The sequence below is a fragment of the Streptomyces avicenniae genome, from assembly GCF_000719135.1.
GTDB lineage: Bacteria > Actinomycetota > Actinomycetes > Streptomycetales > Streptomycetaceae > Streptomyces > Streptomyces avicenniae.
In genome coordinates, this window is sequence record NZ_JOEK01000009.1 from 1 (window position 1) to 455174 (window position 455174).

General features: G+C 72.9%; 398 protein-coding genes, 1 tRNA gene, 3 pseudogenes, 1 CRISPR repeat array and 1 riboswitch (1 of these 404 running past the window's edge). Of the genes and pseudogenes, 168 read left to right on the plus strand and 234 right to left on the minus strand.

Annotated features, from left to right (window positions below):
* Together IF27_RS15060 and IF27_RS15065 are read left to right on the plus strand one after the other, a co-directional pair.
* Positions 1-4084: DUF6531 domain-containing protein (locus tag IF27_RS15060; RefSeq protein ID WP_052850108.1), on the plus strand; the 4084-nt coding region annotated here is incomplete at its 5' end.
* A complete protein-coding gene (locus tag IF27_RS15065; RefSeq protein ID WP_052850109.1) occupies positions 4084-4692 on the plus strand; it encodes a hypothetical protein in 609 nt (202 codons plus the stop codon). The genes IF27_RS15060 and IF27_RS15065, both read left to right, overlap by 1 nt.
* A gap of 16 nt (positions 4693-4708) precedes the next feature.
* On the opposite strand, the gene IF27_RS31840 is transcribed toward IF27_RS15065, so the two are convergent.
* Positions 4709-4837, minus strand: coding sequence for a hypothetical protein (locus IF27_RS31840; RefSeq protein WP_263053844.1), 129 nt, complete (start codon positions 4835-4837; stop codon positions 4709-4711).
* Between IF27_RS31840 and IF27_RS31115 the strand changes: the two genes are divergently transcribed.
* Positions 4836-4988 (plus strand): hypothetical protein, encoded by a 153-nt coding sequence (locus tag IF27_RS31115; protein WP_190232974.1) that lies wholly within the window; start codon positions 4836-4838, stop codon positions 4986-4988. The genes IF27_RS31840 and IF27_RS31115 overlap by 2 nt on opposite strands.
* On the opposite strand, the gene IF27_RS15070 is transcribed toward IF27_RS31115, so the two are convergent.
* The gene (locus IF27_RS15070) at positions 4989-6191 is read right to left on the minus strand and encodes a LuxR C-terminal-related transcriptional regulator (RefSeq protein ID WP_190232975.1); all 1203 of its coding nucleotides are present in this window, start codon (positions 6189-6191) and stop codon (positions 4989-4991) included.
* Between the two features lie 172 nt (positions 6192-6363).
* On the opposite strand from IF27_RS15070, the gene IF27_RS15075 reads away from it, so the two are divergent.
* Positions 6364-7800: an FAD/NAD(P)-binding protein gene (locus IF27_RS15075; RefSeq protein ID WP_052850110.1), complete on the plus strand. Its 1437-nt coding sequence runs from the start codon at positions 6364-6366 to the stop codon at positions 7798-7800.
* Between the two features lie 16 nt (positions 7801-7816).
* Here the strand turns inward: IF27_RS15075 and IF27_RS15080 are convergent, their stop codons facing one another.
* Complete coding sequence (locus IF27_RS15080; protein ID WP_052850111.1) at positions 7817-8434, minus strand: TetR/AcrR family transcriptional regulator; 618 nt, start codon at positions 8432-8434, stop codon at positions 7817-7819.
* Between the two features lie 109 nt (positions 8435-8543).
* On the opposite strand from IF27_RS15080, the gene IF27_RS15085 reads away from it, so the two are divergent.
* The gene (locus IF27_RS15085; RefSeq protein ID WP_052850112.1) at positions 8544-9602 is read left to right on the plus strand and encodes a winged helix DNA-binding domain-containing protein; all 1059 of its coding nucleotides are present in this window, start codon (positions 8544-8546) and stop codon (positions 9600-9602) included.
* 63 nt (positions 9603-9665) lie between these two features.
* Here the strand turns inward: IF27_RS15085 and IF27_RS15090 are convergent, their stop codons facing one another.
* Genes IF27_RS15090 through IF27_RS15110 form a run of 5 tightly spaced genes read right to left on the minus strand, consistent with a single transcriptional unit; the run spans position 9666 to position 15419 of the window.
* Positions 9666-10655: an ABC transporter substrate-binding protein gene (locus IF27_RS15090; protein ID WP_052850113.1), complete on the minus strand. Its 990-nt coding sequence runs from the start codon at positions 10653-10655 to the stop codon at positions 9666-9668.
* A 34-nt stretch (positions 10656-10689) separates the two neighbouring features.
* The gene (locus IF27_RS15095; RefSeq protein WP_052850114.1) at positions 10690-11691 is read right to left on the minus strand and encodes an ABC transporter permease; all 1002 of its coding nucleotides are present in this window, start codon (positions 11689-11691) and stop codon (positions 10690-10692) included.
* Positions 11688-13277 carry a sugar ABC transporter ATP-binding protein gene (locus IF27_RS15100; protein WP_190232976.1) on the minus strand — a complete coding sequence of 530 codons (1590 nt, stop codon included), beginning with the start codon at positions 13275-13277 and terminating at the stop codon, positions 11688-11690. The genes IF27_RS15095 and IF27_RS15100 overlap by 4 nt, the downstream gene beginning before the upstream one ends.
* A 14-nt stretch (positions 13278-13291) precedes the next feature.
* On the minus strand, positions 13292-14167 hold the full coding sequence (locus tag IF27_RS15105; RefSeq protein ID WP_052850116.1) for an amidohydrolase family protein: 876 nt from the start codon (positions 14165-14167) through the stop codon (positions 13292-13294).
* The gene (locus IF27_RS15110) at positions 14157-15419 is read right to left on the minus strand and encodes an enolase C-terminal domain-like protein (RefSeq protein WP_052850117.1); all 1263 of its coding nucleotides are present in this window, start codon (positions 15417-15419) and stop codon (positions 14157-14159) included. The genes IF27_RS15105 and IF27_RS15110 overlap by 11 nt, the downstream gene beginning before the upstream one ends.
* A gap of 163 nt (positions 15420-15582) precedes the next feature.
* On the opposite strand from IF27_RS15110, the gene IF27_RS15115 reads away from it, so the two are divergent.
* Together IF27_RS15115 and IF27_RS15120 are read left to right on the plus strand one after the other, a co-directional pair.
* The gene (locus tag IF27_RS15115) at positions 15583-16449 is read left to right on the plus strand and encodes a fumarylacetoacetate hydrolase family protein (protein WP_052850118.1); all 867 of its coding nucleotides are present in this window, start codon (positions 15583-15585) and stop codon (positions 16447-16449) included.
* Positions 16446-17201 carry an SDR family NAD(P)-dependent oxidoreductase gene (locus IF27_RS15120; RefSeq protein WP_052850119.1) on the plus strand — a complete coding sequence of 252 codons (756 nt, stop codon included), beginning with the start codon at positions 16446-16448 and terminating at the stop codon, positions 17199-17201. The genes IF27_RS15115 and IF27_RS15120 overlap by 4 nt, the downstream gene beginning before the upstream one ends.
* A gap of 42 nt (positions 17202-17243) precedes the next feature.
* Here IF27_RS15120 and IF27_RS15125 read toward each other — a convergent pair whose 3' ends face one another.
* Positions 17244-17927: a FadR/GntR family transcriptional regulator gene (locus IF27_RS15125; RefSeq protein WP_052850120.1), complete on the minus strand. Its 684-nt coding sequence runs from the start codon at positions 17925-17927 to the stop codon at positions 17244-17246.
* 366 nt (positions 17928-18293) lie between these two features.
* Between IF27_RS15125 and IF27_RS15130 the strand changes: the two genes are divergently transcribed.
* Both IF27_RS15130 and IF27_RS15135 read left to right on the plus strand, forming a co-directional pair.
* Complete coding sequence (locus IF27_RS15130; RefSeq protein WP_052850121.1) at positions 18294-19145, plus strand: GNAT family N-acetyltransferase; 852 nt, start codon at positions 18294-18296, stop codon at positions 19143-19145.
* A 90-nt stretch (positions 19146-19235) separates the two neighbouring features.
* Positions 19236-19781 (plus strand): RNA polymerase sigma factor, encoded by a 546-nt coding sequence (locus IF27_RS15135; RefSeq protein ID WP_110945921.1) that lies wholly within the window; start codon positions 19236-19238, stop codon positions 19779-19781.
* 468 nt (positions 19782-20249) lie between these two features.
* Here the strand turns inward: IF27_RS15135 and IF27_RS15145 are convergent, their stop codons facing one another.
* Positions 20250-21209, minus strand: a complete 960-nt coding sequence (locus IF27_RS15145; protein WP_110945922.1) for a methyltransferase domain-containing protein — start codon at positions 21207-21209, stop codon at positions 20250-20252.
* 28 nt (positions 21210-21237) lie between these two features.
* Here IF27_RS15145 and IF27_RS15150 point away from each other — a divergent pair, with 28 nt between their 5' ends.
* Complete coding sequence (locus IF27_RS15150; RefSeq protein ID WP_052850123.1) at positions 21238-21669, plus strand: MerR family transcriptional regulator; 432 nt, start codon at positions 21238-21240, stop codon at positions 21667-21669.
* A gap of 15 nt (positions 21670-21684) precedes the next feature.
* Here IF27_RS15150 and IF27_RS15155 read toward each other — a convergent pair whose 3' ends face one another.
* The 6 genes from IF27_RS15155 to IF27_RS15180 all read right to left on the minus strand — a co-directional run bounded on the left by IF27_RS15155 (position 21685) and on the right by IF27_RS15180 (position 30132).
* Positions 21685-22275 (minus strand): GNAT family N-acetyltransferase, encoded by a 591-nt coding sequence (locus IF27_RS15155; RefSeq protein ID WP_052850124.1) that lies wholly within the window; start codon positions 22273-22275, stop codon positions 21685-21687.
* Positions 22272-24071, minus strand: coding sequence for an IucA/IucC family protein (locus IF27_RS15160; RefSeq protein WP_110945923.1), 1800 nt, complete (start codon positions 24069-24071; stop codon positions 22272-22274). The genes IF27_RS15155 and IF27_RS15160 overlap by 4 nt, the downstream gene beginning before the upstream one ends.
* A gap of 152 nt (positions 24072-24223) precedes the next feature.
* Positions 24224-26074 carry an IucA/IucC family protein gene (locus IF27_RS15165; RefSeq protein ID WP_110945924.1) on the minus strand — a complete coding sequence of 617 codons (1851 nt, stop codon included), beginning with the start codon at positions 26072-26074 and terminating at the stop codon, positions 24224-24226.
* A gap of 125 nt (positions 26075-26199) precedes the next feature.
* Complete coding sequence (locus tag IF27_RS15170; RefSeq protein WP_052850125.1) at positions 26200-28260, minus strand: iron ABC transporter permease; 2061 nt, start codon at positions 28258-28260, stop codon at positions 26200-26202.
* Positions 28257-29240: an ABC transporter substrate-binding protein gene (locus IF27_RS15175; RefSeq protein ID WP_110945925.1), complete on the minus strand. Its 984-nt coding sequence runs from the start codon at positions 29238-29240 to the stop codon at positions 28257-28259. Before IF27_RS15175 ends, IF27_RS15170 begins: the two co-directional genes overlap by 4 nt.
* Positions 29241-29331: 91 nt before the next feature.
* A complete protein-coding gene (locus IF27_RS15180; protein ID WP_052850127.1) occupies positions 29332-30132 on the minus strand; it encodes an ABC transporter ATP-binding protein in 801 nt (266 codons plus the stop codon).
* Between the two features lie 226 nt (positions 30133-30358).
* Between IF27_RS15180 and IF27_RS15185 the strand changes: the two genes are divergently transcribed.
* The 3 genes from IF27_RS15185 to bla all read left to right on the plus strand — a co-directional run bounded on the left by IF27_RS15185 (position 30359) and on the right by bla (position 33218).
* Positions 30359-31243 carry a LysR family transcriptional regulator gene (locus tag IF27_RS15185; protein WP_052850128.1) on the plus strand — a complete coding sequence of 295 codons (885 nt, stop codon included), beginning with the start codon at positions 30359-30361 and terminating at the stop codon, positions 31241-31243.
* Positions 31240-32157 carry a serine hydrolase gene (locus IF27_RS15190; RefSeq protein WP_052850626.1) on the plus strand — a complete coding sequence of 306 codons (918 nt, stop codon included), beginning with the start codon at positions 31240-31242 and terminating at the stop codon, positions 32155-32157. Before IF27_RS15185 ends, IF27_RS15190 begins: the two co-directional genes overlap by 4 nt.
* 125 nt (positions 32158-32282) lie before the next feature.
* Positions 32283-33218: a class A beta-lactamase gene (gene bla / locus IF27_RS15195; protein WP_420822013.1), complete on the plus strand. Its 936-nt coding sequence runs from the start codon at positions 32283-32285 to the stop codon at positions 33216-33218.
* A gap of 31 nt (positions 33219-33249) precedes the next feature.
* On the opposite strand, the gene IF27_RS15200 is transcribed toward bla, so the two are convergent.
* Entirely contained in the window at positions 33250-34437 is a 1188-nt protein-coding gene (locus IF27_RS15200; protein ID WP_052850129.1) for an ROK family transcriptional regulator, read from the minus strand.
* 396 nt (positions 34438-34833) lie between these two features.
* On the opposite strand from IF27_RS15200, the gene IF27_RS15205 reads away from it, so the two are divergent.
* Positions 34834-35784, plus strand: coding sequence for a sugar phosphate isomerase/epimerase family protein (locus tag IF27_RS15205; RefSeq protein ID WP_052850130.1), 951 nt, complete (start codon positions 34834-34836; stop codon positions 35782-35784).
* Positions 35785-35917: 133 nt separating this feature from the next.
* Positions 35918-38047 carry a PQQ-dependent sugar dehydrogenase gene (locus IF27_RS15210; RefSeq protein WP_052850131.1) on the plus strand — a complete coding sequence of 710 codons (2130 nt, stop codon included), beginning with the start codon at positions 35918-35920 and terminating at the stop codon, positions 38045-38047.
* A gap of 213 nt (positions 38048-38260) precedes the next feature.
* Here the strand turns inward: IF27_RS15210 and IF27_RS15215 are convergent, their stop codons facing one another.
* Positions 38261-39190, minus strand: coding sequence for a helix-turn-helix domain-containing protein (locus IF27_RS15215; protein WP_052850132.1), 930 nt, complete (start codon positions 39188-39190; stop codon positions 38261-38263).
* A gap of 349 nt (positions 39191-39539) precedes the next feature.
* Between IF27_RS15215 and IF27_RS15220 the strand changes: the two genes are divergently transcribed.
* Complete coding sequence (locus IF27_RS15220; RefSeq protein WP_052850133.1) at positions 39540-39911, plus strand: hypothetical protein; 372 nt, start codon at positions 39540-39542, stop codon at positions 39909-39911.
* Positions 39912-40123: 212 nt separating this feature from the next.
* Here IF27_RS15220 and IF27_RS15225 read toward each other — a convergent pair whose 3' ends face one another.
* On the minus strand, positions 40124-40768 hold the full coding sequence (locus IF27_RS15225; protein WP_052850134.1) for a dihydrofolate reductase family protein: 645 nt from the start codon (positions 40766-40768) through the stop codon (positions 40124-40126).
* A gap of 101 nt (positions 40769-40869) precedes the next feature.
* Between IF27_RS15225 and IF27_RS15230 the strand changes: the two genes are divergently transcribed.
* Complete coding sequence (locus IF27_RS15230) at positions 40870-41391, plus strand: winged helix-turn-helix transcriptional regulator (RefSeq protein ID WP_052850135.1); 522 nt, start codon at positions 40870-40872, stop codon at positions 41389-41391.
* 57 nt (positions 41392-41448) lie between these two features.
* On the opposite strand, the gene IF27_RS15235 is transcribed toward IF27_RS15230, so the two are convergent.
* Positions 41449-41859 carry a YchJ family protein gene (locus IF27_RS15235; RefSeq protein ID WP_420822014.1) on the minus strand — a complete coding sequence of 137 codons (411 nt, stop codon included), beginning with the start codon at positions 41857-41859 and terminating at the stop codon, positions 41449-41451.
* Positions 41860-42151: 292 nt separating this feature from the next.
* Here IF27_RS15235 and IF27_RS15240 point away from each other — a divergent pair, with 292 nt between their 5' ends.
* The 10 genes from IF27_RS15240 (at position 42152) to IF27_RS15285 (ending at position 58363) form a co-directional block, all read left to right on the plus strand.
* Positions 42152-43951, plus strand: a complete 1800-nt coding sequence (locus IF27_RS15240) for an AfsR/SARP family transcriptional regulator (RefSeq protein WP_052850628.1) — start codon at positions 42152-42154, stop codon at positions 43949-43951.
* Between the two features lie 5 nt (positions 43952-43956).
* Positions 43957-46122 carry a TOMM precursor leader peptide-binding protein gene (locus IF27_RS15245; protein WP_052850137.1) on the plus strand — a complete coding sequence of 722 codons (2166 nt, stop codon included), beginning with the start codon at positions 43957-43959 and terminating at the stop codon, positions 46120-46122.
* Positions 46109-48079 carry a TOMM precursor leader peptide-binding protein gene (locus tag IF27_RS15250; protein ID WP_110945926.1) on the plus strand — a complete coding sequence of 657 codons (1971 nt, stop codon included), beginning with the start codon at positions 46109-46111 and terminating at the stop codon, positions 48077-48079. The genes IF27_RS15245 and IF27_RS15250 overlap by 14 nt, the downstream gene beginning before the upstream one ends.
* A gap of 17 nt (positions 48080-48096) precedes the next feature.
* Positions 48097-49722 (plus strand): nitroreductase family protein, encoded by a 1626-nt coding sequence (locus IF27_RS15255; RefSeq protein ID WP_052850138.1) that lies wholly within the window; start codon positions 48097-48099, stop codon positions 49720-49722.
* Positions 49723-49735: 13 nt separating this feature from the next.
* Positions 49736-52501, plus strand: a complete 2766-nt coding sequence (locus tag IF27_RS15260; protein WP_110945927.1) for a lantibiotic dehydratase — start codon at positions 49736-49738, stop codon at positions 52499-52501.
* Positions 52498-53556, plus strand: a complete 1059-nt coding sequence (locus IF27_RS15265) for a lantibiotic dehydratase C-terminal domain-containing protein (protein WP_052850139.1) — start codon at positions 52498-52500, stop codon at positions 53554-53556. The genes IF27_RS15260 and IF27_RS15265 overlap by 4 nt, the downstream gene beginning before the upstream one ends.
* Positions 53553-54659, plus strand: a complete 1107-nt coding sequence (locus tag IF27_RS15270) for a M50 family metallopeptidase (protein WP_052850140.1) — start codon at positions 53553-53555, stop codon at positions 54657-54659. The genes IF27_RS15265 and IF27_RS15270 overlap by 4 nt, the downstream gene beginning before the upstream one ends.
* Before the next feature lie 88 nt (positions 54660-54747).
* Positions 54748-55641 carry an ABC transporter ATP-binding protein gene (locus IF27_RS15275; protein WP_052850631.1) on the plus strand — a complete coding sequence of 298 codons (894 nt, stop codon included), beginning with the start codon at positions 54748-54750 and terminating at the stop codon, positions 55639-55641.
* A 44-nt stretch (positions 55642-55685) separates the two neighbouring features.
* Positions 55686-56441 (plus strand): ABC transporter permease, encoded by a 756-nt coding sequence (locus IF27_RS15280; RefSeq protein ID WP_052850141.1) that lies wholly within the window; start codon positions 55686-55688, stop codon positions 56439-56441.
* On the plus strand, positions 56438-58363 hold the full coding sequence (locus IF27_RS15285; RefSeq protein WP_052850142.1) for a TOMM precursor leader peptide-binding protein: 1926 nt from the start codon (positions 56438-56440) through the stop codon (positions 58361-58363). The genes IF27_RS15280 and IF27_RS15285 overlap by 4 nt, the downstream gene beginning before the upstream one ends.
* A 78-nt stretch (positions 58364-58441) precedes the next feature.
* On the opposite strand, the gene IF27_RS15290 is transcribed toward IF27_RS15285, so the two are convergent.
* Entirely contained in the window at positions 58442-58618 is a 177-nt protein-coding gene (locus IF27_RS15290) for a thiazolylpeptide-type bacteriocin (protein WP_052850143.1), read from the minus strand.
* Positions 58619-58844: 226 nt separating this feature from the next.
* Here IF27_RS15290 and IF27_RS15295 point away from each other — a divergent pair, with 226 nt between their 5' ends.
* Positions 58845-60098: an amidohydrolase gene (locus IF27_RS15295; RefSeq protein WP_052850144.1), complete on the plus strand. Its 1254-nt coding sequence runs from the start codon at positions 58845-58847 to the stop codon at positions 60096-60098.
* A gap of 7 nt (positions 60099-60105) precedes the next feature.
* On the opposite strand, the gene IF27_RS15300 is transcribed toward IF27_RS15295, so the two are convergent.
* Positions 60106-61101 (minus strand): helix-turn-helix domain-containing protein, encoded by a 996-nt coding sequence (locus tag IF27_RS15300; protein ID WP_110945929.1) that lies wholly within the window; start codon positions 61099-61101, stop codon positions 60106-60108.
* A 291-nt stretch (positions 61102-61392) separates the two neighbouring features.
* On the opposite strand from IF27_RS15300, the gene IF27_RS15305 reads away from it, so the two are divergent.
* Entirely contained in the window at positions 61393-62562 is a 1170-nt protein-coding gene (locus IF27_RS15305) for a lactonase family protein (protein ID WP_052850145.1), read from the plus strand.
* An 82-nt stretch (positions 62563-62644) separates the two neighbouring features.
* On the opposite strand, the gene IF27_RS15310 is transcribed toward IF27_RS15305, so the two are convergent.
* Genes IF27_RS15310 through IF27_RS15345 form a run of 8 tightly spaced genes read right to left on the minus strand, consistent with a single transcriptional unit; the run spans position 62645 to position 71714 of the window.
* Positions 62645-63598: a hypothetical protein gene (locus IF27_RS15310; protein WP_052850146.1), complete on the minus strand. Its 954-nt coding sequence runs from the start codon at positions 63596-63598 to the stop codon at positions 62645-62647.
* Positions 63595-64698 carry a ring-opening amidohydrolase gene (locus tag IF27_RS15315; protein WP_052850147.1) on the minus strand — a complete coding sequence of 368 codons (1104 nt, stop codon included), beginning with the start codon at positions 64696-64698 and terminating at the stop codon, positions 63595-63597. Before IF27_RS15315 ends, IF27_RS15310 begins: the two co-directional genes overlap by 4 nt.
* On the minus strand, positions 64695-66119 hold the full coding sequence (locus tag IF27_RS15320) for an amidase (RefSeq protein ID WP_052850148.1): 1425 nt from the start codon (positions 66117-66119) through the stop codon (positions 64695-64697). Before IF27_RS15320 ends, IF27_RS15315 begins: the two co-directional genes overlap by 4 nt.
* 53 nt (positions 66120-66172) lie before the next feature.
* Complete coding sequence (locus tag IF27_RS15325) at positions 66173-67837, minus strand: ABC transporter substrate-binding protein (protein WP_052850149.1); 1665 nt, start codon at positions 67835-67837, stop codon at positions 66173-66175.
* Entirely contained in the window at positions 67827-68876 is a 1050-nt protein-coding gene (locus IF27_RS15330; RefSeq protein WP_052850150.1) for an oligopeptide/dipeptide ABC transporter ATP-binding protein, read from the minus strand. Before IF27_RS15330 ends, IF27_RS15325 begins: the two co-directional genes overlap by 11 nt.
* Positions 68873-69736, minus strand: coding sequence for an ABC transporter ATP-binding protein (locus tag IF27_RS15335; RefSeq protein ID WP_052850151.1), 864 nt, complete (start codon positions 69734-69736; stop codon positions 68873-68875). The genes IF27_RS15330 and IF27_RS15335 overlap by 4 nt, the downstream gene beginning before the upstream one ends.
* Positions 69733-70626 (minus strand): ABC transporter permease, encoded by an 894-nt coding sequence (locus IF27_RS15340; RefSeq protein WP_052850152.1) that lies wholly within the window; start codon positions 70624-70626, stop codon positions 69733-69735. The genes IF27_RS15335 and IF27_RS15340 overlap by 4 nt, the downstream gene beginning before the upstream one ends.
* The gene (locus IF27_RS15345; protein WP_110945931.1) at positions 70623-71714 is read right to left on the minus strand and encodes an ABC transporter permease; all 1092 of its coding nucleotides are present in this window, start codon (positions 71712-71714) and stop codon (positions 70623-70625) included. Before IF27_RS15345 ends, IF27_RS15340 begins: the two co-directional genes overlap by 4 nt.
* Before the next feature lie 282 nt (positions 71715-71996).
* Between IF27_RS15345 and IF27_RS15350 the strand changes: the two genes are divergently transcribed.
* The 4 genes from IF27_RS15350 (at position 71997) to IF27_RS15365 (ending at position 76072) form a co-directional block, all read left to right on the plus strand.
* The gene (locus IF27_RS15350; protein ID WP_110945932.1) at positions 71997-72902 is read left to right on the plus strand and encodes an IclR family transcriptional regulator; all 906 of its coding nucleotides are present in this window, start codon (positions 71997-71999) and stop codon (positions 72900-72902) included.
* Between the two features lie 139 nt (positions 72903-73041).
* On the plus strand, positions 73042-73485 hold the full coding sequence (locus IF27_RS15355; RefSeq protein ID WP_052850154.1) for a hypothetical protein: 444 nt from the start codon (positions 73042-73044) through the stop codon (positions 73483-73485).
* The gene (locus tag IF27_RS15360) at positions 73482-74777 is read left to right on the plus strand and encodes a Zn-dependent hydrolase (protein ID WP_110945933.1); all 1296 of its coding nucleotides are present in this window, start codon (positions 73482-73484) and stop codon (positions 74775-74777) included. The genes IF27_RS15355 and IF27_RS15360 overlap by 4 nt, the downstream gene beginning before the upstream one ends.
* 35 nt (positions 74778-74812) lie before the next feature.
* Positions 74813-76072 carry a dihydroorotase gene (locus IF27_RS15365; RefSeq protein WP_052850633.1) on the plus strand — a complete coding sequence of 420 codons (1260 nt, stop codon included), beginning with the start codon at positions 74813-74815 and terminating at the stop codon, positions 76070-76072.
* A 111-nt stretch (positions 76073-76183) separates the two neighbouring features.
* Here IF27_RS15365 and IF27_RS30335 read toward each other — a convergent pair whose 3' ends face one another.
* Together IF27_RS30335 and IF27_RS15375 are read right to left on the minus strand one after the other, a co-directional pair.
* Complete coding sequence (locus IF27_RS30335; RefSeq protein ID WP_190232978.1) at positions 76184-76618, minus strand: transposase; 435 nt, start codon at positions 76616-76618, stop codon at positions 76184-76186.
* Positions 76619-76715: 97 nt separating this feature from the next.
* Entirely contained in the window at positions 76716-77651 is a 936-nt protein-coding gene (locus tag IF27_RS15375; RefSeq protein ID WP_110945935.1) for a DMT family transporter, read from the minus strand.
* Here IF27_RS15375 and IF27_RS15380 point away from each other — a divergent pair.
* Positions 77650-79086: an aminotransferase-like domain-containing protein gene (locus tag IF27_RS15380; protein ID WP_110945936.1), complete on the plus strand. Its 1437-nt coding sequence runs from the start codon at positions 77650-77652 to the stop codon at positions 79084-79086. The genes IF27_RS15375 and IF27_RS15380 overlap by 2 nt on opposite strands.
* An 18-nt stretch (positions 79087-79104) precedes the next feature.
* Here the strand turns inward: IF27_RS15380 and IF27_RS15385 are convergent, their stop codons facing one another.
* From IF27_RS15385 to IF27_RS15420, 8 genes are all read right to left on the minus strand, one after another.
* Positions 79105-80010 (minus strand): ATP-grasp domain-containing protein, encoded by a 906-nt coding sequence (locus IF27_RS15385; RefSeq protein ID WP_052850157.1) that lies wholly within the window; start codon positions 80008-80010, stop codon positions 79105-79107.
* Between the two features lie 127 nt (positions 80011-80137).
* Entirely contained in the window at positions 80138-80887 is a 750-nt protein-coding gene (locus IF27_RS15390; protein WP_052850158.1) for an SDR family oxidoreductase, read from the minus strand.
* A gap of 57 nt (positions 80888-80944) precedes the next feature.
* Entirely contained in the window at positions 80945-82066 is a 1122-nt protein-coding gene (gene metX, locus IF27_RS15395; protein WP_052850159.1) for a homoserine O-acetyltransferase MetX, read from the minus strand.
* 105 nt (positions 82067-82171) lie between these two features.
* The gene (cysK, locus tag IF27_RS15400) at positions 82172-83149 is read right to left on the minus strand and encodes a cysteine synthase A (RefSeq protein ID WP_052850160.1); all 978 of its coding nucleotides are present in this window, start codon (positions 83147-83149) and stop codon (positions 82172-82174) included.
* Complete coding sequence (dapF, locus tag IF27_RS15405) at positions 83136-84011, minus strand: diaminopimelate epimerase (RefSeq protein WP_052850161.1); 876 nt, start codon at positions 84009-84011, stop codon at positions 83136-83138. The genes cysK and dapF overlap by 14 nt, the downstream gene beginning before the upstream one ends.
* A gap of 91 nt (positions 84012-84102) precedes the next feature.
* Positions 84103-84921 (minus strand): arginase family protein, encoded by an 819-nt coding sequence (locus IF27_RS15410; RefSeq protein WP_052850162.1) that lies wholly within the window; start codon positions 84919-84921, stop codon positions 84103-84105.
* A gap of 97 nt (positions 84922-85018) precedes the next feature.
* A complete protein-coding gene (locus IF27_RS15415) occupies positions 85019-85801 on the minus strand; it encodes a YqcI/YcgG family protein (RefSeq protein WP_338058208.1) in 783 nt (260 codons plus the stop codon).
* A 1058-nt stretch (positions 85802-86859) separates the two neighbouring features.
* Positions 86860-88221: an NsdA family TPR-like regulatory protein gene (locus IF27_RS15420; RefSeq protein WP_110945937.1), complete on the minus strand. Its 1362-nt coding sequence runs from the start codon at positions 88219-88221 to the stop codon at positions 86860-86862.
* Positions 88222-88639: 418 nt separating this feature from the next.
* Between IF27_RS15420 and IF27_RS15425 the strand changes: the two genes are divergently transcribed.
* Positions 88640-89839, plus strand: coding sequence for a radical SAM family protein (locus IF27_RS15425; protein ID WP_052850164.1), 1200 nt, complete (start codon positions 88640-88642; stop codon positions 89837-89839).
* A gap of 227 nt (positions 89840-90066) precedes the next feature.
* Here the strand turns inward: IF27_RS15425 and IF27_RS15430 are convergent, their stop codons facing one another.
* Positions 90067-91302 (minus strand): MFS transporter, encoded by a 1236-nt coding sequence (locus tag IF27_RS15430; RefSeq protein ID WP_052850165.1) that lies wholly within the window; start codon positions 91300-91302, stop codon positions 90067-90069.
* 92 nt (positions 91303-91394) lie between these two features.
* Between IF27_RS15430 and IF27_RS15435 the strand changes: the two genes are divergently transcribed.
* The gene (locus tag IF27_RS15435) at positions 91395-92357 is read left to right on the plus strand and encodes a phosphotransferase family protein (protein ID WP_052850166.1); all 963 of its coding nucleotides are present in this window, start codon (positions 91395-91397) and stop codon (positions 92355-92357) included.
* 515 nt (positions 92358-92872) lie between these two features.
* Here IF27_RS15435 and IF27_RS15440 read toward each other — a convergent pair.
* The 5 genes from IF27_RS15440 to IF27_RS15460 form a co-directional block, all read right to left on the minus strand.
* A complete protein-coding gene (locus tag IF27_RS15440) occupies positions 92873-93328 on the minus strand; it encodes a hypothetical protein (RefSeq protein ID WP_052850167.1) in 456 nt (151 codons plus the stop codon).
* 440 nt (positions 93329-93768) lie between these two features.
* On the minus strand, positions 93769-93960 hold the full coding sequence (locus IF27_RS15445) for a hypothetical protein (protein ID WP_052850637.1): 192 nt from the start codon (positions 93958-93960) through the stop codon (positions 93769-93771).
* 100 nt (positions 93961-94060) lie between these two features.
* Positions 94061-94252, minus strand: coding sequence for a hypothetical protein (locus IF27_RS15450; RefSeq protein WP_052850638.1), 192 nt, complete (start codon positions 94250-94252; stop codon positions 94061-94063).
* 101 nt (positions 94253-94353) lie between these two features.
* Complete coding sequence (locus tag IF27_RS15455) at positions 94354-94545, minus strand: hypothetical protein (protein WP_052850168.1); 192 nt, start codon at positions 94543-94545, stop codon at positions 94354-94356.
* Between the two features lie 11 nt (positions 94546-94556).
* Entirely contained in the window at positions 94557-95408 is an 852-nt protein-coding gene (locus tag IF27_RS15460; protein WP_052850169.1) for a helix-turn-helix domain-containing protein, read from the minus strand.
* Between the two features lie 292 nt (positions 95409-95700).
* Between IF27_RS15460 and IF27_RS15465 the strand changes: the two genes are divergently transcribed.
* Positions 95701-96297: an ATP-binding protein gene (locus tag IF27_RS15465; protein WP_223291068.1), complete on the plus strand. Its 597-nt coding sequence runs from the start codon at positions 95701-95703 to the stop codon at positions 96295-96297.
* A 174-nt stretch (positions 96298-96471) separates the two neighbouring features.
* On the opposite strand, the gene IF27_RS15470 is transcribed toward IF27_RS15465, so the two are convergent.
* The 4 genes from IF27_RS15470 to IF27_RS15485 all read right to left on the minus strand — a co-directional run bounded on the left by IF27_RS15470 (position 96472) and on the right by IF27_RS15485 (position 103404).
* A complete protein-coding gene (locus tag IF27_RS15470) occupies positions 96472-98580 on the minus strand; it encodes a glycoside hydrolase family 97 protein (RefSeq protein WP_052850170.1) in 2109 nt (702 codons plus the stop codon).
* 416 nt (positions 98581-98996) lie between these two features.
* Positions 98997-100238, minus strand: a complete 1242-nt coding sequence (locus tag IF27_RS15475; RefSeq protein ID WP_052850171.1) for an MFS transporter — start codon at positions 100236-100238, stop codon at positions 98997-98999.
* A gap of 9 nt (positions 100239-100247) precedes the next feature.
* Positions 100248-100655 carry a hypothetical protein gene (locus tag IF27_RS15480; protein WP_052850172.1) on the minus strand — a complete coding sequence of 136 codons (408 nt, stop codon included), beginning with the start codon at positions 100653-100655 and terminating at the stop codon, positions 100248-100250.
* 319 nt (positions 100656-100974) lie between these two features.
* Positions 100975-103404, minus strand: a complete 2430-nt coding sequence (locus IF27_RS15485; RefSeq protein WP_052850173.1) for a glycoside hydrolase family 95 protein — start codon at positions 103402-103404, stop codon at positions 100975-100977.
* A 609-nt stretch (positions 103405-104013) separates the two neighbouring features.
* Here IF27_RS15485 and IF27_RS15490 point away from each other — a divergent pair.
* A complete protein-coding gene (locus IF27_RS15490) occupies positions 104014-104823 on the plus strand; it encodes a TrmH family RNA methyltransferase (RefSeq protein ID WP_052850174.1) in 810 nt (269 codons plus the stop codon).
* 7 nt (positions 104824-104830) lie between these two features.
* Here IF27_RS15490 and IF27_RS15495 read toward each other — a convergent pair whose 3' ends face one another.
* The 5 genes from IF27_RS15495 to IF27_RS15515 form a co-directional block, all read right to left on the minus strand.
* Entirely contained in the window at positions 104831-105220 is a 390-nt protein-coding gene (locus tag IF27_RS15495) for a hypothetical protein (protein WP_190232979.1), read from the minus strand.
* Positions 105221-105261: 41 nt separating this feature from the next.
* Positions 105262-105948: a TetR/AcrR family transcriptional regulator gene (locus IF27_RS15500; RefSeq protein WP_223291069.1), complete on the minus strand. Its 687-nt coding sequence runs from the start codon at positions 105946-105948 to the stop codon at positions 105262-105264.
* A 42-nt stretch (positions 105949-105990) separates the two neighbouring features.
* Positions 105991-107076, minus strand: a complete 1086-nt coding sequence (locus IF27_RS15505; protein ID WP_052850177.1) for an ABC transporter permease — start codon at positions 107074-107076, stop codon at positions 105991-105993.
* Between the two features lie 29 nt (positions 107077-107105).
* Positions 107106-108194 carry an ABC transporter permease gene (locus tag IF27_RS15510; RefSeq protein WP_052850178.1) on the minus strand — a complete coding sequence of 363 codons (1089 nt, stop codon included), beginning with the start codon at positions 108192-108194 and terminating at the stop codon, positions 107106-107108.
* Positions 108195-108389: 195 nt separating this feature from the next.
* A complete protein-coding gene (locus IF27_RS15515; RefSeq protein ID WP_052850179.1) occupies positions 108390-108959 on the minus strand; it encodes a TetR/AcrR family transcriptional regulator in 570 nt (189 codons plus the stop codon).
* 172 nt (positions 108960-109131) lie between these two features.
* On the opposite strand from IF27_RS15515, the gene IF27_RS15520 reads away from it, so the two are divergent.
* Positions 109132-110124, plus strand: coding sequence for an oxidoreductase (locus IF27_RS15520; protein WP_052850180.1), 993 nt, complete (start codon positions 109132-109134; stop codon positions 110122-110124).
* Positions 110125-110130: 6 nt separating this feature from the next.
* Here IF27_RS15520 and IF27_RS15525 read toward each other — a convergent pair whose 3' ends face one another.
* From IF27_RS15525 to IF27_RS15535, 3 genes are read right to left on the minus strand one after another with little or no spacing between them, the layout of a single operon-like run.
* Positions 110131-110670 carry a GNAT family N-acetyltransferase gene (locus IF27_RS15525; RefSeq protein ID WP_052850181.1) on the minus strand — a complete coding sequence of 180 codons (540 nt, stop codon included), beginning with the start codon at positions 110668-110670 and terminating at the stop codon, positions 110131-110133.
* A gap of 50 nt (positions 110671-110720) precedes the next feature.
* A complete protein-coding gene (locus tag IF27_RS15530) occupies positions 110721-110939 on the minus strand; it encodes a ferredoxin (protein WP_052850182.1) in 219 nt (72 codons plus the stop codon).
* 4 nt (positions 110940-110943) lie between these two features.
* A complete protein-coding gene (locus IF27_RS15535) occupies positions 110944-112128 on the minus strand; it encodes a cytochrome P450 (protein WP_052850183.1) in 1185 nt (394 codons plus the stop codon).
* A 624-nt stretch (positions 112129-112752) separates the two neighbouring features.
* Between IF27_RS15535 and IF27_RS15540 the strand changes: the two genes are divergently transcribed.
* The 3 genes from IF27_RS15540 (at position 112753) to IF27_RS15550 (ending at position 116239) form a co-directional block, all read left to right on the plus strand.
* On the plus strand, positions 112753-113406 hold the full coding sequence (locus IF27_RS15540; protein ID WP_052850184.1) for a TetR/AcrR family transcriptional regulator: 654 nt from the start codon (positions 112753-112755) through the stop codon (positions 113404-113406).
* A gap of 281 nt (positions 113407-113687) precedes the next feature.
* Positions 113688-114797: a DUF3103 family protein gene (locus tag IF27_RS15545; RefSeq protein WP_052850185.1), complete on the plus strand. Its 1110-nt coding sequence runs from the start codon at positions 113688-113690 to the stop codon at positions 114795-114797.
* A gap of 107 nt (positions 114798-114904) precedes the next feature.
* A complete protein-coding gene (locus IF27_RS15550; RefSeq protein WP_052850186.1) occupies positions 114905-116239 on the plus strand; it encodes a DUF2252 domain-containing protein in 1335 nt (444 codons plus the stop codon).
* A 12-nt stretch (positions 116240-116251) separates the two neighbouring features.
* On the opposite strand, the gene IF27_RS15555 is transcribed toward IF27_RS15550, so the two are convergent.
* The 5 genes from IF27_RS15555 to IF27_RS15575 form a co-directional block, all read right to left on the minus strand.
* On the minus strand, positions 116252-117274 hold the full coding sequence (locus IF27_RS15555) for a cobalamin B12-binding domain-containing protein (protein WP_052850187.1): 1023 nt from the start codon (positions 117272-117274) through the stop codon (positions 116252-116254).
* Positions 117271-118920: a PP2C family protein-serine/threonine phosphatase gene (locus IF27_RS15560; protein ID WP_223291070.1), complete on the minus strand. Its 1650-nt coding sequence runs from the start codon at positions 118918-118920 to the stop codon at positions 117271-117273. Before IF27_RS15560 ends, IF27_RS15555 begins: the two co-directional genes overlap by 4 nt.
* A gap of 152 nt (positions 118921-119072) precedes the next feature.
* Positions 119073-119717, minus strand: coding sequence for a M23 family metallopeptidase (locus IF27_RS15565; protein WP_052850188.1), 645 nt, complete (start codon positions 119715-119717; stop codon positions 119073-119075).
* A 443-nt stretch (positions 119718-120160) separates the two neighbouring features.
* Positions 120161-121123 carry a hypothetical protein gene (locus IF27_RS15570; RefSeq protein ID WP_052850189.1) on the minus strand — a complete coding sequence of 321 codons (963 nt, stop codon included), beginning with the start codon at positions 121121-121123 and terminating at the stop codon, positions 120161-120163.
* Positions 121124-121261: 138 nt separating this feature from the next.
* Positions 121262-121684 carry a hypothetical protein gene (locus IF27_RS15575; protein ID WP_052850190.1) on the minus strand — a complete coding sequence of 141 codons (423 nt, stop codon included), beginning with the start codon at positions 121682-121684 and terminating at the stop codon, positions 121262-121264.
* 67 nt (positions 121685-121751) lie between these two features.
* Between IF27_RS15575 and IF27_RS15580 the strand changes: the two genes are divergently transcribed.
* Both IF27_RS15580 and IF27_RS15585 read left to right on the plus strand, forming a co-directional pair.
* The gene (locus IF27_RS15580; protein WP_052850191.1) at positions 121752-122762 is read left to right on the plus strand and encodes a P-loop nucleotide/nucleoside kinase family protein; all 1011 of its coding nucleotides are present in this window, start codon (positions 121752-121754) and stop codon (positions 122760-122762) included.
* On the plus strand, positions 122759-123319 hold the full coding sequence (locus tag IF27_RS15585; RefSeq protein WP_052850192.1) for a guanylate kinase: 561 nt from the start codon (positions 122759-122761) through the stop codon (positions 123317-123319). The genes IF27_RS15580 and IF27_RS15585 overlap by 4 nt, the downstream gene beginning before the upstream one ends.
* A 44-nt stretch (positions 123320-123363) precedes the next feature.
* On the opposite strand, the gene IF27_RS15590 is transcribed toward IF27_RS15585, so the two are convergent.
* From IF27_RS15590 to IF27_RS15600, 3 genes are all read right to left on the minus strand, one after another.
* Positions 123364-124212, minus strand: coding sequence for an NAD(P)-dependent oxidoreductase (locus IF27_RS15590; RefSeq protein WP_052850193.1), 849 nt, complete (start codon positions 124210-124212; stop codon positions 123364-123366).
* Positions 124209-124883, minus strand: coding sequence for an HAD family hydrolase (locus IF27_RS15595; RefSeq protein ID WP_052850194.1), 675 nt, complete (start codon positions 124881-124883; stop codon positions 124209-124211). Before IF27_RS15595 ends, IF27_RS15590 begins: the two co-directional genes overlap by 4 nt.
* 125 nt (positions 124884-125008) lie before the next feature.
* On the minus strand, positions 125009-125932 hold the full coding sequence (locus tag IF27_RS15600; RefSeq protein WP_052850195.1) for an SDR family oxidoreductase: 924 nt from the start codon (positions 125930-125932) through the stop codon (positions 125009-125011).
* A 122-nt stretch (positions 125933-126054) separates the two neighbouring features.
* Between IF27_RS15600 and IF27_RS15605 the strand changes: the two genes are divergently transcribed.
* Positions 126055-126582, plus strand: a complete 528-nt coding sequence (locus IF27_RS15605) for a GNAT family N-acetyltransferase (protein ID WP_052850196.1) — start codon at positions 126055-126057, stop codon at positions 126580-126582.
* 32 nt (positions 126583-126614) lie between these two features.
* Complete coding sequence (locus IF27_RS15610; protein ID WP_052850197.1) at positions 126615-127097, plus strand: hypothetical protein; 483 nt, start codon at positions 126615-126617, stop codon at positions 127095-127097.
* 24 nt (positions 127098-127121) lie between these two features.
* Here the strand turns inward: IF27_RS15610 and IF27_RS15615 are convergent, their stop codons facing one another.
* Together IF27_RS15615 and IF27_RS15620 are read right to left on the minus strand one after the other, a co-directional pair.
* Positions 127122-127883, minus strand: a complete 762-nt coding sequence (locus tag IF27_RS15615; RefSeq protein WP_052850198.1) for an RraA family protein — start codon at positions 127881-127883, stop codon at positions 127122-127124.
* Positions 127884-128023: 140 nt separating this feature from the next.
* Entirely contained in the window at positions 128024-128932 is a 909-nt protein-coding gene (locus IF27_RS15620) for an NAD(P)-dependent oxidoreductase (protein WP_052850199.1), read from the minus strand.
* A 59-nt stretch (positions 128933-128991) separates the two neighbouring features.
* Between IF27_RS15620 and IF27_RS15625 the strand changes: the two genes are divergently transcribed.
* Positions 128992-129372 carry a MerR family transcriptional regulator gene (locus IF27_RS15625; protein ID WP_052850200.1) on the plus strand — a complete coding sequence of 127 codons (381 nt, stop codon included), beginning with the start codon at positions 128992-128994 and terminating at the stop codon, positions 129370-129372.
* A gap of 7 nt (positions 129373-129379) precedes the next feature.
* Here the strand turns inward: IF27_RS15625 and IF27_RS15630 are convergent, their stop codons facing one another.
* Together IF27_RS15630 and IF27_RS15635 are read right to left on the minus strand one after the other, a co-directional pair.
* Positions 129380-129973, minus strand: a complete 594-nt coding sequence (locus IF27_RS15630) for a DUF4291 domain-containing protein (protein ID WP_052850201.1) — start codon at positions 129971-129973, stop codon at positions 129380-129382.
* 39 nt (positions 129974-130012) lie between these two features.
* Positions 130013-130426, minus strand: coding sequence for a winged helix-turn-helix transcriptional regulator (locus IF27_RS15635; RefSeq protein WP_052850202.1), 414 nt, complete (start codon positions 130424-130426; stop codon positions 130013-130015).
* A 63-nt stretch (positions 130427-130489) separates the two neighbouring features.
* Between IF27_RS15635 and IF27_RS15640 the strand changes: the two genes are divergently transcribed.
* Positions 130490-131896 (plus strand): MFS transporter, encoded by a 1407-nt coding sequence (locus IF27_RS15640; protein WP_110945941.1) that lies wholly within the window; start codon positions 130490-130492, stop codon positions 131894-131896.
* Between the two features lie 28 nt (positions 131897-131924).
* Here IF27_RS15640 and IF27_RS15645 read toward each other — a convergent pair whose 3' ends face one another.
* From IF27_RS15645 to IF27_RS15665, 5 genes are all read right to left on the minus strand, one after another.
* Entirely contained in the window at positions 131925-132623 is a 699-nt protein-coding gene (locus IF27_RS15645) for an alpha/beta hydrolase (RefSeq protein WP_052850204.1), read from the minus strand.
* Between the two features lie 88 nt (positions 132624-132711).
* Positions 132712-133665, minus strand: coding sequence for a UbiA family prenyltransferase (locus tag IF27_RS15650; RefSeq protein WP_052850205.1), 954 nt, complete (start codon positions 133663-133665; stop codon positions 132712-132714).
* Between the two features lie 129 nt (positions 133666-133794).
* A complete protein-coding gene (locus tag IF27_RS15655; protein WP_420822015.1) occupies positions 133795-135783 on the minus strand; it encodes an APC family permease in 1989 nt (662 codons plus the stop codon).
* A gap of 314 nt (positions 135784-136097) precedes the next feature.
* Positions 136098-137441: an acyltransferase domain-containing protein gene (locus IF27_RS15660; protein ID WP_052850206.1), complete on the minus strand. Its 1344-nt coding sequence runs from the start codon at positions 137439-137441 to the stop codon at positions 136098-136100.
* Positions 137442-137597: 156 nt separating this feature from the next.
* Complete coding sequence (locus IF27_RS15665; RefSeq protein ID WP_052850207.1) at positions 137598-137879, minus strand: helix-turn-helix domain-containing protein; 282 nt, start codon at positions 137877-137879, stop codon at positions 137598-137600.
* 86 nt (positions 137880-137965) lie between these two features.
* Between IF27_RS15665 and map the strand changes: the two genes are divergently transcribed.
* Positions 137966-138733, plus strand: a complete 768-nt coding sequence (gene map, locus IF27_RS15670) for a type I methionyl aminopeptidase (protein WP_052850208.1) — start codon at positions 137966-137968, stop codon at positions 138731-138733.
* A gap of 12 nt (positions 138734-138745) precedes the next feature.
* Here map and IF27_RS15675 read toward each other — a convergent pair whose 3' ends face one another.
* Positions 138746-139582: a PHP domain-containing protein gene (locus IF27_RS15675; protein WP_052850209.1), complete on the minus strand. Its 837-nt coding sequence runs from the start codon at positions 139580-139582 to the stop codon at positions 138746-138748.
* Positions 139583-139632: 50 nt separating this feature from the next.
* On the opposite strand from IF27_RS15675, the gene IF27_RS15680 reads away from it, so the two are divergent.
* Complete coding sequence (locus IF27_RS15680; protein ID WP_052850210.1) at positions 139633-140121, plus strand: NUDIX hydrolase; 489 nt, start codon at positions 139633-139635, stop codon at positions 140119-140121.
* A 27-nt stretch (positions 140122-140148) separates the two neighbouring features.
* Positions 140149-140751, plus strand: coding sequence for an O-methyltransferase (locus IF27_RS15685; protein ID WP_052850211.1), 603 nt, complete (start codon positions 140149-140151; stop codon positions 140749-140751).
* Here the strand turns inward: IF27_RS15685 and IF27_RS15690 are convergent.
* Positions 140726-142300: a bifunctional NAD(P)/FAD-dependent oxidoreductase/class I SAM-dependent methyltransferase gene (locus IF27_RS15690; RefSeq protein ID WP_052850212.1), complete on the minus strand. Its 1575-nt coding sequence runs from the start codon at positions 142298-142300 to the stop codon at positions 140726-140728. The genes IF27_RS15685 and IF27_RS15690 overlap by 26 nt on opposite strands.
* A gap of 83 nt (positions 142301-142383) precedes the next feature.
* Between IF27_RS15690 and IF27_RS15695 the strand changes: the two genes are divergently transcribed.
* Together IF27_RS15695 and IF27_RS15700 are read left to right on the plus strand one after the other, a co-directional pair.
* Positions 142384-142977 (plus strand): helix-turn-helix domain-containing protein, encoded by a 594-nt coding sequence (locus IF27_RS15695; protein WP_052850213.1) that lies wholly within the window; start codon positions 142384-142386, stop codon positions 142975-142977.
* A gap of 167 nt (positions 142978-143144) precedes the next feature.
* Positions 143145-145778: an NACHT domain-containing protein gene (locus tag IF27_RS15700; RefSeq protein ID WP_110945943.1), complete on the plus strand. Its 2634-nt coding sequence runs from the start codon at positions 143145-143147 to the stop codon at positions 145776-145778.
* A gap of 106 nt (positions 145779-145884) precedes the next feature.
* Here the strand turns inward: IF27_RS15700 and IF27_RS15705 are convergent, their stop codons facing one another.
* Positions 145885-146982 carry a glycoside hydrolase family 15 protein gene (locus tag IF27_RS15705; protein ID WP_052850214.1) on the minus strand — a complete coding sequence of 366 codons (1098 nt, stop codon included), beginning with the start codon at positions 146980-146982 and terminating at the stop codon, positions 145885-145887.
* Between the two features lie 745 nt (positions 146983-147727).
* On the opposite strand from IF27_RS15705, the pseudogene IF27_RS31950 reads away from it, so the two are divergent.
* The 3 genes and pseudogenes from IF27_RS31950 to IF27_RS15715 all read left to right on the plus strand — a co-directional run.
* A pseudogene (locus IF27_RS31950) lies at positions 147728-148024 on the plus strand (glycoside hydrolase family 6 protein); the annotation flags it as partial.
* 124 nt (positions 148025-148148) lie between these two features.
* Positions 148149-148505, plus strand: coding sequence for a glycoside hydrolase family 6 protein (locus IF27_RS31955; protein WP_338058209.1), 357 nt, complete (start codon positions 148149-148151; stop codon positions 148503-148505).
* Positions 148506-148557: 52 nt separating this feature from the next.
* On the plus strand, positions 148558-149082 hold the full coding sequence (locus tag IF27_RS15715; protein ID WP_052850215.1) for a hypothetical protein: 525 nt from the start codon (positions 148558-148560) through the stop codon (positions 149080-149082).
* 47 nt (positions 149083-149129) lie between these two features.
* On the opposite strand, the gene IF27_RS15720 is transcribed toward IF27_RS15715, so the two are convergent.
* The 3 genes from IF27_RS15720 to IF27_RS15730 form a co-directional block, all read right to left on the minus strand.
* On the minus strand, positions 149130-151298 hold the full coding sequence (locus tag IF27_RS15720; protein ID WP_052850216.1) for an MMPL family transporter: 2169 nt from the start codon (positions 151296-151298) through the stop codon (positions 149130-149132).
* Positions 151299-151460: 162 nt separating this feature from the next.
* Positions 151461-152123, minus strand: coding sequence for a response regulator (locus IF27_RS15725; protein WP_052850217.1), 663 nt, complete (start codon positions 152121-152123; stop codon positions 151461-151463).
* Positions 152120-153316, minus strand: coding sequence for a sensor histidine kinase (locus IF27_RS15730; RefSeq protein WP_052850218.1), 1197 nt, complete (start codon positions 153314-153316; stop codon positions 152120-152122). The genes IF27_RS15725 and IF27_RS15730 overlap by 4 nt, the downstream gene beginning before the upstream one ends.
* A 427-nt stretch (positions 153317-153743) precedes the next feature.
* Between IF27_RS15730 and IF27_RS15735 the strand changes: the two genes are divergently transcribed.
* Both IF27_RS15735 and IF27_RS15740 read left to right on the plus strand, forming a co-directional pair.
* Positions 153744-154190: a hypothetical protein gene (locus IF27_RS15735; protein WP_052850219.1), complete on the plus strand. Its 447-nt coding sequence runs from the start codon at positions 153744-153746 to the stop codon at positions 154188-154190.
* Positions 154187-154546, plus strand: a complete 360-nt coding sequence (locus tag IF27_RS15740; RefSeq protein ID WP_052850220.1) for a hypothetical protein — start codon at positions 154187-154189, stop codon at positions 154544-154546. Before IF27_RS15735 ends, IF27_RS15740 begins: the two co-directional genes overlap by 4 nt.
* Here IF27_RS15740 and IF27_RS15745 read toward each other — a convergent pair.
* The 6 genes from IF27_RS15745 to IF27_RS15770 all read right to left on the minus strand — a co-directional run bounded on the left by IF27_RS15745 (position 154528) and on the right by IF27_RS15770 (position 161384).
* Positions 154528-156396, minus strand: a complete 1869-nt coding sequence (locus IF27_RS15745) for a glycoside hydrolase family 15 protein (RefSeq protein ID WP_052850221.1) — start codon at positions 156394-156396, stop codon at positions 154528-154530. The two genes, IF27_RS15740 and IF27_RS15745, sit on opposite strands and share 19 nt — an antisense overlap.
* Before the next feature lie 170 nt (positions 156397-156566).
* Positions 156567-157439, minus strand: a complete 873-nt coding sequence (locus IF27_RS15750) for an RNA polymerase sigma factor SigF (protein ID WP_052850643.1) — start codon at positions 157437-157439, stop codon at positions 156567-156569.
* A gap of 103 nt (positions 157440-157542) precedes the next feature.
* Complete coding sequence (locus tag IF27_RS15755; protein WP_052850222.1) at positions 157543-157941, minus strand: STAS domain-containing protein; 399 nt, start codon at positions 157939-157941, stop codon at positions 157543-157545.
* On the minus strand, positions 157938-159068 hold the full coding sequence (locus IF27_RS15760) for a cobalamin B12-binding domain-containing protein (protein WP_052850223.1): 1131 nt from the start codon (positions 159066-159068) through the stop codon (positions 157938-157940). The genes IF27_RS15755 and IF27_RS15760 overlap by 4 nt, the downstream gene beginning before the upstream one ends.
* Positions 159065-160741 (minus strand): PP2C family protein-serine/threonine phosphatase, encoded by a 1677-nt coding sequence (locus IF27_RS15765; protein WP_420822016.1) that lies wholly within the window; start codon positions 160739-160741, stop codon positions 159065-159067. Before IF27_RS15765 ends, IF27_RS15760 begins: the two co-directional genes overlap by 4 nt.
* A gap of 220 nt (positions 160742-160961) precedes the next feature.
* On the minus strand, positions 160962-161384 hold the full coding sequence (locus IF27_RS15770) for an ATP-binding protein (protein ID WP_223291072.1): 423 nt from the start codon (positions 161382-161384) through the stop codon (positions 160962-160964).
* 413 nt (positions 161385-161797) lie between these two features.
* On the opposite strand from IF27_RS15770, the gene IF27_RS15775 reads away from it, so the two are divergent.
* The 5 genes from IF27_RS15775 (at position 161798) to IF27_RS31585 (ending at position 168747) form a co-directional block, all read left to right on the plus strand.
* Positions 161798-163417 (plus strand): SMI1/KNR4 family protein, encoded by a 1620-nt coding sequence (locus IF27_RS15775; RefSeq protein ID WP_052850225.1) that lies wholly within the window; start codon positions 161798-161800, stop codon positions 163415-163417.
* A gap of 315 nt (positions 163418-163732) precedes the next feature.
* Positions 163733-164884, plus strand: coding sequence for an alkaline phosphatase PhoX (locus tag IF27_RS15780; protein WP_052850226.1), 1152 nt, complete (start codon positions 163733-163735; stop codon positions 164882-164884).
* Between the two features lie 130 nt (positions 164885-165014).
* Complete coding sequence (locus IF27_RS15785) at positions 165015-165875, plus strand: helix-turn-helix domain-containing protein (RefSeq protein WP_052850227.1); 861 nt, start codon at positions 165015-165017, stop codon at positions 165873-165875.
* The gene (locus tag IF27_RS15790) at positions 165868-166695 is read left to right on the plus strand and encodes an SAM-dependent methyltransferase (RefSeq protein WP_052850228.1); all 828 of its coding nucleotides are present in this window, start codon (positions 165868-165870) and stop codon (positions 166693-166695) included. The genes IF27_RS15785 and IF27_RS15790 overlap by 8 nt, the downstream gene beginning before the upstream one ends.
* A gap of 386 nt (positions 166696-167081) precedes the next feature.
* Positions 167082-167781: a CRISPR direct-repeat array (repeat unit 29 nt; unit sequence CTCCTCCCCGCACGCGCGGGGTTGTTCCC).
* A gap of 105 nt (positions 167782-167886) precedes the next feature.
* Complete coding sequence (locus IF27_RS31585) at positions 167887-168747, plus strand: hypothetical protein (RefSeq protein ID WP_223291073.1); 861 nt, start codon at positions 167887-167889, stop codon at positions 168745-168747.
* An 82-nt stretch (positions 168748-168829) separates the two neighbouring features.
* Here IF27_RS31585 and IF27_RS15805 read toward each other — a convergent pair whose 3' ends face one another.
* Complete coding sequence (locus tag IF27_RS15805) at positions 168830-169462, minus strand: MBL fold metallo-hydrolase (protein WP_052850230.1); 633 nt, start codon at positions 169460-169462, stop codon at positions 168830-168832.
* The gene (locus tag IF27_RS15810) at positions 169459-170544 is read right to left on the minus strand and encodes an S-(hydroxymethyl)mycothiol dehydrogenase (protein ID WP_052850231.1); all 1086 of its coding nucleotides are present in this window, start codon (positions 170542-170544) and stop codon (positions 169459-169461) included. The genes IF27_RS15805 and IF27_RS15810 overlap by 4 nt, the downstream gene beginning before the upstream one ends.
* Positions 170545-170737: 193 nt before the next feature.
* On the opposite strand from IF27_RS15810, the gene IF27_RS15815 reads away from it, so the two are divergent.
* Entirely contained in the window at positions 170738-171268 is a 531-nt protein-coding gene (locus IF27_RS15815; RefSeq protein WP_052850232.1) for a TerD family protein, read from the plus strand.
* Between the two features lie 78 nt (positions 171269-171346).
* On the opposite strand, the gene IF27_RS15820 is transcribed toward IF27_RS15815, so the two are convergent.
* The 7 genes from IF27_RS15820 to IF27_RS15850 all read right to left on the minus strand — a co-directional run bounded on the left by IF27_RS15820 (position 171347) and on the right by IF27_RS15850 (position 179711).
* Positions 171347-172615, minus strand: coding sequence for an NAD(P)/FAD-dependent oxidoreductase (locus tag IF27_RS15820; RefSeq protein WP_052850233.1), 1269 nt, complete (start codon positions 172613-172615; stop codon positions 171347-171349).
* Entirely contained in the window at positions 172612-174090 is a 1479-nt protein-coding gene (locus IF27_RS15825) for an NAD(P)/FAD-dependent oxidoreductase (protein WP_110945945.1), read from the minus strand. Before IF27_RS15825 ends, IF27_RS15820 begins: the two co-directional genes overlap by 4 nt.
* Complete coding sequence (locus IF27_RS15830) at positions 174087-175526, minus strand: FGGY family carbohydrate kinase (protein WP_052850234.1); 1440 nt, start codon at positions 175524-175526, stop codon at positions 174087-174089. Before IF27_RS15830 ends, IF27_RS15825 begins: the two co-directional genes overlap by 4 nt.
* Before the next feature lie 4 nt (positions 175527-175530).
* Complete coding sequence (locus tag IF27_RS15835; protein ID WP_052850235.1) at positions 175531-177084, minus strand: APC family permease; 1554 nt, start codon at positions 177082-177084, stop codon at positions 175531-175533.
* Positions 177085-177152: 68 nt separating this feature from the next.
* The gene (locus IF27_RS15840) at positions 177153-177926 is read right to left on the minus strand and encodes a DeoR/GlpR family DNA-binding transcription regulator (RefSeq protein ID WP_052850236.1); all 774 of its coding nucleotides are present in this window, start codon (positions 177924-177926) and stop codon (positions 177153-177155) included.
* Between the two features lie 192 nt (positions 177927-178118).
* Positions 178119-179204 carry an NAD(P)-dependent alcohol dehydrogenase gene (locus IF27_RS15845; protein ID WP_052850237.1) on the minus strand — a complete coding sequence of 362 codons (1086 nt, stop codon included), beginning with the start codon at positions 179202-179204 and terminating at the stop codon, positions 178119-178121.
* 33 nt (positions 179205-179237) lie between these two features.
* On the minus strand, positions 179238-179711 hold the full coding sequence (locus IF27_RS15850; protein ID WP_052850238.1) for a DUF4334 domain-containing protein: 474 nt from the start codon (positions 179709-179711) through the stop codon (positions 179238-179240).
* 252 nt (positions 179712-179963) lie between these two features.
* Here IF27_RS15850 and IF27_RS15855 point away from each other — a divergent pair, with 252 nt between their 5' ends.
* From IF27_RS15855 to IF27_RS15910, 12 genes are all read left to right on the plus strand, one after another.
* Positions 179964-181061 (plus strand): LacI family DNA-binding transcriptional regulator, encoded by a 1098-nt coding sequence (locus tag IF27_RS15855; RefSeq protein WP_110945946.1) that lies wholly within the window; start codon positions 179964-179966, stop codon positions 181059-181061.
* A gap of 7 nt (positions 181062-181068) precedes the next feature.
* Positions 181069-182043: a carbohydrate ABC transporter permease gene (locus tag IF27_RS15860; RefSeq protein ID WP_052850239.1), complete on the plus strand. Its 975-nt coding sequence runs from the start codon at positions 181069-181071 to the stop codon at positions 182041-182043.
* Positions 182040-182915 (plus strand): carbohydrate ABC transporter permease, encoded by an 876-nt coding sequence (locus tag IF27_RS15865; protein WP_052850240.1) that lies wholly within the window; start codon positions 182040-182042, stop codon positions 182913-182915. Before IF27_RS15860 ends, IF27_RS15865 begins: the two co-directional genes overlap by 4 nt.
* Positions 182915-184246 carry an ABC transporter substrate-binding protein gene (locus IF27_RS15870; RefSeq protein WP_052850241.1) on the plus strand — a complete coding sequence of 444 codons (1332 nt, stop codon included), beginning with the start codon at positions 182915-182917 and terminating at the stop codon, positions 184244-184246. The genes IF27_RS15865 and IF27_RS15870 overlap by 1 nt, the downstream gene beginning before the upstream one ends.
* Before the next feature lie 103 nt (positions 184247-184349).
* Positions 184350-185465, plus strand: a complete 1116-nt coding sequence (locus tag IF27_RS15875) for an ADP-ribosylglycohydrolase family protein (protein WP_052850242.1) — start codon at positions 184350-184352, stop codon at positions 185463-185465.
* Between the two features lie 11 nt (positions 185466-185476).
* Positions 185477-186667: an ADP-ribosylglycohydrolase family protein gene (locus IF27_RS15880; protein ID WP_052850645.1), complete on the plus strand. Its 1191-nt coding sequence runs from the start codon at positions 185477-185479 to the stop codon at positions 186665-186667.
* Entirely contained in the window at positions 186664-187836 is a 1173-nt protein-coding gene (locus IF27_RS15885; RefSeq protein WP_052850243.1) for an ADP-ribosylglycohydrolase family protein, read from the plus strand. Before IF27_RS15880 ends, IF27_RS15885 begins: the two co-directional genes overlap by 4 nt.
* 5 nt (positions 187837-187841) lie before the next feature.
* The gene (locus tag IF27_RS15890) at positions 187842-189215 is read left to right on the plus strand and encodes an ADP-ribosylglycohydrolase family protein (RefSeq protein WP_052850646.1); all 1374 of its coding nucleotides are present in this window, start codon (positions 187842-187844) and stop codon (positions 189213-189215) included.
* A complete protein-coding gene (gene rbsK, locus IF27_RS15895) occupies positions 189212-190144 on the plus strand; it encodes a ribokinase (RefSeq protein ID WP_052850244.1) in 933 nt (310 codons plus the stop codon). Before IF27_RS15890 ends, rbsK begins: the two co-directional genes overlap by 4 nt.
* A complete protein-coding gene (locus IF27_RS15900) occupies positions 190141-191334 on the plus strand; it encodes a CaiB/BaiF CoA transferase family protein (protein WP_052850245.1) in 1194 nt (397 codons plus the stop codon). Before rbsK ends, IF27_RS15900 begins: the two co-directional genes overlap by 4 nt.
* Positions 191331-192200 (plus strand): HpcH/HpaI aldolase/citrate lyase family protein, encoded by an 870-nt coding sequence (locus IF27_RS15905; protein WP_052850246.1) that lies wholly within the window; start codon positions 191331-191333, stop codon positions 192198-192200. Before IF27_RS15900 ends, IF27_RS15905 begins: the two co-directional genes overlap by 4 nt.
* 5 nt (positions 192201-192205) lie before the next feature.
* Positions 192206-192508, plus strand: coding sequence for a hypothetical protein (locus IF27_RS15910; protein ID WP_052850247.1), 303 nt, complete (start codon positions 192206-192208; stop codon positions 192506-192508).
* A gap of 12 nt (positions 192509-192520) precedes the next feature.
* Here IF27_RS15910 and IF27_RS15915 read toward each other — a convergent pair whose 3' ends face one another.
* Positions 192521-193888, minus strand: a complete 1368-nt coding sequence (locus IF27_RS15915; RefSeq protein ID WP_110945947.1) for a geranylgeranyl reductase family protein — start codon at positions 193886-193888, stop codon at positions 192521-192523.
* 203 nt (positions 193889-194091) lie between these two features.
* Positions 194092-195093 (minus strand): aldo/keto reductase family protein, encoded by a 1002-nt coding sequence (locus IF27_RS15920; RefSeq protein ID WP_052850248.1) that lies wholly within the window; start codon positions 195091-195093, stop codon positions 194092-194094.
* Between the two features lie 282 nt (positions 195094-195375).
* Here IF27_RS15920 and fdh point away from each other — a divergent pair, with 282 nt between their 5' ends.
* From fdh to IF27_RS15950, 6 genes are all read left to right on the plus strand, one after another.
* The gene (gene fdh, locus IF27_RS15925) at positions 195376-198633 is read left to right on the plus strand and encodes a formate dehydrogenase (protein WP_052850249.1); all 3258 of its coding nucleotides are present in this window, start codon (positions 195376-195378) and stop codon (positions 198631-198633) included.
* Positions 198634-198637: 4 nt separating this feature from the next.
* Entirely contained in the window at positions 198638-199633 is a 996-nt protein-coding gene (locus IF27_RS15930; protein WP_052850250.1) for a 4Fe-4S dicluster domain-containing protein, read from the plus strand.
* Positions 199634-199682: 49 nt separating this feature from the next.
* Complete coding sequence (gene nrfD / locus IF27_RS15935; RefSeq protein ID WP_052850251.1) at positions 199683-200783, plus strand: NrfD/PsrC family molybdoenzyme membrane anchor subunit; 1101 nt, start codon at positions 199683-199685, stop codon at positions 200781-200783.
* 79 nt (positions 200784-200862) lie between these two features.
* Entirely contained in the window at positions 200863-202011 is a 1149-nt protein-coding gene (locus IF27_RS15940) for a glutathione-independent formaldehyde dehydrogenase (protein WP_052850252.1), read from the plus strand.
* Positions 202012-202140: 129 nt separating this feature from the next.
* Entirely contained in the window at positions 202141-202929 is a 789-nt protein-coding gene (locus IF27_RS15945) for an ABC transporter ATP-binding protein (RefSeq protein ID WP_052850253.1), read from the plus strand.
* Positions 202926-204581: a hypothetical protein gene (locus IF27_RS15950; protein WP_052850254.1), complete on the plus strand. Its 1656-nt coding sequence runs from the start codon at positions 202926-202928 to the stop codon at positions 204579-204581. Before IF27_RS15945 ends, IF27_RS15950 begins: the two co-directional genes overlap by 4 nt.
* A gap of 9 nt (positions 204582-204590) precedes the next feature.
* Here the strand turns inward: IF27_RS15950 and IF27_RS15955 are convergent, their stop codons facing one another.
* Positions 204591-206375, minus strand: coding sequence for an ABC transporter ATP-binding protein (locus IF27_RS15955; RefSeq protein ID WP_052850255.1), 1785 nt, complete (start codon positions 206373-206375; stop codon positions 204591-204593).
* 174 nt (positions 206376-206549) lie between these two features.
* Positions 206550-207476: an acetamidase/formamidase family protein gene (locus tag IF27_RS15960; protein WP_052850256.1), complete on the minus strand. Its 927-nt coding sequence runs from the start codon at positions 207474-207476 to the stop codon at positions 206550-206552.
* A gap of 201 nt (positions 207477-207677) precedes the next feature.
* On the opposite strand from IF27_RS15960, the gene IF27_RS15965 reads away from it, so the two are divergent.
* From IF27_RS15965 to IF27_RS15980, 4 genes are all read left to right on the plus strand, one after another.
* Positions 207678-212213, plus strand: a complete 4536-nt coding sequence (locus IF27_RS15965) for a DUF6531 domain-containing protein (RefSeq protein WP_052850257.1) — start codon at positions 207678-207680, stop codon at positions 212211-212213.
* Positions 212210-213103 (plus strand): hypothetical protein, encoded by an 894-nt coding sequence (locus tag IF27_RS15970; RefSeq protein ID WP_052850258.1) that lies wholly within the window; start codon positions 212210-212212, stop codon positions 213101-213103. The genes IF27_RS15965 and IF27_RS15970 overlap by 4 nt, the downstream gene beginning before the upstream one ends.
* A 196-nt stretch (positions 213104-213299) precedes the next feature.
* Entirely contained in the window at positions 213300-214385 is a 1086-nt protein-coding gene (locus IF27_RS15975; protein ID WP_052850259.1) for a Gfo/Idh/MocA family protein, read from the plus strand.
* Between the two features lie 111 nt (positions 214386-214496).
* The gene (locus IF27_RS15980; protein ID WP_052850260.1) at positions 214497-215348 is read left to right on the plus strand and encodes a nitroreductase/quinone reductase family protein; all 852 of its coding nucleotides are present in this window, start codon (positions 214497-214499) and stop codon (positions 215346-215348) included.
* Between the two features lie 15 nt (positions 215349-215363).
* Here IF27_RS15980 and fahA read toward each other — a convergent pair whose 3' ends face one another.
* The 3 genes from fahA to hppD are packed head-to-tail and all read right to left on the minus strand — an operon-like array spanning position 215364 to position 219039.
* Positions 215364-216605 carry a fumarylacetoacetase gene (gene fahA, locus IF27_RS15985; RefSeq protein WP_052850648.1) on the minus strand — a complete coding sequence of 414 codons (1242 nt, stop codon included), beginning with the start codon at positions 216603-216605 and terminating at the stop codon, positions 215364-215366.
* Positions 216602-217807: a homogentisate 1,2-dioxygenase gene (locus IF27_RS15990; RefSeq protein ID WP_052850261.1), complete on the minus strand. Its 1206-nt coding sequence runs from the start codon at positions 217805-217807 to the stop codon at positions 216602-216604. Before IF27_RS15990 ends, fahA begins: the two co-directional genes overlap by 4 nt.
* Before the next feature lie 32 nt (positions 217808-217839).
* Positions 217840-219039 carry a 4-hydroxyphenylpyruvate dioxygenase gene (gene hppD / locus IF27_RS15995; protein WP_420822023.1) on the minus strand — a complete coding sequence of 400 codons (1200 nt, stop codon included), beginning with the start codon at positions 219037-219039 and terminating at the stop codon, positions 217840-217842.
* 165 nt (positions 219040-219204) lie between these two features.
* On the opposite strand from hppD, the gene IF27_RS16000 reads away from it, so the two are divergent.
* Positions 219205-219717, plus strand: coding sequence for an Lrp/AsnC family transcriptional regulator (locus IF27_RS16000; RefSeq protein ID WP_052850263.1), 513 nt, complete (start codon positions 219205-219207; stop codon positions 219715-219717).
* 10 nt (positions 219718-219727) lie between these two features.
* Here IF27_RS16000 and IF27_RS16005 read toward each other — a convergent pair whose 3' ends face one another.
* Both IF27_RS16005 and IF27_RS16010 read right to left on the minus strand, forming a co-directional pair.
* Positions 219728-220057 carry a branched-chain amino acid transporter permease gene (locus IF27_RS16005; protein ID WP_052850264.1) on the minus strand — a complete coding sequence of 110 codons (330 nt, stop codon included), beginning with the start codon at positions 220055-220057 and terminating at the stop codon, positions 219728-219730.
* The gene (locus IF27_RS16010) at positions 220050-220775 is read right to left on the minus strand and encodes an AzlC family ABC transporter permease (protein ID WP_052850265.1); all 726 of its coding nucleotides are present in this window, start codon (positions 220773-220775) and stop codon (positions 220050-220052) included. Before IF27_RS16010 ends, IF27_RS16005 begins: the two co-directional genes overlap by 8 nt.
* A gap of 62 nt (positions 220776-220837) precedes the next feature.
* Here IF27_RS16010 and IF27_RS16015 point away from each other — a divergent pair, with 62 nt between their 5' ends.
* Together IF27_RS16015 and IF27_RS16020 are read left to right on the plus strand one after the other, a co-directional pair.
* On the plus strand, positions 220838-221296 hold the full coding sequence (locus IF27_RS16015; RefSeq protein ID WP_110945948.1) for an Lrp/AsnC family transcriptional regulator: 459 nt from the start codon (positions 220838-220840) through the stop codon (positions 221294-221296).
* 152 nt (positions 221297-221448) lie between these two features.
* A complete protein-coding gene (locus tag IF27_RS16020) occupies positions 221449-221826 on the plus strand; it encodes a hypothetical protein (protein ID WP_190232980.1) in 378 nt (125 codons plus the stop codon).
* A 25-nt stretch (positions 221827-221851) separates the two neighbouring features.
* On the opposite strand, the gene IF27_RS16025 is transcribed toward IF27_RS16020, so the two are convergent.
* Positions 221852-222571 (minus strand): AAA family ATPase, encoded by a 720-nt coding sequence (locus tag IF27_RS16025; protein ID WP_110945949.1) that lies wholly within the window; start codon positions 222569-222571, stop codon positions 221852-221854.
* Between the two features lie 85 nt (positions 222572-222656).
* Positions 222657-224846 (minus strand): MMPL family transporter, encoded by a 2190-nt coding sequence (locus IF27_RS16030; RefSeq protein ID WP_052850267.1) that lies wholly within the window; start codon positions 224844-224846, stop codon positions 222657-222659.
* Positions 224847-225055: 209 nt separating this feature from the next.
* Here IF27_RS16030 and IF27_RS16035 point away from each other — a divergent pair, with 209 nt between their 5' ends.
* Positions 225056-225562 (plus strand): tetratricopeptide repeat protein, encoded by a 507-nt coding sequence (locus IF27_RS16035; RefSeq protein WP_052850268.1) that lies wholly within the window; start codon positions 225056-225058, stop codon positions 225560-225562.
* Positions 225563-225631: 69 nt separating this feature from the next.
* On the opposite strand, the gene IF27_RS16040 is transcribed toward IF27_RS16035, so the two are convergent.
* Both IF27_RS16040 and IF27_RS16045 read right to left on the minus strand, forming a co-directional pair.
* A complete protein-coding gene (locus tag IF27_RS16040; protein ID WP_052850269.1) occupies positions 225632-227206 on the minus strand; it encodes an AbgT family transporter in 1575 nt (524 codons plus the stop codon).
* A 43-nt stretch (positions 227207-227249) separates the two neighbouring features.
* Entirely contained in the window at positions 227250-228485 is a 1236-nt protein-coding gene (locus IF27_RS16045) for a metal-dependent hydrolase family protein (protein WP_052850270.1), read from the minus strand.
* A gap of 95 nt (positions 228486-228580) precedes the next feature.
* Between IF27_RS16045 and IF27_RS16050 the strand changes: the two genes are divergently transcribed.
* The gene (locus IF27_RS16050; protein WP_110945950.1) at positions 228581-229669 is read left to right on the plus strand and encodes an Lrp/AsnC ligand binding domain-containing protein; all 1089 of its coding nucleotides are present in this window, start codon (positions 228581-228583) and stop codon (positions 229667-229669) included.
* Positions 229670-229708: 39 nt separating this feature from the next.
* Here the strand turns inward: IF27_RS16050 and IF27_RS16055 are convergent, their stop codons facing one another.
* The 4 genes from IF27_RS16055 to IF27_RS16070 are packed head-to-tail and all read right to left on the minus strand — an operon-like array spanning position 229709 to position 234368.
* Positions 229709-230314 (minus strand): histidine phosphatase family protein, encoded by a 606-nt coding sequence (locus IF27_RS16055; protein WP_052850272.1) that lies wholly within the window; start codon positions 230312-230314, stop codon positions 229709-229711.
* Positions 230307-231956, minus strand: coding sequence for a glucose-6-phosphate isomerase (gene pgi / locus IF27_RS16060; protein WP_052850273.1), 1650 nt, complete (start codon positions 231954-231956; stop codon positions 230307-230309). The genes IF27_RS16055 and pgi overlap by 8 nt, the downstream gene beginning before the upstream one ends.
* Positions 231949-232959: a glucose-6-phosphate dehydrogenase assembly protein OpcA gene (gene opcA, locus IF27_RS16065; RefSeq protein WP_052850651.1), complete on the minus strand. Its 1011-nt coding sequence runs from the start codon at positions 232957-232959 to the stop codon at positions 231949-231951. The genes pgi and opcA overlap by 8 nt, the downstream gene beginning before the upstream one ends.
* A complete protein-coding gene (locus tag IF27_RS16070; RefSeq protein ID WP_052850274.1) occupies positions 232956-234368 on the minus strand; it encodes a glucose-6-phosphate dehydrogenase in 1413 nt (470 codons plus the stop codon). The genes opcA and IF27_RS16070 overlap by 4 nt, the downstream gene beginning before the upstream one ends.
* A 1441-nt stretch (positions 234369-235809) precedes the next feature.
* On the opposite strand from IF27_RS16070, the gene IF27_RS16075 reads away from it, so the two are divergent.
* The 11 genes from IF27_RS16075 (at position 235810) to gndA (ending at position 245570) form a co-directional block, all read left to right on the plus strand.
* Positions 235810-237156: an ATP-binding protein gene (locus tag IF27_RS16075; RefSeq protein ID WP_052850275.1), complete on the plus strand. Its 1347-nt coding sequence runs from the start codon at positions 235810-235812 to the stop codon at positions 237154-237156.
* A gap of 11 nt (positions 237157-237167) precedes the next feature.
* Positions 237168-237581: a roadblock/LC7 domain-containing protein gene (locus tag IF27_RS16080; protein WP_052850276.1), complete on the plus strand. Its 414-nt coding sequence runs from the start codon at positions 237168-237170 to the stop codon at positions 237579-237581.
* On the plus strand, positions 237578-237940 hold the full coding sequence (locus tag IF27_RS16085; protein WP_052850277.1) for a DUF742 domain-containing protein: 363 nt from the start codon (positions 237578-237580) through the stop codon (positions 237938-237940). Before IF27_RS16080 ends, IF27_RS16085 begins: the two co-directional genes overlap by 4 nt.
* A complete protein-coding gene (locus tag IF27_RS16090; protein ID WP_052850278.1) occupies positions 237918-238514 on the plus strand; it encodes a GTP-binding protein in 597 nt (198 codons plus the stop codon). The genes IF27_RS16085 and IF27_RS16090 overlap by 23 nt, the downstream gene beginning before the upstream one ends.
* Positions 238511-239785 (plus strand): cytochrome P450 family protein, encoded by a 1275-nt coding sequence (locus IF27_RS16095; protein WP_052850279.1) that lies wholly within the window; start codon positions 238511-238513, stop codon positions 239783-239785. Before IF27_RS16090 ends, IF27_RS16095 begins: the two co-directional genes overlap by 4 nt.
* Before the next feature lie 5 nt (positions 239786-239790).
* Positions 239791-241056, plus strand: coding sequence for a cytochrome P450 family protein (locus tag IF27_RS16100; RefSeq protein ID WP_052850280.1), 1266 nt, complete (start codon positions 239791-239793; stop codon positions 241054-241056).
* 171 nt (positions 241057-241227) lie between these two features.
* Complete coding sequence (locus IF27_RS16105; protein ID WP_190232981.1) at positions 241228-241938, plus strand: N-acetyltransferase; 711 nt, start codon at positions 241228-241230, stop codon at positions 241936-241938.
* Between the two features lie 36 nt (positions 241939-241974).
* A complete protein-coding gene (locus tag IF27_RS16110) occupies positions 241975-242625 on the plus strand; it encodes a nucleoside/nucleotide kinase family protein (RefSeq protein WP_052850282.1) in 651 nt (216 codons plus the stop codon).
* A gap of 41 nt (positions 242626-242666) precedes the next feature.
* Positions 242667-243047: a MerR family transcriptional regulator gene (locus IF27_RS16115; protein WP_052850283.1), complete on the plus strand. Its 381-nt coding sequence runs from the start codon at positions 242667-242669 to the stop codon at positions 243045-243047.
* Between the two features lie 160 nt (positions 243048-243207).
* On the plus strand, positions 243208-244038 hold the full coding sequence (locus IF27_RS16120) for an aldo/keto reductase (RefSeq protein ID WP_052850284.1): 831 nt from the start codon (positions 243208-243210) through the stop codon (positions 244036-244038).
* Positions 244039-244130: 92 nt separating this feature from the next.
* Positions 244131-245570, plus strand: a complete 1440-nt coding sequence (gndA, locus tag IF27_RS16125; protein WP_052850285.1) for an NADP-dependent phosphogluconate dehydrogenase — start codon at positions 244131-244133, stop codon at positions 245568-245570.
* A 238-nt stretch (positions 245571-245808) separates the two neighbouring features.
* On the opposite strand, the gene IF27_RS16130 is transcribed toward gndA, so the two are convergent.
* From IF27_RS16130 to IF27_RS16145, 5 genes are all read right to left on the minus strand, one after another.
* Positions 245809-246201 (minus strand): hypothetical protein, encoded by a 393-nt coding sequence (locus IF27_RS16130; RefSeq protein WP_052850286.1) that lies wholly within the window; start codon positions 246199-246201, stop codon positions 245809-245811.
* Positions 246198-246602: a hypothetical protein gene (locus tag IF27_RS16135; RefSeq protein WP_052850287.1), complete on the minus strand. Its 405-nt coding sequence runs from the start codon at positions 246600-246602 to the stop codon at positions 246198-246200. Before IF27_RS16135 ends, IF27_RS16130 begins: the two co-directional genes overlap by 4 nt.
* Positions 246599-246754 carry a hypothetical protein gene (locus tag IF27_RS31125; RefSeq protein ID WP_190232982.1) on the minus strand — a complete coding sequence of 52 codons (156 nt, stop codon included), beginning with the start codon at positions 246752-246754 and terminating at the stop codon, positions 246599-246601. The genes IF27_RS16135 and IF27_RS31125 overlap by 4 nt, the downstream gene beginning before the upstream one ends.
* Positions 246735-247103 carry a hypothetical protein gene (locus IF27_RS16140; protein ID WP_052850288.1) on the minus strand — a complete coding sequence of 123 codons (369 nt, stop codon included), beginning with the start codon at positions 247101-247103 and terminating at the stop codon, positions 246735-246737. The genes IF27_RS31125 and IF27_RS16140 overlap by 20 nt, the downstream gene beginning before the upstream one ends.
* Before the next feature lie 342 nt (positions 247104-247445).
* Positions 247446-248660, minus strand: coding sequence for a helix-turn-helix domain-containing protein (locus IF27_RS16145; RefSeq protein ID WP_052850652.1), 1215 nt, complete (start codon positions 248658-248660; stop codon positions 247446-247448).
* Between the two features lie 304 nt (positions 248661-248964).
* On the opposite strand from IF27_RS16145, the gene IF27_RS16150 reads away from it, so the two are divergent.
* Positions 248965-249492 carry a DUF6879 family protein gene (locus IF27_RS16150; protein WP_052850289.1) on the plus strand — a complete coding sequence of 176 codons (528 nt, stop codon included), beginning with the start codon at positions 248965-248967 and terminating at the stop codon, positions 249490-249492.
* A gap of 141 nt (positions 249493-249633) precedes the next feature.
* Here the strand turns inward: IF27_RS16150 and IF27_RS30345 are convergent.
* The 9 genes and pseudogenes from IF27_RS30345 to IF27_RS16190 all read right to left on the minus strand — a co-directional run.
* A pseudogene (locus IF27_RS30345) lies at positions 249634-249756 on the minus strand (FAD-binding protein); the annotation flags it as partial.
* A 347-nt stretch (positions 249757-250103) separates the two neighbouring features.
* Positions 250104-251996, minus strand: a complete 1893-nt coding sequence (locus IF27_RS16155; protein ID WP_052850290.1) for a discoidin domain-containing protein — start codon at positions 251994-251996, stop codon at positions 250104-250106.
* A 134-nt stretch (positions 251997-252130) separates the two neighbouring features.
* Positions 252131-253564 (minus strand): GH1 family beta-glucosidase, encoded by a 1434-nt coding sequence (locus IF27_RS16160; protein WP_052850291.1) that lies wholly within the window; start codon positions 253562-253564, stop codon positions 252131-252133.
* A 39-nt stretch (positions 253565-253603) separates the two neighbouring features.
* Positions 253604-254596 (minus strand): ABC transporter ATP-binding protein, encoded by a 993-nt coding sequence (locus IF27_RS16165; protein ID WP_052850292.1) that lies wholly within the window; start codon positions 254594-254596, stop codon positions 253604-253606.
* A complete protein-coding gene (locus IF27_RS16170; protein WP_110945951.1) occupies positions 254593-255645 on the minus strand; it encodes an ABC transporter permease in 1053 nt (350 codons plus the stop codon). The genes IF27_RS16165 and IF27_RS16170 overlap by 4 nt, the downstream gene beginning before the upstream one ends.
* A gap of 4 nt (positions 255646-255649) precedes the next feature.
* Positions 255650-256630 (minus strand): ABC transporter permease, encoded by a 981-nt coding sequence (locus IF27_RS16175; protein ID WP_052850293.1) that lies wholly within the window; start codon positions 256628-256630, stop codon positions 255650-255652.
* A complete protein-coding gene (locus IF27_RS16180) occupies positions 256627-257769 on the minus strand; it encodes an ABC transporter ATP-binding protein (protein ID WP_052850294.1) in 1143 nt (380 codons plus the stop codon). Before IF27_RS16180 ends, IF27_RS16175 begins: the two co-directional genes overlap by 4 nt.
* Before the next feature lie 195 nt (positions 257770-257964).
* On the minus strand, positions 257965-259653 hold the full coding sequence (locus tag IF27_RS16185) for an ABC transporter substrate-binding protein (protein ID WP_052850295.1): 1689 nt from the start codon (positions 259651-259653) through the stop codon (positions 257965-257967).
* Between the two features lie 163 nt (positions 259654-259816).
* Positions 259817-260818, minus strand: a complete 1002-nt coding sequence (locus tag IF27_RS16190) for a LacI family DNA-binding transcriptional regulator (RefSeq protein WP_052850296.1) — start codon at positions 260816-260818, stop codon at positions 259817-259819.
* Between the two features lie 562 nt (positions 260819-261380).
* On the opposite strand from IF27_RS16190, the gene IF27_RS16195 reads away from it, so the two are divergent.
* Positions 261381-262361 (plus strand): TIGR03557 family F420-dependent LLM class oxidoreductase, encoded by a 981-nt coding sequence (locus IF27_RS16195; protein ID WP_052850297.1) that lies wholly within the window; start codon positions 261381-261383, stop codon positions 262359-262361.
* A gap of 94 nt (positions 262362-262455) precedes the next feature.
* On the opposite strand, the gene IF27_RS16200 is transcribed toward IF27_RS16195, so the two are convergent.
* Both IF27_RS16200 and ligD (IF27_RS16205) read right to left on the minus strand, forming a co-directional pair.
* Positions 262456-264588, minus strand: coding sequence for a Dyp-type peroxidase (locus IF27_RS16200; protein ID WP_223291074.1), 2133 nt, complete (start codon positions 264586-264588; stop codon positions 262456-262458).
* 162 nt (positions 264589-264750) lie between these two features.
* Positions 264751-265695, minus strand: a complete 945-nt coding sequence (gene ligD, locus IF27_RS16205) for a non-homologous end-joining DNA ligase (RefSeq protein WP_052850298.1) — start codon at positions 265693-265695, stop codon at positions 264751-264753.
* Positions 265696-265896: 201 nt separating this feature from the next.
* Between ligD (IF27_RS16205) and IF27_RS16210 the strand changes: the two genes are divergently transcribed.
* The 3 genes from IF27_RS16210 to IF27_RS16220 all read left to right on the plus strand — a co-directional run bounded on the left by IF27_RS16210 (position 265897) and on the right by IF27_RS16220 (position 269577).
* On the plus strand, positions 265897-266439 hold the full coding sequence (locus IF27_RS16210; protein WP_052850299.1) for a type 1 glutamine amidotransferase domain-containing protein: 543 nt from the start codon (positions 265897-265899) through the stop codon (positions 266437-266439).
* Positions 266436-267632 carry a baeRF2 domain-containing protein gene (locus tag IF27_RS16215; RefSeq protein WP_052850300.1) on the plus strand — a complete coding sequence of 399 codons (1197 nt, stop codon included), beginning with the start codon at positions 266436-266438 and terminating at the stop codon, positions 267630-267632. The genes IF27_RS16210 and IF27_RS16215 overlap by 4 nt, the downstream gene beginning before the upstream one ends.
* Before the next feature lie 79 nt (positions 267633-267711).
* Positions 267712-269577, plus strand: coding sequence for a transketolase (locus IF27_RS16220; protein WP_052850301.1), 1866 nt, complete (start codon positions 267712-267714; stop codon positions 269575-269577).
* Between the two features lie 13 nt (positions 269578-269590).
* On the opposite strand, the gene IF27_RS16225 is transcribed toward IF27_RS16220, so the two are convergent.
* The 5 genes from IF27_RS16225 to IF27_RS16245 all read right to left on the minus strand — a co-directional run bounded on the left by IF27_RS16225 (position 269591) and on the right by IF27_RS16245 (position 272337).
* On the minus strand, positions 269591-270658 hold the full coding sequence (locus IF27_RS16225) for a hypothetical protein (protein WP_052850302.1): 1068 nt from the start codon (positions 270656-270658) through the stop codon (positions 269591-269593).
* Between the two features lie 4 nt (positions 270659-270662).
* On the minus strand, positions 270663-271031 hold the full coding sequence (locus IF27_RS16230; RefSeq protein ID WP_052850303.1) for a tetratricopeptide repeat protein: 369 nt from the start codon (positions 271029-271031) through the stop codon (positions 270663-270665).
* A 148-nt stretch (positions 271032-271179) separates the two neighbouring features.
* Entirely contained in the window at positions 271180-271572 is a 393-nt protein-coding gene (locus IF27_RS16235; protein WP_052850304.1) for a VOC family protein, read from the minus strand.
* Complete coding sequence (locus IF27_RS16240) at positions 271569-271913, minus strand: ArsR/SmtB family transcription factor (RefSeq protein ID WP_052850305.1); 345 nt, start codon at positions 271911-271913, stop codon at positions 271569-271571. Before IF27_RS16240 ends, IF27_RS16235 begins: the two co-directional genes overlap by 4 nt.
* Positions 271906-272337, minus strand: a complete 432-nt coding sequence (locus tag IF27_RS16245; RefSeq protein ID WP_052850306.1) for an SRPBCC domain-containing protein — start codon at positions 272335-272337, stop codon at positions 271906-271908. Before IF27_RS16245 ends, IF27_RS16240 begins: the two co-directional genes overlap by 8 nt.
* Before the next feature lie 150 nt (positions 272338-272487).
* On the opposite strand from IF27_RS16245, the gene IF27_RS16250 reads away from it, so the two are divergent.
* Together IF27_RS16250 and IF27_RS16255 are read left to right on the plus strand one after the other, a co-directional pair.
* Positions 272488-273915: an MFS transporter gene (locus tag IF27_RS16250; RefSeq protein ID WP_052850307.1), complete on the plus strand. Its 1428-nt coding sequence runs from the start codon at positions 272488-272490 to the stop codon at positions 273913-273915.
* Between the two features lie 226 nt (positions 273916-274141).
* Positions 274142-275254 carry an ATP-grasp domain-containing protein gene (locus IF27_RS16255; RefSeq protein ID WP_110945953.1) on the plus strand — a complete coding sequence of 371 codons (1113 nt, stop codon included), beginning with the start codon at positions 274142-274144 and terminating at the stop codon, positions 275252-275254.
* A 53-nt stretch (positions 275255-275307) separates the two neighbouring features.
* On the opposite strand, the gene IF27_RS16260 is transcribed toward IF27_RS16255, so the two are convergent.
* The 3 genes from IF27_RS16260 to IF27_RS16270 all read right to left on the minus strand — a co-directional run bounded on the left by IF27_RS16260 (position 275308) and on the right by IF27_RS16270 (position 280512).
* On the minus strand, positions 275308-276150 hold the full coding sequence (locus IF27_RS16260; RefSeq protein ID WP_052850308.1) for a LacI family DNA-binding transcriptional regulator: 843 nt from the start codon (positions 276148-276150) through the stop codon (positions 275308-275310).
* The gene (locus IF27_RS16265) at positions 276147-278654 is read right to left on the minus strand and encodes a glycoside hydrolase family 2 protein (protein WP_223291075.1); all 2508 of its coding nucleotides are present in this window, start codon (positions 278652-278654) and stop codon (positions 276147-276149) included. The genes IF27_RS16260 and IF27_RS16265 overlap by 4 nt, the downstream gene beginning before the upstream one ends.
* 178 nt (positions 278655-278832) lie before the next feature.
* Positions 278833-280512 carry an ABC transporter substrate-binding protein gene (locus IF27_RS16270; RefSeq protein WP_052850309.1) on the minus strand — a complete coding sequence of 560 codons (1680 nt, stop codon included), beginning with the start codon at positions 280510-280512 and terminating at the stop codon, positions 278833-278835.
* 243 nt (positions 280513-280755) lie between these two features.
* On the opposite strand from IF27_RS16270, the gene IF27_RS16275 reads away from it, so the two are divergent.
* The 3 genes from IF27_RS16275 (at position 280756) to IF27_RS16285 (ending at position 284689) form a co-directional block, all read left to right on the plus strand.
* Positions 280756-282009 (plus strand): ROK family transcriptional regulator, encoded by a 1254-nt coding sequence (locus tag IF27_RS16275; protein WP_052850310.1) that lies wholly within the window; start codon positions 280756-280758, stop codon positions 282007-282009.
* A gap of 246 nt (positions 282010-282255) precedes the next feature.
* Positions 282256-283494 carry a cytochrome P450 gene (locus IF27_RS16280; protein ID WP_052850311.1) on the plus strand — a complete coding sequence of 413 codons (1239 nt, stop codon included), beginning with the start codon at positions 282256-282258 and terminating at the stop codon, positions 283492-283494.
* Between the two features lie 94 nt (positions 283495-283588).
* Positions 283589-284689, plus strand: a complete 1101-nt coding sequence (locus IF27_RS16285) for a type III polyketide synthase (protein ID WP_052850312.1) — start codon at positions 283589-283591, stop codon at positions 284687-284689.
* 3 nt (positions 284690-284692) lie between these two features.
* Here IF27_RS16285 and IF27_RS16290 read toward each other — a convergent pair whose 3' ends face one another.
* The 3 genes from IF27_RS16290 to IF27_RS16300 all read right to left on the minus strand — a co-directional run bounded on the left by IF27_RS16290 (position 284693) and on the right by IF27_RS16300 (position 287404).
* Complete coding sequence (locus IF27_RS16290; protein WP_052850313.1) at positions 284693-285232, minus strand: NUDIX domain-containing protein; 540 nt, start codon at positions 285230-285232, stop codon at positions 284693-284695.
* 87 nt (positions 285233-285319) lie between these two features.
* Entirely contained in the window at positions 285320-286096 is a 777-nt protein-coding gene (locus IF27_RS16295) for an SAM-dependent methyltransferase (protein ID WP_052850655.1), read from the minus strand.
* A gap of 171 nt (positions 286097-286267) precedes the next feature.
* On the minus strand, positions 286268-287404 hold the full coding sequence (locus IF27_RS16300; protein WP_052850314.1) for an NAD(P)-binding domain-containing protein: 1137 nt from the start codon (positions 287402-287404) through the stop codon (positions 286268-286270).
* A gap of 63 nt (positions 287405-287467) precedes the next feature.
* On the opposite strand from IF27_RS16300, the gene IF27_RS16305 reads away from it, so the two are divergent.
* Positions 287468-287905: an HIT family protein gene (locus IF27_RS16305; protein WP_052850656.1), complete on the plus strand. Its 438-nt coding sequence runs from the start codon at positions 287468-287470 to the stop codon at positions 287903-287905.
* Here IF27_RS16305 and IF27_RS16310 read toward each other — a convergent pair.
* Positions 287886-288947: an ATP-dependent DNA ligase gene (locus IF27_RS16310; RefSeq protein ID WP_052850315.1), complete on the minus strand. Its 1062-nt coding sequence runs from the start codon at positions 288945-288947 to the stop codon at positions 287886-287888. The two genes, IF27_RS16305 and IF27_RS16310, sit on opposite strands and share 20 nt — an antisense overlap.
* A gap of 76 nt (positions 288948-289023) precedes the next feature.
* Between IF27_RS16310 and ligD (IF27_RS16315) the strand changes: the two genes are divergently transcribed.
* Together ligD (IF27_RS16315) and IF27_RS16320 are read left to right on the plus strand one after the other, a co-directional pair.
* Positions 289024-290040: a non-homologous end-joining DNA ligase gene (gene ligD, locus IF27_RS16315; RefSeq protein ID WP_052850316.1), complete on the plus strand. Its 1017-nt coding sequence runs from the start codon at positions 289024-289026 to the stop codon at positions 290038-290040.
* Between the two features lie 151 nt (positions 290041-290191).
* Positions 290192-291235, plus strand: a complete 1044-nt coding sequence (locus IF27_RS16320; RefSeq protein ID WP_052850317.1) for a porin PorA family protein — start codon at positions 290192-290194, stop codon at positions 291233-291235.
* Positions 291236-291287: 52 nt separating this feature from the next.
* On the opposite strand, the gene IF27_RS16325 is transcribed toward IF27_RS16320, so the two are convergent.
* Entirely contained in the window at positions 291288-292106 is an 819-nt protein-coding gene (locus IF27_RS16325; RefSeq protein ID WP_110945954.1) for an SAM-dependent methyltransferase, read from the minus strand.
* 73 nt (positions 292107-292179) lie between these two features.
* On the minus strand, positions 292180-293355 hold the full coding sequence (locus IF27_RS16330) for an 8-amino-7-oxononanoate synthase (protein ID WP_052850318.1): 1176 nt from the start codon (positions 293353-293355) through the stop codon (positions 292180-292182).
* 164 nt (positions 293356-293519) lie between these two features.
* Between IF27_RS16330 and bioB the strand changes: the two genes are divergently transcribed.
* From bioB to IF27_RS16355, 6 genes are all read left to right on the plus strand, one after another.
* Positions 293520-294593: a biotin synthase BioB gene (gene bioB, locus IF27_RS16335; protein WP_052850319.1), complete on the plus strand. Its 1074-nt coding sequence runs from the start codon at positions 293520-293522 to the stop codon at positions 294591-294593.
* Positions 294586-295890, plus strand: a complete 1305-nt coding sequence (locus IF27_RS16340; protein WP_052850320.1) for an adenosylmethionine--8-amino-7-oxononanoate transaminase — start codon at positions 294586-294588, stop codon at positions 295888-295890. Before bioB ends, IF27_RS16340 begins: the two co-directional genes overlap by 8 nt.
* 49 nt (positions 295891-295939) lie before the next feature.
* The gene (bioD, locus tag IF27_RS16345; protein ID WP_110946001.1) at positions 295940-296674 is read left to right on the plus strand and encodes a dethiobiotin synthase; all 735 of its coding nucleotides are present in this window, start codon (positions 295940-295942) and stop codon (positions 296672-296674) included.
* Positions 296675-296757: 83 nt separating this feature from the next.
* A complete protein-coding gene (locus tag IF27_RS31130; RefSeq protein WP_190232984.1) occupies positions 296758-296931 on the plus strand; it encodes a hypothetical protein in 174 nt (57 codons plus the stop codon).
* Positions 296932-296999: 68 nt separating this feature from the next.
* On the plus strand, positions 297000-297653 hold the full coding sequence (locus tag IF27_RS16350; RefSeq protein WP_052850321.1) for an HhH-GDP family DNA glycosylase: 654 nt from the start codon (positions 297000-297002) through the stop codon (positions 297651-297653).
* A gap of 83 nt (positions 297654-297736) precedes the next feature.
* On the plus strand, positions 297737-298084 hold the full coding sequence (locus tag IF27_RS16355; RefSeq protein ID WP_052850322.1) for a DUF3140 domain-containing protein: 348 nt from the start codon (positions 297737-297739) through the stop codon (positions 298082-298084).
* A gap of 55 nt (positions 298085-298139) precedes the next feature.
* On the opposite strand, the gene IF27_RS16360 is transcribed toward IF27_RS16355, so the two are convergent.
* The 4 genes from IF27_RS16360 to IF27_RS16375 form a co-directional block, all read right to left on the minus strand.
* Positions 298140-299150 carry an aldo/keto reductase gene (locus tag IF27_RS16360; RefSeq protein ID WP_190232985.1) on the minus strand — a complete coding sequence of 337 codons (1011 nt, stop codon included), beginning with the start codon at positions 299148-299150 and terminating at the stop codon, positions 298140-298142.
* Between the two features lie 219 nt (positions 299151-299369).
* Positions 299370-300590 (minus strand): MBL fold metallo-hydrolase, encoded by a 1221-nt coding sequence (locus tag IF27_RS16365; RefSeq protein ID WP_110945955.1) that lies wholly within the window; start codon positions 300588-300590, stop codon positions 299370-299372.
* 112 nt (positions 300591-300702) lie between these two features.
* The gene (locus IF27_RS16370; RefSeq protein WP_052850323.1) at positions 300703-301572 is read right to left on the minus strand and encodes an ABC transporter permease; all 870 of its coding nucleotides are present in this window, start codon (positions 301570-301572) and stop codon (positions 300703-300705) included.
* Positions 301569-302480, minus strand: coding sequence for an ATP-binding cassette domain-containing protein (locus tag IF27_RS16375; RefSeq protein WP_052850324.1), 912 nt, complete (start codon positions 302478-302480; stop codon positions 301569-301571). The genes IF27_RS16370 and IF27_RS16375 overlap by 4 nt, the downstream gene beginning before the upstream one ends.
* 132 nt (positions 302481-302612) lie before the next feature.
* Here IF27_RS16375 and IF27_RS16380 point away from each other — a divergent pair, with 132 nt between their 5' ends.
* Positions 302613-303818, plus strand: coding sequence for a sensor histidine kinase (locus IF27_RS16380; protein WP_052850325.1), 1206 nt, complete (start codon positions 302613-302615; stop codon positions 303816-303818).
* Positions 303819-303918: 100 nt separating this feature from the next.
* Here IF27_RS16380 and IF27_RS30355 read toward each other — a convergent pair whose 3' ends face one another.
* A complete protein-coding gene (locus tag IF27_RS30355) occupies positions 303919-304527 on the minus strand; it encodes a YdcF family protein (protein WP_110945956.1) in 609 nt (202 codons plus the stop codon).
* A complete protein-coding gene (locus IF27_RS30360) occupies positions 304524-306029 on the minus strand; it encodes a helix-turn-helix domain-containing protein (protein ID WP_223291076.1) in 1506 nt (501 codons plus the stop codon). Before IF27_RS30360 ends, IF27_RS30355 begins: the two co-directional genes overlap by 4 nt.
* A 210-nt stretch (positions 306030-306239) precedes the next feature.
* Here IF27_RS30360 and IF27_RS16385 point away from each other — a divergent pair, with 210 nt between their 5' ends.
* The 4 genes from IF27_RS16385 to IF27_RS16400 all read left to right on the plus strand — a co-directional run bounded on the left by IF27_RS16385 (position 306240) and on the right by IF27_RS16400 (position 308654).
* Positions 306240-306431: a hypothetical protein gene (locus IF27_RS16385; RefSeq protein ID WP_052850326.1), complete on the plus strand. Its 192-nt coding sequence runs from the start codon at positions 306240-306242 to the stop codon at positions 306429-306431.
* A gap of 229 nt (positions 306432-306660) precedes the next feature.
* Positions 306661-307170 (plus strand): hypothetical protein, encoded by a 510-nt coding sequence (locus IF27_RS16390; protein ID WP_052850327.1) that lies wholly within the window; start codon positions 306661-306663, stop codon positions 307168-307170.
* 71 nt (positions 307171-307241) lie between these two features.
* Positions 307242-307904: a class I SAM-dependent DNA methyltransferase gene (locus tag IF27_RS16395; RefSeq protein WP_052850328.1), complete on the plus strand. Its 663-nt coding sequence runs from the start codon at positions 307242-307244 to the stop codon at positions 307902-307904.
* A gap of 60 nt (positions 307905-307964) precedes the next feature.
* A complete protein-coding gene (locus IF27_RS16400) occupies positions 307965-308654 on the plus strand; it encodes a response regulator (protein WP_052850329.1) in 690 nt (229 codons plus the stop codon).
* Positions 308655-308731: 77 nt separating this feature from the next.
* Here IF27_RS16400 and IF27_RS16405 read toward each other — a convergent pair whose 3' ends face one another.
* The 6 genes from IF27_RS16405 to IF27_RS16430 all read right to left on the minus strand — a co-directional run bounded on the left by IF27_RS16405 (position 308732) and on the right by IF27_RS16430 (position 316389).
* Complete coding sequence (locus IF27_RS16405) at positions 308732-309736, minus strand: sugar phosphate isomerase/epimerase family protein (protein ID WP_052850330.1); 1005 nt, start codon at positions 309734-309736, stop codon at positions 308732-308734.
* A gap of 23 nt (positions 309737-309759) precedes the next feature.
* On the minus strand, positions 309760-310929 hold the full coding sequence (locus IF27_RS16410; protein WP_110945957.1) for a Gfo/Idh/MocA family protein: 1170 nt from the start codon (positions 310927-310929) through the stop codon (positions 309760-309762).
* Between the two features lie 73 nt (positions 310930-311002).
* Positions 311003-312055 carry a substrate-binding domain-containing protein gene (locus IF27_RS16415; protein WP_052850332.1) on the minus strand — a complete coding sequence of 351 codons (1053 nt, stop codon included), beginning with the start codon at positions 312053-312055 and terminating at the stop codon, positions 311003-311005.
* A 134-nt stretch (positions 312056-312189) separates the two neighbouring features.
* A complete protein-coding gene (locus IF27_RS16420; protein ID WP_052850333.1) occupies positions 312190-313260 on the minus strand; it encodes an ABC transporter permease in 1071 nt (356 codons plus the stop codon).
* Complete coding sequence (locus IF27_RS16425; protein WP_052850334.1) at positions 313257-314774, minus strand: sugar ABC transporter ATP-binding protein; 1518 nt, start codon at positions 314772-314774, stop codon at positions 313257-313259. The genes IF27_RS16420 and IF27_RS16425 overlap by 4 nt, the downstream gene beginning before the upstream one ends.
* A gap of 427 nt (positions 314775-315201) precedes the next feature.
* Positions 315202-316389, minus strand: a complete 1188-nt coding sequence (locus IF27_RS16430) for an ROK family transcriptional regulator (RefSeq protein WP_052850335.1) — start codon at positions 316387-316389, stop codon at positions 315202-315204.
* 532 nt (positions 316390-316921) lie between these two features.
* On the opposite strand from IF27_RS16430, the gene IF27_RS16435 reads away from it, so the two are divergent.
* From IF27_RS16435 to IF27_RS16450, 4 genes are all read left to right on the plus strand, one after another.
* Positions 316922-317722, plus strand: a complete 801-nt coding sequence (locus tag IF27_RS16435) for a phosphatase PAP2 family protein (protein WP_338058210.1) — start codon at positions 316922-316924, stop codon at positions 317720-317722.
* A 508-nt stretch (positions 317723-318230) separates the two neighbouring features.
* Positions 318231-319613: a transglycosylase family protein gene (locus tag IF27_RS16440; RefSeq protein ID WP_052850336.1), complete on the plus strand. Its 1383-nt coding sequence runs from the start codon at positions 318231-318233 to the stop codon at positions 319611-319613.
* 162 nt (positions 319614-319775) lie between these two features.
* Positions 319776-320588 (plus strand): SAM-dependent methyltransferase, encoded by an 813-nt coding sequence (locus tag IF27_RS16445; RefSeq protein WP_052850337.1) that lies wholly within the window; start codon positions 319776-319778, stop codon positions 320586-320588.
* Positions 320585-322747, plus strand: coding sequence for a putative bifunctional diguanylate cyclase/phosphodiesterase (locus tag IF27_RS16450; protein ID WP_052850338.1), 2163 nt, complete (start codon positions 320585-320587; stop codon positions 322745-322747). The genes IF27_RS16445 and IF27_RS16450 overlap by 4 nt, the downstream gene beginning before the upstream one ends.
* Positions 322748-322756: 9 nt before the next feature.
* Here the strand turns inward: IF27_RS16450 and IF27_RS32060 are convergent.
* A pseudogene (locus IF27_RS32060) lies at positions 322757-323013 on the minus strand (anhydro-N-acetylmuramic acid kinase); the annotation flags it as partial.
* A 63-nt stretch (positions 323014-323076) separates the two neighbouring features.
* On the minus strand, positions 323077-323256 hold the full coding sequence (locus tag IF27_RS31140; RefSeq protein ID WP_190232986.1) for a hypothetical protein: 180 nt from the start codon (positions 323254-323256) through the stop codon (positions 323077-323079).
* 149 nt (positions 323257-323405) lie between these two features.
* On the opposite strand from IF27_RS31140, the gene metG reads away from it, so the two are divergent.
* Positions 323406-325130 carry a methionine--tRNA ligase gene (gene metG, locus IF27_RS16460; protein WP_052850340.1) on the plus strand — a complete coding sequence of 575 codons (1725 nt, stop codon included), beginning with the start codon at positions 323406-323408 and terminating at the stop codon, positions 325128-325130.
* A gap of 56 nt (positions 325131-325186) precedes the next feature.
* Here metG and IF27_RS16465 read toward each other — a convergent pair whose 3' ends face one another.
* From IF27_RS16465 to IF27_RS16540, 16 genes are all read right to left on the minus strand, one after another.
* Positions 325187-325711: a GAF domain-containing protein gene (locus IF27_RS16465; RefSeq protein ID WP_052850661.1), complete on the minus strand. Its 525-nt coding sequence runs from the start codon at positions 325709-325711 to the stop codon at positions 325187-325189.
* A gap of 57 nt (positions 325712-325768) precedes the next feature.
* On the minus strand, positions 325769-326224 hold the full coding sequence (locus tag IF27_RS16470; RefSeq protein WP_110945959.1) for a DUF742 domain-containing protein: 456 nt from the start codon (positions 326222-326224) through the stop codon (positions 325769-325771).
* A complete protein-coding gene (locus IF27_RS16475; protein WP_420822017.1) occupies positions 326221-326637 on the minus strand; it encodes a roadblock/LC7 domain-containing protein in 417 nt (138 codons plus the stop codon). The genes IF27_RS16470 and IF27_RS16475 overlap by 4 nt, the downstream gene beginning before the upstream one ends.
* A 55-nt stretch (positions 326638-326692) precedes the next feature.
* Positions 326693-328291: a sensor histidine kinase gene (locus tag IF27_RS16480; RefSeq protein ID WP_110945960.1), complete on the minus strand. Its 1599-nt coding sequence runs from the start codon at positions 328289-328291 to the stop codon at positions 326693-326695.
* A 153-nt stretch (positions 328292-328444) separates the two neighbouring features.
* Positions 328445-329098 carry an alpha-ketoglutarate-dependent dioxygenase AlkB family protein gene (locus IF27_RS16485; protein WP_420822018.1) on the minus strand — a complete coding sequence of 218 codons (654 nt, stop codon included), beginning with the start codon at positions 329096-329098 and terminating at the stop codon, positions 328445-328447.
* Between the two features lie 48 nt (positions 329099-329146).
* Positions 329147-330208 (minus strand): polyprenyl synthetase family protein, encoded by a 1062-nt coding sequence (locus IF27_RS16490; RefSeq protein WP_052850343.1) that lies wholly within the window; start codon positions 330206-330208, stop codon positions 329147-329149.
* Between the two features lie 119 nt (positions 330209-330327).
* On the minus strand, positions 330328-331692 hold the full coding sequence (hpnE, locus tag IF27_RS16495; RefSeq protein ID WP_052850344.1) for a hydroxysqualene dehydroxylase HpnE: 1365 nt from the start codon (positions 331690-331692) through the stop codon (positions 330328-330330).
* The gene (gene hpnD / locus IF27_RS16500; protein ID WP_223291077.1) at positions 331689-332627 is read right to left on the minus strand and encodes a presqualene diphosphate synthase HpnD; all 939 of its coding nucleotides are present in this window, start codon (positions 332625-332627) and stop codon (positions 331689-331691) included. The genes hpnE and hpnD overlap by 4 nt, the downstream gene beginning before the upstream one ends.
* A gap of 11 nt (positions 332628-332638) precedes the next feature.
* On the minus strand, positions 332639-333511 hold the full coding sequence (hpnC, locus tag IF27_RS16505) for a squalene synthase HpnC (protein ID WP_052850665.1): 873 nt from the start codon (positions 333509-333511) through the stop codon (positions 332639-332641).
* A gap of 167 nt (positions 333512-333678) precedes the next feature.
* Entirely contained in the window at positions 333679-334470 is a 792-nt protein-coding gene (locus tag IF27_RS16510) for an ABC transporter ATP-binding protein (protein WP_223291078.1), read from the minus strand.
* The gene (locus tag IF27_RS16515; RefSeq protein ID WP_052850345.1) at positions 334463-335377 is read right to left on the minus strand and encodes an ABC transporter permease; all 915 of its coding nucleotides are present in this window, start codon (positions 335375-335377) and stop codon (positions 334463-334465) included. Before IF27_RS16515 ends, IF27_RS16510 begins: the two co-directional genes overlap by 8 nt.
* An 84-nt stretch (positions 335378-335461) precedes the next feature.
* The gene (locus tag IF27_RS16520) at positions 335462-336307 is read right to left on the minus strand and encodes a glycosyltransferase family 2 protein (protein ID WP_190233011.1); all 846 of its coding nucleotides are present in this window, start codon (positions 336305-336307) and stop codon (positions 335462-335464) included.
* 47 nt (positions 336308-336354) lie between these two features.
* The gene (locus IF27_RS16525) at positions 336355-337140 is read right to left on the minus strand and encodes a CDP-alcohol phosphatidyltransferase family protein (RefSeq protein ID WP_110945961.1); all 786 of its coding nucleotides are present in this window, start codon (positions 337138-337140) and stop codon (positions 336355-336357) included.
* On the minus strand, positions 337118-338179 hold the full coding sequence (locus IF27_RS16530; RefSeq protein ID WP_052850347.1) for an iron-containing alcohol dehydrogenase family protein: 1062 nt from the start codon (positions 338177-338179) through the stop codon (positions 337118-337120). The genes IF27_RS16525 and IF27_RS16530 overlap by 23 nt, the downstream gene beginning before the upstream one ends.
* Positions 338167-338925, minus strand: coding sequence for a phosphocholine cytidylyltransferase family protein (locus IF27_RS16535; protein ID WP_052850348.1), 759 nt, complete (start codon positions 338923-338925; stop codon positions 338167-338169). The genes IF27_RS16530 and IF27_RS16535 overlap by 13 nt, the downstream gene beginning before the upstream one ends.
* Positions 338922-340781 (minus strand): DUF5941 domain-containing protein, encoded by a 1860-nt coding sequence (locus tag IF27_RS16540; RefSeq protein ID WP_110946004.1) that lies wholly within the window; start codon positions 340779-340781, stop codon positions 338922-338924. Before IF27_RS16540 ends, IF27_RS16535 begins: the two co-directional genes overlap by 4 nt.
* Positions 340782-341225: 444 nt before the next feature.
* On the opposite strand from IF27_RS16540, the gene idi reads away from it, so the two are divergent.
* A complete protein-coding gene (idi, locus tag IF27_RS16545; RefSeq protein WP_052850350.1) occupies positions 341226-341795 on the plus strand; it encodes an isopentenyl-diphosphate Delta-isomerase in 570 nt (189 codons plus the stop codon).
* A gap of 18 nt (positions 341796-341813) precedes the next feature.
* Here idi and IF27_RS16550 read toward each other — a convergent pair whose 3' ends face one another.
* Positions 341814-342287: an ATP-binding protein gene (locus IF27_RS16550; RefSeq protein WP_052850351.1), complete on the minus strand. Its 474-nt coding sequence runs from the start codon at positions 342285-342287 to the stop codon at positions 341814-341816.
* A 448-nt stretch (positions 342288-342735) separates the two neighbouring features.
* Here IF27_RS16550 and IF27_RS16555 point away from each other — a divergent pair, with 448 nt between their 5' ends.
* Positions 342736-344502 (plus strand): ABC transporter ATP-binding protein, encoded by a 1767-nt coding sequence (locus IF27_RS16555; protein ID WP_052850352.1) that lies wholly within the window; start codon positions 342736-342738, stop codon positions 344500-344502.
* A gap of 106 nt (positions 344503-344608) precedes the next feature.
* Here the strand turns inward: IF27_RS16555 and IF27_RS16560 are convergent, their stop codons facing one another.
* From IF27_RS16560 to IF27_RS16575, 4 genes are all read right to left on the minus strand, one after another.
* Positions 344609-346216, minus strand: a complete 1608-nt coding sequence (locus IF27_RS16560) for an ABC-F family ATP-binding cassette domain-containing protein (protein WP_052850353.1) — start codon at positions 346214-346216, stop codon at positions 344609-344611.
* Between the two features lie 348 nt (positions 346217-346564).
* The gene (locus tag IF27_RS16565) at positions 346565-347524 is read right to left on the minus strand and encodes an acyl-ACP desaturase (protein WP_052850354.1); all 960 of its coding nucleotides are present in this window, start codon (positions 347522-347524) and stop codon (positions 346565-346567) included.
* A 156-nt stretch (positions 347525-347680) separates the two neighbouring features.
* The gene (locus tag IF27_RS16570; RefSeq protein ID WP_110945962.1) at positions 347681-350779 is read right to left on the minus strand and encodes an NACHT domain-containing protein; all 3099 of its coding nucleotides are present in this window, start codon (positions 350777-350779) and stop codon (positions 347681-347683) included.
* Between the two features lie 58 nt (positions 350780-350837).
* Positions 350838-353291, minus strand: a complete 2454-nt coding sequence (locus IF27_RS16575) for a Tex family protein (RefSeq protein ID WP_052850356.1) — start codon at positions 353289-353291, stop codon at positions 350838-350840.
* A gap of 151 nt (positions 353292-353442) precedes the next feature.
* Between IF27_RS16575 and IF27_RS16580 the strand changes: the two genes are divergently transcribed.
* Together IF27_RS16580 and IF27_RS16585 are read left to right on the plus strand one after the other, a co-directional pair.
* On the plus strand, positions 353443-354075 hold the full coding sequence (locus IF27_RS16580; RefSeq protein ID WP_052850357.1) for a TetR/AcrR family transcriptional regulator: 633 nt from the start codon (positions 353443-353445) through the stop codon (positions 354073-354075).
* A 130-nt stretch (positions 354076-354205) separates the two neighbouring features.
* Positions 354206-354631: an ATP-binding protein gene (locus IF27_RS16585; protein ID WP_052850358.1), complete on the plus strand. Its 426-nt coding sequence runs from the start codon at positions 354206-354208 to the stop codon at positions 354629-354631.
* A gap of 6 nt (positions 354632-354637) precedes the next feature.
* On the opposite strand, the gene IF27_RS16590 is transcribed toward IF27_RS16585, so the two are convergent.
* From IF27_RS16590 to IF27_RS16610, 5 genes are all read right to left on the minus strand, one after another.
* Positions 354638-356542 (minus strand): enoyl-CoA hydratase-related protein, encoded by a 1905-nt coding sequence (locus IF27_RS16590; RefSeq protein WP_052850359.1) that lies wholly within the window; start codon positions 356540-356542, stop codon positions 354638-354640.
* A gap of 48 nt (positions 356543-356590) precedes the next feature.
* On the minus strand, positions 356591-357823 hold the full coding sequence (locus IF27_RS16595; protein ID WP_052850360.1) for an acetyl-CoA C-acetyltransferase: 1233 nt from the start codon (positions 357821-357823) through the stop codon (positions 356591-356593).
* Complete coding sequence (locus tag IF27_RS16600; protein ID WP_052850361.1) at positions 357820-358983, minus strand: acyl-CoA dehydrogenase family protein; 1164 nt, start codon at positions 358981-358983, stop codon at positions 357820-357822. The genes IF27_RS16595 and IF27_RS16600 overlap by 4 nt, the downstream gene beginning before the upstream one ends.
* Complete coding sequence (locus IF27_RS16605) at positions 358973-360166, minus strand: CaiB/BaiF CoA transferase family protein (protein ID WP_052850362.1); 1194 nt, start codon at positions 360164-360166, stop codon at positions 358973-358975. Before IF27_RS16605 ends, IF27_RS16600 begins: the two co-directional genes overlap by 11 nt.
* A gap of 136 nt (positions 360167-360302) precedes the next feature.
* On the minus strand, positions 360303-361562 hold the full coding sequence (locus IF27_RS16610; protein WP_052850363.1) for an ROK family transcriptional regulator: 1260 nt from the start codon (positions 361560-361562) through the stop codon (positions 360303-360305).
* Positions 361563-361651: 89 nt separating this feature from the next.
* Between IF27_RS16610 and IF27_RS16615 the strand changes: the two genes are divergently transcribed.
* Together IF27_RS16615 and IF27_RS16620 are read left to right on the plus strand one after the other, a co-directional pair.
* The gene (locus IF27_RS16615) at positions 361652-362686 is read left to right on the plus strand and encodes a LacI family DNA-binding transcriptional regulator (protein WP_052850364.1); all 1035 of its coding nucleotides are present in this window, start codon (positions 361652-361654) and stop codon (positions 362684-362686) included.
* 202 nt (positions 362687-362888) lie between these two features.
* A complete protein-coding gene (locus tag IF27_RS16620) occupies positions 362889-365066 on the plus strand; it encodes a discoidin domain-containing protein (RefSeq protein ID WP_052850365.1) in 2178 nt (725 codons plus the stop codon).
* Between the two features lie 143 nt (positions 365067-365209).
* Here the strand turns inward: IF27_RS16620 and IF27_RS16625 are convergent, their stop codons facing one another.
* From IF27_RS16625 to IF27_RS16650, 6 genes are all read right to left on the minus strand, one after another.
* Positions 365210-366247, minus strand: coding sequence for a DUF1996 domain-containing protein (locus IF27_RS16625; RefSeq protein ID WP_110945964.1), 1038 nt, complete (start codon positions 366245-366247; stop codon positions 365210-365212).
* Positions 366248-366409: 162 nt separating this feature from the next.
* On the minus strand, positions 366410-368419 hold the full coding sequence (locus tag IF27_RS16630; RefSeq protein WP_052850366.1) for a bifunctional serine/threonine-protein kinase/ABC transporter substrate-binding protein: 2010 nt from the start codon (positions 368417-368419) through the stop codon (positions 366410-366412).
* A 181-nt stretch (positions 368420-368600) separates the two neighbouring features.
* Complete coding sequence (locus tag IF27_RS16635) at positions 368601-368900, minus strand: hypothetical protein (protein ID WP_052850367.1); 300 nt, start codon at positions 368898-368900, stop codon at positions 368601-368603.
* On the minus strand, positions 368897-369397 hold the full coding sequence (locus IF27_RS16640) for a hypothetical protein (RefSeq protein WP_190232987.1): 501 nt from the start codon (positions 369395-369397) through the stop codon (positions 368897-368899). The genes IF27_RS16635 and IF27_RS16640 overlap by 4 nt, the downstream gene beginning before the upstream one ends.
* Before the next feature lie 126 nt (positions 369398-369523).
* A complete protein-coding gene (locus IF27_RS16645; RefSeq protein WP_052850369.1) occupies positions 369524-370204 on the minus strand; it encodes an endonuclease V in 681 nt (226 codons plus the stop codon).
* 27 nt (positions 370205-370231) lie between these two features.
* Positions 370232-371692: a glycine hydroxymethyltransferase gene (locus IF27_RS16650; protein WP_052850370.1), complete on the minus strand. Its 1461-nt coding sequence runs from the start codon at positions 371690-371692 to the stop codon at positions 370232-370234.
* Positions 371693-371712: 20 nt separating this feature from the next.
* A riboswitch (ZMP/ZTP riboswitch) is annotated at positions 371713-371806 on the minus strand.
* Between the two features lie 116 nt (positions 371807-371922).
* On the opposite strand from IF27_RS16650, the gene IF27_RS16655 reads away from it, so the two are divergent.
* Complete coding sequence (locus IF27_RS16655) at positions 371923-372144, plus strand: dodecin (RefSeq protein ID WP_052850669.1); 222 nt, start codon at positions 371923-371925, stop codon at positions 372142-372144.
* 13 nt (positions 372145-372157) lie between these two features.
* On the opposite strand, the gene IF27_RS16660 is transcribed toward IF27_RS16655, so the two are convergent.
* Together IF27_RS16660 and IF27_RS16665 are read right to left on the minus strand one after the other, a co-directional pair.
* A complete protein-coding gene (locus IF27_RS16660) occupies positions 372158-373063 on the minus strand; it encodes a carbohydrate kinase family protein (protein ID WP_052850371.1) in 906 nt (301 codons plus the stop codon).
* 145 nt (positions 373064-373208) lie between these two features.
* On the minus strand, positions 373209-374021 hold the full coding sequence (locus tag IF27_RS16665; protein ID WP_052850372.1) for a class I SAM-dependent methyltransferase: 813 nt from the start codon (positions 374019-374021) through the stop codon (positions 373209-373211).
* 143 nt (positions 374022-374164) lie between these two features.
* Between IF27_RS16665 and IF27_RS16670 the strand changes: the two genes are divergently transcribed.
* Positions 374165-375109 (plus strand): alpha/beta fold hydrolase, encoded by a 945-nt coding sequence (locus IF27_RS16670; RefSeq protein WP_052850670.1) that lies wholly within the window; start codon positions 374165-374167, stop codon positions 375107-375109.
* Positions 375110-375134: 25 nt separating this feature from the next.
* Here IF27_RS16670 and IF27_RS16675 read toward each other — a convergent pair whose 3' ends face one another.
* A complete protein-coding gene (locus tag IF27_RS16675; protein ID WP_052850373.1) occupies positions 375135-376058 on the minus strand; it encodes a helix-turn-helix domain-containing protein in 924 nt (307 codons plus the stop codon).
* A gap of 102 nt (positions 376059-376160) precedes the next feature.
* Positions 376161-376403, minus strand: coding sequence for a DUF397 domain-containing protein (locus tag IF27_RS16680; RefSeq protein ID WP_052850374.1), 243 nt, complete (start codon positions 376401-376403; stop codon positions 376161-376163).
* 219 nt (positions 376404-376622) lie between these two features.
* Between IF27_RS16680 and IF27_RS16685 the strand changes: the two genes are divergently transcribed.
* The 4 genes from IF27_RS16685 to IF27_RS16700 all read left to right on the plus strand — a co-directional run bounded on the left by IF27_RS16685 (position 376623) and on the right by IF27_RS16700 (position 378294).
* On the plus strand, positions 376623-377252 hold the full coding sequence (locus tag IF27_RS16685) for an ATP-binding protein (RefSeq protein WP_190232988.1): 630 nt from the start codon (positions 376623-376625) through the stop codon (positions 377250-377252).
* A gap of 107 nt (positions 377253-377359) precedes the next feature.
* Positions 377360-377447 (plus strand) — tRNA-Leu (locus tag IF27_RS16690).
* A 296-nt stretch (positions 377448-377743) separates the two neighbouring features.
* Complete coding sequence (locus tag IF27_RS16695) at positions 377744-378037, plus strand: hypothetical protein (RefSeq protein ID WP_052850376.1); 294 nt, start codon at positions 377744-377746, stop codon at positions 378035-378037.
* Positions 378034-378294, plus strand: coding sequence for a type II toxin-antitoxin system RelE family toxin (locus tag IF27_RS16700; protein ID WP_052850377.1), 261 nt, complete (start codon positions 378034-378036; stop codon positions 378292-378294). Before IF27_RS16695 ends, IF27_RS16700 begins: the two co-directional genes overlap by 4 nt.
* Positions 378295-378388: 94 nt before the next feature.
* Here the strand turns inward: IF27_RS16700 and IF27_RS16705 are convergent, their stop codons facing one another.
* Positions 378389-378595, minus strand: coding sequence for a hypothetical protein (locus IF27_RS16705; protein WP_052850378.1), 207 nt, complete (start codon positions 378593-378595; stop codon positions 378389-378391).
* A gap of 327 nt (positions 378596-378922) precedes the next feature.
* On the opposite strand from IF27_RS16705, the gene IF27_RS16710 reads away from it, so the two are divergent.
* From IF27_RS16710 to IF27_RS16720, 3 genes are all read left to right on the plus strand, one after another.
* Positions 378923-380188 carry an aminotransferase family protein gene (locus IF27_RS16710; protein ID WP_110945968.1) on the plus strand — a complete coding sequence of 422 codons (1266 nt, stop codon included), beginning with the start codon at positions 378923-378925 and terminating at the stop codon, positions 380186-380188.
* Positions 380189-380286: 98 nt separating this feature from the next.
* Complete coding sequence (locus IF27_RS16715) at positions 380287-381513, plus strand: condensation domain-containing protein (RefSeq protein WP_052850379.1); 1227 nt, start codon at positions 380287-380289, stop codon at positions 381511-381513.
* Positions 381513-382844: an FAD-binding oxidoreductase gene (locus tag IF27_RS16720; RefSeq protein WP_052850380.1), complete on the plus strand. Its 1332-nt coding sequence runs from the start codon at positions 381513-381515 to the stop codon at positions 382842-382844. Before IF27_RS16715 ends, IF27_RS16720 begins: the two co-directional genes overlap by 1 nt.
* Positions 382845-382952: 108 nt before the next feature.
* Here the strand turns inward: IF27_RS16720 and IF27_RS16725 are convergent, their stop codons facing one another.
* The 16 genes from IF27_RS16725 to IF27_RS16800 all read right to left on the minus strand — a co-directional run bounded on the left by IF27_RS16725 (position 382953) and on the right by IF27_RS16800 (position 401125).
* A complete protein-coding gene (locus IF27_RS16725; RefSeq protein WP_110945970.1) occupies positions 382953-383648 on the minus strand; it encodes an FMN-binding negative transcriptional regulator in 696 nt (231 codons plus the stop codon).
* Positions 383649-383691: 43 nt separating this feature from the next.
* Positions 383692-384972, minus strand: coding sequence for a lysine N(6)-hydroxylase/L-ornithine N(5)-oxygenase family protein (locus IF27_RS16730; protein WP_223291079.1), 1281 nt, complete (start codon positions 384970-384972; stop codon positions 383692-383694).
* Positions 384973-385313: 341 nt separating this feature from the next.
* Positions 385314-386234 (minus strand): LLM class flavin-dependent oxidoreductase, encoded by a 921-nt coding sequence (locus tag IF27_RS16735; RefSeq protein ID WP_223291080.1) that lies wholly within the window; start codon positions 386232-386234, stop codon positions 385314-385316.
* 252 nt (positions 386235-386486) lie between these two features.
* A complete protein-coding gene (locus IF27_RS16740; RefSeq protein WP_052850383.1) occupies positions 386487-387074 on the minus strand; it encodes a Maf family protein in 588 nt (195 codons plus the stop codon).
* A 164-nt stretch (positions 387075-387238) separates the two neighbouring features.
* Positions 387239-387784 (minus strand): GTP cyclohydrolase I, encoded by a 546-nt coding sequence (gene folE / locus IF27_RS16745; protein ID WP_052850384.1) that lies wholly within the window; start codon positions 387782-387784, stop codon positions 387239-387241.
* Between the two features lie 48 nt (positions 387785-387832).
* The gene (locus IF27_RS16750) at positions 387833-388225 is read right to left on the minus strand and encodes an NUDIX hydrolase (RefSeq protein WP_052850385.1); all 393 of its coding nucleotides are present in this window, start codon (positions 388223-388225) and stop codon (positions 387833-387835) included.
* Positions 388222-389280, minus strand: a complete 1059-nt coding sequence (locus tag IF27_RS16755; RefSeq protein ID WP_052850386.1) for a hypothetical protein — start codon at positions 389278-389280, stop codon at positions 388222-388224. Before IF27_RS16755 ends, IF27_RS16750 begins: the two co-directional genes overlap by 4 nt.
* Positions 389281-389289: 9 nt before the next feature.
* Positions 389290-389874: a thiamine pyrophosphate-dependent enzyme gene (locus IF27_RS16760; RefSeq protein WP_052850387.1), complete on the minus strand. Its 585-nt coding sequence runs from the start codon at positions 389872-389874 to the stop codon at positions 389290-389292.
* Positions 389871-390380, minus strand: a complete 510-nt coding sequence (locus IF27_RS16765; protein WP_052850388.1) for a thiamine pyrophosphate-binding protein — start codon at positions 390378-390380, stop codon at positions 389871-389873. Before IF27_RS16765 ends, IF27_RS16760 begins: the two co-directional genes overlap by 4 nt.
* A 6-nt stretch (positions 390381-390386) precedes the next feature.
* Entirely contained in the window at positions 390387-390692 is a 306-nt protein-coding gene (locus tag IF27_RS16770; protein WP_052850389.1) for a cupin domain-containing protein, read from the minus strand.
* A gap of 814 nt (positions 390693-391506) precedes the next feature.
* Positions 391507-392058, minus strand: coding sequence for a hypothetical protein (locus IF27_RS16775; RefSeq protein WP_052850390.1), 552 nt, complete (start codon positions 392056-392058; stop codon positions 391507-391509).
* Between the two features lie 123 nt (positions 392059-392181).
* Entirely contained in the window at positions 392182-393435 is a 1254-nt protein-coding gene (locus tag IF27_RS16780) for a cytochrome P450 (RefSeq protein ID WP_052850391.1), read from the minus strand.
* A 9-nt stretch (positions 393436-393444) separates the two neighbouring features.
* The gene (locus tag IF27_RS16785) at positions 393445-395820 is read right to left on the minus strand and encodes a non-ribosomal peptide synthetase (protein ID WP_223291081.1); all 2376 of its coding nucleotides are present in this window, start codon (positions 395818-395820) and stop codon (positions 393445-393447) included.
* Positions 395817-396863 (minus strand): SAM-dependent methyltransferase, encoded by a 1047-nt coding sequence (locus IF27_RS16790; RefSeq protein ID WP_052850392.1) that lies wholly within the window; start codon positions 396861-396863, stop codon positions 395817-395819. The genes IF27_RS16785 and IF27_RS16790 overlap by 4 nt, the downstream gene beginning before the upstream one ends.
* A 53-nt stretch (positions 396864-396916) precedes the next feature.
* Positions 396917-397702 (minus strand): thioesterase II family protein, encoded by a 786-nt coding sequence (locus tag IF27_RS16795; protein WP_110945973.1) that lies wholly within the window; start codon positions 397700-397702, stop codon positions 396917-396919.
* 69 nt (positions 397703-397771) lie between these two features.
* Positions 397772-401125, minus strand: coding sequence for a condensation domain-containing protein (locus IF27_RS16800; RefSeq protein WP_052850394.1), 3354 nt, complete (start codon positions 401123-401125; stop codon positions 397772-397774).
* Between the two features lie 111 nt (positions 401126-401236).
* On the opposite strand from IF27_RS16800, the gene IF27_RS31145 reads away from it, so the two are divergent.
* Positions 401237-401395 (plus strand): hypothetical protein, encoded by a 159-nt coding sequence (locus IF27_RS31145; RefSeq protein WP_190232991.1) that lies wholly within the window; start codon positions 401237-401239, stop codon positions 401393-401395.
* A 271-nt stretch (positions 401396-401666) separates the two neighbouring features.
* On the opposite strand, the gene IF27_RS16805 is transcribed toward IF27_RS31145, so the two are convergent.
* From IF27_RS16805 to IF27_RS16820, 5 genes are all read right to left on the minus strand, one after another.
* Positions 401667-401963 carry a hypothetical protein gene (locus tag IF27_RS16805; RefSeq protein ID WP_190232992.1) on the minus strand — a complete coding sequence of 99 codons (297 nt, stop codon included), beginning with the start codon at positions 401961-401963 and terminating at the stop codon, positions 401667-401669.
* A 677-nt stretch (positions 401964-402640) separates the two neighbouring features.
* Positions 402641-402817 carry a hypothetical protein gene (locus IF27_RS31150; RefSeq protein WP_190232993.1) on the minus strand — a complete coding sequence of 59 codons (177 nt, stop codon included), beginning with the start codon at positions 402815-402817 and terminating at the stop codon, positions 402641-402643.
* A 37-nt stretch (positions 402818-402854) separates the two neighbouring features.
* Complete coding sequence (locus tag IF27_RS16810; protein ID WP_052850396.1) at positions 402855-404156, minus strand: MFS transporter; 1302 nt, start codon at positions 404154-404156, stop codon at positions 402855-402857.
* Positions 404157-404983: 827 nt separating this feature from the next.
* Entirely contained in the window at positions 404984-406837 is a 1854-nt protein-coding gene (locus IF27_RS16815) for a hypothetical protein (RefSeq protein WP_052850397.1), read from the minus strand.
* A 267-nt stretch (positions 406838-407104) separates the two neighbouring features.
* Positions 407105-407968, minus strand: coding sequence for a hypothetical protein (locus IF27_RS16820; RefSeq protein ID WP_223291082.1), 864 nt, complete (start codon positions 407966-407968; stop codon positions 407105-407107).
* Between the two features lie 772 nt (positions 407969-408740).
* Between IF27_RS16820 and IF27_RS16825 the strand changes: the two genes are divergently transcribed.
* The 6 genes from IF27_RS16825 to IF27_RS31155 all read left to right on the plus strand — a co-directional run bounded on the left by IF27_RS16825 (position 408741) and on the right by IF27_RS31155 (position 416086).
* A complete protein-coding gene (locus IF27_RS16825; protein WP_052850398.1) occupies positions 408741-410333 on the plus strand; it encodes a carbamoyltransferase C-terminal domain-containing protein in 1593 nt (530 codons plus the stop codon).
* Positions 410334-410880: 547 nt separating this feature from the next.
* Positions 410881-411243, plus strand: coding sequence for a transposase (locus IF27_RS30375; protein WP_110945974.1), 363 nt, complete (start codon positions 410881-410883; stop codon positions 411241-411243).
* Positions 411244-411256: 13 nt separating this feature from the next.
* A complete protein-coding gene (locus IF27_RS16835; RefSeq protein WP_052850400.1) occupies positions 411257-411580 on the plus strand; it encodes a hypothetical protein in 324 nt (107 codons plus the stop codon).
* 964 nt (positions 411581-412544) lie between these two features.
* Complete coding sequence (locus IF27_RS16840) at positions 412545-413333, plus strand: hypothetical protein (RefSeq protein WP_223291083.1); 789 nt, start codon at positions 412545-412547, stop codon at positions 413331-413333.
* A gap of 955 nt (positions 413334-414288) precedes the next feature.
* Positions 414289-415872, plus strand: a complete 1584-nt coding sequence (locus IF27_RS16845; protein WP_052850401.1) for a GMC family oxidoreductase — start codon at positions 414289-414291, stop codon at positions 415870-415872.
* A 43-nt stretch (positions 415873-415915) separates the two neighbouring features.
* A complete protein-coding gene (locus tag IF27_RS31155) occupies positions 415916-416086 on the plus strand; it encodes a hypothetical protein (RefSeq protein WP_190232994.1) in 171 nt (56 codons plus the stop codon).
* Positions 416087-416185: 99 nt separating this feature from the next.
* Here IF27_RS31155 and IF27_RS31160 read toward each other — a convergent pair whose 3' ends face one another.
* The 6 genes from IF27_RS31160 to IF27_RS16875 all read right to left on the minus strand — a co-directional run bounded on the left by IF27_RS31160 (position 416186) and on the right by IF27_RS16875 (position 422157).
* Positions 416186-416935, minus strand: a complete 750-nt coding sequence (locus IF27_RS31160; protein WP_190232995.1) for an alpha/beta hydrolase family protein — start codon at positions 416933-416935, stop codon at positions 416186-416188.
* 58 nt (positions 416936-416993) lie between these two features.
* Complete coding sequence (locus tag IF27_RS16855) at positions 416994-419438, minus strand: non-ribosomal peptide synthetase (RefSeq protein WP_190232996.1); 2445 nt, start codon at positions 419436-419438, stop codon at positions 416994-416996.
* Between the two features lie 113 nt (positions 419439-419551).
* On the minus strand, positions 419552-420367 hold the full coding sequence (locus tag IF27_RS16860) for a phytanoyl-CoA dioxygenase family protein (protein ID WP_052850404.1): 816 nt from the start codon (positions 420365-420367) through the stop codon (positions 419552-419554).
* A gap of 55 nt (positions 420368-420422) precedes the next feature.
* Positions 420423-421424, minus strand: a complete 1002-nt coding sequence (locus tag IF27_RS16865) for an LLM class flavin-dependent oxidoreductase (RefSeq protein ID WP_052850405.1) — start codon at positions 421422-421424, stop codon at positions 420423-420425.
* A gap of 219 nt (positions 421425-421643) precedes the next feature.
* Positions 421644-421889: a phosphopantetheine-binding protein gene (locus tag IF27_RS16870; protein WP_052850406.1), complete on the minus strand. Its 246-nt coding sequence runs from the start codon at positions 421887-421889 to the stop codon at positions 421644-421646.
* Positions 421890-421896: 7 nt separating this feature from the next.
* On the minus strand, positions 421897-422157 hold the full coding sequence (locus IF27_RS16875; protein ID WP_052850407.1) for an acyl carrier protein: 261 nt from the start codon (positions 422155-422157) through the stop codon (positions 421897-421899).
* Positions 422158-422868: 711 nt separating this feature from the next.
* Between IF27_RS16875 and IF27_RS16885 the strand changes: the two genes are divergently transcribed.
* Positions 422869-423729, plus strand: a complete 861-nt coding sequence (locus IF27_RS16885) for an aminoacyl--tRNA ligase-related protein (protein ID WP_052850409.1) — start codon at positions 422869-422871, stop codon at positions 423727-423729.
* Between the two features lie 155 nt (positions 423730-423884).
* Here IF27_RS16885 and IF27_RS16890 read toward each other — a convergent pair whose 3' ends face one another.
* Positions 423885-424097 (minus strand): MbtH family protein, encoded by a 213-nt coding sequence (locus IF27_RS16890; protein WP_052850410.1) that lies wholly within the window; start codon positions 424095-424097, stop codon positions 423885-423887.
* A gap of 493 nt (positions 424098-424590) precedes the next feature.
* Here IF27_RS16890 and IF27_RS16895 point away from each other — a divergent pair, with 493 nt between their 5' ends.
* Together IF27_RS16895 and IF27_RS16900 are read left to right on the plus strand one after the other, a co-directional pair.
* Positions 424591-425880, plus strand: coding sequence for a condensation domain-containing protein (locus tag IF27_RS16895; protein ID WP_052850411.1), 1290 nt, complete (start codon positions 424591-424593; stop codon positions 425878-425880).
* A 35-nt stretch (positions 425881-425915) separates the two neighbouring features.
* Positions 425916-426179 (plus strand): acyl carrier protein, encoded by a 264-nt coding sequence (locus IF27_RS16900; protein ID WP_052850412.1) that lies wholly within the window; start codon positions 425916-425918, stop codon positions 426177-426179.
* Positions 426180-426340: 161 nt separating this feature from the next.
* Here the strand turns inward: IF27_RS16900 and IF27_RS16905 are convergent, their stop codons facing one another.
* The 5 genes from IF27_RS16905 to IF27_RS16925 form a co-directional block, all read right to left on the minus strand.
* A complete protein-coding gene (locus IF27_RS16905) occupies positions 426341-427252 on the minus strand; it encodes a TauD/TfdA family dioxygenase (protein WP_052850413.1) in 912 nt (303 codons plus the stop codon).
* A gap of 254 nt (positions 427253-427506) precedes the next feature.
* A complete protein-coding gene (locus tag IF27_RS16910; RefSeq protein ID WP_052850414.1) occupies positions 427507-428625 on the minus strand; it encodes a hypothetical protein in 1119 nt (372 codons plus the stop codon).
* A gap of 46 nt (positions 428626-428671) precedes the next feature.
* Positions 428672-429370 carry a hypothetical protein gene (locus IF27_RS16915; protein WP_052850415.1) on the minus strand — a complete coding sequence of 233 codons (699 nt, stop codon included), beginning with the start codon at positions 429368-429370 and terminating at the stop codon, positions 428672-428674.
* Positions 429367-433434 carry a CHAT domain-containing protein gene (locus IF27_RS16920; RefSeq protein ID WP_052850416.1) on the minus strand — a complete coding sequence of 1356 codons (4068 nt, stop codon included), beginning with the start codon at positions 433432-433434 and terminating at the stop codon, positions 429367-429369. Before IF27_RS16920 ends, IF27_RS16915 begins: the two co-directional genes overlap by 4 nt.
* Positions 433435-433622: 188 nt before the next feature.
* Positions 433623-434558 carry an NADP-dependent oxidoreductase gene (locus IF27_RS16925; protein ID WP_052850417.1) on the minus strand — a complete coding sequence of 312 codons (936 nt, stop codon included), beginning with the start codon at positions 434556-434558 and terminating at the stop codon, positions 433623-433625.
* 144 nt (positions 434559-434702) lie between these two features.
* Here IF27_RS16925 and IF27_RS16930 point away from each other — a divergent pair, with 144 nt between their 5' ends.
* Positions 434703-435977 (plus strand): helix-turn-helix transcriptional regulator, encoded by a 1275-nt coding sequence (locus IF27_RS16930; RefSeq protein WP_052850418.1) that lies wholly within the window; start codon positions 434703-434705, stop codon positions 435975-435977.
* On the opposite strand, the gene IF27_RS16935 is transcribed toward IF27_RS16930, so the two are convergent.
* Positions 435965-436927 (minus strand): LysR family transcriptional regulator, encoded by a 963-nt coding sequence (locus tag IF27_RS16935; protein ID WP_110945980.1) that lies wholly within the window; start codon positions 436925-436927, stop codon positions 435965-435967. The genes IF27_RS16930 and IF27_RS16935 overlap by 13 nt on opposite strands.
* Positions 436928-437024: 97 nt before the next feature.
* Between IF27_RS16935 and IF27_RS16940 the strand changes: the two genes are divergently transcribed.
* Positions 437025-438254 carry an MFS transporter gene (locus IF27_RS16940; protein ID WP_052850419.1) on the plus strand — a complete coding sequence of 410 codons (1230 nt, stop codon included), beginning with the start codon at positions 437025-437027 and terminating at the stop codon, positions 438252-438254.
* Positions 438255-438258: 4 nt separating this feature from the next.
* Here IF27_RS16940 and IF27_RS16945 read toward each other — a convergent pair whose 3' ends face one another.
* Entirely contained in the window at positions 438259-438852 is a 594-nt protein-coding gene (locus IF27_RS16945) for a hypothetical protein (RefSeq protein ID WP_052850420.1), read from the minus strand.
* A gap of 86 nt (positions 438853-438938) precedes the next feature.
* Here IF27_RS16945 and IF27_RS16950 point away from each other — a divergent pair, with 86 nt between their 5' ends.
* The 6 genes from IF27_RS16950 to IF27_RS16975 all read left to right on the plus strand — a co-directional run bounded on the left by IF27_RS16950 (position 438939) and on the right by IF27_RS16975 (position 444287).
* Positions 438939-439232, plus strand: coding sequence for a hypothetical protein (locus IF27_RS16950; protein ID WP_190232997.1), 294 nt, complete (start codon positions 438939-438941; stop codon positions 439230-439232).
* A complete protein-coding gene (locus IF27_RS16955; protein WP_052850422.1) occupies positions 439229-439483 on the plus strand; it encodes a type II toxin-antitoxin system RelE family toxin in 255 nt (84 codons plus the stop codon). Before IF27_RS16950 ends, IF27_RS16955 begins: the two co-directional genes overlap by 4 nt.
* A gap of 244 nt (positions 439484-439727) precedes the next feature.
* A complete protein-coding gene (locus IF27_RS16960; protein ID WP_420822019.1) occupies positions 439728-440594 on the plus strand; it encodes an ABC transporter ATP-binding protein in 867 nt (288 codons plus the stop codon).
* Positions 440591-441583: an ABC transporter substrate-binding protein gene (locus IF27_RS16965; protein ID WP_052850424.1), complete on the plus strand. Its 993-nt coding sequence runs from the start codon at positions 440591-440593 to the stop codon at positions 441581-441583. Before IF27_RS16960 ends, IF27_RS16965 begins: the two co-directional genes overlap by 4 nt.
* A 7-nt stretch (positions 441584-441590) precedes the next feature.
* Positions 441591-443687, plus strand: a complete 2097-nt coding sequence (locus IF27_RS16970) for an iron ABC transporter permease (RefSeq protein WP_052850425.1) — start codon at positions 441591-441593, stop codon at positions 443685-443687.
* Positions 443688-443747: 60 nt separating this feature from the next.
* Entirely contained in the window at positions 443748-444287 is a 540-nt protein-coding gene (locus IF27_RS16975; protein ID WP_052850426.1) for a GNAT family N-acetyltransferase, read from the plus strand.
* 25 nt (positions 444288-444312) lie between these two features.
* On the opposite strand, the gene IF27_RS16980 is transcribed toward IF27_RS16975, so the two are convergent.
* The 4 genes from IF27_RS16980 to IF27_RS16995 form a co-directional block, all read right to left on the minus strand.
* On the minus strand, positions 444313-444876 hold the full coding sequence (locus tag IF27_RS16980) for an SUKH-4 family immunity protein (RefSeq protein ID WP_052850427.1): 564 nt from the start codon (positions 444874-444876) through the stop codon (positions 444313-444315).
* Positions 444877-444936: 60 nt separating this feature from the next.
* A complete protein-coding gene (locus IF27_RS16985; RefSeq protein WP_052850428.1) occupies positions 444937-445710 on the minus strand; it encodes a nucleic acid/nucleotide deaminase domain-containing protein in 774 nt (257 codons plus the stop codon).
* 465 nt (positions 445711-446175) lie between these two features.
* Positions 446176-447348: a S1 family peptidase gene (locus tag IF27_RS16990; protein ID WP_052850429.1), complete on the minus strand. Its 1173-nt coding sequence runs from the start codon at positions 447346-447348 to the stop codon at positions 446176-446178.
* Between the two features lie 159 nt (positions 447349-447507).
* Positions 447508-448593 carry a phosphotransferase family protein gene (locus IF27_RS16995; RefSeq protein ID WP_190232998.1) on the minus strand — a complete coding sequence of 362 codons (1086 nt, stop codon included), beginning with the start codon at positions 448591-448593 and terminating at the stop codon, positions 447508-447510.
* Between the two features lie 328 nt (positions 448594-448921).
* Here IF27_RS16995 and IF27_RS17000 point away from each other — a divergent pair, with 328 nt between their 5' ends.
* Positions 448922-450055 carry a lectin gene (locus tag IF27_RS17000; RefSeq protein ID WP_052850675.1) on the plus strand — a complete coding sequence of 378 codons (1134 nt, stop codon included), beginning with the start codon at positions 448922-448924 and terminating at the stop codon, positions 450053-450055.
* Between the two features lie 83 nt (positions 450056-450138).
* On the opposite strand, the gene IF27_RS17005 is transcribed toward IF27_RS17000, so the two are convergent.
* A complete protein-coding gene (locus IF27_RS17005) occupies positions 450139-451275 on the minus strand; it encodes an LLM class flavin-dependent oxidoreductase (protein WP_052850431.1) in 1137 nt (378 codons plus the stop codon).
* 754 nt (positions 451276-452029) lie between these two features.
* Between IF27_RS17005 and IF27_RS17010 the strand changes: the two genes are divergently transcribed.
* The 3 genes from IF27_RS17010 to IF27_RS17020 all read left to right on the plus strand — a co-directional run.
* Positions 452030-453247, plus strand: coding sequence for an LLM class flavin-dependent oxidoreductase (locus IF27_RS17010; protein WP_052850432.1), 1218 nt, complete (start codon positions 452030-452032; stop codon positions 453245-453247).
* Between the two features lie 79 nt (positions 453248-453326).
* A complete protein-coding gene (locus IF27_RS17015; RefSeq protein ID WP_052850433.1) occupies positions 453327-454697 on the plus strand; it encodes an NtaA/DmoA family FMN-dependent monooxygenase in 1371 nt (456 codons plus the stop codon).
* A gap of 5 nt (positions 454698-454702) precedes the next feature.
* Positions 454703-455174: the 5' portion of a GNAT family N-acetyltransferase gene (locus IF27_RS17020; RefSeq protein ID WP_110945981.1), read on the plus strand. 137 nt of this gene lie beyond the right edge of the window; the window shows 472 of its 609 coding nt (coding positions 1-472); its start codon is at positions 454703-454705; its stop codon lies beyond the right edge, outside the window.

The following is a 455174-nucleotide window of genomic DNA, read 5'->3' on the forward strand; positions in this document are numbered from 1 at the left end:
TGAGCGGGCGAGCGCGCCGCCGCCGGACGAGGAGGCGGTACGGGCGGCGACCCGTGACCGTCAGGCCGCCGACGAGGCCCAGGCCGCGGCGCAGGGCCGGGTGGACGAGGCCCAGGGCAATCTGGACGCCGCCCGCGAACTCGCCGCGCAGGCGCGGGAGATGCGGGAGGAGGCCGCGCGGGAGGCGGCCCGTGACATCGACGAGGCGTCCGACGCCGGAATCCAGAACCGCAGTTGGTGGCAGAACCTCGTGCGCTGGTTCACCGACGCCTGGGACACCATCGTCGCCATCTGCAAGGTCATCGTCGCCGTCCTCGGCATCATCGTCCTGATCATCGGCGGCCCGCTCGCCTGGGTCGTCCTCGCGGCAGCCGTCGTCGTCCTCGCCGACACCCTCATCAAATACGCGCGCGGCGAAGGCTCGCTGCTGGACGTCGCGTTCGCCGCCCTGGACTGCATCCCGGGCATGCGCGGCCTCACCAGTCTCGGCGGACTCGTACGAGGAGTGCGCGGCCTCGCCACCACCGGCCTTCGCGGCATCGCCGTGGGCGTGCGCGGGCTCGGGGAGAGCATCCGGCGCATGAGCCGCAGCGTCCGCGGCCTGTCCCTGTGCGGCGACCCGGTGGACATGGCCACGGGCGAACTGGTCATGTCGGCCACCGACGTCGAACTCCCCGGCGTCCACCCGCTGCTCCTGGAACGCCACCACCGCACCGGTGTGCGCACCGGCCTGCTGTTCGGGCCGAGTTGGGCGGGCACGCTCGACCAACGCCTCGTACTGGACGAGCGCGAGGCCCGGCTGCACACGGCCGACGGCATGGTCCTGCGCTACCCGGTGCCGCCGCCCCACTGCGCCGTGCTGCCCGTCGAGGGCCCGCACTGGCCGCTCCTGTGGGACGGCGAGTCCGGCGGCGAGATGACGGTGCGGCAGCGCGGCACCGGCCTGACGCTGCACTTCCGGCCGGTCCCCGGCCGCCCCGCCGCCACCCTGCCGCTCACCGCGATCAGCGACCGCAACGGCAACGCGTTCACCCTCACCTACGACCCGGCGGGACTGCCCGCCGAGATCACCCACCACGGCGGCTACCGCGTCGGCGTCACCTGCGCCGACGGCCGGGTCACGCGGCTGACCCTGCTCAGCGACCCCGACGAGCCGACCCTCGTCGCCTACGGCTACGACAGGGCGGGCAATCTCGCCGAGATCGTCAACTCCTCAGGGCTGCCGCTCCGGATCGACCACGACGGCCGCCACCGCGTCACCGGCTGGGAGGACCGCAACGGCACCTGGTACCGCTACACCTACGACGACGCCGACCGCTGCGTCGCCACCCGCGGGGAGGGCGGCGTCCTCGACTACACCTTCCGGTACGACACCGGGGCGCGCGTCACCACCGCCGTGGACTCCCTCGGCCACACGCGGCAGTTCGCGTTCAACGACTGCTACCAGCTCGTCGCCGAGACCGACCCGCTGGGCCACACCGTCCGGCAGGACTGGGACCGGCGCGACAAACTCCTCGCGCGCACCGACGAACTCGGCCACACCACCCGCCTGACGTGGGACGCGGCGGGCAACCTCACGGCGGTCGAACGGCCCGACGGCGCCACCACCCGCGCCCGCTACGACGAGCACGACCTGCCCGTCGAGGTGACCGGCTTCGACGGCGCCGTGCGCCGCGCGGAGTGGGACGCGGCGGGCAACTGCCTGTCCGTGACCGAGCCCACCGGCGCCGTCACCCGCTTCACCCGCACCCCGGGCGGCGCCCTCGCGACCCTCACGGACGCGACCGGCGCCGTCCAGCACTTCACCAGCAACGCGGCCGGGCAGCCGGTGCGTTCACGCGACCCGCTGGGCCGCGTGACGGACATCGACTACGACGCGTTCGGCCGCGTCCGGCAGGTGACCGACCCGCTGGGCGCCGTCACGCGGCACACGTGGACGGTGGAGGGCCGCCCCGCGTCCGTCACGCACCCGGACGGGGCCACGGAGCGCTGGGCCCACGACGCCGAGGGCAACTGCCTCTCCCACACCGACGCCCTCGGCCGGACTACCCACTACGAGTACGGTCCCTTCGACCAGCTCACGGCCCGCACCACCCCCGACGGGGCGCGCCACACGTTCGACCACGACACCGAGCAGCGCCTCGTACGCGTCACGAACCCGCTCGGGCTGACCTGGAGTTACACCTACGACCCGCTCGGCAGCCCGCTGTCCGAGACCGACTTCGACGGCCACACCGTCCGCTACACCTACGACGCGGCGGGGCAGTTGCTGAGCCGCGCCAACGCGCTCGGCCAGACCGTCGGGTACGCCTACGACGTCGCGGGCCGCCTCGTCACGACGACAAGCGACGGGGTCGTCACCGCCTACACCAACGACGCCGACGGCCGCATCCTCACGGCGACGGGCCCGGACGTCGCCCTCGCCTTCGCCTACGACGCCGCCGGGCGTATCACCGGCGAGACCCTCGACGGCCGCACCCTGCGCACCGTCCACGACGTGCTCGGCCGTCCCGTCGCGCGGACCACCCCCACCGGCGCGACGGCCACGTACGCCTACGACGCGGCGGGGCAGCGCACCACCGTGCGCGTCGCCGGGCGCGTCCTCACGTCGGCGTACGACGCGGCGGGCCGTGAGACCCGGCGCGGCCTGGGCGCGGCGGGGGTCGTGCTCCACCACGCGTGGGACGCCGCCGACCGGCTCACGGAACAGACCGTCACCGCCGCCTCGCCCGTCCTGCGCCGCGCCTACCGCTACCGGGCCGACGACACCGTGGCGGCCGTGGACGACGCGCGCACCGGCGGGCGTGCCTTCGACACCGACGCCGCCGGGCGCGTCACCGCCGTCAGGGCCGACGACTGGACGGAGACGTACGCCTGGGACGCGGCGGGCAACCAGAGCCGCGCGGCCTGGCCGGGGAGCGGCCCGGAGCCGGAGGCGCGCGGCGACCGTTCCTACGAGGGCACCCGCCTCACGCACGCCGGGGGCGTCGCGTACGAGTACGACGCGGCGGGGCGCGTGGTGGTGCGGCGCAAGGTCCGCCTGTCGCGGAAGCCCGACGTGTGGCGTTACACGTGGGACGCCGAGGACCGGCTCACCTCCGTGACCACGCCGGACGGCACCCTGTGGCGCTACCTCTACGACGCTCTCGGGCGGCGCGTGGCCAAACGCCGTACGACGCCTGACGGTTCGGTCGCCGAGGAGACCCGCTTCACCTGGGCGGACGTGGACCTGGTGGAGCAGACCACCCTCGTCGCGGGGGAGGCCAAGGCGGTCACGCTCACCTGGGAGCGCGACGGCGCGCGGCCGGTGGCGCAGACCGAGCGGCGGCACCTCGCCGACGCGCCGCAGGACGTCATCGACGAGCACTTCTACGCCGTCGTCACCGACCTCATCGGTACACCCACCGAACTGCTGGACGAGAACGGCGAGGTCGTCTGGCGTGCGGACGCCACCCTGTGGGGCCTCACCGCGCCGTCCCCCGGCGCCACGGCCCGCACGCCCCTGTGTTTCCCGGGCCAGTACGCCGACGAGGAGACGCAGCTGCACTACAACTTCCTCCGCCACTACGACCCCCTCACCGCCCGCTACGTCACGCCCGACCCCCTGGGCCTGGACGCCGGCCCCAACCACCGTGCCTACGTGCCCGATCCGCTGTCCTGGTTCGACTACCTGGGCCTGCTGACGTGCGCACAGAACGCCGCGATCCTGCGGCGGAACCTGGCGGCGGAGAACCGCATCGTCGGACCGGGCCAGGCCGCGGCCCACATCGTGCCGTCCGGCTTCAACCGTGGTGGCGCGCCCGCGATGCGCCGCCTGCTGAGCCGCTACAACATCGACATCAACGACGCGGCCAACGGCATCCCGCTCGGGCACCCCACACCGCACAACTTCACGCACACCAACCGCTTCCTGAGCCGCCTCGACCTGCGCCTGCGGCACATCGAGCGCAGGGGCCGTCTGACGGGCCGGGGCGCCCGCGGCATCCGCGCCGACATCCGCAGGGAGCTGCGGAGTGTCGGGCGCCAGGTCGAGAACGAGCTGAGGACCGGCAGGCCCGGCGCCAACGCATACTGGACCGCGTGATGAGCGAGACGACCCGCGAGCCGCTGTCCGTCCACCGCCTGCTGCCCGGCCTGCTCGGCGACAGGGCGACGTTCGGCCTGGACGACAGGTCGCTCGACAGGGTCATCGGCTGGCACCTGGCCGGTGCTGACGCCGCGCGGCCCACCGCCGTGTCCGGCAGCTGGTACGAGGGCGCCACCGAGCCCAAGTCGGAGTTCCCCAGCGGCTTTCCGTGCGCGCCGATGCTCAGCCGCCGCCTGGTCGGGCTGCTGGGCGAGGGGCTTGCGGCGTCGGGCGACCTGCTGCCGGTGGACACCGGCGACCCGGAGGACGTGGGGGACGGCGCGTACTCCCTGCTGCTCGTCACCGAGGTCGTGGACTGCCTGGACGCCCGGCGCTCGTCCGCGCCACGCAGGGCGACGGGCGAGATCAAGAAGGCCGTGTTCCGGCCGGAGGCGGTGCCCACCGGCCTGGCCGCGTTCCGGGTGCCGCAGTACCCGGAGGGCGTCTACTGGAACGGCTGGGCGGCCGACCTGCTCACGGCCCGTCTGGGGGACGACCTGGAGGACCGCCTGTGCTGGTCGGAGGACCCGACACGCACCCCGCACCCGGACCCCTGGGCCTTCTGACCCGCCCGTCCCCCACTCAGGTCCGTACCGCCACGACCCCGAACGCGGCACCTTCGGACACGCCGCGACGGAACCCGGCCGCCGCCAGCAGCTCGCGCAGCTCTGCGGCGCTCCGTACGGTCGCCTCGTCACCGGGGGCGGCCATGACGACGAAGGCGCTCGACCTCGCCGAGGAGATCAGCTCCCACCGCGCCACCGGACCCCTGCGCGAGCTGGCCGCCAGCATGGGCGAGCAGTCCGCGGTCCCGGCCGTGCGCGCCTTCCGTGAGCGGATCGCCACCACCATCGCCGCCTGATCAAGCGGACTCCGTGCGCAGGGAGGAGGGCGGCCGGAGAGCGATGGGCTCCGCCACCGCGCCTCCACCTGGCGGACGGCGTGCCCTGGCGGGGAGGTGGCCGGGGCGTCGTACGGGTTCCGGTTCGGGCAGCGCGGGCCAGTAGTGGTCGGTGAACAGGCGGGCGACGAGGGCGCCCCGGCTGGAGACGTCGGCCTTCGTGAAGATCGCCTTGAGGTGGTCGCGGACCGTGTGCGGCGAGATGAACAGCGCCGTGGCGATCTCGACGGTGGTCATCCCGCGCGCGGTGAGCTGGGTGACCTGGAGCTCCCGCGCCGTCAGCCCGTACGCCTCGGCGACGAGGACCGCGAGGTCGGCGGGCGTCGCGGGCTCGATGACGAGGGCCACCGGCCCGGGAGCGCCGCCGGGGCCGCTGAGTCCTGAGGCGTGGCAGGTCAGCCACCGGCCCTCGGTCGTCCGGATGCGCACGCGCGCGCTGCCACGGTCACGGCCGTCCGCGACGGCGCGTGCCTGGAGCGCCGTGCCGATCACCCAGATCGGCAGCCGCAGCCCCAGCGCGGTGGGGAACGAGGGCCCCTCCGGCAGGTGCGCGAGGTGGTGCCGTGCCTCGTCGTTGGCGGACACGGCCTCGCCCGACCCGTCGAAGAGGATCAGACCGGGCGCCGGGGAGTCCGTGCCGCGGGCGGAGGCGGACGGCCGGGTGAGCGTCCGCAGCCGTTCGGCGAGCGGGCGCGACAGGTCGGCGAGCAGCGCGGTCTCGTGGGGGAGGAAGGCGTCGGTGGTGCGGAAGAGGCTCACCAGGCCCCACGGCCGGTCGCCGATCCGGAGGGCGGCGCGCAGTTCGTCGTGCACGCCTTGGCCGCGCAGCAGGTGCCGGAACCGGGCGCTGCGGGCCGGGAGGTCGCCGGTGGCCGCGCGCAGTCCGGCCGCCGGGACGGCGCCGCGTGCCAGGTCGCGGAACGGCAGGACGTTCTCCTCCAGCAGCTCGCTGCGCCAGTAGGCGGCGCAGCCCTCGCCCGCGCCCATGTTCTCGACGAGCATCGGCGCGGTGATCAGGCCGGTCTCGGGGTCGGTGGCGGTCCACACGGCCGAGTGGAACGGCACCAGCCGCCGCAGCCTGGCGGAGACGCGGCCGAACAAGTCCAGTGCGTCGGCGGCCTGTTGCGCCGCCGCGAGCACCGGTCGGCGTCGATCCGTCGTCATGTGTGTCCCCCTGGCCGATCCGCCCGTCCCCGAGCCTGCCCGCTCGTCCTCACCCCACGGAACCCCTCGTTCGGGGGAGTCATTCCCCGCCGGTCCCCCGGGAGCGGGGGATGGGGCGCGCCGCCGGGGACGGGCAAGGTCGGTGCCACACGGACGACGGGAGAGGCAGCTCATGGATATCGCGATGGTCGGTGGAGGCGCAGCGGCGGTCAGCCTGCTGGACGCGCTCGCCGCGACCGAGGGCGACGGCGCGGTCGGCGGAACGGGCACGGTGACGGTCTTCGAGCCGTCGCCGCACCTGTGGCGTGGACGCCCGTACGGGCCCGACCTGGAAGCGGTGCTGGTGAACACGCCGCCCGCGCTGATGTCGGTGCGTGGCCGTGACGTCGGGCATTTCGCGGCCTGGCTCGGTGACCGGGGCTCCGATCACCTGGACCCGCTCCTCGGCCGCCCCTTGGTCCCGCGCGCGCTCTACGGCGACTATCTGGTCCACACCGCCGAGAAGGCCGTGGCGGCGCTGGGCGAACAGGGCTGGACGGTACGCGTCGTGGCCGCGCGGGTGACGGACGCCGCCGTCCGCGGGGGCACGCGCCTGGTCCTGCGCACGGACGACGGGCAGGAGCACGAGGCCGACCGCATGGCGCTGTGCGTGGGCGGGGGAACGCCCGCGGACGTGTACGGACTCGGCGGCGCGGCGGGCTTCACGGCCGATCCCTATCCGCTCGCGGACACGCTGGAGCGCATCGCCGCCGCCGCCGACGTGACGGTCATCGGCAGCGGCCTGACCGCCGTGGACGTCGTCGTGGGGCTGGCCGCGCACCGGTACGAGGGACGGATCACCCTCCTGTCGCGCAGCGGGGTGCTGCCGTACGTGTGGCAGCGTCCGGTCGAGCGGCGCCCGACGCACGTGACCGTCGAGCGGGTGGCGGAGCTGCACCGCGCCCGGGGGCAGCTCGCACTCGACGACCTCGTCGGGCTGCTGCGTGAGGAACTGGCCGATGCGGGAGAGGACTTCGGCGAACTCGTCGCCCTCCTCGGCGGCACGCGGACGGACGACCCGGTCCGGCGCCTGCGGGAGCAGATCGCCGCGGTCGATGACCCGCGGATCGGGCGCCGCGTGCTCCAGGAGACGGCGCACACCGTCGGCCCCTACGCCTGGCGCCTGTTGCGCGAGCCGGATCGCGCGTGGATACGGCGTCACCTCCGGACGGCGACGAGCGTCGCGTCGCCCATGGTCCCGGTGAACGCGTCGGTCCTGATGCGGCTCCTGGACTCCGGCCAGCTCACGCTCTCTTCGGGTGCGGAGGGGATCGAGCCGGTGGACGGGCGGTTCCTGGTGCGGGACGGCGGGGGGCGGCGTACCGCGCATGCCGTCGTCAGCGCCGTGAACCCGCCCGCGCAGGCGGTCCCGGTGGCGGCCCGGGATCTGGTCCGTGCCGTGACGGGCGCGGGTCTCGCCACCTTCCATCCGTCGGGCGGGGTCGTCCCCGCCGATCCGCGCGTGCACCTGGTCGGTGACCTCGTCGGCGGCGGGCCGTTCATCACGTCCAGCGTCGCGGGCGTCGCCGCGCAGGCGGCGCGTACCGCGCGGGCGCTGCGCGCGGCCTGACGGCAGCGGCGGGCGGTCATGGGCGGAGGCGGGCGCGGAGTGCGCGGCGGGCGACGGGGCCCAGGCCGTCGATCACCTCCACCAGTTCGGCCAGGCGGCCCAGCGCGTTCAGCGCGTCGTCGGCCCCCGAAGGATCGACGCCGTCGAACAGTTCGAGCCCGATGAACCCGGCGCTCACGGCCCGCGCGAGCCCGGCGACCTCGACGTAGCCGGACAGCGGCGAGTCGGCCATCAGCCGCGTGATGGTCCGCTCGACCGGCTCGATCCACAGGTCGAGCGCCGCCGACGTCGCCTCGGCGAGCTGCGGGTCGGCCTGGGCACCGGCCAGCATCTGGGCGAGCACGGTGACGTTGCCGAGTTCCCGCTCCTCCGTGTGCAACCGGCGCCCCAGGGCGAGGAGTTCGCCGAGGCTCGCGACGCCGTCCAGCCCGTCCGTGAACCGCTCGACCCGCGCCCGGGTCGCCGCGAGGCAGGCGGCCTTCAGCAGCTCGTGGACGCTGCCGAAGTGGTAGAAGACGAGTGCCTGGTTGACCTGGGCGGTGGCGGCGATCGTCCGTGCGGAGGTGCCGGTGATGCCGTGCCGCCTGATCGTCTCGATGGCGCCGTCGATCAGTCGCTGTCGGGTGTCGGCCATGGCCTCACCGTAGATCGTCCGGGGCGGGGCGCGCCCACGGGGAGGGGGCGGGGGCCGTACCGTGGCGTGCCGGGTGTGGTGGTGTCGAGCGGGGACGGGGAGCGCGGCGATGGGTGATCAGGCGGGTACGCGGGCGCTGCGGGCGCGTGCGCAGGCCATCGGCGGCGGGGTGCGGGAGGCGACGGCCGCCGGGGTCGTGCGGCGGGTCTTCGCCGTGCAGGCGCAGGACGCCACGGCGGCGGCCCTGGGTGTCCTGGCGCGCGGGCGCGACCTGGACGCTGAGGCGGTGCGGGCGGCGTACGAGGACGAACGCGCCGTCGTGCGGGGCTGGTTCATGCGCGGCACGCTGCACACCGTCCCGAGCGAGGACGCCGGTTGGCTGCTGCGTCTCCTCGGCCCCCGCGTCCTGGCCGGGACGGGGCACCGCTACCGCGACCTGGGGCTCGACGCGGATCTGCGGGAGCGCGCGGACCGGCTGCTGCGCGACGCCGTCGCGTCGGAAGGACCGCTCGGCCGCGCCGCGCTGACGGAGCGGCTGACCGCCCTGGGCGTCGCGCCCGAGGGCCAGGCGCCGTTCCACCTGATCCGGCACGCCGCGCTGAACGGCCTGCTGTGCCACGGCCCGTGGCGCGACGGGGAGGCCACGTTCGTGCTGTCGCAGGACTGGCTGCCGGGACCGCCCGACGCGTACGCGCCCGAGGGGGACGACGCGCTCGCCGAGCTGGCCCGCCGGTACCTGCGCGCCTACGCGCCCGCCGAAGCGGACGACTTCGCCGCCTGGTCAGGGCTGCCCGTCACCTGGGCGCGGCGGGCGTGGAAGGCGCTGGACGCGGCCGGTGCCCTCGCCGCGCGGGAGGCACGTGAGCCGGACGCGGCGTCGGCGGCTCCCGACGTGCGGCTGCTGCCCGCGTACGACAACTACCTGCTCGGCTACCGCGGTCGGGACCTCGCCGTCCCCGCCGAGCACGGGCGCCGCGTGTGGCCCGGCGGCGGGGTCATCCGTCCGACCGTGACGGTGGACGGCCTGGTGGTCGGCACGTGGCGGCGCGCGGGACGGCACGGGGTGGAGGTCGAGGCGTTCGGTCCGCTGTCGGCCGCCGTGCGGGAGGGCATCGACGCGGAGGCCGCGGCGGTGTCGCGGTTCCTGCGCCCGGCGGGCCGGGCGTGAGGACGCCGGAAGGCGCCCGGGACCCTGTCCCGGACGCCTTCCCGACCGACCACGCGGTCGGTCCTACTCGTAGATCGCCCCCTGGATCTCGGGGTCGTCGATGTTGGTCTGGTCGTACCAGTGGAACGCGGTGTCGATGCTCTCCGGCAGTTCCTCGCCGTCGATGGCCGACAGGGCGGCGATGACGAGCTGACGGCCCATGTCCACCGGGTCCTGGGTGACGGCGCCGGTCATCTCGCCGCTGGTGATGGCGTCGATCTGGGCCTGGCCCGAGTCGAAGCCGACGACGACGAGGTCGTCCCGGCCGCTCTCCCGGACGCCGTTGATGACGCCGATCGCGGAGCCCTCGTTGGAGGCGTAGATGCCCGACAGCTCCGGGTTGCTGCGGATGATCGACTGGGCGATCTCGGCCGACGCGAGCTGGTCACCGCCGCCGTACTGCGGTTCGAGCACGGTGATGCCGGGGGCGTTGGCCTCCATCCACTCCAGGAAGCCGTCACGGCGCTGCTGTCCTGAGAGGCTGGTCTGGTCGTGGACGACGAGCGCGACCGTGCCCTCCCCGCCGATCTCCTCCGCCATGTGGGAGGCGGCCTCGGCGGCGGCGGCGCTGTTGTCGGTGGCGACCGTCGTCACGGGCACGTCGCTCTCCACGCCGGAGTCGAACGCGACGACCGGGATGTCCTGCGACTGCGCCTGCTCCAGGAGCGGCGCGGCGGCCTGCGAGTCGAGAGCCGCGAAGCCGAGGGCGTCGGGGTTCCTGGCCAGTTCGTTGGTCAGGAGGTCCATCTGGCCCTCGACGTCCGCCTCGGTGGCGGGGCCGACGAACGTGACCTGCGCGCCCCGGGCCTCGGCCTCCTCCTCGGCGCCCTGCTTCACCGCCTGCCAGAACTGGTGCTGGAACCCCTTGGAGACGATGGAGATCGTCGGCCCGTCGCCGGAGCCGCCGCCGTCGGCGCCGCCCGACCCGCCGCCTTCGCCGTCCTCGGCGCAGGCGGTCGTCAGTACCATCAGGGCCGCGCCGATCACGGCGACCGTGGTCCTTCTCAGCTTCATCGCCAGATCTCCTTCGTTCTGGTCGGGGACGTTCTCATTGCAATTCCTTCCGGACCTGGTCCGTGTAGACGGCGACGAGGATCACGCAGCCGAGGATGACGTTCTGCCATTCCTGCGGTATGGACATGATCTGGAGGCCGTTGTTGAGGACGGAGATGATCAGGGCCCCGATCAGGGTGCCGATGATCGAACCCTTTCCGCCGGACAGCGACGTGCCGCCGATGACGACGGCCGCGATGGCCTGGAGTTCGTACCCCATGCCGGTGGCGGGCTGGGCCGAGCCGAGCCGGGCGGAGATCAGTACGCCGGCGAGGCCGGTGAACAGTCCGGCGAAGACGTAGATGGCGATCTTCCAGCGGCGGACGTTGATGCCGGACAGGCCGGTCGCCTCTTCGTTGCTGCCGATGGAGTAGGTGTAGCGGCCGAGGACGCTCTTGGTGAGCAGGACCCCGGCGATGATCGCGACGACCACCAGGATGAGCACGGCGTTCGGGATGTCCACGCCGGGGATGAGACGGCCGGTGGACAGGTCGGTGTAGCCGTCCACCTCGTTGAAGTAGATCGGGGTGCTGTCGGACACCACGAGGGCGAGGCCCTCGGCGACGAGCATCATCGCCAGCGTCGCGATGAACGGCGGGATGCCCAGCACCGCGATGTTGAAGCCGTTGATCAGCCCCATGAGGCCGCCGAAGAGGATCGTCAGCGGTACGCCGACGGCCAGCGGCAGCCCCGCGTTGACCATGAACACACCGGCCATGACGGCGCACAGCGCCATGCCGGTGCCGATGGACAGGTCGATCCCCGAGGTGATGACGACGAAGGTCGTGCCGATCGCCAGCGTCCCGATGACCACGGTCGAGAACAGGATCGAGATGAAGTTGTCGTAGGTGAAGAAGAACTCGCTGGCGAAGGCGAAGTAGGTGTAGATGACGATCAGGCTGGCGAAGGCCAGGAGTTGCTGGAGCCGGCTCTTCAGCGCGGCGCCCTTCCCGTTCTCCTCCTGCCGCGTGAACGCCGGCGCTTTCGCGGTTGTCATGGCTGCCCTGCCTTCTTCTCCGGAAGACCGGCCGCCTCCGTGGGGGCGCCGGCGATGAGCCCGAGTTCCACGGCGTCGGCCGGGACCTCGTCGGGCCGCAGCGTCGCGTAGTGCATGATGCTCTCCTGGGTCGCCTCGTCGGCTTCGAGCACGCGGGTGACCCGTCCCTCGCTCATCACCACGACGCGATGGGACAGGCGCAGGACCTCCGGCAGCTCGGACGAGATCATGATGATCGACTTGCCTTGCGCGGCCAGCTCCCGTAGGAGCTGGTAGATCTCTTCCTTGGCGCCCACGTCGATGCCGCGTGTCGGCTCGTCGAAGATGAGCACGTCGCAGTCCTTCACCAGCCACTTGGCGATGACGACCTTCTGCTGGTTGCCCCCTGACAGGTGCTTCGCCGTCTGGTGGGCGGAGGGGGTCTTGATGCGCAGCTTGCCGATGAGCTGTTCGGCGGTGGCCCGCAGCGCGCCGTCGCGGACGAAGCCGCCCTGCGTGAAGCGGTCGCGCAGCGCGCTCAGGGCGATGTTGGCCTTGACGTCCTGCTCCAGCAGGAGGCCGTAGCGCTTGCGGTCCTCGCTGAGGTAGCCGATGCCGAGGCGGGCGGCGTCGGCCGGGTTGGCGATGCGGACCTGCTTGCCGCGCAGGGTGACGGTGCCCTGCTGGACGGGGTCGGCGCCGACGAGGGCACGGGCGACCTCGGTGCGCCCCGCGCCCATCAGCCCGGCGAAGCCGAGGATCTCGCCCTGGCGCAGTTCGAAGGAGACGTCGGTCAGGAGCGCCTTGGTGGTGAGGCCGCGGACGTCGAGCAGGACCTCGCGGTCGGGGCGGACGTCCTCGGGGGTGGCGTCGGTGGCGATGGCGCGGCCGACCATCCGGCTGATGATCTCGGGCGTCCCGGCCGTGGCCACGTCGAGGGTGTCGATGTACTCGCCGTCGCGGATGACGGTGACGCGGTGGGCGATGCGCTTGATCTCCGCCATGCGGTGGGAGATGTAGATGACGCCGGTGTCCGGGCGGACGAAGCGGCGTATCAGGTCGTGCAGGGTATCGACCTCGGCGTCGTTGAGCGCGGCGGTCGGCTCGTCCATGATGAGGACGCGCGGCTCGTACGACAGGGCCTTGGCTATCTCCACCATCTGCTGGTTGGCGACGGTGAGTCGGCCGACGACCGCGCGCGGGTCGAGGGGCAGGCCGAGCCGGTCCAGCAGTGCGGTGGCGTCGGCGTTGAGCTTCCGGTCGTCGAGCAGCAGCCCGGCGCGGCGGGGTTCGCGGCCGATGAAGATGTTCTGGGCGACCGTCAGGTCGGGCACCAGGTTGAACTCCTGGTGGATGATGCTGATGCCGAGTTGGGTCGCGTGTCCGGGTCCTGTGGGCGCGTAGGGCTCGCCGTCGAGGCGGAACGCGCCGGCGTCGGGGACGTAGATCCCGGACAGGAGCTTCATCAGCGTGGACTTGCCCGCGCCGTTCTCGCCCACCAGGGCGAGGACTTCGCCGGGGCGCAGGTCGAGCCGCATGTCGTGCAGGGCCCGGACGCCGGGGAAGCTCTTCCCGACGCCCTCGACCTCCAGGAGCGCTTTCGTCATCGTCAGCCTCTCGTTCACCGGACCGGCTCCCGCAGACCGTAGACCCGGGTGCCGGTGCCGGACAGCACCTGGGCCCGCTCGGAGGCGGACAGTTGGGCGATCAGGGCGGAGGTGACCTCCCAGGTGCGCGGGTAGCCGCCGTGCGGGAGCGTCATCGGCCAGTCGCCGCCGTACATCAGGCGTTCGGGGCCGAAGCAGTCGAACGCGGTCTCGGCGGCGGGGCGCGCGGTGTCGGCGGTGAAGGGGACGCCCGGGGTCTGGAGTCCCGAGAGCTTCGCGACGACGTTGGGGCGTTCGGCCGCCGCGCGCAGGGCGGTCTGCCAGGACCTGAACTCCTCGGCGTCGGCAGGGGGTTTGCCGAGGTGGTCGATCACGACGGTGAGCGCGGGGGCGGCGTCGGCGAGCGCGGCGACGCCGGTGAGGTGGCGTGGCCAGGCGTCGGGGACGTCGAGGGGCAGGCCGCGGCGGGCGAGGAGCCCCAGCGACCGCCGGACGGCGGGCAGTTCGAGGAAGTCGTCGCGCGGGTCGTCGTGGACGAGGTGGCGGATGCCGCACAGCGCCTGGTGCTCCTGCCAGCGGTCGAGCTGGCGTCCCGCGGTGGCGGTGTCGTCCAGGCGGACCCAGCCGACGACGCCGAGGATCCACGGGTGGCGTGCGGCCTGCGCCAGCATGAACGCGGTGTCCGCCTCCGAGTCCTCCGCCTGGACGAGGACGGCGCGTCCGACCCCGGCCGCGGTGAGCTGGGCGTGGGCGGCCTCCGCGGTGAAGTCGGCGTGCAGCGGCCCGTCGGGGGGCAGCCACGCGTACGTGCTGACGGAGCGGTCCCACAGGTGGAGATGGGTGTCGAGGACGGGTTCCGCGCCCCCGTCCTGCGGGAGTTCACTCGCCACGGGAGTACTCCAGGATGGACTGCGGGAGCATCTCGGTCCCGGCGCCCGGTGCCTTGGGCGCGTAGTAGTGGCCGTCGCGGACGTCCACCGGGGTGACGAAGTGTTCGTGGAGGTGGTCCACGAACTCGATCATGCGGCCCTCGGTGGTGCCGGAGACGGCGATGCCGTCGAACATCGCGAGGTGCTGCACGGCCTCGCACAGGCCCACGCCGCCCGCGTGCGGGCAGACGCGGACGCCGAACTTGGCGGCCAGGAGGAGTATCGCGATGTTCTCGTTGACGCCCGCGACGCGGGTGGCGTCGAGCTGAAGGACCGACAGGGCCTCGGCCTGGAGGAGCTGTTTGAACAGGACGCGGTTCGCGCCGTGTTCACCGGTCGCGACCGGGATGGGCGCGATGGCGCGGGCGATGGCCGCGTGGCCGAGGATGTCGTCGGGGCTGGTCGGCTCCTCGACCCAGGCGATGTCGTAGGGCCGCAGCGCCTCGATCCAGCGGATGGCGTCGGGGACGTCCCAGCGCTGGTTGGCGTCGATGGCGAGCTGGATGTCGGGGCCGATGGCCTCGCGGGCGATGGCGAGGCGCCGCTTGTCGTCGGCGAGGTCGCCGCCGACCTTCAGCTTGATCTGGGAGAAGCCCTCGGCGACGGCCTCGCGGCACAGCCTGGCGAGCTTCTCGTCGTCGTAGCCGAGCCAGCCGGGCGTGGTGGTGTAGGCGGGGTAGCCCTCGTCCAGGAGGCGGGCCTCGCGTGCGGCGCGGCCCGGCTCGGCGGCGCGGAGGATGGCGAGGGCCTCGTCGGGCGTCAGCGCGTCCGTGAGGTAGCGGAAGTCCACCAGCGCGACGATCTCCTCGGGCGTCAGGGACGCGAGGAGCTGCCACAGGGGCTTGCCCGCGCGCTTGGCGCGCAGGTCCCACAGGGCGTTGACGACCCCGCCGATGGCCATGTGCATGACCCCCTTCTCGGGGCCGAGCCAGCGCAGCTGCGAGTCGTGCACCAACTCGCGCCACACGCCGCCGAGATCGTCCAGCGTCTCCGCCACGTCGCGGCCGACGAGCCGGCTCTCCAGGAGTTGGAGTGCGGCGACCTGCACGTCGTTCCCGCGGCCGATGGTGAAGACGAAACCGTGTCCCTCCAGGCCGTCGTCCGCGTCGGTGACCAGCCGGACGTAGGCGGCCGAGTAGTCCGGGTCCGGGTTCATCGCGTCGGAACCGTCCAGCGTCTGCGAGGTGGGGAACCGGACGTCGTGGGCGTGCATGGCGAGAAAGCGGGGCACGGACACACTCCCTTGTATGATCTATATCACGTGGACGATAGACATCCGATGTCTAGCGCGTCAAGACTCGCGTCGTGCTGCTTTACTGCCCTAACATGCGCAGGTTCAGCCTGATAGACCCGATCAATGACGCGAGGAGTACACGGTGAAGCTCGCCCGTCTGGGCCCACCCGGCCAGGAGCGGCCCGTTGTCGTCAATGCCGGAGCCACGTACGACCTGACCGGACTCACGACCGACATCGACGGCGCCTTCCTCGCCTCGGGAGGACTCGCCGCCGTCCGCGCCGCGCTCGACGCGGGCAGCCTGCCGGAGCTGCCCGGCGCGGACGCGCTGCGCGTCGGAACCCCCGTCGCCCGGCCGAGCGCCGTCATCTGCATCGGCATGAACTACGCGGCGCACGCCGCGGAGTCGGGCGCGACGCCGCCCGAGGTGCCGCCCATGTTCCTGAAGACGCCCAACACCCTCGGCGGCCCGGACGACCCGGTCGCGATCCCCCCGGGCAGCGAGCGCACCGACTGGGAGGTGGAACTCGGCGTCGTCATCGGCACCCGCGCCCTCTACCTCGACGCGCCGTCCGACAGCCTGGCGCACGTCGCGGGCTTCGTCCTCGCCAACGACGTCTCCGAGCGCCGCTGGCAGCTGGACGAGTCCGCCGGGCAGTGGAGCAAGGGCAAGTGCGGCCCCGGCTTCACGCCGCTCGGCCCCTGGCTCGTGACCCCCGACGAGATCGACCACACCGCCCTGCGGCTGCGCAGCTGGGTGGGCGGCGAGCCCCGGCAGGACTCCACGACCGCCGACATGATCTTCGGCGTGGAGTACCTGATCTGGCACCTGAGCCAGTACCTCGCGCTGGAGCCGGGCGACGTGGTCCTCACCGGCACGCCGGAGGGCGTCGCCCTGTCGGGCCGCTTCCCCTACCTCTCCCCGGGCGACGTCGTCGAGGTGGAGATCCCGGGCCTCGGCCGCCAGCGCCAGGAGTTCGTCGCGACGGAGAAGAAGGTGTCGGCATGAGTGAGTTCGACGGCCTCGTGGCCGCGGTGACGGGCGGCGCCTCCGGGATCGGCGCCGCCGTGGTGAGCGCCCTGCGGGAGCGCGGCGCGCGCGTCGCGGCCCTCGACCTGACGGCCGTCGCGGACGAGGAGGGGCTGCTCGGCGTCCGCGCGGACGTGTCGGACGACGCCTCCGTACGGGCCGGGGTGGACGCCGTCGCCGCGCACTTCGGCGGCCTCGACATCGTGGTCAACAACGCGGGCATCGGCGCCCAGGGCACCGTGGCGGACAACGACGACGCCGAGTGGCTGCGCGTCCTGGACGTGAACCTCCTCGGCATGGTCCGCACGAGCCGCGCCGCGCTCCCCCACCTGCGCCGCTCCCGCGCGGCGGCCATCGTCAACATCGGCTCCATCGCGGCCACCGCGGGGCTTCCCCAGCGGGCGCTGTACAGCGCCACCAAGGGCGCGGTCGCCGCGCTGACCAGGGCCATGGCCGCCGATCACCTGCGCGAGGGCATCCGCGTCTCCTGCGTCCACCCCGGCACCGCCGACACCCCGTGGATCGGGCGGCTGCTCGGCAACGCGGACGACCCGGCGGCGGAGCGCGCCGCCCTCCAGGCCAGGCAGCCGCACGGCAGGCTCGTCTCCCCCGAGGAGATCGCCCACGCCGTCACCTACCTGGCCAGCCCGCTCGCGACGTCCACGACGGGCGTCGGCATCGCCGTGGACGGCGGCATGCAGGACCTGCGGCTGCGCCCGCCCGGCAGCTGACCCGGGCGGGCCCGGGCTCTCCCGCCGCCGCGCGGGGGAGCCTCAGCTCGGGTCGATCAGGACCTCGCGGAGCCACTGCTCGACGCCCGCGATGTGGACGGTGGCGAGCGCGGCGGCGAGGCCGGGCTGCCGCCTGCTGAGCGCCTGCACTATGGCGCGGTGCTCGCCGACCGTCCGCTCCACCACGCCCTCCTGCGTGAGGCCGCGCCAGGTCCGCGCGCGCTGCGTGCGGCCCGACAGGGTCTCGACCAGCGACGCCAGCACGGCGTTGCCCGAGCCGGCGGAGATACGGCGGTGGAACTCCAGGTCGTTCTCGACCAGTTCGTCGATGGTGGGCGAGTCGCCGAGCGAGTCGAGCAGCTCGGTGAGCGCCTCGATGTCGGCCTCCGGCATCTTCAGCGCGGCCATCTCGGTCGTCGCCGGTTCGATGACGCGGCGGGCCTCCAGTATCTGGAGGACCGTGTCGTCGCGGTGGAAATCGACCACGAAGCTCATCGCGTCCATCAGCAGCGACGGCTCCAGGCTGGTCACGTACGTCCCGTCGCCGCGCCGGACGTCGAGCACGTGGATCAGCGCGAGCGCCCGTACGGCCTCGCGCAGCGAGTTGCGCGACAGGCCCAGCCGTTCGGCGAGGTCGGGCTCCCTGGGCAGCCGGTCCCCCGGGCTCAGCTCGCCGCTCACGATCATCTGCTTGATCGCCTCGATGGCGTCGTCGGTCACCGACATCGCGCTCTCCCCTCGTCCCCCGGCCGGGCCTTCCCGGCGGGCCTTCGCACGGCGCCCCCCGGGTTTCCTCACCGGGGGGTCGGCCGCCCGGCGGGGGCGTCCTCACGGAAGCGGGCCACGCCGTCCCAGGCACGATACATCGGATCTTTCCTCGCCGCGGTGGACGGCGCGAGGGCGGCGGGCCGCCCGTGGCCAGCGGATACGCGCCCACGGCCGCGCGGCGCTGCGGCGGCGCGCTCGCGGCCCATCCCACCAGGAAACGGACGAGGTCGCCCATACGCCACGGCGGGCGCCGCGGGACCCGTTTCCCGCGGGCGGACGCGTCGTTGGGCCCGGAGCATGATCCGCCCGGCATTGGAGGAGACAGTGCGGAACTTCGAGATCGGCACGGCGGGAGCCGGGGACCTGGCGACCCTGCGGGAGTGGGCCGCGGACGAGGGCTGGAACCCGGGCGACCGCGACCTCACCGCCTTCCAGGCGGCCGACCCGCGCGGCTTCCTCGTCGGACGGCTGGACGGCGAGCCGGTGGCGTCCGTCTCGGCCGTGCGCCACGGGCCCGGCTTCGGCTTCCTCGGCCTCTACATCGCCCGCCCGCAGGTGCGCGGGCAGGGCTACGGGATGCGGATGTGGCGGGCGGCCATGGACCGCCTCGGCGGGCGGAACGTCGGCCTCGACGGCGTCGTCGCGCAGCAGGAGAACTACCGCAGGTCGGGCTTCCACCACGCGTGGAACCACCTGCGGTACGAGGGGACGGTCCCGGTCAGCGCCGCCGAGGTGCCCGGGGGCACGGTCCTCGTGGACGGGCGCTCGCTGCCGTTCGCCGTCCTGGCCGACCACGACCGCCGCCACTTCCCCGGCGAGCGCGACGCGTTCCTCTCGCAGTGGGTGACGCAGCCCGCGCACACGTCGCTCGCCGCCGTGGGCGACGGCGGCCTGCGCGGCTTCGCCGTGGCGCGCCCGGCCGCCAGGGGCACGCGGGTCGGGCCGCTGCACGCGGACTCGGAGGCGGTCGCGCACGCCCTGCTGACCGGCCTCGCCGCCACCGCGCCGCCCGCGCCGCTGGTGCTGGACGTCCCCGACGTCAACGCCCCGGCCCTGCGCCTGGTCGAACGCCTCGGGTTCACACCGGTGTTCGAGTGCGCCCGCATGTACACCGGCCCGGTGCCCGACACGGACACGTCGGGCGTCTTCGGCGTGACGAGCATCGAGGTCGGCTGACGGCCCCTCCGTCCGCCCGGGGCCCGACCGCGTCACGGTGAACGTTTCCGCCCGCTCCTCCGTCATAGGACGACCGAGGAGAGGACGAGGATGCGCGGACAGCGCGAGGCAGGGACCGGGTCCGAGGAGGAACCCCCGCCGGTCCGGGAGCAGACCGAGCGGATACGGGCCGTGCTCGCCCTGGGCGGGGTGCCCTGGGGCGATCTCGACGACGGCCTCCAGCAGGTGCGGCTCAAGCTGCTCACCGAGGAGGCCGGGCCGGGCCGCGGCGTCCGCGACCGTGACGCGTGGTCGGCCGTGGTCGCCTCGCGCGTCGCCGTGGACTGGCACCGCGCCAGGGCGAGGGAGGCGGGTCTGCGCGCGCGGCTGGCGGCCCGCTGGGAGCGGCACGGGGGCACGGAGCACCCGCAGGAGGATCTTCCGCTCGCCCTCTCCGTGGCGAGGGGTCTGGAGAGCCTGTCCAGGCCCCAGCGACAGGTGATCACCTTGCGGTACTACATGGACCTGAGCGTCGCGGAGATCGCCTCCCTGCTGGGGATTCCGGAGGGCACGGTCAAGAGCCGGCTCCACTCGGCCGCCGCCGCGCTGCGGGGCCGACTGACCGAGAAGGAGGGGGATTTCCGTGGACGTGGATGACGGCGGACTGACACCGCGTGAGACGGACCGTCTGCGCACGGCGCTCGGGATCATCGGCGCCGAGGCGGGGCGCGGGGAGCCCGCCGACGCGCTCGCGCTCCGCGGGTCACGGCGCGCGGGGCGGCGGGCGGCGCTCGCCGTGGCGGCGGCGGTGGGCACGGCGGCGCTGGCCGTGGGCGTCACGCTCACCGGCGGGTCCGGGGGAGGCGGTCCCGCCGAGGGGGACGGGGAGGGCGGGGGCGGGGGCGTGGGGCTCACCGTGGCGGAGGCGATCGCCTGCGCGGCCTTCGTCGGGGAAGGCGAGGTGACGGGCATCAGGCCGTCGGCCGAGAGCGGCAGGATCGTCCTCGGCCTCGACGTCCGTGAAGCGCTCGTGCCCGCCGGGGAGGGCGGCCCGGTGGAGCTAGACATCCTGGAGCCCGACCCGGCGACACAACTGCGGGTGGGGCAGCGCGTGTTCGTCACCGTCTACGAGGACCGTGACGCCCCGGCGGACTTCGCCCTGGACGGCGAGGTGCCGGGGACGGCCGAGGTGTACAGGGACGCCCTGCCCGCGGCCGAGGGACTGGCGTGCCCCGAGTTCTGGACGGACCGGGAGGACCCGGACGCCGCCGTCGTGGGGGTGGACGGCGGCTGACCGCCGCGGTGGCGGCCCCGGGCGGGGGGTCGGCCGGGCGCCGTGCCCGCCGCGAGGAACACGGGGACGGCGACGAACAGCCGGTCGGTGGCGGCGCGTTCGCGCTGCTCGGCGAGCCAGCCGTCCACCCGCTCGCGCGGGAAGGCCCCGGCTAGCGCGGCTAGCTGCACTAGCATCGGCAGCGTCGCGGGCCCGGTGGACACCACCGTGCGGACCTCGGCCGTCACCGCCAGGAACCCGGCCTCAAGCAGGAGCGTGCGGTGACGGCGGGCGGCGCGGGGGGCGGTGACGGCGTCGGCGCGGGCGTGCACGAGGGCGCGGGTGAGCGCCGGGTCGTCCGAGTCGATGACGACCGTGTCCCAGTCCTGTCCGAGCAGCACGGCCCGCCCGCCGGGCACCAGGACGCGGCGCGCCTCGGCCAACGCCCGTGCGGGCTCGCGCAGTTCGTGGAACACCTTGTCGGCCCGCCAGCCGTCGAGCGACGCGTCGGCGAACGGCAGGCCGTACGCGTCCGCGACGCGCACGTCCGCGCCCGGCCAGCGGTGGCGGGCGACCGCGAGCGTCTGCGCGTCCGGGTCAACTCCGGCCGCCCGCAGGCCCCGCGCGTCCAGTTCTGCGACGGCACGGCCCGCGCCGCAGCCGACGTCCACGACGCGCGCCCCGGGCGCCGCGCGCAGCAAGTCGTAGGAGTACGCGCGCAGTTCCTCGGCGCCTGGCAGGCGTTCCGCGGCGTCGAGGCGGGCGAGGAGGTCAGGTTCGTGAGCGTGGAGCTTCCCTGTGCGGCTTGTCATGGGAGGCAGACTGCGACTTCATGTCGGCATGAGGTCAAACGGGATGGGCATCGGCGCCCTGGCGGAACGGTTCGGGCTGGGGACGCACGTGCTGCGGTACTGGGAGGAGCGCGGGCTGCTCGCGCCGTCCCGTGACGCCGCCGGACGCCGCCGTTACGGCGAGGAGCACGTCACGCGGGTCGCCGTCGTCCTGCGCGCGAAGGAGGCCGGGCTGTCCCTCGACGTCATCCGTGCCCTCGTCTCCCCCACGGAGCCGGGGCGGCGCGGCGAGGTCCTGCGCGGGGAGGCCGAGGCGCTGCGCGCCCGTGTCGCCGCCGGGCGGGCCGCGCTGGAGCTGGTCGAGTGCGCCATGGGCTGCGAGCGGGAGGACGTCACCGGCTGCGCGCACTTCGTGCGGGCGGTGGCGGAGCGGACCGGCGCGGACGCGGCGGCCCCGCCGGGGACGGGTCCGCGCCGGTGAGCCGCCGCCGGTGGCTCAGGGTGGGCCGCTCCCGTCGCGCGTGCGGATGAGGAGTTCCGCCGTCTTCTCCGGCAGTGTGATGCGGCCCGCGAACGCGTACCCGGCCGCCTTGAACGCCCGGATGGACGCGGTGTTCAGCTCGTCGGGCTCGGCGACGACCCGGGTGCAGTGGCGGTCGGCGGCGAACAGGCCGTCGGCGATGTCCCGCAGCAGTCCCCGGCCGAGGCCCCTGCCGAGGCGGTCGGCGTCGCCGATGGCGATGTGCACGCCTAAGTCGCGCGGGTGGCAGGGGTAATGACCGGCGAGGCGGTCGCGGGCGACGCGGTACACCTCGATGTACGCGAGGGGCGTCCCGTCGCGGCCGACGAGGCAGGGCAGGGAGTGGTTCCCGGCGCGCTGGGTGGCGAGTTCGTCGGCCCAGCGCTCGCGTGGCCAGTCCTGGTGCCAGAACGCGGCGACGTGCGCGCGCGTCATCCACCGGTGGACGGTGTCCAGGTCCTCGCCGACGGCGCGTGCGGGGCGGGCGGTCCAGCCGTCGGGCAGCAGCGGCACCGGCGGGCCGGGCACCAGGTCGTCCGCCGGGGGGTCCGTGCGCGGCCCGGTCATTCGCCCGTCCCCTTCAGGGGGTTGGGGGCGTCGTAGTAGACGGACTGGGCGTCGAGCGGGGCGAGCACCTCGTCGATGCCGTGGAGCCGCGTGAACAGGTTGCTCTTGCTGGGCAGGGTGGCGGCCTCCAGCCAGCGGCGGGGCAGCCGGTCGCCCTCGGGCCCGGCCTGCGCGAGGGCGGGCAGGGCCGCGCGGAGCCGGGCGGCGAGCACGGCCAGCAGGGCGGGCTCGGACGCCAGGCCGTCCACGGCGAGCGCGCCGACGACGGCGAGGGCCTGGTTGCGCAGCAGGTAGTAGGAGAGGCGGTCGTCCACGAGGTGGTCGTCCACGACGGCGAGGGTCGAGGACGCGTCGCCGGAGACGGCCAGCAGGCGCGCGAGGTGGGAGGCGGCCAGGTAGTAGCCCTGGTTGTCGCGGAACGCGCCGCCGGTGACGCGGCCTTCGGCGTCGAGGCGGACGAGGGTGTTCTGCTGGTGCGCTTCGAGGCCGATGCCGGTGGACGCGTACAGGTGCAGCATGGGGACGAGGACCCGGTCGGTGTAGTCGGCCGTCCACTGCTCGGCCGCTCCGGGGCCTTGTGCCGCGACCAGGTCGCCGAGGCGGCTGCGGCCGAGTCCTGGCCGGGGCGCCACCAGGCCCGCGAGACAGCGGAGTTCGGCGACGTGCGCGGGCACCTCGCGGACGGCGACGTCCAGGCCCGTGACGTCCGGCCCCTCGGGGCGGCCGGGTTCGTCCACGGCGAGCCAGGCGGGGTCGCGGGTGACGGTGAAGCCGGGGTGGGCGCGGAAAGTGGCGGCGCCGAGACCGGCGGCGAGCAGCCGGTCGATCTCCAGGCCCCGGCGCAGCTCCGTACGGGTGGACTCGCGGCGGGAGTTGGTCAGGCGCAGGCCGAGGGAGAGCTTCAACATGACCGCCTCGCCCGGCCGGTAGAGCGTCCGGACGCTGGAGGTGGGCCACCAGTGCGGGCCCAGCTCGCCCAGCGGCTGGAGGGCGCCCGAGTTGACGAGGGCGGCGATGCGCGGGCGGTGGAGGAGGTCGCGGGCCTGCCAGGGGTGGGCGGGGACGAGGACGCGCCCGGGCGGGGCGGGCGTCCCGGCGAGGTCGGCGAGGAGTTCGACGCAGTCGCGGCCGTCCAGGGAACGGGAGGGGGTCACCGCGTCGTGGGAGACGACGGCGGGGTCGGCGGCGAACCAGTGCAGCCGGAAGGAGCCGCGCAGTTCGGGCGAGAACGCGGCGGCGTCGCGGTCGGAGATGCCGTCGCGGCTCTTGGGCGCGGGGTGGTGCAGGTGGCCGAGGGTCAGGGCCTGTTCCGCGTCGAGGAAGCCGTCGATGGCGGGCGGCGGGGCGGGTGCGGCGCGGCGGGCGGCGATGAACACGGCGACGCGGCGCACGGATTCGGCGGTGCGCTCGACCAGGTCGGCGACCTCGCCCGACGGCACGCCGCCGTCACGCCGTCCGCCGGAGACGGCGGCCTCGGTGGCGAGGAGGGCGAGGGCCGTGACGGGGTCGGCGGTCGTCCCGAGGCGCCCGCCGGGGCCGTGCAGGGTGACGGGCCCGAAGCGGTGCCAGCCGGTCGGGGACCAGTGGGTGACGGGGGCGGTGAGCGTCAGCCCCGACGCCGCGAGTTCGACGCGTACCTGCCCGGACGCCGGGGCGGCCGGGTGCTCGTTCAGCCAGCACCTGAGCAGGGCTTCGAGGTGGGCGTGCTCCGCCGCCGCGCGGGCGTCGGGGTGGTGCAGCGGGTCGGCCGTGGGCGTGGGGGCCAGGGCGGGGGCCGGTGTCGGGGTGGGGCTCAACGGGACACTCTCCTGGGATGCGCGGGGCGCGGCCGACGCGGGCGTCACCGGTGGCGGTCGCGCCCTCGGCCGGGCTGGGGGTGGGGGCACGGTGGGGCCGCGTGCGCGCGGGCGGGCTGCCCTGCGGCGCGCACGCGGCCCTGCCGGGCGGGTCAGCCTGCGAGCGGGTTGGGGTGGGTGCCGTTGGGGTACAGCGCGTGGCGCAGCGCGCGGTCGGTGTAGCGGGTGACGACGAGCCGGTCGCGGTTGAGGCCGTAGCGCGGGATCTCGGGGACCAGCAGGTCGTACGCGGCGAACCGGTCGGCGAGTTCGGGGAAGCGGGCCTGGAAGGCGAGGATGGTGGCGCGGACCATGCGCCAGAACGTCGTCTCGGGTACGCCGAGATGGTCGGCGCACAGGGGCGCGAGGTAGCGGAAGTGGCCGACGAAGACCTGGTCCATGACGTGCTGGCGGATCACGGAGGGGTGCTTGCGCGGCAGGATGTGGCCGTGGCTGTCGGGGTCGGGGCCGCGTTCCGGGACGTCGTCGAAGGAGACGCAGACGTCGTCCACGAAGTCCTTGAGGTAGAGGCGTGCCGGGGTGTCGTCGGCGTCGTAGCCGAGCAGGGTGTTCTGGCCGTGGGGGTTGAAGGTGACGCCGTACCGGTAGAGGACGTGCAGCAGGGGGTCGAGGAGGGTGGTGAAGAGCCGCTGGAGCCAGTCCTCGGCGGCGAGCCCCGAGGCGCGGACGAGTTCGGCGACGAAGGCGTCTCCCGAGCTGTCCACGTGCAGGAGGGAGGCGAACGTGCGGACGCGTTCGCCGCTGTCGGCGCGGGAGGAGACGGACTCGCGCCATATGCAGCCCAGCGTCTCCAGGTGCTGGTAGGGGACGTCGGGCAGGGCGTCGAGGTAGGGGTGGCGGACCGTGACGGAGGCGACTTCGCCGAGGAACACGGTCCTGGTCTCCTCGGCGAGGAGCTTGTCGCGGTCGAGCAGGCCGCGCAGCCACTCGGTGACGACGGGGGCGCCGGACGTGCAGTGCGGGGGGATGCCGCGCCACACCAGGGTGTTGAGGATCTTCAGCGGCAGCTTGACGTCGTAGCGCCCCGGCGTGGTGATGTTGGCCATGGTGCGGATGGACTGGCCGGGCAGGTACGCGTCGGGGCTCTCGCCGAGGGGCACGATGCGGCGCTGGGCGATGTCCGCCGCGTGCAGGGTCTGCACGACGTGGTCCCACTGCCAGGGGTGGACGGGCATCCACACGAAGCTCTCGGGCGCCAGGCCGGCGTGTTCCAGGACGGCGGTGAACCTGGCCCTGGTGTCCTCGTCCAACTCCCTTTCCAGGACGGCGCGTTCCGACAGCTCTGACGTGCCGCGGAACTCGGCGAGGCCGCGGTGGACGGCGATCCAGCGCAGCCGGACGGGCCGCGCCGACTCGGGCGCGTAGGCGCGGACGTCGGTGGCGGAGAAGCCGATGCGTCCCTTGTTGGCGACCAGCAGGTCGTGTCCGGTCATGCGGCATTCGAGCGCCGTGTGGTCCAGGGCGCGCAACTCGGCGGCGGTCTCGCCGCCGTGGGTGGCGCGGGCGGCGTCCACGGCCTGGGTGGCGGCGAGTTCGGTGAGGTAGGTGGCGACGGTGGCCGCGTCGGTGCCGAGGGTGGACGCCGCGTCGATGAGGAACCGCTGGACGTCCCAGGCGGGTTCGGCGATGGCGTTGCCCAGCATGCTCGTGGCGGTGCGGGTGACGGTGGCGGGATCGACGCGCAGCCAGCCGAACGCGCCGGGGCGGGCGGCGAACGCGTAGGTGGTGCCGCTGTCGAGATCGACCCGGTAGCGGCCCTCGCCCGTGCGCTGCGCGGTGAGCATGTCCTCGAAGCACCACTCGCCGAGTGCCTTGGCGAGCAGCCGGCGGCCTGACGCGCGCCAGGCGGCCGGGGCGACGTCCGCCAGGTCGGGTACGGGGTGGGCGGGCGGTGCGGGCGTGGCCGCCTGTCGGTCGTCGCTGCTGCTGGGGCGCCTGGGCATGAAGCGGCTCCGAGGGTGGGTGGGGTGGGGCCGACCGGGCTGCGGCCCGGAAACCGACACAAGATTAGGTTAGGCTTTCCTAATATTCAATGCCGTCAGGTGTCCGCCCGTCACGAACCGTCACCTCACGGCCGGTCGGGCGAGCGGCGCAGCAGCCACACGAGGTAGGGCGCGCCGAGCACGGCCGTCATCATGCCCACCGGGATCTCGGTGGGGGCGAGCAGCCAGCGGCCCAGGGCGTCGGCGGACACCACGAGCACCGCCCCCAGCGCGGCGGCCAGCGGCACCGTCCTGCCGGTGGCGCCACCGGCGAGCCTGCGCGCCAGGTGCGGCGCGACGAGCCCGACGAAGCCGACGGCGCCCACGGCAGCCGCGGTGCCCGAGGCCAGCACGGCGGCGGCGCCGAGGACGAGCAGCCTCGCGCGGCCGAGGTGGAGTCCGAGCGCCTGGGGCGCCTCCTCGCCGAGCGCCAGCAGATCGACGGGCCGCGCCGCGAGCGTCAGCGCGACGGCGGCCAGCGCGGGCAGGATCAGCCAGCTGAGCGCGTCGTAGTCCCGGCCGTAGGTGCTCCCGGCCATCCACGTGAGGGCGGCCGAGATGTTCATCTGCGCGCTGACGACGAGGACGTTGACCAGGCCCATGGTCGTCGCGGCGATGCCGAGGCCGACCAGGACGACGCGGGTCGGGTCGAGCCCGGCCGCCCCCGCCCGACGTCCGCCGGCCGCCAGCAGCAGCACGAGGCCGAGCGCCACCACCCCGCCGACCCCGGCGGCCAGCGGCAGCAGGAACGCGGGTGCGGAGGGGATCACGAGGATGACGAGCACGGCGCCCGCCGAGGAGCCCGCGGTGACGCCGATCAGTCCTGGTTCGGCGAGCGGGTTGCGCACCACCGCCTGCACCGCGACGCCCGCCACGGCCAGGCAGGCGCCCGCGAGGGCCGCGACCAGGATGCGGGGCAGGCGGTAGGAGACCACCGCCTCGGAGAGCTGGTCGCCCGTGCCGAGCAGCGAGGGCACGATCTGCCCCCAGCCGACCGTGACGTCACCGGCCCGCAGGGCGAGCACGGCGGCGAGGGCGAGCGTCAGCACCGCGCCGCCGAGGACGAGCGCGTACCCGTACGGGCGGCGTCGCCCCGAGACGGTGACGGCCGCGCCCGTCTCGGCGTCGCCCGTGGACACGCGGCGTGCCAGCGCGACGAAGACGGGGCCGCCGATCAGCGCCGTGACGACGCCCACCGGCAGCTCCCCGTAACCGGCGGACGGGGGGAACACGATCTGGGCCGTCGCGTCGGCGCCCAGGACGATCACGGCCGCCAGCAGTCCCGACACCGGGACGAGGAGGGCGTGGCGGCGTGCGGCGAGCTTGCGCGCCATGACCGGCGCGATCAGGCCGACGAAGCCGATGGGCCCGGCGAGCGACACGGCGAGGGCCGCCAGCAGCACGGCCACCAGGAGGGCGGCGCCGCGCACCCGGGGCACGCTGACGCCCATGGCCTGCGCCGTCTCGTCCCCGAGGGAGAGCAGGTCGAGCGGCCGGACGAGCAGCGGGACGCCGAGGAGGACGACGGCGACCGTCACGCCGAGCACGGCGGGGCGTTCGAGTCCTGACTGCATCAGCGTCCCGTTGCCCCAGAAGAACAGCCCCTGCGTGGCGTGTTCGTCGAGGATCTGGAGGAACTCGGCGGCGGCCGTGCCCGCCATCGCGACGGTCGCGCCCGCCAGCAGCATCCGTCCCGGGGTGAGCACGCCGCCGCTGCTGAGCAGCAGGACGACGCCCATCGCCAGGAGACCGCCGAGGAACGCCGCGCCGCCCGAGGGGACGGGGCCGAGGCTGACGCCGGTCCAGGCGACGAGCACCACGGCGAGGTAGGCGCCCGCGTTGACCCCGAGGGTGTCGGGCGCCGCGAGCGGGTTGCGGGTCGCCCCCTGGATGAGCGCGCCCGACACGCCGAGGGCGACGCCGACGACGAGGCCGGTGAGCGTCCTGGGCAGCCGGGAGCCGACGAGGACGTCCTGTATGTGCTGGTTCCCCTGCCCGGCGAGCTGGGACAGCACGTCGCCGAACCCGACGTCCGACGCGCCGAGGCTGAGGTGCAGCGCGGCGACCAGGCACAGCGCGAGCGGCAGGGCGCCGCCCGCGAGCCAGGCTCGCGGGCGGCGCGCGGCCGGTGGGGCCGCGACGGTCATCCGACGTCCAGCGCCGTCGCCGCCTCGTCCAGCAGCTGGAGGGCCGACAGCGGGCCGCCGAACAGCCACTGCCCGGGGTCGAGGGCGGTGACGCGGTCCTCCTGGACGAACTCCAGGCCCTCCCAGACCGGGTTGCCCGCGAACGCGCCGGTGAACGGGTCGTCCGCGCCGCTGGCCACGTAGAAGAACTCGGCCTCGGGCGCGACGTTGGTCAGGCCCTCGACGCCGACCGTGGTCATGCCCCACTCGTCGGCCTCGCCCTCCCAGCCGTTCTCCAGGCCCGCGAGGTTCAGCACCTGGGCGGAGAAGGCGTCGTCGGTGAGCATGCGGACGGAGGCGCTGCCGTCGAGCGTGAACCCCTGGCCGAGGGCGTAGGTCTGCCCCTCGGCGCCCGCCGCCGCGAGCCGTTCGCCGAGGTCGGCCGCGGCGGCGTCCATCCGGTCCAGGACCTCGACGGCGCGGTCCTGCGCCCCGACGGCCTCGGCGAGTTCGGTGAAGTTCGTCCGCATCGTCTCCATCTGCGGCTGGGGCGTGTAGGCGAAGGAGACGACGGGGGCGATGTCCTGCAACTGGTCGAAGCTCGCGGCGAGCCGGTCCTCGTCGCCCACGATGATGTCGGGTTCCAGGACGCGTATGCGCTCGATGCTGGGCTCGTTGCGCAGGCCCACGTCGGTGACGTCGCCGGGGAGTTCGGCGCCCTCGGCGGTGAGCCAGTCCCCGTAACCCGCGTTGTCGGCGTTGCCGACGGGGGTGATGCCGAGGGCGAGCAGTTCCTCGGTGTAGACCCATTCGAGCGACACGACGCGGACGGCCGGGTCGTCCAGGGTCACGTCGCCCCGCGCCGTGCTCACGACGATGCCGCCGCTGTCCTGGCCGCTTCCGGCGCCGTCGGCGCCGTCGCCGCCGCTCTCGCCCGCGGTGTCGGAGCCGCAGGCCGCGAGGGCGGCGAGGAGGGCACCGGTGGCGCCGGCTGTCGTCATGAACCGCAGTAATCCGCGCAAGGGAGGTCGTTCCTTTCCAGGGTTGTCAGGTGGTCGCAGTCGCCCGGCGGGGTGTGCGCCGGGCAGCTGTTCAGTGCGTGCCGGAGCGGGACCGGCTGGGGAAGCAGGCCAGATAGCCCGTCCCCGGGTCGCGGACGACGCTGACCTCGATGCCGAAGGCCGCGTCGATGACCTCGGGGGTCAGCACGTCCTCCGGGGCGCCGGTCGCGACGACGCGGCCGTGGGCGGTGACCAGGACCTCGTCGGCGTAGGCGGCGGCCTGGGTGAGGTCGTGGAGGACCACGCCGCAGGCGATGCCGTGCTCGGTGGCCAGCCGCTTGACGACGTCGAGGACCTCGAACTGGTGCCGCAGGTCGAGGAAGGTGGTGGGCTCGTCGAGGAGCAGGACCCCGGCGCGCTGGGCCAGCACCGTGGCCAGCCAGGCGCGTTGGCGCTCCCCGCCGGACAGCTCGTCGAGCCGCCGGTCGGCCAGGGGCGCCGCGTCCGTGACGTCGAGGGCCCAGCCGACCGCCTCGGTGTCCTCCGCCGTGTGGCGGCCGAACACGCCGCGGTGGGCGTAGCGTCCGTGGCGGACGAGTTCGCGCACGGTGACCCCGGCGGGGGTCAGCGACGACTGCGGGAGGAAGGCGAGGCGCTGGGACAGCACGCGGCGCGTCAGGGTCCCCGGCGCCACCCCGTCCACCGTCACCGTTCCCCCGATCGGCGGGAGAAGCCCGGCCACGGTGCGTAACAGGGTCGATTTCCCGCAGCCGTTGGGGCCGACGAGCACGCTCACCGCTCCCGCGCGCAGCGTCAGATCGACGCCGCCGAGCACCGGACGTCCCGCGTGTCCGACATCGAGCTTCTCGGCCACCAGCCGCACGCCACCCATGACTCCCCCGGTCCCTTCCCTCGGCCGCACGGATGCGTCACTCTACAGCTTAGGTAAGGGAAACCTAACTTCGCCTGGGTGAGGCGGCGTTGACGCGCCCCCTTTCCCGACTCGCGCGCCGGGCAAGGCATATGAGTGACCGTCACGAATCGGTCGGTAGGCCCGTGGCATCCCGTGCGCCGCGTGGTGGACGGCGTTCGGCGAGGTCTCGGCATAATGGCGCCCTGTGGATCTGGTCGCGGCATGCCGGGCGTTCGTCAGTGTGAGCGAGCGGGGGAGCTTCACCGTCGGCGCGGCGGCGGCCGGGATGGCGCAGTCCGTCGCGAGCCGCCGCGTCGCCGCGCTGGAGCGGCACCTCGGGGGGCGGCTGCTGGAGCGGTCAGCGCGCACGGCGGGCCTCACCCCGTTCGGCCGGGACATGCTGCCGCTGACCCGGCGTCTGGTCGAGCTGGCCGACCGCTTGGAACAGGAGGCGGAGACCGCCAGGGACCGGCCGCTGCGGCTCGCCGTCCCGCTCACGTGCTCACCCGCCGCGCTGGCCCGGCTCATCGCCGAGGCGCACCGAGCCGGGATCCCGCTCGACCCGCGCCCCGGCGCACCGGCGGAGCGCGCGGACCTCGTCGCGTCGGGCGAGGTGCACGGCGCGCTGCTGGCCGTGCCGCCGGGCGAGGCGGAGTGGCGCGTGCCGCTGGGGCTCGCCGTCGCCGACGACCCGGGCGGCGGGCCGCTCTGGCTGGACACGCTGCGCCCCGGCAGGGCCGACCGCGAGCGGCGGCCACGGCACGTGCGGGTGCAGCCCGAGGACGACGTGCTGCACGTGCGCGATCCCCTCGCCCGCCTGGGCGACGCCGTGGGGTTGCGTCCCGCGCAGGTCGCCGTGGCCCGTACCCAGGCGGCAGCGGCGGCGGACGTGCTCGGCCGGGGCGACGCGCTGCTGTGCTCCCCCGGGGAGGCGGCGGAGCTGCGCCTGCACTGGCGGGCCCTCGGTGAATCCCCTGGCCTCGCCCGGGGGTTCACGCTGGCGGCGGCCCAGGACGCGGACGACGACGCGGCCCGCGTCCGCCTGGCGTGCGCGCGGGCGCTCGCCCGCTGCCTGGGGGCGGCGGCGTGAGCGCCGGTCACGGACGGCTGCTGGCCGAGCTGCGCCGGGCCCTGGACGACGGCGGGCTGCGCGGCTCCTTCCTCGTGCGCGACCTGGAGACGGGCGACGAGCTGGGCATCGACCCCGACCGCGCGTTCCCCGTCGCGTCCCTCGTGAAGGTCCCGCTCGCCCTCGCGACGCTGGAGCGCATCCGCCGGGGCGAGCTGGACGGCGCGGCCGTGCTTGAGGTGCCGCCGGGGCGCATCACCACGCCGGGGCCCACCGGCGTGAGCCGGTTCCGCCACCCCGCCCGCATCGCCGTGGACGACCTGCTCTACCTCAGCACCTCCCTCAGCGACGGCATGGCCGCCGACGCCCTGTTCGGGCTGACGCCGCCGGACGAGGTCGCCGAGGTCCTGCGCGGGTACGGGCTGCGTGGCATCACGGTCCGGCACACGATGGCGGAGCTGACGGACACGCCGGTGGAGCGCTTCGACGCCGCGCAGGCACACCTCGCCCACGCGCTCGCGATCGACGCGGGGACGCCCGGCGGCGGCCATCGCGTGCCGCAGCTGGACATGGCACGCGCCAACACCGGTTCAGCCCGCGCGTTCGTTGACCTGCTCCAGGCGGTGTGGACGCGGCCGTCGCCCGTGCACGCCGACGTCGCGGCGCGGCTGCGCACGCTCATGGCGGACAACCTGCTGCGGCACCGGCTGGCACCCGACTTCGCCTCCGACGCCTCCACCTGGTCGTCCAAGACGGGCACGTTGCTCAACCTGCGTCACGAGGTGGGGGTCGTCGAGCACGCGGACGGCCGGAGCTACGCGGTGGCCGCGCTGACGGAGTCGCGGGTGGCGGCGGGCAGCCAGCCGGGCGCCGACGCGCTCATGGGGCAGGTGGCCAGGCGGCTGCGTGACCGGCTGCGGGCGGCGACGGCCTGAGCGCCCGGGGCCGTCATGCCGGATCGGCATGGGGCGGCGCGCCCGCGTCTTGGACACGGAGGCCGGTGAGCTGGAGGGTGGTGCCGTGCCCGGGGCGTTCCCGGGAGTTCGGAGGTTCTCCATCCATGACGACCATGCATCGCGCACGGCGTGCCACCGCCTGGGTGGCCGGGCTGCTCGTGCTCGTGACGCTGCAGGGGTGCGGGCGGGAGGAGGCGCCGTCGCCGCCCGGGGCTCCCGCGGCGTCGGCTGAGGCGTCCGCACCGTCCGCCGAGTCCACCGGACGGGCGTTCCGCGCGCTTGAGCAGGAGTTCGACGCGCGGCTCGGCGTGTACGCGCTCGACACCGGCACGGGCCGCGAGGTCGCCCACGGGGCGGACGACCGGTTCGCGTACGCCTCGACGTTCAAGGCGCTCGCCGTGGGCGCCGTGCTGCGGGAGCGCGGCACGGAAGGGCTCGCCGAGGTGGTCACGTACACGGAGGCCGACCTCGTCGCCAACTCGCCGGTGACGGAGAACTTCGTGGACACCGGCATGAGCCTGCGTGAACTGTGCGCCGCCACCCTCTGGTACAGCGACAACACGGCGGCCAACCTCCTCCTCGACGCGCTCGGCGGGCCCGACGGTCTGGAGGCCGTGCTGCGCGAACTGGGCGACGACGTGACCGAGATGGACCGCTACGAGCCGGACCTCAGCGACGCCGTGCCGGGCGACATCCGTGACACCAGCACCCCGCGCGCGATGGCGGACGGCCTGCGCGCCTTCCTGCTCGGCGACACGCTGGAACGGGACGAACGCAGGCTGCTCAGGCGGTGGATGACGACCAACACCACCGGCGAGACGCTGGTCGCCGCCGGGGTCCCGGGCACCTGGGACGTGGCGGACAAGAGCGGCACCGCCGGGTACGGGGGGCGCAACGACATCGCCGTCCTGTGGCCCGACGACGGCGGCGACCCGATCGTCCTCGCGGTCATGTCGAGCCGCGACCGGGAGGGCGCGGAGCGGGACGACGCGCTGATCGCCGAGGCGGCGGCCGTCGCCGTCGCGGGCCTGGGCCGCTGACCGGCCCGGCCCACGGTGTGGGAGGCGGAGGTCAGGGGCCGAGCAGCGCGGGCAGATGCGTGGGGTCCAGGGCCTGCTCGATCACCATGAACGCCGCCCCGAGCACGGCCGCCCGGTCGCCCGCGTGGGAGTGCACGATCCGCAACTCCTGGCTGGCGAGCGGCAGTGACCGCTGGTAGACCACCTCGCGTACCCCGGCGATGAGATGCGCGCCCGCCTGGGACAGGCCGCCGCCGATCACGATCACCGAGGGGTTGAAGAAGCTGACGGCGGTGGCCAGCACCTCCCCGATGGCGCGCCCCGCCTGCCGGACGAGCGCCACGGCGGGCATCGACCCGGCGCGGGCCAGCGCGGCGACGTCCGTGCTCGTGTCGGCGGGGATGCCCGCCGCCGTCAGCCGGGCGGCGATCGCCGCGCCGCCCGCGACGGCCTCCAGACATCCGGTACTCCCGCAGCGGCAGACAGCCCCGATGCCGCTTTGCAGCCGCACATGCCCCATGTCACCCGCGACGCCCTGGGATCCGCGGTGCAGCTCGCCCCCGGCGATCAGGCCGCTGCCGATGCCGGTGGCCACCTTGACGAAGATCATGTCGGCGCGATCCGCCCAGTGGGTGCGGTGCTCGCCGAGCGCCATGATGTTGACGTCGTTGTCCACCAGGACGGCCGTGTCGAGCCGCTGCCGGACGAATCCCGGCACGTCGAAGCCGTCCCAGCCCGGCATGATCGGCGGGTTGGTGGGCCGCCCGGTGGCGTGCGCCACCGGGCCGGGGAGCCCGATCCCGGTGCCCAGCAGGTCCGAGGGGGTGCGCCCCGCGCGGGCCAGCAGCGCCGCGCCCTGTTCGCAGACGTGTTGCAGAACGGTCCGCGGCCCCTCGGTCACTTCGAGTGCACGGTAGTCCTCCGCCAGGACGGCGCCCAGCAGATCCGTGACGGCCGTACGGACATGCCGCGCGCCGACGTCAACTGCCAGTACCGCGCGGGCAGTCGGGTTGAAGACGAACATCGAGGGCGGTCTGCCGCCGGTGGAGCGGCCGTTGTCGGTGCGCCCGACGAGCCCCGACTCCAGCAGCACGTCCACGCGTTCGGCGACCGTGGAGCGGGCGAGCCCCGCCTCGGTGGCGAGTTCGGCCCGCGTCCTCGGCCGTCCGTCGCGCAGGAGGTGGAGCACGGCCGCGGTGCCCGCGGCGGGCCCGGCGGACACAGGTCCGGTCCGTCTCATGAGGTCTCCTCCACCGCAATTCGCCAAAGCAGCCCGTTGCTTACGCTACAGCAGGGTCTTCTTTACGCGAATGGGCCGCGAGTTGCACCAGGTGAAGCGGGACTTTCTATTGACGGCCGGTAAAAGTGTTCCTACGTTGTCCGCCATGGCAGCGCGGTCGGTGCCCGGAACGGCCTGATCGCCACCGCGTGGACGTGGGCGACGTCCACCCGCCGTGCTGCCCGTCAGTGCCCCCGTCCCGTGCCCCACGACCCCACTGACCGCACCGGCACGCGCCACCACCGCACGCCGCTCCCCCCTCGACAGCCCCCGACGTCCGTCCAGTTCCCCGACGTCCATCCGAACCACCCCGTCGCGGCCGGTGCCGCACGAGGCAATGTCTTCACAGGAGCCGCCATGTGTTACGGATTCTCCGACCACCAGGCACACGCCGCCGCGCAGACGGGAGGGACGGGCCGACGCGCGCTGCTGCGCGGCGCCGTCGCCGGTGCGGTCGGCCTCGGCGCGACCGCCGCGCTCACCGGGACGGCGGAGGCCGGCTCACGTGGGCGTGGCAGAACGCTCGTGCCCCGTGACCTCATCAGCATCCAGCTCTACAGCCTGCGGGACGACCTGAACGGCGAGGCCGGGTTCGACGCGACGCTGCGCTCCCTCGCCAGGACGGGGTACCCGCGCGTCGAGCAGGCCCTGGGCTACTTCGGCCGCTCGGCCGCCGAACTGCGCGCGTTCTACCGGCGTCTCGGCCTGCGCTGCACGTCCAGCCACGACGGGATCAGCGGCGACGACGCCGCGTTGGCGACGAAGATCAGCAACGCCCGTACGCTGGGCCAGTCGTACATCAACGTCCCCTACCTGGACTCGCCCAACCTGGACGACTGGAAGCGCTACGCCGAGCAGATGAACCACGAGGCCGCGGCTGCCCGCCGCGCCGGTATCCGCTACGGCTACCACAACCACGCGCACGAGTTCACCCGCGACCTCGGCGGCGGCGTCACCCCGTGGGACGTGCTCACCAGCGAGCTGGACCGCCGCCTCGTCCACCTGGAGATCGACATCTACTGGGTGGTCACCGGCGGCATCAACAGCGGTGACGGCGTGCGCGACCCGGAGCGCTTCGCCATCGACGTCATCCGCAGCGCCCCGCAGCGCGTCCGCCAGTACCACGTGAAGGACCGCGACCCGGTGACCGGCGACATGGCCGACCTGGGCACCGGCATGATCGACTTCGCCCGGATCTTCCGCGCCCACGCGGTCGAGGAGTACATCGTCGAGAACGACACCCCGGACGTCACGCCGCTCCAGACGGCGCGCGTCGGCTACTCCTACCTGCGCAACGTGCGCTGCTGAGCGTCTCCCCACGACACGACGGCACCACCCCGCCGACCGTTCGCCCCGGTCGGCGGGCGCACGACCCGTACCACCCCGGCGGGCGGTTGACCGCCCGCCGGGCCGCACCACTTGGCACGTCTGAAAGGTCGTCATGCGCACCACCCCCACCCTTGCCGCGACAGCGCTCGTGGCAGCGGCGCTGCTGGCATCTCCTCTCACCGCGGTCGCCCACGAACCACCCCCCGCCGAACCCGCCCCGGCGGACGAGGCGTTCCAGAAGGTCGTCCTCAACGACACGCCGGGCGAGCCCATCGACCTGGCCGTCCTCCCCGACTCCCGTGTCCTGCACACGACCAGGAACGGCCAGCTCTGGCTGAACGACCCGGACACCGGCCTGAACACCCTGGCCGCCGAGCTGGACGTCTACCTCCACGACGAGGAGGGCCTCCAGTCGGTCGCCGTCGATCCCGGGTTCAACGGGGTCACCAACCGCTGGGTCTACCTCTACTACGCGCCGCCGATGGACACCCCGGCGGACGACCCGGCCACCCCCGACGTCAACGAGGGCGACGCGCCGGAGACCGGCACGCCGGAGGACTTCGCGCCGTTCGAGGGCGTCACCCGGCTCTCCCGGTTCCAGCTGCGCGGCGACAGGCTCGACCTCGGCTCCGAGCAGAAGATCATCGAGGTGGACGCCGACCGGGGGCTGTGCTGCCACGTCGGCGGCGACATCGCCTTCGACGGCGAGGGCAACCTGTACCTGGCCACCGGCGACGACACCAACCCGTTCTCCTCGGGCGGCTACGCCCCGATCGACGAACGCGCCGACCGCAACCCGGCGTTCGACGCGCAGCGCACGGCGGCCAACACGAACGACCTGCGCGGCAAGGTGCTGCGCATCCGCGTCGGCCGGGACGGCTCCTACACCGTGCCGCGCGGCAACCTCTTCCGGCCGGGCACGCCGGACACGCGGCCCGAGATCTACCTAATGGGCCTGCGCAACCCGTTCCGCGTCGAGGTCAACAGGGACACGGGCGACCTGTACGTCGCCGACTACTCACCGGACGCGGGCAGCCCCAACCCCGACCGCGGGCCGAACGGGCACGGCAAGTGGTTCGTCGCCAGGGACGCGGGCAACCACGGCTGGCCGTACTGCGTGACGCCTGAACTGCCTTACATCGACTACGACTTCGCCACGGGCGAGTCCGGCGAGCCGTTCGACTGCGCCGCGCCCGTCAACGAGTCGCCGCACAACACGGGCCTCACCGAGCTGCCGCCCGTCGAGCAGCCCGACGTGTGGTACCCGGGCGCCGCGTCGTCCGACTTCCCCGAGCTGGGCACCGGCGGCGTCGCGCCGATGGCGGGGCCCGCGTACGACTGGAGCCCGCTGACCGCGTTCGACCGCACCCCGGTCGCCTGGCCGCGGTCCTACGACGGCATCCCGCTCTTCTACGAGTGGACGCGCGACTACATCAAGGCGTTCCCGCTCGACCACCACACCGGTGAGCTGAGCGGCATCGAGGACGTCCTGCCGTCGATCGACTTCGCCGGGATCATCGACATGGAGTTCGGCCCGGACGGCGCGCTGTACGTCCTGGAGTACGGCAAGGGGTACTTCGCCCAGAACGAGGAGGCGATGCTCGCCCGCATCGACCACATCGGGCAGGGCGGCAACCACTCGCCGGTCCCGGCGGTCTCGGCCGACGTGACGACGGGGCAGGCGCCGCTGACCGTGCAGTTCTCCAGCGAGGGCACCGAGGACGCCGAGGGCGACCGGCTGCGCTACGCCTGGGACTTCGACTCCGACGGCCGCGTGGACTCACGCAAGGCCAACCCCTCGCACACCTACGACGAGGACGGTGTGTACCGCGCCAGCCTCCAGGTGACGGACGTCGGCGGACGGCACCGTGGCCGCTCGGCGTCGGCCGAGGTCGAGGTCGTGGTGGGCAACCAGGCGCCGCAGGTCTCGTTCGTCTCCCCGGTGGACGGCCAGGAGTTCTCCTTCGGTGACGCCGTGCAGTTCGAGGTCGCCGTCACGGACGACCAGGAGGTGGACTGCTCCCGCGTCACGGTGACGTACATCCTGGGCCACGACGAGCACGGCCACCCGCAGTCGTCCGCCTCGGGCTGCTCGGGCACCATCCAGACCGGCCACCCCGAGGGCCACGAGGGCGAGGACAACCTGTCCGGCGTCTTCAACGCCACCTACACCGACCCGGGCACGGACGGCCTGCCGCCGCTGACCGGGAGCGCCGAGGTGATCCTCACCCCGGTGGACTGACCACTGTCCGCACCCCCCACGCGTGCCGCCCGGTTTCCCCCACCGGGCGGCACGCGTCTTTCCTGGGGTGAGGTGTGCAGACAGGACCAGTCGGTTCTCCGGAAGCCGAGCCGGTACCCGACAACGCCGCCACCCCGGACTCGCACCGCGTGACGGAAGCTACGCCGCACGCTCCCGGGAAGCGTGGCTTCTCGGACTCCGCGGCAAAGAACGCTAAGCGCCGCCTTCCGCTTGCTCCAGTGCCGCCCGGGCCTCGCTCGTCCACAAGGCGTACCTGTGCTCGGGCGGCAGGCTGTCCAGACCGTGTCTGAGGTGTTCGGCCGCCTGCCCCCGCCTGCCGAGGTTGAGGTAGACGTGACCGATCGGCAGTGACAGCCATTCCACCGTCAGCCAGTACGACGTTCCGGGCACTTCACTGTCGGCCGCCTTGTCCCGCAGCTGCTCCATTTCCGCCAACAGCTTCTCGGCCTCCTTGCGGCGCCCGAGCACCGCCAGGGCCGAAGCGGATTGCGCACCGTTGACGACTTTCTGCCTGAGCGCATCGGCGCCGATGTGAGCCGCGGTGAAGTACCGATGAACGGCGCGCCATTGGCCCTTCTGCCGCGCGATGTTCCCTTTGAGGTTGTACGCCTGCGCGATCAGGGCGGGATTGTCGATGTCATCGGCCAGCTCGATGGACTCGTCGAGAAAGTCCCCCGCTCGCGCGTACTTGCCGATCTGGATGTTCAGCCATCCCGCGAATTGACTCGCTTCGGAAGCGACTTCGCACAGCAGATCACGATGAACGCCTTGAGTCCCGCGCAGCATGGTCAACAGCGCGTCACGCTGTGCCTCTGCCGCTCCGAGCAGCGGCACCGGTCCCACCACGTCGTCGGCTCGCCGCTGGGCAGCCAGGGCCTCCGCGAGAACACGGACGGCCGCCTTGTCCGCCCGCGTCGGGTGCGCCGCCGCGTAGCTGACACGTTCGTCCTCGTCGGTGAAGTCCAGTGCGTCGGCCAGTGTGCGCACCAGGTCTCCTGACGGCTTCTGGATGCCACGCAGGGCGCGAGAGATGTACGCGGCGTCGTAGTGGGTGCGGCGAGCCATCTCACGCACGGAGACGGCCCGCCGGGTCATGGCCGCCCTGATCTCCTCGATGTTCACACTCTCAGCGTAGGGCCGACCACGACCAGTCAACAGTCAACGGCGGCCGGTCAACGGCGAAGCCGATGCGATGCGGCGAGCCGAAGCGTTCGATCACGACGAACGCACCCCCGCGGCCGTGCGACCGGCCCGGGGGCATGGGCGACCTGACGTGATGAAAACAGGTGACCGTGAATCAGGCTACGACGCCTGAAGAGGCGGGGAACAGCGGTTCGGGTGACGAGGACGCCACGATGTTCGTGGGCGGACAACTCGTGACGGATGCCGAGGGACGCACCGGCCGTGTGATGGACACCTTGGGTGGACACGTCTCCCTGCGGCCCGTGGGAGGCGTGAGGCGGGGGCGCGGATGACCGACCCCGTGTTCGTCTGTGGCGCGCGCATCACCGTGCTCGCGCACCCCACCGCGCCACGCGAGGTGATCGGGATGAAGCTCAGGTGCCGCTGCGCCGAGCACCCCGCCACCACGCCGCATCACGATTTCGCCGGTGAGGCGGAGCGGCCGGGGCCGTTTGCCGTGTGGGCCAGGTGGCGGGACGAGACGTCACGCCCCGTTCTCGGGGAGCTCGCGGACTGCCTCCTGGAAGAGGGGCGGGAGGACACCCGGCGTTACTGCGTGCTCTTCTCCGGCCACGCGCCGCCGTGTTCCTGGCAGATCCACGACCCCGAGCAGCAGGCGGAATCGCTGCTCGCCGCACTCGGCATCGACTGGAGGGAGTGACCGAGGGAGGAGTGGCACGTGGCCGGCCCTACGCCACTGGACAGGGCGCACGTCGGCGGACCGAGCCTCGACGCCGTGTCCAGGGACGTGGGGTGCCGCCCGGCCCGGTCGAGGAGTCGCCGGGCCCGCCGACGCCGGTGCGGGCGCCGGTGCGGGCGCCGGTCCAGGCACCGGTCCAAGGCGCCGGACCGCCTGGCGCGCCAGGGCCGGGGCTACGGCCGGGTGAAGGTCATGTGCGTCACGCCGCTGGGGGTGGTCACGGACTCGACCTGGAAGCGTTCGTCCAGTCCTTCGAGCCCGTCCCACAGGCGCTCGCCGCGGCCCAGGACGATCGGGACGACGGCGATGTGCAGGTGATCGACGAGGTCCTCGGCGAGGAACTGGCGGACCGTGGTCGGCCCGCCGCCGATCCTCACGTCCAGGCCGCCCGCGGCCTCGCGCGCCTGGCGGAGCGCCTCCTGCGGCGTGGCGTCGATGAAGTGGAACGTGGTGCCGCCCTCCATCTCCACCGAGGGGCGGGGGTGGTGGGTCAGGACGAACACGGGTGTGTGGAAAGGCGGGTTGGTCCCCCACCAGCCGTTCCAGTCATGGTTCTCCCACGGCCCACGCTCGGCACCGAACTTGTTGCGGCCCATGATCTCCGCCCCGACACCGACGTTCCAGGTGTGGGCGACAGCCTCATCGACCCCGGTGCTCCCGTCCTCGTTGCCCTGCATCCGCTGGCAGGTCCTGGTCGGGAAGAACCATTCGTGGAGTCGATGACCGGCGTGGCCGAACGGATCTTCGAGGGTCTGCCCCTCACCCGTGGCGAAGCCGTCGATGGAGACGGAGAAGTTGTGCACCCTCACACGGGACATGGCGTGGCTCCTACCCTCGATGGATGTGATTGCTAACTGCAATCACCTGCGGGGACGAGCGTAGGCTCGGTGGTGGCAGAATGCAATCACTGGAGGTGGGCATGCGAGACGAGCCGCGGTCCGGGTGTGCGATCAACGCGGCGGTGGAGGCGCTCGGGGACCAGTGGAGTCTCATCGTGCTGCGCGACGTGATCTTCGGTGGGCGCCGCCACTTCCGCGAGCTGCTCACCCACTCCACGGAGGGCATCGCGTCGAACATCCTCAGCAGCCGCCTCAAGGCCCTCGTCGTCGGTGGTCTGCTCACGCAGGAGGAGGCCGGGCGCGGACGACGCGCGACCTACAGCCTCACCGAGGCGGGCATCCAGACCGTCCCGCTCATGGTCGCGCTCGGCTCCTGGGGGATGCGCCACCGCCCCACGTCCCACGAACTGACAGTTCGCGCACGCCTGTTGGAGGAGGGTGGGCCGTCCTTCCAGGAAGACCTGATGGACGAACTGCGCGAGGTGCACCTCGGCATCCCCCGCCCGCACCCCGACCGCCCGCTGGCCTCCACAGCCCTCCGGGCAGCCTACGAACGCGCCCTCGCGGAGGCGCCTGATCACCAAGGGACGCCGTCCGCCTGAGACGGAGCGGCCGGATGGCGACGGCGCGCGGGACGGCCGAAGCCGGGGCGCCGGGGGCTACGCGAGGATGTCGCCGTCCACGTAGACCCAGGCGCCGTCGTAGCGCGTGAAGCGGCTGCGTTCGTGGAGCGCGCCGGGGCGGCCCGCGGCGCGGTAGTGGGCGCGGAACGTGACGGTGCCGGTGGCGTGGAAGGCCGTGCCGTCGTCGGCGGCCAGGATCTCCAGGCCGGTCCAGCGCGTGCCCCCGTCGAGGTCGAGCACGGCGGGACGCGTGTCCGGGTGCCACGTGCGCAGCAGGTAGGCGGCGTCGCCCTGGACGAACGCGCTGTAGCGCGAGCGCATCAGCGCCTCGGCCGTGGGCGCGGCGGCCTCGCCCCGGTGCGCACGGCCGCAGCAGGCCGCGTACGCCTCGGGTCCGCCGCAGGGGCAGGCGGTGGGCGGCTGGGGGCGGGGGCTGCGTCGGGCCATGGTGACCATTGTGCCGGTGTGCGGGGTGGGCCGGGCGGGGCGGGTGTGTCCGGCCGGGGTGGTCCGGGGGACGGTTGTCGCCGCATGCCCGATCTGGCAGCAAGCTGCCTGCGCGGTCTGCAACTTGCGGACGCGACTGGCCCTCCACCGCCGGACTCAACGCGGGTAGCGTCGGTGCCCACGGCAGATTCCTGGCTCCGCTGAGCGCCGCAGGAGGATGACGGATGACACTCCCCCCACCCCCGGCCCCCCACCTCCTTCCGCCGTCGCCCGGCGGACGGCGGTAGTGGCCGTGCGGTTCCAGATCCTCGGGCCGCTGAGCATCACCGACGGGACGGAAACCGTCGTGCTCCAGCCGTCCAAGCCCGCCAACCTGCTGGCCGCGCTGCTGCTGCGGTCGGGCACCATCGTGTCGGCCGACCACCTCCAGCGGATGGTCTGGGGCGACGAGCAGCCCGCGACCGCCCGCGCCTCGCTCCAGACCTGCGTGCTGCGCCTGCGGCGCCTGTTCGCCAAGCACGCCGTGCTCGGCACCCCGATCGAGGCCGTGCCGGGCGGCTACCGCATCAGCGCCGACGCGCGCTCGCTCGACCTGGTGGACTTCCGCGAGCGCGCCAGGCGGGCCACGCGGTCGGACGGCGGGCCGGAGGCCGAACTCGTCGCGCTGCGCGAGGCGCTGGCGCTGTGGCAGGGGTCGCTGCTGGCCAACGTCCGCTCCGAGCTGATGCATCGGGACGAGGTGCCCCGGCTGCGCGAGGAGCGGCTGCGCATCGTGGAGCGCGTCTGCGACCTGTACCTGACGCTCGGCCACTGCGGGCAGGCGCTCGTGGAGCTGTGGAGCCTCACGCGGGCGCACCCGGGGCACGGGCGGTTCCGCGAGCAGTTGATCGAGGCGCTGTACCGCACGGGGCGGCAGACGGAGGCGCTGGCGGAGTACCGCCGGTTCAAGGGCTTCCTGTTGGAGTCGCTGGGCCTCGACCCGTCGCCCGGACTGCGGAAGTTGGAGCTGGCGATCCTGCGCGGGGACGACCTGGGCCCCGCCGCGGGGCCGCCCGTGCGGGCGCTGCCCGCCGCGCAGCCCGTCGCCGTACGGCGGGTGGAGCAGGCGCCGCCGCAAGGGCCGCCGCCCGTGCCGTGGTTCACCGGCAGATCGGCGGAAGTCGCCGCGCTGACAGAGCGGTTGGGACGTGAGCCGGGCGGGGCCGGCGGCCCGGTGACCGAGTTGGTGTGCGGGGCGCCCGGCATCGGCAAGACGGCGCTCGCGCAGCAGGCGGCGTACCTGCTGCGGGACCGGTTCCCCGGCGGGCGGCTCGTGCTGCGCATGACGGGCCCCGACGGCGCGCCGCGTCCGGCCGCCGAGGCGGCGGCCGAAGTCGCCACGCTCCTGCCCGCGTTCGGCCGGGCGGGGGCGCCGCGCGCGCTGCTGGTGCTGGACGACGTGACGGACGCGGAGCAGGCGCGTCCGCTGCTGCCGCCGGGCGGCGACGGCGCGGTGGTCGTCACGAGCAGGCTGGGCCTCGCCGGGCTGATCGCGACGCACGGCGGGCGGGTGCAGCGCCTCGACACGTTCCCGCCGCGCGAATCGCTCGACCTGCTCGCGTCCGTCCTGGGCGCCGAGCGGGTGGCCGCGGGGACGGCCGGTGCCGCCGCGCTGGCCGCCGCCTGCGGCCACCACCCGCTCGCGCTGGTGATCGCGGCGGCGCGGCTGCTGACGCGGCCCGCGCTGAGCATGGAGGACGGCGTGCGGTGGATCGCGGCCGACCCGCTGTCCCGGCTGTCCCTGGAGGACGACCCGCGCATGTCCGTCCCGCGCGTGCTGCGGGAGGCGCTGGGCCGACCCGACGCCGCGCTCGCCGACGCGTTCCTGACCCTGGGCGGGCTGCCGTCCGCCCGGTTCGGCGCGGCCGACGCGGCACGGCTGCTGGGCCTGCCGGAGACGGAGGCGGACCGCGTGCTCGAACGGCTCGTGGCCGCGGGGCTGTTGGAGGACGGCCCGCCGGGCCCTTACCGCATGCACGGGCTGCTGCGCCTGTACGCGCGCCACGCCCGCCACGCCGGCAGTGACCGGCTCCGACCGAGACAGAAGGTGTGACACGGATGGCAACAGCGTTCGACGAGCTGGCCGGGGTCCGTCCGCGCATCCGGCGCGACGTGCTGTTCACGCGGACGCCGGGCGGGGTGCTCTTCCACAACGCGGACGGCGGCTTCCATCTGGCCGGGCGGGGTGCGTACCGGTTCGCGACGCTGGTCGTGCCGCATCTGGACGGTTCCCGGCCGCTGGCCGAGATCTGCGCGGGGGTGGGCGAGCAGCAGCGGGCGATGGTGGCGAAGCTGGTCGGCTCACTGCTGGAACGTGACTTCGCGCGCGACGCCGCGCCCGCCCGCGACGCCGAGGCCGGTCTCCCCGAGGCGGTGCGGGAACGGTTCGCCGCGCAGATCGCGTACGTGGACCACTACACGGACGACGCGCAGGCCCGGTTCGCGCGCTTCCGGGCGACGTCGGTGGCCGTGCTGGGCGAGGGCGAGGTGGCGGCCTGGTGCGCGCTGAGCCTGGTGCGCAACGGCTGCGCGCGGGTGGACGTCGAGGCGGACGCGCCCGCCGCCCGCGCCGAGGCGGACGAGGCGGCGGAGGCGGGCAGCGGCGCGCGGGTCACGGCGCTGCCGGGCGGCGGGGACCTGGCGGCGTACGACGTCGTGGTGGTGACGGGCGCGGACGCCCTGGCCCGTACGCGGCGGCTGCTCGACGACGGCCCGCCGCCCGGTCAACTCGTCCTGCCTGTCTGGACGTTCGGCGAGCTGGCGGTCGTGGGCCCGCGCGGCGCGGCCGACAGCGTGGGCTGCGTCTCCTGCGCGCTGCTGCGCTTCGGCGCCACACTCGACGCCGCGACGGCCGCCGGGCTGTGGAGCGAACTCGCCTCGGGCGCGCGGCCGTCGGAGGGGGCGCCCGGCGGGCCGCTGGCCGGTCCCGTCGCCGCGATGCTCGGCAATCTGCTGAGCTACGAGATCTTCCGCACGGCGACCGGCGCGCTGCCCGCCGAGACCGACGGCCAGATCCTCGTGCAGGACCTCGACTCGCTCGACGTGACGGCCGAACCGCTCCGCCCGCATCCGCGCTGCCGCCGCTGCACGCCCGGCGCCCCGGCCGACACCCTCCCCGGCGCCCTGGCCGTGGCGCGGACGACGACGGTGGAGACGGCGCGCGACGCCGAGGAACTGGTCGCCGAGCTGAACCGGCTGAGCACGGCGCTGGTGCGCCCGCACGCCGGGGTGTTCACGCGCTGGGAGGACGAGGAGCTGACGCAGATCCCGCTGAAGGCGGCCCGGCTCGAACTGCCGCTCGGCCCCGGCGGGACGCGGCTGATCGCCGCGTTCGACGTGCACCACCTGGCGGGCGCGCGGCGGCGGGCGCTGCGGGCCGCCGCGCTGGCGTACACCGAGCACGCCGTGCCCGCCGCCGTCCTGCCGGGCGGTCCAGGGGAGCTGCCGGTGATGCGGCCTGGCGCGCTGACGTGCGGCACGGGGCGGGGCGCCGAGGGCGTCGCGGCCTGGTCGGCCGTGACGTCGCTGCTGACGAAGGAGCGGGCCGCCGTCCCGGCCGCCGCCGTGCGTCCCGCCGGGCCGCACAACCGTGACCTGGTCGTCCAGCGCGGCCCGGCCGGGGCAGGCGCAGGGGAGACGCCGCAGGAGGCGGCGGGGCACGCGCTGCTCTCGGCGTTGGCGCACGACGCGCTGCTGCGGGCGGTACGCGGCGCGGCGACCGTACGTCCAATACCGCCGCCGCCAGGCGACGGCGACGCCGAGCTGGTGTTCCTGCATCGGACGGCCGAGACGCTCGGCGCGCGCGTCGAGGTGCTCGACCTGGGCGAGGACGCCCGCTCGGGCGCCCACGCCGTGCTGGCGCGCCGCGCGGCGGACGACGAGGGCGGCGCCGAGTGGGCCGTCGCCTGCGACCTGACGGCCGGTGCGGCGGCGACGGCCGCGCTGCGCGACCTGCTGGGCACGCTCCAGGTCACGGCAGGGACGGGCACGCCGCCCGACACCGGCGACCCGCTGCTGCCCGACCTCGCGCCGGGCGCGATCGCCGTCACGGACCCGGCGGGACGGGCCGGGCCCGAGGCGACGTTCCCCGCGCTGCTCGACCGGCTGCGCGCCGCGGGCCGCGACGTGCTGTACGCCGACACGACGCCGCCCGACCTGCGCGCGGGCGGCCTGTACACGGCGCGCGTGCTGCTGACGTCAGGGGGCAGCGATGCGGACCGCTGAGGCGCCCGCGCCACCGGCCCCCGCCCGGGGCGGCGAGCCGGCGGACGCCCCGTACGGCGAGCTGTCCGCGCTGATCGGGCGGAGCCTGGCGAGGCTCGGCGCCGCACAGGCCGTGGACGTCGGGCCGCTCGGCAGACGCGACGCCTTCCGCGCCGCGCCGGACGCCGGTCCTGGCGTGCCCGTGCGGGTGTACGGGCGGCACGCGGTGGTCGGCCCGCTGCCCGGCGCGGACGGCGTGGAGGGTGCGAACGGCGCGGACGGCGCGCGGCCCTGCGCGCACTGCCTCGAACGCCGCTGGCAGGCCGTCCGTTCGGTGGCGCTGCGCGAGGCGCTGGAGCTGGGCGACGGCACGCGCGCGGTCGGCCGCTCCCCGTACGGCACGCCGTTCGCCGCCGACGCGGTGGCCGCCGTCGTCGCCGGGCGGACGGCGGGCGAAGGGCCGCGCGCCGCCGTGCACCTGGTGGACCTCGCGTCGCTCACCGTGCGCCGCTACCCGCTCGTCGCCGACCCCGAGTGCCCTGGCTGCGGCCTGCCCGAGCGCGACAGCGCGGAGGCGGCGGTCCTGACGCTCGACGCGGCGCCGAAGCTGCGCCCCGGCTCGTTCCGGACGCGGGAGATCGGAAGTTACGACCTGCCGACCGACGCGTACGCCAACCCGGTGTGCGGGGCGCTGGGCCCGTCCGTGGTGTACGACGTGTCGTCCACGTCCACGTCGGCGACCATCGGCAGCTTCACGCTGCGCTCGGGCGACTACCTGCGCGAGACGTTCTGGGGCGGGCACGCCGACACGTTCGCGGACAGTGTCCGCATCGGCATCCTTGAGGGCCTGGAGCGCTACGCCGGGATGCGGCCCCGCACGCGCGCCGCCGCCGTCCACGCCAGCCTCGACGCGCTGACGGCCGACGGCGCCGACGTCGTGGACCCGCGGCGCTGCGGCCTCTACTCCCCCGACTTCCACCGGCGCAACCCGCACATCACGCCGTTCACGCCCGGGCGGGAGATCCCGTGGGTGTGGGGCTGGTCGCTGAGCCGGGGGCGGTCGGTGCTCGTGCCCGAGGTGCTGACGTACTACCACACGCCGGGGCTGGCCGGGCGTTTCGTGCAGGAGAGCTCCAACGGCTGCGCCTCGGGCGGCTCGACGGCCGAGGCGGTCTACTTCGGGCTGATGGAGGTCGTCGAGCGCGACGCGTTCCTCCTCGCCTGGTACGGCCGCGCGGCGCTGCCCGAGATCGACCCGGCGAGCAGCGAACGGCCCGCGACGCGGCAGATGGTGGCGCGCCTGGCGATGTACGGGTACGAGGCGCGGTTCTTCGACACGGCGCTGACGTTCCCCTTCCCCGTGGTGACGGGCGTCGCGGTGCGGCGGGACGGCGGCCTGGGCCGGATGTGCTTCGGCGCGGGCGCCGGGCTCGACCCGGAGGCGGCGCTCGCGTCGGCGCTGTGCGAGATCGCGACCGACGCGGTGAACCTCACGGGCCGCACGGAGCGCGAGGAGGGGCGGCTGCGCGCGATGGCGGCCGACTTCGACCGCGTGGCCGCGCTGCACGACCATCCGTTGGTGTACGGCGTCCCGGAGATGGGCGCGCACGCCGACTTCCTGCTCGGATCGCCCGGAGCGCCCACGCCGCCACGGCACGGGCTGCGCGAACTGTTCCACGACGGGCGGACGTTGAGGCCAGCCGACGACGTGCGCGACGACGTCGCCGCGTGCGTCGCTGCGGTGACGGCGGCCGGGTACGAGGTGGTCGCCGTGGACCAGACGACGCCGCAGCAGAAGGACTTGGGCCTGGCGACGGTCGGCGTGCTGGTGCCGGGACTGCTGCCGATCGACTTCGGCTGGACGCGGCAGCGCGCGCTCGGCATGCCGCGCATGCGCAGCGGGCTGCGGGAGGCGGGGCTGCGGGACCGCGACCTCCTGCCCGCCGAACTCAACCCGGCCCCGCACCCGTTCCCCTGAGCTGAGGAGAGCAGACGATGGGGTACGCCCACGAATACGCCGCCGCGATCATGCGGCGCGGACGCGTCCCGATGGAGCCGGTGGACTTCGTCCCCGACTGGGCCGACGGGCCGCGCAAGACGAAGTTCTACCCCGGCACGGAGCGCCTGCCGCTGCCGGACGCGGGGCCCTGGCCCACGTCGGCCACCACGGGGCGCGGGCTCGGCGGCGACAGCCCGGAACCGGTCCTGTCGGAAGGCGAGTTCGGGCTGCCGGAACTGGCGGGGCTGCTCGGCGACTCGTACGGGCTGACCGGACGGCGGCTCGGCGTGCAGGCCAACACGGACCTCGACGCGCTGCCGTCCTACCCGCTGGCCAACTGGTCGCGCGGGACGGCCTCCGGCGGCGGCCTCTACCCGGTCGCCGTCTACTGGGTGTCGGGGGCGGGCGGCCCCGTGCCGCCGGGCGTCCACCACTACTCGCCGCGCCACCACGCGCTGCGGCGGCTGCTGACCGGCGACGTGACGGGCGAGGTCCGCGCGGCGCTCGGCGAGGGCGCGCCGGGGCCGGTCGGAGGGACCGACCAGTACCTCGTGCTCGGCGTCAAGTACTGGCAGAACGCGTTCAAGTACAACAGCTTCTCGTTCCACGCGGTGAGCATGGACGTCGGTGCGCTGCTGGGCAGTTGGCGGACGTGGGCGCGGGCGCGCGGGCTGTCCCTCGAACCGGCGCTGTGGTTCGACGAGGCGCGGCTCGCGCGGCTGCTTGGCGTGCGCGGCGCCGAGGAGGGGATCTTCGCGGTGGTGCCGCTGCCCTGGGCCGGAGGGCGGGCGGCGACGGCCGCGCCGGTGGCGGCGGGTGTGGCGCGGCGGGACGTCGAACGGTCGCGGCGGGTCGTGGAGTTCGACGCGCTGCGCGCCATGCAGGAGGCGACCTCGGCGGACGCCGCGCGGCGTCCGCCGCCGGGCGCGCTGGCCCCGGCGGCCGTCCGTCCGAGGAGCGGGGGGGCGGAGCCGCTGCCCGCGCCCGTGCCGCTGGAGACAGGGCTGCGGACGGCGCTGCGGGCGCGGCGCAGCAGCTTCGGCCGGTTCGCGGCCGGACGCCCGCTGGAGGGCGGCGAGTTGGCGGCGCTGCTCGCCGCCGCGCACGGCGCGGCGCGGCTGGGCGGCGACGCGGAGGCGGCGGGCGCGGCGGACCTGACGCGGCTGTACGTGTTCGTGAACCACGTCGCCGGGATCGCGCCGGGCGCGTACGCGTACGACCCGGCCGGGGGCGGGCTGCTGGCCGTGAAGGCGGGGCCGCCAGGACCGTTCCTCCAGAAGAACTACTTCCTGGCCAACTACAACCTGGAGGAGGCCGCCGCCGTGCTGGTCCCGGCGATCCGCACGCACGCCGTGCTGGACGCGGTGGGCGGCCGGGGCTACCGGCTGGTGAACGCGGTGGTCGGCGCCGTCGCGCAGGCCACGTACACCGCCTCCGCCGCGCTGGGCGTGGGCTGCGGGGTGGCGCTCGGCTTCGACAACATCGCGTACCGCGAGGAGTTGGGCATGCCGGACGACGACGGCGGCGGGGACGGGGACGGGGACGGCGAGCAGCCGCTCCTGATCATGATGGTCGGCCACGAGCGCCCCGCGCCTGCCGACTTCCGCTACAGGATCGCCTGAGAGGACGGACGGCGTGGACGGACGTGACGGTACGGGCGGCGGGCGCGGGCACCGCTGGGAGCTGGGCGAGCTGTTCACCGCGCGCGTCGCGGGGCTGCCGCCCGAGACGGTGCACGGGCTGCGCGCGCCGGACAGCGGCGCCTGGGCGCGGGATGTCGTCGAGGGCGACGCCCGGGTACGCGAGGCGGGCGGGCGGGTCGCGGACCTGCTGCACGGTCTCGTCGGCAGCAACGAGGACGACGACGCGCGGCGCGCCCTGCTGCGGCTGCGGCGCGAGGTGTTCAACAACCGCCTGCCGCAGGCGCCAGAGGAGGCCGTCGCGCTGGTCGCGCGGCTCGACGCCGGGGCGGGGCGTGCGCTGTCCGGCTGGCTGGCGGAGCGGGCGCGGCTGGCCGCGCGGGAGGCGGCGGGGCCCGCCGTCGTCGCCGCCGACCTGGCCCGTACGCGGGCGGCGCTGCGCGCGCTGGCCGGGGAGGAACGGCTGCGCGCCGGACTGCTGTTGGCCTCGCCCTCGCTGGACGCCGAGCTGGACGGCCACCTCGCACGCGACCCGGGCACGGGCGGCCCGGACAAGCGGGCGCGGAAGACGGAGCGGTCGCTGCTCGCCTACCTGTACCGGACGGCGTGCAAGACCAGCCCGTTCAGCACCTTCACGGGCGTCGCGCTCGGCACCCTGGCCGACAGTGAGGGCGACGGGCGCGGGCCCGGCGCGCTGGAGGCGGCGGGCCCGTGGACGAGCCACCCCCGGCTGAACGTCGCCGTCCTCGGCCGGATCGCCGAGGTGATCGTCGCCGACCCGGCGCGCCGCGCGGACCTGCCGGTCGCCCCCGCGCCCGGCTGGGGCCGGGACGAGGACCGGGTGCGGTACGTGCGCCGCTGGGTGACGACCGGCGCGGACGAGGCGGCCGTCACGTTCGACACCGTGCGGGACCGGCTGTTCTTCCTGCGGCGCAGCGGGGTGCTCGACCGGATGCTGACGCTGTTCGGCGAACGCCCCGGGCTGCGCTACGGCGAGGTGGCGCGCTGGCTGGCGGACGGCCTGGGGGAGCCCGTGCGGGACGTCGAGCGCTATCTCGCGGCGCTGTTGGACGTCGGGATGGTGCGCGTGCCGAGCCTGGACACGGGGGTGCACGACACCGATCCGCTGCGGGCGTTCCAGCGGTCGCTGCGGGCGCTGGAGCGGCCGTGGGCGCGGGAGACGGCGGACGCCCTCGACGGCCCGGCGCGCTGCCTCGCCCGCTACCCGGAGGCACCGCCAGCCGAACGGCGCGCGCTCCTGGCCGAGTTGCGCGGCCACCTCGCTGACGTGCAGCGGACGCTGGGCGCGCGGGAGCCGCGCGTGCCGCGCACCGTGGTGTACGAGGACGTGTCGGTGCCCTGGGTGACGGCGGACCGTGCGGCGTTCACGCGGGCCCTCGCTGAGCCGCTGCGGTCGGTGGAGCGGGTGCTGCCCGCGTTCGACCTGACGCTGCCCCAACGGCTCACGTTCACGGGCTTCTTCGTCGCCAGGCACGGGCGTGGCGGGCGCTGCGACGACCTGGTGCGGCTGATCCACGACTTCCACGAGGACTTCTTCGACCAGTACCTGTCGTTCACGGCGCGGCGCGACCGGTTCGACGCGCAGGGGCGGCACGTCCCTGAGGAGAACTGGCTCGGGCTGCCGCAGCTGAAGTCCCTGGACACGGCGCGGCAGGTGTTCCAGGACGGCGTGCGCGCACTGTGGGAGACGAGCGGTGCGGCCGGGGCCGGCCCGGACGGGGTGCGTGAACTGGAGCTTCCCGAGGGGCTGTTCGCCGAGACGGCCGCCGAACTGGACGGCCTGTCGCCGGGGACGGCGATCTCCGCGCACCACGTGCAGCTCGCGGACGACGAACGCGGCGGCGGCGAGCCCCTGGTCGTGCTGAACCGCTCCTACGGCGGCCTGTCGTTCCCGTTCAGCCGCTTCACCCACTGCCACGACGACGCGGACCTGGCCGCGCGCCTGCGGGCCCGCGCCCGCGCGCTCCGGCCGCCCGGCGCCGTCTTCGCCGAGGTCACCGGCGGACCTGTCACCAGCAACCTGAACCTGCACGGGCGCCTCACCGACCACGAGATCGTCTGCCCAGGTGAGACGAGCGACGCGCCGCCCGACCGCCGACTGCCCCTGGAAGACCTGACGTTGACCCACGACCCGGCCACGGAACGGCTGGTCCTGCGCTCGGAACGACTCGGCCGCGAGGTGGTGCCGGTGTACCTCGGCTACCTGGTGCCCCTGGCACTGCCGGAGATCCCGCGCACCCTGCTGCTCCTGTCGCCGACGAGCATGGCGCCGCTCGACGTGTGGGGCGGCATCGCGGAGGGCGCGGCGTACGAGGGCGTCACGCGCCGCCCCCGCGTGCGGCACGGGCGTCTCGTGCTGGCCAGGCGTAGCTGGAGCGCACCGGCCGACGCGCTGCCGCCGCGCGCGGGCACGGCGCAGGCCGGGGGCGACGCCGCCTGGTACCTGGGCTGGCAGCGGTGGCGCCGACGGCAGGGCCTGCCCGAGCGGGTGTTCGCGACCGTCAAGGACGGCGGCGCGCGGGGCGCGACGGGCGCGAAGCCCCAGTACGTCGATTTCGACAGCCCGTTGTCGCTGCTGGCCTTCGAGGGGCTGCTGCGGCGCCCGGAGGCGCGGGTGGTGTTCCGGGAGGCGCTGCCGGACGGGGACGGGCCGCGCGTCACGACCGGACGGGGCGCGCACGTCACGGAGTTCGCCGTCGAGACCGCGCGGGTGCCGCGCGGGGACGAGGAGGGGTCGTGAGCCCGACCGGAGCGTGGCAGGCTGTCCATGTCCATTACGCGGCCAATCCCCGGCCGTTGCTGCTGACCTGCGTCCGGCCGCTCGTCGCGGAGCTGACGGCGGACGGTCTGCTGGACGGCTGGTTCTTCATCAACTACTGGCTGGAGGGGCCCCACGTGCGCCTCCGCCTGCGCCCGGCGTCCCCCGCGGCCGAGCCGGAGGTCAGGGCGCGGACCGAGCGGGCCGTTGACCGCTTCCTCGCCGCGCGCCCGGCGCTGTACGAGGTGGACGCGGGCTTCCTCAACGGCTTCTACAACCAGCTGTTCGACATCGAGTTCAGCGGCGAGGACCGCGCGCCGCACCTCGACGGCGAGGGCCGGATGCGGCTGCGGCCCAACAACTCGCGTACCTGGGAGCCGTACGAGCCCGAGTACGGCAAGTACGGCGGCGCGGCGGGCGTCGCGCTCGCCGAGTGGCACTTCCGGCACTCAAGCGAGCTGGTCATCGACGCGCTCCGCGACAAGAACCTGCATCTGCGCACCGTCCTGCTCGGCACGTCGGCGCAGCTCATGATGGTGATGTCCGCCTGCTTCGTCGCCGAGGACGAGGCGCTGTCCGGCTACCTGGACGACTACTACACGTTCTGGCACCGCGCGTTCCCCGGCACCGGCTTCATCGGCAGCACGGCGTACGAGCGCAAGGCGGACGAGGTGGCGCCGCCGCTGGCCCGCTGGTACGCGCGGATCAGGGAGGCCGTCGCCGCGGGGGAGCCTGGGCGGCTGCCCGCGTTCCTCGCCCGCTGGGCCGCGCACTGCGCCGAACTGGCCGCGCGCGTACGGGAGCTGGCGGACGGGGGCGGGCTCACGTTCCGCTCCTGGGACGGCGAGCGGGACGAGCGCGTGACCGACAGGGACGAGGCGCTGGTCCGGCTGCTCTCGCCTTATATGCACATGACCAACAACCGGCTGCACGTGACGATCCAGGACGAGGCGTACCTCGCGCACGTCCTGGGCCGGGCGCTGCGCCTGGAGCTGCCGCCGCGCGCGGCGGCCGGGCCCGCGGGGCGGGAGCGGTGAGCGCCCCCGGGTCCCTGGCGGGCCTGCGGCCCCGGCTGCGGCCGGGCGTCCTCGTGAGCGAGCCGCTGCTGTCGGGGCCGCGCACCGTGCACCTGGTGCGGGAGCCGGACAGCGGGCGGATCTTCGAGGTCGGCCCGCGCGAGCGGTTCCTGATGGAGCGGATGGACGGCGCGCGGACGCTGGACGAGCTGGGCGGCGCGTACGCGCGCGAGTTCGGCCGCAGGCTGGGCGAGGCGAACTGGCGGCAGTTGCTTGCGCTGCTCGGCGGACGCGGCCTGCTGGCGGGCGGCCCGGCCGGGCGGCCCGCGGCGGACGACGCGCCGCCGACGCCGCGCGGGGTGCTGCGCGGCAGCGTCCGCCTGGTCGCCGACGCGCACGCCACCGCGGGGCGGCTGCACCGCGCGGTCGGGTTCCTGCTGCGGCCGGTCCCGGCCGTCGTGCTGCTGGCGCTGCTGACCGGCATGACGGCGGCGCTGGCCTGGCACCTGCCGGAACTGGTGGACGGCGCGGCGTCGGTGTTCCGCAACCCGGCGCTGCTGCTGGCGGTGGCGACGGCGCTGTGGTGCAGCACGGCGCTGCACGAGTTGGGCCACGCGGTGACGGCGCGGCACCACGGCGGCCGGGTCGGCGAGATCGGCCTGCGCTGGCGGCTGCCCGTCGTGATCATGTACTGCACCGTGGACGACTACCCGTTCCTGCGCACGCGGTGGCGCCGCATCGCGGTGGCGGGCGCGGGCGCCGTGACGAACCTGCTGTTCCTCGCGCCGTTCTTCGTGTGGTGGCTGCTCTCGCCCGAGGGCGACACGCGCGCCGCGCTAGCGGGGCTCCTGTTCCTCGGCACGCTCCAGGCACTAGCAATGCTCGTACCACTGCCGCCGCTCGACGGCTACACCATCGTCGGCCAGGCGCTGGGCGCCACCCGGCTCGCGGCGTCGAGCCGCGCCTACCTCGCGCTCGCGCTGCGCCGCGCCCCCGCCGCGGCGGCCTACCCGCGCCGGGCGCGGACCGCGTACACGCTGTACGGCCTGTGCGCCCTCTCGGCGGGCGCAACGCTGCTCGCCGCGCTAGCACTGCTCGCCAACGCGCTGCTGACAGCGTCGTGACACCGTGAAGGAGACACCCGTGGCCCACCCACCCCGGTCCGCAGGACAGGACGACGGGACAGGCGCGCCCGCGCCGCCCCCGGCGGTCGTGCTGGAGGACGTGCGCAAGACGTACGGCGACGTACGGGCCGTGGACGGTGTCTCGTTCACCATCGCCCGGGGCGAGTTCTTCGGCCTGCTCGGGCCGAACGGCGCGGGGAAGACGACGCTGATCGAGATCATGGAGGGGCTGCGCAAGGCGGACGCGGGCACGGTCGGCGTCCTCGGCACCCCGCCCTGGCCCCGCGACACGGCGCTCCTGCCACGGCTCGGCGTGCAGACACAGGCGTCGGCGTTCTTCGTACGCCTCACCGCGGCCGAGCACCTGCGGACCGTCGCCGCGCTCTACGGCGCCGACCACGACGCGGCGGCACGGACGCTGCGCACCGTCGGCCTCGACGAGCAGGCGGACATACGCGTCGAGGACCTGTCGGGCGGGCAGCGCCAGCGCCTCGCCATCGGCGCGGCCCTCGTCCACGACCCCGAGCTGATCTTCCTGGACGAACCGACCGCCGCGCTCGACCCGCAGGCCCGCCGGTCGCTGTGGCGGGTGCTGCGCGACCTGAAGCGCGCGGGCCGCACCATCGTCTACACGACGCACCACCTGGACGAGGCCGAGGCGCTGTGCGACCGGGTCGCGATCATGGCCAAGGGCCGCGTGACGGCGCTGGACAGCCCGAACCGCCTGATAGCGGGCAGCAGCGCGGTGACCCGGCTGCTCGTCCCCGCCGACCGGCTGGACCTGGGCGCCGCCCGGGAGTTGCCCGGCGTGCTGCGGGCCGACCTGGACGGCGACGTCGTCGTGCTCCAGGCGGCGGACGCGGGGCCGGTCCTCGCGGCCGTCGCCGAGGTCGCCGGGCTCCAGGGCGTGCAGACACGCACGGCGACGCTTGAGGACGTCTACCTCGGCCTGACAGGACAGACCGTCGGGGAGCAGCTGTGACCACCGCACGGGCCGCCCGCCCGGCCGACCGAGGAGCCACCGGCATGAGCGCCTACACCGCGCTGCGCGGGGCGGGGTACCGGGCGTACACCCGGGACCGCACCACGCTGTTCTTCACGTTCGCCTTCCCCCTGCTGTTCCTCGTCGTGTTCGGGCTGATCTTCAGCGGCCAGGAGGTCGAGGAGAGCGGCAGGCCGTACATCAGCTACATCGCGCCAGGCGTGCTGTCGTGGGGCGTCGCGAACGCGGCCGTGTTCGGCATCGGCTTCACGCTGATGCAGTGGCGCCGCGACGACATCCTGCGGCTGATCAGGATGACGCCGACGCCGCTGGGCGCCGTCCTCGGCTCCCGGTACGTGCTGGCGGTGGGCATCGGGGCGGTGCAGGGCGTGGTGTTCGTCGCCGTCGCGATGCTGCCGGGCTTCGGCCTCGCACTCGACGCGGGCTGGCCGCTGGCGCTGCCCCTGCTGGTGCTGGGCGTCTCGGCGTTCCTCGCGATCGGCGCGATCGTCGGGACGTACGCGCGCACGCCGGAGGCGGTGGCGGCCGTCGCCAACTGCCTGATGGTGCCGATGGCGTTCCTGTCCGGCTCGTTCTACCCGCTGGACGCCATGCCGTCGTGGCTCCAGACCGTCTCGTGGGTGCTGCCGCTGCGGCACCTGAACGACGGGGTGTCCGCCGCGCTCACCGGCTCGGGGGGCCTGGGGGACATCGGGCTGGCCGCCGCCGTGCTCGTCGCGTTCACGGCGGTCCTCGGCGTCGTCGCGTTCCGCACCTTCCGCTGGAGCGACCGGCCATGACTGTCACCGCACCGCCACGGGAGACGCCGGGCGCGGCGCCGCTCGCCGAGGGCCGCGCCCTGCTCCAGGCCGCGCTGCGGCGCCGCTGGACGGACGGCGGCCGTCCGGGACCGGCCCCGCACGTCGTCCCGCTGGGCGCGGCCGACGTCCTCACGCCAGGCGCCGATCCGCACGCGGACGAGCGGCCCGCCGCCTTCTTCCACCTCGCGGCGCGCGCCGTGCTCCTCGGCCCCTGGGGCGGCGGGACGGGCGCCGCGTGCGGGCAGTGCCTGGCGATGCGCTGGCAGCGGCTGCGCACCCGCTCGGAGCGCGAGGCGCTTGAGGGCGGAGCGGAGCCCGTCGGCGCCACGGGCTGGCCGCTCGTCACGGCGCACGCGGCGGACGCCGTCTGGGCGGCGGCGCGCGCCGTCGCCGCGCGGGCAGGGCTGCCGGGGCCGTCGCGCGTCACGCGCATCGACCTCGCGACGCTGGCCCTGGTCACCGTCCCGCTGCTGCCGGAGCCGCTGTGTCCGCACTGCGTCACGCCCCGCCCAGCCCGGGCCGAGGACGGCGTGCCCGACCTGTCGGGCGCGGTCAAGCCGGAGCCTGGCACCTACCGGGTACGGCCCACCGGTGCGTTCACGCTGCGGCCCGAGGCGCTGGCCAACCCCGTCTGCGGAGCCCTCGGCGCCCGCACGCACCTCAACCCGGCCTCCACGACGACCGCGCCCGTCTCCGGCAGCAACTTCGTGCGCGGCTACGCGGGGCTGAACGACGTCACGTGGAGCGGCCAGGGCGACAGTTACGCGACGAGCCGTACGCTCGCGTTCCTCGAAGGTCTCGAACGCTACGCCGGGACGCACAACCGGCGCGGCCTGCTGCCGGTCACCGCCTCCTACCGCGACCTGGCGCGCGCCGCGCGGGGCGGCGGCGTGGGCGTGCTCGACCCGGCCGACTGCGGCTTCTACGCACCGGAGACCTACCGCGACGACCCGATGGTGGCGCCGTTCGACCCCGACCGCCCGATCCCCTGGCTGCACGGCTACTCGCTGCGCGACGAGCGGCCGGTGCTCGTGCCCGCCAGGCTGGTGCACTACGGCGCGGGCCTGGCCGCCGACAACTTCGTCTTCGAGTGCTCCAACGGCTGCGCCACCGGCGGCCATCCGGCCGAGGCGGTGCTGCACGGGCTGCTCGAACTCGTCGAGCGCGACGCGTTCCTCGTCGCCTGGTACGGCCGCCGCACGCCCGGCCGCATCGACCTCGCGTCCTGCCGCACGCCCGCGATCCGCGCCGCGCTGGACCGCGCCGCGCTGCTCGGCTACGACGTGCACGCGTACGACACCCGCGCCGACCTGCCGGTGCCCGTCGTCACGGCGCTGGCCGTGCGCAGGGACGGCGGCCCCGGGCTGCTGTCCTTCGGCGCGGCGGCGGGCTTCGACCCGGAGCAGACCGTGGCGGGGGCGCTCGGCGAAGTCCTCACCTACATCCCGCACCTCGCCTTCCAGGTGGGGGAACGCCGGGCCGAACTCGACGCGATGGCCGACGACTTCGGGCTCGTGCGCCAACTGCGGGACCACGCGCAGCTGTACGGGCTGCCGCGCATGGCACGGCACGCGGAGACGTTCCTCGCGCCGTCGCCCGCCCGCCCGTTGGGCGAGGTCTTCGCCGACTGGGAGCGCGTACGGCCCCGCACCACGGACCTGGGCGACGACCTGCGGCTGCTGCGCGACGAGTTGGCGGGGGCGGGGCACGACGTGCTCGCCGTCGTCCAGACGACGCCGGAGCAGCGGGCGGCAGGGCTGCACACGGTCGCCACGCTCGTGCCGGGGCTGCTGCCGCTGGACTTCGGCTGGGCGCGGCAGCGCGCCCTGCTGATGCCGAGGCTGCGGGCGGTCGGCGGCCAGGACGCGGGGCGCGACCCCGTGCCGCACCCGTTCCCCTGAGACCGGGCACCCGAGCACGACGACGGCCCTCCCGGCGCGGTGGAGCACCGGGAGGGCCGCGTCACGCGGTGGCCTGGATCAGGCGCTGCACGAGGTCGTGCTCGTGGTGCTGGAACAGGTCGAGGTGGAGGAGCAGGACGTGGAGGCGGCGAGGACGACCTCGGCCTCGTCCGAGTAGTCCGAGATCTCGAAGGTCTCCGACTCCAGCTCCAGGATCTCGTCGGCGAGCGTGGACAGCTCCGGCTTGTGCGACATGACGCCTCCTCGGGTCGGGGCGGGCGCCGGTGTCACCGGCTGCGGCCCGCCGCCGTCCCATTGCAGCGCGCCCCGGCGGCAGGACGGCCCCGGTTCCGCTGACAGGTCGCTGACACCCGGTGTCAGCGACCTGTCCCCACGGCGCGCGGCGGGCGGGGCATGCTGCGGGGAGGCGGAGGCACGGGAAGGCCGGGGAACGGCCGGGGACGGCGGAGAGGAGCCGGGCATGGGCGTCGCACCCGACGTGCTGCGGGCCGCCGTCGAGCTGTATCTCGCCCTGCACACGCACCCGGAGCCCGCGGGCGCCGAGGAGCGGACGGCGGCGCGGCTGGCCGCCTGGCTGCGCGCGGACGGGTACGACGTCACCACCGGCGTCGGCGGGCACGGTGTCGCGGGGGTGCTCAGGCGCGGCGACGGGCCCGTGGTCATGCTGCGCGCCGAACTCGACGCGCTCCCGGTGCGCGAGGAGACGGGGCTCGCGTACGCGAGCGCGATCCCCGGGATGATGCACGCCTGCGGCCACGACCTGCACCTCGCCGCGCTGGCGGGTGCGGCCCGCGCGCTCGCCCGGGACGGGGAGTCCTGGCGCGGCACGCTCCTGGTCGTCGGTCAGCCCGCCGAGGAGACGCTCACCGGCGCGCGGGACATGCTGACGGCTGGCCTGTACGGCCTGTGCGGCGTGCCGGACGCGGTGCTCGCGCAGCACGCGGCGCCGCTGCCCGCCGGGACGGTGGCGCACGCCCGCGGGCCGGTGCTGGCGGGCAGCCGCACCCTGGACGCCGTCCTCCACGGCACGGGCGGCCACGGCGGCACGCCGCACCTGACGGTCGATCCGGTGCTGGCAGCGGCGGCGGCCGTGCTGCGGCTCCAGGGGATCGTCTCGCGGGAGACGGCGCCGTCGGAGCAGGCGGTGCTGACGGTCGGCCGCCTGCGGGCGGGCGAGCTGGCCAACGTCGTCCCCGACCGGGCAGAACTGTCCTTGAGCCTGCGGGCGTTCGGCGAGGAGACGCTGGAGCGGATGACGGACGCGGTGCGGCGCGTGCTGCGGGCGGAGAGCGACGCGTCGGGCTGTCCGCGCCCGCCTGAGCTGACGGTCACGGCCCGCTCCCCCGTGCTCGTGCCCGACGCGGAGCTGACCGGGCGCGTACGGGCCGCGCACGCGCGGCGGCTCGGCGCGGGCGCGGTGCTGGAGTGGCAGCCGTCCACGGCGGCCGAGGACTTCCCGTGGTTCGGCCCGGCGGGGGCCGAGCTGCACGGCGGCGCGGCGGTGCGGACCGCGTACTGGATGCTCGGCACCGTCCGGGCGGCGCGCTGGCGTGCCGCGCGTGAGCCGGGCGCGCCGCCGCTGCCCGGGAACCACTCACCGGCGTTCGCGCCCGACGTGCGCACGGCGCTGCCGACCGGCATAGGGGCGCTGGCGGACGCGGCCAGGGAGGCGCTGGGGGCGGGCGTGCCGTCACGGAGGGTGGGCGCGGGGTGAGGGTCCGTCAGATCCAGCCGCGCTCCCGGGCGAGCAGCGCGGCCTGCGGCCGGGTGGACGCCCCTAGCATGCGCATGACATCCGCAAGGTGACGCCGGTAGGTGCGCACCGAGACGCCCAGGTCGCGGGCGCCCGCCTCGTCCTTGCCCACGGTGCACATCAGGTGCAGCACGCGCAGTTCCGCGTCCGACAGTCCTGGCCGCCGGTCCGCCGGGGGGCGCACGGCGAGGGAGACGTCCTCGGCCTGCTCCCAGATGCGTTCGAACAGCCCGGCGAGGCTCGCGACCAGGACCCCGTCCCGCACCAGCAGCGCCCGCCGGGTGGCCTGCCGGGGGTCGAGCGGCATGAGGGCGGCGCGCCGGTCGTAGACGACGACGTGGTCCGACATGTCGGCGGCCACCCGCACCCGGGCGCCATGGTGGACGAGTTCGCCGAGGTAGGCGGCGGTGGGCTCGTGCGCGAGCGCGGCGGCCGTGACGACCGTGCGGCGGCGCACGCCACGGCGCAGCGCCCTGACGTCGCGGGCCGTCACGCTCCCGGCGTGCTCGGGCGTGAGGCGGACGCGGGGTTCGGCGGAGACGATCTCCTCGCGGGCGAAGAAGGCGAGGTCGTCCATCCGGTCGTGGATGGCGCTGCCGCCGTCGAGCTGTTCGACGGCCTGGCCGGGGGCGGTACGGCGGGCGGTCTCCGCGCGTAGCGTGTCCAGGACGTGGCGGTACTGGGTGATGCGCTGGATCTCCTGGTACATGGCACGCAGCCGCAGCTCGCTGAGCCGGGCGAGCGCGGTCTCGGGGTCGGCGGCGGTGGTACAGCCGGGGGTCTCGCCGGGTCTGAGCAGGCCGAGGCGCGTCAGGCGGCCGAGCGCGCCGCGTACGGCGTCGCGGTCCGCGTCGAGTATCAGGTGGAGGCCGTCGGCGGCCGTGTCGGGGTGGCGCAGGAAGTGGCGGTACACGGACTCCTCGGTCGGGGAGACGCCGAAGTCCGCCAGCTCGTTCGCATGCACGTCTGACACTCCTGTGGGGGCTGCCCGTTCGGGGAGGCACGGGCGGAGAGCGGAAGGCGCCGGGGGGTGGCCCGGGGTCCTGATGTTCCTGCCCGTTCGGGTCCGGCGCCGAACACGCGGGCGACCACCGCCCGAACGGCGCACGGCCGCCGCGTCGCGGCGGCCCCCGGCGCGGGGCGGGGGGTACCGTCACGCGACGGAATAGTTCCTATTGGCACATTTCCGTATTTTTCAGCCATGGGTGTGACGGACCGGCAGGACCGGCGCGCGCCCACCGTCCCGAGGGGATACATGAGCCGAACCACCCGCGCCGCGCGACCCGTTCACCGTGGACGCACCGCCCACCTGACGCGGGCCGCCGTCACGGTCGCCGCACTCGCCCTGGGCTCGTCCCTGGCCGCGCCCCCCGCCGCGGGCGCGGCGGCGCCCGAGCCGTCCGCCGTGTTCGTGCAGGACAACGACCTCGAAGGCAACGCGATCATCGCCTACGAGCGCGCCCACGACGGCACGCTCACCGAGCGCGCCACCTACCCCACCGGCGGCGAGGGCGGCGCGCTCGACGGCGCGGTCGTCGATCTCCTCGCCTCCCAGGGCTCGCTGACGTACGACCCGGGGCACGAACGCCTCTACGCGGTCAACGCGGGCAGCGACACCCTCACCGTCTTCCACGTCAGGGGCACGGAGCTGAAGCGCCTCCAGGTGCTGCCCACCGAGGGCGACTTCCCCGTCAGCGTCACCGCGCACGGCGACCGCGTGTACGTGCTGAACGCGCTCGGCGGCGGCAGCGTCCAGGGGTACGCGTACGAGGACGGGCGGCTCGCGCGCGTCCCCCGCGCGCACCGTGACCTCGGCCTCGACCCCTCGGCCACGCCGCAGTTCCTCAACACGCCAGGACAGGTCGGGTTCACGCCGGACGGCTCTGCGCTGCTCGTCACCACGAAGAACAACGGCGACCGCGTGCTGCACTACCGGATCGACGACCGCGGGCGGCTCGCGGCGCGGCCCGTCGTCACCGAACTGCCGGACGCCGCGCCGTTCGGCTTCGCCTTCGACCGGGGCGGGCGGCTGGTGCTCGCCGAGGCGGGGCCAGGCGCCGTCGCGCTGTTCGACCTCACCCGCGGCGGCCGTCTGCGCCTGGTGGACGAGCAGGTGACGGGCGAGGCGGCGACCTGCTGGGTGGCCGCGGGCGGGCGGTTCTTCTACGCGTCGAACGCGGGCAGCAACACGGTCACCACCGTCCGCGGCGACCGCGGCGGGAACCTGACGTCGCTGGGCAACACGCCGACGGGGACGGGGCCCATCGACGCGGCCGTGTCGCCGGACGGACGGCACCTCTACGTTCGGACGGGCGGCTCCTCGACCGTGGACGTGTTCGCCATCGGGCGTGACGGGAAGCCTGCCCCGGCCGGTTCGGTGCCCGTGCCGGGCGGCGTGGGCGGCGAGGGCATCGCCGTCGTCTGACGGGAAGGACGGCGCCGAGGCGCCGCGCGCCTGCCGCGTTCCCGGGGAAGGGGACGCGGCAGGTGGGGGGACGGTCGCTCGGTCAGGAGATGCCGAGGCGGTTCATCGCCACGCAGGCGAGGGCGACGTCGCAGGCGGCGACGCCCTGGACGACGCCGAGGATCGTCTCGTCCGGGTCCGTGCGGCCGGGCAGCAGACCGGCGGCCACGTCGGGCAGCGAACCGGTCAGCCGCTCGCGCAGGACCGCGGGCTCCATCCCGTCCGCGAGCCACGCCCCGATCGACCCGACCTCGCGGGCGTAGTCGAGGTCGTCCACGTACAGCCGGTCGGCCGTGCGGCCCGCGCCGGTGAGCACGTCGGCGGCCAGCTCGGCGCCGCCGCCGAGGCCGAGGACCGTGCCGCCGGGCAGCAGATGCCGCCCGTGCACCACGGGTTCACGCGAGGACGTGACGGCCACCAGGATGTCGGTGCCGGGCGCGGCGGCGTCCAGGTCGGTGCCCGCCGTGACCTGCACGCCGAGCCCGGCGGCCTCCGCGGCGAACTCCGCCGCCGACTCCGCCCGCCGCGCCACGACCCGTATCTCCCGCAGCGCGAACGCCTCCGCGAACACGGCGGGCATGAGACGGCCGATCCGCCCCGCGCCGACCACCGTCAGCACGCCGCTCTCGGGGCGGGCGAGCATCCGCGCCGCCACCGCGGCGGACGCCGCCGTCCGCAGCCGGTACAGCCAGCTCTCCTCGACGGCGACCAGCGGGCGGCCCGAGTCGGTCTCCAGCACGAGGCACCAGCTGTTGCGCCCGCCGGTGTGGGTGGGGGTGACGCGCACGCCCGCCACGCCGTACCGGTCGAGCAGCGCGCCCTTCAGGCTGAAGCCGTGCGGGACGCCGCCGAGCCGGGTGATCGTCGGGGACGACAGGGAGAGACGGGCCGAACCGAGGTCGGCCCATGCCCCCTCGACCGCCTCAAGCGCGTCGGCGACGGTGATGACCGAGCGGACGTCGGCGTCGGAGACCAGGGGGATGCCGGGCGCGGTCATGCCGTCTCCCCCGTCCCCGCCGCACCGGCGGCCCGCACGACGGCGACGCACAGGCCGCCGCCGTCGTGCGCCTGGTGCACCGAGTTGGCCGAGATGAACATCCGGCCGGTGCCGAGCACCGAGCCCGCGACGCCGCTCATGACGGTCCTGATGTGCTTGTCGGGGTCGATGTGGCTGGTGAGGACGGTGGTGCGGGCGCCGCGCAGCGTGCCGTCGTGCCGGTGGCCCGCCTTGACGAGCAGCGCGGCGACGCGGCCGGGGTCCGCGACGGTGCCGTCCGCCGTCAGCCCGGCCCCGGCTGCGGCCAGGACGCGGCGGATGCCGGGGGCGTCGAGGACGTCGTCCAGCAGCCCGGAGGCGATCCGCAGGTCGCCGCCGGCGCCTGGCCTGTTGCCCAGCACCAGCACCTCGACGCGCGCGGCCTCCGAGCTGGAGAAGACCATGGAGCGGCGCGAGAAGAGCGTCAGGTCGCGGCCGAAGGCGCCGGAGACGACGCGGGAGCGCTCGACCTCGCCCAGGGCGAGCGCGGCGCCGAGCGCGCCGACGGCCTTGGCCTCGGCGGAGGTGACGCGGGTGGGCTCGTCGTGGCCGACGAGCGGGGTCTTGACGATCGCGAGGGCCACCTGGTCGGGCGTCAGCCCTGCGTCGGCGACGGCGTCGGTCACGGCCTGCTCCGCCAGTGCGACGTGCTGCTGCGAGCCGATCTCACCGCCGCGCACGATGCGGCTGCGGCCGACGCCGAGGGCGAGCGTGCCGCCGCCTTCCGTCGCATCGGTGCCCACCGCGCCGTCGGTGCCGTCCGCGTCGTCGGTCAGGTCGGCGATGAGGTAGCCGAACGGCGTCATCGCGCCCTCGGCGCCCGTCGAGTGCAGGAACACCGAGCGCTCCAGCAGGCTCGCGCCGCCGTGCGCGAGGACGGCCTCCTCGGCGCGCCAGGCGGCGAGTTCGCGCGAGAAGTCGTTGACGTCGGCGTTGCCCTCGGTCTTCACCAGCAGGGCGAGGCGCCGGACGCGACCGGGGTCGAGCGCGCCGAGACGGTCCGTCAGTCCCGCGGTGTCGCCCGGCCCCGCGGTGTCGAAGGAGTCGATCCTGACTGTCATGCTGCGGTGCCTTTCGGGAGGTGACCGGTCGGGTCGGGCCAGCGGTCGGCCCAGCCGTGCGCGGTCTCGTAGTCGTGTGCGACCTTCAGCAGGGCCCGGTCGGCGCCGTAGGGGCCGATGAGCTGGAAGCCGATCGGCACCCCGGCGGCCGACGGCGGCCCCGGCAGGCTGACGGCGGGCACACCGGTGGCGTTCGCGATGCCGGTGAAGACCCGCTGGTACGGCGGGGCCAGCTCGTCGGCGGCCCAGGGCATGGCCCCGGCCACGGGGGTGAGGAGCAGGTCCGTGCCGGTGAAGAAGACGGCCAGCTCGGCGAACAGGTCGCGGAACGCGTCGAGCGCCGCGAGGTAGTCCGCCGCGGTCAGCGAGCGGCCGTGCTCCACCATCGGGGGGTAGATGTCGCCGACCCGCTCGCGCCAGTCCTCGTGCCCTGACATGAGCCAGGCGAGACCCGTGGTGCCGATGGTGCGCCAGTGGGCGTCGAAGCGGGCGAAGTCGAACGGGACGGGGCCGGTCTCGACCAGGTGGCCGAGGCCGGTGAGGCGGTTGGCCGCGGCGGCCAGGGAGGCGGAGATCTCCGGCTCCACCGGGTAGTCGCCGAAGCGGTCCACCAGCCGGATGCGCAGCGGGCGGCCGGTGGCGAGCGGCGTGTCGGGGACGCCGAGGGAGCGGCGGTCGCGCGGGTCGGGCCCGGCGACGTCGCCGAGCAGCGCGGCGAGGTCGCCGACCGTCCTGGCGACAGGGGCCACGACCTCCAGGTCGTGGAGCACCACCGGGAGGCCGTCATGACGGGCGACCCGCCCGGTGGTGGGCTTGAGGGCGGCGAGGCCGCAGTAGGAGGCGGGCCAGCGGATGGAGCCGCCGCCGTCCGTGCCCAGGGCCACCGGGCCGACGCCCGCGGCGACGGCCGCCGCGCCGCCGCCGGTGGAGGCGCCGGTGGTGAGGGCCGTGTTCCACGGGTTGCGGGTGGTGCCGTGCAGCAGGGTGCTGACGTTGCCGAGGCCGAGGGTGAACTCGGAGACGTTCGACTTGCCGAGGATGACCCAGCCCGCGCGGCGCAGGCGCGTGACGCACAGCTCGTCGCGCTCGGGCACGCGGTCCGCGTACAGGCGGCTCCCCCAGGCGCAGGGCAGGCCCGCGACCGGGATGTTGTCCTTCACGGTGAGCGGCACGCCGTCGTGCGGGCCGAGCGGGGTGCCGCGGCGCCAGCGCTGCGTGCTGTCCGCCGCCGCGCGGCGGGCGTCGTCGAACGCGCGGTACGCGAAGGCGTTGATCCGCCCCTCGACCTCCTCGGCGCGCGCGATCACCGCCTCGACGACGTCGGTGGGGGTGGTGGCGCCGGAGGCGTACGCGGCGGCGAGCCACCGTGCGGGACGGCGCCACAGCTCCTCGGGTGCCGGGCCGGGGCCCGGCGGCGGCACGGGCCGGGCGTGTGCCCGTCCTGCCGCCGACCGGGCCCCGGAGTGATCATCGGTCACTGTGCGGGCTCCAGTGTCCAGTAGAGGGTGAGGGGCTCGGGGGTGAAGGTCAGGCCGGTCACGCCCTGGGCCGAGACGAGGTTGCGGCCGGTGACGACCAGCGGGATGAAGGACGCGTCCTCGGCGGCGAGCTGCTGGATCTGCCGGTAGGCGTCCTCACGCTCGGGGCTGGGGGCGGCCATGGCGAACTCGTGCTGGAGGTCGTCGATCTCCGCGATGCTGGTGCGCGGGAAGTTGACGACGCCGCCGGTGACGCTCCACAGCTTGACCGGGGTCTTGGCGTCCTCGACGTAGGTGGACAGGCTGCTCAGGACGATGCCGTCGTCCGGGGCCCCGGCCGAGTCGGCGGTGGCGCGGCCGATGATCGAGGTGATGATCGCGGCCGAGGTCTGCGGCTGGAGCGTCACGTTGATGCCGATGGGCTCCAGGGCGCTCTTGATGAGCTGCGCGGCGGTGGCGAAGTCCGCGTTGTCGCTGGGGTAGCGCAGGGTGGTGGTGATGTCGGGGTTACCGGCCTCGTCCATCAGCTCCTGGGCGCGCCCGGCGTCGCCGTACGCCTCCCAGGCCGGCTCGTAGCCCGCGGCGCTCTCGGCGACGTAGGAGACGGCGCGCTCGGCCTCGCCGTAGTAGACGGTGTCGAGGATCTGGTCGTACGGCAGGGCCTCGGCGACCGCGCGGCGCACCAGCGGGTCGGTGAAGGGACCGGTGTCCGAGGCGATCTGGACGAACAGGTAGCTGGGGGTGTTGGCGTGCTCGACGCGGAAGCCCGCCTCGCCCAGGTCCTGGGCGTCGCGCGGGCTGATGCCGTACTGCGCGATGTTGACGCTGCCGCCGCGCAGGAGCGAGGCGACGTTGCCGTCGTTGCTGACCCGCAGGTTGACCCCGGCGAAGGCGGCGGGGTTCACCACCGCGTCGGGCACGGCGGCGAGGTCCAGGGACTGGCCGGGCTGGCGGCCCTCGACGTAGTACGGGCCGGAACCGGCGACGTTCTCCTTCAGCCAGTCGGCGGCGATCGGGTCCTCGTCGGTGGCGTGCTCCAGGGCGGCGGCCGAGTCGATCACGCCGTACCAGCAGGTGCGGAGCGTGGCGATGTTGACCTCGCTCGCGGGGACCGGCTCGCCCTCGGCGTCCTGGTAGCTGATGGCGACGTGGGTGTCGTCGGGGGCGGTGATCTGGTCGGCCTCGAAGACGCCGCTGTTGTTCAGCTCGACGGCGCCGTTCAGTTCGAGGGCGCGCTGGAGCGACCACACGACGTCGGCCGAGGTCAGCGGGTTGCCGCTGGGGTGGAACGTCACGTCGTCGCGGAGCGTGAAGGTGACGGTGTCACCCTCGATCTCCCAGGACTCGGCGAGGGCGGGGGCGGCGGCCAGGCCGTCGGAGACCGCGTACCCGTCCTCCTCGACCGTCTCGTAGCCCACCAGGTTCTGGTAGACGTTCATCGCCAGTTCTTTGTCCTGGTCGGTGTTGACGTTGCCCGGGTCCATGGTGGAGATGTCGCTCGGCCAGGCGGCCACGAGCGTGTCGGGCGCCGCCGCCGAGCCCTGCCCGCCGGTGCCGCCGCCGCCCGAGGACGACGACGAACAGGCGCCGAGCAGTGCGGTGACGGTGACCGCGGCGGCACACGCCAGCAGGCGCGTGCGGCGCGGGGAGTCACTGGTCATGGTGGTCTTCCTTGTCTCTTCGCGCATCCGCCAGGTCCGCGCTGACCTGCCGGTGGATGACGGGACAGGCGGCCTCGTGGGTGCCGCCGAAGGGCAGTTGTGGGGGACGCCCGGCCGTGCACGACTCCTCCGCCAAGGGGCAGCGGGGGGCGAGTGCGCAGCCGGGGAGCACCTCGAACGGTCCGGGGTTCTCGCCGGTGAGCCGGATCGTCCTGGTGTGTCCGCCGTGCTGGGCCACGGGGGCCGCGTCCAGCAGTGCGCGGGTATAGGGGTGGGCGGGGTTGGTCAGGACCTCGTCGGTCGTCCCGGACTCGACGACGCGCCCGGCGTACATGACCTGCACGCGGTGGGCGATGCGCCGTACGGCCTGGAGGTCGTGGGAGATCAGCAGGTAGGCGATGCCCTGCTCGCGCTGGAGCCGCGCGAGCAGGTCGAGGACGACGCCGCGGGTGGAGGCGTCGAGGGAGGCCGTCGGCTCGTCGAGGATGACGGCCTTGGGCTGCACGGCGAGCGCGCGGGCGATGCCGATGCGCTGCCGCTGGCCGCCGGAGAGTGCGGCGGGCAGCCGGTCGAGGACGGTCTCGGGCAGCTCGACGGAGGCGAGCAGTTCCTTGATGCGGCGGTCGCGGTCGGCGGCGGGCATCTTCAGGTGGAGGCGCAGCGGTTCGTCGAGGATGGAACGGACGCGCTGGCGCGGGTCGAGGGAGCCGCGGGGGTCCTGGAACACCATCTGGAGTTCGCGGTAGACCTCGCGGCGGTCGCGGCGGTCGGCGACGGGCCGCCCGCCGAGGGTGACCTCGCCCGACGTGGGCGGGACGAGCCGCAGGATGCTGCGGGCCAGGGTGGACTTGCCCGAGCCGCTCTCGCCGACGATGGCGAGGGTCTCGCCTGGCCGCAGCGTGAGGGACACCTCGTCCACGGCGTGCAGGGTGTGGCGTCGGCCGCGGCTGCGCAGCGTGAAGTCGGTGCGCAGGTCGGCGACGGTGAGGACCGGTTCGGCCTCGGCGTGGTCGCGGGTGGTCTCCGCGGTCGTGCTCATGTCGGGCTCCCCGGGGCTTCGTCGATGCGGTTGGCCGCGAGCAGGGTCCGCGCGTAGGCGGACTCGGGTGCGCGGAAGAACGCCTCGGCGGCGGCCTCCTCGACGACCCGGCCGTGGCGCATGACGATCACGCGGTCGCAGGTCTCGCCGACGACGCCGAGGTCGTGGGTGACCAGGCAGGCGGTGAGGCCGTCCTGCCGTGCCAGCTCCACGACCAGCTCCATCACGTCGGCCTGCGTGGTGACGTCGAGGCCGGTCGTGGGCTCGTCCAGGAGCATGAGCCGGGGGCGGCAGAGCAGGGCCATGGCGATCATCGCCCGCTGCGCCATGCCGCCGGAGAACTGGTGCGGGTACTGCGCCATGCGGCGGCGGGGGTCGGGGATGCGGACGCGCGCCAGGGTGTCGGCGACCAGTTCCTCGGCCTCCTTGCGCCCCACGCCCCGGTGGAGCCGGGCGACGGCGGCGAGCTGCCGTCCGACGGTGAGCACCGGGTTGAGGGAGGAGCGCGCGTCCTGGAAGACCATGGCGATCTGGTTGCCGCGCAGTTCGCGGTAGCCGTCCTCGCCGAGGCCGATCAGTTCGCGGCCGTCGAAGCGGACGGAGCCCTGGACGGCCAGCCCCGGCGGCATGAGGCCCATGACGGTGAGGACGGACAGCGACTTGCCGCTGCCGGTCTCGCCGACGACGGCGGTGATGCCGCCGCGCGGCACGTCGAAGGTGACGTCGTGCAGGACCTGCGTGCTGCCGTGCGCGGTGTGGAAGGCGCCGGAGAGGCCGGTGACGCTGAGCAGGGGGCCCGTGTCGTCGCCGGGGGCGGGGGCCGCGCCGGTCCTGGGCGCGCTGGTGGTCTTGCCGGTCATCGGTGGTCCTCCCGGTCGGTCAGGCCGTCGCCGATCAGGTAGAAGGCCGTGGCGAGCAGGAGGATGCCGAGGCCGGGGAAGAGGGAGATCCAGTAGGAGTCGGGGGACGTCCTGCCGCCCGCGATCATGGATCCCCACTCGGGGCTGCCCGGCTCGATGCCGACGCCGACGAAGCCGAGGCTGGAGACGACGATGGCCACCCAGGCGGCGTTCACGGCCGCGTAGGAGATCAGCGGCATGATGCCGTTGGGGACGAGGTGGCGGGCGAGGACGCGGGGTCCGCTGTTGCCCGCGAGGATCGCCGCGTCCGTGAACTCCCAGGACTTGCGGGCCCGTACCTCGGCGCGCAGCAGGCGCAGGTAGCCGGGGAGGCCGACGAAGGCGACCACCACGATCACGTTGATCAGCCCGGAGCCCAGCGTGGTGACGAGCAGCAGGGCGAGCAGCAGCGCGGGGAAGGACTGGAGGATCTCGGTGCCGCGCATGATGACGGCGTCGGCCCAGCCGCCCCAGTAACCGGCGACGGCGCCCAGGACGCTGCCGACGACGAACGCGATGGCGACGGCGACGACGGTCAGCCACAGGTCGGTCCAGGTGGCGGCGAGCGTCTTGGAGAAGACGTCGGAGCCCGCCTGGTCGGTGCCGAACCAGTGGTCGCCGCCCGGTTCGAGGAAGGGCAGGCCGACGCCTGGTGCCTCGGGGTCGAAGGGCGTCCATATCTGCCCGACCGCCGCGGTGACCACCAGCAGCACCATGAGGGCGCAGCCGAGGAGCAGCGTGATCGGCTGCCCGGCGAGGCGGCGCTTGCGTGCGGGGGCCGCGGGGATGTCGGCGGCGGGCCCCGGCGGTGCGACCGGGTCGGCGGCGGGTATCGGGGTGGGTGCGGTCATGAGCGCGTCCTCGGGTCGGCCAGCGAGTGGGCGAGATCGACCAGGGCGTACAGGACCACGTAGATGATCGCGGCGTAGAGCACGAATCCCTGGAGTGCGGGGAAGTCGGACTGCTCGACCGCGGTGAGCGCGTACTGGCCGATGCCGGGCCAGCCGAAGACGCCCTCGACGAGCACGGCGCCGGTGAAGGCGAAGGCCACACCACCGGCGATCATCGTGATGACGGGGAGCAGCGCGTTGCGCAGGGCGTGGCCGCGGTAGACGGTGGACCGTCCGAAGCCGTAGGCGTGGGCGGTCCTCACGTACTCGCTGCGCAGGGCCTCGACCATCCCCGACCGCGCGACGCGGGTGATGGGGGCGAAGATGCCGCAGGCGAGGACGGCGCAGGGCAGGATCAGCTGGTCGATGGCCTGGCGGGCCGTCTCCCACTGACCGGCGATGACCGCGTCGATCACGTAGCTGCCGGTGACCTCAGGGGGTATCTGCGCGCCGACGGGCAGCCTGCCGAGCGGTCCTGGGAGCCAGCCGAGCTGCACGTAGAACAGGGACAGCAGCACGAGGCCCAGCCAGAACTGGGGCATGGCGAGCGCGATCACGGTGACGATGCGGATCGCGTGGTCGAGGAGACGTCCGCGGCGTACGGCGCTGATGACGCCGAGCGCGGTGCCGAGCACGATGCCGACGATCAGCGCGGGGACGGCCAGTTCGAGCGTGGCGGGGAGCCTGCTCATCAGGTCGTCGGTGACGGCGCGGCCGGTGCCGAACGAGGTGCCCAGGTCGCCGGTGATCAGGTCCCGGAGGTAGATGACGTACTGCTCGGCCACCGAGCTGTCGAGGCCGAGGTCGGCCCTCACCGCGTCCTGTGCCTCCTGGGTCGCTCCCGGCGGGACCAGCAGTCCGATGGGGTCGGGTGCCACGACACGTGCGACGACGAACGTGAACGTGACGACACCCCAGACCACGAGCAGCGCGCCTCCCAGCTTGCGGGCCGCCATGAGCAGCGCGCCGCGTGGCAGACGTCCTCGGGAACGTTCCCGGGGCCGGGCGGCGGCTGGTGGTGCGGGGACCACGACGCCAGAGTCGGCCATAAATCCTCCTCCCTTGGTTTCGTGAGCGGTTTCCGCGAGACGGAAACTTCACTTCCGCTGTGCGGATGCGCCAGTATTGGGACGCGTTGTTCGGCATGTCAAGGGTTGTCGAGGTGCTGACCTGCTTTGTTATGTCGGCTTCGCCCGCCCCAAGGGGGACCGGCATTGACAGGGACGCCCGCGTGCTTTGATACTCCAGGACACGGAATCGAGGTGTTGATTCTGTGTTACGGAAACCCGTTGGCGGTAACAACGGCGAAACCGAGGGGATGGGGTCACTCCATGGAGAAGACCGGCACCGACAGGTCCGGGTCGGACAAACCCATGCACGTGGTGGTGCGGGCGCTCTCGGTGCTCTCGCATCTCGCCGCCTACCGGCAGGGCCTGACCCTGCAACAGCTGCACCAGCAGCTGGAGATCCCGGTGGGCAGCATGCACCGCGTCATGAGCACCCTGGAGCACACCGGCTTCGTCAGCCGCTCCCCCACCACCAAGCGGTACGTGCTGGGCCCCGGCGCGCTCGCGCTCGGACACGTCAACGACTACGAGCCGTTCGTCATCCAGCCCCCGGCACCCCTGGTGGACGCCGAGCGGCAGTGCGGCGAGACGGTGGTCCTCACCCAGCTCATCGACGGCCGCGTGGTGGCGGTGTCGATAGCGGGCACCAAGCGCCCGCTGCGGCTGTTCGTGCGGCTCGGGCAGGAAGTGCCGCTGCACGCGGCGGCGTCGGCCCGCGCGATCCTCGCGCACCAGGACCCGGCGTTCGTCGAGATGCTGCTGACGTCCTACCCGCGCGCGCCGTTCACCTCGGGCACCCTGCGGGAGATCAACCGGCTCATCGACCACCTCGCGCTGGTGCGCGAGCGCGGGTTCGACGTCTGCGACAACGAGTTGGACGAGGGCGTGTGGGCCGTGTCCGCGCCGGTGCGCACCGGCCCGGCCGGGCGGGTCAGTTCGGCCGTGACGGTGTGCGCCGCCTGGTCGAGGATCGCCGACCCCGCCGACCGCGCCACGGCGGCGCGCGTCGTCCTGGACACGGCGCAGGCGCTCTCCCGCGACTCCGGCTACTCGGGGCCCTTCACGCCCGACCCCGGCGTGGAGGAACTCGCCGCGCTGCTCGACGGGGACGCGGCCACGGCGGGCGCGTTCCCCGGGACGGTGCCCGCGCCCGGCGGCGAACGGCTGTGACCGCGCCGCCCCAAGACCTGCCGCCGCGGACGCCGGACGAGGTGTCCCGCCCACTCCCGGGCACCGGCCGACGCGGCGGCAGCTTCTCCCCGGGCGGCCCGCCCGCCCGGGGCACCGCCTGACCCGAGAGGAGAGCAGCATGTCCCCGTCCCCCAGCACCGGCTCGAAACCCTCGTCCCCGCCGGGACCGCCCGGCACGGCGCTCCGTGAGGACGACCCGGCCGCCGTCGAGCGCGCGGGCGCCGCCCTCGCGGAGCTGGCCGCCCGGTACACGCCCGCGGCCGTGGTCAGCCCGGACGCCACCACCGACGTGCTGCTCGCCCACGTCGTCGCCCGCACGCTCGGCGTACGGCGGCACGTGGTGGTCGCCGACCTCGGGCGGCTCATCGTCGAGGACCTGACACCCGGGACGCGCGCGGTGCTCGTCACCCTCGGCGACCCGGACGGCGAACTGCCGCGCCTGGTCCGCGCGGTGACGAGTCACGGCGGAGAGGTGGCGGCGGTCTGCTCGCTCACCCCGCCGCCCGCGGACGCCGCCCGCCCGGAAGACGTCGATGTCGTGCACCCAGGAGAACGCTCATGACCACAGAAGCCGAGTCAGGCACCCCAGGCGCCCCCCGCGCGGCGGGTCCGGAGGGCGGCGTGGACGCCAGCCGGATAGCCGCGCACCTGGCGACGTTCGCCGACCTCACCGAGCCGGGCCCCGGCTGCACGCGGCTGGCCTTCAGCCCGCTGGAGCGCCGGGCCCACGCCGTCTTCGCCCGCCACATGGCCGACCTCGGCCTGTCGGTCGGCACCGACCACGCGGGCAACACCGTCGCCGAACTCCCCGGCACGGGCGAGCCGCGCGCGATCGGGACCGGCTCGCACCTCGACACCGTGCCGAGCGGCGGCGGGTTCGACGGCATCGTGGGCGTCGTCTCCGCGATGGAGGTCGCCGAGGTCATGGTGCGCAGCGGCACGCCGCACCGCAGGCCGTGGCGGTTCGTCGCGTTCGCGGCCGAGGAGGGCGCGCGGTTCGGGCAGGCGTGCAACGGCAGCCGGATGGCCGCCGGGCTGACGTCGTCGGCCGACCTGTCCGGCTTCACGGACCGGGACGGCGTGACGATGGCCGACGCGATGGCCGGTGTCGGCCTGCGCCCCGACCTGGTGGACCGCTCGCGCTGGCGGGCCGAGGACTGGTTCGCGTTCGTCGAACTGCACATCGAGCAGGGCGAGGTGCTGCGCTCGCGCGGCCTGGACGTCGGCGTCGTGGACGTCATCTCCGGCAGCACCAGGCTGCGCGTGCGGGCGACGGGCCGCGCCACCCACTCGGGCGGCACGCCGATGCACCTGCGGCGTGACGCCATGGTGGTGGCCGCCGAGTGCGTCGTGCTGGGCGACCGGATCGCGCGCGACCCCGCGCGCCGCGGGGTGCGGGTCACGGTCGGCAGGCTCACCGTCGAGCCCGGCTCGATCACGACGATCCCCGGCGAGGTCGAGTTCTTCGTGGACGTGCGGGACGTGGACCCGGTGCGCCAGCGGGAGACCGCCCGCGTGCTGGCCCAGGAGTTCGCGGCCGTCGCCATGGCGCGCGGCGTCGAACTGGTGACCGAGACGATCGCCGACACGCCGCCCGTGACGCTCCCCGACTGGGTCGCCGACCACGCGCGCGCCGCCTCGGACGGCCTCGGCCTGCCCTACCAGGTGCTGCCCAGCGGCGCGAGCCACGACATCCAGCAGATCGGGCACATTATCCCCGCCGGGCTGCTGTTCGTGCCGAGCGAGGCCGGACTCAGCCACTCCCCCGACGAGTTCACGCCCACCGAGCAGATCGTGCCGGGCGTGCGCGTCCTGCTGCGTACGCTGCTGCGCCTGGACGAGGCCGACCGGTGACGGTGTCCGCGCCCGGCGGCGGCTCGCCCTGGTGGCTGGCGGACGTCGCCGTCCCCGGGCGGGACGGGGCCTTCGACCTGCGCGTCGCGGACGGGCGGATCACCGACATCCGCCCCGCCACCGGGCGGCCCGCGCCGGGCGAGCACGTCGCCCTCACCGGCGGCACGGTGCTGCCCGGCCTGGTCGATCTCCACACCCACCTGCGCGAACCGGGCGGCGAGGAGGCGGAGACCCTGCGCACCGGCGCCCGCGCCGCGGCGGCCGGGGGCTTCACCGACGTGTTCGCCATGGCCAACACCACGCCCGTCACGGACACGGCGGAGCGCGTCGCCGAACTGCGCCGCCGCGCCGAGGGCCTTGGCGTGCGGCTGCACCCGGTCGGCGCGGCCACGGTCGGGCTCGCCGGGCGCGAGACGGTGGACGTGGACGCGCTGGCCGACGCGGGCGTGACGCTCTTCTCGGACGACGGCCGCTGCGTGGACGACGACGGCCTGGTCCTCGACCTGCTCACCGGCATGGCCAGGCGCGGCACGGCGTTCGCGCAGCACGCGCAGAGCGGCGCGATCGTGCGGGACGGCGTCGTGAACGCGCCGGTGGCGCCGCTGCTCGGCGTGCCCGGCTGGCCCGCGGCCGGGGAGGAGGCGGTGATCGGCCGGGACCTGGCGCTCGTCGCGGCGACCGGCGGACGGCTGCACGTCTGCCACGTCTCCACGGCGGGCAGCGTGGCCCTCGTCAGGGCGGCGAAAGCGGCGGGACTGCCCGTCACGGCCGAGGTGACGCCGCACCATCTCGTCCTCGGTGACGAGCACGCCGTACGGCACGGGCCCGCGATGAAGGTGAACCCGCCGCTGCGCGCGGCCGAGGACATCGCGGCGGTGCGCGCGGCGCTGCGGGACGGCACGATCGACATCGTCGCCACCGACCACGCGCCGCATCCAGCGCGGACGAAGACCGGTTCGTGGCAGAGCGCCGCGTTCGGCCTCACCTCGCTGGAGACGGCGCTGCCGGTCACGGCCGAGGTGTTCACGGACGGGCGGACCGGAACGGTGGACTGGGAGGCCGTCGGCGCGGTACTGTCCGCCCGCCCGGCCGTGATCGGCCGGATCGACGGGACCGCCGGACGGCCGGTCTCCGTCGGCGAGCCCGCGACGTTCTGCGTCGTCCGCGCCGAGCACTGGCGGGCCGCACCGGACACCTGGCACAGCAGGTCGGCCAACTCGCCGTTCCACGGGCGCGACTTCGGCCACCGCGTCGTCCTCACGGCCCTGGCGGGCCGGGTGACGCACGCGGCGTGAGAACCGTGCCCGGTGGGCCCTGGTCCCCGTCCGGTCGTCAACGGCGACGCACCGGCCGGGGGTCAGGGCCCACCGGGTCCCCGCCAGGCCAGGCGTCAGGACGCCGCCACCTCAGCCGCTGCTCCGGCCCCTCCTCAGCGTGACGGAGGAGATGGCGAGCAGGGACCAGCGCGCGGCCTCGCACTCGCCCATCCGGTCCACGACGCTCTGGTGCAGGCGCGGCCAGACGTGGGCCCGGCTCCATTCGGCGTACCGGCGGTAGACGGTCGGCCAGCAGGGCCCGAAGCCCGGCGGCAGCTGCCGCCAGGTGCATCCGGCGCTCGCCACCAGGAAGATCGCCGCCAGCACCTCCCGGTCGTCGGCCCTGCGACGGCCGCCGCCCTGCGGGCGGCTGACGACCGTCGGGGGCACGACCTCGCGGAAGAGGCTCCACAGTTCGTCGGGGACCAGACGTTCGACGAGTCCGGACGCACCTCGTCGTGCCTCGGGAGAGGCGGCGGGGGCCCGTCCCGGGGAAGCGGTTGTCGGGATGCGGTTGGAGGACACACGAATCCTCTCACCGGCTCGGCGGGGCAGCCGGGAACAGTGGGCACGCGTGACGCGGCCACGGGGACGGCGGGCAGGCGGGATCAGGGGCGCCCGGTCAGGACGTCCGGGCACGCTGGGTCACGACGATGCAGGCGAGCACCACCGCCGCGGTGAGGGGCACGGTGGCGGTCAGGCGCTCGCCGAGCAGGAGCACCGCCCACACGAGCGTCAGCAGCGGCTGGGCGAGCTGGAGTTGGCTGGCACGCACCACCCCGATCAGGCCCATGCCCTTGTACCAGACGACGAAGCCACCGAACTGGGAGACGGCGGCGATGTAGGCCATGCCGCCGACGGCCTGGGCGGTCAGGTGCACCGGCTCCTGCGGCAGCGCCACCACGGACACCAGCAGGTTGACGGGGGCGGCGAGCGTCACCCCCCAGGCGATGACGTGCCAGCCCGGCATGCGGGCCGAGAGTCGGCCGCCCTCGGCGTAACCGGCCGCGCAGACCAGCAGGGCCGCGAAGAGGTAGAGGTCGGCGAGGCTCGGGCGGCCGTGGTTCTGCGAGAGCGTGAAGGCGATGACGGTGGCCGCGCCGGTACCGGCGGCGGCCCAGAACACCTTCGAGGGACGGCGCCCGGTACGGAGGGCGGAGATGCACGCCGTGGCCATCGGCAGCGCCCCTATGACGACCGCAGAGTGTGCCGTCGATGAGGTCTGGAGCGCCAGGGTCGTCAGCAGCGGGAACCCGATGGCGCAGCCACCGGCGACGACGGCGAGGGCGGCCCGGTCGGAACGGGCCGGGAGGGGGGCCCGGGTCAGCAGGAGCGCCGCGAGGGCGAGGGCGGCGGCCAGCACGCCGCGGACCCCTGTGGCGCTCCAGGGGCCGAAGCCCTCCAGGGCCCAGACGGTCCCGGGGAAGCTGAAGGAGAAGCTGAGGACGCCGAGGGCGGCGAAGAGGGTGCCGTCCCGCATCGCCGACGGTCGCGGGGACGTGCGTGCCGACGATGGCGCTATTGGGGCGCTGACGATAGCGCTACGATCAGGTGTCATGAATCACGATAGCAGTGCGCAGGTGGTGGCCGCCGTTCTCGCGAAGGAGATCGAGGACCAGCCGGCGGGGACGCGGATCGCCACGCACCGCGCACTGGTACGCCGTTTCGGGGTGAGTGCCACCACCGTCTCCGAGGCGCTGGCGCAGCTCGCCGCACGGGGCCTCATCGCCTCACGCCCGGGTGCCGGGACCTTCCGCACCGAGACGCGGCCGGTGACCCGTCCTGGCGACACGTCCTGGCAGGAGGCGGCCCTCGAACTGACCCACAACATCGACTCGGCGACCGGCACCACCCGCAGGTACAAGGCGCCCGCCCTGCTGGGCGCGCTCGCCTCCCCAGGGCCCGACGTCGTTGACCTCAACGGGGGGTATCTGCACCCGGGGCTCCAGCCGCTCGCCCACCTCGGCACCGCGCTCTCCCGCGCCGCCCGGCGCCCCGAGGCGTGGAACCGCCCGCCCGCCGGTGGGGTGCCGGAGCTGCGGGACTGGTTCGCGGCCGACATCGGCGGCGGTCTGGGGCGGCACGACATCCTCGTCTGCGGCGGCGGGCAGAGCGCCCTCGCGACGACCCTGCGCGCGCTCGGCCAGCCGGGCGATCCCGTGGTCATCGAGTCGCCCACCTACCCCGGCACCATGGCCGCCGCGCACGCCGCAGGACTGCGGACCATCCCGGTCCCCCTGGACGCGGAGGGGATGCGCCCCGACTACCTCGACGACGCCCTCACCCGTACCCGGGCCCGTGTCGTCATCGTCCAGCCGCTGTTCCAGAACCCCAGCGGGGCCAGTCTTCCGGCGCACCGGCAGCAGGCGATCCGCGACATCGCCAGGCGGCACGGGGCGTTCGTCGTCGAGGACGACTTCGCCCGTCACCTGGGGCACGCCGACGCCGGGCCGACACCACCCCCGCTGATCGCCGACGACCCGGACGGCACGGTCGTCCACATCCGTTCGCTCACGAAGGTGGCCTCGCCCAACCTGCGCGTCGGCGCGCTCGCCGCCCGCGGGCCGGTGATGGCACGGCTGCGCTCGGCCCACGTCGTGGACACCATGTTCGTGCCCGCGCCGCTGCAGTACACCGTGCTTGAGCTGGTGACGGCACCGGCCTGGCGGCGTTCCCTGGCGGCCCTCGCCACGGCGCTGGAGCACCGGCGGAAGGTCGCCGTCGCCGCGGTGACGGCGACCTTCGGACCCGACGCCCTGACGGTCAGGCCGCGGGGCGGCTACCACCTGTGGGTGTCGCTCCCCGGCCACCTCGACGGCGCGGAGTTCGCGGCGGCGGCCCTGGTCGGCGGCGTCGCCGTCACCCCGGGAGACCACTACTACCCCGTGGACAGCAGCGCCCCGCACTTCCGGCTCAGCTACGTGGGGGCGCCGTCGGCGGCGGACGTTGACGACGCGGTCCGCCGCCTCGCGCCGCTCCTCGCCGAGGGGTGACGGCCCGCGGCGGACGCCTCAGCGCGGGCGGGCGAGCCGGGCCGCCATCGCCTCGGCGAACCGCGTGGCACCGGCCTCGGCGAACGGCAGGCTGAGCGACGGCTCGCACAACTCGGCCTCCAGCACGAGCGGTTCGCCCCCACTCCCCCGCACCAGGTCGATGCGGCCGTACAGCAGCGGCTGGTCCAGGCGCAGATGCGCGGCGGCGGCGTCGAGAACGGCGGAGGCGACGGCGCGCTCGCCCTCGTCGGCGTCACGCGCCTGACGGAACTCCATCAGGGGGACGTTGACCGTGCCGTCCGCCGCCAGCATCGCGCTCTTGCGTATCGCGTGGCTGTACGTGCCGTCGAAGTAGATGAGATCGGTCTCGCCCTCCAGGTCGATCGCGTCGAGGTAGGGCTGCACCATGACCTCGCTTCCCTTCGCCAGCAGACCGGCGGCGTAGTCGGCCGCCTCGGCGTGCCGCGCGCGGGGGAAGCGCCGTACGCCCAGGGAGTAGGCGCCGACTGTCGGCTTCACCACCACCTCCGCGGCCTCGGGGTGCGCGGCCTGGAACTCCCGCAGCGTCCGCGACGGATCGGCGTCCCGGCCAAGGAAGGTGGTGGGCACCACCGGCACGCCGTGCGCGGCGAGATCGGCCAGGTAGTGCTTGTCCAGGCTCCAGCGCACCACCGGCAGGGGGTTCAGCAGCCGCGTCGCGGCGTCCACCCGCTCGCACCACGCCAGGAACTCAGGCAGCTGCTCCACGTACGTCCACGGGGAACGCAGGACGACGGCGCCGAAGCGTGACCAGTCGATGTCCGGGTCGTCCCAGGCGCACACCTCGGTCTTCAGGCCCGCTTCGCGGCACGCCTCCAGCAGGAGCGTCATGTCGTGGTCGATGGGGAGGCTGGTCTCGTCGGTTGCCAGGCAGAGGGGAGCCATGCGGGCCGTCCTTGGAGAGAGGTGGGACGAGGGCGGGCCACACCTCGCGGGCGTGGCCAGGCCGGGGCGCTGTCGGGAGAGCGCTACGGCGCGGTGGGGTCTTTCGCGAGAGCGGTGCGGGAACGGTTCACCACGGCAGGACGTCGCCCAGGTGCACGAACGTGCCGGTGGGGCCGTCTGCGCCGAGGAGGGCCATCTCCACGCCGGTGCGGGCCCCGGTGGGGATGTCGAGGTCTCCCTCCCCGTCGTTGAGGTCGGTCTTCGTGTAGCCCGGATGCACGGAGTTCACCTTGATCGGGGTGTCGCGCAGCTCCCATGCCAGGTGCACCGTCCACGAGTTGACGGCCGTCTTGGAGGCGCTGTACGCGGGGAGCGACTTGAAGGTGGCGCTGTAGGTGTAGGACTCCGGGTCGCTGTGCCGGGTCAGCGAGGCGAGCATGCTGGCGACGTTCACGATGCGGCCAGCGGGGGACGCGTGCAGCAGCGGCAGCAGGGCACAGGTCACCTCCACGACGCCGAAGAGGTTGCTCTCGAACGTCTCGCGCCACTGGTGCAGCGGCTGCTGGGACGGCAGCTTGCCGTACTCCTCGACGCGGACGGCCGCGTTGTTGACGAGGATGTCCAGGCGCCCGAACCGGCGGGCGACCTCGTCGGCGGCGGCCCTGATGCTGTCGGAGCTGAGCACGTCGAGTGCGAGCCCCTCGATGGGGAGGCCGTCGCCGCGCAGTTCCTCCACCGCTTCTGCCACCGCCTTGCGGTCGCGGCCGGTCACGAGGGTGTGGACGCCCGCCGCGGCGAGCTGGCGGGCGATCTCCCGGCCGATACCGCGGTTGGCGCCGGTGACGAGTGCGGTCTTCTCTGGCTGTGCGGATGTCACGGATCTCCCTGGAGGGATGCGGGGTTGACGAGGTCGGCGACCGGACGGGCGGGCCTGTCACCACCAGTCCACGGACAGGAACTTCGCCACCGGCGGGCCGAAGCTGCCGCTATCGACGAGGAAGGCGTCGTGGCCCTGCGTGGACTCCAGCGGCAGGAACTCCACGTCGGTGCTGCCGCCGCTCAGCCCTTCGGCGATCCGCCGCTGCTGGTGGAGAGGGAAGAGGGTGTCGGTCTCCACGCCGATCACCAGCGCCTTCTCCAGCCGTATCGCGGCCAGCGCCGCCTCGGTCGTCGTGCCGCTGGACGTGGCGAGGTCGAAGCGGTCCATGCAACGGCTCAGGTACAGGTAGCTGTTGGGGTCGAAGTGGTGGACGAAACGCCGGGCCTGGAACTCCAGGTAGCCCTCGACGTCGAACCGGGGGCCGAACGGGTCCTGGTCGGTGCGGTGTTCCTCGGCGATGCGGTTGCGGCCGAAGCGGACGTCCCACTCCTGCGCCGAGCGGTAGGTGATCATGCCCAGCTTGCGGGCGGTGGTCATGCCGTGGCGCGGGTACGCCGTGGCGTCGTAACGCCCCTCGTTCCAGAGCGGGTCACGGCGGATGGCCTCGCGTTGCAGCGAGCGGACGGCGATGGCGAACGGCAGCGCGTGCACCGCGCTGGAGATGCTGATGTGGCTGCGAGCCAGCTCCGGATGGCGGGACAGCAGCGCCAGCGCGGTCATCCCGCCCATCGAGGCGCCGATCACGCAGGCCAGCCGCTCGACGCCCAGGGCCCGCACCGTGTGGGCGGCGGCGTCGGCGATGTCCTCGACGGCCAGTTCGGGGAAGGCCAGGCCGTAGGGAGCACCGGTGTCCGGATCGAGGGAGGCCGGGCCGGTGGAACCCTTGCAACTGCCCAGCGAGTTCACGCAGATCACGTACCACCGGTCGGTATCGACCGGCTTGCCTGGCCCCACCATCGCCTCCCACCAGCCGGGAGCGGGATCGTCCGGATGGGACGCGGCGTGGGCGTCGGGGGAGAGACCGGTGAGGATCAGCACCGCGTTGTCCCGCCGGGCGCTCGGCCGCCCGAACGTCTCGTAGGCGATGCGGGCACCACGGAGGAGGCCGCCGTCCCGCATCGGGAAGCGGTCCGGCAGGTCGATGAACCGGGTCGCCGGGGGGATGAACTCTCTCATGCACCTACTCCCACAGTGGGCGGGCGGACGCCCTCCGAGGGAGCGGGCGGGACGCGTGGCCGCCGCCCGACCTCCCTCGCGGGCCGGGATGAGGAGCTGGCGGGTTCACGCGGAGCCCGACCCGCCGTCCAGGGAGCTGAGCCACGCGTCGTCGGAGCCCTCGCTGACCCCGTCGAACAGGAAGGTGGACAGGTAGCGCTCGCCGGTGTCCGGGAGCATCGCGAGCAGCACCGAGCCCTCCGGGGCGGTCTCGGCCACGCGCAGAGCCGTCGCCAGCGTCGCACCGGCCGAGATGCCCACGAAGATCCCCTCCTCGGCGGCGAGGCGGCGGGAGGTGTCGCGGGCCACGTTCTCGTCGATCGTGGTGAGTTCGTCGATGACGCTGCGGTCGAGCAGGCTCGGCACGAAGTCGGGGGCCAGCCCCTGGATCTTGTGCACGTTCCACTCCTGACCGGCCAGCACCGCCGCGTTCTCCGGTTCGACGGCGACCACCCGCACCGCCGGGCGGGCGAGCTTCAGCATCTGGCCCACGCCGGTCAGGGTGCCGGTGGTGCCGAAGCCGGTGACGAAGTAGTCCAGCCGCTCCCCCGCGAAGTCGGCGAGGATCTCGGCGGCGGTGGTCTCGCGGTGGTACGCGGGGTTGGCGGGGTTGTCGAACTGCCGGGCGCGGAACCACCCGTGCTTCTCGGCGAGTTCGTCCGCTATCCGGTTGCCGCCGCTGCTGCCCAGGTGGCCGGGGAACAGCAGCACCTTGCCGCCGTAGGCGCGGATCAGCTTGCGGCGCTCCACCGAGTACGTGTCCGACATGACGGCGACGAAGCGGTAGCCACGCGCCGCGGCGACCATGGCCAGGGCGATGCCGACGTTGCCCGACGTGCACTCGGCGATGGTGTCGCCCGGCTTGAGCAGCCCCTTCGCCTCGGCGTCGAGGACGACCGCGAGCGCCAGCCTGTCCTTGACGGAGCCACCGGGGTTGAAGGACTCGACCTTGGCGTACACGGTGACGTGCGCGGGCGCCATCCGGTGCAGCCGGACGATGGGCGTGCGGCCGATGGTGTCGAGGATGCTGTCATAGAGAGGCATGGTGGAAGGTTCCTTCGTAGACGAGTGAGGTCGGTCCGGCCAGGAACATCGGGCCGTCGGGGTCCGGTTGGCTGATGCGCAGCGTGCCGCCGGGCGAGAGGACCGAGACGCTGCGAGCGACGCGGCCCCGGCGCATGAGGACGGCCGCCGCGGCGCAGGAGCCGCTGCCGCACGAGCGCGTCTCACCGGCGCCGTACTCGTGGACGCGCAGCAGGACGCGGTCGCGGCTCTCGACCTGGACGAAGCCGACGTTGACGGTCGGCGGGAGCACCCCGGAGCCCTGGAGGGCGGCCCCCACGCGACCGACCGGGGCGGCGGCGACGTCGTCCACCTCGATCACGGCGTGGGGGTTGCCCATGGAGACGGCGCAGAACGCGACCTCCGCGCCGTCCTCCAGGGCGACGCGGTAGACGTCCTGCTCAGCGGTGAAGCCGTGCAGGGGCACCTGGCCCGGTGAGAACCGTGGCGGTCCCATGTCCACCCGGTACCAGTCCTGTTCGTCGAGCCGCTCCACCAGGTGCGTACCGCTCGGGCTGTCGAGGGCGAAGCGCGGCGCCGCCGTCAGGCCCTCGCGGACGGCCCAGGCCGCCACGCAGCGTGCCCCGTTGCCGCACTGCTGGGAAGGCGCGCCGTCCGCGGTCCAGATCGCGTAGGAGGCGACGGCCTGCGGGGTGCGCGGGCCCGCGACGCCGAGGATCAGGTCGCAGCCGACGCCCGTGTGCCGGTCGGCCAGCGCCCGGCACAGCTCGGCTGAGGGGGCGGGGGTGTCCCGCAGGTCGAGGAGCACGAAGTCGTTCCCTGCGCCGTGGACCTTGCTGAAGCGGAGTTCGGTTGGCGTGGTGATGGGTGTCCTCCTCCTCATCGTCGCGTGACGCGGCCGGCTCTCGTTCCCAGGGGGCGGCGCGGTTCCCCAGGGGTGTGGAACCGGCCGCGCCGTCGTCGCGTCGGCCGTCTCACGCGCGGGTGGCGGCCGTGAGGGCGGGGGCGATCATGTCGAGGATGACGGCGACGGCCCGCTCGTTGACCGTGTCGTCCAAGGTGGCGTTGAACTCGGCGATCTCGAAGCCGATGAGCCGGGACGCGGGGATGGCCTCGAAGATGGCCCTGATCTGTTCCGGCGTCATGCCGTCCGGCACGGTGTAGTCGGCCGGGACGGGACCGGGGTCGAGGACGTCCCAGTCGATGTGCACCCACACCGGTGCCTCGCCGACGGCGGCCAGCACGTTCTCCGCGGTCGCCTCGGGCGGCGGGATGACGCGGACTCCGGCCTGGGCGATGAGCGCGCGCTCGCCGCCGTCGATGTCGCGCGCGCCCACCAGCACGGCCTGGGTGGGCTTGAGCCCCGCGCCGTGGCCGCTCTCCCAGAGTCCGCAGGCGCCGGAGAGGACCATGCCGCCGAGGTACCCGGTGTCCGTGGTGGCGGGGGTGTTGAAGTCGCCGTGCGCGTCGATGTAGAGGACGACGGCGTCCGGGTGGGCCCGGGCCACCGCGGGAAGGGAGGCCAGGCTGGCGGAGCAGGTGTTGTTGACCATCACGGTGAGGTCGTCGCCGCGCAGGCTCTCGGTGACGGCCTTGCGCAGGCCCTCAAGGGTGGCCTCGGCCTGGGGCAGGCTGACGGTCCAGTCGTCGTCGGCGGCCGGGGCGGGGGTGCCGACGAAACGGCCGGTGACGCCGTAGGTCTTCTCCAGGGCCCGGGCGGTGCGGGCGGCGCCCTCGATCATCCGGGCCTCCCGGTCGGCGACACGGCCCTGGGAGACGATGAGGTCGAACATGGGCGGGTTCCTTTTCGTTGTGAGGCCCCGCGGCGCCGGTGCGGACCGGTGTCACGGGAAGACGGGGGCGATGCCAAACGGAACAGGGAGTTCGCCGTCACTCCTCCCGGAAGCGGAAGGGACATCTGTCGGACCGCTCCACGTTCTCGTCGGCGAGTCCGTACTGGCGCCATTCCAGGGCACCGGCTCCGTAGGAGCCCAGTTGCGGGGAATGGGGGACGCCGTCGTACCGGGCGATGCGGTCCCGGATGTTCGCGCGCACCTTGCGACCGCTCGGGGTGTCACCGGCGAAGACGTCGAAGCGTTCGCGGGGATTGACGACGAGGACGAAGTGGTCGCCGAGGTCGCGACTGCGGCGTGTGCGGTGGCCGGGGTTGCTCATGTTGCAGAACAGCGGCATCCCGGCGAAGCACATGGACCAGGCGTCGGACTCGGGGTCGCGGCTCACCCCGTGCGGCCAGTCGCCGGGGTCGAGGGCGTGGAGCTGCTGGAGCACCTGCCAGCCGAAGGCGTGGTACTCGGCGACCGTGCTGGCGTCGGTGGCACCCGGCGCGAACACCACGAGCAGCGGGTACGCGGTGTCCAGGCGCTGGTCCCAGTCCTGGGAGAGCTCCACGTACTCGCGAAGTCCTTCGGCGAGGCGCTGCATGCTCTGCTGTTCCGTGTCGGCCACGAATATGAAACGCAGAAGCTTTTTGCGGTACGCATTCCTGGAGAAAACACAGGGGAATGTCGGGTCGGCGAGCCGGGACTCGATGTCTTTCAACGCTTTCTGATGCCAGCCCTCCCGGCTCTCCACCGTCTGCGCTTGAGAGAAAATTACCATTTTCCCGTCCGGTATCTTCGAAGAACAGCCGTTCGTCTCTTGCGTAGGAGCCATCGCCCTGTCCGCCGGCGCCCACCCCTCTCGATTCGCGGAAGAATGTCTTACGGAGGGCACGGCCGAGCGCCCAGCGGTGCACCGTTTCGACCTCTTTGGGACCGGACGTGCGACTCGATCTCGGCGGCAAGTGTCAGACCATAGCCTGACAAATGACCACCTCGCGAGCGAGTGCGAAGCACCACGATGCACAGCGGGGACTGCCTGAGCGGAAAGCGGCCCTACGTAAGATCGGGACTCATCCGTCCTGAATCCGGACGCCTTTCGTGCCGGAATTCCGGAAGGCGAACGGAAAACACTCTCGACCCATTCAAGAATGAGATCTGTGTTCGGCGGTAATTTTTGCTGCACCGTGCGGGATCGTCAAGCTGGCCATCCCCCGGGGAAGGCTGTTTCTTTTGGTGGACGCCGGGCCGACCGGGCTCGCCGGGAAGGTGGCGGGCCGATGACCGCGCCCAGGCCCTGCACCGATGGTCGCCGTCAGGCCATAAATCGACTGAAAAGTGGTCTCGGCGCCGTCACACGTCGTCGTACCGCCATCACGCCGAGGATTCGCGAAAAGTCCCGTCTTGTCGCTCTTGTCTCGAAGATCACCGGCGCGCACCTCCCTCTTTGGCGTCGCCCGTTTTTCCTCGCCGTAAAAACCACGTTTCCTGAGGAGCGCCATAAGAAACAAGGCGATATGAGGTGTTCGACACGCGATGAGCGATCCAGGAGGTTTACTCCCCGTTCTCCCGCACCGCCGTCGGCGAACGGCGAACCAAGCGGCACGTAGCGCTCCGTGGCCGACCTGACGCCCAGTCGCCAGCCCACGCCACAAGCCGATCAGGCAGCGGACGGCGGTGGCAGCGAATCCGCTCGTCACCGCCAAGAGCGGCGCGACGGAGCGGACTCACCGGAGCGGTCGGGCACGGCCGGGACCCCGACGCCGGACGTGCGCCCGAAGGCGGAGGCCATCGAGGACCTGGACGAGTGGACGCCTCACCACCGTCTACGGCGCGGCGGAGGGCACCGTCCGCTTGTTGTCCGGGTGCGGAAGGATGGTGGGGTCTCGGTGATCAGCCGTCCGTCGGCCACGGCTGGGTGGTCAGCAGTTCGTGGAGCTCGCAGGCGTGGGGGATGGTGGGGTGGGCGGCTGCCTCGCGGGCGAGGTCGCGGTAGCGGCGGCGGACACGGGCGGAGTCGAGTCCGGCTCCGATGGTGACGGCCTGTTCGGCGGTGGCGTGGGCAGCCTCGACCTGTCCGGAGAACAGCTGGGCCCGTGCCAGAGCGATGGCGTCGAAGGTGCGGGAGCGCACTCGGTGTTCGGCGCGGTGATCGGCGGCGGTCGCCAGCAGGCCGATCGCATCCTGCGCGTGGCGTGGCGTGGCGGTGGTGCGGGCGAGGAAGAGCAGCACTTCGCCGCAGGTGGAGGAGAGTTCGGCTTCGTCCAGGTAGGAGACGAACGCCGGTGCGGGGTCCGGACTGTCCTCGGCGAAGATCTCTTGAGCATGGTGGATGGCGCGCACGGCGTCGCGAGGCAGGCCGAGGAGGGCGGCGAAGCGCGCGTCGAGTGCGTGGAGTCCGGCGCGCAGTACGGGGCTGGCCGTGTTGCGTGCCCCGTACAGGGCGAGAGCGATGCAGTCGCGGGCGAGTTGGGGGTGTCCGATGTAACCCCATACGCGGGCGAGGCACTGGAGGAGGTGGGCGGTGAGGTTGCGGTCTCCGCTCTCGCGGGCGGCGTGGACGGCCAGGGTGAGGTATGTGACGGCCTGGGGGTAGTGGGCGGCGTCATGGGCGGCCCATCCGACGACGCCGGCGAGGTCGCCGAGTTCGCGGAACAGGGCGCGGCCGGACTGTTCCGTGTAGGTGCCGTGTCGGATGGCGGTGTTGGTGGTGGCCAGGTGGGCGGTGGCCATGTGCAGCATGCTGGCGCCGCCGTAGCTGTTGTCCATCTGCCGCAGGGCGCTGGTGTGGGCGGCGATGCGTTCGGCGTCCGTGTGCCCGAGGCGGCCGGCTGTTGCGACGCCGGGCAGGGGGCGGGCGGCGCTCCAGGACCAGGTTTCCAGTGCGGTGAGCAGGTGCCGGGGTTCCGCTTGCTGCGGTTCGTCCTCGTATTCGGCCTGCTCGGCCCGGTGGGGTCCGTGGGCGAGTTGCGTGCTGGTGGTGTGGTGGATGTCGCTCAGGATTTCGCTGGGTCCGCGGTAGCGGGCTTCGTCCTCGGCAGGGGCAGGGGCTGCGGCGAGTCCGAGATCGGCGACGGTCAGCCGGTAGCCGGTGTGCTGGGAGAGGATCTCGGCGAGCAGGTCGGGGACCGGGGGGCGGGGCCGCTCGCCGTTGTCGATCCAGCGTCGTACGCGTGATCCGTCCGGCCGCACCTGGGCGTGGCCGCGTTCTGCGGCGAGTGCGGCGATGGCGCGGGCGAAGGCGTTCTTGCTCATCCCCGACCGGCGGAACCAGTAGCGCAGGGGTGTGTCGGCCGGGAGATAGTCTTCGGGGTCGCGTGCTGGCTGCGGAGGTAATGGCGTGTCGTGGGCCACGGCCGCTGTCCTTCTCACCGAGGCCGGGATGCTGAACGGCCTTTTGTGGACGGGCTGGACATTATGCCGCCTGGAGTGGTGCACGGTCGAGAATCGGCCCCGGCGGCTGCGCTGAGCACGGTTCGCCGGGCGGTTCGCCGGGCTTTCGCCGCCGGTCCGCCACCTTGGAACGCTCCCTACGGCTGAGGGACGTTGATCCAGTGGCCGATGCCCGGCCCCGGTCCGAGGAGGAACTGTGGAACTGTCCGCTGGTGTGGCTCCGGTGTCGTTGCCCTTGATGGTGCGTAACCGGCAGCCTGCGGAGACGGCCGATCCGAGGGTGACGGCTCGGCTTGTCGAGTGGTTCGGCCGGGCCCGTTCGTACGTTGACGCGTACACCCCGGCCGACGACACGCACCTGCCGGACCCGGACACCAGCCTTTCACGCACCCAGTTACTCAGCCTGGCGATCGGCTTCACCGGCTGCGACACCGCCGAGAGCCGCGACCAGCGCACCTACACCCTCGTCTACAGCGACCCTGACCTGGGGAAGCGGAACTTCCAGACGATCTGCGTCCCGTACTACGCGCCGGCCTCGCCGCTGCGGTTCGAGCGCGACCCGGACGGGCCTGGATGCCGGATCGTGTGGAAGCCGAGTGGGGAGGTCCTGACCCGGCCGCGGCTGCACGCCGGGATCTTCGGCGCCTCCAGCCACTACTACAGCCGTGTCGCCCCCGACCTGGCCGAACTGCCGACGGCCGCGATCATCAGCCCGTACAGCACCTGCGCCGGCGGCTGCCTGGGGTGCAACCGCAACGAGGTCGGCTCGTTCACGCCGCCGCCGCGCGACTACATCGCCCGGCACGTCGCCACCGTGGCGGACGACTACGACCGCCGGGGCTGGGACCGCGCCGAGCTGGTCAGCGTGAACATCACGACCGGCTGCCAGCCCGACGAGGCCCGCGAGCTGGAGATGATGCTGCGGCTGATCGCGGAGTACCGCCGCCAGGGCTTCACCAACGCCGGGTTCTTCCCCTTCACGTACGCCATCGACTCCCGCGCGGCGATGGACCAGTTGCGGGAGGCGGGCTGCCTGGGCTTCATCGGCACCATCGAGTGCGTCAACGACGCCGAGCGTGTCCGGCAGTGGGGACGGCACAAGGGCGCGATCACCTTCGAGCAGCACCTGGGCAAGTACCGGCGGGCGCGCGCGGCCGGGTTCGGGATCGTGGAGACCGACTACGTGCTCGGCGCGGACAGCTACGAGGAGATGCTGCGCGGCATCGATGCCCTGTCCGCCGCCGAGGTCGCGGTCGTGCCCAACATCAAGCGCAACTACTCGCTCGCCCAGCTCGACTCGAACCACCCGGACATCTGGGAGATGGACGCGCGGTACATCGCGGACGGGTTCGCCGCCTGCCTGGCCACCTACGCCCACGGGACCATCAAGCGGCGGGCGGCCCGCTACTGCGTGGACTACCTGCACCGACACGGCCAGCCGCAGGTGACCCTGCGCGACCTGCCGATCCGGCACACCTGATGCCGGGGCGGCGTCTGTCCGCGCTGGTCCGGCAGGCCTTGGCCGTGCACGTGCCCGGCCCCGCCGACAGCTGGCGCACGCTCTACGACAGCACTGCGGTCCCCCGTACGCCGAGCCCCCGGGGCGAACCGCGGGCACCGGCCCGCAGGCGTCCGTCCGCCCGTTGATCCTCTCGCCGAGGACGCGCGCGTTCGCCCGGGGCAGGCCCGGCAGTGTGTGCCCGCCCGCTACCGAGCGGGTGCCGCTGCCCCCGGCCCCGGTGCGCGCGCGCCGGACGGGCCCGGGAGATCCAGGGCCCTGGTGGCGAGGACCAGCACGGTGGAGACGCTCAGCCATCCGGCGGCGGCCAGGAGAACCGGTCCGGCACCCACATGCGCGGCGAGAGGCCCCGTGGCGGCCAGACTCGCGGGCAGGGCGACGAGGTTCCCGATCTGCGACCACGCCGCCACCCTGGACCGTGCATCCTCGGGCACCCGCCGCTGGACTTGGGCCGTCTGCACCGCCATGGCCACCGAACCCTGCCCGCCGACCAGCACAGCCAGTACGCACACCAGCCACAGCGGGCCGCCGAGCGCGAGGACGACGAGGTACGGAACCATCAGCAGACCCACGGCGACGGCCGCGGTGAGCGGTCGGCGGGGCCGCCACCGCAGCGCCACCACCCCGCCCGCGATCGAACCGGCAGCCTGCACCACGCCGATCACCGCCCACCCCGCCGCGCCCCCGTAATTCCGCTCGGCCGCCAGCAGCCCGGCCACCATGTGCGGCCCGATCACCAGCGCCTGCAACAGCCCCCCGTACACCAGGAGCGTCACCAGCCAGCGCATCGACGCGACCAGGCGGGCACCGTCCCGGACCTCCCGCCACAGCCCCGGCCGCCCGCTGCGGCGGACGGCCGCCGGAAGCGGCAGCCCCGCCAGCACGAGCGCGCTGGCCGCGAACGTCGCCGCGTCCACCAGCAGCGCCACCCCCGGTCCCACGCCGGCCACCAGCACGCCCGCCACCGAGATCGACGCCACCTTGTTGACGTTGCCGACCAGCCCCAGCAGCGCGGTCGCCTCCTGTACCTGGTCCTCGCCGACCAGGGACGGCACCAGCCCCGACGCGGCCGGGACGAAGACGGCGGTCCCCACGCCGGCCAGCGCCTGCAACACCACCAGCGCCACCAGCCCGGCGTGCCCCGTGATCAGCAGCAGCCCGCTCGCCGCCTGGACGACGCACCGCAGCACGTCCGCCCCGACCATCAGTCCCCGGCGCGGCCACCGGTCCCCCAAGGCCCCGCCCGCCAGGACCAGCACCGCCACCGGAATGCGGTTCGCCGCCAGCACGACACCCAGCCCGGCAGGCCCGGCGACCTCCAGCGCAGCGAACGCGATCGTCAGCGGAACCAGGCTGTCCCCGAACAGGGAGATCCCCTGACCGAACAGGTACCGGCGGAACCGAGCAACACGCAGCACACCCATACGCCACAGCCGACCACACCCCGCCGTCCGGTGGGATCGGAATCAAGGTTGTCGGGTTGTTCGGAGCACCGTCCGGATGATGAGGTGGCACGATGATCGACCACGAGGGAGCGGCGGCTGTTCGACCGCTGACACTGGCCTGGGTGAGTCGGCACCTGGAGGCCCACGAACGGGTCGTCGGCACCGAGACGCTGCACGGCGGCATCACCTCCGAGATGCGGAAGCTGACCATCGGCACGCCGGACGGCAGCACCCGTGCTCTGGTGCTGCGGAGCATTGTCGAACCGTTCTACGTGGGGCACGCCGAGGACTCGATGGCCAGGGAGCCGGGCGCTCTGACGCTGCTCGCGGGGACCGACGTGCAGGCTCCTCGACTGGTCGCGGTTGATCCGACCGCCGCGCACTGCGAGTACCCGTCGCTCCTCATGACGCATCTACCGGGCCGGGCGGTCCTCGACGACGAGGGAGTGGAGACGCGTGTCCCGCTGCTGGCGCGCCAGCTCGTGGCGGTCCACGCGCTACGACCCGCCGAGCGACCCCCGACGTACATGACGCTGACGACCGCCGACACCGTCGTCGTTCCGCAGGGTGCCGACACGGCGGTATGGGCCGCGGCGATCGACGTGATCCGTAGGCCCGCGCCGCCATACGAGGGGCGACTCCTGCATCGGGACTTCCAACCCGGCAACGTGCTGTTCGACGTGCCGCCTGCACATCCGGCAGGGGCCCGGATCAGCGGCGTCATCGACTGGGCGGCGACCTCCTGGGGCCCGGCCGACCTCGACGTCGCGCACTGCGCCACCAATCTCGCGCTGCTGCACGGACCGGAGTGGGGTCTGCGATTCACCGAGGCCTACGAGGAGGCGGGCGGCACGCTGGCAGCGGCCCCGGACGAGCGGCTGTACTGGCTGGTGCGGGACGGGCTGGCCTGCTCGGAGGAAGTGCACCTGGTGTCACGGCCGTGGCGCGAGGCGGGCCGGACGGAGCTGACGAGGCGAGCCGTGGAGGAGCGGCTGGATGCCTATGTCACCGCCCTGATGGACGCGCTGGGCTGAGCCAGGGCGGTCCGGGACGTGGCCCCGGCCTCATCGTTCATCGAGCGATGTGAGCGCTCCCGGAACGCGGACCTGCCGTCACCGAGTGGGGCCCGGATCGATAGGCGATCAACTGTCGCCCAATGCAACCGAGTCCGTATCGGCGACAAGCCGGGCTCGATCAAGCGGCGGACACCGCTCGTGAACCGCTCGGGGGTGGAAGCGCCAGGACACTTCCACCCCCGGACTGCTACAGCAGATGGTCGGCCTTCCCGGCCTTGATGTCACGGATCAGCGTCCGGAGGGGCTTCGCGGGTGTCGGAGAGTTGGTGCTCCTCCTGCCCGGCCGTGATCGGCCGGATCGACGGGACCGCCGGACGGCCGGTCTCCGTCGGCGAGGCCGCCACGTTCTGTGTCGTCCGCGCCGGGCACCTGGCCACCGCGTCGCACTCAAACGCCGACGGGCCGGGTGGCGCACACTGCGTGAGAGCAATGCCCGGTGGGCGGCGGGCGGAGAGGCCCGCCGCCCTCGGGCCTCAGTCCCAGTAGGAGGCGCTGTTGGCGAGACTGCTCAGGGTGCTGAAGTAGAACTCGGCGCGGTTGTTGGTCCCGTCCACGTAGCCACCGATGCCCCGGTAGACCACGCAGTCCCCGCTTGCCAAGAAAATGGTCGGGCCGACATATTCGTCGGCGCTGTCCGGGTCGTACTCCCGGAGGACGTAGCCCTGCCGCGTGTTCGAACTGGCGGCGACACAGATCTGGAAGTCGCCTCCGCCCGAGTTCACGTGGTCGGTCCGGTAGTGTCCCCCGGCGCTCGACCACCAGAAGTTGCGGGAGCCGAGGTAGTCCCACTCCCCCGGGGCCGCAGGACCGACGTCCGTCACCGTCACGGTCGGCCCGGCCGTGTCCGCGACGGCCGTCGCGGGAAGTGCCAGCGGCACCACAGCCGCGGCCAGTGCTGCCCCCAGCAGCAATTTGCCTTTCCCGTTCATGAGAATTCCCCCCTCAAGGTGCCAGCTGCCACGAGGAGATCCCCCGCGGCGGTCCGTGCACCCTTACCGTCACACGGCGGGGGGCGGGGAGTCGTTGGCGACGGGTGACACACCTCTTGACGTTCCGTCGCGCCCTCGCGGGGCGGAAGCGGACGGCCCGGCCGCCGCCGCTCACCAGCTCGACGGTGAACGAGTCCGAGGCCGTCACGAGCGGGCCGCTGACGACGAGCGGGGGCTCGTCTCGTCGTCGGCGTCCCCTGACCGGCGATCGCGGAACACTCGCTCCGCCTTGCCAACGCTCTGGACCGTGCGGACGCCCCCGAGGAAGCGAACGTCGCATAGAAAGGGCACCAGTCGCGCCGGTAGGAGATCAGGGAGGCGGACACCGCTCGTGAACCGCTCGGGGGTGGAAGCGCCAGAACGCTTCCACCCCCGGGCCGCTACAGCAGGTGGTCGGCCTTCCCGGCCTTGATGTCGCGGATGAGCGTCTGGAGAGCTTCGCGGGTGTCGGTGAGGTGGCGCTCCTCCTGCCCGGCGACCGCGATGTAGCCCTTGCCATCGGCGTCCGTACCGATGCGGAAGCAGTTGGAGGCCTCCGCGCAGAAGGGCTCTTCCCAGGTGATGTCAGCCACGACATGCTCTCCCATCCCAGTGCCAGTCAAGCCCAGCACGAAATCACCGGACCTGACATAACCATGACAGAACACCCAAGACACCTCCACCCCTTGACCGCTAGAGCAGGTGATCGGCCTTTCCAGCCTTGATGTCACGGATCAGCGTCTGGAGAGCTTCACGGGTATCGATGAGGTGGCGCTCCTCCTGACCAGCGACCGCTATGTACCCCTTGCCATCGGCGTCCGTGCCAATGCGGAAGCAGCTCGAACTCTCCGCGCAAAAGGGCTCTTCCCAAGTGATGTCAGCCACGACATGCTCTCCCATCCCAGTGCCAGTCAAGCCCAGCACGAAATCACCGGACCTGACATAACCGTGACAGAAACAGCCAGGTCGCTCCCACCCCCGGACTGCTACAGCAGATGGTCGGCCTTCCCGGCTTTGATGTCACGGATCAGCGTCTGGAGAGCTTCACGGGTGTCGGTGAGGTGGTGCTCCTCCTGACCAGCGACCGCTATGTACGCGTTGCCGTCGGTGTCGGTGCCGATGCGGAAGCAGTTGTTACCCTCCGCGCAGAAGGGCTCTTCCCAAGTGATGTCAGCCATGGTCCGGTTCCTTAGAGGTCGCGCATGATGCTGTGGATGAACTCCCGGGATGCGTCCGGCGACAGGCATTCCCTGTCCATCCAGCTCAGGTGAGCCCGGTACTTGTCCAGTTGACGGTCGGCATGCATGAACTCGGGCCCGTGAGCCGAGTCGAGCTGTGCCGTGTCCAGCTGAGGCACGGCCCCTTCCGTGTAGAGGAGCGCATGCCCTGCTCCGGGGAAGCTGCCTCGTTCCACGGGCACCACCCGTACGACGACGCCATCCCTCTCGCTCGCCTCGATCAGCGTCTTGAGCTGGTCCCTGGTCGCCTCGCGCCCGCCGAAGAGCATACGGAGAGCCGCCTCGTGCACGTAGCCGATGTATCCGACCGGATGATCACGCGTTAGCACCCGCTGGCGGTCCATCCGATGCGCCACGCGAAGTTCGATCTCCAGGCGTGAGAGCGCAGGCAGCGCGGTCGAGAAGACGCTGCGGGCGTAGTCCTCGGTCTGAAGCAGCCCTGGCACATGCACCGTCTGGATGGTCTGGATACGCGTGGCGTGCCACTCCAGTTCGGCGATGTCGAGCATGCCGGGCGACAGCCTGCCCCGGTACTCGTCCCACCAACGCGGCTGCGGCGGCTCGGTGAACTCCAGCAACGCGGCGAGATAGCGCTCGTCCACGCACTCGCAGTGCGTCGCCAGGGTGCGCAGGCGCTCAGGGCTGATGTTCCGGACGCCCGACTCGATGTTCGAGACCTTGCCCCGGTCGATACCGAGGAGCCCGGCGACGTATTCCGCCGTCAGACCGGCGTCGGTCCGCATCTTCTTGATCTCCGCGCCGAGTCGGCGCTGTCGCTGTGTGGGCGTGGTGCGAGGTGGCATCGAGCACCCCTCCTCCTTGGTACGCGGTCCAGTCTGCCGGGTAGGGGAACAGTAATTCTATGGTGGCAAAGTTCCACTGGCTCGGTGGCGCATGTTGCAGCATGTGCTCTACCTTAAGTGATGCGGCGTTCACGTACGGCGAGAGCGAAGAGCATCACGCGAGCCTGCCCGGAGTCTTCCTCCCCCGGGAGGGGCGGGGTCGCGGCGGGGGGACGGGCCACGGCCTCGTCGTCCGCTGAACGCGTCGATCTGTCCGCGTCACCATCCACCGCACCAGCGAGCGGAGTTGCCCATGTACGACAACGCGTCCATCCCCACACCGGTCACGCACGGACCGGGCAGCCATGCCCCCCACCTCGTCGCGCCCTTCCCCCTGTACTCCGCCCCGAGGTTCGGCCAGTGCCCGCCCCCGGCCCCGGACCTCGCCGAGCCGTCGCCGACGAACCTCCTCTACGCCCTGACGCTCCCCTCCGCCTCCGGCACCCCCGACGTCGCGCAGGAATCGGCCGAGGTCATGTTCGACATCCACGGCGTCGAGGACGAACTGCTCGACCCGTCGCTGCGGCTCGTCCACGAACTCGCCATCCACGCCTGCCGGTTCACCGGGGCCGGACAGATGATCCACCTCGCGCTGCGCCGCACGCGGGCCGCGTTCGAGATCACCGCCCACGACATGCACGCCGCCCACACCCACCGCCACCTCGCCGCCGTCTGCGACAAGCGGCGCACATCCTCCCTCGCGGAGGTCCGCGACCTCGTGGACAAGCGCCTCGGCGCCTGGGGCTACGCCCCCGCCTGCCCACCCGCCGCCGGAACCTCCACCTGGGCCACGCTCCCCCACCCCGCACCCACGCCGGACACACCGGCGGACCACCGGATCGCGGCCTGAACGGCAGCCTGAACAGCAGCCCGAGCGGACGCCGTCGCACGCGGCCCCGGGAGGCCGCGCGGGATCACCCGTACGGGGCAACAGCGGAAGAGTCCTCGCCCCCGAAGAACAAAAAACTGGTGCGGGAGCCGCGGGGCTCCCGCACCAGGAATGCCGTGCGTCAGAGGCGGTGCGTCAGGGGTTGGCGGTGGCCGCCCCGAGGCGCGGGAGGGTCGCGAGGTCGTCGCGCGTCGCGGGGCGGAAGCGGACGGCCTGGCCGCCGCTGCGCACGAGTTCGGCGGTGAACGTGTCAGCGGCCGTGACGAGCGTGCGGGTGACGGCGAGCGCGGTCGGGTTCGTCTCGTAGTCGGCGTCCGGCGCGTCCGTGTACGCCTCGGCGACCCAGTCGCCCGCGCCGAGGAACGACAGCGGGTAGCGGAGCGTCCTGGCGTGCTCGCCGGTCATCGCGCCGGTGAACCACTCGTCGCCCGAGCGGCGCGCGGTGACGAGGTGGTCGCCGACCTCGGCGGCCAGCACCTCGGTACGGTCCCAGCGGGCCGGGACGTCACGGATGAACTGGAGCCCCGGCGCGCCCCGGTAGTGCTCCGGCAGGTCGGCGGCCATCTGGAGGCCCGAGAAGTAGGTGACGTAGTAGGCGAGTTGCTTGCCCACCGTGGTGTGGACGCGGCGGCCGAGGCGCTGCGGGTCCCACAGGATGTCCATGATGCCCGGCGTGTAGTCCATGGGGCCGGACAGGCCGCGCGTGAACGGCAGGATCAGCGTGTGTTCCGGCGAGTTGCCCTCGCTGAACGCGTCCCACTCCTGGCCGCGCACCGCCTCGCGGGACAGGGCGTTGGGGTAGGTGCGCATCTCGCCGCTGGCGTGGACGCACTCGTGGCAGTTGACGTTGATGCGGTGCTCGGCGGCGGCCTCCAGGACGCGCCGGTAGTGGTTGACCATGTACTGGTCGTAGTGGTTGTGGCCGGGGATGTCGCCGACGTACCCGGTCTTCACGTAGTTGACGCCGAGCCGCTCGTAGAGGGCGAACGCCTCGTCGAGCTGGGCCTCGTAGTTCTCGACGTTGGCGCCCGTCTCGTTGTGCATGATGAACTCGACGCCCTTGGCGTCCGCGTAGGCGACGACGGCCTCCAGGTCGAAGTCGGCCGTGGAGCGGGTGAACGACTGGTCGCCCCAGTCGCCGCCCCAGCCCTCGTTCCAGCCCTCGGCGAGCAGGCCCTCGATGCCGTTGGCGGCGGCGAAGTCGATGTAGCGCTTGGCACGTTCGGTGGTCGCGCCGTGCCGCGGCCCGGTCTCCCAGGTCGCCTGGTCCTGCTGCATCACCCACCAGATGCCGACGTACTTGACCGGCTCGATCCACGAGGTGTCGGTGTCGCAGATCCGGCAGGGCGGGTTCAGGTTCTCCAGCAGGTGCGAGGCGACGAGCCCGGCCGCGTCCTGGGTGACGGTCAGCACGCGCCAGGGCAGGGCGCGGCCGGTGCCGGTGACGACGGCGGCCTCGCGGCCCGGGGTCGGGACGAGTTCCGCGTGGAGGCGTCCGTCCCGTGGCACGACGGTCATGGCGGCGTAGTCGGTGAGGTCGGCCTCGTGGACCGACAGGTGGGTGCCGTCCGCGTAGCGGAAGGTGACGGGCGCGTTGCTCGCGCCCATGGCGCTGACGGGGGTCGAACGCCAGGCGTTCTCGTCGGAGTTGTCGTCGCGCGGGGTCCACCAGGCGGTCGGGTCGCCGGTGAGGGCGAACTCGGTGGCCTCGTCGATGATCTCCAGCGACCGCAGGCCGCGCTGGCGCGGCACCTCGTAGCGGAAGGCCACGCCGTCGTCGTAGGCGCGGGCGACGAGACGGAACGTGCGGCCGTCGCGCTGCCGCAGCTCGACCGTCAGTTCCTCGTGGCGGTCGCGGACCTCCGCATCGGCCCCCCACACCGGCCGCCAGGTGCTGTCGTGCGAACGGGTCCGGTGGCCGGTGATCCTGACGTCGCCGCCCAGCAGCGTGCCGTCGGTGAGCCGCAGTCCGAGTCCCGAGGGGGCCACCAGGACGGCGCCCGCCCGGGAGACGCCGTAGGTGAGCCGTCCGTCCAGGACCGAGACCGCGAGCGTCAGCGTCCCGTCCGGCGAGGTGACCGCGGGGCCCTCGGTGAGGAGCGCGGCCTGCGCGGCGGGGTCCGCGGCGGGGCGCGGCGCCGCGCTGGAGGGGACGGCCGAGAGCGTGAGGAGGAGCATCGCGAGCACGGCCGTCAGGGCGGTGACGGGGCGTACGGCGTGTGGTGGGCGCAGCGGATCTGACACGATCTGTTCACTCCAGGGTGGTGCACTCCTCCCCCGTGGAGCACGGACGCCGGTACGCGGCGGGCAGGGCCGGGAGGGGTGGTGCAGGACGCGCGCCGCACGGCGCGGCGCGCGGGGGACGCCGGGCTGCTGAGCCCGTCCCGTCCCGGCGCGCGCCGGGACGTGCTCCCGCCGCCCCGGGCCACGGGCGCGGTTCCGGGTGCCGGGGCGGTGTGGCGGGCCGCGCAGCGGGCGGCCCGCCGAACTCACCGCGCAGGGACGGTTATCATGGCCAAGCCCCCGAACTTTTGCGGCAGATCCGGCAATTGCGACATCCTGCACCACCCTACCGCCGGACGGCGCGCGGACCCGGCCAGGACACGTCGCCGACGCGTCCTCCGGGTCCTGGAGAGCTGGCGGGAGAGCTGGGCCGTGACCTAGGCGACGGACTCCTCGACGGAGGACGGCGCGGGCAGCCGGGTGCGCTCGGCCCAGGCGGCGACGGACGGGGCCGCAGCCCCTGCGGCCAGCAGCAGCGCGGAGAAGGCCAGCCAGCCGGGCCAGCCGAGCCCGGCGATGAGCGCCGTGGCCAGCGCGGGCGTCACGACGGTCCCCAACTGCGTGGACATGCCGAACATGCCCTGGTACTGGCCCTGCGCGTGGTCGGGGGCCAGGCCGTAGGCGAGCGACCAGGCCCCGGCGCTGTAGAACATCTCGCCGCCCACGTGGATCAGCGCGCCGACGACCAGGAGCACCACGGCGAGCCAGGTCGGCTGACCGGCCGCCATCGCGAAGAACGCGCAGCACACGGCCAGCAGCACGCCCGATCTGCGCAGCGCGCGGGCGCCGCCCGCCACCTCCTCGCTCCCCCGGCCCGCGCGGACCTGGAAGAGGACGACGACCACCGAGTTGAGGATGATGAGGATCGAGTAGAGCCAGGTGGGGGCCGAGGTCTCGTCCGTCATCCAGATCGGCAGCGCCACGGTGAGGATGCCGATGTTCATGATGAGGACGGAGTTGAGCAGGGCGACGAACACGTAGGGCACGTCGCGCAGCACGACCCACTGCGGGCCGCCGTCCGTCCCGCGCGGCACCGGCGGGACCTGCGGCACCGTCAGGTAGGCGAGCCCTGCCGCGATGAACAGGACGCCACCGGCGACCAGCATCACGGTGTACGACGTCCGGCTGTCGAAGTACAGGGCGACGGCGCCTCCGGCGGCGCCGAGGGAGACGCCCAGGTTGCTGACGGCCCGCATGTACGACCAGGCGCGGACGCGTTCCTTCTGCGGTATCAGCCCGGCGACCAGCGCGCCGCGCGCCGCGTCCGTCGAGGACTCGGCGGCCAGCGCCAGGCTGGTGACGAGGACGAGGCCGGGGAAGTTCTGCACGAACCCGTAGCAGCAGGTGAACGCGCCGAGCAGCAGCAGGCAGACGACCGTCATGTTGCGCGGGCCCAGCAGGTCGGCCAGCCGTCCGGCCGGGATGCTGGCCGCCATGCCGACCGCCGCGCCGATGGTCAGCGCGAGGCCGACCTGCGCCGCCGGGAGGTCCACGGCGCGCGTGAAGAAGAGCACGCTGACCGTCATGAGGATGCCGTGGGCCGACGTCTTCGACAGGTTGCTCAGGCACAGAACGCGGACGATCCCCTTGGGCGGGATGATGTCCTGGAGGAACGACACCGAAATCTCCTAGATGGCAGCTCCCGCCGTGCCCGCGGGGGCGGGCGGCGGCAGGTCCGGGCTGATGCGCGGCCGACCGGCCGTGCCGTCCGCGTCCGGCGGCCCGACGTCCCGGGGCCGGGGGTCGCCCGGCGTCTGGGGGACGGGGGGCGGCGGCCGGTGCGGGGCGCGGTGCGGGGCCTGATGCTGCGCCGGGCCGCGGGAGCGGTCGGCGGGTTCGGTGTCGCCTCCTGGCCGCGTGGCGGCCTTGGCGGCTGGGTGGCGGGGTCCGGCGTGGTGCGCGCCGTGCGGGGCGCGGGGGCGCGGCCAGGCGGGGGCGGCGGGCGCCGAGGGGGGACGGTGCGCGCGCTCGACGGCCGTGAGCCGCGCCGTGGCGGACCTGGCGGAGCACGCGTAGCGCCTCGGGGCCTCGGCCACGGGCTGCCCTCCCGGCGTGCGCGACGGCGCCCGGTGGGGCGCGTCGGCCCGCGTGGTCGTGGGCGGTTCCTGCCGCCGCGGTGTCGGTGTGGAGCGGGTCGGTGCGCCGGTGCGGCCCTGGCGTGCTCGCGCGGGGCGGCGTCGGCGCGCGTGCCATCGTACGAGGTGCCCCCGCGCGGCGACAGGCCACCTCCGCTCTGCGGTCCTCCTCCTTCCGGGAGTTACGGCCCCGGGTGGGCAGCCGCCGCGCCGGGCGGCGGCTGCCCACGGCCGGGGCCGTGCGGTTCTGCTGCGGGCTGCTGGCGGTTCTGCTGCAGCACTACTGCGGCGTCAGGACGTACGCCTTGCCCGCCTCGGCCGTGAACGTGAGGACGTTGCCCTCCGGCCGCCGCACGGCCGTCCGCACGCCGTCCGTGGCGACGCTGAGGGGCCGTCCCGCGCGGACCGTGACCGTGCCGTCGTGCCCGGCGCGCAGGGTCGCGGCGGTGATGACGCCGCCCTCCCAGGTGATGTCCACGGCCTGCCCGCCGCGCGCCCGCAGGCCCGTGACCGAGCCGTTCGGCAGCTCGGGCGGCAGCGCGGGCAGGAGGTTCACCTCGTCGGCGTGCGACTGGAGCAGCCATTCGGTGATGCCCGCGGTGGCGCCGAAGTTGCCGTCGATCTGGAACGGCGGGTGCAGGCAGAACAAGTTGGGCGCCGTCCGCTCGGGCGTCAGCTGGTCGCGCAGCAGCTTGTAGGAGCGGCGGCCGTCCTCCAGGCGCGCCCAGAAGTTGATCTTCCAGGCGAGGGACCAGCCCGTGCCGTCGTCGCCGCGCTGCTCCAGCGTGGTGCGGGCGGCCTGGGCCAGCTCGGGCGTGCCGCGCGGGGTGATCTGGTTGCTCGGGTGCAGGCCGTACAGGTGGGAGACGTGGCGGTGGCTGCGCTCGGGGGCGATGGCGTCCCAGTCCTCCTGCCACTCCTGGATCTGCCCCTGGCCGCCGATCTTCGTCGGGGCCAGCCGGTCCCGCAGACCGCGCACCTGGGAGCGGAAGTCGGCGTCGGTGCCGAGCAGTTCCGAGGCGTCCGCGACGGCGTTGAACAGGTCGCGGATGATCTGCATGTCCATCGTGGGCCCGGCGCAGACGGACGCGTCGGGGTGGTGCGCGTTCTCCGGGGAGTTGGACGGGCAGGTGACCATCGCGCCCGTCGAGGGGTCCTCGACGAGGGAGTCCACGAAGAACTGCGCCGCGCCCTTCAGCACCGGGTAGCGGCTGCGCAGGGCCTCCGTGTCGCCGGTGAACCGGTAGTGCTCCCAGATGTGCAGGGCCATCCAGGCGCCGCCGGTCTGCCACATGCCCCAGAACGGGCCGTCCACGGGGGCCGTGCCGCGCCAGCCGTCCGTGTTGTGGTGGCACATCCAGCCGCCCGCGCCGTACTGGAGGCGCGCGGTGCTGGCGCCGGTGACGGAGAGGTCGTCCAGCATGCGCAGGACGGGCTCCATCAGCTCGATGAGGTTGGTCGGGCCCGCTGGCCAGTAGTTCATCTCGATGTTGATGTTGATCGTGTACTTGGAGCTCCACGGCGGGCGCAGCACGTCGTTCCATATGCCCTGGAGGTTCGCCGTCTGGCTGCCGGGGCGGGAGGCGGAGATCAGCAGGTAGCGGCCGAACTGGAAGAAGAGCGTGACGAGTTGCGGGTCGGAGCCGTTCGCGAACGCGGCGACGCGCTGGTCCGTGGGCAGCGCGGCGGCGGAGGACGTGCCGAGGTCGAGCGTGGTGCGGCCGAAGTACTGCTGGTAGTCGGCGACATGGCGGGCGCGCAGGTCGTCCCAGGTGCGGTCGCCCGCCGTCCGCAGCGGGTCGGCGGCGCGGCCGTCCTGGTCGGCGGTCAGGTCGCGGAAGTTGACGAAGTTGGTGCCGACCGAGACGAGGAGCGTGACGGCGTCGGCGCCCTCGACCGTCAGGGTGCCGTTCTCGCTGCGGACCGACCCGCCGGTGGCGCGTGCCGTCGCCAGCGACCTGAACCGTACGCGGCCCGGCAGCCCGTCCACGCTCTCGCCCGAGCCGTCGAGGCCGACGGTCAGGGGGTCGGGCGAGTGGCGGTTGGAGGTCTGGGGGCTGTCGAAGGTCGCGGTGAAGGAGATCCGGCCGCCCGAGTCGGCGGTCAGCCGCACGGCGACGACCTGGTCCGCGCCGCTGACCAGCGTCTCGCGCGTGTAGGTGACGCCGTCGCGCGTGTAGCGGGTGAGGGCGATCGCCGTGGTGAGGTCCAGCTCGCGGTGGTAGCCGGAGGCGTTGCCGCCCGAGGGGAACGTCAGACGGAGGCTGCCGACCGTCTGGTAGGGCATCTGGCCGCGCGGGTTGCCCATGAAGGTGGTGTCGATGAGCGACTGGGCGGCTGCCCACTCGCCGTTGAAGACGCGGCGCCTGATCTCGGCGAGGTTGCCCGCGCCGTCGGAGTTGGCGGGGTCGTAGGGCCCGCCGCCCCAGATGGTGTCCTCGTTGAGCTGGAGCTGTTCCGTCTGGACGCCGCCGAAGACCATGGCGCCGAGGCGGCCGTTGCCGAGCGGCAGGGCCTGGAGCCATTCGGAGGCGGGGTTCTGGTACCACAGGCGCAGCGGCTCGTCGGCCGCCGGGCGCACGCCGTCCACGGCGGGGACGGCGGGGTCGGCCAGTGCGCTCTGGGCGCCCGCGCCGGTGGCGGCGGCACCGGCGGCCACGCCGGCGGCCGACAGTGCGATGAACTTCCTGCGATTGGTGTGGGGGGACATCAGCGGCTCCTGAGTCGGCCGACGCGCGGCAGGGGCGGCGCCGGTCTGTGGGGGTGGGATGGGGGCCGTCGTGGTGGTCGTCCGGGGCGTGGGGCACCGCCGGGCGGGGACGGCCTCTGCGTCGGTCAGCGCACGGGCGGGTCCTCCCCGTGCCGGTGGCGGCCGTCGCGACGGCGGTGCGGGCCCGTGCGGCGCGGGAGCGCCGCGTGTACGGGGGGCCCGCCGGAGGGGGGCCGGGCACGCCGCACGGCGGGGCGCGGTCCGCTCCGCGCCGCGGCGTCGGGCGGTGGGTGACCAGCCATGGATAATCGCCTCCGGGTCGGGGACAGGGCGTGCCTGCGGCCCTGCCTCGCCACTTCCGTCACGAACTACCTAGCAGAGACATCGGATGTTGCACACCCTTCGCGTACGAGGCGGCCGAGTTCCGGAACAAGGCGACGGCCGCCCGCTGTGTCCTCCGCACGCCCCCCGGCCTGCCGCGATGCCCTCCGGGGCAGGGGCGGAACGGGGGCCTGGCCGGGTGCGTCCCGGTGGGCCAGGGCCCGCGTCAAGTCGGATGTCCGGACCGTGCGCGGCGCGGCGGCCGGGCGGGGCGGGGGAACGGGCGCCGTGGACGGTCTGATCACCAGCGCCGCCAACCCCGTGGTGAAGCGCGTCCGTTCGCTCGCCGACCGCAGGCACAGGCGCCGTGAGGGCGCGTTCGTCGTGGAGGGCGTGCAGCCGGTGTGGCGGGCCGTCGAGGCCGGTTGGGACATCGACACCCTCGTCGTCGCGCCGGAACTGCTGGCGGGGACGGCGGCCGAGCGCATGGTCGCCGAGCGCGAGGCGGCGGGGACGCGGGTCGCGCGCCTCGGGCGCGCCCTGTTCGAGCGGCTGGCCGACCGGGACGGCCCGGCCGGGCTCGCGGCCGTCGTCCGCACGCGGACGCGGGCGCTGGACGACCTCACGGTGACGCCAGGCGCCGTGTTCACCGCGCTGGACCGGATCGCGAACCCGGGGAACCTCGGCACGGTCATCCGCACCGTGGACGCGGCGGGCGGCGCCGGGGTGGTCCTCGTAGGCGACTGCGTGGACCCCTTCGGGCCCGTGGCCGTGAAGGCGAGCATGGGCTCGCTGTTCGCCGTGGACGTCGCGCACGCGCCGGACGCCGACACGTTCCTCGCCTGGGCCGCCGCGCAGGACGTACGCGTCCTGGCCGCGTCGGGCGGCGCGGCCGACGCGCACTGGGACGCGGAGTACCGGCCGCCGCTCGCGCTGCTGTTCGGCAGCGAGCGCGAGGGCCTGCCGCCCGGCGTGCTGGCCCGCGCGGACGGGCGGCTGCGCATCCCGATGGTGGGCACGGCCGAGTCGCTGAACGTGGGGGTCGCCGCGGGCGTCATGCTCTACGAGGCGCGGCGGCACGCGGTCGGCGCGGACTGACGGGCCGTCACGCGGCCCCCGAGTCCTCCTGCACGGTGAGCGTGAGCACGGTGCGCGCCCAGTCCGACTCCTGGAGGACGGTGCAGCCCGTCACGACGCCGGTGATCCGCCGGTGGACGGCGCGGCCCTTCGGGGGCTCGACGGCGAAGGCCGACTCCAGGGCGGGCGGTACGACGCCTTCCACGCGCTGCGAGCCGACGAGGCCCATGGTCCACGCGGTGCGGTCGGCGACGTGCCTGTCCCCCACGTAGGTGACGCCGGTCGTCAGGTCGCGCGCCAACGGCGTGTCCGCCGCGTCGGGTTTCCACCGGCCGCCGCGCACCGGGCGGGTGTACCAGGTGAGTTCGACGCGGTGGCCGAGCGGGAGGGGCAGCGGGTAGGAGATCTTGACCATCACCCGGTCAGCGTAGGTGTGGCGGGTGACCGGGGGACGTCCGGTCAGGGAAGTCCGCGTGCCGCCGCGCGCAGGGCGCGGGCCGTCAGCGCGCGGCGGACGGATTCGTCGTCGGGCCCCTCGTGGTGCCAGGCGTACTCCTGGTCGGCGACGGCGAGGGTGGCCAGGAGCGTCGCCGCGTGGACGTTGGTCTCCAGGTCGGGCTCGGGGAGCCCGGCGCGCTCGGCGAAGGCGGCGGCGATGTGGCTCTGGAACGCGAAGGCGGCCTGCATCGAGACGGTGCGCAGGGCCGGTTCCGCGCGGGTGAGGCGGGACGCCTCGCGCAGCAACGCGCGCGTGTTCGCGTCCAGTTCGGGGTGCCAGGAGCCGCCGGTGAGGAAGTCGGCGAGGGCCACGTCCCGCGGCCAGTCGCGCAGCCGGGCGGCGAGCCCTTCGGCGGCCAGCGTGAACAGCTGCGTGATGGTCTCCTCCTTGGAGGGGACGTAACGCCACAGCGTGCGCAGGGAGATGCCCGCCGCGTCGGCGATCTCGGCGGCCGAGGTGCGCTCCACGCCCTGGAGCGTGAAGAGATCGACGGCGGCCCTGGCGATCTCCAGCCGGACGGCCCGGCGGTGGGTCTCGGTGAAGGAGGGGCGCCCGGTCCTGGTGCCGGTCGCGCCGGTGCGGCTCTCCTGGCCCTCGGCCTCGGACATGGTGCGGGACGCCTCCTTCGACTGCGTGCTGTGGGGCACCCTAACCCCCGTACGGGCGCGGCGCCGCGCCGCCGCGTCCCGTCAGGCCGGGCCCGGCACGACGGCCTGCCGCTCCTGGCGCGGCGGTCCTGCGGGGGCCGCGGCGGCGGGCGTGCCGCTCCCCCGGCGGCCGGTGAGGCGTTCCGCCGCCGTGCCGAGCAGCAGGGCGGCGGCGGCCCAGACGCCGAGGGTCAGCAGGTGCGGGCCGACGCCGTCGCCGCCGAAGTACAGCACGGCGCGGACGGACTCCAGCGTCGCGGGCAGCGGCAGGACGCCGTGCAGCGTGTGGAAGAACGACGGCGCCATCCACACCGAGATCCCGCCGCCGGAGGCGGGCACGCCGAGGAACATCGTGAGCGTGACGACGGGGATGACGGCGAGCGGCCCGAGGAAGCGGGCGAACAGGGCCGTCAGCAACGCCACCGTGGCCACCGTCGCGGCGCCGAGGCCGAGGACGGGCAGGGCGTGTCCGTGGACGGCGCCGAGAATCGGGCCCGCCACCAGCCAGACGCTGAGGGCCATGAACACGGCCCATCCCGCGATCACCGGCAGCAGCTTGCGCGTACGCATCAGCTCGGGGGCGGCGGTTGACAGGATGACGACGAGGATGAGGCCTGACAGGGTGAAGCCGATCGTCAGGTAGAGGCTCACGGTGCCCATGGAGTCGTCCTCGTGCAGCGGCGCCAGGTCCTGGCTGTCCAGGGTGACGCCCTGCTGCGCGGCGATCTGGCCGAAGGTGCGGCTGACGACCTGCTGCTGGCTCATGCCCGCGCCGCCAGCCGTCAGGAGCGTGGCGTCCTCGCCGGGGGCGGCGGGCAGGACGTAGGCGCCCGCGATCTCGCGGTCGTGCAGGAGGGCGCGTGCCTCGTCCTCGGAGGTGAGGGGCCGCAGGTCGAAGCTGTCGCCGAGGGCGTCCTCCAGGCCCTGGGCGGTCTGCCCGGCCAGCTGGGCGGTGGCGGCGACGACCGCGACGGGCATGTCCCTGGGGGTCGGCTTGTGCATGCCCGTGAGCATGATCCCGACCATCAGGACGACCATCAGGAACGGGAACAGCGCGAGCATCGCGTACTTGACGGCGGCGGGCGGGGGTGTCTTCCCCGCTGCGGGCTGGGGCGTGGTGGGGCTCATCGGTGTCCTTCGCGGAGGGTGCGCGGTGGTCAGGAGGCGGCTGCGAGGGCGGGCGCGTCCGCGCGCTCCCCCTTACGGCCGCGCAGCGTGTCGATGACGGCGGTCAGCAGCAGCGCGGCGGCGGCCCAGGCGGCGAGGGTCAGCAGGTGGCCGCCCGCGCCGTCACCGCCGAAGTACAGGACGGCGCGCAGCGATTCGCCCGCCGCGGGGAGCGGCAGCACGTCGTGCAGGAAGGAGAAGAAGCCGGGCATCGTGTGGACGGACAGCGCCAGGTTGGAGGCGGGCACGCCGAGGAACATGAACAGGGCGATCCCGGGGATGACGGCCAGCGGCCCGGCCAGGCGCGAGAGCAGCGCCTGTGTGAGGCCCACGGCGACGACGGCGAGCCAGCCGATGCCGAGGATCTCGGCGGTGTGCCCGCTGACGGCGCCGACGACGGGCCCGGCCAGCGTCCAGATCACCAGGCTCATCAGCGCGCCCCAGCCGATCAGCAGCGGGACGAGCCTGCGCAGCGTCATCAGCTCGGGCGCGCCGTTGCTCAGCACGGTGACGGCCATGTATCCGGAGAGCATCATGCCGACGCCCATGAACATCACGGCGACGCCGCTCATGTCGCCCTCGGGGAGGGGCGCGACCTCGTGCGGGACGACGGTCAGGTCCATCCCGGCGGCGACGGGGGTCAGCAGCTGGGTCGCCGTCATGGTCTGGGAGGCGCCGGCGGCCTGCGCGGTGTACAGGACGGCCTGGCCGTCGTCGGCGCCGCCCGCGCCGGGCAGGGCGAGGGCCCCGGCGATGTCGCGGTCGTGCAGCAGCTCCTCGGCCTCCTGCGGGGTGGCGACGAGGCGGGCGTCGGCGGGCGAGCCGTCGGTGGCGTTCAGCGTGGCGACGGCGCGTTCGGCCTCGGCGCCGCTGCCGACGACGGCGACCGGCATGTCGTGCGGCGCGGGTGCGTGCATGGAGCCGACGTAGATGCCGACCAGCATCATGACCAGCACGAACGGGAAGCCGAAGACGAAGGCGTACCGGGCGACGGTCGCCTTGCGGCCCGTCGCGGGGCCCGTCGCGGGGCCGGTCTCCGCGGCTCCTGCGGGTGTGGGCGGTGACTGCGTGGTCTCCATGCACCTCTCCTCGGACGGACACGCGCGGCGGGGCGTGCGTGCGCGGCGACACCAGGGAAGGGCGTGACGGCGCTGTCGGGCGCGCCCTGGCGGCGGCGCGGACGGTGTCCGTCGCCGCTCCTCCAGGAGACCACACTTTTTGGCGCGATGTGACATGAGTGGCGCGTCGCGCCAATTATTGGCCGGGGGCGCCCGTCAGGTCAGGGGGCGCAGGCCGTCGATCACCAGCTCCATGACGCGGCGCGCCTGCCGCTCGCCCTCCTCGTCCTGCGGGACGCGCCACAGGAAGCCCATGAGCAGCAGCACGTCGGCCGGGTCGAGCCCGGGGCGCAGGCTGCCCTCCTCGCCGCACGCGCGCAGCAGCGTCCCCACGGCGGCGGTGACCGGCGGGTACGACTCCTTGACGGCGTGCTGGACGGCGGCGGTCCCCAGGGCCTCGCCGAGGCCGTGCTTGAGCCGCACGTAGCGGGCGAGGGTGAGGAACCAGGTGCGGAAGGCGTCGAGCGGGCCGTGGGCGGCGAGGACGCCTGGCACCGAGTCCACGAGGCGCTGCATGTCGTGGCGGTAGACGGCGAGTATCAGGTCCTCGCGGGTCGGGAAGTGGCGGTAGAGCGTGCCGGGGCCGACGCCCGCACGCTTGGCGATGGTGTTCAGCGAGGTCGTGCCGGACTCGGCGAACGCGTCGTGGGCCACGCGCAGGATGTGCTCGCGGTTGCGGAGCGCGTCCGCGCGGACACGTCCCCCCGGGGGCGGGGGCTCGGGCATCGTCTCCTCCAGGGGCCTGCGCGCCGGTTTGCCTTACCGGAGAGTTCTCCGTTACGTTCGGGAAGCCGAACGGAGGACTCTCCGCTTCGCCACTGTAAGAGCCCTGGGCACCCCCGGCAAAACCGGGACGGCGCACGGGTGCACGCCCCGGCACCGGGAAGGGACCCGCACCATGACCACCACGCCACAACGCCCGCTCGGCTCCGGTCTCGGGCCGTCCACCACCGCGGACGAGGCCGTCGCGGGCGTCGATCTGACCGGCAGGACCGCGCTCGTGACCGGCGGCGCGTCCGGGCTCGGCGTCGAGACCGTGCGGGCCCTGCGCGCGGCGGGCGCCGACGTGGTCGTGCCCGCGCGTGACCCGGCGAGGGCCGCGGGGGCGCTCGACGGCATCGACGGGGTGGACGTCCGGCCGATGGACCTGGCCGACCCCGCGTCCGTGGACGCGTTCGCCGACACCTTCCTCGCCGAGGGACGGCCGCTGCACATGCTGGTCAACAGCGCGGGGATCATGGCCGTGCCGCTCGGCCGCGACGCCGCCGGGCACGAGGCGCACTTCGCGACCAACCACCTCGGCCACTTCCGCCTGACGCTGCGGCTGTGGCCCGCGCTGCTGGGGGCGGGGGGCGCGCGCGTCGTCTCCGTCTCGTCCTGGGGGCACCGGCGCGCGGACATCGACTGGGACGACGTGGACTTCACGGCGCGCCCGTACGAACCGCTGGACGCCTACGGCCAGTCGAAGACGGCGAACGTGCTGTTCGCCGTCGAGCTGGACCGCCGCGGCCGGGACGAGGGCATCCGCGGCTTCGCCGTGCACCCCGGCAGCATCATCACGCCGCTCGGGCGGCACACGGACCCGGCGAACCTGCGGCGGATGGGCGTCATCGACGAGAACGGCGACCCCGTCATCGACCCCTCGCGCAACATGAAGACGCCCGAGCAGGGCGCGGCGACGGCCGTGTGGTGCGCGGCGTCGCCGCAGCTGGACGGGCTGGGCGGCGTCTACTGCGAGAACTGCGACGTCGCGCCGCTCGTCCCGGAGGGCGCCGAGCAGGCGCAGGGGCCGGGCCCCGCCTTCGGCGTGATGCCGTACGCCGTCGATCCGGCGGCGGCGCGCCGCCTGTGGGGGCTCAGCGAGCGGCTGACCGGGGTGAGCGTGGACTGACCGCCGTCAGCCGCCGTCGCGCAAGGGCAGCACCATCACGGTGCTCGCGTACGTCTTGCCAGGCCAGCGGATCGTCTCCCGGCCACGGAAGCCCCAGCGCTCGTACCGCGCGACGAGGTGGCGCGCCGGGGCGGCGGTGTCGAGGCCGACGTGGGTCGCCCCCGCCGTACGGGCCCACTCCCGGCCGGTGCGCCACAGCAGGGAGGCGAGGCCCTGGCCGCGCCGGGAGGGATCGACCGCCAGCTGGTTGAGCCACGCGCGGCCAGGCAGCGTCGCCTCATGGCTGAGCGCGCGCAGGGCGGGGCCGGGCGGCAGCGAGAGCGTCAGCGCGGCGACGACGGCGCCGCCGTCCACGCACACCCAGGACCGCCCGGCGCCCGCGCGGGCGAGGGTGGTCGCCTCGTCCTGATCGACGGCCGTGAAGTTCAGCCCGGCGCGGCCGAGTTCGGCGTACGCCCGGTGCAGCATCGCCGTGAGCGGCGCGGCGTCGGACGCGCGGAACTCCCGTGCCACGAGGGGCGCGTCCCCCACGTTCCTCCCGTTCATGCCCCGAGTCTCCCGCGCCCACGGGCGGACCGTGGGCGCGGGGGCCTGTGTCAGGGACGGGGGCCGATGACGGTCTCGCGGGCGGTGACGGTGATGGCGGCGGCGGGACAGGAGTCGGCCGCGTCGAGCGCGCTCTCGTCCGGGTCGATGCTGTCGTTCACCGGCGCGCTGTGGCGGCCGTCGAGCCGGAACAGCGCAGGGGCCGTACCGGCGCAGATGCCGGTGCCCATGCAGCGGTCGCGGTCCACGGCGAGGTGCCAGGCGGTCATCGCGTCACCATCCGATCGGCAGGGAGCGGGGGCCGCGGACGAGCAGTTCGTCCTTCCAGACGATCTCGCCCGCGAGCCGCAGCCCGGGGAAGCGGGCGAGCAGCGCGGCCAGGCCCTCCTGGAGCTCCAGGCGGGCCAGGGGCGCGCCGAGGCAGTGGTGCACGCCGTGGCCGAAGCCGAGGTGGTGCGTGTCGGCGCGGGCGACGTCCAGCCGGTCGGCGTCCTCGAAGCGCCCCCCGTCGTGGTTGGCCGACCCGATCGACACGAGGACCGGCTCCCCGGCCAGGACCAGCGTGCCGCCGACCTCGACGTCCTCCGTGGCGTACCGGGCGGCGCTCGCGCCCGCGCCGAGGGGCACGAAGCGCATCAGCTCCTCGACGGCGGCGGGCACGGCCTCCGGGTCGCTGCGCAGCCGCGCGAGCTGGTCGGGGTGGCGCAGCAGGGTCAGGACGAAGTTCGGCAGCTGCGTGGCCGTCGTCTCGTGCCCGGCGACGAGGACGGCGACGCACAGGTCGATCAGCTCCTCCTCGCTCAACCGGTCGTCCTGGTCCCTGGCGTTGACCAGGGCCGTCATCAGGTCGTCCTGCGGCGCGCGGCGGTGCTCGGCGACCAGGCCCGCCATGTAGTCACGCAGTTCGCCGCGCACGGCCGTGAACTCACCTGCGGTCATGGGGCTCGTGGAGAGCAGGCTGTCGCTCCACACGCGGAACTGCGGTCGGTCCGCGGCCGGGACGCCGAGCAGCTGGCAGATCACGAAGACGGGGATCGGCAGCGCGTAGTCCTCGACCAGGTCGGCGGGCTGGCCCGTCTCCTCCATCGCGTCCAGCAACTCGCCCGCCAGGGCCCGGACCTGGGGGCGCAGCCGCTCCACCTGCCGGACGGTGAACGCCTTGGCGACCAGGGTCCGCAGCCTGGTGTGCTCCGGCGGGTCCATGGCGAGGATGCCCGCGCTGCGCCTGCCGTCGGACTGCCGGGGCTCGTCGTGGGTGAGGGCCGCCGCGCGGCTGAACCTGCGGTCGCCGAGGACGAACCTGACGTCCTCGTAGCGGGTGGCGAGCCAGGCCGCGTCGCCGTGGTTCATGCGGACGCGGGTGAGCCCCGGCGTGCCGCGTGCCTCCCGGTAGGGGCAGGCGAGGTCGAGTCCGTCCGTCCGGTTGAAGGGGTAGTGCACCGGCGCCGTCCGTTCCATGGGGCCTCCCGGTCCTCTCGGTGGGCGCGCGCCCGCCTCGGGGCGACGCGCGTGAATTCCCTCGCGGGGACCGCCCGGTGGGCGGTCGCGCGGGTTTTCCGGTGGACACGGTGACGTTAGGAGCGGGCACACCTGGCGGCAAGGGCGCGGGGATTCCTTCGGGCCACATGCCCCTTCGCGCCGACGTGGCACCCACGCGCCGTGCCCCGGCCGGAACGGGCCGCGCGGGCGGCGCCGGGGGCCGTGCCGGGAGGAAACACGCAGGTCGGCGTCCGGCGGCCGGGCGCCGACAGGATCAGCCACACACCGTTAAGTCAAGCGACTTAACGCGCGTTCATCCATAAGAGACCCTTTCCCCGGCCGCAGGTAATTGGCTCCATCCTTTCCCTGACGGCATATTTCCCCGACGCGTTCCGCGACGCACGCGACCGGATTCACGCCATTCCGGCGCGACGGCCCGCCTTTCCCCCACCGGGCGCCGCGCGCCACGGCGTCCCGCGCGCGCCGCACGCCCCGCGCCGCGTGGACGCGCCGCCGGGCCGGGCCCGACCGGGCGCGGAACTCGTAAAGTGTCCGCCTACGGGCCCCGGAAGGCCCGCGACGGCCTACGGGGGACGGGGGACAGTGCGCGAGGACGAGAAGCCCGCCGCCCAGGGCCCCGCCACGCGCGAGCACCTGCTCGCCGTCGCGCTGCGCCTGTTCGCCGAGCACGGCATCGCCCAGGTCTCCAACCGCCGCGTGGCGCTTGAAGCGGGCACCGGCAACAACTACGCGGTGGGCTACCACTTCGGCAGCAGGCGCGGGCTGATCAAGGAGATCCTCGGGCGCCACCAGGCGGCCGTCGAGCCACTGCGGGCCGCACGCCTCGCGCAGGCGCGCCGCACAGGCGAGGCGGGCGACTACGTCGGCGGCCTCATCCTGCCGCTGACCGAGCACCTGGCCGCGCTGCCGGTGCCGACCTTCTACGCGCGGTTCGTCCAGCAGGCCCTGGCCGATCCCGACGCGAGCGCGCTGTGCCACGCGTCGAACAACGCCAGCCCGTCCGTCACCGAGATCCGGGGCTGGCTGCGGGAGAACACCGAGGACCTGGCGCCCGCCGTGCTGGCGGCGCGCAGCCGCCTCATCACGCTGCTCGCGACGCACACCTGCGCGCAGCACGAGGCGGAGCTGCACCACGGCTCACCGCGCGCGTTCGACTCGTGGCAGGAGGTCGGGGCGTTCCTGACCGCGTCGGTCACCGGCCTGCTGGCCCCGCCCCGGCGGGCCGCCTGCGCCTGACCGTGCGAAACGGCGTGGATGCGTACGGTGCCGACGCGCGCCCCCGCGCCCCCGGCGGCCCGGCGCCCGGCGCGCTCTCCCCGCTCTCCCCACGGCCCCCAGACGGCGCCACGCGGCGGGGCGGGGCGCGGCGGACGGGCGAGCGTTTCGCGTCAACTCTTCGGCCGGAAAGGCGAGTTGACGGCCGGGACCGGCCGGGGCACCGTTGCTCCGCTTGTCATGAATGCATCACACTGGACGGGCTCCGATCTACTCGCATAGAACACCTCCCGGAGGTTCTCTTGAGAATCGGTTCCACCGCACGGCGTGACGCCCTCGCCCTCGTCACCGCCCTGCTGGTCCTGCTGCTCACCGCAGGCGGCGCCGTAGCGCAGCCGCGCGGCGAGCGGGCGGCACAGCCCGCCGACATCCTGGACACCGTCGCACGCGACCTCGCCCGTTCCCTCACCGACTCCGCCTGGAGCGCGGACGTCCGCCGGGCGGTGCTGTCCGCCGACGAGGTGGACCTCGCCGACCTGGCGGCGCGCCCCGGCGCGGCCCCCCGCCTCACCGACCGTCTCGACGGCGCCAACGCCGGACTCGCCCGCGTCAAGGGGCTGACCGGCCATGCCGACTCCCTCCTCTCCCTGCGGCTCGGCGACAGCCGGATGCGCGCGGCGCTCACCCGGGCGGGCGGCTCCCCCCTGGTCGCCGCCGCGACCCTGGACGACGACCGCGCCGGTACCGTCACGGCCTACGACAGCGCGGGCCGTGCGCACACCCTCGACGCCGACACCGTGCCCGCGCGCCCGGTGTACGTCGTGGACATCGACGGCGAGGAGGCCCTGGCGGCCGGACTCGGCGTCCTGCGGGACGAACTGACGGCCGCGGGTCTCGACGCCGCGGACGTCACCGCCCAGGCGGGCTTCTGGAGCTCCCGGATCACCTCGATCCGCCTGGAGGACGACAAGGAGCCCTGGCCCAAGGGCGACGCGGAGATCTACGCGCTGGTCACCGGCTTCGGCCACGACGGCAAGGTCCGCGTCGATCCGGTCGAGCTGCCGTACCTCGACGAGGACGGGGAGACCTACTCGCCCGGCCAGATCCTCGTCAACTGGTCGTACTACAAGTACAGCCTGGCCGACGTCGTCCTGATGGAGGAGGACGGCAGCACCAACTACCTCGAACTGGCGCGCGCGGTCGCGAGCGCGCTGCTGACCATCATCGACGGGGGCGCGTACATCCCCCTGGTGGACGCGCTGCTCAACGCGCTGCCCGACGACTGGTGGACGGACGACCCCGACTACGTGGACTCCTGGTACACCCTGGCCGTGGACACGGTCGGTACCCGGGTCGGCGCGGCGAACAACGCGACCGTGACGCTGGACCGTTACTGGGTCCCCGAGCTGTGACCCCGTGCGGGGCGGGCCCGGCGCGGCCCGCCCCGCACACCCGGGAGTAGGCTCCGCGCCGGGAAGGGCCGGAGCGTCCTGCCCTCCCGCCTGTGTGGAGGTGCACGATGCCGACGACGTCCCGGCAGGACCCCTCGGACGAGGAGCGCGGCGCGGAGATACTCGCCGTGCTCGACACGGCGTTCCACCAGCTGCTGGCGGCCGACCCGGCGGCGTTCCGCGTCAAGTTCCGGAAGATGGCGGCGTCGGCTTTCGCCTTCTACCGGGGCACGGCCTGCCTGTTCTACAAGGACGTCGAGGCCGACCGGGACGGCGGCCCGTTCCTCGACGCGCGCACCGGCCGCGTCTGGATACACGGCGACCTGCACGCCGAGAACTTCGGCACGTACATGGACGCGGGCGGGCGGCTCGTCTTCAACGTCAACGACTTCGACGAGGCGTACGTCGGGCCGTTCCTGTGGGACCTGAAGCGGTTCGCCGCGTCGGTGGCGCTGCTCGGCTACACCAAGGCGCTCAGCGACGGCATGATCGGCGACCTCGTGCGCGCCTACGCCCGCGCGTACCGCGAGCGCATCGGCGTGCTGGCGCGCGGGGGTGAGGAGGGCGCGGTGGCGCCGTTCACGCTGGAGACGGCGACCGGGCCGATGCTCGGGGCGCTGCGGGACGCGCGGGCCAGGACGCGGTTCGGGCTGCTCGACTCGATGACGGAGGTCCGCGACCACGAGCGGCGGTTCGCGCCCGGCGGCGGCTCGGTGGCGCTGGACGAGGAGACGCGCGGCAAGGTGCTCGCGGCGTTCGAGGCGTACCTGGCGACGCTGCCGGAGTCACGGCGCTCGCGGCCCGACTCCTTCCGCGTCAAGGACGTGGTGGGGCGCCGGGGCATCGGGATAGGCAGCGCGGGCCTGCCGTCGTACAACGTGCTGCTCGAAGGGAACAGCGACGCGCTGGAGAACGACGTCGTGATCTACCTCAAGCAGGCCCAGGTACCCGCCGTCTCGCGGCACATCACCGAGGAGCGCATCCGCTCCTACTTCCGGCACGAGGGGCACCGTACGGTCATCTCGCAGCGGGCGCTCCAGGCGCACGCGGACCGGTGGCTCGGCTGGACCGAGCTGGACGGGGCGGGGCAGCTCGTCGCCGAGGTGTCGCCGTACGCCGTGGACCTCGACTGGTCGGAGCTGGACGAACCGGCCGCGATCACCGAGCTGGTCGCGGACCTGGGGCGGGCGACGGCGACGATGCACGCGGCGGCGGACGACTCCAGCGGGCAGTCGCTGGTGCCGTTCTCGACCGAGCACGCGATCGACGAGGCGATCGGAGACGACGGGGAGGGCTTCGCGGAGCTGCTGGTGGACTTCGCCCACGCCTACGGGGCACGCGCGCGGGCCGATCATCAGATCTTCCTCGACCTGTTCAGGAACGGGCGCATCCCCGGGCTGTGACGCGGCGGCCGGTCACGGCGGCGGGGGCACGTCGGCGGCGAGTGCCGCGCGGCCCGCGGCGAGCACGCGGCGCGCGCGGGGCAGGTCGCGCAGCTCGGCGGCGAGGGCGTCGAGCGCGGCGGGCAGCCCGGTCGCTGGCTCGCCGTGCGTGGCGAGGATGTGCGCCGACCAGGCGAGGTGGCCGGAGAACAGCGCGTCGTCGTCGGTGTAGAGCGCGGTGGCGAGGAAGTCCACGAGGGTGGCCGTCCGCTGGGCCGACGGGACGCCGTCCCCGGGGGCGGTGGCCGCCCTGACCAGCCGCGCGGCGCGGAGGGTCACGTGCGCGTACTCCTCGTCGGCGAGGTGCGGCAGGTCGTCCACGGCCTGGCGGCCGGGCGCGGGCCTTGGCAGGTGGCCGCGGCAGAGCCGTTCGGCCGCCGCGCGGGCGTCGGGGCACCACAGGTCGGCGCCGAACAGCCGCGCGTACCCGCCGCCGGGCCCGAACGCGGGCCCGCCGACGAGGACGGGCGTCCCCGCGTCCTGGCAGGCGAGGATCGCCTCGTGCGCGGCGGGCAGCCGGGTCGAGAACGAGGCGGACAGCGCGACGAGCGCGGGCCCCGTGCGGTGCAGGTGCTCCAGGAGCCGCGCCACGGGGACCTGCGGGCCCAGGTCGTCCACCTGCCAGCCGCGCAGCCGCAGCACCTCGACCAGGAGCCGGGCGGGGAGCGCGTGCCATTCGCCGTCCACGCAGGCGACGGTGACCCTGCCGTGCGTGGGCTCCGGCAGGGTGACGGCGGGGTGGGCGAGCAGCGCGTCGATCACGCGGCTGTCGATGGCGGTGGCGGCGTGCTCGTCGGTGATGCCGACACGGTTGTCCACCCACGCCTGACCGACCCTGCGCTGGACCTCGCCGACGACGTCGAGCAGCACGTCCTCGGGGCCGAGCCCCGACTCCAGGGCGGCGAGGGCGACCCCGGTGGCGGCGCTCCCGTCACCGGCGCGGACGGCGTCCCACAGCGCGTCGGCCCAGTCGCCCGGCTGCCGTGCGGGGGTCATGGGGGCGCCGCCCGCCCGGGGCGGGGGGCGGCGGGCGCGCGCAGGACGGCGAGGGCGATGTCGTCGTGCCGCCCGGAGCCGAGCCATTGGGCGACGACCATCTGCACGCGTTCCGCCACGGCCTCGGCGGGCAGGCCCGCGCACTCGGCGAGGACGGCGCGCAGCCGTTCCTCGCCGAAGAACTCGTCGGCCGTCGGGCCGCCCCTGGCCTCGGTGATGCCGTCGGTGTGGAGGAGGCAGGCGTCGCCTGGGGCGAGGCGGACGGCGGCGGTGCGTGCCTCGGCGTGGGGCAGGACGCCGAGGAGGGTGCCGCTGGTGGCGACGGTCTCGACCGTGCCGTCCGTGCGCAGGACGAGGGGCGGGGGGTGGCCCGCGCTGGTGAGCCGCAGCCGCAGGGCGGGCCCGTCGTGGCCGACGGAGGCGAGGACGAGCGTGGCGAACCGGTCGCCCGTGGTGTCGAGGAGCGCCCCGTTCAGGAGGTCGAGGAGGCGGCGGTGGTCGGGGGCGACGGGGATGAGGGCGTGCAGGGTGGTGCGGATCTTGCCGGTGAGGACGGCGGCGTCCAGACCCTTGCCGCTGACGTCCCCGAGGACGACCAGGGGCTCGGGGACGTCGGCCGAGCCGGGGTGGACGTCGTAGAAGTCGCCGCCGATGCGTTCCGTGTCGCCCGAGGGGCGGTAGCCGGTGGCCAGCTCGACGCCTTCGAGCCGGGGCGCGTGGGGTGGCAGGAGGTCGCGTGTGAGGGTCGCGGTGATCGCGGCCTGCTCGGCGTACAGCCGGGCGGCGGACATCGCCGCGCCCGCGCGGGCGGCGAACAGCCGCAGGGTCACGTCGTCGCGTTCCCGCTCCTGCTCGCCGTGCACGTCCCGGTCGGGGCCGCCGAGCAGCAGCATCACGCCCGCCGACCTGCCGTGGCCGGGCAGCGGGGTGAGCCGGACGGAGCCGACGGGGCCCATGCCGGGGGGCAGCAGGCGTGCGGGGAGCGCGGCGGGGTCGATGCCGCGGGCGGAGGGCGGGTGGCCGCTCAGTGCCAGGCCCAGTTCTGGCAGGGCGTCGAGGTCCAGGGACAGGGCGCGGCGCTCGGGCTCGCCGCCCCGGACGCAGTGCGTGACGTGGTGGGTCCTGTCCGTGGTGGAGGCGATGACGGTCACGCCGTCCGCCATGTGGGTGGCGGCGAGCCAGGCCGTGGCCTCCATGCACCGGTCGAGGTTGAGGGAGGCGAGGAGGCGGTTCGACAGCTCGGTGAGGAAGGCGGTGCGGTCGCGTTCGTGGCGGAGCGCGTCGGCGAGGTGCCGGTCGTCGCTGTCGTCGGCGAGCCACCAGGTGACGCCGCCGTCCGGGCCCGGCGTGGGGGTGGCGCGTACGGTCCTGCCGCCCACGGGGCCGCACACGATGTCGCCGTCACCCGGGGTGACGCCGCGCGGCCTCCCGGTGAGGTGTCGGTGGGCCGAGATGAGCCAGTCGGGTGCCGTCGCCCGCAGCGGGCGGCCCGGGACGACGGCGGGCAGCAGCGCGAGGGCGCCCCCGTTCGCCCTGAGCACGGTCCCCTCGGCCCCCACGAGCAGCAGGGGGCACGGGACCGCGTCCCAGGGAGGGCCGTCCCCCGTGCCGTGGGCGGGGTCTGCGGGGGCTGCGGGGCTCGTCACTCGGGGGGACCTCACAGTGCGCGGCGGGGATGTCAGGGGCGCGGCGCGGCCCGGACGCCCCGCGCACCTTCGTGGTCTCCACCATCGCCCACGGGCCCCGGGTCGGCACGTCGGAGGTGCCGACCCGGGGCCCGGGGTCGTGGGGGTGCGTGTCAGGCGTTCACGTCGTGCTCGTGGAGGAAGGGCATGGGGTCCACGGCGGAGCCGTAGTCGGGCGTGCTGCGGACCTCGAAGTGCAGGTGGGGGCCGCTGCTGTTGCCGGTGTTGCCTGAGGCGGCGATCTCCTGGCCGGTGGTGACCTTGTCGCCGGGCTTCACGTGGATCGCGTCGAGGTGGGCGTACTGGGTGTACGTGTCGTCGTCGTGCTGGACGACGACGGCGTTGCCGTACGCGGGGCCGTCGCCCGCGCCGTTGCCGCCCGCCTTCACGACGGTGCCGCCGTGCACGGCCTGGACCTCGGTGCCGACGTCCACGGCGAAGTCCTGGCCGCTGTGCTTGTGGGCCCAGCGGTCGCCGCTGTTGCCGTAGGTGGCGGTGAGGTCGTAGTCGCCGCCGATGGGGTCGGTCCAGGTGGTGGCGGCCTTGTGCTGGGCGTCGGCCTGGGCGCCGGTGCTGTCGGCCAGGCCGCTCGCGGTGGCGGCGGTGTCGATATGGGGCGCGGCCTCTGCGGTGCCGCCGTCGGCGGCGAGAGCGCCGGTGACGCCCGCGGAGGCGACCAGACCGGTGGCCAGGGCGACACCCGCACGGGAGCGCAGTCGCATGTGCGTCAGGCTGCGGATCGTGGTGCTGTTCGGCATGGGAGTACCTCGCAGTATTCGGGGGTCGTCGGCCCAGGTCCGGGCTGACACGTCCATGGATAACCGCCGACGTGGGAGGGGTTCAAGTAAGGCATTCCCTGTGCGGGTTAGTAGGGAAGAAGGACGATGCGATGGTGGAATCCGCGGAATGTCCCGGCCGGGTGACCCCTTTTCCCGTCACCCGGCCGTCGCACCGCGCTGACCTGGGGTTTCCCGCGCCCGTCCGTGAAGGCGGCGCTGCGGAGCGCGACGTCGGATTTCCTCGGTCCCCGCGCCTCGGGACGAAAGTCCCGGGCCCCCTGGCATTACCTCTCCCCTAAGCGCGGTAGTGGGCCGGGAAAAGCGTGTGAGCAGCGCCACCGGAAAGGGGCGCGGCGGCGCCGAGGCCGCCGCACGCCGCGCCATGATCGCGCTCCATGGCGTCACGGGAACGGGGGCCGTGGTCAGTTCAGCGCGCCGCTGAAGCCGCTGTAGATCTCCGTGGCCTCGCAGAAGGCGAACCCGAGGTGGCCCGCGAGCGCCAGGGCCTCGTCGATCCGGTCCAGCTCGAACGCGCAGCCCTCCCCCCAGCCGTCCCGTTCGGCGGGGGCCACCAGCGCCGGGCGCTCCGCGCGCAGCCGCGCCCGCAGCGCGGGCACGTCGGCCGCCGCCACCAGGCCGCCGACCATGTCGTTCTCCACGATGGTGGGCGGCGCGAACCAGGTGAGGTCGGGGAACTCGTCCCACAGCGGCGCGAGCAGCTCCGTGGGCGCGGAGAACTCCGCCGTGGACGTCCCCGCGCGCTCGCACAGCGTGCTCGGCCAGGTGTATCCGCGGGACATCCAGCCGGGCACGAGGGCGGCCGAGAAGGCGACGACCGCCATGGGTATCTCCCGCTCGACCAGGCCCGTGGGCGGGTACGTCTCGCCGGACTCGGGGTCGCGCACCGTGTCCTTTCCTGCACGCAGCGCCGCGACGGCCGCGCGCAGGACCCGCACGCGGTAGCTGATCTCGCGCCGCAGCTCCGCCTCGGACGGCACCTCGTCACGTGGCGGCGCGGGCACGTCGGCCAGGCCGGGGTGGAGCGCGGCCAGCGTCTCCCTGGCCAGCTCGTCCGCCGCCTCGTAGGGGGTGCCGATCCAGCGCAGCACACCGGCGGTGACGGCGGCGGGGTCGTCCCCGGTGACGAGGAAGGGGCGGCCCCAGACGTACAGCTGGGCGTCGAAGGCGTCGATGTCCTGCTCGCTCGCCGCCTCGAACGCCTTGAGCGCCCACTGCTTGGCGCGGAAGCCGGTGCGGCGCGTGGCGGCGGCGCGGGCGAGGAGGTCGTCCAGGGCGTCGTCCGGGCCCTGCCCGGCGATGTACGGCAGCAGGCGCCCCTGGACGAGGGGCAGGTCCACGGGGTGGAAGCTCGTGTCGAATCCCATGATCGCGGAGCCTAGCGGCGGGGTCCGACAACCACCCCCGCCCACCGGACGCGCGGGCGTTCCCCGTCGGACCCGGCAGGCCCGCTGCGCTGGCCGAGGACGGGCAAGGGGACCGGCCGACGGAACGGACAGTCCTCCTCATGCTCCGCGTTCAGCGGCAAAGAGGATGTGAGTGCCACCGTCACGGGCTCCCTCCGCCGCACACGCGGCAGCCTCCCGATCGAGGAACTGCTGCCATCGAGATGGATCGGCCTCCATCTCCGTGAGGAGTTCGAGGTTGTGCAGGCTGGCCCAGTTGCTGGCAGAGCCGTCGATCAGTGCGGCGCCGGTCCCTGCGACCAGATCGACGATCTCCGACCATGTGAACATGCGGCAGACGTGCTCCATCCCGGGTACGTGGCGCAGATCACCGGTACGCAGGACCTGGTCGCCGACGTCGGCGCCGTGCTCGGCTTCGAGGTCGGTGGCGCCGGGCAGCCGGGCGCGCCAGGTTCCCCACAGGGACATGACCGAGGCGACGACGACTCCCCCCGGCCGCACCACGCGGACGAGCTCGGCCATGGCCTGCTGCTCCTTTCATGAGAGGCTTGCCCAAGCTCCCGATCATGACCACGGACGGGCAGGCAAGGTGGGGAAAGTTCGCCCCGGGTGGCGCCCGGACAATCTTCGACGGCAGCGCGAGGCTCACGGTCTGACGCTGGAAGGCGCGGGCGAACGTCTACGCGACGTGGCCCGGGCCGCCGGACTGGCCGTACCGGCCGCAAATTTCCAGACGCTCTGGCAGCACGAGCAGGGTGAGGTCTACCCCGGGCCGCACTACCGGCGGGCATATTGTCTCCTGTACCGCGCGACCGAGCCTGAACTCGGCTTCCGGCGTGCTCTGCCGAACGAGGCCACCAAGCTCGGATTCACCGCGTCGAGCGAACCGCACGACGGATCCCACGTCCTGGCGGTGGAACGCGCACTGCTCCAACTCGTACCCGGCACCGAAGACATCGACGGGCCCGGCGTGCAGCAGCGGATCCTCGACGCCTGGAAACGACGTCATACGGGCGGCGATCCGAACAGGCCGACGCTGATGATGGTCGGCGGCTATGCGGGCAGCGGGAAGTCGGAGTTCTCCCGCTTCATATCCCAACTCACCGGCTGGCCCGTCCTCGACAAGGACTCGATCACACGTCCTCTTGTCGAGCGTCTCCTGGTGGCGATGGGCAGCGAGCCCAACGACCGGCACACCGACCTCTACCGGAACAGAATCCGCCCGCTTGAGTACCAGTGCCTGCTGGAAACCGCATACGCGAACATCGACTGCGCGATCAGCACCGTGCTCACCGCGCCGTTCCTCGCCGAGGCGACCGATCCGCGGTGGATGCGGCGGCTGATCAACCGCTGCGAAGCGCGCGGCGTCACCGTCGTCGTGGTCTGGGTCGAGTGCGACCTCGACACCATGCACGAGTACATCGGCTTCCGCTCCGCGGCCCGGGACAGCTGGAAGCTCCAGAACTGGGCGACGTACGTAGCAGGAATCGATCTGGAACTGCGCCCCGTCGTCCCCCACCTGATCGTCGATAACCGGCTCGGCGCCGCGATCTCGTTCACGGATCAGGTACGCCTGGTCTTCGGCACGGTGTTCCTGTGATCCACGGCATTCTGCTGTACGGACCGCCAGCGGCAGGCAAGGACACGGTCACGGCGGCATTGGGCGAGCTCGACCCACGGTACGTGCCCTTCGCCCGGCTCAAGATCGGTGGCGGGAAGACGACGGGATACCGGATGGGCACGCCGGAACAGCTGACCGTCCTGGAGGCGAACGGCGGCGTCGTCTACCGCAACGAGCGGTACGGCAACGTCTACGTCGTGGACCGGCCCGGCCTCGAAGGCGCCGCGAACGGAGGGAGGACACCCGTCGTCCACCTCGGCCAGATGGCAGGGATGGAGCAGGTGAGCGCCCGCTTTCCCGCGCGCTGGGCCCGTGTTCTGCTCTGGTGCTCCAAAGAATCCACGGCACGGCGATCAGCGCAGCGGAGCGATACCGACACGGCGGCTCGGCTGACCGCCTGGGACGCCACCGAGGCAGACCTTGCCGCGCATCCGCAGGCGCGGTGGGAGGTGCGGGTGGACACGGATGTGACGGCTCCTCAGGAAGCGGCACGAAGGATCGACGCGGTCGTCCGGACCATCACACCTCACCTCTGACCACTCGAACGCCTCACCGGCAAGGCCACACCGGCGCAGCCGACTCAGCTCGGATCGTCCCTTTCCGCGCGCAGCGCCTCCAGCGCCTCGGTGACATCGAGCGACGCGTCCTTGCAACTGTCCCATCGGGCGAGCGTCTCGGCAGCCGCGTGCATGAGGGCGTCCGGCAACCCGGCGGCGGCGAGCAGAGCGGCCGTGTCCTCGATCTCCGGGCCCCAGCGCCAGGCGCGGGCAGCGGTCTTGGGGATGTAGTCGGTCTCGACGAGATAGCTGCCGGTGCGCTCGGCCGCGATCGCCAGCAGTTCGTCACCGACGCCGTATGCATCGGCCGCCCCGTAAGCCACGGCGGCCAGCACACGGGAGACCTTCTGGTAGCTGGAGTACGCGAGCTTCAGCGCGGAGGCTGCGCCGAGGCGGTCACCGACGATGTGCGTCCGTACATCGGTGCCCGCGAACAGTTCGACGATCCGGTCGGTGTGTCCGGCGGCAGCAGCCAGGTAGAGCATCGGCGACTTGCCTCCCACCGGGGGCGACCCGACAACCGCGGCATCGACGACCGGCGTCGGGCCCAAGGAGTCGGCGATGCGCTGCACGCGGAACGGCGCCACGGCATTCGCCTCGACGTAGACCGCTTCCGAACCGGTCCGCAACTCCGCCACGTCGGCTGCGATCTGCTCGGAAGCGGCTGGCGGACAGAGGGACAGCATCACCTCGGAACGGGCGACGATCTCGGGCAGTCCGGCGGCTCGAAGGCCGGCGTCCTGTGCTCGGCGTCGGGTCGCGTCGCTGCGGCCGTCGGGACACCAGAGCACCGTGTGGCCCCGAAGGCGTAGTTGTGCGCCGAAGGCGGCCCCCATGCTGCCGGGGTGTAGAAGCCCCACAACCACCGTCATGACGCGATCCCTACGTGATCGGCCGTACGCAGGAGCAGGATGTCGATAGCAGCACGCACATGAGGAACCGTGTGGTCCGGGGCAGGAGCCTGCGGTGCCCGCCCATGGCCGTTGGCCACCCAGATGGTGTGCAGCCCCGCCGAGCGACCTCCGACGATGTCGGTGCCGGGGTCGTCACCCACCATCCATCCCCCCTCGCCCGGTACGGCCCCACAACGGGCGAGGGCCATCTCGAAATGCCGCATCTCGGGTTTACGCGCGCCTACTTCCTCGGAAACGACGACGCCATCGACATGTTCGGCGATGCCCGTGGCCCTCAGCTTGGCCCATTGGATGTCCGCGGCACCATTGGTCGCCACCCCCACCCGCCAGCCCGCGGCACGCAGTTCGTCCAGGCCGCCGAGGACCTCGGCGGGGCACGACACCCTTGCCGCGATCTCGGAACGGTAGGAACGCCACAGCTCGGGGGTCGGCGCCGAAAGCCGGAGGCGCGTGCGGATCGCGTCGAAGGTGGACGGGCTGGCCCGCTCGGCCAGCATGCCCAGGACGTACGTCCGCTCCTCGTCCCCCAGACCGTGCCGGGTGGTGAACTCAGCAGCCCAGTCGGCCAGCTTTCCCGCCCGGTCCACGAGGGTGTTGTCGAGATCGAAGAGAACCGCAAGGCGCCGCACAGCTTCACCCTAATGAACTCGCGGCCGTCGGTCGTGGTGATCGCCGGGATTGTCGCCGGGGTGGGTCCGGTCGGCGAGAGCGTGCCGGGGCGACCGCCGAAGCAGTCGGACGCCCGGGATGCGGGTCAGAGCTGAGGAGGGGAGACGGGTGGGGGCGGCGGGGCTCCGGGCCGTTCCTGGTCCCAGTCGGCCCGGCCTCCCGCCCCCAGCACGTGGGCGGCCAGGCGCAGGTCGTCGTCGGGCGGTCCTGAGAAGACGCGGCGGGCGACGCCCGAGACGAGGAGGGGCAGCAGCGGGCGCAGGGGCTGCACGAGGCGCAGCCACGGGGGCGCGTAGACGCTGGTGGCGCGGCGCCGGATGCCGTGGGTCAGCCACGCCGCGACACGGTCGGAGGTGTAGACGCGCTGGGCGAAGGCGGGCTGGTGGGAGCGCAGCGCGCGCAGCACGGGGTGTTCGTCGAGGGCGTCGATCATGTCGGTGCCGGTCCAGTGGAGGTAGGCGATGCCGACATCGACGCCCTCGGGGCGCAGTTCGGTGCGCAGGGCCTGGGCGAAGGACTCGACCCCGGTCTTGGAGGCGCAGTAGGCGCTCATCAGGGGTGCGGACCCGAAGGAGGCGGTGGAGGCGATCTGGAGGAAGTAGCCGCCGGTCTCCACGAGTTGGGGCAGGAAGACGCGGGCGGTGTTCGCACTGCCGATGAGATTGACCTCGATGACGCGGTTGAACAGCGCGGTCTCGCTGGCGGCGAAGGAGCCCGCGATGGCGATCCCGGCGTTGGCCACGACCACCGACGCGGGGCCGAGCCGCGCCCGCACGGCGCGCGCGGTGCCGAGCAACGTCGGCTCGTCGGTGACATCGACCTCGAAGCAGCAGGTCTCCGTGGGCAGTCCGGCGGCCACCTGGCGCAGCGACTCCAGCTCCCGCCCCAGCAGGGCCACCCGCAGCCCGCACCCGGCGAGACGGCGCGCCGTCGCGGCCCCCACCCCTCGCGCCGCGCCGGTGACCACCGCCACCCGCCCGAACGGCCGGTCCTGACCCATCGGCCCCATCGCTGCCTCCCTGGCGAGCGCACGGCCCCGTACCGCACCCGGCCAGTCGATCACGCGCCGTGCCGCGGCACCCGTCACGGGCGGCCCACCGGGTGAGCGCGGGCGCCTGGGAGACTGCGGTCATGGAGACGAGCGCGCAGCGGGAAGCGGACGGGACACGGCCGGGCCGTCCCGCGTGGGAGCTGCGTCCGGCGGAGCCCGCCGACGTCGAGGTGATCGCGGAGCTGCGGGCGACCGTCATGCGCGCGGACCTGGAGCGGCTGGGCCGGTTCGACGCGCACCGGGTACGGCAGCGGCTGCGTGACGCGTTCTCGCCCCGCTACACGTCGGTGATCCTGTCCGGCGGCGCCTTCGCGGGGTGCGTCACGCTGCGCCCCGCCGAGGACGGGCGATGGCTGGAGCACTTCTACCTCGTCCCAGGGCTCCAGGGCAGGGGGCTCGGCTCCGCCGTCCTGCGGACGCTGTTGGAGCGGGCCGACGCCGAGGGGACGCCCGTGCGGCTGGACGTCCTGCGGGGCAGCGCGGCGCGGCGGCTGTACGAGCGCCACGGGTTCGCCGTCGAGTCCGAGGACGCGATCGACGTCTTCATGGTGCGGCGGCCGGACGCGGGCGGCGGCGCCCCGGCTGCGCAGGCGCGGCGGGGCGCTTAGCCTCGGAGGACGCCCGCGAAAGGGAGGACCGCATGTCCCGCAACCGCTCACGCGTCCTCGGACTGGTCGCCGGCGCCGCCGCAGGCGCGGCGGGCACGACGGCGCTCAACACCGTGACGTACGCCGACATGGCGCTGCGGGGCAGGCCCGCCAGCAGCACGCCGGAGGCGACGGTCGAGAAGCTGGCGGGCGACGCCCACGTCACGATCCCCGGGGACGAGGGGACGCGCCCGAACCGGTTCACCGGCCTCGGCGCGCTGACGGGCCTGGCGGCCGGGGTGGGCGCGGGCGCGCTGCTCGGCGCCTGGCGCGCGGCGGGGTGGCGGCCGGGGACGGTGCTGTGCGGGGCGACGGCCGCGCTCGCCGCGCTGGTGGCCTCGAACGGGCCGATGACGCTGCTGCGCGTGACCGACCCCCGGACGTGGAGCGCGTCCGACTGGGTCAGCGACGTCGTGCCGCACGCGGCGTACGGCGCCGTGACGGCGTGGCTGCTGGAGCGGCTCGACCCGGCCTGACCCGGCTCGCCCGGCCTGGCCCGCTCAGACCTCGATCTCGCCGCCGACGGTCCGCAGGTGCTCGCGGAAGGTGAGCGACGGGTTCTCGCGGCGGCGCTCCAGGTAGCGGCGGAACGCGACCTGCTCGCGCAGGGTGACCCCGGCGCGGATGCGGTCGGCCTGGGCGCGTTCGGTGTCACGGATACCGGCCGCCGTGTCGAGGAGGCGGGCGGCGTCGGCGTCCGGGACGAACAGCACGCCGTCGTCGTCGGCGAGCACCAGGTCGGAGCGGCCGACCGTCCACTCCCCCACCTCCGCGGACTCCAGGGCGTCGGCGGGACTCGGGTCGAGGCGCTGCGGGCCGGTCGGTACGGCGCCCAGGCTGATCACGGGCAGGCCGATCGCGCGGATGTCGGCGGTGTCGCGGTGCAGGCCCCAGATGACGACGCCCGCGACCCCGGCAGCCCGCGCCTCCAGGACGGCCAGGTCACCGGCGCACGCCTCGTCGGTCCGGCCGCCGTTGTCGATCACCAGCACGTCGCCCGGCGCGGCCGTCTCGAACGCTTCGAGGAAGACGTCCACGCTGCCGGTGTGCCGCACGGGCAGGACGCGTCCGGCGAGGCGCGTGCCCGGCAGGACGGGCCGCAGCCCGGCGGGCGCGCAGCGCACGGGCAGCCCGAGCCGCAGGCAGGCGTCCGCGACGTGGGGGGTGGTGAGGGTGGCGAAGTGCCGCGCGATCTCGGCGTTCCCGGTGAGGTGGGTGGGGCGCGGGGTGGGCGCGTCCTTCGTCCGGGCGGTGTTGTCCATGGCTGTGCCTCGCTGGTCGGACCCCGGCACGGGGCGTGTGCCGCCGTGCCGGGGCCGACCCTATGCGACGGGCCGCGGGGCGTGCCGCAGGGGAACGGTCGGAGGGGGCGACGCGTCCGCGGGCGTCGCCGTGCGGGAGGTCACGGGACGCGTGCCGCCTTCTTGAAGACCTCCAACACCGACAGGTAGCTCTCGGCGCCGTGGCCCTCGGCGACGGCCCGCCTGGCGATCTCCCGCATGAGCCGCGGCTGGTCGGTGTGGACGCCCTGCTCCTCGCTGGTGCGGGTGACGTGGTCGAGCGCGTGGAGGTTCATCTCCAGGGTGCCGAGTTCGCCGGGGTAATGGCCCCGGTCCAGGTCGGGGAGATGCCCGGCGAACGTGGGGTCGAGCACCGAGGGCATGAACCAGCCGAGCGCGAGATCGGCGAACGTGACCGCGGGGACGCCCGCGGAACCGACCAGGGCGGTGGCGTGCAGGAAGCCGTTCACCGTCGCGTACATCATTTCGAGCAGCGCCGTGTTGTAGAGGAGCGCCAGGCCGGGGTCGGGGCCGAGGTGGCGGGGGTCGCCCAGGGTCGCCAGCGTCGCCCGGTGCGCGTCGAAGACGTCCCGCGCGCCGCTGTAGAGGAAGACGGACGTGGGGTCCCCGACGAGCGGGGGCGGCACCATGATCGCGCCGTCCAGCCAGCGGGCGCCCCGGTCGGCCGCCCGACCGACCGCCGCGCGCGCCTCCTCCGGCGTACCTGTGCCGAGGTTGACCAGGACGCGGTCCCGCAGGGCGTCCCGGGCAGGGGCGAGGACCGCGTCCGTGGTCGGGTAGTCCTGGAGGCACAGGAGCGTGAGGGGGCTCGCGGACACCGCCTCGGCGACGGTCGCCGCGCGGCGGACGCCCTTGGCGACGAGGCTGTCGGCCTTCCCCGGGGTGCGGTTCCAGACGGTCGTGGTGTGGCCGCGGTCGGCGAGCGTCGCGGCGAGCGCGTGGCCCATGGGTCCGAGGCCGACGACGGTGACGGGCGGGTGCTGCGGATCGGGCAGGTGAGGATGCGTCATGCGCCCTAGACTTGTCTGTCACATCGATGTGAGAGTCAAGGGGACGTGGGGGTCGTCACATGCGCATGGGCGAGTTCGCCCGGCGGACCGGGGTCAGCCAGCGCCTGCTGCGGTACTACGAGGAGCAGGGGCTGCTGCGTCCTTCGCGGCGGCCGAGCGGATACCGCGAGTACACGGAGGACGACGTCGTCACCGTCCGGGGCATCCGCATCCTGCTCGCCGCAGGGCTCGGCACGGCCACCATCGCAGAAGTGCTGCCCTGCATGGTCGATGACGGGCGGACCCTCGCGCCCGCCTGCTCCGGCATGCTGCCCGACCTGGAGCGGGAGCGCGCGCGCATCGACGCGGCCGTGGCCGACCTGCTGGCCGCGCGGGACAGGCTCGACGGCGTCATCGCCGCCACGGCACCGGCCGGGAGCGGCGCTCCGGCGGCCTGCTGAGCGCCCGTCACAGGACGGGCGACGCGGGCGCCGGGTAGGGCCGTTCCACGGGGAGGAGACGGGCGGCCTCCTCGGTGCGCCGCGCGCGGACGAGCGCCCGGATCTCGTGGGCGAGCGGCGTGACGTCGGTGATGCCGGTGATCCACTCGTCGGCGTAGCGGCGTGACGCCTCGCCGTGCAGGCCGAGTTGCAGGGAACGGTGGGGCAACGGGCGCAGGTGCAGGTCGCGTTCGGGGTCCCACTGGACGCGCGCGGGTGAGCGCCTGAGCGTGGCGCGCCAGTCGGCGGCGTCCGCGTACCGGTCGGGGTCGTGGTGGGACAGGCAGGCGCGTTCCAGGGCCCAGGCGAAGCCCTCGCGGGTGATCTCGACGGCGAGGACGGTCTCCTGGTCGGGCTTGGTCGCCCAGCCGCAGCGGTACATCATCCACAGGAACGAGGGCTTGACCCAGGTCATCCGCCCGCGTTCCCAGGCCGGGGGGAAGCGGCCGTCGCGGGCCGCCGGGAGGCCGAGCGCGGGCGCGTACGCCTGGTAGACGGTGACGGTCCCGGCGGTGTACGCGGCCCGTATCTGGCGGTGCGGCGGGCTCTCCTGCGTGGTCATGGCGGGCAGTGTGGCACGGGCCCTGGGCGGCGGTCGCGGCTATTGCGGGGGCACGGTGACGGCCCCGGCGTCGTGGCCGGTCTGGGCTGCGACGACCTCCCGCGCGTTGCCCTTGACCCAGCGCAGCAGCGTCTCCAGCGGCGCCGCGGCGTCCGCGCCGAGCGGCGTGAGGGCGTACCGCACGCTCGGCGGCACGGTCGGGAGCACCTCGCGGGAGAGCAGGCCGTCCCGGACGAGCGTGCGCAGGTTCTGCGAGAGCATCTTCTCGCTGACGCCGTCGATGAGCGTGCGCAGCTCGTGGAACCTGAGCGGGCCGCCCTGGAGACCGACCAGGATCAACAGGCCCCAGCGGCTGGTGAGATGGTCGAGCACCTCACGTCCTGGGCAGTCCCTGTTGAACGCGTCACAGGGGTCGGGTGGCGTGGCGGGCGTGACCTGGGAGCGGGCTTCCATGCCCGGAGCTTACTTCGAGGTATGCCCTTACCAGAAGAGAGCATTGCCTTCTAGCGTCCCCGCATGACCACCTCTCGTACCGCTCCCCCCGTCGCGTCCACGGCCCGGTCGGGCCGGGTGCTGACCGCGCTCGTCGTGTCCGTCGCCGGGTACGCCCTGATGCAGACGCTCGTCGTGCCCGCGCTCGGGCTGCTCCAGACCGAGCTGGACACGACGCCGGTGTGGTCCGCCTGGGTCCTCAGCGCGTTCCTGCTCTCCAGCGCGGTGCTGACCCCGCTGATCGGCCGGATGGGCGACCAGTACGGCAGGCGCCGCGTGCTGCTGTGGGTGCTGGCCGTCCACGCGGCGGGCACCGTGGGCGCCGCGCTGTCGCAGGACATCGGCCAGCTGATCGCCGCCCGCGTCGTGCAGGGCGCGGCGCTGGCCGTGCTGCCGCTGGCGTTCGGCATCCTGCGCGAGGCGCTGCCGCCCGCACGGCTCCACCTCGGCACCGGCCTGGTGTCGGGCGTCATGGGGGTGGGGGCGGGCGCGGGCCTCGTCGTGGGCGGGCTGCTCGCCGACCACTTCTCGTGGCGGGCGCTGTTCGTGCTGGGCGCGGCCCTGGCGGCGGTGAGCTTCGTGCTGGTGCTGCTGTGGGTGCCCGCCGGGCCGCAGGCGGGCGGCGGGCGGCTGGATCTCGGCGGCGCCGCGTTCCTCGGGCTCACGCTGGTCCTGCTGCTGCTCGCGCTGACGGAGGGGCCGGCCTGGGGCTGGACGTCGTGGCGGGTGCTCGGGCTCTTCGCGCTGTCGCTGGGCGGCGCGGCGCTGCTGGCGTGGTTCGAGAAGGGCAGGGACGACGCGCTGGTGGACATCGTGGAGTTCACGCGTGCGCCGATGCTGATGACGCACCTGTCGGCGTTCGCGTTCGGCGCCCTGTCGTACGTCTTCTACGTCGCGATGCCGCGCTTCGCCCAGACGCCTGAGGAGGCCGCCGGTTACGGCTTCGGGGCGACGATCACCGTGGCGGGGCTCCTGATGCTGCCCGGGGCGCTGACGATCCTGCCCGCGAGCATGGCGACCGGCCCGCTGGCCGCGCGCGCCGGGGAGCGCGCGCCGCTCGTCGCCGGGTTCCTCGTGTGCGTGGCGGGCTCGGCGCTGCTGGCGCTCGCGCACGGCGCGATGTGGCACCACCTGGTGTTCTACGCGCTGGTCGGTGTCGGCTCGGGGCTCGTCATGGCCGCGCTGCCGAAGCGCGTCGGCGCGCTGGCGCCGCCGCACCGGACGGGCACGGCCAACGGCCTGAACAACATCGCCCGTACGGTCGGCGGCGTGGTCGGCAGCCAGGTCACGGCGGCCGTCTTCACGGCGGGCGCGGACGGCGGCCTGCCGGGCGACGGCACGTACACCACGCTGTTCTGGCTGGCGGCGGCCGTCGGGCTCGCGGGCGCGCTCGTCGCGCCGTACGCCGTGCGGGCGGAGCGCGCGGCCTGACGGCGGCGCGCCCGCCCGCCCCGGCGGCTCAGGCCGCGGCCACCTCGCGCGCCGCGGCCTCGATGAGGTCGGTGACCGGTCCTGGCTGCGAGGCGAGCGAGGCGTGGCCCGTGTCGAGTTCGACGAGCGCGCGGGGGTTCATGCGCCGGGCCATGCGGCGTTCCGCGTCGGGGTGGATCATGCGGTCGCCGGTGGAGACCTGGTACCAGCTGGGCTTCTTACGCCAGGCGGGGCTGGTGACGTTGTCGCCGAACGTCGAGGCGAGCGGTGCCTTCTGGGTGACGGCCATGACCAGCGCCTCGTCGGCGGCGAGGTCCTGGCAGAAGCTCTCGCGGAACGCCTCCGGCTTGATCCACAGGTGGCCGTCGGAGTCCGGCGCGATGTTCCCGGCCGCCTCGGCGGGCTGCTCCTGGCTGATCTGCCCGGGGCTCTCGCCCGCGTCGGGGGCGAACGCGGCGATGTAGACGAGGCCCGCGACGTTCGGCAGGTCGCCCGCCTCGGTGATGACCGCGCCGCCGTACGAGTGGCCGACGAGGAGGACGGGCCCGTCGATCTGCCGGACCATCTGGCGCGTGCGCTCGGCGTCGTCGGCCAGTGAGGTGAGCGGGTTCTCCACCGCGTGGAGGTCGTCGTAGCCGCGTCTGTTCAGCTCGACGACGACCTTTCCCCAGTGGGCGGCGTCGCCCCAGAAACCGTGGACCAGGACGACAGCGGGAGCGTTGGGCATGGTGGTTCGCCGTTCCGTCGAGAGTCGAGAAGTGTGTCGCCCCCCTCGTCACGCTAGCCCCGGTCGCGCGGCGCGGCGACCGCGCGCGTCACGTCCTGAGGGCGTGCCGGGGCGTGAGGCGCAGCAGGCACGCGGCGGCGGCCAGGGGGCCGAGGACCGTGGGGCCGTCATCGGCGAGGGTGAGGAAGGCGCCGGGCAGCGCCAGCCGTTCGTACAGGTGCCACTCGATGGCACGCTCGGGCGCCGGGGGCGCGCCGGGGCGGGGCGCGGCGTGGGCGAGGCAGCCGGTGCACAGCAGGACGGCGCCCGCCAGGAGGACGAAGAAGGCGGTGCCGGGCCGGTGGTGCAGGAATCCGGGCGTGGTGATGGCGGTGATGTACGCGGCGGCCGCGAGGAGCGCCAGGACGGTGACGGTGCCCTCGGGGCCGAGGCGGACGGCGAGCGTACGTCTGCCCGCCGCGCGGTCGGCGGCGAGGTCGTGGAGGGCGAGCAGGGCGTTGCTGAACGTGCCCTGGAGCCCGAGCGCCAGGGCGACGGCCCACAGCGGTGCGGAGGGCAGGCCCGCGGTGAAGCACGCGCCGGCGAGGACGCAGCAGGACCAGCCGGAGAGCCCGTTCATGACGTCGCCCCACAGCCCGGCGTCCTTGAGCCCGCGGCAGTAGGCGTACTGGGCGGCGGCAGCGGCGGCGATGAAGACGAGCGCGGTGGGGGCGGCGCCGAGCGACAGGGCGACGGCCGTGACGGTGGCCAGGACGGCGCAGCGGGCCACGGTCGCCTCGCTGAGCCGTCCGGAGGGCAGGGGGCGGTGGGGCTTGGCCGCCCGGTCGTCGTGGCGGGTGAGGAGGTCGGCGGCGTAGAGCGTGCCGACGCAGGCGGCGAGGCCGGTGGCGGCGGCGAGCAGGACGCGGGTGCCGTCGCAGCCGCGGTCGGCGAGGGCGGCGCCGGTGGCGGTGACGAGGGGGATGGTGAGGAGGTCCCAGGGGCGCAGGATCTCGCGGTGGGCCGCGAGGCGGGGCGGCCGTGCGCGGCAGGCGTCGGTCATCGGCCGCCCCGGGCGGCTCGCGGAATGATCGGCATACCGTGTGGATAGCCGTACGCGGCCGTCCGGACGACTTTTCCGCCCGCAGGACACCCCTGGGGGTGAACTAGTCGTACGAATCGGCGCCCGGGGTCAGCCGACGTGGACGCGGGGGCGGCGCGCCGGGTCGCGCTCGGCGCGGCGCAGCACCTCGCGCGCGACCGGCGCCACCTCGCCGTCGCCGAAGACGAGGAAGCGCAGCAGGTGGCCGAGCGGGTGCCCCTCGGTCCACGTGAAGTAGACGTGCGGGACGGCGCCCGTGCGGTCGCGCAGGTGCAGCAGCACGGCCGCGATGGTGTTGCCGACGGCGGCGCCGCGCACGCGCAGGACCCGGTAGCCGTGGCACTCCTCGCCGTGGACCGTCACGTCGGCGGCGAAGTCGGACGAGTCGTCCACGGTCACTTCGAGGAACAGCGTGTGCGCCCGGTCGGGCATCGGGGTCTCCTCGCACTGGCTGTCCTGCTTCTCGCGGTACTCGCGCTCGTCGCCCGCGTCCGGCTCGTTGGCGATGATCCGCAGCGGGCCCCAGGCGGCGGCCTCGTCGATGACACGGGCCGCGGTGGCGTCGAGCGTGATCTCGCCAGAGCGCAGTTCGAACGCGCGGTGGACGCGGGAGCCGAAGGACGTGAGGAGGATGCCGACGATGAACAGCGCGGCGATCCGCAGGCCGTCCGGCCGTTCGAAGACGTTGACGACCAGGGTGTACAGCAGGACGGCCGTGACGACGCCGAAGCCCGCGGTGGCGCGGCGGCGGCCCCGGTGGCGGGCCGAGACGGTGACGGCGAAGGACGCGGAGACCATGAGGACCAGCACGCCGGTCGCGTAGGCGCCGCCCTGCGCGTCCACGTCGGCGTCGAACAGGATCGTGACGGTGAAGGCGATGGCGACGAAGAGCAGCACGAGCGGGCGCACCGCCCGCGTCCACTCGGGCGCCATGCCGTACCGGGGCAGGTAGCGGGGCACGAGGTTGAGCAGCCCGGCGAGGGCGGAGGCCCCGGCGAACCAGAGGATGGCGATGGTCGAGACGTCGTAGACCGTGCCGAACGCCTCGCCGAGGTAGCGGTGCGCGAGGTAGGCGAGGGCCCGGCCGTTGGCCTCGCCGCCGCGCTCGAACTCCTCCTCGGGGATGAGCAGCGTGGTGGCGACGCTGGAGACGAGCAGGGCGCCGCTCATGACCAGCGCGGCCGTCGTGAGCAGGCGCCTGGTGTCGCGGACGCGCCCGGTGGGGCGCTCCTCGGTGTCGGTGGCGTCGCCGCGCACCTGCGGCATGACGGCGACGCCCGTCTCGAAGCCGGACATGCCGAGGGCGAGGCGCGGGAAGACCAGCAGGGCGACGGCGATCATCGCGACCGGTGAGGCGTGCTCGGCCGAGGCCGCGGCCCACCAGTCGTCCACGACGACCGGGTCGCCCGCGACGTGCCACAGCGCGGTCAGGAGCACGACGACGTTGAGCAGCAGGTAGGTGCCGACCAGCCAGACGGCCATGCCGATGGCCTCGCGGAAGCCCTTGAGGAAGACGGCGCCGAGCCCGGCGATCAGCAGGAGGGTGATCCAGACGTTGCCGTCGTGGATCCAGCCGGGCGCGAGCGGGTTCTCGACGGCGTGGGCTGCGGCGTCGGCGGCGGACAGCGTGATCGTGATCATGAAGTCGGTGGCCGCGAAGCCGAGGAGGACGAGGACGAACACCTTCCCCGCCCACCAGGGCAGCAGCCGCTCCAGCATGGCGATCGAGCCCTCGCCGTGCGGGCTCTCGCGGGCGACGCGGCGGTAGACGGGCAGGGCGCCGAGCAGCGTCAGGCCGACGAGGACCAGCGTGGCCAGCGGGGACAGCAGCCCGGCGGCGAGTGCCGCGATGCCGGGCTGGTAGCCGAGCGTCGAGAAGTAGTCCACGCCGGTCAGGCACATGACGCGCCACCACGGGTGGCCGTCGGACCTGCTGGGGCCGGTGGCGTGCGGGCCGGGGTGGCGGGCGGTGCGCTCGCTCAGGCCGTCGAGCAGCCAGCGGCGGAAGCGGCGGGGCGGGACCGCCCGTGCGCCGCCGTCCACCGGTGCGGCGGCGGCCGTCTCCTGGGTGCCGGTCACGGCCGGGCACCTCCGTCTGCACATGATGCGCTGGACACGAGGAGCGAGTATCGCCGAGCGCGGGGGGCGGCGGGGCCGGGCGCGGGAGGCCGCGCGGGCGGGGGGCGGGGCGCCGCCGGGGGTGGCCCGGCGGCCCAACTGCCGTGCGGGACTGCGCGGATGGGGCGCGGGGCGCGTGCGTGGGATGCGTCCGGGAGGCCCCGTGGGGCGGGGGGCGGCGGGAATTCTCTGACAGCTTCTTAACGGCGGTCCGCCCGGCGGACGGCGCCCCGCGACCCGCCGCGCGCCGTGCGTGACCGGGCGGGGGCCGCCGGTCAGGCGCTGCGGCTGGGGGACGGGGCTCCGCCGGGGTGCGGGGCGGGCGCGAGCACGGGCAGCGGCAGGCCGATGGCGCCGACGTCCACGCCCGCGTAGGCGGCCGTCCAGTCGATCGGCACGCCCGCCACGTACGCCTCGGCGACCGAGCGCAGGAAGCGCCCCGGGCTGCCGTCCGAGCGGACGGCTGAGGCGACGACGGCGGGACGTTCGTGGATCGTCTCCAGCGTCTGCCGCATGCCCAGGGTCAGCACGGGATGCGGGCCGACCTCGATGAACACGGCGTGCCCGCGCAGGGCGGCGGCCCGCACCGCGGCCTCGAAGCGGACGGGCCCGCTGAGGTTGCGGTACCAGTAGGCGGGGTCGAGCAGCGCGGTGTCGAGGAGCCGCCCGGTGACCGTCGAGTAGAACGGGACGGCGCCGCTGCGGCCGGTGACACCGGCGAGGTCGGCGAGCTGCCGCTCCCGCAGGGCGGTCATGTGCGGCGGCGAGTGCGCGGCGTAGCCCGCGGGGACGCGCAGGGCGCCCACGCGGTCGGCGACCAGACCGGCGAGGAACCGCTCGGCCGCCTCGCGGTCGCCCGACACCACGACGGACCGTGGCCCGTTGACGGCCGCGACGGTCAGCCCCGGCCAGGTGCGCAGCCGGGCCGCCGTCTCCGTGACGGGCAGCCGTACGGCGATCAGCTCACCGGTACCCGCGAGCGACGCCTGCGCGCGCCCCCAGGACGCGCAGACCCTGGCGGCGTCCTCCAGCGTCAGCGCCCCCGCCTCGTGCGCGGCGGCGAACTCCCCGATGCTGTGGCCGATGACGGCGGCGGGCCGCACGCCGTAGGAGCGCCACAGCGCCGCGAGGGACACGGTGACGGCGAACAGCGCGGGCTGGCAGACGTCCATGCGGTCCATGGACGGCGCGCCGGGGGCGCCGGACAGCAGGCCGGGCAGCGACCAGCCGGTGTGCGGGCGCAGCGCGCGGTCGCACTCCTCGATCCGCCGCGTGAAGACGGGGGCGTCCGCGAGCAGGCCGCGCCCCATGGCGGGCGACTGCGCGCCGAGGCCGGGGAAGACCAGCACCGGCTGGGCGGATTCGGCGGCCACCCCCCGGACGACCTGCGGCGACGTCTCGCCCGCGGCGAGCCTGCGGAGCCCGGCGAGGCAGTCGGCCCGGTCGGAGTAGAGCAGCACGGCGCGGTGCTCCGGGTAGACGGGTGCCCCCTGGCGGGCGGGGGGCGGTCCGTCCCCCGGTTCCCCGGCCAGCCGGGCCGCCAGCGCGCGGGCACGGCGGCGCAGTCCGTCGCCGCTGTGCGAGGACAGCGGCAGGGGTAGGACGGTGGACTCCGGCATCTGCGTTTCCCTCACAGGGGCGAGAACTCCAGCGCATCGACCATGGCGCATGGACCACTGTGGGCGATCACTTCCCTGGCCGCCTGCGGCGAACCGCCGGGGTCCGCGGGTTCACCCGATGGCGTGCAGGGGTGTTCCGCCGGAGAGGGGCGCGCGTCAGGCGGAGAGCGCCCGCCCCGTGGCGGCCTCGTCCCCGGCGGGGGCCGCCTCGCCGACGAGCGTGTCCAGGGACAGGCCGAGGGCGCCCGCGAGGGCGGCGACCGTGAAGAACGACGGGGTCGGCGCGCGGCCGGTCTCGATCTTGCGCAGCGTCTCGGCCGACACACCGGCCGCCGCCGCGACGTCCACCATGCTGCGGTCGCCCCTGGCGGCGCGGAGCAGCGCGCCGAAGCGCTCGCCGCGTTCGCGTTCCCACGGGGTCAACGGAGTCCTCACCATGGTCGTGATACTAATACCGGTATAAGTATTGGGGGAAGGCCGGGTGGTCCCGGATGCCCTTCCCCGTGCGAGGAGAGGGACGGATCATGGTCGAGATCAAGACGGACGCGGCGCTGGACGCCATGCGGGAGGCCGGGCGTGTCGTCGCGCGGGCCCTGGCCGCCGCGCGGGAGGCGGCGGCGGTCGGCGTGCCGCTGCACGACCTGGACGCGGCGGCGCGGGCCGTGCTGGCGGAGGCGGGCGCCCGCTCGCCGTTCCTCGGGTACCGGCCGTCGTTCGCGCCGACGCCGTTCCCCGCCGTGATCTGCGTGTCCGTGAACGACGCGCTGGTGCACGGCATCCCGGACGGGTACCGGCTGCGCGACGGCGACCTGGTGAGCGTGGACGGCGGCGCGGAACTCGACGGCTGGACGGGCGACGCGGCGGTGAGCTTCATCGTCGGCACGCCGCGCCCCGCCGACGTGGCCCTGATCGACGCGACGCGGCGGGCGCTCGACGCCGGGATCGCGGCGGCCACGGTCGGGAACAGGACAGGCGACATCGGCCACGCCGTCTCCGCCGTGACCCGGGCGGCCCGCTGCGGCAGCCCGCTGGACTTCGGCGGCCACGGCATCGGCCGCCAGATGCACGAGGACCCGCACGTCGCCAACCGCGGGCGCCCAGGGCGCGGCTTCCCGCTGCGGCACGGCCTGACGCTGGCGATCGAGCCGATGCTGATGGCGGGCGGCGCCGACGCGTACGTGACCGCCCCCGACGGCTGGACCCTGAAGACCGTGGACGGCAGCAGGGCCGCCCACTTCGAGCACACCGTCGCCGTCACCCACGACGGGCCGCGCGTCCTCACCCTGCCCTGACCGCACCGGCGTTCAGGCGCGCCGCCAGAAGGCGTACGGGTCGGGGCCGGGACGGAATCCGGCCGCCTCGGCGGTGCGCGCGGCGTCACGGAAGCCCGCCGCGAGAGCCGCCGGGTCGTGCGCGTCGCTCCCGAAGGAGACGGCCCGCCCGCCCTCCTGCCGCCACCACACCAGGACACGCCCGTGCAGCGGGACCCTGGTGTTGAACTCCAGGACCCTGCCGCTCGCCGCGAGGGCGCGCAGGACGTGCCGGTACTCCTCCTCGAAGTCGCCGGGGTCGTAGGGCCCGGCGTCCCCGGGCCAGGAGCGCACCGGGTAGTCGAGGTGGGCCAGGACCTCGAAGTCGCCGAACTGCTCGACCAGTTCCAGGGTGTCGGCCAGGTAGGTCCGCACGACCTGCGCGGACGGCAGGTCGGCGTGGCGGGCCGACACCTCGGTGTGGCCGCCGCCGTCCAGTGCCGCCGAGTGCACGGCCGCCAGCACCCGCGCGAAACGGCCCTCCCTCAGGAGCGCGGCTGCCCGGTCGGCGTGCCGGTGGGGCCCGTCCAGCTCGACGCCCGACAGGATGCGCAGCGCCGGGTAGCGCTCCCGGCATTCCGCCAGGCTCCGCCGGTAGCCCTCCAGGTCGAGCGGGGGCGGCGTGAGCACGCCGTCCGTCACCAGGGGCCGCCAGCTGTCCGGGACGTCGGTACCCGGCGGGAGGGTCCACGGGGCGAGGTCGGCGTGCTCGGTGAAGGCGACGGCGGGCAGGCCGAGTGCGAGCGCACGGCGGCAGGTCCTGTCCATGGCGCCCGCCGGGGCGTCCCAGGACCACTCGGTGTGCACATGGTCGTCGGGCGGCAGCGTCATCCTTCCATCCTCGCGGCGGCGCACCGGGCCCGCTCGTGCAGGATGGGGCGATGCGGATTCCACGGCAGGCCGCCCGGGTCGCGGTGCTCGACCCGGCGGGCGCGGTCTTCATGTTCCGGTACGACAACTCCGAGGTGGGCGTGCACTGGGCGATGCCGGGCGGCGGCATCGACCCGGGCGAGACGCCGGAGACGGCGGCGGCCCGCGAGGTGCGGGAGGAGACCGGCTGGACCGGGCTCGCCCTGCTCGGGACGCTGTTCCTGTGGGAGCACGACTACACCCGCGAGGACGTGCCCGTGCGGCAGCGCGAACGCGTCTACCTCGCGTACGGCCCGCGCCGCGACCCGCTGGGCGACCTGACCGCCGCCCACGAGGCGGACGGCATCCTGCGCTGGCGGTGGTGGTCCCCCGCCGAACTGGCCGCCGCCGACGAGGCCCTGTGGCCGCCGCAACTCCCTGCGCTCCTCGACGGGTTGCGGCGCGACGGCCTGCCCGCCGTGCCGGTCGATCTCGGTTTCGTGCCCAACGACGTCCACTGAAAGGTGTGTTGTGCAACCATCTTCGGCATGGACGATCTTCCTCAGCACCTCCCCGCCGTACTCGACCCCCTGCGCGCCGACGCCGCGGCGCTCGGCTTCACCCTCTCCTGCGACGCCCGCACCGGCGCCCTGCTCGCCGCCCTCGCCGCCGCCAGGCCGGGCGCGCGCGTGCTGGAGCTGGGCACCGGCGCGGGCGAGGGCGCGGCCTGGCTGCTCGACGGCATGGACGCGACCGCCTCGCTCGTCAGCGTCGAGCAGGACGCCGAGGTGCAGGGCGTGGCCCGCCGCCACCTCGGCGCCGACCCGCGGCTGACCCTGGTGACCGGTGACGGCGGGGCCTGGCTTGAGGCGTACGACGGGCCGCCGTTCGACCTCGTGTTCGCCGACACGTGGCCGGGCAAGTTCACCCACCTGGACCGGGCCTTGGCGCTGGTGGCCCCCGGCGGCAGCTACCTCGTGGACGACCTGGACCCGGTGCCCGGCTGGCCCGCCGGCCACGAGACCGACGTGCGGCGGCTCCTGGACGAGTTGGACGCCCCTCCCGGCTTCCGCACCGTCAGGCTGGCCTGGTCCACCGGGCTGCTGCTGGCCGTGCGCACCGGCGTCAGCGAGGCAGCCGCCGCAGCATGACGGTGTTGTCGGTGCGCACCGCGGGCGTGCCGTCGGGGGCGAGCTGCGTGCGCTCGTGCTCCTCGCTCACCAGCACCTCCCACTCCCCCGCCGGGAGCCGCAGCGAGGCGACGACCTCGTCGGGTGTCGGGAGGTGGATGTCGCCGTGCGCGTCGGCGTCCTCCCAGTGCGGGAGGCCCGCGTGCCCCTCGATCAGGAGGACGCCGCCCGGCGCGACGGCCGCCGCGGCGGACCGCAGGATGCGCTCGCGCGGCATGTCCGTCAGGGAGTAGAGGAACTGCGCGGACACCAGGTCGTGGCTCCCGGCGGGGAACGAGGTCGCCAGGTCGTGCCGCTGCCAGTCGATCCGGTCGGCCACGCCCGCGTCCGCCGCGTGCCGGGCGGCCCGCCCCAGGGCGACGCGTGAGACGTCCACGGCCGTCACCCGCCAGCCGCGCGACGCGAGCCACACGGCGTCGCCGCCCTCGCCGCAGCCGAGGTCGAGGGCCCTGCCGGGCGGCAACGCGGTGACGTGTCGCACGAGTTCGGTGTTCGGCTCGCCGCTCCACACGCGCTCGCTCTGCGCGTACCGCTCGTCCCACTCCCGCGCGGCGCGGCGGGCGGCGACGGCCGCGGCGGTCTCCTCCGCGGTCAGGTCCGCGTTGATCGCGGCGCCCGCGCGTACCCCCGCGTCGGCCGCGCCGACGACCTGCGCCGACGGGTTCGTGACGTTGCCCGCCGCCCAGACCCCGGGGACGGGCGTCGCGCCGGTCTCGTCCACGGGCAGGACGGTCCCGACGACCTGCCCGCCGCGCTCCCGCTCCACCGGGACGAGGCCGAGGCCGTCCAGGAAGCCGGTGCGGGCGGTGAACAGCGGGGTGACGGCCAGCGCCTCCACGGGGACGACGCGGCCGTCCGCCAGCGCGACTCCGGTGAGGCGGTCGTCCGCCACGGCCAGGCGCGCCACCCGCTCGCGCACCACGGTGACGCCGCGGGCGTCGAGCTGTTCCGCCTGCTCGTCGGTCAGCTCGGGCATGGCGTGCAGGAAGAGCGTCAGGTCGTCGCTCCACTGCCGCCACATCAGGGCCTGGTGGAAGGAGAGCGGGCCGGTGCCGAGGACGCCGAGGGGCAGGTCGCGGACCTCCCAGCCGTGGCAGTACGGGCAGTGCAGGACCTCGCGGCCCCAGCGGTCGGCGAGGCCGGGGACGTCGGGCAGGACGTCGGTGAGGCCGGTGGTGACGAGCAGCCGCCGGGCGCCGACCGAGGTGCCGTCCGCGAGGACGACGCGGAAGCCCTCCGGCGTCCGCTCCGCCCCGGCGACGGCGGCCGAGACCGTCTCGACGCCGTAGCGCGCGACCTCCTCGCGGCCGGTGGCCAGGAGGGCGAGGGGCGCGACGCCCTCGTGGCCGAGGAGCGTGTGCACGCCGTCGGCGGGCGCGTTGCGGGGGGTGCCGTCGTCGAGCACGAGGACGCGGCGGCGGGCCCGGCCCAGGGCGAGCGCACCGCTCAGCCCGGCCGCGCCGCCGCCGATGACCACGACGTCGTACGCGGATGCGGCGGGTGAAGTCATGTGAGTACCTCCCTTTCCCGGCGATGGTCGGCCGGGCCCTCATCATTTGACAAACCTTGTTGCCGGGTCGGCAAATAGAGGGCGTGGCGGACGACGACCTGACGCATGTACTGAGCACCGTGGGCCCCCGGCTGCGCGCCCTGCGGTCGGACCGGGGGCTCACCCTCGCCGCGCTGAGCGCCGGGACCGGCATCTCGCAGAGCACCCTGTCGCGGCTGGAGTCGGGGCAGCGCAGGCCGACGCTCGAACTGCTGCTGCCACTGGCGCGGACGTACGGCGTGCCGCTGGACGAGCTGGTCGGCGCGCCGCCCACCGGCGACCCGCGCATCCACCCGCGCCCGTTCGTGCGGCACGGCAGGACGTTCGTGCCGCTGGGGCGGAACGTGGGCGGGCTGCTGGCGTACAAGATGATCATCCCGGGCGGCGGCTCGCGGGACGACCCGCGCCCCGAGCAGCGCGTGCACGAGGGCTACGAGTGGCTGTACGTGCTGGCCGGGGAGCTGCGGCTCGCGCTGGGCGAGCACGACATGGTGCTGACGGCCGGGGAGGCCGCCGAGTTCGACACCCGGGTGCCGCACGGGTTCGTGAGCGCGGGCCCCGGGCCGGTCGAGGTGCTGTCCCTCTTCGGGAAGCAGGGCGAACGCGTCCACGTCCGCGCCCGCCCGGCCGGGCGCTGAGCGCGCTCCGTGGGGGGCGGGCGCTCGACAGCACATCTCAGAACCGATGGCGGCCCGGGAGTCCTCGGAAGGCATATGCCAGAAGGCAGAGAAACTCGGATGCGCGGGACACGGAAGAGACGTGTCGATACCATGCCGATACGCAAGCCGCTGAGAAGCAGGGGAACATGGATCCGGCACTGATTGGCGCTCGGCTTACATCAGGTTTCGTAGCTCCACTGGTGAAGAGACTCTTCCGCACCGACGAAGCCGGGGCCGGCCTGGTTGACAAACCGATGCGAATCGGATCCCTCGTCTCCTTTCAGGGCCAGAAGCGCACTTTGACAGAACGCGACTTCCGCTCCATCTCCAAAGAGCTGGTCGAACGCACGAGTCACGCGATCGGACCGCACGAGAAGCTACCGGACTACGAGTTGCGCGCCGTGGAGAATGCCCTCACATACTCCTTACGGGCGCTCGGAAGCCTCGACATGGATGACGCGCAAGCCGTCAATCTCGGACACCGCGCATTTGCGCAACGCCTTCATGCCCGGACTCCGAGTACGACTGTGGGACTGTCAAGAGACGCGGTCGTCTTCTACGAGAGGGTGCTCGACACAGCATCTCTGCACATCCTGAACTTCTTTACACGGCGCTCCACCTTCGTGGCCCGGACTCTTGTCGAACAGAGCCGTCAGATACATGAGTTATTAACCAAGATCGACGAAGTAATTTCCCGTACGTCCTCCCCTGGGGATGACAGCTTCGAGACACGCTACGGGTCCTACGTGGCGAGGACGTACAACGAGTTGTCGATCTTCGGCCTCAATCTGACCGACGCTCCCGAGCGATGGCCGATGGACGCGGCCTACCTGAGCCTTGACGCAGCTCCCAGCTCGACGAACGAAGACCCCGCCTTCCTCCCTGCGGAGCAGGTGCTCGCGAGGCGAAGCCGTGTGCTTCTGCGAGGGGTGGCGGGGTCGGGCAAGACGACACTGGTCCAGTGGCTCGCCGTCACCTCCGCACGCAACGAATTCGATCAGAACCTACTCCACTTGCACGGCCTGATCCCTTTCGTGCTACCGCTACGTACGCTCACCCGCGGTGGCGCCAACCTGCCGGGACCGGATCAGTTCCTCGCCTCTGTCGGATGCCCTATAGCATCGGCCCAGCCGATCGGCTGGCCGGACCGAGTCCTCACCTCAAGGAGAGGGCTGGTACTGGTCGATGGAATCGATGAGGTTCCCGAGAATGAGCGCGGCCCCGTCAGGCAGTGGCTTCGACGACTACTGCACGCCTATCCCGGAAATCGATGGCTGATCACTTCGAGGCCGTCAGCAGTACGTCACGACTGGCTTGGAACCGAAGACTTCACCGAATTCGACCTCGCCCCGATGTCACGAGAGAACGTTGCCTCATTCGTGTTTCGTTGGCACAGCGCGGCGGGCGTCGGCGACTCGTACGCCCGTTCACTGCTCCAAGTCCTGTGGACCAAACAGGACCTGGGCCGACTGGCAATCAATCCTCTGATGTGTGGGCTGATCTGCGCACTGCACCGCGACCGGCGGGGCTACCTTCCCGATGGCCGCAAAGAACTCTACGACGCCGCACTTTCCATGCTGCTCTCCAGGCGCGATCGGGAACGCGGGATTCACCAGCTGGGCGACTTCCGCATGAGTGAAGCGCCTCAAGTTCAACTGATACAGAGAATCGCCTACTGGATGATCCGCAACGGGCGTTCGGAGATAGACAGGTCCGACGCGATGGACCTGCTGTGTCGCGCACTTCCGACGATGCCCACCATAGCCGAGCAAGGCAGCCCTCAGGAGATCTACCGCTACCTCATCATTCGAAGTGGTCTTCTCCGCGAACCAAGCAATGAGACAGTTGATTTCATTCACCGGACTTTCCAGGACTACCTGGCAGCAAAAGCAGCGGTAGAGTCGCTTGATTTCGACTACATGGTCAAGAACGCCCATCTGGATCAATGGGAAGATGTTGTTCGGATGGCAGTCGCACACGCCCGCCCCGATGAGCGGTCCCGACTGCTCACCTCCCTCATCTGGCGGGGTGACAGCTCCAAGACCGATCGTGAACGACTCCATCTGCTGGCGGCAGCCTGCCTCGAACACGCCACGGAACTGGACCCAGGCGTACGCCATGAGGTTCAAAAGCGGGCCGCCCAGCTCATCCCGCCCAAGACCATCAGCCAGGCGAGGGCACTGGCAGAAGTCGGACCTGTGGTTCTGGAGCTACTACCCGGCCCCGAAGGGCTGACCGACAGCGACCGGTTCCACATCGTGCTGACTGCGACAACCATTGCCACGGACGCAGCCATACCAGTTCTCGCCAAATATCGCTCTCTCACGGACAGCGCGATAAGGACGCGGCTCATCAGATCCTGGGCGCGCTTCGATTCGGAAAGATACATGGAAGAAGTACTTTCCCATGTGGACGAGCACGGCATGTACTTCCCGGTGACAAGTCGGCAAGAGCTTGCATTACTCGCTCCTCATGGCGGACGATCACATATCGAGATAGCCGGCCCCATGTCACCCGAGGACTTTCGGTCCACATGCAACCCAAACCGCTTGACACACCTCAAGATATCGACGGAAATGAACTGCACGTGGGAATGGTTGGCCAATTTCCATAAACTCAGGACACTGGTTTTTTCGTTTCCGGGAACCATCGACCTGACCTCGTTTCCCAAGACAATGCCTCTGGCGGATGTCTTGGTCATCACCAGCGGCAATGTCATCGGCAGCGAGCAGGTCCTCTCACGCACCCGGCACATCAGGCAACTGGATGACGGCAGCTGAAGAGGGGCATGTATCCAGTGCGTTGCCGGTCTAGGTCCCGCGCACATGCTCAATGTCCGCGCCCGCCCGGCCGGGCGCTGAGCGCGCTCCGGGGGGGGCGGGCGGGTCAGGGGCGGATGTCGAGGGCGTCGGCGAGGATCAGGTACATCGCGTGGGACCACAGGAGCGGCGTCGCGTTCGGGCCCCACTCCTCGACCCAGCGCGCCAGGTGCTCCGGGTGCAACAGCCGTGCGCCCGGGGCCTGTTCGGGCAGCAGCCCGTCGCCCGTGGCCTGCGCGGCGATCCAGTCGAGCTGGCGGCGCGCGGCGGCCGTGCGGCCGGTGCGGGCGTGGTGCCAGCCGAGGAGGCCCGCCAGGACCGGCCACTGGCCGCCGCCGTAGAAGACGTCGCCCCGGTAGCGGTGCACTCCCCCGCCCGGCTCCAGGAGCTGCCGTTCGACGGCGGCGACGGTGCGGGTCGCGAGGGGCCCGTACGGGTCGGTGAGCGAGAACGGGGTCAGGCAGGCGAGGAGGCTCGCGTCCACCGCCTCGCCGCCGAGCCACTTCGTGAGCCGCCCCTCGTGCGTGCCGTGCCGGGCGACGAGGTGGCCGAGGGCGGTGAGGACGGGCGTGACGGCGGCCGGTTCCGCCAGGCCCGCGCGGGCGGCGGCGGCGAGGCCGCCGTGGATCGCGCCGAGGGTGGAGCCGTGCCGCTCCTCGTCCGACTCCTCCCACCAGTCGTTGCACGGCAGGTCCCAGGTGGCGGCCAGGTAGTCCACGGTGAGGGTGACGGCGGAGCGGTACGGGGCGGGGTCGAGGCGGTGCCGCTCCAGGTGGGCGGTGAGGGCCCACAGCCACGTGCCGTAGCCGTCGGTCTGGAACTCGCCCCAGCCCGCGACGTCCGGGTCCTGCCCGTCGAGGGTGTAGCGCGTCGGCAGGAAGTCGCCCTCGGCGGGCCGTTCGCCCGCGCGGCGCGCGGCGACGACCCGCCGGACGCGCTCCGCGCGCTCGGTGACGGCCCGCGCGCACCAGGTGTGGAACGCCGTCGCCGACCCTGGCGCGCCCGCGCGGGACGCCGCCTCGGCGATGAACGAGCCGTCGCGCAGCCAGGAGAAGCCATAGACGGGGTAGTCGGGGGCGGCCGGGTAGCCGCCGCCCGGGTCCTGGTGGCCGGTGATGACGGCGAGGCTGCGCGCCGCGAGGCGGCGGTGGTCGGGGGTGGGCACGCGGGGTCCTCCGGGGGTGGGCCGGGATGCCGGTGGGGGGCCGGGAGCGGTTCCACGGTCTCACGGGGTGGCCGCGCGGCCGTGGCTCCCGCGCGGCCGGACGGTCGCGGCGCGGGCGCGCCCGGGCAGGGGCGAACTGCCGGGAGGCCGCCGGTCCTTCCGGTTCGTGAACGCCATGGGCACGCGGGAGCCGGGGCGGTCCCGGCGGGGATTGACGGGCGATCAGCGAACGTGAATGATCTGCTGAGCTGATCGGCAGGGGGCGTACGCGCCCCGGGGTACACCGGCCGAGGAGGATTCCGCCGCTGTGCGAGCGAACCGAACGCCCGACGCCCGTGGTCCCCTGTCCGCGCGCGCGAAGGTTCTGCTGGCGGCCGGGGTCGCCGGGGTGGTGGCCGTGGGCGGCGCCGTGGTCGTGACGTCGGGCGACGACGGGCGCACGGGCGGCGCGCAGGCGGTGGCGGGCGCCACGCCCGGCAGGCCGTCGCCCGTCGCGGCGCCTCCGGCGCGCGAGGCGCTGCTGGCCCCGTCGCCCGACGAGTCCCTCGTCCCCGCGTCGCCCGGGGGCGACGGTCCTGGCGCGGACGCAGGGAGCGAGCGGGAGGACGCGGGCGGCGGTGCGCCGGAGGACACGGCGGACGACACGGCCGGGGGCGCGCCGCCCGTACGGGCGGACTTCTTCGTGAATCCGCAGGCGCAGGCGGGCCGTTGGGTCGGTGACAATCCGGAGGACAGCAGGCGCGCGGTGATCGCCGAGGAGATCGCGGCCGTCCCGCAGGGCGTCTGGTTCACTCGGTACGAACCGGACTCGATCACGGGCGAGGTGCGGTCGGTGACGTCGGCGGCCGAGGCGGCGGGCACGGTGCCTGTGCTGGTCAGCTACGTCCTGCCCAGCCGCGACTGCGGCGGCCACTCGGGCGGCGGCGCCCCCGACGTCGCGGCGTACGACGGCTGGATGGAACGTTTCGCCGCCGGGCTCGGCAGCCGCCCCGTGCTCGTGATCCTCGAACCCGACTCGCTCGCCCTGAACGACTGCATGGCGCCTGACGCCCGGCAGGCGCGCGACGCCGCCCTCGCCCGCGCCACCGACACGCTCCACGCCGCCAACCCCCCGGGCCCGCGTCTACCTCGACGCGGGCCACTCCCAGTGGCTCGACCCCGCCGACATGGCGGCGAGGCTCCGGGCCGCGGGCGCGCGGGAGGGCGCCGACGGCATCTTCACCAACGTCGCCAACTTCCGCGCCACTGCGGACGAGACGGCGTACGCCAAGGCCGTCCTCGCCGCACTCGGCGGCGGCCTGCACGCCGTGATCGACACCAGCCGCAACGGGAACGGCCCGGTCGGCGAGGAGTGGTGCGACCCGGCAGGACGCCGCCTCGGCCAGCGGCCCACCACCGACACGGGCGACGCCGCGATCGGCGCCTACCTGTGGGTGAAGCCGCCGGGCGAGGCCGACGGCTGCGCCGCCGCCCCCGGCGTGTTCTCGCCCGACCTCGCCTACGGGCTCGCGGGCGGCGGCTGACCCGGGCAAAACCGCGTGCCACCACGGGCCTTGCCCTGCGAGGCTCCCGGCCATGACGACGTATGAACTCCTGCTCATCGGCGGCGGCGCGGGCGTCGGGAAGACGAGCGTGGCGTGGGAGGTGTCGGCGGCCCTCCGGGCAAGGGGCACCGCGCACTGCTTCATCGAGGGCGACTACATGGACCAGATCCACCCCGCCCCCGCCGACGACCCCGACCGCTCGGCGATCACGGAGCGGAACACCGCCGCGCTCTGGGCGAACTACGCGGCCCTCGGCCAGCGCCGCCTGCTCTACAGCAACACCATGAGCGTCCTGGACGAGCCGCTGATCAGACGGGCCATGGGCGGCGACGCGGTGAGGTCCACCCGCGTCCTGCTCACGGCCGAGGAGGCGACCGTGCGGGCGCGGCTCGCCGGGCGGGAGATCGGGTCCCAGCTCGACGCGCACCTCGCGTCGAGCCTGCGGAAGGCGCGGCACCTGGACGAGCGGGCCCCGGCGGGCACCGTCCGCATCCCGACGGACGGCCGCACGGTCCAGGACATCGCCCTCGACGTGCTCCGGGCCGCGGCCTGGTAGCGGCGGCGTCCGCCGTGGGACGGGCCGGGGCCCGCGCGTCCGTCCCGTCAGAGGCGCGCGTGCTCCTTCTCGGGCGCGGCTGCGGCTGCGGCGAGCCGGTGCTGGAGGCGTTCGCCCTCGATGTCGAGGTCGGGCAGGGCCCGGTCGAGCGGGCGGGGCAGCCACCAGGCGGCACGCCCGAGGAGGGACATCGCCGCGGGCACCAGCGTCAGGCGGACGATCAGGGCGTCGATGAGGACGCCGACGGCCAGGGCGAAGCCGATGGACTTGATGACCGGGTCGTCCATGAAGATGAACCCGGCGAAGACCGCGATCATGATCACGGCGGCGGCGGTGACGACACGGCTGTTGTGGCCGACGCCGTTGACGGTGGCCTGCTGGGGGTCGGCGCCGTGGACGTGGTCCTCACGCATGCGCGACACGAGGAAGACCTCGTAGTCCATGGCCAGGCCGAAGAGGATGCCGATGAGCAGGATCGGCAGGAAGCTGATCAGCGGCCCCGTGGTGTCCAGGCCGACGAGGTCGGCGAGGTGGCCCTGCTGGAAGACCGCGACCGTGATGCCGAACGTCGCGCCGACGGTGAGCAGGAAGCCCGCCGCGGCCTTCAGCGGCACCAGCACGGAGCGGAAGACCAGCATCAGCAGCAGGACGGACAGGCCGACGACCAGGAGGAGGTAGACGGGCAGGGCGTCGGCGAGCTTCCCCGAGACGTCGATGGCGACGGCCGTGGTGCCGGTCAGGGCGAAGTCGGCGCCCTCGATGCCGGAGATCCGGTCGCGGACGGCGCGGACGGTGTCCTCGGTCGCCGCGTCGGACGGGCCGGTGACGGGGGTGATGTCGAGCAGGGCGGTCGTGCCCTGCGCGTTGGCCTGGGGAGGTGTCACCGCGGCGACGCCCTCCGTGCCCTCGATCGCGGCCATGGCCCGTTGCGCGGCCTCCTGGGTCGCCTCGGGGCTGTCGGCCGTGACGACGGCGACGAGGCGGCCGTTGTGTCCTGGGCCGAAGCCCTCGGCGACGAGGTCGTAGGCGCGGCGCTCGGGCGAGTCCTCGGCGGCGGTGGACGCGTCGGGCAGGGCCAGGCGCATGTCCTGCACCGGCAGGGCGAGCAGGCCGAGGCCCAGCACGCCGACCAGCAGGACCGGCACCCGCAGGCGGGTGACGAGGCGGCCCCAGCCGAAGCCCGCGCCCTCGGTCACGGGCCGCCCGGCGGACCGCCCGCTGCGGAGCCGCCGCGGGAGCACCCGGTGGCCGACGAGGCCGAGGACGGCGGGCAGCAGGGTGAGGGCGACCAGGACGGCCACGGCGACGGTCCCGGCCGCGGCCAGGCCCATCACGGACAGGAACGGGATGCCGACGACCGACAGGCCGCCCAGCGCGATGACCACGGTGGCCCCGGCGAAGACCACGGCGGACCCCGCGGTGCCCGTGGCGCGGCCGACCGCCTCCTCGGGGTCCATGCCCTCGGTGAGGTACTGGCGGTAGCGGGAGGTCAGGAACAGGGAGTAGTCGATGCCGACGGCCAGGCCCAGCATCAGGGCGAGGACGGGCGCGGTCGAGGTCAGCTCCACCGCGCCGCTGAGCGCGAACAGCCCGGCCATCCCGGCGCCCACACCGACGAGCGCGTTGAGCAGCGTCATGCCCGCCGCGACCAGCGAGCCGAAGGTGACGACCAGCACGACCGCCGCGACGAGCACGCCGACGACCTCGGTGGCGCCCATGTGGACGCCCTCCTCGGACAGCGCCTCGCTGCTGTGCTCGACCCGCAGGCCCTGCGCCTCGGCACCGACGCGCTCGAACGCCTCGGTCTGCGCCGCGGACAGGTCCTCGGCGGCCCTGTCGAACTGGACGTGGATCAGCGCGTGGCGGCCGTCCTCGGAGACGGCGCCGGTGGTGAACGGGTCGGTCGCGGCGACGACTCCGGGTATGGCGGCGGCGTCACGGACCAGGGGCGCGAGCATCTCCTGGTCCAGGGCCGCGCCCTCGGGCGCGGCCACGACGACGGTGCCCGCCGCCCCGGCGGCCTGCGGGAAGTCGCGTTCCAGGGCGTCCAGGGCGTCCTGGGACTCGGTGCCCGGCATGGTGAAGTCGTCCGAGGTCTCGCCGCTGAAGGCGGCGGCCCCTGCGCCGAGCAGGGCGAGGAGGAGGAGCCACAGCGCGATCACGCGCCCGCGGCGGCGGAACGATGCCCGGCCGAGCCGGTAGAGCAAGGTAGCCATGAAGTCGTGGAACGTCTTTCGTCAGGTCGGTGCGACGGGGGTCGGTGCGGTGGGGTGGGGGGAACGTCCCCCACGCTGCCGTGCCGTGCCCTGCCGCGTCATCGCGCGTCCGCAGACATGTGGCCTGCCGCGGACGCAGCAGGCGGACGGGCGGGCGTCCCCTCAGGGGTGGACGAGGCCGGTCCGGTAGGCGATGACGACGAGCTGCGCCCGGTCGCGGGCGTCGAGCTTGGCCATGGCCCGGTTGACGTGGGTCTTCGCGGTGAGGGGGGTGACGTGGAGGCGCTGGGCGATGTCCTGGTTCGACAGCCCCTGGGCGGTGAGGACCATCACCTCCCGCTCGCGCGGGGTCAGGGCGTCGAGCCGGTGGGTGGCGTACCGGTCGCGCGTGTCAGGCTGGGCGACGAACCGGGCGATCAGCCGCCGTGTCGCCACGGGCGAGAGCAGGGCGTCGCCCGAGACGACGGTGCGGATGGCGCGCAGCAGTTCCGCGGGGTCGATGCCCTTGCCGAGGAAGCCGCTGGCGCCCGCGCGCAGGGCGTCCACGATGTACTCGTCGGTCTCGAAGGTGGTCAGGACGAGGATCTTCACCCCGGCGAGGTCCTCGTCACGGCAGATGCGTTCGGTGGCCTCGATGCCGTCCATGCCCGGCATGCGGATGTCCATGAGCACGAGGTCGGCGCGGTGCGTCCTGGACCGTTCGACGGCTTCCAGCCCGGTGGCGGCCTCGGCGACGACCTCCATGTCGGGTTCGCGGTCGATGAGGAGCCGGAACGTGCCGCGCAGCAGCGCCTGGTCGTCGGCGAGGAGGACGCGGATCGTCATCGGACGGCCTCCGCGGCCGGGGCCGGGGGCAGGGGCAGGTCGGCCTCGACGCGGAATCCGTGGGGCCGGGCGGGGCCGGTGGTCAGGCGTCCGCCGAAGGCGGCGGCGCGCTCCCGCATGCCGATCAGGCCGTGGCCGCCCGCGCCGCCGCCGCCCGTGGAGGTGAGGGGGCCGCGGCCGGTGTCGGTCACCGTCACGCGCAGGGTCTCCTCCGCGTAGTCGAGACGGACGTGCGCGGTGGCGGGACCGGCGTGCTTGGCGACGTTGGTCAGCGCCTCCTGGATGATCCGGTAGGCGGCCAGGTCAACCGAGGGGGCCGAGGGGCGGGAGGCGCCGGTGCGGGTGACGGTCACGGGCAGGCCGGTGTGCCGGAAGGACCCGGCCAGTTCCTCAAGGTCTGCCAGGCCGGGCGTCGGGGTGCGCGGGTCGGGCCGGTCCCCGTCCTGGCGCAGCAGGCCGACGGTGGCGCGCAGTTCGTCGAGCGCCGCCCTGCTGGTGTCCTGCACCTGTTCGAGCGCCAGGTAGGCCGCCTGCGGGTCGCTGCGGAACAGGTGCCGCGCCACCCCGGCCTGGGCGTTGACCAGCGTGATGTGGTGGGCGACCACGTCGTGGAGGTCACGCGCGATGCGCATCCGCTCCTGCGTGACGCGGCGGGCGGCTTCCAGGGCGCGCGTCTGCTCCGCGCGCTCGGCACGCTCCCGCAGCGCCGCCACGTACGCGCGCCGCGAGCGCGAGGTGTCCCCCAGCGCCGTGGCCAGGACGAGGAGGTCGAAGACCAGGACGCCGCCCGACGTGAGCACCGGCTCGGAGCGGGCCAGCGCGAGGAGCAGTGTCGTCGCGGTCGCGAGCGCCACACCGGCCGACCAGGCCACCCGCCGGGAGGAGTGGGACGCGGCGGTGAACAGGGCGACCAGGCTGGCGCCCGGCAACAGCCCGTCCTCCGGAACGGCGAGGACGTGCGCGTACTCCAGGGCGAGCGCGGCGCCCGTCACCTGCCAGGGCAGCAGCGAGCGCCACACCAGCGGGACACAGGCGAGCGCCGTCCACGCCACCACGCCCTCGCGCGGCGCGTGCCACGCGCCGGAGGTCCCGGCCATCGACACGGGTACCGCGACGGCGACGACGACCAGCGCGGGAAACGCGTCACGCGCGCGCGGCCATGACTGGAGCACGCGCCACACATCCCGGATCATCCGCACTCCTTCACCGTACGCAGCCGCCGCTCCGGCGCGGCCAGGGGTGCGGGGGAACGCTCGGCCGACCTATCCTGCCCCCTGCCGGGCGACGCGTCGTCCTCCGTACGTGGACACCTCGCCTACCGCGGACGCAGTAGAGGCCCCGCTCCTCGGTCGGATCTTCCGTCGGACGCGGGGCGCGCACGGCGCGTCCGCCCGGCGCCTCGAAGCACCCGGCGGGAGAGGGCGGCCCCGCGTCCACGGGCGGCCGGAACCGTACGTCCCACGGCCCTCGGCCGTCCCGTGCGTCCCGCGCGGCGGCCGGGCGCCGTGCCGTCGGCGGCCGGGACGGCGGGACACCCACCCGGGAGGGCGACACGGCGTTACCGGGGGATTACTCCGTGGCACATAAGCTAGTGAGTGACTCCAACAGAACGGACACGCCATGCTGTTCCCCCGTATACGGCGGCATCTCGGGCGCCGCGGCGCCCTTCTGGTCATCGTCGGGGCCGGGGAGATCATCTGGGGCCTCCAGTTCGTCCTCGATCCGGCGCCGAACCCGCAAGGGCTCACGCTCCTCACGGAGGTCGCGCCCGTGCACTACTGGGCGTGGATGTGGGTGGTCGCGGGAGTGGCGGCGGTCGCGGCGGCGACCGTGCGGATCGGCCGTGACTGGCCTGGATTCGCCGCCGCGCTGGCGCCGCCGACCGTGTGGTCCACGGCGTACGTGGCCGCCGGGCTCGCGGGCGAGTACACGAGGGGGCTATGGATCGCCGCCTGGTACCTGTCGTCACACGTCGGTGTGATCATGTGGGCCAGTGCGATACCGGAGTTCGCGGCGGCTCCCCCGGCGGTACCGGCGGCGCGTCCCGTCAAGGAAGGGGCGGCATGAGTCTTTGGACGACGGTGGCGGCGATCGGCGGGCCTGTCGGCGCGCTGGCGGCTGGCTGGCTCGCGGCACGCGCGACGAAGGCCGCGGCGCTGATCACCGGGGACGCGCACACCCGTGCGGCACTGGTGACGACGGGGCCGGACGAACGGCGGGCCGATCTCGCCGTGCTCCAGGCCAGCGTGGAGCGCGTCAGCGAGGAGAACCGGGAGCAGCGCGCCCGGTTGGCCCGGCTGGAGGCGCTGCTGCGCGCCTTCGTGACGACGTCCGACCGGTGGGCGGCGCAGTTGCGGCGGGCGGGGATGGAGCCCGTCTCGCCGGAACCGCAGGTGGACGAGTACTACCGGACGGGCGTCTGACGCCGCTGTCCCGTGGGCGCGGGCACGGGTGTGCCGTCGCGCGCGGGACGCGGCGTGTGCGGCGTGTGCGTGGTGATGCGTTCACCGCTGAGCGCGCGCGCCGTGTTGACGAGCCCGACCATGCTGAACGCCTGGGGTGTGTTCCCCAGGTGGTGCCCGCGCACGACGTCGTACTCCTCGCTGAGGAGTCCCACGTCGTTGCGCAGGCCGAGCAGCCGCTCGAAGAGGTCGCGTGCCTCGGCGGTGCGCCCGGTGCCGTGGAGCGCGTCGGCGAGCCAGAAGCTGCACGCGACGAACGCGCCCTCGCCGCCCGGCAGTCCGTCCACCTCGCCGTCCGCCTCGGGCCGGTAGCGCAGGACGAAGCCGTCGCTGTGCAGTTCGCGGCGCACGGCGTCCACGGTGCCGCGCACACGCGGGTCGTCCCAGGGCAGGAAGCCGGTGCGGGGCAGCAGCAGGAGGGCGGCGTCGAGCCCGCGTGACCCGTAGAACTGGGTGAACGTGTTGCGTTCGGCGTCGTAGCCCTCGGCGCAGACCTCCGCGTGGATGCGGTCGCGCAGGGCGGCCCAGCGTTCCACCGGCGCGTCGTCGCCGTGGCGGCGGGCGGAGTGCACGGCGCGGTCGAGCCCGGCCCAGGCCATGACCTTCGAATGGGTGAAGTGCCGCCGCGGGCCGCGTACTTCCCACAGGCTGTTGTCCGGCCGGTCCCAGGCGCCCTCCAGGTGGTCGAGGAGGGCGCGCTGTATCCGCCGGGCGTCGGCGTCCGGGTCGATGCCGCTCTCCTCGGCGAGGTGCAGGCTGTCCAGGACCTCGCCCCACACGTCCAGCTGGAACTGGTCGGCCGCCGCGTTCCCGATCCGGACGGGGCGGCTGCCCTGGTGTCCCGAGAGCCGGTCGAGCGTCGTCTCGGGGATGCGGCGGGTGCCGTCGAGGCCGTACATGATCCGCAGGTCGGCGGGGTCGCCCGCGACGGCGCGCAGCAGCCATTCGCGCCAGGCGCGGGCCTCCTCCACGAAGCCGGTGCCCAGCAGGGCCTGGAGGGTGAACGTCGAGTCGCGCAGCCAGCAGAAGCGGTAGTCCCAGTTGCGGGTGCCGCCCGGTTCCTCCGGCAGGGAGGTGGTGGCGGCGGCGAGGATGCCGCCGGTGGGCCGGTAGGTGAGGGCCTTCAGCGTGATGAGGGAGCGGCGTACGGGCTCCTGCCAGCCGCCGTCGTAGCGGCAGCCCTCCATCCAGGACTCCCAGAAGCGCCGCGTGTCGGCGACGGCCCAGGGCCCGTCCACGGGCTCGGGGCGCGGCAGGTGGGACGCCTGGTGCGTGAGGACGAACGGCACGCGCTGCCCGGCCGTGACGGTGAACTCGGCGGTGATCCGGCCGTCGTCCGTGACGGTGGTGGGGGCGTCGGTGCGCAGCCAGGCGGCGTCGGGGCCCGCGATGGCCCGCAGGTCGCCGTCCTCGCGGCGTATCCAGGGGGTGAGGGCGCCGTAGTCGAAGCGCAGGGCGAGGTCCATGCGCATCGGCACGCGTCCCGAGCGGCCCTCGACCACGCGGACGATGTCGGCGGCCTCGCCGCGCGGCGGCATGCAGTCGAGGACGCGGACGGTGCCCTCGGGCGTGCTCCACTCGCTCTCCAGGACCAGGGACTCGCCGACGTAGCGGCGGGACGTGGTCCTGCCGCCCGCGGCGGGGGCGAGGAGCCAGCGTCCGGCGCTCTCGTCGTGCAGGAGGGCGGCGAAGCAGGCGGGCGAGTCGAAGCGGGGCAGGCAGAGCCAGTCGATGGAGCCTTCCCTGCTGACGAGTGCGGCGGTCTGGAGGTCGCCCAGCAGGGCGTAGTCCTCGATCGGCGCGGCGGACACCGCGTCCCCCCTCCTGTCGCGGGACCTCGCGCCGTCGGGCGGCGCCGTGTGCGGGCGCGCACGGGTCGGGGGACGTGTCCTCCCCGGTCAGGGAAGAGGACGCGTCCCCCGGTGGTGTCCCGGTGTGCGCGGGTGTGCCGATGTCGGCTGTCGCGTGGGTGCTCCGCGGCTCAGTTGACGGCGAGCATGCCCTTCCGCAGCCGGGTGAGGATGCGGGTCAGGAGGCGGGAGACGTGCATCTGGGAGATGCCCAGCTCCTCGCCGATCTGCGCCTGCGTCATCTCGTCCACGAACCGCATGTGGAGGATGCGGCGGTCGCGCTCGCCGAGCTTGCTGACCATGGGGGCGAGGGTGCTGATGTCCTCGACCAGCTGCATCCCCGGGTCCTCGTGGCCGATGAAGTCGGCGAGGACGGCCTCGCCGTCCAGCCCGGCCTCGCCGGTGAGCGTGGCGTCGAGGGACGTCGAGTGGTAGCCGTTGGACGCCTTGCGGGCCTCGATGACCTCGGACTCCGGCAGGCTCATCAGCACCGACAGCTCGGCGACGGTCGGGGTGCGCCCGAGGCGGGTGCGCAGTTCCTCGGTGGCCTTGGCGAGTTCGACGCGGGCCTCCTGGAGGCGGCGCGGCACGTGCACGGCCCAGCTGGTGTCGCGGAAGAACCGCTTGATCTCGCCGACGATGTAGGGGACCGCGAAGGAGGTGAACTCGACCTCGCGGGACAGCTCGAAGCGGTCGATGGCCTTGATGAGGCCGATGGTGCCGACCTGGACGATGTCCTCCATCTGGTCGCCCCGGCCGCGGAAGCGCGTGGCGGCGTAGCGGACCAGCGAGAGGTTCATCTCGATGAGCGTGTTACGGGCGTACTGGTATTCGTGCGTGCCCTCTTCGAGCACGGCGAGCCGGGCGAAGAAGACGCGGGAGAGTTCCCTCGCGTCGCGCGGGGCCACCTTCTGCGGGGAACCGATCTGCGGGAGGGGGGCCTGCGCCGTGTCCTGCGCGGTCTCCGTCACCGAGTGCGTCGTCGTCGCCGTCACGGCTGCCATCGCGTCCACCCCAAACCTGCTCGACTGTTGTGCCTGAACGGGCACGTACCCGGGTCCTGGAGGACCATGCCTCTTTTTTTCGACGGGAATTCCGGCGCCCTCGTCAGTCGGCCGCCGGGCGGTCGCCGCCCTGCTGTCTCGGCCGGACGGGGCCGCGCTCCCCGGTCCGCGGCGGCGCGGGCGTGAGGTGGTGCAACGTGCCCGTGGTACGCAGGAGTTGGTCGAGGCGCGGCGTGCGGTTGTCGAGATGCAGACGGACGCGTGCGGCAGCGGCGCGGCGCTGGATCATCAGCAGGCAGGACAGGCCGAGCGCGTCACAGTCGCCGAGCCGGGCGAAGTCGAGGCGCAGGTGCAGCAGTCCTGCGTGGCGGGCGAGCTGTTCCGTGACGGCTTCGAGCAGTTCGTCGGCGGTGTCGCGGTCGAGGTCGCCGTGGACCTGGAGGCGGACGGTGAACGGGCCGGGGGACGTGGCGGTCACGGCGCGGGGCGGCGGGGTGGTCATGCGGTCCCCCTGCTCTCCCCGTGTCCGGAGTGCCCGGAGTGCCCGGCCGGGCCGGACGGCGCGGCGCTCACGGCCCACCGCCCCTCGGACAGGTGCCGTACGGCCCGCGGGAAGTCGGCGAGGCGGGCGGCGAGGACGTCGAGGGTGGGCGTCAGCGCGTGGGCGGGGACGCCGCGGGCGGTGAGGACGTCGGCGGTCCAGCGGAGGAAGTCCACGAGCAGCCTGGGGTCGTCGGCGTACAGCGAGGCGGCGAGGAAGTCCACGATCTGGGCGATGTCCTCGGCGGTGTGGCGCCGTTGCCGCGCGCTGTAGTCGCGGAACGCGGGAAAGGTGCCTTCGAGACCGGCGAGGGTGGCCCGTACGAGCTGCGGCGCGGACCGGGCGACGAGGGTGTACTCCTGGTCCGCGAGGTGCGGCGGCGCGGCGGGGTGGGGGCGTCGGGCTGCGGTGGGCTCGTGCTCGGCGAGCAGGACGGCGGCGGCACGGGCGTCCGGGGCCCACATGTCCGCGCCGAGCAGCCGGGCGTAGCGTCCGTCGGGCCCGAAGGCGGCGCCGCCCGCGAGCACGGGGACGCCGACGGCCTGGCAGGCGGCGATCGCCGCGTGGGCGGTGGGCAGCCGGGTGGCGAGCGAGCCGGAGAGGGCGACGGCGCGCGGCCCGGTGAGGTTGACGTGCTCGACCAGGCGCGGGGTGGGCACCTGGGCGCCGAGGAAGTCCGCCTCCCAGCCGCGCAGGCGCAGGACTTCGGTCAGCAGCCGCGCGGGCAGCGCGTGCCACTCGCCGTCCACGCAGGCGACGGTGACGCGCCGGGGCCGCGCGCCGGGGCGCGGCGCGGCGGGCGTGGGGGCGGCGTGCCGGACGAGCGCGCCGATGACGCGTTCGTTGACGGCGGACGCGGCGTGCTCCTGGGCGACGGTGATCCGCGCGGCGGCCCACTCCTCCCCCACCGTGCGCTGGACGGGGGCGATGAGGTCGAGGAGGACGTCCTCGGGGTCGGCGCCGTCGGCGAGGGCGTCCTGTACGACGGCGGTCGCCGCAGGTTCGTCCCCGGCGAGGGCCGCCGCGTACAGCCGGGCCTGCCGGGCCTGCCGGGCGGGGACGTGCGGGGTGGGGGGCGTGCCTGTCATGCCGTGTACCTGCCGGGGGTGTGGCCGTCCACCGCGCTCAGGTGCGCGTGGCGCGGCGCCGTGATGGCGACGACGGCCATGTCGTCGTGCCCCCGGTCGCCGATCCACTGGGAGGCGAGCATCTGGACGCGCTCGACGACGGCCTCGGCTGGCATCCCCGCGCACTGGCCGAGGGCTTCGCGCAGGCGGGCGTCGCCGAAGAGTTCGTCCCCGAGCGGGCCGCCCCGCGCCTCGGTGATGCCGTCCGTGAACAGCAGCGCGGTCTCGCCCGGGGCGAGGTGGGTGACGGCGGTGGTGGAGCGCACCTCGGGCAGGACGCCGATGAGGGAGCCCTGCGTCTCGGCCTCGGTGACCGTGCCGTCCGCCCGGACGAGCAGCGGCGGCGGGTGCCCGGCGCTGGTCAGGCGCAGCCGGACGCGGCCCGCCTCGCGCCGGACGGAGGCGAGGACGAGGGTGACGAACCGGGTGTGCCGCGAGTCGAGCAGCGCCTCGTTGAGGAGGCCCAGGATCTGCTGGTGGCCGACGGAGAGCGGCGCGAGGGTCTGGAGGGCGTTCCTGACCTTGCCGGTGAGGACGGCGGCCTCAAGTCCCTTCCCGCAGACGTCGCCGAGGACGACGAGCGATTCGCGCTCGGCGTTCGGCGCGCGGTAGACGTCGTAGAAGTCGCCGCCGACGCGTTCCCCGGCGCGCGCGGCGCGGTAGCCCCCGGCCAGTTCGACGCCGTGCGTCTGCCGGAGGCGGGGCGGCAGCAGCTCCTCCATGAGGGTGGCGGTCGTCCCGGCCTGCTCGGCGTACAGGCGGGCGGCGGAGATCGCGACGCCCGCGCGCGCGGCGAACAGGCGGGCCGTCTCCTCCTCGCCCTCGGTGAACACGCCGCGTCCCGCGCGCCGCAGGAGCACGAGCGCCCCGGCCGGGACGCCGTGCCCCGGCAGCGGGGTGATGACGAGGGACGCGGCCTCGCCGTCGAATCCTGGCGGTAGGAGCCAGGCCGGGGCGGACGCGGGGTCGATCCAGCGGGAGGGGACGGGCGGGAAGCCGCTCAGCGCCTCGCCGAGCCCCGGCACCTGGTCGGGGTCGGCGCGGACGAGGCCGTGGGTGACGTCGCCGCCCGGATCGCAGTAGGTGACGGGCAGGCGGCGGCCCGTCGGCGGGGCCACGACGACGGCGGCGTCGGCGAGGTGGCGTGCGGCGAGCTGCGCGGTGACCTCGGAGCAGCGTTCGAGGTTGAGGGAGGCGAGCAGGGCCTCGGACGCCTCGGTCATGAAGGCGGTGCGGCGGCGTTCGCGGCGCAGGGCCTCCTCGGCGTGGCGGCGGTCGGTGTCGTCCACGAGCCACCAGACGATGTCGCCGTCGGCCCCTGGCGTGGGGTGGGCCGTGAGGTGGCGGTCGGCGACGGGGCCGTGCGTGGCGACGCGGGGGCCGACGCGGGTGTGGGCGGTGACGAGCCAGCCGGGGGCCGCGCGGTGGAGGGGTGTGCCTGGCGTGGCGTCAGGAAGGAGCCTGCGGGCGGCCTCGTTGGCGCGGCGGACGGTGCCCGAGCCGTCCACGACGAGCGCGGGACAGGGGGCTGCCTCCCAGGCGGCGGCCTCGCCCGGGGCGACGACGGTACCGACCGTGCTGCCGGTGTCGGCCGCATGGGACGGTCTGTCGGTACGGATGTCGGACGTGTCCACTCTCGGGGTACCACCGTGGGCGGGACCCCACCACCTCTCTTGCCTACCCTGGCGCGCGGCGCGGCGCGTCTTCCGGAATCCACCATCCCGCATCGGCCTCCGGCATGCAATGCACCCCTGGCGGCGAGGGTGGGGTGGCCGTGAACGGATCGTGAAGGTGACGCGGAGACGGTGTCGTTGACGGCTCGGCGCTCAGCCCTCGGTGCGCAGTGCCCGGCGCTCAGCCGAGCGGGACGACGACCCGGATGGTCTTCCCGCCGCCCGGCAGCGGGACGACGGCGACGTCGCGGCCGAGGCGGTGGATGAGCGGCCAGCCGTAGCCACCCACGGCGAAGCGCCCGTCCGTGCCGGTCCTCGGGGTGGTGTGGGGGACCGCGTCGCTCCGGTCGCCGACGGAGAGGTGCAGGCCGTCGTCGGTGACCTCGGCGGAGAAGTGCGTGACCCCGCCGCCGTGGCGTATGGCGTTGGTGACCAGCTCCGACGTGACAAGGAGGACGTCGGCGAGCGTCAGGTCGTCGCGGGGATCGACGCCGGGGGCGGGGAGGAGTCCGCGCAGCAGGTGCTGGACATGGTGGCGCGCCGCCGCCGCGCTCGTGGGCACCGCTCGTCCGAGGTGCTCGCCCACCACTTCTTCCGTCGTCACGCCCCTGCGCTCCATGGTTCTTCCCCCTGCCGTCCACATCCGCGTGCCCGACTGTGGCCGTCGCACACGGCCCGAGGACACCCTGTCCGAAAAACTGGACGTCGCGCCCTTCGGGACCGGGAGCGGCCGTCGGAAGGACCGGGGCCCGGGCCGCCACCCTCCGGGCCGCTCCGGCGGTTGCCGGGGGATCGGCGGGGCGTGTGCCCGACAGGGGAACCACTGTACGCCCGGCGGGCGCGAACCCGGCAGCCGCGCGCGCTCCCGCCCGGCCGCCCGGTGACGGGCGTGACGGGCGTGACGGGCCACGGGGACGCGGGCGCGGGGACGTCCGCGCAAACCCGTTGTCAGTGGCATCTGTTAAGACTCTTTGCGAGGAACCCGGCCGTGAGGGCCGGGCGCAGGGAGGGGCGCGGATGTCGGCGGGGCAGGATCAGACGGTCGCGGAGTTGTTGGGCGCGGTGGCGCGGCAGATGGCCGAGGTGGCGTCCGAGGACTGGACGCGCGTGCGGTTGAGCGCCTCGGCCCATGAGCACGGGGTGGGCGGCCCGGGTCTGTGGATCGACCAGGCCGATGGCGGGGAGCGGTCGGGTGGCTTCCTGCTTCTGCCGGAACTGCGCCAAGTAAGTGAGCTGGACGATTCAGGGGCCGACCAGTTGGCCATCGAGGTGAGCGTCGATGTCCGGGGTGGATTCGAGGCGTTCACCAGCCGGGCGATCAGCAGGGACCTGGGCTCGGACACCGGCGGCCTGGTGTACGCCCTCAGGCCCGGTGTCCGCGTCCCGGACCCGGGCGACGACGAGGACGGGCCCCTGGACGCCACTCAGGCCGGTGATCCGCGCGAGGCGGTCGAAGTCCTGCGGCGCTACCTGGGGAAGCGGGCGGAGATCTCGGGACAGGGCACGGTGGACACCGGGTGGGACGAGGGGACGGCGGGTGCCCTTCCCGAGCCGCTGGACGCCGCCCGGATCGCGCGGTTGGAGGGCTCTGTGCCCGTTCCGCTCCCCGACGACCTGCGCGCGCTCTACGCGGTGGCGAACGGTGACGACGCGGAGGGGCTTCTGTGCGGGCACGACTGGTTCGGCCTGCATCACGTCGTCTCGCTGCACTCCGGGCCCCGCTGGTGGGCCGCCGGTGAGACCTGGCGCTATCACCGCCTCGACCGGGTACGCCTCGACGCCGGGCCGCTCGGGGCCGTGCGGCGTTCCGTCGATCGTCCGGGGTGGATACCGTTCACGACCGACACCGGCGGCAACTTCCTCGCCGTGGACATGGACCCGGCCGCGGGCGGGCGGCCCGGCCAGGTCATCCGGGTCGGCCGCGACTACGGCGAGGGCGCCGTGCACGTCGCCGAATCGGTGACCGCGCTGCTCAGGTCCCAGTTGGAGGCCCTGGAGCGGGGGAGCTACACGTACGACGCCGACAGCGGTCATCTGTGGACGGAGGCCGACCTGCCGGACCGGCACCCGGAGGCGCTCGGCCACTTCACCACCGACGCCGCCGCGGCGGCACTCGACGAGGTCCAGACGGTCCGCCTCCGGGACGAGCGGGACACGGATCTCGCGCCGCTGCGGGGCGCGCGGCGGCTGCGGCGGATGGCGCTGCACCAGGGAGTGCCCGTCGATCTGACGCCGCTGCGGGACATACCCGTCGAAGCGCTCGAACTCGGCCTGCACGCCGCCGACCTCGCCCCGCTGGCCGGGCATCCGACGCTGCGCACCGTGAAGATACGGGACGCCCGGCCGGTGGAGTTGGCCCCGTTGCGCGAGTGCCCCAAGGTGTACGGCCTGGACCTGTCCGGCGCGTCGGTGCGCGACATCGAGGTGGTCGCGGAGATGAAGGGCCTGCTCTACCTGTCCCTGCGGTACGAGCAGTGGGCGGAGCTGTGGCAGCGGGTGGACGGGCTGCCGGGCCTGGCCGCCGCGGGACTGGCCGAGGGGCTTCGGCCGTCGGGGGTGGCCGAGTGGGCAGGACACTTCCCGTCCAGTGGCCCGGGTGACGACCTGCGCCACTACAGCGGGCGGTGGGACGCCTGACACACCTGACGTGACGGGAGGCGTCGGGCGGCGATCCGGGGGCATCCGTTCCTGTACGAGTGCGCCGAGGTCGGTCGCTCGGGACGGGAGCGGCCCTCCGTACGCCGCCCGGCGTCCCTGGGTGGCCGGACGGCGGGCGGGGCGCGGACGTCATGTCGCCACGTCGTCAGGTCGTCGGCGTGACGCCGCCGGGAGTTCGCGCGCCGGTGGCTTCAGGGCCGGGCCCGCGCGCCCCTAAGCTGAGCGCGCACGACCGGTGGCGCACCGTGACGCGCGCCACCGCACCCCCACCCCGTGCCATCAGGAGGAATCGCCATGCAACGCCGCTCCCTCTTGCGCGGTGCCGTCGCGGGCACCGGCACCGTGGTCCTCGGCTTCACCATGACCCGCGCCTCGTTCGCCTACCCGGCGCAGCCGGGCACCGGGCCGTACGGAGCCCTGGGCCCCGCGGACGTCAACGGCCTGCACCTGCCCAGCGGCTTCACGAGCCGGATCGTCGCCCGCTCCGCCCGCGAGGTCGCCGGGACAGGACACACGTGGCACGGCGCCCCGGACGGCGGCGCCTGCTTCGCCGACGGCTCCGGCTGGATCTACGTCTCCAACGCCGAGCTGGGCTCGGGCGCGGGCGGCGTGAGCGCCCTGCGCTTCGCCGCCGACGGCACGGTCACCGACGCGTACGGCATCCTGTCCGGCACGTCCACCAACTGCGCGGGCGGCGCGACGCCCTGGGACACCTGGCTGTCGTGCGAGGAGACGACGCGCGGCGCCGTGTACGAGACGGACCCCTACGGCGAGGCGGACGCCGTGCGCCGTGACGCCATGGGCCGCTTCAAGCACGAGGCCGCCGCCTGCGACCCCGACCTGCGCGTCGTGTACCTGACGGAGGACGAACCGGACGGCGCGTTCTACCGGTTCGTGCCCGAGACCTGGGGCGACCTGTCGTCCGGCACGCTCCAGGTCCTGACGGGCAGCGGCGCCACGTCGGCCTGGCGCACGGTCCCCGACCCGTCGGCCGCGAGCCGCCAGACGCGGCGCCAGGTGAGCGGCACGCGCGTGTTCAACGGCGGCGAGGGCTGCTACTACCGCGGCGGGCTCTGCTACTTCACCACCAAGGGCGACAACCGGGTCTGGGCCCTCGACACACGGACGACGACCCTCGCCGTCGTCTACGACGACAGCCTCGTCACCTCCCCGCCGCTCACCGGCGTGGACAACATCACGGGCACCGGCAGCGGCGACCTGTTCGTCGCCGAGGACGGCGGCACGATGGAGATCTGCGTCATCACGCCGGACGACGTCGTGGCGCCGTTCCTGCGGATCAGCGGACACGGCGGCTCGGAGATCACCGGCCCGGCCTTCAGCCCGGCGGGCGACCGGCTGTACTTCTCCTCCCAGCGCGGCGCGCGCGGCAGCAACGACGACGGCGTCACGTACGAGGTGACCGGCCCGTTCCGCACAGCCGCCTGACGGGGCGCGCCCCGGCGCGCGCCCCCGCGCGCGGCCGGAGCGCCGTTCCACCGGCGTACGCCGCCCCGTCGTGCGATCATTCTGCAACTGGCAGAATGTCGCTCGCACTTCAGGCGGGAAGGGAGCTCGGATGCCGGTGGAACACTCGGGCTCGGCCGCACTGCGGCAGCTGGGCTCACGGCTGCGCACCATGCGTGACACGGCGGGGCGGTCCGTCCGCGAGACGGCGGCGGCCCTCGGCGTCCCCCCGGACCGCGTACGCGGCCTGGAGGCAGGACGGATCGACCTCGAACCGGCCTGGGTACGCCCCCTCCTGACGCTCTACGGCCGCCAGGCCGAGACCGACTCGGTGCTCGCCGAGGCGGCCGGGACCCGTCGCGCGGCGTGGTGGGAGGCGTACCGCGACATTGTGCCGCAGTGGCTCGCCGACCAGCTCAGGGGCGAGGAACAGGCGGAGGTCATCCGGCTGTACGCGCCCCTGTTCCTGCCCGACCTGCTCCAGATCCCGGCGTACGGCGCGGCGCTGCTGCGCGGGCGTACGCCGGACGCGGACGAGGCCGAGGTCGCGCGCTCCCTCGACGTGCTCGCGCGGCGCCAGGCCGTCCTGGACCGGTCCGCGCCGCGCCCGCCCGTGCTGTGGGCGCTGATCGAGGAGTCCGCGCTGCGCCGCCGGGTCGGCGGCCCCGAGGTGATGTACCGGCAGCTCGCGCACCTGCGGGCCCTGGCGGCGCGCCCCGGCGTCACCATCCGCGTCACCCCGCTCCACACGACGCACATCGCGCTGATGAGCGGCCCCGTCCAGTACCTGCGCTTCCGGGCGCCTGAGCTGGCGGACCGGCTGCTGCTCCAGACAGGCGACGGCGCGACCGTCACCGAACAGGCCGACGTCGTACGGCACTACCTGATGGCGCTCGACTCGGCGGCCTCGGTCGCGGACAGCGTGCCCATCGGCGAATGGTCCACCGACTGGGAGGAGAGCAAGGGTGCTTGAGGAGCAGATCGACCCGGGCAGGCCGGACCCGGCGCGGGTGTACGACTGGTTCCTTGGCGGCAAGACCTTCTACCCGGCGGACGAGGCCGCCGGGCTCGGCGTGCAGCGCATGTGGCCGGGGGTTCGCGTCGCCGCCCGCGCCAACCGCGACTTCCTGAACCGCGCCGTCCACTGGCTGGCCGCCGAGGCGGGCGTCCGGCAGTTCCTCGACATCGGGACGGGCATACCGACCGAGCCGAACATCCACCAGGTCGTCCAGGCGGCGGCGCCCGACACGCGCGTCGTCTACACCGACAACCGGCTGATCGTCCTGCGGTACGCCGAGGCGCTCATGGACGGCACGCCCGAGGGCAGCACCACCTACCTGCACGCCGACTTCTGCGACCCGCCGAGCATCCTCGCCAGCCCCAGGCTGAAGGAGGTCCTCGACCTGTCGCGGCCCGTCGCGCTGTGCCTGAACGCGCTGCTGCACTACATCGCGGACGACGAGGCGGGTGGCGTGCACGCGCTGTCCCTCGTCCGCACGTACGTGGACGCGCTGGCGCCCGGCAGCTACCTGCTGATCACGCACGTCACGCCCGACTTCGACCCGCCCACCTGGGCGCGCGTCACGGCGGGCGACCGCGCCGCCACCGGGCAGACGGGGCAGGTGCGGACCCGGGCGGAGATCGAACGGTTCTTCGCGGGCCTGGAGATGGTCGAGCCGGGCCTCGTCCCGCCGCAGGACTGGCGGCCGGACGGCCCCGCCCCCGAGGAGGCGACACCGGAGACCGTCTCGATCTGGGCCGGCGTCGCCCGCGTCCCGCACGCGGCGTCGTAGCGTGCCCGGTATGACGACGCGCGACACCGGAGAGGACGATGACGGTTCGTATCTCCTCAACTACGCCTACGTCTTCGCCAGCCCGACCACCACAAGGGACGCTTCCACTGGGAGAGCCCATGAGCGCCGCGGCCCGGCCAGTCGCTCACGGACGTCGCGACGGGAGCGCAGAAACCCGACGAGGGCCCGGCTTCGGGCCCCGTGGGGACGGCCGCAGCATGGCCCAAGTACGGTCGGATCGAGGCGAGACAGTCAGTGGACATCGTGGCGGTCACGGAGTCATGGGCCGAACACGAGGCCGCCGCACACGCCCCGCGTCTGCGGCGGCTGAAGGTAAAGTAAGTAAAATCCCGTACCCCCGCCCGTGAACCCGCAGGTCAACTACTCTCCTCCCCGCACGCGCGGGGTTGTTCCCGAAATACGTAACGAAATTCCCTGCGCGCAGTGCTCCTCCCCGCACGCGCGGGGTTGTTCCCGGCTCGACAGCATGTACGCCGCCGCCGTCGCCCTCCTCCCCGCACGCGCGGGGTTGTTCCCCTGTGCACGCGGTGCGCCGCCCAGCGCCACGACTCCTCCCCGCACGCGCGGGGTTGTTCCCAGCCGCTGGATCGGCTGGTCCAGCGCCGAAGCCTCCTCCCCGCACGCGCGGGGTTGTTCCCGGGTCGGGGTGGCGCCCGCCCGGCTGGAGGCGCTCCTCCCCGCACGCGCGGGGTTGTTCCCTGCCAGACCCGGTTCACCGCGGCGTTCCACGGCTCCTCCCCGCACGTGCGGGGTTATTCCCGGTGATCTCGGGGTTCGGGTCGCGGCGCGGCGCTCCTCCCCGCACGTGCGGGGTTGTTCCCAGTCCGCCGGGAGCCGGGTGGGGCGTGTCGTCCTCCTCCCCGCACGTGCGGGGTTATTCCCGGTTGGGTAGCGGACGCCGTCCCAGGTTCCGACTCCTCCCCGCACACGCGGGGTTGTTCCCGTCGCTCAGGCAAGCTTCACGACCTACGTGCGCTCCTCCCCGCACGCGCGGGGTTGTTCCCAGTCCGCCGGGAGCCGGGTGGGGCGTGTCGTCCTCCTCCCCGCACGCGCAGGGCTGCCCCCGGGTCATCGGGGCGATAGAACCTGTGGTTGATATGCCGCGGGTGACCACGGGCGCCGACCTGGCCGCAGCTTGTGCCTACGGCAGAAGGACGGTTCAATCGCCGAATGGCTGGGACTGACATCGACCTGGGAGTCGTGACGGCGCCGTCGGGAGTCCTCGTGCTGGGGATGGCGTCGTGGATCGACTTCTGGCCGCAGGTGGGCCGACCGCTGTCCGAGCGCGCGAGTGCCGCCGCGGCGATCGGCGGCGGACACGTCCATGACGGGGACTGTGAGATGGTCGCGGTTCGCGCCGCCGACGACAGGCCGTTGACGGTGCGGGCCAGCACGGCGGCGTCGCCCTTCGACGCGGGACCGACCATCGCGGTCCTGGAGGTCGATCTCGGTCTGCCGTGGGTCGGCCCCCCGGGCGACGAACCGGTCGTCCTCGGTGACCTGCCGGTCGATCGTTGCGGCATGGTGCTCGGGGACGCGCTTGCCCTGGACTCCTGGACCGGGGACGACCACCCCTCGACCGACGGCCTTGCCGACGTCACCTACTGGGGAGGCCACGCGGAGGCCGCCCGTCGTCGGTTCGGCGGGGAACTGATCCGGCGGGACGGCGGTGAGGTGCGAGGGTGGCTCGACCTTCCGCTCGACGCCGCGAAGAAGCTCGGCGACTCCCTCAACTCCTGGGTGGGCGACGCGCAGGGCCGGGGCGTCATGGTGGCGGTCGATGAGCACACCGACTTCCACCGCTTCCACCGCGCGGGCGCGACCCACCCGCTCGGGATCGGTGCCGTCGTGGTCGCCGACCGCCCGGTTCTGGGGATCGCCTGGGACAGCGGCGACCACTCGATGCGGCATCGCGGCGAACGCGACGAAGGACACGTCTATCCCGTGACCCTTCAGCGCGGCCCCACGGGTCGGACGACGATGCGCTGGACGATCCCGCCCTACGTGCCAGGCGACGACGACGCGGAGTGATCGGCGGGCACCGTCGTCGCCGCGCGGTGCCCGAGCGGGAGACCGGGCCGGTTCCGGCCCGGCCCCCCTCTCCCCCGCCGGGTCAGTGGCCGCGTGCGATCCACTCAGGGAGTGCGGGGGCCTCGGTGGCGATGGTGGTGGAGTCGCCGTGGCCGGTGCGCACGACGGTGTCCGGCGGCAGGGTGAGCAGCCGGTCGCGGATCGAGGCGATGATGGTCGGGAAGTCCGAGTACGAACGCCCCGTCGCGCCGGGCCCGCCCTGGAAGAGCGTGTCGCCGGTGAAGACGGTGCCGAGATCCGGCACGTGGAAGCAGACGGCGCCGGGCGCGTGGCCAGGGGTGTGCAGGACGCGGAGCGTGGTCCCGGCCACCGTCAGCTCCTGCCCGTCCGTCAGTTCGCCGTCCGGCAGCCGGTCGGGGTGGGTGAGGCGCCACAGCGGCAGGTCGTCCGGATGGAGCAGGATCGGCGCGCCGGTGCGGTCGGCGAGCGCGGGGGCGGCGCCGACGTGGTCGTCGTGCGCGTGGGTGCACAGGATGCCGCGCAGCGTCCGGCCGCCGAGCGCGGCCTCGACGGCGGCGGCGTCGTGGGCGGGGTCGATGACGTACGCCTCGGTGTCGTCGCCGACGATCCAGACGTTGTTGTCCACTTCCCAGATGCCGCCGTCGAGGCTGAACGTGCCGGAGGTGACGAGGTGGTCCACGCGGGCGGCGCTCACAGGACCACCACCGAGCGCAGCACGTCGCCGGTGTGCATCCGGTCGAAGGCGTGCTCGACCTGGTCGAGGGCGATGGTCTCGGTGACGAACGCGCCGAGGTCCAGGCGGCCTTGGAGGTGCAGGTCGATGAGCATCGGGAAGTCGCGGCTGGGCAGGCAGTCGCCGTACCAGGAGGACTTGAGGGAGCCGCCGCGGCCGAAGACGTCGAGCAGGGGCAGTTCGAGCTTCATCTCCGGCGTGGGGACGCCGACGAGGACGACGGTGCCCGCGAGGTCGCGGGCGTAGAACGCCTGCCGGTAGGTCTCGGGGCGGCCGACCGCCTCGATGACGACGTCGGCGCCGTGTCCGCCGGTCAGGTCGCGGATGGCCTCGACGGGGTCGTCCGCGGTCGAGTTGACGGTGTGGGTGGCGCCCATGGCGCGGGCGGTGGCGAGCTTGGCGTCGTTGATGTCCACGGCGATGATGCGGGCGGCGCCCGCCAGGCGTGCGCCCGCGATCGCGGCGTCGCCGACGCCGCCGCAGCCGATGACGGCGACCGAGTCGCCGCGTCCGACGGCGCCGGTGTTGAGCGCCGCGCCGATCCCGGCCATGACGCCGCAGCCCAGCAGCCCGGCGACCTCGGGGGCGACGGCCGGGTCCACCTTCGTGCACTGCCCGGCGGCGACGAGGGTCTTCTCGGCGAAGGCGCCGATGCCGAGCGCAGGGGACAGCTCGGTGCCGTCGGTCAGCGTCATCTTCTGCCGCGCGTTGTGCGTGTCGAAGCAGTACCAGGGCCGTCCGCGCAGACAGGCCCGGCAACGGCCGCAGACGGCACGCCAGTTGAGGATGACGAAGTCGCCGGGCGCCACGTCGGTGACGCCCTCCCCCACCGACTCGACGACGCCCGCCGCCTCGTGGCCGAGGAGGAACGGGTAGTCGTCGCTGATGCCACCCTGCTTGTAATGCAGGTCGGTGTGGCAGACGCCGCACGCCTGGACCTGCACCACCGCCTCGCCTGGCCCTGGGTCGGGGACGACGACGGTCTCCACCCGTACGGGTTCGTTCCTGCCGGGCGCGACGACGCCGCGTACTTCCTGTGCCATGGGACGGCCGTCCTTCCTGATCCTCGCTGATCGGGTGCGATCCGATCCTCGCATCCCGCGCCCGCGCCGTGGGGTCGCGCGGCACCGGTGAGGCGCGGCGTCGATCATGGCACTATGAGCAACTGACAAGTCGCGACGTGTCGTTGTGCCCCCCGGCGGGCGCCGGGGCAGGGGCCGGGGAAGGGGAAGTCCGATGGGCAGTCCGAGCAAGGGCCTGGGCAAGGTCGAGGTGGCCGTCAAGTGGGACGCCAGTGCGATGGGTGAGCCGGATCACGACGTGGACATCATCGCCGCGACGTACGCGGCCGACGCGCCGCACGGCGCGCCCGTCTACCTGGTGCACTTCGACAGCCGGTCGCCCGACGGGACGATCACGCTGAGCCGGGACAGCACGACGGGCCAGGGCTTCGGCTACGACGAGGTGATGACGTTCGAGCTGGAGCGCCTGGCCTCGACGTACGCCCGGGTCGTCGTGGGCGTGGCCATCCAGCAGCGCACGGGGCGCAGGACCTTCGCCGACATCCCGAGCACGCGGTTCCGGGTGGCCGAGGGCTACACGGAGCTGGCGCAGGGGGACTTCGCGGCCGTGGCGGGCGCCACGGCGGCGGTGATCGGCGAGTTCGTGCGGGACGGGGCGGGCGAGTGGGGGCTGCGGCCCGCGCTGCGCGGCTTCGACACGGACCCGGCGGAGTTCACCCGCGTGATGGGTGACGCCGGGGCCTGACGGTCCCGCCGCGTGCGCGGGCGCCGGTCACGCCCCGGCCGTCACTCCGGGGCGTGACGGGCGCCCGCGCGGCGTCCGTCAGGTGACGCCGACGGTGACGGGGCCGCCGTGCCGGTCCACGTCCTTCATGACCGACCACGGGATGCGCAGCACGCGTCCGGGGGCGGCGGGCCAGGGCAGGGTGCGGCGGGCGACGACGCGGCCGTCCTGCCGGACGGTGACGCGCGGGACGCGGACGAACTCGTCGGTCCACAGCAGCAGCCGGTTCCTGGGCGGCGCGGGGTCGCCAGGACGGAGCAGCCCGGGGGCGATCCACCGCAGGGCGCCTTCGGCGTGCAGGCGGACGCCGCCGGGCCCGTCCGGCGCGCGGTCCGTCCCGGCGAGGCGGTGCAGCACCTGGTCGGCGACGTGCTTGCCGTCGAGCGCGGCGATGTCGGCGGTGTCCACCGGGTGCAGGAGGTTCCCGGCCGCGTAGACGCCCGGCGTGCTGGTGCGCAGCGCGGTGTCCACGAGCGGGCCGAGCGTGCCGGGGTCGAGGTCGAGCCCGGCGGCGCGGGCCAGTTCGTGGTCGGGGATCCAGTCGCCGGTGAAGACGACGGTGTCGCAGGCGACGACGCGGCGGGCGCGCGTGTCGAGGTTCTCGATCTCCACGCCGGTGAGCCGCCCCTTGCCGATGATCCGCGTGACGCGGGCCCTGGTGGCGACGGGGACGCCGAGGACGGCGCGGCCCGGCACCGTGAAGACGCCGTACGACTCGGCCTTGGGGTAGCCGCTGACCATCAGCGCCGTGTCGCAGCCCGCCTCGCGGAGGGTGAGCACGGCGGACCAGCTGACGAGTTCGCCGCCGACGACGACGGCCCGCTTCCCCACCCTGCCGTGCTGGAGGTGGACGATGTTCTGGAGCTGGCCGGTCGTGTACACGCCGTGCGGGCGGTCGCCGGGGATGCGGCGGGCGGGGCGGGGGCGTTCGCGGGCGCCGGTGGCGAGGACGACGGCGCGGGCGCTGATGCGCAGGCGGCCCTGCGGGCTGGTGACCTCGACGGTGTGGTCGTCGGCCCAGTCCGTGACCATGGTGCGGGTGCGGATGACGGCTCCGGCGGCGAGGGCGCGGGCGGTGAGGTGGCGGGCGTAGCGGGGGCCCGTCATGACGCGCCGCAGGTCGCGCAGGCCGTAGCCGGTGTGGTCGCTGTGCCGGGGGATGCCGCCCGCCTCGGCCTCGCGGTCCACGACCAGGACCTCGCCCGCGACGCGCGGCGCGAGGCGGGCGGCGGCGGTGAGCCCGGCGGGCCCGGCGCCGATGACGAGGACGTCGGGGGTGAGCGTGGGGGGAGTGGGTGTGCTGCTCATCGGGTCTTTTCCTCGTGCTGCCTGGGCTCGTGGGTACCGCTGCCGCTGTCGCTGCCGCCACCGCTGCCGGTGTCCGCGCCGCGTGTGGCGAGGAGCCGCGCGACCTCGGCGCCGCAGAAGAAGCCCTGGCAGCGGCCGTTCATGGCGCGGGTGCGGCGGCGCAGGCCCTCCAGGTTGGGCGCGGGGAGCGTGGCGTGGCAGGCGTCGCGGATCTCTCCTGCGGTGACGCGCTCGCAGAAGCAGACGATCTGCCCGTAGGCGGGGTCGGCGGCGATGCGTTCGGCGTCCTGGTAGGGGCGCGTGGTGGCCTCGCCGAGGTTGGGCATGCGCGGCGGCGCGGGCACGTCGTCGCGCGGCGTGAGGGCGAGCCCGGCGTCGGCGAGGAGGCCGAGGGCGTGCTCGGCGATCGCCATGCCCGCCGTGAGGCCGGTGGAGCGGATGCCGCCGACCAGCAGGTAGCGCTGCTCGGGGGACGCCTCGATCAGGTAGTCGCCGTGGTCGATGGCCGCGCGCAGGCCCGCGTAGGAGGCGGTGACCTCCTCCTTCAGCAGCCGGGGCATCAGCTTCTCGCCCTTGCCGAGCAGGAAGGCGAAGCCGTCCTCGGAGGTGCCGGTGGCGGTGCGGTCGGTGAGGTCCTCCGAGGTCGGGCCCAGCATGACGTTGCCGTAGATGGTGGGCGAGACGAGGACGCCCTTGCCGCGCGAGGTCGGCACGGGCAGGACGATCCGGTCCACGAGGGGGCGGGCCAGCTTGTCGAAGACGAACAGCTCGCCGCGCCGGGGCGTGACGGTGAACCGGTCGTGGCCGAAGAGCCGGTCGATCCGGTCGGCGCCGAGCCCGGCGGCGTTGACGACCCAGCGGGCGCGGACGTCGCCGCCGGTGGTGGCGAGGGTGGTGACGCCGGTGGCGTCGTCGCGGGTGACGGCGGTGACGGCGTGGCCGAGCAGGACGTCGGTGCCGCGCCGCTTGGCGTCGGTGGCGAGCGCCAGGTTCGTCGTCCAGGTGCAGATGATCGACTCGCCGGGCACGGTGAGACCGCCGAGCGCGCCGTCGCCGAGGGCGGGGAGCGCCGCGTACACCTCGTCGGCGCCGATCAGCGCGCACGCGTGGTAACCGTTGGCCTCGGCCTTCTCCTTGAGGCCGGGGAGCGCGGCCAGTTCCTCGTCGTTCCAGGCGACGAGGAGGGCGCCGGTGCGCTCGACCGGGATGCCGGTGCGTTCGGCGTACGCGCCCAGGAGGTGGTAGCCGCGGGCGACGAGGCGGGATTCGAGGGTGCCCGGCTTGGCGTCGAAACCGGTGTGCAGCAGGGCGGTGTTGGCCTTGCTGGTGCCGTCGCCGACGTCGTCGCGCGCCTCGACGAGCGCGACGGACAGGTCGTGTCCTGCCAGCTCGCGGGCGAGGGCGGAGCCGACGATGCCCGCCCCGATGACGGCGATGTCGTGGACGGCCGGTGCGCGGTCCGCGCTGACGGTCATCGTGAGGTGCCCCTTCCTGTGGCGGCGGCGGTGGCCGCTGCGGCGCTCCAGCGGGCCCGGAAGTCGGCGGCGCGATCGGCGCTCCACCGGGGCTCGTGGACGGTGGTGGGCCGCCAGTCGCCGACCGCGTCGGCCAGGGTGAGGCCCGGGGTGAGGGCCAGCCTGGCCAGCGCGGCGGCGCCGAGCGGTGTGGCGTGGGCGGACGGGTAGATGTCCACCGGGATCTGGGCGAGGTCGGCCTGCGCCTGCATGAGGGCGCGGCTGTGGGTGAGGCCGCCGTCGGCGCGCAGCCGGGTCATGGGGGCGCCGAGGTCGGTCTCGACGAGGCGGCACAGCTCGGCGACCTGGGCGGCGATGCCCTGGAGGACGGCGAGCACCAGGTGTTCGCGGCGGGTGGACAGGCGCATGCCGGTGAATGTGGCGGTGGCGTCGGGCCGCCACCAGGGGGCGGCGAGCCCGGCGAGCGCCGGGACGCACAGGACGCCTTCCGTGTCGTCCGCCGCGACCGCGTCGAGGTCGGTGGCCGCGTCGATGAGACCGAGGTCCTGTATCCAGCGGATGGCGGACGCGGCCGTGTAGACCTGCCCGTCCACGCAGTACGGCGTGTCGCCCGCGGCGCGCCAGGCGACGGACGTGGTGAGCCCCGACGTGGAACGGACGGCGTGGTCGCCGGTGTTGGCGAGGAGGAACGCGCCGGTGCCGAAGGTGCACTTGGCGGTGCCGGGGGTGAGGCAGCCCTCGGCGAGGAGCGCCGCCTGCTGGTCCACGACGAGCCCGGTGACCGGGATCTCGCCGCCGAACGCCCGGGTCGTGCCGACGATCTCGTCGCAGGCGACGATGCGCGGCAGCCGCTCGTCCTGGAGGCCGAACAGCGCCAGCAGCTCCGGGTCCCAGTCCACGGCGTCGAGGCCGAGGACGAGGGAGCGGCTGGCGGTGGTCACGTCGGTGACGAACGCGCCGGTGAGGTGGTGCACGAGCCAGGTGTCGGTGGTGGTGACGACGCCCTCGGTCGTGAGGTTCCGCCGCAGCCAGGCCATCTTGGGCGCGGAGAAGTACGGGTCGAGGACGAGCCCGGTGCGTGCGGCGATCAGCGCGGCGTGGTCGGCGAGCCCGGCGCAGACGGACTCGGCGCGCCGGTCCTGCCAGACGATCGCCGGGGTGAGGGGGGTGCCGGTGGCGGGGTCCCAGGCGAGGACGGTCTCGCCCTGGTTGGCGAGGGCGACGGCGTCGATCGGCCGCCCGGCGGCGGTGACGGCGCGGCGGCCCGCCCGGAGGACGGAGGTGAGCAGTTCCGCGGGGTTCTGCTCGACGCCGCCGCCGTCCAGGTAGGTGGGGCGTACCGTCTCCTCGGCGATGGCGAGGGTGCCGTCCGCCGTGTCGGTGACGAGGGCCTTGGTGCCCGAGGTGCCCTGGTCGATGGCGAGGACGGTGGTCATGGGATCAGCGCTCCTGTGCGAGGTCCGCGCCGTCGGCCTGCCGGGGTGCGGGCCGCTGCCCGGCGCCGCCGTCCGCGTCCAGGATCTTGTCGATGTCCTGCATGTCCGGCATGGTCAGCGCGGCCCGGCCACGGGTGGCGAGCAGGTGGACGAAGTAGACGGCGCCGACGGCGAAGAGGATCAGGACGTACAGCCAGGGGTTGCGGAAGGACGAGTCGCGGAAGATCAGCAGCTCGTAGGCCAGCCAGACCGAGGCGACGACGATGACCGGGATCTCCCAGCGGCCGAGGGTGAAGCCGCGGCTGGGCGGGAGGGAGCGGCGCTTGGCGATGTACATCACGACGGTGCCCGCGTAGATGAGGGCGGGCAGCAGCGTGGCCGCCGAGAAGAGGTCGAACAGGGCGTCGGTGGAGCCGGAGAAGGCCAGCAGGACGAGCTGGGCGACGACCAGCATGAACACCGAGGAGTTGACGGGGGTGCCGCGGCGCGGGTGGACGCGGCGCAGGGCCTGCCAGGCCGGGAACCGCTGGTCGCGGGACATCGCCCACACCAGGCGGGTGCCGCTGAGGGTGATGACCAGGCCGCAGGAGAAGATCGAGATCACGACCAGGACGAGCATCAGCTTGCCGAGGAACGAGCCGAGGACGTCCGTGATGATCGCGGCGACCGGGGTGTCGGAGGCGGCCAGCGCCGTGGTGTCGTCGGCGAGCGCGGTGATGGCGACGAGGAAGAGGAAGCCGAGGACGCCGAGGGAGATCACGGCCTGCGCCATGGCCTTGGGGATGACGCGGGCGGGCTCCTTGGTCTCCTCCGCCAGGTTGGCGGCGGACTCGAAGCCGACGATCGTGAAGGCGCCGAGGAGGAACGCGAGGGCGAACGGCCCGGCGTGCCCGGCGCTGCCGAGGGCGAAGTAGCCGTCGGGGTCGGCGGGCGCGGCCTCGAAGAGGGTGCCGAAGTCGATCTTGCCGGTGGCGGCGCCGACGACGAACAGCAGGACGGTCAGGGAGACCATGCCGATGAGCTGGACGGTGACGGCCACGTTGTTGACGCGGTGGGTGGCACGGGTCGAGGCGGCCACGAGTATGGCCTGGAGGAGGATGACGATCGCGGTGATGAACCAGGCGTTCTGCGTCGTCCCCTGGTAGCGGAACAGCTCGGGCAGGATCGTGGACGCGATGGTGTAGTCCACGGCGACGACCACGACGCCGAGGAACGCGAACGAGATCCAGCCCATGATCCAGCCCCACACGGGGCCGACGATCCGCGAGACCCACTGGTACGCGTAGCCGCTGATCGGGATGCGGGCGGCGAGCGCGCCGAAGATGAGGGCGACGGCGAGCTGCCCGACGACGGCGATGGGCCAGGCCCAGATGCCGCGCGGGCCCGAGGTGTTGAGGACCGATCCGTAGGCGGTGAACAGGCCGGTGGCGATGGAGACGAAGCCGAAGGCGATGGAGAACGAGGCGTACCAGCCCAGTTCGCGTGGCATCTCCTGCTGGTATCCGGCGGCGCCGGTCGGTGCCGTCGAGCCCGGCGTTCCGGGTTCCGCGTGAGCCATGGGTCGTGCTGCCTTTCGTGTGCGGGCGGCCCGTGGGGACGGGCCGCCTCGGGGGAACGCGGGGCCGGTCAGGCGGTGAGGACGGAGCCGCCCGCGCGGTCGATGGCCGCGGTCAGCTCGGGGTCGCACGCCTGGTCGGTGATGACGCCGGTGCAGCCGCCGAGGTCGCAGATGCGGTGGGGCGCGATCCGCCCGTGCTTGCGGGAGTCGGCGAGGACGAACGTGCGGGCGGCGTGCGCGAGTATCACCCGTTTCGTGGCGATCTCGTCGTAGTAGAAGTCCGTCACCCCGGCGTCGGCCGCTATGCCGCCCGAGCCGACGAAGGCGAGGTCGGCGTGGAAGTCGCCGAAGAACCCGGCCGTCGTGGCGCCCGAGCAGACGAGGTCGCCCGCGCGGATGCGTCCGCCGGGGACGAAGACCTCGACGTCCTGGCGTCCGGCCAGCTCGCCCGCGACGAGCAGGGAGGGCGTGGCGACCTTGCCGCGGAAGTCGGCGGGCAGGGCCCGCGCCACCTCGACGGCGGTGGTGCCGACGTCGATCACCAGGGTCATGCCGGAGGTGACCAGCGCGGCGGCTGCCCGGCCGATGGCGACCTTCGCCTCGCGCTGGGCGAGGGAGCGCTCGGCGTACGGGGCCTCCTCGCCGGTCAGCTCCCGGGCGAGCGCCAGGGCGGCGGCGCCGCCGTGCACGCGGTTGAGCTGGCCGCGCCGCTCCAGCTGGGCCAGGTCGCGGCGGACGGTCTCGGCGGAGACGCCGAGCCCGGCGGCCAACTCCTCGGTGCTGAGGGTCCCGGCCTGGTTCACGGCCGCGGTGATACGGCGGTGGCGTTCCGCTGGCAGCATGCCGTCCTCGCTGACTGCAATCGTGGAAAGATGACTGAACTTAACCGGAAGTGTGGACCGCTGCCCGAAACACGTCAAGGGTCGATCCGTCGGCGAGCGGAAGAGTCACGGGAGAGACACGCTGGGTGAGCACTGCAGGGCACACGACGACGGCGGCGGGCCGGGAGAGTACCTATCGCCCCGCGCCGCGGGTCACCAGACGAGGACCGGCTTGACGACGGCGCCCGACCGGTGGTCGGCGACCGCGCGGTTGATCTCCTCGAACGGGTAGGCCGTCACCAGTTCCTCCACCGGGAAGCGCCCGCCCGCACGGAGCGCGAGGAGCCGGGGGATGAACCGCTCCGGCACCGCGTCGCCCTCGACGCAGCCGCGCACCGTCTTGCCGCCGACCATGATGTCCCGCAGGTCCACGGTCAGTTCGGCGTCGCCGAGGCCGACGACGACGAGCGTCCCGGTCGGCGCCAGGGCCTTCGCGGCGGCGGCCACGACGGACGGCACCCCGGTCGTGTCCAGGGCGTGCGTCGGCCCGCCGCCGGTGGCGTCCCTGACCGCGGCCACCAGGTCGGCGCCCGCCGGGTCCACGACCGCGCCCGCGCCGAGCCGCGCGGCCAGGGCGCGGCGCTCCGGGTGCACGTCCACCGCGACGGTCCCGCGCACCCCGGCGGCGTCGGCCGCGAGCAGCGCCGCGAGGCCGACCGCGCCGACCCCGTAGACCACCAGGCGGGAGGCGGGCCCGGGGCGCAGCACGTTGAGCACGGCGCCCGCGCCCGTCTGGAAGCCGCAGCCCAGCGGCGCCACCCGCGTCAGGTCGGTGTCGCGGCCGACGACGACGGCGTTGTCGGCGCTGGCCAGCGCGTGGGTCGCGAAGCTGGACTGGCCGAAGAACGACCCGGCCACCGGGACGCCGTCCTGCCACATCGTCGCCGAACCGTCCGCGCGGCGGCCCGAGTTGTTCAGCTGCGCGGTGCGCTCGCAGTAGGCGGTGCGCCCCTGGCGGCACAGCCCGCACGCGCGGCAGCTCCGGTAGCTGAGGACCACCCTGTCCCCCACGCGCACGCCCCGCACCGCGCCGCCGACCCGCTCCACGACTCCGGCGCCCTCATGGCCGAGGACGGCGGGTCCCACCGGGGCCGCCGCCTTCATCACCAGGTCGGTGTGGCAGAGCCCGGCGGCCGTGATCCGCACCAGGATCTCGTCGGGGCGCGGGTCGTCGAGGTCGAGGGCCTGAAGGACGAACGGCGCCCGGGGGGCGCGCGCGACCGCGGCGGTGATCCGCATGGCCAGTTCCTCCGCTGCGGGGGTGGGGGCGGGTCAGGCTCTCTCCAGGAGGAAGTAGAAGTGCCGCCCGTTGTGGAGGACGAGTTCGGCGTCGCCGTTCATGATCCCCATGAGGGTGACGTCGTCCACCCGTTTGAAGTGGTCGAGGACGGCCCGCCCGTCGTAGACCATGGCGGCCGTCACCTCGCCCCGGAACTCGACGTTCCACAGGCTGGCCTCGCCCCGTCCCAGCTCGACGTTGGAGAACAGTTCGCCGTTCTCGTCGTAACAGATGAGGGGTTTGGCGTCACTGAGAGAGTTGAACGATTTACCGTACCACCGGCAGCAGCGGAGCGTTCCGTTGAGGGCGTGGCCGGTCGCGAAGCCCTCGCCGCGCCAGCGGCCGAGGATGTCGGCGGCCGGGACGGGGTCGAGGCCCGACCATATCCGGTCCAGTTCGTCGCTCGACACCCCCTCCCGGAGCGCGCGGAGTTGCTGGAAACGGTTCCTGGCGTCGAAACGGTTCATCCGTGTCCCTTCCCGGGCGGTGCGGGACCGCCCCCGGGGGATGTCTTCCCGGCCTGAACACCCCGCGCAGCGTCCTTCGCCGGGCTGACGGGGCGTCACCCCGGACGCGCGCCGTCAACATTCCGTGGGTGAACCCCTTGACGAGAGGGACATATGGTCGCACCATCTGTAAACGATTCCAGTCGCTGAAAACGTTTACAGCGATCCACGCATGACGGGCGAACCACCCGAACCAGCCGAGGAGAAGTCGGGATGCCGAACAGCGGGCAGCACGGCGGCCAGCCGACCATCGTGTCGATAGCCGCCCACGCGGGCGTGTCCATCGCCTCGGTCTCCCGCGTGCTGAACGGCCAGGGCGCCCGCCGCGACACCACCGAGCGGGTGCGCCGCGCCGCCGCGGAACTCGGCTACGTGCCGAACGCCGTGGCCCGTTCCCTCAAGGGCGGCAGGACGCGGCAGCTCACCTTCGCCATGCCGGACATCGGCAACCCCGTCTACGTCGCGATGGTCCGCGCCATCCAGTCCGTGACCAAACAGGCGGGCTACCGGCTGCTGCTGCACTCGACCGAGGCGGTCGCCGAGGACGAACTCGCCGTCCTGCGCAGCCTGCGCGACCGCACCAGCGACGGCCTGATCCTCGTCCCGATCCGCATCACCGACGAGCACCTGCGCGCGCTGGAGAACGCGGCGGGCCCCGTCGTCGTCATCGGCTCGCTGCCGCCGGGCACCCCGGTGGACAGCGTGCGCGCCGACTCGGTGGCGGGCGCGGCGGGCGCCGTGCGCCACCTGTACCGCACCGGACGGCGCCGCATCGCGTTCGTCAACGGCCCGGCCGACACCGTGCCGGGCGCCAACCGCGCCGAGGGCTACCGCGCCGCCCTCGCCGAGTGCGGCCTGCCGTACGACGAACGCCTCGTCGCGCACACCGAGTTCGGCATCGCCGAGGGCACGGCCGCGGCCGAGTCGCTGCTCGCCGCGCGCCCCGACGCGCTGTTCTGCGCCAACGACCAGCTGGCGCTGGGCGCGTCCCACGCGCTGCTCTCGCGCGGCCTGCGCATCCCGGCCGACATCGCCGTCGCCGGGATGGACGACAGCAGCCTCGCCCGCGCCGCCTGGCCCCCGCTGACCAGCGTGGACCTCGGCTCGTCCGAACGCGGCCGACGCGCCGCCGAACTGCTCCTCGACCGGCTCGACGGCGGCGCGCCCCCGCCGCCGGAGCCCCGCACCACGACCGCGCCGCCGCGGCTCGTCGTCCGCGCGTCCACCGCGCCGCCGGACGCCCCACTCCCACCGCACGTCCCCCCGTCCCCCGACCCCACCTCCCCGTCACCCACCGATCCCCGAGCATGAGGTGCGCATGAGTCTCACCGCCCCCCGGGCCGACGCCGCCCCGGGCAGCCGCGGCGCCCCGCCCCCGAGAACCCCGGCCCAGCGCAGACGCGCCCTGGGCCTGGACCGAGGAGCATGGTTCCTGCTCCTCCCCGCGCTCATACCGATCCTGATCCTGAGCGTCGTGCCGCTGCTGTACGGCATATCCCTCGCCTTCACCGACTCCCAGTCAGGGCGCACCGAGTCCACCCAGTTCGTGGGCCTCGCGAACTTCGCCGACCTGCGGTTCGACAGCCTGTTCTGGGACTCCTTCCGCATCGGCCTCGTCTGGGCCGTCTGCGTCACGACCCTCCAGATCGTCCTGGGCCTCGGCCTCGCGCTGCTGCTCGACCAGCGCCTGCGCTTCCGCTGGCTGGCCAGGACCCTCGCGCTCGTGCCGTGGGCGATGCCCGAGGTCGTGGTCGGCATCATGTGGCGCCTCGTCTACCACCAGGACGCGGGCGTGCTCAACAAGACGCTGGGCGACCTCGGCCTGCTGGGCCTGTTCGGCAACGGCGACAACGTGGACTGGCTCACCGACCTGGCGCTCGCGCTGCCCGCCGTCATCGTCGTCGGCGTCTGGGCGGGCATGCCGCAGACCACCGTCGTCCTGCTCGCCGGGCTCCAGAACGTGCCGCACGAGCTGCGGGAGGCCGCCGCGATCGACGGCGCCGGGATCTGGCGGCGCTTCACCAGCGTCACCTGGCCCGCGCTGCGCCCGGTCGTGCTCGCCATCACCGCGCTCAACTTCATCTGGAACTTCAACTCCTTCGGCCTGGTGTACGTACTCACCCAGGGCGGCCCCGCCGGGGAGACGCGGCTGCCGAGCCTCTTCGTCTACGAGGAGGCGTTCACCTACGGCCAGTTCGGCTACGCGGCGGCCATGGGCCTCGTCCTGGTCGGCGTCATGGCGGTGCTGCTCACCGTCTTCCTGCGCAACCGTCTCAAGGAGGAGACCCCGTGAGCGCCGTCACTCCCGCCACGCGGCGGCCGAGAGGCCGTACGCTCCGGGCCGCCGCGGGCCGCACCGGACAGTACGCGGCCCTGCTGTGCTACCTCGCCTTCCTCGCCTTCCCCCTCCTGTGGCTGATCTCGACGTCGTTCAAGTCGCCGCAGGAGCTGGGCTCGATCGACCCGACGTGGATCCCGCGCGAGCCGTCGTTCGACAACTACCGGGCGGCCTTCGACGCCCAGCCGCTGCTGCGCTCGGCGCTGAACAGCCTGCTGGTCGCGGGCAGTGCGGCGCTGATCGCCGTCGCCATCGCCGTCCCGGCCGCGTACGTCATGGTCCGCAACCGCTCGCGCGTCACCCGGGCGGGCACGGGCTGGGTGCTGATCAGCCAGATGTTCCCGTTCGTGCTGATCATCATCCCGCTGTTCCTGGTGCTGCGGAACCTGCACCTCATCGACTCGCTGCCCGGCCTCGTCATGGTCTACGTCGTGTGGAACCTGCCGTTCTCGCTGTGGATGCTGCGCGGGTTCGTCAAGGCCGTGCCGCTCTCCCTGGAGGAGGCCGCCGCCGTGGACGGCGCCAGCCGCCTGCGCACGCTGGGCTCCGTCGTCCTGCCGCTGCTGGTGCCGGGCGTGGTGGCGACGCTGATGTTCTCGTTCGTCACGGCCTGGAACGAGTTCTTCTTCGCCCTGGTCCTGCTCAAGTCACCGGAGAACCAGACGATGTCCGTGATCCTGACCCACTTCATCGGTGCCGAGGGCGCCGCGGACCTCGGGCCGCTGGCCGCCGCCGCCGTCCTCGCCACGCTGCCGAGCCTCCTGCTGTTCTCGCTGCTCCAGCGGCGGCTGGCGGGCGGCATGATCGCCGGGGCGGTGAAGGGCTGATGCGCGCCACGAGGAACCGGCTGCGGTCACGCGCCGCGGCCTGCGCCGCCGTCCTGTCCCTCGTCACGCTGGCCGCCTGCGGCTCGGGCGACGGCGGCGGGGACGGCACCGTCACCCTCGACTACCTGAGCCTCGCCTGGCAGCAGGAGTCCGTCGAGGCCAACCAGGCGCTGGTGGACGAGTGGAACGCCGCCAACCCGGACGTGCAGGTGCGCTACGTCCAGGGCTCCTGGGACAACGTCCACGACCAGCTCCTCACCTCCTTCATGGGCGGCGAGGCGCCGGACATCATCCACAACGACGCCTCCGACCTCACCGACTTCGCCTACGGCGGCTACCTCGCCGACCTCACGGACCTGCTCCCCGACGCGCTGCGCGCCGACATCCCCGAGGAGTCGTGGGGGACGACGACGTTCGACGGCGGGATCTACGGCGTCCCGTTCCTCCAGGAGCCGCGCGTCCTGATCGCCAACACGCAGCTGCTTGAGGCGTCGGGCGTCCGCGTGCCGACCGCCGAGGACCCCTGGACCTGGGACGAGTTCGAGGACGTCACGCGCACCCTCACCCAGGACGGCGACGGGGACGGCCGCACCGACACGTACGGCGTCGCCTGGTCGATGCGCGAGCCCGTCAGCCAGTCGGTCAACCTCTCGCTGTCCACCGGCGGCCGGATCTTCCACAGCGACGACGACGGGAAGAACGAGATCCGCTTCGGCGCCGACGACTCCGCCGTCGCCGAGCTGATCAACCGGCAGGTGAACGAGGAGGGCACCGCGCCCAGCAGCAGCCTCGGCATGTCGGGCTCCGACACGCTGCCCGGGTTCTTCGCGGGCCGCTACGCGATGCTGCCGCTGAACTTCTCGTTCCGCCAGCAGGTCTCGCAGCAGGCACCCGACGGCTTCGACTGGACCGTCCTGCCGATGCCGTCCGGCGGCGGCCCCGAGGGGCTCGTGCAGGGCGTCGCGCCGCAGACGCTGTCGGTCGCGGAGGACAGCGACCACCAGCAGGCAGCCGCCGACTTCATCGCCTTCCTCACCCAGGCCGACCACGCCGTCGAACTGGCGCAGGGCGACTGGATGCTGCCGACGAGCCGCACGGCCCTGACCGACCCGTCGCTCACCACGGACGAGCTGGGCTGGAGCACCGGGGTCGCCGTCGCGCAGTACCTGCGGCCCTCGCCCGTCCTCGGGGTGCGGGGCTACCCGGAGTGGAAGGACAAGATCGCCACCCCCGCGTTCCAGCGCTACTACGACGGCGGCTCGGGGCTCGGCGACCTGCGCGAACAGCTCACCGACGACGGCAATCGCATCCTCGACCGGTATCAGCGCTGATGATGACAGCACGGCGCAGACCATGACGAAACGGCCGGTGCCCGCCCGCGGGCACCGGCCACGACCCGCACCCGCATCACCGAGCAGTGAGCACGGAAGGCACATGAGCGTCAGCCTCGACAGCCTGTCGGTCTCCCCCGACCCGTCCCCCCACCCCGCGCCACGCGGCGCCCCGCAGCCTGGGCCCGCCACCGGCGACGCACCGCCCACGGGCGCGGAACGCGCCCGCGGCGCCCTCCTCGGCCTGGCCGTGGGCGACGCGCTCGGCGCGCCCGCCGAGAACATGAAACCCTCCCAGATCCGCGCCCGCTGGGGCCGTATCGAGGGCTACGTCTCCGACGACCCGGCCGGGACCGACGACACCGAGTACGCCATCTTCTCCGCCCTGCTGCTCACCGAGCACGGCGCCGGGCTGACCGTGGCGCACGTCGAGGCGGCATGGCACGCCTGGATCGCCGACCGCGACGAGGGCCCGTTCCACGGCGCGGGCTTCAGCGAGCGCGGCACGCTGGAGAACCTGCGGCGCGGCCTCGCCGCCCCCATCTCCGCGCAGCACCGGCACGCCTGGAGCGACGGGCTGGCGATGCGCGCGGCGCCCTTCGGGGTGTACGCGGCGGGCCGCCCCGCCGAGGCGGCGCGGCTGGTCGCCATCGACGGCACGGTCTCGCACGACGGCGAGGGCATCTACGGCGGCCGGGCCGTGGCCGCCGGGGTGGCCGCCGCGATGGTGACGGACGACGCGGAGGAGGTCGTGCGCACGGCCCTGTCGGTCGTGCCCGAGGACTCCTGGACGGCCCGCTCGCTGCACCGCGCGGTGGACGCCGCGCGGCGGGCGCGGCGCGACCCGCTGGCGACCGAGGTGACGATGGAGCGGACCGTGCGCTCCGCGACGGTCATCGGCGGCTACCCCTGGACGGACCTGGCGCCCGAGGCGGTCGGGCTGGCGTTCGGCGCGTTCACCGCCGCGCGCGGCACGTTCGCGCCCGCCGTGCGGATGGCCGTGAACATGGGGCGTGACGCGGACACGACGGCCGCCGTCGCCGGGGCCCTGGCCGGGGCGCTGCGCGGCGAGCGGGCCGTACCGGCCGCGTGGGCGCGGAAGATCGGCCCGGTGCGCGGGAGTTGCCTGCCGTCGATGGCGGGGCGGCACGTCCTGGAGGTCGCCGACCTGCTGTACGCGGCCGGGCCCGCCCTGGCCGCCGAGGGGGTGACGGTGTGACCGCCGAGGCGATGACGGGTGCCGTGCCCGCCGGGCGTGTGCCGGACGACGTGCGGCGCGTCGAGGGGCTGCTGCTCGGGCTGGCCGCGGGTGACGCGGCGGGCTGGCCCTCGGGCCGTCACCGGGCGGCGCGGCTGCCGGAGTGGACGCGGCGGCTGACCCGTGAGCTGGACACCTTCGCCGAGCAGAACGCGACGACGACGCTGCCCGTGCCCATAGCGCTGAACCAGCCGCCGGAGCCGCTGCGGCTCGGCCCGTCCGACGACGCCGAGTGGGCCGCGTTCACCGCGCTGGCCGTCCTGTCGGCGGCGGCGGACGGCAGGCGGCCCGACGACGCGGGGGTGCGCGCCGCGCTGGCGGGCGCCTGGCAGGGGCTGGCCGACGAGGTGGCCGCCGCGACCGACCGTGCGGACGAGGTCGAGTCGGCGCAGATCCCGATGCGCGCCCGGATCTCGGTGCGCGCCGGGCTCGGCAACCTGGCGGCCGGTCTGCTGCCCCCGGCGACCGGGCACGACAACCCGCACTACTTCGACGACGCGGCCTGCGTCCGGGCGACCGTGCTGGCCACCGTCCATCCCGGCGCCCCCGAGGCCGCCGCCGACCTGGCCGAGTTCGACGCCCGCTACACCCAGGACGGCGACGGGGTGCACGGCGCGCGGGCCATGGCCGCGGCGATCGCGGCGGCGCTCGGCGGCACGCCGGTGGACGAGTGCGTGGACGCGGCGCTGCGGCAGCTGCCCGAGGGCACGGAGATCCGGCGCAACGCGCTGCGGGCCGTGGGCCTGGGCCGCTCGGCCGTCGCGGCGCGCCCGGGGCAGCCGGGGAACGCGTTCGCGCTGGTCCCGGTGCTTGAGCACGAGATCGTGGACCACGTCTACAGCTACGGCATCGCCGCCGCCGAGACCGTGCCGGTGGCGCTCGCCGTGGCGACGGCGGCGGCCGGTGCGGTGACCGAGGCCGTGCCGAGCGCGGCCTGTCTCTCGCGCGTCGCCGACTCGGCGCCCGCCCTCGCGGGCGCGCTGACCGGCGCGCTGGGCGGCGCGGAGGCGCTGCCCGCCACCTGGCGTGACAGCTGCCGCGTCCTGGCGGGCTGCGCGCTCCCCTCCCTGGCCGGCGCCGACCTGGTCGAGCTGGCCGGGCGGCTGACCCGTACCCGCTTCCTGTCCCCCCTCTCGGACCGTTCGGAAGGACATCCCGCATGACCACGACGAGCACGACGACCACCCCCGTGCTGTCCCTGGAGTCCCGTGTCACCGGCGCCCTGCTGGGCGCGGCCGTGGGCGACGCGCTGGGCGGCGCGGTCGAGGGCTGGAGCCCCGAGGCGATCGCGGAGCGGCACGGCGGCCGGGTGCGCGGCATCGTCGAGCCGTTCCACCGCGACGAGTGGCGGACGGCCCGCCCGATCGCGCCCTACCACAAGGGCGACGGGCACGTCACGGACGACACGTTGATGACGCACGCGCTGGTCCGCGTCTACGAGAAGGTGCGCGACCACCTGGACGCGTACGCCGTGGCCGACCACCTGGTGCCCGACCTGATCGGCACGCCGCGCTGGATTCCCGAGCTGGGCGCCGAGGCGCTGCCGCTCCAGCGGATCTTCCTGGCGGAGAAGTGGATCGTGGCCCGCATCCACTACGGGCACGTGGACCCGCGCGAGGCGGGCGTCGGCAACATCGTCAACTGCGGCGCGGCCATGTACATGGCGCCGGTCGGGCTGGTGAACGCGGGCAACCCGGCGGGCGCGTACGCGGAGGCGCTGGACGTCGCGGGCGCGCACCAGTCGAGCTACGGCCGGGAGGCGGCCGGGGTGTTCGCGGCGGCCGTCGCGGCGGCCTGCCGTCCCGGCGCGACGCCGGAGTCCGTGGTCGCGGAGGCGCTGGCGCTGGCCAAGGACGGGACGCGCGCGGCCATCGAGGCGGTCGCGGCGGCTGCCTCGGGCCACGACGGGTTCGAGTCGGCGCTCGCGCCGCTGCGGGCGGCGGTGGCGCCGTTCGACACGGTCGGTCCCGAGTACCGGGCGCCGTCGCTGGGGGCGCGCCGCCCGTCGCGGCTGCACGCCATCGAGGAGCTGCCGGTGGCGCTCGGCATGCTGCTGGTCGGCGGCGGCGACTTCCGCGAGACCGTGCTCGGCTCGGTGAACTACGGCCGTGACTGCGACTCGATCGCGACGATGAGCGGCGCCCTGGTCGGCGCGCTGCGCGGCGAGGACGCGGTGCCCGCGGAGTGGAGCGAGGAGATCGCGCGCGCCAGCCGCCTCGACCTGCGCGCCCCGGCCGGGGCGCTCGCGGCGGTGGCCCGTGAGGTGTTCGCGCTGGACACCAGGCGGCGCCGGGAGCACGAGACGCTGTTCCACGCGATCGCGGGGCTGTGAGCGCCGTGACCGACGAGATCCGCCTGACCTGGGTGCAGCCCGAGGACCTGGTGGGCCACGAGCTGCGCCAGGCGGCGCAGGACGGCCGGGACACGGCCGGGATCGAACGGCGCTGGCGCGCGGCGGGCGGCCCGCCCGCGCCGGAGCGCGCCGGGGCGTCGCCAGGCCCCGGCGATCCGGCGCTGCGCTCGCTCGCGGAGCGGCTGCTCGACGAACTGGTGCTGCTGCCCTCGCCGCTGGCCGCCGAGGAGCCCGGCGGCCTGGACGCGATCCGCGCCGCCTGCCCCGACTGGCCCGCGCCGCCCCCGGCGCCCGCCGGGCCCGCCGCCCTCGACCGGCTGCACGCGGGCTGGCTGGGCCGGGCGGTCGGCTGCGTCCTCGGCAAACCGGTGGAGAAGCTGCCGCTCGACGGGATCAGGGCCATCGGCCGCGCGACGGGCAACTGGCCGGTCCGCACCTGGTTCACGGCCGAGGGCCTGCCCGCCGACGTCGCCGCCGCCCACCCCTGGAACCGCAGGTCGCGCGCCACGTCGCTGGCCGAGACCCTCGACGGCTGCCCGGAGGACGACGACCTCAACTACCCGCTGCTCGGCCTGCTGCTCCTGCGCCGCCACGGCCGGGACTTCACCACGGCCGACGTCGCGCGGCTGTGGCTGGACGAGCTGCCGGCCGGGCGGACGTTCACGGCGGAGCGGGTCGCGTACCGCAACCTGCTGGCGGGCGTCGAACCGCCGGACACCGCGACGTACCGCAATCCGTTCCGCGAGTGGATCGGCGCCGTGATCCGCGCCGACGTCTTCGGCTGGACGCACCCGGGCGACCCGGGCACGGCCGCCGAACTCGCCTTCCGGGAAGCCGCGTTGACGCACACGGCGAACGGCGTGTACGGCGCGATGTTCGCCGCGGCGGCCGTCGCGGCGGCGGCGGGCGGCGGGACGGACGTGCACGGCTGCCTGCGGGCCGGGCTCTCCGTCGTGCCGCCGCGCTCGCGGCTGGCGGAGGCCGTCCGCTTCGGGATCGAGGCGGCCCGCGCGGCGGGCGGCGGTGACTTCGACACCGTCGTGGACCAGCTGCACGCCCGCTACGGCGGCCACCACTGGGTGCACGTCCTGCCGAACGCGGCGCTGCTGGCCGCCGCGCTCACCCACGCGGACGGCGACTTCTCGGCGTCCGTCTGCCGCGCGGTGTCCGGCGGCTGGGACACCGACTCGAACGGCGCGACCGCCGGATCGGTCGCCGGGCTGCTCGCCGGGACGCCCGCCGCGCTCGGCGCGCACTGGACCGCGCCGCTGAAGAACCGGCTGGCGACGAGCGTCGGCGGCTTCGACGGCATCGGCTTCGACGACCTGGCGGCCCTCACCAGGGAGGTGTCCGCATGACCCCGTCCATCGCCGTGCTCGGCTCCTGCAACATGGACCTGGTCGCCTACGTGCCCACGGCGCCGCGCCGCGGGGAGACGGTGACCGGCACCGCGTTCCGCACCGTGCCGGGCGGCAAGGGCATGAACCAGGCGATCGCCGCCGCGCGCGCGGGCGGCGCCGTCCGCATGGTCGGCGCGGTCGGCGACGACGGCTTCGGCGCCGGGCTGCGCGCGGCGCTCACCGGCGCCGGTGTGGACGCAGCGGGCCTGCGGACCGTGCCGGGCGCGAGCGGCACGGCGCACATCGTCGTGGACGACGACGGCGGCAACGCCATCGTCGTCGTGCCGGGCGCCAATGCGTCCGTGACCGCCCTCACCCCCGCCGACGAGGCGCTGATCGCGGGCGCCGACACCCTCCTCCTCCAGCTCGAACTGCCCCTCGAAGGCGTCCTGTCGGGGGCGCGGGCGGCGCGCGCCCACGGCGTGCGGACCGTCCTCACCCCGGCGCCCGCCCGCCCACTGCCCGACGAACTGCTGCGCCTGGTCGATCTGCTGGTGCCCAACGAGCACGAGGCCGAGACGCTGACCGGCCACGCCGACCCGCGCCGCGCCGCCGAGGCGCTGCTCGCGCTCGTGCCCGAGGTCGTCGTGACCCTCGGCGAGGCGGGCAGCCTGTACGCCGCGCGCGGCGCGGCGCCGGTCACCGTCCCCGCCGTGCCGGTGCGCGCGGTGGACTCGACGGCGGCGGGCGACACCTTCACCGGCGCGCTCGCCGTGGCGTCGGGCGAGGGCAGGCCGATGCCGGACGCGCTGGCCTGGGCGGCAGCGGCTGCGGCGCTGTCGGTCGGCCGCGCCGGGGCGTCCTCGTCCATGCCGGAGCGCGCCGAGATCGACGCGTTCCACGCCGCCGCGCACCGTCAGGAAGTGGAAGGAAGGACCGTCCGATGACCCGTCCCTCGCCCCTGGAGGGCCTGCGCGTCCTCGACCTGGCGACGCTGTTCGCCGGTCCGCTGGCCGCGACGATGCTCGGCGACTTCGGCGCCGAGGTGATCAAGGTGGAGCACCCGCGCCGCCCCGACCCCTCGCGCGGCCACGGGCCGAGCAAGGACGGCGTCGGCCTGTGGTGGAAGGTGCTCGGCCGCAACAAGCGGACCATCACCCTGGACCTGTCCACGCCTGGCGGCCGTGACGTGCTGCTGCGACTCGCCGCCGGGGCCGACGTCGTGATCGAGAACTTCAGGCCTGGCACGCTGGAGCGCTGGGGCCTGGGCTGGCCCGAGCTGTCGGCCGCCAACCCGCGCCTCGTGCTGGCACGCGTCACCGGCTTCGGGCAGTTCGGCCCCTCGGCGCGGCGCCCCGGGTTCGGCACGCTGGCCGAGGCGATGAGCGGCTTCGCGGCGGTGACGGGCGAGCCGGAAGGGCCGCCGACGCTGCCGCCGTTCGGGCTCGCCGACTCGATCGCCGCGCTGTCCACCGCCTACGCGGTCATGACGGCGCTGGCCGGGCGCGACCGTACCGGCGAGGGCCAGGTCGTGGACATGGCGATCATCGAGCCGATGCTGTCCGTCCTCGGGCCGCAGGCGACGTGGTACGACCAGCTCGGCTACGTCCAGCCGCGCACGGGCAACCGCTCCACCAACAACGCGCCGCGCAACACCTACCGCACGGCCGACGGCTCGTGGGTCGCCGTCTCCACCTCGGCGCAGTCCATCGCGGAGCGCGTGATGCGGCTGGTGGGCCGCCCCGAGGTGATCGGCGAGGAGTGGTTCGCGACCGGCGCGGGCCGCGCCCGGCACGCCGACGAGCTGGACGAGGCGGTCGCCGCCTGGATCGCCCGGCACGACCGCGCGGAGGTGCTGGCCGCGTTCGAGAAGGCCGAGGCGGCGATCGCCCCGGTCTACGACATCAGGGACGCCATGCAGGACGAGCAGTACAGGGCGCTCGGGACGTTCACCACCGTCGAGGACGAGGAACTGGGCCAGGTCACCATGCAGAACGTGCTCTTCCGCCTCTCCGCCACCCCCGGCGGCGTCAAGTGGGCGGGCCGCCCGCACGGCGCGGACACCGAGGCCGTGCTCACCGGCCTCGGGCTCAGCGGCGAGGACATCGGGCGGCTGCGCGACGAGGGCGCACTGTGAGCGGCCAGGCGGGCGGCGCCGCGCAGGGCGGCGTCCTCGCGCCGCAGGACGTGTACCTGACGTGGCTGTACGTGCCGGGCGATCGGCCGGAGACCGTCGCGAAGGCGCTGCGCTCCGGCGCGGACGTGGTGCTGGTCGATCTGGAGGACGCGGTGGCCGCCGGGCGCAAGCGGTACGCGCTGGACGCCACCGCCGAGCTGCTGGCGGACCGTCACGAGGTGCCGGTGCACGTCCGGGTGAACGCGCTCGACGGGCCGCTCGCGCCGGGCGAGGTGCGGCGGCTCGCGCCGCTGCCGGGCCTGGGCGCGCTGCGGCTGCCGAAGGTGAACGGCCCGGCGGACATCGCCCGCGTCGCCGCCTGGGCCGCCGGCCCCCCGGCGCTGTACGCGCTGCTGGAGAGCGCGCTCGGCGTCGAGCAGGCGTACGCGGTGGCCACGGCGCACCCGGCGGTGGCGGGCGTGGCGCTGGGCGAGGCCGACCTGCGCGCCGACCTCGGCGTGCGGGACGACGGCGGGCTCGCCTGGTCCCGCGGCCGGGTCGTCGTCGCGGCGCGCGCGGCGGGCCTGGCGCCCCCGCCGCAGTCGGTGTACCCGGACGTGCGGGACACGGCGGGCCTCGCCAGGTCGTGCGCGGAGGGGCGCGCCCTCGGCTTCCTCGGCCGGACGGCGATCCACCCCCGCCAACTCCCTGTGATCCGCGAGGCGTTCCTCCCCTCGGACGCGGAGGTGTCGGCGGCGGCGGAGATCGTAAGGGCGGCGGCGACGGACGCGGGCGCGCTCGCGCTGCCCGACGGCCGCTTCGTGGACCCGGCCATCGTCGCCGGGGCGCACCGCACCCTCGCCCTGGCACGCCACGGGACGCGCTGAACCGCGTGGCGCGGACGGGCCGCCCTTCCGTAAGGTCGGGCGCCCGCCTCCCCGCCGCGTCCGACGACGCCGCCTTCCTGGCGGAGATCCTGCTGACGGCGTTCACCTGGGACGCCCCCGGCCGCTTCACGCCCGAGGCGATCGCCCTCGGCGGCGCACTGCTGGACGCGCTGGTCGCGCGCGCCGTGGCGGACGGCAACGCGGCCGTCCGCCTGTACGCGGCACGCGGTTTCCGTACGGTCGGCCGCAGCGGTGACGCGGACACCATGCTGCTGCGCCTGGACGGCGCCGCGCCTTCCCGGGACTGAGCGGCGCCGGGTTCAGCGCCTTCGCGCGCGGGCCACCGGCGCCGGGCGGCGTGGGGCCCGCGCGGGGACGGCGCGCACCAGCGTCGTGAGGACGCGGTCCACGGCGTCGCCGCCCCGGTCGTCGGTGAGGTTGGTCAGCAGCCGGATCATCGCCCGCATCGCGGTGGGCGACCTGAGCACCCGGCCGCTGACGAACGAGGCGGCGGCCGGGCGGGTCAGCAGCGCTGCCCACGCCGTGCCGAGCCGGTGGTAGCGGCCGGTGCGGTCGTGGATCTCCCGCGGGTAGCGGTGCAGGACGCGCTCGCGCCAGGCCGCGTCGGGGCGTGCCAGGGCGTCGCCGATGATCTCGGCGGCCACCTCGCCCGACTCCATCGCGTACGGGATGCCCTCGCCGCTCCACGGGCTGACCATGCCGCCCGAGTCGCCGACGAGGACGAGGCCGCGCGTGTAGTGGGGCCTGCGGTTGTGGCCCATGGGGAGCGCCGCGCTGCGCACCTCGCCCTCGGCGTTCGCCTCGTCGCGCAGCCCCCACGCGGCGGGGGTGGTGGACAGCCAGGTGTCGAGGAGGCGGCGCAGGTCGCCGCCCTCGGCGCCCCGCGTGCTGACCAGGCCGAGACCGGCGTTGACGCGCCCGTCTCCCATCGGGAAGACCCAGCCGTAGCCGGGCAGGGCGGGGCCGCCGGGGCGGGCGCGCAGCTCCGACCAGACGTCGAGGTACGGGTCGGCGTGCCGGGCGGGGCTGCGGTAGTAGCGGCGGACGGCGGTGGCCATGGGGCGGGCGGGGTCGCGATCGACGCCGAGGGCGACGGCGAGCCGGGCGGAGACGCCGTCCGCGGCGACGACGACAGGCGCCGCGCAGGTGACCGGCCGCTTCTCCTTGCCGACGACGGCCTCCACGCCCCGCACGCGCCCGGCGCGGTCCACGACGGGGGCCGTGACGCGCGCGCCGGTCCACAGCCGGGCACCGGCGTGGACGGCCTGGCGGGCGAGGAGGTCGTCGAAGTCGTGGCGGCTGCGGGTCAGTCCGTAGCCGGGGAAGCGGCTGCTCTCGGGCCAGTCCACCTCAAGACTGTCGTGGGCGGAGTAGAAGCGGACGCCCCGGTTCCGGTGCCAGCCCTCGGCCGCGGTGTCGATGCCCATGCGCAGGAGCTGCCGGACGGCGCGCGGCGTGAGGCCGTCGCCGCAGACCTTCTCGCGGGGGAAGTCGGACTTCTCCAGGAGGAGCACGTCGAGGCCCTGCCGGGCGAGGTGGTAGGCGGCGGACGATCCGGCCGGGCCCGCGCCGACGACGATCACGTCGGCGTCCTGGCCGCCCGACGGCGCGGGGCCCTGGTCGGGCGGGACGGGGGCGGTGACTGCGGGGGGCGTCGTGTCGGTCACGGTCGCGGTCCTTTCTTACGGTGAGCACCGTGTGTGGGGGTACCGCCGGGTGCGGGCACCGGCCACCGGGCGCGGGAAGGAGCGCGGCGGCCCGGTACAGACTGGGACAAGATACCCGCCGGGCCTGCGGGCAACCGGACGACGACACAGCAAAGCGGCGGCCGACGCGGAGGTCCGCGTCGGCCGCCGTGGCCCCGGGGCGATCAGCGCTTCGGAGGCGTGTTCTTGTGGACCTGGATCGGGTCGGTCACGGCGACGGGCGCCGTGATCTCGTCGATGCGGGCCAGGAGGTCCGCGTCCAGCTTCACCCCGGCCGCCTTGGCGTTCTCGCCGACCTGCTCGGGACGGGAGGCGCCGACGATGGCCGCGGAGACGTTCGGGTTCTGCAGGACCCAGGCGACCGCGAGCTGGGCGAGGCTGAGACCGGCCTCGTCGGCGAGCGGGCGCAGCTTCTGCACGGCCTCCAGCACGTCGTCGTTCAGGAAGCGGCTGATCATGTTCGCGCCGCCCTTCTCGTCGGTGGCGCGCGACCCGGCGGGCGGCTGCTGGCCCGGCAGGTACTTGCCGGTCAGCACGCCCTGCGCGATCGGCGACCAGACGATCTGGCCGAGGCCCAGCTCCTCGCTGGTGGGGATGACGTCCTGCTCGATGATGCGCCAGAGCATGGAGTACTGCGGCTGGCTGGAGACGAGCGGGACGCGCAGCTCACGGGCGAGGCCGTGGGCGGCGCGGATCTGGTCGGCCGTCCACTCGGAGACGCCGATGTAGTGGGCCTTGCCCGAGTGCACGATGTCGGCGAAGGCCGACATCGTCTCCTCAAGCGGCGTGGACTGGTCGAACCGGTGGGCCTGGTAGAGGTCCACGTAGTCGGTCTGGAGGCGGCGCAGGGAGGCGTTGATCGACTCCATGATGTGCTTGCGGGACAGGCCGCGGTCGTTCGGTCCTGGGCCGGTCGGCCAGTAGACCTTGGTGAAGATCTCCAGGCCCTCGCGGCGCTCGCCCTTCAGGGCGCGGCCGAGCACCGACTCGGCACGGGTCGCGGCGTAGACGTCGGCCGTGTCGAACGTGGTGATACCGGCGTCGAGGGCGGCGCGGACGCACGCGGTGGCGGCCTCCTCCTCCACCTGCGAGCCGTGGGTGAGCCAGTTTCCGTAGGCGATCTCACTGATGAAAAGGCCGCTGCGGCCGAGAAGACGGTGTTCCATGAACGCTCAACCTACTCCCCCGAACGGGCGACCGTGCAGGTGGGCGGCCGGGAGGGAAGGGACGCCCGGGCCCGCGCCCCGCGTCCGCGTGGGGGTTCGTGGGCGAACGTGTCGTTTCGCGGGGGGAGTTCGGGCGGGGGCGTCCGGCCAGGGCGCCGCCGGGGGCCCGCCGGGTGAATCATCGCCCGGCAGCCGCGCCGATCGGGTGCTTGTTTCCCTTTTCTCCATAAAGATGCCGAATCGGGGGAACCGGCGATCAGGCAACCGAGCGGAAGGACACCCATGGGCGTGCGGACCTGGATCCAGGACTGGCCCGTGTATCGGCAGCTGACCGGACAGGACCCGCTCGGGCGCGGCGCCGCCGCGATGTCGCGCCGCACGGCGGGCCTCACGGCGCGCACGGAGACGGCCGACCGCGTCGTGGACTCGATCTGTCCGTTCTGCGCCGTGGGCTGCGGGCAGAAGGTGTACGTCAAGGACGAGCGGGTCGTGCAGGTGGAGGGCGACCCGGCCTCGCCCGTGAGCCGGGGGCGGCTGTGCCCCAAAGGGTCGGCGACGCTCCAGCTGGTCACCGGCGGCGCGCGGCGCCACCAGGTCCTGTACCGCCGCCCGCACGGCACCGCGTGGGAGCCGCTCGACCTGGAGACGGCGATGGACATGGTCGCCGACCGCGTCGTGGCCACCCGGCGGGCGACCTGGCAGTGGGATCACGAGGGCGCGCGGGTGGCCCGGACGATGGGCATCGCGTCCCTGGGCGGCGCGGTCCTCGACAACGAGGAGAACTACCTCCTCAAGAAGCTGTTCACCGGGCTCGGCGTCGTGCAGGTCGAGAACCAGGCGCGGATCTGCCACAGCGCCACGGTCGCCGGGCTCGGCACGTCGTTCGGCCGGGGCGGCGCGACGACGTTCATGCAGGACCTCCAGAACTCCGACTGCATCGTGATCCAGGGCTCGAACTACGCGGAGGCCCATCCGGTCGGCTTCCAGTGGGTGATGGAGGCGAAGGCGCGCGGCGCGACGATCGTCCACGTCGATCCGCGTTTCACGCGCACCAGCGCGCTCGCCGACCTGCACGTCCCGATCCGGGCGGGCAGCGACATCGCGTTCCTCGGCGGCCTGATCCACCACGTGCTCGCCGAGGGGAAGGACTTCAGGCCGTACGTCCTCGCGTACACGAACGCGGCGAGCCTCGTCTCCGAGGACTTCCGCGACACCGAGGACCTGTCCGGCGTCTTCTCGGGGCTGGACGAGGAGCGGCGGCACTACGACCCGGCGAGCTGGGCGTACGAGGGCGCCGACGTCGCCTCGCCCACCGGCTCGCAGGAGGCGCAGCCGGTCCCCGGCCGGGGCAGCGTGGCCGTCGAGCACCAGGCGGGCGGCGCGGAGTCGCACGGCTCCGGCGGCCAGGACGTACCGCCCCACCCCGCCAGGGACGAGACGCTGACGCACCCGCGCTGCGTCTACCAGGTGCTCAAGCGGCACTACGCGCGCTACACGCCCGAGATGGTCGAGCGGGTGTGCGGCGTGCCGCGCGCGACGTTCGCGAAGGTCTGCGACGCGCTGACGTCGAACTCGGGCCCTGAGCGCACCAGCGCGTTCTGCTACGCCGTGGGCTGGACGCAGCACACCGTCGGCGCCCAGTACATCCGCGCGGCGAGCATCCTCCAGTTGCTGCTGGGGAACATCGGGCGGCCGGGCGGAGGCATCCAGGCGCTGCGCGGCCACGCCAGCATCCAGGGGTCGAGCGACATCCCGACGCTGTTCAACCTGCTGCCCGGCTACATCCCGATGCCGCACGCCCCCGCCCACACGGACCTCGGCACGTTCGTCGAGGCCGTCCGCACGCACAAGGGGTTCTGGGCGGAGATGCGCGCCTACGTCGTCAGCCTCCTGAAGGCGTACTACGGCGACGCGGCGACGGCGGACAACGACTTCTGCTTCGACCACCTCCCGCGCATCACCGGCTCGCACAGCACGTACGACACCGTCCTCGCCCAGCTCGACGGCGCCTGCAAGGGCTACTTCCTCCTCGGCGAGAACCCGGCGGTCGGCTCGGCCAACGCCCGGCTGCAACGGCTCGGCATGGCGAACCTCGACTGGCTGGTGGTGCGGGACTTCTCGCTGATCGAGTCGGCGACGTGGTGGCGCGACGGCCCGGAGATCGAGAGCGGCGAGCTGCGCACCGAGGACGTCGCCACCGAGATCTTCTTCTTCCCGGCCGCCGCGCACACCGAGAAGTCCGGCTCGTTCACCAACACGAACCGCTGGCTCCAGTGGCACCACGCGGCGGTCGAGCCGCCGGGCGACGCGCGCAGCGAGCTGTGGTTCGCGCACCACCTCCAGCGGCGGATCAGGGAGCGGCTGGCCGCCTCGGACGACCCGGCCGACCGCCTGTTCCTCGACCTCGCCTGGGACTACCCGGAGGTCGGGCCGCACGCCGAGCCGGACGCCGAGGCCGTCCTCGCCGAGATCAACGGGCACGGCCCGGACGGCGCGCCGCTGTCCGCGTACACCGAGCTGCGCGGCGACGGCTCGACGGCCTGCGGCTGCTGGATCTACTGCGGCGTCCGCGCGGACGGCGTGAACCAGGCGGCGCGCCGCACACCGCACACCGAGCAGGACTGGGTGGCCGCCGAGTGGGCGTGGGCGTGGCCGCTGAACCGCCGGGTGCTGTACAACCGGGCGTCCGCCGCGCCGGACGGCTCGCCGTGGAGCGAGCGCAAGGCGTTCGTGTGGTGGGACGGGGAGGCGGGCCGGTGGACCGGGCACGACGTGCCGGACTTCGTGGCCGACCTGCCGCCCGGCTTCGTCCCGCCCGACGACGCGCGCGGCGTCGCGGCGCTGCGCGGCGACGACCCGTTCGTCATGCAGGGCGACGGGAAGGGCTGGCTGTACGCGCCCGCGGGGCTCGCGGACGGGCCGCTGCCGACGCACTACGAGCCGCAGGACTCGCCGTTCGGCAACGCGCTCTACCCGGAGCACCCCCGCTCGCCGGTACGGCTGCTCTTCCCGCACGAGGGCAACAGGTACCACCCCTCGGGCAGCGAGCGGGGCCGCGCCGTCTTCCCCTACGTCGTGACGACGTATCGGCTCACGGAGCACTTCACGGCGGGCGGCATGACGCGCACGCTGCCCTATCTCGCCGAGCTGCAGCCGGAGTTCTTCTGCGAGGTGTCGCCCGAGCTGGCCGCCGAGCGGGGCCTGGACCACACCGGCTGGGCCACCGTCGTCACGGCGCGCGGCGCGATCGAGGCGCGCGTGCTGGTGACGACGCGGATGGCGCCGCTGCGCGCGGACGGCCGCACCGTGCACCAGATCGGCCTGCCCTACCACTGGGGGCCGAACGGCCTCACGCGCGGCGACGCGGCGAACGAGCTGTCGGCCATCGTCCTGGACCCGAACGTGCACATCCAGGAGGTCAAGGCCCTGTCGGCCGACATCAGGCCGGGCCGCCGCCCCCGGGGCCCGGCGCTGCGGGAGCTGGTGGCGGACTACCGGCGGCGCGCCGGGAGCGACGAGCGCACGGGACTGGAGGTCTGAGGCGATGACGAGCCAGGTGGACGGGGAAGGCCGCGCGCGGCGGCTGCTGTCGGGCCAGGAACCGGACGTGGCGGCCGACGCCGGGCACGTCGGGGCGCCGCCCCGCGTGGGGTTCTTCACGGACACGTCCGTGTGCATCGGCTGCAAGGCGTGCGAGGTGGCGTGCAAGGAGTGGAACGCCGTGCCGGAGGACGGCCTGCTCCTCACCGGCATGAGCTACGACAACACGGGCGCGCTGGGCGCCTCGACGTGGCGGCACGTCGCGTTCATCGAGCAGAACAAGCCGCTGGGCGGCCAGGAGGCGCACCTCGACCACTCGGGGATCGACGTGCTGGCGCTGGCCGCGCAGGGCTCGGGGACGCCGGTGGCGGAGGCCGCCGTCAGCCCGACGACGCCGGGCCCGCCTTCGCCCGAGGGGCGCACGGAGCTGCGCTGGCTGATGGCGTCCGACGTGTGCAAGCACTGCACGCACGCGGCGTGCCTCGACGTGTGCCCGACCGGCGCGCTGTTCCGCACGGAGTTCGGCACGGTCGTGGTGCAGGAGGACGTGTGCAACGGCTGCGGGTACTGCGTGCCCGCCTGCCCGTACGGGGTGATCGAGCAGCGGCCGGGCGACGGCCGCGCCTGGAAGTGCACGATGTGCTACGACCGGCTGGGCGCGGGCGCCGAGCCCGCCTGCGCGAAGGCGTGCCCGACCGAGTCGATCCAGTTCGGCCCGCTGGACGAGCTGCGGGAGCGCGCCGCGGCGCGCGTCGAGCGGCTGCGGGAGACGGGCGTGCCGGACGCGCGGCTGTACGGCGCTGACCCGTCGGACGGCGTCGGGGGCGACGGCGCGTTCTTCCTGCTGCTGGACGAGCCCGAGGTGTACGGCCTGCCACCCGACCCGGTCGTCACGACGCGCGACCTGCCGCGGATGTGGCGGCACGCGGGCGTGGCCGCGCTGGCGCTGCTCGGCGGGCTCGCGGGGACGTTCGCGGGGCGGCGGGGACACGGCAGGTGACCCCGCGCGGCGGGCACGGCCAGCACGACGACCACGGGACGGAGACACGGTGAGCGAGGCACGGGTGACGCGCGAGGGCCTGGCCGGTGAACGGCCGGGCCGCGACGCGCTGTTCGGCAACGGCATGGACGGCGAAGGCGCGCGGCGGCGGCGCGGGCGCGGGAGACGCGGCGGCGAGCGACGGCTCGTGCCCGACGCGGAGTTCACGTCCTACTACGGGCGCCCGGTGATCAAGGCGCCGTCCTGGGCGGCCACCGACATCGCGGGCTACCTGTTCCTCGGCGGGCTCGCGGGCGCGGGCTCCGTGCTGGCGGCCGGGGCCGACCTGAGCGGGCGGCGGCGCACGGCGCGGGCGATGAAGCTCAGCTCGCTGGGCGCGGTGTCGCTGTCGGCCGTCGCGCTGATCCACGACCTGGGGCGGCCCGAGCGGTTCGTGAACATGCTGCGGGTGGTCAAGCCGACGTCGCCGATGAACATGGGGTCGTGGCTGCTGGCGGTGTACGGGCCGCTGGCGGGCGCCGCCGCCGCGTCCGACGTGACGGGGCTGCTGCCCCGTGCGGGCCGCGCGGCGGCCTGCGGCGCGGCGCTGACGGGCCCGGCGGTGGCCGCGTACACGGGCGTGCTGCTCGCCGACACGGCGGTGCCCGCCTGGCACGAGGGGCACCGGGAGCTGCCGTACCTGTTCACGGCGTCGGCCGCCACCGCCGCTGCCGGGATGGCGCTGCTGGCCGGGCCGCGCGCGGAGAACGGCCCGGCGCGGCGGGCGGCCGTGCTGGGCGCGGCGGGGGAACTGCTGATGACGCGGCTGCTGCGGCGGCGCGTCGGCGTGGTCGCCGAGACGTACGCGGCCGGGCGCGCCGGTCGGCTGCTGCGGGCCGCCGAGGGGCTGGCGGCGGCGGGCGCGGCCGGGGCGGCGCTGCTGGGCGGCAGGAGCAGGACGGCCGCTGCGGCGAGCGGCGCGGCGCTGCTGGCGGCGTCGGCGTGCACGCGCTTCGGGATCTTCCACGCGGGCGTGGCGTCGGCGCGCGACCCGAGGTACACGGTGCTGCCGCAGCGCGAACGGCTGGCGGCGCGGACGGAGGAGGCCCGCCGGGTGGCCGCCCTGGGAGACGGACCTTACGATGACACGAGTGGCGTAATCGCGACATAGGCCGCATAACGCACAGGCGCCACCAGTCAGCGCAGCAGCCCAGCCCGTGTACCCGTCACGGACGTCCCGGGAGGTAGCAGTGAAGGCGGTTGTTTACCACGAGCCCTATTCGGTGGCGGTCGAAGAGGTCGCGGACGCCAGGATCGAGGCGCCCACCGACGTCGTCATCAAGATCACCACGACCGCCATCTGCGGCTCGGACCTGCACATGTACGAGGGCAGGACGGGCGCCGAGTCCGGGATCGTCTTCGGCCACGAGAACATGGGCGTGGTCGAGGAGGTCGGCCCCGGCGTCGTCAGCGTGAAGAAGGGCGACCGCGTCGTCCTGCCGTTCAACGTCGCCTGCGGCTTCTGCAAGAACTGCCTGGCGCACAAGACGGGGTTCTGCCTCACCGTGAACAGCGGCTTCGCGGGCGGCGCCTACGGCTACGTGTCGATGGGCCCCTACCGCGGCGGGCAGGCGGAGTACCTGCGGGTGCCGTTCGCCGACTTCAACTGCCTCCAGCTGCCCAAGGGCACCGAGCACGAGGACGACTTCGCGCTGCTGGCCGACATCTTCCCCACCGGCTACCACGCCACCGAGCTGGCCGGGGTCGAGCCGGGCGACTCGGTCACGGTCTTCGGCGCGGGCCCGGTCGGGCTGATGGCCGCCTACTCGGCGTTCCTCCGGGGCGCCTCGCGCGTCTTCGTCGTGGACCGGCAGCCCGACCGGCTGCGCCTCGCGGAGCAGATCGGCGCCACGCCCATCGACTTCACCGCGGGCGACACGGCCGAGCAGATCAAGGACCGCACCAACGGCGACGGCACGGACAAGGGCATCGACGCGGTCGGCTACCAGGCCACCGTGGGCGAGGGCGAGGAGCAGCCCGCCATCATCCTCAACTCGCTGGTGGACTGCGTCCGCGCGACCGGCGCGATCGGCGTCGTCGGGCTGTACGTGCCCTCCGACCCCGGCGGCCCGACCGAGGCGGCGCAGCACGGCCAGCTCGTGTTCAGCATGGGCCGCTTCTTCGAGAAGGGCCTGCGGATGGGCACAGGACAGGCCAACGTCAAGTCGTACAACCGGCAGCTGCGCGACCTGATCGTCGCCGGGCGCGCGACGCCCAGCTTCGTCGTCTCGCACCGGCTGCCGCTCGACCAGGCGCCGATGGCGTACGACCGGTTCGACAAGCGGACCGACGGCTGGACCAAGGTGCTGCTGAAGCCGTCGATGGACGGGAACGGCTGAGCCGGGGCGGGGCCTGAACGGGGAGTGGGAGGAGGACGGGCGGGGGCCGCGCGCACGAGGCGGCCCCCGCCCGTCACGCCCGTTCCGCGCCAGGGGGCGGCACGACGGGCGCCGCGTATCCTGGCGCGCATGAACGACGACGATCCGACGCGGGGCCGGGCCGTCCGGGCACGCGGCCTGTGGAAGTCCTTCGGCGAGCGGATCGCGGTGGGCGGGGTGGATCTCGACCTTCCCGCGGGCCACTTCGTCGGCGTCGTGGGCCCCAACGGGGCGGGCAAGACGACGACGCTCTCGATGCTGACCGGCCTGCTGCGCCCCGACGCGGGCACCGTCGAGATAGGCGGCCACGACCTGTGGCGCACCCCCGAGCTGGTCAAGCCGCGGATCGGCGTCCTCCCCGAGGGACTGCGCCTGTTCGAACGGCTCTCGGGGCGCGAACTGCTCACCTACCAGGGCTCGTTGCGCGGACTGCCGCCCGACGAGGTCGAGCGTCGCGCCGACCAGCTCCTCGACGTGTTCGGCCTGGCGTCCGCGCAGCACACGATGGTCGTGGACTACTCGACCGGCATGCGCAAGCGGACGGGCCTCGCCGCCGCACTGCTGCACAACCCGGACGTCCTCTTCCTCGACGAGCCGTTCGAAGGCGTGGACCCGGTCTCCGCCCAGGTCATCCGCGACGTGCTCGCGCGGTACACGGCGACGGGCGCGACCGTCGTGCTCTCCAGCCATGTCATGGAGCTGGTCGAGTCGCTGTGCGACTGGGTCGCCGTCATGGCGGGCGGCCGGATCAGGGCGGCGGGGCCGCCGGACGAGATACGGGGCGACGCCCCGACGCTGCACGCCGCGTTCCTCGACCTCGTGGGCGCGCAGGACATCGGCCGCGACTCCCGGCTCGACTGGCTCGGAGGCGCCCGATGACGCTCCCCTCCCCCACCGCCCCGCCCAGGAGCGCCGCCGCGCCCGGCCCGGTGCCCCTCTCGCTCCCGGCCGTCGCCGCGACCTTCGCCCGGCTCAAGCTGAGCCTGCTGCGCAACGGCGCGCGCCAGTCCACCGGCCGCTCGGCGGCGTTCATCGCGACGCTGATCCTGGCCACGCTCGTCGGCCTCCTCGCGCTGCTCGGCCTGTCCGCGCTGCGCGGCAACCGGCACGCGGCGGACGTCGGGATCACCTTCGCCGCCGTCCTCGCGGTCTCCTGGGCGTTCATGCCGATGTTCCTCGGCGCGGCCGACGAGACGCTGGACCCCGGGCGGCTCGCCATGCTGCCGCTGCGCCCCCGGCAGATGATGGCCGGGCAGCTCGCCGCGTCCGTCATCGGCCCGGGGCCGCTGTTCACCCTGCTCGTGCTGCTCGGCATCGCCATCGGGACCACACGGGGCGCCGCCGGGACGGCCGCCGCCGTGCTCGCCGTGCCGCTGATCCTGCTGGCGTGCACCTCGCTGTCCCGCGCCGTCGCCACGGCCAACGCACGGCTGCTCACCAGCCGCCGGGGCCGTGACCTGGCCGTCTTCAGCGGCCTCGTGGTCGTCGCCGCGCTCCAGCTCGTCAACGTCGCCCTGTCCGAGCTGTCCGAGAGCGGGTCGCTGGCCCCGTTCGAGAGCGTCGCCGACGTCCTGCGCTGGCTCCCGCCCGCCGCCGCCGTCGAGGGCGTCAGGGCAGCGGGCGACGGCGCGTACGGCGTCGCCTTCGCCGCGCTCGCCGGGACGGCCGCGCTGACGCTGCTGCTGGTGGACTGGTGGCGCCGCAGCCTGACGCGCCTCATGACCGCGCCCGACGCCTCGACGTTCCAGGCCACCCCCGACGGCGGCCCCACCCGCGCCGCCGGTGGCGGCCTCGCCACCCGCCTGTCCCGCACCCGCAACGGCACGGTGATGCTGCGGACGCTCCGGTACGCGTGGCGCGACCCCAAGGCCCGCATGGGCTGGACGATGGCCCTCGGCATGGGCGCGCTGATGCCCGTCCTGCTGACCGTCCAGGGCGGCGGCAGCGTGCACAGCGCCTACTGGGCCGCCGCGCTCCTCGGCCTCCAGATGTACAACCAGTTCGGGCAGGACTACAGCGGCTTCTGGCTGGTCGCGCAGACCATCAGCACCCCGGCCGACGCCTACGCCGAGCTGCGCGGGCGCGCGCTGGGGCTGTCGCTGATCGCGCTGCCTTACGTGCTGCTGGTCGCCGTGCTCGCGGCCGGGCTCGCGGACGACTGGGCGCGGCTGCCCGAGGCGATGGGCCTGTCCGCAGCGATCTTCGGGTCGATGGTCGCGACCGGCGCGATGGCGAGCGTGCGCTTCCCCTACTCCATCCCGGAGGACAACGCGATGAAGAACGTCGCACCGGGGCAGGGCGGTCTCGCGTGGGGCGGCATCGTCGCGGGCGCCGTCTCCTGCGCCGTCCTGGCCGCGCCGGTGATCGCCCTCGCGATCTGGCTGGACAGCTCGGGCAGCGCGCTGCTCCCGCTCGTCCTGCCCCTCGGCCTGGGGTACGGGCTGCTGGTCGCCTGGGGCGGCCTGCGGCTGGCGGCGCCGCGCACCGCCGCCAGGCTCCCCGAGATCCTGACGGCGGTGACGAAGGCCTGACCGGGCCGCTCAGGCGACCTGGCCGGGGCCGAGCTGCGTGTACAGGCCTCCGAGCGCGAGCAGTTCGTCGTGCCTGCCGACCTCGCGTATCCGGCCCTGGTCCATCACCACGATGCGGTCGGCGCCCCGGATGGTGGACAGCCGGTGCGCGACGACGAAGACCGTGCGCCCCGCCATCAGGCGGCCCATCGCCTCCTGCACCAGGGTCTCCGAGCGCCCGTCGAGCGCGGAGGTCGCCTCGTCCAGGATGAGGACGCGCGGGTCGCGGATCAGCGCGCGGGCGATCGCGAGGCGCTGCCGCTGGCCGCCGGACAGCAGCGCGCCGCGCTCGCCGACCAGGGTTTCCAGACCGTGCGGCAGGCGCTGGACGAACTCCCAGGCGTTGGCCGCGCGCAGCGCCTCCACCAGCGCCTCGTCGTCCGTGTCGTCGAGCCCGTAGGTGACGTTGTCGCGGATCGTGCCGTCGAAGAGGATCGACTCCTGCGGCACCACCGACAGGAAGCGCCGGTAGGTGCGCAGGTCGAGGTCGGCGGCGTCCGTGCCGTCGAGGAGTATCCGGCCGCCGGTCGGCCTGATGAAGCCGATCAGCAGGTTGAGCACCGTGGACTTGCCCGCGCCCGACGGGCCGACCAGCGCGACCGTCTCACCGGGCCGCGCGGACAGTTCGAAGCCGCTGATCGACGGGGTGTCGGCGCCCTCGTAGCGGAACTCGACGTCCTGGAAGTCGATCCGGCCGTGCAGGCGCGGCAGTTCGTGCTTGCCCGCGTTGGTCTCCAGGTCGGGGGCCTGGAGGACCTCGCCGATGGAGCGGACCGATTCGAGGCCCTTGCTGAGGATCGGGGTGAGGCCCATCAGCGCGTTCATGGACGCGGTGAGCGTCGTGAAGAAGGTGCTGAGCATGACGATGTCGCCCGCCGTCACGTCGAGCCAGCCGTGGTACGCCACCAGGGCGGCGCCGATCAGGCAGACCATGCCCAGCGCGTTCAGCATGATCCAGGCGAGCGAGCCGATCCGGCCGTTCAGGATGTCGAGCCGCTGGCCCGCGCTGCGCAGCCGGAGGAGGGCGCCGTCCACGCGGCCGAGCGCCGTGCGCTCCAGGCCGTGGGCGCGGGTGATGTGGATGAGGCTGGTCATCTCGGTCACCCGGGAGGAGACCAGCTCCACCTCGCGCCTGAACGACTCGTTGTGACTGCGCACGCGGCTGCGCAGGTAGCGTATGAGCAGCGACGCGGCGGGGACCACGACGAGGAACACCGGCAGGAACACCGGTGCCTTGAAGCCGATGACGACCAGGCCGCCGATGAGCGTGGTGATCGCGCCGAGGCCCAGTTCCGCCGTCTGCCGGGCGCTCTCCTCGATGGCGTCCACGTCGCGGACCACCTTCGCCTGGAGCACACCGGCGCTGGTCTTGGAGTGGTAGCCGATGGACAGTTGCTGCATCCGGCCGCAGAGCGCGGAGCGCAGGCTCGTGCCGACGCGGCGGATGCTGCCGCTCATCAGGCGGGCGAAGCCGATGGTGGCCGGGTAGTTCAGGGTGAACATCACCGCGAGGATCGCCGCGTTCACCCACAGGTCGCCGAGCGGCTTGTGCTGGACGACGATGTCGATGATGTTCGCGGTGATGAGCGGGAGCAGCCACAGCGGGCTGTGCCGGACGCAGAAGATGGCCACCGCGGCGATCAGCCGGGAACGGTAGGGCCGGAAGAGATAGGCAAGGGTACGGACCGGGTGTTCGCCTTGGTAGCGATGGTCGAGGGGGTTGCCCTGCGCAGCGGAGTTCGGCGCTTTCTGCATGGGGGAAGTCAACTCCCATGCCGAACGCCGGAGCAAGTCGATTGGCACGGCTTCGCGGGGGTTTGTGGGATTACCCACTCCGCGCGCCATGTCGTCGTGCGACGCCGCTCCGGTGACGTACCGCATGATAGCCCATGCCCCCGCCGCGGGGGAACGGCGGGGTGCGTACGGCCGTCAGCGGAGGGCGTCTTCGGGGAGCAGCGCGTGGACTCCCCAGGTCCGGTTGGCCACTTGGGTCACGCGCAGGTGGACGGTCGAGCTGGCGAGCGCGAGGGCCGTCGCCCTGGGCAGGCCGTGCAGCGCCGCGATCCAGTCGGTCATCGCCGCGAGCGCCTGCGCCGACGCCTCGTTCAGGTCGGCGTCGAAGCCGAAGGTGACGCGGCCCGCCGGGGTCAGCGCGTGGATGCCGGGGACGGGCGGGGGCTCGCGCAGCAGGTCCACGATCAGCCGCGTCGTCATGCCGCACTCGATCGCGGTGCCGGAGACCTCGCCGTCGCCCTGTGCGGCGTGGCCGTCGCCGACGCACAGGAGCGCGCCCGGCACGGTCACGGGCAGGAACAGGGTCGAGCCCGCGACCAGTTCGCGGCAGTCGATGTTGCCGCCGCCGTGGGCGCGCGGTGGGATCGTCGAGTGCGCGCCGGGTTCGGGCGGCGGCATGCCGACGACGCCGAGGAACGGCGCGAGGGCGACCGTGTGGCCGTACTGGTCGGTGCCGGTGCCCCGGTCGGCGTCCAGCTCCCACAGCAGCGTCGCCGGGGGCGTGTCGGCGAGGCCGAGGCGGCGGTTGAGCGGGGTGTCGCGTCCGGCGGCCGTCGTCCAGCCCCAGACGTCGGGGCGCAGCGCGTCGAGGCGGACGGCGAGCGTCGTGCCGGGCTCGGCGCCGCGCACGAGGACCGGGCCCGCGAGGCAGTGGCCGCGGCTGTCCTCGATGAGCCGGGGGCGCCGCTCCCCCGGCGCCAGCTGCCGTTCCAGGTGGCCCGCGCAGTCGAGGGTGCGGACGGTCAGCGAGTCGCCCGGGTCGAGCGCGAGCACCGGCGGGAGGCCGGGGTCGAGCACGTCGGTGACGGTGCCGGGCGCGGGGTCGAGGAGGTGGTCTGCCACGGTGCTGCTCGCTTTCGCCGTACGGTGCGCCAGCCCATCCTGCGCCGCCCGCCCACCCGACGAAACCCCGGGGCACGCGGACGTCCTCCGCGTGACGGTGTGGTTGAGATGCGGGGAGGGAGACCCCTAGCATCACCTTCGTAGTCGGCCGATTACACGGGGGTGGAGATGGGGCGGCCGTCCGACTGGAGTCCGGTCGGGATGGAGTCGGACCCGACGCCGGGTGATCCGGAGCGGGTCCGTGAGCTGTCCGAGGAGTTGCAGACGTTCGCGGACGACGTGGGGGAGGCGCTGGGCAGGGTCCGCGGGATGGCGGGCGACCGCGCCGTGCTGAACTGGGCCGGGCTCTCGGCCGAGGCGTTCCGCGCGGAGTTCGACGGCGTGCCGGACAACCTGGACAAGTTACGTACGTCCTACGACATGGCCGCCGACGCGCTGGCCAGGTACTGGCCCGCGCTCCAATCCGCGCAGGCGACGGCGGACCGGGCGCTGGACCGCGCGCTCGCGGCGCAGACCGATCTGACGTCCGCGCAAGCGGCGCTCGGCGACGCGCAGGACTGGGTCACCCACGCCGGTGAGGAGGCGGAACGCCTCCAGGACGAACGTCCGGGTGACGCCGCGGAGCCGCCATCCGAGTCGGAGGTGCGCGGCGCGGTCCGCGATCACCAGGCGGCCCAGGCCGCCGCCGCGACGGCCCGTACCCGGGTCGCCGACGCCGAGGAACGCCTCATCGCCGCGCGCGAACTGGCGGTGCAGGCGCGGGAGACGCGGGAGGAGGCGGCCCGCGAGTGCGCACGTGACCTCGACGCCGCTTCAGACGCGGGCATCCACAACCGCCGCTGGTGGGAACGGGCGATCGACTGGGCCGCCGACAACTGGGACACCCTCGTCGAGGTCTGCCGGATCGTCGTGGCGGTCCTCGGCGTCGTCGTCCTGATCATCGGCGGACCGCTCGCCTGGGTGGTCCTGGCCGCCGCCCTCGTCGTCCTCACCGACACACTCATCAGATACGCCAGAGGCCAGTGCGGACTGCTCGACGTCGCGTTCGCCGCCATGGACTGCATACCCGGCGGGCGGGGCCTCACCACCCTCGGCGGCCTCGCACGCGGGGCCCGCGGCATGTTGGCAGCCGCCCGCACCGGCATACGGGGTGCCGCTCAAGGGGCACGGGGCCTTGGACGGCGGGCGCGGGAGAGCGCGGTGGAGTTCGGCCGCAGGCACCTCTCGAGAGACCCGGTGGACCTGGCCACGGGCGTGGTGGTCATGCCCGCAACCGACGTGGAGCTTCCCGGCGTGTTACCGCTGACGATGGAGCGCCACCACCTGTCGGACTACCGAAGCGGCAGGTGGTTCGGGCCGTCGTGGGCGTCGAGCCTCGACCAACGGCTGGAGTTGCGGGACGCCGGGGTGCGGTTCCACTCGGCGGACGGGATGACACTGGAGTACCCGGTCCCGCTGTCCGGCCTGGCGACCGGCGTCCTGCCGGTGGAGGGGCCGCGCTGGACACTTTCCTGGGACGGCCTCCCCGGCTCGTCCATGAGCGTCCACCAGCCGGAGAACGGCCACACACTCCACTTCTCCTCCGTCCCCGGCCACCCGGGCGCGGAGCTCCTCCTCACCGCCGTCACCGACCGGAACGAGAACCGCCTGGATCTGCGCTACGACGCGGACGGCGCGCCCCAGGAACTGGCGCACTCAGGGGGCTACCGGCTCGGGATCGCCACCACCCGCGGACGCGTCACCGAGCTGACACTGCTCAGCGACCCCGACGGGCCTTCCCTCGTCCGGTACGGCTACGACACCGCGGGCGACCTGAGCCGCGTGTACAACTCCTCAGGGATTCCGCAGCACTTCGCTTACGACAGCCACCACCGGATGACCCGCTGGCAGGACCGCGGCGGCAACTGGTACCGCTACGACTACGACGCCGAAGGCCGCTGCGTCTTCGCCACCGGCACCGACCGCGCCCTGGAGTACCGCTACACGTACGACCCGGCCCACCACCGCACCACCTGCACCGACGCCCTCGACAACACCACCACCTACCAGTTCAACGACTGCTTCCAGCTCATCGCCGAGACCGACCCCCTCGGCAACACCACCCTCCACACCCACGACCGCTACGACCGCACACTCACGACGACCGATCCCCTCGGCGCCATCACCGTCCTGGAGCGCGACGACGAAGGCCGTGTGACGACGGTCGTACGGCCCGACGGAGCGCGGCTCCGCGCCACGTACAACGAGTTGGGGCTCCCGGAGTCCGTCGTGGAGGCGGACGGATCCGAATGGCTGCAGTCCTACGACCAGGCGGGGAACCGTACCGTGCTGCTCGACCCGCTCGGCAACCGGACGCGTTTCGGCTACGACGGCCGGGGGGCACTCGTCCGCGTCACGGACGCGGAGGGGAACACCTCACGTATCCGCACGGACCCGTCCGGTCTCCCCGTCGCGGTCACCGACCCGCTCGGCGAGGTCACACGTGTCCACCGCGACGCCTTCGGCCGACCGGCCCTCGTCATCGATCCGCTCGGTGGCGAGACCCGCCTCACCTGGACCGTCGAAGGCAAGCCACGCAGCCGGACCGACCCACTCGGGCACGAGGAGCTCTGGGAGTGGGACGCCGAGGTCAACCTCGCCAGCCACACCGGACCGTCCGGTGACACCGTTCGCTACACCTACGGCCCCTTCGACCAGCCGACGTCCCGAACCGGCCCCGACGGTGTCCGCCACTCCTTCACCCGGGACGCGGAACTCAGACTCACCCGGGTCACCGACCCGGAGGGCCGCTCGTGGCAGTACGTCTACGACGCGGCAGGCCGGATGGTGTCCGAGACGGATTTCGACGGCCGCTCCACCACGTACTCCCATGACGCAGCAGGCCGGACGGTGTCACGCACCAACGCCGCGGGCCAGTCGGTCACCTACACCTACGATGCGCAAGGAGAGCTGACCGGCTGGAGCTCCGACGACGGACGCACGACCGCCTACGTACTGGATCCCCTCGGCCGGGTGACCCGTGCGACCTCCCCGGGCACCGAACTGGAGCGGGTCCACGACCCTCTGGGCAACCTCCTGTCCGAGACCGTCAACGGGCGCACCCTGTCACTCACCTACGACGCGCTGGGCCGTGTCACCTCGCGCACCACGCCCAGCGGCCACACCAGCACCTGGACGTACGACGCCGTCGGTCAGGTCGTGAGTCTCGACTCCCTTGGTCACACGATGGACTTCGAGCACGATCCACTCGGCCGGGAGACAGCGTGCCGGGTGGGCGAATCCCTGGACATCTCGCAGCAGTGGGATCCGGCGGGGCGCCTCACCGGCCTTACCGTTGCGGTCCTCGGCTCCGGGGCGTCCGGCCGCGTCCTCCACCAGCGGCGGTACGGCTACCGCGCCGACGGGTGTCTCACCTCGCTCGTGGCCCCGAGCGGCACGACCCGCTACACGCTTGATCCGGCCGGGCGGGTGACGGCCGTCCAGGCTCCCGGCTGGGCGGAGCTCTACGCCTACGACACCACGGGCAACCAGACGACAGGCCGGTGGAACGTCCCCGGCCTGTCGCAGGAAGCCGTGGGCGAGCGAAGCTACACCGGAGCCCTCCTCACCCAGGCAGGGGCGGTCCGCTACGAGTACGACGCTGCGGGCCGGGTCACGCTCCGGCAGCGGAAGCACCTCTCACGCCCGGCCGACACCTGGCGCTACACCTGGGACGCCGAGGACCGGCTGACGTCCGTCGCCGCGGCGGACGGAAGCCTGTGGCGTTACCACTACGACCCCTTCGGCCGCCGGGTGGCGAAGGAGCGTCTCGCCACCGACGGCGCCACCGTGGAGGAGCGGGTGGACTTCACGTGGTGGTTGCTGTCCCTGGTGGAGCAGACGACCTCGGGAAGCGAGAAGTGCCCTCCCCCGGTCACGCTCACCTGGGACTACCGCGGGCTCAGGCCCGTGGCCCAGACGGAACGCGGCCCGGCCCCGGAGGAGCCAGGAATCCGGCAGGATCTCGCCGCGGCCGGGCAGGCGGAGATCGACGAGCGCTTCTTCGCGATCGTCACCGACCTCGTGGGTGCGCCGACCCACCTCGTCACCGACACCGGGGACGTCGCCTGGGAGTCCCGCGCCACCCTGTGGGGATCCACGGTGGCCGCACCGGGGAACCGCACGACGACGCCTCTTCGCTTCCCCGGCCAGTACGCCGACGAGGAGTCCGGCTGGCACTACAACCACCAACGGCACTACGACCCCGCGACCGCCCGTTACGCGACGCAGGATCCGTTGGGTCTCGCCCCGGCACCCAACCCGTACACGTACCCGCACAATCCCCACATCTGGGCCGACCCGCTGGGCCTCGCCCCTTATCGGATCAGCAGACGCCGCTACCGCCATCTCGACCGTCCTGGGTACAGCAACTACATGCTGAGGGACAGAGACGGCAACGCCTACTACTCGGGCATGTTCGGTCCCCGTTCCTCCAGCGCCCGAGCCCAGAGGCGCCATGGACGCAACCACAACCGGTTCAGCCTCTCGGACGGCGACACCATGGACGTCCAGCCGGGAATCCGGACGTACGGTGAGTCCAGGCTGATGGAACAGAGGCTGATGGAGCAGAACGGCACCTACATCGGGCGCGACGGTGACAACTACCGCGGCAACCGGCAGAATCCACTCGACGGTGACCGCATGCCCGAGTACGAGGCATATGAACACCGGAAGAAGAAGAACTTAGGATCCCCATGAGCGGCATTCCCTTTTCCCATGACGTCCGCGATCAAGCCTTGACGCAGCTCACCGAGCTTGTCGAGAACATTGCAGAGGAGTTGGAGGATCAGCCGACGCTGGGTGAATTCCTAGAGGTCCTGGGCTGGGCGATCCCGACAGGCAACTCTGCCCTGGCCGACGCGGTCGCTCTCCCGCAGCAGTTCAAGACGACTCTGCGGAAAGGCCGGCGGTACGCACCGGCCGGAAATTCACGCATCGGCGACCTGACCGACGCAACTTTCAGCGACGCAACCGACTTACTGGCGTTCCTCGCCGAACACGCGCATGCCGCGAGTGGTGGCCCGGTCGGTGTCACGGAACTGACAGCGGCCGTCGTGACCGTCCTCACCTCCGCGCCGATCAGCTTCGCCGACGTCAACACCGGGGAACTGCTGAGGATCACTCCCGCCGGTCCGCCCAGACGCGTACCCAAGCCGAAGAGCGGCGACATCGTGGCCATCCCGGCGAAGGACGGTGGATTCCACATGGCCGTGGTGCTCGTCCGTAACAGATTCGGCACGGCCTTGGGGCTTTTCCGGGGCACCTTCTCGACGCCTCGGGTCGGGGGCAGTGAGCGCCAGGCCGCCGTCCCTTACCCCGTCTACACGGACGAAGAGCTGATCGCGGAAGGGGGGTGGAGAACTGTCGGCCACGACCCGGATCTCAGCGCATTGTTTCCACACGAGCCGGAGATCTACCACCGGCCGGGGACCGACCAGAGCCCGTATGGCGTCGCGGAAACAGCCGGAGGCCGCATGCGGCACATCAAGAGGGCCGAGGCCGAGGCCGTCGGCCTCCTCGACGGCACCTATCGGCAGATTCATCAGAGCGACTACGTGCAGAAACACCTCGACGAGGGGACGTTGTAAAGCCTCTCCGCGAGCGCCAGGACACCCATCTCGGCTGCCGAGCAGCGGACTTGGGATGGCAACGGACACCCCGACCAGGAGCCCTTCCGACGAGCACCAGGACGGGCGGCGGGCGCCCGGAGGGGCCGGGTCGTACGCTGCTCGGGCAGCCGGGCCGTCCGTGGCTTCCGGCCGTGGGAAGTGAGGAGCGAGTCGCGTGAGTGCAGCACCTGTGCGTTTCGGGCTGGTCGGCAGCGGATGGCGGACGGAGTTCTTCGTCCGGCTGGCGAAGGCCCTGCCGGAACGGCTCGCGGTGACCGGTGTGGTGACCAGGACCACCGAGCGGGCCGCGGAGATCGAGGCGGCGTGGGGCGTGCCCGCGCACCTGTCGGCCGAGGAGCTGGTGCGCTCCGGCGAGGCGCCGGAGTTCGTGGTGCCTTCGGTGCCGTGGCCGGTCACGCCGGACGCGACGCGGGAGCTGGTGGCCCTCGGCGTGCCGGTGCTGGCCGAGACGCCGCCCGCGCCCGACCTGGCCGGGCTGCGGTCGCTGTGGCGGGACACCGGGGCGAGCGGCCTCGTGCAGGTCGCGGAGCAGTACACGCTGATGCCGGGGCACGCGGCGCGGCTCGCGCTGGTGCGGGAGGGCGTGATCGGCGAGGTGACGTCCGTGCAGCTGTCGTCCACGCACCTGTACCACGCGGTGTCGCTGATCAGGCATCTGCTGGGCGTCGGCTTCGACCCGGCGACGGTGACGGCGGGGGCGTTCACGGCGCCGCTGGCCGATCCCCTCTCGCCCAAGGGCTGGTCGGGCGACCTGACGCCGAAGGACGCCACGACGACGATCGCCACGCTCGACTTCGGCGGGCGCATGGGCCTGTACGACTTCACGGACAACCAGTGGTGGAACCCGCTGCGCGCGCGCCGCATGGTCGTGCGCGGCTCGCTGGGCGAGATCGCGGACGACACGGTGGTGCGGATGGCCGACCCGCGCACGCCCGTCGAGTCGCCGCTCGTGCGCCGCGCGACCGGCGTCGATCTGAACCTGGAGGGCCGCGAGCTGCGGCACATCGCCTTCGAGGGGCGCGTCGTCCACCGCAACGAGTACACCGGCGCCGGGTTCTCGGAGGACGACCTCGCCGTGGTCGATCTGCTGTGCAGGACGGGCGCCTGGGTGCGCGGCGAGGGGCCCGCGCCGTATCCGCTGGCGGAGGGGCTCCAGGACCATCTGCTCAGCCTGGCGATCGAGGAGTCGGCGCGCACCGGGAAGCCCGTCGTCACCGGGCGCGAGGAGTGGGCGGGCTGACGGCTCCCTCAGTTGTATTTGCTTTCAAAACAAATAGCTCTACGCTGGTCCCGTACCCGAGGCGGCCCGGCGCGCCGCCGCCGTGCGCGCGCCGGGCGGAGAGGACCACGTATGGGCTGGAACGACCAGGTGATCGCCGAGTTCCGGGCGAACAACGGCCGGGTGGGCGGGATGTTCGAGGGCGCCCAGCTGCTCCTGCTGACGACGGCGGGGCGGCGCAGCGGCAGGCCGCACACCAACCCGGCCGTCTACCGGCGCGACGGCGCCGCCTACGTCGTCTTCGCGTCGAACGCGGGCAGCGACAAGGAGCCCGACTGGTTCCGCAACATCCTGGCGTCCCCGCAGGTCACCCTGGAGCTGGGGACGGACGAGGGGCGCGCGCTGCCGTTCGCCGCCCGCGCCGTGCCGCTGGCGGGCGCCGAGCGCGACCGGCTGTGGGAGGCGCAGTGCGCGGACGACCCGGCGTTCCGCGCGTACGAGCGCAAGACGTCGAGGACCATCGCCGTGGTCGCCCTCCACCTGCTCGACCTCGCGGCGGACCCGGGCGTGGGCCCGGCCGTCGTGCGGCAGCTCCTCGGGCACCACGACGACCTGCGCGCGCAGCTCGCCCGGCTGCGGGCGGCGCTCGACGCGGGCGAGGAGGCGGCGCCCGCCGCGCTCGCCGAGCAGTTGCGCGACCACTGCCTGACGTACTGCTACGGCCTCCACCTGCACCACACGCGCGAGGAGGGCGCCTTCACGCAGTTCGAGCGGCGGTACCCGGCCCTCGTCCCCGCGATAGCGCGGCTGCGGGCGGAACACGGCCGGGTCACCGAGGCGCTGGCCGCGTTCGAGGCGGAGCTGACGGCGGACGGCGCCGCGCCGGACGTCGCGCGGCTGCGTGCGGGTCTGGAGCGGCTGGTCACGGGGCTTGAGGACCATTTCGCCTACGAGGAGAAGGAGTTGCTGGCGGCCGTCTCCTGACGGCCGCCAGCCCCCCTACGCGTGGCCGGTCGGCGTGCCGGGGGGCACGATCCGGCCGCGGACGGAGCCGAGGCCGATCCGGCTCCCGTCCGGGCCGGGCGCGGTCGCGCCGATGACCACCTCGTCGCCGTCCCGCAGGAACGTCCTGGCCTCCCCGCCCGGCAGTTCCAGCGGGACGGCGCCGCCCCGCGTCAGCTCGATGAGCGACCCGTACTGCCCGGGGACGGGGCCGCTCACCGTGCCCGAGGCGAACAGGTCGCCGGGGCGTACGCGGGCGCCGCCCGATGTCAGGTGCGCGAGCTGCTGGGCGGCGGTCCAGTACATGGCGGCGAACGGCGGGCGGCTGAGCGTGTGCCCGTTCAGCGTCACCGTCAGCTCGATGTCGAACCCCCAGGGCTCGCCGCCCGTGTCGTCGAGGTACGGGAGCGGGCGCGGGTCGCGCGGCGGCGGCGCCACCCGCGCGTGGCCGAGCGCGGCGAGCGGCACGACCCAGGGCGAGACGGACGTCGCGAACGCCTTGCCGAGGAACGGCCCGAGCGGCACGTACTCCCACGCCTGGATGTCGCGCGCCGACCAGTCGTTGACGAGGCAGACGCCGAACAGGTGGCGCCCCGCGTCGGCGAGCGGCACCGGGCGGCCCGGCACCGAGGGGGTGCCGACGACGAAGCCGACCTCCGCCTCGATGTCGAGGCGTTCCGAGGGGCCGAAGGCGAGGTCGCCCCCGGCGGTGCGGCGTTGGCCCGCCGGGCGGGCGACCGGGGTGCCGGAGACGACGACCGTGCCGGAGCGGCCGTGATAACCGATCGGCAGGTGCTTCCAGTTGGGGGTGAGCGGGTCGCCGTCCGGGCGGAAGAGGCGGCCGAGGTTCGTCGCGTGGTGCTCGCTCGCGTAGAAGTCCACGTAGTCGGCGACGGTGAACGGCAGCGTGAGCGTGACGTCGGCGGCCGGGCGCAGCAGCGGTTCGACGGCGGGGCGGTGCCGCGCGTCGGTCAGCCAGCGGGTGAGCGCGGCGCGGACCTCGGCCCAGACGGCGGGCCCGGCGCCGAGCAGTCCGTCGAGGGTGCCGTCGGCGAACAGCGGGGCGCGCTCGGGCAGGAGCGCGGCGGTCGCGGCGGTGAGGTCGAGGACCAGGTCGCCGATGGCGACGCAGGCGCGCCGCCCCTCGGCGCCCTCGGCGCGGAAGCTGCCGTACGGCAGGGTGTGCGGGCCGAAGGGGTGGCCGGGCGGGGCGGGGGGCCAGGCGGGCGCGGCGCTCACCGGGGGCCGCCCGCCCAACTCCACGCGTAGCGGCCGTCGTCGGCCGCGGCGCCGCCCTCGCCCAGCTCCAGCGGGCGGAACGTGTCCACCATGACGGCGAGTTCGTCGAAGAACTCGGCGCCGAGCGACCGTTCCACCGCTCCGGGCTGCGGGCCGTGCGCGTGGCCGCCCGGGTGCAGGCTGACGGAGCCCTGGCCGATGCCGCTGCCCTTGCGCGCCTCGTAGTCGCCGCCGCAGTAGAACATGACCTCGTCCGAGTCCACGTTGGAGTGGTAGTACGGCACGGGCACGGCCAGCGGGTGGTAATCGACCTTGCGAGGCACGAAGTTGCAGATCACGAAGTTCGCGCCCTCGAACACCTGGTGCACGGGCGGCGGTTGGTGCACGCGACCGGTGAGGGGCTCGAAGTCCGCGATGTTGAAGGCGTACGGGTACAGGCAGCCGTCCCAGCCGACGACGTCGAACGGGTGCGTCGGGCAGACGTAGCGCGTGCCCGTCACGCCGCCGTCGCCCGGCCGTGAGGAGCGGTGCTTGACCAGGACCTCGACGTCGGTGCCGCTCGCCAGGAGCGGCCCGGCGGGGCCGCGCAGGTCGCGCTCGCAGTAGGGGGCGTGTTCGAGGAGTTGGCCGTGGCGGGAGAGGTAGCGGGCGGGCGGGGCGATGTGCGAGGTGGCCTCGATGACGTAGCAGCGCAGCGGCTCTGGCCCGGTGGGCAGCCAGCGGTGCGTCGTGCCGCGCGGCAGGATCAGGTAGTCGCCCGGCCCGACGTCGAGCGCGCCGAAGACGGTCTCGACGGTCGCCGTGCCCGCCTCGGTGTACACGCACTCGTCGCCGAGCGCGTTGCGGTACAGCGGGCTCGGGGCGCCCGCGACGACGTACGAGATGCGGACGTCGGCGTTGCCGAGCACGAGCCGCCGGGACGTGACGACGTCGAGGTCGGCGGCCTGCGCGGGGTCGAAGAGCAGCGGCAGCCTGAAGTGCCTGGGCAGCAGCGGTGCGTTGGGGGTGGTGCTGAGGTCGCCCGGCTGCCAGGTCGTCGCCGCGGTGATCGCCGAGGGGACGCCCGTGTGGTAGAGCAGCGAGGAGTCGGACGAGAAGCCCTCCTCGCCCATCAGCTCCTCGTAGTGCAGCCCGCCACCCGGGCGCGGGTGCTGGGTGTGCCGTTTGCGGGGGACGTCGCCGACGCTGCGGTAGTGGGGCATGGCATCTCCGGACGGTCGGGGTGGGCGCGGGCTCAGAAGTTGCCGCGCCTGGCCTGCTCGCGCTCGATGGCCTCGAAGAGCGCCTTGAAGTTGCCCTTCCCGAAGCCGAGGGAACCGTGGCGCTCGATGAACTCGAAGAAGACCGTGGGCCGGTCGCCGACCGGCTTGGTGAAGATCTGGAGCAGGTAGCCGTCCTCGTCGCGGTCCACGAGGATGCCGCGGCTGCGCAGTTCCTCGACCGGCACGCGTACCTCGCCGATGCGGGCGCGCAGCGCGGGGTCGGAGTAGTACGTGTCGGGGGTCTGGAGGAACTCGACGCCCTTGGCGCGCAGGACGTCCACCGTGGTGAGGATGTCGTTGGTGGCGAGGGCGAGGTGCTGGGCGCCTGGCCCCCCGTAGAACTCAAGGAACTCGTCGATCTGCGAGCGCTTCTTGCCGACCGCGGGCTCGTTCAGCGGGAACTTGACGCGGTGGTTGCCGCTGGCGACGACCTTGCTCATCAGCGCCGAGTAGTCGGTGGCGATGTCGTCGCCGATGAACTCGGCCATGTTGGTGAAGCCCATGACGCGCCGGTAGAAGTCCACCCATGTGTCCATCCGGCCCAGTTCGACGTTGCCGACGACGTGGTCGAGCGCCTGGAAGACGCGGCGGGGCTCGCCGTCCGGCTTGACGTAGCCGGAGGTGCGGGCGGTGTAGCCGGGGAGGTAGGGGCCGTCGTAGCGGGAGCGGTCCACGAGGCTGTGGCGCGTGTCGCCGTAGGCGGCGATGGCCGCGAGGCGCACGGTGCCGTGCTCGTCGGTGACGTCGTGCGGCTCCTCGACCACCGTGGCGCCCTGCGCGCGGGCGTGCGCGACGCAGCGGTCCACGTCGGGGACCTCAAGCGCGATGTCCACGACGCCGTCGCCGTGCCGTCTGTGGTGGTCGAGCAGCGGGGACGCCGGGTCCACGCCGCCCTTGACGACGAAGCGGATGGCGCCCGAGCGCAGGACGTACGCCTGGTGGTCGCGGTTGCCGGTCTCTGGCCCCGCGTAGGCGACCAGCTCCATGCCGTACACCGTCTGGTAGTGCAGGGCGGTCTGCGTGGCGTTGCCGACCGACCAGACCACGGCGTCCCAGCCCGAGACGGGGAACGGGTCGCCCGCCGCGTCGTGGTCCACGAGGCCGACGAGGCGGCGCAGCTGGTCGAGATCGAGTTCGGCCAGTCGCTCCTGGCTCGTGAGGGATGCTTCCATCGTCACGTCGGGCCTCCTCGCCGCGTCACACGCTCGTGGTCAACCAGAACACTCCGCCGCCGATGTACTGCGCAAGCGGCCCGCCGTGTCCTGCACCGGCCGCCCTGATCGCCGGGCCGTTCGGGTGACCAGCTGTACAATCTGTCCAGCTTTGGGGAGGTGGCCATGGGCGCACTCGACATCGACCAGCTCGACGTCGATCTGCTCGGCGCGCTGCGCGGGCATCCGCGCGCGGGGGTGCTCGAACTGTCGCGGCTGCTGGGTGTGGCGCGCGGGACGGTCCAGGCGCGGCTCGACCGGCTGGAGCGCGCGGGCGTCGTGACCGGCTACGGGCCTGACGTGGACGTCGCGGCGGCGGGCTTCCCCGTGCAGGCGTTCGTCAGCCTGGAGATCGCGCAGGGCGCGCTTGAGGAGGTCGCGGCCGAGCTGGCGGCGCTGCCCGCCGTGCTGGAGGCGTACGCGACGACGGGCGAGTCGGACGTCCTGTGCCGCCTGGCGGCCTCCTCGCACCAGGACCTGCACGCCACGCTGCTGGCCCTCAACCAGTCGCCCACCGTGGCCCGTTCGACGAGCGTGGTCGTGCTGTCCGTCGTGGTGCCGCCGCGGACGCAGCCGCTGCTGGCGGAGAGGCCGCGCGGCGGCCCGCAGCGGGCACCGGCGTACCGCGAGCGCCCGTGAGCCAGGGGCGTCAGCCCGCGAGGAGCGCGGACAGCGCGGCGTGCGCGGCGGTGCCGCCGACGATGGACAGGGGGACGTTGCGCCGCCACAGGTGCAGGGCGACGGTCACGGCGAGCGCGACGGCGGTCGGCCACGCGTCCTCGGGCACGCCCGGGTCGAAGTCGCGCAGCGTGTACACGGTGAGGACGACGGCCGCGCCCACCGGCATGGCGGCGCCGAGCAGGACGGTCAGCGGCCCGGCCCGCAGCCGGGCGAGGACGGCGAACGGCAGGGCGCGCAGGGCCCACGTGACGGCGACTGCGGTGGCGACTGCGGCGACCAGGTAGCCGGTCTCAGGCACGGGCGTCCTCCCCCCGTCGCCGCAGGAGATGACGGACGGTCATGAGCGCCGCGAACGAGGCGAACGCGACCGGGAGCATCTGCCCCGGCACCGTGAAGCGCGCGGCCAGCGCGCACCCGAGGGCCAGCAGGGGCACGGGGACGTCACGGTGGGCGAGGAGCCCGTCGATCGCGAGGACGGTGAACAGCGCCGTCACGGCGAAGTCGAGGCCGCCGGTCCCGGCGGGGAGGGCGGAGCCGAGAAGCGCGCCCACGGTGGCGCCGCCGGCCCAGTAGAGGTGGATGCACGCCTGGAGCCACAGGATGCGGCGGCCGGGGAACGTACGGGCGGCGTGGCCGGTGGCGACCACGAACGCCTCGTCGGAGAGCGCGAAGGTGCTGTACGCCTTGCCGAGGCGGCCCTTGACCCGGTGCAGGGGGAACGAGAAGGCGTAGAAGACGTGCCGCAGGTTCACCAGGAAGGCGGTCACCGCGACCGCGGCGAGCGGCGCCGCCGCCGTGACCAGCCCGAGGAAGAGGAATTCGAGCGAACCGGCGTAGATGAGCCCGGAGAAGACGCTCGCCCACCACCAGGGCAGTCCTGACTGGGCGACGAGGACGCCGAAGGCCACGCCGGTCGGGAACGCGCCGGGACCGACAGATCCCGAGTCCCGTACCGCGCGCGCCAGATCGGCACGCGTTCCGGCGCGCGGCGCGGCATCGACCGCGGGGGAAGTCATGCTGCAATTTTAGAAGAAAAGGCGCCTTATTTGATTTCCAAAAGTGGCTCTAGAATCGGCGCATGAGCAAGGAACGGGAACTGGATCGGATCGACCGCGATATTTTGTTCCATCTCCAGCAGGACGGTCGGCTGAGCAACGTCGAGCTTGCGGCGCGGGTCGGGCTGACGCCCCCGCCCTGCCTGCGGCGCGTGCGGCGGCTTGAGGAGGCGGGCGTGATCACGGGCTACCGGGCGCGCGTCGATCCGTCGGCGTCGGGGCGGGGCCTTGAGGTGCTGGTGTCGATCGAGGTGTCCGTCAGCGACCTGCGGACGCTGGAGCACCTGGAGGCGACGATCGTCGGCTACGAGGAGGTCGTCGAGTTCCGCCGCCTGTTCGGCACCCCGGACTACCAGCTGCGCGTCCTCGTCGCCGACCACGCGGCGTACGAGACGTTCCAGACGTCGCGGATCATCGGCATCCCCGGGGTCGCCCGGGTCATCTCCCAGCCCACCATGAAGAAGATCAAGGTCACCGACTGACCCGGTGGGTGGCGTGGTAGCTTGTGCGCGAAACCGGCATGGCGGACTTATCGGGCAGGCAATCCCGGTACGCGGCCGGTGGGCCGCCCGGCAGCGGGTACCAGGGACCCGTTCCCCGCGCCCTGCGCGACTCTCCGAAAGTGGTGATGACCATGGGTACGTCCGAGGACGAGAACAGCGTCAGCGTGCATCTCACCGACTGCGACCGCGAGGCGGCGGGTACCGTCTTCGGCGTCCTGGCCACGGCCTATCCCGGGTACTCCCCCGCGCCGGAGACCCCTGGCGGGAACGGCGGCTCGCGCGAGGGACACCCCGTCGTGTGGAGCACCGTCGTCGCCACCGACGCCCTGCGCGACCTCGGCACGCAGGCGCCGCCGCCGCTGGACGGCAGCGTGGACGCCACGGTGACCGGCAGCGCCGCCGGGGTCGAACAGGTCGTCGGGGTCCTCGCGTCGGCGTTCCGCGCGGACGAGGTCGGCCGGGTGCCGGGCGAGCACGAGTTCGAGGTACGGCTGCGCCTGTCACGCTGACCGCCCGCGCGCCGCCCGCGCGCCCTCAGTCCGGCAGGAACCCCAGCTCCGTGATGTCCTGCGCGGCCCGCGCGTCGAGCAGGGTGACGGAGGCGCAGCCGCGCGGCAGACGGCCGGACTCGATGGCCGTGATCAGCCGGGCCATCGCCCGCCGGTGACGGCGGAACGCGCGGGGGGAGACGGTCCGTCCGCGCTCCTCCTGGCGGGCGCGAGCCAGGGACGGGGGGACGTCCAGGAGCAGCAGGTGCAGGTCGGCGCCGACGCGCCGTGCCCCCGTGGCGAGGCGGCGCCGCACGAAGCCGCCGCGCCCGCAGTCGTGCACGAGCAGCGCGAGCGGCGACCGTAACACCCGCCACAGGCCCAGGTGATGGCTCAGCCGGACGGCCGGGCGGTAGACGGCGTACGGGAGCCTGGCGGGAAGTCTGCTCCCCCACCGGTCGCGGGCGTCCTGGGAGTCGATGCGCAGCGCGCTGACGCCGGGGTCGGCCAGGCGCGCCATCAGCGTGGACTTGCCGCCGCCGGGGAGCCCGGAGACGACGACGCGGTCCCCGGCGGGCCAGCGCAGGGTCAGCGGCCCCGGGTGGTCGGCGCCGCGCAGGTCGAGGACGCGGGGCCCGCCGCCTGCGGCGGACGTGACGGTGAGCGCCGTGCCGGTGTCCGCACCGGCGGTCGTCGGGGTGGTGGGGGTGGTGGTCGCGGTCGGGGCCGGGCGGATCGGCGATCCGGCGGTCTCGGGCCGGATCATCTGGCTCTCCGTATCGACGAGTTGAGGCGGTGGGCCCAGCCAAACCGTAACCTGGCGCCGGAAACGGGCGCAATGGCCCGGCGGATCAGCCCTCCACCGGGCGGTCCCGGTGGGGCCGTTCGAGGCGGTGCCCCTCGATGTCCGGGTCGGGCAGGTGGCGGTCGAACCAGCGCGGGTGGCTCCAGATGTGGCGGCCCGCGAGGGCCATGACGGCGGGCACCAGCGTCAGGCGCACCACGAACGCGTCGAGGAACACGCCGACCGCGAAGCTGAAGCCGATCGAGCGGATGATGGGGTCGTCGGTGACCATGAAGGCGACGAAGATCGAGAACATGATGAGCGCCGCCGCCGTCACCACCCGCGCGGCGGCGCCCGTTCCGCGCTCCACGGCGCCGCGCGCGTCGCCCGTCGCCGTGTGGTCCTCCTTGATGCGGGAGACGACGAACACCTCGTAGTCGCTGGACAGGCCGAAGATGATCGCCAGCATGATGATCGGCAGGAAGCTGACGGTCTCGGTCGGCGTGATGTCCAGCAGGTGCCGCCCCCAGCCCCATTGGAACATCGCGACCTGCGCGCCGAACGCGGCGCACACCGACAGCAGGAAGCCCGCGATCGACTTGAGCGGCACGAAGAAGGTGCGGAACGCGAAGGTCAGCAGGACGAACGCCAGCCCGATGACGACGACCAGGAAGACCGGCAGCGCGGAGGACAGCTTGCTGGAGACGTCGATGTTGGACGCCGTGGTGCCGCCGACGGTGACGTGCGCGCCCGTGCCCTCCTCGATGGACGCGCGCCGGTCGCGGATGCGGTGGACGAGGTCGGCGGTGGCCGGGTCGCTCGGCCCGGTGCGGGGCACGACCTGGATCACCGCGACGCCGTTCCTGCGCGCGACGGGCTCCGCGCTGGTGACGCCCGGCAGGTCGCCGAGCGCCGCGGTGATCCGCCGCACCGGTTCCTGCCCGTCCACGCCGTCGGCGACGACCAGCAGCGGGCCGTTGGCGCCGACGCCGAAGCCGTCGGCGATGAGGTCGTACGCCTTGCGCTGCGTGTCGGACTTCGGCTTGGACGCGCCGCTCGGCAGGCCGAGTTCGATCTGCGTCGCGGGCAGCGCGAGGACGCCGAGCAGCGCGACGCCGCCGATCAGCACGGGCACCCTGGCGCGGATGACGAAGCGCGCCCAGGCGGCGCCCGCCGTGCTGCCCGGGTCGTTCGCGGAGCGCCGCGCGATGCGCTCGGGGTGCCCGGGGCGGCCGGGGACGCGCACGAACGACACGACGCGCCCCCCGGCGAAGCCGAGGAACGCGGGCAGCAGCGTCAGTGCGATGAGCATCGCGATCAGCACGGACGCCGCCGCGCACAGCCCCATGACGGTCAGGAACGGGATGCCGACCACCGACAGGCCGCACAGCGCGATGATCACGGTGAGCGCGGCGAAGACGACGGAGCCGCCCGCCGTGCCGACGGCGAGCGCGGCGGCCTCCTCGCCGTCCATCCCGGCGAGCAGGTTGTTGCGGTGGCGGAAGAGGATGAACAGGCCGTAGTCGATGCCGCAGGACAGGCCGAGCATCAGGGCGACCGTGGTGGACGCCGACGCGATGTCCACGACGGAGGCGACGGCCGTGACGCCGGTCATCGTGATGGCGATGCCGATGACGGCGGTGACGATCGGCAGGAACGCGGCGACGACCGCACCGAAGGTGATCAGCAGGATGATCAGGGCGACGACGAGACCGGCCAGTTCAGGCGCCTCACTGATCTCCGTCTGCCAGCCGGGATAGACGCTGCCCGAGTACTCGACCTGCACCCCGGCGCGCTGCGCGGGCTTCACGGCGCGTTGCACGGCGTCCAGGGTGCTCTGCTCCACGTTGCCCGCGCTCGTGGAGAACTGGACGTCGCCCAGGGCGACCTTCCCGTCGCGCGAGACCTGCGGCCGGTCGCCGAACGGGTCGGTGACGGACGCGACCTGCGGCACGTCGGCCAGTTCCTTGAACGCCTTCTCGATGCCCGCGCGCGGCCCGGGGTCGGTGACCTTCTCGCCGCCGTGCGTCGCCATCACGACCTGGGCCTGCCCGCCGCCGAAGGCGGGGAGGCGGCGTTCGAGGAGGTCGGTGGTGTCCTGCGACTCGGTGCCGGGGATGGTGAAGACGTCGTTGGTGGAGCCGCCGCTCAGCCCCGCGACGACCGCCGTGAGCACGAGCGCGGCGAGCCAGGCCGCGAGGACACGGCGCCTGCGCCGGAACGCCCACCGCCCCAGCCGGAAGAGGAATGCGGACATGGAGTTCCTTCCCTGACGACCACTGGTGATCTTCTCCGGGAAAGGACAGCCAGGACATTTCCGACACGCGCCGCGCGGACGGAGAAGGGTGGGGCGGGACGGTCCGTGACCGGGCGACGAACGAGCGTACGAGTCAGCGACGTTCGCCGGTGCCACGGGCGACGGGCCCGCCACCCCTGGCGGGTCGGGGCTCGGGGAGAATGGCCGGTATGACAGCACGGACCAGGGACGCGCGGCTGGCCGAGGCGGTCGCCCTGCGCGAGGCGGGCGACCGTGCGGGCGCGAAGGACCGACTGGTCGCGCTGGCCGGGGAGTTCCCCGAGGACGTCGAGGTGGCGTTCCAGACCGCCTGGGCCCATGACGCGCTGGGCCTGGAGGCGGAGGCGGTGCCGTACTACGAGACGGCGACCCGCCGTCCGGGGCTCTCCCCCGCCGACCGGCAGGGCGCGCTGCTCGGCCTGGGCAGCAGCTACCGCGCGCTGGGCCGCCCGGAGGAGGCGGTGGCGACGCTGCGGCGCGGCGTCGCCGAGTTCCCCGGGCACGGCGGCCTGCGGACGTTCCTCGCCATGGCGCTGTACAACACCGGGGAGCACCGGGAGGCCGTCGGCCTGCTGCTGCACCTGCTGGCCGGGACGAGCGCGGACACGTCCGTGACGGACTACCGCGACGCGCTCGCGTTCTACGCCGACCGCCTGGACGAGACCTGGCCGGGCTGAGCCCCGGCGCGTGCCGGGAGCCCCGGCCGTGGGGCGGCGGGGGCTCCCGGTCCTTCGGTGGCGTGTCCGTCAGGGCAGGTGGATGCCCGCGCCGGGGCCGAGGGGCAGGTCGAAGCCGTAGAAGACGCCGAGCACCGCGAGCCAGGCCAGCAGGAACGGCACCACGAAGATCGACAACCGCGCGAGCAGCGTGCCGAGTTGGGCGGACGGTTCGTAGCGGCGCAGCAGCGCGAGCGTGAGGAAGAGGTACGGGTTCATCGGCGTGATCATCTGGGTGGCCGAGTCGCCGATGCGGAACGCCGCCTGGGTCAGGGCGGGTTCCATCCCGAGCAGCATGAACGTCGGCACGAACACCGGGGCCATGAGCGACCACAGGGCGGAGCCCGAGGTGATGAACAGGTTGAGCAGCGTGACGAGGACGACGAACAGGGCGATGCCCGTGAAGCCGGTGAGCCCGATGTCCTCCAGCAGCGCCGCGGCCTTGACGGCGAGCAGCGTGCCGACGTTCGACCAGTTGAAGACGGCGATGACCTGCGCGATCGCGAAGATCAGCACGATGTAGGACGACATGCTGGTGACCGACTCGGCCATCAGCTTCGGCACGTCCTCGGCCTTCGTGAGCGTGCGGACGGTGACGCCGTACACGATGCCCGCGACGAGGAAGGCGAAGAAGAGGATCGGCACGATGCCCGACATCACCGGCGACTGCACGAGCGCGCCGCCCTCGCCGCGCAGCGGGCTGCCGGGTATGAGCCAGCCGACGAGCACGACCGCGGCGTAGGCGGACAGCGCGGCGCCGGTGATCAGCAGGCCGCGCCGCTGGATCGCGGTGACCTCGGTGGTGACGCCCTCGGCGGCCAGGTCGGCGGCCTCGGCGTCCGGCTCGGGCAGCCGGGGCTCCAGGACGCGGTCGATCAGGAAGCCGCCCAGCGCGCCGAGCACGGCGCTCGCGGCGGCGGTGAAGAAGTAGTTGACGAGGATGTGGGTGGGGGCGTCGGCGCCGATGGGAAGGACGGCGGTCGCCTGTTCGGTGATGCCGACGTAGAGGGCGTCGAGCGAGCCGACGATGAACCCGGCCGCGTATCCGGCGCAGGTGCAGGCGAAGCCGCCGATGAGGCCGGCGACGGGGTTGCGCCCGGCGCTGCGGAACGCGAGGGCGGCCAGCGGCGGGATGACGAGGATCGCGATGTCGCTCATCACGTGGCCCTGGCAGGCGACGAACGCGACGACGTACGGCAGCCAGCGCGCGGGGGCGCGGGCGATGGTGGCGCGGACCACCGTCTCCAGCAGCCCGGTCCGCTCGGCGACGCCGACGGCCATCATCATCAGCATCACGGTGCCGAGCGAGGGGAAGCCCGTGAAGTTGGGGATGAGGTTCTCCAGCAGCCACTGGACGCCCTCGCCCGTGAACAGCCCCTTGACCTGGAGCACTTCGTCGCTGCCCGGCACCTCGACGTCCGCGTCGGCGGCGGCGAGGACGGAGGAGACGGTGCCGAGCAGGACGAAGAGGCCGCAGAAGAGGAAGAAGGGGTGCGGCAGCCGGTTGCCCGCGCGCTCGATGCCGCCGAGGACGCGGTCGAGGAGCCGGGAGCCGCCGCCGGGACCGGGGCCGGTGCCCGGGGACCGGGCGAGGGATTCCTGCATGGTGCGCGGTGTACCTTTCGTGAACGCGGCGGGGCCGCGCGTGTCAGGCGGCGGGGACGGGTGACTTGCGGACGACGCCCTGCTGGACGACGTGGTGGATGCGCGCGGGGTCGGCGAGCACGGAGATGTCGGCGAGCGGGTCGCCGTCGCAGACCACCAGGTCGGCGGCCTTGCCGGGCTCCAGGGTGCCGACGCGGTCGGCGATGCCGAGGAGTTCGGCGCCGGTCCTGGTGCCCGCGACGAGGGCGTCCATCGGGGACATGCCGAGCGCGACGAGGTGGGTCAGCTCGCGCAGGTTCCGCGCGTGGGGGCAGACGCCCGAGTCGGTGCCGAGCGCGATCTTCACGCCGCGCTCGATCGCCCGCGCGATGTTGACCTTGGTCCGCTCCGACCAGCGGATCTTCTTCTCGTAGTGGTAGGGCTCCATGCGCGCCGGGTCGATGCCCTCGAAGGTGGTGGAGAGCGTCGGCACGATGAAGGCGCCGCGCTCGCCCGCGAGGTCGCACGCCTCGTCGTCGAGGCCGTAGGCGTGCTCGACGCTGGTCACGCCGCCGCGCAGCGCGTTCATGATGCCCGCGAGGCCCTGGGCGTGGGCGGCGACCGGACGGCCGCCGTGCCGGGAGACCTCGTCCACGACCGTGCGGATCTCCTCCTCGCTCAGCCCCTCGTCGTCGGGCTGGTCGTGCGGGCTGCCCATGCCGCCGGTGGCGCACAGCTTGATCACGTCGGCGCCCTCGCGCAGCAGCCGCCGGACCGCGATGCGCGTCTGGTCCACGGTGTCCACGATCTCGCCGAGCCCCGAGCTGGTGTCGTAGCCGTCCGGGGTGGTGAAGTCGGCGTGGCCGCCGGTGTGGCCGAGGATGCGGACGGCGGTGTGCAGGCGGGGGCCCTCGATGAGGCCGTCGGCCACGGCGGTGCGGAACCCGGCGGGGGCGCCGCCGAGGTCACGCGCGGTGGTGACGCCCGCGTGCAGCGTCTCGCGCATGCGCCGCGCGGTGCGCAGGGTCGCGACGGTCGGGTCCGCCGCGAAGCGCTGCCCGATCTCGGCCGGTGTCGCGACGGCGAAGTGGACGTGGCAGTCGATGAAGCCGGGCAGGACCGTCCGTCCCGCCACGTCCACGGTCCTCGCTCCCTCGGGGCGCGGCGGGGCACCGGCGGCGGGGCCCGCGTAGGTGAGGTCGCCGTTCGCGTCGGTGTGCAGCTCGGCGTCGGTGACGGGGGCGGCGCCCGTCCCGTCGATGAGGCGGGCGCCGGTGAAGGTCAGGGGTGTGGTCGGCACTGCGGGTCCCTCCCAGGGGCGGATGACACGGCACTTAGCGTCCGTTCATACTATGAAGAGGGTGTTAAACCGCAGGATTCGTTCCGGAGGATGCCATGACCGCAGGAATCGGTCACCCCATGGAGACGCAGGGATCGGGCGCCCCGGGCGCCGGGGGCGGCGCGATCGGGCTCGACGAGCTGGACCTGTCGATCGTGCACGCCCTCCAGATCCAGCCCCGGGCGCCCTGGACGCTCGTCGGGTCCGTGCTGGAGATCGACCCGGTGACGGCGGCCCGGCGCTGGGCGCGGCTGCGCGACGTGGGGGCGGCATGGGTGGACGGCTACCTGTCACCGGCCCAGGAGGACATGACCTGGGCGCAGCTGGAGATCGCCGTGAACGGCGCGCGGCTGATGGACGTCGTGCGGACGCTGTGCGACGACGCGGGGGTCCTCAGCCTGAAGCAGACCTCGGGCAGCCGCGATCTCGTGGCGCTGGTGCAGGCGCGGGACGTGGACACGCTGGCGGAGTACGTCAGCGAGCGCGTCTGCCGCGTACCGGGGGTGCAGGGCGCGCGGGTGCACGTGATCACGGCGACGCCGTTCGAGGGCAGCCAGTGGCGGCTGCGGTCGCTGGACGCGGGGCAGCGCGAGCGGCTGCGGCAGTTCGACGAGACGCGGCCCGCCCCGGGCACGCCCGTCACGGCGGAGCCGCTGCGGCCCGTCGAGCGGCGGATCGCCGTGGCGCTGGGGACGGACGGGCGGATGCCGCTGGCCGCGCTCGCCCGCGAGGTGGACGCGAGCGTGGCGACGACGCGGCGCGCCCTCGGGCGGCTGCTGAACAGCGGACGCCTCGCGCTGCGCTGCAATCTCGCGAGGCCGCTGACGGGCTGGCCGGTGTCCGCGATGTACTTCGCGTCCGTGCCGGCCGAGCACCTGGACGCGACGGCGACCGCGCTGCGCACCCTGCCCGAGCTGCGCTTCTGCACGATGACGGCCGGGCCGCACAACCTGTTCCTCGACGTCTGGCTGCGCACGCTGCACGACGTGCACGCGCTGGAGGCGCACATCTCGCGCGAGCTGGGCCACCTGCGGCTGCGGGTCGAGGAGCGGGCGGTGATCCTGCGGACGTTCAAGCACGTCGGCCGTGTCCTCGACCGGCACGGGCACAGCGTCCGCAGCGTGCCGATCAACACGTGGAAGTGACGGGCCCGCGCCGCCGGGAACGCCCGGGGCGCCGGTCGCTCAGCCGCCGACGGCGATCGCGTTCCAGGCCGTGACGACGGCCCGGCCGTGTTCGAGCCCCAGGCGGCTGACCGTGCCGGTGTCGAGGAAGAACAGGCTGCCGCCCGTCACCGGGAGGCCGAGGCGGCGCGCGGTCAGCACGCGCAGGAAGTGCGCGTGCGAGACGAGGACGACGTCGTGCGCCTCCGGGTCCTTCAGCAGCGGGGCGACGCGGGCGATGACCCGGTCGGCGCGGGCCCCGACCTGCTCGGGGGTCTCCCCCGGGTGGCCTTCCGGCCCCGGCGGCACGCCGTCGGTCCACAGGTCCCAGCCGGGGCGGGTGCGGTGGATCTCCTCGGTGGTGATGCCCTCGTAGGCGCCGTAGTCCCACTCGTGGAGGTCATCGACGTGCTCCGCGCCGCCGATCCCGGCCAGCTCGGCCGTGCGCAGGGCACGGCCGAGCGGGCTGACGAGGGCGGCGGCGACGGGGCGGCCCGAGACGAGGGGCGCGACGGCGCGCGCCTGCTCCTCGCCGTGGGCGGTGAGCGGGACGTCGGTCCAGCTGGTGTGCCGGTGCGTCGCGCTCCACTCGGTCTCGCCGTGCCGGACGAGGATCAGCTCACCCACGGCCGCGCAGGCTCCGGTAGGCGGCGACGAGCGCGGTCGTGGACGGGTCGAGGCCGGGGACGTCGGCGCCCTCGGTGAGCGCGGGCTCGACGCGCTTGGCGAGCACCTTGCCCAGCTCCACGCCCCACTGGTCGAACGAGTCGATGTCCCAGATCGCGCCCTGGACGAACACCTTGTGCTCGTACAGCGCGATCAGCTGGCCGAGCACCGAGGGCGTGAGCTGCGGCGCCAGGACGGTGGTGGTCGGCCGGTCGCCGGGGAACGTGCGGTGCGGCACCTGGGCGTCGGGGACGCCCTCGGCCCGCACCTCGTCGGCCGTCTTCCCGAAGGCGAGGGCCTGGCCCTGCGCGAAGAGGTTCGCCATCAGCAGGTCGTGCTGCTCGGCCAGGCCGGGCGAGAGGCCGGGCACGGGGCGGGCGAAGCCGATGAGGTCGGCGGGGATGAGCTTGGTGCCCTGGTGGAGCAGCTGGTAGTACGCGTGCTGCCCGTTCGTGCCGGGCGTGCCCCAGACGACGGGCCCGGTCTGCCAGTCCACCGGTTCGCCCTCGCGCGTCACGGACTTGCCGTTGGACTCCATGTCGAGCTGCTGGAGATAGGCCGTGAACCGCGACAGGTAGTGGCTGTAGGGCAGCACGGCGTGCGCCTGCGCGTCGAAGAACGCCCCGTACCAGACGCCCAGCAGCCCCAGGAGCAGCGGGACGTTCTCCTCCGGCGGCGCCGTACGGAAGTGGTCGTCAACGGTCCGGAAGCCGTCCAGCATCTCTCGGAAGTGATCGGGACCGATCGCGATCATCAGCGACAGACCGATCGCCGAGTCGAAGGAGTAGCGCCCGCCGACCCAGTCCCAGAACTCGAACATGTTCGTCGTGTCGATGCCGAACCGCGTGACCTCGTCGGCGTTCGTGGACAGGGCGACGAAGTGCAGCGCCACCGCCTCGGGCCCTGCGCCGAGGCCGTCGAGCAGCCACTGCCGGGCCGACGTCGCGTTGGTGATCGTCTCGATCGTCGTGAACGTCTTCGAGGCGACGACGAACAGCGTCTCCGCCGGGTCGAGGCCGCGCAGCGCCTCGTGCAGGTCGGAGCCGTCCACGTTGGAGACGAAGCGCACCTCCACACGGTCGTCGGCGTACGGGCGCAGCGCCTCGTACGCCATCGCGGGGCCGAGGTCGGAGCCGCCGATGCCGATGTTCACGACCGTACGGACACGGCGTCCCGTCGCGCCCGCCCACTGGCCCTCGCGCACGGCGTCCGCGAAGCCCGCCATCCGGTCCAGCACCTCGTGGACGCCTGGGACGACGTTCTCCCCGTCCACCTCCACCACGGCGTCACGCGGGGCGCGCAGCGCCGTGTGCAGCACGGCACGCCCCTCCGTCACGTTGATCTTGTCGCCCCGGAACATCGCGTCCCGCTGCCCCGCGACGTCCCGCGCGGCGGCCAGGTCGAGCAGCAGCCGGACCGTCTCGTCGGTGACGAGCTGCTTCGACCAGTCCACCCGCAGGTCGCCGACCTGGGAGGTGAAGCGCTCGGCGCGGCCCGGGTCGGCGTCGAACGCCTCGCGCAGCCGCAGCCCTGCCGCCTGCTCGCGGTGCTTCGCGAGGGCGGTCCACTCGGGCAGCCGGTTCAGGCGCGTCGCGTCAGGCATCGGAGGTCTCCCGCCGGTCGTCCGTGTCCTGCTCACCGATCCTGCTCCCCCCGGCCGCGTCCCGCGACCCGCCCGCGCGCGGCGCGGACGGCGGGGTGACGCGGGCGGCGAGCGCGGCGGCGTACGCCTCGTCGGGGTCGAGGCGGCGCAGTTCCTCGGCGATCAGCTCCGCCGTGCTGCGCACCTTGAGGGCGAGCGTCCTGGTCGGCTGGCCGGGGATCGCGAGCCGGGCGACGGGGCCATCCGGGCGGTCGATGCGTATCTCGCCCTGCGCCGTCCGCAGCCGGGCCGCGGTGACGACCGGGCCCTCGGTGACGATCCGCTCGACCGGGACGCGCAGCCGGTCGGCGAACCAGCGGGCGAGCAGTTCGGCGCTCGGGTTGTCCGCCTCGCTCTCCACGGTGGCGCCGGTGACGTCCGTGCCGACCTCGTCGAGCGCGGCGGCGAGCATCGAGCGCCAGGGTGTCAGCCGCGTCCAGGCCAGGTCGGTGTCGCCCGGCGCGTAGGCGGCGGCGCGGGCCTTGATCTGCGTCGGCGGGTCCTCGACGGCGTACGCGTCGGTGATCCTGCGCTGCGCGAGGGCGCCGAGCGGGTCGCGGGAGGGCACGTCGGGCGCGTCCACCGGCCACCAGACGACGACGGGCGCGTCCGGCAGCAGCAGCGGCAGGACGACGGAGTCGGCGTGGTCGGCCAGCTCGCCGTGCAGCCGCAGCAGGACCGTCTCGCCGTTCCCGGCCGCCGCGCCCGCGCGCACGTCGGCGTCGAGCCGCGACTCGGTGCGCCGCGCGCTCCTGCCGGGGCGGCGGATGACGACGAGGATGCGGGACGGGTGCTCGGTGGACGCGTCGCGGGCGGCCTTCAGGGAGTCGTGGGCGTTCTCCTCGTCGGTGACGATGACGAGGGTCAGCACCATGCCGACCGCGGGGCTGCCCGCGGCGCGGCGCGCGGCGATCAGCGCCGCGTTGATCTTGGCCGAGGTGGTGCCGGTCAGTTCGGTGCTCATGGCCGCCGCCACGTCCTTCCGTCTCGTGCGAGCATGTCGTCGGCCTCGCCGGGACCCCAGGTGCCGGACGCGTAGGGGGCGGGCCTGCCGTGCGTGTCCCAGTACGCCTCGACGGGGTCGAGGATGCGCCAGGACTCCTCGACCTCCTGGTGGCGGGGGAAGAGGTTGGCGTCGCCGAGGAGGACGTCGAGCAGCAGGCGCTCGTACGCCTCGGGGCTTGACTCGGTGAAGGACTCGCCGTAGGCGAAGTCCATCGTGACGTCGCGGATCTCCATCTGCGTGCCGGGCACCTTGGAGCCGAAGCGCACGGTCACGCCCTCGTCCGGCTGCACGCGGATGACCAGCGCGTTCTGGCCCAGCTCCTGCGTGTCGGTGGTGTCGAACGGCGAGTGCGGGGCGCGCTGGAAGACCACGGCGATCTCCGTCACGCGCCGCCCGAGCCGCTTGCCGGTGCGCAGGTAGAACGGCACCCCGGCCCAGCGCCGGTTGTCCACCTCAAGGCGGACGGCGGCGTACGTGTCGGTGCGCGACTGCGGGTCGATGCCGTCCTCCTCCAGGTAGCCGGGGACCTTCTCGCCGCCCTGCCACCCGGCCGTGTACTGGCCGCGCACGGTGTGCCGCGCGAGGTCGGCGGGGAGCTTGACCGCCTTGAGGACCTTCAGCTTCTCGGCCATGAGCGCGTCGGCGTCGAAGTCGGCCGGTTCCTCCATGGCCGTGAGCGCGAGGAGTTGGAGGAGGTGGTTCTGGATGACGTCACGCGCGGAGCCGATGCCGTCGTAGTACCCGGCACGCCCGCCGATGTCGATCCTGAAGACCTCCGCCGGCGGGAACACGCCGTGCACCACGGCGTTCAGCTCCTCGGCGGTGGCCAGGTCGCGGCCGAACGGCTTCTCGATCACCGCGCGCCGCCACGAGCCGGACGGCGGGTCGGACAGCCCGTGCCGCTTCAGCTGCTGCACGACCTGAGGGAAGAACTTGGGCGGCACCGACAGGTAGAACGCGAAGTTCCCGCCCGTGCCGCGCGCCGCGTCCAGCTCGGCGATGGTCTCGCCGAGGCGCTTGAAGGCGGCGTCGTCGTCGAACTGGCCGGGTATGAAGCGCATTCCTTCCGCGAGCTGCTGCCAGACCTCCTCGCGGAACGGCGTCCTGGCGTGCTCGCGCACCGCGTCGTGGACGACCTGGGCGAAGTCCTCGTCCTCCCAGTCGCGGCGGGCGAAGCCCACCAGCGAGAAGCCGGGCGGCAGGAGCCCGCGGTTGGCCAGGTCGTAGACGGCGGGCATGAGCTTCTTGCGCGAGAGGTCACCGGTGACGCCGAAGATCACCAGCCCGGAGGGCCCCGCGATGCGTGGCAGCCGCCGGTCGTTCGCGGTGTCGCGCAGCGGATTGCTCCACGTGTCGGAGTCCGTCATGGGTCAGCCCTCCCGGGCGGCGGTCGGCCGCCCCTGTGGGTGGTCGGCGGAGACGGACGGGCCCTGTGGTGGTGCGGTACGCATCGTGTCTCCTGCGGATCTTGTCGTCGCGGTGTTCAATGCTCCGGGCGCCCGGGACATTCCCTGACGGGCGGGGGCGCGGGGGGTACGGTCCACGCCCCGCTCCTACCCCACCGCGCGCCGCGGGCCACGGCCGGGCGGGAGGCGTGACGAAGGCCACCGTCCCGGCGCGGGCGGTGCCGGGGCGGACGCGTGCGGGAAAAGGGGTCGGCCGCGGCCGGGAGACGCACGGTGCGCCCGGCCGGGAGGTTATGCGAGAGCCCTTCCACAGATGTGAGGATAATCAGCGCATTGCCCGCCGACGGCACCGGTACCGCGCACTGGACCACCGGACGCCGGGAGCGTTCCCCGGAAAATCGGGAGCCCCTCTCCACGGAACTCGCGGGCCCGCCCCGTCTGCTTTCGCGAACACGCATTCGGGGGAATGCGCGGCGGGCGCGGCGTAAGTCCCCGGGCGGAAAGACGACTTCGGGGCCGCCCGCCGGGCGTCGTGCCGTCTGGCCAGCACAGCTGCGGTCCGGCCGTAATCGTACATACGATCGCGGGGTGCTCCGGACGGGGGGCGACGGCGGGCATCACCGTAATCTCCCGACCGCCGACCGGTTCCCCTGCGTGTTTGTCCCGCATACACCTCCCGGCGTTAACGACGGACCGTCACGGCAGGGGGCGGACGTCACTATACAAGTGGCAATACATGGGTTGCCAACTTGCTTGTGGGACGAGCATAGTTGGGCGACTCGTCGCGCACCGTCAGGATGTGCGTCCGCTGTCTTCCCGTACCGGAAGGACCGAGATGCCCGCCCGTTCCCTGCCGTACGGTCCCCCCACACGGGAGCGCCCACGGCACGGCGCGCGCCCACCCCGCCGTCATCCCGGCTCCGCGCGCGGCGAGTTGACGGACCACCGGCTCCCGTCACGGCGCGGCATGCGCGGAGGCGCGTTCGCGCCGGAACATCCGGCCCGTACCCTGTTCGGCGTGATCATCGCAGGGACATGTCCCGTAGCCAGGGGCCAGGTTCTGACCCGACCGCTGCCGATCGGCCCTCCCCCGGGGGCGGCTGACGGCGCGTCGCCCCGCGGGCCGGGGCGGAAGGCGACCGGACCCGTGCCCAGGAGCCGGACCGTCCCCGTCGGCGCGCAGGACCCGACCCCCTAGGCGGGACATGCCCGGCAGCATCGCACCCGGCGCGCACGCCACCGGTACGGCCCGGCCGTCCCCGGCGGCGCGGCGGCCACGGCCGGGACGCGTACGGGCGGGCGCCCGGCGGCGGTTCGCCGCCGCGCCGCCCTTACCCTCCCGCCCCTGACGACGCGGCGCCGCCGCCGCACGCCCCCCGTTCCGCAAGCCCGTGAGGATCTGATGACACCCCTGATAGAGGACGCGCTGGTGTGGGCGCCGACGGGCGGCATGCTGGCCCTCGGCGCGCTGGCGCTGCACTACCGCAAGAAGGCGGCCGACCAGCGCACCCGCGCCACGGCGTTCGAGTCCCAGGCCGCCGCCGCCGGAGCGCGCGCGGCGGACGCCGAGCGGTGGATCGCCGTCCGGGACGAGGAGGCCCAGCACCTCGCCGAGGTCAGGCTCCCCGCCCTCGTGTACGCGCTCCAGGACGGGACCGACGCCATGGAGGCCGCCGGGGGCACCCGGCACCCGCAGCTCGCCGGGACGGTCGCGGGGAAGGCGTACCTGTCGATACTCGAACAGGTCAACGCGGTGGCGGCCGAGGCGTCCGAGCAGGCGGAGGGCGCCGCCCGTTCGGCCGTGCAGGCCGTCACCCGCTCCGTCCAGGCGCTGGTCTACGAGCAGCAGTCGGCGATCACGCACCTGCTGGACACCGAGCACGACGAGAAGTTCCTCGAACTCGTCCAGCCGATCGACCACGCCGCCAGCCAGCTGGCACGGCGCCTCCAGATCCTCGGCGTCCTCACCGGCATGTGGCCGGGACGGCAGCGTGACGACGCGCCGCTGCTGGAGACGGTGCGCGGCGGCGTCTCCCGTATCCGCGACTTCCACCGCGTGCGGGTCCCCAAGGAGTCGGCGCACTACGTGGCGGGCCGCTACGTCGAGCCGATCGTCCTCGCGGTGGCCGAGCTGCTGGACAACGCCGCCCGGCACAGCGCGCCGAGCACCCCCGTCGAGGTGAGCTTCCTCGAAGCGCACCACGGCATCAGCATCGAGATCCACGACGCGGGCCCCGGGCTGCGGGCCGAGGCGCGCGAGGAGGCCGGGCGCCGGCTGTCGGGCGAGCGGCCGATCCGGCTCACCGAGCTGCGCACCCCGCCCAGCTTCGGCCACCTCGGCGTCGGCGCGCTCGCCGCGCAGTACGGCTTCCGCGCCTCGGTGGACGAGGAGCACTCGGTGCACGGCGGCGTCAGGGCCGTGCTGCACGTGCCGCGCGAACTGCTCGCCGCCCCGCCCGGCAGCGCCGTGTCGGAGCAGGCCGCCACGTCCCGCCGCACCGCCCCCGCGCCGAAGACGTCCGCGGCGTCCGCCGCCGTGAAGGACCGGCCGTCCGCGGCGGCCCAGGCCCCGGCGGACGAGCCGCAGGAGTACCCGGTCGCGGAGGACGGGCTGCCCGTGCGCCGACGCGCCCGCGGCGAGCGGCCGGAACGCACCCGCCAGGCGGCCGAACCGCCCTCCCCCGACGCCAGCCAGGCGCTGGCCGCCTTCGTCCGCGGCACCGAGGCCGCGCGTAACCCGACTGATTGAGGAGTCACATCGTGAACAGCCACGCCGCCCCTGACCTGAGCTGGATTCTCGACGAGCTCGTGTCGGCGCCGGGGGCCCGGCACGCGGTGCTGCTCTCCGCCGACGGACTGGCGACGGCGGGCTCCGCCGGTGTCGATCGCGACATGGCCGACCGGGTCTCCGCCATCGCCTCGGGCATGCAGTCCCTCAGCCGCAGCGGCGCGGGGTTCGTCAGCGACGACGAGACCCCGTGGCAGCAGACGATGGTCAGCTACAAGGACGGCTTCCTCTTCGTCATCGCCGCGGCCGAGGGCTCCTTCCTGGTGGCCTCCGCCGGAGCGAGCGTGGACGTCGGCGCCTTCTCCTACCAGATGGCGAAGACCGTCGAACGGCTCGGGGACGAACTCGCGGTCGCTCCCCGGCAGCCGCAGACCGAGCGCGCGTGAGGCCGCCCCGGCGGAGCGGCGACCGGCTGGTGCGGACCTATGTGGTCACCTCCGGCCGGGCGCACGCCAGCCGCAACCACTTCGACCACATCACCCTCGTCGCCCTGTCCACCTCGGCCGTCCATCTCAGCCGCGCCCAGCTCGGCCCAGAACACCACATGATCCTGGACAAGCTGGCGGGCAGCGCCCAGTCGGTCGCCGAGCTGAGTGCCCATCTGCACCAGCCGGTGAGCGTCCTGCGCATCCTGCTGGCCGATCTCATGGAGTTCGGGCACATCACCACCCGGCAGCCCATCGACGCTGCCGACCCGACCCGCTCGCTGTTGGAGGAAGTCCTTGCCGGCCTTCGCAACCTCTGAACCGTCGCCGAAGCTCCGGGGGGACGAGCGCACGGCCAAGATCCTGGTCGCCGGTCACTTCGGCGCCGGGAAGACGACCCTTGTCAACGTCCTGTCCCAGATAGAACCGGTCAGCACCGAGGAGGTGATGACGAGCGCCGCCGCCGACGTGGACCGCACCAGCCTGCCCGACAAGACGACCACGACGGTGGCCATGGACTTCGGCAGGCTGCACCTGAGCGACCAGCTCGTCCTCTACCTGTTCGGCGCCCCGGGGCAGCCCCGGTTCTTCCCCGTCCTGGAGGACCTCTCCGTCGGCGCGCTCGGCGCGCTGGTCCTGGTGGACACGCGCCGCCTGGCGGAGACGTACCCCATACTCCAGCTCGTCGAGGACCTCAAGCTCCCCTACACGGTCGCCATCAACGCGTTCGACGGCGCGCCCGTCATCCCCGACGAGCGGCTGCGCGAGGTGATGGACCTCGACGAGCGCACCCCGCTCGTCTGGTGCGACGCCCGCGACCGCGTCAGTTCCCGCGACGCGCTGATCTCGCTCGTCAGCCACCTGCTCACCCTCACGCCGGAAGCCGTCCGATGACCACACAGCACCAGCCCGCCGCCGGACGATGCCCCGCCCACCAGGCGGAGCCCGAGGCCGCGCCCACCGGCCCGATCCCGATCCACGGCGACGCGTTCACCGCCGACCCGCACGCCACCTACGACCGGCTGCGGGCCCAGGGGCCGATCGTGCCGGTCGAGATCTCCCCCGGCGTGTACGGGTACCTGGCCGTCACCTACCGGGCGGCGCTCCACCTGCTGCGCAACACGCCGACGCGCTTCGCGAAGGACCCGCAGCACTGGGACGCGCTGCGCCTCGGCCAGGTCCCGGCGGACAGCCCGGCCGCGGCCATGATGATGCCGCGCGACAACGCGCTGTGGAAGGACGGCCCCGAGCACACCAGGCTGCGCCAGGCCATCACCAGCAGCCTGGCCCGCGTCAACACGCACGCGCTCGCCGCCTCCGTCACCCGGATCGCCGACAGCCTGATCGACGGCTTCGCCACCGAGGGCGAGGCCGACCTCGTCGCGCAGTTCTCCGACCCGCTGCCGATGCTCACGGTCATCGAGATGTTCGGCTGCTCGCAGGAGCTGGGCGGCCGGATCGTCACCGCCGTCACGCGCCTGTTCGACGCGGGCTCGGACGCCGCGCAGGCCAACGCGGACCTGGAGGCGGCCTGCCTGGAGCTGACGCGGCTCAAGCGCCACAGGCCCGGCCGTGACATCACGTCCTGGCTGATCGCCGCCGGGCTCACCGACCCGGAGCTGGTGCAGACGATCCTGCTGGTCATCGGCGCCGCCGCGCCCCCCACCAGCAACCACATCGGCAACGGCCTGCGCCGCGTGCTGACCGACCCGCGGTTCGCGGGCAGCGTCCACGACGGCGTGCGTCCCGTCTCCGACGCGCTCGACGAGGTGCTGTGGGACAACCCGCCGGTCCCCAACTACTCGCCGCTCTACGCGCTGGGACAGCAGAGCTTCGAGGGCGTGGAGCTGCGGCCCGGCCACCCCATCCTGGTGTCCTTCGCCGCCGCCAACGGCGACCCGGCCCTCGCCGTCGCCCCCGGCGCCCGCGCCGGGAACCGCGGCCATCTCGCCTTCTCGGCCGGGGCGCACTCCTGCCCGGCCCCCGACCTCGCCCGCATCATCGCCGAGACCGCGTTGGAGCGCGCCCTCGACCGCCTCCCCGGCCTCGACCTCGCCGTCCCCGAGTCCGAGCTGAACAACCGGCCCGGCACGTTCCTGGCCGGTCTGACCGCGCTGCCCGTCCGCTTCCAGCCCGACACCCGACTCGTCCCGTACAGAAGGTGAGCGTGATGACCACAGCCAAGCCCTCCACCGCAGGTTGCCCCTACCACCTCGACGGCGCCGCCGCCGACATCCACGGCGAGGCCGACGCCCTGCGCGCCCTCGGCCCGGCCGCCCGCGTCGTGCTCCCCGGCGGCATCCCCGCCTGGTCGGTCACGGACCCGCACCTCATTCGCCGCCTGCTGACCCACCCCGACATCTCCAAGGACGCCCACCAGCACTGGCCCGCGTACATCGACAAGGAGATACCCGAGGACTGGCCGCTGCGCATCTGGGTCGATGTGCGCAACGCCCTGTCGGCGTACGGCTCCGAGCACCGCCGCCTGCGCCGCCCGCTGGCGTCCGCCTTCAGCCCGCGCCGTGTCCGGGCGATGGCCCCGCGGATCGAGGAGATCACCCACACCCTCCTCGACGAACTCGACGCACTCCACGCCGCCGCCCCCGGCGAGGCCGTGGACCTGCGGGCCCACTTCGCGTGGCGCCTGCCGCTGCTCGTCGTCAACGCCGTGCTGGGCGTGCCCGAGGAGCTGCACGACGGCTTCCGCGACGCGATCGGCGGCCTCTTCGCCACGGACCTGCCGCCCGAGGAGGCGGCGGCGGCCCCGGTCGCGGTCTACGGGCTCATCACCGAGCTGATCGCCCTCAAGCGCGCCGAGCCGGGCGACGACGTGACGTCCGCGCTGGTCGCCTCGCACGCCGAGGGCGAGCTGACCGACCAGGAGCTCGCCGACAGCCTCATGCTCCTCATCGGCGCCGGGCACGAGACGACCGTCAACCTCCTCGACCACGCCGCCGTCAACCTCATGCGCAACCCCGAGCAGCTCGCGAAGGCCACCTCGGGCGAGGCGGGCTGGGACCAGGTCGTGGAGGAGGCGCTGCGCCACCAGGCGCCGATCGCGACGATCCTGCTGCGCTTCGCCGTCCGCGACGTCCACGACGAGGCGAGCGGCCTGACCTTCGCCCGGGGCGAGGCCCTGGCGATCAACTACGCCGCCGCCGGGCGTGACCCCGGCGTCCACGGGCAGGACGCCGCCGCGTTCGTCGTCGGCCGCGCCACCTCGGGCGAGCACCTGTCCTTCGGCCACGGCGCGCACCTGTGCCTGGGCGCCGAACTCGCCCGCATCGAGGCGCGGATCGCCCTGTCCGCGCTGTTCACCCGTTTCCCCGGCATCGGGCTCGCCGTCGGCGCCGACGAGCTGCGCCCGCTGCCCAGCCTCATCTCCAACGGCCACGAGCGGGTCCCCGTCCGCCTCGGCCCTCCGGCCACCGCGTAACCGCGACGCCGCCCCCCACACGTACCCCGCCCGACGGACCGGCCGACGCCGGACCCGCCGGGCGGCGGCGTTCCCGGCGCCCGGCGCGGCGCCACGGCCGGGCATACGGCGCAATCCGGGCCTTCCGCCCGGCCCCCTCGGTAGGGTGCCTGACGGTGACGTACCGACGGGGTGACGAGGCGAGAGGGCGGCAGGGTGACGGACGCGGCGGAGATCCGGGTACTGCACGGCCCTGGGCCCGAACTCGACCGCATCTACGACGAGATCCTGCGGCCCTCGTTCGACGACGACGAGCTGTCGCCGCCCGGCGAGCTGGCCGAGGGGGTCGCCGCCGGGCGGATCACCGTCCTGTGGCGTGACGACGGCGCGGGCACCCCGCTGGCCGCCGCGGTCGGCACGTACGACCCTGGGCACCGCATCATGCTGCTCACCTGGCTCGCCGTACGGCAGGGGCGGCGCGGCTCCGGCCTCGGCGGGCCGCTGCTCGACGCGGCGGTCGCGGCGTGGGGCGCGGCGTTCGAGCCGTGCCTCGTCCTCGCCGAGGTCGCCGATCCCGAGCGGCACGACGGCAGCGCGGCGCACGGCGACCCGGCGGCGCGGCTGCGCTTCTACCTGCGGCACGGCGCGCGGGTGCTCGAACTGCCTTATTTCCAGCCCGCGATGGGCGAGGGCCGCCGCCGGGTGCCGGACATGCTGCTGGTGGTGCTGCACGCCGACCCGTCGTTCGCGGGCAGCGCGCCCGACACCGTCAGCGGGGCGCTGCTGCGGACGTACCTGGAGGAGTACCAGGTGGCGCACGAGGGCGCGGTCGGCACCGATCCGCAGTCGGCGCGGCTGTGGCAGGCGGTGGAACGGCCCGGCGGCGTCCCGTACCGTCCGTGACCGGGGCACGGCGCGGGGATGGCCTACGCTCCTGGAATGACCGCTGAAGTGATCGCCGCCGCGCGGGCGTTGGTGCCCGCGCGCGGCCGTGCGGTGCTGGGGCTCGCGGGCCCGCCCGGCGCCGGGAAGTCCACGCTGGCGCGCGCCCTGGCGGCGGCGCTCGGACCGGTGGCGGCGTACGTCCCGCTGGACGGCTTCCACCTGTCGAACGGCCAGCTCGACCGCCTGGGCCTGCGCGACCGGAAGGGCTCGGAGCCGAGCTTCGACGTGTGGGGGTACGAGGCGCTGCTGCGCCGTCTGCTGGCGGACGGGGCGGACGGCGGCGGCGGGCGGGACGTGTACGTGCCGGACTTCGACCGCGCGCTGGACGAGCCGGTCGCCGCGCGCCACCGGGTGCCCGCCGCCGCGCGGCTGGTCGTGACGGAGGGCAACTACCTGGCGTGCGACCTGCCCGGCTGGCGCGAGGCGCGGGCGCTGATGACGGCGGTCTGGTACGTGGACGCGCCGACCGGCCTGCGGGACGAGCGCCTGATGCTGCGGCACACCGGCCACGGCCGCGCCCACGCGGCGGCCCGCGCCTGGATCGACGCGAACGACCGCCCGAACGCCGACCTCGTCGAGCGCTCCCGCGCGCGCTGCGACCGGGTGGTGAGCGGTCTCCCCCGGCCAGGGGGCGGGACCGTGTAGCCTCCATCCTTGACACGCGTGTGAGGGAGCGGGGTGGGAACGTGCGCATCGGGGAGCTGTCCGAGCGGACGGGGACGCCGCGGCGACTGCTGCGGTACTACGAGGAGCAGCGGCTCATCGCGGCCGAGCGCGCGCCGAACGGCTACCGGGAGTACGACGAGCGGTTCGTGGACCGCGTGCTCCAGATCCGGGGGCTGCTCGACGCGGGGCTGCCGACGCGCATCATCCGCCAGATCCTGCCCTGCCTGGACAAGCCGCGCGTCATCCACTTCACCGACGCGACGCCGGAGATGCTCGCCACGCTGGAGGGCGAGCGCGACCGGATGACGGAGCGGGTCGCCTGCCTGGAGCGCAACCGGGACGCGATCACCGCCTACCTGGCCGAGGTACGCCGCCTCGCGCCGCCGGGCGTGGCGGGCTGACGGCGCCGTGACCGGTGGGGCGTCAGGTCAGGGAGGACTTCCGCGAGGCGTGCGGGGAAAGCACCCCGTGGGGGACGGCGGGCGCGTTACGCTGGCCGAACATGATCGAGTTTGATCCGGAAATGACCCGGTCAGGCACATCACCGATCGAGGAGGAGCCGTGGCGTCCGCCCCCATCCACACCCTCAACGACTCACACACCCTGCCGGCCCTCGGCTTCGGCACCTATCCGCTGGACGACGCGCAGGCCGAACCCGCCGTCGCGGGCGCACTCGCCGACGGCTACCGGCTGATCGACACGGCCGTGAACTACGGGAACGAGACGGGGGTCGGCAGGGGGCTGGCCGCCTCCCGGCTGCCCCGCGCGGCGTTCACCGTCACGACGAAGCTGCCGGGTCGGCACCAGGGCCACGACGAGACCCTGGCCTCGTTCGCCGAGTCCCGCGCGCGGCTGGACGTGGAGCAGGTGGACCTCTACCTCATCCACTGGCCGCTCCCCAGGATCGACAAGTACGTGGACTCCTGGCGGGCGATGATCGAGCTGCGCGAGGCGGGGACCGTCCGCTCGATCGGCGTCTCCAACTTCACGCCTGAGCACATCCTGCGCCTGGAGCGGGAGACCGGCGTACTGCCCGCCGTCAACCAGATCGAGATGCATCCGCTGTTCCCCCAGGAGGAGTTGCGCGCGTTCCACGCCGAACGCGGCATCGTCACGCAGAGTTGGAGCCCGCTCGGCCGGGGCAGCGACCTGCTGGGCGACCCCGTGATCGGCGACATCGCGCGGACCCACGGGGTGAGCCCGGCGCAGGTCATCCTGCGCTGGCACGTGGAACTGGGCGCCGTGCCCATCCCCAAGTCGGGGAACGAGGCGCGGCGCCGCGAGAATTTCGACGTCTTCGGCTTCGGGCTGGACGACGGCGAACTGGCCGCGGTCTCCGACCGGCCGCACCGTCGGCTGGGCGGGGACCCGGACACGCACGAAGAGTTCTGACGGTGCCCGGGGCAGGCGCGCGCCCCGGTCACCGACGCGGCGAAAGCGCCGGACACGACGTCCGGCACCTACCGGAACAAGGAGTTGAAGACATGGGGCGGCAGGCTCAGATCGGGGTCACAGGACTCGCGGTGATGGGGCGCAACCTCGCGCGCAACCTCGCGCGGCACGGCCACACGGTCGCGGTGCACAACAGGACGGCGAAGCGGACCAGAGAGCTGGTCGAACAGTTCGGCGACGAGGGCGACTTCATCGCCTCCGAGTCGGCCGAGGAGTTCGTCGCCTCCCTGGAACGGCCGCGGCGCCTGGTCGTCATGGTGAAGGCCGGGGCGCCCACGGACGCCGTGATCGACGAGTTCGCACCGCTGCTGGAGCCGGGCGACATGATCATGGACGGCGGCAACGCGCACTACGCCGACACCCGCCGCCGCGAGGCCGCCCTGCGCGAGCGCGGCCTGCACTTCGTCGGCTGCGGCATCTCGGGCGGCGAGGAGGGCGCCCTCAACGGGCCGAGCATCATGCCGGGCGGCTCGGAGGAGTCGTACAAGGCGCTCGGGCCGCTGCTGGAGAGCATCGCCGCCGAGGTGGACGGCGAGCCGTGCTGCGCGCACATCGGCCCCGACGGCGCCGGGCACTTCGTCAAGATGGTGCACAACGGCATCGAGTACGCCGACATGCAGCTGATCGCGGAGGCGTACGACCTGCTGCGCCTGATCGCCGGGTACGAACCGGCGCGGATCGCCGAGATCTTCCGCGGCTGGAACACCGGGCGCCTCGACTCGTACCTCATCGAGATCACGGCCGAGGTGCTGGCGCACACGGACGCGGCGACCGGCAAGCCGTTCGTGGACATCGTCGCCGACCGGGCCGAGCAGAAGGGCACCGGCCGCTGGACCGTGCAGACGGCGCTCGACCTCGGCGTCCCGGTGACGGGCATCGCCGAGGCGACGTTCTCGCGCTCGCTGTCGGGCCACGCGGAACTGCGCGAGGCGGCGCGGGCACTGCCGGGCCCGTCACGCCCGAAGCTGCACCCGGACGACGCGGAGCGCTTCGCGCGCAACGTCGAAGAGGCGCTGTACGCCTCGAAGATCGTCGCGTACGCGCAGGGCTGGGACCTCATCGAGGCGGGCAGCGCCGAGTACGGCTGGGACATCGACCGGGGCACGGTCGCGAAGATCTGGCGCGGCGGCTGCATCATCCGGGCCCGCTTCCTCGACCAGATCAGGGCGGCCTACCACGAGGGCGGCGGCGCGCCGGTGACGCTGCTGGCCGACCCGGGCTTCGCGGAGGCGCTGGGCGCGGCGCAGAACCCGTGGCGTCACGTGGTCGCGCAGGCGACGGAGCTGGGCGTCCCCGTGCCCGGCATCTCGTCGGCGCTCGCGTACTACGACGCGCTGCGGGCCGAGCGACTGCCCGCGGCGCTGGTGCAGGGCCAGCGCGACTTCTTCGGCGCGCACACGTACGAGCGCACCGACCGTGAGGGCTCGTACCACACCCTGTGGGGCGGCGACCGCAGCGAGCAGCAGGACTGACGCACCGCACGCCGGTCCCGTCCCTGTCCCGGAAGGGGCAGGGGCGGGGCCGACGTACGTCCACGGGGCCGCCGGTCAGGCGGGCGGTCGGGCAGCTCGAACAGGAAGAACCGGGGTGACGCGCCGTCCCGGCGCGGGTGTTCGCGTCGCCGCAGGTCGAACGCCTCGACCAGGTCGGCGTACCGCGGATCGACCCACTCCACCGGTTCCTCCGGCCTGTCCCCGCTGCGCTCCGGGCTCATCTCGTCCACCTCTCGTCGGCGGACCTGGGCCGGACCGCCTCGGCTGCGGCGCCGACCGTGGCCCATACGCACAGGCCGTCCGGTGTGCGGGCGGTGGCGTAGGTGTGGTCAACGCCCTTTGCGAGCCCGGGTATCGGGTCCGGCAGCCGTGGTGTGTGGTGGGCCCGTGCGCGGAGGATCTGCACGACGACGGCGGCCGTGTCGTCGGCGCGCAGGCTCAGCCACCACGGCCGCCGGGTCCTGGTGGCGGTGATCATGGCGTCCGCGACGGGCCACGCGGTGGACAGGCCATGGGCGTCGAGCGTGCTCCGCGCCCACTCCTTGGCCGCCGTCGTGTCGTCGGGTCCGCCGCCGCCGGGGAAGAGGCGCGAGGCGGAAAGGCCGGTCACGGCAGTTCGCCCGTCGTCATGTCGGCCGCGGCCCGCAGGTCGATGACGGCGGCGTGCACGGCTGCGGTCGCGGCGCCACGGTCCCGGCCTGCCACCACACGCGACGCGGTGGCGGCGACGGCGGGGAACAGCCGGTCCGTGATGGGCCGCAGCTGGGGCGCGTCACCCAGATCCGCGAGCCGCGCGACCAGTTCGTAGGGAACAACGGCGGGCCAGTAGTGCAGGCCACCACGGGACCCGGACGGGTGCGCGAGGAACGGCACGAGGCGCCCACCGATCCGGCAGGGGCGGCAGGCGTACGACGTCCAGCGGCCGGTCCCGTCCCCTGTCGGGATCTCCGCGACGGTCACCAACTCCCCGGCGGTCGCACCGCAGTACATGCACCGCACGTCCGCGATCACGACCCGTCACCCCCGTCCGGCGTCTCCCCCGACCCGGCCTCGGCCTCGGCGTCCGTGGCCGGTGTCCCCCGCCAGACGGGCCGGGGCAGCGGCCCTTCCAGGCCGGTGATGACGGTGATGTGCGGGTTCGGGTCACGGCGGGGCGCAGGCATACGGCGGAATCACCAACCACCGCACCTCACCGTCGGCGTCCCCGTCCCACGGCCCGGCCACGCGGTCGGCGGGCGGGATCGCGAGGGAGTAGCCGCGTCCGAGGGGCACGGCTCCAACCGGCCACCAGCGCGCCCCGGCGGCACCGGCCGGGACCAACCAGTGGAGCACGCGATGAACGGGGTCCTCGACCACCGGCCCGGACAAGCCGGTCAACGCCAAGCGCGGCAGGACGTACAACCCCTGGAACGTCGGCACACGCACCGCATCGAAGTCCTCACCGAGCGGCCTTATGTGCACTCGCCTGGTGGGCATCCAGCAAGGCAGGAACAGGCGGGCGGTCGTCGCCATGGCAACTCCTCCGAGGGAAGACGGTCACCACGACGCTACGGAGAGCGCATGTCACGTTACAGACGCGGAGCGCGATCGGCTGTCGGCCCTCCCGGAGGAGCCCAGGTACACGCAACGGGTACGTCGCCCTTGATGAAGCCCGTGTCGTCGCGCAGATCCTCCACCCGTGGAGGAGCCGACCAAGTGGCGGGATTCGCGTTGTGCCGACCTGGTCGATGCGTTCGTCCGGCGGCGATGGGAACACCCGCGTCGGGATGGCGGAGCACCCCGATTCCACCCCTTCGAACGACCGGGCCGCCCGTCACAGAGGGCGGCCGGTCGGCGGCAGATGTGCGGCGTACGTCATGGCACCCGTAGGAACTCGCCCAACTCGCGCTGAGCGCCGGTCAGTGGGCGCCGTCGCGACGCCCGTGCGGCCCGGAACACATCGCGCGCCAGCCCTTGATGCCGCAGCCATCCGGGGGTCACGTCCCGTAGCCCTCCCAACAGCCGCAGAGCCTCGTCCCCTTGGCGGAGCTGCGTGTGCGCCTGCGCGACGTCGAGCACGTGCCGATTCCGTGTGTTCGACGTCAGCGCGGCCGTGAGTGTGGTCGGCAGCCGTCGTGACAGCCCCAGCACCCGGGCAGGTTGCCGGTTGACCGCGTAGTTCTCGATCGCCTGCATCGCGACGCTTCCCACGTCGAACCGGCCCCAGCTGTTCGGCTCCGTCGCCGTCCGGCCGCCCAGAGCGAGCGCGGCGGTCCGGGCCGCACGCAGCAGCGAACGAGCCTCCTGTGGGCGGTTGTTCCGCGCCGCAGCCGCCGATCCCCTCAGCAGCAGCCGCCCCCACACGCCCAGCTCCGTGCGCGTCGCGCGGGAGAGACGCGGTTCGACCGCGTCCGCCGTCTCGACCGACAGCCTCTCGGTCTCGTCCAGCCGCCCCTGGCGCAGCAGCATCCACCCCTGAAGGTAGACGCCCGCGGCGGCACGCGTCTGGTCACCGGCACGGGCGGCCTCGCGAACGGCCTCGCGCAACGCGATGTGTGCCAGGTCGTAGGCGCGCACCTGGGTGAGGTACCGCCCAGCCATGAGCATAACGTCGGCCCGCAGTCCGGCGGCCTCGACCCCCAGCACGGAGACGGCGTGGTGGGCGCCCATGACGACGGGCGGCAGCATCCGGCCCAGCTCGACGTAGTCGTCACGGTAGTAGGCCGCGGCCAGCTCTCGGGCCGCATGGCGGAGGTGCGGCAGGCTCAGTGACTCGTCCACGTCCGTCCGGGGCAGACCTGTCAGTCCGACGGCTGGTGCGACGGCTTGACGCAGAGCCATGAGCGCCATGGCCCGGTCGTCGGCGTGGAGATCCGCGCCGAGCCCCGGGGACTCGAACAATTGGGAGGTGCGCAGGCCGAGAGCGCGGGCGAGCGCGTGATACGTGTCGATGCGCGCCGCCCCACCGGCCTCGATCTTCTTCACCACGTTGACGTGACAGCCCGCGCGCTCGGCGAGCTGTTCCTGCGTCAGATTCAGATCGGCCCGTGCCCTGCGGACACGCCGCCCCGTGAGGTCGTTCTCGTCCATTCGAGAATCCACCGCCTGTGCTCTTTGGTTGTCACTCACCAGCATAGGTCGGTCGATCCACGGCCCCCTCCGGACCGCGTCACCCCGGAGCGACGACATGCTGAGGAACGCGTCCAGCACGTCCGCGACCCCACTGGGGAAACCTCGCTGGTCAGCGACCTGCTCGACACCTGGCACAGCTGACCGAACCATCGAGGCGTCACCGTGATCTGCTCGCACCCCGGACACGGCGTCGGCATCCCGGACAATGAAGCCGTGGTCCGTATTCCTGCACGAATGATTCATCTGGTCAGGGAGGCGTGCAATGCCGTCGAGCGTTCCCAGCTTCGATGAGCTGATCGGGAACTGCTCCCGATCCGCCGTGCACTTGGAAATGCGAGACTCCTACGCAGTGGACTACGAGGAGGGAGCCTTCGCCGCCTGGCGGAACGGTTTCCGCCACGACCCGGCGGACCGGGACTCGTGGTGGCGCCCATGGCTCGACCTGGTGTCGGCAACCGTGTCGCGCGGGGTGGTGATGCGCCGGGCGCGAATCGTGTCCGAACCGGTCAGCGAGTACATCCGGTTCGAGCACTCCGGGACGTTCACCAACGTGGCCGCCGGTGAACAGGTCCGGTGGCTCCCGCGCCGCCACGCCTCCGACATCGCCCTGCCGGGCAACGACTTCTGGCTCTTCGACGAGGAATGGGTCCACTGGAACCACTTCTCGGGCACAGGAGAGTGGACGGGCGAGGACATCACGAACGACGTCGCCGCCGCGGCGCTCTGCTCCGCGGCCTTCGAATCCGTCTGGAGCCGCGCCACCCCGCACGACGAGTACAAGATCCAGTAGCAGGAGCCCGACCGCGCATGCCCACGTCGCCGTCGTCCTCCGTGCTGGCCGCGAATGGGGTGAAGGCCGGGGTCCCGCGCCAGCTCGCGTGCGCCCAGACCGGCGCAGTTGACGATCACCGAGGCCGGGGCAGCGTCCGCGAGTGACGCCAGGCACCTGTTCGGCGATCACACGCACCGGGATGCCCGCCTCGGCGAGAACAACGGCGGTGGTCAGTCCCGCCACCCCAGCTCCGACAACGACGACGCGCCCGACCGCGGTCATGACTCCAACCCTAGCGACCTGGTGCCGTCCGGGGGCCGCGCTCGGCAACGGGTTCCGGCCGGAGACTGCGCGGCGAGGGGGGCGGGTGGGCAGTGCGGCGGCCCGGTCTCCTGCGTGGGGAGACCGGGCCGCGTGTGCGGGCGCCGGTCCCGAGGCACGGCTGACGGCTCGGGACCGGCGTCGCGGTGGTGCGGTGGTGCGGTGGTGCTGGCCGGGTGACCGGCCGTCCGTGCGGAGTGAGCCGCACGGACGGGGCGGTCCGGTCACCCGGCCGTACCTGGGTGGTGCGAGGCGGCGGGATCAGGCGGTCGGGTCAGGCCGCCGGAACGCGCCGCCGTGGCGGCGGGTCAGGACTTCTGCTCGACCCTGACCCAGTCCACCTCGGCCTGGACGCCACCGGCGGCGATGCGGTCCACGCTGGACTGCGGCAGACCCCAGTACGGGCTGGTGACGCCGTTGTACCCACCGGGGTAGGCGCCGCCGAGCGCCAGGTTGAGGATGACGTACTGGTTGCTGTCGAAGACCCACTCGCCGCGCGTCGCCTCGACCTTCTGGCGCGTCAGCTCGTGGACCAGACGGTCGTCCACGTAGAAGCGCTGGGCCGTCGGGGTCCACTCGACGCTGTAGTTGTGCCACTGGTCGATGGACTGCCCCGCCGGGAAGGTCTGGGAGGCGCCGATGTTGCCGTCGGCCGAGTAACCGGGGCCGTGGATACCGGCGCTGGTCCAGTTGGCGTAGCCGATGTTCTCCATGATGTCGATCTCACCACTGCCGGGCCAGGACACGTTCGGGTCGTCCACGTTGCTGCCCAGCAGCCAGAAGGCGGGCCAGAAGCCGTCGCCGACAGGCATCCTGATACGGGCACTCACACGGCCGTAGGTGAAGTCGTACTTGGTGTTCGTGTCCACGCGGCCCGAGGAGAAGTCGTACACCGCGCCGTTGGGGGCCGTGGTGCAGCGGACGCAGTAGTTGGCGCGCAGCCGCAGGGTGCCACCGGCGACCTGGACGTTCTGCGGGGAGTCCACGTACGCCTGCGACTCGCCGTTCACCGAGTTCATGGTGGAACCGGTGGTGACGACGCGCCACTTGTTGCGGTCGATGGCGGTGCCGTTGAAGTCGTCGAGGAACGTGGTGCGGTAGGTGCCGTTCGACTCCGCGGGCAGCGGGGCGTACTGCACCGAGCCGCTGCCGCCCGTGCCCCAGACCTGGAACTCGTAGAGCGAGTAACCGAACTGGGCGGTGGACGGCGCCGGGTTGTAGAAGGAGCGGCGCTCGACGCCGAGCATCCTGATGTACCGGGCATTGGCCGGGGTGCTCAGGGTGACGGTGTCGTGGCGGCCCACGGCCTCGCCCGGGCCCTGGATGTTGGCGCGCCGCGCGGCGACCTCGGAGGCCGAAGGCTGCCACACCGTACGCCAGTTGCGGTTGTCGTCCGAGACCTGGATGCGGTAGTCCACGGCGTACGCGGCCTGCCAGTACAGATCGACGGACGTGATGCGCGAGGTGGCGCCCAGGTCCACGCCGACCCAGCGGTTGGCGTTCCAGTCGCTGGCCCAGCGGCTGACGTCGTCCCGCAGGTTCGCCGGGTAGCCGCCGTCGGTGACGTAGGCCGGGGAGTGCGCGGCGTCCTGGTAGAGGTCGCCGTAGGCCGGGTGGTTCAGGGCCAGGTTGGTGGTCGTGGTGGAGGCCGGGGCGGTCACGCCGCCGTAGACCTCGAAGGAGAAGAGCGAGTAGCCCCAGGGGGTCGCACGCTCGATACCGCGCAGCCGGACGTAGCGGCCGGTGACTTCCTGCGGGTAGGTGCGGGCGGTGATGTTGCCGCCGGTACCGGCGTTCTCGGTGAAGAACGAACGCCAGTTGGTGCCGTCGGAGGAGACCTCCAGGGCGTAGCGGCGGCCGAAGGCGGCCTCCCAGGCGAGGCGGACCTCGGTGATGCGGAAGGTCGAGCCGAGGTCGATCGCGACCCAGGCGTTGTCCGCGAAGTTGCTCGACCAGCGGGTGGTGCCGTTGCCGTCGAAGGCCCGGCTGGCCGCGTACTCGGCGTTCTCCGCGCCCGAGGAGGTGACGCGGGTGGGGCTGATGGCGGCGGACGAGGCGGCCAGGTCGCTGTTCCAGGCCGCCGCCCCGACCCCACCCGTGGGGTCGGCGGCGGCGGTGTTGCTGACTCCGGTGACGATGAACAGGAGGGCCACGCCGAGGGCGAGGATCCTGCTGCGTGCACGTATCCGACTGCGGAACATGACGCTCCACTTCTGCTCATGGGGTGATGCAGGGAAGGTGGTGACCCTTCGTCAAACGCCTCGCGAAGAAAGTGAGAGCGCTCTCAGATACCTGTGATGGTCACGAGCAGATTGCGTGCATGTCAACTATGGCGTCAGGTTCCGGAACCGGTTACGGATTCCCGGGTCAGCTTGATGCTGTCGGCGTACCACTGACCGCTGTCCTTCACGGTCCGGCGCTGGGTGTCGTAATCCACCCGGACGATGCCGAACCGCTTGTCGTACCCGTAGGCCCACTCGAAGTTGTCGAAAAGGGACCACGCGAAGTAGCCGCGGATGTCCGCGCCCGCCGCGCGCGCCTTGGCGACCGCCCCGATGTGGTCGGCGAGGTAGGCGGTGCGGTCCGTGTCGTGGACCGTGCCGTCCTCCTCCGAGGTGTCGTCGAACGCGGCGCCGTTCTCCGTGATGACCAGCGGCACGCCGTAGTCCTCGTGCAGACGCACCAGGAGGCTCGTCAGGCCCTCCGGGACGATCTCCCAGTCCATGTGGGTCACCGGGCGGCCGAACGGGACGCCACGGACCACCGGGAGGCCGTCCTCGTCCGTCGTGGCGCCGTTCTCGTCGGTGCCCGCGAACTGGTGGCTGGTGTAGTAGTTGACGCCGACGACGTCCAGCGGCGTGGAGATGATCTCCAGGTCGCCGTCCTCGACGGGCAGTTCGATGCCTCGGGACGCGAAGTCCTCCAGCAGGTCGGCCGGGTAGCGGCCGTGCACCAGGGGGTCCATGTAGATCCGGGTGCCGAGGGCGTCCGCGCGGCGCTGCGCGGCACGGTCGGTCTCCGAGTCCGAGGCGGGGATGGTGTGGCCCATGTTGAGCGTGATGCCCAGGTCGAGCGGGCCGGTGGCGCGGGCCCGCAGGCGCTGCGCGGCGAGGCCGTGGCCCAGCAGCAGGTGGTGGACCGCCTTCATGGCGTCGCCGAAGTCCTTGCGGCCCGGCGCGTGGACACCGAGGTGGTAGCCCAGCATGGCCGAGCACCAGGGCTCGTTCAGCGTCGTCCAGTGGACGACACGGTCGCCCAGCGCGTCGTACGCCAGCTCGGCGTAGTCGGCGAACCGGTAGGCCGTGTCACGGGCGGGCCAGCCGCCCGCGTCCTCCAGCTCCTGCGGGAGGTCCCAGTGGTAGAGCGTGACCCAGGGCGTCACGCCCCGGTCGAGCAGGGTGTCCACGAGGCGGTCGTAGAACGCGACGCCCGCCGGGTTGGCCGGGCCACGGCCGCCGGGCTGGATGCGCGGCCAGGCCAGGGAGAAGCGGTACGTGTCCACGCCGAGACCGGCGATGAGGTCCACGTCCTCGGGCACGCGGTGGTAGTGGTCACAGGCGATGTCGCCGTTCTCCCCGTTGACCACGGCGCCCGGGACACGGCAGAACGTGTCCCAGATCGAGGGGGTGCGGCCGTCCTCGTCCACTGCACCCTCGATCTGGTACGAGGAGGTCGCGACCCCCCACCGGAAATCGGTGGCCAGTTCGGGGAAGGAGACGGCCACCGGCGCGGCGTCAGGCCGGCCGGACGGCGTTGCGATGGAGGTCATGGTGCTGTCGTCGCTCCTGTATGTTGCGCGGTCGGTCGGTCAGTGCTCGGCGTGCAGCCAGCAGGCGACGCTGCGGTCGCTGCCGGGCGTGGGCGGCGCGAGGACCGGCACGCGCTGGTCGCACGGCTCGAACTTCCGCGGGCAGCGCGGGTGGAACGCGCAGCCCGAGGGCATGGCGGTCAGGTCGGGGGGCGAACCGGGGATACCGGTCAGCTCCCGGCGGGGGCCGTGCAGCGCGGGGAACGAGTGCAGAAGCCCGTGACTGTACGGGTGGTTCGACGTCTCGTAGATCTCCTTGCTGCCCGCCTCCTCGACGATTCTGCCGCCATACATGATCGCGATGCGGTCGGAGAACTCGATGAGCAGCGAGATGTCGTGCGTGATGAAGACGACCGAGAAGTCCAGCTGGGCGCGGAGCCTGGTCAGCTGGCGCAGGATCTGGCGCTGCATCACGACGTCGAGGGCCGTGGTGGGCTCGTCCAGGATGACGATGTCCGGGTCGAGGGCCAGCGCCATGGCGATCATGACGCGCTGGCGCATGCCGCCGGAGAGCTGGTGCGGGTAGCTGCCGAGCCGGTCCCTGGAGATGCCGACCAGGGAGAGCAGTTCGGCGGCGCGCGCGTCACGGGCGGCCCTGGGCATGTCGGCGCGGTGCGCCTTCAGGACGTCGGTGAGCTGCGAGCGCACGGTGTGCACCGGGTTGAGGGAGTTCATCGCCCCCTGGAAGACCAGGGAGATCTCCTGCCAGCGGAAGGCGCGCAGCTGCTCGCTGCCGAGGTCGAGGATGTCGATCGGCTCGCCCTTGCGGGGGTGGTAGATGACCTCCCCGCCCGTGATGACGCCGGGGGGCGACAGGAGACGGGTGACGGCGTAGGCGAGCGTGGACTTGCCGCTGCCTGACTCCCCGGCGAGGCCCAGGACCTCGCCGCGGTGCAGGGTCAGGTTGACGTCACGGACGGCGTGCACCGCCTTGGACCCGAGCCCGTAGTCAACGTTCAGGCCGCGAATGTCGAGAACGGCTGGCGTGGTCACCGGAGGTTCCCCTTTCCTTTGGATACGGCCGGCGGGTCGGTGGGTTCCGACGGGGCCGTACCGTGCGGGGCGGCGTGCCGCGGGGCGCCGGTCGCGGGGCGACCGTCACGGACCACGGGGGTGAAGCCGACACGCATCTTGACGGAACGCTCCGCGCGCCCCTGGCTCCTGAGCCGGGGGTTGATGAACTCGTCGATGCCGAAGTTGATCAGCGAGAGCGCGGTGCCGAGCAGCGCGATGCACAGACCGGCGGGGACGAACCACCACCACGCGTCCTGGGCGAGGGCCTGGTTGCTCTGGGCCCAGAACAGCACGGTGCCCCAGTTCCAGTTCGAGATGTCGGCGATGCCCATGAAGGCGAGCGTGATCTCGGACAGGACGGCGAAGATGACCGTGCCGATGAAGCCGGAGGCGATGACCGGGGTCAGGTTCGGCAGCAGCTCGAAGACGATGATGCGCCAGGTGGACTCGCCGGACGCGCGGGCGGCCTGCACGTAGTCCCGGCCGCGCAGGGACAGGGTCTGGGCCCGCAGGACGCGGGCGCCCCAGGCCCAGGAGGTGAGCCCGATGACGAGGGCGATGATGAGGTCGCCCGTCTCCGGCAGGAAGCTGGTGATGATGATGATCAGCGGCAGGGACGGGATGACGAGGAAGACGTTGCTGACGGAGGACAGCACGTCGTCGCCGACACCGCCAAGGTATCCGGCCGTGACACCGATGAGGACGCCGAGGACGGTCGCGATCACGGCGGCCAGGAGGCCCACCAGGAGCACGCCCCTGGTGCCGACCAGGATCTGCGAGAAGATGTCCTCGCCGGTCTGGGTCGTGCCGAACGGGTGGTCCCAGGACGGCGACTGGAGCAGGTCGTCGCTGCGCGCCGACGGGTCGTAGGGCGCCAGGGCCTCGCCGAAGATCGCCATCAGCAGGAAGACACCGAGGATGCCGAGGCCGATGGCGGTCTTGCGGTTGCGCAGGAAGCGGAACCTGTCGCGGCGCGGGGCCGCCGCCTCGGGGGAGGCGATGGCGGCTTCTGTGGCTTGCAGGGCCATGTCGTTACCCCTCCCGCCGGGTGCGTGGGTCGAGCAGCAGATAGACGATGTCGGCCACCAGGTTGGCCGCCAGCACCGCCAGCGTGATGAAGAGGAAGACCCCCTGCATCAGCGGGTAGTCCTTCGCGCTCACGCCCTGGTAGAGGACGAACCCGATGCCGGGGTAGGAGAAGACCATCTCCACGAGCAGGGTGCCGCCGACGATGAAGCCGAGCGACAGGGCGAAGTTCGAGATGTTCGGCAGGATGGCGTTGCGCGCGGCGTAGGAGAACATCACGCGGCGCTCGGACAGGCCCTTGGCCTGCGCGACGAGCACGTAGTCCTCGGCGGTGACGGACACCATCATGTTGCGCATGCCGAGGATCCAGCCCGCGATGGAGCTGATGATGATCGTCACGCCGGGCAGGACGCCGTGGTACAGGGCGCTGCCGATGAAGTCGAGGTCCCAGCTGGGGACGAACTCGTTGCTGTAGCCGCCGGACGCGGGGAACCACTGCCACTGGACGGCGAACACCGCGATGGCGATGAGGCCGAGCCAGAAGTAGGGGATGGCCGCGAAGAAGGTGGTGACCGGCAGCATCGAGTCGAGCCACGAGCCGCGCCGCCAGCCCGCGAGGATGCCGAGGCCGGTGCCGAGCAGGAAGCTGATGACCGTGGTGAGGCCCATCAGCGTCAGGGTCCACGGCATGCTCTGGCTGATGATGTCGGAGACGCCGGTCGGGAAGTAGGTGAACGACGTGCCGAGGTCACCGTTGAACAGGTTGCCCCAGTAGTCGAGGTACTGCCGCCACAGGGACGTCTCGTTGTCGAGGCCGAACAGGACCCGCAGGGAGTCGATGGCCTCGGTGCTGAGCTGGCCCTGGTACCGGTTGATCAGGGACTGCACCGGGTCGCCCGGCATGAGGCGCGGGATGAAGAAGTTGATCGTGATGGCGGCCCACGCCGTGGCGGCGTAGAACAGCACCCGCTGGATGAAGTACCTCACGCCGGAGCCCCCTTGAGGACCGGACGCTCCTCGGCGTCCTCGGCGTACAGCCAGCAGGCGGCCCACTGGCCGCCGGGCAGGTCGAAGCGCGGCGGCAGCTCGGTGCGGCAGCGTTCCATCGCCTTCGGGCAGCGCGGGTGGAACCGGCAGCCGCTGGGCGGGTTGATGAGGCTGGGCGGCTCGCCGGCCCGGTCGTCGTCCTCGGTGGCGACGACGGCCTCGGCGACCGCGTCGGCGGCCTCGGTGGGCTCACCCGCCGGGGCGCCCGCCTCGACGGCGACACGGTCCGGGTCGGGCGCGGAACCGATGAGGAGCTGGGTGTACGGGTGCGCGGGGCGCTGGGTGACGGTCTCGCTGTCGCCGCCCTCGACCATGCGGCCCGCGTACATCACCAGGGTCTCGTCGGCGAAGTACCGGGCGGACGCGATGTCGTGGGTGATGTAGAGGATCGCCAGGTTGAGGCGTTCCTTGAGGTCGCGCAGCAGGTTCAGGATGCCGAGGCGTATGGAGACGTCCAGCATGGAGACCGGCTCGTCGGCGAGCAGGACCTGCGGGTCGGCCGCCATGGCGCGGGCGATGGCGACGCGCTGGCGCTGGCCGCCCGACAGCTCGTGCGGGAACGAGTCGAGGTAGCGCTCCGGCGGCGTCAGGTGGACGCGGCCGAGCAGCTCCTTCAGGGCCTGCTCCAGGTCCGCCGCCGTGTTCCCGGCGCGCTTGTGGATCTTCAGCGCGCGGGTGAGGTGGTAGCGGATGGTGTGCGTCGGGTTCAGCGAGCCGAACGGGTCCTGGAAGATCATCTGGACCTGGCGGCAGTACGCGCGGAAGGCGCGCCCGCGCGCGGCGCGGACCGGCTTGCCCTGGAGCAGCAGCTGCCCGCCGGTGAGGGGGTACAGCTGGGCGAGGAGCCGGGCGATGGTGGACTTGCCTGACCCGGACTCGCCGACGACGGCGGTGACGGTGCCGCGGCGGAGCTTCAGGTTGACGTCGTCCACCGCGTGGACGACCGGCCGGTTGCGGTCGGCGAGGTTGCGGAGGTTGCGCCGGACGGCGAAGTGCTTGCTGAGGTCCTTGGCCTCCAGCACGATCTCGCGGTCCGACACCGGCACTTCCGCCGTGGGTGGATCGGGGATTTCGGGCATGACTTGGTGTCCTGTCGTACGAGGGCGAGAGGCGCCCGCCCCCGCCGCGGTGCTGGCGCGTGGTGTGGATGCGGCGGGGGCGGGCGGGTCTGGCGGACCCGGCGGGGTCCTTGTCACTCGGGCCTTGTCAGGCGGTCCTCGTCATCGGGGGGCCTGGCCACAGGTCCTGACGGCGTGCTGGGGGGGTGCCCGTCGTCAGTTGGCTGCTTCGAGGTTCAGGACGACCTCAAGGGCACCACGCTGCGTGGGCTGCGGCGGGGCGTACGGGTCTTCCTCCGTCGGCCAGCCGGTCCAGTTCCTGGTGCTGTACTCGGCGCCGATGGGACCGGCGACGGTCGGGATCATCGGGACCTCGTCCACCAGGATGCGCTGCAGCTCGAACAGCGCCTCGTTGCGGGACTCCTCGTCCGGGGCCTCGCGGTAGGCGGCCAGGGCGGCGGTCGCGTCCTCGTTCTGGAAGCGGCCGAAGTTGCCGCCGGGGGACGCCTCACCGATCGGCTTGTACAGGTCGCCGTCCATGATGTTGGCGTACATGTCGTACGGCGTCGCACCGGTGTTGGTCCAGTGCAGCGTGGCGTCGAAGCCGCCCGCGTTCACCGCGTCGGTCCAGGCGTCCACGGTCTGCGTCTCGACGCTGGCCTCGATGCCGATCTCGGCGAAGTTGTCGCGGATGATCGACAGCGCGGTCAGGTAGTCGGACCAACCGGCCGGGTCGGTGAGGGTCAGGGAGACCGCCTCGCCGTCCGGGGTGCGCAGGGTGTCGCCGTCCAGCTCGTACCCGGCCTCTTCGAGGACCGCGCGGGCGCCCTCGACGTCGGGCTCCTGCACGACGCCCTGGAACTCGGGGGCGAGGAACGACTCACCGGCGGGCAGCGGGAGACCGGTCGGGTTCTCCAGCAGCGGGTACAGACCGGCGTGGGCCTGCTCGCTGATGGCGGCCCGGTCGATGACCATGCTCATCGCACGGCGCAGCGCCGGGTCGTCGAACGGGGCGCGCTCGTTGTTGATCCACAGGCCGTGGATGCCGAGGCCGGTCGGGAACCACAGCTTGTGGTTCTCCTCGTCGCGGGCCACGAAGACGTTCTCGTAGTCCGGCATGAAGACGAAGGACCATTCGCTGTCGCCGTTGGCGAGGGCGGTGGTCTGCGCGTTGTTGTCGTTGTACGACGTGTAGCGCAGCTCCTGGACCTCGGGCAGGTCCTGCCAGTACTCGTCCCGCACGACCAGCGTGATGGTCTGCGGGGTGAAGGTGTCCAGGGTGTAGGGGCCGGTGCCGACCGGGTCCTGGTTCTCGAACATCTCCGGGCTCTCGACCTCGGCCCATATGTGCTCGGGCACGATGTAGGTGTCCAGGATGCGCGTCTGGTTCACGTACTGCGAGGACTCGAAGGAGACGGTGACGGTGTTGCCGTCGAGCGCCACGTCCGAGTAGGGCAGACCCGCGGTGTTCAGGGCCGGGGTGTTCATCAGCAGTTCGAAGGTGAACGCGATGTCCTCGGCGGTGAACTCCTCGCCGTCCGACCAGGTGGGGCCCTGGCGCGCGGTGAAGGTGACCTGCGTGAAGTCCTCGTTGAACTCCCACGACTCGGCGAGCCACGGGTCCGGGTCCTGGTCGGGACGGACCGGGTTGGTCATCGCGAGGGGTTCGTAGATCATCGCGCGGTAGCCGAGGGAGGCGCCGGCGGAGGTGTCGAGGAGCGGGTTGTTGTTGTTCGTCTGCGGGCCGTTCGGCATGCCGACGTTCAGGACGCCGTCGCCGTTGCCGCTACCGCCGGGACCCGAAGCCCCTTCGCCGCCGCCGGAGCAGCCGGCGATGACGCCGAGCGCGATGACCACGCTGGCGGCGGTCGCGAGCGTTCTGCGCGAACGCGTACGGACTCTCATCTTCTGGAACCTCCCGTAGGGCAATGCTGTTCTCTCGGCGCCCTGTCGTGCACTGTCCCGGTGGTGCTGGGACCGGCGCCGTTCTTCTTCTCTCAAGGTCTTGCGGTGGCGCGCCGCCCGTCGGCGCTGTGGGGGGTGCGGGGTGGTGAGGACGGGGGGACCGTCAGCCCGGCGCGGAGGACCGGACGACGAGTTCGGTGGGTAGCACGACCGGTTCCGTGTCCAGCGGGATCACGCCGCCGAGATGGTCGAGCATCCGCCGTGCCGCCGTCTCGCCCATCGCCCGCATGGGCTGTCGGACGGTGGTGAGGGGCGGTTCTGTGTACGCCGCGATCGGGATGTCGTCGAACCCGATCACGGCGACGTCGTCCGGGACCCGGCGACCGGCTCCCCGCAGGGCGTGCAGGGCTCCGGTGGCGCTGAGATCGTTGTGCGCGAAGACGGAGTCGAAGTGCAGACCGTCGGCCAGCGCGCGTTCGATCAGGGTCTGTCCGCTGCGGACGGTGAAGTCGCCGGACAGGACGTACTTCTCGGTCAGGGCCACGCCGTTCTCGCGCAGCACCCTCCCGAAACCTGTGAGCCGGTCCTGCACGCAGCCGAAGTGCCGGGGCCCGGTGATGGTGAGGGGGGCGCGGCATCCCGAGGCGAGCAGGTGGTTCGCCGCCGCGGCGGCGCCCTCGGCGTTGGTGGTGGCGACCGAGGGGAACTCGGGGCGCTGCCCCCGGTCGTCGATCATGACGAGCGGCAGGCCCTGGTGGTGGAGCGCGGCGATCATCCGCAGCGTGTTCTCCGGCTCGACGACCAGCACGCCGTCGAAGGCGCGGGCGGAGACCTGGCTGGTGAACTGCGCCATGGACACCTCGCCGCGGTTGCAGGTGAACAGGAGCAGGCCGTACCCGGCGGCCTCCACGGTGTCCGCCACGCCCTGGACCATCTCGCCGACCCAGGGCCAGGTCAGGGAGGGCACGAGCATGGCCAGTGTGCGGCTGCTGCCGCGGGCGAGGCCGACGGCGCGGGAGCTGGGCACGTAGCCCAGCTCGGCTATCACGGCCCGGACGCGGTCCGCGGTCTCGGAGTCCACCTCTCCCTTGCCGTTCAGCACGCGCGAAACGGTGGTCTTGCTGACCGCCGCGGTACGCGCGACGTCGGCGATGGTGACACGCATGGACTGGGCTCCTCGGCACACTGAGGGCTGCCGTCCGACTCGGCGGCAGCGCCGACACCGGTTCCGGAACCGGTTCCGGCGATGTTGCGTGGGAGTTAACCGGCTCGCTCCGAAGCCGTCAAGAGATGGCGGTTCGGTCTTTTGAGGAGCACTCAGGGGGCCACATGCCTTCACAGGTTGAACGAGGAAAACGTTGCACTTGGCTTGACCAGCGTCGCCGTCTCATGGTCACGATGACATCTCGTTCCACGCTCCCTTGCGTGAGACCTGTGTTGTCCCTGGTGGGAGACGGTATGCAGGTTTGAGGTGACTGCCCACGGGGCAACCGGCCTCGATTCGGTAACGGTACGGACCAATGCCCGATCCGTCCCCCCGCTCTCACCGAGCGTGCCCGCTCTCGTCACCCTGCGCGTCGGGGCGCCGGGGTCGTCCCCCGCGCGGTCCGCCATCCGGCGGACCGGACGCGGCGGACGGCCTGTCGGCCGGGGCCTCCTCCGCCGCGCCTGGCACCGTGCCCCGTGCGGCGGCGGCCCCGGCGCGGACCCCGGATCGAGGAGTGCACATGCAGATCGGTTACAAGCTGGCGTCCGAGGCGTTCGGGCCCGACGAGTTGGTACGGCAGGCCGTGGCCGCCGAGGAGGCGGGCTTCGACTTCGTCGAGATCAGCGACCACTTCCACCCCTGGCTCGACAACCAGGGTCACTCCCCCTTCACCTGGAGCGTGCTCGGCGCCATCGCCGCGCGGACGGAGCGGATCGGCCTGGCCACCGGCGTCACCTGCCCCACCGTCCGCTACCACCCGGCGGTCGTCGCCCAGGCCGCCGCCACGCTCGCCCTCCTGTCGGGCGGCAGGTTCACGCTCGGCGTCGGCGCGGGTGAACGGCTGAACGAGCACGTCGTCGGCCGCGGATTCCCCGACTCGGTCCCCGTCAGGCACGCGATGCTGCGGGAGGCGCTGGAGATCATCCGGCTGCTGTGGCGCGGCGGTTACCGGTCCTACGAGGGCACGTACCTGCGGCTGGAGGACGCGCGGGTCTTCGACCTGCCGGACGAGCCGCCGCTGATCGCCGTGGCGGCGGGCGGGCACGAGGCGGCCCGGCTCGCCGCCGAGATCGGCGGCGGCCTGTTCGCCACCGAGGCGCGGCCCGAGCTGGTGTACACCTACCGCGAGGCGGGCGGCCGTGGCCCGGCCTACGCCGAGGTGCCGCTCGCCTGGGCGCCGGACGAACGGACCGCCGCGCGCGCCGCGCTGGAGACCAACCGCTGGGCGGTCACCGGCTGGAAGGTGATGAGCGAGCTGCCGAACCCGGTGAACTTCGAGGCGGCCACCACCACCGTCCGCGAGGAGGACATGCTGCGGCAGTTCGCCTGCGGCGCCGACCCCGACCACCATGTCGCCATGGCCCAGCGGTACGTGGACGCGGGCTTCGACCGGCTGGCGCTGCTGAACGCGGGCCCCGACGCGGACGGCTTCCTGGCGTTCTTCCGCGACGAACTGGCGGGCAGGCTGCGCGCCCTGACCCCGCGCGGCGCGAGGGTCTGAGCCGCCGGACGCCGCGCGGCGGGGATGACGGCAGAGGCGGGGGCGCGGACCGGTCCTGGTCCACGCCCCCGCCGCCGGCCGGGGTCAGGGCATGTCAGCGGGCGTTGCCCGTGCTCCACAGGATGCGGCCGTCCGCCGAGCGGATCACCACGTCACCTGCGGCCCGGACGACGAGCGTCGCGCCGGGATTGCCCTCCGTGCCGCTCGACCACAGGACGAGCCCGGTGACGTCCACCAGCGCCAGCGAGCCGTCCTCGCGGAACTCGCCACGCACGCCCGTGCTCCCGGCCATCCCCGCGTCCCAGACCCACTGCTCCTGCGCGTCGCGCAGGACGAGGTTGTTGGCGCCCACGGGCGGCGGCACGTCGTCGTCGGTGGGACGCGTGGCGGTGGTCGCGTCGCCCTCGTAGCGCAGCCGCGCCGTGCCCGAGCTGACGACCTCGCCGCGCGCGAGGATCGCGGGCGCGGCCACCACGCGGTCGCGCGGCGGGCCGCCGCCCGGCGGGATCGCGCCGTCCGCGAGCAGCCGCAGCGCCGTCAGCGAGGGCGTGAACGCGTACACCCCGCCTTCCGTGCGCACGAACTGGCGCAGCGTCAGCTGCACGTTCCCCTCGCCGCCCGGGCCCCCGGCGGGGAACGAGACGCTGCCCTCACGCCCGAGCACCGCGTCACGGCCGACCGGCGTGTCCCGCACCGGGAAGTCGTGGCCGTCGATCCAGGTGCGCTGGACGAACTCGAACTGCGCGATCAGGTCGGCCTGGTAGCTGACGAAGACGAGACCGCGCGGGGCGTCGGGCCCGTTCCCCCCGCCCGCCGCCGGGTCGAACGGCAGGCCGAACGGGATGCCGCGCCGCATGAGGCGCCGCCCGTCGAGCGCGCCCTTCTGTTCGAGCGCCGCCTCGTCGTCCGCGTTCACCAGCAGGCCGTCGCGCGGGTTGCACTTCCGCATGTGGGAGCAGAGCGGCGTGATGCGGCCCTCGAAGTCGTCGGCGAACGTCACGTCGTTGTCCGCGTCGCCGACGAGCACGGCGGCCGGGTCGGCGTCCGGGTGCTTGGTGACCGGCGCGCCGGACCGCCAGCGGCCGAAGAGGCGCGCCGCCAGCCACTCGGAGCCGACGTCCTCGGGGACGGCGCCCGCGTCCTTGAGCAGCCGCAGCTGGTCGGCGACCTGCGCCCACCAGCCCGGCACGTCCTGGGCGAGGCGGCGCACGGCCTGGAACGAGCCGTCGGCCATCCAGTCGGGCAGGTAGGGGCCGAGCCGGTGGTCGGTCGGGTGGCCGTGCACGATCTCGCCCGCGGGCAGGACGCGTGTGCCCGGCTTGCCGCGCTGGTGCTGCGGGTCGTCAGGGTCGCGCTCGTCGAAGCCCTCCACGGCGGGCTGGCTGATGCCGTCCTTGAAGCCGAAGTGCTCCTTGCCGCGCCGGTCGCCGGTCAGCGTCGCGCCGTACTGTTCGAACGACACGGTCACGCGGTGGGACGCGGCCTCCTGCCGCTCCCTGGCGAGCGCCGCGTGCAGGTCCTCGACGCGGTCGGCGGCCACCGTCAGGACGGCGTGCACGGGCAGGGTGTGGTCGGCGCCGAACAGCCAGCCGGACGGCGCGTTCTCGCCGGTGTCGCCCAGCGAGGCGGCGCGGGCGGCCATGCCCTGGATGAACGCCTCCTGCGAGCTGCCCCGCGGGACGTCCGCGTACGGGGCGCCGCCGACCAGGGTCACGAGGCCCGGGTGCGTGAAGCTGACGGAGCGCCAGACGGCGTTCATGTTGTGCGGGTCGTCGCCGCCGGAGTTGCGGCGGGCGCGGCTGAACTCGGTGTTGAACGCGGCGACGTCCCGCGTCGTCGCGATGCGGTGCCGCAGGCGGCCGAGCCAGCGGCGGGCGCGCTCGCCGCCGCCGAAGGTCAGGAACAGGAGCTGGACGTGGTCCTTCTTGAAGCCCGCGAGGACGTCGCCCTGGATCTCGGTGCTGCGGCGCAGCGGGAGGTCGGGCGCCTGGCTCGGGGCGTCGCCCTGGTGCGGGACGGGCGGTGGGACGGGCCGGGTGGTGACGCTCTCCGGGGCGCGGGGCGCGGTCACCGGCGGCGCGGTCCTGGGCGGTGCGGTGTCGGTCAGCGTGGTCGTGACGGAGCCGGTCCTGGCGGACGTGGACGTGGAAGCCGACGCCGACGTGGAAGCCGACGCCGACGCGGCCTCGGACGCGGACGTGTCTGAGGTGTCTGCGGTGTACTCCATGGTGTTCCCCCGTTGTGCAGCAAGCGTGTGCGACAGATCCCCACGCGGCCGTGGGCGGTGACGCCCGGCCGCATGGGCGAACGTACCGATCAGCCGGTCACGGAGGGTCGCCATGGCCGTCAATCCACTCGTTCAGGGGAATCGGGGGCAGTGGGGGCCCGGTCAGGAGGCGAGCGCCGCGAGCCGGCGCTGCGCCGGGCGCAGGGACCGGCGCGCGCGGTGCAGGCCGCTCCACGGGTCGCCGCGATCGGCGAGCCGGTCGGGGAGCGTGCGCAGGGTCCAGTCGCGCGGGCCGAGGCCGGGGTCGTCCACCTCGTCCCAGGTCAGCGGGGTGGCGACCGGCGCGTGGGGCCTGGCGCGCACGGCGTACGGCGCGACGGCGGTCTGCGCGTAGGCGTTGCGCTGGGTGTCGAGGTAGAGGCGGCCTTCCCTGCGGTTCTTGCGGATCTCGGTGGTCAGCAGGTCGGGACGGCGCGCGGCGAGGGTGTCGGCGACGTCGCGCGCGAAGGCGCGCACGGTGTCGAAGTCGCTGTGCCCGTCGAGGGGGACGAGGACGTGCAGGCCGCGCGAGCCGGTGGTCATCACGACGGCGTGCAGGCCGAGTTCGCCGAGGAGGTCGCGCAGGTCGAGCGCCGCGCGCCGTACGGTCCCGAAGTCCGCGCGCGCCGTCCCGCCCTCGTCGCCCGACGGTGGGTCGAGGTCGAACACGAGGCGGTCGGGGTGGTCGAGGCTCTCCGTCCTGCTGAGCCAGATGTGCGGCGTGATGCACGCCTGGTTCGCGAGGTAGGCGAGGGTCGGCGCGTCGTCGCAGACGGCCATGGTGAGGCTGCCGCCCTCCTTGGGCACCTCCTGGCGGTGCACCCAGTCGGGGAAGTGCGCCGGGATGTCCTTGTGGAAGAACGACTTGCCCTCGTACCCGTCCGGGTAGCGCTCCATGGAGACGGGCCGGTCGCGCACGTAGGTGAGCATCGGACGGGCCACCGCGCGGTAGTAGGCGAACAGGTCCGCCTTCGTGATGCCGTCCTCGGGGAACATCTCCTTGTCCGGGTTCGACAGGGGCACCTGCCGCCCGCCGACCTGGATCTCCCGCTTCCTGCGTGCGCTCACCTGCGCCGGGTTCCCCTCCCCGCGGGGCGCAAACGGCGCGCGGGACCCGTGGGCGGCGCGGCGACCGGCCCCGGGTTTTGCGGGCGGAGGCGTCGGTTACCCGCCTCACCGGAGCGTGGTGGAACGGCCCGGTACGCACGGCGGTCGCTCACCCGCACCACGCCATGGACCGCACAACGCCGGAGGAAAGGCAGGCATCCCATGCGCATCGCGTTCCTGGTGGCGCCGGAAGGCGTCGAACAGGTCGAGCTGACCGAGCCCTGGCGGGCTCTGACCGAGACGGGCGAGACCCCGCAGCTGGTCTCCACGAGGCCCGGCCACGTCCAGGCGTTCAAGCATCTGGACCACGGCGACACGTTCCCCGTGGACCGGACGGTGGACCAGGTGTCGGCCGGGGAGTACGACGCGCTCGTCATGCCGGGCGGCGTCGCCAATCCGGACGCGCTGCGGCTGGACGAGCGCGCGGTCGCCTTCGCGAAGGGCTTCTTCGACGCGGGCAAGCCGGTCGCGGCGATCTGCCACGCGCCGTGGACCCTCGTCGAGGCGGACGTCGTGCGGGACCGCACGATGACGTCCTGGCCGAGCCTGCGCACCGATCTGCGCAACGCGGGCGCGCACTGGGTGGACGAGCGCGTGGCCGTCTGCACGAGCGGGCCGAACACGCTGGTGACCAGCCGTCGTCCCGACGACCTCCCGGCGTTCGACGAGGCGATGCTCAACGAGTTCGGGAAGGCGATCGCATGAACCTCGACATCCTTCAGCCTCTCCTGAGCAGGCCGGGCCCGTGGGCGTCGGCCTACGTGGACACCTCGCGCACGGCCGAGAACGCCGTGCCGATCGACGAGCTCCAGGCGCGGGACACGTACGACCGCCTCGGCGAGCAGGGCGCGGACGAGGCGACGCGCCGCGCCGTCCGCGCCACGGTCGAGGGGCTCGACCGCGAGCACCTGGGGCACGCCGTCTTCGCGACGGCGGGCGAGACCGTGCTGACGGTCCCCCTCGCGCAGGCGCCGCAGTCGCCGCCGCTCACCGACTGGACGCCGCTCGCCCGGCTGGGCCCGCTGCTCGACCACGGCGGCCCTGAACCGCGCTGCCTGGTCGCGTACGTGGACCGCCGCGGCGCCGACTTCCAGCTGCGCGGCATCGGGCGGCACCCCTCCGACGCCGGTCAGGTGACGGGCCGCCAGTGGCCGATCCACCGGACGGCCAGGGACGACTGGGGCGAGCGGCACTTCCAGCTCGCCGTCGAGAACACCTGGGAGGAGAACGCCGCGGAGATCGCCGACGCGCTGGCGTCCGAGGCGGCGCGCTCCGGCGCGGAGCTGGTCGTCATCGCGGGCGACACGCGCGAGCGGCGCTCGGTGTGGGAGCGGCTTCCCGAGCCGGTGCGGCAGGTCGCGTACGAGTCGGAGTGCGGCGGCCGGGCGGCCGGTGCGGACAACCGGATGCTCGACGCGGAGATCGAGGCGGCGCGCGTGGACGTGGCGCGGCAGCGGGCGGCGGAGACGCTGGACCGTTTCCGGGCCGGGCGCATGCCGTCGTACGGCGACGCGGCCGAGGGCGTGCCCTCGCTCGTGGACGCGGCGACCGAGCACCGGATCGACGCGCTGCTGATGCGCACGGGCGGCCCCGACCTGCACCGCGACGTGTGGGTGGGCCAGGACCCCGACCAGATCGCGATGCGGCGCACGGACGCGCACGCCCTCGGCGTGCGGGACCCGTTCGCGGCGCGCGCGGACGACGCGCTGCTGCGCTCGGCCGCCGCGACCGGCGCCGAGGTCGTGCCGCTCCCCGCCGAGGCGGACGCGCGGGACGAGGACCTGGGGCCGCCGCTCGGCTCGATGGAGCTGCCCTCGGGCGGCGTCGGCGGCCTGCTGCGCTGGCCGTACCGGGACGGCGGCGTCCCGGGCGGCGGGCACCGCGCCGTGCCGTGGTGACGGCCGCCCGGCGTTAGGCGCGGGGCCCGAACGGGTACCCGCGCCCGGAATCGGACCGGGGACGCTGGGAGGCTCGGACATGACCGCGACGATCGACACGACCACGGACCAGTTCCTCGTGGACCTGGGACAGCAGCTGCGCGTGGACTCCGTACGCGCCACCTCGGGCGCGCACTCGGGCCATGCCACGTCGTCGATGTCCGCCGCGGACCTCATGGCCGTGCTGCTCGCCCGCCACTTCCGGTACGACTTCGACTGGCCGGACCACCCGGGGAACGACCATCTGATCTTCTCCAAGGGGCACGCGTCGCCGCTGCTGTACTCGATGTACAAGGCGGCGGGCGTGGTGACCGACGAGGAGCTGATGACGTTCCGCTCGCTGGGGAGCCGTCTCGAAGGGCACCCGACGCCGCGCCTGCCCTGGGTGGACGTGGCAACCGGGTCCCTCGGGCAGGGGCTGCCCATCGGCGTCGGCGTGGCCCTGGCCGGGCGCCGCCTGGACCGCATGCCCTACCGCGTGTGGGTGCTGTGCGGCGACAGCGAGATGGCCGAGGGCTCGATCTGGGAGGCGTTCGAGCACGCCGGGTACGAGGGCCTCGGCAACCTCACGGTGATCGTGGACGTGAACCGGCTCGGCCAGCGCGGCCCGACGCGCCACGGCTGGGACCTGGACGCGTACGCGCGCCGCGCCGAGGGCTTCGGCTGGCGCGTGGTCGAGGTGGACGGCCACGACGTGTCGGCCATCGGCGGCGCCTACGCGCTGGCGGAGGGCGAGGAGGACCGGCCCACCGTGATCCTGGCGCGCACCCGCAAGGGCCGCGGCGTGAAGGCCGTGGAGGATCAGGAGGGCAAGCACGGCAAGCCGGTCCCCGACGAGACGGAGGCCATCGCCGAGCTGGGCGGCATCAGGAACCTGCGTGTGGACGTCGAGCGCCCGCCCGCCGCGACGGCGCCGCGCCGCTCGCAGGGCGTGCACACGACGATGCCCGCCTGGGACAAGGGCGACAAGGTCGCGACGCGCAACGCGTACGGTGAGGCGCTGGCCGCCGTGGGGGCGGTCCGCGAGGACGTCGTGGCGCTGGACGGCGAGGTCGCGGACTCGACGCGCTCGGGGGTCTTCGCCGAGAAGTTCCCCGACCGGTTCTTCGAGTGCTACATCGCCGAGCAGGAGATGGTCGCGACGGCGGTCGGGATGCAGGTGCGCGGCTGGACGCCGTACGTCTCGACGTTCGCGGCGTTCCTGACGCGCGCGCACGACTTCCTGCGCATGGCGGCGGTCAGCCGGGCGAAGCTGAGCCTGGCCGGGTCGCACGCGGGTGTCGCGATCGGCGAGGACGGGCCGTCGCAGATGGCGCTTGAGGACATCGCGATGTTCCGCGCGATCCACGGCAGCACCGTCCTGTACCCCTGCGACGCCAACCAGACGGGCCACCTGGTCGCCGGTATGGCGGACCTGGAGGGCATCGGCTACCTGCGGACGTCGCGCGGCAAGATGACCGTCATCTACGGCGCGGACGAGCAGTTCCCGATCGGCGGCAGCAAGCTGCTGCGGGCCTCGTCCGACGACGTGGTGACCGTCGTCGCGGCTGGCGTGACCGTGCACGAGGCGTTGAAGGCGGCGGACGAGCTGGCGGACGAGGGCATCCGCGTGCGCGTCATCGACCTGTACTCGGTGAAGCCGGTGGACGCCCCCACGCTGCGTGAGGCGGCGGAGCAGACCGGCTGCCTGATCACGGTGGAGGACCACCACCCCGAGGGCGGGATCGGCGACGCCGTGCTCGACGCGTTCACGGACGGCCGCCCCGTGCCGCGTCTGCTGCGGCTCGCGGTCTCCTCGATGCCGGGCTCGGCGACCGAGGCGGAGCAGCTGGAGGCGGCGGGCATCGACGCCTCGGCCATCGCCACGGCGGTGCGCCGCCAGGCGGCCGACCACGGCACGGTCTGACGCCGCCCGCGGGCTACCCGGCCGCCGCCCCCGCCTTCCCGGCGAGGGTGGCGGCCTGGACGCGTTCCGCCGCCTCCTCGACCGCGGGAAGGTGCGCGAGGACGGCGCGGGCGCGCGCGGCCAGGTCGGCGGCCGAGGCGATGCCGAGGTCGGCGAGCGCCGCGTCGAAGGCGGGGGCCAGCTCACGGCCGAGGCCGGGCGCGTCCGCGTCGAGCACCATGTGGCAGCGGGCGAACGTCGCGGCGATCCAGAACATCACCTCGCGCTGACGGCCCGCCCTGATCAGCCGCAGGCTCCCGTCGATGGCGATCGGCCGGGCGGCGGGCGTCAGGTCGGAGCTGAAGGGGAACGGCGTACGGGCGACGGGCGCCGTCGCGTCGAACGTGCGGGCCAGGGCGTGCAGATGCTCCTCGGCGCGCCGCGCGGTGAGGTCCTGGCAGCCGAGCAGCCGCAGCAGGCCGTCGTACGCGTCGCCGAGGCCGTGGGACAGCAGGAGGTCGCGGACGGCGAGGTAGCGCAGCCGTACGGTCGGGTTGCGCAGGCCCGCGACGAGGACGACGTGCGTCGTGACGCCTGTCGGGAACAGCCAGGACGTCACGAGCCGCGGCCAGGGCGCGGTGGTGTCGAGGCCGGTCAGGGCGCGTTCGACGTTGCCGCGGGCCTCGGCGCGGCGGCGGCGCACCCAGCGCGGGTCGGCGAACGCGCGGCCGACCGTCGCGCGCAGCCTGGCCAGCTCGCCGTAGGGGTCGGCGAGCAGCGTGCCGCCCGGCACGACGTCGGTGCGGAAGGCCCCGGCGAGGTGGTAGGAGCCGAGGACGGCCTCGGGGTCCGCGAGCCGGGCGTGCGGCAGGTAGGAGACTTCGAGGAGCGCGCCCCGGTGCAGGAACTTGCCCGGCTTGTGGCCCTCGGGGAGTGTGTCGAGGACGACCATGACGTCCGTGTCGGAGCCGACCGGCACCTCGGCCCCGGGCGGCAGTGTCAGCGTGGAGCCGGTCAGGTAGGCGCCACGGAAGCCGGGCAGGCGGCTTCCGTGGCGTGTCACCCAGTCGGTGGCGGCGGCTCTGGCGTCCCCGACCAGCATCCCCTCAGCCCGCTCGGTCGAAGTGGGCCGCGGCCAGGTAGTCGGGCCTCGGGTCGAGGGCGGCGGCGAGCCTGAAGTGCCGCAGCGCCTCGTCGCCGCGCCCGGCGCGTTGCAGCGTGCGGGCGAGGGCGAAGTGGGCGAACGGGTTGTCGGGCTCGCGCTCCAGCACGAGGCCGAACTCCATCTCGGCGGCCCGCAGCTGCGCGGCCAGGAAGAACGCGCGGGCGCGCAGCAGGCGCGCGGCGGTGTTCTCGGGGTGCGCGCTGATGACCGGGTCGAGCAGCTTCAGGGCGCCGCGCGGGTCGCGGGCGTCGAGCAGGTGCTCGGCCGCGCGGTAGGCGATGACGTTGGTCTCCGGAGTGGCTTCGGGCACGGTTGTCCTCCTAGCGCTCGCTGCCGGACCGGCCCACGGATGTCGGTGTGCCGCACCCGGTGAACGATGCCGACCGGAACGTTATTCCCGTGCGGACCGCCCGCCCCACCTCCGGGCGGGTCACGGTACGGCGTGCGGCCGTGCCGCGTCAGCCGGTGTGCTCGTCGGGAAGTCGCACGATGTGCGGGATGCCGGCCGGGTTGCTGATCCAGTGGGCGGCCAGGCCGGGGGGCAGGGGTTCCAGCTCGTCCTGCGGATGCACGCCGTGCGCGGCGAGGTGGCGGGCGGCCTGCTCGACGTCGTCGGTGAACAGTTCGAGCCACAGCTGTGCCTGGGCGTAGGTGTCCACCTGGTCGAGCCAGAGCGTGACGGGTCCCAGCCGGACGGACGCGGACCGCGCCACGGTGCCGCCCGTGGCCTCGCCGTCGTCCTCGGTCACCTCCATGCCGAGCACGTCGCGGTAGAAGGCGACGGTGCTGTCGTAGTGGGCCTTGGGGAGCTTCATGGCGATGTTGTGGCCGCCCTGGAAGGTGGGTCTCATGGCCGGTTCTCCTGTTCGTGGTCGAGGTAGGTGCGCAGGGCGTCCAGGGTGTGGTCCCAGTCGCGGGCGAGGGCGGCCAGGAAGGACTGGGCGGTCGCCATCGGGGCCGGTTCGAGGTGGTAGCGGACGCGGCGGCGTTCCGCCGGTTCCGCCCGTACGAGACCGGCGCCGGAGAGATGGGCGAGGTGCTTGGCGACGGCCTGGCGGGAGATGGGCAGGCGCGCGGCGAGGTCGGTCGCGGTCGCGGGGCCGCGGGCGGCCAGCTCGGCGAGGACGGCGCGCCTGCTGGCGTCGGCCAGCGCGGCGAACACGGCCACCGCCACGGTCTCGGGGTCAGCCACGGGCGTCGAGGTGCCTCGCCAGCTTGGCGAGTTCGACCTGCCAGCCCTCGGCGTTGCCCCGGTAGGCGGCGTCCAGCTCGGCGGGGAGCTGCGCGAAGCCCGTCTCGGTGAGGCTGAGTCTGGTGCCGTCGCCGAGCGCGTCCAGGGTGATCTCGACGCGGGTGCGGCGCGGGTCGCGGGGCGGGAGGCCGTCGATCGGCCAGGTGAAGGACAGGCGGCGCGGCGGTTCGACGGTCTCGATCCGCAGGACGGACCACGTGCCGTCCCAGCGCGCCCTGATCCGGCCGCCGGGCCGGAGCTCGTCGATCTCGGCCGTGTCGCCGAGCCAGCCGCCGAGTCCTTCCGTGGTGGTCAGGGCGGCCCACACCTTCTCGATCGGGTGGGCGAGGTCGAGCGTGCGCTCGATGCGGTCGGGGAGCGGCATGCGGGTACCTCCATGGCAACCATTCGGTTGCGTCACTCTATGGCAACCCGAAGGTTGCGACAAGCTCCGGCCGCCGCCCCCGTGATCCACCGCCGTGGCGCCCCCGCGGTCAAGATCGCGGAGCGTCCCCGGGTACTAGCCTGCTGGACCATGGCCACGCCCGACGCGCTCCCGCCCCGCCGCCGCACGCTGATCCTCGCCATCTGCTGCATGAGCCTGCTGATCGTCAGCCTCGACGTCACGGCGCTGAACGTCGCCCTCCCGTCCCTCCAGCGCGAGTTGGACGCCGACATCTCGGGCCTCCAGTGGACGGTGGACATCTACACCGTCGTCATCGCCTCGTTCCTGATGCTGTCCGGCTCGATGGCCGACCGGGTGGGGCGCAGGCGGGTCTTCCGGACAGGGCTGGTCGTCTTCGTGACCGGCTCCGTGCTGTGCGCGCTGGCGCCGAGCCTCGGCTGGCTGGTGGCGTTCCGGGCGCTCCAGGCCGTCGGCGGGTCGATGCTGAACCCGGTCGCGATGTCGATCATCACCAACACGTTCCGCGACCCGAAGGAGCTGGCGCGGGCGATCGGCGTGTGGGGCGGGGTCGTCGGGATCTCGATGGCGGTCGGCCCGGTGGTCGGCGGCGCGCTTGTGCAGGCGTTCGACTGGCGGGCGATCTTCTGGATCAACGTGCCGATCGGCCTCGCGGCGCTGTTCCTGACGATGCGGTTCGTGCCGGAGTCACGGGCGCCGCACCCCCGCAGGCCCGACCCGGTGGGGCAGCTGCTGGTCATCGCGGTGCTCGGCGGCCTGACCTTCGGCATCATCGAGGGCGGCAAGCAGGGCTGGACGTCGCCGCTGCTGGTCGTCCCGGTGGGCATCGCGGCGTGCGCGCTGATCGCGCTGCTGACGTACGAGCCGCGCCGCCCCGAGCCGCTGCTCGAAGTGCGGTTCTTCCGCAGCGCGCCGTTCAGCGGGGCGTTCGGCATCGCCGTGGCCGCGTTCTCCGGCCTGGGCGGCTTCCTCTTCCTGAACACGATCTACCTCCAGGACGACCGCCACCTCTCCGCGCTGGACGCCGGGCTGCACCTGCTGCCCATGGCCGCGGTGACGCTCTTCTTCTCGCCGCTGTCCGGCTACCTGGTGGGCCACATCGGCCCCCGGGTGCCGCTGCTGCTGGCGGGCACCGCCATCACCGCGAGCGGGCTGCTGCTGACGCGCCTGCACCCGCACACGTCGCTCCCGCTGCTGTTCAGCGCCTACGCGCTGTTCGGCATCGGCTTCGGGCTGGTCAACGCGCCGCTGACGAACACGGCCGTGACCGGCATGCCGCGCTCCCAGTCGGGCGTGGCGGCCGGGATCGCCTCGACCGGGCGGCAGATGGGCTCGGCGCTCGGCGTCGCCGTGGTCGGCACGACGCTGGGCGCGGGCTCACGGACCGCGGGCTGGTGGGTCATCGCGGGCTGCGGGCTCCTCGTCCTCGCGATCGGCGCGCTGACCACCGGCCGCTGGGCGCGCGGGACGGCGGAGCGCGCCGCCGAGCGACTGCCCCGGGACTCCGTGCCGATCGCGCAGCAGCGGCCCGGCGCGTGACGGCCGGACACGTGCCGTCGGCCTGCTGTTCGCGCGGGCGTACGCCGGTGAAACACAGGTGACATCCAGGTGGACTATGCTCACAGCTCTCATGATCATCACAGGAGCCATGGCCGCCTGAGCCCGCGGCCGTGGCGGGCCCTGACGCCCTGGTCCACGGCGTCCGCGGGCACCCGCCCCGTGATCCCGACGCGGTGGACCACACGTCGATCTGCTGACCTCGGTGATGACGGGAGCGTGCGCGATAGCACTTCGAATATGGCTGAGCAGCGCGGGAGCAGCCACGACCCAGGTGATCCGGATGTTGCGCGACAATCCGGACGCCACCCCGGTCCGCATCCACGGGACCAACGTGGACCCCGCCGCGCCCGCCCTCGCGGCGTGCGACGTGGCGGAGGTCGAACCGTACCGCGTGTCCGACCGGCACTACGCCGACTTCGCCCTCGACTTCTGCCGCAGGCACCGCATCGACGTGCTGATCCCGCCCCGGCGCCTCGACGCCCTGGCGCCGCACGCCGCGCGGTTCGCCGAGGCGGGGACGCGCCTGATGACGTCGTCCCCGGCCGCCATCCGCGTGCTGACCAGCAAGAGCCGCACCTACGAGGCCGCCCGCGCCATCGGCGTCCCCGTACCGGAGTGGCGCGTCGTCTCCGACGCGGACGGGTTGCGCGGCGCCGTGGAGGAGCTGGGCGCGCTGGGCGGGCCCGTGTGCATCAAGCCCGCGGGCGAGTACTCGGCGTTCGGGTTCCGCATCCTGGAGGACGGGCCGCTGCGGCTGCGCGACCTGCTGGAACCGGCACGTCCGCTGGTCTCGGTCGGCGCGGTCGCCGAGGCGCTGAAACGGGCGGCCGACGCCCGCGAGAAGGTGCCCGAGTTCATCGTCATGCCCTACCTCGACGGCCCCGAGGTGAGCGTGGACTGCCTCTCCGCGCCGGGCGGCGCGCTGCTCGCGGCGGTGCCGCGCGCGAAGCAGGGGCGCTACCGGCTGCTGCTGGACGACCCGGAGCTCGTCGGCATCGCCGCACGCGTCGTCGGCCACTTCGGGCTCGCGTACCTGTCGAACGTGCAGCTGCGGCACTGGCAGGGGCGGCCGGTGCTGCTTGAGGCGAACCCGCGGCCGTCCGCCGGGATCTTCCAGACGGCGTTCAGCGGCGTGAACCTGCCGTGGGCCGCCGTGCGGCTGCTGACGAGCGGCGACGCGGGCGCCGTGGACGGGCTGCGCCTCGGCGGCCGGGTCGCCGTCACGGAGGTGGCGACCGAGGTGCGCGAGGTGGCCGCCGAGGTCGTCAGGCAGCGCACCACGGCAACGCACCCGGGCGAGCTGGCCACGACCGCCTGACGTCCCGCCCCTCCCGGTGCCGTCCGTCGCCGCCGCGGCGGACGGCACCGGGTTCAGGCCGGGGGCGCGGCCGTCGTCCCGCGCGCGACGAACCGCACGGCGGGCGACGCGCGCGGCACGACGGGGACGCCGTCGGTCAGTTCGAGCACCGAACGCGCCACCGCCGTCCCGAAGTCGTGCACCTCGCCCCGCATCACCGACAGCGCGGGCGACGCCAGGCGGCACATCGCCGAGTCGTCCCAGGCGAGCAGCGACAGCTCGCCCGGCACGGACACGCCCAGCTCCCTCGCCCGCGCGAGCCCCGCGAGGGCCATGACGTCGTTGTCGTACACGACGGCCGTCGGCCGGTCGGGGCGGCGCAGCAGGCGCGCGGTCAGCTCCGCGCCCGACTCGGCCGAGTAGTCGCCCTCGACCGTCACCGGCTCGACGCCCGCCTCGCGGCAACGCGCGGTGAACGCGTCCGTCCGCGCCCGTGTGTGCAGCAGCCCGGCGGGCCCGCTCACCCGGGCGAGCACGCGGTGGCCGAGGTCCAGGAGACGGCTCGCCGCCTCGCGGGCCGGGCCCGTGTCGTCCGTGGTGACGGCGGGCAGCGCCGGATCGGCGGCCCACGTGCCGACGAGCAGGCACGGCAGGCCCAGCTCGCGCAGCGCGGCCGGTCTGCGGTCGCCCTCGGCCAGGTTGACCACCACGACCGCGTCCACCAGGCCACGGGCGGCCCAGCGGCCGTACGCGGTGATCTCCGCGTCGTGGGACGGCACCACGTGCAGGAGCAGCGACAGGCCGCGGTCGGCGAGCGTCTCCTCGATCCCGGCGATGAACTCCATGAAGAACGGCTCCACGCCCAGCAGCCGCGCCGGGCGGGCCAGGACGAGGCCGACCGCCCCGGCCCGGCTCACCCCTGGCCGTCCGCCGCCGGGGCGAACAGGGAGTTGACGCTGCGCAGCACCGGGGCCCGCGTGAAGGCGGCGGGATCGACGGGGGCGGCGGTGCGGACGGTGAAGGAGTGCGTCTCGCCCGGCAGCAGGCTCACCAGCATCTCGTCCGTCTCGGCGTCGGGGGCGACCCGGTCGGCGAGCAGCGCGACGTCGCGGGCGAACGAGCGGGCCCGCACGTCCACCCGGTAGCCGCCTGGCACGGCGGTCGCCTCGGCGTCGAGGGCGGCGGGGTCGTAGGCCAGGTCGCGGTCCTCGGCGAAGAGGTGGACGGCGCGGGCGTCGTCCACGGTCGCCACCAGCACCTCGCGGGCGGCGTCCGCCGGGGTCACCAGCGCGGCGGGCAGCGGCAGCGTGACGGCCGAGCGGGCCGCCGCGTCGAGGAAGATCTCCGCGCTGTCCAGGACCTCGCCGCCGAACGTCACGCGCCGCACGGTGAGCGTGCCGTGCCACGGCGCGGCGGCGTCGTTCACCGCGACGACCGCGAGGCCGTCCTCGCGCGGTTGGACGGTGAGCAGCCGGGGGGCGTACGCGTGCCGCAGCCCGTACCACAGCGGCTTGCGGCGCCCGTCGCCGTCCACGGCGGCCCAGGAGGTGACCGGCCAGCAGTCGTTCAGCTGCCAGACGAGCGCCCCGGCGGTGCGTGGCCACCAGGAGCGGAAGTGCTCGACGCCGAACCGCACGGCGCGCGCCTGGTTGAGCTGCGTGGCCCAGTGCCAGTCGGCGAACGTGCCGGGGTCGGGCAGGTGCGGGGCCATGCCGCGGTCGAGCTTGCCGTTGCCGTCCTCGGCCTTCTGGTGCAGGAGGAAGCCGGGCGAGGTGGCGGTCAGCGGCGCGTCGTGGACCCAGTCGGTGAGCGTCCGCCACGTCGCGGGGCCCTGGAAGCCGAACTCCGAGCAGAAGCGCGGGATCTCGGTGCGGTACTCGGTGTAGTCCACGCGGTTCCACACGTCCCACTCGTGGCGGGTGCCGTGGTCCGGGTCGTTGGGGTGGACGCCCTCCGGGCCGGAGCCGGGGCTGTACGGGCTGCCGTCCGCGTAGGGGCGGGTCGGGTCCAGCTCCGCGACGATCGCGGGGAACAGCTCGGTGTAGTAGCGGCGGCCCCAGGTGCGGTCGCCGAGGGGCTCCTGCCAGCCCCAGTCACGCCAGCCCCACAGGTTCTCGTTGCCGCCGTTCCACAGGACGAGGGAGGGGTGCGGGGTGAGGCGGGCGACGTTCTCCCGCGCCTCGGCCTCGAACTCGCCCCACAGCGGCTCCTCCTCGGGGTAGGCGGCGCAGGCGAGGAGGAAGTCCTGCCACACGAGGACGCCGCGCTCGTCGCAGACGTCGTAGAAGTCGTCGCTCTCGTAGATGCCGCCGCCCCAGACGCGGAGCATGTTCATGTGCGCGTCCACGGCCTGGTCCACGCGGCGTGCGAGGCGGTCGCGCGTGACGCGGGTGAGGAAGTGGTCGTCGGGGATCCAGTTGGCGCCCTTGGCGAAGACGGGGACACCGTTGACGACGAAGGTGAAGGGCGTGCCGGTCGCGTCGGGGGTGGTGTCCAGCGTGACGGTGCGGAAGCCGACGCGCCGCTCGGCGCGCTCTAGGGTGCCGCTGGCCGAGGCGAGGGTGATCTCCAGGTCGTACAGGGGCTGTTCGCCGTAGCCGACCGGCCACCACAGGCGCACGTCCGGCACCTCGACGGTGACGCGCGCGGTGTCCTCCCCCGCCGGGACGGTCGTCTCGGCGCGGTGTCCGGCGACGGCGGCGGTGAGCGTGAGCGCGGTGGCGTCCGCACGGCCCGAGCGCTCGACGCGCACATGGACCTCTACGCGGCCCGTCCCGTCGGCGGCGACGGTGACGAGCGGGCGGACCTCGGCGAGGCGCGCCGTGCGCCAGCGCTCCAGGCGCACGGGCTTCCAGATACCGGCGGTCTGGAGGTCGGGTCCCCAGTCCCAGCCGAAGCTGCACGCCATCTTGCGGACCATGGGGAACGGGTGCGGGTACGCGTGCGGGCGGGCGCCGAGGCGTTCCTCGACCTCCTCGGCGTGGGCGAGGGCGGAGCGGAAGGTCAAGGACAGCGCGGCCGGGGTGCCGTCGAGGAGGCCGGTCACGTCGAAGCGGTGGGAGCGGTGCATGTTGGCCGTGGTGCCGAGGACGCGGCCCGCGAGTTCGACGGTGGCGACCGTGTCGAGGCCGTCGAAGACCAGATCGACGCGCTCGTCCGGCGCGGCGGCCGGGGCATCGACGGTGGTGGTGTAGCGCCAGTCGGTGCGGTGGAGCCAGACCAGGTCCTCCTCGACGCGGTCGAGGTAGGGGTCGGGGATGAGCCCGGCCGCCAGCAGGTCGAGGTGGGTGCTGCCGGGGACCTGGGCGGGCAGGTCGCGGCCCGCGACGGCGTCGGGCACCGGCCCGGCGACCGCCGTGAGGCGCCAGCCGTCGTGCAGCGTGTGGCGGATCATCGTGAACTCTCCCGGGGTGTCGCCCATGTGCGGACCAGAACAGACCTGAACGGAACGGATCTGACCGAATCGGACCAGAACGGGCGAGATTCTTTCGCAGCCGAAGAAAGTAAGTCAAGGACGCACCTCCCCGCCGCCCGGAACGCGCACGGCGCCGCCAGGAGCGGGGCTCCCGGCGGCGCCGTGTGCGGAAGGACCGGCCGCGTCACTCGCCGTTCGGCACGAGGTTCGCGAAGATCTGCGCCTGGTCCGGGTGGCTCCACAGGGCAGGGAACGCGAACAGGTACACGCGCGTGGGCCAGCCGCTGAACTTGTCCACGTTGAACTCGGTGGTGGTCCCCTCGGTCAGCACCGGGATGTACGGGAGCTGCTGCTCCAGCGCGTTCTGGATCGTGTTGTAGTGCTGCTGCCGTTCCGGGCTCAGCGGGTCGAGACGGCTCAGCTCCTCGATGGCCTCGTCCACCGCCGGGTTGGCGTACCGGGCGTAGTTGGTCCCGGCCGGGGTGCCGACCTCGGCGGTGTTCTCGCTGTCGAAGTACGTCCGGTACAGGTAGTAGGGGTCCGGGTACGGGCCCTGCGCGAGCGTGTCCAGCGCCAGCTGGAAGTCGCCGTCCGTCCGCGCCTGCGCCAGCTCGTGCGGCGCGACCTCCTGCACGACCAGCTCGATCCCGGCGGCACGCACCTGCTCCGCGAGGGCTTCGAGCGCCGTGATGTGCTCCGCCTGGTCGCTCGCCACCGAGACCGTCAGCGAGACCCGGCGGCCGTCCTTCTCGAAGATCCCGTCCTCGCCCCGCGTGTAGTCGGAGTCCTCCATGCCGTTCTCGGCCTGCGCGACGTTGGACGACATCGGCGCGACACGGTTGTTCAGCCCGGCGGATATGTAGGCGGCGTCACGCTCGGGGAGCGCGAAGCCGGGCGAGATCTCGCTCGCGGTGTTCTGGTAGGCGAGGGAGTTCAGCTCCTCGCGGTCCATCGCGATGTACAGCGACTGACGCACGACCGGGTCGGTCTGCGGCCCCTCGCAGCCCAGGTCCGCGTCCGAGCACGCGGCGAGCACGATCTGGTTCATCGGCACGGTGATGGCCTTGTAGCCGTCGTAGTCCGACTCGACGTTCGCGATGTCGGGCACGGGCCCCGTGTAGACGTCGATGTCGCCCGAGTCCAGGGCGTCGGCCGCCGTGTCGTCGCCCGACAGCGTCACGTAGCGCACGTTCGTCACGGCGGGTTCGCCGTCCCAGTACTCCGGGTTGGCGGCCAGGACGAAGGCGTCGGGCGCGAAGTCGCTGAGCACGTAGGGCCCGGTGCCCACCGGCTCGGTGACCGGGTCGGCCCCCGGGTCCGCGATCGCGCTCCACAGGTGCTCGGGGACGATGTACGTCCTGCCGAGCAGCTGCGGCCCCTCCATGAACGAGGGGTCGGGGAAGGTGACGCGGACGCGCGTCGCGTCATCCACCGTCGTCTCGCCGGCGAAGCCGCTCGGGTTCGGCACGGCGCCCGAGGCGAGCAGGTCGAAGGTGAACTTCACGTCGTCGGCCGTGAAGGGCTCGCCGTCCGACCAGGTCACGTCCTCCTGGAGCGTGATGACCAGCTCGGTGCCGCCGCGCCGCCACTCGTACTCGGTGCCGAGCCGGGGGACCATGCTGCCCTGGGCGGCGACGTTGTAGAAGAACAGCGGCTCGAAGATCGTCCCCGGCCCCTCGATGCTCGACGGCGAGAAGGGGTTGAAGTTGCTCTGGTAGTCGCCCGCCTGCCCTGCGTAGACGACCAGGGTGTCGGGCGGGGCCGCGCCCTCGTCGTCCGACCCGCCGCACGCGGACGCGAGCAGGCCGACCGACACCGCCCCGACCGCCGCCGTGCGCACCCGTCGCCTTACGTGCTGGGACATATTCGTTCCTCTCGAAGCCTGCCCCGCCGTCGAGGCATGGGCGGAGTCACTGGGCGGGGACATGATCGCCGGGCCGCCGGACCGGCCGGAGGCCGCCCCTCCCCCGGCACGGAGGGCGCCGGGCCGCGGACGCCGCCCGTTCCCCACGGAGCCCCGTGCGGCAAATAAACTGAGCCGCGCACAGAGTCACGAGGGCGGCGCGCAGCGCAGCCGGGGACCGCCGTGCGCGATGCGGAGGAGCCAGTGAGCGGACCGGCGGGAGCCACCCCGCACGCCAGCAGCCGGGCGGCCGTCCTGGACGCCGTCCGGGCGGCGGGCACCATCAGCCGGGTGGGGATCGCGGCGGCGACCGGGTTCACCGGCGCGACGGTCTCCACCGTGGTCAGGCGCCTGATCGACGACGGCCTCGTCGTGGAGACGGGCCGGGCCGCGTCCACCGGCGGGAAGCGCCGGGTGCTGCTCCAGCTCAACCAGTCCTCCCGGTTCGCCGTGGGCGTGCATCTGGACCACGCGGGCCTCACCTACGTCCTCACGAACCTGGGCGGCTCGGTGGTGGCCAGGATGTCCCGCGCGGGTGTCGGCACCGACGATCCCCCGGTCGTGGTGGCCAGGATGGCCACGGAGGTTGAGGCCCTGATCGAGGGCGCAGGCATCGACCGCAGCAGGATACTGGGCCTCGGAGTCGTGGCTCCCGGCCCCATGAACCAGGCGGGCGGGAGGCGGCTGGTTCCGCCCGCGATGCGGCTTTGGGACGGCTTCGCGCTGGACCGCGCGCTGGGGTCGGCCGTGGGGCTGCCCGTGGTGCTGGAGAACGACGCCACGGCCGCGGCGCTGGGCGAGCACTGGTCGGGCGACGTCAGGGGAACAGCGGCCTTCGCCGCCGTCCACCTGGGCACCGGGATCGGCGCCGGACTGATGGCGGACGGGGTCGTGTTCAGGGGCGCGAGCGGCAACGCGGGTGAGATCGGGCACATCTGCCTCGACGTGGACGGGCCGGAGTGCTGGTGCGGGGCGCGCGGCTGTGTCGAGGCGCTGGCGGGGCCGGGCGCGGTCGTCGCGGCGGCGCGGGCCGATCCCGCGGTGGCGCGCGCCGCGGGGCTGACCGGGGAGCCCGCGGGACGGCCGCGCCGGGCCGCGGAGTTCGCGGCGGTCGCGCGCGCCGCGCTGCGGGGCGACCCGGGGGCCGGGGCGCTGGTGGGGCGCTCGGCGCGGTGGCTGGCGGTGGCCGTCAGGACGCTCGCCACGGTGGCGGACCTGGAGCAGGTCGTCCTGACCGGGCCGGGGTTCGCCGTCGCAGGTCCGCTGTACCTGCCGGTGGTGCGGGAGGAGCTGGAGCGTCACTTCTTCGCGCGCGGCACGCACGGCGTGACCGTGCGGCTGTCCAGGACGGCGGCGACCGCCCCTGCCGTGGGCGCGGCGGCGCTCGTGCTGCGCTCCGAGCTGGTCCCGGCGCGTGACGGCTTCCGGCCGCACGTGGCGGGGGCCGCCGGGGGCTGACCCGGCCGGGCGCTTCGGCGCCGCCGCCGTGCCCCGTGCGGGTGATCCTGCGGCGCGCGCCCCCGGCGGGCGGAGGCGTGCCCCGCGTGCGCGCGAGCCGTCGCTGCCGCGAAACACTCCGGTCGGAGAACCGGGCGCCGCAAGGGTGTTCGGCACCGGTTTCCCTAACGGGTTAATTCCGGTGCCCGCGCACATGACCGCGTTCCGCGACGGGGACACATCGGTCGTCCAGGGGAGAGACGCCGAATGACGGCGGTCCTTGACGATTGGAGCGCCGGAGTGGATACCTCCGACAAGGTGTGGGCCTGTCCGTTCGACTTCGCGGACGGCCTTGAGTTCGACCCGTTGCTTCGGCAACTGATGACGGAGGCACCTGTCGCCCGCATCACCATGTCCTACGGCGAGGGCGAGGCATGGCTCGTCACGCGCTACGAGGACGTGCGTCTGGTGACGACCGACCGCAGGTTCAGCAGGGCGGCGGTCGCCGGGCGTGACTTCCCGCGCATGACGCCCGCGCCGATCGTGCAGTCGGAGTCGATCAACCTGCTCGACCCACCGGCCAGCAACCGGCTGCGCAGACTGGTCTCCCAGGCGTTCACCGCGCCGAAGGTGGAGGCCATGAAGCCGAAGACGCAGCGCATCGTGGACACGCTGCTCTCCGGCCTGGAGGACCACGGGCCGCCAGCCGACCTCGTGAAGCACGTGTCGATGCAGCTGCCGCTCACGAGCATCTGCGAGGTCCTCGACATCCCGGAGACCGACCGGCCCGAACTGCGCCGCAGGGCCATCGACATGATGGCGGTCGGGCCGGCCACGAAGGAGGCGGCGGTCCGCGCGAAGGCGGAGCTGCGCTCCTACTTCGCGGACCTCACGCGCCACCGCAGGGCGCACCCGGGCGAGGACCTGATCAGCTCGCTCGCCGCCGCCAAGGACGGCGACGACATCCTCGGGCCCGACGAGCTGACCGTCATGGCCATGGTCCTGCTGATGACCGGCCACGACACGAGCACCTACCAGCTCAGCAACATCACCTACACCCTGCTGACCCGGCCCGAGCAGCTCGCCAGGCTGCGCGCGGAGCCGCAGGCGCTGCCGCGCGCGCTGGAGGAACTGCTGCGGTACATCCCGTTCCGCAAGGGCGTCGGCATCCCGCGCGTCGCGACGGAGGACGTGGAGGTCGGAGGCGTGCTGATCCGCGCGGGCGAGGCCGTCCACGTCTCCTACCTGGCGGCCAACCGCGACCCGGCGCGCTTCGAGCGTCCTGACGAGCTGGACATCGACCGGCCCGCCTCGCCGCACATGACGTTCGGCTGGGGAGCGCACCACTGCATCGGCGCCCCGCTGGCGCTGATGGAGCTGGAGCTGGCCATCGGCAGCCTGCTGGAGCGGTTCCCGCGCCTGGCGCTCGCCGTGCCGCCCGAGGAGGTGCGCTGGAACGACGAGTCGATCTGGCGCTACCCGTACGAACTCCCGGTCACCTGGTGACCGGAGCCGTCACCCGCACACACACCACCGAACAGCCATCGATACCGCGGCGGCCACGACCGTGACCGCCGAGGCAAGGGGAGGGGATCGAATCATGGCGACCCTGTGCAGACCGTCCATCGCCGTTCCGGAGAACGTCCTCACCGTCGAGAAGACGCTGGAACTCGCCCGCACCATGCACGCCGACCATCCGCAACTGGGCCTCGCCCTGCGGCTGATCGCCAACACCGGGGTCAAGACCCGGCACATCGTGCAGCCCATCGAGGAGACGCTGAAGCATCCGGGCTTCGAGGCGCGCAACAAGGTCTACGAGGCGGAGGCCAAGCGGCGCGTGCCGCAGGTCGTCTACGGGGCCCTGGACAACGCGGGCCTCGGCGTACGCGACATCGACCTCATCGTCTACGTGTCGTGCACCGGCTTCATGATGCCGTCGATGACGGCCTGGCTCATCAACACGCTCGGCTTCCGCCCGGAGACGCGGCAGCTCCCCATCGCGCAGCTCGGCTGCGCCGCCGGGGGCGCGGCGATCAACCGGGCGCACGACTTCTGTCTCGCCTATCCGGACGCGAACGTCCTGATCGTCGCGTGCGAGTTCTGCTCGCTGTGCTACCAGCCCACCGACCTCGGCGTCGGTTCGCTGCTGTCCAACGGGCTGTTCGGCGACGCCGTGGCGGCGGCCGTCGTGCGGGGCCGGGGCGGCACGGGCGTGAGCCTGGAGCGCAACGGCTCGCACCTCGTGCCGGACACGGAGGACTGGATCTCCTACGCCGTGCGGAACACCGGCTTCCACTTCCTGCTGGACAAGCGGGTCCCCACGACGATGAAGATGCTGGCGCCCGCGCTGCGGACGCTGGCCTCGGCGCACGACTGGGACATGGCCGGTCTCGACTTCCACATCGTGCACGCGGGCGGCCCGCGCATCCTCGACGACCTGTGCCACTTCCTCGACGTCGCGCCGGAGATGTACCGCTACAGCAGGGCCACGCTCACCGAGCGCGGCAACATCGCGAGCTGTGTCGTCTTCGACGCGCTGGAGCGGCTGTTCGCCGACGGCGGCGCGCAGGAGGGGGCACGCGGGGTGATCGCGGGCTTCGGGCCGGGGATCACCGCGGAGATCTCGCTCGGCTCCTGGACCACGGCGCGGCCCGCGGTGACCGGGCAGAGCCGCAGGACGGAGCAGGCCGCGGTCGGCTGACGCTCACCGCGCCGGGGTCCCGGCGTCCGCGCCGCGGACGCGGCTGAAGTACGCCTCCACCACCGTGTCATGGCCGGGAAAGGCCAGGGGGACGGGCTTGTCGAGCACGAGCCACTCGGTGGTCTCGTCGGTGGGGGCGGACTCCGGCAGGTCGGCCAGGTCAACGGGCGGCAGCAGCCCGTACACGTTGACCGTGCGGTCGCCGCTGTGGACGTCGAAGAGGGTGACGTCCGCCGCGTCGCCGATCAGGCCCGTCTCCTCGCGCAGCTCGCGCGCGACGGACTGCTGCCAGCTCTCGCCCAGCTCCATGTACCCGCCGGGCAGGGCCAGTTCGCCACGGCAGGGCTCGATGTCCCGCCGCACGACGACGAGGCCGAGGCCGTGCTCCAGCCGCACCTGGAGCATGGCCACGGCGACGGGCAGCGGATTCGCCCAGTGCGTCTCGCCGCAGCCGGGACAGTCGCGCGGCCATCCCGCCTCCACGGCGTAGGCGATTCCGCAGTAGGGGCAGTGGGAGATGGTCCGGCCATAGGTGTACGCCATCGGGTGAGCCGCCTTTCTCAAGCTGCTGACATGCTGTCATCGCGCCCGGGTCCGGTCCCGCAGCCGGTGCCCGGGGGAGGGCGCGCGTCAGGACTTCCGGCCGACGCCGCCGAAGATGTCCAGCTCCTCGCCAGGCTCCGGCTCCCGCGTGCCGGGCCGCCACCGCGAGCAGGGCACGAAGCCCGGCTCGATCAGGTCGAGCCCGTCGAAGAAGACGGCCAGCTCCTCGGGCGAGCGCAGGTGGTAGGGGACGGCGCCGCTCTCGTTGTACTCCTGCTGGGCGGCGACGCACGCCTTGGCGAACACGTTGGTGCCGTCGCTGAGGGCGAGATGGCTGCCGGACGGAAGCGCCTCCAGCAGCCGCGCCACGATGGCGCGCGCCTCCTCGTGCGACGCGATGTGGCCGAGCACGCCGCTCAGGATCAGCCCGACGGGCCGGGTGAGGTCGAGCGTGCGGGCCATGGCCTCCAGGATGACGGCCGGTTCGTGCAGGTCGGCGTGCACGTAGTCGGTGACGCCCGAGGGCCCGCTGATCAGCAGCGCCCGCGCGTGGGCGAGGACGAGCGCGTCGTTGTCCACGTAGACGATGCGCGCCTCGGGCGCGACGCGCTGGGCGATCTGGTGGGTGTTGTCCGCCGTGGGCAGGCCGGTGCCTATGTCCACGAACTGCCGTATCCCGGCCTCGGCGACGAGGTGGTGCACCGCGCGGGTGAGGAAGCCGCGGGACGCGCGGGCCAGCAGCGTGATCCCGGGGAAGGCCGTGCGGTAGCGCTCCCCGGCGGCGCGGTCCACCTCGTAGTGGTCCTGGCCGCCCAGCCAGTAGTTCCAGATCCGAGCCGAGTGGGGCACCGAGATGTCGATCATGGGTGCTTCGTCGGTCACGGGGCATTTCTCCTGTACTGCTGTGCTGGGTGGTGCTCTGGGCTCGGGTGACCGCGCGGATCGCCGTGCCGCGGGCAGGCCGTTGGCCCGTCCCACGGTGATCAATGACAGCACGGGATCATAGACGGCGCCTATCGCTTGGTCGATAAAACGTCATGAACGGATGAGGTCGGCCGCCGGTGCACGCCCTCCCCCGGCGCGTGGCGCGGGGGCGTCGCCCGCGCCCTCGCGGGGCGCGTCGCCGCCGGTCAGCGGCAGGAGCGCGTGGACGGCGGCGCGTCCGGCGCGGTTGGCGCCGACCGTACTGGCCGACGGTCCGTAGCCGACCAGGTGCACCCGCCGGTCACGGACGGCGGCCGTGCCGTCGAGCCGTATGCCGCCGCCCGGCTCGCGCAGCCCGAGCGGCGCCAGGTGGTCCACGGCGGGGCGGAAGCCCGTGGCCCACAGGATGACGTCGGCGGCCAGGACCGTCCCGTCGTCCCACGCGACGCCGTCCGGGGTGACGCGGCGGAACATCGGCCGCCGCTCCAGCAGGCCGCGCTCGCGGGCCCGGCGCACGGCGTCCGTCATGACGAGGCCGGTGACGGACACGACGCTCTGCGGCGGCAGGCCGCGCCCCACCCGGTCGGCGACCAGCGCCACGGCGGCCCTGCCCTGCTCCTCGCCGAAGGCGGTGTCACGGAAGACGGGCGGCCTGCGCGTGACCCAGGTCGTGGCGGCGGCCGTGTCGGCGATCTCCAGCAGGTGCTGCACGGCGGACGTACCGCCGCCCACCACGACCACCCGGCGGCCCGCGAAGGCGGCGGGCCCCGGGTAGGTCGCGGTGTGGAGCTGCTCGCCGCGGAACGTCTCGCGGCCCGGCACGTACGGCCAGAACGGCCGGTCCCAGGTGCCGGTGGCGTTGATCAGCCCGCGCGTGCTCCACTCCCCCGCCGACGAGGTGACGAGGAGCCGCCCGTCGCCCGCGTCGCGCACGGCGCTCACGTCCACGGGGCGCAGGACGCGCAGGTCGAAGGCGTCCTCGTAGGCGGCGAAGTAGGCGCCGATCACCTCGGACGAGGGCCGGTCGGGGTCGGCGCCGGTCAGCTCCCTGCCGGGCAGGGAGTGCATGCCGTGGAGGCGGCCGTACGTGAGCGTGGGCCAGCGGTGCTGCCAGGCGCCGCCGGGGTGGGGCGCGTGGTCGAGGACGACGAAGCCGTCGCCGGGCGTCAGGCCGCGGCGGCGCAGGTGGTGGGCGGCGGACAGCCCCGACTGCCCCGCCCCGATGACGACGACCCGCGTGTGCTCCATGCCGTGTCCAACGCGCCGGGGCTCCCCTGGCTTCCCGCGCCCGGCGGCCGGAGACTGGGGCGCGTGGAGTGTGTGTTCTGTGCGATCGTCGCGGGCGAGGCGCCCGCCCACCGCGTGTACGAGGACGAGGCGGTGGTGGCGTTCCTGGACACCAGGCCGCTGTTCCCCGGCCACACGCTGGTGGTGCCGCGCCGCCACCTGGAGACGCTGACCGATCTGGCGGACGGGGAGGTCGGCCCGTACTTCCTGCGGGTGCGGCTCGTGACGGCGGCGGTGGAGCGCGCGACGGGCGCGGACGGCTCGTTCGTCGCGGAGAACAACCGGGTGAGCCAGTCCGTGCCGCACCTGCACGTCCATGTCGTGCCGCGCCGCAGGAAGGACGGGCTGCGCGGCTTCTTCTGGCCGCGCGGGCGGTACGCGGACGAGGCGGAGGCGGCCGACGTCGCGGCCCGGGTGCGGGCGGCGGCCGGGGAGGGGCGGGTCAGCGGGGCGGGGGCGTGAGGACGTCGCTGAGGTCGAAGCGCACGGGCCGTTCCAGCTGCGCGTAGGTGCAGCTGTCCGGGGTGCGGTCGGGCCGCCAGTGGCGGAAGCGCGCGGTGTGCCGGAAGCGGTCGCCCTGCATGTGGTCGTACGCCACCTCGCAGACGCGCTCGGGGCGCAGCGGCACCCACGACAGGTCCTTGCCCGCCGTCCAGCGGCTGGGGCCGCCCGGGGTGCGGCCCTCCGCGTCGGCCTCGCCGCCGCTCCACGGATGGCCCGCGGGGTCCGCGAGGACGAGCGGCGCCAGCTCGTCCATCAGCTCGCGGCGGCGGCGCGCGGTGAAGGAGGCGCAGACGCCGACGTGCTGGAGCGTGCCCGCGCCGTCGTACAGGCCGAGCAGCAGGGAGCCGACGACGGGGCCGCTCTTGTGGTGGCGCAGCCCGGCGACCACGCAGTCGGCGGTGCGCTCGTGCTTGATCTTCAGCATCACCCGTTCGCCGGGGTGGTAGGTGAGGTCGGGCGCCTTGGCGACGATGCCGTCCAGGCCCGCGCCCTCGTACCGGTCGTACCAGTCGCGGGCCGTGGCGAGGTCGCGGGTGGCGGGGGCGAGGTGGAGGGGCGGGCCGGCGCCGCGCAGGGCGTCGGTGAGGGCGGCGCGGCGTGCGGTGAGGGGCGTGTCGAGGAGGGCCTCGTCGCCGAGGGCGAGGAGGTCGAAGGCGACGAAGGCGGCGGGCGTCTCCTCGGCGAGGCGGCGGACGCGTGACGCGGCGGGGTGGACGCGCTCCAGGAGCGCGTCGAAGTCGAGGCGGCCGTCGCGGGCGACGACGATCTCGCCGTCGAGGACGCAGCGGGCCGGGAGCGCGGCGCGCAGGCCGTCCGCCAGTTCGGGGAAGTAGCGGGTCAGCGGCTTGGTGGTGCGGCTGGCGATCTCGATGGCGTCGCCGTCGCGGTAGACGAGGGCGCGGAAGCCGTCCCACTTCGCCTCGTAGTGCATGCCGGGCGGGATGGCGGCGACGGGCTTGGCGAGCATCGGGGCGACGGGCGGCATCACCGGCAGGTCCATGCCTGGATTGTCGGTACGGGCGCGGGCCGCCGCCCGTCGGCGGGCGCGTCCGGGTGGGCCGTCCTACGGTGGCGGCATGGCGGACGCGATGCAGCTCGACGTCGGCGGCCGGACGGTCAGGCTGTCCAGTCCGCAGCGCGTGTACTTCCCGGAGCGCGGCTTCACCAAGCTGGACCTGGCGCGGTACTACGTCGCGGTCGGCGACGGGGTGGTGCGGGCGCTGCGGGAGCGGCCGACGACGCTGGAGCGCTACCCGGAGGGCGTCACCGGCGAGTCGTTCTTCCAGAAGCGGGCGCCGAAGAACCTGCCATCCTGGATCCCGACCGGCCGGATCGCGTTCCCGAGCGGGCGGTACGCGGACGAGATCTGCCCGGACGAGACGGCGGCGGTCGTGTGGGCGGCGAACCTCGGCTGCCTGACGTTCCATCCCTGGCCGGTGCGGCGCGGCGACACCGAGCACCCGGACGAGCTGCGCATCGACCTGGACCCGCAGCCGGGGACGGACTACGCGGACGCGGTGCGCGCGGCGCTCGCCCTGCGCGAGGTGCTGGACGGCCTGGGGCTCGTGGGCTGGCCGAAGACGTCGGGCGGGCGCGGGTTGCACGTGTTCGTACCGATCGCGCCGCGCTGGACGTTCCCGCAGGTGCGGCGGGCGGCGATCGCGATCGGCCGGGAGCTGGAGCGGCGTGATCCCGACCGGGTGACGACGGCCTGGTGGAAGGAGGAGCGGGGGGCCAAGATCTTCGTGGACTACAACCAGACGGCGCGCGACCGGACGATCGCGAGCGCCTACTCGGTGCGGCCCACGGCGCGGGCGACCGTCTCGGCCCCGCTGCGCTGGGACGAGGTGCCCGACGCGCGCCCCGAGGACTTCGACCTGGCGACGATGCCCGCGCGCTTCGCCGAACTGGGCGACGTGCACGCGGACATGGAGGGGCGGGCGTACGCGCTCGACGCGGCGCTCGACCTCGCCGCGCGGGACGAGAGCGAGCACGGGCTCGGCGATCTGCCGTATCCGCCCGAGCATCCGAAGGCGCCGGGCGAGCCGCCCCGCGTGCAGCCGAGCCGGGCCAGGAAGCCCCGGGAGCGCTGAGACGCGCGCACCGTGCGCGCCCGGCGTGCGCCGGTACGTCGGCCTGTACTGATGAACGACTGGTCGGACTTATTGACGCGCCCTTCGGTCAACTCTAAGTTGACTCAGCCGTCGTACATCGCTGTACGTCCGCGCGCTCGGGAGGGTAACCATGCGTACCAGCAACTGGATTCTGTCCGGTGTCGCCGCCTTACTGGTGGTGGCGTCGGCCGTCGTCCGACTGATGATCTATCCGTCGGTGCACCAGTTGCCCGCCGACACCGACAGCACGTTCGTCTACAGCGGCACGGCGACGACGCTCAACGCCGCCGCGCTGGAGACCGGTGACCTGGCCAACGCGCTGCTGCGCGACGTGCCGGTGACGCTCGACCGGCGCGTCGAGGTGATCGACACGGACGGGAGCACCGCCGTCATCAGCGACGAGGTGGTCGTGACCGGCCCCGGCGACACCCAGCTGTCGGCGACGTCCCACCGCTGGGCCGTGGACCGCAGCGACCTGGAGGCGCGTCCCGCCCCCCAGGACTCGGGTGCCGAGCTGCACGAGGGCCTGGTCATCTCCTGGCCGCTGGAGCCCGAGGAGCGTGACTACACGTTCTGGGACCCGACGACGGCCACCGAGGCGCCCGCGGTCTACGACAGGACCGAGGACGTCGAGGGCCGTGAGGCGTACGTCTACGTGATCGACGCGGCGGGCCCGCTGGCCGACACGCAGATCTCCGAGAACCTGCCGCTGTCGCTGCCCCGCGACGTCCTGGCCGGTATCGCCGAGACCCTGCCCGCGGAGCAGCGCCCCGACCCGGCGGGCCTGGCGCAGCTGCCGGAGACCGTCCCGCTCACCTACGCGGCCACGACCCAGCGCGTCGCGTGGATCGACGCGGGGACGGGCGCGGTGCTCAACGGCTCGTTGCAGCAGACGATCGTGGCGCAGACCGAGGGTCCCGAGGGCCCGGTGACGCTCGCGCCCGTCAGCTCCATGGCGGTCGAGGGCACACCCGAGGGGGTCACGGAGCGGGCGGACGACGCGGACTCCAACTCGCAGGCGCTGTGGCTCGTCGGCATCGTGCTCCCGGTCGGGCTGCTCGTACTCGGCCTGCTGCTCGCGGCGTTCGTCGTGTGGAGCGAGCTGCGGCGGCGGCGCGGCGCGGGCTCCGGCTCGGGGCCGGGCCAGGACGCGGAACCGGCCGCGGCGGTCTGAGCGGCAGAACCACCCAGGGCGGGCGGGGAGTTGACGGGCGGTACGCCTCCCGTCACGGCTTGAGGGCCACCCCGCCCGCCTGGCCGATGTCCGCGGGCTGGTCGCCGGACGGCGTGATGTCGGGCCGCCATGCGGGCACCTGCACGACGCCGGGCGGGACGAGGTCGAGCCCGTCGAAGTATCCGGCGATCTCCTCCATCGGCCGCAGCCGGTAGGGGATGGCGCCCGACGCGTTGTAGTCGCCCTGCGCGCGGACGTACACGGGGTCCGTGTCGGTGCCCTCGTTGAGCGAGAGGTAACTGCCGGACGGCAGACCGGCCATGAGGCGGCGCACGATGTCGCGGGCCTCGTCGTACGTGGCGACGTGCCCGAGGATGCCGCTCAGGATGAGACCGACGGGTCGCCCCAGGTCGAGCGTCCCGGCGGCGCGGGCGAGGATGTCCTCCGGCTCCTGCAGGTCCGCCTCGACGTACTGCGTGACGCCCTCGGGCGTCGAGGTGAGCAGCGCGTGGGCGTGCAGCAGGACGAGCGGGTCGTTGTCCACGTAGACGACGCGGGCCTCGGGGGCGACGCGCTGCGCGACCTGGTGGGTGTTGTCCACGGTCGGCAGCCCCGTGCCGACGTCGAGGAACTGCCGCAGCCCCGCGTCCTGCGCGAGGTAGCGGATGGAGCGGGCGAGGAAGGCGCGGGACGCGCGGGCGATGTCCACGATGCCGGGGAACGCGTGGCAGTACGCGTCGCCCGCCGCGCGGTCCACCTCGTAGTTGTCCTTGCCGCCCAGCCAGTAGTTCCAGATACGGGCCGAGTGCGGCACGCTCTGGTCGATCTTGGAGATGGGTTCCGATCGGGGGTTCGCCGCGTCGTCGGCCATGGGATCAGCTCCTGCGGTGGGTCGGCTCAGCCGTGTCCTCCAACGTAACGCACGGGGCCGTCGCGGGACCGGATCAACCGCCGGGGTGCGCGGCCTCGGGCGCCAGGGAGACGACGGTGTCCGCGGCGTGCGCGACCTGGTCGTCCGTCAGGTCGGCGCGTGCGGTCAGGCGCAGGCGTGCCACCCCGTCGGGCACGGACGGCGGCCGGAAGCAGCCGACGGCGACCCCGGCCGCGCGGCAGCGCTCGGCCCACAGCACGGCGGCGGCCGGGGACGGCGCGCGGACGGACACGACGGCGGCGTCCGGCCGTACCGCCGCGAGGCCCGCCGCCGTCAGCCGCCCGTGCAGCGCGGCGGCGACGGCGCGGGTGCGCGCGGGGCGGCCGGGCTCGCGGCGCAGCACGCGCAGGGCGGCGAGGGCCGCGCCGGTGGCGGAGGGGGCGAGCGCGGTGTCGAAGATGAACGCCCGCGCCACGTTGACGAGGTGTTCGACGACGCGGGCCGGGCCGAGGACGGCGCCGCCCTGGCCGCCGAGCGCCTTGGAGAGCGTGACGGTCGCGACCACGTCGGGGGCGCCCGCGAGCCCCGCGGCGGCCACCGCGCCGCGCCCGCCGTCGCCGAGGACGCCGAGGCCGTGCGCGTCGTCGGCCACGAGGGCGGCGCCGTGCGCGCGGCAGACAGCGGCGAGCGGGCCGAGCGGCGCGGCGTCGCCGTCCACGGAGAAGACGGTGTCGGTGACGGCGAGGGTGCGTCCCGGGTAGCCGCTCAGCGCGGCGCCGAACGCGGCGGGGTCGGCGTGCGGGACGACCGTGACGGCCGCGCGGGACAGGCGGCAGCCGTCGATGAGGGAGGCGTGGTTGCCCGCGTCGGAGACGACGAGGGTGCCGCGCCCGGCGAGCGCGGTGAGGACGGCGAGGTTGGCCGCGTACCCGGAGGCGAGGACGAGGGCGGCCTCGAAGCCGCAGAAGGCGGCCAACTCGCGCTCCAGGCGCGCGTGCAGCTCGGTGCTGCCGGTGACGAGGCGTGAGCCCCCGGCCCCGGCGCCCCAGCGGCGGGCCGCGTCGGCGGCGGCGTCCGTCACCTCGGGGTGACGGCCGAGGCCGAGGTAGTCGTTGCCCGCGAGGTCGAGGAGGGGCGTGTCGGCGGCGCGCGGGCGCAGGGCGCGGGTGAGCCCGGCGCGGCGGCGGGTGTCGCGCGCGGCGTCGAGCCAGTCGAAGACCCGCCCGGCGTCCGGGGTGCTGCCCGGCATACGGCCTCCCGTCCTGACGGCCCGGCCTCCGGGCCCATTGTGGGGTACATATAAAGGTAGTGGCACGCAGTGCCCCGTGACAGGCCACATTGGACACACTCGGGTCGCTCGCTTTGTGGGTTTCTTCCTTTCCCGCGGGTGCCGGGATGGGTCAGGATCGGCTCATGGACCTGCTGAGCACCCTCCTGAACACCCTTGTGGACAAAGGGCTACGCCGCGAGACGCCCACCCGTGACGAGGCGCTGGCCGTGCTGGCGACGGGCGACGACGACCTGCTCGACGTCGTCGCGGCGGCGGGCCGGGTGCGGCGGCAGTGGTTCGGGCGCCGGGTCAAGCTGAACTACCTGGTGAACCTGAAGTCGGGTCTGTGCCCCGAGGACTGCTCCTACTGCTCGCAGCGGCTCGGCTCACGCGCCGGAGTGCTGAAGTACACCTGGCTGAAGCCGGGTGAGGCGGCGGACGCGGCGAGCGCGGGCGTGGCGGGCGGGGCGAAGCGCGTCTGCCTGGTGGCCAGCGGCCGGGGGCCGACCGACCGTGACGTGGACCGGGTGTCCGAGACGATCGGCGCGATCCGCGAGCGGCACGGCGACGTCGAGGTCTGCGCCTGCCTCGGGCTGCTGTCGGACGGTCAGGCGGAGCGGCTGCGCACGGCGGGCGCCGACGCGTACAACCACAACCTCAACACGTCCGAGGCGACGTACAAGGACATCTGCACGACGCACGAGTTCGCCGACCGCGTGGACACCGTGCGCAAGGCACAGGGTGCCGGGCTGTCGGCCTGCTCCGGGCTGATCGCGGGCATGGGCGAGAGCGACGCGGACCTCGTGGACGTCGTGTTCGCGCTGCGCGACCTCGACCCCGACTCGGTGCCCGTCAACTTCCTCATCCCCTTCGACGGGACGCCGTTGGCCGGTGAGTGGAACCTGACGCCGCAGCGGGCGCTGCGCATCCTCGCGATGGTGCGGTTCGTCTGCCCCGACGCCGAGGTGCGGCTCGCGGGCGGCCGGGAGCTGCACCTGCGGTCGCTCCAGCCGCTGGCGCTGCACCTCGTCAACTCGATCTTCCTGGGCGACTACCTGACGAGCGAGGGGCAGGCGGGCAAGGCCGACCTGGAGATGATCGCCGACGCCGGTTTCGAGGTGGAGGGCGCGCAGGAGACGACGCTGCCCGAGCACCGCCGCGACCTGGTCGCCGTGCGGCAGCGGGGCGCGGGCACGGAGCTGCCGCCCAATGCCTGAGCCGGGCCGCGTACGGGAGCTGCTCGACCTCGACCGGCGGCACGTCTGGCACCCCTACGGCCCCATGCCTGGCACGGTGGAGCCGCTGCTCGTCGAGTCGGCGTCAGGGGTGCGGCTGCGCCTGGCGGAGGAGACGCACGGGCGGCGCGAGCTGGTGGACGGCATGGCGTCGTGGTGGTCGGCGGTGCACGGCTACAACCACCCGGCGCTGAACGAGGCGGTGAGCGGGCAGCTGGGCCGCATGAGCCACGTCATGTTCGGCGGGCTCACGCACGAGCCCGCCGTGCGGCTGGCCGAGCGGCTGGTCGCGGTGACGCCCGAGCCGCTGCGGCACGTGTTCCTGGCCGACTCGGGCTCGGTGTCGGTCGAGGTGGCCCTCAAGATGTGCCTCCAGTACTGGCGTTCCGCGGGGCGTCCCGAGAAGCGGCGGCTGCTGACCTGGCGCGGCGGCTACCACGGCGACACGTGGCACCCGATGTCCGTGTGCGACCCGGACGGCGGGATGCACGCGCTGTGGTCGGGCGCGCTGCCGCGGCAGGTGTTCGCGGACGTCCCGCCGTCCGGCTTCGACGCCGCCGTGGACGAGGGGTACGCCGCCGGGCTGCGCGCGCTGGTCGCGCGGCACGCGCACGAGGTGGCGGCCGTCGTCGTGGAGCCGGTCGTGCAGAACGCGGGCGGCATGCGCTTCCACTCCCCCGGCTACCTGCGGGTGCTGCGCGAGGCGTGCGACGAGCACGGGGTGCTGCTGGTGTTCGACGAGATAGCGACCGGCTTCGGGCGCACGGGCCCGCTGTTCGCGGCGGAGCACGCGGGCGTGGCGCCCGACGTGATGTGCGTCGGCAAGGCCCTCACCGGCGGCTATCTGACGATGGCGGCGGCGCTGTGCACGACGCGTGTCGCCGAGGGCATCTCGCGCGGCGAGGTGCCGGTGCTGGCGCACGGGCCGACGTTCATGGGCAATCCGCTGGCCGCCGCGGTGGCGAACGCCTCGATCGACCTGCTGCTCGGCCAGGACCTGCCGAGCACGATCGGGCGGATCGAGGCCGGGCTGACCAAGGGCCTGGCGGAGGTGGCGGGGCTGCCCGGGGTGCGGGACGTGCGCGTCCTCGGGGCGATCGGCGTCGTGCAGCTCGACCACCCCGTGGACATGGCGGCGGCCACGCGGGCGGCGGTGCGGGCGGGCGTGTGGCTGCGGCCGTTCGGCGACCTGATCTACACGATGCCGCCCTACGTCACCGGCGACGACGACCTCGCGCTGATCTGCGCCGCCGTGCGCGACGCGGCGCTGGCAGGATGACGGGGGCGACGCGGTGACGGGTGAGGAGCGGGGCGTGCGTGCGGACGGGCTGACGGGCGTGCTGGTGGTGAGCGGCACGGGCACCGGCATCGGGAAGACGGTGGTGACCGCCGCGCTCGCGGCGACCGCGCTGGCGCGCGGCCGGTCGGTGGCGGTGCTCAAGCCCGCGCAGACGGGCGTCGCGCCGGGCGAGCCGGGCGACGTGGCGGAGGTGGCGCGGCTGGCCGGGCGCGTGACGACGGCCGAGCCCGCGCGCTACCCCGAGCCGCTGGCCCCTGCCACGGCCGCCCGCAGGTCGGGGCTGCCGCCGGTGGACCCGGAGGTGATCGCGAAGACGGCGCGGGCGCTGGCGGCCGAGCACGACCTCGTGCTGGTCGAGGGCGCGGGCGGGCTGCTCGTGCGTCTCGACGACGCGGGGGGCACGATCGCCGGGATCGCCGGGCTGCTGGACGCGCCGGTCCTGGTCGTCGCGGCGGCCGGGCTCGGCACGCTGAACGCGACCGAGCTGACCGTCGAGGCCCTGCGCGCGCGGGGCCTGTCCTGCCCGGGCGTCGTCCTCGGCAGCATGCCGGGCGCGCCGGGGCTCGCGGAGCGCTGCAACCTGACCGACCTGCCCGCCGTGACCGGCCTCCCGCTGCTCGGGGCCGTCCCCGAGGGCGCAGGGGCGCTGCCGCCCGCCGCCTTCAGGACCGGCGCGCCCGGCTGGCTCGCTCCCGCACTGGGCGGCCGGTGGCGCCGCCGACAGAGCTTCCCGGGCGACCCGCCCGGGGACCGCACGCCGTGATGCCTGGGGCGTGCGAGACGGATGGTGCCCGTGTGTTTCGGCTGCGACGACACGGGCACCCGCTGACACCGAGGTGATGAGGAATGCCTGAACGGCCCAGCAACGCCTATGGAATCCACCACGCGCCCTGGCGATCGGCCGCGGGCCCGGTGCGCGAGGACCCCGACCAGGCCCTGTACCTGGCCCCCCGCTGGCAGACGCACACGGCGTCGGACCAGGCGGCGCGGCCGGAGGACGAGCGGCCCGAGACCGACTGACCGGCCGACCGGACGGCAGGGCCGACCGGCCGACGCGGGGGCACGTGACACGCGGAGGTGACGACGGCATGAGCACGCGGACCGAACGGCAGGAGAGGACGGCGCAGACGCTGCTGGAACGCTGCGGACGCACGTACGCGGAGGAGTCCGGCATCCGGCTGCGGAACACGCCGTCCTCCCTGTACCAGCTGCTCGTGATGGCGCATCTGCTGTCGGCCCGCATCCGGGCGGACGTCGCGACGTCCGCCACGCGGGCCCTGTTCGACGCCGGGATGCGCGACCCGCGGACGATGCGGGACGCGTCCTGGCAGCAGCGCGTGGACGCCCTCGGCGTGGGCCACTACCGGCGCTACGACGAGCGGACCGCCGCGCAGCTCGGCGACGAGGCGGACCTCGTGCTGGAGCGGTACGGCGGCGACCTGCGGCGGCTGCGCGGGGACGGCGACGGGGGCGCGGCGCGGCGGCTCACGGAGTTCCGGGGCATCGGCCCGGCCGGGGCCGACATCTTCCTGCGGGAGGCGCAGGCGGTCTGGCCCGAGTACGCGCCGTACGTGGACCGCAAGGTCCAGGGCGGCGCGGAACGGGTCGGGCTGCCGCGGTCCGCGCGGGCGATCGGCGGGCTGGTGGCCGAGGAGGACATGGCGCGGCTGAGCGCCGGGCTGGTGCGCGTCGCCCTGGACGCGAAGCTCGCGAAGGACGTGAAAGCCGCGGCGGCCCGCTGAGCGCGACGTTTCCGCACGCGGGCGGCGGGGGACCCGGCATACGAGTCCGTCCCCACCCGACTCCACCCGACAGGGGAGACACCATGGCCGACACGGAGGCACTGGAGATCGACGCGCTGTGGGCCGAGTTCCACAGTGCGGTGAACATGACGTCCCAGGAACTCGCCGCCTGGCTGCGGACGAGCAGCGCGGGCGAGGAGACCGAGCAGACGCCGGAGACCGCGGGCAGCGAGCAGGGCCGTGGCGTCCTGGCGATCCTGCGGAAGCGGCAGATGGATCTGACCGACGCCGACATCGAGCTGATGTACGACGTGGTGGACGCCGTCGCGGGCGAGCGGGAGGCCGGGCCGCGCCCGTCGGTGCCCGAGCCCGACTGGCGCTACCGGCTGATGTCGCTGGGCCACGACCCGCTGCGCTCCGAGAGCAGCTGACGCGGCGGGCGGCCGGGCGCGGCGTCACGGGTGCCGGGCGTGGGAGGTACGGCCGTCAGGCCGCGTGCCTCCGTACGCCCGGCACCGGCGCGTCCGGCCGCAGGTGGCCCTCCTCGCGCAGTTCCTCCCACAGGGCGGCGGGTATGGAGTGGCGGAACATCGTGGCGGCGTCGCGCACCTCGGCGGGCGAGCGGGCTCCGACGAGGACCGAGGCGACGGCGGGGTGGGCGAGCGGGAACTGTACGGCCGCCGCGCGCAGCGGCACGCCGTGGCGGGCGGTGATCTGCTTGATCCGCAGGGCGCGCTGGAGGAGTTCGGCCTTGGCGGGGACGTAGTCGTACGTCGCGCCCGGGTGCGGGTCGGCGAGGAGTCCCGAGTTGTAGACGCCGCCGACGATGACGGAGGTGCCGCGTGCGGCGGCGGCCGGGAGCAGGTCGTCCAGGCCGCTCTGGTCGAGCAGCGAGTAGCGGCCCGCGAGGAGGACGACGTCCACGTCGGTCTCGCGGACGAAGCGCGTCAGCATGGCCGACTGGTTCATGCCCGCGCCGATGGCGCCGACCACGCCCTCGGCCCGGAGCCGTTCCAGGGCGGGGTACGCCTCGGTGAGCGCCTGCTCGCCGTGGTCGTCGGGGTCGTGGATGAGGGCGATGTCGGCGTGGTCCAGGCCGAGCCGGTCCAGGCTCTCGGCGAGGCTGCGGCGGACGCCCTCGGCGCTGAAGTCCCAGCGGCGGCGCAGGGACGTGCGCAGGCCCGGGAAGCCGTGGGGGGCGTCGTCGGCCGGGCCGTCCTCGCTCGGGACGAGAAGTCTGCCGACCTTGGTGGAGAGCGTGAACTGGCTGCGGGGCAGGCCGGAGAGGACGGCCCCCATGCGGCGCTCGGACAGGCCGAGGCCGTAGTGGGGCGCGGTGTCGTAGCCGCGGATGCCCAGCTCCCAGGCGGTCTCCATGACCCGGCGGGCGTCGCTGTCGGTGACGGGGGCGCCCGAGCCGCCGAGCGGGGCGCCGCCGAGGGCGAGTTCGCTGAAGGTGACGCCGCTGCGGCCGAGTGCGGGGTGTCGCAGGGTCATGGATCGCTGCCGCCTTCCTCCGGGTCGGGCGCCGCCCGGGGTGGGTGCCGTGGGTGGGCTGCCGGTGCGCCGCGGGCCCTCGGCGAGGGTCCGCGGTGAGGGGAGCCTAGCCGCTGGAACGTTCCTGCTGGGAGGGTGGCGACGTGAGGGAGGCGGGCGGCGTGCGAGGCGTCCCGTCCGGCACGGCGTGCGCCGTGCCGGACTCCGGAGGGCCGGCGTTCAGCCGCCCGCCGGGCGCGCGTTGAGCGAGGCGGCCGTCTTGCCGCCGCCCGCCGGGCGCACGGCTATCTCACGCCACCACGCCTCCGCCGGTACCCGGCCCGCCGGTTCGAAGGGCTCGCCGGGCCGGGGCAGCGCGACGGCCACGCCACGTCGGCGCGCCTCGGCGACGGTCCGCTCGGCGGGCTCCTCCCACGGGTGGAGGGAAAGGGTGAACGTGCCCCAGTGGATGGGCAGGAAGACGCCCTGCGGTGCGCCGCCCGACAGGTCCACGTGCGCCTGGACGCCCTCCTCGGGCGTCATGTGGATGTCGGGCCAGTAGGCGCTGCTGTAGGCGCCAATCTGCATCATCGTGGCGTCGAACGGCCCGAGGCGGGCGCCGATGTCGGCGAACCCGGGGAAGTACCCGGTGTCGCCGCTGTGGAAGACGCGGTGCGTGGGCCCGGTGACGGCCCAGGACGCCCACAGCGTGCGGCCCTGGTTGCGCAGCCCGCGCCCGCAGAAGTGCTGCCCGGGGGTGGCGGTGAGCGTGAGGTCGCCGACGTCGGCCGACTCGTACCAGTCGAGTTCGACGATGCGCGCGGCCGGCACGCCCCAGAACTCCAGGTGCGCCCCGACACCGAGCGGGACGGCGAAGACGGTGTCCCGCCCGGCGAGCGCCTTGACGGTCGTCATGTCGAGATGGTCGTAGTGGTCGTGGGAGATGACGACGGCGTCGATGCGGCCGAGGTCGCCCAGCGGCAGCGGCGGCGCGTGCAGCCGCTTGGGGCCCGCGAAGGAGACCGGGGAGCAGCGCTCGCCCCAGACGGGGTCGAACAGCAGCCGGTGGCCGTCGATGTCCACGATCACGCCCGCGTGCCCGGCCCAGGTGAGCCGCAGGCCGGACGCGGGGACGCGGTCGAGGTCGCCCGCGGACGGGTGCACCACGGGCAGCCGTCCCGCGGGCTTGCGGCGGACGCGGTCGGCCCGGCGCAGGAGGTCGCGCAGCAGGGGCAGCGTGCTGCGGGCGCTGCCCGCACCGGCTCCCTGCGGATTGCGGAAGGCCCCGTCGCGGAACTGCGGGGAGCGCTCGACCCGTGCCAGCCGGTCACCGGACGGTTCGGCGCCGAAGCCGGACGGGCGGAGCCGGGAGAGCAGGGATCGCGAAGAGGGGGCGTCGGTGGGGCGCTTGCCGGGGTGACCGGCCGCCCCTGGCGCGGTGGGTGTGGTTGGCTCGGACATATGAACCTCCCTGGGCGCGGATTGACGCAACTGTAGTTGATGCCTGTGACACCGCGTGACGGTCGGCGGGATTCACCGGTCGAACGCCCGTCCACGCCCCGGAGGTTCCCGGTCAGAGGTCGCGCCGGTGCTCCACCGCCACCGTCACGAGCCCCGCGACCACCGCCGTGACGGCGAACACCGTCCACGCGCCGCCGACCGACCAGGGCTGGGCGAAGTCCGCCGGGTCGTAGACCGTCTCGCTGAAGCGGACCCACGCGCTCAGCACGGTGGCGTGGTCGAGGAGCGCGGGCCAGTACCGGTCGTCCGTCAGCACCAGCGGCAGGAGTTGCAGCAGCCCGATGGACGCGAACACCGCGCCGGGGCCGTGCCGCAGCAGGGCACCGAGTGCCGCGCCGACGAGCACGCAGACCGGCGCGAGCAGCGCGGACGCGACGACCAGCCGCAGCGCGCCGGGATGGTCGAGCGGAACGCCCACGCCCCTGCGGTGCAGGACGGCCTGCGTCGCCCAGAACGAGACGGCCGCCAGGACCGCACCGAACGGAACGGTGACCGCCGTGAGCACGAGCACCTTCGCGGCCATGACCGGACGCCTGGCCGGTACGGCGGTGAACGTCGTGCGCGCGAGACCGGACGTGTATTCGCCGGTGACGGCGAGGGCGCCGAACGCACCGGCGCACAGCGCGAGGACGGTCGCGCCGTTCGTCGTGAACGCGTGGTACAGCGGTATGCCGTCGGCGATGTACCCCGCCGCGTCGCTGCCCGGCCTCCAGTAACGGTAGGTGTCCCACGCCGTGCCGATGTTGAACGCCAGCACGACCAGGCCGCTGACCAGCAGCCCCCACCAGGTGGACCGCAGGGTGCGCAGCTTGATCCACTCCGCGGCGAGGAGATCGGTGAACCGGGCGCGGGGCGCCGCCTCCCGGCCGGGCGGCGACGTCTCCGCCGTACCGGCGCCGTCCCGTGTGCGCGTGTCCGTCATCGCTTGCGCTCCGTCCCGTACTCGACGCTGTCCGCCGTCAGTTCCATGAACACGTCCTCCAGGGACGAGGACCGCTCGGCCAGGCCCCGGACCACCAGGCCCGCCCCGGCCGCCAGCTCGCCCACGCGGCCCGCGTCGATCCCCGACACCAGCAGCCCGCCGTCCCGCTCGGGCCGCACGGTCACCCCCTCGGCCGCGAACACCCGCGCCAGCGGGGCCGGATCGTCCACCCGCACCCACACCCCGCCGCCACTCCCCCGCGCGGCGAACGCCGCCAGCGTCTCCGCCGCGATCAGCCGCCCCCGTCCGATCACCACCAGGTCGTCCGCCGTGTGCTCCATCTCCCCCATCAGATGGCTCGACACGAGGACCGTGCGCCCCTCCCCCGCCAGGCGCCTGAACAGCCCACGCACCCAGCGCACCCCCTCCGGGTCGAGCCCGTTCAGCGGCTCGTCGAACACGACGACCGGCGGGTCGCCGAGCAGCGCTCCCGCAATGCCCAGGCGCTGACGCATGCCGAGCGAGAAGCCCCCCACGCGCCGCCGCGCCGCGTCCGCGAGCCCCACCTCGTCCAGCACCTCGTCCACACGGGCCTGCGCCACCCCGTTCGACCGCGCCAGCGCCCGCAGGTGCGCCACGGCGGAGCGGCCCCCGTGCGCGTCCCCCGCGTCCAGCAGTGCCCCGACGCAGGTCAGCGCACGCGCCCGCTCCCCCAGCGGGCGGCCCATCACGCGCACCGCCCCCTCGGACGGGCGGCACAGCCCCAGCGCCATGCGCAGCGTCGTGGTCTTCCCGGCGCCGTTCGGGCCGAGGAAGCCCGTCACGCGGCCCGGCCGCACCGCGAACGACAGCGCGTCCACGACGGTCCTGGCGCCGTACCTCTTGGTCAGCTCGTCCACTTCGATCATGCGGACCACCCTGGCCGGGGCGGGCACCGCGCGTCGTCCAGCCGGTGAGGACATTGCCGGACGCCGATGTCACCCCCGGGTGTACGTCCACGGTCCGATGGCCGCGCGTGACCGGGTGCCTAGGCTGGGCCCATGCATGCCGCACCCCCCGTGCCGCTCCCGAAGCGGATGTCGCCGCGCGCGTGGACCGCCTTCGCCTGGTTCGCGGGGCTGGCGTTCACCTTCCTCATCCGCCTCGCGCTGCCCGGCGAGAGTGAGGCGTCCGTCACCGCGGGCGTGCTGTTCTACCGCTGGGACGGGCTGCTGTATCTCGCCGTCGGCACCGCGCTGACCCTGAGCGGCTCGCACGTCCTGGAACGGCGGCCGACGGGGGCGATGTGCCTGCTGCTGCTCGGCTCGGTTGTCGCGACGACGACGCTGAGCGTCGGCGAGATCCCCCTGGCGCAGTTCCTCGCCGTCGCAACGGCCGTGTACGTGATCGCCGCGACCCGCCCGCAGCGCACCGGCGTCGTGGCGCTCGGCCTGGCGCTCGGCACCCTCGGCCTCTACCTCGGCGTCCGGCTGCTCGCGGGCTGGACCATCGGCACGTCGGCCGAGCTGGCGGTCGCCCTCGTCACCGTCATCGCCTGGCTGATCGGCAGGTCCACGCACGAGACGCGCGCGCACGGCGAGGCGCTGCGCGCGCAGACGGCGGCGCGGGCCGTGACCGAGGAACGGCTGCGCATCGCGCGCGAGTTGCACGACATGGTGGCGCACAGCATCGGCGTCATCGCGCTCCAGGCGGGCGCGGCGCGGCGGGTCATCGACACGCAGCCCGAGGGCGCGCGCGAGGCCCTGAACAGCATCGAGATCACCGGCCGCGAGACGCTGTCAGGGCTGCGCCGGATGCTGGGCGCGCTGCGGGAGTCGGGGCCGCAGGACGGTCCCTCGTCCGCGCCGCTCGCGCCGCAGCCCGGCCTCGCGGAGCTGGGGCGGCTGGCCGCCGACACGACGGCCGCCGGGGTGCGGGTGGACGTGCGGTGGCGGGGCGAGGCGGCGGCGCTGCCGCCCGAGATCGACATGTCGGCCTACCGGATCGTCCAGGAGGCGGTCACCAACGTCGTGCGGCACGCCGGGACCGACGCGTGCCGCGTGACGATCGACCGGGCCGGGGAGGGACTGGCCATCGAGGTCCGCGACGCCGGGCGCGGCCCGACCGCCTCCCCGGGCGCCGGGTACGGGCTCGTCGGTATGCGGGAGCGGGTCGAGCTGCTGCACGGCGAGTTCTCCGCGGGCGCGGCCCCCGGAGGCGGCTTCCGCGTCACGGCACGACTCCCCGTCCCGGCGGCCGTCGCATGACGGTCCGCGTCGCCCACGCCGGGGAGGAGTGATCGGCACAACGCGCGCGGTCGTGGATGGGGACGGCCTCGACTCGAACGAGTCGCGGGACCGTGGCGGGTCAGCAGTTCCATGCGCCATCAACTCGTTCCGCCGCACGGAAGCTGCCGTCGGTGACACGACGGGAGACTTCTTCCCACTCTCGAATCACTCGTCGCTTTCCATCGGGAATTTCCAACCAATCGACCCGGGTTACCGGCCGTCCCGCGTACACGGGATCCCATGAGATTGCGTAGAAGGGCGTGATATCGGGGAGCAAGGACGTAAGACAATGAATTGTACGGCGATGGAACCACTTACTGATCGACGTTAACGCCAACCCGGATTCCAAGGCTTCCCGCAGAAACGGACGCGCGAATTCCACGTTCTGCCACGTGTTGGCCGATCGGTCTTCGTATCGGATGACCGACTCGGGGACGCCCCGCTCAAGCAATAGATCGCGGAACATACTCCCTTCCACGACGCCGTTGTGCCGATTGACTCCGCCGGTAGCGATGATCAGCGGAGCCAGTCCCTCATGGTATCTTTCCGCGGCGATGTCAACCGGCTGGATCTGATGAGTACCGAAGAGGAGATGGGCGGTCGGCTGCCCTGAGGGTGGCGGCGCCTCGATGTCCACGAATTCCGTGATTTCCCTGACCTGATCGGAGGTCAGGCTTTCGCTGCTCATTCACGCCCCTCAGGCATAGGCGATGGGTTCGGGCTTCTCAGACGGCTAGCGGTTTCCAGGTAGCGAGCCCGGTATTCGGCCGTCTGCCGGGCGGTGGAGAAGTCACGTTCAAGAACACGATCGAGCTTCCCGGCAAGCACGACCGTGGGCCATGCGGGACGGCTGCGGGTGAGGGCTGCGTGCCCTGCCGCAGCGGCTTCCTCCAGGTCTCCCCTACCTGCTTGCGCAAGCCCCATGACGAGAAGAGCACGGGCGTGACCTGACGGATTCTCACCCTGCCTATGCGCTTCCGGCCGGTGATGAGCCTGAATCACTCGGTCGGTCGCCGAAACAGCTTCCGAGAATCGACCGAGAAGCATCAGAGACGTCGCGGTATAAGGCGGATCTTCCGCCGAGGCGATGGAGAAAGCTCCGGTCAGCCCGAGACTGGATGAGGGAATTCTTCTCATCGCCGTCGCGGCGTAGCGCAGGGAATCGTCCATCCCTGCCGCGTCACCAGCCATAGCCGCCGACCGCATTTCCTGTGCGGCCAATTTCGCATGAACGATCGTTCCCAGGGAAGTAGATCTCTGCCCCTGGGAAGCAAGAGCCGCCGACCGGCCTGACCGCCCTTGATAATAGGCGATCATGGATCTCGTCAGCATGGCCCAGCCTGCCAGCTCGGGGTGCCCGGTTTCGCGGCTCCGTCGCTCAGCGTCCGCACACCAGAGATTCGATGCCGCATGTGCTCCCATGTCACAAGCGGCGATGGCGAGCAGGCACGACAGCCAGCCGGCCGCAAGGCCCATGTCCTTGCATAGCCGCATCGCTCTCGAATCCTTGAGATATTCATTTACGTGCGATCTCACCACGACAAGTTCGTCGTAGACTTCGACGGGTACCGCACCGGAGATCGTCGATGCGTAATGATCAATCAGCTCTCCGAGTGCATCCACCATGACGCCGGGACTGTCACTGCCCATCACCTCAAGCGCTTGAACGACGCATCGCCCACGGGCCATCTGCACCGTTGGCATGTGACCAGCCGCCAACGCGGCAGCTCCGGCGGAGTCGAGAGCGCTTCTGCCAACTGGCGCAACCTCCGATTCCTGCGAAGTTCCAGATCCGGAACCATCGGCGCCCCCTTGCTCATTGACGAGCGCGCCCGGAACCCTTTTGTTATCGATGCTCGTTCCGTCAGCCCCTTCCGGGGAACGCTCCCACGGGCGAGGAGGTAAATCGAGCATATGCCCTGGGATACCGAACGCGTCGGCGATACGTTCGATGACGTCTGTGCCCCGGATGCTTCGAACCCCGCGCATGACATCACTGATCCGCGAGTTCGTCATCTTCCCGATGGCTGCGGCCATGTCCGCCTGGCTGGTGCCCGTCCGGCGGTTCACCAGCCGGAAGACTTCGGCGAAGTCGCGGACGGCACACGCCTTCCGCATCGCCTCGCTGTTCAACAGCGCATCAGGGATTGTCAGGGGGTAGCCGGGGCGTTCGGCTGCGCGGGCGTCCATGGGCCACCTAGCAGGGACGGGAGTGATCCAAGCCAAGGGTAGCCCGGAGGATCCCCGTCGCGGGGTTCCCCGAAGTGGCTTGCGGGGTTCCCCGTTCGTGGTTCCACACGGAGGGCGCTGCATCGAAGCTCGAAGGGAATCGCAGCCGAGCACGTACCCCGCGACGGGCCGACGTCCGGGGGCGCGGACCACCTGAGAGGACAGGCAGCCGTGAGCAAGGTCGGCCATGATCACCCGAGCGTGGTAACGGTGGTCGGAGATCAGGCCGCCAACGTCGTGGGCGTCCACAGGGGCCGGGCGGGACCGTTCGCCATGGTGCGTCCGGTCGATGGTGGCGACGAGTGGCAGGCGCCCCCGGAGAACGTCGCCCAGCGGAAGGGCGGTAAGCATGAGCGCGAGTGATTCCAGACCGGAAATGCGCCGGGAGGACCAAGCAGTTCTCGACGGGGCCTGGCTGATGCACGTCACGGAGTGCGACATGTGTCTCGCTGGCAAGCGGTGCGACATAAGGGCTCGCCTCGATGATGCCCTAGGCGCTGATATCCGGGCCGAGGCATCGTGACTGCCGCTTCCTCCGCCACTCGCGAGGAGCTGGGATCGGATGGAGACAATCAGAGTGAGGGTGGGGTAAATGACGATCATGTTCGAGGAATCGGTGGCTACCGCTCATCGTGACCCTCGGGCCCTCCTTGATGCGGTTCGGCCGCACATCAGGGAGTGCACGTACAACGTCCTGGAAAGCCCGGGTTCGGAAATCTCGCTGTGGGAGCGGGAGATCCGCCTCATGATGCGCGACAACATCATGGTTCGAGACATGGCTGAGCGGATCATGGCTGACGCCATCGCGTACACGATCACCGCCATGGAGCGTCCGGAAATCCACATCGGTGTCGGCAAGATCGTCGATATCGGCGTGCACACGTTGATTCTCGACACTCCCGTCTACTTCGCATTCTGCGAGGTCTACAACGGGGGAAAGTACAAGCACCACGCGCCGCTGATCGAACGGCGACATGACGGGCTGGTCCTCCGGACCGTCGATGTCGTCCGAGAGCAGGGCTTCGCGCCGGACGAGGAGCTGTGGGCCATGGACGGCGCCGACTGCTCTCCGTGTGACGACAAGGCTCCCGACAGTCACTAGCACCCGCTAGAGTGCGTGCCCCCGCCCGGACACCTCGGACGGGGGTGCGCCCCTACGTGAGAGGTGATGCCGTGCCCGCTGAGCACAACTACGACCATGAGCGCGCACTTTGGGACACCTACGCGGAAAGTACCCGGGGGGCTGTCACCGACGCCGAGGCCGTGTTCCGGTGGACGCAGTACGGCGACCACGGGCCAGGGACCGAACTTCTCGGAGAGCCGGACAGCGTCCTCGAGATCGGCTGCGGCACCGGCCGTGCGCTCGCCTACCTGGCGCAGCAAGGCGTCAAGGCGACGGGGGTCGATCTCTCCCCGGTCATGGTCGAGCGAACCACCGAGAGGTGGGGACCACTCGGCGTCGAGTTCGTCTGTGCCGAGGTCGTCGCGCACCTGGAGAGCGACCCCACCACCTACGACGCCATCTATTCGATCTTCGGGGCGGCATGGTTCGCCGATCCCGCGCGGCTCTTCCCTCTGGTGGCACAACGGCTGAACCGCGGCGGGGTGTTCGTGTTCTCACAACCCCCGGCAATTCCCGGCGCCTACGGTCCGCAAGGAATGTACAAGGGAGGATTCGCCGGACCGGCCATGTTCACCTACCGCTACAGCTACACACCCGAGGTGTGGGAAGACTTCCTGTCGGACGCAGGACTGCACGGGGCTCACGTCCATGTCCTGGCGGCTCCGGAACCGGGCCACATCGGGACCCTGATCGGACGTGCCGAGCGCCGCTGAAAGCCTCCCACCGCCCCGTTCGTGGCCGGACGTTGTCGTGCCCGCGCCTACGCTGGGGGCATGACCGCGACGTACCAGGGGGACCCCACCGCGGACCGCGTGCGCGTCGTCCTCGCCGACGACCAGCCACTCGTCCGTACCGCGCTGCGCATGGTGATCGCCGAGGCCGACGACCTGGAGGTCGCGGGCGAGGCGGGCGGCGGCGCCGAGGCCGTCGAGCTGGCGCGCACGCTGCGGCCCGACGTCGTCGTGATGGACCTGCGCATGCCCGGCATGGACGGCGTCGAGGCGACCCGGCTGATCACCACGGCCCACCCGGAGGTGCACGTGGTGGTGCTGACGACGTTCGACGACGACGCGTACGTCTTCGGCGCCCTGCGCGCCGGGGCGGGCGGCTTCCTCGTCAAGGACATGGCGCTGGACGACATCCTGGACGCGGTCCGCGTCGTGGCCGCCGGGAACGGGCTGATCGCCCCCGGCGTGACGCGGCGCCTGATCCGCGAGTTCGCCCGGCGGCCCGAGGCGGCGCCGCGCCCGCGCGAGCTGGCGGGCATCACCGCGCGGGAGCGCGAGGTGCTGACCCTGGTGGGCTCCGGCCTGTCCAACACGGAGATCGCCGAGCACCTGCACCTCAGCGTCGCCACGGCGAAGACGTACGTGACGCGGCTGCTGTCCAAGCTGGGCGCGCGCGACCGCGTGCAGCTCGTGATCCTCGCCTACGAGGCGGGACTCGTCACCGCGCAGCGCTGACGGCGCCCCGACACGCCACGGGGGCCGCCCGGCCGTTCGGCCCGGCGGCCCCCGCGTGGTGGCCGGTCAGCGGTCGCTCACTCACCGCCGCCGAAGGCCGCGTCGAACGACGCGGTGGGCGCGGGCCAGTCGTAGGACTTCAGCCGGGCGAGCGCCTCGGGGGCACCGGCCAGACGGTCCATCCCGGCGTCCTCCCACTCCACGGAGATCGGGCCCTCGTAGCCGATCGCCCGCAGCATGCGGAAGACGTCCTCCCAGGCGACGTCCCCGTGCCCGGCCGAGACGAAGTCCCAGCCGCGCCGCGGGTCGCCCCAGGGCAGGTGCGAACCGAGGCGGCCGTTGCGGCCGTCGAGACGGCGGCGGGCCTCCTTGCAGTCCACGTGGTAGATGCGGTCACGGAAGTCGTACAGGAAGTTGACCGGGTCGAGGTCCTGCCACACGAAGTGGCTCGGGTCGAAGTTCAGGCCGAACGCGGGGCGGTTGTCCACCGCTTCCAGGGCCTGCTTGGTCGTCCAGTAGTCGTACGCGATCTCGCTCGGGTGCACCTCGTGCGCGAAGCGCACGCCCTCGGCGTCGAAGACGTCGAGGATCGGGTTCCAGCGCTCGGCGAAGTCCTCGTAACCGCGCTCGATCATGCCGGGCGGCACGGGCGGGAACATCGCGACGAGGTGCCAGATCGACGAGCCGGTGAAGCCGATGACGGTGTCCACGCCGAACGCGGCGGCGGCGCGCGCCGTGTCGGCGATCTCCTTGGCGGCCCGCTGCCGGACGCCCTCGGCCTCGCCGTCGCCCCAGATGCGGGCGGGCAGGATGCCGTGGTGGCGCTCGTCGATCGGGTTGTCGCAGACGGCCTGGCCGACGAGGTGGTTGGAGATGGCCAGGCACTCCAGGCCGTACTTCTCCAGCAGCGCACGGCGCCCGGCCACGTAGTCGGGCTCGGCCAGGGCACGATCGACCTCGAAGTGGTCGCCCCAACAGGCGAGTTCGAGACCGTCGTAACCGAAGTCGCGGGCGAGCCGGCAGACCTCCTCCAGGGGGAGGTCGGCCCACTGACCGGTGAACAGGGTGAACTTGCGGGACATGTCGTTCTCCTTCCCCGGGCGGGCTACGCCTCGGGGGCGGTGGGTACGGGCGTGAGCACGGCGTTCTTCGCCGCGCTCTCCTCGATGGCTGCCAGGACACGCTGGACCCGCAGCCCGTCCTCGAAGGACGGCGCGGGCCTGGTGCCCTCGGCGATGGCGTGCACGAGGTCACGGGCCTGGTGGGCGAAGCTGTGCTCGTAGCCCAGGCCGTGGCCCGGGGGCCACCACCCCTCCAGGTACGGGTGGCCGGGCTCGGTCACCAGGATCCGGCGGAAACCGGCCTCGGTGGCGGGCAGCGTGTGGTCGTGGAACTCCAGCTCGTTCAGGCGCTCCAGGTCGAAGACGAGGGAGCCGTCCGACCCGTTCAGCTCGACCGAGAGGGCGTTCTTACGACCGGTGGCGAACCGGCTCGCCTCGAAGGAGGCCAGTGCCCCCGACGCGAGCCGGCCGCCGATCAGGGCGGCGTCGTCCACCGTGACCTCGCCGGTACGGCTCGGGTCGTCCGGCAGCGGCCGTTCCTTGATGAAGGTCTCGATCTGTGCGGAGACCGACACCAGGTCCTCGCCCGTGAGGTAGAGGGCGAGGTCGATGATGTGCGCCCCGAGGTCGCCGAGGGCGCCGGAACCGGCCGCCTCCTTGCGCAGGCGCCACACCAGCGGGCCCGACGGGTCCACCGCCCAGTCCTGGAGGTAGCGCAGGCGGACGTGGCGCAGCGTGCCGAGACGGCCCTCCGCCACGAGCTTGCGCGCCAGGCTGAGCGCCGGGACGCGGCGGTAGTTGAAGCCCACCATGGCGATCTGGCCCCGCGCCTCGGCGGCGCGGGCGGCCTCGACCATGGCCTCGGCCTCGGCCACCGTGTTGGCGAGGGGCTTCTCGCACAGGACGTGCTTCCCGGCCTCAAGCGCGGCGATGGCGATCTCGGCGTGGCTGTCACCCGGGGTGCAGATGTCCACGAGATCGACGTCGTCCCGCGCGATGAGGGCGCGCCAGTCCGTCTCGGCGGCGGCCCACCCGTGGCGGGCGGCGGCGGCCGACACGGCCTCCGCGTCACGTCCGCACACGGCGGCCATGACCGGGGTGCGCGGCAGGTCGAAGGCACGGCCGACGGAGCGCCAGCCCTGCGAGTGAGCGGCCCCCATGAAGGCGTAGCCGACCATGCCGACGCCGAGCGGGGGTGGGGTGGATTTCGGCATCTGTTCCCTGTCCGTTGCGTGATTCATCCGTCAGTTCCGGGCCGGCCCGGTCCGGGCCGGCACGCGGCGTCCGTCAGTTGAAGCCGGTCGGCAGGTACTGCTCGACGTTGTCCCGGGTGACGACGGCGGAGTACAGCGTCACGGAGGAGGGGATCTCGAACTCGGCGAGACCGCCGATCCCCTTGGCCTGGCCCAGGGCGCGGGCCAGGTCGATCGCCGAGGCGGCCATCGTCGGCGGGTAGAGGACGGTGGCCTTCAGGACGGAGTTGTCCGACTGGATGGCCTCCATGGCGTGCCGGGAACCGGCGCCGCCGACCATGATGAACTCGTCACGGCCCGCCTGCTCGATGGCGCGCTCCGCGCCGACGCCCTGGTCGTCGTCGTGGTTCCAGATGGCGTCGAACTGCGACTGCGCCTGGAGGAGACCGGCCATGACCTCCTGGCCCGACTCGACGGTGAACTCGGCGGCCTGCCGGGCGACCTTCTCGATGTTCGGGTAGTTGGCGAGGGCGGCGTCGAAACCGGCCGTGCGCTGGACGGTCAGCTCCAGGCTGTCAGGACCCGACAGCTCCACGACGCGGGCGTTCGGCACGTCGCGCAGCTGCTCGCCGATGAAGTGACCGGCGTTCAGGCCCATGCCGTAGTTGTCGCCGCCGATGTAGCAGCGGTACGCCTGCGGGTTGTCGAAGATGCGGTCCAGGTTGATGACCGGGATGCCCGCCTGCATGGCGGTCAGGCCGATCTGGGTGAGCGCGCGGCCGTCGGCGGGCAGGATGACCAGGACGTCCACCTGGTCGTTGATCAGCGCCTCGATCTGGCCGATCTGCTGGGCGGTGTCGTTGGAGCCCTCGGTGATGTTGAGGGTCACCTCCGAGTACTCCTCGGCGCGGCTCCTGGCCTGCTCGTTGATCGCGTTGAGCCAGCCGTGGTCGGCCTGGGGGCCGGCGAAGCCGATGGTGACCGGCGTGCCGGGCTCGTCGTTCGAGACGGCGGCCTGCGTGGCGCCGTCGTCGTCACCGCTGTCGCTGGGCTCGTTGCTGGTACAGGCGCTCAGCATCACGCCGGCGGAGGCGGCGGCGCCGCCGAACAGCAGACCGCGGCGGCTGGGGCGGGGAAGAGGTCTCATGGTGTTTATGGCCTTCCGTGCGGGACAGGGAAATCGGTAGGGGTGCTGCGGGAGGTGCGGGACAACCGGGGGGACGCGGGGGTCACGGGGTAAGAAGGGGGACGGGCACGCCGGGCGGCGCGCCCGTGGTGGGTCTAGGTCTGCCCGTACGGGGTGCGGCGCTGGAGCAGGACGGCGACGACGATGATCGCGCCCTTGGCGATCTGCTGGACCGCGCTCTCCAGGTTGTTCAGGATGAACAGGTTGGTGATCGTGGTGAAGACCAGGACGCCGAGGACGGAGCCGACGATGGTGCCCCGGCCGCCGCTGAGCAGCGTGCCGCCGATGATGGCCGCGGCGATGGCGTCCAGCTCGTACAGGTTGCCGTTGGTGTTCTGTCCCGAGCCGGAGAGCACGACGAGCATGAAGGCCGCGATGCCGCAGCACAGGCCGGAGACGGCGTAGATCATCAGGCGCTGGCGCTTCACCGAGATACCGGCGAGACGGGCGGCCTCGGCGTTGCCGCCGATCGCGACGGTGCGGCGGCCGAAGGTCGTCCGGTTGAGGACGGTCCAGCCGATCACGACGACCACGGCGAAGATGATGACCAGCGGCGGCACGCCGAGGATGTAGGAGTCGCGCTCACCGAGCGAGAGCACCGAATCGACGGTGACGATCTGCGTGTTGCCGCCGGTGATCTGGAGGGCGAGGCCGCGCGCCGAGGCGAGCATGGCCAGCGTCGCGATGAACGGGACCATCGGCCCGTACGCGATGAGCGTGCCGTTGACCAGGCCGCAGCCGAGTCCGACCAGCAGGGCGGTGAACAGCATGCCCATGAAGCCGAATTCCTGCGTCGCGACGGTGGTGCACCACACGGACGCCAGGGCGACCATCGCGCCGACCGACAGGTCGATGCCGCCGCTGATGATGACGAAGGTCATGCCGACGGTGACGACGCCGATGACCGACGCCTGGACCAGCACGAGCTGGAGGTTGCTGGTGCTCAGGAACTGGTCGGGCGCGGTGATCGCGCCGACGACGCACAGGGCCAGGAGCACGCCGAGCAGCGACAGGCTCTGGGCGTTGACCACCGCGGGCAGCTTGCCGCGGCCTGCGGGGCGGCCGGTCCCGGGCGAGGAGGGCGGGTGTCCCGCGCCTGCGGCGGGCTTGGCGAGCGAGGGCTCGGCGGCCGGGGTGGCGGGTTCTGAGGTGGCGCCGTGGGTCATGCCGGGCTCCCTTCCATGACGAGATCGAGGACCCGGTGCTCGTCGAGCTCCCGGGCGGGGGCGGTGTGGACGACGGTGCCTTCGCGGAGCACCAGGACCCGGTCGGCGAGGCCGAGGACCTCGGGTATCTCGCTGGAGACCAGGAGCACGGCGACGCCGTCGTCGGCGAGGCGGCGGATGAGGGCGTACAGCTCGGCCCGCGCGCCCACATCGACGCCCCGGGTGGGCTCGTCGAGGAGCAGGACCTTGCATTCGCGCAGCAGCCAGCGGGCGAGGACGGCTTTCTGCTGGTTGCCGCCGGACAGGGTGCGGATCTGGACGTCGGGGTTGTCGGGACGGAGGGACAGTTCCTTGGTGTACCCCCGTGCGGCCGAGCGCTCCTTCGCGCGATCGATCCAGCCGGCGCGGGCGAAGCGGAACAGGGAGGAGATCGAGACGTTGCGGGTCACCGAGTCGATGAGGAACAGGCCCTGGGCCTTGCGCTCCTCGGGGGCGAGGCCGAGTCCGGCGCGGACGGCGGCGGTGACGCTGCCGGGCCGCAGGGGGCGGCCTTCGACCTGCACGCTGCCCGTGTCGGGGCGGCGGGCGCCGTAGATCGTCTCCAGGATCTCGGAGCGTCCCGAACCGACCAGTCCGGCGAGCCCGACGATCTCGCCGGGGTAGATGTCGAGGTCGAGCGTCTCGAACTCGCCCTTGCGGCTGAGCCCTTCGGCCCGCAGGACGGGCTCGGCGGCGCGCGGCGCCTCGGCCGGGCGGTCGGGGAAGACCTGCTCGGTGTCGCGGCCGGTCATGAGGGCGACGACCTCACGGGTGGGCGTGCTGGCCGCCGGGAGGTTCCGCGCGACGGCGCGGCCGTCCTTCAGGACGGTGACGCGGTCGCCGATCCGGCGGATCTCCTCCAGGCGGTGGGAGATGTAGACGACGGCGACGCCGTCGGCGGTCAGGTCCGCCACGATGCGGAAGAGGTTGTCCACCTCGTCCGAGTCGAGGACGGCCGACGGCTCGTCCATCACGATGAGCTTGACCTCGTGCGACAGCGCGCGGGCCATGCTGACGATCTGCTGCCCGGCCGCGGGGAGCGTCGCGACGATGCGGTCCGGGCTGATCTCCGGGTGACCGAGGCGCGCGAGCAGGGCCGCGGTGGTCTCACGGGCCGCCGCGCGGCGGACGAAGCCGGCGCGGGCGTTCTCGTTGCCGAGATGGACGTTCTCGGCGACGGAGAGGTGCTCCACCAGGTCGAGTTCCTGGTAGATGGTGGCGATGCCCAGGTTCATGGCGGCGGTCGGCGCGCTGAGCTGCACCTGCTCGCCGTTCCAGGCTATCTCGCCCTCGTCGGGACGGTGGGCGCCCGAGATCACCTTGATCAGCGTGGACTTGCCCGCGCCGTTCTGGCCGAGCAGGCAGTGGACCTCGCCCGGCAGCACGTCGAGATCGACGCCGTCGAGGGCGCGGACGCCCGGGAAGGACTTGGTGATTCCGGTCAGGGTGAGGATCGGTGGTGGCGCGCTTGCCATGGCTGGCCTCCTGGCGGCTGTGCGGCGCTGCGCTGTGCGGTTCCTGTGTGACGGGGCGGTGCGTGTGTCCGGCCGCCGTGCGGGTACGCGGCTCGTACCGGCGGGTGGCGGACACGGTGGTGCGGTGGGCTGTGCGGTGGTGCCAGGGCTAGCAGTGGTGCGCCGGGTGGTGCGGGTGCCCGGTCGTTCCACGGGCGTGACGCCTGCCCGGGAGCGGCCGGTGGTGCGGTGGTGCCCTGTGGTGCGGTGGTGCGGGTACGCCACCGGTCCCCGGCGCGCGGCTCGTGCCGGAGGGGAGGCGGTGCGGTGCTGCGGGTTCTGCGGGTGGTACGGGTCCTGCGGATGGTTCGTGTACTGCGGGTGGTGCGGTCGTGTACTGCGGGTCGTGCTGTGGGGGATGTGCCGACCCAACGGGGCCGGGGGGGACTCAGGTCGGCGTGTAGCTGAACAGGTGGTCGCTGATCAGGCGGGCGGCGCCGGTGACTCCGGCGGCGGGGCCCAACTCGCCCAGGACGATCGGCAGGTTCCCGGTGGCCAGCGGCAGCGACTGCCGGTAGACCTGCGTGCGGATGCTCGCGAGCAGCGTGTGGCCGAGGCCGGTCACACCGCCGCCGATCACGACGAGCGCGGGGTTGAAGAAGCTGACGAGGCCCGCGATGACCTGCCCGGTACGGCTGCCGCCCTTGCGGATCAGGTCGAGCGAGGCGACGTCACCCGCCGCCGCGGCTGCGGCGACGTCGGCCGCGGTCAGTTCACCGCCGGACGCGAGCCGGGCCGCGAGCGCCGGTGACCTGCCCTCGTGGGCGGCGGTCTCGGCGTCCCTCGCCAGTGCCGCGCCGCCGAAGTGCGCCTCCAGGCAGCCCCGGTTGCCGCAGGGACACTGCCGCCCCTCGGACTCCACCTGGATGTGGCCGATGTCGCCCGCGCTGCCGGTGGCACCACGGTGGACACGGCCCGCGACGACGATGCCGCAGCCGATGCCGGTGCCGATCTTCACGCAGATGAAGTCCTGCACCGAGTGCGCGACCCCGGCGTGCTGCTCGCCGAGGGCCATCAGGTTCACGTCGTTGTCCACCATCACGGGGCAGCCCAGCTCCTGGCTGAGCGCCTCGCGCACCGGGAATCCGTCCCAGCCGGGCATGATCGGCGGTGCGACGGGGACGCCGTCGGGGAACCTCACGGGCCCCGGCACGCCGATCCCGGCACCGTCGAACCGCTCGGCCAGACCGGCGTCGCGGAGCTTGGCCGCCATGGCGAGGACCCGCTCGAAGACCGCGACCGGGCCTTCGCGCACGTCCATCGGTTCGGTCAGATGACCGAGGACCTCCAACTCGGGCCCCGTGACGGCGACGTCGATGGAGGTCGCGCCGATGTCCACGGCGAGGAAACGCAGTTGGGGGGCGAGGCGGACGTTGTGCGAGCGGCGTCCGCCGCGTGAGGCGGCGAAGCCGTCGCCGACGACCAGTCCGGTCTGGAGCAGCCGGTCCACCTCGACGGCCAGCTTGGAACGGGACAGCTCGATGTGGTCACCGAGCTGGGCCCGTGAGCTGGGGCCGCCGTCGCGCAGCAGCCGCAGCAGCCGTGCCTGGTGGGAGTTCGCGGGACGAGCGGTCATCCGCCTCATCTGCCCCTCCCGCCACCGTCGGCCTCGGTTCCCGGTGGCCATGATCTGTTCCGCCGGGCTTGCGAGGGGAACATAGCAGCGCGCTTCCGGACTGGGAAGAACTTCGGCACAGTTCCGTTGGACTTTTTCCTCTGGCAGGACAAAGCCCGTCCGTCGCGCGCCGGGACGGCGGTTCCGGACAGGCGCGCGGCGCCGGTGCGCGGCCGTCCGGGTGGGCGGCGGCCGGACGACCCCGCGTCGGTCGTCCCGGGGAGGGGGCCGTTCGGGTTTGTCGTGAGGCGGAGGAAAGAGGGTAGCCGTACGGCCGACGCCGTCCGAAGGGGGTGGCGCCGTACCATCACGCGGAGAGAAGAAGACAGAACAGGGGCCGCAGGAGGCGCTGGCGTTTCACACCACGGCCCGGAATCCTGCCATTCGGGAATCGAGCCTTATGCGACGTACGGATGTCCTGAAACGTGCCCTCACACCCCGCGAACGGCCCGCCCAGTCGGCGAGACCCCCGTTCGTCAGGGAACTCGTGCTCGTGACCATTCTCTACACCGCGTACAAATACGGGCGGCGGGTGGCCAACGGGCAGTTCTCGGAAGCCTACGAGAACGCCGAACGCGTCTGGAACCTGGAGCGCGCGCTCCATCTCCCGCCGGAGGGCTGGGTGCAGGATCTCCTCCTGCACTTCGAGCCCGTCATCCGCACGATCAACGTGTACTACGCGACGGTGCATTTCCCGGCGATGGCGCTCTTCCTCGTCTGGATGTTCTGGCGCCGCCCCGGCCACTACCTGTGGGTGCGCTGGGTGCTCACCTGGCTGACGGCCGCCGCGCTCGTCCTGCACCTGCTCGTCCCGCTGGCGCCACCGCGCCTCTTCCACACGAGCGGGATGATGGACACGAGCATGGTCTACGGGCCCGCGGTCTACGGGAAGCCGGAGGCCGACTCGCTGTCCAACCAGTTCGCGGCCATGCCGTCGCTGCACGTCGGCTGGGCCCTGGTGATCGCGATCGCGCTGATCGTCTCCTGCCGCAGCCGACTGCGCTGGCTGTGGCTGCTGCACCCGGCGATCACGATCACCGCCGTCGTCGGCACGGGCCACCACTACTGGATGGACGGCATCGTCGTCGCCGTCTTCCTCGGGATCATCCTCATGGTGCTGGCGCCGCCGCGGCGCGACCTGCCCGCGCCCGACGCGGCACGGGACACGACGCGGGACGCGACGCGGGAGAGGGCCGACGAGCCCGCCGTCCCGGCCACCGCGCCCACGCCCGCCGCGACCGGCGCGCCCACGGGAGCGGGTGCGCGGCAGGACCTCGCGCACCGCGACGGCTGATCAGGACGGACGCCGGGGCGTGCCCCGGGTGAACGGCTTCACACCGTTCACCCGGGGCACGCCCTTTCCCTTGCGTCCCTTCTTCCCCGCCTTTCCCGCCGCCCTTACGGAGAGTCAGCAATACGGCGGGAGCACGATTTCCCGGCGGAATGCGACCGTGCGCCGTCCGGTGCGCGTACACGTCACCGACGCCCTTCCCCTGCGCCGGGCAAGGCGGCGTCGGAACGGGCCAGGAAACGGCCTGCGCGCGTCATTCCCCGGCCCGGTATACGGCCCCTCCCCCGCTTTTCCCTGAACCCGTTCCCCCTCCTCTCCCCCGGCGCCTCATCCACGGCGCCCGGCACCCCGGCGAGCGCACCGGCGCACCACCCGGCGCGCGGTCGCGACACACCTTGCCGAGGCCGATTACGCGCCCCTATGGTGGGGTCCGCCCTGGCAACTCCCTTGCCAGGGAAGGAAATAGCTGGGCGACAGGGCCGATCTCGGCCCAGGGGAGAGGGGACCGCCCGTGACCACCCGTGGACGTCACCGCCGTTATCGGCCGAACGCGGTCTCCCGCGCGTCGCTCACCGTCACCGCGTCGGGCGCGGGCCTCGCGCTCCCGCTGATCGGCGCGAGCGGCGCCTCGGCCGCGACCGAGGAGACATGGGAGCAGGTCGCCGAGTGCGAGAGCAGCGGCCGGTGGGACATCGACACGGGCAACGGCTTCTACGGCGGGCTCCAGTTCCAGCAGAGCACCTGGGAGGCGTTCGGCGGCACGCGGTACGCGCCGCGCGCCGATCTGGCCAGCCGGGAGCAGCAGATCACGGTCGCCGAGGCCGTGCTGGCGGGCCAAGGCCCCGGCGCCTGGCCCTCGTGCTCGGGCGAGGCGGGCCTGACGCGCGGTGGCCCCGCGCCGTTCGCGGCGCCTGAGCCCGAGCAGCGGGAGGCCCCCGAGCAGGAGGCCGCGCCCGAGGCGGAGCAGGCGCGCCCGGCCTCCGCCGAGGCGACGGCCGTACCGGCGCGCCCCGCCCAGGAGGCGGGCCGCTACCGCGTGGTGAGCGGTGACACGCTGTCGGCCATCGCGACCAGGCAGGACGTACGCGGCGGCTGGCAGTCGCTCTACGACCTCAACCGCCAGGTGGTCGGCGGGAATCCCGACCTCATCTTCCCCGGGCAACGGCTGACGCTCCAGGGCGAGGCGGCCACCGAGGCGCCCGCGCGGCCCGACACGGCGGCACCCGCGCCCGCGCCGGAGCCGGAGCCGGAGCCCGCGCAGGAGACCGCGGAAGCCGCGGAGGCGGAGGCCGCCGAGGCCGCCGCTGCCGCCGAGGCGGAAGCAGCGGCGGAGGCAGAGGCCGCCGAGCGGGCGGCGCGGGAGGAGGCCGAGCAGGCCGAGGCACGCGAGGCGGCCGAACGCGAGGCCGCCGAGGCGGCGGAGGCAGCCGAGCGGGAGGAGGCGGAACAGGCCGCCGCCCGCGAACGGGAACGCGAGCGCGAGCGCGCCGGTGCCTGGACCGCGCCCGTCAGCGGCGCCACCGGCACGGCCTACCACGCCACCGGCAGCTCCTGGTCGCGCGGTTACCACACGGGCGTCGATTTCCCCGTCGCGACCGGAACCACCGTCAAGGCGGTGTCCTCGGGCGAGGTCGTCTCCGCGGGCTGGTCGGGCTCGTTCGGCTACGAGGTGATCGTCCGGCACGCCGACGGCAGGTACAGCCAGTACGCGCACCTGTCGGCCATCTCCGTCTCCGCGGGACAGCCCGTCAGCAGCGGTCAGCGCCTGGGCCGTTCGGGATCGACCGGCAACTCGTCAGGCCCGCACCTGCACTTCGAGATCCGCACCGGCCAGGGCTTCGGCACGGACATCGACCCGCTCGCCTACCTCCGCGGCAAGGGCGTGCGCGTCTGACGCCCCGCCGGAGCCCCCGGCCCGTATCAGGACAGATGCTCTAGTAACCGCACGACCGGGGGACGTCCGCCCGGCGTTTCCTTCCCTCATCAGGTACCAGGTCGTTACGCTCGACCGTCTGGGGGCCGATCAGCGCGTACGCAGGGGACTTTGGAGGCGCCGATGGAACGACCCGGATGGGCGCCGCGGGGCATCGACCTCACCGTGCCGAGCGTGTCGCGGATGTACGACTACTACCTCGGCGGCTCCCACAACTTCGAGGCCGACCGGGTCGCCGCCCGCAAGGCCATCGCCGCCTTCCCCGGCCTGCCCAAGATCATGCAGGCGAACCGCGCGTTCATGCGCCGGGCCGTACGGTACGCCGTCGCCGAGGGCGTCACCCAGTTCCTCGACATCGGCTCGGGCATCCCCACCTTCGGCAACGTCCACGAGGTCGCCCACGCCGCCGACCCCGGCGCCCGCGTCCTCTACGTGGACAACGACCCGGTCGCCGTCGCCCACAGCCGCGCCGTCCTGGCCGGTGACGCGCGGGTGGGCGTCGCGGCGGCCGACTTCCGCGACCCGGACGCCGTCCTGGCCCACGCCGAGGCGGACGGCCTGCTCGACCCGCGCCGCCCCGTGGCCCTGCTGCTCGTCGCCCTGCTGCACTTCCTGCCCGACGAGGACCGGCCGTGGGAGCACGTGGCCAGGTACCGTGACGCCCTCGCGCCCGGCAGCCTCCTCGTCCTCACCCACGCCACCACAGAGGCCGGGCTCGCCACCCACGAACAGGGCGCCGAGCTGAGCGAGGTCTACCGGCGCGGCGGCTCCACCCTCGTGATGCGGGGCCTGACCGCGACCGCGCGATTCTTCGACGGCTTCACGCTGGTCGAACCGGGGCTCGTCCCGCTGCCCGAGTGGCGGCCCGACGGGCCGGCCGACGAGGAGGATGCCGTGGTCTCCGCCGGTTTCGCCGGAGTGGGGCGCAGGGCGTGACGCCGCCCACCGGGCCCCTCGGCCCGCCCGCGCACGCGCCAGGCGGCGAACCGCCCGACGGCCTGCGGCGCTTCGCCCGCATCTGGTGCCGCGCGGTCTACGCGGACACGGCGACGTCGATGACCAGGGCCGAGTTCGAGGAGCTGATGACCGGTCTCGCCCGGCTGCTCGCCGACGCGCTGCACGGCCGCCCGTTCGACCCCTCGCCGGGCCGCGCCGTGGGCGAGGCGCTGGTGGCCGCGCACTGCACCGTGCCGGAGGCGCTGCCGCGCGTCCTCGGCGTCGTGGACGCCTACCTGCCGCTCTACTGCTCCGACCCCGCGGAACTGCCCGCCGACGAGGCGCGCATCCGCAGCACGCGTCTCCAGCACGCCATCGCCGCCGGGTACGCCGCCGCGCTCCAGGAGCGGACGCGCGCGGAACAGGAGGCCCTGTCCCGCGCGGCGCTCAGCGCGCAGCAGGAGATCGCGCGGGCGCTGCACGAGAGCGAGACGCGCTTCCGCGCCGTCTTCAAGGACGCGGCCCTCGGCATCGCGCTGGCGGACATGAGCGGCCGGGTCCTGGACGTGAACGACGCGCTGGCCCGGATGTTCGGCGGCTCGGAGCACCATGTGCGCAGCCGCAACATCCTGGAGTGGACGCACCCGGAGGACCCGCCGGAGATCTGGCGGATGCAGCGCGAGCTGATGCGCGGCGAGCGGGAGCACTTCCAGGTCGAGAAGTCCTACGGCCGCTCCGACGGCACCGCCCTGTGGACCAACCTCACCGTCTCCCTGCTGCGCGCCGCGAACGGGGAGCCGCGCTACATGCTGGCGATGGTCGAGGACGTCTCGGAGCGGCGGCTGCTGAACCTGCGGCTGCGCTACCAGGCGACGCACGACGCGCTCACCGACCTGCCGAACCGCTCCCTCTTCTTCGAGCGCCTAGAGCAGGCGCTCTCCCGCGCCTCGGACACGGCCAGGATCGGCCTGTGCTACCTGGATCTCGACGGCTTCAAGGCGGTCAACGACAGCCTGGGCCACGCCGTCGGCGACCAGTTGCTGATCGCCGTGGCCGAGCGGCTGCACGGCTGCGCGTCGGGCCCTGGGCAGATGCTGGCGCGGATCGGCGGGGACGAGTTCGTCGCCCTCGTCCTCGACCCGCCCTCGCCCGGGACCGTGACGGAGCTGGCGGAACGCGCCCTGTACGCGCTGTCCACGCCGGTGGACGTCGGCGGCCGTGAGCTGATGGTGCGGGCGAGCATCGGCGTCGTGGAGGGCCCGGCGCGGCACCTCAGCTCGGCAGAGATGCTGCGCAGCGCGGACATCACGATGTACCGGGCCAAGGCGGAGGGCGGCAACCGGTACGCCGTCGCCGACCCGGACTCGGACGCCCGCGCGATCAGCCGCCACCACCTCACGCACCACCTGCCCGCCGCGCTGAAGGGCGCCGAGTTCTTCATCGAGTACCAGCCGCTGGTGAAGATGGAGGACGGCAGCCTGGAGGGCGCCGAGGCGCTGGTCCGCTGGAGCCATCCCCGGCACGGCGTGCTGGGCCCCGACCGGTTCATCCCGCTCGCGGAGCACACCGGGCTGATCGTGCCGCTGGGCCGCTGGGTGCTCCAGGAGGCGGTGCGGCAGGCGTGCGAGTGGCAGGTGCGCGGCATCGGCGGCCCGCGCCCGCTGAAGGTGAACGTCAATCTCTCGCCGCGCCAGCTGCACCATCCCGAGCTGGTCGAGGACACCATCTCCGTGCTGGAGGAGGCCGGGCTGCCGCCCAGCTCGCTGTGCCTGGAGGTGACCGAGACGGCGATGATACGGGCGGACGAGAACGAGCTGCGGCCCCTGCGGCAGCTGGCCGAACTGGGCGTCGGGATCGCCCTGGACGACTTCGGCACCGGCTACTCGAATCTGGCCAACCTCCGGCGCCTCCCGGCCACCACCCTCAAGCTCGACCGCTCCTTCACGCTGGGCCTCCAGCGCGCCCCTGCCGATCCGGTCGATCTCAAGATCGTGGAGGGCATCGTGTCGCTGGCGCACACGCTGGAGCTGTCGGTGACGGTCGAGGGCGTCGAGACGTCCACGCAGGCCGACCGGCTGCGGGAGCTGGGCTGCGACTCGGCGCAGGGCTGGTTCTACGCGCGGCCTGGACCGCCTGAGCGGCTGCCCGAGGCGGTCTGAACGCGCAGCTGGCACGGCGCGCGGCTCCGGCAGCCGCAGCGGTCCTGCGCCCGGCGTGAAGGAGCCGAGCAGCGCCGGGCTCCGCGCCCCGGTGGCGGACGGCAGCGCGCCGGGCAGGCCGTGCCAGCTGAGGAAGCCGAGGAGCGCGAAGAGGTAGGCCTCCTTCGCCTGCGCGGGCAGCCCGTGGGCCTCGGACCGTTCGACGCGGGTGGGCGCGGCGGCGTCGGCGATGCGGCGCATGAGGACGGGTTGCGTACGCCACCGCCCGGGCCCGCGACGGCGCGGGCCGCCACGTCGCCGAAGAAACGGCCGAGGCCGGTGTCGAGGCGTCACAGGGCGGCGGCGTCGGCCGCCGCCGGGGGCAGACAGGCGGCGAGGGCCGCGCGCAGCGGGGCGGGGTACGGCTCGGAGTGCATGCCGAGGGGGTGCAGACTTACCGTGGCGTCGTCGGCGAAGGCGAGGTCGGCGACCGCGGCGTCCACGGCGTCGCAGGAGGTGCCGCTGAGCATCCCCACCACCCGGAGGGGCCGCCCCGCGGGAAACCCGGTCGGGACGGGCTCCGCCGAATCGGTACGCTGCGTGATGTCCATAACAGAAGAACTCTTCACCTACCGTGACCCCGTCACTCCACCTTCTCTGATCATTGGAGCATTCGAGGATGGCCCGACACCTCATCACCAGTGCGTTGCCCTACATCAACGGGATCAAGCACCTGGGAAACATGGTGGGTTCGATGCTCCCCGCCGACGTCTACGCCCGCTACCTGCGGCAGCGCGGCCATGACGTCCTCTACATCTGCGCCACCGACGAGCACGGCACCCCGGCCGAACTGGCGGCGAAGGCCGCAGGGCTGCCCGTCGCGGAGTTCTGCGCCCAGCAGCACCACGCGCAGAAGGCGGTCTACGACGGTTTCGGCCTCGACTTCGACTACTTCGGCCGGACGTCGTCCGCGCAGAACGTCGAGGTGACGCAGCACTTCGCCCGCCGTCTCCACGAGCACGGCTTCATCGAGGAGCGCGCCACCCGCCAGGTCTACTCCCCCGCCGACGGCCGGTTCCTCCCGGACCGCTACATCGTGGGCACCTGCCCCTACTGCGGCTACGAGGCGGCGCGCGGCGACCAGTGCGAGAACTGCACGCGCGTCCTCGACCCGACCGACCTGGTGGACGCGCGGTCCGCGGTGAGCGGCAGCACGGACCTGGAGGTCCGCGAGACCACGCATCTCTTCCTGCTCCAGACCAAGCTGGAGAGCGAGGTCGCCGCCTTCGTGGAGGCGCACGACGGGCAGTGGCCGACGCTGGCCTCCTCCATCGCCAGGAAGTGGCTGACCGAGGGGCTGCACGACCGAGCCATCACCCGTGACCTGGAGTGGGGCGTGCCGGTGCCGGGCGACGTGTGGCCGGAACTGGCCGCCGAGGGCAAGGTGTTCTACGTCTGGTTCGACGCCCCGATCGGGTACATCGGCGCCACCAAGGAGTGGGCGGACGCGGCGGGTCCCGGCGAGGAGCGCGACTGGCGGTCGTGGTGGTACGAGGCCGAGGAGGACGTGCGGTACACGGAGTTCATGGCCAAGGACAACGTGCCGTTCCACACGGTGATGTTCCCCGCCACGCAGATCGGCACGCGTGAGCCGTGGAAGCGGGTGGACGTCGTCAAGGCGTTCAACTGGCTGACGTACTACGGCGGGAAGTTCTCCACGTCGCAGCAGCGCGGCATCTTCGCCGACACCGCCCTCGACCTGCTCCCGGCCGACTACTGGCGGTACTTCCTCGTCGCGGGCGCGCCCGAGTCGGACGACTCGTCGTTCTCCTGGGAGCTGTTCTCCTCGGTGGTCAACAAGGACCTCGCCGACACGCTGGGGAACTTCGTCAACCGCGTGCTGACGTTCTCCCGCAAGCGGTTCGGCGACGCCGTACCGGCCGGGCACGCGGCGGGCGACGCCGAGCGGCGCCTCGGCGAGGAGGTGGCGCGGCTGCTCGCCGAGTACGAGGAGCACCTGGAGGCGCTCCAGTACCGCAAGGCGGCCTTCGCGCTGCGGGCGCTGTGGAGCGCGGGCAACTCCTACCTGGAGGAGAAGGCGCCCTGGCGTGAGATCAAGACCGACGAGGACGCCGCCGCGCTGACGCTGCGCACGGCCATGAACCTGATCCGCCTCTACGCGGTGGTGTCCGAGCCGGTCATCCCGTTCAGCGCGCGCACGATGCGCTCGGTCTTCGCGGCCGAGGACACCGCCACGTGGGTGTCGGCCGAGGAGGCGCGCGCCCTGGACGCGATCCCGGCCGGGACGGCGTTCACCGTGCCGCCGGTGCTCTTCGCGAAGATCACCGACGAGGACCTGGAGGGCTACCGGGCGCGCTTCGGCGGCGACACCGCCGACGCCTGACGCCCCACGCGGACGGACGGGCCCCCGCCCCGCGGGAGTCCGTCCGTCCGCGCCGTTCAGGGGGTCTTCCCGGCCAGGATGCGGCCGGACAGCTCCGCCGCGGCGGCCTTGATGCTCTCCAGACCGGCGCGTCCCCACGGGCGCGGCAGCCGGTCGAGCACGCAGACGGTGCCGAGCGCCCGCCCGTCGGCGTCGAGCAACGGCGCGCCCAGGTAGGAGCGGATGCCCTCCTCGTCCACCAGCGGATTGCCCGCGAACCGCGGGTAGTCGCCGACGTCGTCGAGCACCAGCGCCTTGCGGCGCACGACGACGTACGGGCAGAAGCCGCGGTCACGGGGCATCGTGCGACCCGTGCCCTCGCCCGGCGCCGCGTAGAGACCGGCGAAGAACTGCTCCCGCTCGCCGATGAAGTTGACCAGCGCGAACGGCGTGCCCGCGAGGCGCGCCAGGTCGCGTGCCGCCGCGTCGAACGCCGGGTCGGGCGCGCCGCCGACGCCCAGTTCCCGCAGCCGTTCCGCGCGCGCCGGGGCGTCGGGGTCGTCGGGGGTCAGCAGCAGCCGGCCTGTGGGGTCGAAACCCATCGTGGACATGGTGTTCCTTGTGTGGATCGGATGCGGGCCGCCCCCGCCTGGCGGGCGTCACACGAGCTGCCGCAGCCCGTGGAGGACGGCGCGCAGCAGGTCCGGGTCGGTGGGACAGCGGCCCGGGGGCAGGGGTGGGCTGACGGTGACGGCTCCCGAGTCCAGCAGGTCGGAGAGCAGCACCTTGGTGACGGCGGCGGGCAGGCCGACGTACGCGGCGATCTCGGCGACCGAGGCGGGCCCGCGGCAGGCGCCGAGCACCTGTGCGTGCTCGGGCCCGAGCCTGCGCCGTATCCGCCGCCCGGTGGCCGTGACCAGCGTGAGCAGGTCGAGGCGCGCCGCGGGCCTGGTACGGCCGCCGCAGACGGTGAACGGGCGGACCAGGCGGCCCGCGTCCTCGTCCAGCAGCGGTTCGGGGGTGACGGCGGCCGGGGCGCGCGTCCGCAGGTCGCGGGCGCGCGTGCCGCCGGGGACGGCGGGCGGCGCGGGGGGGCCGGTGCCTGGGCCTCTCATCCTCTGGCCCCCTGCCGCAGCGGGATGGCGAGGGACGCCCGGACGCTGCGGACGAGGAGGGCCATCTCGTGGCCGAGCGCGGCGGCGTCGGCCTCCGGGTCGGCCAGGACGGCGAGGGCGGCCGTCTGCCCCGCGGCCGTGACGATCAGCAGTCCTGAGTCGAGGCGGACGGTGATCTGCCGGACGCGGCCCCCGGCGTCGGGCAGCCGGGTCCCCGCCGTCCTGGCCAGGGCGTGCAGTCCGGCGGCGAGCGCGGCCAGTTGGTCGGCGTCCTCGGCGTCCATGCCGTGGACGGCCCGGGGCAGGCCGTCGCTGCCGAGGAGGACCGCCTTGCGGGCGTGCGGCAGGCGTTCGACGAGGTGGGCGAGGAGCCAGGCGAGGTCGGTCCGCGCGGGCCAGGGCGTGTCGGTCACCACGGCGCGGCCGGGGCGGTCGGCGGGACAGGTGGGACCTGTGGGAGGGGGCGTGTCATCGTTCGCCCTCCTCGTCCGCGAGGCGGGCGCCGCGCCGGAACGCGGCGGTGAGCCCGGGGTCGAGCGGCGCGGGGACGGGACCTGGGCCGCCGCGCTGCGGGGGCTGTGGCGGCTGGCCGGTGTCGCGCGGCGGCGGCACGAGGTGCTGCGGGCGGCGGCGGCGCGGCAGCGGGGGGCGTCCCGACCGGTCGGTGGCCGGGGTCGCGGGGGTGGGGGCCGTCGAGGTGGTGGGGGCGGCGGGGGGCTGCGTGGGCCGGGGCGGCAGGGCGGCGTCCTGCTCCGGCGCGCTCCCCACGGCGGGCGGCGCGGGTGCGGCGGCGGGTGCGGGCAGCACGTACGGCTCCGCCGCCTGCGCGACGGGGCGGCCCGGCACGTAGTGGCCCTCCGACTCGTCGCCGAGCAGCTCGTGCGGCAGGACGAGGACGGCCTGCACGCCGCCGTAGATGTTGCTCTGGAGCTGGACGACGATGTCGTGGCGCTTGGCGAGCGTCGAGACGACGAACAGGCCTACCCTGCCGTCCTCCAACAGCTGTGCGACGTCGAGGCGTTCCGCGCCGGACAGGATGGCGTTCATGCGGTTCTGCTCGGTGACGGTCATGCCGAGGCCCCGGTCCTCGACCTCGATGGCCAGCCCGGCGGTGACGCGCTGCACGCGCAGCAGGACCTGGGTCTGGGGGGCGGAGAACTCCGTGGCGTTCTCGACGAGTTCGGCCAGCAGGTGCACGACGTCGGCGACGGCGTGGCCGCGCACGGTGCCCTCGAAGGGCGGCACGAGCTTGACGCGCGAGTAGTGCTCGACCTCGGCGATGCAGGAGCGCAGCACCTCGGACATGCACACAGGACGCGTCCACTGGCGGCGGGAGACGGCGCCGCCGAGGACGGCGAGGTTCTCCGCGTGCCTGCGGATGCGGGTGGCCAGGTGGTCGATGTGGAAGAGGCCCTTCAGCAGCTCGGGATCCTCGACGTCGTTCTCCAACTCGTCGAGGTATTCGAGCTGGCGGTGCACGAACGACTGCATCCGCCGCGCCAGGTTGACGAACACCTCGACCCGCTCGTCCCCCGCGCAGACCGCGCCCGCCAGGGAGGCGGCCTGGGCGACGGCGGACTCGGCCGCGTACCCGGCGGCGGCGATCTCGTGGCCGAGCTGCCCGTAGGCGTCGGCGTCGTCGGGTTCGGCGGGGGGTGCCCCCTCGGGCGGTTTGATCCGCTCGCCGCGCTCCACCTTCCGCAGCAGCGCGTGCAGTTCGACCCGGCCCCGGCTGGCCTGGCGGCGCAGCGCGGTGAGGCGCCCGGCGTGCAGCCTGGCCTCCGTCAGGGCGAGGAGCACCGCCCCGGCCAGGACCGTGCCGACCAGGACAGCGGCGGCGGCCGGGACGGCCCAGCGCGCGAAGCCGCCCGCCGCGCCCTGCCGGGGCCCGCCCTCGGCGAGCAGGTACGCGACGGTGACCGTCGCGACGACGGTGACCAGGGCGGCGGGAAGCACCGCCAGGCGCAGCAGTCGGCGTCTGCATCCCGGCGCTCCCGCGCCCGGCGCCGTGCCGGCTGGCCGGCTGTGGCGGCCGGTGGGTGCCCCGGTGCGTAGCTGTTCGGGCATCGGTGTCCTTATCGGGCGGATCAATGTACCGAGGCCACGCTATGACTCAACGCCGCTGCGCAGAGCTACAGTTCCGCCAATCGCCACCCCTCGCCACCTCCCAACGAGTGAATCGGGCCGGGGCCGTCTTGACCCACCGCGCCGTGCGCGCGGTCAGCCGGGGCCGTAGGCGCGGACGGTGACGTTCAGCCGCCCGGTGAGGCCGAGGTCGGGCGGCGCGGTGCCGGGGTGGATGCGCGGGACACCGTGACGGGCCAGGCGTGCCGGGCCGCCGAGGACGAACGCGTCGCCGCAGCGCAGTTCGGTGTCGGTCCAGGGCCGTCCCCGGTGCCCGGCGCCGGCGACGCGGAAGACGCAGGAGTCGCCGAGGCTGAACGAGACGACGGGGGCGGAGGAACGCTCGTCGCGGTCCTGGTGCATACCCATCCGGGCCGAGGCGTCGTAGAAGTTGACGAGCGCGATGTCGTACGGGTCGGCGGGCGGCGGGAGTCCGGCGGCGGCGACGGCCCGGCGTGCCCAGTCGCCGAGCCAGGCGGGGAACGGTTTGACGGGCGCGCCGTCCCCGTCAACGGCGGTGGCCGCGTAGCCACCCGCGTACCAGTGGCGGCCGAGCGAGAGCTGCCGCACGGACATGACGCCGCCGCCGAAGCGGACGGTGCGCAGCCCCGCGGGCGGGCGGGCCCACTCCCGGCAGGCGGCGAGCAGGGCGTGCCGCTCCGCCGGGCCGAGCCGGTCGGGCAGGTGCACGGCCCCCGGCGTCGGCTCGGCCCGCACGCGGGGGAACAGCTCGTCGCTCACGCCCTCCATGATGCGCCCACCGGTGGACGGCCGGGTGACCGCGCGGGAGCCCGCGTCCTACTTGGTGCGGACGACCACGAAGTCGGCGAGCGCCGCGAACCGCTCCCGTACGCCGTCCGGCAGGTCGAGGCCGTCGAGGGCGGCGAGCGCCCCGTCGTACTGCCGCCTGGCCTCCTCCTCGGCCAGGCGGCGCCCGCCCGCCTCCTCGATGAGCGCGGCGCGCGTGGCGAACTCGGCCTCGTCGAAGTCCTCGAACTCCTCGGGCGACTTCTTGGCGTCGCCCATCAGCAGCTCGGCGAGCCGCTCGGCGGCCGGGCCCGTGCCCTCCAGGGCGGCGGCGACGGGCAGCGACTTCTTGCGCTGCCGCAGGTCGCTCCAGGCGGCCTTGCCGGTGGTGGCCGGGTCGCCCCAGATGCCGAGCACGTCGTCCACGGCCTGGAACGCCAGGCCGAGCCGCTGGCCGTAGTCCTCCAGCGCGTCCGCGACGCGGTCGTCCGCGCCGCCGAGGACGGCGCCGACGGCGGCGGCGCAGGCCAGGAGGGCGCCGGTCTTGTTGCCCTCCATCTCCAGGCACTCGGCGACGCCGACGCGCTCGCGGTGCTCGAACGCGATGTCCTGGGCCTGGCCGTCCACCAGCCTGCGGCTGGCCGTGGCGAGACGGCGGGTGGCGCGGGCGGCGTCCGGCGTGCCGACTTCGAGGAGGACCTCGATGGCGAGGGCGAACAGGGCGTCGCCGACGAGGATGGCCTGTGCAGGGCCGTGGACCTTCCAGACGGTGTCGCGGTGCCTGCGCTGCTCGTCGCCGTCCATCAGGTCGTCGTGGAGCAGCGAGAAGTTGTGGACCAGCTCGACGGCCACCGCGCCGGGGATGCCGGTGGTGGCGGGGACCCCGGCCGCCTCGGCGGAGAGCAGCGCCAGCGCGGGCCGTACGGCCTTGCCGCTGTCCGCGTCGGTCGGCCGCCCCTCGGCGTCGATCCAGCCGAAGTGGTAGGCGGCGACGGTGTCCATGGGCGGGGCGAGCCGGGCGACGGCGGAACGCAGCGCGGGAGCGGCCAGCGCCCGCCCGCGCGCGAGCAGCGCCGGGACGGCGCCGTCGGGATGGGCTTCTGCGGGGTTCACGTGCTCTCCTTGGCGCTGGGTTGCGGTCGTTCCGTGGGGCTTCCGTGGGACGTCGTCGGGGCGGGGCGTTCCGTGCGCGGCGCCTCGCTCGGCGCCGTGCGGGGCGTGGGGTGGGGCGGTCACGGGGCGACGGCGCGGGCGGCGGCGTGGCCGCTGCGGACGGCGCCCTCCATCGTCGCGGGCCAGCCGGTGGCGGTCCACGCGCCCGCGAGGTACAGGCCGGGGGCGCGGGTGCCGGGTCCTGGGCGCAGCCGTCCGACGCCGGGGGTGGGGGCGAAGGTGGCGGCGCGTTCACGCGTGACGAAGAAGTCGCGGACGCGTGCGTCGCGTGCGGCGGGCAGCAGGCGTTCCAGTTCTGGCAGGTAGCGCTTGCGCAGGACGTCGGCGGGGAGCTGGATCTCCTCCTGGGCCGCGGACTGCGACAGGACGAGGTACTGGCCCTCGGTGACCCCGGCCGCGCGCGTGCGGTCGAAGATCCACTGGACCGGGCTGCCGAGGGCGGCGAGGAACGGCAGGTCCAGGACCGTGCGGTCGTAGAGGATGTGCGCGTTCAGGATGGGCGCGGTGCCGAATCCGGCCAGGGCGGACGGGTCGTGCAGCGCCTCGTGGGGCAGCAGGGCGCGGGCGGCGTCGGGCGGGACGGCGACGACGACGGAGTCGGCGGTCAGCTCCCGGACGGGCTGCGGTCCCGGGGCGAGGGCGCGTGAGCTGAGGGTGAGGCGCCAGCCGCCGCCGGGCGCGGGCCGCAGGCGGCGGACGCGGGTGGCGAGGTGCGTCGTGACCCCCGCCTGGTCGAGGGCGGCGCGGGCCCTGGTGTCGTGGAGTTCGCCGAGCGGCACCTCGGGGACGCCGATGTCGGCGGCGCCGGGCTCGGTGAGCAGGCCGGTGCGGAAGACCATGGCGGCCAGGCCGAGGGAGACGTCGGCGGCCCGCGCGTTGAGGGTGGCGACGCCGATGAGGTCCCACAGGGCGGTGACGGCGTGGTCGCTCTGGCCGTGGCGGCGCAGCCAGGACGCGAAGTCCTCGTCGTCCAGCGCCGGGTCGGCGGGGTCGAGGCGGCGCAGCGCGAGGACGGCGCGGGGGACGGCGGCGCGCTCGCCCGGCGACAGGTGGGGGTAGCGGGCGAGGGTGCCCGCGAGGTGGAGCGGGACGGGCAGCGCGCTCCGGCGGATGCGGCCGGTGCGGCCGGTGGCGGCGTCCGTGACGGGGACGTCGAGGCGGCGTTGGAGGGGCGCGAGGGAGGTGGCGCCGATGCGCTGGAGGAAGCCGCGGTAGGCGGTGCAGCAGCGGAGGAAGACGTGCTGGCCGTTGTCCACGGTGAGTTGGCCCGCGGGCGAGTCGCGGCGGAAGGAGAACGCGAGGCCGCCGAGCCGCGGGCGGGTCTCCAGGAGGGTCACGCGGTGGCCGCGGTCGGCGAGGGCGAGGGCCGTGGTGATCCCGGCGAGTCCGCCGCCGACCACCGCCGTGTGGGGGGGCGGGGTCATGTGCGGCCCGCCCGCGCGACACGGCGGGTGTCGAACCCCGTCAGGCCGCGCAGGGCGACGACGGCCTTCTGCGCGCCGGGGAGCCCGACCCGGCCGCGCAGGACGGCGTGCGGGTCCTCGTCGATCAGGTCGAGCAGCCGGTGGTAGGTGCCCGCCATGGCGGCGACGCAGGCGGCGGAACGGCGGTCGAGCAGGGGGAGCAGCCGCAGCCCCTGCGCGAACAGGTCACGGGCGCGGCGGACCTCGAAGCGGACCAGCCCGGCGAAGTCCGCGCCTGGCGGCGGCGGGACGAGGTGGGGCCCCGCCTCGCAGCCGTACGCGCGCAGGTCCTCGGCGGGGAGGTACGTCCTGCCGTTGGCGGCGTCCTCGCGGATGTCGCGCAGGATGTTGGTCAGCTGGAGGGCGAGGCCGAGGGTGTCGGCGTACTCGGCGGCCCGCTCGGCCCCCCGGGCGCCGGGCGCCGTGCCGAAGACGCCGAGGCACAGGCGGCCTATGGCCCCGGCCACGCAGCGGCAGTAGTGCCGCAGGTCGTCCCACGTCTCGTAGGCGTGGCCGCGCACGTCGAGGAGGACGCCGTCGAGGAGTTCGTCGAGGCCGTCGAGGGGGATGGGGAAGCGGCCGGTGGCGTGGGCCAGGGCGACGGCGACGGGGTCCGTGTCGTCCTCGGCGACCTTCTGGTCGCGCACGCGCTGGAGCAGGTCGCGCGTCTCCCCGAGCCGGGTCTCCTTGACCGCGGGGTCGAGGGTGCCGTCACCGATATCGTCCACGCGGCGGGCGAAGGCGTAGAGGGCGTAGAGTGCGCGGCGCTTGGCCAGGGGCATGAGGCGGGCGCCGTAGCTGAAGTTCCTGGCGTGCCGGGTGGAGACGGCGGCGCAGTACTCGTAGGCCGCGAAGACGGCGGGCGACAGCGGGGCTCTCCTGGGTGCGGGGCTCACGGGGTTGAAGCTCACGTTCCTCTTCGCAGTGTCGTTCCCGCCGCGTACAGCAGGCCGCCCTTGGACGGTCGGGGTGGTCCCGCCAGCACGTCGTACCCGGCGCCGGCGATGGCCTGGGCCGCCGCCCGTCCGCCGCCGACGAACCCGGCGAGGAGCAGTCGCAGCCGCCCGTGCAGGCTCCCCACCAGCGGGGCTCCCTCGTCCAGCAGCCTACGTGCCCGGTCGGTCAGACAGGCGACCAGGGTGCGCACGGACGCGTTGGCCGTGGGCGCGGCGAGGTCGTCCTCGGTGACGTGGAAGCGGCGCATCGCGTCGGCGGGCAGGTAGATGCGGTCGCGGCGCAGGTCCTCGGCGACGTCCTGGAGGTGTTCGAGGATCTGGAGCGCCGTGCAGATGGCGTCGGAGCGGCGCACGCTCTCCTCGGTCGCGGTGCCGGTGAGGCCGAGGACGATGCGGCCGACGGGGTTGGCCGAGAGGCGGCAGTAGCCGAGGAGCGTGTCCCAGTCGGGGTAGCGGGTGACGCGCTGGTCGATGCGGTTGGCCTCGATCAGGTCGAGGAACGGCTCGGGGCCGAGCGCCGCGCGCCGGACGGTGGGGACCAGTTCGCGCAGCAGCGGGTGCCGGGGCGGGGTGCCGCCGTGGGCGCTGGCGAAGACGCGGCGCAGGTCGTCGGCGACGGCGTCGAGCATCGCGGGGCGGTCGGTCACGGCGTCGGCGTCGAGGCCGAGGAGGACGGCGTCGCCGCCGCCCGGCGCGAGGTCGCCGTCGCCGATGTCGTCCACGAGGCGGGCGTAGCCGTAGACGGCCATGAGGTCGTCACGCCAGGCGCGCGGGAGGAAGCGGGGGGCGACGGGGAAGTTCTCGTGGGCCGCCTTGGCGAGCACGCCCTCGGAGGTCCCGGCGCCGTCGCCCGGCGTGGCGCTCAGCACGGGCGGCCCCTCGTCGTCCAGCACGCCGTGGTCGTCATGTCTGCTGTTTTACCTTATGGTCAGATGAGCCCGGCCCGGGACACGCGGCCGTGCCCCGGTTCCGGGCGGGGCGGGGTGGCGGGCTACTTGCCCGTCTCCTCCTCGTACGCCTTGAGCACCTGGTCGGTCGGGCCGTCCATGACGAGTTCGCCCTTCTCCAGCCACAGGACGCGGTCGCAGGTGTTGCGGATGGACCGGTTGTTGTGGCTGACGAGGAAGACGGTGCCCGCCTCCTCGCGCAGTTCGCGGACGCGGGCCTCGGAGCGGCGCTGGAACTTCTTGTCGCCGGTGGCCAGGGCCTCGTCGATCATCAGCACGTCGTGGTCCTTCGCCGCGGCGATGGAGAACCGCAGCCGGGCCTGCATGCCGGACGAGTAGGTGCGCATGGGCAGGCTTATGAAGTCACCCTTGTCGTTGATGCCCGAGAAGTCCACGATGTCCGCGTAGCGGGCGCGGATCTGGTCGCGGGTCATGCCCATGGCCAGGCCGCCGAGTATGACGTTGCGCTCGCCGGTCAGGTCGTTCATCAGGGCCGCGTTGACGCCGAGCAACGAGGGCTGGCCGTCGGTGAAGACCCGTCCCCGCTCGGCGGGCAGGAGGCCCGCGATGGCGCGCAGCAGCGTGGACTTGCCCGAGCCGTTGGTGCCGATGAGGCCGATGGCCTCGCCGCGGTAGGCGACGAAGCTGACGCCGCGCACGGCGTGCACCTCGCGGACACGGCGGGACGGCTCCCGGCGGACCATGCGGCGCAGGGCGGCGGTGGCGTTGCCGCGGTTCCCCGCGCCGTAGACGCGGTAGACGATGTGGAGGTCCTCGGCGATCACGGTGGGCCTGCGCCCGTCGTCGGCCGCCAGGGCCGGGGTGTTGTCAGCCACGGCCGTACTTCTCCTCCGCCTTCCAGAAGAACAGGAATCCGCCGAACCCGATCACCGCGGCCCAGCCGAGGGCCCACAGCCACGTCGTCGCCGGTATGGCGTTGTGGGTGTCGCTGTCGATCAGCGCGTAGCGGACGAGGTCCATGTAGACCGCCGCCGGGTTGGCCTCCAGGACCGTCGCGACCCAGCTCGGGGCGTTGGCACGGTCCTCCAGCATCTCCCGCAGCGGGAACATGACGCCGGAGGCGTACATCCAGGTGCGGAGCACGAAGGGCATCAGCTGGGCGAGGTCCGGGGTGTTGCTGCCCAGCCTGGCCATGGCCATGGCCAGGCCCGCGTTGAAGATCAGCTGGAGGGCGAGGGCCGGGAGGATGAGGAACCACGTCCAGCCCGGGTAGTGGCCCGCGCCGACCACGATGACCAGCAGGATGATCATCGAGTACAGCAGCTGCTGGAGTTGCTGGAGCGAGAAGGCGATCGGCAGGGACGCCCGCGGGAAGTGCAGGGCGCGGACCAGGCCGAGGTTGCCCGAGATCGACTTGACGCCCGCGAGCACCGACGCCTGGGTGAAGGTGAAGACGAAGACGCCGGTGACCAGGAAGGGGATGTACTCCCGGTTCCCCATGCCCGCGCGTCCGCCGAGGACGAGGCCGAAGATCAGGAAGTAGACGAAGGCGTTCAGCAGCGGCGTGAAGACCTGCCACAGCTGGCCCAGCTTCGCCTGGCCGTACTGGGCCATCAGCTTGGCCCGGGAGAACGCGACGATGAAATGCCGTCGCCCCCACAGCTGCCTCACGTACTCCGGCAGGGAAGGCCGCGCGCCACTGACGGTCAGGCCGTGTCTGGCCGCCAGTTCGGCCAGTGGTACGGCGCGTGGGGGCGCACTCTCGCGCGTGGTCTCGCTCACCTGGTAACTCTCGTCCTCGCAGGGCAAAGGCGGTAGGCACTGCCGCCGTACGGCGGCACCGGGATGGTCTCAGACCCGAGCTTGTCAGATGACAGGGGGGCGTCCCAGACGGGTCAGGCGCCATACCGTACGCCAACGCATCGGCCTGCGGGGACCGCTCGGCGTGCGCCAGCCCTCGGCGAAGCCCTTGAACCACGCCTTCAGCGCGCTGCCCGACGGGCGGCGGGCCAGGGTCAGCAGCACCCATACCAGGAGATAGACGGGAATCAGGGGCACGGGCAGGTTGCGCCGCGCCAGCCAGACGCGGTTGCGCGCCACCATGCGGTGGTAGACCGCGTGCCGGGACGGCGGGGTCGCCGGGTGGTACAGCAGCATGTCCGCGCGGTAGTCGATGGACCACCCGGCGTCCAGCGCGCGCCAGGCCAGGTCGGTCTCCTCGTGCGCGTAGAAGAAGTCCTCCGGCAGGCCGCCGACCTGCTGGAACACCTGGGTGCGCACGGCGTTGGCGCCGCCGAGGAACGTCGTGACGCGCGAGGAGCGCAGCGGGTCGGAGGCGCGCAGCCGCGGGACGTGACGGCGCTGCGTGGTGCCCGTCTCCGGGTCGGCGATGCGGAAGCTCACGATGCCGAGCCCCGGATCGTCGGCGAACGCGGCACGAACCAATTCCGCCGTGTTTTTGTCTGGAAGTAGTCCATCGTCGTCCAGAAACAGCAGCACATCGACATCGCCGCCCCCGGGGCCGAACGTCTCGATCCCGACGTTCCGGCCACCGGGGATGCCGAGGTTCTCCGGGAGTTCGACGCTGCGGACGCCCGCGGGCAGGTCGGGGAGCGCCGCGCCGTTGCCGACGACGACCACCTCGACCCGTTCGCCCTCCTGCGCGGCCACCGAGTCCAGCAGCGCGCGCAGTTCCACGGGCCGGTCGCCCATCGTCAGGACGACCGCGCCGAGCTTGAGCTGTGCCGTGCCCACCGCCGTCACCTCAGCCTGCTGGACGCGAGGATGGACACCAGGTGCAGCAGCGTCTGCACGACCGCTATCCCGGCGAGCAGCGCCACTCCGAGGCGGGTGAAGAAGAGGTCGCCGCCGATCAGGTCGAGGACCGCCACGACGAGGATCAGCAGCGACGCCTCGACGCCGCCGACCAGCCGGTGGAACTTCAGGGCCGCCGCCGCACGCCGCGCCACCGCGACACCGGAGGAACGCGGCGTGGCCGCCTCGTCCCGCACCGCCGAGAGGCCGCTGCGGGTCCTGGCGACGTCCACCAGGTCCGTCTCGGCCTTGATCAGGATCGCGCCGAGCGCCGCCAGCGTGCCGAGGAAGGCCCACAGCCAGTTGGGCGCCGCCTCCTCGACCGCGAAGACGTCGGCCGCCCGTACGCCGAAGCCGACGAGCAGCGCGGCCTCCGCCAGGTAGTGGCCGACGCGGTCCAGGTAGACGCCGGTGACGGACGTCTGCGCGCGCCAGCGCGCCACCTCGCCGTCCACGCAGTCCAGCAGCAGGTAGAGCTGGATGAGCAGCGCGGCCAGGACCGCGCCGGTGAGGCCGGGGATCAGCAGGGCGGCGCCCGCCGCGACACCCGCCACGACCATCAGGTACGTGAGCTGGTTCGGGCTGATCCGCGAGCCGACCAGATGCCTGGTCCAGCGCAGCGAGATCTCCCGCATGTACAGGCGCCCTGCCCAGTGCTCACCGCTGCGCCGGTCCTTGACCCCGGCGGGGTGCACGACCGGTCTGAGGTCAGCTACCGATGGTTTTGACATAGTCCGCGTACGCGTCCCTGATCTCGTCGGTGGTGAGGTCGAGGTGTTCGAGGATGGTGTAGCGGCCCGGCCTCGTCTGGGGGGCGAAGGCCACCGCCGTCACGAACTCCTCGGTGCTGAAGCCGATCTCGCCCGGCAGCACGGGCAGCCCGTGGCGCCGCAGCACGTCGGCGATCAGCCGGCAGTCGTCGGGCGCCCCGCGCAGGTGCATCGCGAAGGCCGCGCCGAGCCCGACCTGCTCCCCGTGCAGCGCCGAGCGCTTCGGGTGCAGGACGTCGAGGGCGTGGGAGATCTCGTGGCACGCGCCGGACGAGGGGCGGGTGTGGCCCGCGATCGTCATGGCGATGCCGGACAGGACCAGCGCCTCGGCCAGGACCGTGAGGAACGGGTCCTGGGTGCAGCCGCCGGGGTGGCGCAGGACGGCCTCGCCCGCCTGCCGCGCCATGGCGGCGGCCAGGCCGTCCACCTGCTCGCCCGTCTCGCGGTGGGACAGCTCCCAGTCCGCGATGGCCGAGATGTTGGAGACGGCGTCGCCGATGCCCGAGCGCACGTAGCGGACCGGGGCGTCACGGATGACGTCGAGGTCCACGACCAGGGCGATCGGCGTCGGCACGCCGTAGGAGCCGCGGCCCGCGTCGTTGTCGAGCGTGGAGACGGGCGAGCAGATCCCGTCGTGCGCCAGGTTGGTAGCGACGGCGACCATCGGCAGGCCGACGCGCGCGGCGGCGTACTTGGCGGCGTCGATGATCTTGCCGCCGCCGAGCCCCACGACGGCGTCGTAGTGGCCCGAGCGCATGGCGTCGGCGAGCTGGACGGCGGCGTCGATGGTGCCGCCGCCGACCTCGTACCAGTCGGCGCCGGGCAGGGCGGGGCTCAGGCGCTCCCGCAGGGCGGCGCCCGAGCCCTTGCTGATCGCGACGGCGAGCCGTCCCGACGAGGAGATCCGCTGGTCGGCGAGGAGCCCGCCCAGGTTGTCCAGCGCCCCGGCGGTGATGTCCACCGAGACGGGCGACGGGATGAGGCGGGTCAGTACCGGCACGCGATCTCCCGTCCCCTGGCGAGGTCCTCGTGGTTGTCGATCTCGACCCAGCTGACGTCGCCGATGGGCGTGGTGTCCACGCGGAAGCCGCGGTTGACCAGCTCCTGGTAGCCGTCCTCGTAGTACAGCTGCGGGTCGCGCTCGAAGGTGGTGCGCAGCGCGTCCGCCAGCTCGGCGGCGGCGGACGGCTCGATGAGCGTGACGCCGATGTACTCGCCGGTGGCCTCGGCGGGTTCCATCAGCTTGGTGATGCGCCGCACGCCACGCTCGGGGTCGGCGACGACCTTCATCTCCTCGTCGGCCAGCTTCTTGGCCGTGTCGAGGGCGAGGACGATCCGGCGGTCGCCGCCGCGCGCGGCGAGCAGCGTGCGCTCGACGGAGGCGGGGTGGACGGTGTCGCCGTTGGCGAGGATGACGCCCTCGGCGATGACGTCACGGGCGCACCACAGGGAGTAGGCGTTGTTCCACTCCTCGGCCTTGTCGTTCTCGACGAGGGTGAGGTTCACGCCGTAGCGGCTCTCCAGGTCGGCCTTGCGCGCGTACACGGCCTCCTTGCGGTAGCCGACGACGACCGCCACGTCGGTGAGGCCGACCTCGGCGAAGTTGGCCAGCGTGAGGTCGAGGACGGTTCTGGTCTCCCCGGCCTCGCCCTCGTGGTTCACGACCGGCACCAGCGCCTTGGGCAGGGTGTCGGTGTAGGGGCGCAGACGCCGTCCGGCGCCTGCGGCCAGCACGAGGCCGATCATGCGGGTTCTCCTGTTTCGTCGTGTACGGCCGGTGCCTGCGAGGAGACCCAGAATCGGATGCTCTCCACCAGCACCAGGAGCGCCATCGCCCCGGCAAGGACGGTCAGCGCGACGGTGAGGCCCCCTCCCGACGCCCAGAGGGCGGCGGCGACGGTGACCAGGAGGGTGCGTCCCTCGTGGCCCCCGGTGGCGCGGACCAGCCAGGGCGGAGGCGCCCCGGCACCGCCGCGGAGGCGGTACACCGTGTCGTAGTGATGGTAGGCGCAAGCGGCCACCAGACCGAAAGCCGCCGGCAACGCCCCGTTCACCCCGCTGCGGGCCGCGAGGACGAGGATCGTCAGATATTCGCCCGCGCGGAACAGGGGCGGCAGCAGCCAGTCGAACGGCCGCCGCAGCGGGGCCGCCTGCGCGCGGCCCGCGGCGAACGCGTAGCAGGCCGCGGCCAGGACGACGAACCAGCCGCCGCCGTCGGCCGCGCCGAGCGCCGTGACGACGAGCAGCGCGGTGCCGCCGAGCGCCCAGGCGGGCGCGGGGAACGGGCCGCGGCGGGCCGGGAGGCGGCTGACGAGGTCGGCGAGCGGCCCGTTGTCGGTGAGGCCGGTCAGCGTGCGGGCGGCCTCCGGCGTGGGGCCGGGGAGGCGGCGGGAGCGCAGCAGGCGGCCAGCCGTCGTGTAGCAGGCGGCGAATCCGCAGGCGGCGAGCAGGACGACGAAGGTGACGCGGGGCGTGGTCAGCGCGGTGAGGACGGCGATGAGCAGCCAGCGTTCGCCGATGGGCAGGACGATCATGCGGCGTGCCCAGACCGTCCAGCCGATGCTGTCGAGGCGTCCTGAGATCGCGACGGCGGGGGCGCGGGAGCCTCCGCTGCCCGGGGCGGGCGGGTGCGCGTCGTTGAACGCGAAGTCCACGATGTGGCGGCAGGACTGGAGGACCATCGCGGCCAGCGCGAGGGCCCACACGTCGTCGTCGGCGCGGGCGGCGCCGAGGGCGAGACCGGCGTAGTAGGCGTACTCCTTGGCGCGGTCGAAGGTGGCGTCGAGCCAGGCGCCGAGGGTGGAGTACTGGAGGGAGTAGCGGGCGAGCTGGCCGTCGGCGCAGTCGAACACGAAGGACAGCAGCAGCAGGACGCCCGCGGCGACGAAGCCGGTACGGGTGCCGGTGGCGGCGCAGCCCGCGGCGATCAGCGCGGTGACGAGCGAGGCGGTGGTGACCTGGTTCGGCGTCAGTCCGCGCCGGGCGCACCAGCGGGCGAGATGGCGGGAGTACGGGCTGACGAGGTGGGTGGTGACGAACCCGTCGCGTGACTTGACGGCGGAGCGCAGCCGCACGGCCTCCTCGTCCACGGCCGCGACGGCGGCGGTGGCGGTGGCGCGTTCTGCGTCGTCGCCGGGCACGACGGCGACGAGCGTGCCGAGTTCGGGCCGGTGCACGGGGGTGCCCGACGCGGCGACGGCGTCGGCGACCCGGTCGGCGAGCGGCGCCGCGGGCCGCGGGCCGGTGGCGGGAGGCGCCGCTCTCGCGGCCGGGTCACGGACCCCGGCGGGCGCCTGCGGGACGGCCGCCGCCGCGTGCAGCGCGGACGTCAACTCCGCGCGTACGCCGGGGGCCGCGGTCACGGCGCCGGGGATCGCGGCGGCGTCGAAGCGCGGATCGGTCAGTCCAAGACGCAGGCTGTGCCGGTGGCCGATGAAGCGGGGATCGACGAGCGCGACGCGTTCCCCCGCCGGTGCGGCGGCGAGGGCGTCGGTCAATCCGGCGGCGGTCTCGGCCACCGTGACGGTGAATCCCAGCGCGCTCAGGTCGTCTTCGAGGGGCGACCCGGGAAGGGGCGAACCGGTGAGGATCGCGATCGACAGCTTGACCCACTCCTTGAGGCAGAACCGCCCTGCGCGGCCTGCACGTCGGCAGAGATTATCCGATGACCACCGTGCGGCAAGAATGGCGTCGGCGTGAGGAAACCCGGCGTTCATGTCACGGAGCGTGCCGCGGGCCGATGCGACCCTAGCGAATCGGGCGCCGCCGCGCGCGGCCGGGAACCCGTGGCCCGCGGGGCGTGTGCGACGGGGGTCGGGACGGGCGCCGCGGCGGGATGATGAACGGCGTCACGCGCCAGGCCACAGGGCGGGGTCGCGCGTCCACCCGCGGGTGGACGCGCGCGTCCGTGCGTCATCCCGCAAGCGGGCCCGCGCGCGGGGCCTCGTGCGGCAGACTGGCCGGGAAACCGGGCAGATCCCGGGAAAGCCAGAAAACCTGGGAAATGCGCCGTTCCGGCGTGCCAGGGAACCGAGGGAAAGGACGCCATGCCCCACAGCAGCACCGTCAGCGCGGAGCCGATCATGCTGGAACTCGTGGACGAGGACGGCACGGCCGTCGGCACCGCGGAGAAGCTGGCGGCCCACCAGGCTCCCGGGCAGCTCCACCGGGCGTTCTCCGTCTTCCTCTTCGACCCGGCGGGGCGGCTGCTGCTCCAGCGCCGGGCCCTCGGCAAGTACCACTCCCCCGGCGTGTGGTCGAACACGTGCTGCGGCCATCCGCTGCCGGGCGAGGAGCCCTTCCTCTCGGCGACGCGCCGCACGACGGAGGAGCTGGGCGCCGCGCCGGTGCTGCTGCGCGCGGCGGGGACCGTGCGCTACAACCATCCGGACCCGGCGTCGGGGCTGGTGGAGCAGGAGTTCAACCACCTGTACGCCGGTGTCGTGACGGCGCCGCTGCGGCCCGATCCCGACGAGGTGGCGCAGACGGCGTTCGTCACGCCGCAGGAGCTGGCGGAGCTGCGGGCGGGCGAGCCGTTCTCGGCGTGGTTCGGGACGGTGCTCGACGCGGCGCGGCCGGGGATCAGGGAGGTCACCGGCCGGGCCGCCGGGTGGTGAGGCGGCTCCGGCCGGGTGTCAGGGGAGGTCGAGCGGCAGGGTGGCCCACACCACCTTGCCGCCCGCCGCGGTCGGTTCGACGCCGCACGCGCCACCCGCGTCGGTGGCGGTCGCCTTGACGAGGAGCAGGCCGCGTCCGCCGGTGCCGTGCCGGTCGGGCGTGAGGGCGAGGGCGCGGGGCCGGTAGGGGTGGCCGTCCTCGACCGAGATCCTGATCCAGCGGTCGTCGAGGGCGATCTCGACGCCGATCTGCGGGGTGAGCAGGGCGGCGTGCCGGACGGCGTTGGTGACGAGTTCGGAGAGGATCAGCTGCACGCCGTGGAGCGTGTCGGCCGACAGCGGGGCGGCTCTGCGGTGCAGCAGGTCGCGGACCGCGTGCCGGATCTGGGGGACCGAGAGGTCGTCGGGCGGGACGGTGAAGCGCCAGGCCCCGGCGTGGGCGGGCGTCGTGGGAAGACCGGAGTAGGGCGGGGCGCCGGATCTGCTGTCCATGGTCCGAGTGTTGGCATGTGCCAGGGCGGCATGACCCGGTGACGCCAACTCGTCGGATATCGGATGGAATTCGATCGGATGCGTCAGGAAATTGGCGCTGTGCAGAACGTATTCGTCCGGAGCGCCGCCGGGCCCTTCACGCCCCCGGTCACCCGACCGGCCGAGGCGCGTGGTTGCGAATGTCCGGCGGAATAGCGCGGGGGCGCACGGCACGCCGTGTTGCGCGACTATACGGAAGTTGCGAGATCGGACCGCTGGGGGATGACACCGCCGCCGTTTGGGAAAGAGTTGGCGCCATACCTGGTTACTCTCACCATGTATATGAATTACCGCGAACCTGAAGGAAAAGGGAAGAGTCCACCCGCTTTCGACATTTCGGTGAGTGTTCGATCCATTTCAGGGGCAAGGTCAACCCAACTCATTCCCTGGACGTTGGAGTGCTGCTGTCATGGCTCTTCCGCAAGGTCCTCTGGAACACCGTTACCAGGGGGAACACCCGGTGCGGACCCTCGCCTACCTCTTCCGGGAAGACCGCTTGCGGCTTCTCACCGCGGTGCTGGCCTTCGTCGTCAAGCACAGCCCGGTATGGCTGCTGCCACTGATCACCGCGAACATCATCGACATCGTCGTCGAGCAGCGGCCCATCTCCGAAATGGGAGCCAACACCCTCGTGCTGGTGGTGGTCCTGCTGTTGAACTACCCCACCCACCTCCTGTACGTCCGCTGCATGCACGGCAGTGTCCGGCGTGTGGGCACCGGCCTGCGTTCTGCCCTGTGCCGACGCATGCAGGAGCTGTCCATCGGCTACCACTCACGCGTCAGCGCCAGCGCGCTCCAGACCAAGGTGATCCGTGACGTCGAGAACGTCGAGCAGTCGGTGCAGCAGAGCGCCGACACGGGTCTCGCCGCGATCATCACGCTGGTCGGCGGTCTGGGCGTCATCGCCGTACGGGTCCCGGCGGCGCTGCCCGCGTTCGTGGTCCTCGTACCGGCCGCGACCCTCCTGGTCCGCAGACTGCGCGGCAGACTGCGCAGTCACAACGAGAAATACCGGCGGCAGGTCGAACAACTGTCGTCCCGCGTCGGCGAGATGACCAGCCTGATCCCCGTCACCCGGGCCCACGGCCTGGAACGGGCCGCGCTGGTCCGCGTGGACGGCTCGCTGCGGCAGGTCCTGACGGCGGGCATACGGCTCGACCTGCTCAACGGGCACTTCGGGGCGATCGCCTGGATCCTGCTCAACACCATCGGCATCGGCTTCCTGTCCGGCGCCGCCCTCATCTGCTACTACTCCTGGCTGCCGATCACCACGGGCGACGTGGTGATGCTCAGCACCTTCTTCACCACCCTCACCGGCTCCATGACGATGCTGATGGGCCTCGCGCCGATCATCACCAAGGGCCTGGAGTCGGTGCGATCGGCGGGCGAGGTGCTCCAGGCCCCCGACCTGGAGATCAACGCGGGCAAGACCGAGGTCACCGCGGTCAAGGGCCGCCTCGACTTCGAGCACGTGGACTTCTCCTACGACGGCGAGGGCGACGCCGCCGTCACCGACTTCGACCTGGCGGTACGGCCCGGCGAGACGGTCGCGCTGGTCGGCGCGTCCGGCGCGGGCAAGTCCACCGTCCTGAACCTGCTGATCGGCTTCATCCGGCCGGTCTCCGGGCGCATCGTGCTCGACGGCACCGACATGTCCACGCTCGACCTGCGCAGCTACCGCCGCTTCCTGTCGGTGGTGCCGCAGGAGTCGGTCCTCTTCGAGGGCAGCATCGGCGAGAACGTGGGCTACGGCATGCCGGACGTGGACGAGCAGGCCGTGCGCGCGGCGCTGGCCGACGCGAACGCCCTGGAATTCGTGGACCGGCTGCCCGCCGGTCTCGACACGGTCGTCGGCGAGCGCGGCGCGCGCCTGTCCGGCGGCCAGCGGCAGCGCATCGCGATCGCGCGTGCCCTCATCAGGGACCCGCGCATCCTGATCCTCGACGAGGCGACCTCGGCGCTCGACACCCGCTCCGAGTCGCTGGTGCAGGAGGCGATGGAACGCCTGATGCGCGGACGGACGGTGTTCGTCGTCGCCCACCGCCTGTCCACCGTGCGGAACGCCGACCGCATCGTCGTCCTGGAGCAGGGCCGCATCCAGGAGATCGGCACGCACGCCGAACTCCTGCGGCTCGGCGGGGCGTACGCCAGGCTCCAGGCGCGTCAGATGACCTGAGCCGGTCCCCGGGAGGCCGCGGGCTCCCGACGGGGCGGTCGGACACCGGTCCGGCCGCCCCCGGGCCCCCTGGCCGTCACGGGCGACCGTCACGGCGGCCGTACGGTCACAGCGGCCCCTCCTCGGTCAGCTCCCCGTCCAGGCACAGCCGCCGGGTGATCCCGAGGCCCCGCAGGAACGCCAGGTCGTGGCTGACGACGATCAGCGCGCCCCGGTAGGACTCCAGCGCCGTCGTGAGACCGCGCACCCCGGACAGGTCGAGGCTGTTCGTCGGCTCGTCGAGCAGCAGCAGCTGCGGCGCTGGCTCGGCCAGCATCAGCGCCGCCAGCGACGCGCGGAACCGCTCGCCGCCCGACAGCGAGCCGACCGCCTGGTCGGGGCGGTCCTTCCTGAACAGGAACCGCGCGAGCTGCGCCCGTACGCGCTGCGGGTCGGCGCCCGGCGCGAACCGGCGGACGTTCTCCATGACGCTCGCCGCCGGGTCGAGCAGGTCGAGACGCTGCGGCAGGTGGCGCAGCGGCACATGAACCTCGGCCGTTCCCCCGGAGGGCGCCAGCGTCCCGGTGAGCGTGTCGAGCAGCGTCGTCTTCCCCGCGCCGTTCGGGCCGGTGAGCGCGATCCGCTCGGGCCCGAGGACGTCGAGGGAGACCAGGGAGCCGTGGCGGGTCTCCAGGTCGCGCAGGGTCAGCACGCGGCGCCGGGCCGGGACGGCGGTGTGCGGCAGGTCCACGCGGATCGCGTCGTCGTCCCGTACGGCCTCCTCCGCCTCGGTCAGGCGCCCGCGCGCCTCGGCCAGCCGTTCCTGGTGCAGGCCGAGGTACTTGCCCGCGCTCTGCTGGGCAGTGGACTTGCGCGCCCGCATCACGGCGCGGGGGGCGCGGGTGTTCTCGAACGCCTTCCTCGCCCCGCGGGCGCGCCCCGCCAGCTTGTCGTGGGCGTCGATCAACTCCCGCTTCTGGCGGCGCACGTCGGCCTCGGCGGAGCGCACCGTCCGCTCGGCGGCGTGCTGTTCGACGGCGAGGGCCGCCTCGTACGCGGACAGCGTGCCGCCGTACCAGGTGACCGCGCCGCCGCGCAGGTCCGCGATGCGGTCCACGCGTTCCAGCAGCTCCCGGTCATGGCTGACCACGACGAGCACCCCACGCCAGGCGGCGACCGCCTCGTACAGGCGGTGCCGCGCGGCGATGTCGAGGTTGTTGGTCGGCTCGTCGAGCAGCAGCACGCCGGGGCGGCGCAGCAGCAGCGCGGCGAGGCCGAGGAGGACGGACTCGCCGCCTGAGACGCGGCCGACCGTGCGGTCGAGCCCGATGTGGGACAGGCCGAGCTGGTCGAGGGTGGCGTGGGTGCGCTCCTCGACGTCCCAGTCGTTGCCGACGGTGTCGAAGTGGGCGGGGGACGCGTCGCCGCGCTCGATGGCGTGCAGGGCGGCGCGCACGCGGTCGATGCCGAGGACCTCGTCCACGCGGCGGGTCGTGTCGAGCGTGACGTCCTGCGGCAGGTGGCCGGTCTCGCCGCCGACGCGGACGGTGCCGGCGGCGGGGGTCAGTTCACCGGCGGCGAGCCGCAGCAGCGTGGACTTGCCGCTGCCGTTGAGGCCGATCAGGCCGGTGCGTCCCGGCCCCGCGCTGAAGTCGAGGCCGCTGAACAGCGGGGTGCCGTCCGGCCAGACGTAGGCGAGGCCGGTGCAGGTGAGGTACGGGGTGGGATGGCTCATGCGAGGTCTCCTGAGGAAGTTTCGGGAATGTCCTGAAACGTGGAGACACCGGAGCCGGGGGCAAAGCCGACCGGGCACGGGTTGACCGGGGGCGACGGGGAACGGGTGGGGCCGGGAGAAGGGAGTGGCCGTCCGCGTCTGAGGTCGGTCGCGGCGCGCGGCACAGGGACGTACCGGCGGTACGTCTGCCACGGGCTCGCGGTGTCTACGACCTCAGTTCTTCAACGACCTCTCCCCCGTGCGGCGACAGAACCGCACCGAGGGTAGGGGCCAACGGCCGCGCGCGGCAACCGGATTCCGGCGGGCGTGACGTCCGCCGGAAGGCGGGGGCGGCGCGGGGTGTGGCGGCTACGGGACGATCTTCTGGCCGCGCGCGGCCAGGCGGGCGGCGCGGGCGGCCATGCGCTCGTCGAACGTCCTGGCCTCGGCGTCCAGACCGTCCATGAACAGGCCGAGTTCGTCCTGCGCCTTCAGACCCTCGGGGCCGAGCCCTGGGACTTCGAGGACCTTGAGGTAGCGCAGGACGGGCTGGATCACCTCGTCGTGGTGGATGCGCAGGTTGTAGATCCCGCCGAGCGCCATGCGGGCCGCGGCGCGCTCGAAGCCGGGGATGCCGTGTCCCGGCATGCGGAAGCGGGTGACGACGTCGCGGACGGCGCACATGGTCTGGTCGGGGGCCAGCTCGAAGGCGGCGCGCAGCAGGTTGCGGTAGAAGACCATGTGCAGGTTCTCGTCGGTGGCGATGCGCGCCAGCAGACGGTCGCAGACGGGGTCGCCGGACTCGCGGCCGGTGTTGCGGTGGGATATGCGGGTGGCCAGCTCCTGGAAGGCGACGTAGGCCACCGAGTGCAGCATGGAGTGGCTGTTGTCGGAGTCGTAGCCCTCCGACATGTGGGACATCCGGAAGTTCTCCAGCTCGACCGGATCGACCGCGCGGGTCGTGAGGAGGTAGTCGCGCAGCACGATGCCGTGACGGCCCTCCTCGGCGGTCCAGCGGTGCACCCAGGTGCCCCAGGCGCCGTTCTGGCCGAAGATGTTGGCTATCTCGCGGTGGTAGCTCGGGAGGTTGTCCTCGGTGAGGAGGTTGACCACGAGCGCGGTGCGGCCGACGTCGGTGACCTTGGACTGGGACAGGTCCCAAGGCTCGCCGCCGAGGGGGCCGTCGAAGTTGCGGCCGTCGCTCCAGGGCACGTACTCGTGCGGCATCCAGTCCTTCGCGACGGCGAGGTGGCGGTTCAGTTCCCGCTCGACCACCTCCTCCAGGGCATGGATCAGGCGGACGTCGGTCCACTCGCCTGGCCTGGTCATCGGGGTGGGACTGGAGGTCACGAAAGCTCCTGGGCACGGTGACGGCAACTACCTACGAGACCGTAGGTTACGGCACCGTAAGTTGTTACCTGACCGTCTGGCAAGGGAATCGGACACCATCACGACGTGATTTGCCCGACCCTCGCCATGCCCCGGTCAGGTGGAAGGGCCGTAGCGGGAGGAAGGCGTGGTGGTGACCCGCACGCCGGACGGGAGGTCGGGGAGGTCGGACTCCTCGACTCCGTCGATGGTGAGGGATCGCAGGAGGGGCAGCTTCGCAAGGGGGCGGAGATCCTGCCGCGGCTCCACGGGGACCCGCAGCGTTTCGAGGCGTGGAAAGGTGCATACCAGCCTGTCGAGATCGGGCCGAGGACCGGAGCGCCACACGGTCAGCGAGGTGATCCCCGGCAGGGCCAGGCCATGGTCGAGCACGGAGCGCAGCGCCCCGCCGTACAGCAGGAGCGTCGAGACAGCTGTCCGTTCGATGACCCGGCAGTGATCGGCTGCCAGGCGAACGCGTGAATCCGCGGCCCAGATGGTCCTCAGACGTGGCCACGTCGTGAGCGAGCTGACCTTTCGCGCGTTCATCGGCCATGCCAGGCCGGAGATCGGGGCGCCGGGCAGCAGCGTGCTCCCGTCCAGCAGCCCGACGGGGCTGAGGATCAAGTGCCGGATGTCGGCGAGATGGTCAAGCAAGGGAACGGCCTGACCCTCGTGCGGAGAGAGCCGAAAATATTCCAGACCGAGTCCGGAGAGAACGGAAAGATCAGGGGGGATCGCGATGCCGCGAAGCTGGAGGTCCCGCAGACCGGTGAACCTGCTGAGAAGCGAGACGTCCCAGGGACAGTTGACGTCCAGAGAACGGCACCGGTGCGCGATACCCGCCTCGACAAGGGACTTCGGGTGGATTTCCAGAGCGTCGAAATCCTGGTCGGCGGCGGCCAGGTAAGGGACGTGCTTCTCCGAGTTGGCACGCAGACGCACATCGGACCCGAGTCCGGGAAGAACGGTGTCGGCGTAGACGGCCGTCTCGGTGTACATCCAAGCGCTCGCCAGCTTGCCCTGCACCTTCCGATCCGGGTGACCGGCGAACTGCGCCAATCGTGCCAGGGCAGGTTCCCCGCCTATCCGGCACATCGTATGCACGACAGGTCCGACCTCGTCCGGGGACAGGTCCTCCGGGCCAGGGAGGAGTTCCAGGACGACCGGGCCGATGTCCGACAGTGCCTCCGCCTCCGCGTCGGTCCTCGGCGGCAGCAGTTCCGCAGCGCGGGAGGTCACCGCTTCGCGGACCGTCGGGTCGAGTTGGGGGGCGTGTTCCAGGCAGGCCGTCGCCAGCAGGTGCAGGCGGACGCGGTGGCGTTTCACGTCGTCGCCGCGTTTCACCAAGGCGGTCAGCAACCGTTTGCGTTCCTCAGGGCGGCCGTGCGCGACGGCCATGCGTACGACGTCCTCCCACTGGTCGCGGTGTGCGTTCCGCACCAGGAACGGGATGTCGCGTGCCTCGATCGCCTCGCGGGCGCCCAGGTAGTCCTGGAACGTGCGGTGCACGAACTCGATCTGGTCGGCGGCCGGTTCGCGCAGCAGCCCTGAACGCTCCAGCAGGTAGCGGCAGATGGCGGCGGCGTCGCCCTGCGCCTCGACCTGGGGCATCAGCGGCAGCACGGCGGCGATCACCGCCTCCGCGTCGGCGCGGTCGATCTCCGCGTGGCCGTTGCGGATCAGCCAGTACGCGAGTTTCTGGAGCAGCAAGGTCTGTGTCTCGGCGTCCAGGTGGATCGCGGACTGCACGCGCCGCTGACGGTCGCGGCGCTCCAGCAGCATCCGCAGCGCCGCCTCGTACAGCGCGGTGCGGCCGTGCGGCAGGTAGCCGTGGCTCGACCGGTGCAGCGCGCACATCACGGCGCACATCAGCGGGTTGGTCGCCAGGCGGGCCAGGTCCTGGCGGGAGCGGACGGCGGTGAGCAGGTCGCGCGCGTCGTCCTCCGGCGCCTCGGCGGCGCGGTGCCAGCGGTGGATGAACGTCGCCACGTCCTGCTGCGTCATCGGCGCGAGGGACAGTTCCGTGAAGTCGTCAGCCGCGAGCCAGTCCTCGCCCACGGCGGACGGGCGGCCGGTGACCAGCGTGACGTTCCCGGGGAACTCGCGCAGCAGCTCCCGCAGCCACGCCCTGGCCGCCGCCCGGCCCTCCTCCGGCATCTCGTCGATGCCGTCGATGAGCAACAGGCCACGCCGGTCGCCGAGGACGCGCTCCGTCCACCCGGCGGGCGGCGTGTGCGGGCAGCCGACGGTGGACAGGAAGTCGCCGGGCGGCGGGAGTTCGCGGTCGCCACGGGTCAGTGTGCGCAGCGGCAGCACGAACGGCACGCGGCCCAGCAGGTGGTTGAGTGGTTCGGGGACGCGGTGCTCGGCCGTCGTGACCGCGAGCCACTGCACGAGCGTCGTCTTGCCCGCCCCCGCGATCCCGCGCAGCAGGACGCGGTCCCGCAGCCGCAGCGCCTCCTCGGCCCGCTGGGGCGGCTGGGCGAGGTCGCCAGGGGGCCCGCTGCGCGTGGTCGTCTCCAGCTGGATGTACGCGTCGTCCAGCGGCCAGTCGTCGTCCAGGTCGAGGCCGAAGACGGTCAACCGCCCGTGCCGTCCGACGAGATACCGCCGGTAGCGTTCTTCGAACGCGGCGTCCTCGGCGCTCCGGTCGGGGAGCCGGGTGGCGAGCAGGTCGAGCACGGTGACCAGGCGCTCGGTCCGCCGGGTCTGTTCCACGAGCGTGCGGGCGACGAACGTCGAGCGGCGGGTGAAGAAGTCGATGATGTGCACGCAGGCCAGCCACGTCATCGAGGCGCAGAAGTCCTCCTCCTGGGCGGACAGTCCCCGGCGGGCGGTCTCCGCCTGCGGCTCGGTCAGCTCCCGCGCGAGGTGGTCGGGGCCGAGCGTGACGGCCTGGACGTCGTCCATGTCCAGCGCGCCGAGGCGCGCGAGGCGGGCCGCCAGCACCTCCGTGAGCAGGTCGCGGCTCTCCCGTAGTCCGGCGGCCTCCGGGCCGAGCCCCGCCAGGCCCCGCCGGACCATCTCCTCGGCGAGCGAGCGGAGATCGTCGGGCGACAGCGCGTCCTTCTCGGCGCCGAGGGCGACGAGCGCGTCGAGCCGCACCGGCCGGTCCACGAGCCCCGCCCCCGGCGGGCGGGAGCGGAACAGCTTCCGCACCAGCGGCCCGACCACGGCCGTGGCCATCCGTACCCCGACAGTCGTCGCATCCATGCGTGACCTCCCCGCCCCGCAGCGTACTGGGACGGGGAGGCCCGCAACGGGCGTACGGTCAGCGCGACTTGCGCTCCGGGCGGACGAGCCCGGCGCGGCGCAGCGCGTCGGCCATCGCGCTGTTGGACGGCGGCGGGGCGCCCTCGCGGCGCTGCTGGCCGCCACCACCGCCCCCGGTCCCGCCCCTGCGGTCGCGCTGGCGCGGGGCGCCACCGCGCCGCTCGCCCTTGTCGCGCTCGCCTCTGTCCCGGCCGCCGCCGCGCTCGTCGCGCGGCCTGCCGCCGCCCGACGGCCGCTCCTCGTCCAGGCGCAGCGTGAGCGAGATGCGCTTGCGCGGCACGTCCACGTCGAGGACCTTCACCTTGACGATGTCGCCCGGCTTGACGACCTCGCGCGGGTCGGAGACGAACTTGCGCGACATGGCGGAGACATGCACCAGGCCGTCCTGGTGCACGCCGACGTCCACGAACGCCCCGAACGCCGCGACGTTGGAGACCACGCCCTCCAGGACCATGCCGGGCTCCAGGTCGCCGATCTTCTCGACGCCCTCCTTGAAGGTCGCCGTGCGGAAGGCGGGACGGGGGTCGCGGCCCGGCTTCTCCAGCTCGCGCAGGATGTCGGTGACGGTCGGCAGGCCGAAGGTGTCGTCCACGAAGTCGGCGGGCGCCAGCGCCCGCAGGGCCGTCGCGTTGCCGACGAGCGCGGGCACGTCGCCGCCCGTCGCCGCGACCATGCGCCGGACGACGGGGTACGCCTCGGGGTGGACGGCTGAGGCGTCCAGCGGGTCGTCGCCGCCTCGGATGCGCAGGAAGCCCGCGCACTGCTCGAACGCCTTCGGGCCCAGCCTGGCCACGTCCTTCAAAGCGCGGCGGCTGGTGAACGGGCCGTTGGCGTCGCGGTGGGCCACGATGTTCTCGGCGAGCGTGCCGCTCACGCCCGACACGCGGGCCAGCAGCGGCGGCGACGCGGTGTTGACATCGACGCCCACGCCGTTGACGCAGTCCTCGACCACGGCGTCGAGCGAGCGGGACAGCTTCACCTCGGACAGGTCGTGCTGGTACTGGCCGACGCCGATGGAGCGCGGGTCGATCTTGACCAGCTCGGCCAGCGGGTCCTGGAGCCTGCGGGCGATGGACACGGCGCCGCGCAACGACACGTCGAGGTCCGGGAGTTCCTGCCCGGCGTAGGCGGAGGCGGAGTAGACGGAGGCACCGGCCTCGGAGACGACCATGCGGGAGACACCGGCCGTGGGCGGGAGCGCCGCGATCAGTTCACCGGCCAGCTTGTCGGTCTCGCGGGACGCCGTGCCGTTGCCGATGGCGATCAGCTCCACGCCGTGCGCGGCGACGAGGGCGGCGAGGCGAGTCAGGGCCTCGTCCCAGCGGCGGGCGGGCGCGTGCGGGTAGATCGTGTCGGTGGCGGCGACCTTGCCCGTGGCGTCCACGACGGCGACCTTGACGCCGGTGCGCAGGCCGGGGTCGAGACCCATGGTGGGCCGGGTCCCGGCCGGGGCGGCGAGCAGGAGGTCGCGGAGGTTCGCGGCGAAGACGCCGACCGCGTCGTCCTCGGCTGCGGTGCGCAGCCGGGTGCGCAGGTCGATGCCGAGGTGGACGAGGATGCGGGTGCGCCAGGCCCAGCGGACGGTCTCGGCGAGCCACGCGTCGGCGGGGCGGCCCCGGTCGCGGATGTTGAACCGGTGCGCGACGGCCCGCTCGTAGGAGGAGGGGCCGTCGGCCACGTCGGCGGGCGGCTCGGGTTCGAGCGTCAGGTCGAGGACGCCCTCCTTCTCGCCGCGGAACATGGCGAGCACGCGGTGCGAGGGGAGTGCGGTGAAGGGCTCGGAGAAGTCGAAGTAGTCGGCGAACTTGGCGCCTTCGGTCTCCTGGCCCTCGCGGACCGCCGAGAGGAGGCGCCCGGTCGTCCACATCTTCTCGCGGAGCTCGCCGAGCAGGTCGGCGTCCTCGCCGAAGCGTTCGGTGAGGATGGCGCGGGCGCCCTGGAGGGCCGCGTCGCCGTCGGCGACGCCGCGCGCCTCGTCCACGTACGCGGCGGCGGCCTCCTGCGGGACGGTGCCGGGGTCGGTGAGAAGGGCGTCGGCGAGCGGTTCGAGCCCGGCCTCGCGGGCGATCTGGGCCTTGGTGCGGCGCTTGGGCTTGAAGGGGAGGTAGATGTCCTCCAGGCGGGCCTTGGTGTCGGCCGCGCGGATCGTCGCCTCCAGCGCGTCGTCCAGCTTGCCCTGGGAGCGCACGGACTCCAGGACGGCGTCGCGCCGTTCCTCCAGTTCGCGCAGGTAGCGGAGACGTTCCTCCAGGGTCCGCAGTTGGGCGTCGTCGAGGGTACCGGTGACCTCTTTGCGGTAGCGGGCGATGAAGGGCACCGTCGCGCCGCCGTCCAGCAGGCCGACGGCCGCCTGGACCTGCCCCTCCCGTACGCCCAGTTCCTCGGCGATCCTGATCTCGATGGTCACGATCACGCTCCGCTTTCCCGACGCCCGGTGCGCCGCGCTGTGCATTCTGACAGGCGCCGCCGACAACGGGCGGCTTCCGCCGCGCGGCGGCACGTCGCGCGGCGGCACGTCGCGCGGCGGCGGGCGATCTCGCTTTGCGTGGCCGGGGGCGAGCGGAGGGTCGGGAGAGGCGGGTGGGTCCCCGTACGATGCGTGCATGGGTTCCGACGCACCGTCCCCAGGTCTGCGCGAGGTCAGGAAGCAGCGCACGCACGGCGAGTTGCTGCGCGCGGGTCTCGATCTGTTCCGCGCGCACGGGTACGGCCGTACGACGGTGAGCGACATCGCGCGGCGGGGTGACGTGTCGGAGCGGACCTTCTTCCGCTACTTCGGCAGCAAGGAGGACCTGGTCCTCCATCCGATACGCGAGGCCAGCGCCCGGTTCAGGGACGAAGTGGCGGGCAGGCCCGCCGAGGAGACGCCGCTCGGCGCGCTGCGCGAGGCGTGCAGGACCACGGTGACGGGCATCGTGGAGGACCCGATGGGCCTGTGTCTGTCAGCCCTGCGGGTGATCTGCGCGGACCCGGCGGCACGGGTGGCGTGTCTGCGGTTCGGTCTTGAGGAGCAGCTGCTGCTCGGTGGTGTGCTGGCCGCCAGGGAGGGCACGCCGCCGGGTGATCCGCGGCCCACGCTGCTGGCGGGCATCTTCACCGTGACGGCGCTCCAGGCGGCGTTCAGCTGGGACGTCGCGCGGGGTGTCAGCGCGGAGGGGCTTCTCAGCGCGACCGACGAGCATGTGGCGGCGCTGCGTTCCGCGCTGGCCGCCGACTGGCGCGGCGGCGGGCACTGACGGCACGCGCGGGCGGCCCGCCGTGAGTTCCGGAACCTGACCATCAGTCAACTGGACTGGCCCGCAGGTGATATGAACTCCCCACGTGCGGCTGTTTCTCCCGGTGGCCCGCCGGGAGTCTGGAGGGACCATGACGCTCACCACCCCCGGCACCGGAGCCCGGAGGCTCACCCACAGTTGGCTGCTGACAGCGCGGCGGGAGGATCTGGCGCGCTTCAGGCGGCTGGTGTCCCTGGCCCTGCGCGAGTGGGACCAGCCGCCGCATGTCGTGGAGGTGGTGCTGCACGGCGTCACCGAGCTGCTGGCCAACGTCGCGCGGCACGTGGACAATCCGCGCTGCACGCTGGAGCTGACCGATCTCGGCGACGCCGTGCGCGTGGCGGTCCACGACAGGTCGGCGACGCTGCCGAGGATCACCCTCCCCGACTGGACGGCCGAGGAGGGGCGCGGCCTGTGGCTGCTGCGCGAGATGGCCGACGAGCTGGGCTTCGAGGCGACGGACGAGGGCAAGTGCGTGTGGGTGCGCGTGTCCTCGGCCGGTGCCGACGCGGCCTGAGCCCTTTCACCGTGGCGGCGTGAACCGCGCGCCGTATCGCCCGGCGAGGTCGCGGGCGCGTGCGGCGTTGCCGTGGGCGTACGCGACCGCGCCGCCGGTCCAGGCGGGGAAGCCGAGGCCGAGGAGCGAGCCGATGGTCGCCTCGGCTGCCGACGCGGCGGTCCCGTCGTCCAGCGAGCGCAGCGCTTCGATCGCCGGGGCGAGGAGCAGCCGCTCCCGCAGGTCGTCGAACGGCGGTGGGGGCGTGGCCTGCGCGAAGTGCTCACGCAGGCCGGGCCACAGGCGGACGCGGCGGCCGTCCTCGTAGTCGTGGAACCCGGCGCCCGCCGCGCGGCCCGGCCGGGCGAACTCCCCGGCCATTTTGGCGAGTACGGCGTCGGCGCCCGCGCCGGCGAGGCCGGACGCGATCAGGCGCAGGGCGGCGTGGCCGGTCGCGTCGAGGAGCGCGAGGACCGGCGTCGTGAACCCGGCCTGGGCGGCGGCCTGTTCGATCGAGGGCGCGGGAACGCCCTCGGCGACGAGCGCGAGCCCTTCGGCGAGGTACCGGCCGGTCAGGCGCAGGACGAGGGAGTCGCCGCGCACGACCAGCGGGGTGGCGCCGAGCGCGTGGGCGACGTCGAGGGCGCGGCCGGTCGCCTCGTCGTCCGTCGCGGTGCCGCGCGTGATCTCGGCGAGCGGCGGCGTGCCGTCCACCGGGGAGAACGCCCGCAGGCCGACGAGGGAGTGCGGCGCGCGCAGGGCCGCGGCCAGTGCGGCGAGCGGCGTGCCGGGGGTGGTGGCGCACAACAGGGCGCCTGGCGCGGCGACTTCCTCGGCGGCGCGCAGGGCCGCAGCGGCCTGGGCGGTGTCGCCTTCCGTGGCCTCGACGACCGTGTCGCAGCCGGTCGGGTCGTCCGTGACGTCGGCGCCCGCCGCGGCGCACAGGCGGGCGAGGCGCGCGCCCGTCCCGCCCGCGCCGAGGACGGCGACGCGGCGGGGGCGGCGTACGGGGGCGGTGCGGGGGTGGGCGGCACGGACGGTGGCCAGGTCGGAGTGGAGCGCCTGGAGCATGGCGCGGGCGACGGGGCCGGTGGCGACCTCGGTGAGGTACCGCGCCTCGATCGTGGTGGCCGTCGCGAGGTCCACCTGCGTGCCCTCGACGGCGGCGGCCAGGGCGGCGCGCGGGGCGGGGGCGGGGGCGCCGCCGGTCCGTTCGCGCAGCAGCGCGGGCAGGGTGGGGAGCGTCGCGGCGAAGGCGGGGTCGGCGGGGGTGCCGCCGGGGATGCGGTGGCCTGGGGCGTCCCAGGGCTGGCGCGGGTCGGGGTCGCTGTCGAGCCAGGCGCGGGCGCGGCGCGTCATGTCCGCCTGGTCGGTGGCCAGTTCGTGGACGAGGCCGAGGTCGAGGGCGCGGGCGGGGGTGTGTTCCGTCCCGTCGAGGACGACGTGCCGCAGCGCGGCGGCGACGCCGAGGAGGCGGACCGTCCTGGTGATGCTCCCGCCGCCTGGCAGCAGCCCGAGGCGGATGTCGGGCAGGCCGATGCGGCTGCCCGGGGTGTCGAGGGCGATGCGGTGGTGGCAGGCGAGGGCGGTGGCCAGGACGCCGCCGAGCGCGTCGCCCCCGAGTGCGGCGACGACGGGGATGCCCGACGTCTCGACGCGGCGCAGGGCGTCGCCGGCGCGCCGGGCGGCGTCGAAGAGGCGGGGGGCGTCGGCGTGCCCTGCGTGCCGCAGGTCGTCGGGGTCGCCCGCGAGGAACGCGCGCCCTGCCAGGGCGAGGACGACGCCGCGTACGCCCTCGGCCTCCGCAGCCAGCAGGTCGGCGGTGGCGGTGAGGGCGGCGGCCGGGTCGTGCGTGAGGTCGGGGGTGAGGGTGAGGATGCCGTCGGGGTCGCGGTGCGCGCGGACCGTTCCCTGGGCGTGCGGTTCCGGCACGGTGGGGTCTCCTGGGGGTCGGGGCGAGGACGGGGGGACGGCGGCGCGTCAGACGCGTTCGACCACGGTGGCGATGCCCATGCCGCCGCCGACGCACAGGGTCGCAAGGCCACGGCGCAGGTCGCGGCGCTCCAACTCGTCCAGCAGCGTGCCGAGGATCATCGCGCCGGTGGCGCCGAGGGGATGGCCCATGGCGATGGCGCCGCCGTTGACGTTGACGCGGTCGGCCGACAGGCCCGTCTCGCGCAGGAAGCGCAGTACCACGGCGGCGAACGCCTCGTTGATCTCCACGAGGTCGATGTCGTCCATGGTCAGCCCCGCGCGGGCGAGCGCCTTGCGGGCGGCGGGCGCCGGGCCCGTGAGCATGACGGTCGGCTCCGAGCCGGTGACGGCGGCGGAGACGACGCGGGCGCGGGGCGTGAGGCCGTGCCGTTCGCCCGCCGCGCGGGAGCCGACGACGACGAGGGCGGCGCCGTCCACGATGCCCGACGAGTTGCCCGCGTGGTGGACGTGCTCGACGCGCTCGATCCAGTGGTACTTCTGGAGCGCCACCGCGTCGAACCCGCCCTCCGCCCCGGCGCGGGCGAACGCGGGCCGCAGCCCCGCGAGGCTCTGCGCCGTCGTGCCGGGCCGCATGTGCTCGTCGTGGTCGAGGACGACGAGCCCGGCGCCGTCCGTCACCGGCACGACGGACCGGGCGAAGCGGCCCTCCTTCCACGCCAGCGCCGCCCGTTCCTGGGAGAGCGCGGCGTACGCGTCCACGTCGTGGCGGCCGAGGCCGTCGAGCGTGGCGATGAGGTCGGCGCCGATGCCCTGCGGCACGAAGCCGACGCGCAGGTTGGTCGCCGGGTCCATCATCCAGGCGCCGCCGTCCGAGCCGATCGGCACGCGCGACATCGACTCCACGCCGCCCGCCAGGATCAGGTCCTCCCAGCCGGAACGGATGCGGGCAGCGGCCGAGTTGACGGCTTCGAGCCCCGACGCGCAGAAGCGGTTGTGCTGCACGCCCGCGACCGTGTCGGGCAGCCCGGCGGCCAGCGCCGCGACCTTCGCGAGGTCGGCGCCCTGATCGCCGTGCGGGCTGACGACGCCGAGGACGACGTCGTCGATCCCCGCCGGGTCGAGCCCGGGGTTGCGGCGCAGCAGCGCGTGGAGCAGGCCCGTGACGAGATCGACGGGCTTGGTGCCGTGCAGCGCGCCGCCCGCCTTGCCCCGGCCGCGCGGGGTGCGGACGGCGTCGTACAGGTAGGCGTCGGGCGGGTGCGGGCTGGCGGGGGTCATACGGGGGGCCTCTTCTCGTCGGCGAGGAGGGAGCGGCCGATGATCTCCTTCATGATCTCGGTCGTGCCGCCGTAGATCGTGAGGATCCGGCCGTCGGTGAACGCGCGGGCGACCGGGTACTCGGCCATGTAACCGTAGCCGCCGTGCAGCTGGAGGCAGCGGTCCGCGACGCGTTTGTGCAGCTCGGTGGCCCACCACTTGGCCATCGCCGCCTCGGTGCCGTCCAGTTCGCCCGCCGCGTGCGCCGTGATGCAGCGGTCGATGAAGGCGCGTGTGACGGCGCACTCGGTGGCCATCTCGGCGATCTCGAACCTGATGTGCTGGAGCGCGGCCAGCGGGCGGCCGAACGCCTCGCGCCCCCGCACGTACGCCGTCGTGATCTCCACCAGCCGCTCGGCCGCCGCCGTCGCGCCCACGGCGATGGTGAGGCGTTCCTGCGGGAGGTGGTCCATCAGGTGGCCGAAGCCGCCGTCGAGGCGGCCGAGGAGGTTCCGCTTCGGGACGCGCGCGTCGTGGAAGAACAGTTCGGCGGTGTCCTGCGCCTTCTGCCCGATCTTGTCGAGGTTCCGGCCGCGTTCGAAGCCGGGGGTGCCGCGCTCCACGACGAGGAGGGACAGGCCGCGCGCCCCGCCCTCGGGCGCGGTGCGGGCGACGACGACCACGAGGTCGGCCAGGTGGCCGTTGGAGATGAACGTCTTGGCGCCGTTCAGCAGCCAGTGGTCGCCCTGGTCGGTCGCGGTGGTGCGGATGCCCTGGAGGTCGGACCCGGCGCCCGGCTCGGTCATGGCGACGGCGGTGATCAGTTCGCCCGAGCAGAAGCCGGGCAGCCAGCGGCGCTTCTGCTCCTCGGTGCCGAGCGCGGTGAGGTAGGGGCCGATGACGTCGTTGTGCAGCGGCACGGCGAAGCCGCGCGCGCCCGCCCGTGACCACTCCTCGGCGAGGACGGCGGAGAAGCGGTAGTCGTCCGCGCCGCCCCCGCCGTACGCCTCGTCCACGGCGAGCCCGAGCAGCCCTTGGCGCCCGGCGGCGCGCCAGGCGTCGCGGGAGACGACGCCCGCCCGTTCCCACGCGTCGTAGTGCGGCGCGACCTCCTTGGCCAGGAAGGTGCGGACCGTACGGCGGAACGCGTCGTGGTCGGCGGTCCAGATCTCACGCTGCATCGGTGGGTGTCCCTGGGGGTGGCGGGGCGTCGGGGCGTGGCAGGGCCCAGTCGCGCGCCACGGCGTCGGCGTCGGCGCCGGGGACGGCGGGGCCGTGGCGGAGGGCGGTGGGCGTCCGCGAGAAGCGTGGCGCGGGCGCGGGCTGCCGTACGCCGTCGTGGTCGGTGAAGGTGCCGCGGGCCGTCAGGTGGGGGTGCGCGGCGGCCTCGCGCAGGGAGAGGACGGGCACCACGCAGGCGTCGGATTCGGCGAAGTGGGCCGCCCAGGCGTCGCGGTCGCGGGTGGCCAGGCGGGCGGCGATGCGGGCGCGCAGCGCGGACGCCTGCTCGGGGTCGTCGGGGTCGTCGGGGTCGTCGGGGTCGCCAGGGGCGTCGGTGATGCCGAGCAGCGTCAGGAACTCGGCGCGGAAGCGCGGTTCGAGCGGGCCCACGGCCAGGTGGCCGCCGTCCGCCGCCGTGTAGACGGCGTAGAACGGCGAGCCGCCGTCGAGCGGGTTGACGGCACGGCGGTCCTGCCACAGGCCGGCGGCGAGGAAGCCGTGGAACAGGGTGGTGAGGTGGGCGGCGCCGTCCACGATCGCGGCGTCAACGACCTGTCCGTGGCCGGTGGCGCGCGCGTGGTGGAGGGCGGCGAGGACGCCGGTGACCAGGTAGAGGGCGCCGCCCGCGTAGTCGCCGACGAGGTTGGCGGGTATGGCGGGCGGGCCGTCCGCGGCGCCGATCATGCCGAGCGCGCCGCTGAGCGCGGTGTAGCCGATGTCGTGCCCGGCGCGGGCGGCGAGCGGCCCGTCCTGGCCCCAGCCGGTCATCCGGCCGTAGACGAGGCGGGGGTTGCGGGCGTGGCAGGGCGCGGGGCCGACGCCGAGGCGTTCGGCGACGCCGGGGCGGAAGCCCTCGATCAGGACGTCGGCGCGGGCCGCGAGGTCGAGGGCGGTGCGGGCACCGTCCGGCGTGGCGAGGTCGAGGTGGACGGACCGTTTGCCGCGGCGGGTCAGGTCGGCGCGCGGGTCGAGGCGGGCGCCGTCGGGTCCCGGCCCGTGCCCGGGGCGGTCCACGCGCACGACGTCCGCGCCGAGGTCGGCGAGCAGCATGCCGGCGAACGGGCCGGGGCCGATGCCGCCGAGTTCGACGACGCGGACACCGGCCAGCGGGCCGGTGCCGTCCTTGGGCGTCCCTGCTGCCATCGGGCTCCCGGGTGTGCGCGGCCCCGGATTCCCGGGGAGGGACGGGCGGACGGGGGCGATGATAGGAACGCGGCCCGCGGGCGCACAAGGCCGGGCCGCCCGCGCGGCGGCGTGGATCACCGGCGGGCGGGCGCCGTCACCACGATGGGCCGCCGCGGTCGAGCAGTTCGGCGAGCGGCAGCGTCGCGGCGCCCACCGTGACGGCGTCGGGGCCGAGCCGTCCCAGCTCGATCCTGGCCCGCGCCGCCGGGTGCCGCAGCGCGTACGCACCGGCGGCCTCCCGCACGGCGGGCAGCAGGTAGGGGCCGAGGAGGAGCCCCATCCAGCCGCCGATGACGATGCGTTCCGGATTGAAGAGGTTGACGAGGTCGGCGATGCCCGCGCCGAGGTACTCGGCCGTCTCGTCCAGCAGGGCGACGGCGCGCGCGTCCCCCGCGCGGGCCGCGGCGAGCAGCGCGGCGATCGACGCCTCTTGGTCCCGGCCGTTCGCCCCGCCGCCCGCCTCCCGCCAGCGCTCCAGCAGCGCGACGGCCCCGACGTACGCCTCAAGGCAGCCGCGCGCCCCGCACCGGCACAGCCTGCCGCCGACGCTCAGCGTGGTGTGCCCCCACTCCCCCGCGCCGCTGCCCGCGCCGCCGTACGGCTCACCGTCCGTCACGATGCAGGCGCCGACGCCCGAGCCGAGCAGCGCGATGACCGCGTCGCGGGCGCCCCGGCCCGCGCCGAACCACAGCTCGGCCTGGCCGCAGGTCCGCGCCCCGTTCGCCACGCGGATGGGCACCCGCTCGGGCAGCCCGGTCGCGCCGCGCAGCAGCCGCTCCAGCGGGACGCCGTCCCAGCCGGTCGTCTGGCCGTGCACCACGGCGCCGACGCCGCCGTCAGGATCGCGGGTGACGACGCCGGGCACGCCCACGCCGACGCCGAGCAGCAGCGCCTCCGCCGGGGCGCCCGCGGCCTTGAGGACGGTGGCGATGCCGTCGCGCACGTGCTGGACGATCAGCTCGACGTCGTGGCTGCCGCCGCGCCGCTCCCCGGCGGGGCCGCGCTCCTCGGCCAACGGATAGTCGGCGCGGGCCAGTTCGGTGAGCGCCAGGTCGAACAGCTCGACGCGCACCCGGGTCTCGCCCACGTCCACGCCGATCAGCCGGTGGCAGGCGGGATCGACCCGCAGCAGCGTGCGCGGCCGTCCGCCGTCGGAATCGACAGAACCCGCCTCGCACAGCAGCCCGTCCGCGAGCAGCCCGGAGGTCACGGTGCTGACCGTCCCCGAGCTGAGGCCGGTGGCCTGGCCCAACTCCTGGCGGCTGAGCGGTCCGTGGAAATACAGATGCCGCAGGAGCGCGGCACGGTTGGCGCGCCGCAGATCACGGACGGTCCGGCGCTTCGTTTCACCCATTCGCTTCACCCATGTGCCCTTCAGGAGCAACCTATCCCGCGCCGCGAAGGAGCGGGAGAGCGCTTTCCGGTTGTGTTATAAAGACGCCCATGAGCGACAGGGCGGCCAAGGGCTCTCCCACGCTGGAGGACGTCGCCCGGGAGGCCGGCGTCTCCCGGGCCACGGTCTCCCGCGTGATCAACGGGATCCGTAACGTGGACCCGGAAATCCAGCAGGTGGTGCGTCAGGCCATCGCCGACACCGGCTACATCCCCAACCGCGCCGCGCGCACACTCGTCACGCGGCGGGCGGGCGACGTCGCCCTCGTCGTCTCGGGCGCCGGTGAGGAGGGGGCGGGCGCCGGGCTGCCGGGCGACCCGTTCTTCGGCCGCATCGCGGGCGGTGTCGTCGGCTACCTGCGCCCGCGCGGCATGTACCCGGTGCTGATGCTGGCCGACTCGGACGAGGCGCGCCGCCAGGTCGTCGGCCACCTGCGGCAGGGGCACGCGGACGGCGCGCTGCTCGTCTCGACGCACGCCGCCGACCCGCTGCCCCGTCAACTCGCCGCCGCCGGGCTGCCCGCCGTGCTCTTCGCCAGGCCCGCAAGGCCCGCGCCCGTCAGCTTCGTTGACCTCGCGCACCAGGACGGGGCACGGCTCGCCGCCGACCACCTCGTGGCGCGCGGCTGCCACCGGGTGGGCACGGTCACCGGGCCGCTGGACGTCCTGGCGAGCCAGGACCGCCTGACGGGCTTCCGCGACGCGATGGCGCGCCACGGCCACCCGTACGTGCCCGCCGCCGAGGGCAACTTCACGCTCGACAGCGGCGAGGCGGCGATGCACCGGCTGCTCGCGGAGGAACCGGCGCTCGACGGCGTGTTCGTCGCCAACGACCTGATGGCGCAGGGCGCGCTGCACGCGCTGCGCGAGACGGGCCGCGACGTGCCGGGCGACGTCGCCGTGGTCGGGTTCGACGACAGCAGCGCCGCGCTGGCGTGCCGTCCGGCGCTGACCACGGTGCGCCAGCCCATCGAGGAGATGGCCGCCGAGATGACGCGGCTGCTGCTCGACCTGATCGAGACGCCGGGCCGCCGCCCCACCTCCGTCATCTTCGAACCCTCCCTGGTCGTACGGCAGTCGGCGTAACGGGCGGCGCGGGCGGCGCGCGGCGGGTGGCCGCGTTCCGGAACGCGGACTTCTCACGTCACGCCCGTTGACACCCGTCAAGGCACGGGCCAGTCTCTGCGGAGAGCGCTCTCCCAATGCTCTCCGACCCCCCACCCCCGACGGCGGCGCCCCCTGCCAGGACGGGTACGACGCCGCCGTCCTCCGCACCGAGGAGACAACCGTGCCAGTCACCGGAACACCCCTGCGCGGCCTCGCCAGGCCGCCCGCACTCCTGCTGGTGATACTCGCCCTGCTGGCCGGGGCCCTCGTCGCCCTCCGGCCGGCACCGGCCGCGGCGGCCGACGAGCAGCTCCTGTCCCAGGGCAGGACGGCCACCGCCTCGTCCCAGGAGGGCGCGGGCTTCGCCGCCGCGCTCGCCGTGGACGGCGACCCGAACACCCGCTGGGCCAGCGAGTGGAGCGACAACCAGTGGCTCCAGGTGGACCTGGGCTCCAGCGCCACCCTGACCCGCGCGGTCCTCGACTGGGAAGGCGCCTACGGCCGGGCCTTCACCATCCAGACGTCGCAGGACGGCACCAACTGGAGCACCGCGCACACCACGACGGCGGGCTCGGGCGGCAGCCAGACCGTCACCCTGAACGGCACCGGCCGCTACGTCCGGCTGCTCGGCACCCAGCGGGGCACCGGATACGGCTACTCCCTCTGGGAGTTCAAGGTCTACGGCACCACGGGCGGCGGCCCCGGCCCCGTCGAGGGCGGCACCGTCGAGGTGACGGGCGGCCAGGGCAACTGGCAGCTCACCGTGGACGGCGCGCCGTACACCGTCAAGGGCCTGACCTGGGGCCCGTCGATCGCCGACGCCGGGCGCTACATGCCCGACCTCGCCTCGATGGGCGTCAACACCATCCGCACCTGGGGCACCGACGCCACCACCCTCCCGCTGCTCGACACGGCCGCCGCCAACGGCATCCGCGTCATCGCGGGCTTCTGGCTCCAGCCGGGCGGCGGTCCCGGCAGCGGCGGCTGCGTGGACTACGTCAACGACCACGACTACAAGGGCTATCAGCTCTACCTGATGAACGAATGGGTCGCCGCGTACAAGGACCACCCCGGCGTGCTCATGTGGAACGTCGGCAACGAGTCGCTGCTCGGCCTCCAGAACTGCTACTCGGGCGCCGAACTTGAGGCCCAGCGCGACGCGTACGCGCAGTTCATCAACGTCGCGGCGCAGGAGATCCACGCGCTCGACCCCAACCACCCCGTGACCTCCACCGACGCCTGGACCGGCGCGTGGCCGTACTACCAGGAGCACAGCCCCGAGCTGGACCTCCTGGCCGTCAACTCCTACGGCGCCGTCTGCGACATCGAGGAGTTCTGGACCGAGGGCGGCTACGACCGCCCCTACATCCTCACCGAGGGCGGCCCGGCCGGTGAGTGGGAGACCGACGACGACGTCAACGGCGTCCCGCAGGAGCCGACCGACGTCGCCAAGGCCGAGGGCTACGAGCAGGCGTGGGACTGCCTGATGGGCCACGAGGGCGTCGCGCTGGGCGGCACGCTCTTCCACTACGGCACCGAACGCGACTTCGGCGGCGTCTGGTTCAACCTGCTGCCCGGCGGCGAGCGGCGGCTGTCGTACTACTCGGTCGCCGGGATCTTCGGCGGCTCGGTGGGCACCAACACCCCGCCCGTCGTGTCGAACCTGACCGTCTCGGGCGACCGTACGGCGGTCCCGGCCGGGCACGAGTTCACGCTCGGCGCGTCGGTCACCGACCCGAACGGCGACACGGTCACGCCGACCGTGGCGTTCAGCAGCAAGTACATCGACGACAACGGCGCGTTGGTGGACGCGCAGTTCACGCGGCGGGGCGACGGCAGCTTCGCCGTGACCGCGCCGACGCGCCCCGGCGTCTGGAAGGTCTACCTCCAGGCCCGTGACGGGCAGGGCAACATCGGCATCGAGACGACGACGATCAACGTCGTCCCGCCGCCGGTGCCCGGCACCAACATCGCGCAGGGCCGCCCGACCACCGCGTCCTCGTTCCAGGCGGTGGGTGACGGCGCGCCGTTCCCGCCGTCCAACGCCACGGACGGCAGCCGCACGACGCGCTGGGCGAGCGACTGGAGCGACCCGCAGTGGCTCCAGATCGACCTGGGGTCGGTCACGACGTTCCAGCACGTCCAGCTGTTCTGGGAGGGCGCCTTCGCGCGGGCCTACCAGGTCCAGACGTCCGACAACGGCACGGACTGGCGCACGATCCACCAGGTCACGGGCGGGCAGGGCGGCGTGGACACGGCCGCCGTGAACGGCTCGGGCCGGTACGTGCGGGTGCTCGGCACCGAGCGCGGCACCGGCTGGGGCTACTCGCTCTTCGAGTTCGGCGTCTACCGCACCTGATCCGGGGCCGCCGCCCCGGACCGTACGCTGTGCCTCCCCGCACAGCACCGTTCCCCGGTCGCCGGAAACGGCGGCCGGGGGACGGCTCTTTCTTGCGAGGGCGCCGCGCGGTGGAGGGAGAGCGCTCCACCGCGCGGGCCCGGTCAGGGAAGCTCGTAGTTCTCGTTCAGCGCCGCGCCGCGCTCGGGCTTGTACTGGTCGAAGCCCCTGGCGTCGCACTGGAGACCGCCGTTGATGCAGTGCTCGACCAGCCGCGCGAGGACCGGGACGTCCCAGGCGTTGAAGATGTCGTAGTGGAACGAGTAGCCCTCACCGCTGGCGAGCCGCACCTGCGACGTGTCCCCGCTGACGGGGAACGCCATCTTGAACTCGATCATCGGCACGGCCACCGGGTGACTGGCCGGGCAGACGTCGTGGTTGTTCGCCACCGGCACGGGATACGCCATGTGCGCCTTGTGGTCGGGCGAGTCGAGGTGCCGACCGTCCCAGCAACTCGGCGCCTGGTAGCGCAGGTTGAGCTGCGAGCCGGGCGCGCACCAGTCGGGGATGTTGGAGTTGAAGAACGAGTCGCCGCACTCCCAGCCCTCGACCGTCGCGTCGAGGAACGCCTGCTCGCTCTGCGCCGGGTCGCCGACGACGTAGCGCAGCCCGGGCGGGAACGGCCGCACCGTCCTGAAGTCGGTGACACCCGCCTTGTAGTAGATGACCTGCTCACCGATGGGCCGCACCTCCTGGTCGCCGTTGAACATGGTCGGCATCCAGTACGCGGTCAGGTCGCCGGGCACCTTGCAGGTCGTGTCGCCGCCCCTGAGGGAGTCGAGCGTCGAACCGGCGTAGGTCGTGTCGTTGCCCATGAACGTGTGGTCGTGCGAGGCGCCGGGGAGCCCGGGGAAGACGATCGGGTCGTCCGGCGCGGTGTGGTTGACGGAACAGTTGGCCTGGAACTCGTGGTGGGACGCGTACGGCACGTCGGGGGACGGCGGGATGCCCTCGACCGGCGGGTCCACGGGGATCCACCCGCCGGGCGCCGCCGCCGGGCCGACGGCGGCCGGGGCCGCCACGGCGGCGGACGCCGGGGCGTCGGACGCGGCGGCGCTGTTCATCACGCCGAGCCCGCCCACCGTCAGCAGGAGGGCTGCGGCGGCCGACAGGCCGGAGGACAGGAGTGATCTGCGAGGCATCTGATCTCCTCGATCCAGTGGGGGATGGGAGCGGGAGAGCCCGGGAGAGCGCTCTCCCATGCCAGGGAGTGTTTCCGCAATGCTGAGGGCATGTCAATAACCGGTGACGCCGGAACTTTCCCGGTACCCGCCGGTCCCCCGCGACGCGGCGCGCCCCGCGCGTCACACCCCGCTGGAGCGGTACGCGAGCCCCTCGGCGGTGACCTGGTAGAGGTAGACGGCCGGGCCCGTCCCCGTGTAGTTCCCCGCCGCGTCGAAGGCGAGCTGCCTGCCGATGCCCCAACGGGCCGCGTGCCGCAGCCCGGCGACGAGCGCGTCCCTCGTGAGCGGTCCGCGCCCCCGCAGCCGCGCCATCGCGTCCGTCAGGAAGCGGACCGCGTCGTACGCCTCCACCGCGTACGGGTCGGGGCGCGCGCCGAAGCGGCCCTCGTGCGCTGCGGTGAAGCCCTTGCCCGCCGGGTCGGCGGTCGGGTCGCTGTAGGGGGTGACGAAGTGCCAGCCCTCGGCGGCGTCGCCCGCCTCGGCGAAGAACGGCGGCGCCAGCGCCTCCTGCGTGGCCAGCCCGACGCCGGTGAAGCCCGCCTTGCGCAGCGCGGCGGCCAGGCGGCCCGCGCTGCGGGCGGGGCCCACGTGCAGGACGGTGTCGGCGTGCTTAGCGACCAGCCAGGCCGCGGCCGGTCCCAGGGCCCCCGACGCGGGTACGCGGACGGTCGGCAGCACCGTGATCCGGTGCTCGCCGAGCGCGGCGCGGACGACGTCGGTGCGCGGCCCGCCGGAGCGGCCCGACTCCGCCGGTTCCACCAACCCGACGCGCCCCGCGCCGAGTTCGGCGCCGATCAGCCGCGCCACGGCCCGTCCCGCCTGCGCGCTGCCCGGCCTGCCGCGCAGCACGGTGTCGTGGCCGCGGCCCGGCTCGAACCCGCCGGGTGACAGCGCGAGCAGCGGCAGCCGTGCCCGCGCGTACAGGGCGGTCACGGCGCCCGCGACGTCGTCGGTGGTCGGGCCGATGACGGCCATCACCGACGTGTCGGCGGCCAGTTCGCGGGCCAGCAGGGCGCCGCGCTGCGGATCGCCGCCGTCGTCCACGGTCCGCGCCGTGACGGTGAACGGGAGGGTGCGCAGGAGGGCCAGCTCCTCCACGGCGAGCGTCACGCCGTGCCGCTGTCCTGTGCCGAACACGGAGTGCGGGCCGCTGAGATCGGCCTGGAGGCCGATGGTGTAGTGCTCGCCTGGGGCGCCGCCGCCCCGGCGGCGGGTCAGGGCCGCGGTCCCCGCGGCGGCCAGGGCGACGGCCGCGACGCCGATCAGCGCGCCCGCGCGGCGGCGGGGTAACGGCCCGGCGCCGGGCGGGACTTCCGGCGTCACGTCCGCGTCGGACGCGGCCCCTTCCGGGTCGGGCAGCGGCGCGGCGTACCGGTCCGCGACGTCCTGGGCGAGCGGTGCGGGGAGCCAGCCGAAGCGGCGGCGTTCGGCCAACTCCGCGCACAGGTCGGCGGCGGTGGGCCGTACGACGGGGTCGGCCGCCAGGCACGCCTGGACGATCTCGCGGAGCGCGCGCGGCACGTCGGCGAGGTCCGGGGGCTCGCACGTTTCCCCACCGGTGGGGGCCGGGCGGCCCGCCGCCGCGACGGCGAGCACGTGCCCGAGCCCGAGGATGTCGCGCGCCGCGTCCGTGCCGGGGCCCGACGGGACGGTTCCGCTGCCGCCGAAGCCGGTGAGCCGGGGCCCGTCCGTGGCCAGGATGATGTGGCCCGGCCGTACGTCGCGGTGGGCGAGCCCGGCGGCGTGCACGGCCCGCAGCGCCTGCGCGAGGGCCGCGCCGAGGATGCGTGTGCTGCGGACGGGCAGGGGGCCGCGTGTGGCGACGGCGCGGGGCAGCGTCGGGCCTGGCAGGTAGGGGTAGGCGGCCCAGATGGTCCGGCCCGCCGTGTCGGCCGCCATGACGGTGACGAGGTGGGGGTGCCGCACGTGGCGCGCGGCGGCCACGTCGCGTTCGAAGCGGGGGCGGAAGCCGGGGGCGCGGACGTGCTCAGGCCTGATCACCTTCAGCGCGACGGGCGCGTCGTCCTGCGCGCGGGCGAGGTGGACGACGCCGGTACGGCCCTCGGCCAGCTGCCCCAACAGCCGATAGGCCCCGATCCGCCGTGGGTACGACGGTTCCAGGTCCTTCACGCGCCTCGTTCTCCCGGTTCGCGCGGCGCGGACTTCCGGCGCCGGGCGTCACCTTAGCGTTTCCACGCGGCGACGCACCGTGCAAGCGGGGTGAATTGCGCGCCTGTGCGGATGATTGCCCGGACAGATGACGGCGCGCCATCTCGCCCACGCGCCGTACGGGGGCGCGTGGGCGGGCGGCTCAGCGGCGCCCGGGGCCGGTCAGCCCGGCCGTGCGGGTGAGGACGGGCGCGGAGTCGGGCGCGGGCATGGGGTGGTCGAAGCATTCGAGCCGCAACTCGCCGCGCAGGTCGTCCAGTTCATCGACCGCACCGGCGAGGAGTTCGGCGGCCCAGTCGGCGAGCGTGCCGGTGGCGAGTGCCTGATTCGGCACGGGCGTGAGCGGGCCGGGGCCCATCGGGAGCCACGGGCTGCCTCCCGCATCGCGGTGCGTCAGCCGCCACCAGTACGGCGTCCACGGCCCGCGCCACTCCACCGTCATGTCGGAGTCCGGTTCTTGGACCTCGCGTACTGCCCTGCGGGCGCCGCCCGTTCGCGACGCTCCGACTCCACACCCGCCGCGACGAAGAGCGCGGCCGTCGTCAACGCGGCGCCGAACACCGCCGGGTTGACGTACGCGGGCACGTCGTCGGTGGCGTAGCTGCTGCCGTCGGCCCTCGTGCACACGAACCGCAGCGGCACGTAGTCGAGGTGGTGGCCGGTGATCTCTGGCCGGTCCTGCCAGCCCTCCGTGCGGCACTCCTGCGGCGGCGACGAGTCGGTGCCCCCGCTCGACGCGGTGGCGTCCGAGAGCCAGCCGTTGAGCATCCCCCACGCGTACAGGGCCACCGTGAGCGCGCCGACGAGCGTCGCCAGGCCGCGCAACAGGCTTACGGACCGGGGGCGTTCCCCGTCGCGCCGCAGCAGCGCCCTGACGCCGCGCCAGGCGAGCACGGGGACGGCCGCGAGCAGGCACAGGGTCAGGAGCAGGGGAAGCATGCGCACCGCCTCAAGGTTCTTCCGCCATGTGCGGCGAAGGCAGGAAGGGTCATCCGCCGAGTGGAGCAGAGACGGGCCAGGCCGCCTGTGACGCGGCCCACACGAAGGGTCGCAGGTCTGTCACAGTCACGCCGCGCGCAGTGCCGCCCGGCATGCGTGGTCGGCGGCGCGGGTGGTCTCCGGGAGGCGGAAGCCGCGCGTCGTCAGGTGCAGGGTGTGGGCGTAGGCGTCGTCGAGCGTCGTGCGGTGGCCGGCCGAGACGAAGACGGGCTTCACGCCGTCACGGGTGCGCAGCGCGCCGCCGACCTCGTCGGGGCCGTCGAGCAGCGGCGACCGGTCGCCACGGCGCGGCCCAGGGGGCTCGTACGTGAAGAGGAACGGCGTCTTCGCGACGCCGATCGCGGGCAGCCCCGTCAGCACGCCGAGATGGCTGGCGAGCCCGAAGCGGCGCGGGTGCGCGATGCCGTACCCGTCGCAGACGACGAGGTCGGGCGTACGACTCAGCCTGCCCAACGCGTCAAGCGCGGCGGGCAGTTCGCGGAAGGCCAGCAGCCCGGGCAGGTAGGGGAACGGCACGGGCCCCACGGCCGTCGCCGTCTCGGTGACGGCGAGGGTGGCCGCGTCCAGCAGGACGGCCGCCGCGGCGACGACGCCCCGCTCGTCGTCGTACGCCACGTCCACCCCGGCCACGAGGGTCCCGGGGGCGCCGGGGCGCGGCCCCGAGGAGTCGAGGACGGTCAGCGCGCGCAGCCGCAGCTGCGTGGCCGTCGCCTCCTCCTCGGTGGCCGGGGTGGTGTGGTCGATCACCGTCGTGTCAGCTCAGCTCAGCTCGGGTCAGCTCAGGTCGATGCCCGGGTAGAGCGGGTGCTTGGCGAGCAGGTCGGCGGAGCGGTCCGCGACCTGCGCCGCGACGCCGTCCTCCAGCACGTAGGTGGCCTTGGACGCGGCGCCGCTCTTGGCCGTGCCGGGGGTGGTGCGGGACAGGACCGTGTGGATCAGGTCGGCGACCTCGTCCATGCCGTCCGTGGTCAGGCCACGGGTGGTGAGAGCGGGGGTGCCGATGCGGATGCCGGAGGTGTACCAGGCGCCGTTCGGGTCGCGCGGGATGGCGTTGCGGTTGGTGACGATGCCCGCGTCCAGCAGGGCGCCCTCGGCCTGGCGGCCGGTGAGGCCGTAGCCGGAGACGTCGATCAGCGCGAGGTGGTTGTCGGTGCCGCCGGTGACGAGGCGGGCGCCGCGCCGCGTCAGACCCTCGGCGAGGGCGCGGGAGTTGTCCACGATGCGCTGCGCGTAGTCGCGGAACGCGGGCTGCCGCGCCTCGGCGAGCGCGACGGCCTTCGCCGCCATGACGTGCGGCAGCGGGCCGCCCAGCACCATCGGGCAGCCGCGGTCCACCTGGTCGGCGAGCGAGTCGTCGCACAGCACCATGCCGCCGCGCGGGCCGCGCAGCGACTTGTGCGTGGTGGTGGTGACGATCTGGGCGTGCGGCACCGGGTCGAAGTCGCCGGTGAGCACCTTGCCCGCGACGAGCCCGGCGAAGTGCGCCATGTCCACCATGAGCGTGGCGCCCACCTCGTCGGCGATCTCCCGCATGACGCGGAAGTTGACCAGGCGCGGGTAGGCGGAGTACCCGGCGATGAGGATCAGCGGGCGGAACTCGCGGGCCGCCGCGCGGACCGCGTCGTAGTCCAGCAGGCCCGTCTCCGGGTCCGTGCCGTAGCTGCGCTGGTCGAACATCTTGCCGGAGATGTTGGGGCGGAAGCCGTGCGTGAGGTGGCCGCCCGCGTCCAGGGACATGCCCAGCATCCGCTGGTCGCCCAGCTCGCGGCGCAGCGCCGACCAGTCGGCGTCGTCCAGGTCGTTCACCTGGCGCACACCCGCCCGCTCCAGCGCCGGGCTCTCGACGCGCGAGGCGAGCACCGCCCAGAACGCGACGAGGTTCGCGTCGATCCCCGAGTGCGGCTGGACGTAGGCGTGCCGGGCGCCGAACAGCTCGCGCGCGTGCTCGGCGGCGATCGACTCGACGGTGTCCACGTTGCGGCAGCCCGCGTAGAAGCGGCGGCCGACCGTGCCCTCGGCGTACTTGTCGCTCATCCAGTTGCCCATGGTGAGCAGCACGGCGGGCGAGGCGTAGTTCTCGCTGGCGATGAGTTTGAGCGACGCGCGCTGGTCCTCGATCTCGCGGCCGATGGCGTCGGCGATGCGCGGCTCGACGCCGCGGACGACGTCCAGGCTGTCGCGGAACGCGGCGGACGCGGTCTCGGCGGTCGAGCGCTGCGGGGATTCCGTGGTCATGGGGCCTCCTGAGAGTGAGTGGCGACAGCCCAGGCGCACGGCTCCTCATCGCTCCGACGGGGGGCCGCTCCCCAATGGTTGTCCATCTTCGACGCGCCAGTCACGGCCCGGTGCGAGGGTAGCACCGCGCCCTCCGGGCGGCGGGGGCCGAGGTCGCGGAACGGCCGGGTCAGGTGCACCGTGGAGGGGCGGTGCGGCACCCCCTCGCCCGCCGCCGATCGGAGGCCAGGGTGAGCGAGCACGTCTACCGGGTGACGGAGATCGTCGGGTCGTCCAGCGAGAGCGTGGACGCGGCGATCAGGAACGGCGTCGCGCGCGCCTCGCGGACGCTGCGGCTGCTGGAGTGGTTCGAGGTGACGCAGGTGCGCGGGCACATCGAGGACGGCGCGGTGGCGCACTTCCAGGTGGGGCTGAAGGTCGGGTTCCGGCTGGACGGCGAGGCGGACGGCTGACGCGTCGGCCGCGTCACAGAGCGGCCAGCTCCGCGCGGGTCGGCGGGTCCGCGCCGGGGCGCGTGCAGGTGACGGACGCGGCGGTCGCGCAGTGCGCCAGGACGGCCGAGAGCACCCCGGGATCGGTCGGCGGCCCGCCCTGTCCCGCGACGGCGTCGAGCAGCGCCGCCTGGAAGGCGTCCCCTGCCCCGACCGTGTCCACGACCGTGACCTCGGGGGCGGCGACGCGCACCTCGTGCGCCGCGGTGACGGCCAGCGCGCCGCGCGCGCCCAGGGTCACGGCGACGAGCCTCGGCCCCGCGTCCAGCAGCCGCCGCGCCGCATCGGCGGGCGGCGTGCCCGGGTAGAGCCAGGCCAGGTCCTCGTCGCTGGCCTTCAGCACGTCAACCGAGCTCGCGAGCGCGCGGCAGGCGGCCCGGTAGGCGTCGCGGTCGGGCTGGACGGCGGGCCGTACGTTCAGGTCGGCCGCGACGGTGACGCCGCGCTGCCGCTGCGCCCGGCACAGGTCGCGCACGCGCGCGGCGCCCGGCTCGACGACGACGGCGAGCGAGCCGGTGTGCAGGACGGCCGTGTCCTCGGGGACGGGCAGCTCGCGCGGGTCCCAGTCGGCGAGGAAGTCGTACGTCGCGCCGCCGTCCGCGCCGAGGTAGGCGAGCGCGACGACGGTGCGGTCCGTGCCGGACGGCACGCGCCGCACGTCCACGCCGATGTGGCCGAGGTGCGCGGCGACCAGCGCGCCCGGCGGGTCGTCGCCCCAGGCGGTGAGGAGGGTCGCAGGCCGCTCCAGCCGGTGCAGGCCGACGGCCACGTTGGCGGGGCTGCCGCCCGGCACGGCCCGCAGCTCGGTGGCGCCGGAGCGCCACAGCAGATCGACGAGTACCTCCCCGACGACGGTGACCCTTGTCCTGCTCTCGCTCACGCGGCCTCGACTCTCCACTGGGTTCCGCCCGGCGGCTCAGGCACGCCCCCTCCGTTACGGCGCGTGACCGGGCGGGGGCACGTGCCTGCGGGGTGCGGCGCGATGGAGCATCGCCCGGCGCTCCCGCCCCCGTCAACACGGACCGTCAGGCCGCGCGTGCGGTCGTCAGCAGGTGGGCGCTGGCGCCCAGCAGCGCGGGCGCGGTCTCGACGGCACGCAGGGCGGCCAGGACGGTGGCGCGCGCGGCGGGGTCGTCGAGCCGTTCCCGCATGTCGCCGATCAGCCAGGCGGGGCCTTCGAGACCGTGCGTGACGGCGCCGGGCAGCCCGGCTTCGGCGAACTCCTCGGCGAGCGCGGCCGGTTCGTGGAACCACGCCGTGGTGAAGCCCATGCTCCCGTCGGGCAGGTGGCCGGTGCGCACGTGCTCCAGCGTCCTGTCGAGCCGCCCCGGCGCGTACAGATGGCCCTGGAGCATGGCGTCGGTCAGCGGGGCCCAGCGGCTGATCGCGGCGGCGGCGACGAGCCCGCCGGGGCGGACGGCGCGGCGTGCCTCGGTGAGGGCGCGCAGCCGGTCGGCGCGCTCCGGCAGGTGGTAGAGCGGGCCGAGGAGCAGCACGGCGTCGAACGAGGCGTCGGCGACCGGGAGTTGCCGCGCGTCGCCCGGCTCGGCGGTGAGGCCGTACGCCCTGGCCTGCGCGACGTGCGGCGCCACGGGGTCGAGGAGTACGGTCCGGTACCCGTCGTCGCGGAGCCACCGGGAGTGGACGCCGCTGCCGCCGCCGACGTCGAGGACGCGCGCGGGTGGCGGGGGCAGCGTGCGCCGCAGGACGTCCTGGGTACGCCAGAGTTCGAGCCGGGTGTCCGCCGGGGCGCCGTCCCTGTCGGACAGACGGCCGTCCTCGCGGCCCTGGGCGTAGTAGGCGAGCACGTCGGGAGGGAGTTCGGGGTGGGCGGTCATCCTCGATGGTCGTCCGCCGACACGCGGGCCCGCAACGGGATTCGGGGCGGAGCACGGATGCTCCGCCCAGGCTCGCACGAAAAGGCGGATCGGCGGGTACCGGCGTTCGAGAACGGTGGAGAGAGCGCACAGGAGGAGTGATCGTGGAGAGTGCACAGGACCATGCCGCCCGCACCGAGTTCACGTTGGCCGCCGACGGGGTGCCCGTCGCGACGTACACCTGGCTGCCGTCCGGCCGACCGGCCCGCGCCTGGGTCCAGTTGGTCCACGGCGCGGCCGAACACGCCCTGCGCTACGACCGGTTCGCGCAGGAGCTGACGGCGCACGGCTTCGCCGTCGTCGCCTCCGACCACCGGGGTCACGGCGCCACCGCCCCGCACACCGGCGGCATCGGCGTGGTCGGCGACTCGGGCTGGCGCGCCGTCGTCGGTGACCTGCGGACGGTCGGCGAGCAGGCGCGCGTCGAACTCCCCGGCCTGCCGCTGGTGATGCTCGGCCACAGCATGGGCTCGCAACTGGCCAGGGACTACGCGCAGGAGCACGGGGAAGGGCTCGCCGGGCTGATCCTGTCGGGCACCTTCAGGTCGCTGCCCGGCTGCGAGCCGGAGACGGCCGTCGAGCGGCTGGGCGCGGAGATCGAGGCGGGCGGCCGGGGCGCGGCGTCGCAGTTCGTGCCGGAGCTGTTCGCGTCGTTCAACGACCCGTACCCGTTCCGTACGGGCTTCGAGTGGCTGTCGCGTGACGAGGCCGAGGTGGACGCGTACGTGGCCGACGAGGGCTGCGGCTTCCCGTTCAGCGCGGGGCTCGCGCTCGACTGGGTGCTCGGCGTGCGGAAGATCAACGAGCCGGAGCAGCAGGCGCGGGTGCCTGACGACCTGCCGGTGCGCGTCGTCGTCGGGGACCAGGACCCGTGCCACGCGGGGATGTCGCTGGTCTACGAGCTGCTGGAGGACTTCAGGTACGGCGGCGTGGGCGACCTGACGTGGCGGGCCTGGCCCGGCGCGCGGCACGAGATCCTCAACGAGACGAACCGCGACGAGGTGCGGGACGACCTCGTCGCGTGGCTGGACGACCGCCTGCCGGAGTGAGGGCGGCGGCCGTCCCGGCGTCGGCTCAGAGCGTCTTCTTCAGCCCGTCGAGCACGCGCAGCCCGTCCAGCAGATCGGGCGTCTTGCTGTGCGGCTCGGCGGTGGCGCACACGCTGTCCATGACCGCGAGGTAGTCCTCGACGTCGTCGCGCTTGTCGAGGTAGAGGGCGCTGTTGAGCTGTTCCAGGTAGACGATGTCCGGCAGGTCGGGCTCCAGGAAGCGCAGGATCGTGACCGGCCCGCCCGCGGCGGCGAGTCCGCCCATGCGGAACGGCGCCACCTGGATCGTGACGTTGGGCCGGTCGGCCAGCTCGCGCAGGTGGCGGATCTGGCCGCGCATCGTCTCGTTGCTGCCCAGGGTGCGGCTCAGCGCGGCCTCGTCCACGACGGCCCACAGCTTGGGCGCGTGGTCCTTGAACAGCATCTTCTGCCGCTCCATGCGCAGTTCGACGCGGCGCTCCACCTGGCGTTCGCTCGCCCTCGGGTTGCCGAGCCTGATGCAGGCGCGGGCGTAGTCGCGCGTCTGGAGCAGACCGGGGATGAACTGCACCTCGAAGGTGCGGATCACCGACGCGGCCTCCTCAAGGCCGATCAGCGTCTCGAACCAGCTGGGCAGGACGTCGCTGTACTTCTGCCACCAGCCCGGCGTACTGGCCTGCCGGGCGAGTGCGAGGAGCTGTCCGCGCCGTGGCTCGTCGTGCACTCCGTAGAGCGTGAGCAGATCGGCGACGTCCCGTTCCTTCGCACCCACCCGGCCCAGCTCCAGGCGGCTTATCTTGGCGTGCGAGCCCCGGATCGCGTCCCCGGCGGCCTCCCTGCTGATGCGGCACTCCTCACGGAGGCGGCGCAGATGGGTGCCGAGCACGATCCGCAGGACCGTGGGTCCACCCCTCGGATGGGCCAGGAGGTCCCGCACCGAGGAGGCGTTGCCTGGTTGAGCTGACGCCATGATCTTGTCCCCTGAGTTGTTGAAATCGGGCCCAGTGTCGCACTGTTGCAGCCAGTCGTACAGTTGCTCCCGGGCAACACCGGGCAGCTCAGGGCGAATCGGTCAGGCGCGGTCCACCAGGTCGTCGAAGTCGCCGTCCTTCGCACCCAGGACGAAGGCCGTCATCTCCGCGCGGGTGTAGATGAGCGCGGGGCCGCGCGGGTCGCGCGAGTTGCGGACGGCCACGTCGCCGTCGGGCAGGCCCGCGACCTCCACACAGTTGCCGTTGGGGTTGCTGCGTCCGCTCTTGCGCCATGCGGCGCCTTCGATCAGGCCGGCCGGGACACCGTTGACGAGCTGCGGCATTTCGACTCCTACGTTCTGTTGGTCCGGCTGTCGCCCGTGGGGTGTGGACAGCCACTGACCGAATAGTGCCTCAACTGTGAGCGTTCTTGCATCTGTTCTTGCACCTGTTCTTGCATTCGTTCTTTCAGATGTACTTGCAGGGATACGCTGAGCTGGATGAGGATGGACTTAGCGGAGCCGCCGCCCCAGGGCGGAGCCAGCACGTCGCGGAGGTCGTTCATGACAGCTCTCCCGTTCGCCACGATGGCCCCTTACGAGGTGCCGCCGTCCCCGGGCGGAGCCGCCGACGCGGCAGGATTCGCCACTCTCGCGTTCGGCTGCTCCCCGGGAGCCGCGGGCGAGGCCCGGCGGATGACGGAGCGCACGCTGCGCGGCTGGAACCTCGGCCGCCTGGTGGACGACGCGTCGGTGATCGTCTCCGAGCTGGTGACGAACGCGGTCCGCTACGGCAGGCCCCTCAGCCGCGCCCACCGCCCCCTGCCGCCCGCGACGGCCGACGAGCCGTTCCTCCTGAGCCTGGTGCACTGCGAGGGCTCGGTCCTGTGCGCGGTCTTCGACCCGGGCCAGGGCGCGCCCCGAGTGAAGGAGCCCGACCACTTCCAGGAGTCGGGACGCGGGCTGCACGTCCTGTCGGCGCTGTCGGCGAACTGGGGCTGGACCACGCCCGACCGGCACGGCAAGGCGGTCTGGGCGCTGCTCTCCGACGACGCGCGCACCGACCGTTCCGACGGCCCGGCGGCCGACGACCCGGACTGGGACCCGCTGACCCGCCTGCTGCTGCTGCTCGAACTCCTCAGCGGCCCCTCCTGGCTCAAGACGCTGGGCCCGTCGTCCGAGCTGGCGTCCTGACCTGCCGCTCCTTCTCGTTCACGCTCCGTGCAGGCGGCGGTGGCACCGCTCGGGACTTGATATGGTTGCCCGTGTCACCGCGGCCCACGGGCCCGCGCGCACACCTCGTCCGGGTGGCGGAATGGCAGACGCGCTAGCTTGAGGTGCTAGTGCCCTCTTATGGGCGTGGGGGTTCAAGTCCCCCCTCGGACACCAGCAAACGATCGTGTTCGTCAGGCGACCGTGCCCAGCCTGATCCGGCTGGAGCGTGAGGCGGCCAGGTCGTTGGTGCCCCCGACGCCCGCCGGTCGCGCACCGGGAATTCCTCCGGGAGCCCGAGGCGCACGCGGCAGGTGCGCCAGCGAGCCGACACCTTCTCCGGGTCCTGCGGCCCGCCTGGCTCGGCCGGGTCGCGAACCGTGAAGAAGTCCCGGGCGAACACGCGGTCGTGGCCGTGCCATGCGGCCCCTGCACGAGCCACTTCGAAGCCAGCATCCCGTTACGCTTGACATATGGACGATTACGCACCGCTGGAAGGGCTCAGGAAGCTGGGCCCGTGGGACGTCATGTCGATTCCGGACGCGCAGAGACAGTTGGGGGCTGTGGCGCGCCGGATCGCGGAGTCCCGCGATGACATCGCGCTCACCGACGGGGAGGACCGGATCGTCGCCCTGATCATCAATCCCGAGGTGCTCGAAGACCTGAAGGCGGAACTTGCCTTCGCCCGCAACGAGATCGACCGCCGCGACGGCAAGGAGCCCCTTGACGGCGAGGAGGTCGTCGCGAGGCTGAGGGGCACCTCGTGAACCGGGCGAAGGTCCAGTTCGCACCCGACGCGGAACGCGCGCTCGCCCGCCTGTACAAGTCCGATCCCGCAGGGACGGACCAGGTCATCGACAGCATCAACCTTCTGCTGCGGAACCCGCAGCCTACGGGGGTGCATCGGTGGAGCGGGGACCAGTTCCGGATGCGGGTCGGCTTCTACCGGGTCTTCTACAAGATCGTCAGCCGGAAGCCGGTGATCATCAGCATCGAGCATGTCGGTAGGGCCCCCACGCTCTGAGCACGACAGGCCACCGTGGCGGCCGACAACCGCCCCACCCCGCATGCAGCGGGGTGGGGCAGTTCTCTGCATGGGCGTCGTGAGGTACCGCAGGTCAGGTTCTCGTCCGGGTGATGAGTTCCCGATGTGGTGGGACGAGGGTGGTGTGATCGTCGCGTGAGGCGGACTGGAGGAGTTCGGCGGCGACGATGAGCTGCGCGCCGCGGCCTGCGTCGGTGGCCAGAAGGCTGTGGAACTCCTCGCGGATGCGGTTCGCGGTCTCGTGCTGGCCGAATTCAGGCCAGCACCACCCGTTTCTCATGGAAGGCCCCCGCCTGTCCGGCGGCCCGGTGCGATGTCGTGGCCGATGCGGCGGGGGGGGCAGGACGGTGCGGACGCCGCTCCCACCATCGCCTCGCCGCGCAGGTCGGCCAGGGTCAGCCACGAGCCCCACGGGAAGTCCGGGCCCACTCCCCCGCCCCTGATACCTGCCAGTACGCGGGCGTCACAGGTGTCAGTAGCCTGACGGAAAATGCATTCCGTGTCCGGGGTGAGCGTCCGTTTCGCATGACCGTCGCCACAACCATGCACGGTCCGCGACCTCATCCGCACGGCAATCCCGACGACCCGACGTACGAAGGGCAATGCCTTGAGCCGATCGGCTTCCTCGAATTTCCTCTGGCGGCCTTGGATACCGGTCACGGAGCCTGTTGAACTACAGATCACCGAGGCGCGGGGATGCCATGTACGCGACGCGGAAGGCACCTGGTATCTCGACGGTATTTCCGGTGTGCTGAACGCGTCGTGCGGCCACGGGCATCCTCGGCTGATCGAGGCCGCGACCAGCCAGATGCGGCGGCTCGCCCACTACGACCCGATGGCCGCGTCCCACGAGCCCGCGGCGAACCTGGCGGCGCGGCTCGCCGAGATCATGCCGGGCGACCTGAACGAGACCTTCCTCCTCAACAGCGGGTCGGAGGGGATCGAGGCGGCGCTCAAGATCGTCTGGCAGTACTGGCGCAACCTCGGCCAGGAGCGCGAGCGCGTCATCTCCTTCGCGGCCGGATACCACGGCACCACCGCCCTCGGCCAGGAACTGTCGGGGCTGCCGTTCACCGTGAACGACTGGGACGACCGGTTCCCGGTGGACCAGGTGACCCTGCCCGCCTCCCCCCGCGCGCTGCGCACGCCGGAAGGCGCCGAAGCCCTGCTCGCGCGCTTCGCCCAGGCGCTCGAGAACGGCACACCGGCCGCCGCGGTCGTCGTCGAGCCGCTGCTGGGGCTGGGTGGCTGCGTCGTGCTCCCCGAGGGCTTCCTCGCCGGGCTCCGGCGGCTGTGCGACGAGCACGGGACGTTGCTCCTCCTGGACGAGATCTTCACCGGCTTCGGCCGCACCGGCCGGATGTTCGGGTTCGAGCACGACGGGATCACGCCCGACATCGTCGTCTCCAGCAAGGGCATCAGCAGCGGCCTGATCCCGCTCGCCGCGCTGACCGCCACGACGGCGATCAAGGACACCTTCAGGAACTCCGAGGTCGCCCAAGGCCTCCGCTACGGGCACACGACGGGCGGGCACGCGGTCGCCGCAGCGGTCGCGATCGCCGTGCTCGACGTCATGGCGGAGGAGAAGCTCGTCGAGAACGCGGCGGCCCAGGGCGCCAGGATCCAGGCGGGCCTCGACGCCTTCCGGGCCCATCCGAAGATCGCCGACATCCGCGGGCAGGGCCTCGTCATCGCCATCGAGGCCGACTCGCCGGAGACGGCCGGAGTGCTCGCGACGGCAGCCATGCGGCAGGGCCTTCTCGTACGCGGCGAGCGCGGCGTGCTGCGGATCGCGCCGCCCCTGACGATCACCGCCGACGAGTCGCTGGAGCTCGTCGAGAAGCTCGGCGGAGCCGTCGCCGCGCTCGACTGACCTGGCACCGCGCTCCAGTGGGAATCCTGATCCGAGGAGGAAGGGACATGGCGGTGGGCCGGGCTGAGGCTACGCGGGGTCCGACATCGTTCGCCGAGATGGCTCGGCTGAACGGGCAGTACGCGCACTGGCACAACTTGGTCTACTCCGCGGCATGGCTGACCGGAGGGCTCGACCTCGCCGCCCTGCGTACGGCATGGCGCGTCCTGAGTCTGCGACACGACGTCATGCGCAGGGCCTACCTCTCACCGGACGAGGCGTGCACCTACGAAGAACCCCTGACCGAGGTGGACTTCCACACCGCCGACACGGACGCCGAAGCGCTCGAGACGATGCGCGTCGCCCTCGTCGGATCGGCTTTCCGCCTCGACGCCGTGGGACTGTCGCGCATCGTCGTCGTGCAGCGCGACGAGCGCAGGCACCTGTTCGGGATCGCACTCGACCACAACATCACCGACCTCACCTCGTGGAATCTTCTCGTCGCGGAATTGGGCGAGTTGTACGGACGCGCCCTCGCGGGCGAGTCGATCGCCGCGGAATTCGGCCGCGCCGATTCCTATCAGGAATTCGCTTCGCTGCTGCGGCGGGAATTCGCGGGCAGTTGGGGTGAGAAGTGCCGAGCGTTCTGGCTCTCGTACGCCGAGAGGTGGGAAGCCTCCTCTCCGGCCTTCTCCGTCGTCGGCACGACGGAGGGCGAGCCCTCGCTCAGGACGGTGCGCCACGCACTGCCGAAGGACGCGCATCATCGCGTGGGTGAACTCGCGCGACGTGCCCGGGCGACGCCGTTCGTCGTGGTGACCTCCGCCGTCCTGGCGGGCCTCCAGGAGGTGACCAGCGCCTCGACCGTGGAGGTCGGTGTCGCTCACCACGGCCGTGTCCTGCCCCACACCGCCAGGACGCTCGGCCAGTTCGTCCAGGCCGTCCCCATGCGCCTCGACGGGCGACCGGGCGGTCCGCTGGAAACGGTCCGCCACGTCTTCGCGCAGAGCCTCGACGCCTTCGAGTACGCGCCCCCGTTCAGCGTCCTCGGACAGTACGGGGACCAGGACCCGACGTCCGTGAGCGACGGAAGCGGGGTGCTCATGTCACTCGACCAGACGGGCGAAGGCTTCCACGGGTCGCCTCTCGCGGGGACACGGGCGGAGTCCGTCGCGTTGGAGGCACCGGCCGGACACGGGCTGGTGGAACCCCTCGTCCTCGCGTGGTACCTCGACGGAGCGGCCCCGGAACTCGCCGTGCGCTACGACGAGAACGCGATCCCCACGGCGGCCGTCGAATCCCTCATCGACGCAGCTGCGGGATTCGCCCTCTCGGACGCCCGCTGATGGGGGCCTTCACCGGCGCCCTCCGGCGCAGCGGCGACGCCGGTTTCTCCGACGCCGCGCTCGCGAACATCTTCAACGGCCGCCTGCCCGCGCGACGTCCGGCGGCCGTGCTGCGCGCCGCCGACGCCGCCGACGTGGCGGCCGGGGTGAAGCTGGCGGCGGCGGAGGGCTGGCAGGTGTCGGTCCGCTCGGGCGGCCACAGCTGGGACGCCTGGTCGCTGCGCGAGGACGCCCTCCTCATCGACCTGGCCGCCCTGAACGGGATGCGCTACTCCGCGGACACCGGCATCGCGGCGGTCGGCCCCGCGGTACGCAGCGGACTGGACCTGGACCCGTTCCTCGCCACGCACGACCGGTTCTTCGCCGTCGGGCACCACCCGACCGTGAGCATGGGCGGATTCCTGCTCCAGGGCGGGATGGGCTGGAACTGCCGCGGCTGGGGCTGGGCCGCGGAGTCCGTCGCCTCCATGGACGTGGTCACCGCGTCAGGGGAAGCGGTCCGCTGCTCCGAGACGGAGAACGCGGATCTCTTCTGGTCGGCGCGCGGGTCGGGCCCCGGCTTCTTCGGCGTGGTCACCGAGTTCCGGCTGCGCACCCGCCCCCGTCACAGGAGCCTGACCCGGTCCACCTCCGTCTACCCGGCCGAACTGGCGGCCGACGTGCTGACCTGGTTCAGCTCGGTGCGGCACGAGGTGGACGCGTCCGTGGGACTTCTCGCCGTCGGAGCCGCCCCGTCCGGCCTCGACTCCCCCGTGGTGATCATCGACGGCATCTCCTTCGACGGCGGCCCGTCCTCACTGGCCCCGTTGGAGACCTGCCCGGTGGCCGACCGGGCCCTGAAGTCCACCGTCGCTCGGCCGACGGACATGGGCGAGCTGTTCGCCGAGCAGTCGGACGGCAGCCCGAGCGGCCTGCGCTACTTCGTGGACAACGCCTATGTCACCGGCGCCGCTTCCGAGCTGGTCCCGGCAGTGGCACCGGCCCTCGCCGACCTGCCGACGTCCGAGACCTTCACGATCCTCAGCGACTTCAGCCCTCAACTGTCGCGCGACCTGCCGGACATGGCGGTCTCGCTCCGTCCCGACCTGTACTTCGCCGCGTATGTCGTCAGCCGCGGCCCGGCCGACGACGCCCGGTGCCGATCCTGGTTGGACGCCACCATGGACAGGTTGGCGCCGTTCTCGGAGGGCTGCTACCTCGGCGACAGCGACCTCACCGTCCGCCCGGACAGGATCCTTTCCGACGCGGCCTGGTCCAGGCTCCAGCGGATCAGGGCCGCCCGTGATCCGGAGGGCCGCTTTCCCGGCTACCTGGGCACCCCCGTGCAGTGAACGACGCCGTCGCGACGATCGGCCGATCCCGCCCACCGACGCCACCGACGCTGCCGCCGAGCCACGCAGGCTCGGCGGCCCTCGGAGGGGCATTGCGCCAAGGAAGGATCAGGCGGAATGCGGCTGTGGGTTCAGGCCGATCCTGGCTTCCCCTTCTTCCGCGACGCCTTCGCCCAACCCCAGCTCCCGCATCGTGCCGACGATGTCGGTGCCGGGGCCGCCGTGGCCGTCCGCGAACCAGGCCATGACCCGCTCCTGGATCTCAGGGCTCTTCTCCTGGCTGAGCTTGAACATCGCCTCCACCTTCTCCACGTGGAAGGAGAACGCGCCCACACCTGGTGCGATCGAGCGGTGGTACTCGTGCGAGGCATGGAAGTCGAAGCCTTCGCCGAAGCGGCTCTCCAGGGTTCGCGCCGTCGTCGTGACCACGGACAGGGATTCGGCGAGATCCGTGGCGAGCCGCACCGTTCCCAGGAGGTGGACGGTGACGAAGTCCCATGTCGGCGCGGCCACGTCGGTGTGGTAGAGCGTCGGCGAGACATAACCGCCTGGCCCGGTGAAGACGAGCTTGGCCGTGGTCCCGTCCGACAGCGACGCCCAGTGCGGGTTCGTCCGGTTCATGTGCCCCAGCAGGCTGGTGCCGGTGAGCAGGTCGTCGCCGGACCCGGGTCGCCGCACGACGGGCACCTGGGTCGCCTCGGGCACCGCCGTCCCGTTGCTGACGAGCAGGGCCAGGGGATGCCGGTCGATGACCCCGACCGCCCAACTCTCCCCGTCCACCCGGTACATCGGAGGGATCAGCATCCGTCCACCTCCGCCCGGCGGCCCGTGTACGCACGGTTCGTTCTCACGCCAGCTCCTTGGTCAGGACCTCGGCCAGTTCACCCGCGCGGACCGCCGTGAGGGACAGCAAGGATTCGGACAGGCCGTGCGAGTGCTCCCCGTAACCGAGGGCGTAGATGCCGCATTTCACGGACTCGTCGGTCACCACGCGGCGGTTGCGGTCGAGGAGCAGACGTCCTTGGCCGTCCTGTCGGCAGCGGGGAAGCAGGTCGCCCAGCAGGGATTTCGGATCGGCTCGCACATAGCCCGTCGCGCAGACCAGCGCGTCGGCCTCGATCGTGGTGGTGCTCCCGTCGGAGAGGAACTCGATCACGACGTTCAGACGGTCGTCGGTACGGGTCACCTCGACCAGCCGCGAGACATTGTGGACGTTGAGGCGCCGCCGCCCGGTCACCGACTCGAGATAGGAGGTCTGGTACAGGTGGCGGATCAGGTCCTCGTCCACCACTGAGTAGTTGGTGTTCGCGTGGTAGCCGTACAACGATTTCCGCACGCTCTCGGGGGCCTGGAAATGGTGGTCAACGGCCTCGGGGTTGAAGATCGTGTTCGTGAAGGCGCTGTCGTCCGCGGCACTGTAGCCGTATCGGGAGTGCACGGAATGCACTTGGGCATGCTTGAACTGGCCATGCAGGTAGTCAACGCATTCGGCGGCGCTCTGCCCTGAGCCGAGGACCACGAACGACGACGGCTTCGACGCGGCGATGGCGTCCGCGCGGTCGAGCAGCCTGGAGGAATGCCAGATCCGCTCGGATTCGGGAAGACCTGCCGGCATCCGCGGTCGCCCGCCCGCCGCGATCACCACGTTGCGGGCCCGGTGGACCTGCGGCACCGCGTCGAGGGCTCCGGTCCGCACCGAGACATCGACGGACTCGACCACACCCGTCCCCGCGGTCGGCCGGATCTCGGTCACCTCGGACCGGTAGGAGACATGCTTCTCGAACTGCTCGGCAGCCCAGGACAAGTACTCGTGGAACTCGACCCGCAGCGGGAAGAACGTCTGCGTGTTGGCGAAGTCAACCATCCTGCCGCGCGAGTGCAGGAACGACAGGAACGAGAACCGGCTGGTCGGGTTCCGCATGGTCACCAGATCCTTCAGGAACGACACCTGCATCGTCGCCCCCTCGATGAGCATGCCGCGATGCCAGCCGAAGCGCTTCTGGGCCTCGAAGAACCTCGCGGTGACCGCTCGCCCGGCCGAGTCGAACTCGTCCAGGGCTATCGCCAGCGCGAGATTCGCGGGACCGAATCCGACACCGGCGACATCGAGCACCTCACCGCCGTCCACGGCACCGGCCCCGTGACCCCCGCTCATCGGTCGTCCGATCCGGTCGGCGCACAAGAGACATACTCGATCCGGCCGGGCAGGTCGCACTCGGCGTGATCCCCTGTCTCCTCGCCCCTGGTCCCCGGGCGGGCAGAGGATGCCGAGCGTGAGCTGTCGGCTCGGGACTCCGATCTCTCCGAGGCTGTGGGCCCAGTGTTCCGCGACATGCCGCTCCCAGGGGTGAGTACATCGAACGATGGAACTGCCGATCTCGGGGTGGCCCGATGGCAGATGGCGCGAACGGGGCCGACGCGGAAGGACGGCGGGTCCCGCCGGGATCGCCCAGCTGCGCGGTCGCGCGTCTAGACGCCGTCCACGCGGGGCGGGCCGAGGCGTATGCGCTCGCGCATCTGGTCGAGACCGCCGCGGAATCCGTGCAGGTTCTCGAACCACCAGGTGAGACCGAGGTCGGCGTAGGCGGTGACGCGCTCCCGGTCCCGGTCGCCGCCGTCACCGTCGGTGTAGCCGCCGATCGCGAAGTCGTAGGGTGCGTCGGAGGACCGGTTCTCCTCGACGTACCGGACGATCTCCCCGTACGTCTCCGTGGGGATCATCGTGGGCGTCCACGCCTTCCTGCGTTCGAGGGAGAGACGTCCTGGCAGTACGCCGTCCCATTGCGCGGCACGTCTGAACGGTCGGCGATTGGGCCAGTACCCCGCCACCCAGATGGGGATTCTGGGCTTCTGAACAGGGCGAGGCAGGAAGGTGCACTCCTCGACCTGGAAATACCGCCCCTTGTAGCTGAAGGGTTCTCCCGACCAGAGGCCGACGATGATGTCCAAGGCCTCGTCGAGTTTGTCCGCCCGGACTCGTGCGTCACCGTCCTCGCCGAAGTCCTCGAATTCGGAATCCGCGGGATAGCCGAGCCCCACACCCAGGATGAACCGCCCGTCGGAGAGGTGATCGAGGGTCACCGTCTCCCGGGCGACCTTCCACGGACGCCGCCGAGCCAGCGGGGTGACCATCGTGCCGAAGCGAATGGTCCGCGTCCGGGTGGCCACCGCGGCGAGGCTGATCCAAGGATCCACGATCGGCCCGTTGAAGCCCCGCATGAACATGAGGTGGTCCCAGAGGAAGAAGCCGTCCCAGCCGGCGTCCTCCGCCTCTCGTGCCAGTTCGGCCAGCCGTTTGGGATCGCCGTAGTCGCCATGAGGAGGAACGGAGATCGCGTACTTGAGTCCGGCCACTCCCGTAGGACGCGCGCTTGAAGGGGATTCGGTCACGTGTGCTCCTCTGTAGCTGGGCTGGGATCGGGCCGGGCAACTGGTTCATGCATCCGGCCCTCCTCGTCGGGACCGGGCGTCGCCGCGCCCGTGGAGTCGGCCGTCTCGATCGTCCGTGCCGGAATCCTGATCACCGAACCGTCCGAGCACGCCCACCGGACGTCCTCGCCGCCGACGTGCCCCGGTCTCCCGCAGCAGCTCGGTGGACGTGTCCCGCGTCAGGCAGGGTGACGGGCGATCGGCGGCCTGCCTTCACACCCATAGGTTCGTCACACTCACGCCCAGTTCGCCGAGCAACCTGCGCACCACGGGCAGCGACAGTCCCTGCACGTTGCCGGGATCGCCCTCCACGCTCTCGACGAACCAGCCGCCCTTGCGCGAGATCATGAAGGCGCCGGCCACCGCCAGCGGCTCACCGGATTCCACATACGCGCTGATCTCCGCCGGCGTGGGTGTGGCGAAGGTGACCACGGTGGAGCAGACCTCGGCGACCTGACGCCGCGATGCGGCGTCGATGACGCAGTGCCCCGTGTGAAAGGTCCCCTTCCGCCCGGCCATGCGCGTCCAGAGGTCCATGGCGGGCCGCGCGCTTCCCGGCTTGCCGTACGCGATGCCGTCGATCTCGAACATCGAGTCGCATCCGATGACGTACCCGCCCCGCAAGGTGCTGGCGACCGCCGCGGCCTTCGCCTGCGCCAGGCGCAGGGTGAGGTCGGCCGGTGCCTCTCCCGGCACGGCCGTCTCGTCGATCCCGCTCACCACGACCGTGGGTTCCAGCCCCGCCCTGCGCAGCAGGTCCAGACGCGAGGGCGAGCCGGATGCGAGGACGATCTCGCTCATCTCTTCTCCTCCAGGGTGACCTCGGGAGCTGAGGTTCACCGGCGACCGGAGGTGCCTGTCGCCGGTGGTCATGACGTGGACGTGCAGAAGTCCGCCGGGGCGCCGCGCTGTCGAGCCGCACGGGGCGGAAGGTGACAGGCGAGCAGGTCGGCCGGTGAAGCGGCTCAGAGCGTGCGCAGGGCCTGCGTTTCCGAGGCCCTGAGCAGCGCGGCGTCCCCCGCCACGTAGGACGTGTCGGTGATGACGGTCTGGTCCGAGGGGCCGCGGCTGCACATGCACATGTGCCGTCCGGAGGCTGAGGCCTGGGCGACGCGGGCCCCACCGCTGCTGACGATCTCGGTCGCGATGTCCTTCACCAGGTGCTCCTGGATCTGGAATCGCCGGCTGAACGCCTGCACCAGACGCGGGAACTTGCCGAGCCCGAGGATGCGGTTCCCGGGGATGTAGACGATGTCCACCGTCCCGAAGAACGGCAGGAAGTGGTGCGCGCAGATCGAGTAGTAGTTGATGTCGCGGATGCGGACCGCGCCGGTGTGCTCCCCCTCGACGAGGCAGGTCGTCTTGAGGATCTTGGACGTGTCCGTCTCGTAGCCGCTCAGCAGTTCCTGGTACGCCCGGACGATGCGCGGTTCGCTCTCAGGGGACCGGTACCAGTCCAGCGCGCGCTTGTCCTTCGTCACGTTCTGTTCGATCCACTCGGCTATTGTCACTGCGTCCTCCGAATACGATGTACGCGCCATGGCTCGATAGGCGTGTGGTCAACGAATGCGTCCTTCAGCGAGCAGATGATCGAAGATGATCTGGTCAACGGCCGAGGTCAGAGGGCGGTCCGCGTACTGGAGCCAGATCATCTCGGCGATTTCCGAGGCCGGGCTGAGCTGACCTTCGTAGTCGGACTCGTAGCAGCGCATCCTCACCTCGACCCCGTCCGGATGCGCGTCCGCCTGAGCGCGGAACTCCCCGACGAACCGGGCCGTGTCCAGCCGGAGTTCGACCGAGAGTTCTTCCTTGATCTCGCGTGCCAGGGTGTCGAGATCGCTCTCCCCCGCTTCCCTCTTCCCGCCGGGCAGGTAGTAGCGCTCCCTGCCCTTGGAGCGTGTCGAGAGAATGCGACCGTTGGCGATGTTGATCCATGCAATTTTGTCGATCATGCGGTGCCGACCAGTTTTCCCTTCCCTGTCAGGAAGTGGCTGAGGTAGTCATGGGTGTCGAGACGTTCCGAGAGGGAGAGGGCCGCTCGTCCGAGGCCGTGGATGACGGCCGCGCCCTCTTCGTCCACGTGGGAGGACCACGGGATCACGCGCTTCCAGTCCTCCAGGGGCAGCCGGTACGTCTCCAGTCCTGCGGTGAGCGCGGCCAGTTCGCCGAGGCGCACCTTGCGGTCCACCACGTCGGCCCACCAGCCGGAGCGGAGTTCGCCGTGTTCCGCGGGAGTGAACGCCCGCACCCCTCCGTCGTAGACGGCGCAGCGCTCGAAGAGGCTTCCCACGGCCCTGAGCCGTGCTTCCTCGTACTCGGGCGCCGAGGTGACGGGGGATCGGAGGAGGTCGAACGGGAAGCGGGCGAAGGGGGCCTGCGTCCCAGGGGTGGGCAGTTCATAGAGGGATTCCAGCACAACGACGATCAACGAGGGGCGCGACGCCGCGTCCACGTCGGCCAGTGCGGCCTCCAGGCGTTGCACGCCGAGCCGGGAGCCGATGGTGAAGACGAGGAGGGAACGCAGCGGTCGGCCCCGCCGCGCCGCGCGCTCCACGGCCTCGGTGAGGGTGCGCGCCAAGGTGCCCCCGGTGCCGATGATGTCGCCGACCACCAGGAAGGTCGCCTCCGCCAGTTCCCACCGGTCGTACGTCAGCTCGACCGCCCCGTCTGACGGCCGTTCCGTCCCGACGAAACTCACCACCGGGTCGGCGCCGAGCACCTGGCCGACCGCGTCCTCCACGCCGAAACTGAGCCCGCCCCGCAGGACGGTGAGCGCCGCGAACTGATCGGCAGGCGTGGTCGTCAGCCCGGCGACGTCCGCGTCGGTGAGCAGGCGCAACGCCTCGGCGACGGCGGTCCGCGACAGCTGTCGGTACGCGGCGCCGCAGATCGTGGGGTCGGTGAGCAGCCGCCGCGACGACGGCGTCGAGCAGACCAGGATCCGGGCGGGCCCCGGGGACGTGTACGCGTACAGGCTGCTCCCGTCGGCGCAGCGGACTCGTTTCATACCTGCCCCTCATGCCTTGAGTGCCGGTCGGCGCTGCGGCCTGCCCTGCTGTGCCGCGATGAGTCGCTCGATGAGGTAGGACGACTCGACGCCGTCGTAGGTCTTGGTCGCGTCAGGTGCCGGGTCGTCGTTCACGACATGGGCGATGAGGACGACGCCCGGCAGCGGGATCGTGTCGGGGATGTCGGCGGGTTCCCGCACCGGGACCGCTCGCAGACCGACCGCGGCGAACAGCTGCTGCCAGTCGAGCGGCGCCGTCCGGCTCGGCATCCCTCCGGCGGATTCGTACAGGCCGTTGTCCACGATGGCCAGCACATGGTTGTCCAGCGCCGCCGACCGGCCGCCCAGGGCCATCAGCACGGACAGGTTCATGAGGAAACTGCCGTCCGTGTCCAGAGCAGCCACCGGGAGGGGTCGCATGGCGGCGGCCATCCCTGTCGAGAGGGCCGACACGTCGCCCATCGTGTCGGTGAAGAGGGTGCGCTCGGGAGCGAGCCGGGCGAGTTCCTCGCTGGTGCGCCCCAGTCCTGACACGAGCACGCAGTCGGGGGGCAGGTGCGCGAGGAACGCCTCCAGGAATTCGGACGTCTTCATGGAACGTTCCGTAGCTGCTGCACGAACCGCGGATTGGCGATCAACGCGACGGAGCACTGGCCGGTGTCCAACGTGGCGTACGCCTGCTGGACCAGGACCTCGAAGTCCCGCAGCGAGTCGATCTCTTCCGCCACGAGGGGAAGCATGCGCAGGTGACTGTGCATGGTCTCCTCGTGGGGAAGGCCCCACCAGTTCGCCTCGCCGAAAGCGCCGCGGCGTCCGAGGAGCACCACCGTGTGCAGTCGATGACTCATGGTCAGGCGGGCCAACGTCTCACAGGCGCGGCGCAGGCCCGAGTTCTCCATGAGGACGAGGCTGCGGGCCCCGGCGAGTCGTGCCCCCGCGGCCATGCCCACCGCCGTGGCCTCGTCGCACACCGGGAAGTAGTCGATCTCCGGTCGTCGGGCCGCACGGCGGTGAAGCGGACTCAACAGGGAATCGGGGACGCCGCTGATGAAGTTCACACCGGCCCGGACGAGCGTGTCGTAGGCGTCGTCTGCGGACACGACGTCCTATTTTCCGGTCGATACGAGCTCGACGATGATGTTCGTGTAGTGCGTCGTCCCCACGTTCTTCAGGAGATGCGGCTGACCGGCCTCGTGGTAGACGGCGTCTCCCACCTGATCGTCGCCCGGATGCACCGTGGAATCGGCGTGGACCGTCTCGGTCTGCCCACCGGCCACGACGACGTACACGTAGTCGCAGGGGTGCTGATGAATCTCCGTCTGCTCCCCGGGCGCCAGGTCCAACGTCCAGACGCGGACGCGTTCGTCCTGATGAACCAGCTTGGTTCCCACCTGCACGACATCATCTGACATCGGACACGACCCTTCCATGCTCACGTGGGTGATTGAGGAAAGCGGAGCCGGCGTCGGCGACCCGACGCGTCCATCACCCGGCTCCCCGCTCTTCGCACGAATCTCGCTGTGAAAAGCCCCTGAGCGGGGCGATCGACAAGACCGCGATACATGCCGACTGATCTTGAGCCCTCGATCCTCGGACCGAAGGTTCAACTCCCGATGACGGGGGGCGACTCTCCCCTGTGCCTTCCGGCGGAAGGCCGCCCTTTCCTGATCAATGTGCGCCGGGCTGAGAACCTCGCGCCGGATCCCCATAAATGGCGCTGTGCGATCCGCCTCGTTCTTCGGCTTTCATCCTTGGAAGCTCCTCAGAAGGGCGGCACGACGCGGCCACCAGCTGCTGCCGGAAGATCAGAACGTGATACCCCGCCACCTGCGCCCACCTGGCGGTCGGCGGCAACTGATCGAATACTAAGTCATGGTGATTCCACCCCGATCCTCATGGATGACAGGGGTTCGGGCGGTGGACGCGCACTCGGTACCGGTTGTGGTGCCCCGCGCCCGGCACGCCGGACTTCCGCGGCGACGTGCAGAGCGGTACGCCGCGATAAGACCCCCTCACCTCGATCTCTCATGGTGCGGCTGGCAGGTCGGATTCCCGTTCCTGTCGGGACGGGTAACTGAGCTGATCAGCCGGGGTTCGGCAGCAACGCGAGCCGTTGAAGAGCGCTGGTGAGCACATCGATCCAAGTCCAGAGGCTGGCGAGGCGGAGGATGCGGCGCCAACCGTGGCGACCGGGGAGGCGAGGGTCCCGGCGCCCGGCGGTGCCGGTCAGGGCGAGCTCGGCCACGCCTGCCGCTGGCGGGGACCCGGGACACCCGTCTCGCCGCGTCCCAGGCATACCTGCGCAGGGCGGAGGTCGATCTCCTCGGGGGTGAGCGGGGCCTCCGGTCGGCGGATTCGGACGGGCAGCCCGAGGACGTCCAGCAGCTCGACCGCGCGCCCGACGACGGCCATCTCCGGCCGAGCGACGACATCCAGGCCCCGCAGGGCGTCCAGGATGGGCAGCGAGACCCGCGGCATGCCGGGGACGACCCTCTGCTCGATGCCCGCGGCCTGGTCGTTGACGGCGTTCAACCAGGTGACGCCCCACTCGAAGGGGAAGCACTCCGGCGAGGGATCCGCGTTGACCACAGCCCCTCCACCGAGGCGAGCACCCCCCTCGCCCCGGTGGGTGACGATCGCAACCCACCCCTGGGCCTCGATCAGGGCGCCGTTCGCCACGGCGATGGTGTCGGCCCGCCCCCGGCTCAGCGCCGCGTCGCCCGGGTCGATGACCAGGGGCAGGCCGATGGTGCACGCCTCGGCGGCCGGCAGCGCCACCAGGGACGTCTCCGCACGTCAGAGATTCCACCGGCGCACGGCGGGGCAGCAGCCCCCGGGCGGACGGTTCACCCCGCCCGCGCCGCACACCGACACCGTTCCTCGGCGCTCCCGGCCGTTCCGTCAGTACGCGGGCGGGAGCCGTCGCGTGCGTACCTTGGCGGTGACGGGCATCCTGGTCCAGCCATGGATGATGTTCGAGTACATCCGCACCCCGGGACCCGTGGGCTCGAAATCGCTGTATCGGCTGAAGAGTTCCGCGAAGAGCAAGCGCAGCGCTATGCGGGCGACGCTGTGTCCCACGCAGTAGTGGGGACCTGAACCGAACGCCAGGTGCCGGTTCGGCCGACGCCGTACGTCGAAGGTGTCCGCGGCGGTGAAGACCTCCTCGTCCCGGTTGGCGGACCCCGGCCAGGCCACCACCGCGTCACCGGCGCGGATCTGCTTGCCCCGCAGTTCCACGTCGGTGCGGGCGTACCGCATGAAGTGTGACGTGGGCGTGCCCCAGCGCAGGGCCTCCTCCACCCCGGTGGCGAGCAGGCCGGGATCTTCCGACCACTCGGCGAGAACGGCCGTCCCCATCAGGTCGGCCAGCGTGTTGAGCACCACTTGGCCGGTCGTGGCGTTGGCCCCGACCAACAGGCCGTAGCAGTTCGAGCTGATCTCGCCCATCGTCAGCGGGCGCCCGTCCCGTTCCATTCCGAGCAGAAGGCTCACAAGATCATCGCCCGGATGTCTCCGACGGTGCTCGGCCAAGTCCGCGAAGTAGGCGAACAGTTCCCGATGCACGTTGTTCAGCACACTCTCGGCGTCGCCGGTCTCTTCCAGGATCGGGTCCAGGGGCGCCACACTCGCCAGGCTCAACCTGGTGAGGTGCGGCCAGTCGTCACGCGGCAGATCCATGAGGGAACCGATCATGGCCATCGGCACCTGGGCCATGTGCTCGGCGAGGTCGTACTTGTCGTCCTCGCCCAGCGGCGTCAGCAGTTCGACGATGGCTTCGCGCATCTGCTCACGCCGGGGCTCCATCGCCTTGACGTGCAGGGCGCGTTGGACCGGGTCGTGGAGTTCCCCGTGCCGCGGCGGATCGGTGACCGCCATTTGCCGACCACTCGCCGGGTCGGACCGCCCGAGCAGCACAAGCATCGTGCCCTGCTCCGACGTGAAGCTCTCGTGATCGCGCAGGACGCGTTCGACGTCCGTGTATGTGGTGACCGACCAGAATCCGAGCCCGTCGGTGACCTGCTGCCAACTCACCGGGTCCATATGGCGCTGATAACGCCATACCGCATGCGGGTCTCCGTCACGGAACAGCCCGGGGGAGATGAGATCCTTCGCGTCACCTGTGAACGGGCATCGGGCGGGAGAGGATTTCACAAGGTGTCCTTATTCGCTCAGCTCTGCGCCGGAAGGGCTTGCCACCGACTCCGCGAGTTCCGCGACGGTCGGTCGCAGGTACAAGGTTTGAGCAGAGACGTTCACGCCGAGCTCCTGTCTGAGCACAGCGACCAGCTCAGCCGCCGTCAAGGAGTGACCTCCCAGCTCGAAGAAGTCGTCGTGGATCCCGACGGGCCATACGCCGAGTACCGCCCCCCATATCTCTGCCATACGCCGCTGCAACGAGCTCTCAGGCGCGACGAACGGAGTCCTGATGTGCTGCGGTCGGCGACTGGACCCCACGAGCAGTTTGCGATCCACCTTTCCGTTGCGGTTCAGCGGCAGGTCGGGCAGTACCACGATGTCCGAGGGGAGCATGTACGCGGGCAGTTTGAGCCGTAGTTGCTCACGCAGACGTGCCGCCAGGTCCGCGTCGTCGTCCGACGAGTCGGACACCACGTACGCGACCAGCCGCTTACGCCCGTTGCCGTCCATGTGCACGGTGACGACGCCCCGCTCCACTTCGGCACAAGCCGCCAGCGTCGCCTCGACCTCTTCTGGTTCCACTCGATACCCCTGAATCTTCGTCTGTGCGTCTACACGTCCGACGAACTCGATCACGCCGTCGGGCTGCCTGCGGACGAGGTCGCGCGTTCGGTACGCCCGTGCGCCAGGAGGACCGGCGGGGTCGGGCAGGAACAGTTCGGCGGTGAGCGCAGGACGGCCCACGTACCCGCGGGCCAGGCCCTCTCCGGCCGCGTACAGTTCGCCGACGATCCCCGGCGGCACCGGCTGCCCCAGCTTGTCGAGCACCGAGATGCGCGTGCCGTCGATCGGAACGCCGATCGGCACGCTGGCCCCGGCGGGTGGCTCGCCGGACGTCCAGCACGTCGTGAAGCTGGTGTTCTCTGTCGGGCCGTACCCGTTGGTGAAGAGCAGGCCCGGATACGTGGCGAGGAGCCGTTCCAGCAGTCTCACCGAGGCGACTTCCCCACCGGCGATCACATGTCTGACCCCGGCGAACGCGGGGAGCGCGGTGGAAATCATCTGATGCAGCAGACCGGTCGTCAGGATCAGGACGCTCACGCGCTGCTCCTGTACCGCGTCGGCGACCGTCTGCTCGTTGACCGGGCCGTCCGGCAGCACGGCCAGCCGACACCCGTTCACCAGCGCGGCGAACATCTCCAGCGTGGCCGCGTCGAAGCCGAGGGGCGCGATCTGGAGGAAGACGTCGTCGCGCCGAATCCGCATCCAGTTGGGTTCACGGACGAGTCGTGAGACGCCACGGTGCGGGACCGCGACCCCCTTGGGTGTTCCTGTCGAGCCCGACGTGAAACTGACGTACGCGAGCTGGTCGGGGCTCATCCCGACGGAGACCGGCGCGGCGTCACCCGCGGCGATCGAGTCCGTGACGAGGGGATCCGTGCCTGTCGGCACCCGATCGACGAACGCTCGCGTGACGAGTGTGAACCGCACGCTGGCTTCCCTGACCAGCTGCTCCAGCCGGGCCGGCGGGTCGTCGGGGCTCAGGCCCAGATAGCCGCAGCCCGCCTTCAGCACCCCGAGGACCGTGGCCACACGCTCGGCGGACCGGGGCATGAGGATGCCCACGACGGTGTCCGGGAGCGCGCCGCGAGCCCGCAGCTCCGCCGCCACGGCGTTCGCCTGGTCGTCGAGCTGCCGGTGGGAGAGGGTCAGCCCGCCGCACGTCACCGCCGGGCCGTCCGGCGTCGCCACCGCGTGCCGAGCGATGAGATCGTGAAGATTCTCCGCCTCCACGGGAGCGCGGTCGGTCCCATCGAGTGTCCGCAGTCTCTCGGCGTCGCCCGGGGCCAACAGGTCCAGCACCGAGACGGGTGTCTTCTCGTCCCGCTGACCGGCCTGCGCGGCGGCACCGACCAGTCCCGCGAGCGCTGGCCCCTCCCCCGGTTCCCAGCCGCGCCTCCGACTCCCGCCCTCAGCCGTCACCGGGCGGACGCCACTCGCCGTCCCGGCCCCGAGCGTGACGAGAGGCACCCCGGCGGCGGCCACGATCTCCAGCATCCAGTCAGGACCGGGCGCGCCCGTCGCCGAAACCCACAGGCACGCGACAATCTCGTCGCCGCCTCCCTCGCCCAGGTGCACCCGGCCATGAAGCCGCGGATTCCCGAGTTCCTGTGCGGCGCGGTCGAGCACCGTGCGGAACACAGGATCGTCGCTGAAATCCAGCGTGGCCGCTCCGGAGATCTCCTCGCCCTCGATCGCACAGGCGACGGTGACGCTTCCCTGGCCGGTACGGCGATGCAGAACCGTCGCGAGCGCCGCCAGCGCGTCAACCGTATCGGGGCCCGGGCGAGCCCCGGCATCCCCTTGCGACTGCGGCAAGCCTGAAGGAGACGCCGTCATCGGGGGTCCTCGACCACGGACGCGGGCCGAAGCTGGAACAAGAAGCCGTTCGGCGGGGTGGTGGTCGGACGCACGGTTTCGCACACCCAACCGGCCTCGGCGAACGCGTCCTCCCACTCGTCCAGGCTGGGCAGATAGACGCCCATGAGCGCATGGGCCATCTCGAAGCCGAGCGTGAAGATCGCCGTGTCGGAACCTGGCGCCTCGGTAGTCCTCACCACGTCACAGAGCAACAGGCGCTCCACGCGGGGGAACGCCTCCCGAAGCCCCCGCAGAGCGCGCACGCACTCCTCCTGCGGCCACAGGTCGTGGCCCATGAAGACGCACGTCACGGTATCGACGTCGGCGAAGGCCGGTTCCGGCGCGAGTTCTCGCGCGTCACCTTGTCGAATGACGATCCGGCCGTCCAGCCCCTGTTCCGAGACCGCGGCGGCAGCCGTGTCCACCGCAGCGGGTGAGACATCGATGCCGATGCATTCCGTCTCGGAATGTGCACGGGCAATACGGATCAGCCGCTGACCCGATCCACACCCGAGATCCACCACCTTCCGCGCGGGCTTGCCCGCCAAGAGGGCGTCGAACAGCGGCTCGACCTCGGTATCGCCGATAATACGTGAGCCCAGTGCTACCGCACGCATGTCCCGCTGGTAGAAGGACCCGCTTCGGTTGCTCTCCACCGAGACGTGCGGAGCAACGCTGAACAACTCACCGCAACCGCGCACCAGCCAGTAGAAATACCCTCGTGCCGCATATGCCTCCTCGAACCGCGGGCCGGGGACGACGACTTCCCCGTTCTTGATCTCGGTGACGCCGGCCCAGCCAAGAGTCCTGTAGATGGCGCGGACGGCATCGCCATGAAGGCGATCGCTCCATCCGTCGTCCCCGTCGAGCTGCGCCTGTCCCTTGTCGGCCAGGCGATCCAGGAGCCCCAGCTCATGCGCCGCGGACAAAGCCGTCGCCGCTATGTAGGAGGAGAAAATGTCGGCGACCGGCCCATGGACCCAGGCCGCCGGGTCCAGTTCGGGTTTCGATACAGAGAACATCTACACTGCCTTCCCATCGACTTCTTCACGTCTTGAGCCGCTCGGCCGTGTACTCAGCCATGCGCCTCCATCTCCCTCACGAGCACCTTCGCAAAAGGCTCCTCGCAGCGAAGGTACGCCCAATGATCACCGCGCATTTCCTGGAAGCGAATGACCTCGCTCGACGGCCACACGCTGGGCCAGACTTCTTGCGAGGCCACGACTTCGTCGTTCGACCATCCGATGAGCAGTATGGGTACCGCTGGTGGTTGGAGCCCGGACCGCGCTGTCCGCTGAAGACGGAGATCCAGTTCGAGCACGCCGGCCACGAGTGGCTCCAGATCAGGATCCAAGGGGTGGCCGAGGCGCAATCGGGAAGCGGCTCGCACTTCTTCCACGACATCGATGTCTTCCAGCGGAGTCAGATTCAGACGTCCATAGGGCTCGGTCAACGGCGCCCCCCAGGAAGAGACGATCATGAGGCTCGGCGGCGCACCACCCTGCGCACAGATCTCCGCCGCCGTATGGAGCATGTGACTTGCTCCACCGCAATGACCGATCATCACGTACTTGTTGTTCGTGTAAGGCCGTATCGCCTCGGCGCACCGAGCCGCGAACTCGGGCATCGTCCTCACAGGCTCCTCCCGGTGCCTGTTCTCGCGCCCCGGTGGCTGGATCGGGCAGAGCTGAGCGGGACCGAGACTGCGAGGCCAGGCCGCGTACGTGGAGGCCGCACCCGACCCCGGATAGTGGAACGCGAAGAGCGGCGTCCTGGAAGGATCAGGTGCGCCGTACGCGAACCACTTGGTCTCCTCGTGGATACGGTCACCCTCTCTCGATTTCGCCCGTGACCGCGCCATGGAAGTACTGCCCGATCGTTCGCTCACCGTGTCCCCCAGACCTTGGCCGACATCGAACTGTCAGCCACTTCAGCCGTCCACGCGCGAATCACAGAGCAGCGACAGCAATGCCTCTCCTGAAGCCGCTTGCAACACCTGCTTGACCGGGAGGGTCAGCCCTAGTTCACCTTCGACGGCAGCAGCCAGGCGTATGGCCGACAGCGAATCGCCCCCCGCATCGATGAAGCTCTGGCTCAGGTCGGCGTCCGGCATGAGCACGTGCCGCCAGACACGAGTGAATTCCCGCGTGATCTCCGGGTCGAACGCATGCGCATCTTTCTCGAACTCGGAGTGCTGCTCCGCGTCGCGCCTCATGGTGTACGTGGCATTCAGGAGCGCGGTCACGCGTCCACGATCGACCTTACGGTTGCCGTTGAGCGGCATCTGATCGAGTCCGACATATGCGCTGGGCAGCATATAGGCTGGCAACTGGCCCTGGAGAGCCTTCCGGACATCGTCCAAGGAGAGCGTCGTAGCGCTTTCACCTGCCGCGGCGAGGCCGAGCCTCGGGGTCGAATCCTTTGTGCGAAGGGGCACCGCCAGAGCGGTTTCGACCGGCGCCACTCTCAGCAACGCCCGCTCAAGTTCCTCCGGTGAGACCCGGAACCCTTTCATCTTGAGCTGGTTGTCCTTCCGCCCGATGAACTCCAAGGAGCCGCTGTGCGTGAAGCGAACGATGTCTCCCGTCACAAAGACGCCGCTCTCCGTCCAGGGCAGGTGGACAAGGCGGGAATTGCCCTGCTCGATGCCTGCGGAGTGAATGGCGAGAAGGCCCGCTCGGCCCAGGGGCACGGGTTCGAGGTCATCCCCCACACACGTCAGCGAAACACCGGGAAGCGGCTTGCCGAGCTGCGGTCGATCGCCCTCACCGTGGCCGAAGGTGATCTCGTGCGAGGTGACGGAGATCCCGCACTCGGCGGGCCCGTACGTGCTCACGACTCGCACCCTTCCGCCGTGGTGCGCGAGAAGCTTCGACACCTGTTCGGGGTCGTACGCCTCTCCGCCGGTCACGACGATGCGCACGCTGTCAGGCAGCGCGGCACCCGTTCGCTCGAAGTGCTGCGCCATCAACAGGAGGAACGCGGTGGGCACGTTCAGCACGGTGACGCGGTGGCGGGCCAGGGTCTCCATCACTCCCTCAAGCCCCTCGGCCAGGTCGGGGAGTACAAGGGTCCCGCCAGCCGACAGGATGGGCAGTGCCTCCTCGAACGCCGCGTCGAAGAAGGGGGAGTTGATGCCTGCCACGACGTCGGTCGAGGTCAGCTTCAGCGCCTCCACGCTGGACTGGCAGTAGACCTCAAGGTTCTCGCGGGAGACGGACACCAGCTTGGGCTCACCGGTACTCCCGCTCGTCTGGACCTGGTAGGCGATCTCCCCCTCGCCGGCCGTGGACCTTCCCGAGCGCACCAGGCCCTGGTCGGTCCACTCGAAGTCGCATTCCGCGAGCAGGAGCTCACGCCGGAGTGACGGTCCGTCCGGATCGAAGGGTGAGACGCCGGCCGACAGCGCCAGCACGGCCATGGTCCTGGCCCAGTGCTCGACCGTCCGGGTTCCCGGCAGGGCGACCAGGTCGCCTGGTGCGACGCCCGCCCCACGCAGCTGGTCTGCCGCTTCCGTCACCAGATCACGGAACGCCCGATGACTGTAGGTCTGACCAGCCGCTTCGATGGCCGGCTTGTTGCCCAACATCAGATCAGGCACGAGCGGACGCCTTCGGGCTTTCTCACCCCTGCGCACCACCGGGTGGGGAGCAGGCCACCGGAGCGTTTCCAGCGCTTCCCCGTCCTCGCTCGCCCGGCACAGCTGGCGCATGACCTCCTCGTGCCGACGCACCATGGACCTGACGAAGTCCGCCGAATAACGGCTGGAGGAGTACTCCCACATCAACCGCATTCCACCATCGGGCGCGTGCTTGTCGGCGTGTGCCTGCTTCGGGAGCACGACGACGTCCAGATGATTCTTCGCGGTGTCGTTGGTGTGATAGTCAACAGCGAAGCCGAAGTCCTCCTCACCGGCGAGGTCCGGCATCTGCGTGTCATGTGCGCTGAACATGCAGTGGTAGAGAGCTTTCCGACCACCGCCCGTTCGTCGCCGCACCTCCGAGAGCACGACATCGTAGGGAATGTCTCCCCAGTCATTCGCTCGACGGAGCGCATCCTTGAGGCTGGTCAACGTCTCCGTGAAGGAGGGCGACCAGTCGCACTGGACAGGCACGGTATTCACGAACATGCCCACCACTTCGCCGAAACCCATGGGGCGTCCGGCGACCGCCGACCCGGAAACGAGCTTGGTCACACCCGTCATCTCGTGCAGCGTATGCATATAGGTCGCGAAGAGCAGCTCGAACACTGTCGCCCTGCTCTTCCGAGCAAGCCTCTCCATCTGCTCGACCAGGAGCGGCTCCAGGACGACACTCACGGAGTCACCGATTGTCGGCACGAACGCGGAGTCGTCCGTCACGAGGTCCGGCGCAGGCACCGTGGGCTCATAGCCGGGCCGGGAAAGGTCCGCCATATAGGATTCGAAGCCCGTGTCGGTCTGCACACGATCGATGGTTGCTCGTTCCCATGCGACGTAGTCCGCGTACTCGCGAACCTCTCGACCCTCCGGTACAGGTGACAGTTCCTCACCCCTGAGTCCGGCGAGGAGATCCCGAAGCACCATGGCCAACGAGAGGCCGTCGTGGATCAAGTGATGTTCGACCTGGCTCAGGATGCAGAGTTCGTCCGACACGACGAAGATACGCCAGCGGATGAGGGGCCCCTGCTGAAGGTCCCATTCAAGGTCCGCATGGTGCCTCAGCTCGCGCGACAGGCGTATGCGGCTCTCGCCTTCCGATCGGAGATCGACCGTACTGATGTCGGGTGTCCACGGGTCCGCGATCCGGATGAAAGAGTCTTCCCCGGAAAACTCGACGACCGACCGCAGTACCGGATGCCTCTCCAGCAATTGTCGGCATGCTTGCTCAACCGTTGCGCTTGACATCGCGGGGGGAATGCGAATGGTCACCTGGTTCTGGTAGGCATTGACCTCGGGCGCCGTCAGGACCTCGTAGAGTGTGCGCTGCTGAGCGTGTGACAGCGGATACCTGACCAGCGGCTGTCGTGACGGCGCACGAGCCACACCGTTCATCCGTTGCACTTCCAGCTCGTCAACGATGTCCCTCAGGTCCGCCGCCTCGAGAATCACCCTCGTCTTCAGGTTGACGCTCGTCCGGTTACCGATCAACTCCCGCACCCTGATCGCGGCAAGAGAATGACCACCGATGTCGAGGAAGCAGTCATCGAGAGATAGCTCGGCGACTTCAAGAACCTCTTCGACTGCGCCGAGTACCACTCTTTCCAGTTCGGACCTGTCGGGCCCACTCTTCTCTTCCTGCGTCATATCAGTGGACACCCTCTCCTGGGTGAATCGGACTCTTGCTCTCGATCAGCTGCACTGGCGAGCGACTTCTCTTGATCCGAGACGGCGCGAGAACGGTTCTCGGTGAACGCGATGTCGGCGACCAGCTCCAAGGGCCCAGGGCACTTCCCGCTTCTCGTCGAAGACTTCACCGCCGAGGTGAAACGCCGTCTCCTGGACCGGCTCGTCGCGACCATCCCGACGACGTCGAGCTGCACTTCCCGCCCCGTGCTCGTCAGGCCTGAACCCTGAGCAACTGATCTACGTGGCCCTTGAGCAGAGCCCGCCCGGACAGCACCGACCCCGCGATCAGGCCGAACTCGCCGCCGAACCCCCGCCTCCTCCGCGGCGGGCACACGTCAGCTACGTCCTCGGCGAGAACCCCATGACTTTCTGATCAATATGCGCCCCATTCGCAATTCGAGCCGAGAGCTCATCATTGCCCGTTGATATCGATGAGACTGGTGTCGTGAGTCGGAAATTCGCTGTCGGTCGTAGGCGGGTGATGTCAGCGGTCGGCGTCTCAGCCGCTGGTGTCGCGGTTTCGGATCGTGTTGGCGTGTTCGGAGGACCGGTCGAACACGAAGGTCGCGAAGGATCCGAGGATCGCGCGAGAAATGGCGCGCAAGGGGCAGGCCCGGTTCGCCATCGACCGCCCGGACGGCGTGATGGACAAGCCGCGTTCGAGGGCACCGAGGAAGACCACGGACGAGCAGGTCGAAAGTCTCGTCACCCGGACGCCGGACCAGGCGCCGCCGTCAAGGGATTCCCCCTGTTCGACGCGGTCTATCGTGTGGTCAACGAACACTGTCGAGCGCATGACCTGCCCTTCGGCCGCCCGTAGATTGACCTATTCTATGCAAGGCCGACTCTGCACCCGCTCCTGACAACTGCCAGGGTGACCAACCGGTTTGTGTTCCTCAGTCGTAGATCCTCACCTTCTCGGCAGTTCCGAAGTGCAGGCGAGGGGCGAGGGATAGCGCTAATGCCTGCGCCGTTATCGGGGGTCGTCACCGATCAGGGTTCGGTCGGGCATTGGGTTGATCAGCGGGCGAACTTGCCGCCGAAGGTAAGCGTTCATGAGGACCGGCCGCCATGACTGACGCTGTGTGATGTCAGCCGCTCAGCCGCGCAGATCGATGAGGGCGTCGAAAGGTTACCGGTGAAGGCCCGCCGGATGGTGTCGAGGAAGGAGCACGGTGGCCCGGACCGCGAAACCGGTTTCGGACCGGTGGCTGCCGGAGACCTTGGCCCGGGCCTTGACCGGTCCGGGCGCGCGCACGCCGGTGTTGGCCGTGACGGTGACTTCTCGAGGGCGGCCCGGTGAAGCGGAGCGTGTCGTCGGCTGGCCGCGGAGGTCGCGGCCGGACACCGCTCGCGGCGCAGGCGGAGCCCACCGGTCCGAGCAAGGCCAGTCAACGTGGACGGGACGCCCTGACGCTTGCCGCGTCGAGCTGCGGCTTTCGCGGCTGTGAGGCGGAGTCGGACGGCCATGAGTCACCCGAGCACGTCCGGCGAGGACGGAAAGCTGGAGCCGCCGGAACCGTGGTTCATCCGGCGCTCCAGCTCCACGACCCGCGCAGTCAACCGCACGTCGAACAGGACGAGCTGCCCGTACGGCTTCTCCAACGCATCGGCCGCGAACCGGCGACCGTCCGGCACGAGCGACGTCAACGGCGCAGTTCATCCCCTGCCCAGCACGGGAGTCGCCCTAAGCCTGGTTCGCGCGGTACTCCTCCAGCTCCTCGATGTCCCGCTTCTTCCGCAGCGGCGAGAAGAAGACCCACAGCCCGGCACTCCAGGCTCCGATCATCGCGATCCACAGCGTCTCGCGGATGCCGAACTGCGAACCGAGCACTCCCCCGAGCGCGGAACCCAGCGGCATGGTCCCCCACACGATGAACCGCACACTCGCGTTCATGCGACCGAGCATTGCCGGCGGCGTGATCGCCTGGCGATAGGTGAGCTGTGACACGTTGTAGACCACGCTAGAAGCCACCAGGAAGAACGACCCCACCATGAACAGCAGCACGCCCCAACCGGGCGTCGCGAGCGGGATCAGGAACATCGGGAGCTGGAAGACCAGGCCCGACAGCCAGATGATCCGTGCGGTGCCGAACCACCTGCTCAGGCGCTCGGCGAAGATCCCGCCGACCATTCCCCCGGCCCCCATGACCGCGAACACCAGGCCGACCAGGCCGGGCTCCACGTCCAGGACGCGGACGAGGAAGATCGTCTCCATGGCGAAGCTCATGCTCGTGAAGAGGTTCGACGTGCCGGTGGATGCCACGATCTTGCGCAGGACTGGTTGCTTGAACACGAATCGAAGGCCGTCGGCGATCTCGTACCGCATCTTCTGCCCCACGGGGCGCGGTTCGGGAGCGGGCTCAGTTTTCTTGATCCGGAACAGCGACACCACCGAGATCGTGTAGGTGAAGGTGTCCACGGCGAACGTCCATGCCGCCCCGAACACCGCGATCAGGCCACCGCCGAGGGGCGGCGCGGCAAAGCGGGCGAACGACTGGGTCGTCCCCAGTTTGCTGTTGCCTTCCCGCAGTTCCTCGCGATCCAGCAGAGTCGGGAGATAGCTCTGATAAGCGACATCGAAGAATACCGTCAGGATACCGCTGAGCAAGGCGACGATCATCAGATGCGCATACGTCAGGCCGAGATCGAGACCTGGAATCATGACCAGCGCGATCGAGGCGATCAGCAGGAGGCGGCCCACGTCGCACCACATCATGAGCCGGTGCTTCGCCCGGCGATCGACGATCGCCCCGGCCGGCAGCGCCACCAGCAGGAACGGCAACATCGTCACCGCGCTCAGCATGCCGATCGCGAGAGTCGAAACGTCCAGGACGAGGACCGCGACCAGCGGCATCGCCATCTGCGTGATCCCCGAGCCGATCTCGCTCGCCGACTGCCCGACCCACAGGTACATGAAGTCGCGGTTGTGCCACAGTGACTTTCCGCGAGTGGGCGAGGAGGCCGGAGCCTCATCGATATCGGTCATGCACGGTGCCTGCCTTTCGAATTGCGCAATGATTGCAGCTGTCGGCGCGAGTTCCGGTGACGCTCCGGGCGCCGTAACCTCAACCATCAAAGGTATGAAGTACCTTGGGTCAGAAGTTCGCTGTCGGTTGTAGGGTGACGTGCTCCTTGATCCAGACCCCTTGGCGCTGGCAGCGATCGCGGACTGTGCTGTCGTGCGAAGGGCCGGTCGGCGGTGGATCCGGGGATCTCGCGGAAAACGGTGCGCAAGAGGCAGGCACGGTTCGACGCCGAAGAGCACGCTGGTCTTCGGCGCCGGATGAGAAGTCGCAGATCAAGGCCAAGGCCCGAAACCGAAGAGGTGCGAACAAAGCCATTGCTGATCACATAGCCGTTCGGGCGGCAGGAGAAATCAAAAATCCCCCGACCCGATCGCCACAATCGGCATAACCACATATCTCTTATCGCATCCGGCACGGATGAACAACATCGAACCAACCTGCGCCCGCCCCAGTCACTTTCGATTCGCGTGCCTGCCATGAATGACTCGACGGCAGACTGTAGCATAATTCGGAGAGGCTTCCCGCAGATCATCCCGATACAGAGATCAACTTATCGAGAGATGTGCACCACCAATACTGACATCTGTCAGGATGTGTCAATTTTCCGGCTCTGCCAGGTTTCTCACGGTGGCGGAGGAGGGCTGGGACGGACGTTTTCGACAGAGCAGCGCTCCCAGGCAGTCCGCTTCCCCGAGCCCTGCCTCCCCCTTGACCTCATCTGTAGATCACCGACAGAGTCCCCATGTTCAGTCAGTGGGGGATACGCGGTTGTCCGATGACTGATTCTTCACGCCGCCGAGGGAACGTTGACGAAGACGTTCGAGCATCGGAACTCGCCCTCGATGAGACTGGCCACCACTGCATAGTGTTCGGCGGCCTGGACGCGCTCGCCAAGGCGGAAGCGCCATGTCTCCTGCCGGGTGCTGCGGGAGCCGACGCGCACAGGTCGTGACTCCCCACGTGGCAGGTGACTCGTTCCTCCGGCGACAAAGGCGAAGCCGACGTGTCCATGAGCTGCCCTGTCCCGCTCGCTGGCCAGGTCGCAGGTGATCTCGCCGTCCTGCTGTCTCGGCACGTAGACGACATGGTCGGAAGTCACATCGAAGTCCGTGGACGCCGACGTGGACGAGGAGAGGTCTCCGCATCTCCGGCACTGCACGGTGAAGATCGTCAAGTCCACGGGCAGACGGTAGGCGAGTTCGACTCGGACCGCGGAATCGCGACGGCACACGGGGCAGATGACCGTCGCACTGGACACCTGTCGAAACGCCCGCGCTTTGTCACTGTAAAGCCCCCACCAGCTGTCATGGGCCTTGCGCACCAGTTCTCGCACGGTGGCGGCCTGGATCTCGTCGATGCTCTGCCGAACTTCGTGGAGCGCGTCGGCCCGCCCGTCTCCACGCGAGAGCAGACCTCGGCGGATGTCCCGCTCCACCTCGCCGAGACGGCGTTCGTCCATGGGTAGTGCCAGCGGCAGCAGAGAACGCAGCCTCCCCAAGATCACCTGCTGCGCTATCAGTCCGTCCTCGACGGGTTCGGTTTCCCGCGCAGCCGTGTGGTTCCGTCGAGGCGATCGTGGCTCAGAAAGGTCCATCTGCAACGACGGGTCCCCCAAGAGCCCGAACTCCGCGAACTCCCTGTTCGCCTCTCCCGCTGCGTTCAGTCGCTCCACCGCCTCGCCCAGGCGGGCTCCCTCATGGAGGGCGTCCGCCACGTCGTCGAAGACCGGCCCCTGGGCGATATGGAATCCCACGGTGCCGACGACCGCGACGGTCGTACCGTCCATGAAGCCCAACCCGACGCCCACGGAGAGGGGGTGCGCGTTGTTGCCGACAGCGATCGAGTCGCAGGTTTGCAGGACCACGAGCCGCGCGTCGATCGACGATGCCGCGATACGGTCCTCGTCTCCGAGATCCTGGCGCCAGCAGCCTTCACCGCGCAGACACGACGGCATTCTCGTATGCGCCGGGAGGTCCACTTCCGCTGGCGGTGCAGCGGTTCCCCTGCCACAGACGAGTCCGTCGAAGAGCACGAGGCAGCACTCGCGTCCGTGGGTGAGCACTTGAAGGGTCCTGCTGGGCCCACGCACCAATGGGCGCAGCTCGTCCATGGCCACGGCATCAGCCTTGTCCGCACCGACCGCCGTCGGATGGATCATGAGGATGTCATCCGCCGCTGCCCTGGAACGCAGCGTGAGGGTGCGGTAGATCAGACTGGACAGCGACTCGTCGGTCCGGCTCGTCACCAGACCGAAGCGAGGATGTCGGCTACCGGGCCAGTCGCCGAGCGCCGCGATGTCGGCCGCGGTCGCGACCAGGGCGACCGGAACGGCCTCGAACTCCTCGAGAGCGGGGTACAGACCGGCCGAATCGACGCGGCGGTGAGGACGCGAAGTCGCACGCGCCAGCAACCCCGCGGCGGCGTGTGCCACAGGATTTCCCAGGGAGACGACCACTCCCGGCCAGGAAGCGCTGGTCACTTCGGGCAGCCCGACCGTGCCCTCGGCGCGGAGCACCTCCTCATAGTTCGTGAGTGAGGGGCCGTTCATGACGGGGAAGGGAAAGCCGGGTCGCCATGACGCGGCCAGCTGCTCGTAGCTGTGGGCGTCGTCGCAGCGGACGACGGTTTTCGCATCCGACATTCTGATCCCTCATCGTGTCAGTGAAGTCGCGCGGAGTCGCCTGAACCCGTCTCACCCGATATCCGTCACGCCGCTACGTTCCGCATACGCCTGGGTCCCACCACTCACGGCATGCGTGATGCCTCCTCGTGATCCTTCAGTTCTAGGCGGCGAGAGATCGTCAGGAGGCGCGCTCATGCCGCAAGTCGCCATGAATTCCCGAGCAGGGCGAGAGGGGACCGCGGCACAGGCGCCCGATCGGGCCGGACCTGGTCTGGGTCACGGATATCAGGCGAGGTAGTAGGGCCGGCTGTGTGCGGCGACCGGGGCGGACTGGTGGGTCCACACGCCGGCCGGGTCGGCGTGGTCGAGGAGCGCGGTGAGGTCCTGGCCTACGACCGAGGCCGGCTCCGCGACGTCCACCGAGACCCGTGCGGCCGTTCCGGAGTCCAGCGCGTAGTACTGATAGGGGTGATAGACGCTCTGCCGACTGGTCAGCAGGCGGCCTTCCGCGTCGGTTCCGTAGCCGGTGATGGGCGTGCTGCTCACCGGGACACCGGCCAGGCCGCCGAGTTGCGCCTCGATGCTGAACAGCTGGCGCCCGCCGGGAGTGACGCTCCCGTCCTCGGCGAAGTCGGCGTCCAGGACGCGGATGTGCCAGTCGGACGTCTCCGGGCCGTTGAGCGACGGCATGGTCGCCGTGAACCGTGCCGGTCGCTTGGGTTCGGCGAAGATCTTGGAACCGGCCTCGATCGCCATCACGTTGTCGCAGAGCACATGGATTCTGCCGATGCCGAGCATCTTGGTCTGGTCGATTCCGGTGGCGTACTGCGCGTACGACACCGGGAACATGCGGTGCTCCTCGCCCTGCGGGTAGGCGATGATGTTGATCTCCACCTCCTCGGTGATGCTCGCACCCTCTCCGTACTGGGCGAAGTAGAGCTGGTAGTTGAGCGAGAAGCAGGCGCGGCCGTCGAACTCGGCCGGGGCGAGGCGCGGGTGCGTGCGGCCGAGGATCTTCGAAGCCGTCCCGAGATCCACCAGGTAGTCGATGCCGACGTTGTGCCACGCTCCGCAGTAGAAGGGCAGTCGGAACGGCTCGGGAATCGGCGGCAGCGGGAGGGACGCGGCAGGTTCGGTAGCAGTCATCATGCCTACTTTCTTGTGAGGCGGTGAGGGGATCGAGAGGGTGCCGCTGAATGCACGAGGGTGGGGGCGCACGGCTGGCCGGACCGCGGCACAGGTCTCGGGCTGGCAGCGGCCGGGGATCTCGGCCCGGGTCTTGATCGGTCTCGGCGCGCGTACGCCGACCTCTGACGACCATGGGAGAACCCAAGTTGGCCGGACCGGCTCACTCCCTCCCGCGTCCGCCAGAGCACCCACGTACACACGGCCCACAAACCAGACACCACGAAACGGCGAACGAAAGAGTCAGCGACCCCATGCCGCACGGGCTAATGATCAAGCTTAGCTATCGGCGTGTTTTACCTACACTGACACCGGTCAGGACCTGATACACGTCCTGGATGGTACCGTTTGCGAGCGTGGTTACCGAGCCAGGAGCGGCTACAATCGTCGAGCTTTTCGACAAAGCCCTCGAACTGTTGACTCGCCCCAATGCGGCATGTGAGAGAGACTTCCCGATGTTGCGCGCGTGCGCGTGTTCTCTCTCGATCATCTGACACTGCGCAGATCTCTTCAATTGTCCCGGCTGGCGATATCAACGCACGTTCCCGGACGCCGTCCGGCGCGAGAACTTCGCCCGGATCCGACGGCAGCACGCGGCGAATTCTCGCACCCATGCGCCAAAGACTCGCCCTCGGTTCGTCCGCGGCAAACAGTGTGAATCCGGAAGGACCGAGCGGAAGCGCGCCTGGATGCGTCGCCGTTCGTCCACACCCAACGCGAACAGAGGAGTTCCGGCATGCTGATCCTGGCGATGAAGGAAGGTCACGACGGGGGCATTGCAGCGATCGAGGACGGAAAGCTGCTCTTTGCGCTCGAAGCGGAGAAGGATAATTTCCCGCGGTACGACAGGTTGACCGCCGAGGTCATCGCCCGAGGACTCGGTTTGATCGGTCGCCAACCGGATGTCGTGGCCCTGGGGGGCTGGATGAAGGGATTCTCCTTGGCGAACCCGCCCTCACGTACAGGGTATTTCGGGGTCGGCGAAGGCTCGATATCCGACGAAGAGGGAAAGCTGTTCGGCAAGAAGGTCAGATACTTCTCCTCCACGCACGAGCGGTCCCACATCTACGCTTCGCTCGGTATGGCACCGCAGGCTCCCGGCAAGGAATATTACGCGCTGGTGTGGGAGGGCCACATCGGCTCGTTCTACCGCGTGGACGCCAAGGGCGAGGCCACGCACCTGGAGCAGGTGATGAGCGACCCCGGAAGCAAATACGCCTATCTCTTCGCGCTGGCTGACCCGACGTACTCCAGCGGTGACGTGTTCCGCTTCAACGACGCCGGTAAGCAGATGGCGCTGACCGCTTTCGCCGAGGACACAGCGATCACCGAGCAGGAGCAGGAGACCATCGAGTTCATCCTGAAGCAGGAAAGGATCTACTCCTCCCTGCCCAAGGACGCGATGTCGTGGTCGCACGTACACAACAAGGGCGTCGAGTCCCAGGGGTACAGGAACATCGCCAAGCGGCACTCCGATGCGATCTTCCACGCGTTCCACGACTACGCCGAGAAGAACCTCACCGAGGGTCTGCCGTTGCTGATCTCGGGCGGGTGCGGCCTCAACTGCGACTGGAACAGGTTGTGGCGCGAGAGCGGCCTGTTCGAGTCGGTGTTCGTCCCGCCGTGCCCGAACGACAGCGGTTCCGCGCTCGGCACGGCCATCGACGCCCAGTGGTACTACACCGGTCGGGCCGGCATCGAGTGGTCGGTGTACGCGGGCGAGGAGTTCGTGGAGGACGTCCAGCCAGACCCGGCCACGTACGTCGTACGTCCGCTCGTCGCCAGCGAGGTCGCGGCGTTCGTCGAGCGCGGCAACATCATCGGCTGGGCACGCGGACGGTACGAGTTGGGACCCCGCGCACTGGGCAACCGTTCCATCCTGGCCGCACCGTTCACCGAGGAGACCACGGTCCGCCTCAACACGATCAAACGCCGCGAAGGCTACCGCCCGATCGCGCCGATCGTTCTGGAGTCCGACGCTCAGCAGTGGTTCACCGGGTCCGCCGTGGACCCGTACATGCTCTACTTCAACCACGTGACCTCGGACAAGCTCAAGGCGATCACCCACGTAGACGGCAGCGCGCGGACCCAGACGGTCACACGTGAGCGCAACCCCGGCATCGCGGACCTGCTGGAGGCGTTCCGTGACCGCACCGGCTTCAGCGTGTTGTGCAACACCTCGCTGAACCACAACGGACGCGGCTTCATCAACCGGACCAGCGACCTCATCGAGTACGGTGAGGAACACGGCCTGGATGGCTACGTGATCAACAACAGCTTCGTCACCCCCCGCCAGTCGCGGCCTGGGCAGTCGTCTCGCCCCAGCTGAAGGACCACACATCCGCCGTGAGGATCTGCCTCCGTCCCGGACGGCGAGGTCACCACGATTTCTGACCGATGGTCAGCCCCCGCCGGTCGCCCGCCGTAGGAGAGGGAGCCGACCGACACCGACGTTTGTTTCGGCAAAGCGCTTCGTCACGCCAAACCGTCGCCCCGTCCCCGGCCGGGCGGGCGCGCCGGCGGAGTTCTTCCGGTTCCTTGAGCCGCGGCACCAGGTCGAGCGGGGCAACCTCACGGCCGTGCGGCCGAGTGTCCGCTGAACGAGGTGACGGCGGATCCCGCCCGGGCAGGCGGAGATCAAGGAGCTGTTCGCCGGATGGCGGAAGGAGCCGGTGACCTGCCGCAACGTCGCCCTGGACGACCTCGACCTGCCCAACCGCCGGGCATGCCCAACGCCTCGGCGAACTGCCCCACCGGTCCGGCTTGCCGCGGCCGGGGCATCAACCGCGCGCTCGTCGCCTTACGCACCCGCATCTCGGCCGAACACTGCCACGGCCGCCTCCAGGGCGAACGCCTCCAGCCAGAGCCACCCGACCGTGACACGGCTCGGCTCGGCTCGGCTGCACGACCTTGAGCAGTACGACGCCGATGCTCTGCGTGACGATGTTCGCAACGGGGTGGTGGAACACGTCGGGGATCCCGGACGAGGAATTCCGCTTCTCGACCCGACGGAACTCCTCAAGAAAGGCATCCGTTCGGCGAGCATGGCTCGACCGTACTCCGGGACGGCAGGCCGGGTCGAGAACTCACAGGTCGGGGTCGTCCTGGCACACGGATCCGAGGAGGGGCGGGCTCTGATCGACCGCGAGCTGTATCTCCCGCAGAACCGGGCAATGGACCGTGAACGCCACCGGTCGGCTGGCATCGGTGACGCCGTCGAGTTCGCCACCGAGACCTGACCTGGAGCTGCGCATGCTCACGCGCACCGTGGATTCTGGAGCCCCGTTCGGCTTGGTGATCGCCCACGAATTCTCCGGGCAGACGAGCCGGTTCCTGATGTGGTGGGAGGAACTCGACATCTCTCACGTCCTCGCGGTCCCGAAATCACAGATGGTCATGACCGTGGAGTTGCTCGGCGAGGCTCGGGCTTACGCGCCGATCAGTCGGTCACCCGAGGACGCGTGGACGCGTCTGAGCTGCGATGACGGTGCTCGCGGCCGACGTGAGCACTACCGGACCGTGGCCGCGATCCGACCCTGGCGGCGCGAGAACCGGCGCCACCGGCCACATACCTGACGCTGCCTCACGAGCTCCGCGAACATCGCGTGCGACAGCCGCTTCTGCCCGGCCAGAAACCCCCCTTGAGGAACATGTACGAATTGCAGGCTCCAGGTGGATGGTCGAGGAATGCTTCCGGGTTCCGATGAACCAGACCGGACTCGACCGCTGCCGGGCCCACAGCTACACCGCGTGGCATCGGCGCATCACCCTCTCCGTGCCAGCCCTCGCCTTCCTCGCCGTCCTGCGAGCGGAGACAAGAAAGGGGATCCAGAGCCCGGCGAAGATCGGGCCCTCATTCCCATGGCCATGAACAAAACCCTGACAACTCTTCAACTGAATCTCCTCTCCCGTCCGCCACAGTATCCGGCCCATAATTGCCTGGTCCGTAGGGCGCAGAAGAAGCCAGGCACAAGTCCGAGTCAGTCATTACACACGCAGAGGCGATCACGGAGTGTTGTCGCAAGGTTGAATGCGATCTGACCGCACAGCGCCACTCACCGCATGAGGCACGTCCGAGGAGGGACGGTGAGCTTCGGTGGCGGCGGCCACGTTCCGCGCGCGCCGGGAGAGACGTTCGTGACGAAGTCGGCGAGTTTCGACGTATCCGCCTGGGCAGAGGCGTGGGCGCCGCCCTGGGCCCGGCAGGCTTTCGATACGCACAGAGTGCAACCGTCTTGCGACCGAGGGTCCTGCAGGTGCATGGTGACTCTACGCTTCCCTCATCGACTCGGCGATGCCTGACGCCGCGTCCGGAGGGGACCACCTCTTGATAACCGAGGCGGACCCGGGGGAGCATCTACCAGATCGAGATCTTCAACCACTTCAACCTCGCGTGGTCCTCGTGTCCTCATCCGGCACAGAACCGATGCCAGGGGCTCATAAGTCGGGAAACGTTCGAGAAGTCTCTGGAGCTACTGACTCGTTGCACGCAACGTACGGCTTACCAGCACAACTCAAGCGCGACATGGAGGGGGCGGCTATGGCGGGTGGTCAGGTAACCGCAGCGGATGTCGAGGTGATCGTGACTTGGCAAGGCGACTCCGCTCGTCTGCGGGGACACAGCAATGGGGGGCGGATCAACCTGAGGCCCGGAGAAGAACTCAATTTCGGAATATCAAAAAATTCGGGGAAAGTCCAACCGAATGCCGAACTCAGCCTGGGAGCGATCAAGATTTTCGCCCAGCGGCCCGTGGTGTCCAACTTCACGGCGAGTACCACCTATGCGGTCGAGAATCTGGAAGGAGGCGCAGAATTGGTCAAGGTACGCCCTCGCCAGCTGGACCTGATGATTCCGTTCGAGATGTCGCGGATCTTGATCCCGACCAGCGGGGGCGCCACCGCACTCACCGTCTACGCCCCTCCTCCGCGTCTGCTTCAGATGGGCCTGGCCACACAGGCAATGGTTTCGTCCATCAGTCTGGACAAGACGAGCAAGTACTTCGCCGTCCTCGTCGCGCTGTGCGAACCACGTCTGCGCGGGTCCTCCATGGCGGCCGTGCCTTCACTTCGGGAGGTCGTCGAGAGATTGAGGGAAGTCGATCAATTCAGGGACGCGAATCGCAGCAGCGTCAACTATCACATCGACTACCTGGCGGGGCGGAAGCTTCCCGTGGGGCAGTGGTCCAAGTGTGAGGACGACGGGCCGAAGCATTCCAAGCGCGAGGCCTTGGTCGCCTTCGCGCTCCGGTTCGATCTGGTGAACGAAGAGGATCTTCAGCTGCTTGCAAGCCCCGCCTCCCGTCGAGCCGTTGATCGCATCCCAGCGTGAGCCGCTGGCCGTGGATGGCACCGATGCGGGACGAAGCTCGCGCGAGGTCGGGGCGATCTCGCGAAGCAGTGGGCGTAGGCGGTGCCGGAGTTCGGGCAGTCGTGGGGTAGGTATACCTTGGCCCTCGAATTGCGGGAACGGCCTGTTCGATTTTGCCAAACCTTGATGGGTGAGTCCCCTGGCTGGAGTCGCGACACGACAGTCAGAGAAATGACACCGCCAAGAAGATCTTCGGCCGTTTTCTTGTGCCCGATCTCCCTTGCCCTCGACGTACCCGAGATCCCCCGTTCCCTATCTCTCGCCGCGCATCAGGAAAGAATTGGAGGCATGATGCACGCGCACTGATACATGATTCAACAAGGGGGTTATGGACGCTGCTGGGGCTGATCCGAGTAAGTCTCCCCTCGTAGCGCAGCGACGTAGCCGCGGGAGAAGTCTCGGGTCATGTCACAGGAGAGGCGGTCGAACTCATATGCCGCCTCTCCTGTGACATGTCGCTCGACTCGAACGGACTGGGGCCCTCTGGAGACGAGGGCAGACTTCCTTGATGAAGGGTATGCAGAGATCAAATATGCGGATGCATGCCGCGCCCTTCAGCCGTCTTTCTCAGGCATGCCGTCGTCGCCTCGAACGCCATGCCTATGACATATGACGTCTCCTCAGGAAAAAGTCTCCTCAACAGCGGAGAGGGTCATCCATCGGATTCTCGGCGGCCTTCTCCGCTTCTGTGTCATTCAAGGACAAGCAGATCAGGCTCGCTCTCGTCGTCGATGGGGAGCAGGCCACGGGCCTCAACTCCTGGGCGACGGTGCCTGTTGGCACCGTCTGCTCGGCGAAACAATCTCGTGCGTTCCGTGACAGAAGTCCGTCGGGCACCCTGGCTGTTGTCAGGGACCGTTGCACGATGCATCTCGCTTAGAGTCGTGTCATTCTCCGAGCGGCCGAAGGGGAGAGCATGCGGCGCGGCACACGCTCATCTGCGTTCTTTGACCACATAGTTGTCGGCGCCGGGTCAACGGGCGCGGTGATCGCCGCCCGGCTGGCCGAGCGGACCGACCGCCGCGTCCTGCTGATCGAGGCCGGACCGGACTACCACGGCCGTGCCCTTCCGGCGGAGCTTGAGGACGGGCGGACACCGTCGTTGGGGTCCCACGACTGGGGATACACCGTCCAGGGCCCCGGCGAGAGCGAGTTCTGGCTCCCCCGCGGCAAGGTCGTCGGCGGCTGTTCGAGTATCAACACCTGCATCGCGCTCCGGCCGGAGCCCGGCGACTTCGACGACTGGCCGTCGGGCCGGACGAGCTGGTCGTGGGAAGAGGTGCTGGACGGGTTCATCGCCGTGGAGACCGACATCGACCAGGCCGGCGACCACCACGGCGGTCACGGCCCGCTCCGGCTCGCCCGGATACCGAGCGAGCGGATGACCCCGCTGTCCCGAGCCTTCGCCGAGGCGTGCCGGCAGGCCGGATTCGACAGCATCGCCGACCACAACGAGCCCGGCAGCACCGGCGTGGGCGCCCTCCCGTTGAACGTTGACGGTTCGCTGCGCCGGATCTCGACGGCGGGGGCCTTTCTCGAGCCGGCTCGGCAGCGAGCCAACCTCACCGTCATGCCGGACACCCTGGTGGACTCCGTCCTGTTCGCCGGATCGCGGGCGGTCGGCGTGCGGGTCGTCTCCGATGGACGGGAGCGCGACATCGGTGCGGCTGAGGTGACGCTCTCCGCAGGTGCGATCGGCAGCCCGGCGATCCTGCTGCGATCCGGCATCGGCAAGGCCGAGGACCTGCGCACGCTCGGGATCGACGTCGTCGCCGACCTCCCAGCCGTCGGCCGGAACCTCGCGGACCACTCGCAGGTACCGCTGATCTGCGCCCCGCCGCCGGGCGCGGTGGACCTCTCCGCACCCTGCGCCGAGGTCCTGCTGCGTTACCGCGCGCAGGGCTCGACCATGGCGAACGACATGCAGCTGTGCTTGCTCAACCATGTCGAGATGAGCAAGTACATGCCGAGCCGAGCCGCCTCCGTACGAGGCAGCCACGCCTTCGTGATCACCGCGAATCTGATGGGGCCGGAATCGCGGGGCACCGTGCGGCTGGCCTCTCGCGATCCCCGTGAGCACCCCTCGGTGCACCTCGACTACCTCGCGGCGGCATCCGATCGGGCCCGTCTCCGCGACGGCCTGCGCCTGGCGCGGCGCATAGCCGACGGCCCGGGGATCGGTCGGTTCATCGAAGGACTCGTGGACATCGGCGACTGGTCCGTGGACGACGACGCGAGCACCGACCGCTACATCGCGACGCACATACAGACGGCGCACCACCCCAGCGGCACCGCGGCCATGGCGTCGGGCGCCGCCACAGGCGTCGTGGACAGCGAATGCCAGGTCTTCGGCACGGACGGGCTCCGTGTCGCGGATGCCTCGGTCATTCCTTCATCGGTGCGGGCCAACACCAACCTGACCTGCATCATGATCGGCGAACGGGTCGCCGGATCGTTGTCCGGAACCGCACAGAAGAAGTGGACTGTGGACGCGGTCTGAGGTCACCCGCGTCCCCGAGGGCTTCCTGGTACAGGAGAACGTCATGGTCCGGCTCGCGGAGGACCAGGCGGGGCCACCGCGGCACCGGCTGCTGCACGAGCGCGGTGATACGACCGTAGCGACGGTCCGCCGGATCGCCGACGCGCTGGGCCCTCCAGATGCGGTGATGGGCTACTGCGGCCTCATGGCCGCGGACGGGGCGCCGAGCAGCTGATCCGCGCACCGACCACGACCTTCCGGATTCCAGCGACCCTCGCGTGAGCGACACGAGCAGAGGAGTGGGGGCGCAGGCTGCGGGCGCGGGAGGCGATCCTCAAGGCGACGTCACGAACGCCAGAGCCGCCTCGACGGCGTCCGGATGACGAAGCAGACCTGCTCGGTCACACTTCACTCGCACCAACCGCGTTTGAGGAGCGCCTTCCCATGGCCCGCAGTACGGATGATCCTCGGACACGACATGGAGAAGACGTCCACCCCATGAAGGGCTCGCGGAATGGTGCGCCGCGACAAGGTAGACGAGATAGTCGAGGACAGACCGCATGATCTGTCCTCGATAGTGAGTCAGCTCCTCCTCAGTGAACCCCTCCGCGGTCAGACTTCTGGTCACACGATCGGCCAGATCTCTTTCGAGAGCGCCGACCAGGGCGCGCGGATCGTCCAGGAGCTCCGACAGTAGGGATGCACTCAACGGGGCGCTTGACACCTGTTCTTCCACCTGGGCGATACACGCCACGTATGCCTGCCATAGCGTCTCTGGTTCACATGGGTCGGCGTCGAAGAAGACCACCGGCAACGGACCATCACCCCGCTCCAGCATCAGCTGTGCCACTTCTTGGGCAATTGGCGCAGCTGCGCAGTACGCGAATATGGCGCGCACCCCGTGGTCACTGAGAGGTGACAGGGAAAGCAGTTCCGCGGCATATTCTCTGGCACTGAGACGCGTCGGAAGCGAGTCGCCCATGAGCGGAACCACCTCGATGCCGAAGTCCGACATACGCAGGTCGGCGATTCTTGCTTCGGCCCGCCGCCCGGGAAAGTCCAGGCTGACCACTCTGGTTGTCATTCCAGTTCCATTCTCCGCACCGTACTCGATGTCTCCTCGTAATGAGGCGCCACGCGCCCTAGAGAACCTTCCGTGACAGAATCTCGGTGAGACCCGATATCGTCGGATCGGCGGAGAAGTCCCTCGTGGAAATATCGACTCCGAAGACGGGCTTGAGGCGGTTCAGCATCACCACGGCCTTCAGGGAGTTTCCTCCGACGTCGAAGAAGCTGTCCTCACATCCGACCCACTCCAGGCTCAGCATGCTTCTCCACAGCTCGGCGAGGGCCAGCTCCATGGCGGTGCTGGGAGTGGTCCCACCGGCCCTCGCCGCGCGATCCGCGGGTGAGGGAGGCGGCAGAATCTGCCGGTCGAGCTTGCCCGAAGGACCGAGGGGGAACGCGTCCATACGGACGTAGGCTGACGGGTGCATGTACTCAGGAAGGTACTGACCGGCATGAGCGGCCAGGGCCTTCACGGATATGTCATCTCCTACGAAGTAGGCGACCAGTTCGTTTCCACCCGTACTGTCCTCACGGGCCAGGACCGCACAACGTCGAACGCCTGGAAGACGTTCGAGAACCGCTTCGACCTCCCCCGGTTCGACTCGACATCCACGGATCTTGATCTGCGTGTCGGAACGGCCGAGGAAGGAAATGATCCCCTGCTCGTCAACGAGCGCGAGGTCGCCGGTGAGGTAGATCAGCTCACCCGGGAAAGCCGGGTAAGGATGCGCCACAAATCGCTCGGCGGTGAGATCCGGGTTGTTCAGATACCCCTTGGCCAACCCTCCGGCTCCGGAGACTCCCACCTGTCCGACAACTCCTGGCGGCACCAGATTGAGCGCGTTGTCGAGGACGAAGAGTCGGTACACGCCCATTTGCTTGCCGATCGGGACACCGTGCACCGACTCATGACTCGATCCCGTCCAGGCAGCCACCTCCGATGTCTCGGTCTGCCCGTACAGGTTGTGGAACTCGGCGCTGAAGTGCTGAGTGAAGCGATCCAGCAGTGAGGTGGACACGGCCTCTCCGGAGAGGTATATCCATCGAAGGTCGGGATACACCCGCGGCTGCGCATAGTCGAGAAATGCGCTCAGCATGGAGGGGATGAAATGTGCCGCGACAAGGCCGGGCGTGCTCAGCAGTCGGCCAAGGTAGTCGATGTCCACCTCGCCGCGAGGAAGTGCCATCTGGATGGTTGCACCCACGCTGAGCGGCCCGAAGATCTCCCAGATCGACACATCGAAAATCAAGGGCGTCTTGAGAAGAACGGACTCGCCCTCGTTGACAGGAAACCGCTGCGCCAGGGACTCGATGCGCCCGGCGGCACAGCGATGGTCGATGACGACACCCTTCGGCTCGCCTGTCGATCCGGAGGTGAAGTAGATGTAGGCAGTGTCGTCCAAGCCGACCTCGATCGGCGCAGGACGCGTGGCTGAGCCAGTGCCGTCGATCTGCAGGAGCATGGCCCCACTGCTCTCGAGCAGGGGGTCGAACTCCTCCTCGGTGATGATCGCGGCCAACTCGCCACTCGATACGATCGATTGAATACGTCCAACAGGCAGACTGGGATCGAGCGGGACGAATGCCGCGCCCGCCTTCAGTGTCGCCAGAACAGCGACAACAAGGTCCGGCGAACGTTCCATGCAGATGCCGACGGCCTGTGCGACACCGATCCCCGCGCCGGTGAGTGACTGAGCCACGCGATTGGCCCTTTGCTCAAGCTCACCATAAGTGACGGCAACGTCGCCGAATCGAATCGCCATAAGATCGGGGTGATTCCGTGCGACTGATTCGAAAGGCCGATGAATTGGCTGAAGATCGGGATACACATCGAAGGTCGAGTTGATGACAGCTGCACACCCCTCCTCCTCATCGCCGGAGAGCATACGCAAATCATCAATGCGTGCGTGTGTCCGCTTCACGGCATCCTCAAGCAACGCACGGAACGATCGCAGCCAGCGATGAGGGCCGATGCCCGAGAATGAACGCCTGTCGCAGTCGGGATCCAGCAGCATCGCCACTTCTCTCGAACCAACCGTACAGGTGGCGCCTGGCAGCTTTCCACGGCCAGGAATATTCACCGATTCGACAGAAAGGCCGGGAAGCGCTATGTCCGGATCATGTGCGTCCAGGTCGGTGACAGCGAATCTGAGCGGGAATTGATGGGACGCCTCATCGCCCGTGCCGGAGTACGACTTTCGATGCTTGATGACCTCGCCGAGCGATACTGCCGTCTTCTTCAGGAAGTCCTTGAAAGTAACTTCCGGAGAAAGAGGTACTCGGAATGGGATCGTTGCAGTACGGCCACCGACGACTGCACCGGAATCAGACGGACGTTCGTCGAGGACCAGACCGACAGTGACCAGGTCCTCTCGGGTGTGGCGATAATGCGTTGCCATGAAGGCCGAGAGAAGAACGACGAAGTCCGAGGTGCCCTGACGCTCCGCCAGAACGTGCAGGGCATCGGTCGTCGCAGGGTCGAGCTCCAGGCTCTCGACGGCGTCGCATTCATCGGACATAGATACCCCCACCGCAGTTTTGGTCATATCCGTCACAGGCAGCTGACCACATGGAAGCTGGGCCGCATTCCCTCGGTAGATGAACACGACTTCACGAGGAAAGTTTTTTGCCGCTATCCACGGGACGGGGCGGTGAGGCTCCCCTCCAAGGGTTCGAGAGGAGAGAAGTCCCTGCCCACCAGCCACTCTGGGCGTGGGCTGGGAGCCGGGAGAGCGTTACTGACGGCGTTGTAGCTCAGGAGAAGCAAGGATCGATCGATCGGCGACATATTCTGTGCCGAGCCATGGGGAATGCTGCAGTGGAACCAGAGCAAGGAGCCCCGCGGGCCTTTGGGGGCGACGAGGCCGTGCTGGTCAACCAGCGCTTGCATCTCCTCAGAATCCTCAAGGGAGTACTTGAGTTTATTGGTCAACGTTGACTCCCACCCCTCGGTCTGGGGAGGAGTGTTGATGAGACCCTCCGCATGACCGCCGGGAACAACGATCAGGGGTCCGTTGAATTCTGTCACCTCGTCAAGAAAAACACCGACAGTGAGCGCGCGCGGCTCGGGCATCTGGTCTTCGTTGTGCCAGAACATGAAGTCCTGGTGCCATCGCCAGATCTCGCCCTGGAAGGCCCGCTTCTTGTTGATCTTGAACTGATGGACATACACGTCCTCATTCAGCAGCTGTCGAGCAACTCCCAACATCTGCGGAGTACGGACGAACTGTGAGAATACGTCGTTGTGGAGATGAGAACCGTGGACACGATAGGGGAGCCCGGTGGCAGCCTCGACGGTCCGCCTCGGCGAATCCTGGGAAAGCTCTTTCTCGGCCTCGCTCCTCAGCAGCTCGATGTCGCTTGCTTCGAGGGCACCGGGCTGAAAGAGAAAGCCAGTTCGCCGGTAATCTTCGATCTGCCGAGAAGTGAGGAGATCGCGATCCTGCATTCTTGCCTCCATGGAAGAGTTTTTCGGTTCACAGTGGGACGAGCCCGAGGGAGCCTCACGAACCATTCGAGGTGAATTTCGACCACGCCATACGCAGGACCTGAACGGAGTGGAACAGGTCGTCCTTGCTCCCCTCATCGAGGATGAAGGTTGAGGCGCCGAGCTGCATATACCGCAGCAGGTAGGCCATCGTCTCCGCGTAGTCGCCGACGACATACGGACAGAACGTCTTGTATGCCCGGAAGGGATACATCCAGTAGTTGCCTATGGGAGCGCTCTCCTCAAGGGCATCCTCCGAGAGCTGACGATGCCAGTGGGATTCGACCGACCTGGCGGCGAGATCATGTACATCCTCACCGAACAGATCGACAGGGAACCGCTCGTAGGCCAGCCGCCAGGCGGCGTTCGCATCCTCTCGAGCGATGATTCCCAGTCGAAACCCGATGTCCGCGGAGATGGATCCCTCGGCATATTCGCTCGGCTCTCGTGGATAGCTCAACCGCGTCGCACCGAGTTTCTTCTGTACTCGGATGCAGTCCTCCGACACCCCTGATACGAAGAGGTGCGGCTCCAGGCCGGCCACCGGTGGAGGGGACGGACGGAGCCCGTCCAGACGGTAGTACTCGCCGAGGTACTTCATCGGCCGTTCCGCTGACGTCAGCTCGGCGATGATGGCACCGAACTCCGCGAGCCGGTCGTATCGCTGCCCGTGGTCCAGGTCGCAGCCGATCTCCCTCAGGTGCCTGGAGAAACCTCCGGTCACCAGATTCAAAGCGACGCGCCGACCGCGGCCAGCGGCTATGGAATTGATGCTCTTCGCGACGGACACGGGGTGCTGGTAGACAGGATTCGCCGCAATGAGCGGGACCAGGCCGTGCGACTTCTCCAGGACCCGGCCAGCGATCATCCATGGGTCGAACGAGGTGTTGTCCGCGAAGATCAGCATCCCGTCGCAACCCAGCTCTTCGGTCCACACGATGACGTCGTCGAGATACCGGAGCGGCTCTTCGCTGGATTCACCCATCGGCCATGGGGTGGAGGTGTAGATCGTCAGCATGAGCCCGCTCTCGGTATGTGATGTCAGTGCCTGATGCTCAGCCGGCCAGTGAGCACAACATTCCGGGGTTCTCCTCGGGGATGGGGCGGACGTGCGGGCCGACGGATCAGGCGGGGGGTGGCGTCTGCGGAGGATGCGGCGGTCGCGGTGGCGCATTCGACCTGATCGCGGGACGTGCCGAGCGGCTGCCGACCCGGTCGGTGAGGACGAGCCGGCACCTCACGACGCCACGGCGCTGACCAGCGACCAGAGTGCGCCAGGCGTGCTGAAGCTCTCGAAGTTCAGCTCGCCCTCGGGAATCGAGATCCCGTAGGCCGCTTCGATGTTCAACAGGAGTTCGACGGCGGCGAGGGAGGTCAGACCGGCGGCCCTGGTGTCCAGATCCGGGGTCAGCTCCTGGTCGTCCGGCAGGTCACGCAGCGCCGCGCGCAGCAGCGACTCGAAGCGTTGATCCCAGGTGTGCACGCCCGACTCACCCCTGCGGCTCGTGTGCGGAGGCCCCGAGGAACACGGAAAGGCTCTTCGGTGTCGCGTGCTCGAAGATCTGACGCAGGCGGAGATCCACCCCCATGACATCGGAGACCTGGCCGACGATCTGGAGAACGTGCATCGACGTTCCACCGGCCTCGAAAAGATCCGAATTCTCGTCGAGTTCCTCCGGGTTGAGAACCTCGCGCCAGATCCCCATCAGTGCCGCTGTGCGATCCGCTTCGTTCTGGTATTCGGCCTTCATCCAGGAAGCTCCTCAGAGGGGCGGCGCTGCGCGGCCACCGACTGTTGCCGGAAGATCGGAATCGCGATATTCGGGCATATTGGCCTGCCTTACGGTCGGCGGCAACTGATCGGATACTAAGTCATGGGGACTCCGTCGCGATCCTCATGGATGACAGGGATCCGGGCCGTAGACGGGTACGCGCTGCCAGCTGCGGCGGCTCGCGCCCGGCACGCCGAGTATCTGCTGCGGGGCCGGGGCAGACGCGGCACCGCATGCGGGATGACGTGCCGGAATTCCCCAGCATCCTCAGCGCGGCGTCTCTGTGGCTCGCGTCAGGTGGACGTGTTCGCCCCGGTGAGCCGGGGCGCGCTGACGTGGATCCTCGACCCGTTGGACCCGCCAGGCGGCGAAGTAGTACGCGGTCGCGCTCTTCAGCGGCAGGTCGCGCGGGGATAGGCTCCCTGGCGGCCGGGGCTGCTCCGGCTCAAGCATCTGCTCGCTCGTGTCCAGGCTGAACAACTGCGATGCTCGCGATGTCAGATCTGTGGTCCTTACCGATGCTCCCGAGCTTGCCGAGTCGAACCCCATTTCCCTGGCGTTCCCTTGAAGGTGGAGAACCGGAACACCGCTTCGCGCCAGGGCGGTCCTCGTCCTGTCCCCCGGCCGACTTCAGCACCGCGCGCACGCCGTCAGCCGCGCGTGAGACTGCATGGCGAAAGGAAAAAGCTGGTGACCACCGAAGCGCGAGAAACCCTCCCGGTGCCGACCGCGGTACCTGGAGTAGCCCTCTTTCCGGCGGAATTCGAACGTGTGGTGACGCGCCTGCGCGCGGACATCGAGAAGATGGCCGAGGCCGAGGACTTCACGGTGCTCACCGCGCCTCAGGTGCTGCCCCGTGACGTCGTCGAGCGATCCGGGTACGTGCGCGAATTTCCGAATCTGCTCGGCTCCGTGCACAACTACGGCGGCGATGCGACCGCTTGGTTGTCCCGGCGTGCTGAGGCGGTCCCTGGCGGCATGTGGCACGACGACCAGAAGATCGCCGACGTCGTCCTCACGCCTGCGGCGTGCTACCACACCTACCCGCTCCTGGCGGGCACGACGGTGACCGCACCGGCCCGCTTCGCCGTGGAGGCGTGCTGTTACCGGCACGAGGCCAGCACCGAGCCGGGACGGTTGCGCTCGTTCCGCATGCGGGAGCTGGTGTATGTCGGCACGGAGGACGCCTGCGTCGAGTTCCGCGACCGCTGGCAGCAGACGGTCGCGGACTGGCTGACGGGGCTGGGTCTCGACGTCGCCGTGGAGGCGGCCAACGACCCGTTCTTCGGCCCTGGGGCGAAGCTGCTCTCCGTCAACCAGCGTGCTCAGGAGCTCAAGTTCGAACTGGTGGCACCGGTGGCAGACGGCCTGCGGCAGGCCGTGGCGTCAGCCAACTGTCACAAGGACCACTTCGGTGAGACCTTCGGGATCGAGCTGCCGGACGGCAGTCCGGCACACAGCACCTGTGTCGCCTTTGGGCTCGAACGCATCGCGCTCGCGGTCGTCCACGCCAACCGCGACGGTGGGCCCGAGGACGAGTCGTACGCGTAGGGCCGGGGACCGGCGCGGTCGCGCGCGGCTCGTATGCGCGCATCGTTCTCAGCCCGTGCCGACCGCGCCCTGCGCTGTCGGCACGGGGCCTACGCCGGCTACCTCAGCGTGGCGCACGTCGGCCACGGTCCTGCGGAGCTGGACTCACTCGGAGGTCATGGACTGACTGTCGCATTGAGCTTGATGCGCAAACTCAGCGGACGCATGTCCGTCCATACCTCTTCGATGTGAGCCAGGCAGGCAGCCTTGGTACCTGAGAATCCGACCGCGGTCCAACCGTCCGGGACTTCTTCGTCCTGCGGCCAGATCGAGTACTGCTCCTCGTGGTTCCTCACCACCACGCATTGCGCGTTCTCATCATCGAACATCGTGTACCTCCCGAAAGAGTTCCAGCACACAATTGTCACGCGCCCAGGTGCTACAACTGCGGATCGACGCAAGCTCTTTGGTGTGCGGGTAACAGGTCATGGCTACGGCACAGTTGAGTCCGATGCATGGTGATCCGGTCGGGGTGTTGGCGTCAACTGGGTGGAGGGGTACCGCCTCGGCGGGCCGACCGAGGTGGTGGGCCGTCGCGCTTCGCGTGGTCTGCGGCACTGGGCCCACGAGAGGCCGGGCGGGAACCCTGGCAATCGTCAGGAGTGAGAGGGGAGTACACCGCGCATAGACTCGTGTCAGTGCACGAGTGACCGAAGGGTGGGTCATGCGCTCGCCAGTGCTCCCGATAGAGGCCGGGTGGACAGCGTTGCCGAGGTTCCACGACTGGCGAACGCGTAGGCAGAGTGCCGAACCCTTCAGGGATAGAGCAATCATCGAGTGACACCGAGCATTCATGTGGCTTCTCATCGACAGGATCCCTACGTGCACCTCTCCGCACTCACGCCACCTGAGTTGTCGCTCTGGCTCGACACCCAGTTCCTTGAAGCAGACGACTCCAGCTACAACATTGCGATGGCGTTTGTCGCGGTCGATATCGACGTCGATCCTTTGCGGCAGGCTCTCCAGTCGCTGGTCAAGCGTCACGACGCGCTGCGTACGTCATTTCCCCTGCTCGTCGATCGCCCCTGCCGCGCTGTCATCGAGGGGCATGAGCGCGACATCGTGTCCGCCGCCCTACTTCACCGGGAGCAGGTACAAAACCTGGACAGTGCGATTCTTGAGGCCAGGAGTTTCGCGCTGCTTCCGTTCGACACGGAAAGCGCACCACTGTGGCGCTTCTCGTTGACGCCGTTGGGCGACGATCGTTCACTGCTCACGTTTGTGGGGCATCATGTGGCATTCGACGGGCAAGCCTTGGCGTTGCTAGCCAAGGATCTCTTGGCCACGTACCACGGCATGCCAGCACAGTGTTCCCTCCAGCCCAAGGACCTGGTGGCAGCGATTCATGCGGAGGGCGAGGGTCAGGACCAGCCTGACGCTGGTTCCCTCTTGGCGTCGAATCTTGCCCGTCTGAATTCCTCGCCTCCGAGTCCGTCACGTGAGCAGGGTCTCATCGGGAGGATGCAGTCGCTCCTTTCGCCTGACTTGCCGACAGTCGTACGTCGGCTGGCAACGAGTGTCGGTGTCACTCCGTTCGCCGTTCTCCTGGGCTCGATAAGCGCGATGATTGCCAGTCGGACTCGTTCTCCCCACGTCGTCCTGGGCGTCCCCGTCTCCTTGCGCACCAACCCGTCGTTGCTGCATGTCGTCGGCCACCTCACAGTCGTGGCGCCGCTCAGCCTGCGGTGGCAGGTTGATACGGATCGTTTTGTCGAGGTCCTGCCCCGCATCGGCGACGAGCTACTCGACCTCTTCACTGTGACCGAAAGATTCTACGGAGTCCAGCAGAAGCGAAGCCTGGAGGAGAGCTATCGGCTGCCCCGGCGCTGGCCGACTCCGGACTTTGTTGTCGGTTTCCCTCCGGAGCTGACCTCAGCTCACACGGATAACGCACTGGGGCAGGAAATTCCACTGGAGATTCCCCGATCCAGGTATGACCTCAATATTCAGTTCGAACGCCCAGGTGGCACCTGGGCGATTTCGCTTGCTTTCAATACGTCGATCTATCGGGAAGACCAGCTGCGATCCTGGGTTTCCGGCATGGAGACCATACTGCTGCAAGCCTACAATTCCCCGCTGAGCACGATCGAGGATGCCCTGGTCGAGAAGTGAATCGCCACGACTCCACAGGCGCTGGAAGAGGAGAAATGACGCGTGATGAGACGGACGATGACTCGGGCTCTCGTGAGGGCATCCTTGCGGCGTTGCTCGAAACGTTCTCGCGGCTGCTCCCCGGGGCGAAGGTGACGCCGAACACGCACTTCTTCGACGCGGGCGGGACGTCTCTCGACGGTGTCAAGCTCCTCGCCGCGGTCAAGCGGTCCTGGGGGGTGTCGCTGCGGCTCAGGGACCTGGTCACGGCCCCATCGCCCGGGTCCCTCACCGACCTGATCCTCGTCCGACTGTCATGAGCGCACGACGCGGGTAGGCGTCCACGAGGGCGGTGCGGCCCCGAGCGGATCGCCCCCCTGGCGCAGGGCGAGCCGGTCGGCCACTTCGGCGAGGCCGGGCTTGCGTCGAGCACGGCAAAGGCAGCGGACAGCACGGCTGCGTTGTCGCAGTGTCGGGATCTCTAGAGGGAGAGTGAGACGGGAGCGCCCAGGCTGGTGAAGAACAGCGGGTTGCCGGTATAAGGCCGATGGCCATGTGCGGTGAGCATGTTGTCCGCGACCAACAGGTCTCCGGCTTGCCAAGGGATGACTGTGGAGATCTTGGTATATGCCTCATTAATGAGGGAGACCTCGCCCGCGGTCAGTGGAGAGCCGTCACCGTAGCTCGTCTCCATCGGGATGTCCGGCCCGAATACTCGGCGGAGAACCGCCAGGTCTCGTGGCTCAAGGCTCGCGGAGTTGAAGAACGCCGCCTGGTTGAACCAGCACTCCTCACCCGTCTCCGGATGGACCACTGTCGCCGGTCGGCGGCGGACCGTGCGCAGTGCGCCGTTGGAAACCCGTGTGTGATCGATTCCGATCGTCGAGAGAAGATCGGTCAACGCGTCGTAGGAGTCGAGACCGAAAGCCTCACGCCAATCCATCCCGAATTCACCGTGGAACACGCGCGTCAGCGTCCAGCCCAGTTCCCGGAAGCGGCCCACGAGTTCATCCGGCAGACGGCGCAGCAGCTCGCGCGCATCGGCGATGCAAGCTTCCCCGCCCGTTTCCGGTGGACGCACGCACGCGGTCAGCGTGATACGGGGAACGATCGTGCTGAACGTTTCTTCCTGATAGGGGCACAGTTCGCGTTCGGCTGGCCATTCGATCGGTGAAGTGACTCCGTCGCCGTACACCGTGCGCTGGCCGAACAGTTCCGTCGCCCGATACCGTTGCACGCCGAGAGATTCCCTGACGGCCGCGAGATCGCCAGGTTCGCGGATATCGAGACCGCGAACGAGAACCGCGCCTTGAGTAAGAACCGTGCTGCGGATGTCGTCGGCCGCGTTCAGCAGCCAGTCGTCTCCCGTACTCACCAAGGTCAGGGGCGCCATGATGACTCCTCGGTCGCGAATCGGAATCGGTGTCGGCACGTGGATGCCTGCAGATCGGGTTCGCCACAGGTGATCGATCGACTCTATCAACGCCGGGGACGGACGTGCCATGGTCGATGCCGGTACGAATATGGGCCGTTATCGCGAGGGACAGGGCTTCGTGGAGTCCCTCACCACCTTGAGTCGATCTGTCGTCGGGTCATGAGGGCAGCAGGCGGGAGGCGCACTTCTCGTGGCGGTTACGATCCGACCGTTCAGGAGGTGAGCCTCCTGAGGAGGTCGGCGTTGGCGGCGAGGTCGTGGCCGAGGGTCACGGCGTGGCGGGGAAGGCGGGTGAGCAGTGCGGTGACGGTTTCGCGGCTGGTCGCGTGGCCGCCGCCGTCCACGCCGCCCGCCAGGCCGAAGACGTCGGGGTAGCGGTCTTCGGTCGCGCCGGTCATGAAGTCGTGGTCGTGCACGGTACGGGAGTGCTGCCGCACCGTTGGTACGGCGTCCGGGGTGACCTGGGGGAACAGCAGGTGTGCGGCGCGGCCCGTGCTGGCGAGGTGGATGCCGAGCCAGGTGGGGAACTGGTCGGGGAAGACCTGGGCCTTCAGCTCGCGCTTCCCCTGCCACAGCGGTTCGCGGCGGCCGGCGAGCAGGGCGTCGGTCACCTGTGGGTCCTGCGTCGGGTGGAGTGCTTCCCCGGCTTCGAGGCGGTGGCGCACGGTGTCGGACCAGCCGAAGACGTTGAGCAGGCCGAGGCCGAGCGCGGCGGCCGAGGGCCAGGGCAGGACGGTGACGCCCCCCGCGTCGTCCGGGCGGACGAAGACGCGGTCGTTGGCCAGCAGCCGCCAGCCGTGCGTGGCGAGGGTGAGGGCGGTGGTGGTCTTGCCCGCGCCCTTGCCCCCGAAGGACAGCACCACCTGGCCGTCACGTTCGACGGCCGAGGCGTGGAGCACCGTCCACCCGTCACGCAGGAGCACGCCACGGACGGCTTCGCGGACGAGGCGGGCGGCGGCGGTGGCCACCTCCCCGGGATCGGTGCCGAAGATGCTCAGCCGTGCGGCGTGGGTCTGCGCGCGGTAGGCGAGCGCGGTGGCGGGGCTGACGGCGGTGACGACCCGCTCGGCGTGCTCCCGGGCGACGAGCAGGGGCGTCCGGGCGTACGCGACGGTCGCGTGGTCGGCGCCCGACACCTCGGCGGCGAGGCTGGCGTACCGCCCTGGATCGACCTCGGCCACCAGCAGCGGGGCGGCCGTCGGCTCCTCGGCCGGGACGGTCTCGGCCGACCACCACGGCCGGACGTACCGGGCGCACCAGTCGGTGACGGAAGCGGTGTGCGAAGTGACGGTCGCCGCGGCGTCGGCGGTGGTCAGTCGGACCGCGTGCATCGGGGGACCTGTCTCTCGGGTGCGGTGCGGGTGCAGGGGGGCGGGCTCACGGCGTCGTGCCGTGTGGGGCCACCTCGATGGTGCGCAGCGTGGGGGGCAGGGCGGCGCGGTAGGGGATGAGCCCGAACCTCCGGTGCCTGAGGGTGGCGGCGGCGACAAGGTGGGCGAGGACCGGCGCGCCGGCCGCCGCCCGGACGACCGTGGTGAGCGTCTCGTCGCCGATCAGCGGGTGGTCGGGCACGGCGCGGAACCGCCACTCGGGGTCGCCGTCCCGCTCCCCCATCCCCGTCACGAACAGGTCCTCGCCCGCGCTTCCCGGCCCGACCTCGACGCCCGCCTCCACGAGGGCAAGTTGGGCGGTGAACGAGACGGCGGTCCGCCGTTCGACGGGGCGTGTGCGGGCCTTGGGCGAGAGGGACCAGGCGATCGGCTGCCGTTCCGGGGGCTCGCCAGGTGAGGCGAGCCGGAGGCCGAACGCCGCCTCGACCAGCGGGGCGCCGTTCGCCGGTGGGCGGAACGTGCAGGCCAGGCTGAGCAGATGGAAGTCGCTGTGCGGCGCCTCCGCCGCGACGAACGCCCCCCACTCCCCGCCGACGGCGCTCGCCTCGGCGGCCGACAGCCGACGCACGGCGGGGGCGCCGATGGAGATGCGGCCGGTCTCGCGCGACTGCGGGGCGCGCAGGTGCAGCCGTGGTTCCGCGACCAGGTCGATGGGGTGCGTGGCGGACGTGCTGTCGTCGTTCACAGGGGTGTCTCCTGGTGCTCGGGCCGGGCGTCGTCGGGGCCGGGCGGTGTGCGCCAGTCCCCGACGAAGCAGAACGCGCCCCAGTCACGGTGGGCGGGGAACCGCGCGCGGGTGGCGAGTTGGGCCGCGCGGTAGGCGGCGCGGCGGTCGGGTGAGGCGCCCAACTCGCGGTAGAGCGTGGCGAAGAAGTGGGTGGAGACCTCCGGGTGCACGGGCCACAGGCAGCCGATGACGGCGGAGGCCCCGGCGGCGAGGAAGGCGGCGGGCAGCCCCTTGAGGTTGTCGTTGACGTCGAACCGGCCGAGCGCCGATTCGCAGGAGCTGAGGGTGACAAGTTCGACGCCGCGCAGGTCGGCGCGCAGGATGTCGTGGGCGAACACCCGCCCGTCGTCGTCGCCTTCGGGGGTGAGGTGGAGGCACTGGTACCAGGAGGCCCACTCGTTGTGCCTGCCGTGGGCGGCGACGTGGACGTAGCGGGCGCCGGGGATGTCCGCCAGGAACCGGCGGGGTGTGGCGGCGGGGCCGGTCACGGCGGCGCCGCCGAAGGGCTCGGCGACCCGCGCGGCGTGTTCTTCGAGGCCCGCGTCCTCGGGGCCGCGTGCGGCGGCGAACGCGACGAGGCCGCCGACGGTGCGGCCCGTGGCGGGTGTCGGGGGGCGCGGGGCGAGGATGCCGAGGCTCGGCAGGTGGGTGACCGTCCAGTCGTCGGCGAGGGCGCGGCCGTTCGGGCTCAGCAGGTGGTGGGGGACGTAGTGCAGGGGGCCGTTGGGCCAGACGCACAGGTGGCGTTTGCCGTGCGCCTGCCAGGTGGGGAGCAGGTCGGCGAGGGGGCCGAGGAACGTCTCGGCGTCCTGCGTGAGCCGTTGGGCGCCGTCCCGGCTGACGGCGCGGTGGAGGGGGTCGGCGGTGACGCCTCGGCGCAGTCGGCTGACGGGCAACGCGATGGGTGAGACGGCGAGTTGGTGCGCGCCGCGCGTCATGCGCAGCAGGCCGCCGTCCAGGTCGGGGATGCGCGTGGAGCCGTGCCACATGTCCTCGCGCGTGACGGCCAGGACGCGCAGTGCCATGCACGGCCGTCCGTCGGTGGGGCGTGGCATGTGCCCGAGGAACAGGGAGACGAGCACCGTGTCGGGGTCGATGCGGGCCTGGATCTCGTCGGGGAGGACGGGCAGCGCGGCCGGGCCGCGGGCGGCGTGCAGTCCGGCGCTGAGCCAACGGTCCACGGCGCGCTGGTGGTTGCGCTGCTCGGCGCCTTCGGTCCCGTCCGGCTCGGCCTCGCCCTCGGCGACGTAGAACAGCATCCCTTCGACGTTGCCGGGGAGTTCGGCGTCCGGCGGCGGATCGTCCGCCTCGTCCGCGGCGCGTGGGCGGTCCAGGCGCGCGGCGAGCCACGGGGGCGGGTCGAACGGGCCAGCCGCCGCGAGGACGCCGGTCAGGGCGAGGGACTTGGCGACCTGGTGGAGGATCAGCAGGACGCCGGGCGAGACGGTCCCGCCGGTGACCGCGAGCAGGGTCCGCTGCCAGAGGTCGCGCAGCGCCCACGCCTCGCCCTCGTCCCGCCCGCCGCCCAGGAGGACCGCGGCCGGGACCATGGCCAGCGCGGCGGTGCGCGCCTCCTCGTCCGCGCAGCGCTCGGCGCAGTGGACGACGGCTTCGAGGTCGGCGAGGGCGGAATCGATCTGTCCGCAGGCCGCGTTGGCGGTGGCCGCGGCGGCGTGCCGTTGGGCGGCGGCGCCGGGATCGGTGTCCTCGATCCGCAGCGCCGCGCCGTGTGCCAGCCGGGCGTCCAGGTAGGTGAGCGGGTGGTGCACTTCCCTGGACCCGGCCCACTCGGGCGCCGTCCGCCTGGCCTCGGCCAGGAGCTCCCTGCCGAGGTCCTCGGTGCCGGGCCCGTGGGCGTGGGCGGCGAGGTGGACGAGGGCGGCGGCGCGTCGGGACGGCGGCCAGTCGCCGTCCGCCATGACGGGACGCAGGTGGCCGAGGGCGCGCCGTACGTCGTCCAGCCCGGGGCCGCAGCGCAGCCGGTCGCCGGGGAGGACGTGCACGGCCGAGCCCCACCAACGGCGTTGCTGCGCGGGGTCGGTGGGGGGCGGCAGCTGGCGCTCGGCGAGCCGGAGGAGCTGGTACGTGAGGTCGGGACGGCCCGCCTCGTCCAGCAGGTCGAGGGTTTCGGTGCAGACGGACAGGCCCTCGTGCGGCGGCAGGTCGGTGAGCGGTACGGGCAGGAGGTCGGTGACGTCGCTCGGCAGTGCCAGTTCGCCGCTGAGGGTGAGGATGCGGAGCACGTAGAGGAATGCGAGCGGGTCGCGGGCGGGGTGCAGCAGATCGAGCGCCGCCCTGGCGGCCGTCAGGATCTCGCGGTCGTGGCCCGGGCCTTCCGTCAGGCCAGCGAGGAACGACAGCGCCTCGGCCAGGGCTTTCAGCACGCGGCCACGCAGGTGGCCCGTGGCGATCCCGGCCGCCTCCCTGAGGTGGCCGACGGCCTCGGTGACCGATTCCGCGGGGTCGGGCATCGTGACGTGGACGGGTGCGGCGGACGGGTCGCCCGCGGGCTCGTCGTGCGGTCCGACGGCCTGGAGCCGGGCCTCGCGCCGCAGCCACAGGTGGTGGGCGCCCGCGAAGGAGAGCCCGGCCATGTGTCCGGCGTACGGGGTGAGGTGCAGCAGCCCGGTGACGAACAGGGTCTCGGCGAGTTCGTCGGCGGCGGCGGGGTCCTGGTCGGGCCTGAGCGTGGCGATCTGCCGGTCGAGGAGTGCGCGGGCGCGCCGGAGGACGGCGCCGTTCGGCGTGTGGACGAGGCTTCTGCGGGCCGCCTCGACGTAGAGGTCGGCCGCCGACCACCACAGGCCGCCGCGGGCGGTTCCCCAGCGGGGGCCCGCGACGGCCATGGCCAGGGTGAGGGCGGGCAGCAGGCGTTGCTCGGGCCCGGTGGGGAGCGCGCGGGCGGCCGAGGCGAGGACGGCGGCGACGGTCTCGGGGCCGGGCTCGCGGGCCGGGTCGGTCACCAGCTCGACGGCCTGGGCGTGGGTGAGGATGCGGGCGCCGAGGCGGGCGGCGATGTCGAGGAATTCCTCGGTCGGGCGGCGCGCCGCGGGGTCCTCGGCGGGCCCCGGCCCGGCCAGGGCGGTGTCGGCGGGCGCCGCCGATGCACGGGCGGCGCGGACGGTGTGCTGCACCAACAGCCCCGTGGCGCGGCGGAGGTTGACGCGGTGGGCGCCGCCGTCGCCGGGGGCCTGGTCCACCGCGCGGCGCAGCCAGCGGACGGCCTCGCGCACCTCGTGCCCCGGGTCGGGCGCGACCTCGGCGCGGCGGCCGTGCACCGTGCCGATCCCGGCCAGCGCCAGCGTGTGCTGGTCCCCGCCTTCCTCCGCCAGGGCGAGGACCTGCCGGTAGGCGTTCTCCGCGGCCGTCAGGTCGGCGGGGTCCTTGGCGAGGTCGAACCGGCAGGTGAGCGCATGGCAGTAGGTGAGCCAGCGCCCGGTGCCGGGGTCGGGGGCGCGGGTGAGGGCGTCGAGGAGCAGGACGGCCTCGGTCGCGTCGGCGAGCCGTTCCGCGTCCTGGCGGCCTGGGGAGGCGGCCAGGTGCGTCAGGGCCTGGCCGAGCACGAGGTCGCGGTAGTCCTGGCGGCCGGTCGCGTCGGCGGTGCGCAGCAGGGCGACGGCCTCGGTGAGGACGGTGGCGTCGCCGCGCCGTTTGCCGTCGATGACCAGGTCGGCGGCCCGGTCCAGGGGGTCGGCCAGGGGGTCGTGGCCGGTGAGCGCGGTCAGCTCGGGCCACAACTCGCGGGGGACGGCGAAGGGGTTCAGCAGGAAGAGCGGTGCGGCGATGTCGAGCGCGCGCCGGAAGTCCTCGCCGTACCGGTCGGGTTCGGCCTCGGCGCGTGCACGGTGGAACTCGACCAGGAGCCACAGCGCGTCGGGGTCGCGTCCGTCGGCGTCGGCGAGCAGTGTGCGCAGCCGCCCGAGGGCGTCGTCCGCACCGTCGTCGTGCAGGGCCGTCGCGTCACCGGTCGTGCGGAAGCAGCGGAGGCGTTCGAGGACGGCCGCCAGTACCGCGTCCCGCATGTGCGCGCCCTCTCCCCCGTGGTCGTGTGGCCAAACTAGCCCACGGGAGGCCGGGGTTGCGGCGGGACGGATCGGGGCGGGAGCGGGGGGACCAGCTCCCCCCTCGGCGCTGGTCCCCCCTTCCCCGTGGTGTCCCCGGCGGCGGTTCGGGGTCGCCGCCGCCGGGGACACCGGCTCGTGGGCGCGGGTCAGACCGTCACGACGACCTTGCCGCGCGTGTGGCGTCCGGCGGCGAACTCGGCCAGGGCCTTCGGCGCGTCGGCGAGCGCGTAGGTGGCCGTCACCTCGACGGTCAGGTCGCCCGTGGCGACGCGCTCGGCGAGTGCCTGGAGGCGGCCCTCGCGGACGGCCATCCGCACGTACGTCGCGCCGACGCCGACGGGGAACTCGTCCGGCCCGGTCAGGGTGGACACCAGGCGTCCCGCCGGTCGGACCGCGACCGCGGAACCGGCGAGCGCCCGGTCGCGGTTGACCAGATCGACGACGGCGTCCACGCCCTGCGGCGCCAGGCGCAGCGCCTCGCGCACGGTGTCCGTGGCGGTGTGGTCGATGACCTCGGCCGCGCCGAGGGCGCGCGCGTAGGCCGCGTCGTCCGGCCGGGCCGTGGCGAGGACGCGCAGCCCGGCGCGGGACGCCAACTGCACGGTGAACGAGCCGACTCCGCCGGTGGCGCCGATGACCAGCACGGTCCGTCCCGCGCCCGGCCCCAGCGCGTCCACGACGCACTCGCCGGTGAGCGCGGTGGAGACGAGCGCGGCGGCGCGCGCGGGGTCGAGGCCCGCGGGGCGCCGGGCGACGGCGGGGCCCTCGGCGACCGTCGTGTACTCGGCGAGGGTGCCGGGGTGGAAGTGCGTGTGGGCGAGGACCGGATCCCCGGCCGCGTAGCCGGTGACGTCCGCGCCGACCGCCGCCACGACGCCCGAGGCGTCCATCCCCACGACGAACGGGTGCGCGACGGGGAACACGTCACGCATCGCGCCGACGACGAGCGCCGCGTCGAGCGGGTTGAGCGCGGCGGCCTCGACGCGGATCAGGATCTCGCGCGGGCCGGGGACGGGGGTCGGCACGTCGGTGACGACGAGCTGTTCCAGGGGGCCGTACGACGGGGCGACGAGGGCCTTCATCGCGTCTGATCTCCTCACGGGGGACGGGCGGTTCGCGTCCCAGCCTCCCTGCCGCGCCCTCCTCGGCGGACTGCTCTTCCGAGCGGCGTGACCCGCCCGGAAGGACAGGGCAGGGGGCGGGCCGTGCGCCGTAGGATCGCCGCCATGGACCTCCGCCACGGGTCGGATCCGGCGCACACCCTGGCGTCGGCCCTCACGCTCCTGCGGGCCACGCCGGGCGCGACGCTGGGGCGTCTGTCCGACGTGCTGGCCGAGACGCTGCCCCACCGCGCGCTCGCCACCCTCACCGGTGACTGCGCGCGCTCCCCGATGCGCACGCACGGCGAACCGTCCCTGGCCGGGCGGGTGTCGAGCGCCGAACTCGCGCGGATCGCGGGCTCGGTGAGGGTCGGTGCCCCTTTCGCGGGGCCCGCGGTGTTCGCCGGTGCCGTGCGGCCGGTGCTGGGCGCCGCGTCGGCGCCCCCCGGGGCGTCCGGTGCGCTGCTCGTCGTCGTCCCCGAGGACGACGCGGCCCTGACGGAGGCGGTGCGGCGGCACGTCCAGCAGTTGTGGGACCTGACGTGCCTGCACCTGTCCGGGTACGCCGCCCACGCCCACCCGGAGCCGCTCGCGGGGAGCCGTGTCGCGGCCGGGGAACGTGCCCGCGTCCTCGCCGAGTTGACCGACGCGCACTCGGCCGCCCTCACCGCGATCCTCGGCGCGCTGCGCTCCCGCGCGCTGGACGACGCCGCGGCCAGGAGCGCGGCCACCGACCTCGCCGTCTCGGCGCTGGTGGAGCTGCGCGCGGCGGGCGGGCTGGACCGGGTGCTGAGCGAGGAGACGGCGGGAGAGGCGTTCGCGCGGCTCACCGAGCGGCTGCGCGCGCTCGTCCGGCACAGCGGCGCGGTGCTGGAGTTGGTGCCGCCGGAGCAGGAGGGACGTGCGCTGCCGGGCGACGTCGCGCACGCCGCGCGTGCGGTGGCACGGGGGGTGGTGCTGGTGATGCTGGAGCAGGACGGCGTGCGGCGCGTCCGCGTGGCGTGGCACACCGGCGGCGACCGGCTCCGCGTCGATCTGCGGGACGACGGCCCCGGCACGCTCGCCCCCGACGCGCTGGCCGTGCACCGCCTGGCGGACCGGGTGGGCGCGCTCGGCGGGACGCTGGCGGTGGACGCGGCCCGTGGCTGGGGCAGCACGGTCACGGCGACGCTGCCGCTGGGCGCGTCGGCGCCGCTGCCCGTCCATCCCTTGGACGCGCTCAATCCGCGCGAGTCACAGGTGCTCGACCACCTGACGCGCGGGCACCGCAACCGGCGGATCGCCGAGGAGCTGGGCATCAGCGAGCACACGGTGAAGTTCCATGTGCGGAACATCCTGGAGAAGCTGTCCGTCGGCTCGCGCGGGGAGGCGGCGGCCCTGGCGCGGGATCACGCGCGGTAGGCAGGGCGGGCGGGGATCGCGGGGACGGGCGCGCGCGGCGGCGCGGGTCTCGGCGTGCGACGGAACTCCTCGTCCAGGAACCGCGCGAGCAGGGCGAGTTGGGGCGTGGCGCGGTCGGTCCGCCAGACGAGGCCGAGCCGGGACGGCTCGTCGAGGCCGCGCACCGCGAGGTAGTCCACGTCGCTGCGCAGGGCGCGCTCGGCCAGCGGACGGCACACCAGCATGCCGTGCCCGCCCGCCGCCACGAGGGCGAGCCCCTCCTGCACGGTCGTGATCCCGGCGGTGGACCGGATGACCGCGCCGCCCGGCGTGCTCCTGGGCACCCGCGCGGCCATCCAGTAGTCCGGGGCGTCGCCGACCGGGTGCACGAGGTCCAGGCTCGCCAGCTGCTCGACGTGCACGTGGCCAGGGGCGGCCAGGGGGTGTGTGGAGGCGAGGGCCAGCAGCCGGTCCTGCGGCGGGAAGCGGAAGCCGACCGTCAGCTCCGGTTCCCTGACGGGCAGTTCGGCCACGGCGGCGTCGATCCGGCCGTCGAGCACGGCCGAGAAGGGCGAGCCGAGCGGGATCTCGCTCATGGCCGACGTCACGTCGTGGTCCTGCCGCAGGCGGCGGAACGCCTCCGCGACCTCCTCGTAGACGCTCCCGTGGAAGCCGACGCGCAGCTGGAGCAGGGCGCCGCGGCCCGCCCGTTCACGCGCCTGGGCGAGGACCGTGGACAGCGTCTCGTACGCCGGGCGCACCTCGCCGACGAACTGGGCGCCGAACCGGCTGAGCGCCACGCTCCGGCTGGTGCGCTCGACGAGCCGGACGCCGACGCGGCGTTCGAGCGAGCTGACGAGCTGGCTGACGCGGCTCTGCGAACAGCCGAGCCGGGCGGCCGTCCGGCCGAAGTGCAGCTCCTCGGCCAGGGCGAGCAGGCACTCGATCTCCTGGACGTGGATCTGGTTCATCGGTCCTCCCGGCGCCGCCCGTCGATCAGTCCAGCTCATCGAACCGTGAGAAGTTCGTCGTTGTTCCCGGGCCAGGGCCGGCTGTTGGGTTGGACCCATGAGCACCCCGACGCAGGAAGACCACGGCGCCGCCCGCGCGGCGCGCACCACGGCGCGGCGATGGACGGCGGTCGCGACGCTCGCGCTCAGCACGTTCGTGGTCGTGACGTCCGAGATGCTGCCGGTCGGCGTGCTGACCCCGATGGCCGACGGGCTCGGGATCTCGCCGGGCACGGCGGGCTTCAGCCTGGGCATCACGGGGGTCGTGACCGCCGTCACCGCGCCCGCGGTGCCGCGGCTCCTGGGGGCGTTCGACCGGCGGACGGTGCTGGCCGTCGCCATGGTGGTGCTTGCGGCGGGCAACGTCCTGACCGCCGTGGCGCAAGGATTCGGCCTGCTGGTCGTCGCGCGGATCGTCCTCGGGGTCGGGATGGGGGTGGTGTGGGGGCTGTCGGCCGCCGTGGCGACGCGGCTCGTGGCGCCGCGTGACGCCGCGCTGGCGGTGTCCGTGACGATCGGCGGCGTCGCGGCGGCCTCGGTCGCGGGTGTGCCGCTGGGCACGCTGGTCAGCAACGGGTTCGGCTGGCGCGCGGCGTTCGTGACGCTGTCCGTCGCGGCCGTGGCGCTCGCCGCCGGGCTGCGCGCGGCGCTGCCGCGTCTGCCCCGACCGGCTGCGCCGGACGGCGGGGACGGCGGGGTGGGCCGGGAGGCGCGTGAACCGCTGCTGCGCACCGCGCCGGTGGCCGTCGGGCTCACGCTGGTGGCCTTCCTCGTCACCGCGCACTTCGGCGCCTACACGTACGTGCGGCCCGTCCTCGAAGAGCGCGCCGGGATGTCGGCGGGGACGGTGGCCCTGGTCCTGCTGGTCTACGGACTCTGCGGGCTGGTCGGCAACTTCGCCGCCGGTGCCCTCGCCGCGCGCCGCGCCCGCCGTACGGTGCTGGGCCTGGCGGCGGGCGTCTGCGCGGCCCTCGTGCTGCTCGCGTCCTTCGGGAGCGTCGCCCGGGTCACGGTGGCCGGTGTCGCGCTGTGGGGTCTGGCGTACGGCGGGCTGTCGGTGGCGGGGCAGATCTGGATGACGCGGGCCGCGCCGCGCCGGGTCGAGCAGGTCTCGGGGATCTACGTGGGGGTGTTCACCGGCGCCATCGCCCTGGGCGCCTTCCTCGGCGGCACGGTCGTGGAGGCGGCGGGCGTCACGCCCCTGCTGTGGGGCGCCGCCGCGCTGGCGGCTGTGGCGTGCGCCGTGGGGGCGCTGGGCGCGGGGCCTGACGACGGCACGCGGGCCTGATCGGTCACGTCAGCCGGTCGAGGACGCGCTCGCGCAGCGCCGGGTCCACGCCGTGGTCGGCCAGGGCCTGGCGGAGGAGGGGGAGGTCCGCGCCGTGCGAGCGGAGGTGTTCCAGCAGCGGCGCGCGCCGGTCGGGGCGGTCGCGGACGATCTCGGTCACCAGCCGGAGTTCCAGGCGGACCGCCTGGACGACGTGCTGCCCGAGGGGCACGGGCACGGAGTGCTTCCACGGGCCGGGCCCGGCGCATTCGGCGGTGTCGATGTCCGTCGGGCCCTCGACGGTGCTGAACTCCACGGCGATTCCCTGCACCTCGAACCGGGTGAAGTACTGCCGGGCGTCCGGCAGCCAGACCGGCGGGGCCGGGCAGGGGAGGCCGGACAGCGCGGCGGCGGCCACGTCCACGTCGCTCCGGTCGGCCACCAGGACGTCCACGTCACCGGCGGACGTGCGGACGCCCTGCGCCAGGGCCGCGCCGGTGCCGACCAGCCGCATGTCGAACCGTGGGGCGGCCCGGCCGATCCGGTCGAGCACCGCCGTGAGCACGCGCTCCAGCGCGGCGCGGTCCGTGAGCCCGTGTGTCGTGCCGTCCGCACCCATGAGGCGACCCTATGACGAACAGCCGTGCGGTGCAGCGCGGTTGACGCCCGGCGCTCGCCGTCCCCACGCTCGGATAACCTCCGTGCATGGATGAATACACTCCGTTGCGCGGATTGGTGAGGCTCGGCCCCTGGGACGCCATGCCGATCCCCGACGCCGGTGAGCAGTTGCAGGCCGTCGCCCGGCGCGTGGCCGACTCCCGCGAGGAGATCGCCCTGACGGACTCGGACGGCCGGATCGTCGCCGTCGTCATCAGCCTGCCGAAGCTGGAGGACCTGGAGGAGAACCTCTCCCTCGCGCGCAACGAGATCGACCGGCGCGACGGCAAGGAACTCACGTCGCACGAGGACTTCATGAAAGAACTCAGGGGCGGCGCATGAGCGCGGTGCAGTGGGCCGACCCGGCGAAGCGTTCGTTCGCCCGGTTCCAGAAGGACGATCCCCGGGGCGCCGACCTGTTGCTCGACAGCATCAACCTTCTGGCGAAGAACCCGCAGCCCGCCGGGGCGCACTCGTACGGAGGCGATGAGTTCCGCATCCACGTCGGCCTCTACCGCGTGCTCTACCGCATCGTCAGCCGGAACCCGCTGATCCTGGCGGTCGAGCACATCGGACGGGCCAACACCGCTTGACGACGGAGAGGCCGCGGCAGCGCGCGGGACCGGTGACGGGCGGGGGCGCCGGGCCCGTACCCGGCGTGGGGACCGGAGTGTGGTCACTGCACGGCGGCGCGTGCCCTCGTGTGGTGAACCAGGCTTCCACGCACCCCCGTTGACGGCCCGCTCGGCACGTCCCCGCGTACCGGGGACATCTCCGGTCGGTCTCGGTTCAGGGGTGGGTGAAAAAACAGCTTAGGCATGCCTTACCTTAGTCCCCGTGACAGTGAACTCAGCGTCCGCCGCGTCGGCGGCGATGCGCGCGGACGGCGTCCGGGCGGGCTACCGCGGCACGGACGTCGTGCACGACGCGTCGGTCCGGCTGACCGCCGGACGCGTGACCGCCCTCATAGGCCCCAACGGCAGCGGCAAGTCCACGCTGCTGCGCACCATGGCCGCCCTCCACCCCGCCACGGCGGGACGGATCGACCTCGGCGGCGGGACGGCCGTCCGCGATCTCGCGCCCAAGGAACTCGCGCGCCGTCTCACCCTGCTGTCACAGGCACGCCCCACCCCCGGCGGCGTGACCGTGCGCGAGGTGGTCGAGTACGGCCGCCACCCGTACCGTCCGCGCTGGGGGCCGGGGGACACCGAGGGGCCCGAGGTCGTGCGGCGCGTCATGGAGATGACCGGCGTCACCGACCTCGCGCCGCGCCCCGTGGACAGCCTCTCCGGCGGGCAGCTCCAGCGCGTGTGGCTCGCGAGCTGCCTCGCGCAGGACACGCCCGTCCTGCTGCTCGACGAGCCGACCACCTTCCTCGACCTGCGCTACCAGGTCGAACTCCTCGACATCGTCCGCGACCTGGCCGACGCGCACGGCATCGCCGTCGGCCTCGTCCTGCACGACCTCGACCAGGCCGCCGCGGTCGCCGACGACATCGTGCTGCTGGTCGGCGGCCGGATCGCCGCCACCGGCACGCCCGCCGAGGTCATGACCGCGAGCCTGCTCACCGCGGCGTACGGCATCGACGTCGATGTCCACCGCGACCCCGACTCGGGGCTCGTCCACGCCAGGCCACGCGCCAGGCACCACGGCCGCCTGCGTCAGCCCCGGACCCGTAACACCCCTGAAAGGAACACCCCTTGAGACACCGCGCCGCCCCCGCGCTCGCCACGCTGCTCGCGCTCGCCGCGCTCACCGCCTGCGGCACCACCGAGGACCCGGCCGAGGACGAGGAGTCCGCCCCCGCGGCGTCGTCCGGCGAGTCCATCACGCTCACCGACGCCCGGGGTGAGGAGATCACCCTCGACGGCCCGGCGGTCCGCGTCGCGGGCACCGAGTGGAACGTCGTGGAGTACCTGGTCTCGCTCGGCGTCCAGCCCGTCGGCGTCTCCGACGTGGAGGGCTTCGAGACCTGGGACAGCGCGGTCACGCTGGACGACGGCGTCACCGACATCGGCACGCGCGGCGAGCCCAGCATGGACACCCTCGCGACGCTCGACCTCGACGCCGTGTTCGCCACCGACGAGATGGTCGATGGCGCGCTGGAGCAGATCGAGGAGGACGTCCCCGTCATCGTCGTGCCCGGCGGTGACGTGGCGGACCCGATCGGGACCATGTTCGACAACCTCGACCTCGTGGCGCGCGCCACCGGCACCGAGGACCGCGCGGTCGGGATGCGCGCGGCGTTCGACGAGGCCGTGGCGAACGGGCGCACCGCGCTCGCCGAGGCCGGTGTCGAGGGCGGCACCGTGGCCTTCGCCGACGGCTACCAGACGGGCGAGACGGTCTCCATACGCCCGTTCGGCCCCGGCTCGCTCATCGGCGGCGTGCTGGCGGAACTCGGCTTCACCGACGCGTGGAGCAGCGTGGAGGGCCTGGAGTTCGACCCGGTCTACGGCCTCGGCCAGACCGACGTGGAGGGGCTGACGGCGCTGCCCGAGGACACCGCGTTCTGGTACATCGGCAACGACAGCGAGGCCGACCCGTTCTCCGAGACGCTGCCCGACAACTCCGTGTGGGCCTCCCTGCCCTTCTCCGCGGACGCGGTCAGGCTCCCGGACTCCATCTGGATGTTCGGCGGCCCCGCCTCGATGACGCAGTTCATCGACGCGGTCGTGGACGCCGCGAGCTGACCTCGCGATGAGCATCGGCACGCTCACCCGGCGGCCCGCCGGGCCCGCCACCGCTCCCCCGGCCGAGGCACCCGCCTCGGCCGGGCGGCTGGCGGCCCTCGCCGCGGTCCTCCTCGCCGCCCTGGCCCTCCTGTCGGCGGCGCACCTCGCGCAGGGCACCGCCGCCGTCGGCCTCGGCGACCTCGTGTCCTGGCTGCTGGGGCGTGACTTCGGGCTGGAGACGGCCGTCGTCGTCGAGTCCCGCATCCCCCGGCTCGTCGCCGGGCTCACGGTCGGGGCCGCGCTCGGCGCCGCCGGGTGCGTGCTCCAGTCGATCTCGCGGAACCCGGTGGCCTCGCCCGACGTCCTCGCCGTCAACAACGGCGCGCATCTCGCGCTCGTCGTCGGCGCCGCCACCGGCCTGTCCCTCCCCTACTTCGGCGACGTCGCCCTCGCGTTCGGCGGCGGGCTCGTGGCCGCGGCCGTCGTCCTGCTGCTCACCGGCAACGAGTACGGCACGGTGCGGCTCGTCCTCGGCGGCACGGCCGTCTCGCTCGCCCTGTCGTCCGTCACGACCTCGCTGCTGATCCTCTACCCGACCGAGGGCACCGGCCTGTACGCGTGGGCGTCCGGCTCGCTCAGCCAGAACGGCCTGGGCACCATGCGGCTGATGGCCCCGGCGATCCTCGCCTGCATCGCCGTCCTGCTGCTGCTCGGCAGGCGGCTCGACGTGATGGCGCTGGGCGACGACGAGGCGCGCTCCCTCGGCGTCCCCGTGCGCGGCACGCAGTTCGGCGTCCTGCTGGTGGCCGTGCTCATGTCCACGGCCGCCGTCGCCGCGACCGGGCCCATCGGCTTCGTCGGCCTGGCCGCGCCCGCGGTGATCCGGCTGCTGGTGCCGGTCGTACCGGGACTGCACCGGCACCGGGCGCTGATCCCGCTGTCGGCGCTGAGCGGCATGGTCATCATCCTGGGCGCCGACGTGCTGCTGCGCGCCGCCATCGGGGCGCAGAGCGCCGTGCGCGTGCCCACCGGCGTCGTCACGTCGCTGCTGGGCGGGGCGCTCATGATCGGGCTGGCGATGCGGCTGCGGGCCACGCCGATCGGCGGCGCCTCCGAGGCACTTGAGGTCCGGGGCACCGGCGCCAGGCACCGGGGGCTGCTGACGGGCGCGATCGTCGCCGTGCTGGCCGGGGTGCTCGTGACGGCGGCGCTGGTGGGCGACCGTTCCTTCCTCTTCGGCGACCTCGTGATGTGGGCGCGCGGCGAGGCGGGGCCGCTCGTCAGCACCGTGATGGGCACGCGCGTGCCACGGCTCGTGGCGGCGCTCCTCGCGGGCGCGGCGCTCGCCGTGGCGGGCACCACGATCCAGGCGGTGACGCGCAACCCGCTCGCCGACCCGAGCATCGTCGGCGTCGCCGGGGGCGCGTCGGTCGGCGCCGTCGTGGTGGTGACGTACGTGCCCCTCGCCGGTTTCTGGGCGCTCACCGGCGCCGCGGGCCTCGGCGCGGCCGTGGCGGCGGGGATCGTCTTCTCCCTGTCGGCGCGCGGCGGCTTCGCGTCCGACCGGCTGGTCCTGGTCGGCGTCGGCATCAGCTACATGACGACGGCGGTGGTGACGCTGCTCGTCGTCACCACCGACCCGTTCAACGCGACGAAGGCGCTGACCTGGCTGTCCGGCTCGACCTACGGGCGCACGTACGAGCACCTGCTGCCGCTCGCCGTCAGCTGCCTCGTCGTCATCCCCCTGGCCTGGGCCGCGCACCGGCGGCTCGACCTGATCTCGCTGGACGAGGACACCCCGCGCCTGCTGGGCCTGAGCGTGCCGCGCACGCGGCTGCTCCTGCTGGGCTGCGGCGTGGTGCTGACGGGGACGGCGGTCGCCGCCATCGGCATGATCGGGTTCGCCGGGCTCGTCGCCCCGCACGCGGCGCGGACGCTCGTGGGGCGGCGCCACCGGTGGGTCATCCCCGTCGCGGCGCTCCTCGGCGGCACGCTCGTCGTGCTGGCCGACCTCGTCGGGCGGACGGTGATCGCGCCCGACCAGCTGCCCGCAGGGCTGCTGACGGCCGTCATCGGCACGCCGTACTTCCTCTGGCTGCTGCACCGCACGCGCGCCGTGTGACAGGTCACCCCCGGGCGTCCGCGCTTGCGCGGGGCGCGCCCGGGGCCCGACCATCTGCGTATGCCTGCCTCCCCGACGCTGACCGAGGGTGACGTCACCCTGTCCCCGCTCGTGCCGGAGGACGTGGACGCCCATCTCGCGGGCGAGGACGCCGAACTGGTGCGCTGGCTGAACGGCGGCACGGGCGACCGCGCCGCCACCGAGGAGCACGTCAGGTACTGCGGCGCCCAGTGGGCGGGCGGCGGCCCGCTGCGGGCGTTCGGGCTGCGGGTGGGCAGCCCGCCGGTACTGGCCGGGACCATCGACCTGCGCTTCGGCATGCCGGGGCTCGACTCCGACCAGGTCAACATCGCGTACGGCCTGTACCCGGCCTGGCGCGGGCGGGGGCTGGCCACCCGGGCGGTACGGCTGGCCTGCCGGTACGCCGCGGCCGAAGGTGCGGCGGAAGGCGTGATCCAGGTGGACCCCGCGAACCCCCGCTCGGCGGCGGTGGCGGTGCGGGCGGGCTTCTCGTACGTCATGCAGGTACGGCGCCTGGACGGCGGCCTGTTCGACCGGTACGTCCGCGACCTGGCGCGGGACGCGGAGCCGGGGGCCTGACGCGGGGAGCCGCGGGTGGGCGTAGTCATCCGTAGGTGGCGAGGGTTTCGAGGATGCGGCTCCAGAACCGTTCGGGTTGGTCCAGCGGCTCCGGGTCCACCGCGTCCCGGTCCACCGCCTGGATCTCGGCCTCGGCCTTCTCGGCGGCGGAGTCGCGGAAGGAGTTGGGGACTCCTTCCGCGAAGTCGTCCCAGCGGCGGAACAGGACGAGCAGGCTGCGGGTGAACAGATCGACACGGCTGTTGACCACCGTGCCGTCGATCAGCTCCCACAGGAGCCCGGTGGCGCCGTCGAGGTAGATCAGGTCACCGAAGCAGTAGCCGAGCAGCACCCAGTGACCGGCCGTCTCCGGCAGACCCCGCACCCCGGAGAACTCCGGATCTCCGTCCACCGCATTCGGCAGGCCCACCGCCAGGTACTCCAACGGCTCGTAGGCGAAGCCCTCCACGACCGGAAGTCCCACCTCGGCAAGGAAACGCCGCGTCTGCGGGTGCGTGACCAGTGGATTGAGCCGCCCGTCCGGAATGGCGACAAGCCGACCCGTCCCGAAAGCCGACTCCAGCTCAGCGCGCAGGATGGCGAAACTCACGAGGTTCCTCCTGAGTGGTGATCATGTCGGTACCGTCGGCGGCGCGCCCCCGCACCGGCTTCACGGATCTTCCGGATCGTCCCTGAACAGCCGGGCCATGTACTCCGCGTGAGCGTCGTTCCCTTTCCGGCGGGATTCCTTGGTCTCCCCGTATTCGAAGGTGTGGGTGACATCGGCCCCCTCGAAGTACTGTGCGAGCCAGGCATCACAGCGACGCGTGGTGCACGGAGCCCTTTCCGTGTATATCTCCTGCGGAGCGCCCGCTAATCGCTCCATGGCGCCGATGAAGGGTACTCCGGCGTTCTGTTCCGAGTGCAGGCTCTGCTGAGGCCCGCTCCGGCCCACGAGGATGAAATGGCTGTCGCCGTCCTGGTAGCGGAACGCGGCGTAGTTCCCCCCGCGGTCGTTCGCCGCGAGCCGGGCGCGCTGGGTGGCACGCGCCAGCTCGGTGGTCCCGGCGACGACAGGGCGGGAATCGACGCGCGGTCGCTCACGGCTCGGCACCCCGGTCGCCAGGTTGTGGTGGCCGGAACGCTTCGGGGTGGCCCGGCCGTCCGCGCCCAGCAGGCCGCGGACGCCCGACCTGTCGTCCCCGCCGACGGGCACGAAGTCGCCCTCGGGGGTGAGCCGTTGGACGTTGCCCTCGTTGTCCACCATGTAGATGGGGACGCTGTCCTCGATGCGCCGCTCGGCGTCGTCGAACGCGTCGGCCGCCTGGCGCGTGCGGTCACCGATGCGGCGGTGGCCCGCGCCGAGCCCCCGGGGCACGTGCTCGGCGATCGACACGAGGATCTCCGTGACGGGCTCGGCGATGCGCCGCCCCACGCCGCTCACGGGTCAGCCCGTCACGGCGGGCGGCGGGAATGCGCGTAAGGAATCGGCGGGATGGTCCGGCGCGTCGATTCCGGGCCGGTCCACGACGTTGGCCTGGCCGCCGGGCAAGGTGATCGGCATGTATCCCCCCGATACACGTTCATCCCATCTTCCGGAAAAATGAGCTTACTGATGAGATGAGTATCGGAAAAGGGGCACCCGGCGACATCACCGACTCCATGCCCCGCCGCCCCTCTTTTCCGGCCATCCGGCGGCGATACGCGAGGGAATTCGACTGGCCACGGGGAAGGAAGGTGCCACCGGGACGCACGGGATATCGAGCGTCGCACGGGAAGGAAAAGGCGGCACTTACGGTCATGTGCCGAATTACGGAATCCGTGGAATACACGCTCACCGACGGCCCGGGCCGCCGCGTGTGCAGGAGGCGGCGGCCCGGGGGTTCCGTACGGGACGGGGCGGGGCGGGTCAGGCCGTGTGGAGGGTGAGGCCGTAGCGGGCCAGGATCTCGTTCACCGGCTGGTACCAGGTCTCGCCGCCGGAGGCGCAGTTGCCCCAGCCGCCCGAGGTGACGCCCTGGGCCTGGTCGCCGCTGATGAACGACCCGCCGGAGTCGCCGGGTTCGGCGCAGACGCTCGTCCTGGTCAACTGGTGGACCGTCTCGCCCGTGCTGTAGTTGACGGTCTCGTTCTTGCCGAGGACCGTGCCGCAGTGCCAGCCGGTCGTGGAGCCCGAGCGGCAGATCGACGCGCCGACGGGCGCCTCGGCCGAACCGCGCACGAGGGAGTCGGGGGCGGCGCCCCAGCCGAGGACGACGGGCTCGGTCCACCAGCCGTTGCCGACGCTGACGAACGCGTAGTCGTCGCCGGGCCAGGACGAGCCCTGGAACTGGCCGATGAGCGAGCCGTCCCAGCCGGACACCTGCTGCCCGGCGCCGCCGCAGTGCCCGGCCGTCACGAAGCCGCCGTGGACGGAGAAGCCGATGGAGCAGCGGACGTTGCCCGTGTAGTACGGGTCGCCGCCGACCGTCCCGGCCGCGAAGGTCTCGGGGGCAGGGGCCGCGTCGGCGGCCACGGTGACGGGCCCGGCCGCGCGCGCCGCCGCGAGGAAGTCCTCGGTGGCGGCGTCGCGTTCAGCCCCGGCGACGAGGGTGACGACGACGCTGTTGGCGCGCGGATCGACGTGCCAGCTCGCGACGGCGGCGGGGGCGCCGTCCGCCGTGGCGCCGAGGCCGTCCAGGGCGGCGAGGGTCGCGTCCAGCTCGTCGTCGGTGTGGGTGACGAGCCGGGCCTCGGCCCCGGCGGCGCGGACGTCGGCCGCGCGGGCGGCGTCGGTGACCGCGACGACGAGGCCGCCGCCCGCCGGGTCGAACCAGCTGCCGCCGAAGGCGTCGCCCGCGGCGCGGCGGGCGGCGGGTTCGGTCGCGGCGGCGGCCGTCTCCTGGGCGAGGCGGGTGCGGGCCTGGTCCTCGGTGAGGCCGAGGTCGCGCTGGAGCGCGGTGAGCAGGCCGGGCGAGGCGGGCTGCACGGCGGCGTCGGGGGCCGTGGCGGTGGCGGTGGCGGTGCCGGTGCCGGTCCCGACGAGGGCGCCGGTGACCAGCAGGGCGGACAGGGAGAGGCGCACAGCGGTGCCGCGTCTCATGTGGGGGTCTCCTTCTGTCGCTCGGTGCGAGGCGTGGGGGGAAGAGAGAAGAGGGAGGAACGCGGCGCCACGGTGGGGCGTGGCGGCCCGCGCCGTCATTCTGGCATGCGCATGACATTCACGGGAGGGCGCGCACGCCCGCGCACGGCACGCGGGACGTCAGCCCGCGGACGTCAGCCTGGCCTCGGCGTCGCGCGCCCGCGCGAGCCCTTCGGCGATGTCCTGCGCGACGGACGCCCTGACCTCCGGGTCGAGGGAGGCGTCCCGGGCGGCGGCCAGCCCCGGCCCCAGCCGCACCTGGACGCCCCAGGACACCGACCACAGGTCGATGACGCGCCTGGCCGCGCGCACCAGCGCCCGGTCCGCGCCGCGCGCGGCGAGCGCCCGCCCGTAGGCGTCGGTGATCAGCGCGTCGAACGCACGGCGGCCCAGCCCGCCGCGATCGCCGCCCCTGGCCTGGTAGTTGCTCAAGAAGACGGCGATGTCACCGCCGAGCGGGCCGACGCCCGCCTGCGCCCAGTCGATGAGCAGCAGGCGCCCGTCCTGGGCGCGGCCCGCGTTGTCCGTGTGGAAGCCGCCATGCTGGAAACCGGTGGGCGCGGCGGCGAGTTGACGGGCGAAGTCCTCGGCGCCGTCGAGCAGGCGCAGCGCGAGCCCGGCGTCGCGCGGCGGGACGAGGGACGGCCTCCCGCCGTCCGCCCCGGCCAGTTCCTCCTTCACCCGCCTTGTGGCGGCCGGGACATGATGCCGGAAGGCGTCGTACTCGCTGCTCGCCCAGTCGGCGCCCCGCGTCCCTGGCGGCAGGACGCCGAGGTGCAGCCCGGCGACGGCCTCCACGGCCCGGACGGCCGCGGCGACGTCCCAGGGGACGTCCAACTGGTCCGTCACGTCCGCGAACCACAGGCACACCACGCCGTCCACCGTGCCGATGGCGCGCACGTCGGGCGTCACCACCTCATCCGTCAGCACGGCGACGATCCCGGCGCGGTGGACGTCCGCCTCGCGCCGCGCGCCGGACGGGCCGCGCCGGAACGCCCCTGGCCCGCGGTCGTCCTCGGCGCGGAGCGCCTTGAGCACGACGCTCCGGCCCCGGGCGCCGGGAGCGCCGAGGTCCACGCGCAGGACGGTCGCGCCGGACAGTCCTGGCGTCAGGTCGGCGACGACCCGCGCCGCCGCCGGGTCGATCCCCTCCCAGCGGCACACGGCCAGCAGCCGCCGGACGGCCGCGTCAGTCGGCTCCACCACGCGCACGAGGCGCCACCTCCGTCCCGCCGCGCCCCGGTGTCGGTCGGGTGACGGGGGCGCCGATCCTGCGAGCAGCCTGCCATGCGGGAGCGGGGGTGGCGCGGCCGACACCGCGACGGCCGACGGGCAGGGCGCGCGCCGGGGTTCGCGGGACTTCGCACCCGCGACCACGGGGCGGGGCGCACGCGGCGCCGGGGCGGGCGCGCCGGAGTTCGATTGGTACAGACCATACTCTTGACGGGGGGACGTGTTCACTTCTTCAATCAGCCATGAGACATCCCCATCGGCCACTCCCGCACCCGATTCCGGCGAAAGGTGTGTCATGAGCATGAGGAAGTTGTGGAGACGTGCGCTCCACAAGGTCAGGTACGTCGCGGCCGGTTCGCTGGTCGTCGGGCTGCTGAGCGTCCTGCCCGTGTCCCCCGCGAGCGCGGCCACCGGCCAGATCAGCGGGTACGCGGGCAAGTGCATCGACGTGGCGGGCGCGTCGAGCGCCAACGGCACGCCGGTGCAGATCTACGACTGCAACGGCACCGGTGCCCAGCAGTGGAACGTCGGCTCGGACGGCACCATCCGCGCGCTCGGCAAGTGTCTCGACGTCAGCAACAACTCCACGGCCAACGGCGCGCAGCTCCACCTGTGGGACTGCACCGGGGCCGCGAACCAGCGCTGGAGCGTCACCGGCGCGCGCGACATCGTGAACCCGCAGGCCAACAAGTGCATCGACGTCACCGGCCCCTCGTCGGCGAACGGCACACGCCTCCAGATCTGGACCTGCACGGGCGCGTCCAACCAGAAGTGGAACGCCCCGCCCGCCGGGGGCGGCGGCAACCCGAACCCGAGCGGCTTCGTCGTCTCCGAGGCGCAGTTCAACCAGATGTTCCCCGGCCGCAACTCGTTCTACAGCTACAGCGGCCTGACCGCCGCCCTCAGCTCCTACCCGGCGTTCGCCACCACGGGCGGGGCGACGATCTCGCGGCAGGAGGCGGCGGCGTTCCTCGCGAACGTCAGTCACGAGACGGGCGGTCTGGTCCACATCGTGGAGCAGAACACGGCCAACTACCCGCACTACTGCGACTGGGGCCAGTCGTACGGCTGCCCGGCCGGTCAGGCCGCCTACTACGGGCGCGGCCCGATCCAGCTGAGCTGGAACTTCAACTACAAGGCGGCGGGTGACGCCCTCGGCATCGACCTGCTCAACAACCCCTGGCTCGTGCAGAACGACTCGGCCGTCGCCTGGCGCACCGCCCTGTGGTACTGGAACACGCAGAACGGCCCCGGCACCATGACGGCGCACAACGCCATGGTCAACCAGCGCGGGTTCGGCGAGACCATCCGCAGCATCAACGGCTCGCTTGAGTGCAACGGCGGCAACCCGACGCAGGTGCAGAGCCGCGTCACGACCTACCAGCGGTTCACCGGCATCCTCGGCGTCACGCCGGGCGCCAACCTGTACTGCTGATCCGGCCGCACCACCCCCGCACCACCCCTGCCCCGCTCCCGGAAGGACCCGCGCGGTCCGCCCCGGGGGCGGGGTCGTTCAGTTCACGCCGTCGCGGCCCAGGCGCGGGCCAGCAGTTCGTACGAGCGCACGCGGTCCTCGTGGCCGTGCGTGATGGTCGTGATGAGCAGTTCGTCCGCGCCCGTCGCGTCCCGCAGCGTGGCGAGGCCCTTGGCGACGGTCCCCGGCGAGCCCACGAACTGCGTGTCCACGCGGTCGGCGACCAGCGCGCGTTCCTCGTCGGTCCACGGCAGGCGGGCCGCCTCCTCCGGCGTCGGGAAGGGCATGGCGCCCTCGGCGCTGCGGATGCTGCGCACCCAGGGCGCGTACCCGGCGGCCAGTTCGCGGGCCGTGCCGTCGTCGGGGGCGACGACGGCGTCGGCCGACACCAGCACGTACGGCTCGGCGAGCGCGGCGGAGGGGCGGAACGCGGCCCGGTACGCCTCGACGGCCTCCAGCACCGTCCCCGGCGAGACGTGGTAGTTGGCGGCGAACGGCAGCCCCCGCTCCCCCGCGACCTCGGCGCTCTGCCCGCCGCTGCTGCCGAGGACCCAGACCGCGACGTCCGCGCCCGCGCCCGGCACGGCGACGGCCTCGGCCTCCCCGTCCGTGTAGGTGCCCGCGAACAGCGCGAGGATGTCGTCGATCTGCTCCGCGTAGTCGGGCGTCTCGGCCTTCGGCTGCTGGAGCAGGCCGAGTTGGAGACGGAAGCGCGGCGAGTGGATCAGGCGGGCGAAGCCGGTGAAGCGGGGCGGGATGTACAGGCCCTCGGGCGTGTGACGGCCGGGCTCCGGCGGGGCGGCGGGAGGGGGCGGCCCGCCGCCCGGCCCGGTGCGCGGGGCGCCGGAGCGGCCGAGCCCGAGGTCGATGCGGCCGGGGAACAGCGCGTCGAGCAGGCCGAACTGCTCCACGACGGCGAGCGGCGTGTGGTGCCCGAGCTGCACGGCGCCTGAGCCGACCCGGATCGTGCGCGTGGCCTGGGCGACGAGCTGGATGACGAGCGCCGGGGTCGTACCGGCGACGCCCGGGTTGAGGTGGTGCTCCGCCAGCCAGTAGCGCCGGTAGCCGAACTCCTCGGTCCTGCGCGCCAGTTCCGCGGTGTTGCGGAGGGCCTGCGCGGCCGTGGAGCCCGAGCTGACCGGTACCAGGTCGAGCACGGAGAGGGGTGCGGGTGGCTTCATGCGGTGGCTGTCTCCCTGTGGTCGTCGGCACGCGCGCGGCCCCGGGGGTGTCCCGGCTCCGCCCCGCGGGGACGCGCCGTCCCGGGGGACGTCCCGCCGGGGTGGCGCCGTGTGGCGTCGTGTGGGCGTCCGATCGAACGCACGGTCCCACTGTGGCCACCGAATGTTGCGATGTCGTGTCTGTGGCATGGACACACCTCGGGACCGGACGGGGCGGGCGGGCCGCTGAGCGGCGCACATGCCGTTCCGGGGGCTTCGCGGGCGTCCGCGCGGCGTTCCAGGGGGCCATGGACAACCCGGAAGGGGCTTTGTTAGCTTCCCGTCATCCGCCCGGCGGCATCCGCCGGGTCCGCCGCGCTCCGGGTGAGGAGGCACGTCATGACCGCTGTCCCGCACGGGACCACGGGCACCCCGTCCGCCCTCCCCGCCCCCTGTCCGCCCACGCAGCGCGTGTCCTTGTACCGGCGGCTGTCGATCGACCTGCGCCGCTCGGCCGGCTCGCTCTGTAGCTGACCCCAGGTTTCACGCCGCCGTCCCCGCAGCGGACGGCGCGTGACGTCCCCCGGGCCTCGCGCGGACCCTCCGCGCCGCGCGCCCACCGCAGCCCGTCCAGCGCAGCCCCGTTCAGCGCAGCCGTGTCCCGCGCCGTCCCCGTCAAGCGCCGTCCCGTCCAGCGCCACCGCCCCCGCCTCGTCGCGGGCCCCGCGCCGTGCCCTGGGCCGCGCGTCTCCCCGTCCAGGAAGCGAGAGCACCGATGTCCCCTCCCGACCACCTCCACCTCGCGGTCGCCCTCGACGGCACCGGCTGGCACCCGGCGGCCTGGCGCGAGCCGGGCGCGCGGCCCGGCGAGCTGCTGACGGCGCGCTACTGGGCCGACCTGGTCGCCCGCGCCGAGTCGAGACTGCTCGACTTCGTCACCCTGGAGGACGCCCTGGCCCTCCAGTCCACGAGCCCGAACCGGCACGACGCGCGCACCGACGAGGTGCGCGGGCGGCTCGACGCCGTGCTGATCGCCTCCCGCGTCGCGCCGCTGACGCGGCACATCGGCCTCGTGCCGACCGTGACGGTCACGCACACCGAGCCGTTCCACATCTCCAAGGCGATCGCGACCCTCGACCACATCAGCGGCGGGCGCGGCGGCTGGCGGGCGCAGGTCGCCAAGCCGCTTGAGGCGCCGCACTTCGGGCGGCGCGAGGTCGCGCCGTTCCCCGAGCCGGGGCCTGACGGACGGCTGGCGCCGCCCGAGGAGTTCGCGCGGGCGGTGGCCGACGCGTTCGGCGAGACCGAGGACTTCGTGGAGGTCGTCAGGCGGCTGTGGGACAGCTGGGAGGACGACGCGGAGATCCGCGACGCCGCCACCGAGCGGTTCATCGACCGCGACAAGCTGCACTACGTGGACTTCGCCGGGCGCTGGTTCGCCGTCAGGGGCCCGTCGATCGTGCCGCGCCCGCCGCAGGGCCAGCCGCTGGTGACGGTCCTCGCGCACGCGTCCGCGCCCTACCGGCTGGGGGCGCGGTCGGCCGACGTCGTGTACGTCACGCCGCGCGACACGGAGCACGCGCGGGCCGTCGTCGCCGAGATCCGCGCGGAGCAGGAGACGGCGGGGCGCGGCGGGGAGACCGTGCACGTCTTCGCGGACATCGGCGTCACGCTCGGCGCGACGTCGGCCGAGGCCGAGGACCGCAGGGCGGCCCTGGACGCGCGGGCGGGCGGCGCGCCGGTCAGCGACGCGCAGGACTTCACCGGCACGGCCGTCGAACTGGCCGATCTGCTGCTGGCGTTGCGCGAGGGCGGGCTCACCGGTTTCCGGCTGCGGCCCGCCGTCCTGCCGGACGACCTGACGGCGGTGACGGGCGCGCTCGTGCCCGAACTCCAGCGCCGGGGCGTCTTCCGCACCGCCTACGAGGCGGCCACGCTGCGCGGCCTGCTCGGTCTCGGCAGGCCCGCCAACCGTTACGCGGCCCCCAGGTGACCGGCGCAGCGGCGCCGGGCGCCGCCCCCGTCACCCCGTCACGCCCCGCCCGCGCGGCCTCCAGGATCGGACAGCGTCCATGAGCACGGCAGCGAAGAAACAGATCGTCCTCGGCGCCTTCGTCAACGGCGTCAACCACACGACCGTCTGGTCCGACCCGCAGGCGGGGAGCCAGATCGACTTCTCGACGTTCCGGCATGTCGCGCAGACGGCGGAGCGCGGCCGGTTCGACTTCTTCTTCCTGGCCGAGGGGCTGGCGCTGCGCGAGCGGGGCGGCCGGGTCTTCGACCAGGACATCGTCGGACGCCCCGACACGTTCCCGGTGCTCGCGGCGCTGGCCGCCGTCACCGAACACCTCGGCCTGGTGGGCACGTTCAACGCCACGTTCAACGAGCCCTACGAGCTGGCGAAGCAACTCGCCTCGCTCGACCACCTGTCGGGGGGCCGCGCGGGCTGGAACGTCGTCACGTCCTTCGACGCGTTCACCGGGCAGAACTTCCGGCGCGGCGGCTTCCTCCACCGGGACGACCGGTACGTGCGGGCGCAGGAGTTTCTGGCCGCCGCGCGTGAACTGTGGGACTCCTGGGCCGAGGACGCGATCGCGGCCGACAAGGACAGCGGCACGTTCCTGCGCCAGGCGGACGCCGGTGCGTTCGCCGTGCAGGGCAAGCAGTTCGGCATCGAGGGACGCTTCGCCACGCCGCGCGGCCCGCAGGGCCACCCGGTGGTGCTCCAGGCGGGCGTCTCGCCGCAGGGACGCGAATTCGCCGCGGGCGGCGCGGACGCCGTGTTCTGCCCGCTGCAACCGCTCGACAAGGCGCAGGAGTTCTACCGAGACATACAGGAACGGGCCACGCGGCAGGGGCGCCCGGCCGGATCCGTGAAGCTGCTGCCGTCGGCGACGGTCGTCCTCGGCGACACCGAGGAGGAGGCGGCCGAGCGGCACCGGGACATCGTGCTGCGGCAGATCAGCGGGCAGACGGCGCAGATCCTGCTGGAGACCGTCTGGAACCGCGACCTGTCCGGCTACGACCCCGAAGGGCCGCTGCCCGACGTGGACCCCGACCCGGCGGGCCCCCGCGTCATCCAGGGGCGGGCGAACATCTTCCAGGACCCGCACCGGACCGTCGCCGAGTGGCGCGGCATCGCGGAGGCGAACGGGTACAGCCTGCGCGAGCTGGCGATCCACGTCTTCGGGCGCGCCGAGTTCGTCGGCACGCCCACGGGGATCGCCGACCGGCTCGACGACTTCGTGCAGCAGGGCGGCTCCGACGGCTACATCCTCGGCTCGCACCTCGTGCCGTCAGGGCTCGACGAGTTCGTGGACAAGGTCGTGCCGCTGCTCCAGGAACGGGGCTCGCTGCGCACCGAGTACACCGGCTCGACGCTGCGCGAGAACCTGGGCATCCCGACGCCGCGCGCGGCGAGCGGGCAGCCGGTGGCGGGCTGACGCCGATGCCGGACGCAGGAGGAGCACCCCCCGTGACCACGGTCCGCCGCCCGGCCGCCGACGGCCTCGCCGTCAGGGCCGTCACGCTCTCCGACCCCCTGTGCGCGACGATGCTGCGCGAGCTGGAGCACGAGTACGTGACGCGCTACGGCCCGATCGCCTCCGACGAGATGGCGCGCTACCCCGACGCCGAGTTCGCCCCGCCGGACGGCCTCCTGCTGCTCCTGCTGCGCGACGGCGAGCCGGTGGCGGGCGGCGCGTACCGCAGGTACGACGGGCACAGCGCCGAACTGAAGCGCATCTGGACGCACTCGGGCCACCGCAGGAGCGGTCTGGCGCGCCGGATCGTGCAGGAGCTGGAGCGGGCCGCCGCCGCGCGCGGCTACCGCCGCGTGTACCTGACGACGGGGCCGCGGCAGCCGGAGGCGCGGGCCCTGTACCTGGCCGCCGGGTACACGCCGCTGTTCGACACGGCGG

Excerpts from the sequence above, each read along its gene's own strand:
- IF27_RS15065 (WP_052850109.1), top strand. The coding sequence starts at position 4,084 with ATGAGCGAGACGACCCGCGAGCCGCTGTCCGTCCACCGCCTGCTGCCC.
- IF27_RS31115 (WP_190232974.1), top strand. The coding sequence starts at position 4,836 with ATGACGACGAAGGCGCTCGACCTCGCCGAGGAGATCAGCTCCCACCGC.
- IF27_RS31840 (WP_263053844.1), bottom strand. The coding sequence starts at position 4,837 with ATGGCCGCCCCCGGTGACGAGGCGACCGTACGGAGCGCCGCAGAGCTG.
- IF27_RS15070 (WP_190232975.1), bottom strand. The coding sequence starts at position 6,191 with ATGACGACGGATCGACGCCGACCGGTGCTCGCGGCGGCGCAACAGGCC.
- IF27_RS15075 (WP_052850110.1), top strand. The coding sequence starts at position 6,364 with ATGGATATCGCGATGGTCGGTGGAGGCGCAGCGGCGGTCAGCCTGCTG.
- IF27_RS15080 (WP_052850111.1), bottom strand. The coding sequence starts at position 8,434 with ATGGCCGACACCCGACAGCGACTGATCGACGGCGCCATCGAGACGATC.
- IF27_RS15085 (WP_052850112.1), top strand. The coding sequence starts at position 8,544 with ATGGGTGATCAGGCGGGTACGCGGGCGCTGCGGGCGCGTGCGCAGGCC.
- IF27_RS15090 (WP_052850113.1), bottom strand. The coding sequence starts at position 10,655 with ATGAAGCTGAGAAGGACCACGGTCGCCGTGATCGGCGCGGCCCTGATG.
- IF27_RS15095 (WP_052850114.1), bottom strand. The coding sequence starts at position 11,691 with ATGACAACCGCGAAAGCGCCGGCGTTCACGCGGCAGGAGGAGAACGGG.
- IF27_RS15100 (WP_190232976.1), bottom strand. The coding sequence starts at position 13,277 with ATGACGAAAGCGCTCCTGGAGGTCGAGGGCGTCGGGAAGAGCTTCCCC.
- IF27_RS15110 (WP_052850117.1), bottom strand. The coding sequence starts at position 15,419 with ATGCACGCCCACGACGTCCGGTTCCCCACCTCGCAGACGCTGGACGGT.
- IF27_RS15120 (WP_052850119.1), top strand. The coding sequence starts at position 16,446 with ATGAGTGAGTTCGACGGCCTCGTGGCCGCGGTGACGGGCGGCGCCTCC.
- IF27_RS15125 (WP_052850120.1), bottom strand. The coding sequence starts at position 17,927 with ATGTCGGTGACCGACGACGCCATCGAGGCGATCAAGCAGATGATCGTG.
- IF27_RS15135 (WP_110945921.1), top strand. The coding sequence starts at position 19,236 with ATGCGCGGACAGCGCGAGGCAGGGACCGGGTCCGAGGAGGAACCCCCG.
- IF27_RS15145 (WP_110945922.1), bottom strand. The coding sequence starts at position 21,209 with ATGACAAGCCGCACAGGGAAGCTCCACGCTCACGAACCTGACCTCCTC.
- IF27_RS15150 (WP_052850123.1), top strand. The coding sequence starts at position 21,238 with ATGAGGTCAAACGGGATGGGCATCGGCGCCCTGGCGGAACGGTTCGGG.
- IF27_RS15155 (WP_052850124.1), bottom strand. The coding sequence starts at position 22,275 with ATGACCGGGCCGCGCACGGACCCCCCGGCGGACGACCTGGTGCCCGGC.
- IF27_RS15165 (WP_110945924.1), bottom strand. The coding sequence starts at position 26,074 with ATGCCCAGGCGCCCCAGCAGCAGCGACGACCGACAGGCGGCCACGCCC.
- IF27_RS15170 (WP_052850125.1), bottom strand. The coding sequence starts at position 28,260 with ATGACCGTCGCGGCCCCACCGGCCGCGCGCCGCCCGCGAGCCTGGCTC.
- IF27_RS15175 (WP_110945925.1), bottom strand. The coding sequence starts at position 29,240 with ATGACGACAGCCGGCGCCACCGGTGCCCTCCTCGCCGCCCTCGCGGCC.
- IF27_RS15180 (WP_052850127.1), bottom strand. The coding sequence starts at position 30,132 with ATGGGTGGCGTGCGGCTGGTGGCCGAGAAGCTCGATGTCGGACACGCG.
- bla (WP_420822013.1), top strand. The coding sequence starts at position 32,283 with ATGACGACCATGCATCGCGCACGGCGTGCCACCGCCTGGGTGGCCGGG.
- IF27_RS15200 (WP_052850129.1), bottom strand. The coding sequence starts at position 34,437 with ATGAGACGGACCGGACCTGTGTCCGCCGGGCCCGCCGCGGGCACCGCG.
- IF27_RS15205 (WP_052850130.1), top strand. The coding sequence starts at position 34,834 with ATGTGTTACGGATTCTCCGACCACCAGGCACACGCCGCCGCGCAGACG.
- IF27_RS15210 (WP_052850131.1), top strand. The coding sequence starts at position 35,918 with ATGCGCACCACCCCCACCCTTGCCGCGACAGCGCTCGTGGCAGCGGCG.
- IF27_RS15220 (WP_052850133.1), top strand. The coding sequence starts at position 39,540 with ATGACCGACCCCGTGTTCGTCTGTGGCGCGCGCATCACCGTGCTCGCG.
- IF27_RS15225 (WP_052850134.1), bottom strand. The coding sequence starts at position 40,768 with ATGTCCCGTGTGAGGGTGCACAACTTCTCCGTCTCCATCGACGGCTTC.
- IF27_RS15230 (WP_052850135.1), top strand. The coding sequence starts at position 40,870 with ATGCGAGACGAGCCGCGGTCCGGGTGTGCGATCAACGCGGCGGTGGAG.
- IF27_RS15235 (WP_420822014.1), bottom strand. The coding sequence starts at position 41,859 with ATGGCCCGACGCAGCCCCCGCCCCCAGCCGCCCACCGCCTGCCCCTGC.
- IF27_RS15245 (WP_052850137.1), top strand. The coding sequence starts at position 43,957 with ATGGCAACAGCGTTCGACGAGCTGGCCGGGGTCCGTCCGCGCATCCGG.
- IF27_RS15250 (WP_110945926.1), top strand. The coding sequence starts at position 46,109 with ATGCGGACCGCTGAGGCGCCCGCGCCACCGGCCCCCGCCCGGGGCGGC.
- IF27_RS15255 (WP_052850138.1), top strand. The coding sequence starts at position 48,097 with ATGGGGTACGCCCACGAATACGCCGCCGCGATCATGCGGCGCGGACGC.
- IF27_RS15280 (WP_052850141.1), top strand. The coding sequence starts at position 55,686 with ATGAGCGCCTACACCGCGCTGCGCGGGGCGGGGTACCGGGCGTACACC.
- IF27_RS15285 (WP_052850142.1), top strand. The coding sequence starts at position 56,438 with ATGACTGTCACCGCACCGCCACGGGAGACGCCGGGCGCGGCGCCGCTC.
- IF27_RS15290 (WP_052850143.1), bottom strand. The coding sequence starts at position 58,618 with ATGTCGCACAAGCCGGAGCTGTCCACGCTCGCCGACGAGATCCTGGAG.
- IF27_RS15295 (WP_052850144.1), top strand. The coding sequence starts at position 58,845 with ATGGGCGTCGCACCCGACGTGCTGCGGGCCGCCGTCGAGCTGTATCTC.
- IF27_RS15305 (WP_052850145.1), top strand. The coding sequence starts at position 61,393 with ATGAGCCGAACCACCCGCGCCGCGCGACCCGTTCACCGTGGACGCACC.
- IF27_RS15310 (WP_052850146.1), bottom strand. The coding sequence starts at position 63,598 with ATGACCGCGCCCGGCATCCCCCTGGTCTCCGACGCCGACGTCCGCTCG.
- IF27_RS15315 (WP_052850147.1), bottom strand. The coding sequence starts at position 64,698 with ATGACAGTCAGGATCGACTCCTTCGACACCGCGGGGCCGGGCGACACC.
- IF27_RS15325 (WP_052850149.1), bottom strand. The coding sequence starts at position 67,837 with ATGACCAGTGACTCCCCGCGCCGCACGCGCCTGCTGGCGTGTGCCGCC.
- IF27_RS15330 (WP_052850150.1), bottom strand. The coding sequence starts at position 68,876 with ATGAGCACGACCGCGGAGACCACCCGCGACCACGCCGAGGCCGAACCG.
- IF27_RS15335 (WP_052850151.1), bottom strand. The coding sequence starts at position 69,736 with ATGACCGGCAAGACCACCAGCGCGCCCAGGACCGGCGCGGCCCCCGCC.
- IF27_RS15340 (WP_052850152.1), bottom strand. The coding sequence starts at position 70,626 with ATGACCGCACCCACCCCGATACCCGCCGCCGACCCGGTCGCACCGCCG.
- IF27_RS15345 (WP_110945931.1), bottom strand. The coding sequence starts at position 71,714 with ATGGCCGACTCTGGCGTCGTGGTCCCCGCACCACCAGCCGCCGCCCGG.
- IF27_RS15350 (WP_110945932.1), top strand. The coding sequence starts at position 71,997 with ATGGAGAAGACCGGCACCGACAGGTCCGGGTCGGACAAACCCATGCAC.
- IF27_RS15355 (WP_052850154.1), top strand. The coding sequence starts at position 73,042 with ATGTCCCCGTCCCCCAGCACCGGCTCGAAACCCTCGTCCCCGCCGGGA.
- IF27_RS15360 (WP_110945933.1), top strand. The coding sequence starts at position 73,482 with ATGACCACAGAAGCCGAGTCAGGCACCCCAGGCGCCCCCCGCGCGGCG.
- IF27_RS15380 (WP_110945936.1), top strand. The coding sequence starts at position 77,650 with ATGAATCACGATAGCAGTGCGCAGGTGGTGGCCGCCGTTCTCGCGAAG.
- IF27_RS15375 (WP_110945935.1), bottom strand. The coding sequence starts at position 77,651 with ATGACACCTGATCGTAGCGCTATCGTCAGCGCCCCAATAGCGCCATCG.
- IF27_RS15385 (WP_052850157.1), bottom strand. The coding sequence starts at position 80,010 with ATGGCTCCCCTCTGCCTGGCAACCGACGAGACCAGCCTCCCCATCGAC.
- metX (WP_052850159.1), bottom strand. The coding sequence starts at position 82,066 with ATGAGAGAGTTCATCCCCCCGGCGACCCGGTTCATCGACCTGCCGGAC.
- cysK (WP_052850160.1), bottom strand. The coding sequence starts at position 83,149 with ATGCCTCTCTATGACAGCATCCTCGACACCATCGGCCGCACGCCCATC.
- dapF (WP_052850161.1), bottom strand. The coding sequence starts at position 84,011 with ATGAGGAGGAGGACACCCATCACCACGCCAACCGAACTCCGCTTCAGC.
- IF27_RS15410 (WP_052850162.1), bottom strand. The coding sequence starts at position 84,921 with ATGTTCGACCTCATCGTCTCCCAGGGCCGTGTCGCCGACCGGGAGGCC.
- IF27_RS15415 (WP_338058208.1), bottom strand. The coding sequence starts at position 85,801 with ATGGCTCCTACGCAAGAGACGAACGGCTGTTCTTCGAAGATACCGGAC.
- IF27_RS15420 (WP_110945937.1), bottom strand. The coding sequence starts at position 88,221 with ATGAGCAAGAACGCCTTCGCCCGCGCCATCGCCGCACTCGCCGCAGAA.
- IF27_RS15430 (WP_052850165.1), bottom strand. The coding sequence starts at position 91,302 with ATGGGTGTGCTGCGTGTTGCTCGGTTCCGCCGGTACCTGTTCGGTCAG.
- IF27_RS15435 (WP_052850166.1), top strand. The coding sequence starts at position 91,395 with ATGATCGACCACGAGGGAGCGGCGGCTGTTCGACCGCTGACACTGGCC.
- IF27_RS15440 (WP_052850167.1), bottom strand. The coding sequence starts at position 93,328 with ATGAACGGGAAAGGCAAATTGCTGCTGGGGGCAGCACTGGCCGCGGCT.
- IF27_RS15455 (WP_052850168.1), bottom strand. The coding sequence starts at position 94,545 with ATGGCTGACATCACTTGGGAAGAGCCCTTCTGCGCGGAGGGTAACAAC.
- IF27_RS15460 (WP_052850169.1), bottom strand. The coding sequence starts at position 95,408 with ATGCCACCTCGCACCACGCCCACACAGCGACAGCGCCGACTCGGCGCG.
- IF27_RS15465 (WP_223291068.1), top strand. The coding sequence starts at position 95,701 with ATGTACGACAACGCGTCCATCCCCACACCGGTCACGCACGGACCGGGC.
- IF27_RS15485 (WP_052850173.1), bottom strand. The coding sequence starts at position 103,404 with ATGTCCCCCCACACCAATCGCAGGAAGTTCATCGCACTGTCGGCCGCC.
- IF27_RS15505 (WP_052850177.1), bottom strand. The coding sequence starts at position 107,076 with ATGAGCCCCACCACGCCCCAGCCCGCAGCGGGGAAGACACCCCCGCCC.
- IF27_RS15510 (WP_052850178.1), bottom strand. The coding sequence starts at position 108,194 with ATGGAGACCACGCAGTCACCGCCCACACCCGCAGGAGCCGCGGAGACC.
- IF27_RS15515 (WP_052850179.1), bottom strand. The coding sequence starts at position 108,959 with ATGCCCGAGCCCCCGCCCCCGGGGGGACGTGTCCGCGCGGACGCGCTC.
- IF27_RS15520 (WP_052850180.1), top strand. The coding sequence starts at position 109,132 with ATGACCACCACGCCACAACGCCCGCTCGGCTCCGGTCTCGGGCCGTCC.
- IF27_RS15525 (WP_052850181.1), bottom strand. The coding sequence starts at position 110,670 with ATGAACGGGAGGAACGTGGGGGACGCGCCCCTCGTGGCACGGGAGTTC.
- IF27_RS15530 (WP_052850182.1), bottom strand. The coding sequence starts at position 110,939 with ATGACCGCCTGGCACCTCGCCGTGGACCGCGACCGCTGCATGGGCACC.
- IF27_RS15535 (WP_052850183.1), bottom strand. The coding sequence starts at position 112,128 with ATGGAACGGACGGCGCCGGTGCACTACCCCTTCAACCGGACGGACGGA.
- IF27_RS15550 (WP_052850186.1), top strand. The coding sequence starts at position 114,905 with ATGCCGACGACGTCCCGGCAGGACCCCTCGGACGAGGAGCGCGGCGCG.
- IF27_RS15555 (WP_052850187.1), bottom strand. The coding sequence starts at position 117,274 with ATGACCCCCGCACGGCAGCCGGGCGACTGGGCCGACGCGCTGTGGGAC.
- IF27_RS15565 (WP_052850188.1), bottom strand. The coding sequence starts at position 119,717 with ATGCCGAACAGCACCACGATCCGCAGCCTGACGCACATGCGACTGCGC.
- IF27_RS15570 (WP_052850189.1), bottom strand. The coding sequence starts at position 121,123 with ATGGGATTCGACACGAGCTTCCACCCCGTGGACCTGCCCCTCGTCCAG.
- IF27_RS15575 (WP_052850190.1), bottom strand. The coding sequence starts at position 121,684 with ATGGCCGAGCTCGTCCGCGTGGTGCGGCCGGGGGGAGTCGTCGTCGCC.
- IF27_RS15590 (WP_052850193.1), bottom strand. The coding sequence starts at position 124,212 with ATGACGGTGGTTGTGGGGCTTCTACACCCCGGCAGCATGGGGGCCGCC.
- IF27_RS15600 (WP_052850195.1), bottom strand. The coding sequence starts at position 125,932 with ATGGGGCCGATGGGTCAGGACCGGCCGTTCGGGCGGGTGGCGGTGGTC.
- IF27_RS15605 (WP_052850196.1), top strand. The coding sequence starts at position 126,055 with ATGGAGACGAGCGCGCAGCGGGAAGCGGACGGGACACGGCCGGGCCGT.
- IF27_RS15610 (WP_052850197.1), top strand. The coding sequence starts at position 126,615 with ATGTCCCGCAACCGCTCACGCGTCCTCGGACTGGTCGCCGGCGCCGCC.
- IF27_RS15615 (WP_052850198.1), bottom strand. The coding sequence starts at position 127,883 with ATGGACAACACCGCCCGGACGAAGGACGCGCCCACCCCGCGCCCCACC.
- IF27_RS15620 (WP_052850199.1), bottom strand. The coding sequence starts at position 128,932 with ATGACGCATCCTCACCTGCCCGATCCGCAGCACCCGCCCGTCACCGTC.
- IF27_RS15625 (WP_052850200.1), top strand. The coding sequence starts at position 128,992 with ATGCGCATGGGCGAGTTCGCCCGGCGGACCGGGGTCAGCCAGCGCCTG.
- IF27_RS15630 (WP_052850201.1), bottom strand. The coding sequence starts at position 129,973 with ATGACCACGCAGGAGAGCCCGCCGCACCGCCAGATACGGGCCGCGTAC.
- IF27_RS15635 (WP_052850202.1), bottom strand. The coding sequence starts at position 130,426 with ATGGAAGCCCGCTCCCAGGTCACGCCCGCCACGCCACCCGACCCCTGT.
- IF27_RS15640 (WP_110945941.1), top strand. The coding sequence starts at position 130,490 with ATGACCACCTCTCGTACCGCTCCCCCCGTCGCGTCCACGGCCCGGTCG.
- IF27_RS15645 (WP_052850204.1), bottom strand. The coding sequence starts at position 132,623 with ATGCCCAACGCTCCCGCTGTCGTCCTGGTCCACGGTTTCTGGGGCGAC.
- IF27_RS15650 (WP_052850205.1), bottom strand. The coding sequence starts at position 133,665 with ATGACCGACGCCTGCCGCGCACGGCCGCCCCGCCTCGCGGCCCACCGC.
- IF27_RS15660 (WP_052850206.1), bottom strand. The coding sequence starts at position 137,441 with ATGCCGGAGTCCACCGTCCTACCCCTGCCGCTGTCCTCGCACAGCGGC.
- IF27_RS15665 (WP_052850207.1), bottom strand. The coding sequence starts at position 137,879 with ATGGTGAGGACTCCGTTGACCCCGTGGGAACGCGAACGCGGCGAGCGC.
- map (WP_052850208.1), top strand. The coding sequence starts at position 137,966 with ATGGTCGAGATCAAGACGGACGCGGCGCTGGACGCCATGCGGGAGGCC.
- IF27_RS15675 (WP_052850209.1), bottom strand. The coding sequence starts at position 139,582 with ATGACGCTGCCGCCCGACGACCATGTGCACACCGAGTGGTCCTGGGAC.
- IF27_RS15680 (WP_052850210.1), top strand. The coding sequence starts at position 139,633 with ATGCGGATTCCACGGCAGGCCGCCCGGGTCGCGGTGCTCGACCCGGCG.
- IF27_RS15685 (WP_052850211.1), top strand. The coding sequence starts at position 140,149 with ATGGACGATCTTCCTCAGCACCTCCCCGCCGTACTCGACCCCCTGCGC.
- IF27_RS15690 (WP_052850212.1), bottom strand. The coding sequence starts at position 142,300 with ATGACTTCACCCGCCGCATCCGCGTACGACGTCGTGGTCATCGGCGGC.
- IF27_RS15700 (WP_110945943.1), top strand. The coding sequence starts at position 143,145 with ATGGATCCGGCACTGATTGGCGCTCGGCTTACATCAGGTTTCGTAGCT.
- IF27_RS31955 (WP_338058209.1), top strand. The coding sequence starts at position 148,149 with ATGGCGGCGAGGCTCCGGGCCGCGGGCGCGCGGGAGGGCGCCGACGGC.
- IF27_RS15715 (WP_052850215.1), top strand. The coding sequence starts at position 148,558 with ATGACGACGTATGAACTCCTGCTCATCGGCGGCGGCGCGGGCGTCGGG.
- IF27_RS15720 (WP_052850216.1), bottom strand. The coding sequence starts at position 151,298 with ATGGCTACCTTGCTCTACCGGCTCGGCCGGGCATCGTTCCGCCGCCGC.
- IF27_RS15725 (WP_052850217.1), bottom strand. The coding sequence starts at position 152,123 with ATGACGATCCGCGTCCTCCTCGCCGACGACCAGGCGCTGCTGCGCGGC.
- IF27_RS15730 (WP_052850218.1), bottom strand. The coding sequence starts at position 153,316 with ATGATCCGGGATGTGTGGCGCGTGCTCCAGTCATGGCCGCGCGCGCGT.
- IF27_RS15735 (WP_052850219.1), top strand. The coding sequence starts at position 153,744 with ATGCTGTTCCCCCGTATACGGCGGCATCTCGGGCGCCGCGGCGCCCTT.
- IF27_RS15740 (WP_052850220.1), top strand. The coding sequence starts at position 154,187 with ATGAGTCTTTGGACGACGGTGGCGGCGATCGGCGGGCCTGTCGGCGCG.
- IF27_RS15750 (WP_052850643.1), bottom strand. The coding sequence starts at position 157,439 with ATGGCAGCCGTGACGGCGACGACGACGCACTCGGTGACGGAGACCGCG.
- IF27_RS15755 (WP_052850222.1), bottom strand. The coding sequence starts at position 157,941 with ATGACCACCCCGCCGCCCCGCGCCGTGACCGCCACGTCCCCCGGCCCG.
- IF27_RS15760 (WP_052850223.1), bottom strand. The coding sequence starts at position 159,068 with ATGACAGGCACGCCCCCCACCCCGCACGTCCCCGCCCGGCAGGCCCGG.
- IF27_RS15775 (WP_052850225.1), top strand. The coding sequence starts at position 161,798 with ATGTCGGCGGGGCAGGATCAGACGGTCGCGGAGTTGTTGGGCGCGGTG.
- IF27_RS15780 (WP_052850226.1), top strand. The coding sequence starts at position 163,733 with ATGCAACGCCGCTCCCTCTTGCGCGGTGCCGTCGCGGGCACCGGCACC.
- IF27_RS15785 (WP_052850227.1), top strand. The coding sequence starts at position 165,015 with ATGCCGGTGGAACACTCGGGCTCGGCCGCACTGCGGCAGCTGGGCTCA.
- IF27_RS31585 (WP_223291073.1), top strand. The coding sequence starts at position 167,887 with ATGGCTGGGACTGACATCGACCTGGGAGTCGTGACGGCGCCGTCGGGA.
- IF27_RS15810 (WP_052850231.1), bottom strand. The coding sequence starts at position 170,544 with ATGGCACAGGAAGTACGCGGCGTCGTCGCGCCCGGCAGGAACGAACCC.
- IF27_RS15815 (WP_052850232.1), top strand. The coding sequence starts at position 170,738 with ATGGGCAGTCCGAGCAAGGGCCTGGGCAAGGTCGAGGTGGCCGTCAAG.
- IF27_RS15820 (WP_052850233.1), bottom strand. The coding sequence starts at position 172,615 with ATGAGCAGCACACCCACTCCCCCCACGCTCACCCCCGACGTCCTCGTC.
- IF27_RS15825 (WP_110945945.1), bottom strand. The coding sequence starts at position 174,090 with ATGACCGTCAGCGCGGACCGCGCACCGGCCGTCCACGACATCGCCGTC.
- IF27_RS15830 (WP_052850234.1), bottom strand. The coding sequence starts at position 175,526 with ATGACCACCGTCCTCGCCATCGACCAGGGCACCTCGGGCACCAAGGCC.
- IF27_RS15835 (WP_052850235.1), bottom strand. The coding sequence starts at position 177,084 with ATGGCTCACGCGGAACCCGGAACGCCGGGCTCGACGGCACCGACCGGC.
- IF27_RS15840 (WP_052850236.1), bottom strand. The coding sequence starts at position 177,926 with ATGCTGCCAGCGGAACGCCACCGCCGTATCACCGCGGCCGTGAACCAG.
- IF27_RS15845 (WP_052850237.1), bottom strand. The coding sequence starts at position 179,204 with ATGCGGATCACCGCCGCGGTCGCGCGCGCCCCCCGGGCGCCGTTCGTC.
- IF27_RS15850 (WP_052850238.1), bottom strand. The coding sequence starts at position 179,711 with ATGAACCGTTTCGACGCCAGGAACCGTTTCCAGCAACTCCGCGCGCTC.
- IF27_RS15855 (WP_110945946.1), top strand. The coding sequence starts at position 179,964 with ATGCCGAACAGCGGGCAGCACGGCGGCCAGCCGACCATCGTGTCGATA.
- IF27_RS15860 (WP_052850239.1), top strand. The coding sequence starts at position 181,069 with ATGAGTCTCACCGCCCCCCGGGCCGACGCCGCCCCGGGCAGCCGCGGC.
- IF27_RS15870 (WP_052850241.1), top strand. The coding sequence starts at position 182,915 with ATGCGCGCCACGAGGAACCGGCTGCGGTCACGCGCCGCGGCCTGCGCC.
- IF27_RS15875 (WP_052850242.1), top strand. The coding sequence starts at position 184,350 with ATGAGCGTCAGCCTCGACAGCCTGTCGGTCTCCCCCGACCCGTCCCCC.
- IF27_RS15880 (WP_052850645.1), top strand. The coding sequence starts at position 185,477 with ATGACGGGTGCCGTGCCCGCCGGGCGTGTGCCGGACGACGTGCGGCGC.
- IF27_RS15885 (WP_052850243.1), top strand. The coding sequence starts at position 186,664 with ATGACCACGACGAGCACGACGACCACCCCCGTGCTGTCCCTGGAGTCC.
- rbsK (WP_052850244.1), top strand. The coding sequence starts at position 189,212 with ATGACCCCGTCCATCGCCGTGCTCGGCTCCTGCAACATGGACCTGGTC.
- IF27_RS15900 (WP_052850245.1), top strand. The coding sequence starts at position 190,141 with ATGACCCGTCCCTCGCCCCTGGAGGGCCTGCGCGTCCTCGACCTGGCG.
- IF27_RS15920 (WP_052850248.1), bottom strand. The coding sequence starts at position 195,093 with ATGGAACACCGTCTTCTCGGCCGCAGCGGCCTTTTCATCAGTGAGATC.
- fdh (WP_052850249.1), top strand. The coding sequence starts at position 195,376 with ATGGGCGTGCGGACCTGGATCCAGGACTGGCCCGTGTATCGGCAGCTG.
- IF27_RS15930 (WP_052850250.1), top strand. The coding sequence starts at position 198,638 with ATGACGAGCCAGGTGGACGGGGAAGGCCGCGCGCGGCGGCTGCTGTCG.
- IF27_RS15945 (WP_052850253.1), top strand. The coding sequence starts at position 202,141 with ATGAACGACGACGATCCGACGCGGGGCCGGGCCGTCCGGGCACGCGGC.
- IF27_RS15950 (WP_052850254.1), top strand. The coding sequence starts at position 202,926 with ATGACGCTCCCCTCCCCCACCGCCCCGCCCAGGAGCGCCGCCGCGCCC.
- IF27_RS15955 (WP_052850255.1), bottom strand. The coding sequence starts at position 206,375 with ATGCAGAAAGCGCCGAACTCCGCTGCGCAGGGCAACCCCCTCGACCAT.
- IF27_RS15965 (WP_052850257.1), top strand. The coding sequence starts at position 207,678 with ATGGAGTCGGACCCGACGCCGGGTGATCCGGAGCGGGTCCGTGAGCTG.
- IF27_RS15970 (WP_052850258.1), top strand. The coding sequence starts at position 212,210 with ATGAGCGGCATTCCCTTTTCCCATGACGTCCGCGATCAAGCCTTGACG.
- IF27_RS15980 (WP_052850260.1), top strand. The coding sequence starts at position 214,497 with ATGGGCTGGAACGACCAGGTGATCGCCGAGTTCCGGGCGAACAACGGC.
- IF27_RS15990 (WP_052850261.1), bottom strand. The coding sequence starts at position 217,807 with ATGCCCCACTACCGCAGCGTCGGCGACGTCCCCCGCAAACGGCACACC.
- hppD (WP_420822023.1), bottom strand. The coding sequence starts at position 219,039 with ATGGAAGCATCCCTCACGAGCCAGGAGCGACTGGCCGAACTCGATCTC.
- IF27_RS16000 (WP_052850263.1), top strand. The coding sequence starts at position 219,205 with ATGGGCGCACTCGACATCGACCAGCTCGACGTCGATCTGCTCGGCGCG.
- IF27_RS16010 (WP_052850265.1), bottom strand. The coding sequence starts at position 220,775 with ATGACTTCCCCCGCGGTCGATGCCGCGCCGCGCGCCGGAACGCGTGCC.
- IF27_RS16015 (WP_110945948.1), top strand. The coding sequence starts at position 220,838 with ATGAGCAAGGAACGGGAACTGGATCGGATCGACCGCGATATTTTGTTC.
- IF27_RS16020 (WP_190232980.1), top strand. The coding sequence starts at position 221,449 with ATGGGTACGTCCGAGGACGAGAACAGCGTCAGCGTGCATCTCACCGAC.
- IF27_RS16025 (WP_110945949.1), bottom strand. The coding sequence starts at position 222,571 with ATGATCCGGCCCGAGACCGCCGGATCGCCGATCCGCCCGGCCCCGACC.
- IF27_RS16030 (WP_052850267.1), bottom strand. The coding sequence starts at position 224,846 with ATGTCCGCATTCCTCTTCCGGCTGGGGCGGTGGGCGTTCCGGCGCAGG.
- IF27_RS16035 (WP_052850268.1), top strand. The coding sequence starts at position 225,056 with ATGACAGCACGGACCAGGGACGCGCGGCTGGCCGAGGCGGTCGCCCTG.
- IF27_RS16040 (WP_052850269.1), bottom strand. The coding sequence starts at position 227,206 with ATGCAGGAATCCCTCGCCCGGTCCCCGGGCACCGGCCCCGGTCCCGGC.
- IF27_RS16050 (WP_110945950.1), top strand. The coding sequence starts at position 228,581 with ATGACCGCAGGAATCGGTCACCCCATGGAGACGCAGGGATCGGGCGCC.
- pgi (WP_052850273.1), bottom strand. The coding sequence starts at position 231,956 with ATGCCTGACGCGACGCGCCTGAACCGGCTGCCCGAGTGGACCGCCCTC.
- opcA (WP_052850651.1), bottom strand. The coding sequence starts at position 232,959 with ATGAGCACCGAACTGACCGGCACCACCTCGGCCAAGATCAACGCGGCG.
- IF27_RS16070 (WP_052850274.1), bottom strand. The coding sequence starts at position 234,368 with ATGACGGACTCCGACACGTGGAGCAATCCGCTGCGCGACACCGCGAAC.
- IF27_RS16075 (WP_052850275.1), top strand. The coding sequence starts at position 235,810 with ATGACACCCCTGATAGAGGACGCGCTGGTGTGGGCGCCGACGGGCGGC.
- IF27_RS16095 (WP_052850279.1), top strand. The coding sequence starts at position 238,511 with ATGACCACACAGCACCAGCCCGCCGCCGGACGATGCCCCGCCCACCAG.
- IF27_RS16100 (WP_052850280.1), top strand. The coding sequence starts at position 239,791 with ATGACCACAGCCAAGCCCTCCACCGCAGGTTGCCCCTACCACCTCGAC.
- IF27_RS16110 (WP_052850282.1), top strand. The coding sequence starts at position 241,975 with ATGACCGCTGAAGTGATCGCCGCCGCGCGGGCGTTGGTGCCCGCGCGC.
- gndA (WP_052850285.1), top strand. The coding sequence starts at position 244,131 with ATGGGGCGGCAGGCTCAGATCGGGGTCACAGGACTCGCGGTGATGGGG.
- IF27_RS31125 (WP_190232982.1), bottom strand. The coding sequence starts at position 246,754 with ATGCCTGCGCCCCGCCGTGACCCGAACCCGCACATCACCGTCATCACC.
- IF27_RS16140 (WP_052850288.1), bottom strand. The coding sequence starts at position 247,103 with ATGGCGACGACCGCCCGCCTGTTCCTGCCTTGCTGGATGCCCACCAGG.
- IF27_RS16145 (WP_052850652.1), bottom strand. The coding sequence starts at position 248,660 with ATGGACGAGAACGACCTCACGGGGCGGCGTGTCCGCAGGGCACGGGCC.
- IF27_RS16150 (WP_052850289.1), top strand. The coding sequence starts at position 248,965 with ATGCCGTCGAGCGTTCCCAGCTTCGATGAGCTGATCGGGAACTGCTCC.
- IF27_RS16155 (WP_052850290.1), bottom strand. The coding sequence starts at position 251,996 with ATGTTCCGCAGTCGGATACGTGCACGCAGCAGGATCCTCGCCCTCGGC.
- IF27_RS16160 (WP_052850291.1), bottom strand. The coding sequence starts at position 253,564 with ATGACCTCCATCGCAACGCCGTCCGGCCGGCCTGACGCCGCGCCGGTG.
- IF27_RS16170 (WP_110945951.1), bottom strand. The coding sequence starts at position 255,645 with ATGGCCCTGCAAGCCACAGAAGCCGCCATCGCCTCCCCCGAGGCGGCG.
- IF27_RS16180 (WP_052850294.1), bottom strand. The coding sequence starts at position 257,769 with ATGCCCGAAATCCCCGATCCACCCACGGCGGAAGTGCCGGTGTCGGAC.
- IF27_RS16185 (WP_052850295.1), bottom strand. The coding sequence starts at position 259,653 with ATGAGAGTCCGTACGCGTTCGCGCAGAACGCTCGCGACCGCCGCCAGC.
- IF27_RS16190 (WP_052850296.1), bottom strand. The coding sequence starts at position 260,818 with ATGCGTGTCACCATCGCCGACGTCGCGCGTACCGCGGCGGTCAGCAAG.
- IF27_RS16195 (WP_052850297.1), top strand. The coding sequence starts at position 261,381 with ATGCAGATCGGTTACAAGCTGGCGTCCGAGGCGTTCGGGCCCGACGAG.
- IF27_RS16200 (WP_223291074.1), bottom strand. The coding sequence starts at position 264,588 with ATGGAGTACACCGCAGACACCTCAGACACGTCCGCGTCCGAGGCCGCG.
- IF27_RS16210 (WP_052850299.1), top strand. The coding sequence starts at position 265,897 with ATGCGCATCGCGTTCCTGGTGGCGCCGGAAGGCGTCGAACAGGTCGAG.
- IF27_RS16215 (WP_052850300.1), top strand. The coding sequence starts at position 266,436 with ATGAACCTCGACATCCTTCAGCCTCTCCTGAGCAGGCCGGGCCCGTGG.
- IF27_RS16220 (WP_052850301.1), top strand. The coding sequence starts at position 267,712 with ATGACCGCGACGATCGACACGACCACGGACCAGTTCCTCGTGGACCTG.
- IF27_RS16225 (WP_052850302.1), bottom strand. The coding sequence starts at position 270,658 with ATGCTGGTCGGGGACGCCAGAGCCGCCGCCACCGACTGGGTGACACGC.
- IF27_RS16235 (WP_052850304.1), bottom strand. The coding sequence starts at position 271,572 with ATGAGACCCACCTTCCAGGGCGGCCACAACATCGCCATGAAGCTCCCC.
- IF27_RS16245 (WP_052850306.1), bottom strand. The coding sequence starts at position 272,337 with ATGCCGCTCCCCGACCGCATCGAGCGCACGCTCGACCTCGCCCACCCG.
- IF27_RS16250 (WP_052850307.1), top strand. The coding sequence starts at position 272,488 with ATGGCCACGCCCGACGCGCTCCCGCCCCGCCGCCGCACGCTGATCCTC.
- IF27_RS16255 (WP_110945953.1), top strand. The coding sequence starts at position 274,142 with ATGACGGGAGCGTGCGCGATAGCACTTCGAATATGGCTGAGCAGCGCG.
- IF27_RS16265 (WP_223291075.1), bottom strand. The coding sequence starts at position 278,654 with ATGGGCGACACCCCGGGAGAGTTCACGATGATCCGCCACACGCTGCAC.
- IF27_RS16270 (WP_052850309.1), bottom strand. The coding sequence starts at position 280,512 with ATGTCCCAGCACGTAAGGCGACGGGTGCGCACGGCGGCGGTCGGGGCG.
- IF27_RS16280 (WP_052850311.1), top strand. The coding sequence starts at position 282,256 with ATGACGGCGGTCCTTGACGATTGGAGCGCCGGAGTGGATACCTCCGAC.
- IF27_RS16285 (WP_052850312.1), top strand. The coding sequence starts at position 283,589 with ATGGCGACCCTGTGCAGACCGTCCATCGCCGTTCCGGAGAACGTCCTC.
- IF27_RS16290 (WP_052850313.1), bottom strand. The coding sequence starts at position 285,232 with ATGGCGTACACCTATGGCCGGACCATCTCCCACTGCCCCTACTGCGGA.
- IF27_RS16295 (WP_052850655.1), bottom strand. The coding sequence starts at position 286,096 with ATGATCGACATCTCGGTGCCCCACTCGGCTCGGATCTGGAACTACTGG.
- IF27_RS16300 (WP_052850314.1), bottom strand. The coding sequence starts at position 287,404 with ATGGAGCACACGCGGGTCGTCGTCATCGGGGCGGGGCAGTCGGGGCTG.
- IF27_RS16310 (WP_052850315.1), bottom strand. The coding sequence starts at position 288,947 with ATGGACCTGCCGGTGATGCCGCCCGTCGCCCCGATGCTCGCCAAGCCC.
- ligD (WP_052850316.1), top strand. The coding sequence starts at position 289,024 with ATGGCGGACGCGATGCAGCTCGACGTCGGCGGCCGGACGGTCAGGCTG.
- IF27_RS16320 (WP_052850317.1), top strand. The coding sequence starts at position 290,192 with ATGCGTACCAGCAACTGGATTCTGTCCGGTGTCGCCGCCTTACTGGTG.
- IF27_RS16325 (WP_110945954.1), bottom strand. The coding sequence starts at position 292,106 with ATGGCCGACGACGCGGCGAACCCCCGATCGGAACCCATCTCCAAGATC.
- IF27_RS16330 (WP_052850318.1), bottom strand. The coding sequence starts at position 293,355 with ATGCCGGGCAGCACCCCGGACGCCGGGCGGGTCTTCGACTGGCTCGAC.
- bioB (WP_052850319.1), top strand. The coding sequence starts at position 293,520 with ATGGACCTGCTGAGCACCCTCCTGAACACCCTTGTGGACAAAGGGCTA.
- IF27_RS16340 (WP_052850320.1), top strand. The coding sequence starts at position 294,586 with ATGCCTGAGCCGGGCCGCGTACGGGAGCTGCTCGACCTCGACCGGCGG.
- IF27_RS31130 (WP_190232984.1), top strand. The coding sequence starts at position 296,758 with ATGCCTGAACGGCCCAGCAACGCCTATGGAATCCACCACGCGCCCTGG.
- IF27_RS16350 (WP_052850321.1), top strand. The coding sequence starts at position 297,000 with ATGAGCACGCGGACCGAACGGCAGGAGAGGACGGCGCAGACGCTGCTG.
- IF27_RS16355 (WP_052850322.1), top strand. The coding sequence starts at position 297,737 with ATGGCCGACACGGAGGCACTGGAGATCGACGCGCTGTGGGCCGAGTTC.
- IF27_RS16360 (WP_190232985.1), bottom strand. The coding sequence starts at position 299,150 with ATGACCCTGCGACACCCCGCACTCGGCCGCAGCGGCGTCACCTTCAGC.
- IF27_RS16365 (WP_110945955.1), bottom strand. The coding sequence starts at position 300,590 with ATGTCCGAGCCAACCACACCCACCGCGCCAGGGGCGGCCGGTCACCCC.
- IF27_RS16370 (WP_052850323.1), bottom strand. The coding sequence starts at position 301,572 with ATGACGGACACGCGCACACGGGACGGCGCCGGTACGGCGGAGACGTCG.
- IF27_RS16375 (WP_052850324.1), bottom strand. The coding sequence starts at position 302,480 with ATGATCGAAGTGGACGAGCTGACCAAGAGGTACGGCGCCAGGACCGTC.
- IF27_RS16380 (WP_052850325.1), top strand. The coding sequence starts at position 302,613 with ATGCATGCCGCACCCCCCGTGCCGCTCCCGAAGCGGATGTCGCCGCGC.
- IF27_RS30355 (WP_110945956.1), bottom strand. The coding sequence starts at position 304,527 with ATGAGCAGCGAAAGCCTGACCTCCGATCAGGTCAGGGAAATCACGGAA.
- IF27_RS30360 (WP_223291076.1), bottom strand. The coding sequence starts at position 306,029 with ATGGACGCCCGCGCAGCCGAACGCCCCGGCTACCCCCTGACAATCCCT.
- IF27_RS16390 (WP_052850327.1), top strand. The coding sequence starts at position 306,661 with ATGACGATCATGTTCGAGGAATCGGTGGCTACCGCTCATCGTGACCCT.
- IF27_RS16400 (WP_052850329.1), top strand. The coding sequence starts at position 307,965 with ATGACCGCGACGTACCAGGGGGACCCCACCGCGGACCGCGTGCGCGTC.
- IF27_RS16405 (WP_052850330.1), bottom strand. The coding sequence starts at position 309,736 with ATGTCCCGCAAGTTCACCCTGTTCACCGGTCAGTGGGCCGACCTCCCC.
- IF27_RS16410 (WP_110945957.1), bottom strand. The coding sequence starts at position 310,929 with ATGCCGAAATCCACCCCACCCCCGCTCGGCGTCGGCATGGTCGGCTAC.
- IF27_RS16415 (WP_052850332.1), bottom strand. The coding sequence starts at position 312,055 with ATGAGACCTCTTCCCCGCCCCAGCCGCCGCGGTCTGCTGTTCGGCGGC.
- IF27_RS16420 (WP_052850333.1), bottom strand. The coding sequence starts at position 313,260 with ATGACCCACGGCGCCACCTCAGAACCCGCCACCCCGGCCGCCGAGCCC.
- IF27_RS16425 (WP_052850334.1), bottom strand. The coding sequence starts at position 314,774 with ATGGCAAGCGCGCCACCACCGATCCTCACCCTGACCGGAATCACCAAG.
- IF27_RS16430 (WP_052850335.1), bottom strand. The coding sequence starts at position 316,389 with ATGACCGCTCGTCCCGCGAACTCCCACCAGGCACGGCTGCTGCGGCTG.
- IF27_RS16445 (WP_052850337.1), top strand. The coding sequence starts at position 319,776 with ATGGAACGACCCGGATGGGCGCCGCGGGGCATCGACCTCACCGTGCCG.
- IF27_RS31140 (WP_190232986.1), bottom strand. The coding sequence starts at position 323,256 with ATGCTCAGCGGCACCTCCTGCGACGCCGTGGACGCCGCGGTCGCCGAC.
- metG (WP_052850340.1), top strand. The coding sequence starts at position 323,406 with ATGGCCCGACACCTCATCACCAGTGCGTTGCCCTACATCAACGGGATC.
- IF27_RS16465 (WP_052850661.1), bottom strand. The coding sequence starts at position 325,711 with ATGGGTTTCGACCCCACAGGCCGGCTGCTGCTGACCCCCGACGACCCC.
- IF27_RS16470 (WP_110945959.1), bottom strand. The coding sequence starts at position 326,224 with ATGAGAGGCCCAGGCACCGGCCCCCCCGCGCCGCCCGCCGTCCCCGGC.
- IF27_RS16480 (WP_110945960.1), bottom strand. The coding sequence starts at position 328,291 with ATGCCCGAACAGCTACGCACCGGGGCACCCACCGGCCGCCACAGCCGG.
- IF27_RS16485 (WP_420822018.1), bottom strand. The coding sequence starts at position 329,098 with ATGGAGGGCGTGAGCGACGAGCTGTTCCCCCGCGTGCGGGCCGAGCCG.
- hpnE (WP_052850344.1), bottom strand. The coding sequence starts at position 331,692 with ATGACCCCGCCCCCCCACACGGCGGTGGTCGGCGGCGGACTCGCCGGG.
- IF27_RS16520 (WP_190233011.1), bottom strand. The coding sequence starts at position 336,307 with ATGGGCGACCGGCCCGTGGAACTGCGCGCGCTGCTGGACTCGGTGGCC.
- IF27_RS16525 (WP_110945961.1), bottom strand. The coding sequence starts at position 337,140 with ATGTCAAAACCATCGGTAGCTGACCTCAGACCGGTCGTGCACCCCGCC.
- IF27_RS16535 (WP_052850348.1), bottom strand. The coding sequence starts at position 338,925 with ATGATCGGCCTCGTGCTGGCCGCAGGCGCCGGACGGCGTCTGCGCCCC.
- idi (WP_052850350.1), top strand. The coding sequence starts at position 341,226 with ATGCCCCACAGCAGCACCGTCAGCGCGGAGCCGATCATGCTGGAACTC.
- IF27_RS16550 (WP_052850351.1), bottom strand. The coding sequence starts at position 342,287 with ATGGACAGCAGATCCGGCGCCCCGCCCTACTCCGGTCTTCCCACGACG.
- IF27_RS16555 (WP_052850352.1), top strand. The coding sequence starts at position 342,736 with ATGGCTCTTCCGCAAGGTCCTCTGGAACACCGTTACCAGGGGGAACAC.
- IF27_RS16560 (WP_052850353.1), bottom strand. The coding sequence starts at position 346,216 with ATGAGCCATCCCACCCCGTACCTCACCTGCACCGGCCTCGCCTACGTC.
- IF27_RS16565 (WP_052850354.1), bottom strand. The coding sequence starts at position 347,524 with ATGACCAGGCCAGGCGAGTGGACCGACGTCCGCCTGATCCATGCCCTG.
- IF27_RS16570 (WP_110945962.1), bottom strand. The coding sequence starts at position 350,779 with ATGGATGCGACGACTGTCGGGGTACGGATGGCCACGGCCGTGGTCGGG.
- IF27_RS16575 (WP_052850356.1), bottom strand. The coding sequence starts at position 353,291 with ATGCACAGCGCGGCGCACCGGGCGTCGGGAAAGCGGAGCGTGATCGTG.
- IF27_RS16580 (WP_052850357.1), top strand. The coding sequence starts at position 353,443 with ATGGGTTCCGACGCACCGTCCCCAGGTCTGCGCGAGGTCAGGAAGCAG.
- IF27_RS16585 (WP_052850358.1), top strand. The coding sequence starts at position 354,206 with ATGACGCTCACCACCCCCGGCACCGGAGCCCGGAGGCTCACCCACAGT.
- IF27_RS16595 (WP_052850360.1), bottom strand. The coding sequence starts at position 357,823 with ATGACCCCCGCCAGCCCGCACCCGCCCGACGCCTACCTGTACGACGCC.
- IF27_RS16600 (WP_052850361.1), bottom strand. The coding sequence starts at position 358,983 with ATGCAGCGTGAGATCTGGACCGCCGACCACGACGCGTTCCGCCGTACG.
- IF27_RS16605 (WP_052850362.1), bottom strand. The coding sequence starts at position 360,166 with ATGGCAGCAGGGACGCCCAAGGACGGCACCGGCCCGCTGGCCGGTGTC.
- IF27_RS16610 (WP_052850363.1), bottom strand. The coding sequence starts at position 361,562 with ATGGGTGAAACGAAGCGCCGGACCGTCCGTGATCTGCGGCGCGCCAAC.
- IF27_RS16615 (WP_052850364.1), top strand. The coding sequence starts at position 361,652 with ATGAGCGACAGGGCGGCCAAGGGCTCTCCCACGCTGGAGGACGTCGCC.
- IF27_RS16625 (WP_110945964.1), bottom strand. The coding sequence starts at position 366,247 with ATGCCTCGCAGATCACTCCTGTCCTCCGGCCTGTCGGCCGCCGCAGCC.
- IF27_RS16635 (WP_052850367.1), bottom strand. The coding sequence starts at position 368,900 with ATGACGGTGGAGTGGCGCGGGCCGTGGACGCCGTACTGGTGGCGGCTG.
- IF27_RS16640 (WP_190232987.1), bottom strand. The coding sequence starts at position 369,397 with ATGCTTCCCCTGCTCCTGACCCTGTGCCTGCTCGCGGCCGTCCCCGTG.
- IF27_RS16650 (WP_052850370.1), bottom strand. The coding sequence starts at position 371,692 with ATGACCACGGAATCCCCGCAGCGCTCGACCGCCGAGACCGCGTCCGCC.
- IF27_RS16665 (WP_052850372.1), bottom strand. The coding sequence starts at position 374,021 with ATGACCGCCCACCCCGAACTCCCTCCCGACGTGCTCGCCTACTACGCC.
- IF27_RS16675 (WP_052850373.1), bottom strand. The coding sequence starts at position 376,058 with ATGGCGTCAGCTCAACCAGGCAACGCCTCCTCGGTGCGGGACCTCCTG.
- IF27_RS16680 (WP_052850374.1), bottom strand. The coding sequence starts at position 376,403 with ATGCCGCAGCTCGTCAACGGTGTCCCGGCCGGCCTGATCGAAGGCGCC.
- IF27_RS16685 (WP_190232988.1), top strand. The coding sequence starts at position 376,623 with ATGACAGCTCTCCCGTTCGCCACGATGGCCCCTTACGAGGTGCCGCCG.
- IF27_RS16695 (WP_052850376.1), top strand. The coding sequence starts at position 377,744 with ATGGACGATTACGCACCGCTGGAAGGGCTCAGGAAGCTGGGCCCGTGG.
- IF27_RS16705 (WP_052850378.1), bottom strand. The coding sequence starts at position 378,595 with ATGAGAAACGGGTGGTGCTGGCCTGAATTCGGCCAGCACGAGACCGCG.
- IF27_RS16715 (WP_052850379.1), top strand. The coding sequence starts at position 380,287 with ATGGCTCGGCTGAACGGGCAGTACGCGCACTGGCACAACTTGGTCTAC.
- IF27_RS16720 (WP_052850380.1), top strand. The coding sequence starts at position 381,513 with ATGGGGGCCTTCACCGGCGCCCTCCGGCGCAGCGGCGACGCCGGTTTC.
- IF27_RS16725 (WP_110945970.1), bottom strand. The coding sequence starts at position 383,648 with ATGCTGATCCCTCCGATGTACCGGGTGGACGGGGAGAGTTGGGCGGTC.
- IF27_RS16740 (WP_052850383.1), bottom strand. The coding sequence starts at position 387,074 with ATGAGCGAGATCGTCCTCGCATCCGGCTCGCCCTCGCGTCTGGACCTG.
- IF27_RS16750 (WP_052850385.1), bottom strand. The coding sequence starts at position 388,225 with ATGATCGACAAAATTGCATGGATCAACATCGCCAACGGTCGCATTCTC.
- IF27_RS16755 (WP_052850386.1), bottom strand. The coding sequence starts at position 389,280 with ATGAAACGAGTCCGCTGCGCCGACGGGAGCAGCCTGTACGCGTACACG.
- IF27_RS16760 (WP_052850387.1), bottom strand. The coding sequence starts at position 389,874 with ATGAAGACGTCCGAATTCCTGGAGGCGTTCCTCGCGCACCTGCCCCCC.
- IF27_RS16770 (WP_052850389.1), bottom strand. The coding sequence starts at position 390,692 with ATGTCAGATGATGTCGTGCAGGTGGGAACCAAGCTGGTTCATCAGGAC.
- IF27_RS16785 (WP_223291081.1), bottom strand. The coding sequence starts at position 395,820 with ATGACGGCGTCTCCTTCAGGCTTGCCGCAGTCGCAAGGGGATGCCGGG.
- IF27_RS16790 (WP_052850392.1), bottom strand. The coding sequence starts at position 396,863 with ATGTTCTCTGTATCGAAACCCGAACTGGACCCGGCGGCCTGGGTCCAT.
- IF27_RS16795 (WP_110945973.1), bottom strand. The coding sequence starts at position 397,702 with ATGGCGCGGTCACGGGCGAAATCGAGAGAGGGTGACCGTATCCACGAG.
- IF27_RS16800 (WP_052850394.1), bottom strand. The coding sequence starts at position 401,125 with ATGACGCAGGAAGAGAAGAGTGGGCCCGACAGGTCCGAACTGGAAAGA.
- IF27_RS31145 (WP_190232991.1), top strand. The coding sequence starts at position 401,237 with ATGTCGGCGACCAGCTCCAAGGGCCCAGGGCACTTCCCGCTTCTCGTC.
- IF27_RS16805 (WP_190232992.1), bottom strand. The coding sequence starts at position 401,963 with ATGCGCTCGACAGTGTTCGTTGACCACACGATAGACCGCGTCGAACAG.
- IF27_RS16810 (WP_052850396.1), bottom strand. The coding sequence starts at position 404,156 with ATGACCGATATCGATGAGGCTCCGGCCTCCTCGCCCACTCGCGGAAAG.
- IF27_RS16815 (WP_052850397.1), bottom strand. The coding sequence starts at position 406,837 with ATGTCGGATGCGAAAACCGTCGTCCGCTGCGACGACGCCCACAGCTAC.
- IF27_RS16820 (WP_223291082.1), bottom strand. The coding sequence starts at position 407,968 with ATGATGACTGCTACCGAACCTGCCGCGTCCCTCCCGCTGCCGCCGATT.
- IF27_RS16825 (WP_052850398.1), top strand. The coding sequence starts at position 408,741 with ATGCTGATCCTGGCGATGAAGGAAGGTCACGACGGGGGCATTGCAGCG.
- IF27_RS16835 (WP_052850400.1), top strand. The coding sequence starts at position 411,257 with ATGCTCACGCGCACCGTGGATTCTGGAGCCCCGTTCGGCTTGGTGATC.
- IF27_RS16840 (WP_223291083.1), top strand. The coding sequence starts at position 412,545 with ATGGCGGGTGGTCAGGTAACCGCAGCGGATGTCGAGGTGATCGTGACT.
- IF27_RS16845 (WP_052850401.1), top strand. The coding sequence starts at position 414,289 with ATGCGGCGCGGCACACGCTCATCTGCGTTCTTTGACCACATAGTTGTC.
- IF27_RS31155 (WP_190232994.1), top strand. The coding sequence starts at position 415,916 with ATGGTCCGGCTCGCGGAGGACCAGGCGGGGCCACCGCGGCACCGGCTG.
- IF27_RS31160 (WP_190232995.1), bottom strand. The coding sequence starts at position 416,935 with ATGACAACCAGAGTGGTCAGCCTGGACTTTCCCGGGCGGCGGGCCGAA.
- IF27_RS16855 (WP_190232996.1), bottom strand. The coding sequence starts at position 419,438 with ATGTCCGATGAATGCGACGCCGTCGAGAGCCTGGAGCTCGACCCTGCG.
- IF27_RS16860 (WP_052850404.1), bottom strand. The coding sequence starts at position 420,367 with ATGCAGGATCGCGATCTCCTCACTTCTCGGCAGATCGAAGATTACCGG.
- IF27_RS16865 (WP_052850405.1), bottom strand. The coding sequence starts at position 421,424 with ATGCTGACGATCTACACCTCCACCCCATGGCCGATGGGTGAATCCAGC.
- IF27_RS16875 (WP_052850407.1), bottom strand. The coding sequence starts at position 422,157 with ATGAAGGCCGAATACCAGAACGAAGCGGATCGCACAGCGGCACTGATG.
- IF27_RS16890 (WP_052850410.1), bottom strand. The coding sequence starts at position 424,097 with ATGTTCGATGATGAGAACGCGCAATGCGTGGTGGTGAGGAACCACGAG.
- IF27_RS16900 (WP_052850412.1), top strand. The coding sequence starts at position 425,916 with ATGACGCGTGATGAGACGGACGATGACTCGGGCTCTCGTGAGGGCATC.
- IF27_RS16905 (WP_052850413.1), bottom strand. The coding sequence starts at position 427,252 with ATGGCGCCCCTGACCTTGGTGAGTACGGGAGACGACTGGCTGCTGAAC.
- IF27_RS16910 (WP_052850414.1), bottom strand. The coding sequence starts at position 428,625 with ATGCACGCGGTCCGACTGACCACCGCCGACGCCGCGGCGACCGTCACT.
- IF27_RS16920 (WP_052850416.1), bottom strand. The coding sequence starts at position 433,434 with ATGCGGGACGCGGTACTGGCGGCCGTCCTCGAACGCCTCCGCTGCTTC.
- IF27_RS16925 (WP_052850417.1), bottom strand. The coding sequence starts at position 434,558 with ATGAAGGCCCTCGTCGCCCCGTCGTACGGCCCCCTGGAACAGCTCGTC.
- IF27_RS16930 (WP_052850418.1), top strand. The coding sequence starts at position 434,703 with ATGGACCTCCGCCACGGGTCGGATCCGGCGCACACCCTGGCGTCGGCC.
- IF27_RS16935 (WP_110945980.1), bottom strand. The coding sequence starts at position 436,927 with ATGAACCAGATCCACGTCCAGGAGATCGAGTGCCTGCTCGCCCTGGCC.
- IF27_RS16940 (WP_052850419.1), top strand. The coding sequence starts at position 437,025 with ATGAGCACCCCGACGCAGGAAGACCACGGCGCCGCCCGCGCGGCGCGC.
- IF27_RS16945 (WP_052850420.1), bottom strand. The coding sequence starts at position 438,852 with ATGGGTGCGGACGGCACGACACACGGGCTCACGGACCGCGCCGCGCTG.
- IF27_RS16950 (WP_190232997.1), top strand. The coding sequence starts at position 438,939 with ATGGATGAATACACTCCGTTGCGCGGATTGGTGAGGCTCGGCCCCTGG.
- IF27_RS16955 (WP_052850422.1), top strand. The coding sequence starts at position 439,229 with ATGAGCGCGGTGCAGTGGGCCGACCCGGCGAAGCGTTCGTTCGCCCGG.
- IF27_RS16970 (WP_052850425.1), top strand. The coding sequence starts at position 441,591 with ATGAGCATCGGCACGCTCACCCGGCGGCCCGCCGGGCCCGCCACCGCT.
- IF27_RS16975 (WP_052850426.1), top strand. The coding sequence starts at position 443,748 with ATGCCTGCCTCCCCGACGCTGACCGAGGGTGACGTCACCCTGTCCCCG.
- IF27_RS16990 (WP_052850429.1), bottom strand. The coding sequence starts at position 447,348 with ATGAGACGCGGCACCGCTGTGCGCCTCTCCCTGTCCGCCCTGCTGGTC.
- IF27_RS17000 (WP_052850675.1), top strand. The coding sequence starts at position 448,922 with ATGAGGAAGTTGTGGAGACGTGCGCTCCACAAGGTCAGGTACGTCGCG.
- IF27_RS17005 (WP_052850431.1), bottom strand. The coding sequence starts at position 451,275 with ATGAAGCCACCCGCACCCCTCTCCGTGCTCGACCTGGTACCGGTCAGC.
- IF27_RS17010 (WP_052850432.1), top strand. The coding sequence starts at position 452,030 with ATGTCCCCTCCCGACCACCTCCACCTCGCGGTCGCCCTCGACGGCACC.
- IF27_RS17015 (WP_052850433.1), top strand. The coding sequence starts at position 453,327 with ATGAGCACGGCAGCGAAGAAACAGATCGTCCTCGGCGCCTTCGTCAAC.